We start from the raw sequence: 394,956 nt of genomic DNA on the forward strand, positions 1-394,956 counted from the left end.
AGCGCGGTGCCAGGATCGTGGTCATCGACGTCTATGAGAACGCCACGATGAAGCAGGCCGATATGGGCCTTGTCCTGAAGCCTGGCACCGATGGCGCGCTGGCTTGCGCGGTTATGCATGTGCTGTTCAGGGAAGGCTTGGCTGACCGCGCCTATCTCGAGAAATACACCGATGACCCGAAAGGTCTGGAAGCGCATCTGCGCACACGCTCACCCGAATGGGCGGCCGCGATCACCGGATTGACTGTGGCCGAGATAGAGAGTTTTGCCCGTCTCGTCGGCACGACCAGGAAAACCTATTTCCGCCTCGGCTACGGCTTTGCCCGCCAGCGCAACGGCGCGGTCAACATGCATGCCGCCTCCTGCATCGCCGCCGTCACCGGCGCCTGGCAATATGAGGGCGGCGGCGCCTTCCATTCCAATTCCGGCATCTTCAAGCTCAACCAGGAGGTGCTGGAGGGCACGCGCATGCGCGATCCCTCGATCCGCTTTCTCGATCATTCGCGCATCGGCCCGGTGCTGACGGGGGCGCCGGATGCGCTCTATGGCGGGCCGCCGGTGACGGCGCTGCTCATCCAGAACACCAACCCGGCCAATGTCGCGCCCGAGCAGCGGCTGGTGAAGCAGGGTTTCTTGCGTGAGGATCTGTTCACCTGCGTGCACGAGCAGTTCATGACCGACACGGCCAAGCTCGCCGACGTCGTGCTGCCGGCAACGATGTTCGTCGAGCATGACGACATCTACAAGGGCGGCGGCAACCAGCACATCACGCTCGGCCCGAAGCTGATCGAGCCGCCGGAAGGGCCGCGCACCAACCATTTCGTCATCGAGCAATTGGCTGAGCGCCTCGGAGTCGCCGACAGGCCGGGCTTCGGCCTCACCGAACAGCAGCATATCGACATCATCCTGGGCAAGCGCGGGTTGGGCAGCTTTGCCAGCCTGAAGGAGCAGAAATGGGTCGACCTGCAGCCGGATTTCGAAACCGCGCATTTCACCAAGGGCTTCGGCCATGCGGACGGCAAATTCCGCTTCCGCGCCGATTGGACCGGACAAGCCGCCCCCAATAGGCCGCCGAAAAGCATGGGCCTGTTCGGCCCGGTGGAGCAGTTGCCGCAATATCCTGATCATGTCGACCTGATCGAGGTTGCCGACGAGGCGCATCCGTTCCGGCTGGCTACGTCGCCGGCACGCAACTTCCTCAACTCGACCTTTTCCGAAACGCCGGTGTCGAAGGCCAAGGAAGGCCGGCCGGAATTGCTCTTGCATCCCGACGATGCCGCCGCACACGGTTTGGCAGAGGGCGATCGTGTCGAGGTCGGCAATGCGCGCGGCGAGGTGGTGCTGCATGCGAGGCTGTTCGACGGCATCAAGCGCGGCGTGGTGATCGCCGAAGGCATCTGGCCGAACAGCGCGCATGAGCGCGGCGAGGGCATCAACGTGCTGACTGGCGCCGATGCGCCCGCACCCTATGGCGGCGCGGCATTCCACGACAACAAGGTGTGGCTGCGCAAGGCAAGCTGAGCGGCCTCAGCTCATACCGGCAGGGTTTCGGCCGTCCTTTTTCTGTTCTGCCGGAGACGAATGTCGTCGGCGATCGCCTGGGCTTCGATTCCGATTTCGCGCAGCAGGCCGGTGACCGAATTGTGGAAGCCGACGAGATAAAGACCGAGTTCCGAAGCGCGCGCATTGACGCCGCTGGCGCCAGGCTCGACGCCGGGCTGGAGGAATTTGGCATAGGCTGGGCGGTAGCCGGTGGCGAAGATGATCGCGTCGAAGTCGCTGTGCCGACCATCGACGAAACGGGCGCCGCCTTCTGATATCTCGGCAATGTCGGGCGCGACCTTGATCGCGCCTTCGCGGATCTTACCGATGGTGCCGACATCGATCACCGGGATGCGCGACGCCAGGGATATCTGCTCCAGCAATCCCTGCTTGGGCCGTTTGAGCCCATATTTCTCCAGCCTGCCCAACACCAGATCGAGGATGATAGGAAAGACGGCGTCATTGACGCGTCGCGGCCCCAGGCGCGTCGCCATGCTGACGACCTGGATGGGCACCCCGAGCAGTTCGCGCGGCACGATATGGACGCCGCCGCGCACGGAGATCGTCGGATGCGCGCCGCCTTCTGCCAGGTCGAGCGCGATCTCGGCGCCGGTGTTGCCCATGCCGATGACCAGCACCGACTGGCCGGCAAACGGCGTGTTGTTGCGGTAATCCGCGCTGTGCAGACTTTTGCCCTTGAAACTGCCGGCGCCGGCGAATGCCGGCATCAGCGGCTCGGCATTGTATCCCGAGGCAATCACCACATGGGAAGCGCGTACGGTGCCTGATGTCGCTTCGACGCCCCAGCTTCTGCCCTGCCGGCGGATCGCACGCACCGCTTCTCCAAAGCGGGGCCGCAGATCGAAGCGTTGCGCATAGGTATCGAGGTATTCGACGAACAGATCACGTGGCACATAGCGCGGATAATGCCTGGGGAAGGGCACGAAGGGCAGGGATGAATAGCGCTTGGTCGTGTGCAGGTGGACGCGCTCGTAGTGGCGCCGCCAGGCGGGAGCGGGCTGCTGCTCTTTTTCAAGCAGGATGAAGTCGACCCCGGCCTGCCGCAGGCACGCGGCAACGGCCAGGCCCGCCGGCCCGGCACCGATGATCGCAACCGGGGTGGTGTCGTGCAAGCGCGCCTCCCGCCGCCAATTCGCGATGCGGAGAATGGCGAAAGCATGCCAGACATGCAACCTGATAGCTCATCCCGGCAGCGGCACCGTCAGGCCGACCTTGACGCGGTCCATGGCCACGAAGGTGCGGAATTTGCGGACATTGTTGCTGTTGAAGAACAGGCGCCGCGTCAGCGCCTCATAGGCGCTCATGTCGGCCACCGTGATGGCCAGGATGAAGTCGGCCTCGCCTGTCACATAGTAGCACTGCTGGACTTCCGGCGCCGCCAGGAATTGCCGCTTGGCCGCGTCGATCAGTTCGGTGCGTTCGCTTTCGAGTTCGACCTCGACGAAGATGGTGATGGGCTGGCCGACCGCCGCCGGTTCGATGACCGCGACATTGGCCGCGATGACGCCGGTCTGTTGCATGCGCTTGATACGGCGCTGCACCGCCGGCGCCGACAGGTTCACGGCCTCGCCGATCAGTCGCTGCGGCGTCGTGTTGTCCTTCTGCAGCACGGCGAGAATGGCGAGGTCGAAACTGTCGAGCGAGGCTGGCAACGCGGGCAATGGCATGTCCTGAGGAAACAAACTTGCATTTCGGGGCCTTGAATACAGCGCTTTTTGCGCCTGCCTTGCAATATAGTCTCGTTGTCAGCCAAGGAGGCCTTGATGTTCCTGCTCAACCGCAATGCCTTGCACGGCAGCCCACTCGATCCGGTCGACGCCGAAACGCTTGGGGTTGCGGGGGCCGACGCGGCCGAGCGTTTCCTGTCCCATCGCGACAATCATCAGGAGACGCCGCTGCATGCGCTGCCGGCGCTGGCCGCCGAACTGGGCATTGGCGCCATCCACCTCAAGGATGAGGGTTTTCGCCTCGGCCTCGGTAGCTTCAAGGCGCTTGGGGGCGCTTATGCCGTCGTTCATCTGGTGCTGGAGGAAGCCGGCCGCCGGCTTGGCAGGCCGCTCGGCATCGCCGATCTCGATCAGCCCGATGTCAGGGCGGTCGCCGCCACCATGACGATGGCTTGCGCGACCGACGGCAATCACGGCCGCTCGGTGGCACAGGGCGCGCGGCTTGTCGGCGCGAGGGCGGCGATCTTCGTCCATGCCGGCGTCAGCGACGAGCGCATCACGGCTATCGCCCGCTACGGCGCCGAGATGATCCGCGTCGACGGCAACTACGATGATTCGGTCAGGCAAGCCGCACGCGTCGCGACGGACAAGGGCTGGACCGTCGTGTCCGATACGTCGTGGCCGGGCTATGAGCGCATTCCAGGCCTCGTCATGCAAGGCTACACCGCGATCATGCGCGAGGCGCTGCGCCAGCTCGGCGAACCGCCCACCCACGTCTTCGTCCAGGCCGGGGTCGGCGGCATTGCCGCTGCCCTGGCTGGCCATCTCGCCATCGTGCTCGGTGATGCCAGGCCGGTCTTCACCGTGGTCGAGCCCGCACGTGCCGCTTGTATCTTGGGCGCCGCCAGGGCTGGCCATCCTGTCAAGATCGCGCATGGCGAAGCGACTGTCATGGCGATGCTCGAATGCTACGAGGCGTCGCCTGTCGCCTGGCGCGTGCTGGCGCGTGCCGCCGACACCTTCATGACCGTCGACGAGGAGGATGCGGTCGCTGTGATGCGGAGGCTTGCGCGGCCGGCCGGCGGCGATCCGGCCATCGTTGCCGGCGAAAGCGGCGGGGTCGGCCTGGCCGGACTGATCCGGGCGCTGGCCGACAACAAGGCCGAACTCGGCCTCGACCGGCTCTCGCGGGTGCTGGTCGTCAACACCGAAGGCGCAACCGATCCCAGGCGTTATGCCGAACTCGTCGGCGTGGCCGCCGCGGACGTGCTTGCGGGCAAGGTACTTTCTGGAGCAACGCCATGATCTCGGTCGACGCGCGGCGGCTGCTTGGCCGTATTCGGGACCTCGGCGCCATCGGCCGCGACGGCGAGGGCCGGCTGGTGCGGCTTGCCGCCTCGGACGCCGACCGGCAGGGCCGCGACCGCTTCGTCGGCTGGTTGCGCGAGGCGGGGCTCGAAGTCGCCATCGACCGCATGGGCAATATCTTCGGCATCTGGCGGACGCCTGGGAATGCCGGGCAGGCGCCGATCCTGATAGGCTCGCATATCGATACGGTCATAGATGCCGGCATTTATGACGGCTGCTACGGCGTGCTGGCCGGGCTGGAGGCAATCGAGACACTGAAGGCGTCAGGCTTTGTCCTGTCGCGCCCGTTGGCCGTCGCCGCCTTCACCAATGAGGAAGGCGTGCGCTATTCCCCCGACATGATGGGCTCGCTGGTTCATGCCGGCGGTGTTGCGATCGACGAGGCGCTGGCGGCCGTGGGGACGGACGGCAGCGTGCTCGGGCAGCAACTGGCGCGCATCGGCTATGCCGGCGACGAGCAGCCGGGCTTCCTCAAGCCGCATACCTATCTCGAACTGCATATCGAGCAGGGCCCGGTGCTGGAGCGCGAAGGCGTGCCGATCGGCGCGGTGGAAAACCTGCAAGGCATCTCCTGGCAGCGCATCACCATCGACGGGGTCGCCAACCATGCCGGCACCACGCCGATGTCGATGCGCAGCGACGCCGGCCATGCGGCCGCCCGTGTCGTCGCCTTCCTGCACGATCGTGCCAAGGCTTCGAACACGCCGACCGTCGCCACCGTCGGCACGATGCGTTTCGAGCCCAACGCCATCAACGTCATTCCCTCGCGAGCGGTCTTCACCATCGACCTGCGCGATCCTTTCGAGCACCAGTTGCAGGCGGAGGAAGCAGCACTCGCCGCTCACCTCGAAGAACTCGCCGCCGCCGAAGGCGTGACGATCTCGGTCGAGCGGCTGGCGCGCTTCGAGCCGGTGATCTTCGACAGCCGCATCGTGGAGCTGATCGAGGCCGCTGCCATCAGTCGCGGGCTGGTTTCGAAGCGCATGACGTCCGGCGCCGGCCATGATGCGCAGATGATGGCGCGTATCGCACCTGCCGCGATGATCTTCGTGCCGAGCGCCGGCGGCATCAGCCATAATCCGCGCGAATACACCGAGGATACCGAGCTCGTCGCCGGCGCCAACATTCTGCTCGATGTCGTCACCCGACTTGCAACCTAGTTTGAGAGGGGCGGAGAAATGGCCAAAATCGATCTCGATGCCTTGAAGCAGGAGATGACCGGCTGGCGGCGCGATCTGCATGCCCATCCGGAATTCGGGTTCGAGGAAAAGCGCACCGCGGCCTTCGTCGCTGCCAAACTGCGCGAATTCGGCCTCGACGATGTGACCGAGGGCGTCGGCGGCACCGGCGTCGGCGGCACGCTGAAGCGCGGCAGCGGCAACAGGGCGATCGCGCTCAGGGCCGATATGGATGCCCTGCGCATCACCGAGCAATCGGCTGTGGCCTATGGCTCGCAAAATCCCGGAATCATGCACGCCTGCGGCCATGACGGCCACACCACCATGCTGCTCGGCGCGGCGAAGCTGCTGGCCGGGGAGGGCGGGTTCAACGGCACGGTGCGCTTCATCTTTCAGCCGGCCGAGGAGTGGGGCAGGGGCGCGCTGGCCATGCTCGACGATGGGTTGATGCGCCGCTTTCCCTTCGATGAGATTTTCGGCCTGCACAATCTGCCCGGATTGCCGATTGGCCATTTCGAAACCCGCCCCGGCCCGATGATGTCGGCCGAGGATATCTTCGAGATCGTTCTGAGAGGCCTCGGCGGCCACGCTGCCGGGCCGCAGGACGGCCGGGAGACACTGGTCGCCGCTTGCGCGCTGGTCACCAATCTGCAAACCATCGTCTCGCGCCGGCTGAGCCCGGCCGACATATCGGTGGTCTCGGTAACCGAGCTGATCACCGACGGCACCCGCAACGCGCTGCCCGGCCTTGCCCGTATCCTGGGAGACGCCCGCAGCTTTCGCCCCGAGGTCAGCGCCGAGATCGAGAAGCAGATGCGCACCATCGCCGCCGGCACCGCCGCCGCCTACAACGTCACCGCCGAGGTCGCCTACAGCAGGGAATTCGTGCCGCTGCACAACGACGCCGAATTGGTCGACGAGGCCTTTGCAGCCGCCGGAAACGTGTTCGTGCCCGAAGGCGTCGCCGTCGCCCGCGAGCCGATGACCGGCTCTGAGGATTTTGCCCGTTTCCTCGCTCACGTGCCCGGTTGCTTTGTCTTCCTCGGCAATGGCGACACGGCGCCGCTGCACAATCCGAGCTACGACTTCAACGATGACGGCCTGCTGTTCGGCACGAATTTCCATGCCGCGGTCGTCAGACGGCGATTGGGAGCATGAACGGCGCGGTCGTTCCGGAATTTGGCGGGAAGCCAAAGGGGTGGAATCCCCATGACGCTACGGCAAGACTCAGCTAACATCCACATTGCGGCGGACCTGATATCCGCCTGGCCGGCGCTATCAGGCACCTCCCAAGCGGCGCCGGCCGTCCTCTCCAGGCTGTGCTTTGTGCTGTCCCGCCGTGGTCCGCGGCGTTGCTGCACGCATGTCAACTCATTTGCCGGTCTTATCGGCTACAGGATTGCCGTCGGCGTGCGGGTTTTCCGCTGCCGGAGCCTTGGTTGGCGGGACGTTGTTGTCGCAGGCCGACACGGCCAGAACGATCAGCAGAAGGCCTAGGGAGAGCTTCTTCATCGCTACCTCCTCTCGTCTGACAACGAGACGACCTCCGTTTGGTTGCGACGATCAAGCCGAGGAACAAAAGCTCATGTCTCCGGTTGGATCAGGCAAAGGAGGACTGCTGGATGATTCGTCTGCTCTTGGCCTGCACCATCGCCTTCGTCACTTACCGCCTCGCGCGCAAGCTGATCGAGGACGTACCCGACACCGTCGATCCCCTGTTGCTGCCAGTCCCGAAGAATGATCGGGAGGCATTGCGCAGGCAGTCTGCGGCGATGGGTGTCGATCCGGAACGCTGACCTGTCGACGCTGAGCTCGCCGCGCCGCTTCCTTGTTGCGAACAAAGCGGAAACGATGCTTGATGGGCGATGAACCTTGCCGCTCATGATTCGACATTTCGGGAACCGACCGACCAGCCTGCTTATCTCGCAAGGCTGAACGACGCCCAGCGCCAGGCTGTCGAGCATGGCGACGGCAGGATCGCCGGACCGCTGCTGGTCATTGCCGGCGCCGGCTCGGGCAAGACCAACACGTTGGCGCATCGCGTCGCCCATCTCATCGTCAAGGGCGCTGATCCGCGCCGCATCCTGCTGATGACGTTTTCACGTCGCGCCGCCTCCGAAATGGCCAGGCGCGTCGAGCGCATCGCTGGCGAGGTGCTCGGCCGTGACGCCTCGATCGTCACTGACGCGCTGACCTGGGCCGGCACCTTCCATGGCATCGGTGCACGGCTACTGCGCGATTACGCGCAGGAGATCGGCCTCGATCCGGCGTTCACCATCCACGATCGCGAGGATTCGGCCGACCTGATGAACCTGGTGCGGCACGAACTCGGCTTCTCGAAGGCGGAAGCGCGCTTTCCCACCAAGGGCACCTGCCTTGCCATCTATTCGCGCGCCGTCAACGCGCAGGCGCCGCTCGGCGAGGTGCTGGGCTCCGCCTTTCCGTGGTGCGCCGGATGGGGCGAACAGCTGAAGCAGCTGTTCGCCGGCTATGTCGAGGCCAAGCAGGCGCAGAACGTGCTCGATTACGATGACCTGCTGCTCTACTGGGCGCAGATGACGGCCGAACCGGAGATAGCGATGCATCTGGGCGGGCGCTTCGACCATGTGCTGGTCGACGAATACCAGGATACCAACCGGCTGCAGGCCTCGATCCTCATGGCGCTCAAACCCGATGGCGCCGGGCTGACGGTGGTCGGCGACGATGCGCAATCGATCTATTCGTTCCGCGCCGCCGAGGTGCGCAATATCCTGGACTTCCCAAACCAATTCGCGCAGGCCGCCGATGTGGTGATGCTGGAGCGCAACTACCGCTCGACCGAAACCATTTTGGCCGCCGCCAATGCGGTGATCGGCGAGGCCTCGGAACGCTTCACCAAAAATCTGTGGTCGGAACGCAAATCCGCCGCCAAGCCGAGGCTGGTGACTGTACGCGACGAGGTCGAACAGGCCAATTTCGTCTGCGAGGCCATCCTGGCCGAGCGCGAGGCCGGCACGGCGCTGAAATCGCAGGCGGTGCTGTTTCGCGCCTCGCACCACAGCGGGCCGCTGGAAATCGAGCTGACGCGGCGCAACATTCCCTTCGTCAAGTTCGGTGGGCTGAAATTCCTCGATGCCGCTCATGTCAAGGATGTGCTGGCGGTGCTGCGCTTTGCCGAAAACCCGCGCGACCGCGTCGCCGGATTTCGCGTGCTGCAGCTTTTGCCGGGCATCGGCCCCTCGGCCGCGGCGCAGGTCGTGGAGACGATGACATCGGCGCTGGACGAGGCGATGGGCCTTGCCGGCTGGCGGCCGCCGCAGCGCGCGGCGGATGACTGGCCGGGCTTCGTCTCGCTCTACTCCGGCCTGCGTGCCGGCGCCAAATGGCCGGCCGATCTCGAACAGGTCAGGCTCTGGTACGAGCCGCATCTCGAGCGCATCCACGAGGACGCAACCACACGCCGGGCCGACCTTCTGCAGCTCGAGCAGATCGGATCCGGCTACGCTTCGCGCGAACGGTTCCTGACCGAGCTGACGCTCGATCCGCCGGACGCGACCAGCGACCAGGCCGGGCCGCCGCACCGCGACGAGGATTATTTGATCCTGTCGACCATCCACTCGGCCAAGGGCCAGGAGTGGAAGAACGTGTTTGTGCTCAACACCGTCGATGGCTGCATTCCGGCCGATCTCGGCGTTGGTACCAGGGAAGATATCGAGGAGGAGCGCCGGCTGCTTTACGTGGCGATGACAAGGGCCAAGGACAGCCTCAACCTGGTCATGCCGCAGCGCTTCTTTGCGCATGGCCAGGCGGCGCGCGGCGACCGCCATGTCTATGCCTCGCGCACGCGCTTCATCCCGGCCTCCCTCCTTGCGGCATTCGAACAGACGGTATGGCCGGCAGCGCAAGCAGCGCCGGGCAGGGCGCCCCGGCCGGAGATACGCGTCGACATTGGCGCGCGCATGCGCGGCATGTGGAAATAGCCGCGGCGATGGCGCCAGTCAGGATCGCAATTGCCGGTGCGCTCGGCCGCATGGGGCGCCAGATGGCGGACGCCGTGCAGGCCGACTCGCGGCTGGCGCTTACTGCCCGCTTTCATCGACCGGGCATTGCCGGCGATGGCCTGGTCAGCCGCGACGAGGCGCTCGGCCTGGCCGATGTGGTCGTCGATTTCACCACGCCGGCGGCATCGGCCGATCTGGCGAGAGCCTGCGCCGGCCGTCGCGGGCCTGCCATGGTCATTGGCTCGACCGGTTTCGATGACGCTGAATTGGCAGCCATCGCCGATGCCGCGAAAACCGTTGTCATCGTACGCTCCGGGAGCTTTTCGCTTGGGCTGAACATGCTGGTCGGATTGGTCGAGCAGGCGGCGAGAGCGCTCGGTCCCGCGGACTGGGATGCAGAGATTTTAGAGGCGCATCACCGCCACAAGATCGATGCGCCATCGGGCACCGCCCTGATGCTCGGCCAAGCCATTGCCGACGGACGCGGCGTCGAACTCAATGCGATGGCGAGGCTTGTTCGCGACGGTGTCACCGGTGCGCGGCCTGCCGGCGAGATCGGCTTCGCGATGCTGCGCGGCGGCAGCATCGTCGGCGAGCACAGCGTCAGCTTCTGCACCGGGGGCGAGATCGTCACCCTGTCGCATGCGGCCGAGGACCGCGTCATGTTCGCCCGTGGCGCCATCGCCGCAGCCCTCTGGGTGGCCGGGCGACCGCCCGGTCAATACGGTATGCGCGACGTCCTTGGCTTTGGCGCTTCCTGACGGGCCAGAACCCGCCGCTTTCCATTTCTCCAGTCGGCAAAATGACTGAAAGCTTGCGCCTGCCGCGACCGGAGGCGAAGCCTCCGCGTGGAGAATGCGGCGCGCCTCTTGGCGCGTCCTTCAGCCCGTTTGCAAGCGACAATGTCGACCCAGCCGCAAAGCAAACGCCCGGATGCGGCCACTTGCGCGGGCCTTACGTAGATAAGACCGAACCGTTCGGTTCGATTTATGTTGACGGACCGTACATCAAACGGTGAACGTACGCTCTGCGCAAACGGGTGGGCTCAATGGAGTTTTCTCAATAAACCGTTGGTTCAACAAGATAAAATTGTGGCAGCCAGCGATGTCGTTTCAATTTCAAGGGCCGTCCCACAGCTTTTTTGGCACATTTTCGTGACTGGAAACGACAACACCGCAGACCCATCTCGGGGTGGTCCGAGCGACGCGAAATCCTCCCAAGGGCACGCCACTAGACGGACAGAACAAACATACTGGAGTAACCAAAATGACCAAGATCGCTCTTACCGCCGCTGCCATCCTCGTTGCCACGGGCACCGCTTTCGCCGGCAGCGACAATTATGGTTCGGCCAACGCCAATCAGCCCGCCGCCGCTGTTGACCATTCCGTCACCGCTTCGACCTCGAAGACGAACGGAACCGTCCAGGCCCCGGCTTCGCAGGGCGCCGACCGCAACCTTTTCGGCCGCTAATCGCGACTGCCGACATCAACCAACTTGAACTCAGGAGTAAAGAAATGACCAAGATCGCTCTTACCGCCGCCGCCATTCTCATTGCCACGGGCACCGCCTTTGCCGGCAGCGACAATTATGGTTCCAATAATGTCAACCAGCCGGTTGCCAACCAGTCGACCTCCAACATCGACACCACGCATACCGGCTCGATCACCAAGTCCATAAAGGCGCAGGGCGACGCGAATGCCAACGTGCCGGCTCAGTCTGGCCAGGGCATCTGGGGCCGTTGATTCTGTAAGTCTTCGACCACAAAGAGCGGTGGGCCTGGCCCGCCGCTCTTGTTTTTTGCGCATGACCAATCCTCCAAGCTCGGCAGAAAACAATCCGAGCCCAGGAATAAAACAGGAGTGCCTGGGGTCTTGTCCTTAGCGGAACCGTCCTCCCAAGACGCCGCCTAACGGATGAATCCAGGAGATTGAAATGAACAAGATCGCCCTCGCCACCGCCGCCATCCTCGTTGCGACCGGCAGCGCCTTTGCCGGCAGCGACCATTATGGCTCCGACAATGCCAACCAGCCCGTCGCCCCGATGGCGGGCGTGGACCACCTTGTCACCGGCGCGCTCAAGGATACGGGCATGGCCAGCCACGAGACAGGCGATGCCAAGACGAAGCCCACGACCGACTGGCCCGAACCCGGCCAAGGCATCTGGGGCAATTAACGTCCCGGACACGCAGCGGCCTTGGCTGCCAGCTTAACCCCGGATTTCTAGCGCAGATCCTTCGGACGCAGGCAATGCGTCAGCCGCGCGGACGACAGGTTGGACCAGTCGCCCTGGAAAACGAGGCGCGCAAAGGCTGCCGTTGGAAATTTTCCTTCGAGCCTCCTGCGCGCCTTGGCCTCTGACCCTGGCCCGGCAAGCTGTTTCGCCAGATATTGCAGACCGGGATTGTGGCCGACCACCAGCAAGCTGTCGTTCGACGGATCGGCTTGACGAATCTGGCTCAGAATATCCGTCGCTGAGGCTTCATAAAGCGCCTCGGAGAACGCGACTCGTGGATGCGCTGGCAACTCCGCGTCCACCAGCCGCCAGGTCTCGCGGGTGCGCAGCGCCGGCGATACCAGCGCCTGGTCCGGCAGCCACCCGCGCGTCGCGAGTTCGCGCCCTATCAATTGGGCCGCCTTCAATCCGCGTTCGGCGAGCGGCCGGTCGAAATCGGGGAGGTTGGGATCGTCCCAACTCGACTTGGCGTGGCGCAGCACAAACAACTGTTTCACGATACTCCCGGTCGAATGGCGGATGCAGATGGAGGCAGGACAGCTGCTGGTTCAGGCAATTTGCTTTTCGGCGGCCTCGCGCAAGACTTCTTCTCCCCACTGGTTCAGGCTCTTGCCTGCGAGTTCCGCTGCCATTGCAACTTTTGAATGAACCGAGGGGTCAACGCGCAACATGAGATTGCCGGAATAAGATCTTTGCGGCGACTTACCGATTTTCGCGCAAGTTTCGACATAGTCGTCCACGGCTTCATGGAAGGCGGCTTTTAGCCCCGCGACAGTTTCTGAATGGAAGGATACGCCGTCTCGAATACCGGCAATACGGCCGAAGAAAATCTCGTCATCGTCATCATAATCAACGCGGGCCGAATAGCCCTTGTAGGTCATCGCATTCATGGCTTCACTCCGATCCTCAACAAGAATTGGCGAGCATCCCGTACTTGATATCGCTTTGCTTCCTTTGAAGGGTGCGGCCGGTGGAACGTCTCGACTTCGCTCTTAAAGACAAAACGCACGCGTGAGCCGCTTCCTTCGATCACCTGGCAACCAACGGCGACCAGCAAGGCTTCGACGGCAATCCATTCGATACTGCCCGAAACTGGATCGGTGAATATCGCTTTGAGCACGCGCCTATGCTTGCTGTTCATGCAAGCATGAGATAGGCGGGTGCGCCAAAGTTTGCAATCAAATTATGACTGCAAAAATGCCTACGGCGTGATCCGCGCCAATTGCTCGAAATCGATTTCCTCGCGTAGCGGGCTCGGTGCAATGATCATCGAGGTTGCATTGTCGGCATCGTCGGCGAAGCGGGCAAACACGGTGCGGCCCTTTTCCATCCGCGCCTTGCCCTCGGCGACCAGCCCCAGCGCCAGCGGATAGAGCTGGTGTTCCACCTTCAGCACTCGTGCGGCAAGTGTGTCGGCATTGTCGCCAACCATTACCGGCACCGCCGCCTGTGCGATGATCGGACCGTCATCCATCTCGGACGTGACGAAATGCACGGTGCAGCCATGGATGCGCATGCCCGCCGCCAGCGCGCGCGCATGCGTGTCGAGCCCCTTGAAGGCCGGCAGCAGAGCGGGGTGGATGTTGATCATGCGACCCTGCCATTTCTGGACGAGGCCGGTGGTCAAAATGCGCATGTAGCCGGCCAGTGCCACGATCTCGGCATTGAAGGCCGTGAGCGCCGCATCGATCGCGGCGTCGTGCGCCTGCTTGCTGGCATGGTCGGCCCGGGAAATCACCTGGGTGGCGATGCCGCGCGCCCTCGCCATGCCGAGCCCGGCGGCATCCGCCTTGTCGGAGATGACGCCGACGATTTCGGCGGGGAAAGCCGGGTCGCTGGCGGCGGCGATCAGCGCCGTCATGTTGGAACCGCGCCCCGAGATCAGAACGACAGTGCGTTTCTTCTGCGCACTCATAGACCGATCGAACCCCGATAGATGACGCCGGCGTCGCGGCGCGGCACGATCCGGCCGATCGGCGTCACCGTCTCGCCGGCTTCCTGCAAGACGGCAGCGACCTGCGCCGCCTGGCCGGACGCCACCGCCAGGATCATGCCGATGCCGCAGTTGAAGGTGCGCATCATCTCTTCGGGCGCCACACCGCCGGTTTTGGCCAGCCATGAGAACACAGGCGGCACGTCGATGGCGTCGAGATCGAGCTCGGCCGAGAACTCCTTCGGCAGAACGCGCGGAATGTTTTCGGGGAAGCCGCCGCCGGTGATATGGGCCAGCGCCTTGATGCCGTGCGTGTTGCGGATCGCCTTCAGGATCGATTTCACATAGATCCGGGTCGGCTCGAGCAGCGCCTCGGCCAATGTGGCCTCGTCATTGAAGGGAGCCGGATCGGTCCATGCCAGGCCGCTGGTCGCAACGATGCGGCGCACCAGCGAAAAGCCGTTCGAATGCAGGCCCGACGAACCCAGCCCCAGCAGCACGTCGCCCTCGACGATGTCGTCGGTGGGCAGAAGCTGGCCGCGCTCGGCCGCGCCCACGGCAAAACCGGCAAGGTCATAGTCCTTGCCGTGATACATGCCGGGCATTTCGGCCGTCTCGCCGCCGATCAGCGCGCAGCCGGCCTGCCGGCAGCCCGCGGCGATGCCGCCGACAATCGCCGCACCCTGGTCCGGATCGAGCTTGCCGGTGGCGAAATAGTCGAGGAAGAACAGCGGTTCGGCACCCTGCACGACGATGTCGTTGACGCACATGGCGACGAGGTCGATGCCGATCGTGTCGTGCTTGCCGGCGTCGATGGCGATCTTCAGCTTGGTGCCGACGCCGTCATTTGCGGCGACCAGCACCGGGTCGGTAAAGCCGGCGGCCTTGAGGTCGAACAGGCCGCCGAAACCGCCGATCTCGCCATCGGCGCCCGGCCGGCGCGTCGCCTTGACCAGCGGTTTGATCTTCTCGACCATGAGATTGCCGGCATCGATGTCGACGCCAGCCTCGGCATAGGTGAGCCCGTTCTTACGCTTGACTGTATCGCGCTTCATATCTGGCTTGTCGCTGTTTCCTTTGCGGCTCTTCGCATGAACGGTTTCGGTCCGCAAGGAAAACGGCGCTGAAACTGCCGCTCCCCACCAGGGGAAGCTCGGCAGCTTCTCTCTTGCGTCCATCCCCCATCTCCATCATCTATCGTTCAGACAGAAGCGACGGGACATGCGCTTGACCATCCCCAACCTGATCACAATCATGCGCCTTGTCCTGGTGCCTGCCGTGGTGCTGGCCATGCTCCAGGCGCGCTGGGATTGGGCCTTTGCCGGGTTCCTCGTTGCCGGCATCTCGGACGGCGTCGACGGCTTCATCGCCCGCCGGTTCAACCAGCATTCCAAGCTCGGCGCCTATCTCGATCCGGTGGCCGACAAGCTGCTCCTGGTTTCCGTGTTCGTCGTCCTGGGCTTCATCGGGCAATTGCCGCTGTGGCTGGTCGTCACCATGGTGTCGCGCGACGCGCTGATCATTTGCGCGGTGCTGTTGTCCACCGTGATGGCCCATCCCGTCGAGATGAAGCCGCTCCTCGTCTCCAAGGTCAACACCGCCATCCAGATTGTACTGGCGGCGCTGGTGCTGGGTGAGCTTGCTTTTTCGATCCATCTCGATCCACTTCGTCCCGCCCTCATAATGCTGTCCGGGGTCTTGACCGTGGCTTCGGCCGCAGCCTATCTCGTGGCTTGGCTGAGGCATATGAGCGGCTATGGCGAAGGCTCCACCCCGGGCACCTGACAAAGAAGCTGCGGCGAGCGCGCCGGCGGCCGCCGGTGATGATCCATCCGCCGGATTCCGCCGGCAGATCTTCTTCTGGCTTGCCGGCGTCGCCGCGCTCGCGCTTTTCCTCTATGTTTTCAGCGCCATCCTCTTGCCCTTCGTGGCCGGCATGGTGCTCGCCTATTTCCTCGATCCCGTGGCCGACCGGCTGCAGCGGCTCGGCCTCAGCCGTTTCATGGCAACGGTGGTCATCCTCATCACCTTCCTTGTCGTGCTGGTGCTGGCCTTTGTCATCCTCATCCCGGTGCTGGCGACGCAGATGGCCGATTTTGCCGGCAAGTTGCCTGAGTACCTGACGCGGCTGCAGAGCCTTATCACCTCGTTCGATCCGAAATGGCTGGAACAGAAATTCGGCGTCAACGCCAATGGCCTGCGCGACGGATTGAACTCACTGCTGACATCCGGCTTCGGTCTGCTGACGACCGTGTTCACCTCGATATGGAGTTCGGGCGTGGCGCTGGTCTCGGTGATCAGCCTGTTCGTGGTGACGCCGGTGGTCGCCTTCTACATGCTGCTCGACTGGGACCGCATGGTGGCGGTGATCGACAGCTGGGTGCCGCGGGACAATGTCGCCACGGTGCGCGCCATCGCCAGGGACATCAACACGGCAACGGCCGGCTTCGTGCGCGGGCAGGGCACGCTGTGCCTGGTGCTGGGCGCCATGTATGCCACCGGCCTGACGCTAACCGGTCTCAATTTCGGCATCCTCATCGGCCTGTTCGCCGGGCTGATCTCCTTCATCCCCTATGTCGGCTCGCTGACCGGGCTGGTGCTGGCCGTCGGCGTTGCCTTCGTCCAGTTCTGGCCGGACTGGACCATGGTCGTAGCGGTCGCGGTGGTGTTCTTCATCGGCCAGTTCATCGAGGGCAATATCTTGCAGCCGCGGCTGGTCGGCAAAAGCGTCGGCTTGCATCCGGTGTGGCTGATGTTCGCGCTGTTTGCCTTCGGCGCGCTGTTTGGCTTCGTCGGTCTGCTGATTGCGGTGCCTGCATCGGCCGCGGTCGCGGTCCTGGTGCGCTTTGCCATTGCGCGTTATCTGGAATCGCCGCTCTACAAGGGTCACGGCAAGGCCGTGCCGCCATTGCCGGCCGATCGTCGCAAAGGCATCAATCCATGATCCGGCCTGGCCGGGTCGCGCGGCTGAGCCTGGCATGAGCGACCAGAGGTCCGACCCGCCGCGCCAACTGCCGCTCGATCTCGGCCATGGCACCGGCTATTCTCGGGACGAACTCGTCGTCTCCGGCGCCAACAACCAGGCAGTGGCGCTGGTCGACCGCTGGCCGGACTGGCCCTCGCCGGTGGTCGTGCTGGCCGGCCCGGCCGGTTCCGGCAAGACCCATCTGGCCTCGATCTGGCGGGCACGGGCGGATGCCGTTCAGGTCGACGCGCACCGCATCGGCGACAGCATTGTAAATCTCGGTGCCCGGCCGGCGCTGATCGACGACGTCGATACCGGCACAGTCGACCAGCAAGGGCTGTTTCATCTGATCAATGCGGTGCGCGGCAGCGGCTCGCATTTGCTTTTGACGGCGCGCCGCTTTCCCTCGGCCTGGGGCGTCACGCTGCCGGATCTGGCGTCGCGGCTGAAGGCGGCGGCAACCGTCGAGATCCACGAACCCGACGATCTCCTGCTGGCAGGTGTCATCACCAAGCTGTTCGCCGACCGCCAGGTCGAGGTCGAGCCGCATGTCGTGCAATATCTGGTGCGCCGCATCGAGCGCTCCCTGGCGACGGCCATGCGCGTGGTGGAGCGGCTGGACCGCGCCGCGCTCGAACGCAAGACGTCGATCACCCGGGCGCTGGCGGCTGAAACCGTCAGCGCCATGGACGAGGGGCAGGGCGAGTTCGAGGTTTAGGGCGCGATGGTCGGCCGGCCAGCAAACGGTGGTTCCATGTCCCTTTAGCCGTCCCATTTCGGGAAACAGAAGCTGGCACCGATCTTGCGATACAAGCTTGCCGGCTGACCCCGGTCCTGATTGCGTTCCAAATCAGGTTGTAGGCTCGCCGGGAGTGGGGCGGTTGGGGTTCTCGCCCGGCGAGCTTACCTTCATGTGACTTCAGTCACCCTCACTCTTGCTGCGCGTTCGGCTGGCCCGCGCAATGCCAAGCTAGGTGAGAGAAGAACGGGTATTCGTCAATTGACGGATACCCAAAATGGCGACGGGGCCACCGAGTCGCTGAAATGCCGGCGCTCGGTGAACTCCGTGGCTGAGGCGAACGAGCCATATGCCCGCTGCTTGACGTTGATCTCGTCAGTTGGCCTTCTTCGCCTTGTTCACATAGTCGTTCGTGTACGTCTGCGTGATATCGATCTTGGCGTTGGCCACATCGGGCGAACCGAGAGAGAAAACGTCGAGCACGGCCTGCGCGCCTTTTGGATCCATGAGCCCGGTGGTCGAATACATGGGGATCGCATTTTTCAACGCGGCCAGATAGGCGTCCTTGTCGCTGCCGATCAGATTGTCGGGGATCTGGGCCATGATCTCTTCGGCGCTGTGGGAGTGAATGTAATCCAGCGTGGCAAGCATGGCATTGGTCAATCCCTGCGTTGCTTGGGGATGCGCGGCCATCCATTCCGGCCGGGTGTAAAGCGCTCCGCCGGGATAGTCGCCTCCGAATACCGCCTCGGTATCCTTCTGGGTGCGCGTGTCCGCCAGGATGGTCAGGTCCTTATGCCTGGCCTGAAGCACGGTGACGGCCGGATCGAGCGTCACCACGGCGTCGATCTGCCCTTGCTCCATGGCGGCGACGGCGGTAGCGCCCAGCCCAACGCCGATCACGGCGGCGGATGTCGGGTCGATGCCGTTCTTCTGCAGAAGGAACTTCAGGAAGAAGTCGGTCGAGGAACCGGGAGCGGTCACGCCGACCTTTTTGCCAGCAAGGTCCTTCACTGACTTGATCTTGCCGGTCTGGTCCGGCGCCACCGCCAGCACCAGTCCCGGGAACTGGTCGTAAACGACGAAGGATTGCAGGCGCTGGTTCTTGGCGGCCAATTTCACCGTGTGATCGAAATAGCCGGACACCACATCCGCGCTGCCACCCAATACTGCGGTCAGCGATTGAGAACCACCCTTGAAATCGACGAGGTCTGCATCGATGCCGGCTTTTTCGTAAGCGCCGATCTGTTTGGCGAGCACGGTCGGCATATAGCAGAGGCATGACGCTCCGCCGATCGAAATGGTGACCTTTTCGGCGGCCCCCGCGTCTGTGGCCACCGCGAGCAATACGACGGCGGCGGCCGCCAGTTTCGAAATGATCCTCATGATCTCCTCCTTGAGCTGGATTGGGCCCTATCGGCCTGGTTTCGAGAATTCAGGCCGCCAGACAAGCAGCCTTTTTTCGATCAGCGTGACGATCCAGTCGATCAAGAGCACAAAAGCGGCGAGGACGAACATTCCGGCAAAGACGCCCGCCACGTCGAACACGCCCTCGGCCTGCTGTATCAGATAGCCTAGTCCGCCGGCCGCACCGAGATATTCGCCGACCACGGCGCCGACCACGGCAAATCCGACGGAGATATGGAGCGATGAAAACACCCAGGACAATGCCGATGGCATATAGACGTGGCGCAGCAATTGCCGTTCGTTCATGCCGAGCATTCGGGCATTGGCCAGCACCGTCGTGTTCACCTCCCTCACGCCCTGGTAGACATTGAAGAAGACGATGAAGAAAACCAGCGTCACGCCCAAGGCAACCTTGGACCAGATGCCGAGGCCAAACCAAAGCGTGAAGATCGGCGCCAGCACGACGCGGGGAAGCGCATTGGCCGCCTTTACATAGGGATCGAAGACGGCCGCAAGTCTCGGCTTGCGGGCAAACCAGAAGCCGATCGCGATCGCTGCCAGCGAGCCGATGGCGAAGGCCAGCATGGACTCCCACAGCGTGATCCACAGATGATGCCAGATCGTCCCGGTGGCAAACCACCTCCATATCTGGCCTGCCACCGCCAATGGGGTCGAGAAGAAGAAGGAAATATTGTTCGGATCGCCGATCAGGTGCGTCGTCGACGCTGCCTGCCAGAGCGCGATGACGATGACGGCCACGGTTAGCTGTGCGAAAAGCAGCGTCGTCCTTTTCATCGGATCGCTCCTTCTTCAATCTCGCCGTAAGCCTTGAGCACTTCCTTCTTCAGCATGTGCCAGATGTCGCGATGCAATTCCTGGAAGCGCGGTTCCAGCCTGATTTCCGAAATATCGCGTGGACGCGCCAGCGGGATTGGAAAGTCGCCGATGATGCGTGCCGAGGGACCGGCTGACATCACCACCACGCGATCAGCCAGCGCGATCGCTTCCTCGAGGTCGTGGGTGACGAACATCACCGCCTTGCGGTCGTCCGACCACAGCTTGAGCAAAAGGCCGCCCATGATCAGCCGCGTCTGTGCGTCGAGCGGTCCGAAGGGTTCGTCCATGAGGATGATCTTGGGATCGCGGATCAGGACCTGCGCAAGAGCAACGCGCTTTTTCTGGCCGCCTGAAAGCATGTGAGGGTAGCGCTCGCAGAAAGCAGCCAGGCCGACGCGTCCGAGCCATGCTCGCGCGCGTTCCTTTGCTTCGGAAGAGGGCACGCCTGCCACTTCCAGCCCGATGGCCACATTGTCCAGAGCGGTCTTCCAGGGCATCAATGCATCCTGCTGGAAGAGGTAGCCAGCCTGTCTGTTGAGACCGCGAAGCGGGGCGCCGAACACACGGACGCTGCCTGCCGAAGGCACGAGAAGCCCTGCGCCGGCATTCAGCAGCGTTGACTTGCCGCAGCCCGTCGGCCCAATGATCGCCACGAATTCCTGGTCGCCGACTTTCAGATCGGCGCGGGCTACCGCCTGGAAGCTACGCCCAGCCGCCAATGCGAAATCTATGGTCACTCCATCGAGATCGACCGCGATCCCGGGTCCGGCTGGCGGCTGTCTGAATTTTGTCTCCGTGCCGCCCGTGGCGGTTTCCGTCGTCATGCTGAATGCCGCCCTGCGCCGAGGCGGGTGGGTGTCCAACTGTCGCTCATGGTTCCTCCGTGAGGCTTTAGCGGAGACCGTCGATGTCCGATGGGCATCTGTCGCCCCACACCGTGTTGTGTTCCGGCTCACAATAGTGGATGCGGTGGAGCAGGCAACTTTGCCGTCCGCGGCTTTTTGTTGCGACCGTGACATGCAGCAGCAAAGACAACTGGCCGCGCGGAGATTGCCGACAGCCCCATTCTGCACCCGACACATTGCCATTCGCAGGCGCCAACGGCCCTCGATTGCCTTTTCTGTGAAAGGTGGTCGGAGTGGAGAGATTCGAACTCCCGACCCTCTGGTCCCAAACCAGATGCGCTACCAGGCTGCGCTACACTCCGAACGGTCTGTTGCCTATTCATTTCAGTGTTGCATGGCAAGTGCAAAAACCTGCAAGTGCAAAAACCTTGCCGCCGTCCGCATTGCGCAGTAATGACGGGCGAAGAGGCGGCCATGCTGCCTTGCACAGCAATGAGGTGGTCATGTCCGCGCGCATTTTCAGTCCAGCCAAAACCGCGATGCAGTCCGGCACGGCCAAGACCGGCCATTGGGTGCTGGAATTCGATCCCGAGATGCGCAAGAAAATCGACCCGCTGATGGGCTACACCACTTCCGGCGACATGAGGAGCCAGATCAAGCTGACCTTCGACACGCGCGAAGAGGCCGTGGCCTATGCCGAGAAGGAAGGGCTCGCCTACCGCGTCGAAGAGCCGAAAGAGCCCAAGCGCCGCCAGATTTCCTATGCGGAAAATTTCCGCTATGACCGCAGGACGCCCTGGACGCATTGACCGGCAAAGCCCGGGCGGGCGCCAGCGCAGACATCTTACCGGCTCCGAGCCGGCCAGCGGTCCCGTAGCTCAGCTGGATAGAGCACCGGCCTTCTAAGCCGATGGTCACAGGTTCGAATCCTGTCGGGATCGCCAATAATTTCAACGGCTTAGCTGCTCCGGACGTGAGAAATTTCAACGCGGGCAGGAATCCGGTCGGAACTTTTCATCCCTTCTCGTCTTCACGAATGCGCTTGCCGGCGCGACGGCGGCACGCCGCCGCTGCGGCGCCCTTTCCGTATTATTTCGTGACCTTGTCGCGCGGGAACCTTCGTAACGATCACGCGTTCGGGGCCTTGTATTCGCGGTCCCTCATAAAAGTAAGCATTCGGGCTGCGAATGGCGGGCAAAACAAGCATGGGTTGGGGAAGGAGAAAACCGCGTCATGTCGAAACGTGAAATTGGAACGTCGCCCGCCTTGGGGCGACGTATCGCCGAGCTCAAAGCCAAGATGCAAACCGCCCGGATTTCCGACCATGAGCTGAAGACCTTCCACAAGGTTGCCGCCATCATGGGAGCGGGCGAAGGCTCTCTAGGCCTGGATGCCGACGATCTGATCGCGGCATCCTTTGTTGCAGAGACGCTGGGCGAATCGGCGCCCAACGGCTGACGGCAGGACCCTCCTGTCGTAGGTCCGGATCGATCATCCGGACAAATCTTCGAGACGCAGGCCGGAGGCGGCCGCCGGTCCGGCGGCCGTAACCCTGCAACCTCTGCCGTCGAATTGGAGGGAAAGTCTTATCGTTTTGTTTGCGTTGGCGCGTCATAGTAGACGCGGCTAACGGAGTTGAAGAGATGAAGCTCGACCTGTCGCCGACGAGTTGGGGCAGGGTGATCGCCGTCACCGCCGCCGGCACGGCGTTCTTCATTGGCGTGGCGTTTTTCGTCGATTCGTTCAACTTCCCGTATCTTTCCCCCGAAGCTGTGTGGCGGGCTCAGCTGACCGACATTCTGTTGCCCCTGGTGCTGGGTGGATCGTTTCTCTTCTTCCTGATGTGGAAGATACGCCAGTTGGCCATTGCCCAGCGCGATCTCACCGTCGTTGCCGCCACCGACAGCCTGACGGCGGTGCTCAACCGCGGCGCTTTCTCCATGCTGGTCGAAGCCTATCTCGAACAGGTCCGCAAACAGGCGTCGGCCAATTCCGGTGCGCTGCTGATCATCGACGCCGATCACTTCAAATCGATCAATGACCGGCTTGGACATGACTGCGGCGACCAGGCGCTCAAACTGATCGCGCAGACGATCAAGGATCAGCTCCGCGGCACCGACATCGTCGGCCGCATCGGCGGCGAGGAATTCGGCGTGTTTCTTCCCGGTGTCGATCCCTCGCAATCCTGGCTGGTTGCCGAAAGCATCCGCCGGCGAATTCGTGAGGTGGAATTTTCGCCGGGCGGCCGGTCCTGTCCGCTTTCCGTCAGCATTGGCGGTACTGCCTTTAACGGGCCGACCACCTATGAGGAGATATTCTCGGCAGCCGACAGGCGGCTCTATGCAGCCAAATCGAATGGACGCGACCAGGTCAGTTTCGATCCGATGGTTTCTCAGCAAACGCCGCCAGCCGCGACAATCACGGTTCATTGAGGCGGATCCGGCCAGCCACCGGCGCCGGGGGCGCGTCGCTGGGGATTTCTGCAGCCATCACGCAGAAGGTATTTTCGCTTTGCGCGCCGCCCGCTAAAGGTGGTGGCCACAGCTCCGGCCGGGGCTGAATGCATCGGGCAGGGCCTTCTTCGCATGACATTGATGGGCGCGGCGGCACTGCTGATCCTGGTCCTGACCTATGCCGGCGTCGCCGTCGGCCGCATACCAGGCCTGCGCCTCGATCGGGCGGGGATCGCACTGCTCGGCGGGGCCGCGATGATCGCCATCGGGGCGATCAGCCTGGAGGCTGCCTACCGCGCCATCAATTTCGACACCATCACGCTTTTGCTCGGCATGATGATCGTAGTGGCGCATCTGAAGGTCTCGGGCGCCTTTCGCGGCCTCGGTGCCATCGCGATCGAGCATGCGCATGCGCCGTTCATGCTTTTGGTTATGGTGACCCTGCTGACCGGCCTGCTGTCGGCCTTCCTGGTCAATGACGCCATCTGTCTTGTCATGGCGCCGATCGTCGTTCACGTCACCCGCGCCATCAAACGCAATCCGGTTCCTTATCTCATCGCGACCGCCACCGCGTCAAATTGCGGCAGTGTCGCCACCATCACCGGCAATCCGCAAAACATGGTCATCGGTGCGCTGTCGGGCATCTCCTATCCGGCCTTTTCAGCGGCTCTGGCTCCGGTTGCCCTGTTCGGTCTCGTCGCGGTCATCGCCATTGTTCGCGTCGTTTACCGCACCGAATTCGCGCGCAACGGCGAATTGACGCCGCAGGTCTCGCGCGGCCGCATGCATCGCCGCCAAGTGCTGAAAGCGGTGGTGGTTTGCATCGGACTGGCCGTGGCCTTCTTCGCCGGTGTGCCTGTCGCCAAGGCGGCGCTCATCGGCGGCGCCATCCTCCTGCTCACCCGCGCCATCAAACCAGAGCGCATCTATCGCGAAATCGACGGGCCATTGCTGTTCATGTTCGCCGGCCTGTTCATCGTGGTTGCCGGCGCCGAACGAACGCTGCTGACACCGGACATCGTCGCATCGGCCAAGAACGTCGGGCTGGACGACGTCTGGCGCCTGTCGGGCTTCACCGCCTTGCTCTCCAACATAATGAGCAACGTGCCGGCCGTGCTGGCGCTGCGGCCCTTCATCCCCGGCCTGGAAAACCCCGAGCGCGCCTGGCTGGTCGTCGCCATGAGCTCGACGCTGGCCGGCAATTTCACGCTCCTGGGTTCCGTCGCCAATCTGATCGTTGCCGAGCAGGCGCGCGCCGCCGGCACGTCGCTGTCGTTCGGCGCTTTCTTCAAAGTCGGCCTGCCATTGACGCTGCTGACGCTGGCGGTCGGCACGGCATGGCTGGCGCTCTGATCCCTGGCGCGACTGTTCCGTGCTCAATTGCTGCGGAGTGACGGGTGCTCCGGAGTGACGGGGCTTGGTATTTGCGGCCAAGTCCCGCCACCGGCCCAGATTTTCAGGGCGCCACTACCAATCGGCCTTTCATGTTGGGATGGAAGCGGCAGAAATAATCAACCGCTCCCGCCGTCTTGAGGGTCAGTTTTCCCTTCGCCTTCGGCGGGATCATCACCTCCCAGCCGCCCTTCACCGTGGCCGTGTGGGCGAATGCGTCCTTGTTCACCCACTCGATCGTGTCGCCGACCCTGGCCTCGACGCTTGCGGGCGAGAAGACGAGCTTGTCGATCGTCACCTCGATCGTCGCTGCCGGCGCCGGGCCGGCGGCAAGCACCAGCGCCAGCCAGGCAAGGAGCGGTCGGATCAGCACGGCCGCTTTCATTTCAACATGCCGGCGACATGTTCGGCATGCTGCTCATGCCCCTGGAAGATCTTGAGGCCGGTTTCGAGCAGGCTCTTCAGCTCGGCATTGCTGGCCGACGGAATGAGCAGGGTTTCGAGCGCTCCATTGACCTGCTTGTGGTAGGCCACCTCGTTTTCGATATAGGCCTTGTCGAAGGCAGCCCCTTTCAGCTTGGCGAGCTTGGCATGTTCCTCTTTCGCCGCCTTGGTCAGCGCCTGGCTGGTGGCATTGTCTTCCGGCTTCACCTTGAGCTTCTTGAGCAGGTCGAGCGCCTGCTTGTTCACCGCTTCGTGGTCGCGCTCCATGTCCTTGGCGAAATCGACGACTTCCTTGTTCTTGGATTTCTTGATTGCCTGCTTGGCCGCCTCGATGTCGATCATGTCGGCTGTGTAGGCGATGTGGGCGATCTGCGGGTCGGTCGGCTTGTCGGCAGCTTGCGCGAATGGGGCAGCGCCAAGCAGCAAGAGGGCGGCAAGCGCTGCGGTGTGTCTGATAAGCATGGCATCTCCTTCCGCCCGACAGCCTGGGCAGCGGGCTTCATCTGGGTTGACATTCATTGGATGAGGATGGCGCGGAAACGTTCCCGACAAATCGGCGAAAGATCTGGCTTTGAAGATCACCCCTCGAATCCGAGCCGCTTCATCACGGCCTGCGTCAGCCGTTCGCAGCGCCGGCCGGCGAAGGGGAAGGCGTCGAGCAGCACCGGCCCGATCTCGTCGTCCAGCGCCTTGCGCAGCAAAGCGCGGGCGCGGTGCAGTCTCGTCTTGACGGTCTCGGGCCGCACGCCGAGCAGGTCGGCGGTCTCCTCGATGCTCAGGCCCTCGATGACGCGGGCCACGAAAACCGCGCGATAGGCGTCGGGCAGGCTGTCGGTCGCCCGCTCGACAAGCCCGAGGATCTGCCGCTGCGCCATCGTCCGCTCCGGATCGTCGCTTGGGTTGAGGGGAAACCGGATGATCTGCGCTTCCGGGTTTTCAGGCATGGCCACGGTTCGCCGTCCTTTGCGAAGCCGCCCGAGCGCCTCGTTGATGACGATGCGCGACAGCCAGGTGGAAAGCGAAGCATCGCCGCGATAGGTGCCGAGATTGGTAAAGGCCCTGACATAGGCCTCCTGCACGATGTCCTCGGCCTCGCTGTCATTGCGCACCATGCCGCGCGCCAGTCGGTAGAGCCGCTGGTTGTTCAGCTTCATGATCTTGCGAAAGGCATCGCTGTCGCGGGCAAGCGCGCGGGCTACGAGCCGGAGCTCGTCCGTCGCTGTTGATGTTGCCGTCAGCGCAGGCATGTGTCCTCCATCGATCCTTGCACGAAAGATTGGATGCAGGTTTCGAAAAAAGGTTCCCGAAAAATCACGCCAGGCGATCCGCCTGGCTGCCTATGCTAGCACTTTGGCCGGCTCCCTGCCGGTGTTTTGCATCCGCGCCGTCGCGGCCAGCAGATCGGTTTGCGTGATCAGCCCGAGGATGTGGTTTTTATCGTCGACGATGATGACGGCGTGACTGCGCCCGTCGGTCAGCACTGGCAGCAGCGCCATGGCGTTCGAGCCGGCAGTTGCGGTTGCCGCCGGCGAGATCACGGTTCCGACCGTGCCGGCCGCCAGCGTCAGTTCCCGCAAGCCCACGGTTCCGGCCAGCCTTGCCTCGGCATCCACCACCGGCAAGGTTCGTATGTTGTGGTCAAGCAGCAATTGGCGCGCAGCGGCGGCTGGCGTGTGCTCGTCCACCGAGATGACGTCGCGCGACATGATGTCTTGGCACCGCAACGTCGCATGCTCGCGCACCATGGCCTGCAATTCGACCTGCCGCAGCAGCCGGTCGAGATCGCCCCGATCGATGTCGAAGGTCTCGTCGAGCGCTCCAAGCGCGGCGTCGATGTCCTCGGAGCGAAAACCGACACGCAATTGCGCCGGCGGATCGATGGTGCCGTGACTGTTTACCGGCGCCGGGGCCGGCACGTGCGGGTAGTTGCGCCGGGCCAGCTTGTGGAAGCCGTAGCCAAGCGCCACCAGCAGCATCGAATTGACCGCCACTGGCACGAAAGGAAAAAGGAAGCCAGCGCTGATCACGGCTGGGCCGCCGAACACCGCGGTCAATGCCGCCGCACCCCCGGGTGGATGCAGGCAGCGCGTGAACGACATTGCGGCGATCGCCAGCGCTACCGCAATACCGGTGGCGAGCACCGGCTGGTGCACGAATTGCACCACGATCACGCCGACAAGCGCCGAGATCGTGTTGCCGCCGATGATCGACCAGGGCTGCGCCAGCGGGCTGGCGGGCACCGCGAACAACAGCACCGCCGATGCTCCCATTGGCGCCACCAGCAGCGGCACATGTGGCCCGCTACCCAGTGTGAGTCCGCTGATCGCGCCAGTCAGCGCAATGCCGATCATCGCACCGACGCAGGCGATGATGCGTTCGCGCAGCGTCGCGCCGGCAAGAATGGGAACAAAGAGGCGGAACGCCATGGGCAGGCTCTTGGTGCGGTGGCTGGGGAATGATTTCCGCTGCCGCAATGAAGCGGAAGCCGGCAATTTGGAAGTCAAACAAATCCGCAAAACTGCGGATGGGGAGAATAATATTGCCGACATGGCCGGACCGGGGCGCCGCGTGCGGCCCCCGTTTGCTCAATCGCGTCAAGGCCTTGCGGGCGCTGCTGGTATCGGTCCGAGAGGTCGCGTCAGGCCGCTGCGGCGGCGGTGAGCCCGCGAAGAATATCGGTCATGAGGTCCTCGACATCCTCGAGGCCGATCTGGAGACGAATCAACGGCCCTTCATAGGGGCCCTTGGCAACGACGCGGTCGCCGAGCCAGACCGGCACGGCAAGGCTCTCGTAACCGCCCCAGGAGTAGCCGAGACCAAAGATCCGCAATGCGTCGAGGAACGCGTGCTGCTGTTTCTGGCCGCCGCCGGCAAGCACGATGGAGAAGATGCCGCTGGAGCCGGAAAAGTCACGCTTCCACAGCGCGTGGTCGGGATGACTGGGAAGGCCGGGGTGGAGCACGCGCGCCACGCCCTTCTGGCCCTCCAGCCATGCCGCGATGGCGAGCGCGCTGCGCTGATGGTGATCGAGGCGCACCCCCATGGTGCGCAAGCCGCGCAGCACCTGGTAGACGTCGTCGGGTCCGGCGCAGCAGCCAAGCGTGCAGAAGCTTTCATACAGCTGTTTCCAGCAGGCCTCGGTGGCCGACACCGTACCCAGCAGCACGTCCGAATGACCGGCGGGATATTTCGTCGCCGCATGGATCGAGATGTCGACGCCATGGTCGAGCGGACGGAAATAAAGCGGCGTCGCCCAGGTATTGTCCATCATGACGATGGCACCGGCGGCGTGCGCGGCCTTCGCGATGGCTGGTATGTCCTGCACCTCGAACGTGTTTGAGGCCGGCGATTCCGTGAACACCACCTTGGTGTTCGGTTTGATCAAGGCGGCGATGCCCGCGCCGATGCCGGGAGCATAATACTCGACCTCGACGCCGAGCCGCTTCAGCATCGTGTCGGCGAAGTTGCGCGTCGGATGATAGACGCTGTCGACGATCAGCAGGTGGTCGCCCGCCGAAACGAAGGCAAGCAGCGGCACCGTCACCGCCGCCAGGCCCGACGGGACCACGATCGTGCCGGCCGACCCCTCCAGCGCGTCTATGGCCTGGGCCAAGGCGTCGGTGGTCGGTGTGCCGCGCGTGCCGTAGGTGTATTTCTGGTCCCGTCCAGCCATCGAGGCGGCATTGCGGAACAGCACCGTGGAGGCGTGCACGACAGGCGGATTGACGAAGCCGAAATAGTCATGCGGGTTGTTGCCCGAATGGGCAAGCCGCGTGTTGATGCCCATTTTGCCAGTCACCGGCTCGTTGCCGTCTTTTGCCATTCGTCGTCGCCTTTTTTGGTAAGCCGCTAGCCATAGTGCGGCGACATGGACCGCGCAACAGCCGGCTTTCGCCAGGACCCCGACTTCGAATGTGCCAATTGCCGGAGCCGCCGCAGGCCGACTGCAAGCGTAATGGCGCGGCCAGAAAGCCCGCCGCCGGCAGCGGCATGCGTCGCCTGATAGCGCAAAGCGTACCTCACCATGACCCAGATCCAGCCAGAGGGCGCAGACATCGGCACGCAACCGGCCGGCAGAGCACAGTAACGCAGAGTAATCGGGCGGATGGATTTTTTGCGGACAGAGCGCAGCCTGGCGTAGGGCGAGCTTCGCCGGCTTTATTCGCGCTTCTGACTAAATTGCGGGCGCGTTTGTCTGCTATTCAGGCAATTGCGGCAAACGATTTTCAAACCCATCTGAATTCGGTCATTTTCCTTGACCTCACAGGAATTATCGCCTTCGATGCTGTTCGTGAATGGGAGGCGGCGCGTCGACTGCGATGCGGAGTTCCGGAAATGGGCCGGAACGAAAAGCTGCGTTCACGCGGGAAAAAAAGATCAGGTTTGCCTGAAAACAGAAAAGGGTCTGTGGGTCATGAAACACATTGCAATCGGCATCCTTGGAGCCGCCGCGCTTGGAGCCGTGGCTTCAACGGCTTCAGCCACCACGCTCGACACGGTCAAGCAGAAGGGCTTCATCCAGTGCGGCGTCTCGACGGGTCTGGCCGGCTTCTCCGCGCCGGACGACAAGGGTGACTGGCAAGGCATCGATGCCGATTTCTGCCGCGCCGTGGCGGCCGCCGTCTTCGGTGACGGCTCCAAGGTCAAGTTCACGCCGCTCAGCGCCAAGGAGCGCTTCACCGCGCTGCAGTCGGGCGAGATCGACATCCTGTCGCGCAACACCACCTGGACCATTAACCGCGACACGGCACTTGGCCTGAACTTCATCGGCACCACCTACTATGACGGCCAGGGCTTCATGATCAACGCCAAGAAGCTGCCGGGCGTCAATTCGGCGCTTCAGCTGTCCGGCGCCGCCGTCTGCGTGCAGAGCGGCACCACCACCGAGCTCAACCTCGCCGACTACTTCAAGGCGAACAAGATGGAGTACAATCCGGTCGTTTTCGAGAAGCTCGAAGAGGTCAACGCAGCCTATGACGCCGGCCGCTGCGACGTCTACACCACAGACCAGTCGGGCCTTTACGGCATCCGCCTGACGCTGGGTGCGCCGGCCGATCACGTCGTGCTGCCGGAGATCATCTCCAAGGAGCCGCTCGGACCGGCGGTGCGCCAGGGCGACGACCAGTGGTACCATATCGTCAAGTGGACCTATTTCGCGCTGCTCGATGCCGAGGAACTCGGCATCACCAAGGCCAATGTCGACGAGATGAAGAACTCGGCCAGCCCTGAGATCAAACGCGTGCTCGGCCAGGAAGCCGACACCAAGATCGGCACCGATCTCGGCGTCTCCAACGACTGGGTCGTCAACATCGTCAAGGCGGTCGGCAATTACGGCGAAATGTTCGACCGCAATGTCGGCTCGGGCAGCCCGCTGAAGATCGCCCGCGGCATCAACGCGTTGTGGACCAAGGGCGGCCTGCAATACGCTCCACCGATCCGCTGATCGAAATGTGATCCGGAAGGCAGAACCATCTGCCTTCCGGTTTCTCTTTCACAGGGGACGGTGATATGGCATCGCAGGAAGTCCTTCGCGAGGATACAAGTCGCGGCTCCTTTATCAACGACCCGAAAGTCCGCAGTCTCTTCTTCCAGACACTGGTCGTCGTCGTTCTGTTCGGCTCTGTCTGGTGGATCGTGCAGAACGTCATCGACAATCTGCAGCGTCTTCACATCGCCTCCGGTTTCGGCTTCCTCAGGGGCCGCGCCGGATTCGACATCTCGGACACGCCGATCGCCTACACGTCCGATTCGACCTACGGTCGCGCCATCATTGTCGGCCTGATCAACACCATCATCGTCGCCGTGGCCGGCATCGTCACCGCGACCATTATCGGCTTCGTCATCGGCATCGGCCGGCTGTCGCAGAATTGGCTGATCCGCAAGATCTGCACGGTCTATGTCGAGATCTTCCGCAACATCCCGCCGCTGCTGGTCATCTTCTTCTGGTATTCGGGGGTGCTGGCCGTGTTGCCGCCGCCGCGCGAGAGCTATAACCTGCCTTTCGGTTCCTTCCTCAACCAGCGCGGTTTCTATTTCCCGCGCGCCGTCTGGGGCGAGGGCTCATGGCTGATCTTCGTGGCGCTCATCGTGGGTATCGCCATGGCCTGGTTCGTCGCCCGCAAGGCGCGCCAGCGGCAGATGGCGACGGGTCAGCAGTTTCCCGTGTTCTGGACGTCCGTCGCGCTGATCGTCGGCCTGCCGCTGCTCGCCTATGCGCTGAGCGGCTTTCCGCTGAGCTTCGATTTTCCGAAACAATCGACCTTCAACCTGACCGGCGGCTTCCAGGTCAAGCCGGAGTTCCTGTCGCTCTATCTGGCGCTGTCCTGCTACACGGCGGCCTTCATCGCCGAGATCGTGCGGGCCGGCATCAGGGGTGTCAGCAAGGGCCAGACCGAGGCCGCCGCCGCACTTGGCCTGCGCTCGGGATCGATCCTGCGGCTGGTCGTGGTGCCGCAGGCCATGCGCATCGTCATCCCGCCGTTGACCAGCCAGTATCTCAACCTGACCAAGAACTCCTCGCTGGCCATCGCCATCGGCTATCCGGACCTGACGGCGACCGCCGGCACGGTGCTCAACCAGACCGGCCAGGCGGTCGAGGGCGTGCTGATCATGATGATCGCCTATCTCATACTCAGCCTGGTGACCTCGGCCGTGATGAACGTGGTCAATGCCAGAATGGCGTTGGTGGAAAGGTAGGGCCATGCAGGAACACGACATGTCCTGGGTGCGCACCGAAATGGCCCTGGCGGAGGCGGCGCCGATCAGCGAGCGTGGCCTGTATGCCTGGGTCCGCAAGAACCTCGTCGGTTCGGTCGGCGACACCATCCTCACCATACTCGGCATCATCATCGTCGCCTGGGTCCTGCCGCAGGTCATCAACTGGGCCTTCATCAATGCCCAGTGGACCGGGCCGGACCGGACCGTCTGCGCGACCGTGGCGCAGGGCGGCATCCAGCCCGATGGCTGGAGCGGAGCCTGCTGGGCCTTCGTCAACGCCAAGTTCGGCCAGTTCATGTTCGGCACCTATCCGGTCGAGGAGCGCTGGCGGCCGATCCTGGTCGCCATGCTGTTCGCGGCGCTGCTGGTGCCGATGCTGATCCCCAGCGTGCCGCGCAAGGGCCTGAACGCCATCCTGCTTTTCCTGGTGCTGCCGATCGTCGCCTTCTTTCTTCTGGTGGGCGGCGTGTTCGGTCTGCCGCATGTCGAGACGTCGCGGTGGGGCGGACTGCTGATCACGCTCAGCCTCTCCTTCGTCGGCATCGCCGTGTCGCTGCCGCTGGGCACCGTGCTGGCGCTCGGCCGGCGCTCCAAGATGCCGATCGTCAAGATGCTGTGCATCGTCTTCATCGAAGCCGTGCGCGGCATCCCGCTGATCACAGTGCTGTTCTTCGTCAGCGTCATGCTGCCGCTTTTCCTGCCGGCCGGCGTCACCTTCGACAAATACCTGAGGGCGCTGATCGGCGTGTCGCTGTTTGCCGCCGCCTATATGGCGGAAGTGGTGCGCGGCGGCCTGCAGGCGATCCCCAAGGGCCAATACGAGGGCGCCGATTCGCTCGGCCTCGGCTATTGGCAGAAGATGGGACTGATCGTGCTGCCGCAGGCGCTGAAGCTGGTCATTCCCGGCATCGTCAACACGTTCATCGGCATGTTCAAGGACACCAGCCTGGTCCTCATCATTTCGATGTTCGACCTGCTCGGCGTCGTCAAGCAGAACTTCTCGGACGCCAACTGGGCGACGCCGCAGACCGCGAAATCCGGTCTCGTGTTCGCCGCCTTCGTGTTTTGGCTGTTCTGCTTCGGCATGTCGCGCTATTCAATGTATACGGAACGCCGGCTCGACACCGGTTACAAACGATAAAAAGGGGATTGGTTCATGGCCACCGAAAACGCCGTCAGCGCGGAAGAGATCAAGGTCAATGCCGCGAAGATGCACATCTCGACCACCGATGTCGCCATCGACATCATCGCCATGCACAAATGGTATGGCGAGTTCCATGTGCTGAAGGACATCAACCTCAAGGTGATGCGCGGCGAGCGCATCGTCATCTGCGGCCCGTCCGGCTCCGGCAAGTCCACCATGATCCGCTGCATCAACCGGCTCGAAGAACACCAGAAGGGCAAGATCTTCGTCGACGGCAAGGAATTGACCAACGATCTCAAGAAGATCGACGAGGTGCGCCGAGAGGTCGGCATGGTGTTCCAGCACTTCAACCTGTTCCCCCACCTGACCATCCTGGAGAACTGCACGCTGGCGCCGATCTGGGTCCGCAAGACCCCGAAGAAACAGGCCGAGGAGATGGCCATGCATTTCCTCAAGCGCGTCAAGATCCCCGAGCAGGCCAACAAATATCCGGGCCAGCTCTCCGGCGGTCAGCAGCAGCGCGTGGCGATCGCCCGTTCGCTGTGCATGAACCCGCGCATCATGCTGTTCGATGAGCCGACCTCGGCACTCGACCCGGAAATGATCAAGGAAGTGCTGGAGACCATGGTTAGCCTTGCCGAGGAAGGCATGACCATGCTGTGCGTCACCCACGAGATGGGCTTTGCGCGGAAAGTCGCCAACCGGGTGATCTTCATGGATCAGGGCCAGATCGTCGAGCAGAACACGCCGGCCGAGTTCTTCGATCACCCGCGCCACGAGCGCACGAAGCTGTTCCTGTCGCAGATATTGCACTGAGCGCTGCCTCGTCGAAATGGAAGGAGCCCGGCCGCGCCACGGTCGGGCTTTTTCACATTTGGCCGATCGGATCGTTTCGATTGAAACGTGATGGAATCGCAAGAACTATGCCCGGATGAGAAAACGCCTTCGTTTCCTGGCCGTGCTGGTGGCCGCGGTGGTGCTGGTCGCGGCACTCGGCACACTGGTGCCGCGACCACTCTGGCCGGCTGCCGCGGCCGGCGAGGGCGCCAGGCACATTCTGGTGCTGAGCAATCCGATCCACACCGACATCGCCATTCCCGTCGATGATGGCGTGCGCCGGCGCTTTCGCTTCCTCGCCGCTGCCGGCCAGCCTTCCGACGCGCCCGAGGTGCGCTACATCGTCTTCGGCTGGGGCGGCCGCGCCTTCTACCTGGAGACGCCGACTTGGTCGCAGCTGAAGGCGATGCCCGTATTCAAGGCCCTGACGCTTGACGCTTCAGTGATGCATGTCGAGGTCGCCGGCAATATCTCCGGACCCGATGTCGCCGGCTTCGACATCCCGGAAGACCGCTTTGCCGCGTTGCTCGACTTCATCGATGCGAGTTTTCAGCAAGGACCAGGCGGGCCGATCGTCATCGCAGGGGCCGCCTATTCCGATTTCGACCGCTTCTATGAGGCGAACGGCCATTTCAATGCGCTGGCCGGCTGCAACACCTGGACGGCCGCCGCCTTGCGAACCGCCGGCCTGCGCACGGGTTGGTGGAACCCGCTGCCGGTCTCGCTCGGGTGGTCGTTGAAGCTGTATAATGGTAGGTAGCGCAGATAACGCCAACGCCTCGTTCGAGTTCTAGGCCCGCCATCCATAAAGCCAGTCCAAATCCGCGGCGAGCTTCTCCGGCGTCCGCATTTTCAGGAAAAGGTTGCGCGCCAACGCCACCGGACCCCAGGCATGCCAGGCAAGGCGGTTGAGGGCGCCGCGACGTGCCACTCTCACGACGCGCGGCCGGCGCAGACCTTCCCAGATTTGAAGACTTCCGGCCAGGTCGGCAGGGGAGGTGGCCATGACGTCGGCAAGCGTGGCGGCATCCTCGATGGCCATCGCGGCGCCCTGTGCCGCGAACGGCGTCATGGCATGCGCCGCGTCGCCGACCAGCGCGATGCGGCCCGACCTTACCCATGGCTGCTTCTGATCGACCGTATGGATCGGCCAGGCCGCCCACGGGCCGGCCAACTCCGCAAGCCTTGCCAGCGCCGGCGCGGTGCGGCGCATGGCGCCGGCCAGGATTGCGGGATCGGCATGGCCGGACCAGCCTTCGGCGATACGCTCGCCCCTGGTGAAAGCGACGAGATTGATGGCGCTGCCCTTGCTGACGGGATAGGCGACCATGTGAAAGCCGGGATGCAGGAAGGTGGTGACGCAGTCCGGCGCACCGATCTCTGCAAAAGCTTGCCCGGCAGGACTGTCTGCGCTGACGGTTGCCCGCCAGGCCAGTTCGCCGGAGAAGTGGCTTTTCGCAAGCCTGGTTTTCCTTCCTTGGTCGGCAAGTCCGCGCACCGACGACCAGACGCCATCGGCGCCGACCAGAAGGAAACCTTCCGCCGCGACGAGCCTGCCACCCACATCGGCTGCCGCGGTGACGCCTGAACTGCTGATCGTGACGCTGCCAAGGCGCGCACCAGTAGTGAGATGAACATCGGGCATGGCAGCCACGCGCGCCATCAGCGCGTTTTGCAGGTCCGCTCGATGCGCCACGAGGTAGGGCGCACCCCAGCGCGCCTCGCCGGCTCGTCCAAAAGGTACGCGCGCCAGTTCGCCCAAGGTTGCCGCATCCTTCAGCACCACGGCTTCCGGCCTGACGGCATTGGGAAGAAGTGCGTCGAGTACGCCGAGCTCACGCAGGATGCGTGTCGCGTTGGGCGAAAGCTGGATGCCGGCGCCCGCCGCTTCTAGGCGCTGCGCCTGTTCGAAGATCCGTACGGGATAGCCCCGCTCGGCGAAAGCCAACGCCGCGGTCAGCCCGGCAATACCCGCCCCGGCGATGATGACTTGCCGGGACTGTGCGTCTGCCATTGGCCGGGCCGCTGGAAGTCAGGCGGCCTGGTCGATGTAGAGGCAGCCGGCCGGCAGCGTTTCCATCGCCGTCAGCTTCGGCGAATAGCGGTAGAGCGTCGAGCAGTAGGGGCAGACCTTCTCATTGTCGTCGCCCATATCGAGAAACACATGCGGATGGTCGAAAGGCGGGTTGGCGCCGGTGCACATGAATTCCTTGACTCCGATATCGATCGCCGGATGGCCCGCATCGTTCTGGAAATGGGGAATGGAACCGCCTGCCATCGTCGTCTCCTTTAGCGCAGTCTGCTCAGCGTTTGGATCATAACCGGCCTGTTTGCAAGTTCGATGAAATGAAACTGTCGCAAAAGCCTGTCAGAGGATAAGTTAAGCCGGTTAACCGGCTGGAGCATCGCGGCCAGGCGCAACAGCCTGGGCGCCGCCCGAAAGCGGCGAAGCAACCAGACGTGGGAAGAGCAGGAACCATGAACGAACTGAAGCCGGTCCAGAGCGAGTTCATCAATGCGGAAGCGGCAAGCCCGGAAGGCAATCCGGATCGTTTCGTCAATCGCGAGTTCTCCTGGTTGCAGTTCAACCGCCGCGTGCTTGAGGAATCGCAGAACACAAACCATCCGCTGCTGGAGAGGGTACGTTTCCTGTCGATCTCCGCGGCCAATCTCGATGAGTTCTTCATGGTGCGCGTCGCCGGCCTGGCCGGCCAGGTTCGCGAAGGCATCGTGTTGAGAAGTCCGGACGGGCGTACCCCCGAACAGCAGCTCGAACAGCTGCTGCGCGAGGTCGAACGGTTGCAGGAAGACCAGCAGAAAAGCCTTTCGGCGCTGACCGTGCTGCTCAACAAGGAAGGCATCGAGAGCATCACCCGCGACGCGCTGACCAAGGACGAGAAGGCCTGGCTGGAGGAGCACTTCCAGGACCAGGTGTTTCCTGTTCTCACGCCATTGTCGATCGACCCGGCGCATCCGTTCCCGTTTATCCCCAATCTCGGCTTCTCGATGGCGCTGCAGCTTCGCCATCGCAAGAACGGCGAGGAGATGAGCGCGCTCTTGCGCCTGCCGGTGGCGCTGAAGCGTTTCATCCGTTTGCCGGACCGCAAGCACCATGTCCGCTTCATCCCGCTGGAAGAGGCGGTCGGCCTTTACATCGGCAAGTTGTTCCCGGGTTACGAGGTCAAGGGCTCCGGCACGTTCCGCATCATTCGCGACAGCGACATCGAGGTCGAGGAGGAATCGGAAGATCTCGTGCGCCTGTTCGAGACCGCGCTAAAGCGCCGCCGCCGCGGCTCCGTCATTCGCATCGAGTTCGACATGCTCATGCCGGCCGAACTGCGCGAATTCGTCGCCGGCGAACTCGGCGTTTCGTCGAGCCGCATCAGCGTCCTGACCGGCCCGCTGGCGCTCAGCCAGATTTCGGAGATCGTCGCCGTTGCCCGCGACGACCTCAAATTCACGCCCTACAATCCGCGTTTCCCCGAGCGCATCCGCGAGCATGGCGGCGATTGCTTCGCCGCTATCCGCGAGAAGGACATCATCGTCCACCACCCCTACGAATCCTTCGACGTGGTGGTGCAGTTCCTGCGCCAGGCGATGGCCGACCCGGAAGTGGTGGCGATCAAGCAGACGCTTTACCGAACCTCCAACGACAGCCCGATCGTGCGTGCGCTGGTCGACGCCGCCGAGGCCGGCAAGTCGGTGACGGCACTGGTCGAGCTCAAGGCTCGCTTCGACGAGGAGGCCAACATCCGCTGGGCGCGCGACCTCGAGCGCGCCGGCGTCCAGGTCGTGTTCGGCTTCCTCGAGCTCAAGACCCACGCCAAGATGTCGCTGGTGGTGCGGCGCGAGGACGGCAAGCTGCGCAATTATGTGCATCTGGGCACCGGCAATTACCATCCGGTGACCGCGCGCATCTACACCGACCTGTCCTTCTTCACCACCGATGCAACGATCGCACGCGATGTCGCCCAGCTTTTCAACTTCATCACCGGCTATGCCGAGCCGACCGCCGAAATGCGGCTGGCGATCTCGCCCTTCACGCTGAGGAACCGTATCCTGCAGCACATCTCCGATGAGGTCGCCCACGCGCTCGAGGGACGGCCGGCACGCATCTGGATGAAGATGAACGCCCTTGTCGATCCGATCATCATCGACGCGCTCTACGACGCCAGCCGAGCGGGCGTCGAGATCGACCTGGTCGTGCGCGGCATATGCTGCCTGCGGCCGCAGGTGCCGGGCCTGTCGGAAAACATCAGGGTCAAGTCGATTGTCGGCCGTTTCCTCGAGCACAGCCGCATCTATTGCTTCGGCAATGGCCACGGCCTGCCGTCGGACGAGGCCGTCGTCTACATCTCCTCGGCCGACCTCATGCCGCGCAACCTCGACCGCCGCGTCGAGACCATGGTGCCGATCACCAACCCAACCGTGCATGAACAGGTGCTGGGCCAGATCATGCTCGGCAACATCATGGACAATCAGCAAAGTTTCGACGTATTGGCTGATGGAACCTCCCGGCGCGTCGTGCTCGAGGAGGGCGAGGAGCCGTTCAACGCACAGGAATATTTCATGACCAATCCGAGCCTGTCGGGACGGGGTGATGCGCTGAAATCGCATGCGCCGAAGCGGATCGCGCAATTCAAGCGCCGCAAGAAGAACGCCGCCGCCTGATGCTGTCCGATTCCCAGGGCCGGCTGCAGGATCGCCGACCGCTGTCCATCATCGACATCGGCTCGAATTCGATCCGCCTTGTCGTATATGAGGGGCTGGCGCGCTCGCCGACCATGCTGTTCAACGAAAAGATGCTGGCGGGCCTCGGCCGCGGCATCGTGTCGACGGGGAAGCTCGACCCCGAGGGCGTGACACGGTCGATGGAGGAGTTCCGCCGCTTCCGCGCGCTCTCCGACCAGGCCGGTGCCGAGCACATGTACGTGCTGGCGACCGCGGCTGCCCGCGAGGCCGTCAACGGCCCCGATTTCATCCACCGCGCCGAAGACGTGCTCAAGACCGAGATCCGCGTGATCAGCGGCCGCGAGGAAGCCCATTATTCCGCGCTCGGCGTCATCTGCGGCTTTCATCCGGCCAACGGTATTGCGGGCGACCTCGGTGGCGGCAGCCTTGAACTGGTCGACGTCAACGGCGAAGCGATCGGCGACGGCATAACATTGCCGCTGGGCGGCCTGCGCCTGCAGGACATGGCCAAGAATTCCCTCACGCAGGCGGCGAAAATCGTGCGCGACGAGCTGGGGCGGGCGAAGCTGCTGAAAGGCGGGCAAGGCAGGCCTTTCTATGCCGTCGGCGGCACCTGGCGAAATCTCGCCCGGCTGCACATGGAGATGACCAACTATCCGCTTGGCGTCATGCACCACTACGAGATCGGCGTCGAAAGTGCCGCCAATTTCCTGCGGCAAGTGGCGAAAGGCGAGATCGAGAAGATCAAAGGCATCGAGGGTGTTTCGAAGAATCGCCGCTCGCTCCTGCCTTACGGCGCCATCGTGCTGCAGGAAATCATGGCGGCGATGCAGCCGTCGAAGATCATCGTCTCGGCGCTCGGCGTGCGCGAAGGCTTCCTCTATTCCCTGCTCGACCAGGCCGAGCAGAAGGCCGATCCCCTGATCTCGGCATCGGAGGAACTCGCCCGGCTGCGCTCGCGCTCGGTCACCCATGCGCATGAACTCGTCGACTGGACGGCCAAGACCTTTGCCGCTTTCGGCATCGACGAGACCGAGGACGAGGCGCGCTACCGCCACGCGGCGGCATTGCTGGCCGACATCGGTTGGCGCGCGCATCCCGAATATCGCGGCAAGCAATCGCTCAACATCATCGCCCACGCCTCCTTTTTCGGCGTGGACCACCCTGGCCGCGCCTATCTGGCGATGGCCAACGCCTATCGGCACGACGGCATCTTCAACGAAGCCATCGCGCCCGAAATCAAGGCGCTGGCGACACCGCGCTATCTGGAGCGAGCGCGGGTGCTGGCGGCATCGATGCGCGTCGTCTACCTGCTGACCGCCTCGATGCCCGGCGTCATGCCGAGACTGAAATGGGAGCAGCGCGGCAATGGCGTGCTGGCGCTGGTCTTGCCGGCATCGCTGGCAGATCTCTATGGCGAGCGCCCGGCCGGGCGCCTGGCGCAACTGGCGCGAATTACCGGCCGCCGCCTGGAACTGGCGGTCGAAGGTGGGCCGAGCGTTTCGGTGAAATAGGTACGGCCTACCAGAGCGTGAGTTATCTGATCCACGCCGATATTGACCAACTCAATCGCGCCACTTGTTCAGCGGCTTCGTGTTTGAAGACCGGCTTCCCCCACTCCGTCTTGGCTTCGCCAAGCCACCTCTCGCCCGTCGATCGGGGGAGAGGTGTCGAGCGCAGCTCGACGGAGTGGGGGTCGACTTGACACGGGCGTTGGCTTGGCTCGGGCATTGAGAGTCCAACCCGGGGCATTTGTCTGGTTGGTTCCGGGCCTGCCCTTGGATTTAGGCGATATCAAACAGCAGCCCGCCCGTCGACCGACCAGGCGCCGGCGCCGGCCATGGCGAGCGCCAGAAAGCCGCCCGATATCGCGATGTCCTTCATCAGCATCTGCTGGTGCAAGAAGGCAAGCGTCGCATCATCGGCGCCCTGGCCGTAATGGCCGATGAAGCCGGCAACGATGCAGAAGGCGGCCAAAAGCAGAGCCACGATCCGGGTCTGGAAGCCGATGAGTATCAGCAGTCCGGCGATCAGCTCGAACAGGCCCGTGCCCCACGCGGCGAGCCCCGGGAGCGGCAGGCCAAGGCCGGCGAAATAGCCCGATGTGCCGGCAATGTCGGCGAGCGCATGGAAGCCTGACGGTACGAACAGCGCGGCAAGCAGCAGCCGCGAAGCCAGAAGCAGTGCGTTGCGAGGCATGGTCACCTCCGTTGTCGGTTGGCCGGTTTGGGCCTTTACCCACCCGGACCGATCGATCCTACCACCGATGCCCCGGCAAATCCGGGCGCTGAATTGAGGCTTCTGGACCGACAACGAAACAGTGGCGCGGAAAATTCCGCGCCACTGCTGTCAAAGACGGGGGAGGGAAGTTCAGCCGCGCTTGGCGTCGACCGAATAGGCGCCGGCGCCTGAGGAAGCCAGCACGAGGAAGCCGCCGGTGATCGCCAGGTTCTTCATGAAGTTGATCATCTGCATCTGGTCGGCCCAGCCGGTGTGGGCGACCAGGGCCGTGGCGACGGTGAAGATCGCCAGCACCCAGGCGGCAATCCGGGTCTGGAAGCCGACGAGAATGGCCAGACCGCCGAGCAGTTCGATGAGGCCGACGACGATGGCCGTCACGGTCGGCAAGGGCAGGCCGAGGCCGCCGAAATAGGCCGCGGTGCCGGAAAGGGCGCTGAGCTTGCCGAAACCGGAAAGCAGGAAAATGACCGCGAGCAGGATGCGGCCGAGCAGGATCGTGACAGAACTGTTGGACGCGGTGCCGGTGCCGGCGAAGGAAGTGTTGGTGGACATGGTGGCTCTCCGAATGGGGTTGATCGCCCGTCAGATAGACCATGCTGACTGTTCACCAAAGCCGCCTGTCTGGCGACACATTGTTCACAGGACATACGTTTCCGTGAACCGGTGAAAAACGGAAATTCGTGCTGGTCGATGTGGTGGCGGGAGCATATTTTCCCGCCGAAAAAGTGCCTTCACCCCGGATGGGTCATATCTTCCGGCCGCACGATCCGGTCGTAGTCGGCTTCGCTGACCAGCCCGGTGGCCAGCGCTTCCTCGCGCAGCGTGGTGCCGTTCTTGTGCGCGGTCTTGGCGATCTTGGCGGCGCTGTCGTAGCCGATGGTGGGCGCAAGCGCCGTCACCAGCATCAGCGAGCGGTCGAGGGCCGCCTTGATGTTGTCTTCCCGCGCCTCGATGCCGACGACGCAATTGTCGGTGAAGGAGACCGAAGCGTCGGCGAGCAACTGCACCGATTGCAGGAAGTTGTAGGCCATCAGCGGGTTGTAGACGTTGAGCTCGAAATGGCCTTGGCTGCCGGCGAAGGTGAGCGCCGCATTGTTGCCGAACACCTGCACGCAGACCTGGGTCATCGCTTCGCACTGCGTCGGGTTGACCTTGCCCGGCATGATCGAGGAACCCGGCTCGTTTTCCGGCAACGACAGCTCGCCAAGTCCCGAGCGGGGCCCTGAACCGAGGAAGCGGATGTCGTTGGCGATCTTGAACAGCGCGGCGGCAGCGGCGTTGATGGCACCGTGCGAGAATACCATGGAATCATGGGCGGCGAGCGCCTCGAACTTGTTCGGCGCTGTGACGAAGGCGATGCCGGTGATGGCGGCGATGCGGTCGGCCACCCGCTCGGCGAAGCCGACGGGCGCGTTGAGGCCGGTGCCGACGGCGGTGCCGCCCTGCGCCAGTTCCTGCAGGCCGGGCAACGTCAGCTCGATGCGCTTGATCGACGAAGCGACCTGCGCGGCGTAGCCCGAGAATTCCTGGCCCAGCGTAAGCGGGGTGGCGTCCTGCGTGTGGGTGCGGCCGATCTTGATGATATGGCTGAACTCTCTGCTCTTGGCGGCGAGCGCCTTGTGCAGGTGCTTCAGCGCCGGCAACAGGTCATGCACGATGCGCTCGGCGCAGGCGATGTGCATGGCGGTCGGGTAGGTGTCGTTCGACGACTGGCTCATATTGACGTGGTCGTTCGGGTGCACCGGCTTCTTGGAGCCCATGACGCCGCCCAGCATCTCGATCGCCCGGTTGGAGATCACCTCGTTGGCGTTCATGTTGGATTGCGTACCCGAGCCGGTCTGCCAGACCACCAGCGGGAAATGGTCGTTGAGCTTGCCGTCGATGACTTCTTGAGAGGCTTCGACGATCGCCTTGCCGATCGCCGGATCGAGCCGCTTCAGCTCCATATTGGCTTCCGCCGCCGCCCGCTTGACGATGCCGAGCGCGCGCACGACGGATGCCGGCTGCTTTTCCCAACCGATCTTGAAATTGCCGAGCGAACGCTGCGCCTGCGCGCCCCAATAGCGGTCGGCGGCGACCTCGATGGCACCGAACGTATCGGTTTCGGTTCTGGTCTTGGCAGCGCTCACGGCAAGTCTCCGGTCTGTCGATTTGGGCAACGGCGTATCGCGTTGCACAAAACGCATCAAGCGGAGATTGCGGGCGGTGAAGATGCAAATCGGTTGAAGACGGAGCCAATCTCCCCGCTCGTGGGGAGATGCCCGGCAGGGCGGCGGGGGCGCGAAGGAACGCTATCTGTCGTCATTCAACTGCGTTCAGGTTAGAACAAGCGCGGAAGTGCAATCGAATGAGAGATCGGCGGGACAGCGCCCCCCTCTGGCCTGCCGGCCATCTCCCCCACGAGGGGGGAGATCGGCTGTCCACTCACTCCGCCGTATACCCGCCGTCCACCGCAAAGACGCCGCCCCGCCTCTGATCAGACGCCGTCTCCGGGCGGACTGGAGATCAGCAACAAAGCCGCGAGCGCGATGTCGCCGACAGGCGCACGGTTTCGGTTGGTCTGGCCAGGTCATGTCGGACGGCGTGCGAGAAGGCCTGCCATGCAGGCGAGGCGGCAAGCGCGGTTTCATGCTGGGCGTGCGCTTCTTCGCCATCAAAACCCATCACACTGATGAAAACATTCTCACTCGCTCGCACCGGCAGGCGTGGAAAGCTGTTTTCCGCGTGCTCCGTGACGAAAGCGGCGAGCAGCCGCGCACCGGGTGACGCCGTCATCGGCGCGACTTCGGCCTCGAAGCGGCTGGCGAACGCGGCCTCTGCGCCCGGCCGCAAATGATAAATCCGAATCACGACCATGCCTGACAGCGGCGTGCTTCTGCCTGGCTTTTCGTCGGCAGCCAAGCCCGCGCGTAATGCGCCGGAGAGATCGAAGCCAGCGCCGGGCCACGCAGGTTTGAGCAGCAGCACATCGTCGGAATCGATCATCGTGGCGTTGGCGGCATTGCGGTGCGCTGCCCATACCGGACCGTCATAGAAGGCGCTCAGGGCGCCTTTGCGCACCTCCATGTCCTCGAAGCCGCGCAGCCAGACGAACATGTCGGGGCGATCGAGATCCCGGAATTGGCCGATGATGGTCATCCCGGCCTCTTCCTGGCCTTCGATCAGCTTGCCGTCAAAGAGGTCGATAAGGGTATCGCGTTTGCCGGGTTTCAGCGTGTACTGCCGCAGTTCGACGACCGGGGAGGCGAGCGCTGCTGTCTCCGATGTGGCACTCAGGGGCAGGCTCATAAGCTCGTCTCCAAAAACAGGGTGATCATCCTGTTTTATAAAACAGACCGGTTGTCCTGTTTTGTCAATCTGCTAGCTTCTTTTTCTTCCCTCCTGGAGGGGCACGGTGGAGATTCCCGATGACAGGGCATGCCCAGAAGCGCGCCAATGATCCCGAAGGCATGCGCAACAGAGTGCTCGATGCCGCGCAGGAGTCCTTTCAGGTACGCGGCTATCACGCGTCCAGCCTCGGCGATCTGATGGCGGCGGCGGGTGTCAGCGGCGGCGCGTTGCATCATCATTTCCGGACCAAGAAAGCGTTGGCGCTGGCGGTGATCGAAGAGCGTGTGGCCGCGGCGGTCGAAGAAACATGGATGGCGCCTTTGCGGGCGGCCGCTTCGGCGCGCGAAGGCGTGCGTGCAGCCTTCGAAGCCGTGGCGGCGGAACTTGAGCAACAAGGCTTCGTGCGCGGCTGTCCCCTCAACAACCTTGCACATGAACTGTCGCTCGCCGATGCCGAATTGCGCGCCGCCCTTGCCGGCATTTTTGCCGGCTGGCGCCAGGCGATCGCCGACAAGGTCCGGGCTGATCAGCAGGCGGGCAGGGAGCAGGACACCGACCCGCAGCGTTTCGCCGCCCTGGCCGTCGCGGCCTATTCCGGCGCGATGTCGATGGCCAAGACGGCGCAGGATGCCGGCATGTTGCGCGATTGCCTGGCGGGGCTGGAGCAGAGTGTCGCCCAAGCTTCGCCCATGGCCGCAACGAGGCGGCGTCGCAGGATATTGCTGCCACCGGGAAACCTTTGATGCCGAGAACGGGAACGATCCCTACAACTCAGTTCCGTTCTGGGGGAGGGCAGCCGTGGACCGGGCGCTGAACTTTACTGCTGACCGGTGTCCGTGCTGAACTTCAACCCATGATGAAGCGCTTCTCACCAAAATCGGTATCACGACGCCGTTTTCTGGCGCGGGCCGCCGGTCTTGCCACGGCCCTTGCGCTTCCACGCCCGGCGCTCGGCCAGACCGGGCAGCGCATTCAGCCTGTCGACGCCACCTTCCTGTTCATCGCCGATGTCCATGCCTGCCGCATGGCCAGCGGCTTGAGTCCCAATTGCCAGCAGGAAGGCAAGACCGACGCTGCCTTGCTGCGCAATGTGGCGGCTCTGAACGGCATTGGCGACAAGACATGGCCCGTCGAGATCGGCGGCGTCCCGACGGGCCTACGCTCCGCCGGCAGCCGAATCGGCACGCCGCTCGGCCTCGTCATCGGCGGCGACATGACCGACGATGGCGGTGGTCAGATCACCCAGCCGAGTGAAGGCACGCAATTGCTGCAATTCAGCCAGCGTTACCAGCAAGGCATGGGGCCTGACCGCGTGCATGTTCCAGTCTATGTCGGGCTCGGCAATCATGACCTCGACCAAAACGGCCCGCGGCATCACGTTGACTGGTACCGGCGCGAAATGCGCGACTATGTCGAAGTCAATCACCGTGCCGGCGTGTTCTTCAAGCCACCGGTTCCAGCCACCGACTACGATGTCGAGACCGACTGCTATGCGTGGGACTGGGGCGGGCTGCATCTCGTCCAGACCCACCGTTTCGCTGGCGACACCGGCCATGGCGCGGACAGCAGCCTGCCCTGGCTGAAGCAGGATTTGGCGACCTATGCGGCGGACGGCCGCCCGGTCATCCTGTTTCAGCATTATGGCTGGGATAATTTTTCGACTGAGCGATGGGATCCCGCCAAAAAGGCGTTCGACGACGACGGCAAGGGGCCGCCGCATTGGTGGAGCGATGCGGACCGTCAGGCACTGCTTGCGGCCCTGAAAGGCTACAACGTGATTGCCATCTTCCATGGCCATCAGCACGAGGTGCCGATGATCTATCAGCGCGACGGCCTTGATCTCTTCAAGCCAAAGGCGGCCTATATGGGCGGGTTCGCACTGGCGCGGGTCACCAATGATGGCATGGATGTCGTGCTGGGCGAAGCCAGCGACGATCACGGCGGGGTCACATTCACCAACGCCTTCAGCAAACCGTTCCAGACATGAAAGCCCGCAGCGGCCTTTTCGTCCCGGACGCTGACTGACGTCGACCTGGCAGTGCGCTCGGGCCTCGGCCTCCGCTACGAGATGCCGCCGATGATGACCGCCGCGATGTAGGGGCCGAAAGAAAACGCCCCTCGCACCTTTTATCGTGCGGGGGGCGTCTTTGCCGTTCGCTTTTCCTTCGATTGCTCTCGTGAATTGCTGACGACAACCATGAAACGTGCTTCGACCGAAATGGCTCCCGGCGTCCAGATTTTTTTAGGGCCGCTTTGTTCAGTGCCCGATTGGCGTGAACCGTCGCGGCGGGTGAGCCAAGAATTGACATGGCCGTTTAAATAGCTTACAAGACCTTTGTCGATATTTGTTGACTGACTTTTGTTATCCGCGCTTTGCAGCGCGCCTTTGACGAACTTCCCACATCAAAAATCGAGACAAACGACGTTGTGCATCCGCATGACGGCGAACGAGTATTTGCCATGGAAAGGGTTCGTCATGAGCACCGGCACAGTTAAATGGTTCAACGCCACCAAAGGTTTTGGTTTTATTCAGCCTGACGACGGCTCTGCCGACGTTTTCGTCCACATCTCGGCCGTAGAGCGCGCCGGCATGCGTGACATCGTCGAGGGCCAGAAGCTCGGCTACGAGATGGTCCGCGACAACAAGTCCGGCAAGATGTCGGCCGACCAGTTGAAGGCGGCCTGAAAAAGGATTCAGCCTTCCCGGTGACCACGGATGTACTGGCACTGGTGAATGGCGAATTCGGGCGCATGGCGGCGGAAACCTGAGTTTTCGCACGCTGCGTGCCGGAGCGTCCTGTGCATCCACTGGATGCGCGACGCTCTCATGGAAGGTCAGGCGGTGCCTGGCCTTTTTCACTTTGTGGGTCTCGCCGTCGAAAATGCGCTGCGCGTCGGCCTGAACGTGCTAAGGGACGCTCCAGCAAATTGAATCCGCCGCCCCAATGCTTTTGTGCGTGGGTCCTGACTGAAGACCGGTCTTGCCCTATCGGCACGAGACTCCTGACAGGAGAAAGATTTTGACCGCCAATTCGAAAACAGCTGCTGATCAGGCAGTGCCCTTGTTCAGCAAGACGCAAACCCAGTCGATGTCGCTCAACCGCATCATTTCCGAACGCGATGCCCTCACCGAGGCGCGTGAAGCCAAGACCGCGCGTTTGCGCGAACTGCGCCTGGAAAAAGAGGCAGATGAAATGGCTGCGGCGGCCGCACAGGCGGCGTTGCCGAAACGGGCCGGAAGACGCTGATGGCGACGAAGCGTGTGCCGGCGACACCCATCGCCGCTGATGCGACCATCGCCGACATGGTCGAAACATTGGACAAGCCAGTCGAATATGTCCGGCGTGTGCTGGAAAAACTCGAACGCTGCAAGCGCGTCCATGGCGATGCACAGGTGCGCGTCGGCGTGCGGGGCCGCGCCGAGTGCCCGAACTATTTGATCGAATATGTCCGCCAAGACGCCAAGACCCGCGAGCCGGTGACCCATCAGGACGCCGCCTACAGCGGCAGCACGCATCGCGAACTGGCGCCGCATCACATCGCGGAGGCGAGGAACTGGTCGCCTGAGGAAATGAACATAACGGCGGTTTCGGCCCTGATCGGCCGTTTGCGCAGTCCGCGCGCACCATCGCGCTTCGCCGACGAGGACTGAGATGGCCATAAAATTCTCCGCCAAGGACCAACCGCCGGCGCCCGCCGCCGCTGCAAAGCCGGTCAAGCCGGGTGCCGCGCCGAAGGCGGATGCCGCTGCCGAGGCCGCGACCGATCTATTCAAGTCGCCGACCGAGGCGCCGTCGCGCAAGGCAGGCAAGAAGAAATAGCGCCTTGCCGCAAGACGCCGACCGCAATCTGCTGTGCAGGGACCGTTCTCGTTGGTGACCGCAGCCAGCCTTTCATCGCCCCAACGAGGCACCGTCCCGGCATTTGATTGCCAGAGCTGCGGCGCCTGTTGCTCCTACTCGGCCGAGTGGCCGCGCTTTTCCACCGAGGACGACGCGCACCTCGACCGTATCCCGGACAAGTATGTCGCGACCGATCTGTCGGGTATGCGTTGCGAGGGCCCGCGCTGTTCGGCCCTCTGTGGCGAAGTGGGCAAGGCAACCGCTTGCGGCATCTACGAGCTGCGCCCGGATGTCTGCCGCGCCTGCATGCCCGGCGACGAGGATTGCCTGATGGCGCGTCGGGCGCACGGGCTGCCTGTCCTCTGATCTGACGGCGCCGCGGCTTGTGCACGGGGATTTCGCTGCTACGCTGCCCGCCGGGCAGCACAGCGGAGGACCAAATCGTGAGCATCGAATTCTTGTTGACGTCGCTGATCGTGGTGGCTTCGCCCGGCACCGGCGTCCTCTACACGCTGAGCGCCGGGCTTTCCCGCGGCGCCCGCGCCTCAATCGTCGCCGCTTTCGGCTGCACGCTCGGCATCATCCCGCATATGGCTGCCGCCATCACCGGCCTCGCCGCGCTCCTGCACACCAGCGCGGTCGCCTTCGAGACGCTGAAATATCTGGGCGTCGCCTACCTCCTTTACATGGCCTGGAACACGCTGAAGGAGAGGGGTGGTCTGAACGTCGAGGACAATGTCGCGCCGCGCTCCACCGGCAAGGTGATTGCGAGAGGCATCCTCGTCAATGTGCTCAACCCGAAGCTGTCGATCTTCTTCTTTGCCTTCCTGCCGCAGTTCGTCAGCACGACCGAGCCGCACGCGCTGTCGAAGATGCTGGAACTGAGCAGCGTCTTCATGCTTTTGACCTTCGTCATCTTCGTCGGCTATGGCATCTTCGCCGCCTCGATCCGCAGCCATGTCGCGTCGCGGCCGAGGGTGCTGACCTGGATGCGCCGCACGTTCGCCGGCGCTTTCGTCATGCTCGGCGCCAAGCTTGCGCTGGCGGACAGGTAGAATTCGTTCGCCTCGCCTTGGCACGAAATCGATGCCGAACAATGAGAAGGCGAGCCTTGGCCCGCCTTCTTTTGTTCTTCAACTCCGGACTAGCCGGCAATCATTTGTTCGCGCCGCCGAGCGCCTTCAATTTTTCGCAGAACGGGGCATACGGCTTGCTCATCGCCGCATCCTGACATTCCTTCATCATCATGGCTTGGTCGTCCTTGGACATTTTTGCCCAGGCGGCTTTCATCTCGGCGTCGGATTTCATCGTCTTCATGCTCGCATCGGTGAAGAACGGTTCCATCATCTTGGGCGAGTCGAGCGCTCCGGCAAGTGCCGTGCCGCTGAGAACGGTCAACGCGAGTGCTCCAAAGCAGGCGGTTCTGATGTTCATGACATTAGTCCTCCCTATGGTCTTTCTCGATCGTCGAATGGCGGTCGGACTCTATTCCTAGCACAAACCGATGTGTATTAGGAGTAACTCATATGGTGAAGCCGGCCTATCCCTTGACGTAGCCCATCGCCTCGACGATCCGCCCGCCCTCGACGCGCATCAGATTGACGCCGCGCAGCGAATTGCCGTCCGCCATCCAGTAGCGCCAGCGGATCGTCGCCCGCTCGCCGGCGACGAAGGTCTCCTCGATGTCGAAGCGCGTGCCGGGCTGGGTCGCGATCGCCGTCCATAGCCCGACGCAGGCCGCCTTGCCGGCATGGCGCGCACCGTCCGGTGCCGGCACGGTGTTTTCAATCACGCAGTCTTCGCCCACCAGCTCGGCGAGCGCCGACGGTTCGTGCAACTGGAACACATCGTTGAAGCGCCGCATGATCTCGGCTGTCCGCCGCGACTCTGGATGGCTGTCCATGATGCTGCTCATCTCGTGCTTCTCCTGATTTATTGTTGCGCGGCGGTACCCACGAGGGTCGCCTTGAGGTTGATCTGGGCCACGCCGGCCAGCGCGCGCGAAACGAGACAGCTCGCCTTGGCGGACTGGGCAAGGCGCTCGAACTGGTCTTCGGCGAGCCCCGCGGCGTCCACCGCCGTTTCAAGGTCGATGCGGGTGATGGTCGGCCCGGCCTCCGTCGCTCCGAGGTGCACCCTGGCGATGGTGCGGATGTCCCGGGGAATATGACCTCCCTGGCCAAGGATGAAGGTCAGCGCCATCGAGAAGCAGCCGGCATGCGCGGCCGCAATCAGTTCTTCCGGGTTGGTGCCGGGGCCGTTCTCGAAACGCGACGGAAAGGAATAGGCGCCTTCGAACACACCACTGCCGAGCCGCAGCCGGCCTGAACCTTCCCTCAGCGTGCCTTGCCACTCGGCCGAAGCTTCACGAATTGTCATTGCTGTTCTCCCTTCTGGTTCGATCGATGTGAAAGATCAGGCTCCGTCGATGACGACCTTCCCGAACACGTCGCCTTGCTGGAAATAGCGGTAGGCGTCGCGGGCCTCGGCGAAGGGGAAGACCTTGTCGATGACCGGTCTCAACCGGTGCGCCGAGACGGCGTTGAGCATCGTTTCGAGGTTTGCGCGGCTGCCGACGAACAGACGGCCGATTGTGACGAGGCTGCGCTGATAGACGGCGCCCGGGATCTGCACCGTTGCGCCCTTCGCATCCTGAATGGTGAGCAGCACGATGCGCCCATAAAGCGCGCTGGCGATCAGCGACTGCGCGAAGGTCGGCGGGCCGCCGGTTTCGACGGTAAGGTCGATACCGCCGGTTTCGCCACGCACCATCGCCCCCCATTCCGGCATGTCGGTCGAGGAGACGACGAGGTCGGCCCCCATCGCCCGCAGCTTGCCGACCTTCTCGGCGCGAGAGGTGACGGCGACGACGCGGCAGCCGAGCAGCTTGGCGAACTGCAACGCGAACAGCGAGACGCCGCCCGAGCCTATGACTAGAACCCATTGGCCGGGCTTGGGAATCTCCGCCCCGGTCAGTGCGTTCCAGGCTGTCAGGCCGGCGCAGCTCAGCGTTGCCGCCTCGCGCCAGTCGAGATGCTCGGGAACTCGCACCGCCCATTGCTCGTCAAGCACGGCGTACTCGCCGAGCATGCCATCCAGCGTGCAGCCGAGCTGGTCGATCAGTCCGGCATTGATGCGGCCATCGATCCAGCGGGCGAAATAGCTGCCGGTGACACGGTCGCCGACGGCAAAGCGTGTGACATCATCGCCGATGGCGACGACCTCGCCGGCGCCGTCGCTGAGCGGAACGATCCCGCGGCGCGGTGTCAGGGGGTAGGTGCCATTGAGGATCATCGTATCGCGTCGGTTGAGCGAGGTGGCGCGCACCCGCACCACGATCTCCTGGGGACTTGGCTCCGGTCGCACCTCTTCCCGCATCACCAGACATTCGGTTCCGCCCAAACCCTCAAGACGATAGCTGCGCATTTCGGCTCTCGATTATATAGACTGATCTACATATTATGTAGACCAGTTGTCATATTTCTGGCAAGGCTTATAAGGATCTCTCCTGACAGAGGTTGACATGGCGAACGATACGAGAGCCCGCATACTCGAAACGACCGGATTGCTGCTCAGGCGGCGCGGCTATCACGGCACTTCGCTCAATGACATACTGAGCGCCAGCGGCGCCCCGCGCGGCTCGCTCTATTTCCACTTTCCCGGTGGCAAGGATCAGCTGGTCGTCGAAGTGACGCGCGCCAGCGTGGCCGAGGTGACTGAGAGGCTTGGCGCCGAGCTGGCGGCGGAAAGCGATCCGGCGGTTGCCGTTCACCACATTTACCAGTCGGTCGCTCGCATGCTGGAGGACAACGAATTCTCGCTCGGCTGCCCGATCGCGCCGGTCGTGCTCGATGCGCCGAACGACGTGCCGGACTTGGAGGAAATCTGCCGCTCCGCTTTCGAGCAGTGGATCGGCCTGCTGCGCCAGGCGTTTGTCAGGGCAGGGGTGGTCGAGCGCCGCGCACGGGCGCTGGCGCTGTTGGTCGAGTCCTCGCTGGAAGGCCTGATGGTGATTGCCCGCGCCACCCGCGATCGCTCATCGATCAACGTCGTGGCCGATGAGGTGGCTACCCTGATCGAGCAGGCAGTCCTCGCCGGCAAGGCGACGCGGCAAGCGGAGAGCACTGCTGTCTGACGCTGGTTCCAACCGACCACGCTGAAGCAAAGCCTGAATGTGCAAAGAAAAGGGCGGCATCGCTGCCGCCCTTTCCGCATGCATAAAGCAGATGGCTGGATTAGAAGTCCATGCCGCCACTCAAGCCCGCTTGCGGGCTTGAGCATTGTTAGTTCATGGGCGTGCTTATGGACTTCTTAGAAGTCCATGCCGCCCATACCGCCCATGCCGCCGCCGCCCATGCCGCCAGGCATGCCGCCGCCAGCCGACTCCTTCTTCGGAGCCTCCGCGATCATGGCTTCGGTGGTGACCAGCAGGCCGGCGACCGAGGCCGCGTCCTGGAGAGCCGTACGCACGACCTTGACCGGATCGACGATACCCATGGCGATCATGTCGCCATATTCGCCGGTCTGGGCGTTGTAGCCGAAGGTCGCGCCCTTGTTCTCGAGGATCTTGCCAGCAACGATCGATGCTTCCGCACCGGCGTTGGCAGCGATCTGACGGGCCGGGGCCTGCAGTGCGCGGCGAACGATGTTGATGCCGGCGGCCTGGTCGGAGTTGACGCCGGTGGCCTTGAGGTTGCCCGAAGCGCGCAGCAGGGCCACGCCACCGCCGGCAACGATGCCTTCTTCTACGGCCGCGCGGGTCGCGTTGAGGGCGTCATCGACGCGGTCCTTCTTTTCCTTCACTTCCACTTCGGTCGCACCGCCGACGCGGATAACGGCAACACCGCCGGCGAGCTTGGCCAGACGCTCCTGCAGCTTCTCCTTGTCGTAGTCCGAGGTGGTCTCCTCGATCTGCTGCTTGATCTGGGCAACGCGGCCCTGGATCTCGGCCTTCTTGCCGGCGCCGTCGACGATGGTGGTGTTCTCCTTCGAGATCGACACCTTCTTGGCGCGGCCGAGCATGTTGAGGCCGACATTCTCGAGCTTGATGCCGAGGTCTTCGGAGATGACCTGGCCACCGGTGAGGATGGCGATGTCTTCCAGCATGGCCTTGCGGCGATCACCGAAGCCCGGAGCCTTGACGGCGGCGATCTTCAGGCCACCGCGCAGCTTGTTGACGACCAGCGTGGCCAAGGCCTCGCCTTCGACGTCTTCCGAGATGATGAGCAGCGGCTTGGAGGTCTGCACGACCGCTTCCAGGACCGGCAGCATGGCCTGCAGGTTGGAGAGCTTCTTCTCGTGGAGCAGGATGTAGGCGTCCTCGAGATCGGCAACCATCTTATCGGGGTTGGTGACGAAGTAGGGCGAGAGATAGCCGCGGTCGAACTGCATGCCTTCGACGACTTCCAGCTCGGTCTCGGCGGTCTTGGCTTCCTCGACGGTGATGACGCCTTCGTTGCCGACCTTCTGCATCGCTTCCGCGATCATCTTGCCGACCGACTCGTCGCCATTGGCCGAGATGGTGCCGACCTGGGCGACTTCCTCGGAGGTCTTGATCTTCTTGGCGGCCTTGCCGAGAGCTGCGACCACTTCGGTCACGGCCAGGTCGATGCCGCGCTTCAGGTCCATCGGGTTCATGCCGGCGGCAACCGCCTTGTGGCCTTCCTGGACGATCGACTGCGCCAGAACGGTCGCGGTCGTGGTGCCGTCGCCGGCGATGTCGTTGGTCTTCGAAGCGACTTCGCGGACCATCTGCGCGCCCATGTTCTCGAACTTGTCCTCAAGTTCGATTTCCTTGGCGACAGTGACGCCGTCCTTGGTGATGCGCGGTGCGCCGAACGACTTGTCGATGACGACGTTGCGGCCCTTGGGGCCGAGCGTGACCTTCACCGCGTCGGCGAGGATGTTGACGCCGCGCAGCATGCGCTCACGGGCGTCGCGGGAGAATTTTACGTCTTTGGCAGCCATGTTCAACTCCTGGCAGGGGCTCGGATCGAGCCCGAAGATTCAAGATTCAGTTGATGGAAAGGCCGATATTCAGCCGATGATGCCCATGATGTCGGATTCCTTCATGATCAGAAGGTCTTCGCCATTGAGCTTGACTTCGGTGCCCGACCACTTGCCGAACAGGATGCGGTCGCCAGCCTTGACGTCCAGGGGCACGAGCTTGCCAGCTTCGTCGCGGGCGCCGGAGCCGACGGCGATGATCTCGCCTTCCTGCGGCTTTTCCTTCGCCGTGTCGGGGATGATGATCCCGCCGGCGGTCTTGGATTCGGATTCGACCCGGCGTACGACCACGCGGTCATGAAGCGGGCGGAACTTCGACTTTGCCATGTTTTCTTCCTCGATGAGAACGGTGAGAAACAGTTCCTCCGTCCGGCGAAGCCGGACAATCTACAAAGCCCGGCGGTACCGGACCTGTGGTTAGCACTCACCCAGGGCGAGTGCTAACGTGGCGGTGAAATAGGCTGCTGGCTGGCGAGAGTCAAGGCGCGCGCGAGCGGGCAGCGGCGCGAAATTTTGTTTTCCGCGAAAGCCCGCTCGCAGAACGTGCCAGTTGCCGCTGGCCTTTCATGCGAAATGCGCCGGTTCCTCCCGCAATCGACGGCAAAACAAGGCGCGGAGGGGTGCTCTGCCGCTATCGGTCAGAGATCCTGCCGCCCGATACTTCGATACGCAAGACGTGTCGATGTCACGGGAGAGGGGCGCGAAAGCCGCCGCCGAAAACTACAGAAACAATCTCAGCTGCGTATGGATGATGGACCTGTAGTCGTCGATCGTGCGGCGGCCTTCCTTCTCGTCCTGCGTCAGCGCTAGCCGCACGACGCCGCCGGCAAGCTGGAAGATCAGGAACACCACGCGCGCGAAGTCTTCGCGCCGGTCGGGCCGCAGCATCGGAGCGACGTGGTCGCAGAACATCTTGGCCTGGTGCCTTGTCTCAGCAATGTCGAGGTTCTGCAGCGCCTTGTCAGCCTGTATCGCGTTCTGCAGATCCTGGATGGCCGGGTCGTCGGCCACGCGCCGGTAATAGTCCTCGATCATGCGGTCCGCGGCAGCCGTCACGTCCTCAAGCCCACTTATTTCGGCGATGATCTCGCCGAAGCGTGCTCGGCTTTCCTCCGAGAAGCGCTCATAGAGCATCGCCAGGATCGCCGATTTGTTGGGGAAATAATGGTAGACGGTGGCGATCGGTCCGCCCGCCAGTGCGCCCACTTCCTTCATCGTCACCGCGTCGATGCCTTTTTCGCCGATCAGCCGCATGGTCGTCGAAAGGATCGCGTCGATGCGTTCGCGGCTCCGCTCCTGCTTGGGCCTGCGCCTCGGCGCCGTCGCCATCCGCCTTGCTTCCGCCATGCGCCCAATCTCTCGCGAGAGCTTCAAAATTCCCGGTTGACAAGAAACATGATCAAGTATCAGTTTCGTAATGCTGACAAGTTGTCAGCTTTTTTATCGCACTGCAAGGACGTTGGGAGGCGCCTCGTGACTGCGACGCAAGCCGTACAAGCGGAAAATGGCGATTGGCTGGTCGGCAACCCGACCGGCGTCGAGCTCGGCTCCGCATTATGGATCGGCTCGGTCGGGCTGCTGATCCTCGGGCTTCAGCCCGTGCTGCTTGGCGCGCTCTACACCGAGGGCCATGTCAGCGGCGATGAACTGGCGCTGGTCGCCACGGCGGAGATGATCGCGATCGCCATCGGTTCAGCCGTGGTGGCGATGCTGCTTTCCGCGCGCAACATGCGCTGGAAAAGCGCCGTCCTTTTGATCCTGCTGGCCCTGGCGAATGTATGGACCGCCCATGCCGCAAGCGCCAATGCGTTGATCGCCGCCCGCGCCATCGCCGGGCTGGCTGAAGGTGGTCTGGTCGCGATCACCACCGAACTGATCGCCCGTTCGCGACGGGCGGAGCGCATCGGCGGCTGTTTCGTGACGCTGCAGACCCTGGCGCAATGTGCGCTCGCTCTGCTTTTGGCACTCTATGTCATTCCCAAGGCGGGGTCGTCCGGCGGCTTCATCGTGCTTGCCGTCGTCTGCGTCGTTTCGCTGGCGGCCGCTTTCACCGTACCCGGTGACTACGCCGACCTGCCGAAAGAGGAGAACCTGGCCAATGTGCTGACGGTTCCTTCGATCACCGCGCTATTGTCGGTCTTCTGCTACTTCATGTTCTTCGGCGCGATCTGGGCCTTCCTGGAACCGCTCGGTGCGCAGTATGGGATTGATAGCTGGACCGTCGGTCTGATCGTCTCGGCCAGCCTGGCGACGCAGGTCCTGGGCGCGATGACGGCGACCGTGTTCGAGGCGCGCATCGATTACCGCATTGCCATTACGGCCATCGGTGCCGTCGCGCTGGTCTCCTCCCTTGTTCTTGCCAGCGCACCTGGCCTGACGACATTCTGGATCGCCGCCTTGGTCATGGGCTTCATCCTGTTGTTCATCGTACCCTATCAGATCCGGCTGGCGATCACGGCGGACGAGACGCGTACCGCCGTGCTGCTGGTGCCGGCTGCACAGCTCTTCGGCCTGGCGATCGGGCCGGTCGCGGCGTCACTGCTCATCGACGGCAAGGATTTCCGGCCCGTGCCGGAATTCGCCGCGGCAAGCGGGTTTGCCAGCGTGGCCCTGCTTGGCCTGTTCGTGGCCACTATGCGCCGTCGGCGCGTCTGACGGGACGGCTGGATGTCGACGATCACCGCGCGGAACTGGAGCAACTGGTCGGGCTTCGTGCGCGCCGAGCCGAAGCTGGTCGCCGCTCCAACCGACGCCGGCGAGCTTGCCGATCTGGTGCGCACGGCACCTGGGCCGCTGCGCGTGGCGGGTGCTGGCCACTCCTTCACGCCGCTGGTGGCATCGCAAGGCTCGATCGTTTCCCTGGAGAAGATCGAGGGGCTGGTCTCGCACGATGTACAAAGCCATCGCGCGCGGGTGCGGGCAGGGACGCGGCTCGGCCCGCTGATGCACATACTGCAAGGCCTGGGCCAGGGCCTGCCCAATATGGGCGACATCGACCGTCAGGCGATCGGCGGCGCGCTGGGCACCGCCACCCATGGTTCCGGGCTGACGCTGGGCGCTTACCACACCCGGTTGGAGACGGTGCAGATCGTGGACGGGCGGGGCGAGTTGCGCGAATTCGATCGGACCCGCGACCAGGACATGATCCATGCGATGGGCGTTGCGCTCGGCGCCTTCGGCATCTTGACCGAAGTCACGCTGAACAACATCGCGACCTACCGGCTGCGCCGCCGCAAATGGGTGCTGCCGATCGCCGACATGCTGCGCGATTTCGAGATGATGATGGCCGCGCACCGGTCGGCCGAATTCTACTACATTCCGTTTTCCGGCTACGCGCAGTTCATCGCCAGCGACCTCAGCGACGCGAACCCGACCACCAGGCCGACCGACGACGACGAGGCCGGCCTGGCGACACTACGCAAGCTGAGCCGGGGGCTGCGCCGGCTGCCGTGGCTGCGCCGCTCTTTGATCCGCGGCGCCGTGAAGAAGGTGCCGGCCGAGGATTATGTGCAGGACTGGCTCAACGTCTATGCCAGCGACCGGCAGACCAAGTTCAACGAGATGGAGTATCATCTGCCCTTCGAGGAGGGGCCGAAGGTGATCACGCAGATCATCGAGCTGACCGAGAAGCACTTTCCGGAAGTTTATTTTCCGATGGAGGTGCGCTCGGTGGCACCCGACATGTTCTGGCTTTCGCCCTTCTACAAGCGTCTGACCTGCTCGATCGCCATTCACCACGATGCCGCCAACGACCCTGAGCCCTTCATGCGGGCGGCCGAGCCGATCTTCCGCAGGCATGGCGGCCGGCCGCATTGGGGCAAGATGCACAGCCTGAAGGCGGCGGATTTCAAAAAGCTCTATCCGCGCTGGGATGATGCGATGGCTGTTCGGCGAGACATTGATCCCGAGAACCGTTTCGTCTCGCCCTACATGGCCGGCCTGTTCGGCATCGGTCGATGAGCGGCTATTTCACCACGCTGTCGGATGCGTTGAGGGCGGCCGGCGTCTTTCAGCCTTGTCTCGTGCTCGACCGCGACCGGCTGGACCGCAACATCGACCTGGTGAAGCAGAGACTGGCGCCCGGCCTTGCCATGCGGCTGGTCGACAAGTCGCTTGCTTGCCTGCCGCTGCTTTCGCACGTCGCCGAGGCGCTCGGCACCCATCGCTTCATGACGTTTCATCCGCCGATCACAAGGGCCGTGCTCGACGCTTTTCCCGATGCCGACATGCTCTATGGCAAGCCGATGCCGGTCGGCGCGGCAAGGCAAGCGATTTCAAGCGGCACCGCCGACTGGTCGCGCGTCTGCTGGCTGATCGACAGCGAAGAGAGACTGGCGGAATACGGCGCTCTGGCCGCCGAACTCGACGTCGGGTTGCGCATCGCTTTCGAGATCGATGTCGGGCTGCATCGGGGCGGGTTCGCGGAACCGCGCGCGCTGTCGAAGGCATTGAACGCGCTGCCCGCCCGGCTGCGCTGCGAAGGCGTCATGGCCTACGAGGCGCACGCGCCGCACATTCCCGGTCTGTTCGGCGGTCCCCAAAAGGCGCTGGCAGAGGCGTCGCAGCGGGCCGCGGCATTCATCGCGGCTCTCGGCGAGGACCAGCGCCGAACACTGAACATCGGCGGCTCGAAGACGGCACTGCTTCACCATGGCGGCATGGCCAACGAAGTGTCGATCGGGTCGGCCTTCGTGCTGCCCGGGGATTTCGACACGCCCGGCCTCGACGGCTTCCAGTCCGCGGCCTTCATCGCCACGCCGATCCTCAAGGTGGTCGAGCCGATGCTGCCAGGCCCGCCGGCGGTCACCCGCCTGCTGCAGACGGTCGGCCGGTTTCCGCGCAAGGGTTGCTATCTCTATGGCGGCAAATGGATGGCCGAACCGGTGTTTCCCGAAGGCATGGAGACCAATGGCCTGCTTGGCCTTTCCTCGAACCAGCAATTCATGGGCCTGCCCGGCGATGCCACCACCAGGTCAGGCGACTACGCCTTCCTGCGTCCGACGCAAAGCGAGGCGGTGCTGCAGCAGTTCGGATCGATCGCGGTTTTTTCGGGCGACAGGCTCGTGGACCGCTGGCCCGCGCTGCCAATGGGGTAGGCATGGTGCCTCGTTACGATGAGTCCAAACCAGACGCTTCGATGTAACAGACCGACCGTCAACCCAAAGCCACGATGCGCCGGCGACCAGCAGCCGCATGCTTGGAACAGTCAGCGAGCCTATCCGCCTCCAGACGGGGTCATCGTTGACCGGCCTTCTCGGCGAGATATCGAGTAGCCAACGCGATTGAATTGGGGATAGGTGTCGATCCTCTATAGTTGGCAATTTGGCGCCTGGAGATTTCCAACTGGAGCGCCATCCCCTCAAGCGAGAATTTCAGCAGATCGTCCATGATATGGCGGAATTCCCGGTTCTCCATACCAACTGAGGGCAGGGTATCGATCCATTCGGCTGTCAACTCGACTCCCCCGTCCCACTCGATTGCATTGCCGTCTTCGTTAACCCGCATGGTTCCAAACAGCTCGTCATTGTCGCGAAGCGGAATGAAGTGTCGATGGCTATTCAATACTGGATTCAGGTCAACCGTATTGGAGCGGCCGTCTCGCCAGGTGATGCGCACGCGGCGGCCATCAATCATGGTGACCGAGGCGATCCTGGGGAGCGGATTGCCGACTGTTACGATGTCGTCAACCATTGAGGCGGGTCCATTCATTGCGCAACTCCTCTTCATGCGAGTTAGCCCAAGCGATTACGGCATCGAGGTCTTTGCGATGCATTTGGCCACGCAACACGTTCCATGAGCCAATCCTGATCAGGACTTCATACTCACCCTTCAACGCGTGATGCCGTCGAGAACCTTCAAAGTGGGCATGTGGCTGTTCCATCGTGCCAAATTTAACGCATAGGGTGCACTAAATCAAGCGAAAGTGCACTGGGTGCACCAAAGCGTCGCATTTCATCAGTTTGATCGATATTGCGCGTGACGTAAATCGACGACCCCGGCCCTGCGTTCTCGTCCGCGCGGCCGCCGTTGTAGCTACCGGATTGAGCTCGGACGGTCGCGCCGAACGGCCGGCCTTGGGTAGCGTTTCAGCGGTAGCGCGCCTGGTTCCAGCGGTGGCCAAGCAGCGACAGGATGATGATCAGCCCGTTGAAGAACTGCACATAGAAGCCGCTGAGGCCGGCAGCGACGACGCCGGTCTGGATGAACGCCACCGTCAGCGCGCCGATGGCGCCGCCAAACACGGTACCGATGCCGCCCCAGGTCGGCGTGCCGCCGACGAACACCGAAGCCAGCACCGGCAACAGATAGCCGTCGCCGGCGGTTGGCCACCAGGTGAAGTTGATCATCGTCGAGAAGGTGCCGCCGATCGCGGCCCCGATGCCGACGAAGACGAACACCTTGACCTTCACCCGCTTGACGTCGATGCCCATCTGCTGGGCGCTGTCGGGATTGTCGCCGACCACCTTCACCTGCGCGCCGAAGCGGTGGCGGTTGTAGAGCAGCGCGGCGAACACGACGAAGGCGAGCGCCCACAGGATCTGTACCGGAATCCCGTAAACCTGGCTGGAGAAGATCGTATAGGTCCAGCTTTGCCCGAGCGTCGGCAGCGCGGTCGACTTGCCTTCGTTGATGATCTGGATCAGCCCGCGCAGCAGGAAGTTCATGCCGAGCGTGGCGATCAGCGACGACAGGCTGCCATAGACGACCAGCACGCCGACTAGGAAGCCGAGCAGCATGCCGGTGGCGAGTGCTGCGACGATGCCGAGGAAGGGATCGTAGCCGGCCTGAACGACCAGCGCGAAAACCCAGGAGGCAAAACCCATCGTCGCCGGAAATGACAGGTCGATTTCGCCGGCGGTGACGACAAAGACCAGCGGCACGACCACGAACAGCGCGACCGGCAGCGTGGTCAGCACGGAGCTGTAAAGAAACCAGGTGGTGAACACCGTCGGATTGGCGATGGTGAAGGCGACCATCATCACCACGAAAACGCCGAGCGTGCCCAGCGCCGCGCGATTGTCGAGAACGAAGCCGCGCAGCAAATGATCCGACGGGTGCTTCCACGCCGCTTCGCCCATTTCGGTATGGGGCGAGGGAGCCTGGCGATTGGGCTCGGCGATGTTGCTCATGGCCTTGTGTCCTCCGCGCGCTGGGCTTCGCCCAAGCCGGGCAGTCCGCCGGGATGCGCGAGGTCTTCCATGAAATTGACGAGCGTGTCGGCCGACTTGATGTCGCGCTTGTCGGCCTGCAGCGCCACAGTGCCACGATCGAGCACGACGAAACGGTCGGCGATGTCGAAGACATGGTGGATGTTGTGGCCGATGAACAGGATCGAGCGCCCGCTCGCCCGCACCTGGCGCACGAAGTGGAAGACCTTGGCGGTTTCGGTCAGCGACAGAGCCGTTGTCGGCTCGTCGAGGATGATCAGGTCGGCCTGCTTGTAGATGGCGCGCGCGATCGCCACGCCCTGGCGCTCGCCGCCGGAAAGCTGGCCGACGACGGACTGCGGTGTGAACACTTTCGAAGTGAAGCCGATCTCGCGCATAAGCCGGCTCGCCTCCCTGATTTCGGTGCCGACTTTCAGCCAGCCGAGGAAGCCGGTGAGTTCGCGTCCCATGAAGATATTGCGCACGATGGTCTGCTGCACGGCCAGCGCCCGGTCCTGGAACACGGTCTCGATGCCGGCGTCGCGCGAGCGCGCCGCGTTCCAGCCGGTGACCGGCTTGCCGCGAACGAGGATCTCGCCGTTGGTCGGCTTGACCGCGCCGGCGAGGATCTTGATCAGCGTCGACTTGCCGGCGCCATTGTCGCCGATCAGTCCGACCACCTCGCCGCGGTCGACGCTGAGATTGACCCCGCCAAGCGCGTAAACCTGGCCGTAGGATTTCGTGATGTCGCGCAGTTCGATGATGCGTTCGGCCATCGGGTCCTCGCTTGCTTGTCGCATGCCGGGCCTCGCCGGCGGTCCCGCCGGCCGGGCCTGAGCCCCCGGCCGGCGGCTTGGGAGGTCAGCGCAGTGCCTGCTTGGCCAGTTCGGCGACGATCTTGTAATTCTCAGGCGTGACGAAGCCGGCGCCGGTATCGACATTCATCGGTGCCAGCCCCAGCACCACTTGCTGGCAGAGGCTGAGGATCGGCAGATAGCCCTGCATGAACGGCTGCTGATCGGCGGTCAGCTGCACCCAGCCGCCCTTGAAGGCCTCGACGATCTGCGGGCTGGTGTCGAAACCGAAATTGAAGATGTCGCCCGGCTTCCGGCCCGCCGCCGTCATATAGGTCTGGACGTTGCCGAGCATCTGTCCGCCGGGGTAGCCGACGGCCTTTACGCCGGGGTTGTTGAGCAAGGCGGCGGTGATCACCGGGATCGCCAGATTCGGATCGGCCGCCCATTCGGTTGCGGAATTGATTTGAACGACATCGATGCCGGCCTCTTTCAAGGCGGAGACGGTTCCTCGCTCGCGGGCGCCGCGGCTCTCATTCTCGAACGGGCCGATCATGATTGCCTTGTCACCGGCCTTGAGCTTGGCCAGCTTGAAGGCTTCCGCGCCGAGCGCGCGGCCCTGCTGTTCCTGCTGCGCGCCGACATAGCCGCCGCCGAAGGCCGTCACCACCGTCGGCACCGGCACGTTCTGGTACATCATCTTGATGCCGTCCTTATGCGCTTGTTCGGCCAGCGGCATGATGGCGGCGTCGCCGGGGTGGCCCATCATGGCAATACCGTTGGGCTTGACGGCGACCGCCTCGCGCAGCTGCTGGACCATTTTTTCGATGTCCCAGCCTGAGAAGATGTAATCCACTTTCGGTCCGAGATCGGCCGCAGCCTGCTTGGCGCCATTGTAGACAATGGTGCCGAAAGCGTCGCCCTCGGCGCCGCCGACGAAGAAACGGATGTGGACGTCCTTGCACCATTGCGCGTCGAGCGCCTGTGCCGGCAAGGTGGAGATGGCGGCGGCGAGCGCCGTGGCGGTCGCCACCACGGTCGTGCGCAGAAGTGTCGTTCTCTTGGCGATGCTCATGCACGTTCCTCCCTTTTGTCCTCGCGAGCGAGGGTTTCGACATCTGCTTCGGCAATCCCGTCCGGCTCCTCCCGCCGGCCAATCCTCACGTCGGGTTCGGCAGGTAGCTCAGGCCTCCCCTGCATTGCTGGAGGTATTCCAGCGCGCGGACCTGGCCTGTCATTTCAAGATCGTCGCGATAGACCGGGTCGTGCCAACCTTCGATGTCGATGGCGCCCTTGTATCCGGCCAGCCGCAATTCGCTGATCACCCGCGTCCAGTCGCTGTCGCCGAAGCCGGGCGTGCGCATCTGCACGAAGGGCAGGCGGCCGAAGACGCCGTGCTCGCGTATGACATCCCAGCGCACCGTCGCGTCCTTGCCGTGGACATGGAAGATGCGATGCGCCCATTTGCGGATCTGCGGGATCGGGTCGATCAGATAGACCAACTGATGGCAGGGCTCCCATTCCAGACCCAGATTCTCATCCGGCAATTCGTTGAACATCAGTTCCCAGGCGTCCGGATTATGGGCGATGTTCCAGTCGCCGGCGGCCCAGTTGCCATCCATGGCGCAATTCTCGAAGGCGATGCGCACGCCCTTGTCGGCCGCGCGTTTGGCCAATTCGCCCCAGACTTCGCGGTAGCGCGGCAGGCTGTCGGTCAGCGGCTTGCCGCGGATGCGGCCGGTAAAACCGCTGACCAGATTGGTGCCGAACAGATGCGCGCTGTCGATCACCGTTTCCCAGGCCTTGAGCACGCCGCGGTCGGTGTCGCCGCTCTCGAGTGGATTGCCGAACACGCCGATCGAGCTGACGCTGACATCGGCATCGCCGATCGCGTCGCGGATCTCGCCGGCGAGCCGCCCCAGGTCCTTGCCGCCCAGCGTCTGCCAGAAGAAGGGCTGGACGCTCTCGAAACCGAGCGGCAGGATCTGCCTGACATAGGCGGCCAGGTCTTCGAGATTGGCCCGCACCATGGTGCCGATCCTGATGTCGAGAAGCGGGTCCGCCATGGTCATCCTTCCTGCCTGGGGATTTCGATCCGGCGTCCGGTCTCGGCGCTTTCGATCGCCGCGAAAACCATGGCCAGGCTCTTGATATTGTCGGCGCCGCGCGTCTCCGGCTCGGTGCCGGTTTCCACGGCGCGGACGAAATCTTCCATGACGCCGAGATGCCCGCCGATGCGGTCGGCAGGGTCGAGCGGCGGCACCGCTACCGGCACGACCTTGTCGAGCAGGCCTTCGCGTTCCGGCAGCACGGCTTCGGCCTTCAACTCGTCATGACCATCCCAGGTCAGGCTGCCGCGTTCGCCGACGATGCGCCAACTGCCTTCCCAACTGGTGCGGAAACCGTCGGCGCACCAACTGCCGCGATAGGTGAACATCTTGCCCTGGCCGAGCTCGAAGGTGGCGCTTGCCGACGATCCCTGCCGGTACCAGGAATTGGCCGGCTCCCATTCCCGGCAATACACTTCGGTCGGCTCGCCATCGACCATGTAGCGGGCGGCGTCGAATGTATGGATCGCCATGTCGAGCAGCAGCACATGGCGCATGCCTTCGCGGAAACCGCCGAAATGCGGCGCAATGAAAAAATCGGCATGGATGCTGGTCGCAGCGCCGATGGCGCCGGAGCCGAGGAAGCGCCGGATGCGCCGGACGTTGGCGACGTAGCGGCGGTTCTGCACCACGGCATGGATGCGCCGGGCGCGCCGCGCATCGTCGATGATGGCGCGCGCATTGTCCGGGCTGTCGGCCAGCGGCTTTTCCGTCAACAGATGACAGCCATGGGCAAAGGCCGAATTCGCCACGGCGCGACGGGCGGCAGGCACGACCACGTCGAACACCGCATCGGGTCTGGTCTGGGAGAGAACGACGTCGAGATCGGTCCCGATCGCGACCCCGGCGAGGTCGTATTCGCGTGCCCGCTGGCGCGCCCTGTCGGCGTCGAGGTCGACGAGACCGACGATCTTGACGGCAGGGGATTGGCTGATGGCCTCGAGCCAGGTTTTGCTCATGGCTCCGCACCCGACCAGGACGACGTGCATCATCCAGCGCTCCTCCGGCCAACCCCTCCTGGCTGGCACCCACGGCAGTCCGTAAATGACTTCCGTAAACGTTTACGATGACACACCCGATGGCATATATTGTCAATCGGATTTGTACCGTCGGCTCTGAAACGCCTTGGCCGCACGACCGGCTGGTGCTAGCCAGAAGCAGGAGGGGGAGGTCTTGGCGTCCAGCATTCACGATCTTGCGCGGCACCTGAACATTTCGATCGGTACAGTCTCGCGCGCGCTTAACGGGCGCGCCGACGTGAACGCCGAGACACGCCAGCGCGTGCTCGAGGCGGCCCGGAAGCTCAATTATTCACCGAACCACTCGGGCAGGAACCTACGCCGCGGCACCACCCATGCCGTGGCTTTCATGCTGCAGCCGCATCCGGGCGACCAGCAGTATGGCGAGCCGTTCTTCATTCCGTTCCTCACCGGACTGCAAGCGACATTGGCCGAGTGCGGGCTGGACCTGATCATCGTCATGGGCGCGCCGGCGGATTATCAACAGGAGCGGCTGCGCCGCGTCGTCGAGACGCGTCGTGCCGATGCCGTCGTACTGGCCTGGACGCGGCGCGAGGACGATCGCATCGACTATCTGAGCAAGGCCGGCTTTCCCTTCGCGACGCTCGGCCGAAGCCGGTCCGGCGACGACAGCTATCCCTCTCTGGATCTGGATTTCGAGAAGGCGGGCGCCGATGCGGTCGACCGGCTGGTTGCGCGTGGCCACCGCCGCATCGCCGCCATCCGGCCGTCGCTTGACCTGAATTTCGGTTATCTGTTTCTGGAGGGTTATTGCAAGGCGCTGCGGCGGCACGGCATCGAAGTCGATCCCGGCCTGATTGTGGACGGTTTTATCAACGAAGCCGGTGGCTACGCGGTGACACCGCAAGTCATGCGGTCGAAGGATCCGCCGACCGCGATTATCTTCAACAACGACTCGATGGCGCTCGGCGGCTGCAAAGCGCTCGCCGAAATGGGGATCAAGCCCGGGCAGGATGTCGCGGTGATCGTCATCGTCGACACGCCGCTCTGCCGTTATTTCTCGCCGGCGCTGACCGGCTTTCGTCCGAGCCTTGACCCGATGGGGCGGCGGCTCGGCGAAATCCTGCTCGCCTCGCTCCCGGCTTTCGCCGGCGCGAAAGGGCCAGAGATCATTCGCGAGGTCTGGCCGCTGGAACTGGTGGCGCGCGATAGTGATTGACCACACGTTTGTATCGTTATAACAGAACATACATCGACCTTGCCTCGACGCTGCCTGCATCCTAGGCTGCGACTCGTGATGGTCCCCGCGCCGCAAGGCGAGGGGTGAAAAGGGAACATGGTGAGGCCCGTTTTTCGGGTCGAAGCCATGGCTGCCCCCGCAACTGTAAGCGGCGAGCAAAATCCGAGAAGCCACTGGCCGGCAAGGCTGGGAAGGCAGGATGGCGCAACGACCCGCGAGCCAGGAGACCTGCCATCTGCATGGGTTGACCGGACGGGGTGTGCCGGGAGGAGACGCGGGGTTCGGTCTTGTCGACCGGTTCAAGCCAGCTTCCTTCCGTCGCCATTTTTGAAAGTGACGGAAGTTGGACGGCTCCATCGATCGCATTCACTGCATTCCCATGCATCGCATCATCGTGTGCACGCTTTGCCGCGATATCGCCACCGAGGTGAATTCAGGCCAGCGTCCGGCAGGATTGGCAAGCAAGACGCTGGCCCGTATTCCGGCAGGCCCTGCAAGGAATTGCCCATGACCGCGCCGCTTCTCGAGGCCCGCGACCTGGCCGCGGCGGCGGATGGCCTGCATCTGGTGCATCCGGTCAGCCTTTCGGTGGCGGCGGGCGACCGTCTCGCCATCATCGGTCCCAACGGCGCCGGCAAGACGACATTGCTGCGCATGCTGTCGGGCATGCTGCGGCCGAGTTCGGGCGAAGTGAAGCTCACCGGGCGCCTGCTGGACAGGATTTCGACCGCCGAGCGGGCGCTGCACATCGCCGTCGTCGGCCAGACCGATCAACCGGATCCACGGCTGGCGGTGATCGATTATGTCGAGCTCGGCCGGGTTCCGCATACCGGCCGCAGGCACAGGAGCGAGGAACGCGACATTGTCGTCGAGGCGCTGCGCCGGACCGGGCTGTTGCCGCTGCTTGGCCGCACCATCGGCTCGCTGTCGGGCGGCGAGCGCCAGCGCGCCCAGCTTGCCCGCGCCATCGCACAGGAGCCGAAGATCCTGTTCCTCGACGAGCCGACCAACCATCTCGACCCGCGGGCGCGCAGCGAGTTGCTCGAACTGGTTGCAGGCCTCGGCATGACCGTGATCGCGGTGCTGCACGATCTGGCGCTGGTGACGCCTTTCGCCACCAGGGTCGCGGTGATGAGCCATGGCCGGTTGCATGTGCTGGCGCCGCCACGCGAAGCACTCACTCAGCAGCTGATCCGCGAGATCTTCGGTGTCGACGTCTTTAGGTTGCGCCACCCGACGGAGGACCGCGAGCTGACGGTGTTCGAGGTTCCGAACCGTGCCGCGCCATCTTCGTGAGCGCAGATCCAATTCCCGTGCAACGAAGGAGCAACATCCGTGAAACGCCTTGCCGTATCTCTTGCCTTCTCCCTGCTGGCCTCTACGGCCTTCGCCTTTCCGGTGACGGTCGACAGCTGCGGCAAGTCGCTGACCTTCGACGCGCCTCCAAAGCGCGCTGTCATTCACGATCTCAACATGGCCGAGATGGCCTTCGCCCTGAAGCTGCAGCCGTCGATCGTCGGCCTGACCGGCATCACCGGATGGTACAAGGTCGGCCCCGAATTTAAGGCCGAGCAAGGCTCGATCCCGGAACTGGCGCCCAAATATCCGACGCTGGAAAACCTGGTCGCTGTCGAGCCCGACTTCTTCTTCGCCGGTTGGTACTACGGCATGAAGCCGGGCGGCGAGGTGACGCCCGATACGCTGGCGCAACACGGCATCAAGACCCTGGTGCTGACGGAAAGCTGCGTCCATCTCGACAAGAACCGCCCCGCCGCTTCGATGGACCTGCTCTATGGCGATGTCGAGAAGCTGGGCAAGATCTTCGGCAAGGAGGCCGAAGCGGATAAGCTCGTCTCCGGCTGGAAGGCGCAGCTCGCCGAAATCACGGCCAAGGTCGGCGCCCGCAGGGGAACGCGCGTGTTCCTCTATGATTCCGGCGAGGACAAGCCGTTCACATCAGGCAAGTTCGCCATTCCCAACGCCATGATTTCCGCGGCCGGCGGCGACAACATCATGGCCGACATGGACACCAGCTGGGGCAACACGGATTGGGAGACGGTGGCCTCGCGCAATCCGCAATTCCTCATCCTGCTCGACTATCAGGATGGCGGCGGCTACCGGAAGCTGCTCGATTTCCTGAAAGCGCATCCGGCAATGAAGGAGACGGACGCGGTCAGGAACGAACGCTTCGTGGCGCTTCGCTATGCCGAACTGACACCCGGGCCGGCCAATATCGACGCGATCGGCAAGATTGCCAGGGCGATGCATCCGGAAGCGTTTTAACCGGGAACATGACTTTGCGGCACAAGGCATTCGTATTGGCCATGACGGCGGCCGCGTTGGCTATGGCCGCGCTCGCGCTGCTATCGATCGCCTATGGTTCGACGATGATCCCGCTGGGCGACGTCGTTGCAGCACTTGGCCATGCGATCGGATTGAAGGGGCATGACGTGTCCGGCCCGGTCGGCAGGATCGTCGTCGACCTCAGATTGCCGCGCACCATCCTGGCCATCTGTCTCGGCGGCGGCCTGGGCGTGGTCGGCGCGCTGTTGCAGACGGTGACGCGCAACGATCTTGCCGATCCGTTCCTGTTCGGCCTCTCGTCGGGAGCCGCCGCCGGCGCTGTCTCCGTCATCACCGTCTTCGGCGACAGTTTCGGGATCTGGACGCTACCGATCGCCGCGTTCACCGGCGGTATTCTGGCGGCTTGCGTTGTGCTTTTGCTGGTTGCGCGGGTGAGGGGACAAGGCCCCGAACGGCTGATCCTCGCCGGACTTGCGGTCTCCTTCATGTTCACCGCATTGACCAATTACCTGGTCTTTGCCGGTGACCAGCGCGCCGCCCATTCGGTGCTGTTCTGGACGATGGGCGGGCTCGGCCTGGCGCGGTGGGACAATATCTGGCTGGGTGCGCTTGGGGCCGGCACGATTGCGGCGTACGGGCTGTGGAATCATCGCCGGCTGGACGCTTTCCTGGCCGGCGAAAATGCCGCCGAAAGTCTTGGCGTGCCGGTGGCGCGAATGCGACGGACGACGTTTCTGGTCGCCGCGTTTTCGACCGCGATCCTGGTTTCGGTCGCCGGCGTCATCGGCTTCGTCGGCCTCATGATCCCGCATCTGTCGCGGCCGCTGGCTGGTACGCTGCATCTGCGCCTGATCGTAAGTTGCGCGCTGTTCGGGGCGGTGCTGTTGCTGGCAAGCGACCTTCTGGCGCGCACATTGCTGCCGCCGCAGGAACTGCCGATCGGCATCATCACCAGCTCGCTCGGCGCCTTCTTCGTTGTCACCATGCTGATCCGCAACCGCTTGTAATGGGTGTCGCGGCGGCCGAAATCATCGGACGCAGCCATGATTGTGCTGCACGGCTGCCATGCACGTTTGCCGGCTTCTGGAACAATGCCGGACTTGAATGATAAGCACGCTTATTATATATGCCACTCATGGTTTCCGAAGGCGTAGACAGATTGGGATTTTTGATCCACGACGTGCAGCGGCTGATGCGAAAGCGCTTCGAAGCGCGCGCCAGCGGCCTTGGCCTGTCCTCGGCGCAATGGCGCCTGATGGTTCGCGTCGCCAAGGAAGCGGGCGTTTCGCAGGCGCGGCTTGCCGAACTGCTTGAAATCGAGCCGATCAGCGTCTCGCGGCTGGTTGACCGGATGGAGGAGGGCGGCTGGATCGAGCGCCGCTCCGACGCCGCCGACCGCCGCGTGCGCATGATCTTCCCAACTCCCAAGGCAAGTGCCGCGTATGCGGAGGTCAAGAGCCTCGCCGGCGAAGTCTATGAGGAGTCGCTGACCGGCGTTTCGCCGGACGATCGCCGCGTCCTGATCAGGGCATTGGATGCGATGGCACAGAATCTCGCGGATGGCGATTCACCGTCCTGCGACAAGGTCAAGAATACGGAAGGCGCAGCAGCATGAACGCGGTAGCCAAGGTCGACGAAAACGCCGCCAAAGTGGAAATGGAAGCGCCGCAGCAGCCGGCCGCGGCCCCTGTTACAATGACACCTCCGGCAGAGCCGGCGCCGGTGCCAAAGAAGAAGCGCCGTCTCGGCCGCTTCTTGTTGATGTTCGCACTGCCGGCGGCGTTGGTCATTGGTGGCGGCTATGTCTGGGTCACTGGAGGGCGCTACCAGGAGACGGAGAACGCCAACCTGCAGCAGGCCAAGGTATCGATCGCCTCGGACACGGCGGGCCGCATCGTTCAGGTTGCGATCTCGGACAATCAGAGGGTGAAGCAAGGCGATCTTCTCTTCGCCATTGACCCCGAGCCTTACCGGATCGCACTTGCGCAGGCCGACGCGGCGGTGGCCGCCGCGCGGCTCAACGTCGAACAGCTGCGCGCCGCCTACAGCCAGGCCATGGCGCAGGAGAAATCCGCCAGCAGCGAAGTTGCCTATGCCCAGTCGCAATACGACCGTGCCGCCGATCTCGCCCAGAAAGGTATCAACGCCAAGTCTTCGCTCGATGAGGCCAGGAACGATCTCGATAAGGCAAAGCAGCAGCTTGCCGTCGCCCAACAGGGCATCGTCAGCGCCAAGGCGGCGCTGGGCGGCAATCCCGATATCGAGACCGACAAACATCCGACCGTGATGTCGGCGCTCGCAGCGCGCGACAAGGCTGCCTACGACCTGGCGCAGACCACGGTGAAGGCGCCTGCCGATGGCGTCGTCTACCAGGCCGCGTCCTTCAAGGTCGGCCAGTATGTCGGCTCCGGCACGCCGCTGTTCTCGCTGGTCGAGACCGGCGATACCTGGATCGACGCCAATTTCAAGGAAACACAGCTGACCAATATGAAGCCGGGCCAGAAGGCAGAAATCGTGGTCGACACCTATCCGGGCAGGACCTTCGAAGCGACCGTCAAGGCTATCGGCGCCGGCACCGGAGCGGACTTCTCGCTTCTGCCCGCCCAGAACGCTACCGGCAACTGGGTCAAGGTCACCCAGCGCATTCCGGTCCGCCTGGAGCTGAGCGATCCCGACGCCAAGATGATGCTGCGCACAGGCATGAGCGCGGCCGTTACCGTCGACACGGGCGTGGCGCGCGGCCTGCCTGGCATTTTCGGCCACGCCACGGCTGGCGAGGTCGCGAAGTAAATCAGCGGAAGCCCGCGGGGATCATGCGGGTGGACGCACTGAGCAGGGGGATTGGTCTGATGGGAGGAGTGGAAGGGTCAGCCTTCGGGGCAAACCGCATCGCGGCTTGATCGAAAGCTGAAATCTTCGACACGGACCCGTCGGTCCTCATGTTTCCGGGCGGCAGGCATCCGCTCAATCGAGACTTTCGGTCGATGTAACCCCCACATCGATAATCGCGTCCCACCGCGATGAGGGTCTCTCAACGGAAGGCTTTGCCGCCCGGAAACCCTGTGTACACGTTTTTGTTACCGGCTGGAAGTTCCGCATCATGAGCACGCCAGAACCTTTCAAAGAAGTGCCGCATCGTGGCCTGATCACGGTTGCGCTCATGCTGGCGACGATCATGCAGGCGCTCGACACCACGATCGCCAACGTCGCGCTGCCGACCATGACCGGCGATCTCGGCGCCTCGCCCGACAACATCAACTGGGTGCTGACCTCCTACATCGTGGCGGCGGCGATCATGACGCCGGTCACCGGCTGGCTTGCGGACCGTTTCGGCCGCAAGGAACTGTTCCTGACGGCGGTGGTCGGCTTCACCATCTTCTCGATGCTGTGCGGTCTGGCCTGGAGCCTTGAAACCATCGTGTTGTTCCGGCTCATGCAAGGCGTGTTCGGCGCCGCGATCGTGCCTCTGTCGCAGACCTTCCTGCTCGACATCAACCCGAAGGAACGCCACGGCCAGGCAATGGCCATCTGGGGCGCCGGCATCATGCTGGGGCCGATTCTGGGTCCCACGCTTGGTGGCTGGCTGACCGAGAATTTCAGCTGGCGCTGGGTGTTCTTTATCAACCTGCCGGTCGGCATCGTCGCCTTCCTTGGCATGGCCGCTTATCTGCCGGCCATTGCGCGGCGGGTGCGAAGCTTCGATTTCTTCGGCTTCGCCATGATATCGCTCGGCGTCGGCGCTCTGCAGCTGCTGCTCGATCGTGGTGGCGAGGTCGACTGGTTCTCGTCGGTCGAGATCTGGATCGAGCTTGGCCTTTCGATAACCGGCTTCTGGGTGTTCATCATCCACACGATGACGGCAGAGCATCCCTTCATCGACCCCAAGATCTTCCTCGACCGCAATTTCGTGACCGGGCTGGCGTTCATCTTCGTCATGGGCGTGCTCATCCTGGCGAGCATGTCGCTGCTGCCGCCGATGCTGTCGACCATCTTCGGCTATCCGACCATCACCATCGGCATCGTGATCGGGCCGCGCGGCGTGGGGACGATGATCTCGATGCTCGTCGTCGGCCGGCTCATGAGCAAGGTCGACGCCAGAATCCTCGTCGTCATCGGCTTCCTCCTGACCGCGCAGTCGCTCTACACGATGGCCGGCTTCTCGCCCCAGATGGACAACTGGCTGATCATCACTTCAGGCATCATCCAGGGCCTGGGAATGGGAATGGTATTCGTGCCGCTGTCGACGGTGGCCTTCGCCACGCTTGACGTACGCTTCCGCACCGATGCCACGGCTTTGTTCAGCCTTGTGCGCAACCTCGGCTCGTCCATCGGCGTATCGGTCGTGACGGTGCTCATGGTGCGCAACACACAGATAAATCACGCCGAGCTTTCCACCTTTATCAATCCGTTCAACCCCAATCTGTGGGCGGTTTCGCCGGCGGCGGCCGGCGGCGACCAGATGGCATTGTCCCAGGTCGACAGGATGGTGAACATCCAGGCGATGATGATCTCTTACGTCAACGACTTCAAAATCCTGATGATAATGACGCTGGCCGCCATTCCGTTCGTGATCCTGCTGCGCAAGCCGAAGACGGCGCCGGCTGGCGGCGCGCCGGCGGCACATATGGATTGATATTCGCCGACGGCTGTCCGCTGCCGGCGATGCCGCTGCCGGCGATGGCTTTGCTACCTTCCGAGCACCAGGGCCCAGTAGCGGAGGCCGGGGTCGCGGCCGTCGCGGACATAGGCAAGCCCGAAACGACTGAAGTCCGGGTCGAGTATGTTGCGCCGGTGGCCGGTCGAATGCATCCAGATATCGAACAGTTTCTGCTGGTCGAAGCGGCCTTCGGCGATGTTCTCGGCCGCAGCGCCGTGCACACCATTGTCCTTCATGCGCGAGGCGAAATCCTTGCCCCAGCCGGTGGTGTGACTCATGCGCGTCCGCGACGCCATGTAGCCGGCCTGCTGCAACGCCGCCTGTTCGAGCTGGGTGTCCGCGGTCAGCGGAGTCCGCCCGGCCGCAGCGCGCAAGTTGGCCAGGGTGGCCGTGGCGGAGGAAGAGACACCTGCGCCCTCACCGGTGGGCACGGAAACGGTGGTGCAGGCGGCAAGCCCGGCAATGGCCGCAAGGCCGATCAGCAAGGAGCGTCTTGTCCGGCGCGGTTCTGGAGGGAGGTCGATGACAGTGTTCATTCCTGCCTGCATAGTCGCGATCATGGCTTTTGACGGGCAAGCCGAAGAAACTGTCGAGGAAATTGATGCCTTGGCCTTCGCTGATCGCACCGCGTAGTCTTCAAACGTTGCGTTTGGCCATCCAGCTTCGAATGGCCCATCGTCCGGGAAATCCGATGCCGAAGATCGCGCGGCTTCTGCCGGGCAGCGATGACAATCCCGTGATAGCCTGTCTGGAACCATCGATTTGGCGACAGCCCCTGGCAAATCGGGTATGCTGTTACATCTACTAGTGGCAGCTACGGGCGGCCATCACGGTGGTGACCGCCCCCGACAACGGGAGGAAGCTTATGGCTAGCTTTCATGTCATGGCGGACGCGCGTGGTATGCATGTGCAGCCCACGGTGCGCCACATCACCACATCGGACCTCTGGGATGCGCTGCGGCTCGGTGCCGAGGATTTCTGGGCAAAACCGTCTCACTACGTTTTCCTGTGCTTGATCTATCCGATCGTCGGCCTGATCCTGACGCAGTGGACGTCTGGCTCCAACGCCATTCAGCTCGCCTATCCCTTGATGTCGGGTTTCGCCCTTGTCGGCCCTTTCGCCGCGCTCGGCCTCTACGAGATCAGCCGCCGGCGCGAGCTCGGCATGAACACCAACTGGCGGCATGCCCTCGATGTCCGCCACTCGCCGGCGGTGCCTTCGATCGCGGTCATCGGCATCATGCTTTTCGTGCTGTTCCTGTTGTGGCTGTTCACCGCGCAGTCGATCTACACCAGCCTGTTCGGCGACCAGCCGCCGGCTTCGATCGACGCCTTTGTCCGCGACGTGCTGACGACCAGCAAGGGCTGGACGTTGATCCTTCTCGGCAACGCCGCCGGCTTCGTTTTCGCCGTGATCGTGTTGGCCACCACTGTCGTCGCCTTCCCGCTGCTGCTCGACCGTGACGTCGGCGCCGTTTCGGCCATAGAAACCTCGGCGCGGGCGGTGATGGCAAATCCGCTGCAGATGGCTCTTTGGGGCCTGACGGTCGCGGTGCTGCTGGTGATCGGTTCGATCCCGCTGTTTGCCGGGCTCGCGGTCGTTATGCCCATCCTTGGCCATGCCACCTGGCACCTCTACCGCAAGGTGGTGGAACCGGAGCGGACGCAGCAGACAAGACGGCCGATGTAGACCAACGCCGGGGCCGCCGCTGGGCTCAGCGCTGTGCGTCGGTCGCCATCTTCAGCGCCAGCGCCGTCAGCACCCCTCCCATCATCCAGCGCTGGATGACCAGCCACAAAGGCCGCCCGGCGAGAAACGCGGCGATCGAGCCGGCCATCACCGCGATGATGGCATTCACGGTCAGGCTGATCGAAATCTGCGTCGCGCCGAGCACAAGAAGCTGAGACAGGACATGGCCTTTGCCAATGCTGATGAATTGCGGCAGCAGCGACAAATAGAGCACCGCCACCTTCGGATTGAGCAGATTGGTCATCAGGCCCATGGCGAACAGCTTGCGCGGCCCGTCTTTCGGCAGGTCGCGCACCTGGAATGGCGAGCGTCCGCCCGGCTTCACGGCCTGCCAGGCCAGCCACAGGAGATAGAGCACGCCGGCAAAGCGCAGCGCGTCATAGGCGAAGGGTACGGCCAGCAGCAGCGCCGTGATTCCGAATGCCGCCGACAGCACATAGAAGAGAAAACCGACGGCGACCCCGCCAAGCGAGATCAACCCGGCCTTCGGCCCTTGCGACAGGGAGCGCGAGATCAGGTAGATCATGTTTGGACCCGGCGTCAGCACCATGCCCAGGCAGACCAGCGCGAAGGCGAGGTGGTTGGCGGTATCGGGCATTGTTCGTCCCCAGGCGTGCCGCGATGGATGCGATCCAGCGTGCAGCCATTATGTGCCCGTTGCGGCAGGCGCCCACAAGGGCTTGGCGGCGTCGGGCGTTGCGCCAGAGTTCGGTTAACCGACCACGCGCAGGTTCGACAATTCGTTGCCGATTTCCTTGAAATCGTTGGACAGGCTGGCGCCCGTCGCATTCCAGAACAGCTTGGCGGGTTTGCTCGGATCCGCCGGGTCCTTGCGGAAGCGCGAGACCGACGAGCATGATTTCAGCGCATCGATGGCGTTCTTGTCGGTGGTCTTGGTCGTGGACAGGTCGAGAGCCACTGTCATCACCATGATGTTGGCCGCCTTGGCGTTGTTGCAAAGCGTCGTCATCTGCTCGTTGAGCGCGCTGGTGTAATTGCCGTTCGAATAGTCGAACTGGCCGATGGCGCTCGATGTGCCCATGAACAGGCGCCCGACCGAGGTGCCGGCATAGCCGGGCTTGAGATAGCCGTAGGACGCGTAGGTCGACTTCGAATCGGCGGGGTCGGAATAGCTGAGCGAAGACGGCGTGTAATAGGTGTTGGCGCCGTCGGTCAGCACGATCACCACCTTGTCGTTGCCTTTTTCTGTTTCCGGGCGCCCCTGCGTGAACGGCTCGCCGCTCGAGACCACCCGCCAGCCCCAGCCCATGCCCTCGGGAACATTGGTGCCGCCATCCGGCTGCATCAGGTCGATCGCGGCTTTGATCGTGGCGAGCCCATCGGCGACGCTGACGTCGGTCAGCGGCGTGATCGGGTTGGTGGTGCAACTGTAGTTCGGGCCGTTGCCTGCGGGCAATACCGGCGCATCGATCGGCCGCGGCTGGAAATATTTGGTCATGTTGCGCAGCCGGGCTTGGCCGCTGCTGCTCGAAGGATCGTCGTTCCACCAGCTGTTGATGGCGCCGTAGGTCTTTGGTGCGGCTTCGTTGGGATCCTGGGTGATCTTCCAGTGATTGCCGGGTTCATCCGGGGCGAACATCGGCACGAACATCGTCGCCGGATCGCCCACGCCTATCCCGGTGTTGGCCGAGCCGCCGGACGGCGGGGCGTCGTTGACATTGTAGGGGTAGGGCCGGGCTTCGACACAGCCTTGCCAGCTGGCGAACGGACCGTAGGAATCGACATAGTCGTATGCGTCGTAACTGCGCTTGCAGGTATTGTTCCAGTTGTATTCAGCACAAACAACGTGCTTGCTGTTTTTAACACGCTCATGGCTGGTGACGACCTTCATGTCGCGGTAGAGCGAAAACCGGGTCAGCATCTGGCCTTCCTCGTCGCCCCAGCCGGTGCCGCGTTTGTACCAGATGCCGTTGGTCTGCTGGGCGTATTTGTTGGCGGCGTTCAGCGTCGACCAGTCGAAATTCTCGTTCGACACCGGTGACAGGCCCTCGGTGTCCATCCAGGACGCATTGCCATTGCCAGGACCGACATTGACCGAGGCGGCAAAGGGTACGAGGCCGAACTGCACCGGCTTGTCGACCTGCTTGATCATCGCGGCCTGTTGGGCAAGCGTGTCGACCAACTGCTTCGCCGCGGTCTTGAGGAGATCGATGCGCTTCTGCCCCGAGCCGGTTCCGGGCGTGACCATCGATCCGGAATTGTCGAGCACCAGCGCTACTTCGAGCGTGTTCTTCAGCCGCACCTCCGAGCACGCGGTGAAGCCGATATTGGTGGCGCCGGTGCCGCCGAGCAGTATCTTCGCCGTCGGCAGGAAGTAAGGATTATAGGTCAAGGTGCCGCAAAGCTTCATTGTTCCGCCGCCAGCGGCGTTGCTGGGCAAAGTGAGGTTGAGCGTCGTGTTGGCGGGATCGACATCGTTCAGATTGGCATTGAAGAAGTCGAGCGCATAGGCCCTCAGCTGGTCGTCGGTGGCGCCTTCCGTCACGCGGCGCGCCGTGGCGAAGTTGGCGGCGTCGAGCGCGTTCAACACCGTCTGCTTTTCGCGGTTCATTTCCGTGAAGTCGACCGCGAGCGCCAGCCCGCCCATCAGCGGGACCATCGCGAAGGCCGTCACGAGAGCATAGTTGCCGCGCCTGTCGCGGCGGAATTGATGCCAGATTTCACGCATGTCTTGCAGCGGCCCCCGCCGGCGGATTCTCGTTCGATGCCAGCTTTCCACAAAACGCTGAAGGACGGGTTTGGGAAACCGCTCGATTGCTTGGTTCGCGCTTCACCAAGCACTAACCAATCTGGAGCGGCCCCCCGGTGCCTCCAAAAAACGACACCCCGCCGGATGCAGGGCGTCGACGTGGAATTCGTCGGATCAGCTGACGATGCGCAGGTTGGACAGCTCGTTGCCGATCGCCTTGAAATCGTCGGACAGCGTTGCGCCCGTCGAATTCCAGAACAGCTTCATCGGCTTGCTCGGATCGGTCTTGTCCTTGCTGAAGCGGGAATCCGAAGAACAGGCCTTCAGCGCATCCATCTGCGTTTTCTCCGCTGTCTTGGTGGCGTCCAGATCAAGCGCGATGGTCATGACCATGACCCCGGCGGCCTTGGCGTTGTTACACAGGGCGGTGAAATGCTCGTTCATCGCTTTGGTGTAGTTGGCGTTGGAATAATCGTCCTTCGCGACATTGGCGCTGGTCCCCAAGAACATGCGGCCATAGCTGTAGCCGTTGCTGTAGGGGACGACGTAACCGAGAGCCGAATAGATCGCCTTGCTGCCAGCCAGGTCGTTACCGCCAGAACTCCAATTGGTTCCAGAGTAGGTCTGCGCCGTCACCGAGGTCGGCGTGTAGTAGGTGTTGGCGCCGTCGGTCAGCACGATCAGTACCTTGTCGTTGCCTCTTTCCGTTTCGGGCCGGCCCTCGGTGAAGGGTGCCGTGCTGGAAAGGCTCCGCCAGCCCCAGGCCATGCCTTCCGGCACGTTGGTGGCGCCGTCGTCGGCCATGGCATCGATGGCGTTTTTGATCAAAGTTGCGCCGGCTGTCGTGGAAACATCGGTTAGTGGCGTGATTGCCGTCGTGCTGCAGCTTGTATTCGGCCCGGCGTCCATGCCGTAGGCCGGCGTGACCTTGTTCACCCAGTCGAAATATTTTGGCATGTAGCGCTGGCGTGCGGCGTCGGACGCGCCTGAACTCACTGGGGCGTCGACATCCCAATTGTTATTGGCTGGCCTTGAAGAGCTATCGACGCGGTCGGTTTCGTCGGGCGCGAACATCGGCACGAAAAGCGTTGCAGGCAGTGTTGTCGATGCAGCTGTGTCCTGGATATTGTATGGATATGGACGCGACTCGACGCAGCCACCCCAACTCGCGACCGGCGCATAGGTGAAGGTCGCGTTCGATGCACAAGTACCGTCCCAATTCTTGAGACTGCACGCTGAAATGCGTTTCATCTGTTTGTAGATCGAGAACCGGGTCAGCGGCTGGTCTTTCTGGCTCGCGTCCCAGCCGGTGCCTTTCGCGTACCAGATGCCGGCAATCTTCTGCGCGTATTTGGTGGACGAAAAGGACGAACTCATGGTCGTCCAGTCGAAATTCTCATGATGGATAGGCGATATGCCGGTCGTGTCCATCCACGCCGCCGAAGCGTTGCCCGCACCGACATTCACCGAGGCGGCAAAGGGAACGAGGCTGAACTGGACCGGCTTGGTGACCTGTCTCATCTGCTGGGCCTGGCCGGCCAACTGGTCGACCAACTGCTTGGCGGCGCTCTTGAGAAGGTCGAACCGCACCTTGTTCGAGCCTTTGCCGAGCTCCTTCATCGAACCGGAATTATCAAGCACCAGCGACACTTCCAGCGTGTTCTTCAGGCGCACTTCGGAGCAGGTGCTGAAGCCGATATCGGTGCTGCCGGCGCTGCCGCCCAGCAGTAGTTTAGCCGTCGGCTCGAAATAGGGTTTGTAGACCAAGGTCGCGCAGAGCTTCAGCGTCCCGCCGCCTGTGTTGTTGTTGGGCAGCGTCACGGCCAGCGTGGTGTTGGCCGGATCGATATGCGCGAGATTGGCTTCGAAGAAATTCTTGGCATAGGCCACGGCGTCGGCGTCGCTGGCGCCGGCAACGATCTGCTGGGCCGTGGCGAAGCCGGCCGCGTCCAAGGCGTTCAAGGCGTTTTGCCTTTGGCCCACCATTTCCGTATAGTCGACGGCGATCGCCACGGCGCCCATCAGCGGCACCATGGCGAGCACGGTCATCAGCGCATAATTGCCACGCCGGTCGCGTCCGAATCTTCGGATCATTGTCACAGCTGCCCCGCCAAATCGATAGTCAGTGGGGACGGTGTCATAAATCGTTAAATTTCAGGTTTCTGGAATATATCCAAGGTCAGGCTGCATTTTCAAAGCTCGTTAACCAACCAGTGAACGGTGGCGGATGCCGGTACAGGCGGGCGAAAGCTGGTGACAGGCTGGGCCGGTTCGGATAATTCCAACCGGCTGCGGCGAACCGTCGGCTGCGGCACCGCAACGATCATGACTGAAGGATACGGCATGGCGGCCTCGCCTGACATCATCGGTTCGCTCGAAGACGTGTCGAAGAACTATTCGGCCATTCTCTGCGATGTCTGGGGCGTGGTGCACAATGGCGAAAGGCATTTTCCCGCGGCTGCGTCGGCGCTGACGGCAGCCCGTACGGCCGGCATTCCCGTCGTCCTGATCACCAATTCGCCGCGCCGCAGCGCCGACGTCGTGGCCCAGATGAACGTCATCGGCGTTCCCCCATCGGCCTACGACCGCGTGGTCACCTCGGGCGACGTGACCCGCGACCTGATCGTGGAAGGCCCGCGAAAGATCTTCCATGTCGGCGCCGAGCGAGACTTGACCCTCTATGACGGGCTCGACGTCGATCTCGTCGAGGAGTTCGAGGCATCCGGCGTCGTCTGCACCGGCCTGTTCGATGACGAAGTGGAGAAGCCCGAAGATTATGCGGAGCTGCTGCGGCGGTTGCGCGCCAGGAACCTGCCTTTCATCTGCGCCAACCCGGATATCATGGTCGAGCGCGGCGAACGCATCATCTGGTGCGCCGGCGCCCTGGCACGCGACTACGCGCAGCTCGGCGGTCGCACGCTGATAGCCGGAAAGCCTTATGCGCCCGTCTATGATGTGGCGATGAGGGAGGTGGCGGAGATCCTTGGCCGGCCGGTCGAGCGCCGCCAGGTGCTGGCCATCGGCGACGGCATGCTGACCGATATCAAGGGCGCCGCCGACAACGGTTTCGACGTTCTCTATGTCTCAGGCGGCATTCATGCCCGCGACTATGGCGATGCATCGCAACCGGATCCCGCAAGGCTCGCCGCGTTTCTTGACAGGCACGCCTATCATCCAGTGGCCGTCATTCCCAGGCTGCGGTAGATGGCGATGGACGCTTTCCAGCACCTTTCGGCAACCGCTCCGCTGCCCGCCGATTTGCGCGGCGGCGTTGTCGCGATCGGCAATTTCGACGGTGTCCATCGCGGTCATCAGGCGGTGCTCGAACGGGCATTGGCGGAGGCGCGGCGGCGTGGCGTGCCGGCGCTGGTGCTGACTTTCGAACCGCACCCGCGAAAGATATTCAGGCCCGAGATACCGCTGTTCGTGCTGACGCCGCCGCCGATGAAGGCGCGGCTCCTGTCGCTGCTGGGCTTTGCCGCGCTCGTCGAACAGCCTTTCACGCGCGACTTCGCCTCGCTATCGGCGGAAGCCTTCGTGACCGACGTGCTTGAGAGAACGCTTGGCATCACCCATGCCGTGACCGGCTTCGATTTCCATTTCGGCAAGGACCGCCAGGGCGGGCCGGCCTATCTGATGGCGGCTGGCGAGCGCCATGGCTTCGGCGTCACGCTGGTCGATGCATTTCGGGACGAAAGCGCCGAGGTGGTTTCATCGAGCCGCATCCGCGCCTTGCTTTGCGAAGGCGCGGTGGCCGAGGCCGCCGGCCTGCTCGGCTATCGCTTCACGGTGGAGAGCGAAGTCGTGGGCGGCCAGAAACTGGGGCGAACGCTCGGCTTTCCGACCGCCAACATGAGGCTTCCCGCCGAGGCCACCCTCAGGGAAGGCATCTATGCCGTTCGCTTTCGCCGCGCCGACGGAAGGCTGCATGATGGCGTTGCCAGCTTTGGCCGCCGTCCGACCGTCGACGATGATGGCGCGCCGCTTCTGGAAACCTTCGTCTTCGATTTTTCCGGTGACCTCTATGGCGAGATCTGCCAGGTGTCGTTCTTCGGTTACCTGCGCAGCGAGGTGAAGTTCGACGGGCTTGATGCGCTGGTCGCGCAGATGAAGCGCGACGAGGCTGAGGCGAGAGCACTGCTGGCCGGCGTCAAGCCACTTTCGCAACTCGACGCGGCCATGGCTTTTTGAAGCATGGTCCGGTTTTCGGGTTAGATCATGCTCGAATCAGACGTTACTTTTTCAGCGCCAGACCGACGGCGATGAAGGTCCAACCCTGGAAGATCAGGTCGATTGCCAGGAACAGGCCGAGCACCCATACGCTGTTGACCGGCCAGCCCATAGCTATGATCAACCCGGCGATCACGCTGATGGCGCCGGCCGCGACGATCCAGCCCCAGCCGCGCTCAGGCCGGTGGCTGTAGCCGACCCAGGCGCGCAGCACGCCGGAAGCGACAAGCGCGACGGCCAGCAAGAAGGTCAGCACCGCCGAGGCCAGCAGCGGGTTGTCGAAGGCGAAAAAGCCCGCGACCGCGTAGAGCAATCCGCTGAGCAGCCAGTAGAAGAAGCGGCCCCACGTCTTGACCCCGAAGGCATGCATGATCTCGATGATGCCGGCCACCAGCATCAGCCACCCCACGACATAGACGGAAGCCACCGTGGCGATGAAGAGGTTGCCAAAGGCAATGCCGCCGAGGATCAGCAGCAACACGCCCAGACCAACAAACCACCCCCACTTTCCTCGCGTCTGTCCGATCGCGTTCTTCAGTGCATCGCCGTGCAAAGTCATGTCGCCATCTCCATCGAGGACCGCCAGCAGGGGATGAAGTTACCCTTGGTGCCGACCCGCGTCCAGCCGACGGCGGCCGGATGGTGAGCAATGCGAGCCGGACGTCTCGACCTTAAATCAAATTTTACCAAAGCCTCTTCAAAGCTGTGACCGAAAGACAGTCGTATCGTGTTAATGGGGTAGTCATGAGTCCGGTCGGGAAAATTTCTGCAGCCTTGGCTACCGTCATGCTGGCTACCTCGGGTGCGGCCGATGCCGGCGAGGGCGCCTTCGGCTGGCTGTCCGGCGATTGGTATCTGACGGTCGGCGCCACCGGCATGGTGGCGCCTAATTTCGAGGGCGGCAAGAAGTACCTGCTCAGCGCCTCGCCGATCATCTCCTTGGGCAAGGCTGGCCCGGCGGCCCGCTTCACCTCACGCAACGACAACATTTCGCTGGCGCTGGTCGATGACGGCGGCGTTCGCGCCGGCCTGACCGGCAAGTTCCTGTTCTCGCGCGACGATGGCGATGCCGACGAGTTGAAGGGCCTCGATCCGGTCCGCTGGGGCGGCGAGGTGGGCGGCTTCTTCGAATTCTATCCGACGGACTGGATACGTGCGCGTGCCGAGCTGCGGCACGGCATCCGCGCCCATAACGGCTTCGTCGCCGACATCGCCGCCGACGCCTTCTACGATGTGACGCCAACCGTCAGGATCTCTGGCGGGCCGCGCGTCTCGTTCGCCTCCGCCAAATATTTCGACGCCTATTACGGCGTCGACGCGCAGGAAGCCGTGGCCTCGGGGTTGAACCAGTATAATCCCGGCGGCGGCCTGAAATCGGTCGGCCTTGGCGGTGCGGTGACGTGGAAGGTGACCGACCCGATGACCGCCAGCCTGTTCGGGGAATATTCACGCCTCGAAGGCCCGGCCGCCGATTCCAGCCTGGTCAAGGAGCGCGGCGACCGCAACCAGTTCATGATCGGCGTATCGACGACCTATCGCTTCGATTTCAAGATGTAGCCGGTATCGGCCTTATTCCAGCAATCGCGTATCGATCTGATGACTTGTGGTGCCGACGATGGCGATGCCTTCGCGTTCCAGCAAGGCGGGATTGAGAATATAGTTTCTGGCGAAGGGAACGATCACGCAAGGAACTTCCATGACTGGATGGCTGGCGGCACTGACAAAATCGCTGCCAATCTCGCGTGTCTTGGCCGGATTGTCTTTCCAGCCCTCGGGCAAATCGGGGACGGCAATGGAGACGCCGTCAGGCACTTCGATTTCCAGGAGCTGGAACGTGGGCGGCAAATCTTCCACGTCGACATGAACGAGAATTTCAAGAAGCGCCGTGGCGGGATGATCCGCGCAGTACACAATGGCGGTGCCCTTGATGTTCCAACGGCCGGAGCTAAGCATGCCGCCCCGGCCGGACAGGTCGGCGAAGTTGGAGATACGCCATAGACGCATCGTCAGGCGAAAATGCCATAATCGATGCGATGCAGTTCCTCTTCCACCAGGGAAGCACCGGTTTCCGACTGCAGGAGCGTGATAGGCGCTTCGTTGAGCACCCGGCTGCGTTTGCGCAACCAACGTTGCGCTTTTTCGTGGTCTCCGAAAACACGATCCGCCATTGTGGAAATGCGCTCGATGCGCATGACGCGATCGGACTCGGCAATACTCAGTTTCTCATTGCGTTCTTTCCTGCGCGCCAAAGTGCGCCGCGATCCTACGATCTTGTAGATTTCGTCATTGCTGAACCCACGGTGGCGGAGTTCTTCCACCTTGGTGAAGCTGACCAGGAATTGCCCCGTTGCGGCATCCCGGACCAAGCCATCCTGCGCAAGCTCGACCTTCTCCTTACGGGCGGCCCGTCTGGCAGCCGGCACGTGGACCTTGCGATGCGGATTGGACATGACGCGCCTCCGGTGCCATTTGCCCAAACATATATGCGCAATTGGCACAAGCGGCAAGGCGAGTGCCTTGGAGTTCGGGCTTTCCAAGCTGGCCCACCTCGTTTAAAAGCGCGGCCATGACAGTGGTCTCGCGTTCCGTCGCGATTACGATACGAATTACCAGCCCGGTGTTCCGGACGGCCTGAGAGCTGTCGGAGCCGCCGGGAATCTTGCGCGCGACCCCTCGCGCTTTTTCCAGATCATGATAGTTCAGGCCCGAGCTCCCTTGCCGCCGGGCAATCCACAATGGCAGACCAATGACCGATACAGCTGAAACGATCGACTATTCCAAGACGCTTTACCTGCCGCAGACGGATTTCCCGATGCGTGCCGGTTTGCCCGAGAAGGAGCCGGTGCTGGTCAAGCGCTGGCAGGAGATGGATCTTTACCGCAAGCTGCGCGAGGCCTCCGCCGGTCGCCCGAAATACGTGCTGCATGACGGTCCGCCTTATGCCAACGGCAACATCCACATCGGCCATGCGCTGAACAAGATCCTCAAGGACGTCATCAACCGCTCCTTCCAGATGCGCGGCCGCGACGCCAATTACGTGCCCGGCTGGGACTGCCACGGCCTGCCGATCGAATGGAAGATCGAGGAGCAGTACCGCGCCAAGGGCAAGAACAAGGATGAGGTGCCGGTCAACGAGTTCCGCAAGGAATGCCGGGATTTCGCCGCTCACTGGATCGGCGTTCAGGGGGCGGAATTCCAGCGCCTTGGCGTCATCGGCGACTTCAAGAACCCGTATACGACCATGGCCTTCCACGCCGAGGCGCGTATCGCCGGCGAACTGTTGAAATTCGCCATGTCGGGCCAGCTCTATCGCGGCTCCAAGCCGGTGATGTGGAGTGTCGTCGAGCGCACCGCGCTCGCCGAGGCCGAGATCGAATACCAGGACTACGAGTCGGATACGATCTGGGCGAAGTTCCCGGTCGCCAGTCTGGTGCGCCCCGTGGCTGACGGAGAGGCCGCACTGACCGAGGGCGCTCTCGATCTGCTGCAGGCCCATGTCATCATCTGGACGACGACGCCTTGGACGATCCCCGGCAACCGTGCCGTCAACTATTCGCCGCGCATCGACTACGGTCTCTACGAGGTTACGGCAGCCGAGAACGCCTTCGGCCCGCAGCCGGGCGAAAAGCTGATCTTTGCCGATACGCTGGCCGAAGAGGCTTCGGTCAAGGCCAAAGTCACCTTGAATCGTCTTCGCAGCGTGTCGGCGCAAGAGCTTGGAAGTCTTACGCTTTCGCATCCCTTCAAGGGTCTTGGCGGCGGTTACGAGTTTCCGGTGCCCATGCTTGCCGGCGACCATGTCACCGATGATGCGGGCACCGGGTTCGTTCACACGGCGCCGGGCCATGGTCGCGAGGATTTCGACGCCTGGATGGAGGCGGCCCCGGACCTGCGCGCGCGCGGCGTCGACACCGCGATCCCGTTCACCGTCGACGATGCCGGCTTTTTCACCAAGGACGCGCCGGGCTTCGGTCCGGATCGTGAGGGTGGCGCGGCGCGCGTCCTTGACGACAACGGCAAGAAGGGCAATGCCAACCAAGCGGTCATCGATGAGCTGATCAAGCGCAACGCGTTGTTCGCGCGCGGTCGGCTGAAACACTCCTATCCGCATTCCTGGCGGTCGAAGAAACCGGTCATCTTCCGCAACACGCCGCAATGGTTCGTTTACATGGACAAGGACCTCGGCGACGGCACGACGCTGCGCAGCCGTGCGCTGAAGGCGATCGACGACACCCGTTTCGTGCCGGGGGCGGGGCAGAACCGCATCCGCGCCATGATCGAGGAACGGCCCGACTGGGTGCTGTCGCGCCAGCGCGCCTGGGGCGTGCCGATCGCGGTCTTCGCCGACGCCGACGGCAATGTGCTCCAGGACGAGGCGGTCAACCAGCGCATCATGGACGCTTTCGAGAAAGAGGGCGCCGATGCCTGGTTCGCCGCCGGCGCCAAGGACCGTTTCCTCGGCAATCACGATGCCTCCAGATGGAAACAGGTGACGGACATCCTCGACGTCTGGTTTGATTCAGGCTCGACTCACGTGTTCACGCTGGAGGATCGTCCCGATCTCAAATGGCCGGCCGACGTTTATCTCGAAGGCTCCGACCAGCATCGCGGCTGGTTCCACTCCTCACTGCTCGAAAGCTGCGGCACCAGGGGCAGGGCGCCTTACAACACCGTCGTCACCCATGGTTTCACCATGGACGAGGACGGCCGCAAGATGTCGAAGTCACTCGGCAACACCGTCGTCCCGCAGGACGTGATCAAGCAGTCCGGCGCGGACATCCTGCGCCTGTGGGTGGTGACGACCGACTATTGGGAAGACCAACGGCTCGGCAAGAACGTGCTGCAGACCAACATCGACGCCTACCGCAAGCTGCGCAACACCATCCGCTGGATGCTGGGCACGCTCGCCCATGATGATGGCGAGGAGGTGCCGCTGGAAGGGATGCCGGAGCTGGAACGGCTGATGCTGCATCGCCTCGCCGAACTCGATGAGGTGGTGCGCCAGGGCTACGATGCCTTCGAGTTCAAGCGCATCACCCGTGCGCTCCTCGATTTCATGGTGGTCGAGCTGTCGGCCTTCTATTTCGATATTCGCAAGGACGCGCTCTACTGCGATGCGCCGTCGAGCGCGAAGCGCAAGGCCTCGGTGCAGGTGGTGCGCCACCTTTTCGACTGCCTGGTGAGATGGCTGGCGCCGATGCTGCCCTTCACCATGGAAGAGGCCTGGCTCGACCGCCATCCCGATGCCGTCTCGGTGCATCTCGACCAGTTCCCGGCGATCCCGGAAAACTGGAAGAACGAGGCGCTGGCGGAGAAATGGCGTAAAGTGCGGCAGGTGCGCCGCGTCGTCACCGGTGCGCTGGAAATCGCGCGTGCCCAGAAGGTGATCGGCTCGTCGCTGGAAGCGGTGCCGGTCGTTACCATCGACGATGCGGCGCTCGAAGCCGCGATATCGGATGTCGACATGGCCGAGATGGCGATCACCAGCGATCTCGTCATCGCCCATGGCGAGGCGCAACAAGGCGCCTTCACGCTCGAAGACGTGAAGGGCGTCGCCGTGGTGATCGAAAAGGCCGAGGACCGCGGCCTGGTCAAATGCGCGCGGTCGTGGCGTTACACCGCCGATGTCGGGCAGGACGCTGCGTTTCCCGATGTCTCGGCGCGCGACGCCGCCGTGCTGCATGAGCTAAAGGCGCTCGGCCGGCTTTGAAGGCCAGGCATATCGGTGCACAAATGCCACGCCGGGCGGCGCAAATCCGTCCGTGCGTTGCCCTTAACGAGTGGTTGAGGTAAACACGCGAAACTCCGGAAGACAAATTGTCGCCGGATTTTCGTCGCAAGTGCTTGGACGATGGGGACCGGACTTGGGGCCGGCGGCGATCGAGAGGCTGTCTAGAGTGGGACTTTTTGGCATGACCGAGAGATTTAACGCGCGCCTCGCGCTGTTGGCGCCGCTTGTCGCATCGGGGCTCGCTCTGTCCGGCTGTGTCGGTTCTCCGACCTACGGCACGGACAAGACCGCCGGCGAACAATTGGCCGGCGATCTCACCGGCGCTTTTTCGTTCGCCCCCAAGCGCAAGGAACACATCGATTACAAGCCGCGTCCCACCCTGGTGAAGCCGGCGCCTGGTCAGAAGGAAGCGCTGCCGGCGCCACAGGATAGCATCGAGACCGCAAGCGCCGAATGGCCCGAATCGCCCGAGCAGCGCCGTGCCCGCCTGCGCGCCGACGCCACCGCCCACCAGGATGATCCGTCCTACCAGTCGCAGATCGTCGACGACGTGCAGACCGATCCGGCCTCGGTGAAGAAGGCGATGGAAGAATCCGGCTCGAGTCACCCGCCGCGCTGGACGCCTGCCGATTCCGACAAGGGCCGCGCCGCCGATATCCAGCGCCGCCTTGCCGAAAGCAAGCAGGGCGATCCGAATACCCGCAAATATCTGAGCGAACCGCCCCTTGCCTATCGCGTCGCATCCGGCACGGCGCCGCAAAACGAACTCGGCGAAGACGAGTACAAAAAGGAACGCCGCCTGAAGAGAGAGGCGGAAGGCAAGAAGGGTGGCTGGTTCGACTGGCTGCCGTCCCTGTAAAAAGCGGGGCGCATTTGCTTTGCTGACGGGTATCGCACCCCGTTCAGTCGCGGCGTTCCCGAAAGAAATCCTTCAGCAGCAGGGCCGATTCGGCCTCCGCGATGCCCGCATAAATGTCGGGCGTGTGATGGCAGGTCGGCGAAGCGAAGAAGCGCACGCCGTTGACCACCGCGCCGCCCTTTTCGTCCGCGGCGCCAAAGTAGAGCCGGCGCAACCTGGCGAAGGAGATGGCGCCGGCGCACATGGCGCAAGGCTCCAGCGTCACATAGAGATCGTGTCCGGTGAGCCGCTCGCTCGACAGCCTTCGGCAGGCTTCGCGGATGGCCAGCATCTCGGCATGGGCCGTCGGATCGGCAAGCTCCCGGGTGCGGTTGCCGGCACTGGCCACGACCGTGCCGGCGCTGGCGATGACGGCGCCGACCGGCACTTCGCCGCGCGAGGCTGCCGCTTGCGCCTCCTCCAGCGCCAGCGCCATGAAATCGGGCCGCTTCACGCGGGTTTCCATTCCGATTATCTCCTCGCCACTCGACGGTGATCCTGTTATTGAGCGCATAACCTCGAAAATCGGGTACGGTTTTCGGAAATGATCATGCGCCAAATCAAAAATGCTACAGCGTTCGTTGCGCGCCCGAAAGGATGCGCCACGCTGTAGCAGCGCAAACGGACAAAGGCCACATGGACGACAACGACAAGAAATCTCCGCGCCAGAAGGGTCCGGGCAAAAGCGGTCCGAAACCGGCGGGCGCGCGTGGGCGCGATGCCGGCAAAGGCGGCAAGCCAGCCTTCGGCGCCAAGAAACCGTTTGCCAAGCGTGGCGACGGCGGCAAGCCCTTCGAAAAGCACGAAGGGCCGCGCAAACCCTACGCGCCGCGCGGCGAGCGGCCGATGGCCACCGATGGCGAACGGCCCCAGAAGCGTGAGTACAAGCCGCGCGAAGGCGGCGAAGGCGGGCGCCCGGAGCGGCCCTTCAACAAGGGTCCGCGTCCGCAAGGCAAGCCTTATGAAAACCGCGAAGGCCCGCGCAAGCCCTACGCGCCGCGTGGCGACCGTCCAATGGCCGCCGATGGCGAACGGCCCCAGAAGCGTGAGTACAAGCCGCGCGAAGGCGGGGAAGGCGGGCGCTCGGAGCGGCCCTTCAACAAGGGTCCGCGTCCGCAAGGCAAGTCTTATGAAAACCACGAAGGCCCGCGCAAGCCCTATACACCGCGCGGCGGGCGGCCAATGGCGGCTGAAGGTGCGGCGGGTGAAAGACGCTTCGATCGTCCTAAGCGTGATTTTGCCGATCGGCCCAAGCCCGACTTCTCTGACCGTCCGAAGCGCGATTTCGCTGCCGACCGGCCGCAAGGCGGTTTCAAGTCCCGTCCGCGTCCTGCGGAGGCGCCCGAGGAAGCCGGCGAGCGGATCGCCAAGCGGCTGGCTCGCGCCGGGCTTGCCTCGCGCCGCGACGCCGAGGAGTTGATCGCGGCCGGCCGCGTCAAGGTCAACGGCCGGGTTTTGTCTTCGCCGGCCTTCAATGTGATGCCGGGCGACATCATCCATCTCGACGGCATGGAGATCCCGCCGATCGAGCGCACTCGGCTGTTCCTGTTCCACAAGCCTGCCGGTGTCGTGACCACCAACCGCGACCCCGAGGGCCGCAAGACCGTCTTCGACGTGCTGCCGGCTGAATTGCCCCGGCTGATGACCATCGGCCGGCTCGACATCAACACCGAAGGCCTGCTGTTGCTGACCAATGACGGCGGCCTGTCTCGCGTGCTCGAACTGCCGGCCACCGGCTGGCTGCGCCGTTACCGGGTGCGCGTCCATGGCAAGGTCGAGGAAAGTGCGCTTGCGGGTTTGCGCGAAGGCATTGCCGTGGACGGCGTCTTCTATGGCGCCATCGAGGCGAGCCTCGATCGCGAGCAAGGCTCGAACGCCTGGCTGACGATCGGCTTGCGCGAGGGCAAAAACCGCGAGGTCAAGAACATTCTCGGCGCGCTCGGCCTCGACGTGACGCGGCTGATCCGCATCTCCTACGGCCCGTTCCAGCTCGACGAGCTCCCCGAAGGCCATGTGCTGGAGATCAAGGGCAAGGTGCTGCGCGATCAGCTCGGCGAACGCCTGATAGAGGAATCCGGTGCCAATTTCGATGCCGAGATAACAAAACCGTTTTCCAACTCGCCGGTGCGGCGGGTCGAGCCGCGCCGCGAGGAGGCCGAGCGGCCGAGATTTTCGCGCGAGGGTGACCACCGGCCGATCGGCGAGGGTGGCCTGATCAAGAACCGTAAGCGCCGCGAAGGCAGCCGTGACGAGGCGCTGGGCAAACTGTCGACCAGCCCCGACAGAGGCGCGAGGCCGGAAAAAAGCTTTGGTGACCGCGGCCCGAGACCCGAACGCGGTAGCTTCGGCGACAAGCCGCGCGGTGGTTTTGGCGGCAAACCGGGCGGCAAGAAATCCGAGCGCGAGCAGCGGCCGATCGAGCCGCCCGGCCAGCGCAAGGCCAATGTCTGGATGGCGCCGGGCGCGCGCCCAATCGGCAAGGGCAGGGCGGAAGCGGACGCTGCCAAAGCCGCTGAGGCCAAGGCCCGCAAGGCGTCTTTCAAGCCGGCCTATGGCAAGCCCGGCGGCCCCAAGCCGTTCGGCAAGCCGCGTGGCGAACGTCCGGGTGGCGGCGGCGAGCGGCCGCGCGGCGGTTTCAAGGGTCCAAGGGCGAAATGAGGATCGTCGGCGGCGAGTTTCGCGGGCGCCCGCTGGCGACGCCCCGCGGCAGCGCCATCCGCCCCACCACTGACCGCACCCGCGAGGCTGTTTTCAATGTGCTGGCGCATCGCTTTGCCGATCGGTTGCAGCGCGCGCGCGTGCTCGACCTGTTCGCAGGCACAGGCGCGCTCGGGCTCGAGGCGCTATCGCGCGGCGCGTCCTATGGCGTCTTCATCGAGGAGTCGGCCGAAGGCCGCGGCCTGATCCGCGACAATGTCGAGGCCTTCGGCCTGACCGGCCGCACCAAGATATTCCGGCGCGACGCGACGGCTCTGGGCGAGGCCGGCACGCTGGCGCCGTTCGACCTCGTTTTCGCCGATCCACCTTACGGCAAGGGTCTTGGCGAACGCGCGCTGAGGTCGGCCAAGCAAGGCGGCTGGCTGCGTCCCGGCGCGCTGTGCGTGGTCGAGGAGGCAGCGGCGGCGCCTTTCGAGCCGGGACCGGGATTTTCAGTTGTCGACGAGCGCCACTATGGCGAGACGCTGATCCGGCTTGTCGAGGCCGCCTGAGTTAAGCTTCATTTGCGGGCGAAGATGGAATGCGAGCCCTCTTCCCAGGGGAGCAGGTCGTGCCATGCCAGTAATCAACAATTCACTTTCACAACATCGGCTCGCCGCCTATCGTCCGTCATGAGAAACCGGAGCCATTGATGACATTTCAGGCTGAATGGCTGCGCAAGACGCTCTTGGCCACATCGCTGGCTTTGGTCATTGCCGGACTGGCCCCGGCGACCTTCGCCGCCGACAAGCGGCCGGCCGAGTTCAAGGTAACGGATTTTCTGCTCGACAATGGCATGGAAGTGGTCGTCATTCCCGACCATCGCTCACCGATCGTCACCCATATGGTGTGGTATAAGGTGGGCAGCGCCGACGAGCCGCCAGGCAAATCCGGCATCGCCCATTTCTTCGAGCATCTGATGTTCAAGGCGACGGCCAATCACGCCGCCGGCGAGTTCGACCGCGCCGTCTCCGACATAGGCGGCTCCAACAATGCCTTCACCTCCTACGACTACACCGCCTTCCACGAGACGGTGGCGCCGTCGGCGCTCGAGCTGATGATGAGCTTCGAGGCCGACCGTATGCGCAACCTCATCCTCACCGACGATGTCATCAAGACCGAGCGCGACGTCATCCTGGAGGAGCGCCGTTCGCGCATCGACAACAGTCCCGAGGCGGTGCTCGAAGAGGAACTCGACGCCACGCTGTGGCAGAACCAGCCCTACCGAATTCCGGTCATTGGCTGGATGCAGGAGATGGAGCAGTTGAACCGCACCGACGCCATCGCCTTCTACAACAAATACTACCAGCCCAACAACGCGGTGCTGATCGTGGCCGGTGACGTCGAGCCCGACACGGTCAAGGCTCTGGCCGAGAAAACCTACGGCAAGATCGCGCGCGGGCCCGACCTGCCGCCGCGCGTCCGCCCGGTCGAGCCGGAGCAGAACACCAGGCGCACGGTGACGCTGTCCGACGCCCGCGTCAGCGTGCCGAATTTCTCCACCCAATGGGTGGTGCCGTCCTACCACACGGCCAAGCCCGGCGAAGCCGAGGCGCTCGACCTGCTGGCGGAAATACTGGGCGGCGGCAACCGCAGCCGGCTGTATCAGGCGCTGGTGGTCAGGCAAGGCATCGCTTCCAACGCCGGGGCCTATTTCCAGGGCACCATGCTGGACGACACCAACTTCACCGTCTATGGCACGCCGCGCGGCGACGCCAGGCTCGTCGATGTCGAGGCGGCCGTCGACGCGGAGGTCGTGCGCATCGCCAGGGAAGGCGTCACCGTCAAGGAGCTGGACAAGGCCAAGGACCGCTATGTCCGCTCGATGGTTTTCGCCCGCGACAAACAGGATTCGATGGCCAATATCTATGGCGCCGAGCTTGCCACCGGCGGCAATGTGCAGGACATCGAGCAATGGCCGGAGCGCATCCGCAACATCACTCCCGGCGAGATCAAGGCCGTCGCCGCGCGCTATCTGGTGCTGGCCCGGTCGACGACCGGCTATCTCTTGCCGCAGCAACAGGCGGGGAATTGATGATGAAGAGCGAGCAACACGGCTCTTTCCCGTCTCCCAAACGGGGAGAAGGGAGGGCACGCGCAGCGCTTGTCACTTTGCTCCTTTCCATCTTCTTCCTGGTCCTGCCGGCGCTTGCCGCCCGCGCCATGGACATCCAGCAGGTCACCTCGCCCAAGGGCGTCACCGCCTGGCTGGTCGAAGACTATTCGGTGCCGATGGTGGCCATCCGTTTCGTCTTTGGGGGCGGCTCGACGCAGGATCCGCCGGGCAAGGAAGGGCTGGCCAATCTGATGACCGGTCTGTTCGACGAAGGCGCAGGCCCTCTGGACAGCGACGCCTTCCAGGTGAAGCTCGACGACGCCGGCGCCGAGATGAGCTTCGAGGAGACCCGCGACGGCATCTACGGTTCCATGCGCATGTTGGCCGAGCAGCGCGACGAGGCGTTCGACCTGCTGCGGCTGGCGGTCAACGAGCCGCGTTTCGACCAGGCGCCGATCGATCGCATCGGCGCTCAGATCCTGTCCGGCATCATCGCCGGAGAGAACGACCCCGACACGATCGCGCAGGACAGATGGGCGCGCGCGCTCTATGGCGATCATCCTTATTCGCGCTCCGATCAGGGCACCAGGCAGAGCATCGCCGCCATCACGCGGGACGATCTGAAGGCGCTGCACAAGGCGGTCTTCGCGCGGAGCGGGCTGCATGTCGCGGTGGTCGGCGCCATCGACCCGGAAACGCTGAAGAAGAAACTGGACATGGTGTTCGGCGGGCTGCCGCAGAACCAGGCGCTCGCGCCGGTTGCCGACGTCGAGCCGAATCTGGCGCGGCATATCGAGGTCGACTACGACCTGCCGCAGACCTCGCTTCAGCTTGCCTGGCCTGGCGTGAAGCGCAAGGCGGCGGATTTCTTCCCTGCGGTTCTGATGAACGAGATTCTCGGCGGCGGCACCTTCACCTCGCGCCTGTTCCAGGAGGTGCGCGAGAAGCGCGGGCTGGCCTACAGCGTCAATTCCTCGCTGATCAACCAGGACCATGCCGACGCGCTGATCGTCACCACCGGCACACGATCGGACCGGGCCGCCGAAACCCTTGGCATCGTGCGGGACGTGGTCAAGCGGCTTGCCGAGGACGGCCCGACCGACGCGGAACTGGCGGCGACCAAGAAATACATGATCGGCGCCTACGCCATCAACAACCTGGATTCCTCCAGCGCCATCGCCGCGACCCTGGTCGAGCTGCAGCTCGACGACCTCGGCGTCGATTACATTCAGCGCCGCACCGGCCTCATCAACGCGGTGACACTCGACCAGGTCAAGGCCGCGGCGAAGAAGCTTTTGTCGGCCGAGCCGACCATCATGGTCGTCGGACCGCCCTTGGCCGGAGCCAATAAGGGATGAGCCTCACCTTCGGCATCGCCTTTGGCGGCGGCGGCGCGCGCGGTCTGGCGCACATCCATGTCATCGAGGCGCTGGACGAACTGGGCATCAGGCCGGTCGCAATCGCCGGCTCGTCGATCGGCGCCATCATGGGCGCCGGCATGGCCTCCGGCATGACCGGCAAGGACATCCACGATTATGCCCGCTCGATCCTCGGCCGTCGCGCCGAGGTGGCGAGCCGCATGTGGCGGGCGCGGCCCGGCACCATCGCCGAGGCCATGCAGGCCGGCATCCGCGTCAGCCAGTTCAATGTCGAACGCATCCTCAAGGCATTCCTGCCCGAAGCCATTCCCGAAACCTTCGCCGAGCTGAAAATCCCGCTGAAGGTGACGGCGACGGACTATTTCGGCCACAAGCTGGCCGTGTTCGCCGAAGGCGACCTGCATTCGGCGCTCGCGGCGTCAGCGGCCATTCCTGCCGTGTTCCGCCCGGTGATGCGCGACGGCCGGCTGCTGATCGATGGCGGCATCTACAACCCCGTGCCCTTCGACCTTATCGAGGATGATGCCGACATCATCATCGGCGTCGACGTGGTCGGCGCGCCGGAAGAGGCCGACCACAGGCGGCCGACCTCCGTCGACCTGATGTTCGGCGCCACTCAATTGATGATGCAGTCGATCATCGCCAACAAGCTGAAGCAGTGCCAGCCCGACATCCTGATCCGCCCGGCGGTGTCCAAATACCGCGTGCTCGACTTCCTCAAGATCGAGGTCCTGATGACCGAGACGGCGGATATCAAGGACCAGCTGAAGCGCGAGGTGGAGAGGGTTGTGGAGGCTAGGGAAAGTGCTGCTGTCGAGCAAAGACGGGGAAAGCAGACCGGGTGACGCGAGGTCCACACGTTGCCTCACGTCACCGCTATAGTTTTGATCCCGAAAGCCAGGCGCCCTCCAGTCCTCTCTGGAAGAAGGGCACTCTAACCGATTACGATTTCGCCAGCACCGGCGCATACTCCAGCGCCACCACCCCATTGCTGAATGGCTTGGCGGAAATCAACTCAAACGACACCGGATCGCCGGCCGGAAACAGCTTTTTGCCTTGGCCAACGGTGCCGGGGTAGCTCAGCAGCCTGACGCGGTCGACCAGACCATGGCGCAACAGTTCCTGCGCGACGCTGAGGCTGCCATGCACATAGATGTTGCCGCCGCTACCTAGCTTCAGTGTCCTGACCGCCTCCGGCAGCGGCCCCCTGAGCAGCTCGGCCGGTTTCCAGTCGAGCACCTTCAAACTGCTGGACGCGACGTATTTCGGCAGCGCGTTGAACCGGTCGGCGAAGTCTCCGGTTTCGCTCGGCCACGAGCCGGCGAAAATCTCGTAGGTTGTGCGTCCCAAAAGCATGGCGCCGCTGTCAGCCAGCTCGTCCTCCTTGAACCTGTTCATCTCGTCGTTCCAGGTCACGCCAGGCAGTTTCTCGACTTCGGCGATGCCATCGACGCTGATGAATTCGGTGACGATAAGCTTTCTCATTGGCGTTCTCCTTTCCACAAGGACGAACGATGATGGCTTTGTGCGACACGCTTCTGGAAATAACGCTGCGCTTGTTGTTTGCCCGGGCAGCGCCGGCCTCGGCCGGCGCCAATTGGCGATGCCGCCGATCATCGTCAGCGGCTAAAAATAGGGTCCGGCTGAGAAGCTGGCGACGCCTGGCGCAGTGCTCTCAGTCCTTCGCGCGCTCCACATAGGACCCATCGGCCGTCATCACCACCACGCGGGTGCCTGGCGCGATATGCGGCGGCACGGCGGTGCGCACGCCGTTGGAGAGCAGGGCGGGCTTGTAGGAAGAGGACGCCGTCTGGCCCTTGGTCGTGGGCTCGGTCTCGACCACTTCGAAGGTGGCCCGCTGCGGCAGCACCAGGGAGATGGCGATGCCGTTGAACTGCGAGACCTGAACCGGCATGCCTTCCTGCAAATAGGGGGCGGCATCGCCGACCACGGCTTCCGACACCGCCACCTGGTCGTAGGTCTCGGGGTTCATGAAGTGATAGCCTTCGCCGTCGGCGTAGAGGAAGGTGTGCTCGCGCTCCTCGACATAGGCGCGCTCCACCTGTTCGGTGGTGCGGTAGCGTTCCGAAACCTTCACCCCGTCGCCGATGCGGCGCATGTCGAGCTGCGTCACCGGCGTACCCTTGCCTGGGTGGATGTTTTCGGCAAAGAGGATCACATAAAGCTTGCCGTCCTTGTCGACGACATTGCCTTTGCGGAGCGAACTGGCGATGACTTTCACCACGGTTTTTTATCCTGCGAGAGTTGACGGGCGTTTGCCGGCTTGCGCGGCGCTGGATGGGGGCCTAGCGCATCTCGGCGCGAACCGCCAGCCCCCAACGCGAACCAGCGCGCCTTCAAACCGCCCATGACCGCCGCTTCGCCCTGGTGGACGCCGCATGTGCATGCCGATCGCCGCCCGCGCCTGATGCTGCGCAACGGCCTTGCCGCCGCTTTGCGTGACTGGTTCGCCCGCCGCGATTTCATTGAGGTGCAGGCATCGGCCCTGCAGATATCGCCCGGCAACGAGGCGCATCTGGCGGCCTTCGCAACCGAGGCGGTCGCGCCGGACGGGCAGCGCAAGCCGCTCTATCTGCACACGTCGCCGGAATTCGCCTGCAAGAAGCTGCTCGCCGCCGGCGAAACCAGGATATTCAGCTTCGGCCCGGTCTATCGCAACCGCGAGCGTGGCCCTTTGCACCATCCCGAATTCACCATGCTCGAATGGTACAGGGTCGGCGAAACCTATGAGAGCCTGATGCGGGATTGCGCGGATCTGCTGGCGCTGGCCGCGACAAGGGCAGGGGCCACGCGCTTCAGCTTTCGCGGCCGCGACTGCGATCCTTTCGCGGAGCCGGAGCGGCTGACGGTGGCGGACGCCTTCGCGCGCCATGCCGGGATCGATCTGCTTGCGACGGTCAGCGCCGACGGCATCACCGACCGCGATTCGCTCCATCAGGCCCTGATCGGTGCCGGCCTGCGTACCGCGCCCGACGACGGCTGGGCCGACCTGTTCAGCCGGGTGATGGTGGAGAAGATCGAGCCCAATCTCGGTATCGGCCGCGCGACCATCCTTTGCGAGTACCCGGTCGCCGAGGCGGCTCTGGCGCGACCGAGCCCACGCGACCCCCGCGTCGCCGAGCGCTTCGAGCTCTATTGCTGCGGCGTCGAACTTGCCAACGGCTTCGGCGAGTTGACGGACGCCGAGGAGCAGCGCCGGCGCTTCATCATGGAAATGAACGAGAAAGAGCGCGTCTATGGCGAGCGCTATCCGCTAGACGAGGATTTTCTCGCGGCACTCGCGGTCATGCCACAGGCCAGCGGCATCGCGCTCGGCTTCGACAGGCTGGCGATGCTGGCCACGGGCGCGCAAAAAATCGAGGATGTGATCTGGACGCCTGTTGCCGGGTCCTGAGTCCGCGCGCCACGGCTTGCACCATGTCAATGCGCGAAAATCTGCTCCAGCGAACGAAAGCCCTTGAATTCCAGCGCGTTGCCCGAGGGATCGCGGATGAACAGCGTCGCCTGTTCGCCGGGCTCTCCCTTGAAGCGGATCATCGGCCGCTCCAGCCAGTCTATGTCGGCGCGTGCTTCCAGCCGCGCGGCAAGCCGCTGCCAGTCATCCATCAAAAGCACGGCGCCGAAATGCGGGATCGGCACCGCCATGCCGTCGACCTTGCCGTCGCTGGCAGCCGGCGCGGCCGGTGGCCGCAGATGCGCCGACATCTGGTGGCCGAACAGGTCGAAATCGACCCAGGTCTCCGAAGAGCGGCCGATGGCGCAACCCAGCACCTCGCCATAGAAAGCGCGTGTTTCATCGAGATCACGGACCGGGAAGGCAAGATGGAAAGGCGTCATTGGAAATGCTCCGTGCTGGCGATGCGGTGCCGCGCTTCGCGATGGGCGGCTGAACCGATGCATTTTGATTGAAGCTTGTGCCATTGCACAAGCCGGACCGGAACAATAGATGGGGGACGGCGGCTCTCGGGCCAGCCGCAACAGCAGGATCACGCGCATGAGCGATATATCGGACGCATCAAGATTGACTGACCGCGTCGCGGCCCTGGTCGAGGCTGCCAAAAAAGCTGGCGCCGATGCCGCGGATGCCGTCGCGGTGCGTGGCCGCTCGACCGGTGTGTCGGTGCGGCTGGGCAAGGTCGAAAACACCGAGGCCTCGGAAGGCGACGACGTTTCGCTGCGTGTCTTTGTCGGCCAGCGGGTGGCAAGTGTTTCCGCGACTGCCGCGTCCGACCCGAAGGCGCTTGCCGAACGTGCCGTCGCCATGGCCAGGGTCTCTCCCGAAGATCCCAACCAGGGCCTCGCGGATCCGGCGCTGCTGGCCAGGCAGACGCGCGATCTCGACCTGTTCGATGCAACAGAAGTATCGGCCGACCAGTTGAAGGAAGCGGCACTGGCCGCGGAAGCGGCGGCTCTGGCCGTCAAAGGCGTGACCAATTCGGCGGGCAGCAATGCCAGCGCCGGGCTCGGAGGGCTGGTATTGGCCACCTCGCACGGCTTCCTCGGCCATTATGTCGCCTCGCGCTTCTCGCGCTCCACGAGCGTCATCGCCGGCGAGGGTACCGGCATGGAGCGCGATTATGAATTCTCCTCGCGCCAGCATTTTGCCGACCTGGATGCGCCGGAAGACATAGGCCGCAAGGCCGGGGAACGCGCCGTGCGCCGGCTCGGCGCGCGCAAGGCCGCGACCGGACCGGTCGACGTGGTGTTCGATCCGCGCGTGGCGCGCGGCATTGCCGGCCATCTCGCGGGCGCCATCAACGGCGCTGCCGTCGCGCGCAAGACGTCGTTCCTGCGCGACATGATGGGCAAAAAGGTGGCTGCATCGGCCATTACCGTCACCGACGAGCCGCTGAGGCGGCGCGGCCAGGCCTCGCGTCCGTTCGACGGCGAAGGCGTCGAAGGCGACAAGCTTTTGATGATCGAGAACGGTGTGCTCAACCACTGGTTCCTGTCGACCTCGGCGGCGCGGGAACTGGGTCTCGTTACCAATGGACGCGGTTCGCGCAGCGGCTCGTCCGTCTCGCCGTCTTCGACCAATCTTGCCATCGAGCCGGGCGAGCGCTCGCCGGAAGAACTGATTGCGTCACTCAAGACCGGCTTCTACGTCACCGAGGTGTTCGGGCAAGGTGTCGACATGGTGACCGGCGAATACAGCCGCGGCGCTTCGGGGTTCTGGATCGACAACGGCCAGCTTGCCTATCCCGTGGCCGAAGTCACGATCGCCTCCAACCTGAAGACGATGTTCCTCAACATGGTGCCGGCAAGCGACCTCGATCGCAATTTCGGCACCGCTGCCCCCACGCTGCTGATCGAAGGCATGACCCTTGCCGGAGCATGATCTGACCACGACCGGCGCCACAGAGGATCTGCCGCTGCTGCGCGATGCTGCCCGCGAGGCGGGTGCCATCGCGATGCGCTACTTCGGCAACAGTCCGCAAGTCTGGATGAAAGGCGGCACGTCGCCGGTCAGCAAGGCCGATCACGCCGCCGATGCGTATTTGCGCCAGACCCTGCTTGCGGCGCGACCGGATTATGGCTGGCTCTCCGAGGAGACGGTCGACGATCCAGTGCGGCTTTCGGCGCGCCGAACCTTTGTCGTCGATCCGATCGACGGCACCCGCGGCTTCCTGGAAGGCCAGCGCACCTGGTGTGTCAGCGTCGCCGTCGTGGAGCATGGCCGTTCGCTTGCCGGCGTGCTCGAGTGTCCGGCGCTTAACGAGACTTACTGGGCGCTGCCTGGCCAGGGCGCCTTCCGCAACGGTAGCCGCATCGCGGTGCGCCAGCCCGGCGACAAGGCCGAAATTTCCGGATTGAAGCAGTTGCTCGACAGGATACCGGCCGGCTGGCAGGAACGGCTGAAGCGGGCGCCCTACAGCCCTTCGCTTGCCTATCGCCTGGCAATGATCGCCAACGGCACGCTCGATGCCACTTTCGTAAAGCCGAACGCGCACGACTGGGATATCGCCGCCGCCGACCTTATCCTGCGCGAGGCGGGCGGCCAGTTGCTCGACCCGCATGGCCGCGCGCCGCTCTATGCCGGCGAGGTGACCCGCCATGGCGCGCTCGCCGCCGGCAGCGGTGAACTGCTGGCGGTGCTCGTGGGCGTCATTGCCGGACTGGATGATTGAAAGCATTATCGAAGGTTCCAAAGTCGGCGGCTTTGGTCTAGACCTGTCACAAACTCACAATATGTGAAGGACCGAAATGGCCGCGGAAGACGGAAAGAAACAGCTTTTGCACCTGGTGTTCGGCGGCGAACTGAAGAAGCTTGGCGGCACCGAATTCCGCGATCTTGACGCGCTCGACATCGTCGGCATCTATCCCGACTATCAATCCGCCCATACGGCATGGAAAGCCAAGGCGCAGGCCAGCGTGGACAATGCCCATATGCGTTATTTCGTCGTGCACCTGCATCGGCTCCTGGACCCCGACCACAAGGCTGTCGGTTGACGTCGATGGATAATGATCTGGCGAAAGCGCCGCCCGGCCAGGCTACGCCGACGGGCAGGGGCCGCAGCCGCGCCACCAAGGCCTTCTGGCGCAGGATCCGCAAGCCGCTGGCGCAGTCGCGATTCGTCAAGAACATCATCGTCGGCCTGCTGGCGCAGTTCGTTCGGCTGGTGCGCCTGACCAACCGCGTCGTCGACGGATCGGCGAAATTGACCGGCGGTGCCTATGCCCAATTCGAGCCCGGCATCATTGCGCTCTGGCACGGCCAGCATCTGTTGACGCCGGCCTACTACCCCAAGGGCAGGCCGCTCGTCGCCATGGTGTCGCGCAGTGCCGATGCCGAACTCAACGCCCTGATGATCGAGAGATTCGGCATCGAGGCCGTACGCGGCTCCGGCGGGCGCGATAATGCCAAACATCTCGACAAGGGCGGCGCCAAGGCGCTGATCGCCCTGAAAAAGTCGCTCGTCGCCGGCAAGAACGTCGCTATGATCGCTGACATCCCCCATGGCACGCCGCGCGATGCGGGGCTTGGCATCGTGCTCCTGGCGCGGCTCTCCGGCCGGCCGATCCTGCCGGCGGCCATTGCCACCAGCCGCCGCAAGGTGCTGGAGAAGAGCTGGGACAAGACGACCATCAACCTGCCGTTCGGCCGCTCGTCCATCATCATCGGTACACCGGTTTTCGTGCCGGCCAATGCCGATGACGCCGAGATGGAGCGCAAGCGCCTCGAAGTGACGGCCTCGCTCAATGCCGCGACCGCCGAGGCCTACCGTCTCGTGGATGCCCCGCGATGAGCGGTCGCTGGGCGCGTACCATGCTGACGGCATATCGTTTGGCGGGCGCTGTCGCCTATCCGCTGGTCGGACCCTATGTTGCCTGGCGCACCTCGCGCGGCAAGGAAGACCGCAACCGCCGCCGCGAACGCTACGGCGTCGCCGGCCGGCCTCGCCCCGATGGGCCTGTTATCTGGATCCACGCCGCGAGCGTCGGCGAAACCATAGCTGTCGTTCCCCTGGTCGAGAGCATACTCGACTACGGCGTCAATATCGTGCTGACGACCGGCACCGTAACGTCGGCCAAGGTCGCCGACGAGAGATTGGGCGACCGCATCATCCACCAGTATGTGCCGCTCGACCTCAAGCCGGCGGTCAGCCGTTTCCTCGACCACTGGAAGCCGGATCTGGCGATCATCGCCGAATCGGAGATCTGGCCGATGACGATTCTCGAGCTTGGCGCCCGCCACGTGCCGCAGGTTCTGGTCAATGGCAGGCTGTCCGACCGCTCCTTCACGTCCTGGAAGAAGCGCCCCAACATCGCCGAGGCGCTGTTCGAGAACCTTGCCCATGTCGTTGCCCAGTCCGATGTCGACGGCGAGCGTTTCCGCGCGCTCGGCGCCCGGCCGGTAACCGTTTCCGGCAATCTCAAGGTCGACACCAACCCGCCGCCCGTCGACGAACGGGCGCTGGCCACCTTGCAGCGGCAGATTGGCGGCCGTCCGACCTGGGCGGCGATCTCGACCCATGACGGCGAGGAAGTGGTTGCCGCCGAGGTCCATGCGATGCTGCACAAGCGTCACCACGGCCTGCTGACGATCGTAGTCCCGCGCCATCCCGACCGCGCCGAGGCCCTGGCCGAGCAGATTTCCGGCATGGGCCTCAAGGTCGCGCGGCGCAGCAAGGCCGACAGGATCGGGCCCGACGTTGACATCCTGCTCGGCGATACGATCGGCGAGATGGGGCTCTATCTCAGGATGACCGAGATCGCCTTTGTCGGCCGTTCGCTCACCTCCGAAGGCGGCCAGAACCCGCTCGAGCCAGCCATGCTCGAGACGGCGGTCCTTGCCGGACGCAACGTGCAGAATTTCCGCGAGGCCTACCAGCGCCTGCTCGACAGCGGCGGCGCCAAGCTGGTGCGCGACCGCGACATGCTGGCCGGTGCGGTCAACTTCCTGCTCACCAACGAAGTCGCGCGCCATGAGATGATGGCGGCCGGCGCCGCGACCGTCGATGAGATGCGCGGCGCGCTGGCGCGCACGCTGAAGTCGCTTGAGCCCTATATCCAGCCGCTGGTCGTCAAGGCGCGCCTGAAGGGCGCGAACGGGCGCTAAAATGGCCTCCGAAGCACCGCCGTTCTGGTGGGAGGAGCCGGACTGGCGCGTTTTCGCGCTGTCGCCGCTGTCGGCCGCCTATGCATTCGTCGCCGGCCGTGGCATGCGGCGGGCCAGACGCGAGAAGATCGAAGCGCCGGTTCTGTGCATCGGCAATTTCACCGTCGGCGGGACGGGCAAGACCCCGGTAGCGATCGCCATGGCCGAACACGCCAGGCGCATGCGGCTCAAACCCGGTTTCCTCTCGCGCGGCCATGGCGGCTCCTTCGCCGAGCCGCATATCGTCAACATCAAACACGACAGCGCCAGGCATGTCGGTGACGAGCCGCTGCTGCTGGCCGAACACGCGCCCGTGGCAGTGACGCCGCACCGCGCCGCCGGCGCCCGACTGCTCATGGAAAATCATGGCTGCGATTTCCTGATCATGGATGACGGTTTCCAGAGCGCGCGCATCCATATCGACTATGCGCTGGTCGTCGTCGACGCGCGGTACGGCATCGGCAACGGCCGTGTCATCCCGGGCGGGCCGCTCAGGGCCAGGGTCGTCGATCAGCTGGTCTTCACCAGCGGGTTGCTGAAGATGGGTGACGGCACCGCCGCCGACGCGGTGGTGCGCCAGGCGGCGCGCGCCGGCCGGCCGATCTTCGAGGCTCACACCGAGCCGAGCGGCAAGGAACGCCTCGCCGGCAAACGCTATCTCGCCTTCGCCGGCATCGGCCACCCCGAGAAATTCTTCGACACGGTAGAGGAGGCCGGCGGCGAGGTGGCTTTGAAGCGGCCGTTTCCGGATCATCATTTCTACGGCGAGGATGAGCTTGCCGAACTGGCGGCCACCGCGCGCGCCGAAGGGCTCGGCCTCATCACCACCGCCAAGGACGCCGCCCGGCTGCGCCATGGCGCTTCGAAGGATTTTCTCGATCGTCTCGACGTGCTGGAAATCGATGCGGTCTTCGAGCTCGACCACGTTCCCGAACGTATCATCGAGGAGACGCTCGATGCCTGGCGCCAGCGTAAGCTTAAGCTTAAGGGCTAAGGCGTTCAGCCTTCGATGGAATCGCTGACCCGCTCTGCTTCTTGGTTTTTACGCAACGGCGGACAGAAACGGCTGCGCATTCCGGGATTTGCTCAGCTTCGCTTGCGCAATTCCGGATGCGCCTCGATCTCGCGGCGCAATGAGGCCGCGGCGTTGATGTAGGGCTCCTGCCTCTCGACGCTCCAGTACTTCAGCTCGTCGAGCGGAATGCTTTCGCCGGTCACGGCACAGCGCACGAACGCGCCGGGGCTCGTCACCTGGAAGTCGCCGTCGAGATAGCGAATACGGGCTTCCTTGCCGCCGGGGCCTTCGAAACGGTTCATCATGCTTTGGTGCCGAGCTTCATGCCGAGTTCATCGCCACAAATTGCCGGCAAGGTCAAGCATGGGACAAGCTCGAGGCAATGCTGATATCCTATTTGATGAGCCGAAGGGTACCATTGGTGGGGACATGATGGACATTTCTTCCGCTCGGCTGGCTTCCTTGCTCAAGGAGGCGATGACGCCGCAGGCGGTGCCGTCGGCGAAACCCGATGCGCTCAAGGCAGCGCTGGTCAAGATGGCCATGCAACCGCCGCTGCCGGCCTTGCGCCCGCAACCGCCCTTGGAAGCGCTGGCGGCCCTGCCGCCCGCGTCGGCCGAGACATCGCAGCAATTGGCCGCACCACAGATCGTACGGGCCTATCAGGCGGCGATGGAGCCGGATATGGACACCGCCAGAAAGGCCGTTTCCGAGATTGCGGCGCGCAAGCAGACGTCGCCAGGCGACGAGGCTCAGCGCGGCGTGCCAGTGGCCGTCACAAGAGCCGAAGACGGCGGCGCTGCCCGGCCCGCGCCGCTCTCGTGGCCGGCGTTCGTCTCGCCGCGGGTATCCGTCGTGCAAAAGGCGTCAGCCGACAATGTGGTGCCGGGGGGCATGACCGGCCAGCCAAAGGGAGCCGCACCGGGGAATCGCGAACAAGGCGCGGTCGGCATCGGCCCCATCGCAACGGGCCTGCTGGTTGCCGCGCTCATTGCATTTGTCTGGTTGGCCATTCGCTAAAGCAAGTGGGTACGGTTTTCCCGGGAAAAGCGCGTAGCGCTTTCCCTATGGAATTGCGCAAAACAAAGACATAGAGCGGTTCGCCGTTTCCGTGAAACGGTGAACTGCTCTGAAACCTACGTGTCGGCTTCGATGAAGTGTTCGATCTTTTCCGCCGACACACCGGCCTGCGCCGCGATGCGGCGCGACAGGTCGGCGGCAGCGGCGCGGGGCCTTCCGGCGGGACGATCGAGCCAGTAGGAAACGGGATTGAGCACAACACGATCGTCGACGGCCACGACGCGCCCCGACCGTATCTGGTGTTCGGTGAGCGGCGGGCGCGCCAAGGCGATGCCCAGGCCGTGTGCGGCGGCATCGAGCACCAGATTGTAGTCTTCGAAGCGTCGGTCCTGCGGGCGCGGCCGGTAATCCATGTCCTGCGCGGCGAACCATGCGCGCCAGCCGGATGCGTCGGAATCGTTGATCAGCGGGAATTTGAGCAGCCGGGCCGGGTCGCCGCAGCCGATCTCCGGCGCGAGGCTCGGCGAGGCGATCGGAAACAGATACTCCTCGAACAACTGCATCGAAACGCGGCCCGGGATGCGGCCGCGTCCGCAGCGCACCGACAGATCGATGCCTTCATCGGCGAGATCGGCCTGGCGGTTATCGACATCCAGCACGATGCGCAGGCGGGTGGGATCATTCTCAAGCGCCGCCATGCGTGGCATCAGCCATAGGCCGCTTACCGAGGGGATCGAGGCCAGCCGCACCACTGCGGTGCCGCGCGGTTCAACCCAGCGGTCCGAATTGACCGAGATCAACGCGAAGGCTTCGGTGGTCCTGAGATGCAGGCGATTGCCTTCGTTCGTCAGCGTCACGCCGCGCGCCCCGCGTTCGAAAACCTTCAGGCCAAGCCAGCCCTCCAGCTTGGCGATCTGCCGGCTGATAGCGCCATGGGTGAGATTGAGCCTCTGCGCGGCTGCCGAAAAACTCCCCGTGCGTGCCGCTGCATCGAAGGCGCGCAGTGTCTCGAGCGGCAAGATGTCGTCTAAGCTGTGATCCATAGTCACAGCTGACCCTCGATTTGGTCGTTTGTCAATTGGTCCGAAAAAGCGTTTTCTCCCCATCGAGAGGCGAAAGAACGGGAGGACGATGAGATGAGGGCGATGACGAGCACGTTGAATCCAGCACAGCGGATGGACACCACCGCGGCCGTAGCGGTGGCGCTGACGGTGATTGGCTGGGCCTCGGCCTTTCCGGCGATCCGGGCTGGCCTCGCCGCGTTCGGGCCGCTCGAACTCGGCGCCCTGCGCTTTGCCATCGCCGCGGTACCTGCGGCGATCTTCCTTGCTGTCAGGCGGCCGACGCTGCCGCGCATAGGCGAGTTGTGGCGCCTGGCCTTTGGCGGCGCCGTTTTCGTCGCGCTCTACACCGCCATGCTCAATTTCGGCGAACTGACGGTTTCGGCCGGTGCTGCCGGATTCATCATCAATGTCAGCCCGATCTTCACCGCCATCATGGCGATGGCGCTGCTCGGCGAACGATTCTCGACGATGGCCTGGGTCGGCACCGCCATTTCCTTCAGCGGCATCGGCATTATCGCCATGGCCGACGGACAGGGCCTGCATTTCGACACGGGTGCGCTTCTGGTGCTAGGATCGGCGCTCTGTTCGGCCGTCAACACCATCGTGCAGAAGCCGCTGTTCGCCCGCCACCATCCACTGACCATCGCGGCCTCGAATATGGTGCTCGGCGCGCTCTGCCTGGCGCCCTTCCTGCCGGCAGCTTTTTCGCAGGCGGCGGTCGCCGATATGGCGGGGCTGGGGGCGGTCATCTATCTCGGCGTCGTGCCGAGCCTGATCGCCTATGCCGCCTGGGCAACGGCGCTTTCGCGCTTGCCTGCGGCGCGTGCCTCGAACTTCCTTTATCTGGTCTCTCCCATGTCCGCCCTGATCGGCTTCTTCTGGCTGGGCGAAGTCCCGATGCTGCTCGGCCTGCTTGGCGGCGCGCTGGCGCTAGGGGGCGTCATCGTAGTGAATTTGAAGCGATAAATCAGAGAGTTGCGGCTGTTTTCCGACTCAAATCCACAAGTCGCGCTGCTTCAACCGGCAACCCCTGTGATACGGGCATAAGGCGCGCTATCCTGATTTGCGCTGATGGAGGGGATCGGGATGGGAAGAGCGTTCGTGGCCGCGTTTTTCTGCTTGCTGCTGCTGAGCCAAAAGGCCGTCGCCGGCTGGTATCACGTGGAGAACTACGAAGGGTCGATAGGACGCGATCCCGTTCATCTATCGCTTCAGACATATGACAGCTATGGCAGCGGCATAACGGTCGAGGGAAGTTATTTCTACGACGCCAGGCAGAGTCCGATCGCGCTCTACGGCACGGTCAGCGGCACCAGGCTCTCGCTGTGCGCGATTTCGGACGACCAGGAATTTGAACGTATCATGGTGATGGGATCGAAGACACCAGTCGATACCACGAATTGCCCGCTTTCCCTCGACATCGGCGAAAGCGGTGCGAGAGGGACCTGGCGCAAAGGCGCGGACAAATTTCCGGTCACGCTGAAGAAGGTTGCAAGCCTGGACGACACGGGCGAGGCGAAACTCGACGGAACTGTCGAAATTCCCTTTTGGGCTGAGACCGCTGCCGACCGGTTTGCCGGACTTTACACAAACACCGGTTCAGGGATTTGCATGACGAAAATGCAGGTCATCAAGAAGACCAGCGGCAAGGTCGTCCAGCAAATCCCTTTCGATGACGATGGTTGCGATGCGGGCATGTTGATGACGCCTATCTACATGAACGTCCAGAAATGGGTGGAGCGTCGCAAGGACATCATCTCCGTGAACTTTCGTGGCGGCGGCAACGGACACACGATGGATTACATTTTCAATCGTTCCGCCAGGAAATACCAGCAAAAGAAGTGACCGATGGCGCCCGGCCTTGCCGACATAGGGCCAAACTTCACCGCCGCCCGAACAGCCTTTCGATGTCCGCCAGCTTGAGTTCGATATACGTCGGGCGGCCGTGGTTGCAGGTGCCGGAGCCGGGCGTGGCCTCCATCTGGCGCAGCAGCGCGTTCATCTCCTCGGCCTTGAGCAGGCGGCCGGAACGCACTGAACCATGGCAGGCCATGGTCGCCGCGATTTTGTCCAGCCTTTCCCTCAGTGTGTCGACGGTGTCGTTCTCGGCGATCTCGTCGGCGAGGTCGCGCACCAATTGCTGGACGTTGGTCTCGCCCAGCATCGACGGTGTCTCGCGCACGGCCACGGCGCCCGGCCCGAAACGCTCGATGCCGAGCCCGAAGCGGGCGAGCGTTTCGGAATGCGTGGCGAGCCGTTCGGCATCCTCTTCAGGCAGGTCGACGATCTCCGGCAGAAGCAGCATCTGCGACGGCACGGCGCGCGCGTGCAGCGCGTTCTTCAACGCCTCGTAGACCAGCCGCTCATGCGCGGCATGCTGGTCGACGATGACAAGTGAGTCCCTGGTCTGGGCGACGATGTAGTTCTCATGCACCTGCGCCCGTGCCGCACCGAGCACCGTGCCAAGCAGCGTCTCCGCCGCTTCGCCCTGTCCTGCCCGGGCGTCGGCGCTGGCGATCGGGCCGGCATCGAACGCCGCCTGCTCGTTTTCGCCGAACCCGCCGTTTCGTTCGAATCCTGAACCCTGGAACTCCATGTCGAGTGGCCGTTGCGGCGAGCGTGCGTGGTCGAAACCGGCAGAGCCCGAGGCGCGGTAGGCCGCTTCGTAGCTGCGGTGACCATTGGCCGGGCCGCCATAGGCGTATGACGCCGCTCCCGGCCGGAACGCCGCCATCATGCCGGCGGCACCGGAAGTGGCGGCGCGGATGCCGGCTTCGGCAAGCGCCTGACGGATGGCGCCGACGATCAGCCCGCGCACCAGGCCGGGGTCGCGGAAGCGGACATCGGCCTTGGCTGGGTGGACATTGACGTCGACGATCGCCGGGTCGAGTGTCAGGAAAAGCACCGTGACCGCATGGCGGTCGCGTGGCAGGACGTCGGCGAAGGCGCCTCTGATAGCGCCGGCGATCAGCTTGTCGCGCACTGGCCGGCCATTGACATAGGCATATTGCTGCAGCGCGTTGGCGCGGGTGAAGGACGGGATCGATACATGACCGGTCAGGTGCACGCCTTCGCGCATCGCATCGATGGCAATGGAATTGTCGGGAAACTCGACCCCCATCACCTGGGCGATGCGGCGCAGGCTGCCTTCCGCGCTGTCATCGGTCGCCGGCAATTCCAGCGTCGAGCGGTCGGAACCGGTGAGCGTGAAGCGAACGGTCGGAAAGGCGATCGCGATGCGCTTGACCACGTCGCTGGTCGCCGAGCTTTCGGCGCGCTCGCCTTTCATGAATTTCAGCCTTGCCGGGGTGGCGAAGAAAAGGTCGCGCACCTCCACGGTGGTGCCGCGATTGGCCGCCGCCGGCCTGACGGGCGAGATCCTGCCGCCCTCGATGCCGATCTCGGCGGCGCTGTCGCTTGCCGCCGTGCGCGAGCGGATCGACAGCCGCGACACCGAGCCGATCGATGGCAGCGCCTCGCCGCGAAAGCCGAGCGAGCGGATGTCGTGGATGTCTTCGGCAAGCTTGGAGGTGCAATGGCGTGCGATCGCCAGCGATAGCTCCTGTTCGGGGATGCCGAAGCCGTCGTCGGTGACACGGATCAGGTTCAATCCGCCGCCTAATGTGACGACCTCGACCTTTCCTGCACCGGCATCAAGCGCGTTCTCGACCAGTTCCTTCACCACGCTTGCCGGACGCTCGATGACTTCGCCGGCGGCGATCTGGTTGATCATCGTTTCGGAAAGCTGGCGTATGGGCATGGTGACAGTATAGGCGGATTCGTGCCGAGCGGGCGAGGGTGAAGTACGGTGAAAACAGTGAACGACCTCACGCTTGCGCTGCCAGCCAATCCCGTACCTTGCGGGCATTCTCGCTAAGCTCCCGGTTCCTCGGCCAGATGACATAGAACGCCTTGCCGGTCCTGAGCACATGGTCCGTCACCGGCACCAGCAGTCCCGTCGCGAGCATCCGCTCGGCAAGGTGGCGCCAGCCGAGCGCGATGCCTTGCCCTTCCATGACGCCCTGGATTACCAGCCCGTAGTCGTTGATGCGCAGGCCGCGTGCGGTATCGCCGAGACGGGCGCCGGCCGATTCGAACCACTCATTCCAGCTCGCCGCCTCCCGATAGGGCTCCTCAAGATGGATGAGACGGTGCGTGGCCAGTTCCGCGACCGATTTGGGCAGGCCGAACTTCGCCGCGTAGCTGGTGCCGGCGACGGGAAAGATCTCTTCGTCGGCAAGCGGCAGCGAATGATAGTCCTGCCAGTCCCTCGGTTCGCCGCCGCGCACGGCAAGCGGGATTCCCTCTGCGATGATGTCGAGGTCGCGGTCGGCGGTCTGGATGCGCAGATCAATGCCCGGCAGTTCGTCGCGGAACTGCTGCAGCCGCGGCATCATCCAGAAGGAGCCGAACGCAGTCGAGGCGGCAAGCGTCACGTGGCCTCCGGTCGCCTGCAGGCGCAGATCCTCCGCCGACTTTCGGATGTGGGACAGGCCCAGCGAAACGTCGGCGTGGAAACGCTCGCCGGCCTCCGTCAGGCTGACCTGCCGGTGACGGCGCTGGAACAGCTTGGCGCCGAGCTGTTCCTCCAGCCCGCGCACCGCGTAGGAAACGGCGGCCTGGGTCATGCCGAGCTCTCGCCCGGCGGCGGTGAAGCTCGACAGGCGGCCCGCCGCCTCGAAGACGATCAGGCTGCCGGCCGAGGGCAGGAGGTGGCGCAGGTTTCGCATAAGCAGAGCTTATACAAGAGATCAGGATTTTCCAGCGTCACATTCCTGTTTTGTGCGTCTAGGCTGCGAGGTATAAGAGGAATGGAGTTGCCATGAACGCACCGGCCGCTGTGACCGAACACGCCAATCGTCGAGCCGGCGGCCGCCTGGGGCGCAAGGCGCTGCGGGGAGCTCCGGTAACGTCGTTTCCGACACTGGTCCGCCAAATCCCCGTCTATCAGATGGTGCCGGACGAGGCAGTGGAACTCATACACCAGGAATCGCTCGCCATCCTGGAGGACGTCGGATGCGAGTTCCGCGACGATGAGGCCATCGAAATGTGGAAGGCCGCCGGCGCGGACGTCTCCGAGACAAGAGTGCGGATCGACCGCGCCTTGCTGATGGAGCTCGTCTCGAAGGTGCCGTCGGAGTTCACGCTCAACGCGCGCAACCCTGAGCGTACGGTGCGCGTGGGCGGAAAGAATTCCATCTTCGTGCCGATGTATGGCGCGCCTTATGTGCGTGACCTCGACAATGTCAGGCGCTACGGCACGCTCGCCGACCTCAACAATTTCCACAAGCTCGCCTACATGGCGCCGGCCCTGCATTCCTCGAGCTCGATCATCTGCGAGCCGATGGAAATAGCGGTGCCCAAGCGTCACCTCCACATCATCCATTCGGCGCTGAAGCATTCCGACAAGCCGTTCATGGGCATCGTGACGTCGAAGGATCGGGCGGAAGACACGATGGCGATGGCGGGCATCGTGTTCGGTGAGGATTACGTGCGCGACAACCCTGTGCTGGTGTCGATCACCAACTGCAATTCACCGCTGGTATGGGATGCCACCATGCTGGATGCGATGAAGGTCTATGCCCGTCACAATCAGCCGCTGATCCTGGCGCCCTTCGCGCTCTGCGGCGCCTCGACCTCGGCCTCGGCCGTGGGCGCGGTGGCCCAGGTCAATGCCGAGGCGCTTGCCGGTGTAGCGTTCACCCAGCTCCTGCGTCCCGGCTCGCCTCAAATCTACGGCCAGTTCATGGTCACGGTCGACATGAAGACCGGCGCTCCGATGGGCGGCACGCCGGAGGCCGCGCAGATGATGTATCTGATGGGCGCGCTGGCGCGGAAATACGGGCTGCCGTGGCGCACGTCCGGCTTCCATGTCGGCTCGAAGCTGAACGATGCCCAGGCCGGCTACGAGGCGAACATGCTCATGCATGCCGCCATCCTTGCCGGAGCCAACTACATCTGGCACTCGGCCGGATGGCTCGAGGCGGGTCTCACCTGCGGCTATTCGAAGTTCGCGACCGATTGCGAACAGCTCGTCGGCTGGTACAAATATGCCGGCGGGCTGCCGTTCGACGATTTCAAGGAAGCGATGGCCGCCATCCGCGAGGTGGGGCCGCAGGGCCATTTTCTCGGCACCCAGCACACGCTTGAGCATTTCGAGCGGGCCTTCTTCATGCCCAGCATCATGGATTTCAATTCCTATGAACAGTGGAAGGCCGAAGGGGCGAAGGACCACGACACGCGCGGCCGGGAGAAAGCGCGTAACATGCTGGCCGATTATGAGGAGCCGAAGCTCGATGTGGGCATCGCCGACGGTCTCAGGGATTTTATCGCGCTGCGCGAGGAGAAACTGCCGGACAGCGTTAGCTGACGGGACGAAGATCTGACGGGAACCACAAGGGAGGAAAAAATGACGCTTTTCAAAAGCAATGGTGATCGTGTTCCAAGCGCCATAGAGGAGATGGCCAACGAGGCGCGTGCGGGTCGGTTCGATCGGCGCGAATTCCTGGCGCTGGCAAGCGCCTTCGGGGCATCGACGGCTCTGGCCTATGGCATGATCGGCCTTGCCGCGCCGACGGACGCCTTGGCCGAGGAGCCGAAGAAGGGCGGAACGCTGCATGTCTCGATGTCGGTGAAGGCGCAGAAGGATCCGCGCACCTATGACTGGGTTGAGCTTGCCAACATCTCGCGCACCTGGCTGGAGCCGCTTGTGCGCTATACCAGGCAGTTCACCTTCGAGCCGGTGCTGCTCGAAAGCTGGGACATCAACGACGACGCCACCGAATATACGCTGCACGTGCGCAAGGGCATCACCTGGAACAATGGCGATACCTTCAACGCCGATGATGTGGTGCACAATGTGACGCGCTGGTGCGAGAAGGGCGTCGCCGGCAACTCCATGGCCGCGCGTGTCGGCGCGCTGATCGACGCCAAGACCGGCAAGGCAAGGGACGGCGCGATCACCAAGATCGACGACAACACGGTCAAGCTGAAGCTCTCCGAGCCCGACATTTCGCTGATCCCGAACTTCACCGACTATCCGGCGCTCGTCGTCCACCGCAATTTCGATGCCGATGGCGCCGATCCGATCAAGAAGCCGATCGGCACCGGACCCTTCGAGCTGGTCTCTTACGATGTTGGCCAGAAGGCTGTCGTCAAGCGCCGCGAGAACGGCAAATGGTGGGGCGGCGAAGCTCCGCTCGACGGCGTCGAATTCATCGACTACGGCACCGACTTCAACGCCACGGTGAATGCCTTCGATTCCGGCGAAATCGACCTCAATTTCGAGTCGCCCGCCGATTTTATCGACATCCTCGACAAGATGGGGCTGGAGAAATCGGAGGTGGCGACCGCGACCACCCTGGTTGCGCGCACCAACGTCACGCACAAACCCTACGACGACAAGCGTGTTCGCAACGCGCTCCAGATGGCGGTCGACAACAACGCGGTGCTGCAGCTTGGCTATAGCGGTCGCGGCACGGTCGGCGAAAACCACCATGTCAGCCCCATCCATCCGGAATATTACCCACTGCCCAAGAAGGAGCGTGATGCCGCTGGCGCCAAGAAGCTGATGGCGGAGGCGGGGCAGGCCGATTTCGAGCATGAGCTGATCACCATCGAGGACGATTGGCAGAAGAACACCGGCGATGCCATCGCGGGCCAGCTGCGCGAGGCCGGCATCAAGGTGAAACGGACGGTGCTGCCGGGCTCGACGTTCTGGAACGACTGGACGAAATATCCCTATTCGATGACGATCTGGTACATGCGCCCGCTCGGCGTCCAGGTGCTGGCGCTCGGCTATCGCACCGGCGAGGCCTGGAATGAATCGGCGTATTCGAATCCCGATTTCGACGCCAAGCTCAAGCAGGCGCTATCGCTGATCGACGTCGCCAAGCGCAAGGAGGTGATGAAGGATGTCGAGCAGATCCTCCAGGATTCCGGCGTCATCATCCAGCCGTTCTGGCAGAAGCTCTACAGTCATACGAGCAAGAAGGTGAAGAACTACGGCGTCCACCAGACCTTCGAAATGGACCTCCAGAACGTCTGGCTGGACGCCTAGCTGCAATGGTTGGCGAATGCCGGCACCCTTTCAGGTGCCGGCTGTCCGGTAAAAATCGATTTGGCCGCGGGCGCTGGCGCTCGGGTGCTGCCGCTAAGGCTTTTGAGGAGCGGTACATGTCTGGGCAGGTCTTCAACCGGTTGTTCACGCCGATTGCTCTGCGCGGCAAGACCTTACGCAACAGGATCGTGTTCGGAGCCCATACCGCGAACATGGCGGTAGAGGGACTGCCGACAGAACGGCATGTCGGCTATTATGCCGAACGCGCTATCGGCGGCGCGGGCATGATCGTCGTCGAGCCGATGCCGGTGCACCGGGCCGCGGTTCTTACCCGCGGCAACTTCCGTCCTTCCGACGACAGCGTGATCCCCCATTTCCGCAAAGTGACGGAAGCGATCCGCGGCAATGGCGCCGTCGCCATCCAGCAGCTCTATCATGTCGGTCAGCACGCGGACGCGGACAACTCGTTCCATGCCGGCTGGTCCCCTTCCGGACTGCCGAGTTATCACGACTCTGACGGTTCGCATCGAATGTCCGAAGCCGAGATCGAAGAAACGATCGACGGTTTCGTACAGGCGGCGCGCCGTTGCCGCGAGGCCGGTTTCGACGGCGTCGAGGTCTGGGCGGCGTATCATTCGATGCTGGACCAGTTCTGGACGCCCTGGTCGAATCGCCGCGACGACCGGTGGGGCGGCAGCCTTCAAAATCGCACCCGGATGAGCCGTGAGGTGATGAGCAGAATTCGCCGGGAATGCGGCGATGATTTCATCATCGGCCTTGCGGTCAACGACGAACCGGAAGTCGAAGTGGCGCTGAAGCGCGAAGCATTGACCGAGATAATCGACCTCCACGACCGCGATTCTTTGATGGATTATGTGACTTGTGGAACGGGCTCCTACTTCGATTTCTACAAAATCATCCCGACCTTTGTTTATCCGGAAAAGCTCGGCGCCGACCTGGCGTCCGTGCTCAAATCCACCGTGCGCCACGCGTTGGTCACCGCCGAGAGTCACATCCGTATCCCGCAGAATGCCGAAAGTGTGCTGAGCGAAGGCCACGCTGATCTGGTTTCCATCGTGCGGGGGCAGATCGCCGATCCGCACCTGGCTGCAAAGGCCGCCGCCGGACGGCCGGAAGACATTCGCGGGTGCCTGTCCTGCAACCAGATGTGCTGGGGCCGACGCAGCCGCGACTACTGGATCAGCTGCGTCATCAATCCCTCGGCGGGGCGGGAATGGGAATGGGGCGGAGATCGCTTCGCCCCGGCTAGCCAACCCAAGCGCGTACTGGTCGTCGGCGGCGGTCCCGCCGGCCTCGAAGCGGCGCGTGTAGCAGCCGAACGCGGTCATCGTGTCACGCTGGCCGAGGCTTCCGACCGTCTTGGGGGGCAGTTCCGCCTTGCGGGGCTGCAACCGCGCCGCGCCCAGATTCTGGATCTGATCGACTGGTACCAGCGCCAGCTCAGCCAGCTTCAGGTCGACGTCCGGTACGGACAATATGTCGAGGCGGAGGATGTCGAGCGCGAAGGCGCGGACCACGTCATCATCGCAACCGGCTCGATGCCGTCAGACGGCGCTTTCCAACGGGCATTGCCGCAGTGGGAAAGCATCCCGGGCGGCGGGCTGGTTCTCTCGGCCGAAGCCGTGATGGCCCGTGAGGCGAGACCAGGCAAAAATGTTATCTTGCTCGACGATGGCGGCAATTGGAAAGGGTGCGGCACCGCCTGGAAACTCGCCGAGGACGGTCACAATGTGACGCTTGTGACACCTGACGCCCTGGTTGGCAAAGAGCTTCAGCGAATGGCAGTCGACGCGCCGCTGCGCCGCGCACTCGCCAGGCTGCGGGTGCGGTTTTTGACCGAGAGCGCCATCGTTCATTGGGACGGGAAGGCCGCCAGGGTCGCTTCCCTGCTCGACGGAACCGAGCAGGACGTCGAAGCCGATGCGCTGATCTTCGCCACGACGAGTATGGCAGCCGACATGCTTTCCATCGAGCTCGACAGGCGCAAAATTGCCCACACGTCGATTGGTGATTGCACCGCCTCAAGGCAGGCGGCTTTTGCCATCCATGATGGACGCAAGGTGGCGCTTGGTCTCTGATCGCAGTCTTGGCACGGGCGCCTGTCGGATGGCCTGCATCGGCGGCGAGCCGCCCTCGGGCTTCATGAGCCGCAAAAAAGCCGATATGCAGGATGCGTGCTACTGGATTGCGCCAAGCCATCAAAAGCCGGAGATTCTGCATGAGACTGACAGTGCTCCTTGCCGCCCTTTCGACGGCCTTTCCCGCTGTCGCCCTGGCCGGTCCGGCGTCGGACGCCGTGAAATTCTTCTATGTTCCGGAGGTCAAGTTCGAGGCCGACGCAAAATACCGGGATCGCTTCACCGAACCGGTGACGAGACTGTTCGACCTCAACGATCAGGCAACGAGGAAGAATCCGGACCAGGTCGCCTGCATCGATTTCGATCCGGGCCTCGATGCGCAGGATTTCGACCAGAAGACCGTCTCCAAGACCCTGAAAGTATCCGAGATGGTGGATGGCGATACTGCCCAGGTGGTGGCGAGCTTCAGTCTCTTTCCGGAAGGAGACGATGCACAACGCGAAATGCATTGGTCGCTGAAGAAGATCGACGGCAAGTGGAGGATATCGGACATCGCATCGAAGACCAGCGACTGGACGCTGAGCCAGCTCGAATGCCTGGCGGGCCAAGATCCGGAGTGATCCGATGGCCCGCCGCTGGTTCCTGGCGCTGTCGGCCGTGTGCATGATGGCGGCGGACTTGGGTGGCGCCGCCGCGCAGGGGCTGCTCGGCGCGCCGCCGGCAAACGCTCCGGCGGCCACCGCGCCCGACGCCAACGGGTCGCCGCCAGCGCCTGCACCTCGCGCAGCCGCCGAGCCGGCAACACCACCGGCTGCCTCGCCGAGCGAACCTGCCGCCCCAATTCAGCCGGGCTCGCCGACAGCTGTGGTCCGGCCATTCTACGACCAGGTCGGCTTGGAGGTCGATCCGTCGCAGCGCCGCCATTTCGTCGATCCGGCGAAAACGGTGCTCGACAAGAGCGATGCGCTGCGCAAATCCGGGCAGGGCGAGTGCCTCGACCCCAACATGGCGCTCGACAATGCCGACTATGACAAGGGCGAGATCGACAAGAGCCTGAAGACGCTCGAGGCGATCAATGGCGACCAGGCGAAGGTCATCGTCGCCTTCGTCGTCGCCGGCAACCCGCACCGCCTTGAGTGGAAGTTCAAGAAGGTCGATGGCGAATGGAAGGTATCGGACCTGCTGTCGGTGACCGGCGAATGGGCGCTCAGCCAATACCAATGCGAATGATGGTTCGAGCTAGCCTCGCCCGCGATAGGGCGCCACTCCGGTCTCGGGCAGCCAGGCGCCTTCCGGCGGCGCGCCCGTCTGCCAGAACACGTCGATCGGAATGCCGCCGCGTGGATACCAATAGCCGCCGATGCGCAACCATAGCGGGCTCGTTGCCGCCACGATGCGGCGGCCGATCATGACGGTGCAGTCCTCATGGAAAGCACCATGATTGCGGAACGAGGTCATGAACAGCTTGAGCGACTTCGATTCCACCAGAGCCGCGTCGGGTGCGTAGTCGATGACGATATGGGCGAAATCAGGCTGGCCGGTGACAGGGCACAGCGACGTGAATTCCGGGCAGGTGAAGCGCACGATGGCCGGCGGGTCGTCGCCGCGCGAAAACGGCACGGTTTCCAGGACCGCCGCTTCCGGGCTCTGTGGCGTCTCGACATGCGCGCCGAGTTGGGTGAGGGTTTTGGTATCGATCATGGACGGCTCCTTGCCTGCCTGTCGCCGGAAGCACGCTTCCATGGCGGTCGGCGCGAACGAACATTGGAATAGACGCCGCAATCCATTCAGGGGCGGCGCATCTGGCCGCTCAATAACACAATTTGAAACCGCAGGAAGACGATGACCAGCAACGATCCGCTTCTCCAGCCCTATCAGCTCAAGCATCTGACGTTGAAGAACCGGGTGATGTCGACCAGCCACGAGCCTGCCTATTCGGAAGACGGCATGCCCAAGGCGCGGTACCGGCTCTACCACACGGAGAAGGCCAAGGGCGGCATGGCGCTGACAATGACCGCCGGCTCGGCCATCGTTTCACGCGACAGCCCGGCCGCTTTCGGCAATTTGCATCTCTATGATGACGGGATCGTGCCATGGCTCGCGGAACTGACCGACGCCTGCCACGAGCATGAGTGCAAGGTGATGATCCAGATCACCCATCTCGGCCGTCGAACCGGTTGGAACAAGGCCGACTGGCTGCCCGTCCTGTCGGCTTCGCCGGTGCGGGAGCCGGCGCATCGCGCCTTTCCCAAGACCATCGAGGATTGGGATATCGAACGCATCGTTTCCGACTATGCTTCCGCCGCCCAGCGCTGCCAGGCCGCCGGTCTCGACGGCATCGAATTCGAGGCTTACGGCCATCTGATGGACAGCTTCTGGTCTCCGTCCACCAACCATCGGGACGACGAGTTCGGCGGCTCGCTCGACAACCGGCTGCGGTTCACCGACATGGTGCTCGACGCCGTGCGGGCGGCCGTCGGCGAAAAATTCGTCGTCGGCATACGCATGGTCGCCGACGAGGATTTTTCGCAAGGCCTGTCGAAAGAGGAGGGCGTCGAGATCGCCAGGCGGCTTGCCTCATCAGGCAAGGTCGATTTCCTCAACATCATCCGCGGCTCGATCGAGACCGACGCGGCACTGACCAAGGTCATTCCGGTGACCGGCATGCGCTCATCGCCGCATCTCGACTTCGCCGGCGAGGTGAGGGCGGCGACGAAATTCCCGACCTTCCACGCGGCGCGAATTTCCGACGTCGCAACCGCGCGCCACGCCATCGCCGCCGGCAAGCTCGACATGGTCGGCATGACCCGCGCCCACATCGCCGATCCGCACATCGTCCGCAAAGTGATGGAAGGGCGCGAGCACGAAATCCGCCCGTGTGTCGGAGCCACCTACTGCCTCGACCGCATCTACGAAGGCGGCGAGGCGCTCTGCGTCCACAATGCGGCGACCGGCCGCGAGGCGGACATTCCGCATATCATCACCAAGGCCGAGGGACCAAAGCGAAAAGTCGTCGTCATCGGCGCTGGTGCAGGCGGACTGGAAATAGCGCGCGTGGCCGCGGAGCGCGGCCATCAGGTGACGGTGCTGGAGGCATCGGGCCAGGCCGGCGGGCAGGTCAGGCTGGCGACGCAGAACCCGCGCCGCAAGGAATTGATCGGCATCGTCGACTGGCGGCTGGCCGAACTCGACCGGCTCGGCGTCGAGATCCGCTACGACAGTTGGGCCGAGAAGGACGACGTTCTGGCGTTGTCGCCCGATGTCGTGGTGATCGCCACCGGCGGACTGCCGCAGAATCCGCCGCTGACGGCGGGCGACACTCTTGTCACATCGAGCTGGGACATCATGGCCGGCAGCGTCAAGCCGGCTGAAAACGTGCTGCTCTATGACGACAATGGAGGCCATCAGGGAATGGGCGCTGCGGAACTCGTCGCGGCTGCCGGTTCGAAGCTGGAACTGGTTTCGCCGGAGCGATTCTTCGCGCCGGAAATGGGCGGCATGAACCACGTACCCTACATGCGTGCCTTCCAGGAGAAGGGGGTCACCATCACTATCAACACAAGGCTGCGCTCGGTGCGCCGCGAGGGCAATCAACTGGTTGCCGAGCTTGCCTCCGATTTCGCCGACGGCTGGCGCGGCGAGCGGCGGGTCGACCAGGTGGTGGTCGAGCATGGCACGGCGCCGCTAGACGACCTTTATTTCTCGCTGAAGCCATTGGCGACGAACGGCGGCGCCATAGACTATGAGCGGCTGGTGAGTGGCGGCGACATTTTTCCCGAGCGCAATCCGCAAGGATCTTTCGTGCTGTTCCGCATCGGCGATGCCGTCGCCTCGCGCAACATCCACGCCGCCATCTATGACGGCATTCGGTTCGGGCTAAGGATTTGAAAGGCTGCTGTCGCTAACAATTTCGGGGAGGCGCGCAACGGAACCTCCGCAAGGAGAGCCATCTGCTGCCTTGGTTCGTTGCGCGCCGCGTACGCCGCCTGTTTGCGCCGGCACCGTACGATCCGTGATCAGAACATTCTGGCGGTGGCCATGCAGAGCACGGTGAGAACCAGCAGCCAGGCGGCGATTCGCTCGCCTTGGGCCATCTTCGCGCGCAGGGCAGGTTCGGTGGCCGCGTCGGCGCCAGCAAGCTGCGTGCTGGTGCGGCGGACCATGGTGCTGAGCACTCCAGCCGCGGCGAAGGCGGCAACGATGCCGAGGGCCAGCACCATTTCCATCGAGCCGAAATAGGCACCATGGAAAAAATACCAGAGCAGCGCACCGGTGAGAAACACCATGCCGGCCGCTCCCATTTGCGGTCCAATGAAGCGTTCAGCCCGGATCTCGGGGTCGCGCGCCAGCGTGATGGTGGTGCCGGCCCAGAACACCCCCGCCATGACGTGAAGACCGATGGTGATGATGTAGACATATTGCATACCAGCTCTCCTCTCTTGCCCGCCTTCGCCTAAATAGTTAGATATCTAACTGTTAGATATCAATGTATAAATGAGTGCCAGTTCCATCCGTGGAAAACACCGTCTAGTGTCTTGCCATGACGCCCTTTGAACGCCCGCCGGTCGGCATGAATCTCGGCCGCACCGCCAAGCTTGTTGCACAGGCCTTCGACACCGCTTTGGTTGAAGCGGGCGGCACATTGCCCGTCTGGCTTACTCTTCTGTCGGTCAAATCGAGCAAGCTTGCCAACCAGCGTGAGCTTGCCGGAATGATCGGCATACAGGGAGCGACGCTCACCCATCATCTAAACGCGATGGAGGCGCAGGGATTGCTGACGCGCCGCCGCGACCCCGTCAACCGCCGGGTCCATCTGGTCGAATTGACAGAGGCCGGTGAAGCGATGTTCGAGACACTGCGCAAGGCGGCGCTTGCCTTCGACAAGCGGCTGCGTGTGGGCCTGTCAGACGACAGGCTGGCGGAGTTTGCGCAAGTGCTGGCGACCTTGCGGGCCAACGTGGAAAGCTGACGATGTCCAAGGCGCGCCGCGTGAATCTCCTTCGACACTAGGCGCTCTAGGGATCGCCCGCTCAGTCGTCATAGCTCTGGATTGTCCCAAAAGCATAGCCGCGCTGCTTCAGCGCTGTAATCAGCCTGGTCAGTTTCGTCTTGCCGTCGAAGCCGTCCTGGAACATCTCGTCATGCATGAGCAGGATCATCTTTCCGCGCTTGACGAAGCGGCCATAGCCGAACAAGTGATCGATCTCGCTGACCAGGTGGTCGACGCTCTGCACCGGCTTGCCTGTGTCGTCATGCACCCACTCATGGTCCCAGCCATAGAGATAGAAGCCGGAAGCGGCGACGAATTCGTAGTCCGGCTCCTCCCGGCCTTCCTGCGCAAGGCCGAGCGAGGTGTCGTTCTTCGACATTGAGGGCAGTCTGAACACGTCGCGCCCAGGCAGCCTCGCATGAACCGCTGGAGCGAGCCCGAGCACGGCATTGGCCCGCAGCATGTCGGCCACCACGCCTTCCGTATCGGCATAGAAATGCTGGTAGCGGTTGTTGGCGTGGCTGTAGCTGTGATTGCCGACCGTCACCAGCGGCAGAGCTTTTGCGCGTCTGACTAATGCCTTGTTGCCCGCGCTCGCCTGCGCATGCATGCCGACCATGAACAACGTCGCCGGCACCTGCTGCGCTTCCAGCACGTCGAGGATGTTGCTGGTGCCGTTCAGCGGTCCGTCATCGAAAGTCAGATAGATGGTGCGATCCGCTGCAGAAGCGGGAAATGCGGCGAGCATGGTCAGCAAAGCAAGCAGAAGCGGCATCGGGACTACCCGTTTGCGATCGTCACAGGGCGCCATTTCGGTGATGAGTTGTCAAGCGCGGGTGAGGGCTGCCTACGCCAGGCTTCCCTGCAGCACCGTTAGCCTAGCCTTCTTCGGCATGCGGGCGCTCAGCCAGTCACGGGCTTTGTCCTGCGGCATCGGGAAGGCGATGGAGTAGCCCTGCACCTGGTCGCATCCGATGGCCATCAGTGAATCGAGTTCGGCTTCGGTCTCGGCGCCCTCCGCGACGATCGAGATACCAAGGCCGCGCGCGAGCTCGGTGATGGCGCGCACGATCTTGGAGTTGTCACCGTTCTCATGGATGTTCTGGACGAAGCGGCGATCGATCTTCAGCCGGTCGATCTCGTTGGGATTCACGTGGCTGAGCGACGCGTAGCCAGTGCCGAAATCGTCGAGCTCAAGATGGACGCCGGCGGCCCTGATATGGCGTAGCTTTGCCGCGATGCCTGTCTTCTCGTCATCGAGAATGACGGATTCGACGATTTCCAGCGACAGTTTCTGCGGCGGCAGGCCGGCCTTCTCAAGCGTCTCGAACAGGAAAGCATCGAAGTCGTGCTCGCGCAATTCGGTTCCGGATACGTTGACCGCAAGTCGTCCGAAAGCAATGCCGTCGCGGTTCCATTCGGCGGCTTCGTTGATCGCCTTGCTGATGACGATGCGGCCGATATCAGGCATGAAACCGCATTTCTCGGCGACGGGAATGAATTCGCCAGGCGAGATCATGCCGCGCTCGGCATGGTTCCAGCGCACCAGCGCCTCGATGCCACTGATCGTGCCGTCGCTCAGTGAAACCTGCGGCTGGAAATAGACCTGGAATGCCTGCTGTGAAATGGCAACCTTGATGTCGTGCTCGAGTTGCTTGCGATAATCGAGTTCGCGACGCAATTCCTCGGAGAAGAACGAGAAATTGCCGCCGCCCATCTTCTTGGCGGAGTAAAGCGCCAGATCGGCGTGAACCAGCAGATCCTGGGCGTTGTCGGCGTCGATCGGATAGACGGCGATGCCGCCGCTGGCGCCCGGTAGAATGGTCGTGCCTTGGAAGACGATCGGCTCGTTGATGTGCGCAAGAATGCGCCGTGCCAGCATGTTGATGTCTTCGCTGCCGCCGGCGCCGTTGAGGATCATCACGAACTCGTCGCCACCGAGGCGCACGCACAGATCCGACGCCCGACAGGAATCGCGCATACGCTGGGCCGTGATGACCAGCACATAGTCGCCGGCGGCGTGGCCGAGCGTGTCGTTGATCTGCTTGAACCGGTCGAGATCAAGCTGCACCACCGCAAGACGTTCGCGCCGACGATGCGCGCTCTTGATCAGCGTGTCGAAATGGTCGGTCAGGAATGTGCGGTTGTGCAGACCTGTCAGCCCGTCATGAACGGCGATGAAGGCCATCGAATTGCGCGCATCGACGAGTTCGCGCGTCTTGCGCAGGATCGCGTTTGACATGGGCCGGAAGATGAACAGCGCCACCAGAACGATGACGCCGATCGTGGCGTAAAACAGCGTGCGGTGCAGATCGAGCATCTTTTCGGATCGTTCGTCGGCGAAAGCGCTGATGCGCTGGCCCAGCGCCGAATAGCCCGACAATGTTGCGTTGGCGACCGAGGCGTCGAGGGTGACGCGCTCGTAACCGCCCTTGTAGCCGCCATTGTCGCCGAGTGCGAGTTGGGACGAGAAGGCCGATACCAGGCGTTCGCCATTGGCGACCAGCCCGACGGAAAAATAGTCGAGATGAAAAGGCTTGCCGAAAAGGACGTTCTCGATCGTCTTCGGATCGAGCCTGGCCGGCGACTTTGGATCGGCGGCCGTCTGCTTGAGCAGCAGGTCATAGTTGGTTTCGAACTCCGCCGTCGCCTGCTTGAGCGCGTTGACGAGCGCCGGCTGCTTGTCGCGCGAAGCAGCACCGGTCGCACCGGCGAGGAAGACGATGCGCTGCGACAGCGTCTTTTGCGTGCTGACGATATCGAGCAGCGTATGGTTGTGCCGTTGGGTGGCCATCACCTGCTGCAGCAGGATGAAGGAAGCCACCACCATGGCGGCGATGATCAGCAGCGCCAGCCAATAACCAGCCTTGATCAGCAGTATGAGCTTGCCTGAAACGGTTTGCACCGGCTGCTGCGACATCTTGGGGGGCGGCCCTCTCGCCAACGGGATTCCTGTATGAGCATCATTGAACTGCAAACATTAACAGGACTGGAAATCGACAGCTGGCCGACAAGGGGAAAGGCTTAAAGGTCGCGAAATGGTTATCGGCCTCTTTCGCGGCCGGTCCGCATTTGAACATTCGCCGGCCCCATGTGATCCGGATCGTCCCTCGAGCCATGCCTGCGGCATCCGTTCGACATTACCCAGCCACCTGATCCGGTCGCTTTTGCGGTGGATTTTTTGTGCGTGCGGGACGACAGTCGGCCCACGTCAAACGAGGCACGATCATGACCGCAGCATTTCTCTCCCATATCGACGGCGAACTTGAGGGGCTCAGATCGGCCGGACTGTACAAGTCCGAGCGGGTAATTTCCTCCACGCAGTCGGCTGAGATCGAGGTCGGCGGCGAGAAGGTGCTGAATTTCTGCGCTAACAACTATCTCGGCCTCGCCGACAGCCCCGACCTGCGCGAGGCGGCAAAGCACGCGCTCGACCGCTACGGCTACGGCATGGCTTCGGTGCGTTTCATCTGCGGCACGCAGGAGGAGCACAAGCAGTTGGAAGCGACGATATCGTCCTTCCTCGGGATGGACGACACTATCCTCTACGGCTCCTGCTTCGATGCCAATGGTGGACTGTTCGAGACGCTTCTGGGCGAGGAGGACGCCATCATCTCCGATGCGCTGAACCACGCTTCCATCATCGACGGGGTCAGGCTGTCCAAGACCAAGCGCTTCCGCTACGCGAACAACGATATGGCGGATCTCGAGGCGCGGCTGAAGGAGGCGAAGGATTGCCGGTTCCGGCTGATCGCCACCGACGGCGTGTTCTCGATGGATGGCATCATCGCCAATCTCGCGGGTGTGTGCGATCTGGCCGAAAAATACGATGCCATGGTCATGGTCGACGACAGTCACGCGGTCGGCTTCGTCGGCAGGAACGGCCGCGGCTCGGCTGAGCATTGCGGCGTCGAGGGCAGGGTCGACATCATCACCGGTACGCTCGGCAAGGCGCTGGGCGGCGCTTCCGGCGGCTACACGTCCGGCAAGAAACAGGTGGTCGACTGGCTGCGCCAGCGCTCGCGGCCCTATCTGTTTTCCAACACGCTGATGCCGGCGATCGCCGGCGCCTCGATCAGAGTGTTCGACATGATCCGCAATGGCGATGCCCTGCGCGAGCGCCTATATGCCAATGCGGAACGGTTTCGGACACAGATGGGGAAGCTCGGCTTCACGCTGGCAGGCGCCGGCCATCCGATCATCCCGGTCATGCTGGGCGATGCCAGCTTGGCGCAGGAGATGGCGGCGCGCATGCTGCAACGCGGCATCTATGTCATCGGCTTCTCCTTCCCGGTGGTGCCCAAGGGCCAGGCGCGCATCCGCACGCAGATGTCGGCTGCGCATTCCAGCGCCGACATTGATCGGGCGGTCGAGGCTTTCGGTGCGGTTGGCAAGGAACTAGGTGTGATTTCCTGAGCGACCGGCGCCGCAAACCGCTTCCGGATCAAGAGATTCAAGGGACAAAAGAATGTCGAACATGATGAAGGCGCTGGTGAAGGCCAAGGCCGAGCCGGGCATCTGGATGGAAGAGGTGCCGGTGCCGGAAATCGGCCCCAACGACGTCCTGATCAAGGTGAAGAAGACTGCGATCTGCGGCACCGACGTCCACATCTACAATTGGGACCAGTGGGCGCAGAAGACGGTGCCCGTGCCGATGGTGACCGGCCATGAATTCGTCGGCACCGTCGCGGATTTCGGCGCCGCGGTCACCGAATACAAGGTCGGCCAACGCGTGTCTGGCGAAGGCCACATCGTCTGCGGACATTGCCGCAACTGCCGCGCGGGCAGGGGGCATCTGTGCCGCAACACGCTCGGCGTCGGCGTCAATCGCCCGGGCGCCTTCGGCGAGTACCTGGCGATCCCACAGCACAATGTCGTGCCGATCCCCGACGATGTGCCGGACGAGATCGCCGCGATCTTCGATCCCCTGGGCAATGCGGTTCACACCGCATTGTCATTCGATCTGGTCGGCGAGGACGTGCTGGTCACCGGCGCCGGACCGATCGGCATCATGGGCGCGCTGGTGGCGCAATGCGTCGGCGCCAGGAAGGTCGTTATCACCGATATCAATCCGGTTCGGCTGGATCTTGCGCGCAAGCTTGGCGTCCAGCACGTCGTCGACGCCTCCAAGGAAAAACTGCGCGACGTGATGCCGGCGCTCGGCATGACGGAGGGTTTTGATGTCGGCCTGGAAATGTCGGGGGCAGCCCCCGCCTTCCGCGACATGATCGACACCATGAACAATGGCGGCAAGATCGCCATCCTCGGCATTGCGCCGACCGGGTTCGAGATCGACTGGAACAAGGTCATCTTCAAGATGCTGCATCTCAAGGGCATCTATGGCCGCGAGATGTTCGAGACCTGGTACAAGATGATCGCGCTGGTCCAGGGCCCGCTCGACGTCTCAGGCCTGATCACGCACCGCATCGGCATCGATGATTTCCAGGTTGGATTCGACGCGATGCGCAGCGGCAGTTCGGGCAAGGTGGTGATGGACTGGTGATCGATGCGCCGGGAGTCTCAGGCTTCGAGGCTGGCGATGCTAGGGTCGCCTGGTTTTCAGCCATCGCACCTGTCGCCATGCGCGCCGCAACGCAGTTGCGGCGGCGCCGATGGCAATGGCGGCGAGCGCAAGCGTCAAGACTTCGTTGTGGCCATTCCAAAGGAATTCTCCGGTAGATAGCAGTGCCGCGACGGTTGCGACTGCCATGCGATGTGGCTTGGCCATCGGTCCGGTGAAATCGCTCCGCGTCTCGTTGGCCCGCCCCAATTCCCGCACATAGGCGGTGAGAACCGAAAAACAGGCCGCTGCCCAGCCAAGGCCAGGCATGCCGATGCCGTAACCTATGCCGGCCATGATGGCGATATCGGCGAGCCTGTCCGGGAACTCGTTCCAGAACGGCCCGTCGGCCGACGCCTTGCCGCCCTCGACGGCGACCATGCCATCGAACAGATTGCACAGCAGCCGCAGTTGGCAAAACAGCGCCGCGCCCAGCAACAGCAGCAAACGAGAAGTGCCGCCGCTCTGCCCGCCAAGCCAGAAAGCCGTGCCTGCCAGCGCGCCGGCGAGGATACTGGCCTGCGAAATCTGGTTGGGGGTCACGGAGAGTGCGGCGAGACGTCTGGCCGTCGCTTGTGCCCAGCGCGTGTCGCGGCTTGCAAGTGGTCTGCGATCGCCCGTGTTCATCACTGCCTCATCCCGGTGACCAGAAATAACGAGTGAGATGGAAGAAGATCGGAGCGGAGAAAACCACCGAATCCAGCCGATCTATCAGGCCGCCATGGCCGTCGATCAGATGGCCCCAATCCTTCACGCCGCGGTCACGTTTGATGGCGGACATCACAAGGCCGCCGAAAAAACCCATCAGCGTGATCAGGAAGGCCATCGCGCCCGCCTGAAGCGGAGAGAACGGCGTGATCCACCACAGGCCAGCGCCGATGAGGCTGGCGCTTGCAACGCCGCCGAGGAAACCTTCAAGCGTCTTGGACGGCGAAAGCTTTGGTGCGATCTTCGTATGCCCGATCGCCTTTCCCCAGATGTATTGCAGTACGTCGCTCAATTGCACGACGATGACAAGGAAGGCTATCAGAAGCACATTGCGACCCTCGTAGCCGGGAATATGCAACGTCAGAAGAGCCGGGACGTGGGAGGCGCAGAAAACGCAGATCATCAACGCCCATTGCACCTCGGCAATTCGAACGAGGAAGTGCTGGGTGTCGCCCCGTGTGGCTGAGATGATTGGCATCAACAGGAAGGCGTAGACCGGGATGAAAACAGAAAAGATCCCGTAGTCCTCGATCCAGAGCAGCACATACTGTACCGGCAGCACGACGAAAAACGCCGTGGCCAGCGCCCAGTGGTCGGCACGCCGGGTATTGGTCAGCGTCACGAATTCGCGAAGTGCGGCGAAGGAACAGAAGCCGAAGAGAAGCAGGACGCCGATCCGCCCGGCGATGAATGCTATGGCGATGAGGATCGCCATTACCCACCACGCATTGATACGGGCGTTGAGGTTCTCGATGGCTGGGTTGGAGCCTTCCGGCGACAGCCGTCGCTCCAGGATATGCCCCACGAAAGAGGCCACGAGCAGGATCCCGCAGACGCCGAGCACGAGAACCATCATATCGAATTGGGTTGAGCTCATTCCGCTGCCTTTTTCGGTGCCAGCGCCAGCAGCGCCCTACGTGCCCGCTCGAGGAACATATCCTTGCTCTCGCCGTCAGCCAGGTGCATTGCCTCGCCGAACGTCACCGTGCAGATCAGCGGGATAGGCACGAATTCCCCTTTCGGCATCACCCGGTTGAGATTGGCGATCCATACCGGCACCAACTCGAAATCCGGGTGCGATGCCGCCAAATGGAACAGCCCGGACTTGAATGGCTGCAAGGACGCGTCGGATTGGTTGCGCGTGCCTTCCGGGAAGAGAATGAGCGAAGAGCCTTCTCTCATCGCCTCCCCCATGCTCTCGACGGGATCCATCGTGCGTCCATTGCGATTGCGCTCGATCAGGACGGCATTGAAAACGTCGCGGCCGATGAAGGCTCGGACTTTTGATTTCAGCCAGTAGTCGGCACCCGCTACGGGACGCACCCGCCGACGCAGGCGCGGCGGCAGAACAGCCCAGATCAGGATGAAATCGCCATGGCTGGAATGATTGGCAAAGAAGATCGAGCGACGCCGAGGCAATCTGCCTTCATGCCAAAACGGCCGCACAGCGGTGATGACTCTGGCAAACAGCAAGACGACCACGGCCACCGGCCTCGCGAGCAGCGACTTCATCCTTCCCCCCAATTCGCCCGTCGATGATCACCGGCTTACATACAGCGCTGAAAATCCGCCACCGAGCAAGCAGCGATCGAAAATGACCGCCAGACAGTCTCTGCTTCAAGGCGCTGTCGCGTCGAGCCACCGTCTCATATTCTATCTGCCGATAGCCGCTATCTCAGACCCAACGCGCTTTCCAATGACGCAACGCCTTTGACGATGGAGGCTTGCTGGTCGGCGCTCAGCTGGGCCAGCAGCTCCCGTTCGAAAGCCTTTGCCAGTGGCACCATCTCGCTATAGGCCGCAAGTCCGGCTCTGGTCAGCGCCAGGTGCTCGACGCGGCGATCGTTCTCGTCAGTGGTTCGGATGAGCCAGCGGCGACGCTCAAGCTCCGCCACGGCACGCGAAACCTTTGTCTTGTGCATCGCCGACTGCGCGCCGAGTTCCGTCGCGGTCATTGTGCCGCGCTGGCCAAGCCCCGAAAGCGTACGCCATTCCGGCCGTGTGAGGCCGTGACGCTCCTTGTAGATCCGAGAGAATTCGCGGCTCAGCGCATCGGCCAGCCGATACAGCCGGTAGGGCAGAAAGCTTTCGAGTTCCAGGATTTCGGATTCCATGACCAGCCATCGAGAAATGCCCGCGCACGGCATTGATAGTTACATTTTGGATGGTTACAAATGAAACCAATTTGGTCAAGCATTCGCGAGGAGGAAGCGATGGCCTTTTCCTACATGCCGGGTTTCGGTAACGATTTCGAAACCGAAAGCCTGCCGGGTTCGCTGCCGCACGGGCGTAATTCACCGCAGCGGCCGGCCTACGGCCTCTATGCCGAGCAGCTCTCCGGTTCGCCCTTCACCGCGCCGCGCGGCACCAATGAGCGCTCCTGGCTTTACCGCATCAGGCCGAGCGTCAGACATACCGGGCGCTTCAAGTCGGTGAGCTATCCCTTCTGGAAAAGTGCGCCCAATGTCGGCGATCATGAGCTGGCGCTCGGCCAGTATCGCTGGAGCCCGGTGCCGATGCCGAAGGAGCCGACTGACTTCATCGCCGGCATGCGCTCGATCACCACCGCCGGCGACGTGCTTGGGCAGACCGGCATGGCGGCGCATGTCTATGTCGCCAACAGGTCGATGGTCGACGACCATTTCTTCAACGCCGACGGCGAGTTGCTGGTGGTGCCGCAGGTGGGCGCCTTGCGCTTCGTCACCGAGATGGGAGTCATCGAGCTCAGGCCCGGCGAGATCGCGGTCCTGCCGCGCGGCCTCGTCTTCAAGGTCGAACTGGTCGATGCCGAAGTGCGCGGCTATGTCTGCGAGAACTACGGCGCCAAGCTGACGATGCCCGACCGCGGCCCGATCGGCGCCAACTGCCTGGCCAATCCGCGCGATTTCAAGACGCCCTGCGCCTGGTTTGAGGAGAAGGAGACGCCCTGCCGGCTGATCGTCAAATGGTGCGGACATTTTCATGTCACGGAAATCGGCCATTCGCCCCTCGATGTGGTGGCGTGGCACGGCAACTATGCACCCTATAAATATGATCTGGCGGCGTTTTCGCCGGTTGGTGCGATCCTCTTTGACCACCCCGATCCGTCGATTTTCACGGTGCTGACGGCGCCGAGCGGCGAGGAGGGCACCGCCAACATCGATTTCGTCATCTTTCCGCCGCGCTGGCTGGTGGCGGAGGATACGTTCCGCCCGCCCTGGTATCACCGCAACATCATGAGCGAGTTCATGGGGCTGATTCACGGCCAGTACGACGCCAAGGAAGAAGGGTTCGTTCCCGGCGGCATCAGTCTGCACAATCTGATGCTGGCCCATGGCCCGGATGCACCTGGCTTCGAAAAGGCCGCGCGCGCGGATCTGAAACCGGTCAAGCTCGACAACACCATGGCCTTCATGTTCGAGACCCGGTTCCCGCAGATGCTGACCCGCTACGCCGCCGAACTCGACACCAGGCAGGACAATTACATCGACTGCTGGGCCGATCTGAAGAAGCGCTTCAATGGCACGCCCGAGGGCGATTGGTCCTGAAGGATCGCTGCCGCCGGAAAACTGCCTTCAGGAAAGTTGAGCCGGCGGCTTGACGATTGCCCATAACAGCCTTGTTGTGGGCCTTGCGGCGCAAGGCCGCGTCAGGAGAGGAAACCGCATGAAGCTTGCCACATTGAAGAACGGGACGCGCGACGGAAAGCTCGTCGTCGTCTCGCGCGATCTTACACGCTTCACTGATGCCTCCTTCCTGGTGCCGACGCTGCAGGCGGCGCTCGACGATTGGCGGCGGATTTCGCCGCATTTGGCCGCAATGGCAGAGTCGCTCGAGAGCAATGCGGTGCCGTCGGCGCGCTTTCACGAACATAATGCCCATTCGCCGCTGCCGCGCGCCTATCAATGGGCTGACGGTTCGGCCTATGTGAACCATGTCGAGCTGGTGCGAAAAGCACGCGGCGCCGAAATGCCGGCAAGCTTCTGGACCGACCCGCTGATCTATCAGGGCGGCTCCGACAGCTTCATCCCGCCGCGAGACCCGATCCGCATGGCCGACGAGGCCTTTGGCATCGACATGGAGGCGGAAGTCGCGGTCGTTGTCGATGATGTGCCGATGGGCGCCAGCCTCGAAAAAGCGCAGGAGGCGATTCGCCTGGTGATGCTGGTCAACGACGTGACGCTGCGTGCCATTACCGGACCGGAACTCGCCAAGGGGTTCGGCTTCTTCCAGTCCAAGCCGTCCTCGGCCTTCTCGCCGGTCGCGGTGACGCCGGGCGAGTTGGGCGAGGCCTGGGACGGCGGCAAGGTCAGCCTGCCGCTGCTTGCCGACCTCAACGGCAAACCTTTCGGCCGGGCGAATGCCGGCGTCGACATGACCTTCGATTTCCCCGCGCTCATCGTGCACGCGGCGAGAACACGGCCGCTGGCGGCCGGCACCATCATCGGATCCGGCACCGTCTCCAACAAGCTCGGCGGCGGGCCTGGCAAGCCTGTCGCGGTCGGCGGCGCGGGCTATTCCTGCATCGCCGAACTGCGCATGATCGAGACCATCGAGACAGGCGAGCCGAAGACGCCGTTCCTGCGTTTCGGCGACACGGTGCGCATTGAGATGAAGGACAAGGCCGGGCATTCGATCTTCGGCGCCATCGAGCAGACGGTCGAGAAATATGAAGGGTGAGAGCGCAAGAAGTTGAAGGATGAACCTGCTTGATCATCTGCGCCGAATGGCCCGCAACAACCGCTGGTCGAACGACCGGCTCTACCGCGCCGTGCTTATGCTGGGGCCTGGTGAATTCGAAGCCAATCGCATCAGCTTCTTCCCGTCGATAAGGGCGACGCTCAACCACATCCTTGCGGTCGATCTTCTCTATCTCGATTTTCTGGAGCAGGGCGGTATCGGCGCCGCGGTGTACGATGATTTCGTGCCGTTCGATAACGCAGCCGATTTGTCAGTGGCCCAGATCAAGTTCGACCGCAGGCTGATCACCTTCTGCGATGCCTTGTTGGAAGCCGACCTCGACCGCCATGTCATCACTGACCGGCGTGGAGACGGCATGATCCCGGAAAAGATCGGCGATATCCTCGCCCATGTTTTCCTGCATGACATCCACCATCGCGGCCAGGTGCACGCGATGCTGTCCGGCACGTCGGTCGCGCCGCCGCAACTCGACGAGTTCCTGCTCGATTATGATTTGAAGCTGAGGCAGGAGGAGGTTGGACGGCTGGGTTTGTGAGACCACTGCTTATGTCAGGGCGACGTCGTAGCGGGCGAAATGCGGGTCGGATGTCATGATGGTTAGTTTGTCCATTTGCGCCTGCGCAATCAGTAGTCTGTCGAATGGATCGCCATGGTGGTGGGGTAGGCCAGCGACAGCGTTCGCATGCTGGAAGGTGACGGCGAGCGGCTGAAATTGCATCCTTGGAAGCAGTGTTGGCAGATCATCCGGCGCATCGAGTTTTCTGATTGAGCGCTTGATGGCAATTTCCCAGACGCTTGCCGCGCTGGCGAACACCACCGCTTCCGAAGCCAGGATGGCGCGGTAGTGCTTGCTGAGACGTCGATCGTCCGAAATCGACCAAAGGATGATATGTGTATCGGCTAGAAACGGGCCGATCATCATTTGACGTACTCGTCCCATTCGGGGCCGAGTTCGTCAAAATCGTCCGCAATCCAGATCTTGCCTTTCAACGCGCCGATACGCGGCAAGGGTTCCGCCGCTGCCGGAGGCACGATACGCGCAGCCACCTTGCCGTGGCGCGTGAGTACAATCTCTTCACCGGCTTCCGCGCGGCTGACGAGTTCCGACAATTTGGCCTTGGCCTCGGCGATGGAAACATTCATGGCTCGATCCTTTGTGACCATAATTTAGGTCATAATTTATCGAACCGCAAGCCACCTGGTCGGGATCGATCTACTCCGCGGCCTGCACCTTGATCACGCCGCGCTTGATCTGGTCCTGCTCGATCGATTCGAACAGTGCGCGGAAATTGCCTTCGCCAAAGCCTTCGTCGCCTTTGCGCTGGATGAATTCGAAGAAGATCGGTCCGATCACGGTCTTGGAGAAGATCTGCAAGAGGATCTTCGTCGTGCCGCCGTCGACCACGCCTTCACCGTCGATCAAAATGCCATGCTTCTTCATGCGCTCGATCGGCTCGTCATGGCCGTTCACGCGTGCATGCGACATCTCGTAATAGGTCTCCGGCGGGCCGGGCATGAATTTCAGCCCATTGGCGGCAAGCTTGTCGGTGGCCTCGTAGATCGCGTCGGTGCCCACCGCTATGTGCTGGATGCCCTCGCCATTGTACTTCTTCAGATATTCGGCGATCTGGCTGGTGTCGTCCTTGGACTCGTTGAGCGGAATGCGGATCTTGCCGCAGGGCGAGGTGATCGCCCGGCTGACCAGCCCGGTGATCTTGCCGTCGATGTCGAAGAAATGGATCTGCTTGAAGCCAAACAGGTTGCGGTAGAAATCCCACCATTTGTCCATGTTGCCGCGGTAGACATTATGCGTGAGGTGGTCGAGGAAATAGAAGCCGACGCCTTCCGGCCTGGGGTCGCGTTTGCCCAGCCATTCGAATTCGGCATCATAGGCCGAACCCCTCTCGCCATAGGTTTCGATGAAGTAGAGCAGCGAGCCGCCGATGCCAACGATCGCCGGCACGTCAAGCGTCTTGTCGGCGCCTTCGTAAGGCGTGGCTCCTTTCGATACCGCGTGTTCGAAGGCATGCTTGGCGTCCACGACCCGCCACGCCATCGAGGAGGCGCATGGGCCATGCTTGTCGACGAACTTCATCGCATGCGAGCTGGGCTCGGCGTTGACGACATAGTTGATGTCGCCTTGCCGCCAGACGGTGATGTCCTTCGTGCGATGCCTGGCCACGGCTACGTAGCCCATGCGGGTGAACAACTCGGCCAGCTTCCGCGGCTCCGGATGCGCGAATTCGACGAACTCGAAACCGTCGGTGCCGGCAGGGTTGGTCTTGCTGATCTTGGCGGGCGGGGCGTCGTGCGGGAAGGGACCCATGATAATCCTCCGGAAGCTGGCTTGGCCTGGATGGGCCATCTCAACTCATCATAGCGCGGGCAGGTCGCACGGTGCTTGCATTCAAACGCTTGAAATGTTTATCTGATGCATGAAATGTGCATAGTTTTTGGAAGTATCATGAATGATACGCGTCTTGATCAGTTTGATCGCAAGATATTGGCGCTGTTGCAGTGTGACGCACGGCTCACCAACAACGACCTTTCGGAGCGGGTGAACCTCTCGGCCTCGCAATGCTCGCGCCGCCGCCAGCGGCTTGAGGAGGACGGCTATATCAAGGGCTATCGCGCCGTGCTTGACCGCGACCGGCTGGGCTTTTCGCTGGTCAACGTCATCTCGGTGACCTTGGCCACTCACAACCGCGACAATGCGCGGCGCTTCGGCGAACTGGTGGCGCGGCTGCCCGAAGTGCAGGAGGCGCACGCGCTGACCGGCGAAATGGATTATATCCTGAAGGTGGTTACGCCCGACCTGAAATCATTGTCGGAGTTCGTCAATGGCGTGCTCTTGCCCCACGAATCCGTGCAGCACGTCAAGACGGCGATTGTGCTCGAGACGCTCAAGGAGACGGGCGCGCTGCCAATCTAACCCTTCGACTGCTGAATCAGCCCATAGAGATTGGTGCAGCGGGCGCCGGAACGGCAGTAGGCGAACACCGGGCCTTCCAGCTCGTCGAGCGCTTGTCCCTGGTCCTCGACATTCTCCGCGGTGATCTGGCCGCTGATGACGGGAATGTAGCGGAAGGCAAGCCCGGCAGCCTCGACTGCGGCCTTGAGCGTGTCGGCCGAAGGCTGGCCGGGCTGCTCGTCGTCCGGCCGGTTGCAGATCACGCTCTTGAAGCCTGCTGCCTTGATGGCGGCGACGTCCTCGGGCTGGATCTGGCCCGAGACCGAATAGTCCTCGCTGATCTCGCGGTATTCCATTGTGGTGTCCTCGCAATCTGGTTGGGCAGTCTTGCCACTCCCCGGCACGGCCGGCAATCCACGCCGAGGGATTTCTCTGCCAAATAGCGAGTGCTGACCGGAAAATCCAACCGGGCCGCGAGGGCCCGGTTGGGTCGGAGCGGCTCAACTGCCGAGGATCGCGCCTTTGATCTGCGTGATGTTGTTGTGCATCATGTCGACATAGGTCGAGGCCGGGCCGTCGGGCTGCGACAGCGCGTCGGAATAGAGCGTGCCGCCGACCTTGATGCCGGTCTCGCTGGCGATCTGCTCGATCAGGCGCGGATTGGTGATGTTCTCGACGAAGATCGCCGCCGCTTTGTCCTGCTTGACCTGCTCGACCAGCTTGGCGACGTCGGCGGCCGACGGTTCGGAGTCCGTCGAGACGCCCTCCGGCGCTAGGAAGGTCAGGCCGTATTCGTGCTCGAAATAGCCGAACGCGTCATGCGAGGTGATGACAACGCGTTTTGCCTCGGGGATGGACTGGATCGCCGCCTTCACTTCACCTTCGAGCGCGTCGAGCTTCTTTGTGTAAGCCGCGGCGTTGGTCTGGTAGCTGACGCAGCCATCATTGTCGGCCGCGCAGAACGCTTCGGCAATGTTCTTCACATAGATCTTGGCGTTGGCGATCGACTGGAAGGCATGTGGGTCGGCGACCGTCTTGCCGCCGCCTGTACCCGCGCCCTCCGCCGCGTCCGCATCGGCGAATTCCGGTTTGAAGTCGATCGCCGCCACGCCCTTGGTCAGGGTGACGATCGAGGCCTTGGTGGCGCTGGCATCGACCAGCCGCTGTAGAAAGCCCTCGAAATGCAGGCCGTTGACCAGCACCAGATCGGCGCCCGCCATGGCTACCGCATCAGCCGGGCTCGGCTCGTAGACATGCGCATCGCCGTCGGGTCCCACGATGGTGGTGATGTTGACGCGGTCGCCGCCAACATTCCTGGCGAAATCGGCAATGACGGTAAAACTTGCGACCACTTTCAAGGGCGCCGCAAAGGCCGACGACGCGTCGAGAGCAGTTAATGTTATAACGCTCATCGTAAGGGCGGCGCGGATCGATTTCAACATGGGCGGTCTCCTTGGAGGCTGGGGTGGATCAGGCCGTCCGATGACGGTGATGGACGATGCGGGCGCGCAGCGCGCCGCGCGTGCCGAACAGGATCGAGGCGAAATAGACGACGCCTGCCGACAGGATGATCGCCGGGCCTGAGGGCAGCGAGGCGTGGTAGGACAGAAGCAGTCCGGCGATGCAGGAGGCAAAGCCGATCAGCACGGCCAGCACGCACATCGGTTCGACGCGCACGGTCCAGAAACGGGCCGCGGCGGCCGGCAGCATCATCAGTCCGACCGACAGAAGCGTGCCCAGCGCCTGGAAGCCGCTAACGAGGTTGAGCACGACGAGGCCGAGGAAAATGAAATGCACCGGACTGCCCCACCGGCTGACCGAGCGCAGGAACAGCGGGTCGAGGCATTCGGCGACCAAGGCCCGCCAGAAGACGGCGAGACTGGCAAGCGTCACCAGCACGATGCCGCCGATCAGCGTCAGCGCTTCATCGTTGAGCGCCAGCACCGTACCGAACAGCACATGCATGAGGTCGACGCTGGAGCCACGGACCGAAACCATCAGCACGCCGACGGCGAGCGAAATCAGGTAGAAGGCGGCCATCGAGGCGTCTTCGCGCTGGATGGTGAATCGCGAGACGGCGCCCGCGCCGAGTGCAACGACGATGCCGGCGATCAGGCCGCCAATGGTCATCGGCAGGATTTCCAGCCCGTAAAGCAGGAAGCCGGCGGCGGCGCCCGGCAGGATCGCGTGCGCCATGGCGTCGCCCGAGAGGCTCATGCGCCGCAACATCAGGAACACGCCGACCGGACAGGCGCCGAGCGACAGCATCAGCGAGCCGAACAGCGCCCGCTGCATGAAGGCGAAATCGGCGAAAGGCGCGATGAAGAGTTCGTAGAAGACGTTCATCATGCAGCCCTTGGTCCGGCGCCATGATGGTGGTGACGATCCTGTGCATGGGCAGGCTCATCATGATTGTGATCATGTCCGTCATGGTCATGATCGGGTCCGCCCGGCTCGCACCATGGCGCGTTCTCTTCCCACGCTTCATGGAAGCGCCTGGCCCGCAGGAGATTCTCAGGCCGCAGCGTCTCCTTCGTCTCGCCCCAGGCGACAGGCTGGCGGGCCAGCAGCAGCGTTTCGGGAAAATTCTGCCGGACAAGGTCGAGGTCGTGGACGACGACCATGATTGTGCGTTCCTCGCCATGCCAGCGCTTGATCAGCGCAATAAGATCGCCCATCGTCTTTGCATCGACGGCGTTGAACGGCTCGTCGAGCAGGATTAGATCCGCATCCTGCAACAGCACGCGGGCAAACAAGGTGCGCTGCAACTGGCCGCCCGACAGCGTGTCGATCGGGCGGGTCTCGAAGCCGCCAAGGCCGACCGCCATCAACGCCTCGCTGACGGATTGGCGATCCTCCTTGGTATGGCGGCCGAGCAGCCCGCGTTTCGGCCACAGGCCGAGCGAGACCAGATCGACGACCCGGGCCGGAAAGCTGCGGTCGAGTTCCGACTGCTGCGGCAGATAGGCGGCGCGCACGCCAGGCGCCCGCGTCACAGCGCCGGCCATCGGCTTCAGCACGCCGACGATACCCTTCATCAACGTCGACTTGCCCGAACCATTGGCGCCAACGACGGCGGTCAGCGAGCCTTTGCGTATGATGCCGTCCAGATGATGGATCGCCGGATGGCTGTTATAGCCAAGCGTCAGGTCACGGAATGTCAGGCAGGTTTCGGTCATTTGACGGTCCGTGGGGCGGTAGTGCGGCTGCCGGGCAGCGCCGATTGGATATGTGATGTTATTACATTAGTCAACAAGCCAATCGAGCGGAATTGTGGCTGCCGGCTCAACTTGCCGTGACCCTCCGGCGCTGCTGGTCCAAGGGGATTTGGAACGCTCGGCCTTGCCCGAAGCCGGTGCCAACTCTAAAGAGGCGCGACCACAAAGGAAGGAAACCTCCCATGAGCATTCGTCGCATCGATGTTGGCCCGCGCATGAGCCAGATCGTCATTCACGGCAATACCGTCTATCTGGCCGGCCAGGTCGGAGAGCCGGGCGGCAATGTCGCCTCGCAGACTCGCGATATTCTGGCGACGATCGACGAATTGCTGGCCAAGGCCGGCACCGACAAGACCAAGATCGTCCAGGCGATCATCTGGCTGGCCGACATGGGCACCTTCGCCGAGATGAACTCGGAATGGGACAAGTGGGTGCCGCAGGGCCACACACCCGCACGCGCCACCGGCGAAGCCAAGCTCGCCGGTCCGGAATATCTGGTCGAGATCATTATCACCGCGGCGATCTGAGGCGCTGCGCTTTCCCTTCTCCCCTTCCTTGCGAGGCAAAAAGGGGAGAAGGGAAGAGATGCTATCCGTGTGACGGCGTGAATCTTGCCACCAACGTGTGGCTCTCGGCTGCATAGGTGAAGCGCACATGGGTGACCGGGTGCTCGGCGCTCCATGTTCGGCGCTCGACCACAAGACAGGCCGCACCAAGGCCGATGTCGAGGGCATCGGCAACACGCTCGTCGGCGGCAACAGCACGAATGCGATGCTCGGCCTCGCTCCACGGCACACGGCCGATCAGCCACGGGCCCGGCGCAATATCCAGGAACTCTTCCTCGCCGGCTTCCTTGACGGCGGAGAGATTGATCAGCCGCTCTTCGAGCGCGAACGGCCGTTCTCCGGCGAAATGCAGGCATTCCAGCGATAGTACCCAACCCGAGGCAGAAAGCCCGAGCAGCGACCGGTCTTGCGCGCTGCTGCGCCGCTTCAGGCGCGCCAGCCGCTCATAGCGATAGGGCAGGCCGAGCGCTTCGACCTCGATCCTGATGTCGTGGATTTCCAGCACCGCCGCTTGCGATTGCGGCTGACGCACGAAGCTGCCTGAGCGCCGGCGGCGTTCGATCAGTCCTGACTTGGCAAGCTGCGACAGCGCCTTGTTCACCGTCATGCGCGAGCAATCATATTCGGCCGTCAGCTCGTGCTCGAACGGGATGCGATGCCCCGGCGCCCAGGCGCCGGACAGGATTTTCTCGCTTATGTCCGACAGGATGCGCTGATGCAGCGACACCGTCTCGCCGCCCTCCGTCTCCGCTGTCGCCACCATGCTCATGGGCTGTCCCTGATCAGCCTGCCGAAAGCGCGGTCATGACATTGCGGAAACACGCCGCGATGGCGTCGCGCCTGGCGTGCCTGCCGCCGCTGACTTGCTTTTGGCCGTGCACCCAGACGCAATCGACCTTGGTGCCGTTGGCGAAGATCCAGGCGTCGAGGATCGCGTCTCCGGTCTTGCCGGCAAGCGAAGCCTGGCTGTGGTCGAGCGATACGAGGTCGGCGGATGCGCCAATGGCGATCCGCGAGGCGCCGGCGCCAAGGGCGACGCTGCCGCCGTCAAGCGCTGCGTCGAACAGCGCGCGGCCGGTCGAGCCGCCGGCGACCGCCAGCACGTTGCGGGCGCGGTGGGCAAGACGCTGCGAATATTCGAGTTGCCGAAGTTCGTCCGGCAGCCCGATCAGCACGTTGGAATCGGAGCCGACGCCGAAGCGGCCGCCATGTTGCGCGAACAGCGGCGCCGCAAAAATGCCATCGCCGAGATTGGCTTCGGTGATCGGGCACAGCCCAGCGATCGCGCCGCTTTTTGCCATCGCCATGGTCTCGGCATCGGTCATATGGGTGGCATGGATCAGGCACCAGCGCCGGTCGACATTGGCATGGCCAAGCAGAAACTCGACTGGACGCGCGCCCGACCAGGCAATGCAGTCCTCGACCTCCTTCACTTGTTCCGCGACGTGGATGTGGATCGGTCCGTCCGGCGTCATCGCAGCGACTTGTCGCAACTCCTCGACCGTCGCCGCACGCAAACTATGGGGGGCGACGCCGATGACCGCTTGATTCAAGGCGCGAACGCATTCGCGACTTTTCTCAACCAGGCGTGAGAACCGGTTAACATCATTGAGGAATCTGCGCTGACCTTCGTTGGGAGCCGCGCCGCCGAAAGAAGAGTGTGCATAGAAGACCGGCAGCAGCGTCAAGCCTATGCCGGTTTCTGCGGCGGCGGCCGCGATGCGCTCGGCCATTTCGGCAATGTTGGCGTAGGGCTTTCCGTCGCGGTCGTGATGCAGATAATGAAATTCGCCCACACGCGAAAAGCCGGCCTCCAGCATCTCGACATAGAGCTGGGCGGCTACCGCCTCGACCTGGTCGGGCGTCATCGACAGCGCGAAACGGTACATCACCTCGCGCCAACTCCAGAAACTGTCGGCCGACGGGCCGCGCAACTCGGCAAGTCCGGCCATGCCGCGCTGGAACGCGTGGCTATGCAGGTTGGGCATGCCCGGCAGGACGATGGCGTGGCGCTCGTCGCCGGTGTTCGGCGCAACCCCGGCGTCGATTGCCGCAACGCGGCCTCCGCCCAGGGCGATGCGCACATTGCTTCGCCAGCCTTCCGGCAGAAGCGCCTGTTCCGCAAAGATCGCCGTCACGTTGTTCTCCGAATCCTGGCTTATGATGACAATAGCACTTGCGGTGCTTTTTAATATGTATATACATAACCGCCATCCTTTCAAAGGGAAAATATGATGGCTGGAGAAAGCAGGAGCCGGGCGGCGGCGGTTCGCATATGGCGCAATGCGCGCCTGGCGACTTTTGCCGAAGGGGCAGGGCAGGGCGTCGTCGAAAAGGGCGCCGTCACCGCGCGTGACGGCATCATCGTCTATGCCGGCGCCGAAGCCGATATTCCGGCGGCGTTCGAGCAGCGTGCCGAGATCGTCGATTGCGAGGGCCGCTGGATCACGCCCGGCCTGATCGACTGCCACACCCATCTCGTCCATGCCGGCGACCGCGCCAACGAGTTCGAGATGCGGCTGGCCGGCGCCACCTATGAGGAGGTCGCCAGGGCCGGCGGCGGCATCGTCTCGTCGGTTAGGGCCTTGCGTGCCGCGGGTGAGGACGAACTGGTCGCTCAGACACTGCCGCGTCTCGATGCGCTGATCGCCGAGGGCGCCACCACCGTCGAGGTCAAGTCCGGCTATGGCCTTGACCTGGAAAACGAGAAAAAGTCGCTGCGCGCGGCGCGCCGCCTGGGCGCCGAGCGCCCGGTGACGATCCGCACGACCTTTCTCGGCGCCCATGCCTTGCCGCCGGAAGCCAAGGGCGACAAGGACGCCTTCATCGATCTCATCACCGCCACGATCCTGCCGGCCATTGCTGCCGACGGGCTTGCCGACGCCGTCGATGGTTTCTGCGAAGGCATCGCGTTTTCGGTCGAGCAGATGGCACGGGTCTTCGAAGCCGCAAAGGCGCTTGGCCTGCCGGTAAAGCTCCATGCCGACCAATTGTCGAACCTGCATGGCGCCGAACTCGCCGCGCGCTATGGCGCGTTGTCGGCCGATCATCTCGAATACACCGATGAGGCAGGCGCGGCGGCAATGGCTGCATCGGGCAGCGTGGCGACGATCCTGCCCGGCGCCTACTATTTTATTCGCGAAACGAAGAAACCTCCGATCGAATTATTCCGCAGGCATGACGTCAGGATGGCCGTCGCCACCGACAACAATCCCGGCACCTCGCCGCTGACGTCGTTGCTGCTGACCATGAACATGGCGGCGACCTTGTTCGGCATGACGGTCGATGAATGCCTCGCGGGCGTGACCCGCGAAGCCGCCCGCGCACTGGGTCTGCTCGGACAGACCGGCACGCTGGAGGCGGGCAAATCCGCCGATCTAGCGATCTGGAGCATCGAGCGCCCTGCCGAACTCGTCTACCGCATGGGCTTCAACCCCTTGCACGCGCGCATCTGGAGAGGACAATGACCGAACTCGTACTGAAACCCGGCAACGTGACCCTGGCCGACTGGCGCGCCATCTATCGCGGCGCCGTGCCCAGGCTCGACGATGCCTGCCGGCCAAAGATCAAGGCGAGTGCGGAGGCTGTCGCACGCATCGTCGCCAAGGGCGAGCCGGTCTATGGCATCAACACCGGTTTCGGCAAACTGGCCAGCGTCCGCATTCCTGCCCAGGATCTCGAAACGCTTCAGCGTAACATCGTGCTCTCGCACGCCGCCGGCGTCGGCGAGCCGATGCCGGTCGCTGTTTGCAGGCTGATGATGGCCTTGAAGCTTGCCAGCCTGGCGCAGGGCGCCTCCGGCGTGCGGTCGCGCACCATCGAGCTGCTGGAAGCGATGCTGGCCAACGATGTCATCCCGGTGGTGCCGGCGCAAGGTTCGGTCGGCGCCTCCGGCGACCTCGCGCCGCTGTCACACATGACGGCCGTGATGATCGGCGTCGGCGAATGCTTCACGCCGCATGGCCGCTTCCCGGCCAAGGTCGCCTTCGTCTCGCATGGGCTGGAGCCTGTCATCCTTGGCGCCAAGGAAGGGCTGGCGCTGCTTAACGGCACGCAGTTCTCGACCGCCTACGCGCTGGCGGGCTTGTTCGAGGCCGAAGTTCTCTACCAGTCGGCACTGGTCGCGGGTGCACTGTCCACCGACGCCGCCAGGGGCTCGGACGCCCCCTTCGATCCGCGCATCCATCTCTTGAGGAAGCATCGCGGCCAGATCGAGACGGCGAATGCGCTGCGCAGTCTGATGGCCGGCAGCGCCATCCGCGAATCCCACCGCGTCGGCGACGAGCGCGTGCAGGATCCCTATTGCCTGCGCTGCCAGCCGCAGGTGATGGGGGCCGCTCTGGACGTGTTGCGCAAGGCGGCCGACACGCTCGGCACGGAAGCCAATGGCGTCACCGACAATCCCTTGATCTTCGCCGAGGACGACACCGCCTTGTCGGGCGGCAATTTCCATGCCGAGCCGGTGGCTTTCGCTGCCGACATGATCGCACTCGCCGTCTGCGAGATCGGCTCGCTGTCGGAGCGCCGCATCGCCATGCTGGTCGACCCTGCGCTGTCGGGCATGCCCGCCTTTTTGACGCCGAAGCCCGGCCTGAATTCCGGCTTCATGATCCCGCAGGTGACGGCGGCAGCGCTGGTTTCCGAAAACAAGCAGAAGGCCTATCCAGCAAGCGTCGATTCGATCCCGACCTCGGCCAACCAGGAGGATCACGTCTCGATGGCCGCACATGGTGCGCGCCGGCTGATCGGCATGGTCGAGAACGCCACGGCCGTCATCGGCATCGAGTTGCTGGCCGCGACCCAGGGCTGCGATTTCCACGCGCCGCTCGCTTCCAGCACCGCACTCGAAGCGGTGCGCAAATTGGTCAGGGCGGAGGTGCCGCATCTCGACAACGACCGGCATTTCCATCCCGACATGGAGAAAGCCATCGCCATGGTGCGCAGCGGTGCAGCGGTGAAGGCGGCGAGCGCGGTGGCGCTGCCGGGAATTGCCTCATGAGAATGCTTGGCATGGTAGGTTACGTTCCTTCTCATCCCAGCCGTAGAGCTCCAACCTGCGGAGGCCTCGCATGACACCTCCTTGGCTGACGGTAAAACAAGGCACCGCGCCGCTGCTGGTTTCCATGCCGCACACCGGCATCGATCTCGCCGGTCTCGACAACCGGCTGGTCTCGAGCTGGCTTGGCCAGCGCGACTGCGACTGGTGGATCGACAAGCTCTATGATTTCGCCGCAGGTCTTGGCGCCACCGTCGTGCACACCGCCATCTCGCGCACCGTCATCGACGTCAATCGCGATCCGTCAGGCGCCTCGCTCTACCCTGGTCAGGCGACGACCGGGCTGTGCCCGACCGAAACCTTCGACGGCGATCCGCTCTACCGTACAGGCGAGGAACCGGGGCCGTCGGAAATCGACGAGCGCCGCCGAAAATTCTTCATGCCCTATCATGCCGCGCTCCAGGCCGAGATCGACCGGCTGCGCGGATTGCATGGCAAAATCGTCCTCTATGACTGCCACTCGATCCGCTCTGTGCTGCCGCGCCTGTTCGATGGCACGCTGCCGGTCTTCAATCTCGGCACCAATGACGGCAAGAGCACGGATCCGGCGCTGCAGGAAAAGGTCGCCGGGATCCTGGCCGAGACCGGCGAGACCTTCGTGGTCAATGGCCGCTTCAAGGGCGGGTGGATCACGCGCCATTTCGGCCAGCCGCAAAACGGCGTCCATGCGCTGCAGATGGAACTGTCCAACCGCGGCTACATGCGAGAGCCCGAAGGCAAGGGCGCGCCCGACAACTGGCCGGTGCCTTACGACGCCGCCTTCGCCGCGCCGATCCGCGCCACGCTGACATCCATCCTCGAGACCGCGATTTCGTGGGTCGAGAGCTGACGCCTCGCCGCACTCATCTGAAAGGGAAGTGACGACATGACCGATCCTCGCCACAACATCCGCGAAGTGCGCAGCCCCCGCGGCGACAAGCTCAATGCCAGGTATTGGACGACCGAAGCGCCGCTGCGCATGCTGATGAACAATCTCGATCCCGATGTCGCCGAAAATCCCAACGAACTGGTCGTCTATGGCGGCATCGGCCGGGCGGCGCGCACCTGGAACGATTTCGACCGCATCGCCGCTTCGCTGAAGACGCTTGGCGAGGACGAGACGCTGCTGGTGCAGTCCGGCAAGCCGGTCGGCGTCTTCCGCACTCATCCCGACGCGCCGCGCGTTTTGATCGCCAACTCCAATCTGGTGCCGCATTGGGCGACCTGGGAGAAATTCAACGAGCTCGATAGGAAAGGCCTGATGATGTACGGCCAGATGACGGCCGGCTCGTGGATCTATATCGGCACGCAAGGCATCGTGCAGGGCACCTACGAGACCTTCGTCGAAGCCGGACGCCAGCACTATGGCGGCGATCTCAGGGGCAAATGGATCCTGACTGGCGGCCTCGGCGGCATGGGCGGCGCGCAGCCTCTCGCCGCCGTCATGGCCGGCGCCTGCTGCCTGGCCGTCGAATGCGATCCCGACCGCATCGATTTCCGGCTGCGCACCCGCTATGTCGACGAGCGGGCCGATACGCTTGACGAGGCGCTGGAGAAGATCGCGCGCTGGACCAGGGCAGGCGAGGCGAAGTCGGTCGGCCTGGTCGGCAACACCGCCGATATCGTGCCCGAGCTGGTGCGGCGCGGCGTGCGCCCCGATATGGTCACCGACCAGACTTCGGCGCACGATCCGTTGAACGGCTATCTGCCCAAGGGCTGGACGCTGGCCGAGTGGCGCGAGAAGCGCACGTCCGACCCGAAAGCAGTCGAGAAAGCCGCCCGCGCCTCGATGCGCGAGCATGTCGAGGCGATGGTGGCCTTCTGGAACGCCGGCGTGCCGACGCTCGACTACGGCAACAACATCCGCCAGGTCGCCAAGGAAGAAGGCTTCGAGAACGCCTTTGCCTTTCCCGGTTTCGTGCCGGCCTATATCCGGCCGCTGTTCTGCCGCGGCATCGGCCCCTTCCGCTGGGCGGCCCTTTCCGGCGATCCGCAGGACATCTACAAGACCGACGCCAAGGTGCGCGAACTGACGCCCGGCAACACCCATTTGCACAACTGGCTGGACATGGCGCGCGAGCGCATCGCCTTCCAGGGCTTGCCGGCGCGCATCTGCTGGGTCGGCCTCGGCGACCGCCACCGGCTGGGCCTCGCCTTCAACGAGATGGTCGCCAAAGGCGAACTCAAGGCGCCTGTCGTCATCGGCCGCGACCATCTCGATTCCGGCTCGGTCGCCTCGCCGAACCGCGAGACAGAGGCGATGAAGGACGGCTCGGATGCGGTTTCCGACTGGCCGCTGCTCAACGCCTTGCTCAACACGGCATCGGGCGCTACCTGGGTGTCGCTGCACCATGGCGGCGGTGTCGGCATGGGCTTTTCCCAGCATGCAGGCATGGTCATCGTCGCGGACGGCACGCCTGAGGCAGCCAGGCGCCTGGAGCGGGTGCTGTGGAATGATCCGGCGACCGGCGTCATGAGGCACGCCGACGCCGGCTACGACATCGCCATCGATTGCGCCAGGGAGCATCAGCTCAATTTGCCCGGCATTCTGGGATAGTAGGCCGACCGATGCGCGTCCTGCGGGCAGCCGAATACAAATCGATGCCGTGGAAGAACGGCGGCGGCGTGACGACGGAAATCGCCGTCTCGCCGGCCGATGCCGGGCTCGACACCTTCGATTGGCGTGTCTCGATGGCCCGCGTCGAAGGCAGCGGGCCGTTCTCCAGCTTTGCCGGCATTGACCGCACCCTGTCGGTATTGGAAGGCGAGGGGATCGTTCTTGATGTCGCCGGCCAGCCGCCGGCGCGCCTGACCGCCGCTTCAGCCCCGCTTTCCTTTCCGGCCGACCGGCCGACCAGTGCCGAACTGATCGCCGGCCCGATCACCGATCTCAACGTAATGACCCGTCGCGGCCGCATGAGGCATTCCGTCGAACGCCTCGTAATCTCGAACCCTTTGGAAATCGGAACTGAAAGCCGCGCGACCCTCGTCCTGTGTCTGGGTGGGGAGTTCGTGGTTGCCGCCGCTGAGCCTGTTCGCCTTGGCCACCTCGACGCGCTCCTGACTGCCTCAGCCACAACTGGCCTGCGCATCCAGCCGATCGACGACACGACAGTATTCGTGGTCCGGATCGATGGCATTCGAGCCAACGATTAACGCTTGTTTCCAAACATGATCGCGATGCCGGCGAAATATAGGGTAAGCTCCAGCCGGGATCACGAAAAAGCCTGAATCCTTTCCGTCGATCGGTCTCGGCGGGAGTGAGAGGCGTTCGTCTTTGAAACGGTCGAAAAGACGATGCCTTGTCGTGGTGCGGAAACAATTTTCGGCAAAAGCTGGGCATGCAACCAATTGCATTTGAATCGGTTTTAGGGCCATTGCCGTGGCGGTGACGCCGCTGAGTGCCCGCTTACGGAATTTTCAATGAATATTCAGACGAATCCAGCACAAATCGAAAAGACCAGCGCGAGCTTCCCGCCCATCACGGAAGAACCGATAAGATCCATTTTCCTGCCGGAGGAACGCCTTCGGCTGCTCGGTGAAAGCCTGGCCAAGGGCGATCTCGCGGATCTGTTCGGCCTGACGCCATTCGATTTCCAGGCCCGCATCCGCGACAGCGCCAAGAAGATCCTCGAAGTCTACCGTTCGACCAACGCCGCGCAGGCGAGGGGCGAGACCATCACGCCCGCGGCGCAATGGCTGCTCGACAACAACTATCTGGTCGAGGAAACCATTTTCCAGGTCAAGCGCGACCTGCCGCGCCGCTTCTATCGTCAACTGCCGACGCTGAAGCTGCCGGACGGCGGCGGCGTGCCGCGCGCGCTGGCGCTGGCCTGGACTTATGTGGCGCATTCCGACAGTTCCGTCTCCGCGACCATGTTCAAGGCCATCGTCCAGGGCTTCCAGTCGGTCGAGCCGCTGAAGATCGGCGAACTCTGGGCGCTGCCGTCGCTGTTGCGCTTCGTTCTGATCGAAAATCTTCGCCGCCTTGCGGTCAGGGTCAACCGCACCCGGCAGATGCGCCAGATCGCCAATGATGTCGCCGACAAGGTGCTGGCGACCGACGATACCCGCGACCGGCAAGCGATCCTGGCCAATTTCAGCGCGCACGCCCAGGACACCACCTTTGCCACGCAACTGCTCTACCGCTTGCGCGACGGCTCGCAGAATGCAGGCAAGGCGCTGGAGTGGCTGGAAGGCGAACTCGAGAAGACCGGCTCGGACGCTGAGGAAATCATCATTTCCGAGCATCATACGCTGTCCAGCGGCAATGTGACGACCGGCAACATCATACGCGGCCTGCGTCTCATCAACGATATCGACTGGACGGTGTGGTTCGAGGGCGTCAGCCGTATCGACACGGTGCTGCGCGAGCGCACCGACTTCGCCGCGCTCGATTTCTTCTCGCGTGACCAGTACCGGACCGCGATCGAAGAGCTGGCCCGCCGCTCGAATCTGTCGGAATATCGCGTCGCCGAAAAGGCGATCGAACTGGCCGGCCAGATCACCAACGAAATTGCATCCGCCGCCGACGGCGCAGATGGCCTTGCGGCTCCTTTAGCGCACACGGATGTCGGTTTTTTCCTTGTCGGGCCACGCCGGCTGGAGCTGGAAAAGGCGATCGGCTACCGACCGACCGTCAGTCAGACCGTCAAGCGCACCTTTGCCAAGACCGGATGGCTGGGCATCGTCCTGCCGGTCTTTGCGCTGACCGTGCTGCTTCTGGTGGTTTCCGGCAATGCCCTTGCCAATCTCGGCCTGTCTGTGCCTTCGATCGTCTTGATGCTGGCGCTATTTGCCGTGCCGGCCAGCGAAGGCGCGCTCGCTTTCTTCAATACCGTTGTCTCGCTGTTCCTCAAGCCGACGCGCCTTATCGGCTATGACTACAGGCACGGCGTGCCGTCCGAGGCACGCACGCTGGTGGTGGTGCCGTCGCTGATCGGCTCGCGCGACGACGTCGAGGAAAACATCCGCAACATCGAAGTGCACTACCTCGCCAATCTGGCGGACGAGATCCACTTCGCCCTGCTGTCGGACTGGCCCGACAGCAAGACCGAGATCGACGCGGCCGACACCGAGATTCTCGAATTCGCCCGTGACGAGATCGCCCGCCTCAACGCCCGCTATCCCGCCGAAGGCGCGCCGCGCTTCTATCTCCTGCACCGGCGCCGGCTCTATAATGCCGCGCAGGGATGCTGGATGGGCTGGGAGCGCAAGCGCGGCAAGCTGCACGAGCTTGACCTGCTGCTGCGCGGCGACAGCGACACCACCTTCCTGCCGCTCGATGTGCCGCTGCCGGAAAAAGTCGTTCACGTAATGACGCTCGACGCCGACACGCGCACCACCCGCGATGCGGTCGCTACGCTTGTCGGCAAGCTCTGCCACCCGCTCAACCGCCCGCATTTCGATGCCACCAGGCGCGTCGTCACCTCGGGCTACACGATCCTGCAGCCACGCATCACCGCTTCGCTGACCAGTGGCGACGAGGCGTCGTTCTTCCAACGGGTCTTCTCGGCCAATCGCGGCCTCGATCCTTATGTCTTTGCGGTGTCCGACCTGTACCAGGACGTCTTCGGCGACGGTTCCTTCACCGGCAAGGGCCTCTACCACGTCGATGCCTTCGAGGCCGCGTTGCAGGGCCGCATCGAGGAAAACACCATCCTCAGCCACGATCTGCTCGAAGGCGCGCTGGCGCGTTCGGCGCTCGTCACCGACGTCGAATTGGTCGAGGATTACCCGACCCGCTATTCGGTCGATGCCTCGCGCCACCATCGCTGGGCGCGCGGCGATTGGCAGCTCCTGGGCTTCATCCTCGATCCGCGCTCCGGCGTCCCGGCACTGTCGCGCTGGAAGATGGTCGACAATCTGCGCCGCTCCCTGACGCCGATCTTCTGGGTGATGGCGGCGATCGCCGGCTGGACGCTGCTGCCCTTCACGCAGGCCGCGCAATGGCAGGCATTGCTGATCCTCAGCCTGTTCATGGCGCCCACTTTCGACGTCGTCAACGCCATACTGCCCAAGAGCGGTGACCAGACGCCGCGCGGCCATTTCTCCGCACTGGCGCGCGACGTCGCCTTCGGCACCGCCATGGTGGCCTTGAAGATCGTGCTGATGGCGCATAACGCCTGGATGATGGGCGACGCCATCGTGCGCACGCTCTACCGGCTGTTCGTCTCCCGGCAGAACCTGCTGGAATGGCGCACCGCCTCGCAGGCGCACAAGGCCGGCGACAACGATCTCGGCTCCTACTACGGCATGATGTACGGCGCCGTGATCATCGGCTTCGTCGGCCTCGCCATTCCGGTGCTGGCCGATTCCACCGGCGCCTTCGTCGCCTTTTTCTTCGCTCTGTTCTGGATCGGCTCCCCGGCGATCGCCAGCTGGATCAGCCGTTCGGCCGAGACCGAGGACCGGCTGCGCATATCGCAGGCCGACATCCATGCGCTGCGCACGGTGGCGCGCCGCACCTGGCACTATTTCGAAACCTTCGTCACGGCCGAGCATCATCATCTGCCGCCGGACAATTTCCAGGAGAGCCCGGCGCCAGTGGTCGCGCCGCGCACCTCGCCGACCAACATCGGCGTCTATCTCCTGTCGGTCGTCTCGGCCCGCGATTTCGGTTGGATCAGCCTGTCCGATGCCATCACCCGCATCGATGCCACCATGACGACCATCGAGAGCATGCCGCGCAACCGCGGCCATCTCTTCAACTGGTACGACACCACCACACTGAAGCCGCTCTATCCGCTCTACATCTCGGCTGTCGACAGCGGCAATCTCGCCGGCCATCTGGTGGCGGTGGCGGCGGCCTGCGCCGAATGGGCCGAGGCGCCGTCCGTTCATCTCCAGGGCGATTTCGAGGGCATCCTCGACACAGTGACCATCCTCGGCGAGAGCCTGGATGAGCTGCCCGACGACCGCCGTCAGCTGCGTCCCTTGCGCCAGCGTCTGGCCGACCGCCTCGACGGCATGCGGCGCGCCGTCGACACCATCAAGGCGCAGCCGGAAATGGCCTCGATCCGCACCATCAATTTGGCTGTGCTGGCCGGCGAGATCCGCAAGCTCGCCACCGCCATCCACACCGAGGCGGCATCGCCACAGAGCGATGTCATCGTCGACTGGGCGGCCAGGCTCGAAGCCACCTGCGAGGCGCATGTCCACGACGCCCACAGCGACGACAACGCCGTAGAGGCGCTGCGTGCCAAGCTGCTCACCCTGCGCGAGCGCACGCGCCGCTTCGCCTTCGAGATGGAGTTCTCGTTCCTGATGCGGCCGGAGCGCAAGCTGCTGTCGATCGGCTACCGGGTCGAGGAGCACCAGCTCGACGAGAGCTGCTACGATCTTCTGGCCTCCGAGGCGCGGCTGACCAGCCTGTTCGCCATCGCAAAGGGCGACCTGCCGACTGAGCACTGGTTCCGGCTTGGCCGGCCGATCGTCGAGATCGGCTTCCAGGGCGCGCTGATGTCCTGGTCCGGCTCGATGTTCGAGTATCTGATGCCGCCGCTGGTGATGAAGGAACCGCAAGGTTCGATTCTCAACCAGACCAGCAAGCTGATCATCAAGCGCCAGATCCAGTATGGCCGTCAGAAGAATGTGCCCTGGGGCATTTCGGAAGCGGCCTACAATGCCCGCGACCGCGAGCTGACCTACCAGTACACCAATTTCGGCGTGCCCGGTCTCGGGCTGAAGCGCGGCCTTGGCCAGAACACGGTGATCGCGCCTTACGCCACCGTGCTGGCCGCGCAGTTCAACCCGCGCGAAGCGGTGCAGAACCTAGCGCGACTGCGGGAGCTCGGCGCGCTTGGCCGCCATGGTTACTACGACGCGGTCGATTTCACGCCGCAGCGCGTGCCGGAAGGCACCGATCACGTCGTCGTGCAGAACTACATGGCCCACCATTCCGGTATGTCGATCGCGGCGGTCGCCGATGCCATTTTCGAGGGTCGCCTGCGCGACCGTTTTCACAGCGATCCGGTCATCGAGTCGGCCGAACTTCTGCTCCAGGAGAGGGCGCCGCGCGACATCCCGACTGCGACCGTCAGAACCGAGGCGGACGAACGGGCGAAGGACGAGACCGAAACCGAGAGTCCCGACACCCGCATCGTGCTCGATCCTGTGCGGGCACTGCGTTCGACCAACGTGATGTCGAACGGCCGCTATTCGGTGATGGTCACCGCGACAGGCTCCGGCTACAGCCGGTGGGGCGATCTGTCCGTCACGCGCTGGCAGCCGGATCCGACCGAGGACCGGCTCGGCTCCTACATCTTCTTGCGCGACGCAGGCAGTGGCGACTGGTGGTCGGCGACGGCGGAGCCGAAGCGCGCGGCCGAGGAGCGCACCCAGACGCTGTTCTCCGACGACAAGGCGAGCTTCGTCAAACTGGTCGGCACGCTGCGCTCCGAGGTCGAATGCATCGTCATCTCGGAAGGCAATGGCGAAGGCCGCCGCGTGACGCTGTTCAACGAGGGACCGACCGACCGTCACATCGAAGTGACCTCCTTCGCCGAGCTGGTGCTGGGCCTGGAGGTATCCGACAATGCCCATCCCGCCTTCTCGAAAATGTTCGTGGAGACCGAAATTGCCCCCAACAATGGGGCGATCTTCGCCACGCGGCGCAAGCGCGAGACCAGCGAGCCAGACGTGACGATGGTGCATTTCGTCACCGACCCGTCCGGTCCGGCGCGCGACGCCGAAGCCGAGACCGACAGGCGCGCCTTCATCGGCCGCGGCCGCACCATCGTCGACGCTGCGGCGTTCGATCCAGGCGCTCGGCTTGGCGGCCATTCCGGCTTCACCCTCGATCCCGTCGCCTCGCTGCGCCGCCAGGTGCGCGTGCCCGCCAACAAGAAGATATCGCTGACCTTCTGGACCGTCGTCGGTTCCAACCGCGCGGAGCTGGAGGAGGCCATTGCCCGGCTCGACCACCCGGAGAGCTTTGCCCGACAGGCAATGCTTGCCTGGACGCGCAGCCAGGTGCAGACCCGGCATCTCGGCCTCAGCCTGGCCGACGCCGCCAACGTACAGAAGCTGGCGCGCTATCTGATCTATCCCGATCCATTCCTGCGCCTGCCGGCCGAATCCATCGCTTCGGGACTGGGCAAGCAGTCGAGCCTGTGGCCGACCAGCATCTCCGGCGATTTCCCGATCTTCCTGGTCAGGATCGGCGACGTCGCCGATCTTGAAATCGTCGCCCAGGCGCTCCGTTTCCAGGAGTACATGCGCACCCGTGGCATGATGATCGATTTCGTCGTCGTCAACGAACAGGCCTCGTCCTATGTGCAGGACCTGCAGCGAGCAGTCGAATCCCTGTGCGAGAACAGCCGCTTGCGCGGCAAGGAGCTCGGACCGCGCCAGCACATATTCGCCGTGCGCCGCGACCTGATGGACGAGACCACCTACAAGACGCTGCTTGCGGTTGCCCGCGTGGTTCTGCACACGCGCAACGGCACCATCTTCGATCAGATCGAGCGGGCCGAAGTGGCCGCCTTGCAGGCGCGCGATGCCCAGCAGCCGGCGGCATTGCCCGAATTGGGGTCTATGACGCATTCCTTTGGCTCGCAGGCCCTGGCGGCGGACGGGCACGGGCTCAGCCAATGGAACGGGTTCGGTGGTTTCGAGGGCGACGGGCGGCATTATGTCGTGCGCCTGGCCGGCCGCAGCACCACGCCCCAACCCTGGATCAATGTTATTTCCAACGCCTCGTTCGGCTTCCACGTCTCCGCCGAAGGCGCTGCCTTCACCTGGAGCCGCAACAGCCGCGATTACCAACTGACGCCGTGGTCGAACGATCCGGTTTCGAACCGGCCCGGTGAGGGCATCTATATCTATGATCACGCCAGTGGCCGGGCATTCTCGCCGCTCGCCGCCGTGGTGCGCGATCCGTCGATGACTTACGAGACGTGGCACGGCCAAGGGTTCTCCACCTTCCGGTCGAAGCGCGGCTCATTGTCGATGGACCTCACCCATGTCGTCGACCCGGTCGACCCGGTGAAGATTTCCCGCCTGCGCATCCAGAATGCCGGCCCGGCGCCGGCCAGGCTGCGCGTCTATGCCTATGCCGAATGGGTGCTGGGCGGACATCGCTCGCGCACGGCGGCGACCATCGTTCCGTCGCGCGATGCCGCCACCGGCGCCTTGCTGGCACAGAACCCCTACGGGCTCGATTTCGGGGAGCGCGTCGCCTTCCTCGCCGCCGATGACGGCGTGCATTCGGTGACAGCAGACCGGACTGAATTCCTGGGCCGGCACGGCACCAGCGAGTTTCCGCAGGCGGTGCTGAGCGGCGCGGGACTGTCAGGCCGCGTGGAGGCCGGCGACGATCCCTGCGCTGCAATCGCCCGCGACATCGATGTTCCGGCCGGCGGCGACGTCACGCTGTTCTGGCTGCTCGGGGACGCCGGCTCGGCCGCGGAAGCGAGCGCCCTGGTGCGCAAGCATCGGGGCAGGGATTTCGACCAGCGTCTGGCCGACAACGAGCGCGAGTGGCGCGGCTTCCTCGACACCATTCAGGTCGAAACGCCGGACAAGGCGCTCGACGCCATGGTCAACCACTGGCTGCCCTACCAGAGCCTCGCCTGCCGCATCCGCGCCCGCTCTGCCTTCTATCAGGCCAGTGGCGCCTTCGGCTTCCGCGACCAGTTGCAGGACACGCTGGCTCTGCTGGCGCACGATCCCAAACTGGCGCGAGACCAGATCCTCAACGCGGCGCGTCGGCAGTTCCCTGAAGGCGACGTGCAGCATTGGTGGCTGCCGCGCACCGGGGCGGGTGTGCGTACGCTGATCTCCGACGACGTGGTCTGGCTGGCCCATGCCACCGCGCGCTACCTGCTGGTGACGGGTGACGCCACCATCCTGAAGGAGCAGCTGCCCTTCATCGATGGACAGCCGCTCGGCGAGGGCGAGCACGATGCTTTCTTCACGCCCGAAATTTCGAAAAAGACGGCGTCCCTTTACGAGCATTGCGCGCGTGCGCTCGATCTTGCCATTGCGCGCAGCAGTCCCGCCGGGCTGCCGCTGATCCTCGGCGGCGACTGGAATGACGGCATGAACCGCGTCGGCGAGCAAGGCAAGGGCGAGAGCGTCTGGCTCGGATGGTTCCTGCTGCGGACGCTGGGCGACTTCGCCGCCGTGGCCAAGACCGAGGGTGATGCCAAGCACGCGCAGGCCTGGGCAAAGCATGCCGACGCGCTGAAACGCGCGCTGGAGAGCACGGCGTGGGACGGCGAATGGTATCGGCGCGGGAGTTTTGACGATGGCACGCCGCTCGGTTCGCGCTCATCCCAGGAGTGCAGGATCGACTCCATCGCCCAGTCCTGGAGCGTGCTCTCGGGCGAGGGCGATCCGGCGCGTTCGACGACGGCGATGCAGCAGGCGACCAAGCTGCTCGTCGACGACGAACTCAAGATCCTCAAGCTGTTCACGCCGCCCTTTTCGAAGACGAAAAAGGACCCGGGCTACATCAAGAGCTACCCGCCGGGCGTTCGCGAGAATGGCGGCCAGTATACTCATGCCGCCACTTGGTTCGTCATCGCGCTGGCCGAAATGGGGCTGAACGACGAAGCCTATCGCTGCTTCTCGATGCTGAACCCGGTCAACCACGCATTGGACGAGGCCTCGGCAGAGCGCTACCGCGTCGAGCCCTACGTGGTTGCGGCCGATATCTACGCCGGCGACGGCAATGCCAGCGACAACAAGGGCGGCCGCGGTGGCTGGACGTGGTACACGGGCTCGGCGGGCTGGCTGTACCGGGCGGCGGTCGAAGGCATTCTCGGCATCGAGCGGCGTGGAAAGCAGATCACGTTTAGGCCGAAACTGCCCAGCCATTGGGATGGCTACGCCGCCACGCTCAAAATGCTGGGGGCCGAAGTCACGGTGCGTGTCGTCCGCGACAAAAAGACCAAGTCGATCTCGCTTGAAGTTGATGGTTCGAAGACGAAATCCGCGTCTTTCCAACCGAAGGCTGGTAGCAAGGTCGAAGTTGTCGTGAAGATACCCTCGTAAAATCAACAGCTTCAACCCTGTCCCGCGCATCCTCCGGAATGCGCGGGATAGTCTTTTGTCTATTTGCAGATCTCCGCTTGGGCAGCCGGCGCACCCGGTCGGGCCATGCCGGGCAAGATCCCCGTGACTAAAAATGTGGCAGCGCTCAGCGGCTGCCATGATTTTGCCGCAAGGCTGACATTTCACCTTTTATCTCAACCCGTTAGGTGATCACGTGAGATTTCGCATCGTCGTCATCTTTTGTTCGCTAAACGGGAACGGAAGGGATAGACGGGCATTGTTTTGCGACGCGTTAACCGATACGTGTCAAGAAATGGTGCGGTGCACAATAAATGTTTTGGCGGAGTAGCTGAAGTGTCCCTTCTGCAAATCTACTGGCGAGCGCTCGGTTATTTGGCAGCTGACAGGAAACGCGTAGCGCTGATCTGCTCAGCCAATGTCGCGCTGGCCATCATCGCCATCCTGGAGCCGATCATGTTCGGTCGCGTGATCGACGCGATTTCCGCACACGGCTCCGTCTTTTCGACCCTCGCCCTCTGGGCCGGCCTGGGCGCCTTTAACATCATCGCGTTCGTTCTTGTGGCGCGCGGCGCCGACCGCTTCGCCCACGCCCGGCGCAGCGAAGTGCTCTGCGACTCCTTCGAGCGCGTCATCACCATGCCGCTCGCCTGGCATCATCAGCGCGGCACGTCCAATTCCCTGCACACGCTGCTGCGTGCCGTGGAGACCTTGTTTAGTCTCTGGCTCGAATTCATGCGCCAGCATCTGTCCACGGCCGTCGCGTTGTTCCTGCTGATCCCGACCGCGCTCAGCATGGACGTGCGCATGTCGATGGTGCTGCTGGCTCTCGGCGTGCTCTATGTCGGCATCGGCCGGCTGGTGATGAAGCGGACCAAGGCAGGCCAGGCCGCCGTGGAGCGCCACTATCACACCGTATTCGCCCATGTGACGGACTCGGTCAGCAACGTCGCCGTTTTGCAGAGCTACAACCGCCTCGGCCATGAGGCCGATACGCTGCGCCGCTACGTCAAGAACCTGCTCGATGCGCAGAACCCTGTGCTCGACTGGTGGGCCATGGCCAATGCGCTGCATCGTCTGTCGTCGACGATTTCGATGATGGTGGTGCTTTTGATCGGCGCCTATCTGGTCACCCACGGCCAGCTGCGCATCGGCGACGTCATCGCCTTCACCGGTTTTGCAACGCTGCTGATCGCACGTCTCGACCAGATGTCGGCATTCGCCAACCAGATTTCGGAAGCCCGCGCCAAGCTCGAGGATTTCTACCATCTCGAGGACTCGGCGGCCGACGCCGCCGAACCGGACGGGCTGCGCGATCTCACTAACGTCACCGGCCATGTCCGCTTCGAGAATGTCGGCTTCGAATTCGCCAATTCGGGGCAGGGCATCCACGACGTCTCCTTCGAGGTCCAGGCGGGCCAGACCGTAGCCATCGTTGGGCCGACCGGCGCCGGCAAGACCACGCTCATCAATCTGTTGCAGCGCGTCTTCTCGCCGTCCACCGGCCGTATCCTGATCGACGGCATCGACACCCGCACCGTGACCCGCAAGTCGCTGCGCCATTCGATCGCCACCGTGTTCCAGGATGCAGGCCTGCTCAACCGCTCGATCGAGGACAACATCCGCGTCGGCCGCTCCGATGCGACCAACGACGAGATCCATGCCGCCGCCAACGCGGCTGCCGCACAGGACTTCATCCTGGCCAAGAGCAATGGCTACGACACGGTAGTCGGCGAACGCGGCGGCCAGTTGTCTGGCGGCGAGCGCCAGCGCATCGCCATTGCCCGCGCCGTGTTGAAGGATGCTCCGATCCTGGTGCTGGATGAGGCGACCAGCGCCCTCGACGTCGAGACAGAAGACCGCGTCAAGGAAGCGATCGACGAATTGCGCCGCGACCGCACCACCTTCATCATCGCCCACCGCCTGACTACCGTCCGCGACGCCGATCTGGTCGTGTTCATGGACAAGGGCAGGGTGGTCGAAATGGGTGGCTTCGCCGAGCTGTCGCTGCGCAACGGCCGTTTCGCCAGCCTGCTGCGCGCCGGCGGCCTGCTCAACGACGAAGAGGTCCGCCGCCTCAGCCGCTCGATACAGGGCGAGGCCGCCTGAGCGGGTTCTTTTACCTCCCCCCGTGGGAGGTCGGACCGAAGGTCCGGTCGGGGAGCGCCGCCGTCCTCACCCCGCTGCTTCGCAGCAACCCCCCCAAGGGGAGGTGACAAGGCCTGCGACACTCCCTCGATTGCCCCAGACGCATAGCCGGGCTATTTAAAGCGGCATGACCGACAGCACTTCACGCCTGAGCGGCTGGACCGATCTTGCCAACCCGACACGGTTCGTGGCGCTTGCCGACCGGGTGGTGCCGTGGCTGGCGACGATTGCGGCGCTGACCCTTGCCGCCGGGCTCTATATGAGCTTCACCGCGCCCGAGGACTTCCAGCAAGGAATCACCGTCCGCATCATGTACATCCATGTGCCTTTCGCCTGGTTGGCCATGATGTGCTACACGCTGATGGCGCTCTCGGCGCTCGGCACATTGGTCTGGCGCCATCCGCTGGCCGATGTCGCACTGAAATCGGCGGCCCCCATAGGTGCCGTCTTCACCGCGCTGGCGCTGGTCACCGGTTCGATCTGGGGCAAGCCGATGTGGGGCACCTGGTGGGTGTGGGACGCGCGGCTGACTTCGGTTTTCGTGCTGTTCCTGATGTATCTCGGCATCATCGCGCTGACCCGCGCGCTCGATGATGCCGGCCGCGCCGCCTGGGCCGCCGCCATCATCACGCTGGTCGGCTTCATCAACATACCGATCATAAAATTCTCGGTCGATTGGTGGAACACGCTGCATCAGCCGGCCTCGGTGTTCCGCATGGGCGGATCGACCATCGACCCCTCGATGCTCTGGCCGCTGCTGGTGATGGCCATCGGCTTCACGGTGCTGTTCTTCGCGTTGCACCTGATGGCGATGCGTACCGAAATCCACCGGCGGCGGGTGATTGCGATGCGCAGGGTCGCGGCCCGGCAGGCTGAGCGTCAGCCGGCTTGAATCACCCGCGCCTGGCCAAAGAAGTCATCCCATCCGCCCACGTGCGGCCACCGGCAGGGTTTCCAGCACCGTCTCGCCGTCGATCAAATTGACCTCATTGAACAGGTTGGTGACGACGCAGCAATGGTCGGGCACCACGCGCACGCGCTCGCCGATGCGAAGCTTGCCATCGCCTGACAAAGTGACCGTGCCGTGTTCCTCGCTCAGGCTGGTCACCCGTGCTCCCGCAAGGCCGAGCAACTCGCCGAAATCGGCGAGCCCCAGCGTGTCGCTCGACAGCGCCTTGCTGCCGGCGTCGAGAATGGCACGCGTCCGCGTCGGATGGCTGACCACGGTCGACAGCACGCTCAGCGCGCAATCGTCGAGGCTGCCGACGCCCTTGGCGACCTGGTAGCGGTCGAGATAGATGTAGGTGCCGGGGCGGTATTCCGTGACGACGCTGTCTTCGCCCGAGCGCCACATGTCGGGCGTACCGCCGCTGGAGATTCGCGCGCAGGCGAGACCGCAGGCGGCCAGCGCCTGCCTGGCGCCGGCGAGCCAGGCCTCGGCCTCCCCCGCACGGCCCGCGGCCGGATAGGTCATCAACCCGCCGAAGGCGAGGCCCTTTGCCGTCTCGATCTGTCTTGCCAGGCCAACCCCTTCAGCGGCCGTCTGCACGCCGCAGCGCCCCATGCCAGTGTCGCATTCGACCAGCACCGGCAGGGGAAGGCCAGCATCGGTGAAGGTGGCGGCCAAGCCTTCGATCGTCTCCATGCTGTCCGCCGTCACCGACAGGGTGACGCGCCCATGCAGCGCCTTCAGCCGCTCCAGCTTGGCGCGGCCAAGGATGTTGTAAGGGAGAAAAATGTCGGTCAGCCCGGCATCGGCCATCACCTCGGCCTCGCCGATCTTCTGGCAGGTGATGCCGACCGCGCCCGCGGCGACCTGCTTCTTCGCCCAATAGGGCAGCTTATGCGTCTTGATGTGCGGCCTGAGCTTCAACCCGTAGCGGTCGGCATGCGCTTGCGCGCGGGCAATATTGGCTTCGGCGCGCGCTGCGTCGATCAGGATCGATGGCGTATCGAGGTCGTGAATGGTCGGCATCATCTGTCACCCTGTGGAATCCGCAGCGGTTATGGCCTTGAAACCGCCTTATGTCACGCGGCCAGCCGAGCGGACCCGTGGTTCCATGCGGCCACGCCGCAAGCCGGGGCGGGCAATACGGATCGACACCGCATCGGCGTTCGGCTATGCGACTTATCGGAAAAGTCGACACGAGGACCACGATCATGAAACGCTCCGCCATCAACGACATCATCCGCGAAGCCGACGCTTTCATCCGATCGTTCGGCTACATCATGCCGCCCTTCGCCTACTGGTCGCCGGAAGAGATGAAGGCGCGCCAGATCGATTCTTCGGCCATTTTCACCTCGCGGCTCGGCTGGGACATCACTGACTACGGCCAGGAAAAATTCAAGGAGCTTGGCCTGTTCCTGTTCACAGTGCGCAACGGCCGCTACGAGGACATGAAGAAGGGCATGGGCATGCTCTATGCCGAGAAGATCATGATCTCGCGCAAGGACCAGTTGTCGCCGATGCACCGCCACAACATCAAGGCCGAGGACATCATCAACCGTGGCGGCGGCAAGCTGGTGCTGGAACTGTTCATGCACGATCGCGACGGCGGCATCGATCCCAGGGCCGAGGTGTCGGTGCCTGTCGACGGCACCATCCACCGGTTGCCGGCGGGCGGGCTGCTGAAGCTCGATCCGGGCCAGAGCGTCACGCTGCTGCCCGGCGTCTGGCATGCCTTCTGGGCCGAAGGCAAGGACGTACTGATCGGCGAGGTGTCGACCGTCAATGACGATCTCACCGACAATGTATTTCGCGAGCCGATCGGCCGCTTCTCCAACATCGAGGAGGACGTCGCCCCGCTGCACCTGCTGGTGTCCGACTATGAGAAGTGGCTGGGGTAACTTCGCAGTAAACTGAGGCGCCGGCCGGCTAACGGCCAAGGCCGGCAGCGCCTCAATGGCAGCAGCCAAGTGAAAGTGAGTCCCCCGGTTGCCTCTACGGCGATCCCTGGTCGATCGATCCCACCGCTTCGCCGGTGAAGATGACCTTCGTGCCCTCGTGCACTTCGGAGGCGAGATCTTCGGCGTCCCAATTGGTCAGCCTGATGCAGCCATGCGAGAAGGTTTTCCCGATCTTGCTCGGGTCCGGAGTCCCGTGAATGCCGTAACTTTCGATGGACAAATCAATCCACACCGATCCCACCGGATTGTTTGGCCCGGCGGCGATCGTGAAGGGGCGCTTGGTCCTGACCCCCTTGAAGGCGAAGTCGGGATCGTAGTGATAGGTCGGGTTGTGCACCACGCGTTTGACCTCTGCCTGGCCGCTCGGCGCCGGCTTCTCCTGGCTGCCGATCGAGGCGGGGTACACCGCAAGCACTTTGCCGGACGGGTCGAGCACGCGAAGCTGGCGCGCGCCCTTGTCGACCTCGACCTCAGCAACACCCGCGGGCGGATCGCCTCGGGTGACGGCAGGCACCAGCACCTTTTGCCCGGCCTTCCTGAAGCCGACGCCAGGGTTGAGCCGTTGAAGCAACTGTTGGCTGACGTGGAAGCGCTCCGCTATTTTTTCCGCCGCGTTGTGGTAGCCGAGCCTGCGCAGGCGGGCCATTTTCTCCATGCGCGCCGGAATTCGCCTGGTAAACGGTCCGCGCACATCCTTGCGCGTCAGCTCGTACGTCTCGAGCGCCGGGCTCGGGGAGGTCGCGACCAGCTTGTCCCAGGTCTGGCGGGTGAGCTTACCATCGGCGGGCAGCCCGTTGGCCGCCTGAAACGCCCGGACCGCCTTGGCGAAGTTCTCTGCTGCGCGGCCGTCGATCAGGCCCGGCGAGAAGCGCGCGCGATCCAGAAGGATCTGTGCCTTCAGCACGGTCGCACTGACGCCTTTTGCTTCGCTGTCGTCGAATTGCGCGTTGTTGACGGCTGCGACGTCCAGCTTTGCCGCCGCCGATACGTCACATGCCATGGCGAGCACGACAGCCGCGACGAGAAGGAGCCTGGTCATCGACGTCACACTCCTGCATGAGCACCTGCTTCTATGACGTTGCAGGGCCGATCTGGTTCCATTCCCCCCTGCATTTGAGCCGCGATCACCGACTGCCAGTATGAGGAATACGGATCGGGACGTCCGGCGGTCGCGCGGATGCATGTGATGATAGACTTAACGGCAAGAACTCGGCGCCGGCTGCACGCTCGTCCTGCACAGGCATGACGAGCTGATTGGTACATCCGTCTTGGCCAACCTTGCTTGCAGCGCCGGCAACGCCTCGCTTCGCCGCGCCGTGTCAGGCATTCCACCAGCCCGTGCAGCGCCTATGACAAAGCCGGGCTCACCCGCATCGGTGCCGAACGTCTTTAACTGCCAGGCCTGCCCTTGTTTTGTTTGCGGGCATAGACGACGCATGCGTCGACGGCGCTGACACACAGCCCATCGCGGCGGTTTGGAAGGTTGTTGTCGCCCGCATAGGCGACCTCAGCCACACGGCCATCGACGATGCGAACCTGTGTGTTGCAATAACCTCCCGGAGCGACATTCAACGACCCGCCGACGGAAGGGATGGGGCCCACCGCGAAGGTAGGAAGCACGACATTGACATTGCCCCGCTGCACCGCGCGCTCATAGCTCCAGATTTGCCCCGATGCTCCTTCGTCGGCGGTGGCGGTGGGGAACCCCGCGCACATTCGCAGGTCCGCTTCGCTGAGGCCGACCATTTCCTTTTGGGCGGCAGCCGTTGTGGGATCCTCTTTCGCAAGCTTGGACGTATCGTCGGGAACGACGCAGGACCAGAGCGCGCCCGTGCCGGTGAGAAGAAACAGGATAGCCGGTAGTCGAATCCCGCGAGACGCCAAAACCGCTCTCCGATCTGCTGGATTGTTCGCCCGCCCTTCACCGAGGTAAGAGGCCGCCCCGATATTTCAACCCGTGATGATCGGGCTGCCTGTTCGATCGCGAGACGGCGGATCAGGCTGGTTGGTCTGGTGCGGACGGTGGGAGTGAAGCTGGCTGGGGAACCTGGATTCGAACCAGGACTAACGGAGTCAGAGTCCGTGGGTCTACCGTTAACCTATTCCCCAGCAGGCGAGGTCATAAACCGCGCGGGCCGAGCGGGCGAACCGCTGTGAGCGCTGCCTTGTAGCCGCCAGCAGAAAATAGTCAAGCCTGCCGGTGTTTCAATTGTGATGTTTCGGCGCGGCTTTTCAATTGCCTGTCCGCCCGAACTGCGAGCGCTCGAAATAGAGCACGATGCCCAGGCCCAGAAACAGCGGGACGATGAGATAAAACAGCCGGAATACCAGCAGGGCCGCCAGCACGCCCACGGGGTCCATGTCGGAGAGCCCGGCCAGGAACACCACCTCGAACACGCCCAGCCCACCCGGCGCGTGCGAGATCTGCGCGATCGAGAAGGAGACGAGGAACACGCCGAGCACCACGAAATAGCCGGGGTTATGGGTCCCGGGGAGGGCAAAGAAGATGATCGCGGCTGCCGCCAGGAGTTCGATCGGGCCGATCAGTAATTGTCGCGCCACGATCGGCAGGGCCGGATAGTGAATCTGAAAGCTGCCGATCTTCAGCGGCCGCAGATGCAGCCAGCTGCCGAAGATATAGGCGGCGACGACGGCAAGCATGACGATGCCCGCAGCCCGCGACAGGCCGTGATGGGCTATGCCGGAGAAGCGGTCGATGATCTGCGGTTCGAGCACCAGAACGAGGCCGGAGGCAAGTACCGTCGACAGCACGAAGGTAATCCAGCAGATCGCCACCAGCACGCCGACGTCCTGTCCGCTCAATCCCCTCGTGCCATAGGCGCGATAACGGATGACGGCGCCCGAAAACACCGAGCCGCCGATATTGTGCGACAGCGCGTAGGTGGTGAAGGAGCACAGCGTGACGAACAGCCACGACACGCGTTTGCCGATATGCAGGAGCGCGATGTGGTCGTAGCCGGCGAGCGAGGCATAGGCGACAACCGCGCTCAGCCCCGCGAGGATCCAGCCGCGGGCCGGGATCGCCGCAATACCGTCCCAGACATCATCCAGCGAAATGCCGCGCAATTCGTGCCAGAGCAGCAGGAGCGAGAAAATCACCGCCCCGACGCCGACGACCGGCCAGAAATAGCGTCTCCAGTTCATTGCCTGACTGCCATGCGTTGCGGGCCCGTTGCCTTCGCTGTCATTGCGGGAAAGCGGTCGGCGATTCCGATCGCTTTGCCCCCTCTATTTCAGAGATGCCTCATCGAAGCCGGCTATTCAACCGCCGGCCCTTGCCGCCATGGCAAGCCGCAATCGTTATCGTCGTCGAGAGGCGGAAAATCGACAGCCGAGCGGGAATATCGGCCCGGCCATGCGACCGTCCCCACACGCATTTGTGCTGAAAGTCGCTGTTTACCCCCACTTTGCGTAAGACGCGGCAGCGGGCGGTTTGCGGACAGCCCGGCAAAATTCGTGCCATGCGGCACTTGGTGATCCGGGCCGGCGCTGCTAGTCTGGCGGCAACTTGAAACAAAGAAGCGCCTGCTGCGTCCGTTCGCCGGTTCGCGCGGCGCCGGAAGGAACGACAGTGGAAGACCGCGACACCGGCGCCGGCGCGCCGGAGGTGGGCGCGTCCAGCGCTTCCCCGGGGCCGGCAGGCCCGGGGACCGCCAAATGGCAGCAACGCCGCCCGACGGAGCCACGCTCCGCCGACGGGCAGGCGAGCGACGCGAACCACCATCAAAAGGGCAAGGCCAAGAAAAGGCGCAAACGCCGGCGCGGGCGCAAGGTTTTTGCGCGCGACGATATCCGTCCCGCGGCGAACGGGGCGCCGACGGCACGCGCCGCCGCGGCTGGCGCGGCGCTTGCAGGCATAGCCACACCGCCCATCGCGGTGGCTCGGCCCGAATCGGGGGCTCGTCGGCCGCCGATGCCAGAATTGCCGGTCTTCGCCGCGCTCGATCTCGGCACCAACAATTGCCGGCTGCTGGTCGCCGTGCCGGCGCGTCATGGCCAGTTTCGCGTCATCGACGCCTTTTCGCGCATCGTGCGACTGGGCGAGGGGCTCACGGCCAGCGGCCGCCTCGGCCAACCGGCGATGGACCGCGCGGTCGAGGCCCTGAAGGTCTGCGGCGAGAAACTGCGCAACCGCAAGATCAGAAAGGCGCGGCTGATCGCCACCGAGGCCTGCCGCTCGGCGGCGAACGGGGTCGAATTCCTGGAGCGCGTCGAGCGCGAGGCTGGCCTCAAGCTCGAAATCATCGACCGACAGACCGAAGCGCGGCTGGCGGTGTCCGGCTGCGGTTCGCTGGTCGAGCGCGACACGCAGGGCGTCGTGCTGTTCGACATCGGCGGCGGCTCCTCCGAGATCGCGCTGATCGATCTCACCGGCCGCCGCTCGCCGCGGCTCGCCAACCATATCGTGTCGTGGACGTCGCTGCCGGTCGGCGTCGTCTCGCTGGCCGAGCGTTTCGGCGGCCGCACGGTGACGCGCGAGATTTTTGGCGCCATGGTCGACGACGTCGCCGCCCGGCTCGCCGCCTTCGATGGCCGCGATCGGCTTAGCCACCTCAAGGCCAGCCCGAAATTTCATCTGCTGGGCACTTCCGGAACGGTGACGACGCTGGCTGGCGTCCATCTCGATCTCGAGCGCTACGACCGCCGCCGCGTCGACGGCCTGTGGATGGACAGGGACAGCGTCGACCGCATGGTCGAAAAGCTGGTCGGCTGGGATTTCCAGCAGCGTGTCGCCAATCCCTGCATCGGCGCGGACCGCGCCGACCTGGTGCTGGCCGGCTGCGCCATTCTGGAAGCGATCCGCGCCGTGTGGCCGTCGGAGCGGCTGCGCGTTGCCGACCGTGGCTTGCGCGAGGGCATATTGAGCGAGCTGATGGCCGATGACGGCGTCTGGCGCAACGATGGGCGCGGCAGAACATGATCCCGAACCGCAGGACCGCGTCAGCGAAAAGTGGCGACCGGTTTTCGCGGACAAACGGCTCCGTTTGTCCAGAAGTCACGCTCGGGCAAGCTGGCGCAAGCGTTGCTCCGGTGAGCAGTCGCCCCCCACTCCGTCGAGCTTCGCTCGACACCTCTCCCCCGATCGACGGGGGAGAGGAATGGCGCGAGCTAGCCAATCTTGGCGCCCTTCCTCTCCCTCCGGAGGGGGGAGAGGTGGCGCTGCGAAGCAGCGACGGAGTGGGGGAAGCCGTTTGCCAAACGCGCTGCCGCCGAAAAACGGCCACAACCCGGCAAGCGAGAAAACTTGGACAAGAAGTCAACCAATGACCAAGAAACCGGAAAAGCCGGGCTCGGCCGGCATTCGCGTGCTGAAGACGCGGATCAAGAAGAAAAGCGGGCTGAAGGAATCGTCGCGCCGCTGGCTGCAGCGTCACATCAACGATCCCTACGTCCAGCGCTCCAAGGCTGACGGCTACCGCTCGCGCGCGGCCTACAAGCTGATCGAGATCGACGACAAGCACCATCTGCTGAAACCCGGCATGAAGGTGATCGACCTCGGTGCGGCCCCCGGCGGCTGGTGCCAGGTCGCGGCCGCGCGGACCAAATCGACCGCGGAAAATCCGCATGTCGTAGGCATCGACTATCTCGAGATGGATGCGGTGCCCGGCGCGCCGGTGCTGTTGATGGATTTCCTCGATCCCGAGGCGCCGCGGAAGCTGGCCGAGGCGCTTGGCGGCGATCCCGATGTCGTGCTGTCCGACATGGCGGCGCCCACCACCGGCCACAAGCGGACCGACCACATCCGCACCATGCATCTGTGCGAGGTGGCCGCCGATTTCGCGCTGTCGGTGCTGAAGCCGGGCGGCCACTTCCTGGCCAAGACGTTCCAGGGCGGCGCCGAAAACGAGCTGCTCTCGATGCTGAAGAAGAATTTCCGGTCCGTCCACCACGTCAAGCCGCCTGCGTCGCGCGATGAGTCGGTGGAGCTGTATCTACTGGCGAAGGATTTCAAAGGGCGAGAATCCGGTCCGCCATCAGGCGGATCGGAACGTCCAGTGGATGTCTCGAAGAACTTGAGCGCACGGAGCCATGGCGAAGGGCCGGCGGACGGCGACGGCTGAACCGTCTCACTCCCCCGGCGACCTCACCGGTTCCAGCGGCTTGGGCATGGTCAGGCGGCCGTGGCCCGATACGGCGTTGCCGGCATCGGGCGCCAGCCGCATGAACGACAGCGATGCGGCGGCGGAAATTGCCGCGACGATGAAGAAGGCGGTATGGAAGTCCGGCAATGTCAACGGGCCGCCGTGGATACCCGTCGATACTTCCAGGATGCCGCCGGCAACCGCCACGCCCAGCGCGATCGACAGTTGCTGGAACACGGCGGCGATCGGTGTTGCCTTGCTTGTGTCCTCGGCTGAAACCTCGGCGTAGGCGAGGGCGTTGATGCCGGTAAAGAACATCGAGCGGATGAAGCCGCCCACCAGCAGCATGGCCAGCATCAAGAGATAGGGCGTATCGGGCGTGAACAGGCCGTTGACGGCGATCGACGCGGCGGCCACCAGCGAGCCGACGATCAGCACGCGACGAAAGCCGACGACGCGGAAGATCAGCGCTGTGACGAATTTCATGCCGATGGCGCCGATCGCGGAGACGAAGGTAATCATGCCGGACTGGAACGGCGTCAGCCCGAAACCGATCTGGAACATCAGCGGCAGCAGGAACGGCACGGCGCCGATGCCGATGCGGAAAAGTCCGCCGCCAAGCACGGAGGAGCGGAATACCTGGTTGCGGAACAAGTCGAGCGCCAGCAGGGGGTTCCTGGCACGGCGCGCATGCATGAGGTAGAGAGCGCCCGACACCAGCCCGACGCCCACGGTGATGAAGCCGGTCGCCGGCGGCAGATAGGGCAAGCTGATCACTGACAGGCCGAACACGACGCCGGACGCCGCCAGCCCGCTCAGCACGAAGCCGACGAAATCGAGCGGCGGCGTCTCCATCGATTCGGTTTCCGGCAGGAAGCGGGTGGCCAGCCAGATGCCGATCAGGCCGATCGGCACATTGATCAGGAAGATCCAGTGCCAGGTGAAGTAGGTGGTGATGAAGCCGCCGATCGGCGGTCCGACCAGCGGGCCCACCAATGCCGGCACGGTCAGCCAGGACATCGCCGCGACAAGTTCGCTCTTGGGCGTGGCGCGCACCAGCACCAGGCGCCCGACCGGCGTCATCATGGCGCCGCCTATGCCTTGCAGGAAACGCGACACCACGAAGGCCGGCAGCGAGCCTGAAACGGCGCAGGCGACCGAACCGACGATGAACACCGCGATCGCGGCGCGGAAAACGTTCTTGGCGCCGAAGCGATCCGCCATCCAGCCGCTGATGGGAATGAAGATCGCCAGCGACACAAGATAGGAGGTCAACGCCAGCTTGAGCGCGATCGGGCTGGTGTGGATGTCGAGGGCGATCGCCGGCAGCGATGTGGCGATGACGGTCGAATCCATGTTTTCCATGAAAAGAGCGACCGCCAATATGAGCGGAATGGTTCGGTTCAAAGGAACGCGTCCGGGCTTGATTCCAGATGTTGCCGACCGGGAGTTTGCCGGCAGGCAGGGCGGTTATCACGGCTGGACACCAATGTCGTGTTAAATTGCTGTCACTTTTATGCGACCGCAACCTCCGGTGGCGGCTGCGATACGCGATTGCTTGCAAAAAGCGGACACTATCCCTATTGTAGTGAAAATAACTACAGGACGTTATGATCATGGAAGAGGCCGTTTCGGCAGCCGATGCCAATCGCAGATTTTCTCGCATCCTGCGTGAGGTACGCGAGGGCCAGAGCTACGTCGTGACAAGCCATGGTCGGCCGGTGGCACGGATCGTGCCTGCGGAGAGGCACGAGGGTGTGGCCTCCCGCTCGCGCGCGGCATTGCTGTCGCGACTCGAACGGCAGCCGGTTGCCGATGCAGGACGCTGGACCCGCGATGAACTCTACGAGGATGACCTGTGAGGGTCGCGCTCGACACCAACATTCTTGCCTACGCAGAGGGCGTTAACAACGTAGACAAACGCGACCACGTTCTCGAACTGCTGCGCAAGGTTCCACAAGACGCTGCCATTGTTCCGGTTCAGGTGCTGGGTGAACTGTTCAATGTCCTCGTCCGCAAAGCCGGAAGGTCGCGCCAGGAGGCTCGGGATGCGCTGCTTAGCTGGCGCGACGCGTTCCCGGTTGCTGGGACGACGCCGGAGGTGATGACGATGGCTGTCGATCTTGCGGCGGACCATCGCTTCGGCATCTGGGATGCCGTCATTCTTTCGGCTGCATCCCAAACGGGTTGCCGGCTGCTTCTGTCGGAAGACCTGCAGGACGGCTTCACCTGGGGCGGTGTAACCGTCGTCAACCCCTTTGCATCGCCGCGTCACGCTTTGCTGGATGCTTTCCTTGGTTCGCAATAGAAGCTGAAGCGTCCGCAACGATCGGCTTTTCTTCCGTGCCGGGACGTGGTACCAGCCACCGCCAATCCTGAAAGGGAAGAAGAGAGTCGCGCTGTCCATCCCGGTCCAGCGCTTTTCCCGCATTCAAAGGGCTGGCCATGGCAAAAATCATCGAAACGTCCACCGGCGCGCTGGCGCTGACCTTTGACGACGTGCTTTTGCAGCCCGGCCATTCCGAAGTCATGCCCGGCCAGACCGACATCCGCACCCGAATTGCCGGCGACATCGACCTCAACGTGCCAATCCTGTCGGCGGCCATGGATACCGTCACGGAGGCAAGGCTTGCCATCGCCATGGCGCAGGCCGGCGGCATCGGCGTCATCCACCGCAATTTCTCGCCGGCCGAGCAGGCCGAGCAGGTGCGGCAGGTGAAGAAATTCGAATCCGGCATGGTGGTCAACCCGGTCACCATCGGTCCCGACGCGACGCTGGCCGACGCGTTGTCGCTGATGCGCACCTACTCGATCTCGGGTATTCCGGTGGTCGAGAATGGCGGCTCCGGCGGCCACAAGAGCGGCCGGCTGGTCGGCATCCTGACCAATCGCGACGTGCGCTTCGCTTCCGATCCGGCGCAGAAGGTCTACGAATTGATGACCCGTGAGAACCTGATCACGGTCAAGGAGAATGTCGACCAGGACGAGGCCAAGCGGCTTCTGCATCAGCACCGCATCGAAAAGCTCGTCGTCGTCGACAAGCAGGGCAATTGCGTGGGGCTGATCACCGTCAAGGACATCGAGAAATCGCAGCTCAACCCGCACGCCACCAAGGACGCGCAGGGGCGTCTGCGCGCCGCGGCCGCCACCAGCGTCGGCGACGACGGTTTCGAGCGCGCCGAGCGCCTGATCGAGGCGGGCGTCGACCTTCTGGTCATCGACACCGCGCATGGCCATTCGCAGCGTGTCCTCGATGCCGTCACGCGGGCGAAAAAACTCTCCAATTCGGTGCGCATCCTGGCCGGCAACGTCGCCACCGCCGAGGGCACCCAGGCGCTGATCGATGCCGGCGCCGATGCCGTCAAGGTCGGCATCGGCCCCGGCTCCATCTGCACCACCCGCATCGTCGCCGGCGTCGGCGTGCCGCAGCTGTCGGCCATCATGTCGGCGGTGGAAACTGCGCACAAATCGGGCGCCTCGGTGATCGCCGATGGCGGCATCAAATATTCCGGCGATCTGGCCAAGGCGCTTGCCGCCGGCGCCAGTGCCGCCATGATCGGCTCGCTGCTTGCCGGCACCGACGAAAGCCCGGGCGAGGTCTATCTGCACCAGGGCCGCTCCTTCAAGGCCTATCGCGGCATGGGTTCGGTCGGCGCCATGGCGCGCGGCTCGGCCGACCGATACTTCCAGGCGGAGGTTCGCGACACGCTGAAACTGGTGCCGGAAGGCATCGAGGGGCAGGTCCCCTACAAAGGACCTGTGTCTGGCGTGCTGCACCAGCTTGCAGGCGGCCTGAAAGCCGCTATGGGTTATGTTGGTGGCCGCGACCTTGCCGATTTCCGCGAACGCGCCACCTTTGTGCGCATATCCAACGCCGGACTTCGTGAAAGCCACGCCCATGACGTCACGATCACCCGCGAAAGCCCCAACTATCCCGGCGGAGCCTGATCGGCCCGACCAGTACACGTTCTGGCGCAATCTGGCCGCGACCATCTTGCGGCTATCGCGCCACGCTGCCGCCCTTTGCACCGCATCGGTGGCCGTTTTCATCGCCATGACGCTCATGGAGTTCTTCTATTTCCGCCAGTTGAGTGGCGGTTTGCCGTCGCTCGACATGCGCGTTTTTGGCTTCACGCCGGATGAAGGCATGGCCTGGCTGACGGCGCTCGGCCGGCGCGGCGGCGAGATCATCCTGGTCTGGCACTATCTGACCTTCGATCTTCTGTTCCCCGCGCTGTTGTCGGTGACGCTGGTCAGCCTGATCCTGGCAACGGGAAGGCGGTTGAGGAATTTCCGCGTGCTTCCGGGCCAGATGCAATCGATCTTCGCACTGATCCTGGTGCTGCCCTACACGATCGCCAACTACGCCCAGAACATCGCCGTGGCCCGCCTTCTGTCGGATTTCCTGTCGGCCAATCCCGATTCCCTGGGTCTCGCCTCGGCGCTGATCGTCACCAAATTCGCGCTGCTCGCAATTCCGGTGATCGTCATCGCCGTCTTCTGGCTGGCGGGTCAGAAACAGAATTGATCTGACCCGGCACCGGGCGGGGAGGGTTCATGAACCAGACATCGATTTTCTGGCCTGTTCTGGCGCACGTGTTGCTGGTCTACATCGTCTATGGCGCCATGGCCCGGCGCAGGTATGTCGCCATCCAATCGGGCGAAGCCAAAGTCAGCCAGTACAAGGCGCGCTCGACCGAGCCGGCCTCCTGCGTGACAGTTGCCAGCAACCTCAGCAACCAGTTCGAACTGCCGGTGCTTTTCTATGTGCTGTGCCTGATGTTGCACCTGACCAACGGCGTCAACTATCTGACCTTGGCCCTGATGTGGATCTTTGTCGCGACCCGCTATTTTCATGCCTGGGTTCACCTGACCAGCAACAATCTGCTCCTGCGCAGCCGGTCTTTCTCCCTGGGGGCAGTGATTCTTTTGCTGGGCTGGATCTGGCTCGCGCTGCACCTGCTCCAGGTGGTTTGAGCAGTACTCCCCTTCGTTGGGGCGCTCCGCCTACAAATCGAACACCGCTATTTTGCGCTTGTCGAACTTGATGCCGATCTCGCCGCGCACCAGCTTCAGCGCCGCCTCGCCGAAAACGGCGCGGCGCCAGCCCTGCAGCGCCGGCACGTCGGCGGCTTCGCCTTCGGCAGCGATGCGGTCGATGTCGTCGCTGGAAGCCAGGACCTTCGATGCGACGCCTTGCTTTTCGGCCACGATCCTGAGCAGCACCTTCAACAGCTCCGCGGCGGCGCTCGATCCCTCGGGCGGCTGAAAACTCTTTGGCAGCTTCGGCAATTGCTCCTTGGGCAGAGCTAGTGCGGTGTTGACCGCGCCTAGCAGCGCCGCCGCGGTCGAGGAGCGCTCCCAGCCCTTCGGTGTCGTGCGCAGCTTGGCCAGCGCGGCCGCGTCGCGCGGCGCCTGCTGCGCCACCTCGTAGATGGCGTCGTCCTTGAGCACGCGGCCGCGGGGTACGTCGCGTTCGCGCGCCTCGCGCTCGCGCCATGCCGCCACGGCCTGCACGATCGCCAGCTCCTGCGGCTTGCGCAGCCGCATCTTCAGCCGCTTCCAGGCATCCTCGGGGTGTGGATCGTAGGTTTCGCGCGAGGTCAGGACGTCCATCTCCTCGTTCAGCCAATGGGCGCGGTTCTCCCGCTCCAGTTCGGCGCTGAGATGCTGGTAGACCTCGATAAGATGGGTGACGTCGGCAAGCGCATAGTCGAGTTGCTTTTCGGACAGCGGCCGGTGGCGCCAGTCGGTGAAGCGCGAGGACTTGTCGAGCCGCGCGCCGGTGACGCGCTGCACGAGCTGATCGTAGGAAACGCTGTCGCCGAACCCGCAGACCATCGCCGCAACCTGGGTATCGAATACTGGATGGGGAACGAGATCGCCCAGATGGACGATGATTTCGATGTCCTGCCGCGCGGCATGGAAGACTTTGACGACAGCTTCGTTGGCCATCAGCCTGAAAAACGGCTTCAGGTCGATGTCTGGCGCCAGCGGATCGATCAGCGCCGTTATTCCGGGCGCCGCCATCTGGATCAGGCACAGGATCGGCCAGAAGGTCGTTTCCCGGATGAATTCGGTGTCGACGGTGACGAAATCCGATTTTTCGAAAGCGGCGAGAACGGTCTCGAGTTCTTTTTGGGTGGTGATGACGTGCATCAAATCGCTTTTGGCAGGAGTAGGGTCTTCCTAGATTTCAGCCGGGAAGGCTTTCGTCAAGCGTTGGCGCACGCATCACGGCCCGTCCGGCCCGTCCGGATCGCCGTTTCTTCTGGCCAGCCGGGCGAAAACCGTCGAGGTGCGCAACAGCGCGATGAAGCGGCTGCGCTTGCCAGCCGGCACGCCCGACCGCGCCCGCATCCGATAGAGGATGACGGCGATGAAGATCGCATAGACCAGGGCGCTGAACACGAAAAGCGCGCTTGGGCCAAAATACTGCATCGCCGTCGATGCGGCGAAAGGGCCGCCAATGGCGCCGAAGGAATAGAACAGCATCAAGGCGGCGTTGATCAGAACGAACTCGCCCGCGCCGGCGCGGTCGTTGGAGTGCGCCGCCGACAGCGAGTAGAGCGGCATGGCGAAACAGCCGAAGATGAAGATGATGAGGAAGTTGAGAAACGGGTCGGCTCCCGCCACGAACGCCAGCGCCAGTGCTGCCAGCATGGCGCAGCATGTCGTCGCCAGCAGCACCGAGCGCCGGTCCCAGCGATCGGAGAGATAGCCTAGCGGGTATTGGATGAGTGCGCCGCCAAAGATACCGACGCTGACGAAGGTGACGACATCGGCGACAGACATGCCGATCTGCTCGGCATAGACCGGCGACAGCGTGCGGAAGGCGCTGTTGGTGACGCCGACGGCGACGCAGCCGAAACAGCCGAGCGGCGAGATGCGCCAGACCCGCGCCAGGTCGAGCTTGACGTCTTCCGGCGGCGTCGGGTTGGAGCGATCGCCCAGCGATACCGGCACCAGCGACAGCGTGATCATCATCGACATGATGGCGAAGATGGCGAAGCCGCCCGCGCCGAAGATCGGGATGAGGAACTGCGCGCCGGTGACCGAGCCGATGTCGACCATGCGGTAGATGGCAAGCACGCGGGCGCGATCCTTGTTGCTGACCCCGGAGTTGAGCCAGGCCTCCATCACCGTGAACAGGCCGGCGAAGCAGAAACCGCCGGCAAAGCGCACCGCGCACCACATCACCGGGTCGATGACCAGAACCAGGAGCAATGTGCCGGCCGATGCGGCCGCGGCCAGCGCCGAGAAGGTTCTGACATGACCGACCGCTTTCAGGATGCGGGTGACGGCCAGGCAGCCGAGCAGGAAGCCGGCGAAATAGAACGTGCCCATCAGGCCGATGTCGGAAGCCGAAAAACCTTCCTGCGCGCCGCGCAGCGCGATCAGCGTGCTTTGCAGCCCATTGCCGCCGAGCAGGATGCCTGCGGCGATGAGGAGCGGGATCAGCGGACGGATGGATGACATTAGGCGATCACATGTCTGTGATCCCTTCTTGAACCATCGCTTCCGTCAACGCCAGCGGCAATTCCCCGCGCCAACAGGATGTGTCCGCCTTTCCGTTCAAGGAAGTCGGCGCCTGCGTCCTCGACGTCCCACGGCGAACCGCCCGGCTGCTCCCGACGCGATGGCTATTCCCGCGAGGACCGCGACGAGCCCGACAATCAGGTTTGCATTGACTTGCTCACCGAGAAAGACGGCGCCGAAGATCGATGCCGTCACGGGGTTCACGGCAACCGAAACGGCAACCAGCGTTGGCGGCGCACGTTCAAGCGCGAACGCCCAGAGGAAGAAAATCAGGGCGCCGCAAATTACGGCCAGGTATCCGCTGGCAACCCATTGCGACGCCTCAAGCGCGGCAAGTCGCGTCAGGCCTCCAGTCAAAGTCGACAGCGCCAACAGGCAGGCCGTGCCGACGGCCATGCCAAACGCGGCGAATGATGTCGGCGCGCAGCGGGTGAGAAAAGGTCGCGACCAGACATTGTAGAGCGCCATGCAGAATGCCGCCGCGATCATCAGGAGGTCTCCGCGCCAGGCGCCCTGGGGAGCTGTCGTCAGGCTGCTGCCAAGCGCGACAGCCACTCCGGCCATCGCGACCAGGACGCCGACGATCTTGCGCGTCGTCGGCGGTTCGATCCCTAGAACCGCGCCTGCGAGCATTGTGAGCACAGGCAGCGTCGAAAGCGCCAGAGCTCCTCGCGCCGCCGTCGTGTAGACAAGGGCTCCGTTGAAGAGCGCCGGGAACAGGCCGAAGAACAGCAGGCCCAATGCGGCGGCGCCAGGCCAATCGCTTTTCGCAGGCCACTTGTCCCGTCGCAGAAGCGCTACGGCGGCGAGCACCAGAAAACCACCCCCGAACCGGATCGCGCCGATGGTGAGCGGATCCAGCGAACGCGCGAGATAGCGCGTTGCACCGACAGCGGTGCCGCCAAAGGCGCTGGAGAGAATCGCCGCGAGCACGCCTCCAGTTTCCATCGCTTCCCCTCTGCCAGTTCGGAGTCCAGCGGTATCGGGCAAACCGGGTAAAAGGAATCGAATAAATGCAATGAGCTTGATAAGCTTGCGCAATGAGCAGTCGGAGTCTCGATCCGGAATTGTTGCGGACTTTCGTCGTCGTTGCCGAGCGGCTCTCTTTCACGCGAGCCGCCGAGCAGCTCAATCGAACGCAAGCCACCGTCAGCTTGCAGGTGAAGCGCCTTGAAGAGCGCCTCGACATTTCGCTGTTCCGTCGATCGACGGCCCATGTCGAGCTTACGGCCGCCGGCGAGGGGTTTCTGGTCGACGCACGCCGCATTCTTGCACTTAACGAGCAGGCGATTGCCCGTGTCTCCAACCAACGGGTAGCGGGACGCATCCGGATAGGCGTCATGGAGGACTACGGCACCAAGATCCTGCCACGCCTCCTCGCCGATATCGCCGTGCGATTTCCGCTCATGCAGGTCGAAATGGAGATCGGCCTCACGGCGCGGCTGCTGAAACGGCTCGGCTCATCATTTGACGCGGTCATCGCCATGCATCCGGAAGGTGTGGCCGAGGGCGATCTGATATGCCGCGAAAGAGCGATATGGGCGGCGGCGAGGACCCACTCTGTCGAAGAACTCGATCCGCTGCCCGTCGCGTTGTCGGACCCCGATTGCTTGTTTCGCGCATGGGCGATTGACGCGCTCGACAGAGCGGGCCGGCCGTGGCGACTGGCCTATGTCAGCCCGAGCCTTGCCGCGACGGAGGCGATCGTCGAGCAGGGCCTTGCGGTTACCGTGGTCAAGGGCAGCATGCTCGCGCCCGGCCTGCGCGATGTCCATCCTGGCCCTTATGTGCCGCCGCTGCCCGGGGCGGAGATCCGCCTTCATCGGGCCACAACGTCTTCCGCAAGCGCCGTATTGGTCGTCGATCACCTCGCGCATCGCCTGCGGCTGTCAAGCCTTGGTTCATAGGGCGACCTGCGCGCCGGCGAATGCTCCGAAAGAACCCGTCAACCCGGGTTCGTTGCCCTGGCCCTCCGCCCACTCGCCTTGACAAACCGGGCCTCCCATGCGCTTTTCGCGCAAATTTTTCAGGCCGGGCCGCGATGCTTCGGCCGGCAACCCAACATCCCGGACTTTTGCCCATGACAATGCACCGTTACCGCAGCCATACCTGTGCCCAGTTGAGAAAGAGCGACGTCGGCGCTTCCGTTCGCCTGTCGGGCTGGGTGCATCGCGTGCGCGACCATGGCGGCCTGCTGTTCATCGACCTGCGCGACCACTATGGCCTGACCCAAATCGTCGCCGATCCCGATTCGCCGGCCTTCAAGATCGCCGAAACAGTGCGCGGCGAATGGGTGATCCGCGTCGACGGCGAGGTCAAGGCGCGCCTGCCTGAAACCACCAATGCCAACCTGCCGACCGGCGAGATCGAGATTTTCGCGCGCGAGATCGAAGTGCTTTCGGCGGCCAAGGAATTGCCGCTGCCGGTCTTCGGCGAGCCGGACTATCCCGAGGACATCAGGCTGAAATACCGCTTCCTCGACCTGCGCCGCGAGACGCTGCACAGGAACATCGTGGCGCGCACGAAGATCATCGCCGAGATGCGCAAGCGCATGGGCGAGGTCGGCTTCACCGAATTCTCGACGCCGATCCTCACCGCATCGTCGCCCGAAGGCGCGCGCGACTTCCTGGTGCCGTCGCGCATTCACCCCGGCACTTTCTATGCGCTGCCGCAGGCGCCGCAGCAATACAAGCAGCTGATCATGGTCTCGGGTTTCGATCGTTATTTCCAGATCGCGCCCTGCTTCCGCGACGAGGATCCGCGCGCCGACCGCCTGCCCGGCGAATTCTACCAGCTCGACCTCGAAATGAGCTTTGTCGAGCAGGATGACGTGCTTTCCACCATGGCGCCGGTGATGACATCGGTCTTCGAGGCCTTTGCCAACGGCAAGCCCGTCACGAAGGACTGGCCGCGCATTCCCTATGATGTTGCGATGCGCAAATACGGTACCGACAAGCCGGATCTGCGCAACCCGATCGAGATGCAGGCGGTCTCCGACCATTTTCGTGATTCCGGCTTCAAGGTCTTCGCCAACATCCTGGCCAACGATCCCAAGGCCGAGGTCTGGGCCATTCCGGCCAAGACCGGGGGCAGCCGTGCCTTCTGCGACCGCATGAACAGCTGGGCGCAAGGCGAGGGGCAGCCCGGATTGGGCTACATCTTCTGGCGCAAGGAAGGCGAGAAACTCGAAGGCGCGGGTCCGCTTGCCAAGAACATCGGCGAGGAGCGCACCGAGGCGATCCGCCTTCAGCTGGGCCTTGCCGATGGCGATGCCGCCTTCTTCGTCGCCGGCGATCCCAAGAAATTCGTCTCCTTCGCGGGTGCTGCGCGCACCCGCGCCGGCGAGGAACTGAACCTGGTCGACCGCGACCGTTTCGAGCTGTGCTGGATCGTCGACTTTCCGTTCTTCGAGTGGAACGAGGACGAGAAGAAGATCGATTTCGCCCACAATCCGTTTTCGATGCCGCAGGGCGGCATCGACGCCCTCAACAACCAGGAGCCGCTCGGCATCAAGGCATTCCAGTACGACGCCGTGTGCAACGGCTTCGAGATTGCCTCGGGCGGCATCCGCAACCATTTGCCCGAAACCATGGTCAGGGCCTTCGAGATGGTCGGACTGGATCGCCAGACCGTCGAGGAGCGCTTTGGCGGCCTTTACCGTGCGTTTCAGTACGGCGCCCCGCCGCACGGCGGAGCGGCATTCGGCATCGACCGCGTCGTGATGTTGCTGGTGGGCGCCAAGAACCTGCGCGAGATCACCATGTTCCCGATGAACCAGCAGGCTTACGACCTGTTGATGAATGCGCCGTCGGAAGCCACGCCGCAGCAGCTTCGCGACTTGTCGCTGCGTGTCGCACCGATCAAGAAAGAGGCATGATGGCGCTTCGGACGGCGCTTTAAAGAAGCCTCCGAAGTGACTCGTTCGATTGAGAATCGCAGACAAAAGCCCGGCATCGCTGCCGGGCTTTTCGTATCTTGAAGCAAGTCGAGGTCGCTTCGATCAGTCTTCGTTGGCCTTGACGGTGACGCCGAGCGTCTTCGGCAGGTCGGTCGGATTGGACATGGCGCCCGCCATGATCAGTGCGAACGGCACCGACGCCGGCGGCTTAGCCGAGATTTCGAGGCTCTTCGGATCGTCGAGATATTTGCCGACCGCCGCCGTTACCTGCGCCGTCAGCTCGGGATTGTTGAGCTGCGCCATGCCGAACGGCACGATCGCCTTGGCCTGGTTGGCGATATCCTTGCCCGACATGCCTTGCTGCTTGCCGACATAGTCCAGCACCTTGCCCGTCAGCGAATCGTCGTCGAAACGGATCGAGGCGCTGTTGAAGGAAAGCTGCTGCAACAGGCCGAGCATGGCCATGCCTTGCGCCGAGTTGTCGGCCCCTTCGGGCTGCGCGGCCATCTTCTTCTGCATTTCCTGCAGCGACTTGATGAAGTCGAGCGTGTAGCCGCCGAGATCGAAGGTCATGCCGAGCGTGCCGGCATTCTCGACCGAAATGTTGTATTTCGACAGCTCCATCTTGCCGTCAGTGGGCTGCCAGGTGCCGGCCATCTCGAAATTGCCCGCAATGTTCTGGTAGCCGAGTGCGTTGATGACTTCCTTCGACTTGGGATCCTCGACCAGCGTCAGGTCGGCATTGAACTTCTCGGTGGTGCCGGTGAATTTCATCGCTTGGCCGTCGGCCGGCGGCGTGATTTCGATGGCAAGCCCGTCCATCGAGAAAGCGGTCTTGTCGGCGATCTTGACCCTCATGTTCGAGAGTTCGGCGGACTTGTACATCATCAGCGAGCCCAGCGGGCCGCTGGCGCCGCTGGCCGGAACCATCATGTCGTGGATGACGAGGGGGCTTAAATTGAGGGTGACGCCGTCCTTGCTATGTTCGAATGCCGAGGTCGACACGGTTGCGATATCATAGCCGCCATTGGCTTCGGTCACGCCCTCGAGTTTGACGTCGCCGATCGCAAGGGCTTCTTTTTCCGCGCCCGGTTTGATGGATACGCCCTGCAACACCATGCTGGCGTTGTCGCCGGTCACGCCGGTCCAGGAGATGTTGACGCCCTGCGCGGCAAGTGCCGCCTTCAGCCGGTCGGCGACCGCGGTGTCCTGGGCGAGCGCCGCGTTCAGCGGCAATGTGAGCAAGAAGGTCGAAAAGGCGAATTTCCTGAGAGTCGAGCGTTTGATTGTCATCGCGAATGCCCCTGCGAGTGTCCTGAAAATTATTTTTCAATTTTTGGCGCCATCACCCTTCAGTGACGAACTGGACGGGAAAAAGGCGCATCCCGCCACAATGGTCAAAAATCGCGGCGAAAGGCAAACTCGATCCGAACATGCTGGAGACCGGGCCGCCGAGCGTCGTCGCGCTTCGCAATAGAGACGGCATGTAACGGATTGATGTTGGCTGGCGGGCTTGCCTGCGACTTCGTATTGCAGGGCAGGGCATGCACCCACTTCAAGGCTTGCCCTCTTGCCGCGAATCACCCGCTCGGCTAGTTCCAGCCCATGGGAAAAAGGCTTTTGCCGCCTGACAATGGTGGCGGCGATCACATCGAACCGGTCGATCTGAAGAAGGCGCTCGAAGAGCGCTATCTTGCCTATGCGCTGTCGACCATCATGCACCGGGCGCTGCCCGATGTCCGCGACGGGCTGAAGCCGGTCCATCGCCGCATCATGCACGCCATGCGCCTGCTGCGCCTGAACCCCGACCAGGGCTTCGCCAAATGCGCTCGTATCGTCGGCGAGGTGATGGGCAAGTTCCACCCGCATGGCGACCAGTCGATCTACGATGCGCTGGTGCGGCTGGCGCAGGATTTCTCGATGCGCTACCCCTTGGTCGACGGCCAGGGCAATTTCGGCAACATTGACGGCGATAACGCCGCCGCCATGCGCTACACCGAAGCGCGCATGACCGATGTGGCGACCGAGCTGCTCGCGGGCATCACCGAGGATGCCGTCGACTACCGGCCGACCTACAATGAGGAGGACGAGGAGCCGGTGGTGCTCCCGGGCGCCTTCCCCAATCTGCTGGCCAATGGCTCGTCCGGCATCGCTGTCGGCATGGCGACATCGATCCCGCCGCACAACGCGGCCGAACTTTGCGACGCCGCCCTTCACCTGATCGAGCATCGGGACGCGCCGGTGGCCAAGCTGATGGATTTCGTCCAGGGCCCGGATTTCCCGACCGGCGGCATCATCGTCGATAGCCGAGCCTCCATCCTCGAATCCTATGAAACCGGCCGTGGCGGCTTTCGCGTGCGGGCAAAATGGAGCCAGGAAGACCAGGGCAGGGGCACCTGGAGCATCGTCGTCACCGAAATCCCCTATGGCGTGCAGAAGGCGCGCCTGATCGAGAAGATCGCCGAGCTCCTGATGGCGCGCAAATTGCCGCTGCTCGAGGACATCAGGGACGAGAGCGCCGAGGACATCCGCGTCGTGCTGGTGCCCAAGAGCCGTTCCGTCGATCCCGGCATCCTGATGGAGTCGCTGTTCAAGCTCACCGAGCTTGAAAGCCGTTTCCCGCTCAACATGAACGTGCTGTCGCGCGGCAAGGTGCCTAACGTCCTGTCACTGAAAGGCGTGCTGCAGGAATGGCTCGAGCATCGTCGCGACGTGCTGATCCGCCGCTCGAAACACCGCCTCGGCGAGATCGAAAGACGGCTGGAGATCCTTGCCGGCTACCTGATCGCCTATCTCAATATCGACGAGGTGATCAAGATCATCCGTGAGGAGGATGAGCCAAAGCAGGTCATGATGGCCCGCTGGTCGCTCACCGACACCCAGGCCGAAGCCATTCTCAACATGCGCCTGCGCGCCCTGCGCAAGCTGGAAGAATTCGAGATCCGCAAGGAATTCGACGGCCTCACTGCCGAAAAGAAGCAGATCGAGGCGCTGCTTGCGTCCGAAGCCAAGCAATGGGGGACGATCAAGTGGGAGGTTGCGAGCCTGCGGGACAAATTCGGCCCCGAGACCGAGCTCGGTAAGCGCCGCACCCAGTTCGCCGATGCGCCCGAGCATGACCTGACCGACATCGCACATGCCATGATCGAGCGCGAGCCGGTCACCGTGGTGGTCTCGGAAAAGGGCTGGCTGCGTGCGATGAAGGGTCATCTGACCGATCATTCGCAGCTTGCGTTCAAGGAAGGCGACAGCCTGAAACTCGCCTTCCATGCGCAGACGACCGACAAGATCCTGGTGTTCACCACCGGCGGCAAATTTTACACCATCGGCGCCGATCGGCTGCCGGGCGGGCGCGGCCATGGCGAGCCGATCCGCATCATCGTCGACATGGACAATGACCAGGACATCGTCACCGCCTTCGTCCACGATCCGAAGCGCAAGCTGCTGCTGGTCTCGCATGACGCCAACGGTTTCATCGTGCCGGAGGAAGAGGTCGTCGCCAACACCCGCAAGGGCAAGCAGGTGATGAACGTCAAGGCGCCCGACGAAGCCAAGCGCTGCGTGCCGGTCGGCGGCGATCATCTGGCCATCGTCGGCGAGAACCGAAAGATGCTGGTGTTTCCGCTGTCCGACATTCCGGAAATGAGCCGCGGCAAGGGCGTGCGGCTGCAGAAATACAAGGATGGCGGGCTTCTCGATCTCAAGCCGTTTACGCTGGAGACCGGCCTTTCCTGGCAGGATTCGGCCGACCGCACCTTTACAAGGTCGCGCGAGGAATTGGCCGAATGGATCGGCGCCCGCGCGTCGGCTGGCCGCATGGTGCCGAAGGGTTTCCCGAGGACCGGGAAATTTGGGTAATCTCCCCCCTCGAGGGGGAGATGCCGCCGAAGGCGACAGAGGGGGTCGGTTCGACTGGACGCAACCTCATTACTTTGAACAAAGAATGCTAGCGCCTTACGCGCGGCTACCCCCTCTAGCCTGCCGGCCATCTCCCCCTCGAGGGGGGAGATCCGCAGCTTCACCATCACCTTTTGAACTATCGTCACGATTGCTGCACTATATCAGAGCATAAGCAGCGGGATGGCCGGGAGAGACGAGCGTTTGAAGGAAGCGAAGATCCAGAAACCGGGGCAACGCCTGTTCGGCCTGTCGACGCCGCTCAGAGCCGCCGTCATCCCCCCGCTCTCGGCGGCGCGCTGGCTGCTGGTGCTGATCGTTGCCGCCGGCGTCTATTTCTTCCACGGCTTCCTGTTCCCGGTGCTGGCCGCGCTGGTCATCGCCTTCGCGAGCTGGCCGCTCTACCGGCGGCTTTTGGCCGGTGTCGGCGGCAACCGCACCATCGCCGCCACCTTCGCCATATTGTTCATCCTTGCCTTCCTGGTCATACCGATCGCGCTCGCGGGCACCTACGCCATCAACGAGGTGCGCGAATGGGTCGGCTGGGCGATCGAGACCAACCGGCACGGCGCCCCGACACCGCACTGGATCGCCACGCTGCCTATCGTAGGAGAATGGCTGAACCAGCAATGGACGACCAATCTCGGCCATCCCGGCGGCATCGGCGAACTGATCCAACTGGTCAGCGGCGCCAATATCGGCAGCATCTATCGCGGCGTCCTTGCCGCTGGCGGCAGCGCCTTCGGCCTGCTTTTGACGCTTTTGTTCATGATGATCGCGCTGTTCTTCGCCTATCGCGACGGCGAGCATTTCGCGGGCCAGGTCGATCGCCTGGGCGAGCGCATCCTGCCGACGAGGTGGGAGCGCATCTCGCGGGTCGTGCCGGCGACCATTTCCTCGACCGTGACCGGCATGACCGTCATCGCCATCGGCGAGGGATTGGTGCTCGGCATCGCCTACTGGCTGGCCGGCGTGCCGTCGCCGGTGACGCTTGGCGCCCTGACCGGCGTCATGGCGCTGATTCCCGGCGGGGCACCGCTCTCCTTCACGCTGGTTTCGATCTATCTCGCCGCCAGCGGCTCACCGGTGGCCGGCCTGGCTTTGTTCATCTGGGGGACGGTCGAACTGTTCATCGTCGACAAGACCTTGCGACCGAAGCTCGTCGGCGGGCCGATAAAACTGCCCTTCCTGCCGACCTTTTTCGGCCTGATCGGCGGCGTCAAGACGATGGGCTTTCTCGGCCTGTTCATCGGCCCGGTGCTGATGGCACTGCTGGTGGCGATCTGGCGCGAATGGCTGCGCGAGGTGGAAATGATGGACGAGATGCCTGCTTCCCCTGAACAGGAAGGCTCGCCGTCGCTGATCGAGATCGACGGCGAGGCGAAGAAGATTCAGGCCGGATGACGCACCGCAAGGGCGGCGCGGCGCCTGCGTCCGTCATGCAACTGCCACACCGAATGGACCACCAATGTGACGATCAGGATCGCGCCGCCGATCAGGCTGTTGCGTGACGGCGTTTCGGAAAAGATCAGCCATACCCACACCGGTGCCAGCACGGTCTCCAGAAGGTAGAACATCGCCACTTCCGGTCCGGAGATGTATTTGGGGCCGGCCGCCAGGCAGAAGAACGAAATCGGCATGATCACGGCGCCATTAAAGATGATCCACCAGGGCGCGCTCACATGGATGCCTTCACCTGACACCATGAAGGCCGCCAGCACGAGCGACGGAACCACCCCGACGAGCGCCGTGAAGCCCATGTCCTTGCCGCTGGCCCGCGAAATGGTGATGGCCACGGAAATGAAGAAGGCCGAACACAGCGCCATGAAATTGCCGAACAGGTGTCCGGTGCCGACAGATCCGCCGACGATTACCAGCACGCCGAGGATCATGACCAGCATCGCCGCGAGCGTCACCGCCCGCGGCTTTTCCTGGAGAAACAACCAGGACAAGAGCGCGGCGAACACTGTGTTGAAGGCCAGGATGAACACCAGGTCGGCGGTCGAGGTGTAGAAGACGGCGGTGACGAAGGTGATCGAGGTCAGCCCGTAGCATATCGCGGCCGCCAGTCCCGACCAGCCTGGAATGAGCTGAGGCGCGTTTCGGCTGAGCGCCCGCCAGACAGCCCAGATGATCATTGCGGCGATGAAGGTGGCGGCCCCGCGCAAGAGCAGGATCGTCCATGCGCCGCCATCGGCGAGGCGGATCAGCGGAATGTCGAGGGTCAGCGTCAGGCCGCCAATGGCGGTTATCAGAAGGCCCTTCTGGTGGTCGCTGTGGGACGTCATTTGCAAACTTTCGTAATGAAATACAGATGGGACAGCCGATCGGCGCAATGACGCACTCTCCCGCCAAGCGGCTGAAAGACCAGCATCCCCTGCGTTGAAACAGTCAAACGTGGATCTTGGAAAAACTCAGCGTGAGACCGCTTCGTTGGTGTAGCGCTCCCAGCCCTTCGGGCCGAGATGCTCCTGCGGCATGAAGCGCATCTTATAATTCATCTTGCGCGAGCCGTTGACCCAGTATCCCAGGTAGACATGGGGCAGCCCCATCGCCCTGGCGCGAGCGATGTGATCGAGGATCATGAACGTGCCGAGAGACCGCTCCTCGAAGTCGGGATTGAAGTAGGAATACACCATCGACAGGCCGTCGGCCATCTTGTCGGTGAGCGCCACCGCGATCAGCTCGCCCTGTCCCTTGCCGGTGATGAAAGTATCGGGCCCGCGCCGGCGATATTCGATGACCTTGGTGTCGACATGGGTGTCCTCGACCATCATGGCGTAGTCCAGAACCGTCATGTCCGACATGCCGCCGCGGCGGTGGCGGGCATCGAGATAGCTGCGGAACAGCGAATATTGTTCGGTCGAGGGCTCGGCATTGTGCATGGCGCCGACGAGATCGGAATTGTGCTGCAGCACGCGCTTCATGTTGCGGCTGGCGACGAATTCCTGCGCCAGGATGCGCACGGAGACGCAGGCGCGGCAGGTTTCGCAGGCCGGCCTGTAGGCGATGTTCTGGGAGCGGCGGAACCCGCCTTGGGTCAGGAGATCATTCATCTCTGACGCCTTGTCGCCGACCAGATGCGTGAACACCTTGCGCTCGAACTGGCCGTCGAGATAGGGGCACGGCGACGGCGCGGTCAGGAAGAACTGCGGCGACTGGGTCGGGTGCTGCGTCATCGAGTCTCGGAAACACTCCTTCGAATCGCTCTACCTTTGGCGCGGAAAGCGAAAAATTCAACAGGATTGTGAAGGCGTGGCCATGCGGACGCCTTCACATTTGTGCCGACGCCGCGGCGATGCTTGCGAAAATGCGCCTCAGCGGCCGGTGCGGCTGACCACCGTGCCGAGCAGCAGGTCGTGCAGCGTGCGCTTGCGATCGGAAAACAGCGTCACCAGCAGCACCAGCGGCGACAGGATGACGTTGCCGGCCCAGAACAGCACCGAATGGACCACTGCCGTGAGCCCGTCGATCGGCCTGCCGTCGAGCCGATCGAGCCGGATGCCCATCATCTTCATGCCCGTGGTCGCCTGGTCGGCGCTGCCAAGCGTGTTCCAGATGTAGAGAATCGCGACGGCCGGGACCAGGACGCCAAACAGCATCCAGCCAAGGCCGAGGGTCAAAAGCCCGAGGAAGAACACCAGGATGGCGACAGGGATGGTGAGCAGCGCGACAATGACATAGTCGATCATGACCGCCAGGACACGCCGCGTGCGTACCCCTTCATAGGCCCTCACGTCGTCGAGCCTGGTATTGATGATTTCACCGTCGAGAACGCGAGCGTTCATGTCATTTCCTCGTAACAGGGGCCTGCTTAGCCTGCGCCCCACCTGCTGGGAAAATGGTAAAGGCTGATGGCGGAATCAAGATCGAGCCTTTCCCGGTGCGCAAGGCGGGGGAAGCGGCCGGCGGGCCGGTTGAATTCGCGCCTGACATGGCGTTAGCTTGTTGCGGCGCACCAAAAGCGCCAAGGGGCAGGGACGGGCAGGATGGATTACGACATGCTGGTCATTGGCAGCGGCCCTTCCGGCCGTCGTGCCGCTGTACAATCGGCCAAACTCGGCAAATCGGTACTGGTCGTCGACAGGGGGCGGCGCCTGGGCGGCGTTTCCGTGCACACGGGCACCATTCCGTCGAAGACGCTGCGCGAAACCGTGCTCAATCTCTCGGGCTGGCGTGAGCGCGGCTTCTATGGGCGCGGCTATCGGGTTAAGCAGGACATCTCGGTCGGAGACTTGGTCGAGCGCCTGCACAAGACGCTCGACCACGAGGTCGAGGTGCTGCAGCACCAGTTCATGCGCAACACGGTCAAGAGCTCCCGCGCCGCGGTGAAATTTCTCGGGCCCAACAGGGTCAGCCTGACATCGGACAATGGCGACTACAGCGAGGTCGGCTTCGCCAATGCGCTGATCGCCGTCGGCACCAGGCCGCACCGGCCGGGCGACGTGCCGTTCGACAAGAGCCGCGTGTTCGACAGTGACGAAATGCTCGAGCTCGACCGCTTGCCGCGCACGCTGACGGTCATCGGCGCCGGGGTCATCGGCGTCGAATACGCGACGATCTTTTCGGCACTCGACGTGCCGGTGACGCTGGTCGAGCCGCGCAACACGATCCTCGATTTCGTCGACCGCGAGATCGTCGACGACTTCATCCACCAGATGCGCGACCGCGGCATGACCATCCGGCTGGGAAGCGCCGTGAAGGAGATTGCCTCCAGGCCCGACCATGCAGAGGTCACGCTGGCCGACGGGCGCACCATACGTTCCGAGATCGTGCTCTACGCCGCGGGCCGCACCGGCAATGTCGGTAGCCTCGGCCTCGATGCGGTCGGCATCGAGGCTGACTCCAGGGGACGCATCAAGGTCGATCCGCACACCTTCCAGACCAGCGTGCCCAACATTTACGCCGCCGGCGACGTGATCGGCTTTCCGAGCCTGGCCTCCACCTCGATGGAGCAGGGCCGGGTAGCCGCGTGCCATGCTTTCGGCGTGACATTGCCGCCGCCGCCGGAAACCTTTCCTTATGGCATTTACGCGGTGCCCGAGATCTCCACCGTCGGCCAATCCGAGGAACAGGTGCGCGAGAGCGGCGCCGCCTACGAGGTTGGCGTGGCCCGTTTCCGCGAGACCTCGCGGGGCCACATCATGGGCGTCAACACCGGCTTCCTGAAGCTTCTGTTCTCGATCGAGACACGCCGCTTGCTCGGCGCGCATATCGTCGGCGAGGGCGCCACCGAACTGATTCACATCGGCCAGGCGGTGATCAATCTGGGTGGCACGGTCGACTTCTTTGTCAACAATACATTCAACTATCCCACGCTGGCCGAGGCCTATAAGATCGCCGGGCTGGACGCCTGGAACAGGATGGGGCAGGGATAACCCTGTCGCCGGCCACTATTATCCTCACTCCGCCGCCTCCCGTTTGGCCGTGGGCGATCCGGTTGCGAGCAGCAGGGGCAGGCAGAGGACATAGAGCGTCGCGCCCGCGACCCACACCATGCCTGGGAAGACCATTCGAGTGCGAAAATAGAGCATGACGATGACGAGTGGTCCGAGCACCGAGACCAGGCTCGTCATGCTGGTGAGCACACCTTGCAATCGCCCCTGGTGATCTGCCGCGACACGTGACGTCAGCAACGATTGCAGCGCCGGGGCTCCGATGCCGCCGAGACAGAAAAGCGGCAACAGCGCGAACGCCATCCAGCCTTGCCAGGCCAGCGCGATCGACACATAGGCCGTGCTGTCGGCAAGGATGGCGACCATGAGCGCTCGCCTTTCGCCCCAGCGCTCGGCGATCGGTCCGGCGACGAAACCCTGGGCTCCGGCATGGAAGAGGCCGAACAATGCCAGCGAGATGCCCACAGTGAAAAGGCTCCAGCGGAATTTGTCCTGCACGTAGAGAACCCAGACGGTGCCGCCGACTTCGCCGACAAGGCCGAGCACGGCAAAGGCGCCGAGCAGCGGCAGGAGGGCCGGAAAAGTCAGGGCCCAACGCAGCGGCGCCAGCGGGTTGAACGACAGCGGCTCGCCTGTGCCGCCGACCCGCTCCGGCTCCGGCAGCAGAAGGAAGGCCAGCACCAGATTGATGCCGGTGAACCCTGTCGCCGCCAGGAACGGCGCGCGCAGCCAGACATCGCCGAGCAGGCCGCCGAGCGCCGGACCGGCGATGAACCCGACGCCAAAAGCGGCGCTCAGATGGCCGAAGGCGCGGGCGCGCCGCTCTTCGCTGCTGATGTCGACCATATAGGCGGAGGCCACCGCCATGCTGGCGCCCGTTAGGCCGGCGATCAGTCGGCCGACGAACAGCAGCGGCAGCGACGGCGCGAAGGTCATGAACAGATAATCCAGCATCGACCCGGCAAGCGACAGAAGCAGCACCGGCCGGCGGCCGTAGCGGTCGGACAACGCGCCGAGCAGGGGCGAAAACAGCACCTGCATTGCGGCATAGGCGGCGAGGAACGCGCCGAAAATCCAGCCAATGTCCTCGACATGGCCAACCTCGCGCAACAGCCCCGGCAGCACCGGCATGATCAGCCCGATGCCGGCCGCGTCCAGCGCCATTGCCGTCAGCACGACGAGATAGGCCCTTTTCATCGAGATGCTTCTTTCCTAAAGTTTATCGGTGATAAGGTAGCGTTTATCACCGATAAATTGGCTGGGCAAGCGAGGTGCATATGAAGCTGGACAAGGCGCTGATCGTGGCGCAGGCGCTCGAGCTGTTGAACGACGTCGGCATCGATGCGCTCTCGACCCGGCTGCTGGCGCAGCGGCTCAAGGTCCAGCAGCCGGCACTCTACTGGCATTTCAGGAACAAGCGCGCCCTGCTCGACGCAATGAACGAGGAGATCCTGCGGCGCGGCCATGGACATCAGGTACCGCTGCCGGGCGAGAGCTGGCAGGAATTCGTACGCAACAACGCCCGCAGCTTCCGCGGCGCCTTGATGGCCTATCGCGACGGTGCGCGCGTCCATGCCGGTACCGAGGCCGATCCGGGCGATCTCGAACATGTCGAACGGTTGCTCACTTTTCTGCGCGAGGCCGGCATGCCTTCCGTCATGGCCATGCGGTTGCTGATGATCGTCGGGCGCTACACGGTGGGCTGCGTCCTCGAGGAACAGGCAGAATATCCGGCCGGCCCGGGTCGAGGTGCAGCGCTCGATGCCAAGGCAAGCGGTTACCCGCTGCTCAGCCAGGCCCTGGCCGATTATCGTGCGGGCGGTCACGAGGCGCTGTTCGAAAGCGGCCTCGACTTGCTGATTGCCGGGGCGCAGGCCGGCATCGCTGAAGGAGGCTGAGCGCGGCGATCCGCGTCTTGCCCGTCAGGCGGCAGGAGCGGGCGGGGCAAGCCATTGCCGCACGATCGCGGCATCGGGGTCGCCGATTTCATGGCCCGAAGCGACGATACGCGCGTCGACCTCGGCGCCGCGCTGGCTGAGCAGCGTTACCAGGGCCGGCGCGAAGGGTCCGTAGGTCAGGTCGGCGGCGCCGGCGACAATCAGCGCCTTGATGCCGGTCAGATCGGTTGCCGGCGTCTCGTCCAGCACCGGCATCGGCCGCAGCAGTGCCGCCCGTCCGACAAGGCCGGGATGGAGCAGCATCAGGCTGGAAACCAGATTGGCGCCGTTGGAATAGCCGAGGAAAGCCGCGCGCTTCGGATCGATCCGGTGCCGCTTCATGGCCTCGGCCATGAAGCGTGCGAAAGCGGCCGTCTCGCGGCGGATGCTGGCCTGCTCGAAGCTGGTCGGCGTGATCCGCTCGAACCAGCGGAAGCCGTCGTCCTGAACGATGCGGCCACGCACGGCGACCAGGCAGGCATGCGGTGCGATCTGCCTCGCCAGCGGCACCAGGGTCGTCTCGTCGACACCTGATCCATGCAGCAGGAACAGGCATTCGTCGCTGGCCCCGCCGGATCCGAAGAAGCGATAGGGAAAGGCCAGATCCAGCCGCGGCAGGCTGTTTTCGACGCTTGTATCGCTCATGCCGTATCCTTTTGATTACATTTCGTTTCACTCAATTTGCCGGCTTCAAAACGCAATATTTTCATGCTCCGCGAAAGTTGATTGAACCGGGCGCATTTCAGTCCGTTTCTGCGCCGATATACTCCATCGCGGAGGAATCGAAGCGGTGCGCCGGGGGTCGCATTGCTGGGCATGAACAACCAGCTTTGAGGCCTTTTGTCGATGACCACCCCAGTTCCAACCGAGCGCGATACGCGCATCGATGTGCTGCGTGCGCTCGCGCTGCTGACGATCTTCGTCGACCATGTGCCGGGCACGGCTTTCGACACCCTGACCTACAAGAATTTCGGCTTTTCGGATGCGGCCGAGGCTTTCGTGCTGATATCGGGCATTTCGGTCGCGCTTGCCTATGGCACGAAGTTCCGCCCGGGAGGCCGGCTGCTCGCGACGCTGAAAATGTGGCGGCGGGCAGGCGTGCTCTATATCGCCCATATCGTCACCACGATGGCGGTAATGGCATTGTTCTGTGCCGCGGCGGTGTTCGGCCGGCGGCCGGAACTGCTGAAGCTGATCAACATCGAACCGCTGATGAAGGACACGCCCGAGGTGCTGGTCGGCATCGTCACGCTCGGCCACCAACTCGGCTACAACAACATCCTGCCGGTCTACGCGGTGCTGCTTTTGCTGGCGCCGGCCTTCTTGCTGTTCATCAGCTACAGGCCGCTTGCAGCGCTGACCGTGTCCGGCCTGCTGTGGCTTGTAGCCGGCATCTGGCAGATCGCCCCGCCGAACTATCCCGAGCCCGGCCTGTGGTTCCTCAATCCGCTGTCCTGGCAGTTCCTGTTCAACATCGGCCTTGCCGCCATGCTGCATGTCAGGCGCGGCGGCGTCATTCCAGCCAACCGCTGGCTGATCGGTCCCGCCGCTGCCTATGTGCTGGCCGCGTTGGCATGGGTGCATAGTCCGCTTTGGGGCCAGGTGACCTGGTTCGACCTGCCGGTGGTGCTGACCGGCTTCGACAAGACATTCCTGTCGCTCCCGCGGCTGCTGCACATCCTGGCGGTCAGCTATCTGGTGGTGGCACTGCCTGCGGTCTCGAACCTGTTCCGCACCGGACCCGACCATCCGCTGGCGATACTCGGCAAGCGCTCGCTGCCGGTGTTCATCGCCGGCACGCTGATCGCCATGGTCGCCCAGGTAATGAAGCTGATCAATCCCGGCGGCCTCGCCTATGACAGCCTGCTGCTCGCCGCCGGCATCGCCATGCAGTTCGCGCTCGCTTTCTACCTCGAATGGTTGTCGACCATCGGGGGTTCGGGGAAAGCCAGGACGACGCAAAAGGACGCCAAGCCCGTCCAGGGGTCGTTCGGTATCTCGGCCGTGGCTAGAGCCAACCGCTGAGGTCGGCGAGTCGGTTCAGCGGCGCGGTGGAGCCGAGGAGGCGCGCACAATCAGTTCGACCGGCAGCAATTGCCGACTGACCTTGCCGTCGTTTTCCAGGATCGCCTTGACCGCAAGCCGGCCCATCTCGGCGATCGGCTGTGCGACGGTGGTCAGTGGCGGCTCGGATAGCGCTGCTTCGGGAACGCCGTCGAAACCGATGACCGAAACATCATCGGGGACATTCAGCCCGCGCGCGCTCAGCCATTCAAGCGTTGCCAAGGCCATCCTGTCCGACATCGCCAGGATGGCCGTGGGTGGTTCGCCGGAAGCAAAGATCGTTTCCAGCCCCGCCTTTGTGGTGGCGGCATCGTTGGCGGTTTCGTAGACGGGCACTTTGGATGTATCGATGCCAACCCGCGAAAGCTCCCGGAAGTAGCCGGTGAGGCGATCGCGTGTCCCCGCATAGGCCGCGGCGCGAAGCTCCTCGGGCGAAATGATGCCTGTCCTGCCGTCGGCGAAAGGCAGCGCCAGCACGGCAAAGCGGCGATGCCCGAGTTCCGTCAGATGGCGCGCCGCCAGGCTGGCGCCGGCGATGTTGTCGACGCCGATCGCCGCGACGGATCCATCCTCCGAATCCAGGTCCAGCGCCACGAAGGGCAGTTTGCGCTCACGCGCCAATTCGACAAGGCGCGAGCCGCCTTCGATACAGAAGACGATGAAGCCGTCGACAAGGGCGCTCTGGATATTCCAGGCAAGCTGTTCGGTGTTGGCCGCCGAGACTAACGAGATACCGGCCCCGGTCGCATCGCAGGCCTGCGAGATACCGGCCATCATCACGCGCGCGAAGGGATCCTCGAAGAAATAGGAGAGGGGCTCCGCGGTGGCCACGCCGATGGCGTTGACCTTGCCGGCCCGCAGCAGGCGGCCCTTGGGATCGGGGCCGGCATAGCCCATCGCCTCGGCCGCCGCACGGACCCGTTCGCGGACTTCTTCGCGCACGATCTCGGGGCGGCTGAAAACGTTGGAGGCGGTGCCGTGCGAAACACCGGCTGCCTTGGCGATGTCGGCCAGCCGGACGGGTCGTCGATTGCCTGCGGTGAGTGACGCCATTTGCGCGTGCCTCCTGACATGCATTTAGCACGTTCCCGATTTGCATCTAGCACTTTCGTTGGATCGATTCAAATTTTGCTTGACCGGCGGCTTCCATAGGCCTATCTTTGAATCGATCCAACTAAGATCTGCCTGCTGGATTAAACCTAGATGGGAGGTGCGCCATGCATCCTGTTAACTATCTGTTCGAAGACATCTACCGCAACGACTGGAGCATCGGGTCGGCCGCCAACAAGTCCAAGCGCCGCGGCGGAACAAGCCCGTGGATTCGCGATCTGCGCTTCCTGGTGGCGCGCAAGCGGAGCTGACTGGCGTGAATTTTTTGCGTCGGCCTATTGGATCGATTCAATTCAAATCAAGAGGAGAAGAGCCATGCATCCCATGAAGCATCTGTTCGACGACATTTATCGCAATTATTGGGGCATCGGCACGGCCGCGGAGCGGCCAGAGGCGCCGCGCCGCGCGACGCTCTCGGCGCGCAACCGCGATCTTTGGATCCGACTTGAACGTCGCCGGGATTGAAACCGGCCGCGCATCTCAGGGTCGCCGACGCACCACGGCGGAGACAGCTATGGTCAGCCAGCCTGCGATGAGCAGGGTGCCTCCGATCGGCGCCGACATCGGAAACAGCCTCGATCCGAGAAAATCGCGGGCGAGAAGATCGCCCGTGAAAAGCACGAGCCCGACGAGCAGCACCAGGCTGGCTAACCGCAGCGGGCGATTCGCGTCGAGGAGACCGACGGCGAGAAACACCGGTGCGTGCATCAGCAGGAACGATGCCGCCGTACCGGTGAAGGCGCCGCCGAGATGTGCGGCGGCCGCCGACAGCGCCACGCCGGCCGCGCCCACGACGCCGGCGGCGAGCACAAGCAGACGGCTGCCGGTCGTTTCGGTCAGGTTCATGTCGACGCTCCTTCGGTTGATCGGCTGGGCAGTTCGTCAGGGCTTGCCCGCTTCCATCAACATATGCCGCGTCCGCCGCGCCTGGACAATCCAGTTGTAGACCGCGCCGAGCGCCATCAGCACCGACGTGCCGAGAAACACCGCCCGCATGCCGAAATGGCCGCCGACGAAACCGCCGGCAAGCGGTCCGGCGACCTGGCCGACATATTGGGCCGAGATCGAAAGACCGAGCACGTTGCCGCCGACGCCGTCGGGAATGTTGTGGCGGATGACGCTGGTGATGCAAGGCAGCAAACCGCCGAGCGCCAGGCCCATCAGGAAGCGCAGCCCGATCAGTTGCCAGCCGTCGGTGACGAAGGCCTGCGGAATGAGCAGCAGCGCCGACACGGCCAGCGCGCCGACGACGACGTTCCAGTGACCGACGCGGTCGGCGAGCCTGCCAAGCCATGACGCCGACAGGATTGCGCCAAGGGCGGCCGCCGACATCACCACGCCGGCAACGAGCGTCACCCGGCTCTGGTCCTCGATCAGCTGCTGCACATAGACGGTGATGATCGGCTCGATCGACATGGTGGCGAAGGCCAGCAGCATGCCGGTCGTCAGCATGGCCACGACCGGACGCTTGTCGGCAATTTGCGACCAGCCGCTCTTCGGCTTTGCCGCCGTCGCGGCTTTGCTTGCTTGCGGGCGCTGGTTCTCCTTGATCAGGAATGTCGTCGCCAGAAAGGCAAGGAAGATGACGCCGCCGGACAACAGAAAGGTCGCGCGGATGCCGATTACCGGCGGCAGCGCGCCGCCGAGCAAGGGGCCGACCAGCGAACCTGCCGTGATGCCAGCGGACAAGACACCGAGCGCCCAGCCGGAGCGGTCCTTCGGCGTCTGCATGGCCACCAATATGGTCGAGCCGGAGGAATAGCCGCCGGCAAAGCCGATCAGCAGGCGCAGCAGCACCAATTGCCAGACCGTCTCGACCATTCCGGTCAGCGACATGCAGATCGCCATGCCGAAGGAGGCGCGCACCAGCATCAGCTTGCGGCCGTAGCGGTCGCCGAGCCGTCCCCATAACGGCGCAACGAGCGCCGCCGCGAAGAAGGTCGCCCCATAGGCGATGCCCGACCATTGCACGATCGCCGCATGGCCCTCGACGCCCAGTTGCTCGACATAGAGCGGCAGGAACGGCAAGAGCAGGGTCATGGCGATGAGCGTGCTGAACGAACCCGCGAAGCAGACGGCGAGATTGCGCCGCCAGTGGATATTGTAGCCGCCCTGTTCCGTATCGTTCTGCGTCATGCCGTGCCTGCGTGTGCCAGGGATTGTTGTGGATACCATTTTGGGATACCAAGTCGGTATCCGTCATGGACCCACAGCCCGACCGCTGTCAATGCGGGCACGTGAAAAGGCAACAACGATGTCGCAGATGCACAACGTCGAACGGCAGCTCCGCGAGATGATCCTTGGACTTGAGATCGGCCCGGGTGAGAAACTCACCGAGCGCTGGATCGAAAGCCGCTTCGGCGCCTCGCGCACGCCGGTCAGGGCTGCGCTGCTGCGGCTCGAAACCGAAGGGCTGGTCGGCAGGGACGGGCGCGGCTGGACGGTCTCGCCCATCAACCTGGCCGAACTCGAGCAGATCGCGGTCTACCGCGAAGCGGTCGAGGTCGCGGCCTTGCGGCTGACATGCGGGCTTGCCGACAGAAGTGCCGTCGATGTCATCGAGGCTATGCTCGTCTCCTGCGACGACGACACTCCGCGCGAGGAATGGCATCGCGTCGGCATGGATTTCCACATCGAGCTGGCGCGACTGTCCGGCAATGAATTCCTGTTTCGGGCCGTCCGCGACGCGATGACCAGGCTTTCGCGCGCCCGTTGGCTGGAGGTACGCGATGGAGCGGCCCTTGGCCGCGCGTGGGCCGAACATCATGCCATCCTGGCCGCCGTGCGGAGCGGCGATGCACAGGAAGCCGCGCGCTTGCTCTCGCAGCATATCGTGGGCAGTCGCGACCGTCTGTTGACGTCGCTGGCCAATGATCGCCGCGGCCTTCGCGCCAGGGGATTTGCCGTCGTGGCGGCATAATGCGGCCTGCAGGGCAGGCCACTCGCCGCCGAAAAAAGGACCACCGGCCCCGAGCCCCACTTTCGGCCTCGCTTCGCGGACGCCGATGGCGTAGGACCGGGCGATGGAAAACAACCGATTTGAAGTACCCGTGACCGTCAAATCAGTCACGGCGGGAAGTACACAGCTCTTACGCTCGGCCCGCGAGGCTTCCGACTATCTCATGAACAGCTGGCCCGGCAAGCGCACCCCCAAGCATCGCGCGGCGCTGCAGGCCTGCCACGATGCGCTGGCCGGCGACAAGCCGGCCATGAACGCAAGGCGCGCCTTTATCGCGGCGGCGCGTGAAGTGGACGTCTTCGTCAGCGACAAGGCGCCGGCCTGATCCAGGCCGGATTGCCGCCGCGCGCCGTCATTCCTCTGTTTCAATCTCGGCGTCAGTCTCGGGTTTCTGACGCTCCCGCGCCGCAGCCTTGGCCGCCAGCTTTTCGGCCTTCTTGGCCGCCTTCTGGCGATCGCGTTCTTTGCGTTCCTGATCGTAATTTGGTGCTCGTGCCATAGCGGCTCCTTTTTTGCTGTTCTTGTGGGCTGACTACGCGTCGTTCGCCTTCCGACGTCTCGGAGCCGGCACCAGGGTTCCTATAAGCTGCTTCGGTCGATCACAAGGTCGGCGGCGCCGAAACGCTCCTTTGCCGTCAGCTGCTGATGCCAATAGGGATAGAGCAGGGGCGGGCGGCTGACCGCGTCGAGGCGATCACGTTCCTCGCCGGCCAGCGTCAGGCTGGCCGCCGCGATATTGTCCCTGAACTGGGCCTCGTTGCGCCCGCCGATCACAAGCGAGCTGATAGCCGGCCGGCCAAGCAGCCAGGCAAGCGCCACCTGTGCGGCGGACACACCGCGGGCCTTACCGATTTCGACCAGCACATCGACGATCCGCCACAGCCGGTCCTCGTCGCGGATTGGCGGTTCGGACCAGCCGGCGACCTGGCGCGCGGTCGGGCTGTCACGGTGATACTTGCCCGACAGCAGGCCTCCCGCCAGCGGGCTCCACACCAGCACGCCCAATCCCTGGTCGACCGAGATCGGCAGCAGCTCGTATTCGGCTTCGCGTGCTTCGAGCGTGTAGTGGATCTGCTGGGTGACGAAGCGCGGCTGATGGCGGGTGTCACTGATGGAGAGCGCCTTCATCACCTGCCAGCCGGAATAGTTGGAGCAGCCGATATAGCGGATCTTCCCCTGGCCGACCAGCGTGTCGAGCGCGGCGATGGTCTCTTCGAGTGGCGTCACGCCGTCCCATTCGTGCAGGAAATAGATATCGATGACGTCGGTCTTGAGCCGCTTAAGGCTTTTCTCGCATTCGCGGATCAAATGATGGCGCGACAGGCCTTCGTCATTGGGACCGTCGCCGATGCGCATGCGCGCCTTGGAGGCGATCAGCACGTCGTTCCTGCGCTTGCCGCCGAGTGCCTCGCCGATGATCTCCTCCGACAGGCCGTCCGAATAGACATTGGCCGTGTCGATGAGATTGATGCCGGCATCAATGCACAGATCGATCATGCGCTCCGCCTCGGCGAGATCGCTGTTGCCCACAGCCGCGAACGGGCCGGCGCCGCCAAAGGTCATGGTGCCCATCGTCAGCGCCGAAACCTTCAGGCCGGAACGGCCGAGAGTGCGGTATTCCATGTCAGTCCTCGCGATTGAGAAGAATGGCCCGATCAGGTTGCTGGATTTGTAGGACAATCCGTGCGGCTTGTCGCCCTCCGGCCCCAGCACACCGATGAGCGGCCGTGGCGTGCCCCTGCAATAAAACCGTCATTGCCGGCCTATACTCAGTCGATCAGGGCGTTGCGCGCCGCCGTCAGGACGCGACCAGTGCGCCCGGTCGTTGCCGGAGGCGGCAGCTTGCAGATGGAGGAACACCGATGAATGAATCCATACCCAAGTCCGGCGCCCGGGACTGGCTGGAAGCCGAACTCGCCGACACGCTCGACGAGGACTATGAACTGGAGATGTCGGAACCGGCGCTGTCGCTGGAGATCGCCAGGATCTACAAGAACGCGCATCCGCCTTCTATCGACCGCATGCAGTATTTTCGCGACCTGATCGGGCTGCAATCCGAGCTGATCAAGCTGCAATCCTGGGTCGCCTACCACAAGAAGAAGCTTGTGGTGATCTTCGAAGGCCGCGATTCGGCTGGCAAGGGCGGCGTCATCAAGCGCATCACCCAGCGGCTCAACCCGCGGATCTGCCGCGTCGTGGCGCTTCCGGCACCGACCGAGCGAGAGACGTCGCAATGGTATTTCCAGCGTTATGTGCCGCACCTGCCGGCCGGCGGCGAGATCGTTCTGTTCGACCGCTCCTGGTACAACCGCTCCGGCGTCGAGCGGGTGATGGGTTTCGCCGGGGCCGATCAGGTGGAGGAATTCTTCCGTGACGTGCCGGAGTTCGAGCGCATGCTGGTCCGTTCGGGCATCACGCTGGTCAAATACTGGTTCTCGATCACCGACGAGGAACAACAGATGCGCTTCCTGATGCGCATCCACGATCCGATGAAGCAGTGGAAGCTGTCGCCGATGGACCTGCAGTCGCGGGTGCGCTGGGAACAGTACACCAAGGCCAAGGAAGAGACCTTCGCCCGTACCAACATTCCGGAGGCGCCCTGGTTCATCGTCGAGGGCAACGACAAGAAGCGCGCCCGGCTGAACTGCATCGACCACCTCTTGCAGCAGGTTCCCTATGAAGAGGTGCCGCACGAGGAGATCACGCTGCCCGAGCGGGTCTTCAATCCCGAATACGAGCGCCAGGTGCTGCCGCGCGAGCTCTACGTGCCCGAGAAGTATTGAACGAGAGTTTGTCCTTCTCCCCGTATAGTGACGGGGAGAAAGGATCTGCACCAAGGGTTGCCAATTCCCACTGTCGCAGACAACTAATTCCTAAGTCCGCTTGATGACGACATGCGTGGCAAGCGGCGTCGCTACTTGTTCGCTGCACGCGTAGCCGAGCTTCGGCATATCAATCCCGGCGAAGAGGTGCTCGCCGGAGCCGAGCAGCACCGGCGAGATCGCCAGATGCATCTCGTCGATGAGCCTCTCCTGGAGGTACTGCCGGATGGTGGCGACGCCGCCGCCGACCCGCACATCGCTGCCATTGGCCGCTGCCCTTGCCTGCTCGAGCGCCGAATGGATGCCATCCGTAATGAAGTAAAAGGTCGTGCCGCCCTCCATGACGATCGGCTCGCGCGCATGGTGGGTCAGCACGAAGACCGGCACATGATAGGGCGGGCTGTCGCCCCACCAGCCCTTCCAGTTTTCGTCAGGCCATTCGCCGCGGATCGGCCCGAACATGTTGCGGCCGAGGATCCAGGCGCCGACATTCTCGAAGCTGCGCGCCGCGAACGCCTCGTTGGTGTCGGTTGTGCCGCCGTCGTCTCCGAGCACCATCTTGCGGAAGGTGCGGGTACCGATCATCCATTTGTGCAGGGCTTCCCCGCCGACCCCGAGCGGGTTTTTCAAATCCTGGTCGGGACCGGCGCCGTAACCGTCGAGCGACAAGGTGAATGCGTTGACGCGAAGTCTGGACATGGAAAGCCTCCTCAGACCAGTTGTATTTTGCAAGCAGTTACTTTCTAGCAAACCGATTGCAAATTGCAAGTAGTATTTTCAGCGATCGAGAAGATGCATATCCGTACTTCGCCCATGCGATGTCCAGAGTGAAAGTGGCGGCTGCCGAGACAGCCGCCATACCGGCTCATTCGCCGGTGAGTTCCATGAAGAGCATATGATTTGAAGGCGCTGGGAGGAAACTATGCTCTCAGCATCTCCGCCACCTCAGGGGCGAAATAGGTCAAAATGCCGTCGCAGCCGGCGCGTTTGAACGCAAGAAGCGATTCCAGCATAGCCTTTTCGCCGTCGATCCAGCCATTGGCGCCCGCCGCCTTGATCATCGAATATTCGCCCGACACCTGGTAGGCGAAGGTTGGCACCGCAAATTCGTCCTTCAGCCTGCGGATGATATCGAGATAGGGCAGGCCGGGCTTGACCATCAGCATGTCGGCGCCTTCGGCCAGGTCCTGCTCGGCCTCGCGCACCGCTTCGTCTGAATTGGCGTGGTCGATGTAATAGGTCTTCTTGTCGCCCTTGAGCAGGCCGGCCGTGCCGACCGCCTCGCGGTACGGCCCGTAGAAGGCGGAGGCGAATTTCGTTGCATATGACATGATCGCCACGTCCTGGAAACCGTTTGCGTCGAGCGCGTCGCGGATGGCGCCGATGCGGCCGTCCATCATGTCGGACGGCGCGATGATGTCGGCGCCGGCCGCTGCTTGTATGACGGCCGCCGCGGTCACCTGTTCCACCGTCTCGTCATTGACGATGAGACCGTCGCGCAGAATGCCGTCATGACCATGGCTGGTGAACGGGTCGAGCGCGGCGTCGGTGATGACGCCGATCTCAGGCACCGCGTCCTTGATCGCGCGCGTGGCGCGGTTGATGACGTTGTCGGGATCGAGGATATGCGAGCCGGTCTCGTCGCGCAGCGAAATGTCCACATTGGGAAAGGTGGCAAGCGCGGGGATGCCGAGCTTCGCCGCGCGTTCGGCCTCCTTGACGGCAAGGTCGATCGACAGGCGGAAGACGCCCGGCATGGCGGCGATCGGCTCGCGCACTTGTCTGCCGTCGACGACGAAGATCGGCCAGATCAGGTCGTCGACGGAAAGCCTGTTCTCCTGCACCAGGCGCCGCGACCAGTCGGCCTTGCGCATGCGTCGCAAGCGGCGGCTGCCGGTGATGTCGTCGACGCTGCGCGCGCCGGCAGGTTTTGCGGGGGTGAATCTGTTCATCGCCAAAACTCTCGTTTGGCCGGCTTTTATCACGCACCCGTGGTGCTGACCAATGCGACACGTTTGTGCCAGCAATCCGGTCGGGTCCTTATTCGGGTTTCCCGTTGCCCGAAAGGATCTGCGCCGCACCGCGCATGCCGACACGGAACGCCTCGTCGAAGCCGACGCCGCGCACTTGCCAGGCGTAGGTCTTGCCGGCCTTCGCCAGCCGCCAGTCGGCGATCCAGCCCAACTCCTTGTCGCTCCAGACGATGCTGCCGGAAAGCGCTTGGTCGGCGCCGGCCATTTTCGCAACCGTGTCCAGCTTCGCCATGTCGGCGTCGCGCATGATCCTGTCGTCCAGCCCCGCCTTCGACAGCAGCGCTGCCGTGGGGAAGGTTACCTGCATGGCGATCGGCGCGGCGGCATTGCCGAACGACTCGCGCATCAGCACGCCGCGCTCGTCATCGGCATCGAGCGCGAAATGCTTGACGCCGCGCTCGGTCGACAAGAACACCGCCAGCCGTGGCCTTTCGGTCAGCCATGGCCTGCTGCCGAGCGAAGCCAGCACCGGATCGATCATCGCCGGGCTGTACTGGCAGTAGAGATTGTGAGGCCGATCATACGTGCCCTGATCGTCATGGTTGGGAATGCCTTCCATGCGATCGCGGTAGCGAAAGGCCGTCACGAAGCTGCCGGCCTTGTCGCGCAGCGCCGCCATCTCCGGTTTCGCCGGCAGGCGCTGGTCGCCGGAAACCCGGACCAGAACCGCGTCGAGGCAACGTTTGAAGCCGGCCTGGCGGTTCTTCTCGTACCGACCGTTGACGATGGTCTGCGACTGGTAAAGATCGGCGAGGCTTGCCGCCAGGGTCGGTTGCAAAGCCAGGCAAATGACGATCAGCCCGATCGTCATCGGCACGAGGCGCGCAAATCCAGCCATGAGCAACACCCCATTGGAAACCCGCTACAGCTGCGCAGTCGCCGTGCGGTTCCCGGCGTTGCGGCGACAACGGCTCTTTTAGCACTAGGCTCCGGCACGAGCCAAGACGCGCTGCCGGCATGCCGGCATTGACGCGGCCATGGGCCACGCTTTAGCACTTCAGTCCCGGCGGAGCGGGGGAGGGATTCTTTCACGATGGATTTTGGCGGAGGCGACGAGATCCGCTTCGAACATCTGGGCCGGGCCGGCATCGTCACGTTGACGCGGCCGCGGGCACTCAATGCGGTCACGCACGGCATGGTCAATGCGCTCGCCAAGGCATTGCACGCTTGGGAGCGGGACTGGAGCGTCGACGTCGTCGTCGTCAAGGCCGAGGGTAGGGCGTTTTCGGCCGGGGGCGACATTCTCCACATCTATGAGGCCGGCCGGGCCGGTAAGCCGCCTGTCGAGTTCTTCGCCGACGAGTATCGGCTGAACGCCCAGATCGCGCGTTTCAAAAAACCTTATGTGGCGCTGATCGACGGCATCGTCATGGGCGGCGGCGTCGGCATCTCCTTTCATGGATCGCACCGGGTGATGACGGAAAATGCGCAGTTCGCCATGCCGGAGGTGGGTATCGGCTTTTTCCCGGATGTCGGCGCCAGCCATCTGCTGCCCGATCTTGGAGGTTCCTTCGGCATGTACCTGGCGCTGACCGGCAATCGTATCCGCTATGGCGACGCGTTGTGGTCCGGGCTGGCCACGCATACGATCAAGGCGCAGGACCAGGCTGGCTTTCTCGACCAGCTCGCCGCCACCGGCGATCCCGAATCGGTGCTGCGCGGCTTCTTCATCCCGGCGAAGCGCGAGACGGACAGGCAGGTGCTGGAGGCGATCGCCCATCACTTCGCGCAGGCGTCGCTTGCCGATGTCATCGGCAGCCTGGAGCAGGCGGCAGGGAGCGATGAGTTTGCGGCAAGGACGCTGGCGACGATCCTGACGCGCTCGCCGACCAGCCTTCGTGTCGCCTGGCGCCAGATCACTGCCGGCCTGACGCTGCCGATGGATCAATGCATGAAGATGGAGTTCCGCATCCTCAACCGGATGCTCGCGGGCCACGATTTCTACGAAGGCATACGCGCCACCATCATCGAAAAGGGTTCCAAGCCGCAATGGCTGCCGGCAACCCTCGATGCGGTCGACGACGCGGATGTCGATGCCTATTTTGCCTCGCTCGGTGAACGGGAACTCGCGCTATGAGTGAGGTGACGTCCAGACGCGTCGTGCTTCAGCCTTCAGGGGTGGAGGTTATCTTCGCCTGGTTCCAGCGAATCATATCAGGATACTGCCTGCTGTTCGGTATCCTGTACTGGATCAGGCTTATCGGCTTCTATCCCGGCTCGCTGTGGCGCTTCGACCTGATGCCGGTCCACTGGCAGGTGACAGCGGTGATGCTCGCCGTGTTTTTTCCCTTTGCCGCAGCCGGCCTATGGATGCTGGCCTCCTGGGGCCCGGTGATCTGGTTCATCTGCGCCGTGACGGAGATCGTCATGTATGCCGGCTTTCCCGAACTCTTCGGCCACCGCCCGCTCATCGTCGTCTCGCATGCGGGGGTGGCGCTGCTCTATGTCGTTTTCCGCCTCGTCATCTATCTGCAGAAGCGGTCGCCCCGGACCTGAAGCCGGCACGCGCCGCCGGCGATCCGGCGGATCGGATTTCGCCCTGAAATCATTGGCTAAATCTTTAGGTTAATTATCCTTGCTCGAGTGACCGTTCGTTAAGCGTCTTGCGAAACCTATTACCGGTAAGCTCTTGTTAGCCTTGGCGTTTAAGTCGAATTTTATGAGTATTCGATAGTGTCGCGATCAAGGTGAAAAACAAAAAATCACCAGGGCGACAAACGAGAGGCAAAGACAATGATCAATTCGCGTCCGGCGGCAAAGACCGCCAACGTTTCCGACGATCGCCGCGAGGCAATCCGTTCCCTGTACATGGAATCGCTCCAACTGGTCGAGCGCCTGCACCGCCGTCTGCTCGACGTGATCAAGGACGAGTTCGACCGCAATGGCCGTTCCGACATCAACGCCATCCAGGCGCTGCTGCTCTTCAACATCGGCAATTCGGAGCTGACTGCCGGCGAGTTGCGCTCGCGGGGCTACTATCTCGGCTCGAACGTCTCCTACAATCTCAAGAAGCTTGTCGATCTCGGCTTCATCAACCACCAGCGCTCGCGCATCGACCGTCGTTCGGTCCGCGTCTCGCTGACGCCGAAGGGCAACGAGGTGGCGGACGTGGTCGCCGGTCTCTATGAGCGCCATGTCGGCTCGATCGAGCAGGTCGGCGGCATCAACACCGACGAATTCAAGCAGATGAACCGCGCCCTCCAGCGCCTCGACCGCTTCTGGAACGACACCATCGCTTACCGGATGTAAGCCACATCCCCAATCAGAAGCCGCGCCACAGAAGCGCGGCCGCAACAGCGACCTCCAGTCAGGGCCGGTGCCGAAAAGCATCGGTCTTTTCTTTTCGTTGCGCTGGCCGAAGCAAATTGCGGGCCAAGGCCACGTTGCCGCCATATTCCAATGGAACCGAAGATGGCAGTGATGCTGTGGTGAAGACCATGAGTTCACCCGCAGCCGCGTAGCCTTGCGCGTTTTCACACCGAGGTGATGCGGACCATGGTTGGCTAATTGTTAAGATTGCCAATTTTAGAGTGCGGGCGAGATCGCCCGATGATCAACGCAGCAAGTGTTCGAACTGCTACAAATGTCTGGAACGTCCATGAGAACCAGCCGCCGTTTCTTCCTTTCCGGAGCCTCCGCGCTCGCAGCCGCCGTTGTTGCCGGCCGCGCCAGCGCGCAGGATGTGATCGGGGACATCCTGAAGTCCTCGGCGCGCGGCAACTGGGACGATCAGTTCGACGCCCGCGCCAGCGCAGGCGGCAAGGTGGCCTCGACGCTGCCGATCTTCAGCCCGCAGACCGTGGCCTTCACCGAGCAGGCTGTGGCGCAGTACCAGAACATTGTCGGGCAGGGCGGCTGGGTCGAGGTTCCCGCGACCAAGAAACTGCAGCTCGGCGTCGACGATCCCGATGTCGTGCCGCTGCGCAAGCGCCTGATGGTCGCCGGCGACCTGTCGCAGAGCGCCGGCATCTCGACGGCCTTCGATTCCTATGTCGACTCGGCGGTCAAGCGCTTCCAATTGCGCCACGGCCTGCCGGCCGACGGAGCGCTGGGCAAATATACCTACGCGGCGATGAACGTTTCGGCGCAGATCCGGCTCGGCCAGTTGCAAACCAATCTCCAGCGATTGAAGGAGAAGGCGGGCACGCTTGGCAGCCGTTATGTGCTGGTCGATATTCCGGCAGCGCAGGTCGAGGCGGTCGAGAACGATCGGGTCGTGCTTCGCCATACCGCGATCGTCGGCAAGATCGATCGCCAGACACCGATCGTCAATTCCAAGATCAACGAGATCATCGTCAATCCATATTGGAACGCGCCGGTGTCGATCGTGCGCAAGGACATCATCCCATTGATGCGCAAGGACCCCGATTATCTCAAGAACAGCCATATTCGCCTGTTTGCGCCAGACGGCAGCGAAGTCGATCCGATGAATGTGGACTGGTCGACCGATGACGCGGCCAAGTACCGTTTCCGCCAGGATCCCGGTTCGGACAACGCCATGGCGTCGGTGAAGATCAATTTCCCGAGCCCGGACGGTGTCTATATGCATGATACACCGCAGCAGAGCCTGTTCGGCAAGATGATGCGCTTCGATTCCTCGGGTTGCGTGCGCGTGCAGAACGTGCGCGACCTCGTCACCTGGATCCTGCGCGACACGCCCGGCTGGGACCGCCAGCATTTTGAGGCTGCGATCAAGACCGGCGAAAACACGCCGATCCAGGTCACCAACCCGGTGCCGGTGCATTTTCTCTATCTCTCGGCCTGGTCGACGGGCCCCGGCGTTGTCCAGTTCCGCGACGACATATATGGCCTCGACGGAAACAACGAGCTGCAGATCACTTCGTCGCTCTAAGCGATTGATTATTCAGGGAAAAAGGCCGCTCTTGAGCGACCTTTTTCTGTCGCCGCCGCTAGGCCGTTCACACCGCCGCTGACCTCCAACTCTGCGTAGGCGCGCTCCGGCTGGACGAAGCGCGGGCGATTGCACATGGTCGGCAAAACTGCCGGAATCGGACTATGCAAGTTGCCGTCTTCATCCTCGTCGTGCTCGTCGTAGTGGCGCTTTCCGGTGCATTGGTGCGGCTGGTGCGGGTGCCGCTGCCGGTGCTGCAGATCGCCATGGGTGCTGCGCTGGCCTGGCCGGCGCGCGGGCTGCATGTCGAGATCGATCCGGAACTGTTCCTGCTCGTATTCATTCCGCCGCTTCTGTTCGCCGATGCCTTTGCTGCGCCCAAACGCGAGCTTGTCGCCTTGCGTGGCCCCATCCTCGACCTTGCCATTGGACTGGTCTTCTTCACCATCGTCGGATTTGGCTACGCCTTGCATTGGCTGGTGCCCAGCATCCCGCTCGTCGTCGCTTTCGCGCTCGCCGCGGTGCTGTCGCCGACCGACGCGGTGGCGGTGTCTTCCATAGTCGACAGGAACATCGTTCCGGCGCGGCTGATGCACATATTGGAAGGCGAGTCGCTGCTCAACGACGCGTCGGGTCTGGTCATGTTCCGCTTTGCCGTGGTGGCGGCATTGACCGGCAGCTTTTCCTTTGCCGCGGCCTCGCTGAGCTTTCTTTATGCCGTGGCTGCCGGCATTCTCGCCGGTATGGCGGCGCTGTTCGTTGCCGCCAAGGCGCTGCAACTGCTCAACCGCATCGGCGGCGTGCCGGCGGAGGCGCAGGTTCTGATCATGATCCTGGTGCCTTTCGTCTCCTATCTCGGCGCCGAGCATATCGGCGCCTCGGGCATCCTGGCGGCGGTCACCGCCGGCCTGTTGACCGGAGTTTCCGGCATGTTCCGCTTTCTCGGTGTCTCGGCGCGCATGCAGACGATGTCGCTGTGGTCGACGCTGTCCTTTGTCTTCAACGGCGCGCTCTTCATCCTGCTTGGCCTGCAATTTCCCGATATCATCCGTAAGGTGCCGCCGGAGTTGTCCAGCCGGCACTGGATCATCGAGCCGGTGCTGACAGTCCTGCTGCTGACCCTTTGCCTGATCGGCCTGCGTTTCCTGTGGATATGGATCGGCGACATGGCGGGCGCCGTGGCGGCGCGGCTAGGCAAGCGAAAGGCCGAGCCGTTCGGCCTGCGCGTGCGGCTCGCCGGATCGGTCGCCGGCGTGCGCGGAGCGATCACGTTGGCCGGTATCCTGTCGCTGCCGCTCACCTTGCAGGACGGCTCGCCGTTCCCGGCCCGCGACGTGGTGATCTTCCTCGCCGCCGGGGTCATCATCTGCTCGCTGGCCATCGCCAGCCTCGCGCTGCCGAAGATCGCTCGCGGGCTGGTCGAACCGGGCGAGGACCCGGCAGCGGCCGAGGAGCGCCGGGCGCGGGTCGGCGTAGCCAATGCGGCGATCGCCAGGATCGAGAGCATCGCCAATGAGGCAGGCGAGGGCGGGGCCGTCGAGGCACGGCTCGCCGTTGCCGACAGCATCGTCGCCGGCTACCGGCGCCGCATCGCCGCCTCCGACGAGGCCGACGAAGCGCGTGCCGAGGCGCGCGAGGCGAGCCGTCTGGAGCTTGAACTCAGGGCGGCCGGCATAGAAGCCGAGCGCGCCGCGCTACGCGCCATGTTTCTCAGCCGCGAGATCAATGACCATACGATGCGGGCGCTGTTTTCCGAGATCACCTTGACCGAGGCTCTTCTGAAGCAGCGGCGCGACAGGAAATAACGGTTCGCCGCTCTGCTTGCCGCAATCCGGCCAGCAAATTTCGCGCCGCAAACGTGGCGAGGCGAAAACAACTGTGTTAATGGCGCGGCGAACCCAATCCTGTCACACAAAAATGTGCAGGGGTTTGGGACAACGGCATGCGCAAGACAAAACCGACCTCCGGACCTAAGGAATTCAGGCCATGGCAACAGCAGCGGCAGCGTCGAACAAATTCGAATCCTTCTTCGAAACCACGCTGGAAGATGCCGATCCGGAAATTTTCGGCGCGATCCGCAACGAACTCGGACGCCAGCGCCACGAGATCGAACTGATCGCGTCTGAGAACATCGTCTCGCGCGCCGTGCTCGAAGCGCAGGGTTCGATCATGACCAACAAATACGCCGAGGGCTATCCGGGCAAGCGTTACTATGGCGGCTGCCAGTTCGTGGACGTCGCCGAGGAGCTGGCGATCGAGCGCGCGAAAAAACTGTTCGGCTGCAACTTCGCGAACGTGCAGCCCAATTCCGGCAGCCAGATGAACCAGGCGGTATTCCTAGCCCTCCTGCAGCCGGGAGACATCTTCATGGGCCTCGACCTCAATTCCGGCGGGCATTTGACGCACGGCTCGCCAGTCAACATGAGCGGCAAATGGTTCAAGGTCGTGTCCTACGGCGTGCGCAAGGACGACCACCTGCTCGACATGGACGCCATCGAGAAGACGGCGCATGAGACGAAGCCGAAGCTGATCCTGGCCGGCGGCACCGCCTATTCGCGCATCTGGGACTGGAAGCGCTTTCGCGAGATCGCCGATGCGGTCGGCGCCTACCTCATGGTTGATATGGCCCACATCGCCGGCCTCGTGGCAGGCGGCGTGCATCCCTCGCCGCTGCCGCATGCCCATGTCGTGACGACCACCACGCACAAGTCGCTGCGCGGCCCGCGCGGCGGCATGATCCTGTGCAACGACGAGGAGATCGCCAAGAAGATGAACTCGGCGGTGTTCCCCGGCCTGCAGGGCGGACCACTGATGCATGTCATCGCCGCCAAGGCGGTTGCCTTCGGCGAGGCGCTGAAGCCGAGCTTCAAGCTCTATGCCGAGAGCGTCGCCGCCAACGCCAAGGCGCTGGCGTCCAGCCTACAGGAGACTGGCCTCGACATCGTGTCGGGCGGCACCGACAACCACCTGATGCTGGTCGACCTGCGCCCCAAGAATGCCACCGGCAAGCGCGCCGAAGCAGCGCTTGGGCGCGCCAACATCACTTGCAACAAGAACGGCATCCCCTTCGACCCGGAAAAGCCCTTCGTCACCTCCGGCGTGCGGCTCGGCACGCCCGCCGGCACAACGCGCGGCTTCGGCCAGGCCGAGTTCCGCGAAATAGGCAAGCTGATCGCCGAGGTGCTGGATGGCCTCAAGGCCGCCAATTCCGATGAGGGCAATGCCTCGGTCGAGGCCGCGGTCAAGGCCAAGGTCGTGGCGCTGACCGATCGATTCCCGCTCTACCCTTATCTCGGTTGACCTCGCGCCACGCGTCATCTCTTATCCGCCAGCGGCGCGCCGACCCCCGATCGGTCGACGCGCCGAACTGGAGACCAGACGATGCGTAATTTCCGCCCCGCCATCCTTGGCGCCCATGGCTTGCTGGCCGTTTTCCTGACATTGCCCGGCGCTGCCCTTGCGCAGACCCAACCCGCCCCAAAAATGCCCGCCACCGCTACGTTCGGCAGATGGACAACCATCGTCGATACGCTCGACACCGGGCAGGATGCGCGCAAGACCTGCGCCGCTTCGACTGCCTTTTTCGATGCCAGCGGCAATTCGGGCACGCTGACGCTGTCGATCTCGAACGGCGACGCCATGCCGCCGGACGCCTACCCGGCCATCATGCTTATTGTCGACAACCGGAACCTGCCCACTGGCAAGAAGATCGCCGCGACTTTTGGTGATCCTGGCGTCAAGGTTTCCGCCACCGTCTATTCGAACGATGCCGTGAACGGCCGTCCCAGCTGGACGGTCGACAACCAGCCCAAGACCAGTCTCGCGCTCTTGCGAGCCATGCGCAAAGTCACCTCGCTCGATGTCGCTTTCGGCAAAGAGGCTTTCGCCAGCATTCCGATGGACGGCTTCACCAAGGCCTACCGCAACCTCGGCACATCATGCGGCTTTCCGACCAAGGACGTTGCACCCTAGCCAAGCGCGCGAAGGCGGGTGCTGGCAATCTGCCTCGCGGCTCGCTATCTCTGACGCGAAAGGGTCTGCGTGCCTTGCCATCGTGGCAAAAGGCTCTAAGCCTTTTCGCCTCACCAGATTCGTGAACCCAAGGCTCTCAATGCGCTGTCCCTATTGCCAGTCCGAAGATACGCAGGTGAAGGATTCGCGCCCCGCCGAGGATGGCGCGGCGATCCGCAGGCGTCGCGTCTGCCCCGATTGCGGCGGCCGTTTCACCACCTTCGAGCGCGTGCAGTTGCGCGACCTCGTCGTGGTCAAGAAGTCGGGGCGAAAAGTGCCTTTCGACCGCGACAAGCTCTTGCGCTCCGTCGAGATCGCGGTGCGCAAGCGCAATGTCGATCCCGAGCGCATCGATCGTGCCGTGACCGGCATCGTGCGCCAGCTGGAAAGCTCCGGCGAGACCGAAGTGGCCTCGGGCGAGGTTGGGCGGCTGGTCATGGAAGCGCTGAAGTCGCTCGACGACGTCGCCTACGTCCGCTTCGCCTCGGTCTACCGCAATTTCCGCGAGGCCAAGGATTTCCATGAGCTGCTGGGGGAATTGAAAGGCGACGAGGACAAGAGCGAAGAGGACGCTGGCTGAGCATGGCGGAACGCAGTGAGGCCGGACAGGCAGCCCTTGACCGCCGTTTCATGGCAGCCGCACTCAGACTGTCGCGCAGGAATGCGGGCCGGACCTCAACCAATCCTTCCGTTGGTACACTCATCGTGCGCGACGATGGCTTGGGCCCGATGATTGTCGGCACCGGCGTCACCGCTGTCGGCGGCCGCCCGCATGCCGAGACCGAGGCGCTCGCCGAAGCGGGCGAACTGGCGTGCGGCGCCGCCGCCTATGTCACGCTGGAGCCTTGCGCGCATCACGGACGCACGCCGCCTTGCGCCAACGCTCTGGTCAATGCCGGCATCGCGCGCGTCGTTGGCGCCGCCAGCGACCCCGATCCGCGCGTGTCGGGCCAAGGCTACGCGATCCTGCGCACCGCGGGCGTCGAGGTTGTGGAGAATGTCCTGGCGACGGAGGCCGCCGAGCAGATGGCCGGCTATCTCATTCGATCGCTTAGGAAACGGCCGGAAGTGACTCTCAAGCTAGCGCTTTCCAGCGACGGCAAGATCGGCATGGAGGGGGCTGGGCAGGTGTCGATCACAGGCGACATTGCGCGCCGCGAAGTCTATTTGATGCGCGCCGAGGCTGATGCCATCCTGATCGGCATTGGCACGGCGCTGGAGGACGACCCGGCGCTGACGGTGCGCTTGCCCGGACTGGAGAACCGGTCGCCGGCGCGCATTGTGCTCGACAGGCAGATCAGGCTGCCTGAGACTTCGAAACTGGTGTCCGGTGTCGACCGGGTGCCGCTCTACGTCGCGGCTTGCCTGGAAGCCGATCCTCTGCGGCGGGCAACGCTCGAACGCGCCGGCGTGCGTTTCATCGGCACCGAGACGCATGAAGGCGGCGTGGCGCTGCCGGAACTGCTCGAGGATCTTGCTGCGCTCGGTATGGCCAGCGTGCTGGTCGAAGGTGGAGCCAAGGTGGCCAGCGCCTTCCTGTCGGAAGGCCTGGTTGACCGCATCGTGCTGTTCCGAGGACCGGAGGCGATTGGCAAGGGGGGCATTGCATCGCCCATCGATGCCAACCATGTCCCGGCGGGATTTCGCAAACTGCGCGAGATGCGGTTCGGCGAGGACAGCTACGCCGAGTGGATAAGAGACTTTTAGGATCAACACCGATGTTTACCGGCATTGTTACCGACATAGGCACCGTCGCGGCCGTCAAGCCGCTGCGGGAAGGCGTGGGATTGCGTATCGACACCGCCTATGATCCCGAAACCATCGCCATCGGCGCCTCGATATCATGCGGCGGCGTTTGCCTTACCGTGACGGCCTTGCCCGACAGCGGCTCGAACGCGCGCTGGTTCGAAGTCGAGGCCTGGGAGGAGGCGCTCCGGCTGACGACGGCGATGGGCTGGAAATCGGGCACGCGGATCAATCTGGAGCGGGCGTTGAAGATCGGCGACGAGCTTGGCGGCCACATCGTGTCGGGCCATGTCGACGGTACGGCCGAGATCGTCGAGCGCAAGGATGAAGGCGACGCCGTTCGCTTCACGCTGGAAGCGCCGCGCGGGCTGGCGAAGTTCATCGCGCCGAAAGGCTCCGTCGCGCTCGACGGTACCTCGCTCACCGTCAACAAGGTGGAAGGCACCCGCTTCGACGTGCTTCTGATCCACCATTCGCTGACCGTCACCACCTGGGGTGAGCGCCAGGTCGGCGACCGCGTCAATCTCGAGATAGACACCATGGCCCGCTATGCGGCCCGCCTGGCGGAAGCGGCGAAAGAGGGGCTTTGAGCATCGCCGAGCTGTTCATGAGGAACTAGCGGTGATGGAAAACAGGAATTCCAAAGTGCAAGCGCGGCTGGGGTGGCCGATGTAGATGCTGGCCGAGTAGTGGCCCACGCCATTGTTGCCTGGGCTCAAAGCCTCGCTACAGACTGTCCGATCTCGGTACCCCGTCCCAATGAGGCAATCTTGTGCTTGCGATCAATCCGGCTTCGGCCTAAGTCACCGGCGATCCCGGAGACATTTATGGCTGGCACATCCCAACACGGCAAAGCGTTCATTCGCCCGAAGAAGAAGGCCCACCTTCTCGTTATCGAGGCACGCTTCCACGACGATCTTGCCGACGCGCTGCTCGAAGGCGCGACGAGCGCGCTTGACGAAGCGGGTGCGACCTACGACGTCGTCACCGTTCCAGGTTCGCTCGAAATTCCCGCCGTCATTACCTTCGCGCTGGACGGCGCGGCGGAAGGCGGCATGAACTATGACGGCTTCGTCGCGCTTGGCACCGTCGTCCGCGGGGACACCTATCACTTCGATATCGTCGCCAATGAATCCAGCCGCGCACTGATGGACCTGTCCGTGCAGGACTCGGTCTGTATCGGCAACGGCATCCTGACCACGGAAAACTACGCGCAGGCCTGGACGCGAGCCAAGCGTTCGGAGGGCGACAAGGGTGGCTTTGCCGCGCGCGCGGCGCTGACCATGATCGCGCTCAAGGAACGACTGGGAGCGCGATCGTGAGCGACCCCGCTTCGCCCGGACAGCCCACGGTGCGCCACGCCAACAAGCGCGGCGCGGCGCGGCTTGCCGCCGTGCAGGCCCTCTATCAGATGGATGTCGCCGGCAGCGGCGTCTTCGAGATCACTGCCGAATACGAAGCGTTTCGCCTTGGCAAGGAAGTCGATGGCGCGCTTTACCGCGAGGCGGATGCCCAATGGTTCCGCGCCATCCTCACCGGTGTCGTCGAGGACCAGAAAACCATCGATCCGGTTATCCGCCAGGCGCTGACCGATGACTGGCCGCTGTCGCGCCTCGATTCGACACTGCGCGCAATCCTGCGCGCCGGTGTCTACGAACTGATAAAGCGCGAAGACGTGCCGGTGGCGGTGATCGTTTCCGAATACGTCGATATCGCCAAGGCTTTCTACGAGGAAGACGAGCCGAAGCTGGTCAACGCCGTGCTCGATCGCGTCTCCCGTCGGGTGCGTGGCGAGGGACGCGGCAAGGACGCTTCATGACGGCGGTCGCCATCGAGGCGGCCAGGGAGGCGCGGCGCACCGCGTTGATCCTCGCCGCCTCGCAGGCGATCATCGGTTCGGCAGCGCCCATCGCCATCTCCATGGGCGCGCTTGCCGGTCAATATCTGCTCGGCCCGGACAAGTCGCTGGCGACGGCGCCGATCACCGGCTTCAATCTCGGCGTGGCACTCGGTGCGCTGCCGGCGGCGGCCATCATCCGCGCCATGGGCCAGCGCGGCGGCTTCATGACCGGTACGATCGTCACCGCGCTTGGCGGTCTGGTCGCGACGCTGGCACTCTTCCATGGCAGTTTTTGGCTGTTTGCCTTCGGCCTGACGGTGATCGGTGTCGGTGGCGCCTTCGTCCAGCAGTTCCGCTTTGCCGCCGCCGACAATGCGCCGCCGCAGTTCAAGGCGCGCGCCATCTCCTTGGTGCTGGCGGGCGGCATCATCACCGCCATTCTCGGACCGCAGATCGTCATCTTCACCCGCGAGTTGTTCGCACCGGTGATGTTTGCCGGTTCGTTCGCATCCATCCTGGTGCTAGCCGCCGTCGGCGCGGCGATCCTGTCATTGCTGCGCCTGCCGGCGAGGGCCGCCGCCGGCGGAACGGAAATTGCCGGCAGCGATGCCCGGCCCTTGGCCGAGATCGTCACGCAGCCGCGTTTCGTCGCGGCACTCTTCTGCGCGGTCGGCAGCTATGCCCTGATGAGCTTCGTCATGACCGGCGCGCCGCTCGCCATGGTCGGCTGCGGCCTGTCGGAGGACGATGCGACGCTCGGCATTTCGTGGCATGTCATGGCAATGTTCGGGCCGAGCTTCTTCACCGGATCGCTGATCCATCGCTTCGGTGCTGAACGCATTGTCGCGGTCGGCCTCCTGCTGCTGATCGGCTGTGCGGTCGTCGCGCTGTCCGGCTTGGCGCTATGGCAATTCTGGACGGCGCTGATCCTGCTCGGCCTCGGCTGGAATTTCGGCTTCATCGGCGCCACGGCCATGGTCGCGGCAAGCTACCGGCCTTCCGAAAAGGGCAAGGTGCAGGGGTTCCACGACTTCGTCCTGTTCGGCTCCGTGGCCTGCGCCTCTCTGATGTCGGGCATGGTCTACAATGCCTGGGGCTGGACCATGCTGAACTGGATGATCTTTCCCGTCACCGTGCTATGCTTCGTCGCGCTCGGCGCGCTGAGGATTGCGAGCTTGCGTCTGGCTTGACGCCCAATTTGAATCTATGCGTCCGGCGGCAGAACCTGAAGCACTCGCGCTATGAACATGTGAAACTCAGCCATGTAGTTGCGCAGGAAGTCCTCAGTGGATTCGACCGTCACCTCGCCGTCGTCGGTGATCAGCCCCGGCGTGAACTGTATGTAGGCTTCAGGCGCGTTCATCTGGGGCGAATTGCAGAAACTCAGAACGCTTCGAAGGCTTTGTTGGGCGACGGCGGTCGCGATGGCGCCCGGCGATGTTCCGATGACAGCCGACGGTTTGCGCGCGAACGAATTCTTGCCGTAGGGCCGACTGGCCCAGTCGATTGCGTTCTTCAATCCACCAGGGATCGAGCGGTTGTACTCCGGGGTGACGAACAATACGGCCTGGACGGAGGCGATCGCCTTTTTGAAATCCCGGGCTGCCGGTGGGAAGTCGGCGTCATAGTCGTAGCTGTACAGTGGCAGATCCTTGAAGGCGATTTCGGTCATGTCGAGTTCGGGAGGGGCAAGTTGAACGAGCGCCTTCGCGAGCTTGCGGTTGATGGATTCCCGGGCAAGACTGCCGATGAGGTAACCGACTTTGTGTATGGCCATGACACGCTCTCCGTGTTTGCCACCCGCACCCTCACCGCATTATCCGCCAGATGGCAGCAGATCGCCAGCGTCGCGTCGCAATTGGCCTTCCGAACAAAAATATTGCGTCTGTACCACTTGTTATGAAACCGTGTGCCCCGACGAGACGTTGGAGCCGTGCTCATATGCGGCACCGAATTCCGGTTCACAGCAAGGGATTTTCACAATGTTTTCAATCAAGCTTCTGGCTGGCGCGGCGCTCGCGCTCGGCATCACGGCGGCATCGGCGAATGCTCAGGTGGTTGTTTCCTCAAAGATCGACACCGAGGGCGGCGTGCTAGGCAATATCATCCAGCTCGTCCTCAACGCCAACAACATCAAGACCACTGACCGCATCCAGCTCGGCGGCACGCCGGTGGTGCGCAAGGCGATCACCGCCGGCGAGATCGACATCTATCCCGAATACACCGGCAATGCCGCCTTCTTCTTCGAGAAGGCCGACGACCCGGTCTGGAAGGACGCCGCCAAGGCCTATGAGACGGCCAAGAAGCTCGATTACGACGCCAACAAGATCGTCTGGCTGTCGCCGTCGCCGGCCAACAACACCTGGGCGATCGCACTGCGCAAGGAGGTGGCCGAAACCAATAAGCTCGCCACCCTGTCCGACTTCGGCAAATATGTCGCCGGCGGCGGCAAGGTGGTGCTCGCGGCCTCGGCCGAGTTCGTCAATTCAGCCGCGGCCCTGCCGGCGTTCCAGACCACCTACGGCTTCACGTTGAAGCCTGACCAGTTGATCACGCTCTCCGGCGGCGACACGGCCGCGACCATCGCCGCGGCAGCCAACCAGACCAATGGCGCCAACGCCGCCATGGTCTACGGCACTGACGGCGGCATCGCGCCCTCCGGGCTGGTCGTGCTCGATGACGACAAGGGCGTGCAGCCGGTCTACCAGCCGGCGCCGATCATCCGCGAGGCGGTGCTGAAGGAGCATCCCGAGATCGAGACGTTGTTGAAGCCGGTCTTCGCCAAGCTCGACCTCATCACGCTGCAGGAACTCAACGGCCGCGTCCAGGTCGGCGGAGAGCCGGTCAAGGGTGTGGCGGAAGACTTTTTGAAGAAGAATGGGTTCTTGAAGTAGTCAGCGCTTAGCTGACCGTGATGCTGGTGCGAGGCGCCCCCCTCTGGAAGCTGCCGATCTCCCCCCTTGCGGGGGAGATGTCCGGCAGGACAGAGGGGGGTGCTGTCCCGCCGACCTCTCAACTCGTCACAGCTGCGCGCTCGGACAGGACCGTTTTCGAACAAGCCGACGCTCGAAAGTTGGCGATCCTTCACACCCCCCTCTGGCCTGCCGGCCATCTCCCCCGCAAGGGGGGAGATCGGAAATCGCGTCGGCTTTCGCCAGTCGCCAGCCAACTGTGTACCTCGTGGCAGATTTCCCCCTTTGAGGGGCAGCCATGACCCTCCGCTTCGACAAGCTCGGCGTGGTCATCGCCGCGATAGCGGCCTATGCGGCTTTCGTAGCACCCTTCGCCACGTTCCGCGCCAATCGCATCGTGCCCGGCCAGGCGCGCTCGATCGTAGAGGCACTTCCGGCAATGGCCGGCCCGCTGCTTTTGGCCATCGTTGTCGCAGCCGCGCTTGTCGCGCTGCTGAAAACGCCGCTCGTCCTGCGCCTTGCCGCCAGCGTGATCACGCTGGCGGCTCTCGCGCTGTTGATCGGCGTCACCGGGACATTCCTGACCCCGGCAGGCAATACCTTCGCGCGCGTTTCGCCGGCCTCCGGGTTTTGGCTGCTGATCTTTGCCTTTACCCTCCTGCTGGCCGACGTGCTGACGAGAATGAACCTGTCTCCCTGGTCACGTGTCGGCGTGCTTGTCGTTGCCGCGCTCGCCATCGGGCTGCTGCTCATATCGGGATCCTGGGACAGCCTTTCGATCCTCAAGGAATATTTCAACCGTGCCGACAGTTTCTGGGCCGAGGGCGCCAAACATGTCACGCTGGCGCTCGGTTCGCTGGCGGCGGCGGTGATATTGGGCCTGCCGCTCGGCATCCTGTGCCATCGCGTCGAGCGCCTGCGCGCCGGCGTGCTCAACGTGCTCAACATCGTCCAGACCATTCCCTCGATCGCGCTGTTCGGCCTGCTGATCGCGCCGCTCGGCTGGGTGGCGGCGCATGTGCCGGGAGCGGCCGCGCTCGGTGTCCGCGGCATCGGAACGGCACCTGCGTTCGTGGCGCTGTTCCTCTATTCGCTGCTGCCGGTCGTCGCCAATACCGTGGTCGGCCTTGCCGGTGTGCCGCGTGCCGCCAATGACGCGGCGCGCGGCATGGGCATGACGGATCGCCAACGCCTGTTCGGCGTCGAGTTTCCGCTGGCCTTCCCAGTGATCCTCACCGGTATCCGCATCGTGCTTGTGCAGAACATCGGCCTCGCCACCATCGCTGCCCTGATCGGCGGCGGCGGCTTCGGCGTGTTCGTGTTCCAGGGCGTCGGCCAGACCGCGATGGACCTGGTGCTGCTTGGCGCCGTGCCGACGGTTGCGCTCGCCTTCGCTGCTGCCATCATTCTCGACGCGGTGATCGAAATGACCTCAACCAAGCGCAGGGCGGACCCCGCATGATCGAGATCGAAGGCATTGCCAAGCGCTACGATGCGACCACGGTGGTCGATGAAGTCTCGATGATCATAGAGCCCCGCACGCTTTGCGTCATCGTCGGCACCTCGGGCTCCGGCAAGACGACGCTGCTTCGCATGATCAACCGGCTGGTCGAGCCGACTTCCGGCGTCATCAAGCTCGACGGCGCCGACAACCGCTCGGTGCCCGGCTACGAGCTGCGGCGCAGCATCGGCTACGCCATCCAGGGCCACGGCCTGTTCCCGCACCGGACGGTGGCGCAGAACATAGCCACCGTGCCGGTGCTGCTTGGCTGGGATAAGGATCGCATCAAGGCGCGCGTCGACGAACTGATGACGCTCTATCAGCTCGACCCGCAGGCCTACGGCCCGCGCTATCCGCACGAGCTCTCCGGCGGCCAGCAGCAGCGCGTCGGCGTCGCCCGCGCGCTCGCGGCCGAACCCAACGTGCTGTTAATGGACGAGCCGTTCGGCGCGCTTGACCCCATAATCCGCACCAAGGCGCAGGAAGACCTTCTTGCGATCCAGAGGCGCTTCGGCACCACCATCATCCTCGTCACCCACGACATGGAAGAGGCCGTGCATATGGGCGACAAGATCGCCGTCATGGATGCCGGCAAGCTGGTACAATATGCCAGGCCGGCGGAGATACTGGCGAGGCCGGCCAGCGGCTTCGTCGAGACCCTGGTCGGCGCCAGCGAAAAACCGTTCCGGCTGCTGTCGCTCGGCCGCGTGCGCGACGCAGTCGAAAAGGGCGCGGCGGAAGGTGAGGCGATTCCTGGCGACGCCAGCCAGCGCGACGCGCTGGCCGAACTTCTCTGGTCTGGCCGTCCGGCGCTGCCGGTCAAGGATGCCGACGGCAAGCCACTCGGTCGCGTTACCATCGACGGCTTGGTGAAGCGTGCGGCGAGGCCGGCATGAAAGCCTGGCTGCCGTTGCTGCTCAGGCTTGCGCTGGTGGTGCTGCTGGTCGCTTTCGTCACCAGCCCCGGCTGGTTCGAGCCGCTGCTCAAGCCGCTGACCGAGAACGGCGCGCCGGTGATCTACAATCAGGGCAGCTTGCTGACGCTGACGCTGCTGCACCTGCGCACCGTGCTGATCGCCACGCTCGCCGCCACCATCGTGGCGGTCGCGCTCGCCATCCTGGTCACCAGGCCTGCCGGCGCCGAATTCCTGCCGCTGTCACGCAGCCTGGTCAATATCGGCCAGACTTTCCCGCCGGTGGCGGTGCTGGCGCTTGCCGTGCCGGCGGTAGGGTTCGGCGAGAAGCCGACGCTGATCGCATTGTTCCTCTATGGTCTGCTGCCGATCTTCGAGAACGCGCTGACCGGCCTGACGACATTGCCCGGCAATGTCATGGAAGCGGCGCGCGGCGCCGGCATGACCGGTTGGCAAAGGCTGCTGAAGGTCGAATTGCCGCTCAGCGCGCCGGTCATCCTCGGCGGCATAAGGCTGTCGGTGGTTATCAGCCTGGCCACCGCCACCATCGGCTCGACGGTTGCAGCGAAGACATTGGGCGAGGTGATCATTGCCGGGCTTTTGTCCAACAATCTCGCTTTCATCTTGCAGGGCGGCCTGATCGTCGCCGCCTTGGCCGTGCTGATCTATGACGGATTGTCGGCGGTCGAACGCTATGCCGCGCGGCGCATGGGGAGCCAGGCCGAGTAGGCTTCTGTCCCGGTGCTCCGATCTTTCAACGTCCACTTGAACGAGCAGGGTGGTCGAGCGTCAGTTCGAGTTCGATGCCTTGCTCTTTGCAGATCCAGCGGCGGCAGACGACGGCAAAGTCGTGTTGTATGCCGGCTTTCACGAGCGAGACAAGATCACCCATGGCGCAATCGCTGCCGAGCTGGAGCGCCTCGATGGGTTCGGCGATGACTTGCTTGCCGGCATAATGTCTTGCGCTGGCCGTGAGCGTAATCAACACCCGCCTGCCAGTTGCGCGATCTTCGGGACTCGGCGATTGATTGGGCCGATGCCCCGATCCTTCAGCAGGAGTTCTTGCCATGACCTTGCGCTTCTCCAAGATCGTCATGTGTCTCTGTCTGGCGGCTTTCGCCTTTCTTGTCGCTTTCGGCAACGTCACCGATTACGGCTCAAACTTCGCCTTTGTCCAGCACGTGCTGAGCATGGACACGACCTTTCCCGGCAACGCGCTGATGTATCGCTCGATCACCAACCCCTCGCTATGGACGACGGGCTACTGGCTCATCATCGCCGGCGAGGCGCTGACCTGTCTGCTCTACCTGATCGCGGCCTGGAACCTGTGGCAAGCGCGCAATGCCAGCGGAGAGGTTTTCAACGATGCCAAGAAATTCGCCGTTATCGCCGCGACGATGGGATTCCTGATCTGGTATCTTGGATTTATGGTGGTGGGCGGTGAGTGGTTCGCCATGTGGCAATCGAGCATCTGGAACGGCCAGCAGAAGGCATTCATGTTCTACATGACCATGCTGGCGGTGCTGATCTTCGTCATCCAGCCAGACGGTGATCTGCGCCAAACCTGAGTGCTGATCCGTGATTTCAATCGATATAAAGCAGCAGCGGCATGGCGACACCTGCCGCCGTCTGGCTCTTTTGGGCGAAAGCCGGGCAAAAACCGAACAATATCTTGACGTTCGCGGCCCTGTTTCGCATACACCGCTGCGAAGAGGGGGATTCCGCGCACGGGATTCCGTCTTTGTCTCAACGGCCCAGGGAGGGGTTCTTTTGGGCCAGCAATCGAGGAAAACCCGGCATGACCATAATTTCCGCCGTCATCGCCTGCGGCCTGCTTTCTGTCCTTTACGCCATCTGGGCGACACGTTCGGTCCTCGCGTCGGACCAGGGCAATGCACGCATGCAGGAAATCTCCGCCGCCATCCGTGAGGGCGCGCAAGCCTATCTGGCGCGCCAGTACACCACCATCGCCGTCGTCGGCGTGGTCGTGCTGCTGCTCGCCTGGTGGCTGCTGTCCATCACCGCCGCGATCGGCTTCCTGATCGGGGCCGTGCTTTCGGGCGCGGCCGGCTTCATCGGCATGCATGTTTCGGTGCGGGCCAATGTTCGCACGGCACAGGCCGCTTCCAACAGCCTTGCCGCCGGCCTCGACATCGCATTCAAGTCGGGCGCCATCACCGGCATGCTTGTTGCCGGCCTTGCCCTGCTTGGCGTGTCGATCTACTACCTGATCCTCACCCATTTCATGGGGCTTCAGCCCAATGACCGTATCGTCATCGACTCGCTGGTTTCGCTCGGCTTCGGCGCCTCGCTGATCTCGATCTTCGCCCGTCTCGGCGGCGGCATCTTCACCAAGGGTGCCGATGTCGGCGGCGATCTGGTCGGCAAGGTCGAAGCTGGTATTCCCGAGGATGATCCGCGCAACCCCGCCACCATTGCCGACAATGTCGGCGACAATGTCGGCGACTGCGCCGGTATGGCGGCCGACCTGTTCGAGACCTATGCGGTGACAGTCGTCGCCACCATGGTGCTGGGCGCCATCTTCTTTGGCGGCACCGCGGTTCTGAGTGCCGCGATGCTCTATCCGCTCGCTATCTGCGGCGCCTGCATCCTGACCTCGATCGTCGGTACTTTCTTCGTCAAGCTCGGCTCCAACGGTTCGATCATGGGCGCGCTCTACAAGGGGCTGATCGTCACCGGCCTGTTGTCCATCGTGGGCTTGGGCGTCGCCACCTCGGCCACGCTTGGCTGGGGCGAGGTCGGCACTGTCGCCGGCATGGTCATCACCGGCAAGAACCTGTTCATCTGCGGCCTGATCGGCCTCGTGGTGACCGGTCTCATCGTCGTGATCACCGAGTACTACACCGGCACCAACAAGCGTCCGGTCAACTCGATCGCCCAGGCGTCGGTGACCGGGCACGGCACCAACGTCATCCAGGGCCTTGCGGTCTCTCTGGAATCGACGGCACTGCCGGCCATCGTCATCGTCGGCGGCATCATCTCGACCTATCAGCTCGCCGGCCTTTACGGCACGGCGATCGCCGTCACCACCATGCTCGGCCTTGCCGGCATGATCGTCGCGCTCGATGCCTTTGGCCCGGTCACCGACAATGCCGGCGGCATCGCCGAAATGGCCGGCCTGCCCAAGGAAGTGCGCCACTCCACCGACGCGCTCGACGCGGTCGGCAACACCACCAAGGCGGTGACCAAGGGCTATGCCATCGGTTCGGCGGGCCTCGGCGCACTGGTGCTGTTCGCGGCCTATTCGAACGACCTGAAATTCTTTGCCGCCAATGGCGACAAATATCCCTACTTCCAGGGCATGGGCGAGGTCTCCTTCGATCTTTCCAACCCCTACGTCGTCGCCGGCCTGATCTTCGGCGGCTTGATCCCGTATCTGTTCGGTGGCATCGCCATGACGGCCGTCGGCCGCGCGGCGGGCGCCATCGTCGAGGAGGTGCGCAAGCAGTTCCGTGACGACCCGGGCATCATGGCCGGCACGTCCAAGCCGAACTATGCGCGCGCGGTAGATCTTCTGACCAAGGCGGCGATCCGGGAAATGATCATCCCGTCGCTGCTGCCGGTGTTGGCGCCGCTCGTCGTCTATTTCGGCGTGCTGCTGATCTCGGGCTCGAAAGCGTCGGCCTTTGCGGCTCTCGGCGCCTCTCTGCTCGGCGTCATCGTCAACGGCTTGTTCGTCGCCATCTCGATGACTTCGGGCGGCGGCGCCTGGGACAACGCCAAGAAGTCGTTCGAGGACGGATTCACCGACAAGGACGGCATCAAGCACCTGAAGGGTTCCGAGGCGCACAAGGCCTCGGTGACCGGCGATACGGTCGGCGATCCCTACAAGGACACGGCCGGCCCGGCGGTCAACCCGGCGATCAAGATCACCAATATCGTGGCGCTCCTGCTGCTGGCGGTGCTGGCGCACGGCTGAGCGGCAAAGCTCGACAATGAAAACCCGCGGGGAGCAATCCCCGCGGGTTTTTATTTGACGGCGGTTTTGGAACGCGGAAAACGAATTTCAACGGCTGCGTCCGCGTCCTGCCGTCGCTGTCTGCCCATCGTCGACGAGCCGGCCTCTCCCGCCCCATGATAACAAAAACCCGTGGGATCGCTCCCACGGGTTTTTGGTCGCCTGAGATGGTGCTGCCATCCCCAAGGGGAGGCGGGTCTGAGATCAGGGAGTGCCGCCGCCGGGAATGCCGGGCGCCAGCTTGCTGGCGCCGTTGATGATCTGGCTGAGGAAGTTCTGGTCCTTGCCGCCAGTCGGCGTGGTGCGCGAGATGAAGTCGAAGATCTTGCCGTCCTTCAGGCCGTAATTGGCGATCTGGGTGACCCGCCCATCGGCCCCGAAATAAACCGCCAGCACATGCTGATCGATCAGCCGGGGCTTGTCGAAGGCGACATAGCGCTTGCGAGTCTGCGAGATGTAGTAAAAGGCTTCATTGTCGAAGGTCGCCGTCGTCGAGGGCGTGCCGAGCGCGAGCAGCACCTGCTCGCGGCTTGAGCCGACCGGCACCGAATCGATCGCCTGCTGATCGATGACATACCCCTGCGTCAGCGTTTCGCTGGGGTTCAGATCACCGATCATCTTGGAACTGTTGCAGGCCGAAAGCGCCGCAATGATGGCCAGCAGCGAGATCGCGCCAGCGGGCCTGGAAGAGAAGGTCGACTTGAAATTCAGCGCGCGCAACAACAATTCTCCATTATATCGCCGCAACTTGCGCTGGGCCGCAAAACCGGTAAACCAGCTTGCTTGCCGATGCAACAAGGCCAATTCAACAAACGGTCCCCGGAGACCATCCCCATGTTCCAGCGCCTTTTTGGTCGCGAACGCCACGCCAACCGCGCCATCACCGACGCGCTTTACGCACAAATCGTGGCGGCCGCGCGGCAGACCGTATTTTATTCCCACTGGAATGTGCCGGACACGCCGCTTGGGCGTTTCGAAATGCTGTCGCTGCACATGTTCCTGGTCCAGCACCGGCTGCGTGGGGAAGACGGCGTGGCGCAGGAGATCGCGCAGGTGCTGATCGACGAGTTTTTCCTCGACGTCGACCATTCGCTGCGGGAACTCGGCATTGGCGATGTCGGAGTGCCCAAGCGCATGAAAAAGCTGGCGAAGATGTTTTATGGCCGCACCGCCGCCTATGACGACGCATTGGAGCGCAATGATCATGATGGGCTCACCGCCGCCCTTGCACGCAATGTCCGGCCCGACGCTGCGGCCTGGGCGGAAGCGTCACGACTGTCCGACTATGTCGCCGATGCCCGCAACCGGCTGGCCACGCAGCCGTGCCGGGCGATCGTCTCCGGCACGGTGACCTTTCCGCTCGCCCAGGAGGCAGATCGATGAAGCACGCCGATCCGCAGAGTCCGGTATCGTTTTTTGCCAACGTCGCCCGCCTGCCGCAGAAGGGCTTGCCGGTGGTCATCGAGGCCGATGCCACCCAGCGCGCGACACTCGCCGAAGAGCACAGCTTGCTCTCGGTCGAAGCCTACCGTGCTGAATTCCTGGTGACGCCGTGGAAACGCAATGGCGTGAAGGTCAGCGGCCGGGTCGAGGCCGACATCACCCAGGCCTGTATCGTCACGCTCGATCCGGTTGGGGCGCATATCGATGAATCATTCGAGGCTCTGTTCCTGCCCGAGGATTCCAAGCTTGGACGACAGGGATTCGAAGGCGGCGGCGAGATCCTGCTCGACGCGGATGGACCTGACAGTCCCGAAACATTTTCAGGCGACACGATCGATGTCGGGGCACTCGCCGAGCAGTTCTTCGGACTGGCCATCGATCCTTATCCGCGCAAGCCGGGTGCGTCGCTTGATGCCGGCCGCGAGGCCGAACCGGTGGAGAATGAATTTCAGCAGAAACTGCGGTCGCTGTTGGGAAAATCCTGAAAACCTCACCCGCGACGGAAAAGTCGGTTGTGCGAATGTCCAAAACCGCTATTTTCGCCGAACCTTCGCGATCACTAAAACGATCCGCCGCCTAAGCAAAACCGTGAGATGAATACCGCGTGATCAGGATTTCCATCGATGCCATGGGCGGCGATCACGGACCAGCCGTGGTCATTCCGGCGCTCATGACGGTCGCGACCCGCCGTCCCGACGTCCGCTTCGTCATCTACGGGCGGGAGGAGGCCGTACGACCCGAACTGGCCAAATTTCCCAAGCTGGCCGGTGTGAGCGAATTCTTCCACTGCGAGGTGGCCGTCAGGATGGACGACAAGCCGAGCCAGGCACTGCGCCATGGCCGCTGGAAGTCATCGATGTGGAAGGCTGTCGAGGCGGTCAAGTCGGGTACGGCGGACGCCTGCGTCTCGGCCGGCAACACCGGCGCGCTGATGGCGATGTCGAAATTCTGCCTGCGCACCATGGCCACCATCGACCGCCCGGCGATCGCGGCACTTTGGCCGACGCTGCGCGGCGAAAGCGTGGTCCTCGACGTCGGCGCCACCATTGGCGCGGATGCGCACCAGCTCATTGATTTTGCCATCCTTGGAACCGGCATGGCCCGATCGGTCTTCGGCGTCTCGCGGCCCAGTGTCGGCCTGCTCAATGTCGGCGTCGAGGAGATCAAGGGCCAGGAAGAGGTCAAGGAGGCTGGGCGCATGCTGCGTGAAGCCAATATGGCCTCGATGAACTATCACGGTTTCGTCGAGGGCGACGATATCGGCAAGGGCGTGGTCGACGTCGTCGTCACCGAAGGCTTCGCCGGCAACATCGCCCTGAAGACGGCGGAAGGCACGGTGCGCCAGATTGGCGGCTACCTGCGGGCGGCGATGAGCCGTACGCTGATGGCCAGGATCGGCTATATCTTCGCCAAGGGCGCGTTCGATCGCCTGCGCGAAAAGATGGATGTCGGCCGCTCCAATGGCGGCGTTTTCCTGGGGCTGAACGGCATTGTGGTGAAAAGCCACGGCGGCGCCGATTCGGATGGTTTCGCCGCCGCCATCGAACTCGGCTACGATATGGTGCGCAACAATCTGCTCGACCGCATCGAGGCCGACCTGGACTTGTTCCATGCGCGCAATCCGCATGCCCAGACATCTAGGAAATCCGACGTCGTCAGCGACGCAAAGGAATAGGAAAGAACTTTGATCAGATCAGTCGTGCGCGGCATGGGCGCCGCGCTGCCCCGCCGCATCATGAAGAATGCCGACTTTGAAGGCATGGTCGAAACCTCGGACGAGTGGATCGCCCAGCGCACCGGCATCCGCCAGCGCCATATCGCGGCCGACGACGAGACCACCGCTTCGCTGGGTGAGGCGGCGGCGCGCGCAGCGCTCGCCGATGCCGGCCTGACACCCGGAGACATCGACCTGATCGTGCTGGCGACCTCGACACCCAACAATACTTTTCCGGCCACGGCCGTCGAAATCCAGAACCGGCTCGGCATGCATCACGGCTTTGCCTTCGACCTGCAGGCGGTATGCTCGGGCTTCGTCTATGCGGTAACCACGGCCGACCTCTATATTCGCGGCGGCTTGGCCAAGCGCGTGCTGGTGATCGGCTCGGAGACCTTCTCGCGCATCCTCGACTGGACCGATCGCTCGACCTGCGTACTGTTCGGCGATGGCGCCGGCGCCCTGGTTCTTGAAGCCGGCGAAGGGGGCGGCAGTATTGCCGACCGCGGTGTGCTAGCGATGAGCCTGCGCTCCGACGGCGCGCACAAGGACAAGCTCTTTGTCGACGGCGGGCCTTCGACGACGGGAACGGTGGGCTACCTCAGGATGGAAGGCCGCGAGGTCTTCAAACATGCGGTAGGCATGATCACCGACGTCATCGAGGCGACGTTTTCGCAGGCCGGCATCACCGCCGACGACCTCGACTGGTTCGTGCCGCATCAGGCCAATAAACGGATCATTGACGCTTCCGCCAGGAAGCTCGGGATAGCTGAGGAAAAGGTGGTGGTGACGGTCAATCTGCACGGTAACACCTCGGCTGCTTCCGTGCCGCTGGCGCTTTCCGTGGCTGTTGCCGATGGCCGCATCAAAAAGGGCGACCTTGTGCTTCTGGAAGCGATGGGCGGCGGCTTCACCTGGGGCGCGGTTCTGCTTCGCTGGTAAGTGCCGAACGGTCCGGTTCGGTCCTTGACCTTGCCGGATCAATTACTTAGGCTCTGCCGCTGTTGTGTCGATTTTATGTTTGAGCTGATGGGACGGTCGCATGGGGGGAAAGACACTTACGCGCGCCGACCTTGCCGAAGCCGTTTACCGCAAGGTAGGTTTGTCGCGCACTGAATCGGCCGAACTCGTCGAGGCGGTGCTGGACGAGATCTGCGAGGCGATCGTCCGTGGCGAGACGGTGAAACTGTCGTCTTTCGCGACGTTCCACGTCCGCTCCAAGAACGAGCGCATCGGGCGCAATCCCAAGACCGGCGAAGAGGTGCCGATCCTGCCGCGCCGGGTGATGACCTTCAAGTCGTCGAACGTGCTGAAGAACCGCATCTTGCGCTCCCACCAGAGCGGCAAGGCAAAGGGCGGCAAGTAGGCTCGCTGCAAATGCACGGTTGAAAACAGGCCTTGCGATGATGCCGGGCTTGAATATTGCCTCACAAACCGCTGAAATGAGACCCGATTCGGCAACATGGCCGGATTGGTGTTCCGCGTGATCGTTACGCGCAGCCGGAATGAGCTCCCCTCCTGTCGAGGGAATCTCGTTCGAACGCCGGTTCCCATGTCCCGGGATCATGCTCCAGTGTGAGGATTTCGCCCATGGACAAGAGCCCTGACGCCTTTCGCACCATCAGCGAGGTCGCCGAAGACCTCGATCTGCCGCAGCACGTGCTGCGCTTCTGGGAAACGCGTTTCAACCAGATCAAGCCGATGAAACGCGGCGGCGGCCGCCGCTACTACCGGCCGCAGGATGTCGAACTGATCAAGGGCATTCGCCATATGCTCTACGACCAGGGCTACACCATCAAGGGCGTGCAGAAGCTGTTGCGCGAAAACGGCAACCATTTCCTGGTTGCCATCGGCAATGGCGATATGGCCGCCGTCGAGGCGATCTCGCAACGAAAGCAGGCCGACCAGGTGCCGTTGACGGCGGCAGCGCAGCCGCGCGGCGGAGATGACGAACTGGTTGGCCAGCCGAGGGTCAAGCCCAGCCGCCGTTTCTTCGGTCTTGGCAAGAGCGACGAGGAAGGCCCGGTCCAGCCGGACGCTTCGAAACTGTCGCGGGACAATCGCGCGCTGTTGCAGGAAGCGTTGTTCGACCTCCTCGAATGCAAGCGCCTCCTCGACCAAGTGCGCTGACGGGCAACCGGCCGGCGCCTGAAGAACGGGAACCCGCCTTTGGGTGATGCGTTACGTTTTCTTGAGCAAGACAAGGCTTGAGCAGACAAGGAAACGCATCATGGCATTATTCTCGACCCTCTCGGACGTCGATCTCGACAGGCGGGTCGCTGCACTCTCCAGGGAATTGGCGGCCCTGAAGAAGGCTGCGTCCAGGCGGGGCGGCGCCTATTACGAAGACGGTCGCGACGCGGCGCTTGACACGTATTCCGACCTTGCGGAACGTCTGCACGATGCGTTGCCGGCGATCCGCGAGCGGGGCAGGGCGATCGAGAAATCCGCCCGCGAGCATCCGGCGACGGCCGCGGCGATCGGCTTTGTGGTGCTTGGTCTGGTCGCCAGTCTGCTGTTCAGCCGGCGCTGACCTTTATTTATTCCTCGGTTCCGCTGGATCGGTGCGCGGGCGATTCATGTTGCCCGAAAGTGCACCCGGTTTAGGACAGCGGCGCCTGTGGGTGCCACGAAAAAAGGGCCATAGCCCCAGCTTGTCGGTCTGCAGCACGAACAGGGGTTTTTTCGTCAGAGCAGGCGCTCGTTGTAGCGCTGCGAGATCGCGCTGATACGGCGCGTATCCGGAGGAAACCAGGAGAAGACCGGCTTCGAACAAGAAGCCAAAGCCGGTCTTCTCATTGGCAGTCGGTTAAGCTCAGGCCTTCTTGCCCATAACCTTGTGGTGGTGGTGATGATGGTAGTGGTGGCTGCGATGATGACGGTGATGCTTGTGCATCGGCGCGGCATCAGCGCTGGTCGCGCCGAGGATTGGCATGGTGAATGCAAGTGCAACTGCAAGCCCGAGGGCCGAGAGGAGGGACTTCTTCATGGATATCTTCCTTTTTTCGCAGGCAATCTGAATCAGGCCAACAGCCTGTTCGCCGCGAGCGGGATTACGCTCCCGATTTTTTTCGTCAGTATTTCCCGAATATAGAATTTTGTTTCTGGAATGTGTCTGGCGGCGCAGCCTGTGGGCTCCGCCGACAGGCTGAGCCCACAGCGCCGATGAGCGGGAGAAATTTCGGTACGGGGCCGCAGACGCAACCGGCTTACATGGGCGGGACCACGCCATTGTTGCCGACCACGACGCGGTTGGCACTCAGCGTGCCGTCGGCGCCGCGCGTCGCGGTGACCACGACGGGCGCGCCGGGCTTGAGATCGCCCGGCGTGGCCGGCGCGAAGGTGACGACCGGCGTCTTGTCGGGGATTGAGATCTTCTTTGTCTGGCCGTTGTCATAGGTCAGCGTCACCGCGCGGCCATTCACGTCGGTCACGTCGGCGACGGTGCCGTTGGTCATGCGGCTGTTGGGCTTGAGGTCCCAGGCGCGGTCGCCTTCGCCCGTGCCTTTCAAGGCTGCGGGAAACACCACGACCTCGAGCGCGCCGCTGCCGCCATCGGCTTTCGACACGGATGCTATGCCGAGGAAATCGCCGAGCTTGATGTCCTTTACCGACGCGCCCGCGACGCCCGATATCTTCCATCCGGCAGCGAGCTTGATCTTATCCATGCCACCCTGGCGGTTTTTCACCGTCAGCTGGGATTGGTCGGAACTGGCCACGACGCCGCGCACCCGCACCGTGTCTGCCGCCGGCGCGCTGGTTGCAGCAAGGCCAAGGCTGGAAAGCGTGCCGAGCACGATCATGATTGTCCGCAATTTCATCGCATTGATCCTTTCAGGAAAATGACAGCCGCGCCGGCAACGTCTTGGGTTTCGCGCCGGCGCAATTGAACCAACGAACTGGGTCGTAAAAATCATCGAGGGACGAGGTGATCAGGTGTTCAAAAGAACTTGATCGAGAGCGGTTGCGAGCGGCGTCCGCCAGGCATGGTTCACGATGCTGTGACGGCCAGTTTGTGACTTGGCAAATCACCCGCAAGCGGGCATGTTCTCGCCGTCTCAGGCAACACCATTTTCATCAAACTCTTTCAGCCAACGGAGTTGCCAATGCCATACAGTGCAAAGCGCGAACCCCTCCCGGAACTGGTTGCCAGCGAAGCCGGGCAAGGCCATAGCGCCCTCAGAACGATTCGGGAAACCAGGGGATACAGTGTCGAGGAGCTTTCCCTGACAACCGGTCTGTCGGTCGACGAAATCGAGGATATCGAGAACGGCAGGACGGCCGATCCGTCGCAGCTGCGCCGTATTGCGTCGGCGCTTCGGCTTCCTCAGGAGGCGCTGCTCGGCACGGCCGTGCAGGCGCGGGCCGCGCAAGACCGCCCCGCGCTGTAGCGCCAGTGCCATGCATGTTCGAAAACCCGCCGGGGACCTTGGCGGGTTTTCTGTTTGCCGTGACTGAAGGCCTTGGCACGTGTTTATGGACGCGCCGGCCTAGCTTGCTGCTTCGTCATTTCGATCCGCGGGGGTTTCGATGAGCCTGGAATCCGTTCGTGCCTTTTTCGCCAGCAAGGCGCCCGATATCGACGTGATCGTGACCGAGGCGAGTTCGGCGACCGTAGCATTGGCTGCGCAGGCACACGGCGTGTTGCCGGCGCAGATCGCAAAGACGATCTGCCTTCGCGTCGGCGAACGCACCATGCTGGTCGTGACCTGCGGCACCGCCAGGCTGGACAATCGCAAGTTCAAGGATCGGTTCGGCAGTAAGCCGCGCATGCTGGAGGCCGCTGAGGTTATCGAGGCAACCAGCCATCCGGTCGGCGGTGTCTGCCCGTTCGGCCTGCCGGCGCCGCTGCCGGTCTATTGCGACGTGTCGCTGCGCGGTTTCGAAGAGGTCGTGCCTGCCGCCGGCGCCACCAACGCGGCGGTGCGGATCGCACCGCAGCGCATGGCTGATCTCACGGGCGCCGAATGGGTCGATGTGTGCCAGGGGTAGATGGCGATCGATGAGACGGACTTTGGGGGTAAGTCCTTGTTTAAAATGGTCGGAGTGGCCGGATTCGAACCGACGACCCCTTGACCCCCAGTCAAGTGCGCTACCGGGCTGCGCTACACTCCGGACCGCGCAAAGCCATATATATTCGAGGCTTGGCGCGCAAGCGCTAAAACCGCCTCCGGAAGCAGAACCAACCATCGCCGATAAATCGCGTCAAACCTGACCCGAAGTCCCACGGGCGTTCGCGGGTCGCTCCGTGGACCATGCCATGAGCAAGGCTTCCTTCAGAGTAAATGCCTCCACCTGTCGGGGCCCTCTTGGCCGGGAATTGCTTTCCAAACGTGGCGTCGCCGTTCGAGGCGGGGAAGATGTCGCCCTGCATTCAGAGATGACGAGCCCGGCGATGGCTCAATCCGGTGGCGGAAATAAATTCCCTTTCGCCAACTCCCGCCTTGGAACAAACCGCCCCCGGTCCGGTTTGGCAACCGTCCGGGGAACTTAGGAGGGACGAAATGACCGGCAAACTCCATATCGGCCTTCCGTGCGCGATCATCGTCGCGGCGGCCAGCATCAGTGCGTTCTCGGATCCGCTGCCTCCTGACATCACCTATCGGCCATTGCCGAGCCAGCCCTTTTCCGCGGTGAAAGCCGATGACGAGGCGCAGAAGCCTGGCGTGATGGAGCGTCAGAAGAAGCTTTTGGAGCAACGTTATGATCTGGCTGACCGTCCGATACCGGGCGTGATGATGACCGACGGCAAGAAGCCGGTCCAGGGTGGCGTCAGGGTCAAGCTGGCGGGTGGCTCGACCTGGGACAGGCTAAGCTCGATGAGCCCCGGCGATATTCGTGACCAGGGTCTTCTGCCGGCTGGCTTCCTGCCGCTACCTCATGTCAAGCAGGCTGCCGGAGGCCAAGTGTTTCCCGAGAAGGAAATCCGCGAGATCGGCCGCCAGGAAGGCCGTGATCTGCGCCGCTTCGACGTCGATTTCGATCTTCCCGATCACCTGACGCCCGAATTCCCGCCACCGATTTTCCTGACCACCCACCCTGAACTCGGCGATGTCTCGCGCGGCGAACTGCTTACCATCCGCAATTACTACGAGATCATGAACGGCATCATCACCCCAGTACAGATGGAGGGTTTGCGGCTTCTGCTGACGCCATTCCCGCAGGAAGAGTTCAATCAGACCGAGGACCGCAAGGTCGCTGGCCAGAGCATGGGTGTCGCCTGCCTTGATTGCCATTCCAATTTCAACACTAACGCCGCCTTCCATCAGACACCCGACATCAGGCCGCAGGCGGCGCGCTTCCGTCTCGACACCACCAGTCTGCGCGGCCTCTTCAACCAGCAGATACATGGATCGAAGCGTTCATTGCGGTCAGTGGAGGATTTCACCGAATTCGAGCAGCGCACCGCGTATTTCAATGGCGATCATGTCAGTGCCACCCGCAAGGGCGTCAACCTGCCTGACCGCCCGAACCAGGTGGCGATGATGGCACAGATGCAAAACATCATCGATTTCCCGCCGGCGCCTAAGCTCGATCCGTTTGGCCGCCTCGATCCGGCACTGGCGTCAGAAGAGGAATTGAAAGGCGAAGCGGTGTTCATGGGCAAGGGCCGCTGCTCCCAATGCCACAATCCCCAGACGTCCTTCATGGACAACAACATGCACGATCTGAAGCTCGATCGTTTCTACAAGCCAGGACAGACCGTCAACGACATGGTCGAGCTTCCCGACGGTCCGATCAAGACGTTCACGCTGCGCGGCATCAAGGACACGCCGCCCTATTTGCATGACGGCCGCCTGATGACGCTCGCCGACACGGTCGAGTTCTTCAATCTGGTGCTGGGCACCAAACTCGACCAATCGGAAAAGGACGCGCTGGTCGCCTATCTGCTCGTGCTCTGAGAAAGCGCGCCGTGATATCCGGCGCGATACGCTTCCCGAGGAGGTTCGCATGCGTCTACTCGCAACTGTCGTGGGGCTTGCGCTTCTGCCTGCCGCCACCGCCTTCGCCCAGTTCGGCAATCCGGCTGGCATGGCGCCGGACACGATGAAGGAATCTCCCGGCAAGCCAATGCCTCACCAAACCAACTATCAGGACCGGCTGTTCGCGCAGCTTACCGCTGCTGGCGGTCTGGCCGAGGTCCGCTTCGGCGAGCTTGCCGGAAAATCCGAAAATGCCGCGGTGAAAGACTTTGCCCGCAGGATGGTTGACGACCACCAGAGGGCGAACGACAGGCTGAAGTCGCTCGCCGAAGCGGCCAAGATGCCGCTTCCGCCTGGGCTGGATGCCGAGCACGAGGAGATGCGTACCAAGCTGGAAAAGCTTACAGGCGTCGAATTCGATCTCACTTACATCAGCGGCCAGATCGTCGACCATCAGAAGACTGTGCAACTCCTTGAATGGGAGATCGGCTCCGGCCAGGATCCGGATGTCCAGCATTTCGCCTCGGATATCCTGCCGGCCGTACTGGAGCACCTGCGAATGGCGCGGGACGTCCGCAGCAAGCTGGTGAACCCGGCATTGGCCGATGCCTCGGGCCAGAGCAAGAAGTGACCGTCGCGTCGGCGGCCAATCCGCGCGTTGGCAGCGCCTCTGGCCGAACCTGCCATAGTCCGGGCGGAACAATGCTCTCCACTCGCGGTTTGGGCGAGCAACCCAAAGGGAGAGCTTCATGACACAATCGCGCGACTGGTTGATACAGTGGCTGAGAGACGCTCACGCCATGGAGGAGCAGGCCGAGACGATGCTCTCCGGGCAACTGTCACGCCTCGAAAGCTATCCGGAGTTCGGTGACCGGATCCGTCAGCATCTCGACGAGACGCGACAGCAGGCCTCACGGCTGAGAACCTGCCTTGACCGGATCGGAGAGGGATCCTCCGCGATGAAAGACGCAGGTGGCAAGCTCACCGCCATGGCCCAGTCGATCAGCGGCGTGTTCGCCGGCGACGAGGTAATGAAGGGTTCGCTTGCCAGCTATACTTTCGAGCATATGGAGATTGCCTCCTACACGATGCTCATCGCCGCGGCCAACGCCGAAGGGGAGGCCGAGGTGGCGCGTGTGTGTGAACAGAATCTGCGCGAAGAGGAGGCGATGGCGGATTGGCTCAAGAGCCATCTCGCCGAGACGACGCAGATGTTCTTGTCTCGCGCCGCGGCCGACAGCGATGCCGCAAAACGATAATCGGGCCTGTCATCGCGTCGAATTTCGCCGGCCATGATCGTGCGACAGCGGCAGCGCGCGCTGCCTGTCGGCGGCGGCGACTATCGAGCCGATAGCGCTCCGCGGTCAGGTGAAGCTTTCGGCATCGCCAGCCGTAATTGCCGCTGATGACGGTGTTCCAGCGCGATCGCGCCCCAGACCAATCCGAGCAGCAGATAGACGTGGCGCCAATGGTCGATGTCGATGAAGGTGCCGAGCCCGACATTGCCGATGAAGGCGACATAGGCGCACAGGAGATAGGGCTGCCATGGCCGGTCGCGCAGCAGGATGCGGAATCCGGCACATATCGTCCAGAGGACAAGCGTCAGGAACGATACGAAGCCGAGCCAGCCATAATCCATCAGCATCTTCAGCCAGATGTCGTGGGTGTCCTCGCCGAAGATGGTGCCGAACACCAGAGGCCCGATGCCGAACGGGTGCTCCATCGCCATTTGGAAGCCGATTGCATAGCGGGCGAAGCGGCCGAGGCGGGCGGTGTCGTAGCTCTGTTCGAGATGGGCACGGTTGGAGAACATTTCCGCCACGCCGGGCAGCTGCAGGATGACGATCATGGCGATCGTCAGCAGCGACAATGCCGCGATGGTCATCACCACCACGCGCAGCCGGAACATGCCGCTGTTGCTCTGCAGGAACAGGCAGCCGGTAAGCAGAACGGCAGAGACGGCAAACATGCCCCAGGCGCCGCGCGAGAAGGAGAAGAAGATGCCTGATGTGATGACGAGCAGCGGCACCGCCAGCAGCGGCATGCGCGAGACCGGCCCGGTCAGCAGCAGATAGAGCAGATAGATGCCGGGCAGAACCAGGAACGGCCCGAACACGTTCGGGTCCTGGAAGGCGCCTGCGGCGCGGTCGTATTTGGTGAACATCTCCGCGCCCGGGAAGGCATGGAAATACCCTGCTATGCCGAGCAGCGAAGTCATCACCGCGGATACGACATAGGCAATGAAGATCAGCCGGTAGAGGCTCGGCTGCGTGGCGGTGACCGATGCGAAGAAGACCGCGCTGAAGGCGAGAAACAGCGACACTGCAAGGTAGAGCGGCGTGTTGGCGAGGTCCGACATCTGCGTCATGGCGATCATGCCGCCGATATTCATCGTCACCAGAAGCACCAGCAGCGGCGCGGCCGCGCGCGAAATCCTCAAACCGAAAAGCGCCCAAATGGCGATCAGGCCGGCCATGTAGATTTCGTAAGGAGCCGGCTCGCTGATAACGAAGCCGGAAAGCAGGATGCCGAGCCCGACCGCGCCCGAGGAAATCAGCGCGATCAGCTTGGCATTGACCGCCGCGCGCGGCAGGTCATGGGTAACCGCGCTCAATAGGCGTTTTCCGTGTTGAGCAGCCGGATCGGCGTCAGGAACAGGATCCGCAGGTCGAACAGCATCGACCAGTTCTCGATATAATAGAGGTCGTATTCCGTCCGCATGCGGATCTTCTCGTTGGTGTCCATCTCGCCGCGCCAGCCATTGATCTGCGCCCAGCCGGTGACGCCGGGCTTGACCTTGTGGCGCGCGAAATAGCCGTCGACCACTTCGTTGTAGAGCAGGTTGTGCGACTGCGCGGCAATCGCGTGCGGCCGCGGGCCGACCAGCGACAGCGAACCCAAGAGCGAATTGAAGAACTGCGGCAGCTCGTCGATCGAGGTCTTGCGGATGAAGCGGCCGACGCGGGTGACGCGCGGGTCGTTCTTGGTGACCGTCTGTCTGGCGGTCGGGTCCGACCGGTCGGCATACATCGAGCGGAATTTGTAGACTTCGATCACCTCATTGTTGAAACCATGCCGCTTCTGGCGAAACAGCACCGGTCCCTTGCTGTCGAGCTTGATGGCGATAGCGGTCGCCAGCATCACCGGTGAGAACACGACGATGCCGATCAGGCTGAAAACGATGTCGAAGGCGCGCTTGGCCACCGAATCCCAGTCGTTGATCGGCTTATCGAAGATGTCGAGCATCGGCACGGAGCCGATGTAGGAGTAGGCGCGTGGACGAAACTGCAGGGCGTTCGAATGCGCCGACAGCCGGATATCGACCGGCAGCACCCACAGCTTCTTCAGCAATTGCAGCACGCGCGATTCGGCGGTCAGCGGCAGCGACACGATCAGCATGTCGATGCGGGCGATGCGGGCGAATTCGATCAGCTCCGAGATTGTGCCGAGCTTGGGATAGCCGGCGACGATAGGCGGCGAGCGTTTGTCGCTGCGATCGTCGAAAATGCCGCAAATGCGGATGTCGTTGTAGGGCTGCCTCTCGACCGAGCGGATCAGGACCTCCGCTGCCTTGCCGCCGCCGACGATGACGGCGCGCCGCTCCATGTGGCCGTCGCGTGCCCAGCGCCGGATCAGCTTCGACATCACCAGCCGCAGGCCGAAGATGAGAATGAAACCGACGGCGAACCAGGTGCCGAACAGCAATCGTGAATAGTTTTCAGATATCTTCATCACGAATGCCGTCAGCGCCATGAGGGCGAACGTGCCGGCCCAGACCAGCAGCAAACGTCCAAAATTGGCGATCGGCCGCATGAGCGAGACGATCTGGTAGCAATCGGTGACGTCGAGCAGCACCACTGCAAGGAACGACGCGGCGGCGATCGTCAGCGGATATTGCCAGGCGAAATAGTTGAAGAAGCCGACAAAGTAGAAATAGACGCCGAGGCCGGAAAGGAACAGCACTGCGAACTCGACCATCCGCAGGACGCCGCTGACCATGATCGGCGACATCGTATCGCGCCGGTATTGCGAGGCGACCTGACGGGCGACATCATTCATGCCGCCCGGCATGCCGCCATCGGTCGGGGTGTCGAGTTTGCGCACAGCCTCTGCCGAAAAGCGGTGCACGGGATCGATCTCGTTCATGGGATTTCCGCAAGCTTCCCCCAGGCAATAGCAAAAGAGAGCTAAGAAACCCTTGAAACAACGCGTGGCTTTGGAAGGGCTTGGGCTTGTGGTTTATTTGGCCAGCGCCGCGAAATACGCTTTCTCGATCTCGGCGGCCATGACATCGGCTCCGAAGCGTGCCTCCAGATCGGCGCGATCGGGCATCAGTTTTCGATAGGCGGCGGGATCGGCCAGCGCTTCGGCCATCTTGTCGGAAAGCTGCAACGGATCAGGTCTGATCAGGGCAGGGGAATCGGCGCCGAAGATCTCCGGTATGCCGCCAACGGCCGTGGCGATCATCGGTTTTCCCGCCGCCAGCGTCTCCAGCACGACATACGGCAATGCTTCGGCGCGCGAAGGAACGACGACCAGCGCGGCCAGCGCAAAGGCATCCCTGGCCGGCATCGGCGGCAGGAAACGCACATTGCCGTCAAGCCCGAGCCGCCTCACTTGCGCGCGGTACCGAGGCAGGTTGTCGCCGTCGCCCACCATGACCGCGCCCAGCGGGCGTCCGAGCCGTGTCCCCGCAAGGGCCAGCGCGTCGATGAAGATGTCGGGCCCCTTGAGGTCACGCATCATGCCGATGTAGAGCAGGTCCACCATTCCGGGCTTCTCCGGAACGGGGTCGAACTCAGCCGCGCGCAGGCCATTGTAGACCAGCGCGTTCGGAATGGGCGCCTCGCCGACCTTCCTGCGATAGGTGCGTCGCTCATAGTCCGAGACGAACAGCAGACAGTCGGTGAAGTGAGCCATGGATCGCTCGAGCGCGAAGAACAGCTTTCCCGTGAACGTGCTCTCGTCATAGTGGAGAGAACCGCCATGCGGCGAATAAAGGCGGGCTACGCGAGACCTTGATACCCGCAACAGTGAGCCGAACAGACGGGCATAGGCGCCACCCTTGGCGCCGTGCCCGTGCAGCACGTCCGGCCGCAATTCCTTGATGATTCCGTAGGTGCGCCAGGCCGAGGCGAGATCGCCCAGTCCGACATGGCGCTGCATCGGCGTGCGATGGATGCCGAGCGCCAGCATGGCCTTCATCCGCTCGAACAGGCGCTCCTCGTACTCCCCGCCTGTGGTCGAATCGCACACGATGCCGACCGAATGGCCGGCGGCGACCTGAGCTTCCGCGAGGTCCCGCACATGCCGAAAGATCCCGCCGACAGGTGAACGAAAACAATGGACGATCCTGAGTTTGTCCGCCACGTGTGTTCGTCAGAACAGACGTTCACGCACATAGACAGTATCTCCGGGCAGCAGCGGGTCCGACGTGACAACCCGGCCGGTCATCACCTTGCCGTTGATATCTCGGGTGATGTCGACGCTTTCCTGGTTGGCGCGCGGCGTGAAGCCGCCGGCAATGGCGACGGCTTTCTGAACGGTGAGGCCGGGCACATAGGAATACTGGCCGGCGGCGCCCACTTCGCCCATGACGAAGATAGGCCTGTAGCGGTCGATCTCGACGGTAACGTCAGGATCGCGCAGATAGCCTTGGCGCAATTTGTCGGCGATTTCCTTTTCCATCTGCTGGGCGGTGTGGCCACGGGCCGGCACGGCACCGACCAGCGGGAAGGAGAGATATCCGGACTGGTCGACACTATAGGTGTTGGTCAGCCCGTCCTGCTCGAACACCGTGACGCGGACGCGGTCGCCGGCGCCCAGGCGATAGGGTTGATCGAGCACCTCGTGGAAGGCGGCCGGCGTCGGCCGGTAGCTGGAGCAGCCGGCAAGCATCGACACGGCAAGCAGCGCGCGAAAGAGGGAAGCAGTGCTTTTCATGACAGGACACATACCTTCGACTGGCCGCTGCGGCGTCGCAGCAAACATCTGAGAGCGCGTTCGTTATCGTCCTGTTAGGGTTAATGGCCGGTAAAGGGCGCGATCGATACGGCATCGATCGGCAGGAGTTTTATAACTTTGACGGTTTTGCTTGGCGCCTGCCAGTAAGTCCTGACGGAAGCTTCCTGTGATCTTAACGGCTGAGTTACCATAGTTGTTTACGGTGCATGCGATCCGTATCGGAGTAGGATGCATGTCCGTTCAGTCCACGGCCGCAGACGTTGACGTCGATCTCAGGCAGCTCTTCGCCAGCCTGGCGAGGAACTGGCTGCGAATATTGGTCGTCTCCCTGGTGGTTACCGGGTTGGCGTTTGCGCTCGCTTCGCTGGCAACCAAGCACTACAAGGCCCAGACGCAGGTTCAGATCGATACGCGTGAATCCGTCTACACGCGCCCGGCCGGCAGCAATGACAGCGACAAGCCTATCCTCGATGAGCAAGGCGTCGCCACCCAGGTCCAGATCATTTCGTCCAACGAAATCCTCAAGCAGGTAGCGCAGAAGCTTGATCTGTCGCGATTGCACGAATTCGACGAAACTGTCGATATGTCGCCTCTCAACCGCCTGCTGATCCTGGTGGGGTTGAAGAACGATCCCATGGATATTCCGGTCGACGAACGCGTCCTGAAGAAGATGCGCGAGAAGCTCAACGTCTATGGCGTCGAAAAGACGCGTATCATCGCCATCGAGTTCTCCTCGGAAGATCCCAAGCTCGCGGCTGCTATCCCCGATGCCATTGCCGCCGCCTACATTGCCGGGCAGGGCGCGGCCAAGCTCGAATCCAACACCGCGGCGGCGGACTTCCTGGCTCCCGAGATCGCCGATCTGCAGAAGCAGGTCAGGGATGCCGAGGCCAAGGTCGCCGCCTATCGCGCCCAGTCGGACCTTCTGGTGGGCGGCAACAATTCTGTGCTCGCCACCCAGCAACTGGCCGAACTGTCGACCGAATTGTCGCGGGTGCGGGCCAACCGCGCCGCCGCCGAAGGCACCGCCGACAGCGTGCGCAAGGCGCTGCAGAATGGCGGCTCGCTGGATTCGCTGCCCGAGGTGCTGTCATCCGATCTGATCCAGCGCTTGCGCGAACGGCAGGTCGAACTGCGCGCCAACATCGCCGACCTGTCGACGACGCTGCTCGACAATCATCCGCGCATTCGCGCGGCAAAATCACAGCTGGCCGATCTCGACGCGCAGATCCGCAGCGAAGCTCAGAAGGTGATGAAGGGGCTGGCCATGCAGGCCGATGCCGCCAAGTCACGTGAGAGCCAGCTCGTCGCCGACGTCAACACGCTGAAGGCGGCTTCCGCGGAGGCAGGCGAACAGCAGGTCGGTCTCGATGCGCTGCAGCGTGACGCTGCCGCCAAGCGCCAGCAGCTCGAACTTTACCTGACCAACTACCGCGAGGCGGCTTCGCGCCAGGATCGCAATTACGTGCCGGTCGACGCGCGTGTCATCTCGAAGGCCGTAGTGCCTTCCGAGGCCTACTTCCCCAAGATCGGGCCGATCGTCGGTGCTGCTTTTGCCGCCTCGCTTTTGCTCATGTCAGTGTTCACGCTGCTGCGCGAACTCTTTTCCGGCCGCGCCATGCGCCCGGCCAGCGGCGCTCGCTTCGAGCCGATCGACGAGGTGGCGATGCCGGTCGCGGCCAGGGAAACGACGATCATTCCAGAGTCCGGGCCTGAGCACCACGCTGAGAAAGCGGTGGAACCGGAGATGATGATGGAACCGGATCTGCCCTCGCCGGCGGAATCTGCCATGGAGGTCGAACCCGCCGCCGGCCCACCGGTCGCCGAAACCGTCCCTGTTGCCGAGGCCGTCCCGGTCGCCAAAACCAGGCCGCGTTCGGTGCTGGGCGAGATCGACGTTGAAAAAGCGGCGGAAAAGCTGATCGCAAGCGGCGCCGCGCGCGCCATCTTCGTGTCGCCCGAAGGTGACGAGGCGGCCGCGTCCGCGATCCTGGTGGCGCGTGAGGCCTCCGACGCCGGCCTGCGCGTGCTGCTGCTCGACCTCACGGCTTCCGGCGCCGCCTCGCGACCGATGCTCGACAGCGGACTGTTCCCGGGCATCACCAATCTGCTCGCGTCGCAGGCGCAGTTCAGCGAAGTCATCCACCCCGACCTCTATTCCGACTGCCATGTCATTCCTGTCGGCACCGCCGATCCGGTTCGCGCCATGCGCGCCGCCGACCGGCTGCCGATCATCATGCAATCGCTGACCACCGCCTATGACCTGGTGGTGGTCGAATGCGGTCCCGCCGACGCCCAAGGCATCAGCCGTCTGGGTGGGGATGCGACCGAGGTGTTCCTCTCCATGCTGGAGCCGGATGATGAGGTGACGCAGGCCGCCGTCAAGCTGATCGAGAATGGCTATCCGGAGTTGACGCTGGTGACCCCGCTCGGCCACGAACCGCCGGGCACCCCGGTGCCGGGAAGGCGCTCGGCGGCTTGAGTCCGATGAGCGGCGCTTGTGGTCATCACGTTGGAAGGTGGGCGGGTTAGCTACCGTCCTCGGCGGGCGCCGGCGCCTGGCCAGCGGCCTTGCGACGCAGCAGCTTGGTCAGCTTCCAGATCGTCGGACTGTTCTTGACGACGGCTTTCAGCCTGGCGCTTTGCCGCAGCCCCAGCGCCAGTGCGCGGCCTTTCGACGTCAGCGGAACCAGCACCTCGAAGTGCTGCGTTTCGATATCGCACCATAAACGCTTGTACGGCTCGTCGCCGACCGAGAAATCATAGACGTCGAAACCCGCCTCGCAGGCTTCCTGGATATTGTCGAAGAACAGGAAGTCGCCGGGGCTGGTGTGGGCGAGGTCATCCTCGGCGATCGCGCCGAACTCGCAGATCAGCCGTTTGCCCGAGCGGCTCGATCCGGTCACGGCGCGAAGCTTGCCGGCGACCTCGAGCCCGTGCAGCACGAAGGAGGGCTTATCCTCGGCAAGCGCCTCGGTGAACAGAGCACGGAAGAACGCGCGCACTTGATTGTCGCCGAAGACGTTGGCGATGCCCATCCTGCGGAAGCGGGATTCCTTCATCTCGAAAAAGCCGTCGAGCAGCCGGCCGACCTCGTCCACGGTCCGCGCCTCGATGCGCCGATGGCTGCCGATGGCCTCGAACTTGCGCGTCTGCGAGCGGTGCTTCTTGCGTTTGCGCTTTCCGTTTGCGCGAGAGAGCAGTGCATCGAAACCGCCGACCAGGTCGACGGCGAGCGACAGGTTCGGGCTGTCGAAATAATCGAACGAGGCGAGTGGGTTGGCTACGCCATCGAGGTCGGGCAGCAGGCGTTCGAAGGCGACGAGATCGATGTCGGGGCGAGCCTCGGCTATGGCCGCCAGGGTCGAACGAATAGCCGCACTGTCCGCCCTGGCAAGCCATTGCGGGTCGGCGGCGACGAAATTGCCATTGGCGTGGCGGCCGCCCATGAAGCGGGCAACACGGAATGGCCCATGGCCGACGACCTCCAGCGCCAGTGCGAAAACCGGTCTGCCTTCGCAATTCAGCATCGCCACGACCGGGTCCGGCTCGACCTGCGCGGCCCAGTTGCGGATCCAAGCCGCGCTCTGCGCCGGCGCGAACACGGCGGAGCGGCAGAACGCGGCATAGGCCGCGAGCCCATCGGCGGAAGCGGTGGAAACCGACAGCCCAGCCGGCTCTATTGGCGGCACACTGGGCGGGGCTTCGATTGCCGCCAGGCGATTGCCGTCAAATGACGCGGCCGCGTCAACCATACCTCAATCCTTAGGGCGTATTGCTGCCGATTTGGGGGCGCTCAGGCGTATCCGTGCTTGGTTCAGCCTAGGCGCAAAAGGTGAAGGAATGATCGACGGCGGGGAGGCAATCCGAAAGCTGGCGCTCAACGTCGCCCGCTATACCGGCCTCGCACCGCTGGCCAAACCGCTGGTCGGCGGTATTGGCGCCATCCTCATGCTGCACCGCGTTACGGCAAAGCCCGAAAAGCCCGACAGCGTCAACCGTCATCTCAACATTGCGCCCGACTTCCTCGACGCCATGATCGCCGGCCTGAAGGCGGATGGCTACGCCTTCGTCTCGATGGACGAGGCGGTGGAGCGTATCGCGGCGCGCGGCAAGGGCGGCCAGTTCGCCGCCATCACCGCCGACGACGCCTATCGCGACAACATGACCGAAGCCTTGCCGGTGCTGGAAAAGCACGGCGCGCCGATCACCATCTATGTGGCTCCGGGGCTTATCAACGGCACTGCGGATCTGTGGTGGGACGTGGTCGAGGATCTCGTCAACGCGGGCGATCGCCTGACCCTGACGACGTCCGAAGGGAAAACGACGATCGACTGCACCAGCCCGGCCAAAAAGCTCCAGGCCATCGCACGGCTGCACACCTATCTCACCAGCGAGGTTCGCGAGGAGGACCTGCGCGCCGTGCTGCGCGAACTGGCGCATGCGAACGGCGTCGACGCCGGCCGGCCGCGCGTAGACACGCTGATGACCTGGTCGGAGATCCGCGCGATCGCAGCGCATCCGCTCGTAACGATCGGTGCTCATACGATCAACCACAGCAATCTGAAGCGGCTTTCAGAAGCCGACGCGCGGCACGAAATCGTCGGGGTGAAGTCCATCCTGCGAGCCGAGCTGGGCGAGGAGCCGCGCCATTTCGCCTATCCCTACGGCTATGCCAGCGCCGTCGGCTGCCGCGAAGTGGGCCTTGTCCGCGATGCCGGCTACACCTCGGCCGTGACCACCCGTCATGGCGTGCTGCGCGCCGAACACGCCTGCTTCCTGCACGCATTGCCGCGCATCTCGGTCAACGGCCGTTATCAGAACCTCGCCCACATCCGCACCATGCTGTCTGGCGTGACGACGCCGCTCGCCAACGCCGGAAAGATGGTGGTCACCATCTGAGGCCGGCCGGCAACGGTTCAGCGCTTGGGCCGAGGCTCCAGCATCAGCCATTTGATGATGCCCATGGCCGGCAGCACCCAGAGCAGGCCGCTTAGCAGGAAGAACAGGAAATGCGTCCACGGGCCCGCCTCGGACAGCCGGGCGACCGCGAAGATCGATGCGACCAGCGCGTAGATGATGACAAGCGCCACCAGCAGGAACATTCCGATCAGCTTTTTCAGGCGCACGGGCATGGTTGGCCTCCTGGAGCCGGGGTAAAGTGCGGCCCAGCTCAATGTGTCGGCTTCGCCATAGGCCCTGACGCGAAGCTGTGCAACCCGACAGACGCGGCGCGACGGCGTGCCGCGCCGCCCGGTCTTGCATGCGGGAATGCGATGGTCCACCAATCCGCGACTTCAACCTGCCGGGATAAATCCATGGCCGCCATTACTGCCGCGCCTTACGAGGCGCGTGACCGCGATCTGCACAACCGCGCGCTGGTGCGCGGCTGGCTCTACGTCGTGCTTCTGGTGCTGTTCGCGCTGGTGCTGGTCGGCGGCGCCACAAGGCTCACCGAGTCCGGCCTGTCGATCACCGAGTGGCAGCCGATCCACGGCGTCATCCCGCCGCTCAACGACGCCGAATGGCAAGAGGAATTCCAGCGCTATCAGCAGATCCCGCAATATGCCGAGCTCAACAAGGGCATGAGCATCGAGGCATTCAAGTCGATCTTCTGGTGGGAGTGGGCGCATCGTCTCCTGGCGCGCAGCGTCGGCCTGGTCTTCGCCTTGCCGCTGCTGTTCTTCTGGGCGGCGCGCCGCATCGAGCGCGGACTGGGGCCGAAGCTGGTCGGCATCCTGCTTCTCGGCGGTCTGCAGGGCGCCATCGGCTGGTGGATGGTTGCCTCCGGTCTGGTCGACCGCGTCTCGGTCAGCCAGTACCGGCTCGCCACCCATTTGACGCTTGCCGCGCTGATCTTCACGGCGACCATGGTCGTCGCGCGCGGCTTGGCGCCGCATTCGGAACCTGCGGCCGATCGTTCGACCCAGAAACTGGCTGGTCTCGTAGTGCTTCTGGCGCTGATCCAGATCTATCTCGGCGGTCTGGTCGCCGGGCTCCACGCCGGCCTGAGCTACAACACCTGGCCGCTGATGGACGGAAAGATCATTCCCGGCGATCTGCTGATCCTGGAGCCGGCATGGCGCAATTTCTTCGAAAGCCCCAAGACGGTGCAGTTCGTGCACAGGATCGGCGCCTATACGGTGTTCGTCGTCGCCTTGTGGCACATGATCGCCACGCGTCGCCGTCTGCCCGGTTCAACGCATGCTCGTCGCGCGACGCTGTTGTTTGCCCTGGTGCTGGTGCAGGCCTCCGTCGGCATCGGCACGCTGTTGATGCATGTGCCGCTGCACATGGCGCTGATCCACCAGGGATTCGCGTTGATCGTGCTGGGGTTCGCCGCCGCGCATTGGCGCGGCACCAAGGGCGCATATCCCTTGCCCCACGAGATCGCCCTCGGACGCTGAGTCTCTCCGGTCACATCCAGAACGTTCGACTGCGCCATCGTCTTGTCGCCGTCGAATTCCGCCTGACGCAAGGCGGCACGGATCAGAAGCCGAGCCGTACGGTTCGGATCGCTGCTGCGACCGACAGTTCGCGGTTCTCCTCGATCGCGTTGTCGTCCTCATGGTGCCACGAAGCCGACAGGCAGCCATAGGCGATGGCGTGATCCAGTATTGCCGCCGGCGTCTGGCTCAGCGTTCGCGCAAAGACTTCAGCCATCCCGGCAATCCGTGGGGGATCGAGACAAAGGTCGTCGCGATCAAGAGGATTGTAGAACATGTTCGCGGCATCGTATCCCGGGTCGCCGAGAACGCCCTTCGGATCTATCGCCAGCCAGCCCCGTGCTCCGTGCATGATGTTGTCGTGATGGAGGTCGCCATGCAGCGGCCTGACATCATGCGGACCACCCAGCAGCCGGTCGGCGATTTCCGCCGCTTCGACATAAAGGCTGTTCCGGCCAACGACACGGTCGGCCTCCGCTTTCTTGAACAGGCTGGAAAATCGTTCCCGAAGCGGCTGCAGGTCGGGCGGAGCGGGGTGATCCGATGGCGAAAACAGCTTTGCCATCACCTCCGCCGCGATTTCCGTGGCGGCCAAATCTCCCTGCTCGGCAAGAACATGCGACAGCATGGTCTCCCCGGCATTCGAGCAGCATGGAGTGCCCGTCGCGGCCCAGCGGCCGCACGGCGCCTTTGCCGCGCCGCCAGGCAAGGAAATGCTCGCCGCGCAACTCGTCTGCGACGTCATCGAATGGCTTCAGCGCCTTGACGATCGCCGGCGAGCCATCCTCGCGCCGCACCTTCCAGATGCGGCTCGAAAAGGTCTCGGCGATGAGCTCGGGCGCGCTGATCTTCCAGCGGTCCGGAAATGCCGGTGCCGCCATCAGAGGCCGAGCATCAGGTCCATGTTCTGTACGGCAGCCCCCGATGCCCCTTTGCCGAGATTGTCGTAAACGGCGAGCAGCAGGGCCTGCGCGCGCTTGTCATTGGCAAAGACGTAGAGCTTCATGCGGTTGGTGCCATTGTAGATTTCCGGATCGATCTCCGGAATGCGCTCCAGATGCGCATAGGGCGCCACTTCGACCACGCCGCCCTTGATGGCGGCGAAATGGTCGGCGATGGCTGCATGGAGTTCCGCACCGGTCGGCACATGGTCGAGGCCACCGAGCTGCAGCGGCACCACCGTGATCATGCCTTGCGCGAAATTGCCCACCGCTGGCTGCATGATCGGATCGTGCGACAGTTTCGCATAGGCCCTGAGCTCCGGCACGTGCTTGTGCTGAAGGGTGAGCCCGTAGGGCAGGAATTCAGAGGCGTCCTCGCCCTTGGCGACATAGTCCTCGATCATCGGGCGGCCGCCGCCCGAATAACCCGAGATGCCGTTGACGGTGACCGGGAAATCCGCAGGCAACAGGCCGGCGGCGACCAGCGGCCGCAGCGTCGCGATCGGTCCCTGCGGCCAGCAGCCGGGATTGGCGACGCGTTTCGCCGCCCCGATCTTCTTCGCCTGCTCCTTGTCCATCTCGGCAAAGCCATATTCCCAGCCTTGCGCTACGCGATGCGCGGTCGAAGCATCGATGATCCTGGTGGTCTCGTTGGAGATCAGCGACACGCTCTCCTTCGCCGCATCGTCCGGCAGGCACAGGATCGCAACGTCGGCGGCATTGAGGAATTCGGCTCGCGCCGCCGTTTCCTTGCGGCGCTCGGCGGGAATTGAAACGATCTCCAGGTCGCCGCGCTCGGCAAGCAGCGCCCGGATCTGGAGACCGGTGGTGCCGTGCTCGCCGTCGATGAAGATTTTCGGTTTCATTGGCTGATCAAATTCCCTGATATCGAAAACTATATGCCGTTGCCTTGGTTCACCGCGGCACCGTTGTGGCTGCCGTTGTTCAGCTCTTCGAGCCGTGCTTTCCGCTCGGCCATCAGGCCGAGATACTGCATGGCGATCATCGAGCCGGCAATCGCCGTTATATCGGCGTGATCGTAGGCCGGCGCAACCTCCACGACATCGGCCCCGACAATATCGATCTGATTGAGCTGGCGCAGCGTCGACAGGATCTTTGCAGAGGACGGCCCGCCGGCGACCGGCGTGCCAGTGCCGGGTGCATAGGCGGGATCAAGGCAGTCGATATCAAAGGTGAGATAGGTCTTCTTGCCGCCCGTCCTGTCGACGATGGCGTAGGCGATGTCGGATGCACGCATCTCCTCGATCTCGTGACCGTAGAGGATCTTGATGCCGAACGTGTCGGGCGCGTGGGTGCGGATGCCGATCTGGATCGAGCGGTCGGGATCGATAATGCCTTCCTTGACCGCGCGGCCGACGAAGGATCCGTGGTCGATGCGTTTGCCGTCATCCTCCCAGGTATCCTGGTGCGCATCGAACTGCACCAGAGCGAGCGGGCCATGGATTGCGGCATGTGCCTTGAGCAGGGGCCAGGTGACGAAATGGTCGCCGCCCAGCGACAGCAGGAAAGCACCTGTCTTCAGGATCTTGGTCGCCTCGCGTTCGATCGTCCCCGGCGTCTTCTGGTGGTTGCCGGTATCAAGCAGACAATCGCCATAGTCGACCACCGCGAGGTGCTCGAACAGATCGCGCGAAAAGGGATATTGCGGATCGTTGTCGAGGATTGCCGAGGCGCGGCGGATCGCCTGCGGCCCGAAACGCGCGCCGGGCCGATTGGTGACGGCGGCATCGAAAGGGATGCCCCAAACCACAGCGTCCGCGCCTTTCACATCCTTCGTGTATCTGCGTCGCATGAACGACAGCGCGCCGGCATAGGTCGGCTCCAGCGAAGCGCCCGTCTTTGAGCGGGCTGTGAAGGCATGGTCGATGTTCTTGTTCGCCATTACGGATCCTTGGTTTTCATCGGGGTGCAACAACTACAGAACCGGCACGCAACATGCCAGTCACAGCTTGGGGAAACGAAACGGCGCGGGCGCGGTGCCGCCGCGAGACAGGATTGTATCATCATGACGCAGACCGCGTTTCTTGATTCTCCCCATGGCGCGGCGTCGATCCAGTCCGGCACGGTGGCGGGTGAGCGGTTCCTGGTTCTCGATTCGTGGCGCGGCATCTGCGCCCTGCTGGTGGCGCTGTTCCACTTCCCGACCGCTTCGACGATCTCGCAAAGCGCCTTTGTCGGTTCGTCCTATCTGTTTGTCGACTTCTTCTTCGTTCTCTCCGGTTTCGTCATCGCCAGCTCCTATGGCTGGCGGCTGAACCAGCCGCGGGAGGTCGCACGCTTTGCGCTGGTGCGCTTCGGCCGCATCTATCCGCTGCACCTTCTCATGCTCGCCGCCTTTGCCGGCTTCGAGCTGCTGCGGCTGATGCTGCCGCGGGTGCATGGCGCCGGTGCCGCTCCCTTCACCGGCGGTTTCAGCTTCGAGAGCCTGCTTGCCAACCTGCTGCTGCTCCAGGGGGTCGGCTTCGAGGACCAATTGACCTGGAATGCGCCAAGCTGGAGCATTTCGGCGGAGTTCTTCGCCTATCTGTTGTTCGCGGGAGTGGTCTTCACCGCAGGCGCACGCGCCTGGGTGTGGTTCGTCGCCGCCGCCATCACCGCGCCGCTGTTCCTGCTTGGCTTCTCGACCCACCATATGGATGTGTCCTTCGATTTCGGCTTCATACGCTGCCTGTACGGCTTCTCACTCGGCGCCTTGCTTGCCTGGTTCCAGCATGATTCCATTGCAGGCGCGCGACAGGCGCTTGCCCGGACCGGCCCGCTGCTGAGCTGGACCCTTGCAGAAATCGTCATGGCGGCTGTCATTGTGCTTTTCGTCGCACTGGCGGGCGACAATGATGCCGGGATCGCAGCACCGCTGGTGTTCGCGCTGGCGCTGTTCCTCTTTGCCCATGAGGGCGGCTGGATCAGTGTCTTCCTGAGAACCCCTTTCATGCTGACGCTCGGCGCGCTGTCCTACTCGATCTACATGGTCCACATCTTCGTCCAGGCGCGCATGATTAACGTCGCCGGCCTGGTCGAGCGCAAGCTCGGCCTCGGTCTTGTCGGCGACATCGTCTTGCGCGGAGAGCCGGCGACCGGCTTCGGCGCCGGCTGGGCGGGGGACGTTGCGATCCTCGTCATGCTCCTTGCCACGATAGGTGTCTCCTGGATTACCTGGCGTTTCGTCGAGATGCCTGCGATGGCCTGGTTCCGCCGACTGTCGAAACGCATCTGAGGCGACATATCGCTGGCAACCGCTAGCCGGCTTCGTTCACCTAGACGTCACGGGCATCGCCTATTCCCGGTTCGATCCGGAATGGAGCGATTCTCGATGCGGACCTTCTGGCCGAGCCTTCTGTTTTCCGTCACGCTGGCGGCTTCCGCCAGCCAGTCAATGGCGGGCGAAACCCGTGCGAGGCAGATCCTCGACCGCTTCGAACATGCCAACCGATGGCGCGACCACGTCATGGTGGCCGCGCATCGCGCCGGCAGCATGCAGGCCGGCAAGACGCTCTATGCGGAAAATTCGCTCGCCGCCGTCGAAGGCTCGATCGCGATCGGCGCCGAGATCGTCGAGGTCGACATCCGGCGCTCGAAGGACGGCGAGTTTGTCGTCATGCATGACAGCTGGCTTGATCGCACCACGACCTGCAAGGGTGAGGTGGTTAAGTACACGCTGGCCGAACTGAAGAGTTGCCGGCTGGTGATCGAAGGCACGGGCGCCGTAACCGACGAGACAGTCTCGACGCTGCGCGAGATGCTGCTGGCGACCCGGGACCAGATCCTCATCAATCTCGACAACAAGCTCGAGGTTGGGGACCTGTCGGGTATGGTCGCGGTGGCGCGAGATCTCGGCATGGCCGACCAGGTCATCGTCAAGGAAAACCTGTGGAACCAGACCAGGATCGCTACGGTGAAGGCTGCCATGGAAGCGGTCGGCGGCGGCGTTCACTTCATGCCGATCATCGCCGACGACGCAGTGCATGACGCCGGTTTCGCCGCGACGGTCGACCATGCTTTTGCGCCGCGCGCGATCGAGCTGATCAACTGGCGCGCCGGCGGGGAGACGTTGACCGAGAATGGCGGGCCACTGTTCAGCACGCGCATGCGCGCGGCCGCGGTGAGGGGCGACTGGCACATCTGGGCCGACACCTACGCCATCGTCAACAAGCCGGGCGGCTTCCTTGCCGGCGGCCGGGGCGATGAACTGGCGGTTCAGGCCAGCCTGCCGCGTGAAGCCTGGGGCTTCTGGGCCGATCGCGGCGCCACCATCATCCAGACCGATGAGCCGAAGGCGGCGATAGGCTGGCTGGCGGCAAATGGGTTTCGCGTGCCCTATGCGGGGACGGGCGAACGCGTCGAACCTGCCGCGACCGCCAGCATCAATTGATTTGCCGCGGCTGAAGTTCCGGCCTGGTGTCGCAGGCCGGCGCCTGCTGACGCAACGGTGTCAGGGGAAACCCGTTATCCATGGGCATGCCCGATACCATCGTTATCAAGCGCCCTGCCGCCTATGCCGCCACCGTTGCTGCGACCAGCCTCGGCTTCGTGGTCGTGCAGCTCGATGTCTCCATCGTCAACGTCGCGCTGAACAGGATCGGTACTGGGCTGTCGATGGGGGTCGGCGGCCTGCAATGGGTCGTCGACGCCTACACGCTTGCCTTCGCCTCGCTGCTGCTCGCCGGCGGCGCCCTCGGCGACAGGGTCGGCGCTCGCCGCGTTTTCGTTGGCGGCATGGCGCTGTTCAGCATTGCTTCGCTGGCTTGCGGCTTGGCTCAGAGTGCCTGGTTGCTAATTGCGGCGCGCGCTGCACAAGGCGCGGGTGCCGCCTTGCTGATGCCGTGTTCGCTGGCACTCCTCAATCGCGCCTACGCATCCGACAAGGCGCGCCGGGCACGCGCCGTTGGGCTGTGGACGGCGGCGGGCGGCATCGCGCTGTCGGCAGGGCCGGTGCTCGGCGGCTTCATGGTCGCGTCGCTTGGCTGGGCCAGCATCTTTCTGGTCAACCTGCCCATTGGCGCTCTCGCCATCTGGATGGCTTATCGGTTTCTGCAGGAAACGCCGCTCAAGGCCGAGCGGCCGCCGATCGACTGGGTGGGGCAGGGACTTGTCGTGCTGGCGCTGTTTTCGCTGACCGGCGCCTTTATCGAAACCGGTTCATCGGGCTGGACCTCAATGCCGGTCATCGGCGGACTGGTATTGGCGGCGGTGGCCGCAAGCCTGTTCCTGCTGGTCGAGAGCCGGACGAGGGCGCCGATGTTTCCGCTCGGTCTCTTTGCCAGCCGCGTGCCGGCTGTGACTAGCCTCGTGGGACTGGCCGTCAACCTGACGCTCTATGGCACGATCTTCATGCTCAGCCTGTATTTCCAGCAGGAAAGGCATTTTTCTCCCGAAATGACAGGGCTGGCCTTCCTGCCGTTCATGGCGGCAGTCACCCTGTCGAACATTGCCGCCGGGCGCATTGCCGCAAATCATGGCCCACGATCGCCCATGGCGATTGGCCTGTTCGTCGGGGCAGCCGGTTTCGGACTGATGGCGCTGATCCAGGCCGATACGTCCTACCTGTCGCTGCTGTGGCGCCTGCTGTTCCTGCCGGTCGGCATTGGTCTTGCCGTACCGGCCATGACCACCGCGCTGTTGTCTTCCGTGCCGGCGGAGATGTCGGGAACGGCATCGGGCGTGCTCAACACCGTGCGCCAGTCGGGTGGCGCGATCGGGGTGGCGCTGTTCGGATCCGCCTTGGCGCTGGGCACGATCGAGGGCATGCAACTGGCATTCCTGGCCTCGGCGCTCGCGGTGGCCGGCTCGGCACTTTGCGCGTTCCTGTTCATCCGCGACGCCGACCATTCCGCTCAATAGTGATGCGCAACGCAAAAAGGCCGCCCGGAGGCGGCCTTTCGGTTGTGAAGCTGCGATGCGCTTAGCGCTTCGAGAACTGGAACGAACGACGGGCCTTCGCCTTGCCGTACTTCTTGCGCTCGACGACGCGGCTGTCGCGGGTCAGGAAGCCGCCCTTTTTGAGCACGGCACGCAGCGCCGGCTCGTAATAGGTCAGCGCCTTGGAGATGCCGTGACGCACAGCGCCGGCCTGGCCCGAAAGGCCGCCGCCGATGACCGTGGCGACGATGTCGTACTGGCCCGAGCGGTTGGCGGCGATGATCGGCTGGTTGAGGATCATCTGTAGGACCGGACGCGCGAAATAGGTCGCGAATTCCTTGTCATTGACGACGATCTTGCCCGAACCTGGCTTCACCCAAACACGCGCGATGGCGTTCTTGCGCTTGCCGGTGGCATAGGCGCGGCCCGACTTGTCGAGCTTCTGGACATGGACGGGTGCCGCGGCCTGCGTATTGGTGTTGCCGGTAGCGGCGCCCAGTTCTGCGAGCGAGGAAAGCTCAGCCATCTTATGCGACCTTCTTGTTCTTGGAATTCAGCTTGGCCACGTCGAGCACTTCTGGCTGCTGGGCGACATGCGGATGCTCGGCACCTGCATAGACGCGCAGGTTCTTCATCTGGCGACGGCCGAGCGGGCCACGCGGCACCATGCGCTCGACGGCCTTCTCGACGACACGCTCGGGGAAACGGCCTTCAAGCAGTTGGCGCGCGGTGCGCTCCTTGATGCCGCCGGGGTGCCCGGTGTGCCAGTAATAGACCTTGTCGGTGAACTTCTTGCCGGTGAACACCACCTTGTCGGCATTGATGACGATGACATTGTCGCCGTCGTCGACATGCGGGGTGAAGGTCGGCTTGTGCTTGCCGCGAAGATGATTGGCGATAACGGTGGCGAGACGGCCGACGACGAGACCTTCGGCGTCGATCAGGATCCACTTTTTCACCACATCCGCAGGCTTCTGCGAAAAGGTTGTCATGTTTTCTGCTTTCGGTTCGGACCTTCCCCAATCCACAAACGATAAGGAAGGCGTTTCTTGTTGCTTGGATTGGCGAAAAGCGCTTGCCCGCCGCCAATAACAAAACGGCGGCCTTTGCGGGCCGCTGCTTCGTGAGGGCTTATAGGGGAGAAGGGTAGCCCTCGTCAAGCATCATCGGGAGTCAACGAAAACGAAAAACCGTTAAATTTCAATGGCTAAACTATGTGGTATTATTTTACAACACGGCCTACCGCCAAAACGGCTGGTATTTCGCTCACCGCCGGCCACTCGTCACTGCAAGCAGGAGTCTGATGCCAACGCCGACCATAATGGCTCCGGCTAGCCTTCCCTGCCACACGACGAAGCTGCTTCGGCGCGACAGCCAGCCGCCGACCGCGCCGGAGGTCAGCGCGATGGCGCCGAGGACAACCATTCCCATCATCTTCATAGTCGTGCCGAGAATGACGAACTGCAACGCCGCTGGACCGGCCCAAGGGTGAACGAATTGCGGCAGCACCGCTAACATGAAGGCAAGCGTCGTCGGATTGGTGAGATTGCAGATCATGCCCTGCCGGAAAGCGGCTGCAGTGCCACCGGTGTTGGCAAAGGCAAAGGTTCGACTTTCATCCTGCCGGCGCGCCAACAGGAACTTGACCCCGATGGCGATCAGATAGATGGCGCCGACGATTTGGAGAAAGCTGTAAAGAGGCGGCGAGGATGTGATCAGCGTGGCAAGTCCCATCGCAAGTAATGGAATTTGCACGACGCCGGCCGATACGCAGCCTGTCGCGGCCGCCAGCGCGTGACGCCAGCCCTGTCCGACGCCGCGACTGATCACAAGCATCATATCGGGCCCGACGCCGGAAAGCTGGTAGGCAAGCACGGCGCCGAGAAAGGCAAGGTATGTGGTCAGATCGGGCATGCCGCAAAACGGACGTGTCGATCGGGAGTTCCGGCCAGGATGCCGGATCGGCCTTCTCCGTGTCAGCGTTTCGGCGGGATCGAATAGGTTCCAGTGGCGTGCGCCACTGTCTGCCCGTCCGGGCCAGCGACGATGTCGATGTCGAAGACCATCAGGTTCTTTCCGAGCTTCAGGATGCGGCAATGGCCATCGATCGGTCCTGCCTCGGCCTTGCGGACGAAATTGATGTTGAGATTGGTGGTGACCGAGAGCGCATCCGGCCCGGCATGGCTGAGCACGCAGACATACCCGCCAATGTCGGCCAGCGTGAACAAGGCAGGGCCGGACACCGTACCGCCGGGACGCAAATGCCGTTCGCCGGCATTGAGCCGCACGGTGCAGCCGCCGGGGAACACGTCGGTTGCCTCAAAGGCCGGGCCCTTTTCGTTGAGCTGCGGAAACACGGTCCCCATCAGCGCATTGACCTGGGCTGCTGTCAGCACCGGCTCGAGCTTGGTCTGGGCGGGCATCTCGGTCCTCATTCTGCGCCAAGCCTGTATGGGCGAAGCGGCGCGTTTCTGGCAACACCTTCATCCTACTGGCGCAAGCGATACGGTGTTGATGAAACCCCAGCCGATATTAGATACGCTGCCAGCGGAATGGAATCGCGGAGACCTTAGCCATGGCCGAAATCCTTGCCATCAAGCCTGTCGCAGTTGAAGGGCCGGTTGCGGCTAGGCGCGACAAGGGCGTGCTGCGCCTGACGCTTGCCAATCCCCCCGCGAACGCGCTTTCCCTGGCGGTGATGACGGCGCTGACGGAGGAACTGGACCGTGCCAGGGCCGACAAGGCCGTTCGCGTCATAGTGTTGTCGGCGGCCGGAAAGGTATTCTGCGCCGGCCACGATCTCAAGGAGATGACAGCGCGCCGCGCCGACGCCGATCGCGGCAAGGCCTTCTTCGAAGAGACGTTTGCCGCCTGCGCTACGCTGATGCAGGCGATCGTGCGCCACCCCAAGCCGGTGATCGCCGAAGTGGATGGCCTTGCCACCGCCGCCGGCCTGCAGCTTGTCGCCAGTTGCGACCTCGCCATCGCCTCGCATGAGGCGACCTTCTGCACGCCGGGCGTCAACATCGGCCTGTTCTGCTCGACGCCGATGGTGGCGTTGTCTCGCAACGTCTCGCGCAAGCACGCCATGGAAATGCTCCTGACTGGCGAAACCATCGATGCCGCGACCGCCAAGGAGTTCGGCCTGGTCAACCGCGTCGTGCCGCGCGAGTACCTGAATCAGATTGTCAACAAATACGCCCAAACCATTGCTTCAAAATCATCTTCGGTGCTGAAGACCGGCAAGGAAGCGTTTTATGCGCAGGCCGAGATGGGGCTGGCGGATGCCTATGGCTATACCGGCCGGGTCATGGTCGAGAACATGCTGGCGCGTGACGCCCAGGAGGGCATCGGCGCCTTCATCGGCAAACGCAAGCCGGAATGGACCGACGAATAAGGACGAAAGTCATGGAGCCGCGCATCTCCATCATCACCATCGCCACCGATGATCTCGATCGTGCGGTGCGCTTCTACGAGACGATGGGCCTGAAGCGTCATGCCGGCATCACCGATGGCGTCGCCTTCTTCCAGATGGGTGGTGTTATACTCGGCCTGTTCCCGCGCGTCAGCGCCGAGGAGGATTCCGGCATCACCTTCGCCAAGGCGCCTTCCGCCGTCTATCTCGCCTACAACACCCGCTCCGATGCCGAAGTCGACGCGGTGCTAGCGATGGCTGAAGAGGCCGGCGGCCGCATCGTCAAGCCGGCAGGCCGTGCCTTCTGGGGCGGCTGGTACGGCTATTTCGCCGATGCCGACGGACATGTCTGGGAAGTGGCGCACAACCCGGCCTTTCCGATCGCGGAAGACGGTACGATCTCGCTGCCCGATTGATGGCTCACCGCAGGCAGTTGACGCGGCTCAAGGCGCCCTATCTCAAGCGCATTCTGCTCGATTCCGAGCGGGTGACCGATTGGGAAAAATACCCGTGGAACCTGCCGCTGTTTCGCGGTCACGCCTTCGAACTCGAATTCACCACACCAATTACCATCATCGTCGGTGAGAACGGCACCGGCAAATCGACATTGCTCGAGGCGATCGGCGCGCTCGCCGGTTACGACGAAGCCGGAGGCGGCAAGGGCTACCGGCCTGTCGACCATTCCGGCGCCATCGACAGGAGTGGTGCCGCGCTGGCAGATACCTTCCGTGGCCATTGGTTGCCAAAAGTCACCGCCGGCTGGTTCTTTCGCGCCGAATCCTTCTACTCGGTGGCTCGCTATCTTGACCAGGTGGCCCTGGAAGATCCGTTCAAGCCACCTCCGCCCGACTTTCTGTCCTGGTCGCATGGCGAAGGGTTCATCCGCTTCTTCGAGGAACGTTGCCGCAGGCAAGGCATCTACATCCTCGACGAGCCCGAAAGTGCGCTGTCTCCATCGCGCCAGATCGAACTTCTCAAGATGCTGCGGCGCATGGATCGGTCGGGCACTGCGCAAGTGATCATGGCGACGCATTCGCCGCTGCTGATGGCCTGTCCAGGCGCGCGGCTGTTCCGCATCAGCCGGTTCGGGCTAGATTCGACCGATTTTCGTGATACGGACCACTTCCGCATGATGCGCGATTTCAGCAGTGATCCTGATGGCTTTCTCGCCGAGGCGTTGTATGAGGACGAGCCATGAATCACGATAGCTATGACAACGCCTACATCGCCGGCATCCTCAATTCGGTGAAGACCATCGCCATGGTCGGCGCGTCCGCCAACGACGTTCGTCCAAGCTATTTCGTGTTGAAATACCTGCTGGCCAAGGGGTTTGAGGTGTTCCCCATCAATCCGGGCCATGCTGGCAAGGAGATACTCGGCCGTACGGTCTATGGCAGCCTTGCCGAGATTGCCCAGCCCATCGACATGGTCGACATCTTTCGCGCCTCGGCGGCGGTGGCCGGCGTTGTCGACCAGGTGCTGAAGCTCGATCCCCTGCCGAAAGTGATCTGGATGCAACTCGGCGTGCGCCACGACGAAGCCGCCGCACGCGCCGAAGCCGCCGGCGTCAAGGTGGTGATGAACCGCTGCCCCAAGATCGAATATGGCAAGCTGTCCGGCGAGATCGGCTGGACCGGGGTCAATTCCGGTGTGCTGTCGTCGAAGAAGCCGCTGATGCGGTCGGGATTCCAGAGTTTCGGCGTGCGGCAAAAATAGACAAGGGGAAGGCGCAAAATTATTCCGGCAGGAGCCGTATTTTCCTGCTGCCTGGTCGAAGATGACACGCCGAAGGGTATTTTCTTCTTTGCATTCGTGGTCGAGCTTGGCCAAGAATGGCCGGCGAATTTCAGAAGTTTTTTTCGAGGGAGGTTTCAGTGACCCGCACGCCCGGTTTCAACACGCTCGCCGTCCATGCCGGTGCCAAGCCCGATCCGGCCACCGGCGCACGCGCCACGCCGATCTACCAGACGACCTCCTTTGTTTTCGACGACGCCGATCATGCCGCCTCGCTGTTCGGGCTGAAGGCCTTCGGCAACATCTACACCCGCATCATGAACCCGACGCAGGCGGTGCTCGAAGAACGCATAGCGGCGCTCGAGGGCGGCACGGCCGCCCTTGCGGTGGCGTCCGGCCACGCCGCCCAGGTAATCGTGTTCCACAATCTGTTGCAGCCGGGCGACAATTTCGTTGCCGCCAACAAGCTCTATGGCGGTTCGATCAACCAGTTCGGCCATGCCTTCAAGAACTTTGGCTGGGAGGTGCGCTGGGCCGAAGCGAACGATCCGTCAACCTTCGAGAGCCAGATCGATGACAAGACCAAGGCGATCTTCATCGAGAGCCTGGCCAATCCCGGCGGCACCTTCGTCGACATCGAGAAGATCGGCGACATCGCGCGTAAGCATGGCCTGCCGCTGATCGTCGACAACACCCTGGCCTCGCCCTACCTGATCCGGCCGATCGAGCACGGCGCCGACATTGTCGTCCATTCGCTGACCAAGTTCATTGGCGGTCACGGCAACTCGATCGGCGGCGCCATCGTCGATGGCGGCACGTTCGACTGGTCGAAATCAGGGAAGTACCCGATGCTGTCGGAACCGCGCCCCGAATATGGCGGCCTGGTGCTGCACGAAACCTTCGGCAATTTTGCCTTCGCCATCGCCGCGCGCGTGCTTGGCCTGCGCGATCTTGGCCCGGCGATCTCGCCGTTCAACGCCTTTCTCATTCTGACAGGCCTCGAAACCTTGCCGCTGCGCATGCAGCGCCATTGCGACAATGCGATCACCGTCGCGGGCTGGCTGTCCAACCATCCCAAGGTGGCCTGGGTCAACTATCCCGGCCTTCCCAGCGACAAGAACAACGCCCTGCAAAAGAAATACTCGCCGCAAGGCGCCGGCGCGGTCTTCACCTTCGGCCTCAAGGGCGGTTACGAGGCCGGCGTCAAATTCGTCGAAGCGTTGGAGTTGTTCTCGCACTTGGCCAATGTCGGCGACACCAAGTCGTTGGTCATCCATCCGGCGTCGACCACGCACCGACAGCTGTCCGACGAGCAGAAGGTCAAGGCGGGTGCGGGACCGGACACGGTGCGGCTGTCCATCGGCATCGAGGACGTCACCGACATCGTCGCCGACCTCGAACAGGCACTCGCCAAAGTTTGATCTATTCTCTCCCTCGTTGGAGGGTCGGCGCAAAGCGCCGGGGTAGGGCGAGCCGGCCCGAGGCCGGTTCTTTCATGGAGGCAAATCCTGTCCGCGCATTACCTGACGATATCGACGGACTCTGTCGACGCCGAAGAAGGCGCGCCGGCGCCCGATCGCCTGATCTCGGGCGATCCGAAATTCCGCACCTGGAACGTCGAGGAGCGCGAAGGCGGCCTTTATGCGGGTATCTGGGAATCGACTCCGGGCAAGTGGCGCATCGTCTACGATGAATGGGAATTCTGTCACATCCTCTCCGGCGTTTCGGTGATCGAAGAGGAGGGTGGCGAAGCGCGCACCGTCAGAGCCGGCGACAGCTTCGTGCTGCGGCCTGGCTTTAAGGGAAGCTGGGAAGTGCTTGAAATCACCCGCAAGGAGTATGTGATCAGGCTGTAATCCTTTGCTGCGCGCAACTCACAGCCCAGGCCTGCGCTCCTTCAGAAGCCGACGGTGAGCGCTTCCAGTCCGTGGAAGTGATACGTGTCGCGGAAGCTTGGGCTTTCGGCAAGACGGAGCTTTGGGTGCCGCTCGAACAAGGTTTTCAGCGACACCTGCAATTCGAGCCTGGCCAGGGGCGCGCCGATGCAGAAATGGATGCCGGCGCCGAACGACACGTTCTTCTGGTCGGCACGATCCGGCCGGAAGGCCCGCGGCTCGGCAAAGGCATGAGGGTCATGGTTGGCCATGCCAAGCAGCAGACCGATCGTCTGGCCGGGCTGCACGACGATCCCGGGAGCGATTTCGATCTCCTGGTAGGCGTAGCGGGTGAACATGTGCAACGGCGCGTCGAAGCGCAGGCATTCCTCGACAGCGGCCGCCGTTGCCTCGGCTGAGGTGAAGAAACGGCGCGGGTCGCCGCCTTGCGCCAAGATCGAGCGCACCGCATTGCCGGTCTGGTGCACGGTCGCTTCGTGGCCGGCATTGAGCAGCAGGATCGCCGAGGACACCATTTCGTCTTCCGACAATTTTTGGCCGCCCTCCTGCGCCGAGATCAGCAGCGACAGCAGGTCGTCGCCGGGATTTTTGCGCCGTTCGGCGATGGTGCCGCGCAGGAAATCGGCGAAATCCTGCGCCGCGCGATTGGCCGTCTCCTCGATCTCGCGAGTGCGGCCATGCACGTACATGGCGACCATTCGATGTGACCAGTCGAGCAGTTGCGGTCCCATTTCGACCGGCACGCCGAGCATCTCGGCGATGATGGTGATGGGCAGGGGAGAAGCGAAGGCGGGCAGCAGGTCGACTTGCTTGCCCGGCTCGAAACGATCGATCAGTTCGTTGGCGAGTGCCTCCACACGCGGCCGCAGCCGCTCGACCTGGCGCGAGACGAAGGCGCGGTTGACCAGTGTTCGAAGCCGCGTGTGCACCGGCGGCTCCAGTTCCAGCATGGAATTGGCTTCGATGCCGTCGAATGCCTTGAGATGTGTTCTATCCCGGTCGATGCCACGACTGTCGGGAATGCCCGCCGGGTTATGGCGGCCGAAGCGGCGGTCGCGCAACAGCTTGTTGACGTCGTCGAAGCCGCCAAAGCACCAGAACCCGAATTCTTCCCAGAAAAAGACGTTCGATGCATCGTGCAGGAACGTGTAGGCCTCGTACGGATCCTGGAAGAAAGCCCACTCGTGCGGGTCAAGCCTCAGGCGACGGGTCGCTGGATCAAAGGCTAGGTAGGATGGCGTCGATTTGGTCATGCCAGACCAATAGCGCGGCTTGCCAGCCTGGTTCCAGACCGTATGTTGGCGCCCACAATCCAATGCGTTGAGCCAGCCGCAACGGCTGCGGAAAGTCTGATTTGATGAATGTGATCGTTGTCGGCGCGGGCATCGCCGGTCTCTCCACCGCATGGTCGCTGGTCAAGGCCGGCCATAGCGTTTCCATCGTCGAGCTGGGGCCGATCCCCAATCCGTTGGCGGCATCCGGCGACCATCACCGCATCATTCGCCGTGCCTACCGGGCCGGGACCGGCTACGGCCGGCTGATCGGCGAGGCCTATGAAGCCTGGGACGAGATGTGGGCCGACCTCGGCGAGAACCATCTCGATTCCAGGGGCTTCCTCTGCGTCTCGCGCGAGCCGGGCGACGAAGCCGAGGAATACCGGGAAGGGCTGGAGGAGGGAAACTATCCGTTCGACCTGCTGGAACCTGATGCCGCGGTCGAACGCTGGCCTTTCCTGGAGCCGGGCTCGTTCCGCTACGCCTATTTTTCGCCGGAAGGCGGCGCGCTGCATTGCCGCAAGATCGCGTCCGGCCTGGCCAAGTGGCTGCGCGCCAACGGCGCCAACGTCTACGAGAACAGCAAGGTGACGGCGGTCGACTCCGAGGCAGGGCATATCGTGCTCGCGTCCGGCGAGACGATGCAGGCCGACCGCATCGTCGTCGCTGCGGGCGCCTGGGTGCTGAAACTGTTCCCCGAACTCGGCGGCGAACTGAGGACGTACCGAACCGCGCTCGCCTATGTCGAACCGCCGGCGGACCTCAAGGCCGTCTGGGAAGTTGCGCCCGTAGTCCTCGATGTAGGTGGCAAGACCGACGGTTACATGATCCCGCTGACCCGAGGTTCCGGCATGAAATTCGGTTCAGGCCTGCACAGGGTGCCGACCAGCGACGCCGACTGGAACCGGCAGCCGGTGCCGGGCGAGGGCGAGGCGATTCGCAACCTGTTTTCGCCGCCGATCGCCCGCATCGAGGAGTATGAGGTGACCGAAGTGGTCACCTGCGCCTATACATTCACGGACGATGAGAAATTCCTGGCGCATGAGACGGGCAAATGCCTGATCGTCTCGGCCTGCTCGGGCCATGGCTATAAATTCGGCGCGGCGGTCGGCCGGCGCGTGGCCGCGGCTGTCGATGATGGCGATATTGCCGGCCTGAAACGTTGGTTGCGAGCCGAAATCGCCTGAATTCAGTCCTGGCAATGCCTGGGAATATGCACGCGCCGCCAGCCGGATGAGCCTTCGCGCACCAGCACGCGCCGCGCGACGGTCTGGTAGGCGGCGGGAATGTCGACGACGCGCCTTTGCTCCGGTCGCACCAGCACCTCCTCGGCGATCCTGTCATATTGCGCCGGGATGACGGTGCGCCTCGTGCGCTCCGGCCGGATCACCACCGTTTCGGCGACGCGTTCATAGCGCGCCCCGTGCCGGACCTTGCACAGCACCTTGCGGCCGTGGATGACGCGCCATTCCCAGGAATAGCCGCCATCGTCGACCTTGACTGTGTGGTAGACGGTGCGGGTGATTGCGGGCACCACCTCATAGGTCACCTGTGCCGGAACCGTCATCACCACGCGCTCGCGCGTGCCGTAGATCGGCGCTTCATAATCGACCTGCTGGCTGGGCGGACTGATCATCACGTCCTCGTACACGGTGTCATAGACATCAGGCGTTTGGACCGGCTCATAGCATTCGACGGCGCGGCCGCCGGCCGCCGTCTGCGAAATCGAGCCGAGCATGGTCAGCCCGGCCATGGCGAAGCATGCGGTTTTCCTGGACATAACGTTCCCCCTGTTGAACCGCGGACACAAGTTCAACGTTGAATTGTAGGGGAAGCGGTCCGCGAGAAAAGCGGGTTCGGCGCATTCGTTAAGTGACGCGGTTAAGAAACTGCTACCTGTCAGGCCGCAGGTGCCGTCGCGAGCCGGCGGAAGCGCCCGCCGTTGCGAATCTCGCCTGGAAAGCTTGATTCGACTTACCCAGATGGCTAGGAGGGGTCGGCCTTGCACAAGGATGAGCCGGCATCCTATTTACACAATAACGATCCAGAACCGATTCTGCCCGAGTTGCCAGCATGTCCGGCGCCGGAATCCCACCGCGAGACAAGAGATAACGAATGAAGAACCCCGTCGAAACCTACATGAACCTCGTTCCGATGGTGGTCGAACAGACCAATCGCGGCGAGCGGGCCTACGACATTTTCTCGCGCCTCCTCAAAGAGCGCATCATTTTCATCACCGGTCCGGTCGAGGACGGCATGGCGACGCTGGTCTGCGCGCAGCTTCTGTTCCTGGAAGCCGAGAATCCGAAGAAGGAAATCAACCTCTACATCAATTCGCCCGGTGGCGTCGTCACCTCGGGCATGGCCATCTACGACACCATGCAATTCATCAAGCCGGCCGTGTCGACGCTGTGCATCGGCCAGGCGGCCTCCATGGGCTCGCTGCTCCTGACCGCCGGCCACAAGGACATGCGCTTCGCCACGCCGAACGCCCGCATCATGGTTCACCAGCCGTCCGGCGGCTTCCAGGGCCAGGCGTCCGACATCGAGCGTCATGCCCAGGACATCATTAAACTGAAGCGCCGCCTCAACGAGGTGTACGTCAAGCACACCGGCAAGAGCTACGACGAGATTGAAAAGACGCTCGACCGTGACCATTTCATGACCGCGGACGAGGCCAAGGACTTCGGCCTGATCGACAAGGTCATTTCGTCGCGCGAAGCGGCCGAAGGGGCGCTGGCATAACGGCATATTGGCAGTTGGATGGCGGCATCACGCGCTTTTGGCGCGTCTTGCGGCATTTCGGCCACAATTGGCTGTTCCCTCGACGATCGGGATTGCCTACGTTAAGGCTATGTTGATTTTCGACGGCTTAGCTTTGTGTGGGGTTGCTGCGAATCATTGCCACGTTTTCTGATTTGTGTTTCGTACGGAATACGTTGCGGGAGCCGGGATACTGGCGGCGGCGGATTCCCGCGATAAATAGAGTATGCGCCCTTTCAGCCAGACCATCGGCGGGCGGCCATGAAAGGACATGAAAATGAGCAAAGTCGGCAACAACAGCGGCGATTCCAAGAACACGCTTTATTGCTCGTTTTGCGGCAAAAGCCAGCATGAGGTGCGCAAGCTGATCGCCGGCCCGACGGTCTTCATCTGCGACGAATGCGTCGAGCTGTGCATGGACATCATCCGCGAGGAGAACAAGACCTCGATGGTGAAGTCGCGCGAGGGTGTGCCGACCCCGCAGGAGATCCTCAAGGTTCTCGACGACTACGTTATCGGCCAGCCCTACGCCAAGCGCGTGCTCTCGGTGGCCGTCCACAATCACTATAAGCGCCTCGCCCATGCCGGCAAGAACAACGATGTCGAACTGGCCAAGTCCAACATCCTGTTGATCGGCCCAACCGGTTGCGGCAAGACGCTGCTGGCGCAGACGCTCGCCCGCATCATCGACGTGCCCTTCACCATGGCCGATGCCACGACGCTGACCGAGGCCGGCTATGTCGGCGAGGACGTCGAGAACATCATCCTGAAGCTGTTGCAGTCGGCCGACTACAATGTCGAACGCGCCCAGCGCGGCATCGTTTACATCGACGAGATCGACAAGATCTCGCGCAAGTCCGATAACCCCTCCATCACCCGCGACGTGTCGGGCGAGGGCGTGCAGCAGGCGCTGTTGAAGATCATGGAAGGCACTGTCGCCTCGGTACCGCCACAGGGCGGCAGGAAACATCCACAACAGGAGTTCCTGCAGGTCGACACCGCCAACATCCTGTTCATCTGCGGCGGCGCCTTCGCCGGGCTGGACAAGATCATATCGGATCGTGGCCGCAAGACCTCGATCGGGTTCGGCGCCACCGTGGCATCGCCCGAGGATCGCCGCACCGGCGATGTCTTCCGCCTTGTGGAGCCGGAAGATCTCTTGAAGTTCGGCCTCATCCCCGAGTTTGTCGGCCGTCTGCCGGTCCTGGCGACGCTGGAAGACCTCGACGAGCCGGCGCTGATCCAGATCCTGACCGAACCGAAGAACGCACTGGTCAAGCAATACCAGCGGCTGTTCGAGATGGAGAATGTCGACCTGACCTTCCACGAGAACGCATTGTCTGCAATCGCCAAGCGCGCCATCGAGCGCAAGACCGGCGCGCGTGGCCTGCGCTCCATCATGGAAGCGATCCTGCTCGACACCATGTTCGAACTGCCGGCGCTCGAAGGCGTGCGCGAAGTGGTGATTTCGGAAGAAGTGGTGACCGGCAGTGCCCGGCCGCTCTACATCTATTCCGAACAGAAGGAAAAGAAGGGCAATGTCAGCGCCTGACATGCCACTTGAACCCATATTTTTGTGGAACGGCGCCCTCGGGGCGCCGTTTTGCCATGAGAGGCATGCGACCTTCGCGAGGGAATGGAAAGCCGGCGATGTTAACTCTTGATCTTTGGCCCTCCTGCATCCACCTAACACGAGAAGGCCGAGGTGCCCGATTTCTGTGCTGTAAAACTCCCGTCACAACGGTGGTAGGCGGAACGATCCCCGGTCGTTAATATAAGATTCGCGGTTGGCCGATTGGCGGCCGCGACATGAAAGGTTGGACAATGGCCAAAATAACCAAGGCTCCCAGCGACGGCGTCTTCGCAGTCCTCCCACTGCGCGACATCGTGGTGTTCCCGCACATGATCGTTCCGCTCTTTGTCGGGCGTGAAAAGTCGATCAAGGCGCTGGAAGAGGTGATGGGTCAGGAAAAGCAGATCCTGCTCGCCACCCAGATGAATGCCGCCGATGACGATCCGGAGCCCGATGCCATCTTTGATATCGGCACGCTCGCCAACGTGCTGCAATTGCTGAAGCTGCCCGACGGCACCGTCAAGGTGCTGGTCGAAGGCGCCTCGCGCGCGAAAATCACCGCGTTCACCGACCGTCCCGACTTCCATGAGGCCCGCGCCACCGCGCTGGTCGAGCCGGAAGAGGAAGAGGTTGAGGTCGAGGCGCTGGCTCGTTCGGTCGTCACCGACTTCGAGAACTACGTCAAGCTCAACAAGAAGATCTCGCCCGAGGTGGTTGGTGCCGCCAGCCAGATCGACGACTATTCCAAGCTCGCCGACACGGTCGCTTCGCACCTCGCCATCAAGATCCCCGAAAAGCAGGAGATGCTGGCCACGCTCTCGGTCAAGGAGCGGCTGGAAAAGGCGATGGGCTTCATGGAAGCCGAGATATCCGTCCTGCAGGTGGAGAAGCGCATCCGCTCGCGCGTCAAGCGCCAGATGGAGAAGACGCAGCGCGAATACTACCTCAACGAGCAGATGAAGGCGATCCAGAAGGAGCTCGGCGAAGGCGAGGACGGCCGCGACGAGGCCGCCGAGATCGAGGCCCGCATCAAGAAGACCAAGCTCTCCAAGGAGGCCCGCGAAAAGGCGGAAGCCGAATTGAAGAAGCTGAGGACGATGTCGCCTATGTCGGCGGAATCCACCGTGGTGCGCAATTATCTGGACTGGATCCTGTCGATCCCGTGGGGCAAGAACTCCAAGGTCAAGCAGGACCTGGCGTTCGCGCAGAACGTGCTCGACACCGACCATTTCGGTCTCGACAAGGTCAAGGACCGCATCGTCGAGTATCTCGCCGTGCAAAGCCGCCAGAAGAAGCTCAAGGGGCCCATCCTGTGCCTCGTCGGCCCTCCCGGCGTCGGCAAGACCTCGCTCGGCAAGTCGATCGCCAAGGCGACCGGCCGCGAGTTCATCCGCATGGCGCTGGGCGGCGTGCGTGACGAGGCCGAGATCCGTGGCCACCGGCGCACCTATATCGGCTCGATGCCCGGCAAGGTCATCCAGTCGATGAAGAAGGCGAAGAAATCCAATCCGCTCTTCCTGCTCGACGAGATCGACAAGATGGGCCAGGATTTCCGCGGCGATCCGTCGTCGGCGCTACTCGAGGTGCTCGATCCCGAGCAGAACTCGACGTTCATGGATCACTACCTGGAGGTCGAGTACGACCTGTCGAGTGTGATGTTCGTGACGACGGCGAACACGCTGAACATCCCTGCGCCCTTGATGGACCGCATGGAAATCATCCGTATCGCCGGCTACACCGAGGACGAGAAGATCGAGATCGCCAAGCGGCATTTGCTGCCGAAGGTGGTGCGCGATCACGCGCTGCAGCCGAAGGAGTTCTCCGTCAGTGAGGACGCGATCCGCGCCATCATCCAGACCTACACCCGTGAAGCGGGCGTCAGGAGCCTGGAGCGCGAGCTGATGAAGCTCGGGCGCAAGGCGGTGACCGAGATCCTGAAGACGAAGAAGAAGACTGTGAACATCACGGCGGACAATCTCGCCGATTATCTCGGTGTTCCGCGCTTCCGCTTCGGTCAGGTCGAGGCAGACGACCAGGTCGGCGTCATCACCGGACTTGCCTGGACGGAAGTCGGCGGCGAGCTGCTGACGGTCGAAGGCGTCATGATGCCCGGCAAGGGCCGCATGACGGTGACCGGCAATCTGCGCGACGTGATGAAGGAATCGATTTCGGCGGCGGCCTCCTATGTCCGCTCGCGCGCTCTCGATTTCGGCATCGAGCCGCCGCTGTTCGACAAGCGCGACATCCACGTCCACGTGCCGGAGGGTGCCACGCCCAAGGATGGGCCGTCGGCCGGTGTGGCGATGGCGACCGCGATCGTCTCCGTGCTGACCGGCATTCCGGTCAGGGCCGATGTCGCCATGACCGGCGAGATCACGCTGCGCGGCAGGGTGCTGCCGATCGGCGGTCTGAAGGAGAAGTTGCTTGCCGCACTGCGCGGCGGCATCAAGAAAGTGCTGATCCCGGAAGACAACGCCAAGGATCTGGCGGATATTCCTGACAACGTGAAGAACGGTATGGAAATCATCCCGGTCTCGCGGGTCGGCGAGGCGTTGCGCCACGCGTTGGTGCGTATGCCGGAGCCAATCGAATGGGTCGAACCGGTCAATCCTCCTGCCGCGACGGACACTGCGGACGACGCCGGAAAGTCGCTTGCGCATTAGTTCTTGCTAAAGTTGCAGCGCACAAACAGAAAGCCGGGCCTCGCGCCCGGCTTTTTCATGTGAAAATCCCCGGAATTCCGGGCTTTTTTCCATTCTTTCCCGGCTTTTCGACTTGGTTGCGCGAGCGCTTCTTTCTAAAGTCCGTTTCCTGCCGGATGAGTCGTGAGTTCCGGTGTTCTCATGGAAGGGAATTTTTATGAACAAGAACGAACTGGTGTCCGCTGTTGCCGACGCCGCGAGCATTTCGAAGGGTGACGCGCAGTCGGCTGTCGATGCGGTATTCTCCGTCATCACCGGCGAACTGAAGAAGGGCGGCGATGTCCGGCTTGTCGGCTTTGGCAATTTCACCGTGTCAAAGCGCGCAGCCTCGACCGGCCGCAACCCTCAGACCGGCGCCGAAGTAAAGATCCCGGCGCGCACCGTGCCGAAGTTCTCGGCCGGCAAGGGTCTCAAGGACGCCGTCAATTAAGCGCCTTTTTTAAATTTCAAAATATCAGAAAAGCCGGGCAAGCCCCGGCTTTTCTTTTGCGCTCCTACTGGTCGATAGGTTCGTGATTGCGAGCTACCCGGTCGGCGCGTCCGCCCGCATCAGGCCGTCCTTCTTCAGGTCGGCCCAGAGTGCCGCCGGCAGTCTCGCATCGAGCAGTGACCGATTGCTTTCGACCTCGCTTGGCCGCTGGCCACCGGGGATCACCGACACGACGGACGGATGCAGCAACGGAAACTGCAACGCTGCCTCGATCAGGCGCACGTCATGCCGCCGGCAGACCGCCTCGATGCGCGCCACCCGGTCGAGCACGTCCCGCGGCGCTTCGGTGTAGTTGTAGAAGGCACCCGGCTTCGGCCCCGTGGCCAGGATCCCGGAATTGTAGGGGCCGCCCAAAACGATGCCGATGCCGCGCTTCTGGCAGAGTGGCAGGAAGGATGTCAGCGCCTCCTGCTCGAGCAGCGTATAGCGGCCGGCAAGCAGGAACAGATCGAAATCACCGCGCTCGGCCAATGTCTGGGCAACCTGCCATTCGTTGATGCCGCCGCCGAAGGCCTTGATGACGCCCTGGTCGCGCAAGGCAAGCAGTCCGTAATAGCCGGAGCGCATAAACTCCTCTATGCGCTGGTCGGACGCTTCCTTGCTGCCATGGGTGAAGATGTCGACGTCGTGCACGAACAGAATGTCGATGCGGTCGACGCCGAGCCGTTCCAGGGACGCTTCGAAGGAGCGCATCACGCCGTCATAGCTGTAGTCGTAGACCTCCTTGCGCGACGGCGTGTCGAAGAACTTGCCGATGCCGGTGCGCTCTTGCGGCGGACAGGCGCGCATGATGCGGCCGACCTTGCTCGACAGCACGTAGTCGTCGCGTTTCTTGCCGCGCAGGAAGGGGTTGAGCCGCGTCTCCGACAGGCCAAGCCCATAGAGCGGCGCGGTGTCGTAATAGCGGCAGCCGGTCGCCCATGCAGCCTCCAGCGTCGCATTGGCGTCCTCGTCGGAGACGGCGCGGTAGAGGTTGCCGAGCGGCGCCGTGCCGAAGCCGAGTTCGGTGAAGCTGATGCCGCCATTGCCGATGCGGTCGAAATGCCGTGTCTTCATATCCTGCCGTTTGCCTCATTGATTTGTCTGAAATGACACTATCACGCTCGTGGCACAGCAAAAGCGCGCAGGGGCGTTGGACACGGATTTTGGCGGTGATAGCATGAATAAAAACAAGCTGTTCGGGGAGAGACGTGACCGGGAATTTCCACTCTTCTTCGACCTCGGATCGTTGGACGGCACCGTCGTGAGCGATGCGGGCTCGCAGATGTTCAGGACCGCTCTGGACGAGCTCGGCACTGTGCTGGCGCGCGTCGACGACGGCCGGATCGATGCCGCCTGCGAGATGCTCGCAGGAGCACGGCAGATCGTCGTCTATGGCTGCGGCCGCGAGGCCTTGCAGGTCAAGGGCTTCGCCATGCGGCTCCATCATCTGGGCCTGCCGGTGTCGGTGGTCGGCGACATGACCACGCCGCCCGTGGGGCAGGGCGATGTCTTCCTGGTCAGTTCCGGGCCTGGAGAAACCGCGACCGTGCTGACCCTGATGCAGGTGGCGCGCCAGGCCGGCGCGACGGTTCTGCTTCTGACCGCCCAGCCGGGCGGCAGTGCAGCGCGCTTGGCCGACTTCACGCTGCTCGTGCCGGCGCAAACCATGGCTGACGACCAGGGTCCGCAAAAGACATCGGTCCTGCCGATGGGATCGGTGTTCGAAGGCGCGCTGTTCCTGCTGTTCGAGGTCATGGTGATGAAGCTCAGGGGGTTGACCGCGGCCTCGCCGGAAGCGATGCGGGCCCGTCACACCAATATGGAGTAGTGCGATGCGCTATGAGCTGATGCTGCCGCACCAGATCCGCAAGGCGATCGCCCAGAACTGGCCGGTCGCGCTGCCGCTCGGCGTGCTCGAATACCATGGCGAGCACATGGCGGTGGGCATGGACACGCTGGCGGTCGTCAAGACGCTGGAGCTGTTTGAGAAGGAGCGGGAGATCGTCATCCTGCCGCCCTTCTACTACGGCGCAGCGAGCTACGCCGTGGCGCCGCCGGAGGGCACAGGCTCGGTGCAGGTTGGCGGCAATCAACTGGCGCCTTTCGCGGAGGAACTGTTCTATAGCCTTCTGCGCATCGGTTTTCGCAACGTCCACGCCATCATCCACCATCAGACCGAGAATTTCGCCGCCGGCATGCCGACCGATCTCGCCTTCAAGGCCGCCGGACGTCAGGCGATCTTCCGTTTCCTTGAGAAGGAACGAGGTGAAGGCTGGTGGGGCTCCGAGGCGATGGCCGCCTACTATGCCGAGCATGCCGAGGGCAGCAATTTTTTCAACTGGGTGCAGGTGCATCCGCTGATGCCGGCCGAGATGAACGGCAAGTACCCGTTCGACCATGCCGGGATCGGCGAGACTTCGCTGATGCTGGCGCTATGCCCTGAGGCTGTCGATGCCGGCCATTTCGCCGACAACACGAGCTGGTATACGGCCAGTGCTCCGGATGCCTCGGCTGCGCTCGGAGCAGAGGGCGTTGCCATGATCATGGATCACCTGCGCACGATCCTGAAAGCCTAGCGCGATTCTTCCTTCTCCCCTTGTGGAGAAGGAAGGGACGGCGCCGACTATTTCACCGCTCCCGCGGTCATGCCCATGATCAGGTAGCGCTCCAGGGCGATGCCGATGACGGCCAAGGGCGCGATTGCCGCCGTGGCAAGCGCTGCCATCGACCACCAGTTGATGCCTTGCGAACCGGTCTGGCTCGCCACCATGACCGGAATTGTCTTGGCGTCGGTCGATGTCAAAAGGGCGGCGAAGAAATACTCGTTCCAGCACAGCACCATCGCCAGGATGAAAGCCGCGACCATGCCGGGCAGGGCAATCGGCATGACAATGCGAAAGAACGCGCCCCAGATCGACAACCCGTCGACGAGGGCCGCTTCCTCGAGCTCGACCGGAATGGAATTGAACTGGTCGCGCATGATCCAGATGACGATCGGCAGCACCATCAGCGTGTAGAGCAGGATCAGCCCGATGCGCGTGTCGAGCAGCCCGACTTCGCGGTAAAGCACCAGGAACGGCAGTGCGAGCACAACTGGCGGCAGGATGAGCTGCGACAGGAAGAAGAAGGAAATGTCCTCGTTCTTGAACCAGGCGAAGTGATACCGATAGCGTGTAAGGCCGTAGGCGGCGAGGCTGCCGATGACGATGGCGAGGCTCGACGCGCCGACCGAAGTGATTACCGAATTCATGAAGCGCTTGAAGAATTCGTCGCGGACGGTCGACGTCTGGAAGATCGAATCCGGCGACAGGCCAAGCGATCGCCAGCCCTTCCAGTCCGGCTGGAAGTCGACGAAGGGGATCAGATGCCCCTGGGTCACGTCTACCGCCGACTTGAACGAGGTCGTGATCGTCCAGTAGATCGGAAAGAGGCAGATGAAGGCCCAGAACACAAGCGCGCCATAGATGAAGACGCGGCTGGTGATGAAGCTCGCCGGCGAGCGGATTTCGGAGACGGTATAGTCGGTGGTCTGAACGCTCATGATCCCTGCCGCACTAGTTCACATTGCGCACGAAGCGGTTGGCGACCTTCAGCAGCCAGGTCACGAACACCACGATGATGACGAGATAGGCCATCGCCAGCATCGTGCCGTAGCCGACATTGGAACGGTCCCGGTACTCGCGATAAATAAAGCTCGACACGGAATCGGTGGCGCCGCCCGGTCCACCCGAGGTGACCGTGATGATGATGTCTGCCAGTTTCAGCTTGAAGATGATGCGCAACACGACGGCGGTCACCGACACCGGCAGCATCAGCGGGAAGGTGACCTGCCAGAAGGTTTGCCAGGCCGTGGCGCCGTCGACGCGCGCGGCCTCCAGCACCTCGCGCGACATCGCCTGCAAGCCGGCAAGCAGCATGATCATCATGAAGGGGATGAAGGTCCAGGCGTCGAGCATCATGATCGAGATACGGGCGGTGATCGGGTTGGAGAAGAAGGCGGGGTTGTCCCAGCCGAGGTGGCGGGCCAGTGTCGCCGCCGGCCCGAACCGGTACTCCATCAGCGATTTGCCGATCATCCACGAGACCGCGACCGGTGACAGCATCAGCGGCATCAGGAAGACGACGCGGAAGAATTTGCGCGCCCGGATCTGCGCGTTGAGCAGCAGCGCCAGGCCGAAGGCGATGACATATTCGACCAGCACCGCCAGCACATAGAGCACCATGTTGAACAGCGCGTTGCGATAATAGGGATCGCCGAGCATCTGCCAGAAATTGTCGAGCCCGTTGAACTTGCGGCCCGAGAATGAACTCAGGTTCCAGTCGGTCAGCGCGATGTAGAAGCCGAACAGGGTCGGGAAGATCACCATGGCGATGGTGAACAGCAGCGCCGGCAGCAGGAACAGCGCCCGCTGGCCGTCTTCGCCGCGCGTCAGCACCTGGCCGACGCCGAGCGCCACGCCCCACAGCACATAGGCGTAGACCACGGGCCGCCATGTCTCGAAGCCGATCGTGTCGACCTCGCTCTTGTAGAGGACTTGCACCAGGATCGTTGCCAGAAGGCCGAGCGTCGCGACGGCCATCAGGGCCCAACCAAGCCGTTTGCGGCCGGGCGGGATCAGATCGGTCGGTACGGAATTTGCCGGCCACGCATTCGTGGTCGAAGTCTGGTCAGCCACGCCTCTTGCCTCTTTTGCGCAAATGACCGGCCGAAGCCGGCCAAGATACGGCCCGGCGACGTTCCGCCGGGCCGTGATCCATCATAACGCCTGCCTACAGGCCGAGCGAGGCCTTGTAGAGCTTGATCTGGTTGTCGCGGCCGATCTGGTCGGTCAGCTTCTCCCAGGCCGCGGCAATGGCGTCTGCGCCCTCCTGCGCCTTCATCTTGCCGGCGAAGGTGTTGGCCAGAATGTCCTCGGCGGCTGAATAGTACTGGAAGATGCCGGGGATGCGTGGCTCGATCGCCGCATTCGGGTGGTTGTAGCTGTCCGATTCCGACTTGAGATAGGAGGTGATGAAGGCTTCGTCATAGCCCGCCGCCACCCACTCCGGAATGTCGAAATGTGAGTTGCGGTAGGGCTGGAAGCCGGATGGGTACATCGCCGTCCAGATCGACAGGTCCTTGCCGCCGAGATGGGCGGCAGCGGACCATGCCGCCTTCTTCTTCTTCTCGTCGCTATCGACGCGGGCCATGACGTATACGCCCCAGCCGAGATAGGCGCAGTTCGGCGCATAGTTCGGTCCGCTGGCGAGTTTGTCCCACTGCCCGGTCTTGGAGTTGTAGACATCGTCGGAGCCGGGCAGGATCGAGAAGCCGGTGACGTCGCCCACGACGGAGGAGTCGTTGGTCTTGACGTTCGAGCCGACATCGCCCCACCAGGTGACCATCGAGCCGGTGCCGGCCAGGAACTGCTGGAAGGCGGTGGTGTTTGGATCGGCGTTGATTTGGTCGGCAGGCTCCGAAGGCAGCGCGTCGATCACGTCCTGTATGGCGCGCACCCAGGCCGGATTGTTGATGCGCGGCTTCATCGTGTCGGCGTCGAACAGCCAGGCCTTGTCGTCGGGGTGCTTGGCGTAGGCGGTGGCGCGGCTGCCGAGGAAATAGAAGCCGAATCCGCCCCAGGGTTTCGGCGCGTCGAGATAGCCGTAGACGTCCTGACCCTTGACCTGCTTGCCCTTGAGGAACTTGGTGACCGCCTGGACCTGCTGCCAGGTCTTCGGCACGCCCCATTCACCGCCGCCGCCGCCGTCCTTCCAGGCCTTGGCGAGGTCGGCATCGGAAAACACATCGGTGCGGTAATTGAAATTATGCGCGTCGCCGTCGACGGTCACGCGGTACTGCTTGCCGTTCCAGGTGCCGACAGGCGGCTTCAGATAATTGACGAGGTCGTCGAAATCGATCTGGGTCTTGACCCAGTCGGGCATCTCGGACGTGAGGCCCTTGCCGCAGACGTCGCCCTCGAACGGCGCGCCCATCTCGATGATGTCGAAGTCGACCGTGCCGGTGGCGATCGACTGCTGCAGGCGGGCATTGTAGTCGGCCTGCGCCAGATCGATCCAGTTGATCTTGGCGCCGGTATAGGTTTCCCAGGGCTTCAGGAAGCCGCGGAATAGCACATTGTGCAGGTTCTGGTTGTTGAGACCCATGAAGGTAAGCTCGACGCCGGCGAATTCGCCTTCCTTGACATTGGCCTTGGTCGCCTCGAGACAGAGCTCGCCGACCTTCTGGAAGTCGGCGTCGGTCGGCTGACCCTTGCCCACGCCGGGGATCTGCAGGATTTTCGAGCGCAGCTCACTGGCGGCGGAGGCCGGGCGCGTGAGGGCGCCGAGCCCGGCGCCGGATGCGGCAGCGATCGCGGCCATCGAGGCCGCGCCCTTCAATATGTCGCGTCGGGTTGCCCCCGCGCGGACCAGCGTTTCGTAGAGACCTGTTTTCATCGATGTTCCTCCCAGAATATCTGTTGTGAATGCGGCCAAATTTCTCAGGCGCTGGAGCGCCAAACGATTCTCCCGGTTCGGAAACGAACGATGCAGGACCCCACCTGCTCGATTGAAGTTCCGTTTTTTTGGTTCGGGCAACCGGTATTCGGACCAGCGCCCGTCACTATTCTCGCAACCAAACGCCGTGTCAACGAGACCGGGTTTTTGTCGGGAAGAGACCGGCTTGCCCTGGCAGGTCGCGTTGGTTAGCTTCTGCGCATACGGCAATGGAGCCGATGGGGGAGATATGGCTCAAGTCGCGATCAGCAAAGTGGCCAAGGCGTTTGGAACCGTCAAGGTTCTGCACGAAGTCAGCGTCGATATATCTGACGGCCAATTCGTGGTGCTGGTCGGTCCTTCGGGTTGCGGCAAGTCCACGCTGCTGAGAATGGTGGCGGGGCTGGAGACCGTCTCCGGCGGCACGATCGCCATCGGCGACCGTGTGGTCAACCACTTGCCGCCGGCCAAGCGCGACATCGCCATGGTGTTCCAGAACTATGCGCTCTATCCGCACAAGACAGTCGAGCAGAACATGGCCTTTGCGCTCAAGCTGCGCAAAACCGATCCGGCCGTGGTTGCCGAGCGGGTCAAGCGCGCCGCCGACATCCTCGACCTCAACCCTTATCTGAAACGCTATCCCCGGCAGCTTTCCGGCGGCCAGCGCCAGCGCGTCGCCATGGGCCGCGCCATCGTGCGCAACCCGCAGGTGTTCCTGTTTGACGAGCCGCTCTCAAATCTCGACGCCAAGCTGCGTGTGCAGATGCGCACCGAGATCAAGGAACTGCACCAGCGGCTGAAGACCACCACCATCTATGTCACGCATGACCAGATCGAAGCCATGACCATGGCCGACAAGATCGTGGTGATGCGCGACGGCCGCATTGAACAGGTCGGCGCACCGCTGGAACTGTTCGACCGGCCTGCCAACTTGTTTGTCGCCGGCTTCATTGGCTCTCCGTCGATGAACCTGCTCAAGGGCGTCGCGCGCAAGGGCGGTGTCGACATCGCCGGCGCTCTGTTCCCGGTCGCGCCCGGCAGCGCTGCGGAGGAAGGGCGCGCCGTCGTCTATGGCGTGCGGCCGGAGCATCTCGAGATTCATGCCGATGGCGTGCCTGCCAAGATTTCGGTGGTCGAGCCGACTGGCTCGGAAACCCTGGTCTTCCTGCGTTTCGGGGACGGCGAGATGGTGGCGCTGTTCCGCGAACGCCACGACTTCAAGCCCGGCGATACGCTCAAGCTCAGGCCGCGGCTCGACCACATCCATCTGTTCGATGCCGAGACCGGCAAGCGTCTCTGATCTCAAACTCATTTCACGAGGAATATCATGCTCAAAGGGATCAATCCGCTCCTCAATGCCGACGTGCTCCAGGCATTGCGGGCGATGGGACACGGCGACGACCTGATTATCGCCGACACCAACTTCCCCTCCGATTCGGTGGCGCGCCAGACGGCGCTCGGGCGGCTGCTGCGCATCGACGCGCCGGCGGCGCAAGTCGTGAAGGCGGTGCTGTCGCTCTACCCGCTGGATACGTTCGTCGACGATTCAGCCGCGCGCATGGAGATCGTCGGCAAGCCGGACGAGATCCCGCCCGTTCAGCAGGAAGTGCAAAAGGAGATCGACGCCGCCGAGGGCAAGCCATGGCCGATGCTGCCGGTCGAGCGCTACGCTTTCTACGAGCGCGCCAAGCAGGCTTACTGCGTCATCCAGACCGGCGAGCGCCGGTTCTACGGCTGTTTTGCCTTCCGCAAGGGCGTGGTCCCGCCGGATGCGGAGTAGCGGCATGCTGGCCGGCAAGCCGATCGTCATCCTCGGAGTCTTCGTCGCCGACACGGCCTATCGCGCCGCGCGGCAGCCGCGCATGGGCGAGACGATCCTTGGAACGTCCTTCACCCTCGGTCCCGGCGGCAAGGGTTCGAACCAGGCGGTTGCGGCCGGTAAGCTCGGCGCCGAAGCAACCTTCCTCACGCGCCTCGGCGTCGATGCCTTCGCCGACATGGCCAAGCGCACCTGGAAGGACGCCGGCGTGAAGAATGCCGTGATCGACACGCCCGACAGCTATACGGGCGCTGCCTATATTTTCGTCGAGGAGGGCACCGGCAATAACGCCATCATCGTCAGCCCCGGCGCGGCGATGCTGATCTCGCCCGACGACATCGAGGCCAATGCCGCCCTGATTCGTGGTGCCGGCGTCTTCGTGACGCAACTCGAACAGCCCATCGAGGCGGCGCTGCGGGCGTTGGAGATCGCGCGCGGGGCAGGGGTGACGACCATCCTCAACCCGGCTCCGGCGGCCAGGCTCCCCGACCGCATCTATTCGCTCTGCGACTACCTCACGCCCAACGAGACCGAGACGGAGGAGTTGACCGGCACGAAGGTCGCCTCGGTCGATGACGCCCGCGCAGCCGCCGGCAAGCTGCTCGAAAAGGGCGCCGGCGCCGTCATCGTCACGTTGGGAGAGAAAGGCGCATTGCTGCACACGAGGGATCGGTCCGAACATGTCGCCGCCGTCAGCGCCGGCCCGGTGGTCGAGACCACGGGAGCCGGCGATGCCTTCAATGGCGGCCTGGCCGTCGCGCTGTCGCGTGGGATGGAGCCCCTGCAAGCCGTGCGCTTTGCTTGCGCCGTTGCGGGCATTTCGGTGACGAAGCCAGGCACCGCGCCGTCCATGCCGGACTTGCACGAGGTCGAGGCGCTGCTGGCAAGGGGCTGAGGCGTTTGAATGAAAGGCGCCTGAATGGTGGGCGATGACGGGCTCGAACCGCCGACATCTTCGGTGTAAACGAAGCGCTCTACCAACTGAGCTAATCGCCCGCTCCGGGCCGGACCTTTAAGCGGTCGGGGCCAGCTTCGCAAGGCCAAATGAGCGTGGGACGCCGTCGTTGCGGGCCGTATTTGCGAACAACACGCCGGCTGTCAAAAAACCTTCTCCAGTTTGATGTTATGATGGTTTCGTGCGCTTGACACCCGGTGGCGAACCCCTTATCCAGCGCCCAACGACGAACGCGGCTGACACGTGCTCGTCAATGCGCGGGTGTAGCTCAGTTGGTTAGAGTGCCGGCCTGTCACGCCGGAGGTCGCGGGTTCGAGCCCCGTCACTCGCGCCATTTCTCCTAGGGGAAACAAACCCTTGGCTTGGGAGAAATGTCGACGTCGAATGTCAAAATGTCTTCTTGCCGGGGATAACCCAGACCTTGCGGATCTGGGACGTGGCTCCGCGGCCTGCTTGTTAAAAACATCCACACAGTGAAAGCGTTTCCGGACGATCAAGGCCGCAAGAGCCAATCACCTTGTCGCCGTATGAGCTGTGATGATCCACGCGCGCGAGTCGAAGAGTACGCCCTCGCTGGTCATATGCGCCTCCAGTAGATCGCGCAGGCGCAGCAATGCCTTGTCGGCCGCCTCATCGGTTCGCGCGAGCGCGTCCTTTACAAGTTAAAGGTCGATGATCGCATCAAACGCTCTATCGACGTCTGGCACATAGAAGACCGGTTCCCGCACGTCGATGAAATCGATCGAAACAAAGCCTGTCGTGCCCAGAAGTTCTGTAGCGAGGGTGGGATCGCCAAGTGAATACGGTTTGCGGGCATCTGCGGAAACCGCAGTTCCCGGGGCCAAAGGCTTGCCGAATGGCACCAGACCACTCGTTATTCTCCTGATTCTGCCACACCATCCACGCAAGGCGCGCGCCGTGCCGAGCGGAGGTGGCCGGCGCCCTTTTTTGGGGGCGGGTGGGGTAAACCCGACTTGCAGGACGCCGGCCAGGCGGGTTGGGTCCGCCAGGAAGTATAATGACGGAAAACCTTATGGTTCGATATTCCGCGATAACGGAACATCTGCGCGATGGGCGAGTTCCAGCCGATCTCAAGGGCCTATGATCCAGCTGCTCATCCACCGGCGTAGGTAGCGCATATCGGCTTTCTGGCCGCAGATCTTGCAGGTGTAGACGTTGTGCCTTTTTGCGCGCCGGAGCGCCATTATGCCGATGACCGGGAAGGCGGAGAGAGCCCGCCGACCGCTGGCATAACGGCTCTCGGCAAAGACGCCTCCCCTGGCAGCTCTGCTATCTACCAGCCCTGCCGACTATACCAGTCGTCGACGTCTCGGCGTACGCGATCCTTCTCGATGCCGTAGCGTTCCTGGATAATGCCCTCAAGCTGATCGCGTTTGCCGGCGATGCGGTCGAGATCATCATCAGTGAGCTTGCCCCACTGCTCCTTGACTTTACCCTTGACCTGCTTCCAATTTCCTTCGACGCGGTTCCAATCCATTGTGGCTATCTCCTGAATCACACATGGAAGAACGGGTGTATCGCCATGAGGTTCCGGTGGGCCAAATCCCCGCCGATCACCGCCAGCGGGAACGCTGCGGCTGCGCTTGGCATCAGTGATGATGTGCGCCGGCTTTCTTGTTTCCCTCACGCGTTGTTCACGGCGGCGCCAGCCTGAAGTCGCTCCCCTCTGGCAGCAATTGCCCGCCATCGACGACAATCGTGGTGCCGGTGATGTAGCTGGCATCGTCGGAAGCCAGGAACAGGAAGGCATTGGCGACATCGCGCGGACTGCCCAGCCGGCCGAGCGGAATGGCGTCTTCCATGTTCTTGATGAAGGCAGCACCCCGGTGAAGCTCCATTCCCTCGGTGAGAATGTTGCCGGGTTCGACGCCGTTGACGGTTATGCCGTAGCCGGCGAATTCGAGCGCCGCCGAACGGATCAGCCCGTTTATGCCTGCCTTGGTCGCGGAATAGTGGCCGTGGCCGGGACTGGTGACGTGCGGTCCGGTGATCGAGGAGGTGAACAGCATGCGCCCGCGGCGCTGCGCCTTCATCGGCACCAGTGCGGCGCGAGCGGCATTGAAACTGCCGCGCAGATTGACCGCCATGACGCGATCCCAGTCGTCCGGGCTGGTGTTCTCCAGCAATTGCCAGGGATAAATGCCGGCGTTCTGGACGATGATGTCGAGGCGGCCATGGTGCGCGAGCGCCAGCGCGACGGCGGCCTCGACATCGGCCAAAAGCGAGATGTCCGTACCGATGAAGGCGGCGTCAAGTTCACTGGCGGTCGCTCGCCCCACCTCGATCTCGGTGTCGGCAAGTACAAGCCTGGCACCTTCTTCGGCGAAACGTTGGGCGATGCCCTTGCCGATGCCGCGCGCGGCGCCGACGATCAGCGCCACCTTGCCCGACAGTCTTCCGGTCTCTGGCCCTACGGTCATGCGAGCCTCTGGCGAATGGTTTGCTTGCAGGCGTCGAGCAGGACCGCCGCCAGCACCAGCAAGCCGTGAATGACCTGGGTGAAGTTGGCGGGCAGGCCCATCAGATTGATCGCCGTGTTGATTGCCGACAAAAGCAGCACGCCGGCATAGACGCCGGGTAAGGTGCCGACGCCGCCTTTCAGGCTGACGCCGCCGATGACGACGGCGGCAAAGGCGTTGAACAGCAGGCCGACGCCGAGATTGGCGGTGGCGCCCGATGTGCGGATGGCGAGCAGCCAGCCGGCAAGGCCGGCTATGGCGCCGGCAAGTACGAACGCGATGATCAGGTTGCGGTTGACGCGGATGCCGGCGCGGAAGGTCGCCGTCTCGTTGCCGCCGATCATCACCAGATGCCTGCCGAAAGGCGTCTTGGCCATAATCAGCGAGAAGACGACGAAGCAGGCGATCGCGATCCAGGCGGTGAGCGGCAGACCGATCAGCCGCTGGATGCCGAACCAGCGGATGGCAGGCGCCAGATCCTGCGCCGAGCGGCCGCCCGAAATGACCAGCACCAGGCCGCGCACCCAGATGTAGGAGGCCAGCGTGATGATGAAGGCGCTCATCTTGACCTTGACGACCAGGAATCCGTTGAAAGCGCCGATGACGCCGCCGACGGCAAGCGCCAGCAGCAGCGAGACCGGCACCATCAGCCAGTCCGGATGCAACTGTACGCCGAAGCCGATGCCCGAAGAGCAGAACAGGATGCCGACCACCATGGCGCTGAGCGCGGCCACCGATTCGACCGACAGGTCCATGTGCCCGGCGATGATGACCAGCGCCAGGCCGATCGACATCACGCCTAGCACGCTGGAGGCTTCGATGATGTTGGCGAAAATACCGAGCTGGAAATAGTTGGGAATGAAAAGGGAGAACACCACCAGCACGAAGACCAGCATGAACCAGACGAGATTATCGAGGACGAACTCGAGGATTTGACGGGTGCGGGGGCTCATGGGCTGATCCGGTTTGGGTTCGAATGCCGCGGCGGCTCTATGCCGGGCAATTCTGCCGGGCAGGGCGGCTCCGGGCGGGTGGCCCGGAGCCGTTCTGGGGAAGGTTTATTCGACGGGCTTAACGGTGTCCGTCGGCGGCTTCTGGTTGCCCCAGAAGGCTGGATTGTCGACGTTCTCCTTGGTGATCGCGGCACCCGGGATCTTGATGTTGGGGCCCCAGGCCTCCTTGGTCACCACTGATTTCAGCCCAAGCACGTCATAGTCGCCGGGCTTGATTTCCTGCTTGTTGACGACCTTGTCCATGAACATGGCGACGGCCGCGGCCTGCGCGTAGAGCGGCTGTTCGACTTCGACGTTGAGCCAGCCCTTGCGGATCAGGTCGAGGCCGACCGGCGCGCCGTTCGAACTCATCAGCATGACGTCGCCCGGCTTCTTGCCGGCGGCCTCGAGCGAGGCGACGGCGGCGACCGAAAGATGCGCGGCGTGGCTGAAGATCAGGTCGATGTCGGGGTTGGCAAGCATCTGGTCGGCGACGATGGTGCCGGCGTTGCTGGCCTCCCATTGCATGGCCGGCAGCGAGATGATCTTGACGTCCGGGAACGCCTTCATCTTCTCTTCAAAGCCTTTCTGGATGTCCAGCGTGTAGGGATCGCCGGGGTCGCCGAGCACCTGCAGGATCTTGCCCTTCACAGCGCCGTTCTTGGCCTTCAGCAGCGCTTCGGCCTGTTCGGCGGCGACGTGACCGATCTCGACAGTGCCGGCTACCGAGGTGAAGTCGGACGGAGTGGAGGTGATCTGGCGATCGAATTCCACGACAGGTATGCCGGCCGCGCGCGCGGCCTCGATCGACGGCTTCAGCGCGTTGAAGTCGACGGCGGCCAGGATGATCGCCTTCGGTTTCAGCGCGATGACGTCGTTCATCTGCGATTGCTGGGCGTCGGTCTTGTTGTCGGCGTTCAGCGTCTTCATCTCGTAGCCGAGCTGCTTCAGGAACAGTTCCAGCGCGCTCACCGAGCCGGTCTGGAACTCATCGAGCAAGGTCGGCACCATGTAGTAGACGGTACCCTTGGACTGGGCGAATGCCGGCGTGAGCGTGGCAACTGCCAGTGCCAGGATACCTAGGACAGAAAGAAGTATTCGTTTCATGTCGTTGGCTCCTCTAGTGCCGGACCCCTCTTTTGTCCCTCAGCCCGCCGGTCCGGCACCGGCAAGCGTCTCCCCGGTGATCATGTTGATCACCGCATCGGGACTTGTTTTGTTGCGTGCGACATCGCCGGCCACGACGCCTTGCCGGATCACCACGATCCGGTCTGCGACCTGGAAGGCCTGCTGCATGATGTGGGTGATGATGACGACGCCGATGCCCTGGTTCGCCACCTGGCGGATCATGTCGAGGCCGCGCCGCGTCTGTTCGACGCCAAGCGCTGCAAACGGCTCGTCGAGCAGCACAAGCTTGCCGCCCCAGTGCACGAAGCGGTTGAGCTCGATGGCTTGCCGCTGCCCGCCCGAGAGATGCTCGACATTGGTGCGCAAAGACGGAATGCGGGTGCCGGCGCTGGCAAGCGCCTTGCCGACCACGGCCTCCATCGCCCGCTCGTCGAGCACTGGAATGCCGAGCACCTTGCGCGTGATCTCACGGCCCATGAAGAAATTGGCCACCACGTCGACATTCGTGCACAGCGACAGGTCCTGATAGACGGTCTCGATTCCCGCCGCCTTGGCCTCGGCAGGGGATTTGGCAAGGAACTCCTTGCCTTCGAACAGCATGCGGCCGGAGGTGGGCTCCAGGCCGCCGGCGATGATCTTGACCAGCGTCGACTTCCCGGCGCCGTTATCGCCCAGCAACGCGACCACCTCGCCCTTGCCGATCGAGAAGCTGATGCCCTTCAGCGCCTGGATCGCGCCATAGTTCTTGGTGACGTTGTCGAGCACCAGCAGGGGTTCGCTCATCAGGCAACCTCCCTGGCTGTCAGAATATCGCGGCCGCGTTCGCGCTCGGCGGTGAACATCTGGCCGAAGCGTGGCGACAACACGCCAGAGACGGCCAATGCGGCCGCGCCGCGCAGCACGGCTTGCTGGCCGCCGCCGGCGACGACGATGCGTGGCGTCTTGCGGTCCTTGCGGGCCGAAACCGAATTGTGCAGAGGCGCAGCCGACCTCGCCAGGCGTTCGAGCAGGTCCGGCGCCGCCAGCCCGCCGAGCACGACCGTCTCGGGGTCGAAAAGGTTCTCGATGATGGCAATGGCGTTGCGGAAGATCGGGCCGACCTCGGCGACCCAATCGGCATCGCTGCCCTTCCAGCGCCCTCGCGCTTCGAGCGAGACATAACGTTCGAGGCAACCGCGATTGCCGCACGGGCAAAGCTCGCCATTGGGAACGACGGGAATATGGCCGATCTCGCCGGCATTGCCCCAGGCGCCGCGCAGCACGCTGCCGTCATGCATCATGGCGCTGCCAAGTCCGACGCCGAAATAGAGATAGTAATATTCGGAATGCTGGGCGCCGATGCCGTAGAGGCGCTCGCCCATGGCGGCCGCAGCCATGTCGCCGTCGAAAAAGGCCGGCAATCCTGTCGCCGCCGTCAGCCGCTCGCGCAGCGCCACGTCCTTCCAGCCGGCCATTGTGGTCGGCCCGATGAAGCTCATCGTGTCCACGCCGAACGGGCCGGGAAGCGCCATGCCGATGCCGATGACGCGGCCCGCGGCGCGCGTTCCGGTCAGGTCGCGGACCATGGCGCGGACCTGGTCGAACGCATGATCGGGCGTCGCGTTGGGGGCCTCGCGGTGCAAGCTGTCGATCACGTCACCGCTGAGATTGATCAGCGCCGCGTCGATCCCCAGCGGCGTCAGGTGGATGCCGACGGCATAGCCGCCCTCGGGATTGATGCGCAGCGTCGCCGGTGGCAGGCCACGGCCCTTCGGCTCCTCGCGTACGGACAGGACGTAACCCTGCTCCTCCAGTTCGCGAACGATGGTCGATACGGTTTGAACGGTGAGGCCGACATGCCTGGCGATATCGCCCCTGGCGATGGGGCCGTACCGGCGGATCGATTCGAGCACGATGCGTCGGTTGTACGGCCGCCCGAACTCCTGATTGGTCCCTCGCAATGCCATGCCTTGCGTCCCCGGTTGAGGCAAGGTTGGCACCAAATATTTATTCAGTCAAATGGAATTCAAAAATGCACCGCATTTGAGGGACGCGCCCGCTACGGCGGAAAAGCCGGCCGGTGTCCGGCTGATCACCGCGCCCTAGATAGCGGGACATGGATAAGATTTATGTCTTGCTGATCTTTGCCGCGGCCATTGCCATCATCTGCCTGGGCGGCAGATGGAACACATCTGATACCGACCACTATATGGGCTTCGACAATTTGCGGTCGCCCCGAAAGGGAAAAGCCCTGAACGGCGACAAGGATGCGAAAAAGCGATGAGGACGGCGCGGGATGGCGGCGGCCTGGGCCCGTTCGTTAGAGATACTGCGCGACCTTCTTGCCGACCGTGAGGAAACGCAAAGGATCGATCGCTTCGCCATTGTGGCGGACTTCGTAATGCAGATGCGGGCCGGTCGAGCGACCGCTGCTGCCGGTCTTGCCGATGACAGCGCCGGCATCCACTTTTTCGCCCACGGTCACGTCGATTTCGCTGAGATGTCCATAGCGCGTGGCAAACCCATTGCCGTGATCGACTTCGACCATGCGGCCATAGCCGCCATTCCAGCCGGCCTTGGTGACCACGCCTGGCGCGGTGACCTTGGCCGCCATGCCGATCGGCGCCCTGAAGTCCATTCCCGAATGCAGGGCGGCCGTGCCGAGGATCGGGTCGGTGCGCACGCCGAACGGGCTGGTGACGGAATGACCGGGTGCGGGATTGGCGAGCGGCAGCCGGCGTGCTTCCTTCTTAAGTTGATCGAGCGTGTCCAGCGCCTCGTCCAGTTCCTTGACCTTGCTGTCGAAAAACATCGAGCTGTCGAGCGGGATCAGCGGTCCGCCGACATCGCTTTCGTTCTTGCCGAAATCACTGTCGACCGGCAGTCCGGCCGCCTCGAGCGCCTGGGTTATGGCGTCGGCATTCTTGTAGGCGTTATCAGCAAGTATGCTGATGCGCGTGAGCTGGTCGTTCTCGATGGATTTCAACGACTTGTTGATCGAAATGAACAGTTTGTCGGCACGATCGGCGGCCGAATCGTTCGGCAGCGGATCGGAGCGGGTCGCCCACAGGGAGAACGGCCTGGTGTCGGCGGTGCCAGTGGCGGCGCCGAGGCTGGCCAGCGCGTAGCTTTGAGCAGGCTGGGCGATGCTGCCGGTCACTTCGGCGTGTTTGTCAGGCTTTGCCGGCGCTGCCGGATCTTCGGCCGTCGCTGCGCCGACTTCATTTTCGGCGCGGTCGAGCAGCGGGCCGAGGCGGCCGTGGCGCTGGCTGAGCTGCGTCTGGCGCTCCAAAAGCTCGCTCACCTTGGTTTCCATCAATTGCTGGTCAAGCAACTGCCGGCTGGTGATGCGGTCGACCTGGGCGCGAAGCGCCGAGATGCGGTCTTCGTAAGCCTGCTGCATGCGGGCCTGGCGCGCGGTGGTGGCGCCGATCAGGTCGTCGCGCAGCACGAGATAGGAGGTGGCCAGCAGGTAACCGATGGCGATCGCCGCCAGCGCCGAACCGAGAAATACAACCAGCCAGGGCCGGATCGTGAAGTGCCTGATCTCGCTGCCGCGGGCGATGATGACTGTATGCGGTTCCTTGCGCCTGCCAAAGATCGCGGACTGACCGGTTGCGTTCACGGGACCAAGCTTTCGTTTACGACACCACGACAGCCCGACTACACATTATTAAGGTTAACAAAGCTTTGCCGAAGCAAGACGCCGGCAAGAATTGCCCGCAAAGCGAGCATGGGTTGCTTCGCGTCGCTTTCTGAAAACAAGGGCGCGGAGGCGCCCCCTTAAATCGCCCGCACAGCTTCCAGCACCTCCTCGGCATGGCCCTTGACGCGGACCTTGCGCCAGATCCTGGCGATGCGCCCGTCGCGGCCGATCAGGAACGTCGCGCGCTCGACACCCATGTATTTGCGGCCATACATCGATTTTTCGACCCAAAGGTGGTAGGCCTCGATCACCTTGCGCTCCTCGTCGGAGGCAAGGTCGATGGTAAGATCGTATTTCGACTTGAACTTGTCGTGCTTCCTGGCGCTGTCGGGCGACAGGCCGATCACGACGGCGCCGGCCTTCTCGAACTCCGGCTTCAGCTGCGTAAAGCTGATCGCTTCGGCGGTGCAGCCGCTGGTGTCGTCCTGTGGGTAGAAGTAGAGGACGACAGGTCTGCCGGCAAAGCCGGCCAGGCTGAGCGAACCACCGCCGTCCCGCGGCAACTCGAATTGCGGCGCGGGATCGCCCACATTGAGGTCAGCCATATCCATGCCCTTGTTTGAGGTTACGCGCGAAGCCACACCGATATAGTGTCGAGCGGGGATTCGTCCACGAGCGAGTTCGTAGAACGGAAAATTGCGTGGATCAGGAGCAACCGCAGCACGAGAAGATCAGGTTCAGGCGGGATGAAATCACCGACCTGGGCGCCTTGCCATCGGCTTGCCGCGTTCCGCCGCTCGGCCAGGCGGCGATCGGGCGCGGCTTTCGTATCCTATCGCGGCTGTTTGCCGGCGCCGTTGCGCTGGTGCTGCTGGCGGGGGTGGCTGTCTATCTCATCGGTGTCTCCGGAATAGGGGCCGACCGGCTGCGCGTCGAGGCGGAGGCCGCCATCGAGAAGCTTGCGGGCGTCGATGTCGATGTTGCGGTCGGGCCCGCCCGCATCACCCTCGACAGTTCGAGCTTCGTCGCGCTCCAGGTGAGCGACGTCAGCCTGAAGGCCAGCGACGGTAAACCCATGGCCGATGCGGGCAGGGTGCGTTTCGGCATCCGCCTGCTGCCGCTGCTTCGAGGCGAGGTGCGGCTGACCAGCGCCAGGATTTCCGATGCGCGCATCGTTACCGCGGCGATGCCGTCGGGCGGCGACTGGACGGCCGAACTGCGCAATCGGGACGGGCTGATCGATCCCGAAAAACTGTCCGATGCGCTCTTTGCCAACATCAATCACGCTCTCGATGCGGTGCGCGAGGAATCGCTGCACCGTATCGATCTTCACAATGTGGCATTCGTTTTGCCCGACACCGAGGCGGTCAGGTTGATCACAGTCGCCGACGCGGTCGTCCTGCAGTCGGGGACAGGCGGCATGGAGTTCTCCTCGCAGGCAAATGTCGACGGCAAGGCGGTGACCGTCGCAGCATCCGCCAGCCGCGATGCCGAGACCCGGCGCGTGATGTCGCTGGATGCCACCGTCGGCATCGCCGAAGACGGCGGCGAAAGCGGCGCAATGGCGTCCGGCGGCAAGTTGGGGGCGCTCAGCGTGACGCTCAAAGGGTCGCAGGGGGCCGACGACACCGCGTCGCGGCTGACGGCTGCCCTGTCGTCCAGGGGATCGGTGCTTGATCTCGGCACGCGTGGGCTGTTGTCGGCCGATGTCGATGTCGGCGCCACGCTCGTCCGCGGCAGCAACAAGATCCAGGTGGACAGGCTGTTGCTGAAGACCGGCCGCTCGACCTTCGATTTCGCCGGCTCGATCGGGCCCAGGCCAGCGACCGCCGCCGCCGGAGAGGAGCCGGCCTACCGATACGATCTGACCAGTGACGGCTCGACACTGGCGCCTTCGGAATCGCCGGAGCCAGCGCTCACCTTCCTTGCCCGCATCGCCGGCGTCTACCAGACCAAAAGCCATAAATTGGTAGCCGATCAGATCGCGGTCCGGTCGGCCGCTTCCAGCGAGGTCCTTGGAACCGCGGCCGTGCAGTTCGTTGACGGCAAGGCTCCCGGCATCAATCTGGCGCTCAACGTGCATGACATGCCGGTCTCGCACGTCAAACAGCTTTGGCCATGGTTTTCGGCGCGCAACGCGCGGCTCTGGGTATTGGACAATCTGTTCGGCGGCCGCGTCGTCGATGCCAATCTTCAATTCCAGGTGGTGCCTGATCGCCTCGGCAATGGCGTGCCGCTTTCCGCCGACGAGGTGTTCGGCCGCTTCCAGATCGAAGGATCGCGTTTCGACACGGCTGGCCGCATTCCGCCGATACGCGATGCCGTCGGTGTCGTCGCCTTCCACGGCAATGACGTCGATATCTCCCTGTCCTCTGGCACCGTCTTCATGCCCAGCGGCCGCACCGTGGCGGCCAGCAACGGCACGCTGACCGTCAAGGCGGCCAACCGCCCGCCGGTCGTCGGCGCGCTCGACATCGACGTTGCCGGCGAAGCGTCCGCGGTCGCTGAACTTGCCTCCTACGAGCCGATCAATGCCATGCGCCATGTCGGCTTCCTGCCCGAAGACCTGTCCGGCAGCGTCACCGGCCATGTCAGGGCCGATATTCCGCTGCAATCCGGCGTCGACAGCTCGAAGCTCGATTGGCTGGTATCGCTCGACTACAGCGGGCTTTCACTGGCCAAGCCGTTCGAAGGCCAGAGCGTCACGGATGCCGACGGTTCCGTCACGGTCGACCCTGAAAAGGCTGTGATTTCCGCCAAGGCATCCCTGAACGGCATTCCGGCCGAACTCGACCTGATCGAGCCGCTGGAGAATGGCGGACCGGCACGCAGCCGCAAGGTGGCCCTGGTGCTCGACGACAAGATCCGCGCCGCCGCCATGCCGGGGCTGGCCCCGTTGCTGGGCGGAACCGTGAAAGTCGCGATCGACAAAAGCGGGGAGGGCAACCAGAACGTCTCGGCCGACCTGACCAATGCCAGGCTCGACATTCCCTGGGCCGGATGGAGCAAGGGGGCAGGGGTCCCCGCAAGTGCTACATTCATCATGACCACGTCCGGCGACACCACGACGCTGTCCGACTTCGACCTCGACGGCAAGACATTCTCCGTCGACGGCAACATCGTGCTGGTCAACGGGGCCCTGTCCTCGGCAAAGTTCAGCAAAGTCGCCCTGAACCGCGGCGATGACGTGGCGGTGTCCGTCAAGCGATCGGGCAGGGGCTATGCAGTCAACATCAGCGGCAATGCCCTGGATGCCCGCTCGCTGATCAAGCAGTTCACCTCCGACGTCGACACCGCGACCAAGACGACGGGCGCCGACGCGATTTCCGTCAGCGCCGACGTCGATCGGCTGACCGGTTTCCACGACGAGCAACTGTCCAACCTCAAGCTCGACTACAGCGCGGCCGGTTCGAAGGTGAACGGGCTGAAGGTCAGCGCCACTGCAAGTTCGGGAGCCGCCATAGCCATCAGCAACACGAGCAGCGCCGGCCGGCGCTCGCTTAACGTACAGTCGGCGGACGCCGGTGCGATACTGAGATTCCTCAACATCTACGAGCACATGGAAGGTGGGGCGATTGCCCTGGCCTTGTCAGGAGCGGGCGACGGGCCGATGAAGGGCAAGGTGGACACGACGAACTTCTTCGTCGTCAACGAACCGAAGCTCGCCTCCATCGTCTCGACCACGCCGGCAGGCGACAGCCGCAGCCTCAATCAGGCGGTCAAGGGCAAGCTCGACACCTCGCGGGTACAGTTCGAACGCGGTTACGCCGAGATCGAGAAGGGCAGCGGCTATCTCAGGCTGGCCAATGGCGTGCTGCGCGGTCCCCGCATCGGCACGACGTTCCAGGGCACGCTCTATGACCAGAACAACAATATGGACATGACCGGCACCTTCATGCCGGTCTACGGCCTCAACCGCATCTTCGGTGAACTGCCCATCGTCGGCGCGCTTTTGGGCAATGGCCGCGACCGCGGCCTGATCGGCGTGACCTACCGGCTCAAGGGCAACGCCAACAAGCCGCTGCTCGACATCAACCCGCTCTCGGTGATCGCGCCGGGGATATTCAGGTCGATCTTCGAGTACCGGTGAAGGGGCCTCAGATCGGCCGCACCAAAATGTGTTTTTTCCTGCCCAGTGAAAGCTTTACGACGTTTTCCGGACTCAAATCCTGAAGCGTGACCGTGCGACGGTCATCGCTGACAGGCTGATCATTGAGCCGCACCGCACCGCCTTGCACATGCCGCCGCGCTTCGCCGTTGGACGCCGCCAGCCCGGCGGTCACCAGCAGCGCCAGGATGCCGACGCCGGCTTCGAGCTTGGCGTTTTCAACCTCGACGCTCGGCAGCGTCTCGGCGAGGGCACCTTCCTCGAAGGTCTTGCGTGCGGTTTCGCTGGCCTGTTCGGCGGCGCCGCGACCATGGAGCAACGCGGTGATCTCCGTGGCGAGGATCTTTTTCGCCTCGTTGATCTCGGACCCACCGAGCTTCTCCAGGCGCGCCACCTCGTCCAACGGCAGCGTCGTGTAGAGCTTCAGGAAACGGCCGACATCGGCGTCCTCGGTGTTGCGCCAATACTGCCAGAATTCGTAAGGCGAGAGCATCTCGGCATCGAGCCAGACCGCGCCCGTGGCGGACTTGCCCATCTTGGCGCCCGACGAGGTGGTGAGCAGCGGCGTCGTCAGCGCATAAAGCTGCGCGTCCTCCATGCGGCGACCGAGATCGATGCCGTTGATGATGTTGCCCCACTGGTCGGAGCCGCCCATCTGCAGACGGCAGCCGAGGCGCTTGTAGAGCTCGACGAAGTCGTAGGCCTGCAGGATCATGTAGTTGAATTCGAGGAAGGACAACGACTGCTCGCGGTCGAGCCGCAGCTTGACGGAATCGAACGCCAGCATGCGGTTGACCGAAAAGTGACGGCCGACGTCGCGCAGGAAATTGACGTAGTTGATCTCCATCAGCCAGTCGGCGTTGTTGACCATGATCGCGTCATTCGGGCCGCTGCCGAATTTGAGATACGGCATGAAATTGCGGCGGATGCCGGCGAGATTGTCGTCGATGTCGCGCGGGGTCAGAAGCTTGCGCGCCTCGTCCTTGAAGGAAGGGTCGCCGATCATCGAGGTGCCGCCGCCCATCAGGGCGATCGGCCGATGGCCGGTCTGCTGCAGCCAGTGCAACATCATGATCTGGATCAGCGAGCCGGCGTGCAGGCTCTTGGCCGTCGCGTCGAAGCCTATATAGGCCGTCACCGTCTCCTTGGCGAAGAGATCGTCCAGCCCGGCATCATCCGAAGTCTGGTGGATGAAGCCGCGCTCGCTCATCGTGCGCAGAAAATCGGATTTGAAGGCAGGCATTTTTTCTTTCCCGAAGCGTCCGCCCGTCCGGCGCGGGCGTATGTGAAAGCGCGCGTTTAGCACCCAAGCGCGATCAGCAAAAGTGGATTCCGGTTTTGCGCCCGATCGCGCTTCGACCAGGGGCTTGGCAATCACTTGTTGTTGAAACGCCGCAAGCCGCCTCTCGGCGCGGATGCTTGCTTCATTGTTTGTGCTGGCGTAATGAGGCGCGCGCCAAAAGGTCCTTGCAGCCCACGACCTCAAGCGGCACCGCACGGCATCCACCAATGCCATATCCGACGACAGAGCCCCACGCGACATGCCGGACGCATTGATATCCATCGTCATTCCTTGCAGGAACGAGGCGGCAAACCTGCCGCTGCTGATCGATGAGATCGAGGCGGCGATGACCGGGCGCGACTTCGAACTGATCATCGTCAACGACGGCTCGACCGACGAAACCGCAGCCGTTCTCGCCAGGCAGGCAGCACTTCGCCCGTTTCCAGTCAGGGAATTGCGGCACGAGAAATCCGCCGGCCAGAGCCTCTCGGTACGCTCCGGCGCCTGGGCGGCGCGCGGAAGCATCGTCGCCACGATCGACGGCGATGGCCAGAACGATCCTCAGTACATTCCCATGCTGGTCGACGCCTTGCGGCGGGCCGGGCCCGGCTACGGCGCCGCGCAAGGGCAGCGCCTGAAGCGCCGCGACAGCAAGGTCAAGCAACTGGCATCGCGGTTCGCCAACTGGCTGAGAAACGCCATCCTGCATGACGAGACGCGCGACACAGGCTGCGGCCTGAAGGCGGTCCACACCGAGATCCTGCGCAAGCTGCCGTTCTTCGACGGCACCCATCGTTTCGTTCCGGCGCTGGTCATCCAGGAAGGATACCATGTCGTGCATTGCGACGTCGTCGACCGCTCCCGCCGCCACGGCAAGTCGAACTACGGAATTTTCGACCGCGGCCTGCAGGGCGTGCTCGATCTCTGCGGCGTCTGGTGGCTGCGCCGCAGGCGTCGCCGGATGCCAAAAGTAGAGGAAATCACGCATGGTTAACGTGCTTCAGGAACTGGTGACCTGGATCCACCGGGTCTTCATCGAACAGTTCAACGCGTGGATCCTGCTCGGCTTCGTCGCCCAGTTCTTTTTCACCATGCGCTTCGTCGTGCAGTGGCTCGCATCGGAAAAGGCCAAGCGAAGCGTCGTGCCGATCGCCTTCTGGTTCTTCTCGCTGTTCGGCGGAGGTCTGTTGCTGATTTATGCGATCAAGCGGCAGGACCCGGTGTTCATCGCCGGCCAGGGCATGGGCTTGTTCATCTACATCAGAAATCTCTGGCTGATCGCCAATGAACGCAAGGCGGCGATGACGAAGGTCGATTGAGCGGCTTTGCGCATCAGGGAAGAATGGTCGGAGAGGCTGGAATATGGCGCTGAACAGGAACTACATCCTTCTTTTCCTGTTCAGCCTGGTGATGACGGTGTCGGGACTTGCGTCCATGCCGCCGCTGGACCGTGACGAGCCGCGCTTCGTCCAGGCCACCAAGCAGATGGTCGAGAGCGGCGATTATGTCGACATCCGCTTTCAGGACGCTTCGCGCTACCAGAAGCCGATCGGCATCTATTGGCTGCAATCCGCGGCCGTGGCTCTGAGCGGCAAGGGCGCCGCCGCACCAATATGGGTCTACCGCCTGGTGTCGACGCTGGGCATCGCCCTGGCCGTTCTCGGCATCGCCTGGACGGGCACCAGGCTTTTCGGAGCCAGTGCCGGCATCGCCGCCGGCCTGGTGATGGCGGCGATCTTCGCCACCGCCTTCGAGGGCCGCGACGCCAAGACCGATGCGATGCTGCTGGCCTGCTGCGTGGCGGCGCAGGGCGCGCTGGCGCAGATTTACCTGGCATCGCGCCGCAACGAGCCCGTCGCCGGCCATCTGTGGTGGATATTCTGGCTGGCGCAAGGGGTCGCGATCCTCATCAAGGGGCCGATCGCCCCACTGCTGTCGGCGCTCACCATCGCTGTCTTGTTTGCATTCGAACGCGACGGGCGCTGGCTGTCGAAGCTCAAGGTGGGGCGCGGCCTGCTGCTCGTCGTGCTGATCGTGTTGCCCTGGCTCGCCCTGATCACCTGGAAAAGCCACGGCGCCTTCCTCCAGCAGGCCGTCGGCAAGGATATGCTCGGCAAGGTCGCCCAGGGCGAGGAATCGCACGGCCTGCCGCCCGGCTTCTACATGTTGACCTATTCGCTGTTCATGTGGCCGTTCGGCCTGATCGCCGTCGGCGCCGGCCTGCAAGCCCTCAACCGGCTGCGCGACGATGTCAGGCTGCGCTTCTGCCTCGCCTGGTACATCCCCTTCTGGCTGGTATTCGAACTGATTCCGACCAAGCTGCCGCACTACGTGCTGCCGGCCTATCCCGGCATGGCGCTGCTGATCGGCTGGCTTTTGACATTGCAGCCGCAGGAAGCCAATGCGCCGCTCCGGCGCTGGCAGCAATGGTTGTGGTGGTCGACTGCATTCGGCCTGGTCGTGGTCAGCCTCGGCCTGGCTGCGGTCTGCGTGGGCGCCCCGATCTATCTCACCCATACTTTCTCGTGGTGGAGCATTCCGGCCGCCGCGTCGGCGCTCGGCGCCGGCTACCTGGCCTTCTCGCGACAGTTGCAAGTGCCGCTTGCCCGTATCGGCGCCGTCGCCGCCTGTGCGGGCATCGCCTACGGGTTGCTGTTTGGTATCATCGCCCCGTCCTTGAAGCCGATATGGCTGAGCCCGGCGATCAACCAGGCTGTGCGCGTCTACAAGCCTTGCGACACCTCGGTGCTGGCGTCGGCGCGGTATCACGAGCCGAGCCTTGTGTTCCTGGTGGGCACGAAAACGATACTGACCGACATCGATGGCGTGGCAAAGCATCTGCTTGCCGACCCCGCCTGCGCGCTGGGGCTGGCGCCGGTCGAGGATGAGCAGAAACTCAATGGATTGCTGGCGGGGCAAGGCAAGGCGGCGAGCCATCTTACGACGATCGACGGGCTCAACTTTTCATCGGGAGACAAAATGTCGCTCGGCCTCTTCCGTATCGCCCAATGAGTTCGACAATGGGATCGGGTTTTCAATGCTGGTGAAACCGCGCCCTTCCGTATCCGTTGCGCCCGCTGCGGTGGTGCGTCGGTCCGTTGGCAATTTCCGCGACACGCTGCGGATCGTGAGAGGGCGCTTCGCCGCTCGTTCCGCCTCGTATCCCAAGGTCCTATGGCCGCTCTGGATCTCGGCCTGGATTTTGCTCACGGCAGCGGCGTTCGTCGGCCTCGACACGCCGGCGGGACTGCTGCACGGCCGGTGGTCGGCGGGCTTCGGCCGGCTCGCCGAGTTCCTGACACAGTTCGGCCTGGGCGGCTGGTATCTCATCCCGCCGGCACTCTTGCTCATAGGGGCCAATCTGACGGACTGGCGAAGCCTGTCGCGGCGGTCATTGATGCTCGTCTACAACTGGACCTGCCTGGCGTTCCTTGCACTGAGCGCCGTCGGCCTGTCCGGCCTGCTGGTCAATGTCCTGAAATATGCGGTCGGCCGGGCGCGTCCGCTCTATTTTCAGGATCTCGGCGTGCTCTCGCTGCGTCCCTTCGCCTTCGATGCGCGCTTTGCCGGTTTCCCGTCCGGTCACGCCACGACCATGGGGGCCGTGTTCGGCATCCTGCTGCTTTTGTTCCCGCGGCGCTGGTACATCGCCTTGCCGATCACGGCCTGCATCGCCTCGACGCGGGTCTTCGTCGGCGCGCATTATCCGAGTGATACCGTCGCCGGCTTTGGTCTTGGCTTTGCCTTCGCGCTGGTTTGCGGACTGGTCTTTGCCCGGCTCGGCTTCATCTTCAGCCCGACACGATCGGGATTGCCGGTGCGCAAGCAGACGTTTCGGCTGATCGGTCGAACAAGCCGAACGGCCGTCTGATCCATCGAGCCTGGGATTTAGTCGCCGTTCAGTCCGCCATAGGACCTTACCAGGTTCACCATGTCGGACGAATTTGCCGTCTCGCTTTCAAGCCCGTGCGCAACGCCTGCGCGATCCGCGACGGGACGGTTCTGGCTGACCTTCCATTTGCCATGGATTTCGGCGATCTCGATCTCCAGCCCGATGATGCCCTTGATCTGCGACTGGATGAACGGGGCAGGCGCATCCGTTATCGCCCATGGCGCCTCACGCGTGCCTTCCTGCGATGCCGTCAGGTCGGCGATCTGCCGCGCCAGCCAGTCCTGATCGTCGATCACCTTCGCGATGCCGCGCACCTGCACGATGGCATAGTTCCAGGTCGGCACCACCTTGCCGGTCTCGCGCTTGGTCTCGTACCAGGACGGCGTCACATAGGCGTCGGTGCCCTGGAAGACGATCAGCACCGTCGAGGCCGGATTGTCGGCGATAAGCCGCCATTGCGGATTGGCTTTGGCCAGATGTGCGCGCAGCCTGCCATTTGGCCCGACATCGGCGTCGATCAGGAACGGAATGGCGTCGGCGACCGGCCCTTCGGGTCCGCTGGAAACCAAGAGGCCGAGCGGATGTGCCCGGATCAGCCCGTGCAGCACCTCCGGCCGTGTTTCCTGGAAATGAGGAGGCTGGTACATCGCGATCATCCGTCCTTTAGCGCAGCCGCTTCGGGCGCGGATCCGACAATTCGCCGGCCAGCCGGCGATCGAGATAATCCGCGCATTCCTCGATCAGCAGTTCGGCATCGTTGGCGAAGAAATGATTGGCGCCGGGCAATGTCTTCTGCGTGATGGTGATGCCCTTTTGCGTGTGCAGCTTGTCGACCAGGCCTTGCACGTCCTTCGGCGGCGCCACCTTGTCAGCGTCGCCATGGATGATGAGCCCCGAGGAGGGGCAGGGAGCCAGGAAGGAAAAGTCGTAGGTGTTGGGTTGCGGCGCGACCGAGATGAAGCCTTCGATCTCGGGCCGGCGCATCAAAAGCTGCATGCCGATCCACGAGCCGAACGAATAGCCGGCAACCCAGCAACTCTTGGAATCCGGATGCAGCGACTGCACCCAGTCGAGTGCGGCGGCCGCATCCGACAATTCGCCGGTACCGTGATCGAATTCGCCTTGGCTGCGCCCGATGCCGCGGAAATTGAAGCGCAGCGTGGTGAAGTCGCGCTTCTGGAACATGTAGAAGAGGTCGTAGACGATTTTGTTGTTCATCGTCCCGCCGAATTGCGGGTGCGGATGCAAGACAATGGCAATCGGCGCGCTCTTTTCCTTCGAGGGCTGGTATCGACCCTCCAGACGGCCGGCCGGACCGGTGAAAATGACCTCAGGCATGAAATACTCCAACTTGGGTAATAAGAATGCGCGGCGCCCGGAGAACCTTCCTCTGGCCTTGACGCAGGGCGAGCGTCTTCATAGAAGCTAGTTTAGAATTGTTCAAAACTGGGTGGCCGGAACGCAATCGTCCGGCTGCCCGCGCCGCAAGCCGCGTAAATAGGACGGCTTGCCTTGGAATTTCAAGGAAATAACGCGATATCTCGGTGGAATGGCTTCTGACGGGACCAACTGGAAGAAAATGGCCGGAATGCGCGCCTATCTCGACTACAATGCCAGTGCGCCCCTGCTTGCAGCGGCACGCGAGGCTATGGTCGCGGCGCTCGATGTGGCCGCCAACCCATCATCGGTCCATGCCGAAGGGCGTGCGGCGCGTCGCCTGATCGAAACTGCAAGGCGTGATGTGGCGGAATTGGTGAAGGCCAAGGCTGGGCATGTCGTGTTCACGTCAGGCGCCACGGAAGCCGCCTCGACGCTGCTGACGCCCGATTGGCGGATGGGGCGCGGGACCATCCGCATGAGCCATCTCTATGTCTGCGAAGCCGACCACCCCTGCCTGTTGAACGGCGGGTCCTTCCCGGCCTCGCAGGTGACGCGGATCGGCGTCGACGCCAATGGAATTGTCGACCTCGAAGCAATGGCAAACGCGCTTGCCGCGCACGATAAGGCCGCCGGCCTGCCGCTGGTGGCAATCCACGCCGCCAATAATGAGACTGGCGTCATCCAGCCGGTCGATCGTATCGCCGAAATCGTAAAGTCGGTCGGCGGTGTCCTCGTCGTAGACGCGGTTCAGGCGGCAGGGCGCATTTCGATCGACATTTCGGCGGGTTACGCCGACTATCTGATACTGTCGTCGCACAAGATCGGCGGCCCCAAGGGCGTCGGCGCCATCGTCGCCGCTGCCGATCTGATGATGCCGAAGCCGCTCATCAACGGCGGTGGCCAGGAAAAGGGCCATCGCGGCGGTACCGAGAACCTGCCCGGCATTGCGGGATTTGGCGCGGCGGCGCAGGAGGCTCTCATCGGATTGGAGGCCATCGATGCCCTGCGTCGGCGCCGCGACGAGATCGAGGCCATCGTTAAAATGTTGATACCGGACGTGGAAATCTTCGGAACCGACGCGCCGAGGCTTGCCAACACGACATTCTTCGCTATTCCCGGCGCCAAGGCCGAAACGGTACAGATCGCCTTCGACCTGGCCGGTGTGGCGCTGTCGGCGGGTTCCGCCTGCTCGTCGGGAAAAGTCGGTCCGAGCCATGTGCTGAAGGCCATGGGTCACGGTGACAGTCTAGGTGCGTTGCGCGTGTCGATCGGCGCGGCGACCGGCGCGCAGGACATCGAGGCGTTCCGCCTGGCATTGGCAGAAATCGCCGCACGTCGGGTGGGCAAGGAGAAGGCCGCGTAGCGGTTGGACGAATTTGGGCCTTTCGGCCTGGTAGAGCCGTGCGTTTCATGCTGGCCGGGTGAATTTCCGGCCGAGGCGCACTATATGAAACTTACGCCGCCGCGGGTGCTCCTTGGGTGCTCATCCGGCGGTGCCATAGTTTGAAAACTGTCGGGCCTTGACCCCGGCGTGGATGGAGAACGCATATGCCTGCTGTGCAGGACACGATCGATCGGGTCCGAAAGATCGACGTCGACCAATACAAATACGGTTTCCAGACCGAAATAGCTGTCGACAAGGCCCCCAAGGGCCTGAGCGAAGACATCATCCGTTTCATTTCGGCGAAGAAGGACGAACCGTCCTGGATGCTGGAATGGCGTCTGGAAGCCTATCGGCGCTGGCTGACGCTGGAAGAGCCGACCTGGGCGCGCGTCAACTATCCCAAGATCGATTTCCAGGACATCTATTACTACGCGGCGCCGAAGAGCACGCCCGGACCGAGCTCGCTCAGCGACGTCGATCCGGAGATCTTGAAGGTCTACGAGAAACTCGGCATTCCGCTGAAGGAGCAGGAGATCCTGGCCGGCGTGCAGAAGACCGATGTGTCCGAGCTCGAGGAAGCCAGCGACAATGTCTACAAGTCCGGCCGCGTCGCCGTCGACGCCGTGTTCGATTCGGTATCCGTCGTCACCACGTTCAAGAAGGAACTGGCGCAGGCGGGCGTCATCTTCTGCTCGATCTCGGAAGCCATCCGCGAGCATCCGGAACTGGTGAAGAAATATCTCGGCTCGGTCGTGCCGACGTCGGATAATTTTTATGCGACGCTGAATTCGGCCGTCTTCACCGACGGCTCGTTTGTCTTCGTGCCCAAGGGCGTTCGCTGCCCGATGGAACTGTCGACCTATTTCCGCATGAACGAGAAGAACACCGGCCAGTTCGAGCGCACGCTGATCATCGCCGAGGAGGGGGCCTACGTCTCCTATCTCGAAGGCTGCACGGCGCCGCAGCGCGACGAGAACCAGCTCCATGCGGCGGTCGTCGAACTGGTGGCGCTAGACGATGCCGAGATCAAATATTCGACGGTGCAGAACTGGTACCCCGGCGACGCCGAGGGCAAGGGCGGCATCTATAACTTCGTTACCAAGCGCGGCGATTGCCGTGGCCACCGCTCGAAGATCTCGTGGACGCAGGTCGAGACCGGCTCGGCGATCACGTGGAAATACCCGAGCTGCATCCTGCGCGGCGACGATTCCAGCGGCGAGTTCTATTCGATCGCCGTGTCGAACGGCTACCAACAGGTCGACAGCGGCACCAAGATGATCCATCTCGGCAAGAACACGTCGAGCCGCATCATCTCCAAGGGCATCGCCGCCGGTTTTTCGCAGAACACTTATCGCGGCCAGGTTTCGGCGCATCGCAAGGCGACCAATGCGCGCAACTTCACCAATTGCGACTCGCTGCTGATCGGCGACCAGTGCGGCGCCCACACGGTTCCCTACATGGAAGCCAAGAACGCGACGGCTCAGTTCGAGCATGAGGCGACGACGTCGAAGATTTCCGAGGACCAGAAGTTCTACGTCATGCAGCGCGGCATTCCGGAGGAGGAAGCGATCGCGCTGATCGTGAATGGCTTCGTCAAGGACGTCATCCAGCAGCTGCCGATGGAATTCGCCGTCGAGGCACAGAAGCTGATCGGGATTTCGCTCGAGGGCTCGGTCGGCTGACCGGACAGATATTCAGGAAGAAAAGAATGCTTGAGATCAAGAACCTGCATGCCCGCATCGTCGATGACGGCACCGAAATCATCCGCGGCCTGAATCTCTCGGTAAAAGCCGGCGAGGTCGCCGCGATCATGGGGCCGAATGGCTCGGGCAAGTCGACGCTGTCCTACATCCTCGCCGGCCGCGAGGACTACGAGGTCACCGAGGGCGATATCCTCTACAACGGCCAGTCGATCCTCGAAATGGATCCGGCCGAGCGCGCGACGTCGGGGATTTTCCTGGCCTTCCAGTATCCGATGGAGATACCGGGCGTGGCGACCATGGAATTCCTGAAGGTTGCCATGAACGAGCAGCGCAAGGCGCGCGGCGAGGAGCCGCTGAAGATCCCCGAATTCCTGAAGCGGGTGAAGGAAGCCGCCGGCTCGCTCAACATGGACATGAACATGCTGAAGCGGCCGCTCAATGTCGGCTTCTCCGGCGGTGAGAAGAAGCGCGCCGAGATCCTGCAGATGAAGCTTTTGGAGCCAAAGCTCTGCGTGCTTGACGAGACCGATTCCGGGCTCGACATCGATGCGCTCAAGATCGTTTCCGATGGCGTCAACGCGTTGCGCTCGCCCGAGCGCGCCATTGTCGTCATCACGCACTATCAGCGGCTGCTCGAACACATCGTGCCCGACACCGTGCACGTGCTCTACAAGGGCCAGGTCATCAAGTCCGGCGACAAGTCGCTGGCGCTCGACCTCGAGGCCAATGGCTATGCCGGCGTGATCGGTGAAGCCGCGTGAGATGCCAGAAGGCAAGGTCAAACTGATGAACATGCACACACAACCCCAGCGGACACCGGCCGAAACAGCGTTGATCGACGCTTTCGGCGAACGGTTGTCGCTGCTGCCGGGCGACGGCGCGGTGATGTTGAAGCGCGACGACGCCATCGAGGCGGTGAAGCACGGACTGCCGACCCGGCGTATCGAATCCTGGCACTACACCGACCTGCGCCGGCTGCTGAATGCGGTGCCGGACTTCGACCCGACGGCCGTGGCCAAAGCCATCGCGCCAGTCGTTGAAGGTTCCACCGTGTTGCCGCTTCTCAACGGCGTGTCGAGCGCCAAAACGCCCGCAATCGAAGGCGTCAGCGTCCAGTGCCTGTCGGAGAAACTGACCGACGGCAGCATCGCGCCTGGGCTCGATCCCTACGGCAGCGACGATGCCATCGGGGCGTTGAACACGGCTTTCGTCGCCGACGGTTATTTCGTCGACATCGCCGATGGCACCCAAGTGGAAAAGCCGATCGAATTGCAAAACCTGCAGGCCGGCGGCCAGACGCATGTACGCCTGGCCGTGCGCGCCGGCGCCGACGCCAAGGCTGTGATCGTCGAACGCCAGGCCGGCGAGGGCGCGGCCCTTGTCAGCTCGGTCAGCCAGCTCGTGCTCGGCGAAGGCGCCGAGGTGACGTGGCTGATCATCCAGGAGCAGCCGGACACGGCAACGCATCTGGCGCAGTTCAAGGCTCATATCGGCAAGAATGCGAAGCTGACGCTGTTCGTCATGAACGCCGGCGGCAAGCTCGTGCGCCAGGAGGTCGTTGTGAAGACGACGGGCGAGGGCGCTGACTTCCAATTGCGCGGCATCAACCTGCTGGCCGGCGACGCCCACACGGACACCACCATGGTGCTCGATCATGCGGTGCCGCACACCACGTCGACGGAAGTGATCCGCAATGTCGTGACCGGCAAGGCGCGTGGCGTCTTCCAGGGCCGCATCAACGTCCATCAATACGCGCAGAAGACCAACGCCAAAATGGCTTGCAACACGCTGCTTCTGTCGGACGACGGCGAGTTCTCGACCAAGCCGGAACTCGAAATCTTCGCCGACGACGTGGTCTGCGGTCATGGCGCCACCGTCACCGAGATCGACCACAACCATCTGTTTTACCTGATGGCGCGCGGCATCGACGAGAAGAGCGCCCGTGGTCTGCTGGTGAAGGCCTTCATCGCCGAGGTGATCGAGGAACTGGACGACGAGGTGATCGTCGAGGCCCTGGAGACCAGGCTCGACGGCTGGTTTGCGGCGCATGGATGAGTGGATAGGGCTCGCTCCGGCGAACACCCCTGATCCGGCCGCTTCGCGGCCACCTTCTCCCACAAGGGGAGAAGGAAGAGCGCCTGACCTTCTCCCCTTGTGGGAGAAGGTGGATCGGCGCGAAGCGCCGAGACGGATGAGGGGCGTTGCACGGAATGAGGCGGTGCCTCAAGAGAGCTTATGATGGACCAGAAAGTCGAAACCTACGACGTCGAGGCGATCCGCCGCGATTTCCCGATTCTGTCACGCGAAGTCTACGGCAAACCTCTCGTCTATCTCGACAATGGCGCCTCGGCGCAGAAGCCGCAGGCGGTGCTCGACGCGGTCCAGCACGCCTATGCCCAGGAATACGCCAACGTCCATCGCGGCCTGCACTTCCTGTCCAATGCAGCGACCGACGCCTATGAGAAGGCGCGGGAGACGGTTCGCCGCTTCCTCAATGCGCCGAGCACCGACAATATCGTCTTCACCTCGAACACGACATCGGCGATCAACACGGTCGCCTATGGCTATGGCATGCCCAATATCGGCGAGGGCGACGAGATCGTGCTGTCGATCATGGAGCACCACTCCAACATCGTGCCATGGCATTTCATCCGCGAGCGGCAGGGCGCCAAACTGGTCTGGGTGCCGGTCGACGATCTCGGCGTCTTCCACATCGAGGAATTCGAGAAGCGACTGACCGACCGCACAAAGCTGGTCGCTATCACGCAGATGTCGAACGCGCTGGGCACGGTGACGCCGATCAAGGAGATCGTGCGCATCGCGCATTCGCGCGGCATTCCCGTGCTCGTCGACGGCAGCCAGAGCGCCGTCCATATGCCCATCGACGTGCAGGACCTCGACTGCGATTTCTTCGTCTTCACCGGCCACAAGGTCTACGGTCCCTCCGGCATCGGTGTGCTCTACGGCAAGAAGGACATCTTGCAGCGCATGCGTCCGTTCATGGGTGGCGGCGAGATGATCGAGGAGGTGACCGAAGACATCGTCACCTACAACGACCCGCCGCACCGCTTCGAGGCCGGTACGCCGCCGATCGTCCAGGCGATCGGGCTCGGCGCCGCGCTCGATTACATGGAAAAGATCGGCCGCGAGCGCATCGCCGCGCACGAGGCCGATTTGAAGGACTATGCGCACGAGCGGCTGCGCGCCATCAACTCGCTGCGCATCTTCGGCGACGCGCCCGGCAAGGGCGCCATCATCTCGTTCGAGCTGCAAGGCATTCATGCCCATGACGTGTCGATGGTGATCGACCGGCAAGGCGTGGCTGTGCGCGCGGGCACCCATTGCGCCCAGCCCCTGTTGAAACGCTTCGGCGTAACCTCCACATGCAGGGCGTCGTTCGGCATGTATAATACGCGAGCCGAAGTCGATGCTTTGGCTGATGCGTTGGAAAAAGCGCGCAAGTTTTTCGGGTGACGATAATGGAAGATGCCAGCACAGCTACCGACGCTGTTCCCGACGCGGCCGCTAAGGCGGTGGTTTCCGCCTCCGCAATTCCCGCCGACGAACTGGCGCGGCTGACCGACGACATCGTCTCGGCGCTGAAGACGGTCTACGACCCGGAAATCCCGGCCGATATTTACGAGCTTGGCCTCGTCTACAAGATCGACATCGAGGACGACCGTTCGGTCAAGATCGACATGACGCTGACCGCGCCCGGCTGCCCGGTGGCCGGCGAGATGCCGGGCTGGGTTGAGAACGCCGTCGGCGCCGTCGAAGGCGTGTCGGGCGTCGAGGTCAACATGACATTCGACCCGCCCTGGTCGCCCGATCGCATGTCGGAAGAGGCGCAGGTGGCGGTGGGCTGGTACTGACGTCGAGTCCGGCACACTTGCGCCAGTGGCAAAACTTCACCATTTTAGGTGAGGAATCATTCGGCAGGCCTTGAACCTGCATGGAATGGAGAAGGAAAAAGATGGGACGCTTTGCCGTCATCACGATGACCGAAAAGGCCGCCGACCGGGTGCGCGAGATCGTTGCCACGCGTGAGAATGCGCATGGCATTCGCCTCGGTATCAAGAAGGGCGGTTGCGCCGGCATGGAATACACGGTCGACCTGGTGACCGAACCCAATACCAAGGACGACCACATCGAGCGCGACGGCGCCCATGTCTATGTCGCGCCGGAAGCAGCACTTTTCCTGTTCGGCACCGAGATGGATTTCGAGCAGACGACGCTGCGCACCGGCTTCACCTTCCGCAACCCGAACCAGAGCTCGGCCTGCGGCTGCGGCGAATCCGTCGAACTGAAGCCGGCCGACCTCAAGGCGCTGGCAGAAGCACGCGCCTCCGCCTGACCTTCCTTCGTCCCGTTTACGGGGAGAAGGTGTCCCCCAGGGCCGGATGAGGGGCAGCGATAGCCCCGCTGCCGGCGTTCGTCATTCGAAAAGCCGCGCAATTGGCTTCCCGCCTGCTGCGCAGACCACTCCTCACCTCCCTTAGAACGCAGCGAAGACACTCACTCCACCCACGTCCCGGTCCGCTTATGCCAGTCGGCGATCGATTCCTCGGGATAGACGTCGAACACCTTGTCGCTCGGCCCGACATCGGGCTCGACCCAGTTGGCCTTGTATTTCAGCATCAGATGCACCTTGCTTGGCGGTTTCGGCAGGTCGCTGTCGATCGCCGAGGCGAAGGGATGGACGAGTTCCGGCCAGGTCGGGTCGTAGAGCCACAGCGCCGATCCGCATTTGCGGCAGAAATTGCGCTCTCCGGTCGAGATCTCGCAATGCGGATGTTCGTCGTCCTCGATCTCGGCCCGATAGACGCCGAGGCTCCTCTTGCCCCGGATGGTCATCGTCTCGTAGTCGGCGCCGAGATTGATGGCAAAACCGCCGCCGCCCTGCTGCTTGCGGCAGATCGAGCAGTAGCACAGCATGAACGGCACGGGCGTGTGGCTTTCCACCTCGAAACGAACGGCATTGCAGCGGCAGGACCCCTTGAGCAGGACAGGCATGGCGGGAACTCCGATCGATCCCCTTTCAATCTGTCAGCATGGTTTTGGTTGCGCCGATGACAAGGCCGAATCGCGGTGACATGATCCGCGCATGGACAATGAACGCATAGAAGAACTCTTCCAGAGCCTGGGCCCGGTCAGCATCCGCAAACTGTTCGGCGGCAAGGGCATCTATGCCGACGGCGTCATCGTCGCCATCGTGCTGCGCGGCGAATTGATGCTGAAAGCGGACGAGCAAAGCGCGCCCGATTTCGAGGCCGCCGGCTGCGCGCAGTGGACCTACACCGGGTCCCGGCACGGCAAGCTGGTGGCGATGCCCTATTGGAGCATTCCCGATAGTGCCTTCGACGACCCCGACGAGATGGCGGTATGGGCGCGGCGGGCCTATGAGGCGGGGCGGCGGGCGGGAAAATAACGCTAGGACCTCGGGGCGATGAGGCAGTGCAGACTTTTCGGAGACGTCCAGCAGGACAGAGGAGGGCGTGACGGAACTCGGTGGTCGCGAGTAGCCGTGGTGCCGCCGCTCGTATTTCCGGCGTCCTACAGCGCCCCGGCAATTCGCGCTGCCAGCCGAGCATTGTTTTCGACCAGCGCGATGTTGGTCTTCAGGCTCCGGCCGCCGGTGAGTTCGAGGATTTTGGAGAGCAGGAACGGCGTCACCGCCTTGCCGGTAACGTTGAGCGCCTCGGCGGCCTTCTGGGCGGCCTCGATGTAGCCGGCCATCTCGCCGGCCGGGATTTCGTGATCCTCCGGCACCGGATTGGCGATCAGCATGCCGCCGCTCAGGCCCAGCGCCTGTCGCGTCTTGTAAAAATGCGCGATCTCTTCCGGCGCGTGCAAGGTCAGCGGCGCGCGGAACGGCGACTGCCGCGACCAGAAGGCCGGCATGGTCTCGCAGCCATGGCCGATCACGGGCACGCCGCGGGTCTCCAGCACCTCCAGCGTCTTTTCGATGTCGAGGATGGCCTTGGCCCCAGCCGAGACGACGATGACGGGCGTGCGCGCCAGCTCATCGAGGTCGGCGGAAATGTCGAAGCTTTTTTCGGCGCCCTTGTGCACGCCGCCGATGCCGCCGGTGGCGAACACCTTTATCCCAACCATATGCGCGGCGATCATTGTGGCGGCAACCGTGGTGCCGCCGGTGCGCCCTTGCGCGACGGCGAAGCCGAGATCGGCGCGCGAGAGCTTCATGGCGTCGCCGGTCATGGCGAGCGATTCGCGTTCTCCGTCGGAGAGGCCGATCTTGATGCGGCCCGCCACCACGGCGATCGTCGCCGGCACCGCGCCGCCGTCCGCAATGATCCTTTCCACGTCGGCCGCCATGGCGCCATTGTCGGGGTAGGGCATGCCGTGGGTTATGATGGTGCTTTCCAGCGCCACCACGGGCTTCCCGGCCGACAGGGCCTGCGCCACCGGCGCGTGGACATCGATGAAGGGGCGGGCGGTGTCTGGGGTCATCTTGATCTCCAATCCGAAGTGCGGCGCATCCTTTCGGATGCCGGTCTCATGCCATTTCCTGCTCTTCGGGCACAAGAGCCAGCGCTTGCGCGAAAGTCGCCGTGGTGAAATCGGGAACGGCGCCCGCGCTTTCAATAGCCAGCGTCGCGGCGGCGACGCCCTCGCGCAACGCCGCGCGCAAGGGCATGCCGCGCAGCAGGGCGGCGACCGTCGCGCCGGCAAGCGCATCGCCGGCGCCGGTGACGTCCACGACCTTTCTTGGAGGGGGCGGGACGACGGCAAAGCTGCCGTCGCGGTCGAAGCCCAGCACCGGGCCGCCGCCCGCCGTGACCACCGCGCTGTCGAGGCCGGCGCTTCTCAGCCCGTCGAGGATAGTTTTTTGAGAGGCGGCATCGTCAAGTCCGGCAAGCGCCACCGCCTCGCGCCTGTTCATGAAGGCGACGGCCAGGCCGCCGAGCACCGGTGTCAAGCGCACGACCTTGGCCGGTGAAATGGCAATGGCGAACACGGGCTTGCCGGCGGCAAGCGACACCAGCCGCTCCAGAGCCGCCGATGGCAGGTTGGCGTCGCACAGGACGGCATCGGCGGCGGCGATCTCCTCCCGCACCCTGGAGCGGCGGATCTGCTTTGCAAATGCCAGCTCATAAAGCGCCATGTCGGCAAAGCCGACGAGCAGTTCGCCCTCGCGGTCGATCAGCGCCGTATAGCTCGGCGTCGTGCGGTCGAGGAACACCGCGGACAGGTCGGCAATGCCTGCTTCGGCGATGGCGCGCGAAACCGTGTCGGCGGCGGCATCGCCGCCGCGCACCGACAGCAACGAGCCCGAGACGCCTCGCCGCACCGTGCTGCGCAATGCGTTGAAGACGCCGCCGCCAACGTCCTCGCGCATCGTGCCCGGGTTGGAGGCAGCCGGCACGTAAGCGCCGGACACCTGGCCGCGCCTGTCGATATGGGCGCCGCCCACCGCCAGGACTCTTGGAGATCTCACCATGCGCCGATATGACCTTTGTTGGCGGTCACGCACAAGCGCCATGCTGTGCGACGGAGCTTCGCAGGCAACAACCAGCGATTCGTGAGGCCGGCACGGCGAACCAGCCTGGCCTAATATTCGGGTCATGCTGGAGCCGAATCGTGAGACAAAAAAAGAACAAATCAGGATGTTGCTTATTTTTCAAATGCTTGATCCCTCTTGCCAAATGAGAACAAAAAAGGTACAAATAACCAAGGATTACGGATTGTCCGGCCTTCATTGACGACTACGGGGTGATGTATCATGGCTCAGAACAGCTTGCGGCTTGTAGAGGATAAGGCAGTGGACAAATCAAAGGCTCTGGATGCGGCGCTGTCGCAAATCGAGCGGGCTTTCGGCAAGGGCTCGATCATGCGGCTCGGCGCGAACGAGCAGGTCGTCGAGATCGAAACCGTGCCGACCGGCTCGCTCGGCCTCGACATCGCGCTTGGCGTCGGCGGCCTGCCGCGCGGCCGCATCATCGAGATCTACGGGCCGGAAAGCTCGGGTAAGACGACGCTGGCGCTGCACACGGTGGCGGAAGCCCAGAAGAAGGGCGGCATCTGCGCCTTCGTCGATGCCGAGCATGCGCTCGATCCGGTCTATGCCCGCAAGCTCGGCGTCGATCTCGAAAACCTCCTGATCTCGCAGCCTGACACTGGCGAGCAGGCGCTTGAGATCTGCGATACGCTGGTGCGCTCCGGCGCCATCGATGTGCTGGTGGTCGATTCGGTCGCGGCGCTGACGCCGCGCGCCGAAATCGAGGGCGAGATGGGCGATTCGCTGCCCGGCCTGCAGGCCCGCCTGATGAGCCAGGCGCTGCGCAAGCTGACCGCCTCGATCTCGCGCTCCAACACCATGGTCATCTTCATCAACCAGATCCGCATGAAGATCGGCGTCATGTTCGGCTCGCCCGAAACCACCACCGGCGGCAATGCGCTGAAATTTTACGCCTCGGTGCGTCTCGATATCCGCCGCATCGGCTCGGTCAAGGACCGCGACGAGGTCGTCGGCAACCAGACCCGCGTCAAGGTGGTCAAGAACAAGCTGGCGCCGCCCTTCAAGGTGGTCGAGTTCGACATCATGTACGGCGAAGGCGTGTCGAAGACAGGCGAGCTGGTCGATCTCGGCGTCAAGGCCGGCGTGGTCGAGAAGTCGGGCGCCTGGTTCTCCTACAATTCGCAGCGTCTCGGCCAGGGCCGCGAGAACGCGAAGCTGTTCCTGCGCGACAATCCCGATACGGCGCGCGAGATCGAACTTGCGCTCAGGCAGAACGCCGGACTGATCGCCGAGAAATTCCTTGAGAATGGCGGCTCCGAAGGTGGCGATGATGGGTTCGAGGATGAAGCCGGCGCGATGTAAGCGTTCGCCGGCGCAATTCAAGCGTTCGCCGGCGCGATCTAGCGTTCGGTTTATGGCCCGAGTTCGGCCATAATCCCGGTTCATCAATTTGAGCTTATGTAATCGAGTTCTGTAGTATTGCGTTTCGAACCGCCGGCCCCGTGCCGGCGGTTTGCGTTTTGGGTGGCTGGTGAACCGCGAATTGGCCGGCTTGCGTGTTTCTGGACAGGGTGCCAAGCGGCGGCTAAAAGGCCAGCTCCATCTTCTAAAGCAGAGCCCATTTTCCGCCGGTCCGGCCGGCGGCTCTCTCGAAAAGGCAGCATTCATGAGTGGCGTGAACGAGATCCGGTCGACATTTCTCGACTATTTCCGCAAGGAGGGTCACGAGGTCGTGGCGTCGAGCCCGCTTGTACCGCGCAACGATCCGACGCTGATGTTCACCAATGCCGGCATGGTGCAGTTCAAGAACGTCTTCACCGGCCTGGAGAAGCGGCCCTATTCGCGTGCCACGACCGCCCAGAAAAGCGTTCGCGCCGGCGGCAAGCACAACGACCTCGACAATGTCGGCTACACCGCGCGCCACCTGACCTTCTTCGAGATGCTCGGCAATTTCTCCTTCGGCGACTATTTCAAGGAGCGCGCCATCGAGTTGGCCTGGAACCTCATTACCAGGGAGTTCGGGCTTAAGAAGGACAAGCTGCTCGTCACCGTCTACCACACCGACGACGAGGCGGCCGGCTTCTGGAAGAAGATCGCCGGCTTTTCCGATGATCGCATCATCCGCATCCCAACCTCCGACAATTTCTGGGCGATGGGCGACACCGGGCCGTGCGGGCCATGCTCGGAAATTTTCATCGATCGCGGCGAGCACATCTGGGGCGGTCCGCCCGGCACCCCGGAGGAGGATGGCGACCGGTTCCTGGAATTCTGGAACCTGGTGTTCATGCAGTACGAGCAAGTGACGAAGGACGAGCGCATTGACCTGCCGCGCCCGTCGATCGACACCGGCATGGGGCTGGAGCGCATGGCCTCCATCCTGCAAGGCGTGGAAAGCGTGTTTGAGACCGACCTGTTCCGCCATCTGATCGATGCGGCGTCGTCCGCGCTCGGCCGCGGTCCCGACGCCGAGACCGTCGCATCCTATCGCGTCATAGCCGATCACCTGCGCTCGTCCTCGTTCCTGGTCGCAGACGGCGTGCTGCCATCGAACGAAGGCCGCGGCTATGTGCTGCGCCGCATCATGCGCCGCGCCATGCGGCATGCGCAATTGCTCGGTGCGAACGAGCCGCTGGTGTGGCAGCTGGTGCCGGCGCTGGTTCGCGAGATGGGTCAGGCCTATCCGGAACTGGTGCGCGGCGAACAGCTGATCACCGAGACGCTGAAGCTTGAGGAGACCAGGTTCCGCAAGACACTGGTGCGTGGCCTCGGTTTGCTGTCGGAGGCGACGGAAAAGCTCGGCGCCGGCGACATGCTGGACGGCGAGACGGCCTTCAAGCTTTACGACACCTATGGCTTCCCGCTCGACCTGACGCAGGATGCGCTGCGCCAGCGCAACATCTCGGTCGATCTTGCCGGCTTCACCAGTGCGATGGAGCAGCAGAAGGCAGAGGCGCGTAAGCACTGGGCGGGCTCCGGCGAGGCGGCGACCGAAGCGGTCTGGTTCCCGGTGCGCGAAAAAGTCGGTGCCACCGAATTCCTCGGCTACGAGACCGAGCAGGCGGAAGGCATCATCCAGGCGGTTGTCCGCGACGGCAAGACCGTCGACAGCGCCGGCAAGGGCGAAGCGGTAGCCGTGGTCGTCAACCAGACGCCGTTCTATGCCGAATCCGGCGGCCAGATGGGCGACACCGGAACCATTTCAGGCGAAGGCTTCTCGATCGAGATTTCCGATACGCAGAAGAAGGCCGACGGGCTGTTCGTGCATCTCGGCAAGGTGGTCAGCGGCACTGCCAGGACGGGTGCCGCCGTCGAGCTGAAGGTTGACCATGCGAGGCGCTCCAGGCTCCGCGCGAACCATTCCGCGACGCATCTGATCCATGAGGCGCTGCGCGAGGTGCTGGGCACCCATGTCGCGCAGAAGGGCTCGCTGGTCGCGCCCGAGCGCCTGCGCTTCGACATCTCGCACAACAAGCCCATTTCGCCCTCGGAACTCGAGGAGGTCGAGCGCATGGCCAACGAGATCGTGGTGCAGAACAGCCCGGTGACCACGCGCCTGATGTCGGTCGACGATGCCATCGCCGAAGGCGCCATGGCGCTGTTCGGCGAGAAATACGGCGACGAGGTGCGCGTCGTGTCGATGGGCACGGGCCTGCATGGCGCCAAGGCCAACCGTCCTTATTCGGTCGAGCTTTGCGGCGGCACGCATGTCAGGGCAACCGGTGACATCGGCCTGGTGCGCGTCGTGTCCGACAGCGCCGTCGCCTCAGGCGTGCGCCGTATCGAGGCGCTGACGGGCGAGGCCGCGCGCAAGCATCTCGATGAACAGGACCGGCGGCTGAAGGCGGCCGCCGCAACACTGAAAATCTCGCCGGCCGACGTGCCGGCGCGTGTTGAAGCCCTGCTCGAAGAGCGCAAGAAGCTCGAGAAGGAGCTCACCGAAGCGCGCAAGAAGCTGGCGCTGGGCGGCGGGTCGCCCGCTGACGCGCCGGCCGCCAACGAGACCGTCGCGGGCGTCGGCTTCCTCGGCAAGTCGGTTTCCGGTGTCTCGCCGAAGGATCTGAAGCCGCTCGCCGATGCCGGCAAAAGCTCGCTCGGCTCCGGCGTGGTCGTGTTTGTCGGTGCGGGCGAGGACAACAAGGCGAGCGTCGTGGTCGCTGTCACCGATGATCTCGTCGGCCGCTTCAGCGCCGTCGACCTGGTGCGCGTCGCCTCCGCAGTACTCGGCGGGCAGGGCGGCGGCGGCCGGCCCGACATGGCGCAGGCCGGTGGCCCCGATGCCTCGAAGGCCGACGACGCGATTGCTGCGGTGAGGGCGGCGCTGGAGGCGGCGTGATTCATTGCAGAATTGGCAGGCAACGCTCCAGGCCGGTTGCTTCCCTTCGAGGTTCGCGCCGCCCGCTCATGAGGGGCGACGCTGACATCAATGATCGGTTGTCCGCGAAATCATTGACCTGAATCGAATGTCGCTGTGCTGCGCTGTCGCAGATCAGCTGGCCTTTTCAGTCCTGGCAAAGCTTGTCTGTTTAGCAATACAATCCCACCAGTCCTGTATGTCGGCAAAGCGAGCCAGCAGTTTGCGCCCTTCCGCCACCCTGACGAAATAGCCGATGATCGGTGCCGCATGCAGGTCGGCGAGCGTCAGTTGATTGCCGAGCAACCACGGCCCCGGGGATCTCAATGATGAGAGCACCTGAAGGACCGCTCCTGCTTGTCGTAATCCGCTGACAATCAGCGCTTCGTCAGGCGACGCCTTCTCCAGCCGCTCCACGGCGACGTCCCAGACCATGGCCCGATAGCCATAAGCGTCGAGCATGCCGATGATCTGGTTCATCCGCGCGCGGCCGCGCGGATCGTTCGGCTGCAAGGGCGGTCCGTCGAAAGCTTCATCGACATAGCGCGTGATCGCGCTGGCCTCGAACAGGCGAAAACCGTCATGCTCGAAGGCCGGGATGCGGCCGAACGGGTGGTGCTCGAAATACCAGCCGGGGATGCCCTCGGCGGCAAAGACATCGACCGGCACAAGCTCATAGTCGACGCCCTTCTCCTCCAGCGCCATGCGCGCTATGCGCACGTAAACGCTGTAGTCCGCGCCGTAGAGGACCGGTTTGGCCATGTTGCCAGTCCTTTGCTTTCGATTTCGTTGGCCCAAAAAAGCGAAGGCTCCTTCCGGAGCCTTCGGCGTGTTGAACCCGCGGGTGCCTACGCCATCGCCTTCTGCAAATTCTCGTCGATCTTGTCGAGAAATCCGGTGGTCGACAGCCAAGGCTGGTCGGGGCCGATCAGCAGCGACAGGTCCTTGGTCATGAAGCCGGATTCGACCGTCTGGATGCAGACCTTTTCCAGCGTTTCGGCAAAACGCTTCAATTCGGCATTGTCGTCGAGCTTGGCGCGGTGGGCCAGCCCTCGGGTCCAGGCGAAGATCGAGGCGATCGAATTGGTCGAGGTTTCCTCGCCCTTCTGGTGCTGGCGATAGTGGCGCGTCACGGTGCCGTGCGCGGCTTCCGCTTCCACCGTCTTGCCGTCCGGCGTCATCAGCACCGACGTCATCAGGCCAAGCGAGCCGAACCCCTGCGCCACCGTGTCGGACTGTACGTCGCCGTCATAGTTCTTGCAGGCCCAGACATAGCCGCCCGACCATTTCAGGCTGGAGGCCACCATGTCGTCAATCAGGCGGTGCTCGTACCACAGCTTCTTGGACTTGAACTCGGCCTCGAACTCAGCCTCGTAGACCTCCTGGAAAATATCCTTGAAGCGGCCGTCATAGGCCTTGAGGATGGTGTTCTTGGTCGAGAGATAGACCGGGTAGTTGCGCAGCAGGCCGTAGTTCAGCGAAGCGCGGGCGAATTCGCGGATCGACTCGTCGAGATTGTACATGGCCATGGCGACGCCGGCGCCGGGCGCGTCGAACACGTCGTGCTCGATCACCTGGCCATCCTCGCCGACGAACTTGATCGTCAGCTTGCCCTTGCCGGGAAAACGGAAATCGGTGGCGCGGTACTGGTCGCCATAGGCGTGGCGGCCGACGATGATCGGCTTGGTCCAGCCGGGCACCAGCCGCGGCACGTTCTTCATGATGATCGGCTCGCGGAAGATGGTGCCGCCGAGGATGTTGCGAATGGTGCCGTTCGGCGATTTCCACATCTTCTTCAGCTTGAATTCCTCGACGCGCTGCTCGTCGGGCGTGATGGTCGCGCATTTCACGCCGACGCCGTATTTTTTGATGGCGTTGGCCGAATCGACGGTCACCTGGTCGTTGGTGGCGTCGCGATGCTCGATGCCGAGGTCGTAATATTCAAGCTTGAGGTCGAGATAAGGGTGGATCAGCTTGTCCTTGATGAACTGCCAGATGATGCGGGTCATCTCGTCGCCGTCGAGTTCGACGACCGGGTTCGCCACCTTGATCTTCGCCATGGAAAGAATGCCTCGTTGCTGGGAAATGGGACGGCCTTGCCCGCGTGGCGTTCGGCCGGGGATGCGCCCCTATATCAAAGCGTTTTTGGCCGCGCAAACGACGATCGGTCACGAAAGCGAAGCGATCGCCCCGCCATTTGCGAATGGTTCATTTTCGCGGCCGAATATGGCAGGGGACGCTGAAATGCCGCAAACAGCAGTTCATTGACAATCATGCCCGTCACCAAAGATTCCGATACCGCTTCAGTCGCCAGCCCCGCCATCATCCTCGTGGAGCCGCAGCTCGGCGAGAATATCGGCATGGTTGCGCGCGCCATGGCCAATTTCGGCCTGGTCGAACTTCGCCTCGTCAACCCGCGCGACGGCTGGCCGAACGAGAAGGCGCGGGCGGCGGCCAGCCGCGCCGACCATGTCATCGACGCCGTCAAGGTTTTCGACGATCTCGCCACGGCGATGGCCGACCTGAATTTCGTTTTCGCGACCACCGCAAGGCAACGCGACGGCTTCAAGCCCGTGCGCGGGCCGGTCGAGGCGGGCAGGGTGCTCCGGGCTCGCCATGGCATGGGTCAGCGAACCGGCATCCTGTTCGGCCGCGAGCGTTTCGGCCTCTATAATGACGAGGTTGGCCTCGCCGACGAGATCGTCACTTTTCCGGTCGATCCCGATTTTTCCTCGCTCAACATCGCCCAGGCCGCGCTTCTCATGTCCTACGAGTGGATGAAATCCGGCCTCGAGGACGAGACCAAGACCAACTTTACGGGTCCGGACATGAAGCCGGCCAGCAAGGAAGAACTGCACGGCCTGTTCGCCTATCTCGAAGGCGCACTCGAAGCGCGCGGCTATTTCCGGCCGGCGCCGAAGAAGCCGAAGATGGTTGACAATCTGCGCGCCGTATTGACCCGGGCGGGATTTGCCGAGCCGGAGCTCAAGGTGCTGCGCGGCATCATCTCGTCGCTGGACAGGTTCTCGCCGGCGATGCCGCGCGGCGACGGCTCTCCGGGAGATGATCCAAGGCGGCTTCCGGCAGCGGCGCGCGCCGGCGGTCCCGGCCGCAAGACCAATGCGGATCGTCAGGTGGCCGATGACGACGACAACGCCGCGCCGCCGCTCGGCGGCAAGGGAACCGACAATGACTGATCAGCCGATCCTGATGTTCGATTCCGGCATTGGCGGGCTGACTGTGCTGCGCGAGGCGCGCGTGCTGATGCCCGACCGCCGCTTCGTCTACATCGCCGACGATGCCGCCTTCCCCTTTGGCGCCTGGGAGGAACCGGCGCTGCGGGTCCATATTCTCGACCTGTTCGGCAAATTGCTCGACCGGTTCGCCCCGGCCATCTCGGTCATCGCCTGCAACACCGCCTCGACGCTGGTGATCGATGCGTTGCGCGAGAGATTTCCCGGCCATCCCTTTGTCGGCACCGTGCCTGCGATCAAGCCGGCGGCGGAGCGTACCCGCTCCGGCCTCGTCTCCGTGCTGGCGACGCCGGGCACGGTGAAACGGCAATACACGCGCGACCTGATCAGCAAATGGGCGCAGAAGTGCCATGTCCGGCTGGTCGGTAGCGACCGCCTGGCGGGGCTGGCCGAAGCCTATATGCGCGAAGGGTTCGTCGACGAGGAAGCCGTGCGCGCCGAGATCTCCCCGTGTTTCATCGAGCGCGATGGCATGCGCACCGACATCGCCGTGCTCGCCTGTACGCACTATCCTTTTCTGGTCAACCGCATGCGCAAGACCGCACCCTGGCCGGTCGACTGGATCGATCCTGCCGAAGCGATCGCCCGGCGGGCGATGTCGCTGCTGTCGCCGGTCAATGGGCCGTTGCCGCATGGTGAGCCGGACATCGCGGTCTTCACGTCCGGCAAGGCGGATTTTGCCACCAGCCGTTTGATGCAGGGCTTTGGACTGGCGGTCGCCTGATTTCCGGAACATTGGCGAGGCCGTTTCGTTTTCTCCCAGGCAATGAAGGGAGAAAAACCATGCCTGCCACCTCGAAAGCCCAGCAGAAGGCCGCCGGCGCCGCATTGTCGGCCAAGCGCGGCGAGACCAAGAAGAGCGAGCTCAAAGGCGCTTCCAAAGGGATGTACGAATCCATGAGCGAAAAGCAGCTCGAGGAATTCGCCGAAACCAAGCGCAAGGATCTGCCGGAGAAAAAGAAGCACTGAGGGAAGCGCTATTTGGCAACGACCTTCTTGAAGGGTTCGTCCAATGGCAAGAAATAGGCCGGCGACGGGGTCGCAGGCCTTGATGTTATTGTCGGGTCAATGGCCGACGTAATCAGCGCCAGTGGCGGCTGTTAGCGCCAGTGGCAGCTGTTAGCGCCAGTGGCAACGTCGCACTTTTTGGCGAATGACATGGCGGTGACCATGGCTCCAGACGACGCGCTTCCTGACCACAATCCGGCATACCTGATGAGGCCGGTGGCCTTGCCAATGCCTTGCCATCGCCGGCTCAGGCGTGATGACGGCCATCGATCCGGCCAACACCGTCGCACCAGTCAGGCTTAGAAAGAACTTCTTCATCCGAATTCAGGCTCCTCTGCTCAAGTCCCTTCCTGGAGCGGTTCAGCTTCGGGGAATCGCCGCCCCGCTCCGGTTTTTTACACAATCCCGGGTAGAAACCGCTAGCGCTTTCCGGGAATTGTTCTAATACCGCGGGCGCGACAACCTCCCGCCGGATGCGACACCGCATTGAACAACAACACTGAAAATCGTAGATGGTCGCGGGGCGGCGCCAGTTGGAACCTGTCGGTAGCTAATCAAGTTGTCCGGTTTGGTAGCACATGATCTGTCCGCTTCTGTTTTGGCGTCGAAGCGGTTCACGCGGCTTGCCTGATGGGGCAAGTGTCTTCGATTGCGGCGCCGTCAGAGCTGTAGCGAGCGATGCGGCGCGGCCCGTGAAAGATCGCGAGGGTTCCATCCGGGTAGTGCCTGACCTTGACGGTGGCTTTGACGAAGTGATGCCGGATCGGGCTCTGCGGCAGCTGCAATCGCAGCCGCGCGAAGGCGACCGTGTTGTCGCGGGCAACGACGCGCTCCTCCTCGATGCACAGGATCTGGGCCAGTTGTTGCGGGTCTGCGGCGACAAAGGCGCTGTCCTCGACCGCGGCCGGCCTGGCGAAGCGGGCATTGTGAGCTGGTAGGTAGGTCTGTGCGATGAACCGGTTGGCGGCCTCGATGTCGGCAATTCCGGCCAGCGCCAGCTCCCTCGGCAGCCGATCCTGCAAGGTGGAGAACATCCGCTCCGAGCGGCCTCGCGCTTCAGGGGAATAGGCTGGAATATGTTCGATACCCAGCCGCTCGAGCGCCCGGCCGACCTGGGTCAGCCGGCTTTTGTCGACCGCCTCGCCGGCCTTCAGCGTCACGAAATAGTGGCTGCCGCGATCGCTGTAGAGGCTCGATGGCAATCCCTTGGCGACGAATGTCTCCAGAAGACCCTGAAAGCTCGACGCCGTGCCTTCCTCCTCGATCAGGAAGGCCGAATAGATCGTGCTCGTCGCATCGTCCATCGTCACGATCAGGTCCAGCATCGGCTCACCCGCCAGCCATCGATGACGGCTGCCATCCTGATGCAGCATCATCCCCTCGCAAGGCTTCCTCTCCCGCTTGCGCCGGTGAGCACCGCGCCGCTTGGCCCGTTCCACAAGGCCCGCCGCGTGGAGCTGCGTCTTGATGAAGGTGTAGCCCCAGCTGAAATGGTGATCGCGCAGCAGGTGCTCGTGGAAATGCTTCACATTCCAGCCGAGGTAGCGATGACGGTAAAGCTCCAGCATCTCCTCAATCGCTTCCGCCGGCACCCGACGCGTCGAAAGCTTGCCCAAGCGCCGATCCAGCAACCCAGCGTCCCCAGCCTCTTCGTACCGGTCGCGGTAGCGTCGGAATTGCCGCTCCGACATGCCAAGCAACTCCCCTGCCTCCATCATCGAAAGATCGCCGCCATTCCAGCGGCTCAATACGTCCCGAAACTTTTGCATTCTCCGGTCCTGTAGCCATGCCGTCCGCTTCATCCCCAGCCTCCATCCGCTGGCGATAAAACCGGACAACTCACGTGCTACCTAATCCGGACAACTCATCTGCTTACGACAGGCGCCAGTTGGAACCTTGACAGCGGTTAAATCTCTGTTTAACAGCGCTCCCAACACCGGGCCGCAACGCCCGGTGGTTTGTTTTGCATGCGCAAGACCTCGACGGAAACCAGTCTGTTTTCCAAGGTCTTGTTTGAACTGACGTGTCCCGTGGGTTTTTCGCCGCGTTGCGTGGAAAAACCCTGTCAGGTCTCGAAAACGGAGGCCAGAGGAGGGCGCGTTTCCTTCACCCGGACCATGAGGCTCCGGGTTATGTTGTTTTGAAAGGGAATGCGATGAGCAAGCGCGAATCCGCGAAGTACAAGATCGACCGCCGTCTCGGCGAAAACATCTGGGGCCGCCCGAAGTCCCCGGTCAACAAGCGTGAATACGGCCCCGGCCAGCACGGCCAGCGCCGCAAGGGCAAGCTTTCCGATTTCGGCCTGCAGCTGCGCGCCAAGCAGAAGCTGAAAGGCCACTATGGCGACGTTTCGGAAAAGCAGTTCCGCAAGGTCTATGAAGAGGCCGATCGCCGCAAGGGCGACACCTCGGAGAACCTGATCGGCCTGCTCGAGTCGCGTCTGGACGCGGTCGTCTATCGCGCCAAGTTCGTTCCGACCATTTTCGCCGCCCGCCAGTTCGTCAACCACGGCCATGTCAACGTCAACGGCAAGCGCGTCAACATCGGCTCGTACCGCTGCAAGCCGGGCGACGTCGTCGAAGTGCGTGAAAAGTCGAAGCAGCTGGTGATCGTCCTGGAATCGGTCGGCCTCGCCGAGCGCGACGTGCCGGACTACATCGAAGCCGATCACAACAAGATGACCGCGACCTTCTCGCGCATCCCGGGCCTGGCGGACGTTCCGTTCGCCGTCCAGATGGAACCGAACCTCGTCGTCGAATTCTATTCGCGTTAAGCGAAGGCTTTTTGCCAGACCGGAAGGGGCCGCCCATCGAGGCGGCCTTTTCTTTGTCGGCCATGTCCGCTAATCCGGGCGGCAACGAAGCTCCGAACGTTCGTTGCTCCAGGATTTGGAACCGACGCCATGAACATGCTGCCAGACGCTCAATCGCTTGAGCAGGCCGCCGACATCGAAGGCGGTTTTCACCCGCTGTTCGCCGATGTGCCGTCTTCGGTCGAGTTCAACAAATTGCGCAAGCGGCTGCTGCGGCTGACCCGCCAGGCGATCGAGGATTTTTCGATGGTCAGGCCAGGCGAGCGCTGGCTGGTGGCCCTGTCGGGCGGCAAGGATTCCTACGGCCTGCTTGCCATGCTGCTGGACCTCAAATGGCGCGGCCTGCTGCCGGTGGAGCTGCTGGCCTGCAATCTCGACCAGGGCCAGCCGAACTTTCCCAAGCACATCCTGCCCGATTACCTCAATGCCCACGGCATTGCACACCGCATCGAATACCAGGACACCTACTCCGTCGTCACCGACAAGCTGCCGCAGGGCAGCACCTATTGCTCGCTCTGTTCACGCCTGCGGCGTGGTCATCTCTATCGCGTAGCCCGAGAGGAGGGGTGCTCGGCGCTGGTGCTCGGCCATCATCGCGAGGACATTCTCGAAACCTTCTTCATGAACCTGTTCCACGGCGGCCGTCTCGCCGCCATGCCGCCCAAGCTGCTCAACGACGAGGGCGACGTCATGGTGCTGCGGCCGCTTGCCTACTGCGCCGAAACCGATCTGGAAAAGTTCGCCGCGGCGATGCGGTTCCCGATCATCCCTTGCGATCTCTGCGGCAGCCAGGAAGGTCTCCAGCGCAACGCGATGAAGGCCATGCTCGACGATATCGAAAAGCGCATGCCCGGGCGCAAGGACACGATGCTGCGTGCGTTGTCCAACACCAGGCCGTCGCATCTGCTCGACAGGAAACTATTCGATTTCGCCGCCCTCGATGAAACGCTCTCCAGCAGGCAAGACATTTCCGATGACATTTGACGATACCGCGATCGACTGGCTGGCCAGCACCCTGGCCGAAGCAGCCGAAGCCGAAATCATGCCGCGCTTTCGCCGGTTGGGCGGCGGCGACGTCCGCCAGAAGACGTCGGCCGCCGACTTGGTGACGGAAGCCGACGTCAGTGCCGAGCGGCTGATCACCGCCAAGCTGCGTGAGCGCTACCCAACGGCCATGATCGTCGGCGAGGAAGCCTGTTCCGACAATCCGGCGCTGCTCGACGGTCTTGGCGATGCCGATCTGGCTTTCACCATCGACCCGGTGGACGGCACTTTCAATTTCGCTTCCGGCGTGCCGTTGTTCGGCGTCATGCTGGGTGTCGTGGTCCGGGGTGAGACCGTCGCAGGCATCATCCACGATCCGGTCGGCAAGGACTGGCTGATCGGCGCCAGGGGCGCCGGCAGCCATATCAGGCACGCGCATGGCAACCTGGAAAAAGTGCGTGTCGCGGCGCCCGTGCCGATCTCGGGAATGACCGGCTCCGTCTCCTGGCAGTACATGGCCGAACCAGAGCGGTCGCGGCTGGCGCGCAACCAGACGAAAATCCTGTCGCAATTCGCCTATCGCTGCGCCGCGCATGAATATCGCCTGCTGGCCAGCGGCCATGCCCATTTCGTCGTCTACAACAAGCTGATGCCGTGGGACCATCTGCCCGGTGTCCTGATCCATACCGAGGCCGGCGGCCACGCCGCGCGTTTCGACGCCAGTGCCTACCTACCGTCGCATGTTGGCGGCGGCCTGCTTGTCGCACCCGACCGGGAAAGCTGGCGCGAGTTGCGCAGCGAACTCTGGACGCAATAGCCGGCTGCCAATTCGATTACCAGCCGAGCGCCGCAAAGGCGACAATTCAATGCAGATCGGCAATGTGCCCCGAGACGGGTTGATTCTGCGGCTGGAACATCTTGCCGCGTTCGGCGATGAAGATCATCAGCAGGGCTGCGACCGAGACGCTGCAGAAGCCGGCGGCCAACGGCGTCACCGTGCCGTTGAAAGCCTGGCCGATCAGCGTGCCGAGAATGCCGCCGAGAAACGTCTGCATGAAGCCCAGGATGGACGAGGCCGTGCCGGCCAGTTGGCCGAGCGGCTCCATAGCCAAGGCATTGAAATTCGCGCCGAGCGCACCGAAAGGGAGCATGGCGCAGGCAAAGAAGGTGACGAACAGCCAGAGCGGCATCTTCATTTCCAGCGAAACGACCAGCCAGGCCAGGCTGATGACCAGAAACAACAGCAGCGCGCTCTGCGACAGGCGGCGCATGCCGATGCGGCCGACAAGACGCGAGTTCAGATAGTTGGAGAAGGCGAGCACGCCGGCAACGCCGGCGAAGATGACCGGAAACAATTCGCCGACATTGAATATGTCGACATAAATCTGCTGCGCCGAGGCGATGAAGCCGAACATGGCGCCGAAGATGAACGTACTGGCGAAGGCGTAGCAGATCGCGACGCGGTTGGTCAGCACGATGCGGAACCCGCCGACAATGGCATTGACGGTCAATGGCCGGCGATATTCCGGATGTAGCGTCTCGGGCAGGCGCAGCAGCGACCAGGCCGAGACGACAAGCGCGCCGACGGCCATGGTGACGAAGATCAAATGCCAGGTCGCGAACAGCATGATGAACTGGCCGATGCCGGGAGCAATCACCGGGATCGCCATGAACACCATGAAGATCAGCGACATCACCTCGGCCATGCGCCGGCCATCGAACGTGTCGCGCACGATCGAGACGGCGATGACGCGGGTCGCGGCCGCACCGATGCCTTGCACGGCCCGGCAAAGTAGAAGCGTTTCAAAGCTTGGCGATATGGCGGCCGCGGCGGCCGCCGCCACATAAATGATCAGGCCGGCGACAAGCGGCGCACGGCGCCCGAATCGGTCCGAGAGCGGTCCGAAAAACAGCTGTCCGCCGCCAAAACCCAGAATATAGGCGGTGATGACATATTGCCGGTGGTTTTCGTTCTCGACGCCAAGCGAGGCGCCGATCTGCTGCAGCGCCGGCAGCATGATGTCGATGGCCAACGAATTGAGCGCCATCAGCGCTGCGCACAGCGCGATGAACTCCCAGCGCGGAATGGGCAATTTGCTTGCCGATTGCGGTGCTGACGTCTGCTGGTCCACGGCAAGTCCGATCTCTCAAACGAAAACGCGCCGGTGGCCCGGCGCATTGGCTCGTCCTGGTCCGGGTCCCGGACGCAAAATTGCCGAGGCGGGGCTGCCCCGGTGCTCAGGGCATGTCGACGGCGACATGCCCAACCGAAATCAGGCGGCGCCTTTGACGCTCACGCCCTTCTCGACAAGGAATGTCTGCAACTCGCCCGCCTGGAACATTTCGCGCACGATGTCGCAGCCACCGACGAATTCGCCCTTGACGTAGAGCTGAGGGATCGTCGGCCAGTTGGAGTATTCCTTGATGCCCTGGCGCAGCTCGGCCGAATCCAGCACGTTCACGCCTTTGTAGTCGGCGCCGATATAGTCGAGGATCTGGACAACCTGGCCGGAAAATCCGCATTGCGGGAAACCGGGCGTGCCCTTCATGAAAAGCACGACGTCGTTGCCCTTCACCTCGTTGTCAATGTAGTCGTTGATGCCGCTCATGGAATATCCTTTCCCGCCTATGGGAGTCAGGCTCGAAGCTTTTCCTTCAGATAAACCCATAGGTTGCCCGAAACAAGACTTTAGCCGCGTCGTGGCCTGAATGGCGCAAAAGATGCGGCGTTTTGGGCCAAGCGACTTTGGCGTTGGAAGCCCCTAGTCCGGCACGCTCGTCTGCAGCGCCAGCGCGTGCAGCACGCCGCCCATATTGCCCTTCAGCGCGTCATAGACCATCTGGTGCTGCTGCACGCGGCTTTTTCCGCGAAAGCTCTCGGCCACGACTTCGGCCGCATAGTGATCGCCGTCGCCGGCAAGGTCACGGATGGTCACCCTGGCATCCGGGATGCCCTCCTTGATCAGTTTTTCGATGTCGCGGGCATCCATTGCCATGGCAAGTTCCTGTTTTCGGGCGGGCTGCGGCATGGCTGCCCGTGCGATGAGAGTCGGAGTGAACCTAAAGCCTTTCCGGCCGGGATTGAAGCCGTTCCGTCCAGCCCCAGCGCGATTGTGGCTCACGACGCGTCCTCGCTCTGACCGCCGGCGTCGTCTGCGGGGTCGTCCTCGGGCGTCGAGAAGGTCCGCCCAAGGCTGAAGGTCAGCACATAGAGGGGAAGGTTGATCGCCAGGTTGGCAATCGGCAGGTAGGCGGTCATCCGCCAGACGGGCGAGAAGAACGGCTGGCCGTAGCCATCGCAGGCCAGCGAGGAGCCATACTCCCACAGTGCCCCCAATGCGGCCGCGACGGCGAAAAGTTTTATGCAGGTGAAGATGTGCCTTGTCCGTGCCCGGTCCGGCAGAAGCCGGCTCCAAAGCACCAGGCAGACAAGCGGAACTGCATAGAAAAGGTTTTGCAGGCCAAGCATCGGAAGCGTGTCGTTGGCCGCGGCGAGGAACTCCGCGCGTGTTTCCAACCGGGCGCAGACCTCGCTCGATGTCGTCGACAGCAGGAAAAAGACGAACGGGCCGAGAAACCAGAAGAAGAACAGCGATGGCCAGAAGACGACTGTAAGCAGTGCCCGGACGGCCAGTTTCCTGTGGTTGAGCATGATCGAAAAAAATCGGTTCCCACTTTTCGGGATCACGCTCTGCTCAAATGGCCTGATCCATGAAGCGCGGGAACCAGCCTTCGTGCGCGGCGGTCAATTCGCCGAGCGGGATCGCCCGTGCCTCGCCGAGTTTCAGCGTGTCGCCGCCGGTCGAGCCGATCCAGGGCGCGAAAATGGCGAGTTCGCTTTGCTGTTTGCGGATCGCGTCCCAGTCCTTACTGTCTGGATCGATTGACAGCGTCAGGAGATAGCGGCCCTGGTCCTCGCCGAACCAAACCGGAATAGGATCGGTGCCGGCCAGTCCGGGGACGGTCGCGCCGATGCCTGATGCCATCGCCATCTCGGCCAGCGCGACCGCAATGCCGCCGTCGGAAACGTCGTGAGCCGCGGTGACGATGCCGGACGCGATGAGGGCGCGCACATGGTCGCCGACACGCTTTTCATGGTCGAGGTCGACCGGCGGCGGCGGGCCGTCGCTGCGGCCGTGGATGTCGCGCAAGTAGACCGATTGGCCGAGATGCGTGCCCCATGAGGCCGGCGCGCCGACCAGCAGGATCATCTGGCCTTGCGCAGCGAAGCCGGCCCGCACCATCTTCGACCAGTCGGCGATCAGCCCAACGCCGCCGATGGTCGGCGTCGGCAGGATGCCCTGGCCATTGGTTTCGTTGTAGAGCGAGACATTGCCCGAAACGATCGGGAAGCCGAGCGCGCGGCAGGCATCGCCAATGCCCTTCACCGCGCCGACCAACTGACCCATGATCTCCGGCCGTTCCGGATTGCCGAAATTGAGATTGTCGGTGGCGGCCAGCGGCAGCGCGCCGGTGGCGGTCAGGTTGCGCCAGCATTCGGCCACCGCCTGCTTGCCGCCCTCATAGGGATCGGCCTCGCAATAGCGCGGCGTCACGTCCGACGAGAAAGCCAGCGCTTTGGTCGGATGGCCTTCGACCCGCACCACGCCGGCATCGCCACCGGGAAGCTGCAGCGAATTGCCCTGGATCAGCGTGTCGTACTGTTCCCACACCCAGCGGCGCGACGACAGGTCAGGGCCGCCGAGCAGCTTCAGCAGTGCGTCGGCGACATCGGCCTGCGGAATGTCATTGGCCGCAAGCGGCGCCGGCTTCTTCGGCTCGATCCACGGACGGTCATATTCCGGTGCCTTGTCGCCGAGATCCTTGATCGGCAGGTCCGCAACCTGATCACCCTGATGCAGGACGCGAAAGCGCAGATCGTCGGTCGTCTTGCCGACAATGGCGAAGTCGAGCCCCCATTTGTGGAAGATCGCCTCGGCCTCCTTTTCCTTTTCGGGGCGCAGCACCATCAGCATGCGCTCCTGGCTTTCCGACAGCATCATCTCGTAGGCGCTCATGCGCTCCTCGCGCACCGGAACCTTGTCGAGCTCGAGCTCGATGCCGAGATCCCCCTTGGCGCCCATCTCGACCGCCGAGCAGGTAAGGCCGGCAGCACCCATGTCCTGGATAGCGATGACCGCACCGGACGCCATCAGTTCGAGACATGCTTCAAGCAGGCACTTTTCGGTGAAGGGATCGCCGACCTGCACGGTCGGGCGCTTCTCGTCGATCTTGTCGTCGAATTCGGCTGAGGCCATGGTGGCGCCGCCGACGCCGTCGCGACCGGTCTTGGCGCCGAGATAGACGACCGGCAGGCCGACGCCCTTGGCCTCCGACAGGAAAATCGCGTCCGTCTTGGCAAGACCCGCGGCAAAAGCGTTGACCAGGATATTGCCGTTGTAGCGGGCGTCGAAATTGACCTCGCCGCCGACCGTCGGCACGCCGAAGGAGTTGCCGTAGCCGCCGACGCCGGAAACCACTCCCGCCACCAGGTGCTTGGTCTTGGGATGATCGGGAGCACCGAAGCGCAAGGCGTTCATCGCCGCGATCGGCCGCGCGCCCATGGTGAAGACATCGCGCAATATGCCGCCGACGCCTGTCGCCGCCCCTTGGTAGGGCTCGATAAAGGAGGGGTGGTTGTGGCTCTCCATCTTGAAGACGACGCAGTCGCCGTCGCCGATATCGACCACGCCGGCATTCTCGCCGGGCCCCTGGATGACCCGCGGACCGGTCGTCGGCAGCGTGCGTAGCCATTTCTTCGAGGATTTATACGAGCAATGCTCGTTCCACATCGCCGAGAAGATGCCAAGTTCGGTGAAGCTCGGCTCGCGCCCGACGAGGTCGAGGATGCGCTGGTATTCGTCTGGCTTCAGCCCGTGCGCGGCAATGAGCTCGGGCGTGATCGGCACGGAATTGGAAATGGTCATGGGCGGCGGTTTTTATCCGTGGGAGCTTGGGATTTTGAGTCTCCTCTTATCGCAAGCTTTGCGGCCGATACACCCATGGACCGACGAAAAGTGGCTGAATCCGGAGAAAGCCACGGCGCCTTGAACGCGCGTCCCACCGGACGGACTCAACCGATGCGCCTCGGGTCTTGCCTGGAGGCATCCTGAACCGCCGGCGCTCCAAGGCGATGCGGATCAGGAAAAACTGTCGTAGCCGGCGCGGCCTTCGTCGAGGAGCCTCCGGATCGCCGCAACGCCGTCCGCGATGTCCTTGCGCTGCCTCGGCTGCGAAATGCCGAAGCGCACACCGTGGAAGACCTGCTCGGAACGGCCCGCCTTGAACTCGTCTTCGTCGTCGATCAGCACGCCGTGCTCGAGGCAGGCGTTCTTGAACGTGCCGGAAAGCCAGGGGTCGGGCAAGGTCAGCCAGACAAAGGGTATATTGTCCCGCGACTTGAATTCGAAGCCGGCCAAAGTCTCGCACACAATGGCGGTGCGGGCGTTGATTTCGGCGATGGCGCGTTTGCGTATGTCCGCGGCCTGGCCCGACAGCACCAGCCGGGCATTCACCTCGGCCAGCAGGAAAGGCATGCCGCCGGTCATCATCTTATGGGCAACACGGATGCGATGGCGATAAGCAGGCGGGCAGGAAAGCCAGCCGCCGCGAACGCCGGCCGCTACCGATTTCGACAGGCCGCCTGCGACGATGGTGCGCTCGGGTGCATAGTCGGCCAGCATTGGCGTCGGATCTTCGGTCAGGCCGCCGTAAAGATCGTCCTCGATAATGACGACATTGTATTCACGCGCGATCCGCGCGATTGCCTCACGTCGCGCTGCCGGCAGGATCGCCAGCGTCGGATTCTGCACCGTAGGCATCAGAAAGATCATCTTCGGATGCTTTTGCGCGCAGACGCGCTCGAAATCGTCGGGGTCGAGACCCTGATGGTCCGATGCCACCAGCGCCGTGCGACGACCGATCAGGCCGGCGCTGCGCGAAATCTGCGAATAGGTCAGGTGCTCGAAGGCGACGTAATCGCCGGGCGTGGTCAGTGCGGCGATCGCCGCCATGACAGCGGCATGGGTACCGAGCGTCGGCACGATCGTATCGGCGCTCGGTCGAAACGAGTTGCGCGACAGCCAACTGGCGCCGGCCTCGAACCAGCGCTCGGGAAAATCCCGCGTGTAGCTCGAAATCTCATGCGCATGATCCGAAGCCGTGCGCGACAGCACTTCGGTGACGATGGCGCCCTGGCCGACATCGGGCGCCGCGGTGCTGTCGAAGCGCAGCTTGCCGCGCGGCGCATCGATGTCGCGCGTGCCTTGCGCGTCCGGCGCTATGAAGTCGGGCTTCGCGTTCTGCCGGCCGAGGACATAGGTGCCGCGCCCGACCTCGCCGCTGACCAGCCCGCGCTCGCGCAGCAATTGATAGGCCCTGCCGACCGTGCCGACGGTTGCGCCGATGTCATAGGCGAGATCCCGCTGCGGTGGCAGCTTTGCCCCGGCGTCGATCACGCCGCGGTCGATATCTGACTCAATGCTGTCAGCAAGGCGCTGATAAAGCGGGCCGGAGCTGGCCGTGAGGTCGGGAAGCCAATTTGTCATGGTGACAATTTTGTATATTGCGTCGAACGATGAGTCAATTCACATGCGTTGTGTGGAATAAAAGAGTGCAATTTGCAGCTTTGGTAGAGCGAAGATGGATACAATCGAGACAATCAGCCAGACAACCGCAGGATTGTTCGCCGCGCGACCTGTGGACCGCGGCGGCTTTGTCAGCCGCATCGTGCGTATGGTCAAATCGCTGGGGCGCTGGATCGACGGCCTGCTGGAGCGCAGGCGCAGCCGGCTCGCCTTGCTGGACATGACCGACGACCAGTTGAAGGACATCGGCATTTCCCGCTGCGACGCCCATCGCGAAGGGATCAGGCCATTCTGGGAATGAACAGGCGCGATGCAATGTTCAATCCTGCTTGCGTGGCTGCACAACTGGCGCCCTGATCCGCGACAGGCCGCGGTCCGCAAGCACGGCGCCAACGCACAGCGCCAGGAAAAGGGCGGTGATGGCCAGCGAGGCGATGGCGACGCTGGCGATGCCGTACCTGGCGACATCGAGGAACGGGTAGGGCACTTCGCCTGTTATGGACGCCCCCGCCAGCGCATAGGCCAGATAAGCGAGCGGATAGAGCATCCACCAGGAAACGTCTCGCCATCGCGTCTTGCCGTCGGCACCGGCGGCCAGCCACCACAGCACGAACAGTGCAGGCGTCACATAGTGCAGCAGCACGTCGCACAGCAGGAACAGGCCCTGCGGCTGCCAGAGGCGTGCCAGCACGGTGGCGTAGACCATGAAGACCACGGTGATGGCGACGGTGACGCCTGCCCGCATCCGCGCTCCGGCAAAGGCCGGAAACCAGGCATGGCCGGCGGGCGACAGCAGCGACGCATGGACGAGCACCGCACCGATATTGGTCAGGATGGTAAAGAAGCTGAAGTAGAAGACGACCGAACCGATCAGGCCGCGGCCGGCTTCCATCGAGGCCGGAACGGTGATCGAGAACTGCAGGAAAAGACCGGCCAGCCCTGCGACCAGACCCGCGACCTGCAGCAGCCGGCCCATCTTACGCGGCGGCGGCGCAGGCCGGATTGCCGGCCTGCCAGCGGGCGATGTCGGAGCCGATGCGCGCGCCGAGCGGCTCGGCCATCAGCGGACCGAACACGTCTACACGGCTCGAATTGCCTTGCGCCTGCACCACCAGCAGCGGCTTGCCGCCATAATGCTTGGCCGGCACCAGCAGGAAGCGCGGCGTGCCGCTGAACGAATTCAGCTCATTGGCCATCTGGTAGGATTTGAAGGCCGGGTCCTTGCTGGCGATCCAGCATTTGTGGGCGGAGATCGCCACCTGTTCCATGGCCAGCAGCGCCGCGCTCTTGCCGGAAGGCGGCGGAGCGCTCTTCGGACCCGACTGGCAGGATGCCAGCGCAAGGCCGGCGGCAGCCAGGAGAGCAAAGCGAGCAATCGTCAGTCTCATCGTCAGGCCGCCCCCAGGTTCTGAAAGAATTTCGGAAGATATCAGGCGGCGATGCCGAGCGCGCCTTCGAACAACGCCCGGCCGTCATTGCCGCCATGTGCCGCTTCGATCAGGTTCTCGGGATGAGGCATCAGGCCCAGCACATTGCCCTGGCTGCTGATGATGCCGGCGATGTCGTTGATCGAGCCGTTGGGGTTGGTGCCGTCCGCATAGCGGAACACCACCTGGCCTTCGCCTTCCAGGCGTGCAAGCGTCTCGGCATCGGCGAAGTAGTTGCCGTCGTGATGCGCCACCGGCGAACGGATGATCTGGCCCGGCTGGTAGCGGCGGGTGAACATGGTGTTGGCGTTGGCGATCTCGAGCTTCACCTGCCGGCAGACGAATTTGAGCGAGGAGTTGCGCATGAGCGCTCCCGGCAGCAGGCCGGCCTCGACCAGGATCTGGAAACCGTTGCAGACGCCGATGACCATGACGCCTTTGGCCGCCTTTTCAGCAACCGCCCGCATCACCGGCCTGCGCGCCGCGATCGCGCCGCAGCGCAGGTAGTCGCCGAAGGAGAAGCCGCCGGGAATGGCGATCAGGTCGACATCCGGGATTTCGGTGTCGGTCTGCCAGACCGTGGCTGGCGCCTTACCGGAAATCTTGGTCAGCGCCGCGATCATATCGCGGTCGCGGTTAAGGCCAGGCAGGAGGACGACGGCTGATTTCATTTTGGTTCGTAAGGCCTCTGGTTTCGGCAAGTTGGGGCACCCGTGCCTCCGGCACAACCTCAGGTAAGCGTCACACTATAGTTCTCAATCACCGTATTCGCCAGCAGTCTGTCGCACATGGCCTTGAGATCGGCCTCGGCCTTGGCCTTGTCGGTCCCGGCGAGCTCGACGTCGAACACCTTGCCCTGCCGCACCGAGCCGATGCCGTCAAAACCTAGCCCCGACAGCGCATGCTCGATCGCCTTGCCTTGCGGGTCCAGCACGCCGTTCTTGAGGGTTACGGTGATACGGGCTTTCATCGATGCTCCTGAATGATCGGTATCGGTCTGCGCCGGACCTGCCGTTTCCGGCAAGCCCGTTGCTGGCAATTAGTGCTTCATGCCCTTCGGCGGCTCGCTCGACGCGACGAGCACCGGTCCGGTTGGACGCGGCGGCTCGTTCTCGTTCATGATACCGAGACGGCGGGCGACTTCCTGGTAGGCCTCCACGAGGCCGCCCATGTCGCGGCGGAAACGGTCCTTGTCGAGCTTGTCCTGCGTCGCCACGTCCCACAGCCGGCAGGAATCGGGCGAGATCTCGTCGGCGACGACGATGCGCATCATGTCGCCCTCGAACAGGCGTCCGCATTCGATCTTGAAATCGACGAGCTGGATGCCGACGCCCATGAACAGGCCGGACAGGAAGTCGTTGACGCGAATGGCCAGCGCCATGACGTCGTCGATTTCCTGCGGGCTCGCCCAGCCGAAGGCAGTGATGTGCTCTTCAGAGACCATCGGGTCGTCGAGCGCATCGGCCTTGTAATAGAATTCGATGATCGAGCGGGGCAGGACCGTGCCTTCCTCGATGCCAAGGCGCTTGGACAGCGAACCGGCGGCGACATTGCGCACCACCACTTCGAGCGGGATGATCTCGACCTCCTTGATCAGCTGCTCGCGCATGTTGAGCCGGCGGATGAAGTGGGTCGGAATGCCCATCCGGTTGAGATGATTGAAGATGTGCTCGGAAATGCGATTGTTAAGCACGCCCTTGCCATCGACGACTTCGTGTTTTTTCTTGTTGAACGCGGTTGCGTCATCCTTGAAGAACTGGATCAGCGTCCCGGGCTCAGGGCCTTCATAAAGTATCTTGGCCTTGCCTTCATAAATGCGGCGGCGATTTTTCATTTGATTTTTCTCTGGATTTGCGGGCAGGCGGCAAGCGACCAGTTCCTGTCCGTCTGCCTAAATTAGTGTGGCGACGGTGGCGTTCAATGCCGGTGTCTATCGTAATCGCCTTGTTTGCTCAATCGGCAAATCCTTTCAATCAACTGCTTTCGGGACCGAAATGCCGCAGCGCAGCAAGCCACGAAGCGTATTGACCGGCCGCCAGCCTTTTGGTTTGTGCTTCGCCATCACATATTCATCAATGCCAGCGAATCGATTTCCATCGGAGGGACGCCATGAGCAACATGAAGGATCGCGAAGAGGGTTTTGAGCGCAAATTCGTGTTCGACGAGGAGCTTCGGTTCAAGGCGTCGGCGCGCCGCAACAAGGCTCTCGGCCTGTGGGCCGCGGAAAAGCTCGGGAAATCCGGCGCCGAGGCCGATGCCTACGCCAAGGAAGTGGTTGTTTCCGATATCGAGGAAGCCGGCGATCACGACGTCTTCCGCAAGATCCGCAAGGATTTCGACGCTGCCGGCGTCAGCCAGTCGGACCATCAGATCCGCCGCACCATGGACGAATTGATGGCGCAGGCCATCGAGCAGATCAAGAACACCTGATCCGGCCGAAGCAGGTTCCGCAAAAATGTCCCACAATTTTGCGACGGAACCTGCGGCAAAAGAATGACTGGACCAATCGACCGCCCGGCCCAGCCGGGCGGTTTTTCTTTGCGTTTCCCGTCATTTCCGGCTGAAACTGCGATCCTTAGCGAGGAAACAGCCGATGTCCCTGAAATCCCGCCTTGCGGCCGATGAAACGCTGGTCACCGCATGGTCAGGCGTGCCGGACGCGCTGACCGTCGAAATCCTTGCCAGGCAGGGCTTCGATGCGGTCACGCTCGACATGCAGCATGGCGGCCATCATGAAGACAGCGTGTTGCGCGGCCTGGCGCCCGTGCTTGCCACCGGCAAGCCGGCATTGGTGCGTATTCCCGTCGGCCGTTTCGACATGGCCAGCCGGGCGCTCGATTTCGGCGCCGAGGCGGTGATCGCGCCGATGGTCAACTCGGTGGCGGATGCAAAACTGTTCGCTGCGGCGATGAAATACCCGCCGGTGGGCGAACGCTCCTGGGGCCCGACCTATGCCTTCCCACGCCATGGCAAGGGTGATCATGCCGAATGGCTGCGCGACAGCAACCAGCGCACCATGGCCTTCGCCATGGTCGAGACGCGGGCGGCGCTCGATGCACTGGACGGCATCCTCGATACACCCGGTATCGATGGCATTTTCCTGGGGCCATCGGACTTCTCCATTGCCTGGTCGAACGGCGCGACCGTCGATTCGACGCTCGAAAGCATGATGGAAACGGTGGGTTCGATCGCCGAGCGTACCCGCAAGGCCGGCAAGCATGCGGCGATCTACGTCATCGAACCGGCCATCGCCGGCCGCGTCGTGGCGATGGGCTACCGCCTGCTGGCCACAGGGTCCGAGCACTCGCTGATTTCGCTAGGGGCGAAGACGCTGTTGAAAGGCATCAAGGATTCGATCGGCGGCTGAGAGCCGCGATCCGGTCGAGGTCGTCAGGCCTTCAGTTCGGTTAGAAATTTGGCGAAGGTCATCGAACCTTCGGGCCATGGGCCGAAGCCTGAATCGGTGTTGAGGTGACCGGCTTCACCGGCATCGATGAACAGAGATCCCCAGGCGCCGGCAATGTCCTCGGCGACGTGGAAGGCGCAGAACGGATCGTTGCGGCTGGCAATCACCATGGACGGGAAGGGCAACGGCTCGCGCGAGTAGGGGCCGAACGTCATCAGGTGCCTTGGCCGTACCTCCGGATTGGCGACATCGGGCGGCGCCACGAAGAATGCGCCGGCGACCGGCTTGCGAAACTGCGGGACGGCTTGCACCGCCGCGGCAACGCCAAGGGAATGCGCGACGAGGACGACGGGCTTCTCGGCTTCATTGACCGCTTTTGCCACGCTCGCCGTCCAGTCATCGCGCACGGGCTTCGACCATTCCGCCTGCTCGACGCGCCGCGCGGTCGACAGCTTTGACTGCCAGCGGGTCTGCCAGTGCTCGGGTCCGGAGTTAGTGTAGCCCGGGATGATGAGAATATCTGCGTCTTTGACTTTCATGGCGCTGAGATAGCGAGCGTGATTGCCTCATGCAACCGCCGATGGGTGCGCTCCTGCTTGCAATGGTGAACACCATGTTCGCTTTTCGCTGTCTTGTGTGAACGATCACGATCGCCGATTTGTCCTCTGGAAAGAAACAGCCGTGAAGGACCGCATTTGGTGCTGACACGATGTACAATGATCGCCGGCGCCGGGCTCCTGACCTCGGGGTTTATGCCAAAGCGTCGCCGCAACGGAGACAATCATGAGCGAACTGCCCTTTGCCGCCACCACGCCGGTGAGCGTTGCCCGGGTCGGGCTGAAGGCGCGCGACGCCGAAAGCCTAGCGGCCTACTATCGCGCTGTTGTCGGCTTGCAGGAATTGAGCCGCGCCGATGGCGCGATCACCCTGGGCGCCGCCAACCGTCCGCTGTTGGTGCTGGAGCCGGACGCCTCGGCCAAGCCTGACGATCCGCGCAGCGCCGGCCTGTTCCACACGGCTTTCCTGCTGCCCAGCCGTGCCGATCTCGGCCGCTGGATCAACCACGCCATATCAGACAAGATCGCCATAGAGGGCGCTTCGGACCATCTGGTCAGCGAAGCGCTGTACCTCACCGATCCCGAGGGCAACGGGATCGAGATCTATGCCGATCGCCGTCCGCAGGACTGGACGTGGAACGGCGACAAGATCGCGATGGCGACCGAACGGCTGAACATTCCTTCGGTCGTCGCCGAAGTGCCGGCGGGCGACGCGGGCTGGCAGGGAGCGCCTGAAAACAGCATTGTCGGCCACGTCCACCTGCGCGTCGGCCGGCCGGAAGAGGCGGAAGCCTGGTGGAACCAGGAATTCGGCTTCGACACGGTGGCGAAGTATGGCGGCCAGGCTGTGTTCCTGTCGTCAGGCCACTACCATCATCATATCGGCGCCAATGCGTGGCAGAGCGCCGGCGCCGGCCGCCGCGATCCGACCCGGTCAGGCCTTGCCTGGGTCGAGATGCGGTCCGACAACGTGGCCAGTGAAACGACCCGCGAAGATCCGTGGGGCACGGTGATCAGGACCGTTCCCGGCAAAGCGTGATCGGCAGTTACGTCCTGCGGTACCTTCTCCTCGTAGCGACGGGGAGAAGGAAAGCCCCTCAGGCCTCTCCGAACACCCGCCGGAAGATCGTGTCGACATGCTTGGTGTGGTAGCCCAGGTCGAATTTCTCGCGGATCTCGGCTTCCGGCAAGACGGCGGTGACGTCATTGTCGGCCAGTAGTTCTTCAAGAAAATCAGCGCCTTGCTCCCACACTTTCATGGCATTGCGCTGCACCAGCCGGTAGGCATCCTCACGGGAGACGCCGGCTTGCGTCAATGCCAGCAGCACGCGCTGTGAATGCACCAGGCCGCGGAACTTGTTCATGTTCTTCAGCATGTTGTCGGGATAGACGAGCAGTTTGTCGATGACGCTGGTCAGCCGCGCCAGCGCGAAATCCAGCGTCACCGTCGCATCCGGCCCGATCATGCGCTCGACGGAGGAATGCGAAATGTCGCGCTCGTGCCAGAGCGCCACATTCTCCATCGCCGGCAGCGCGAAGGAGCGCACCATGCGGGCAAGGCCGGTTAGGTTCTCGGTCAACACCGGGTTGCGCTTGTGCGGCATCGCCGACGAACCTTTCTGGCCAGGCGAAAAATACTCTTCGGCTTCCAGCACCTCGGTGCGCTGCAGATGCCGGATCTCGATCGCCAGCCGCTCCACCGACGATGCGATGACGCCGAGCGTGGCAAAGAACATGGCATGGCGGTCGCGCGGGATCACCTGCGTCGATACCGGCTCCGGCTTCAACCCGAGCTTTGCCGCGACATGCTCTTCGACATAAGGCTCGATATTGGCGAAGGTGCCGACCGCTCCCGAAATGGCGCAGGTGGCTATGTCCTCGCGAGCATGCACGAGCCGCTCGCGGCAGCGCGAAAATTCGGCATAGGCTTGCGCCAGCTTGACGCCGAAGGTGGTCGGCTCGGCATGGATGCCGTGGCTGCGGCCGATGGTGACGGTATCCTTGTGCTCGAAGGCGCGGCGCTTCAGCGCCGCAAGCAGCGCGTCGATGTCGGCCAGCAGCATGTCGCTGGCACGCGTGAGCTGCACCGCGAAACACGTGTCGAGAACGTCCGAGGATGTCATGCCCTGATGGATGAAGCGGGCGTCGGGTCCGACGAATTCGGCGAGATGGGTGAGAAAAGCGATGACGTCGTGCTTGGTGACGCGCTCGATCTCGTCGATCGCATCGACGTCGAACTTCGCGGCATTGCCTTTTTCCCAGATGGTCTTCGCCGCCTGTTTCGGGATGACGCCGAGTTCGGCCAGCGCGTCGCAGGCATGAGCCTCGATCTCGAACCAGATGCGGAACCGGGTTTCGGGCGACCATATGGCCACCATTTCCGGCCGGGAGTAGCGAGGGATCATCGGTCAGTCCTGACGTGTCGAGAAATTTGCCCGCGTCCTAACAGAGGCGGACAAAATGCTCAACGCCGCCGCCGCGCAAACCAGAGGCTGGCGGCAAACAAGGCGAGGAACCCGATCGGGAAATAGAGCCTGATGCCCAGCACCACGAACTGGTAGAGCGCCACCGCCATCGTGAAGACGAACTGAAGCCCCCAGGTGAGGGTGAAGGTGGGTGCATGCCATGCGGCATAGTAGGACCGGTATTGCAAGGCATACAGCCCGGCGGTCAGGCCGATCGTCGCGGCGGCGAGACCCACGAATGCCGCCGCGAAGGCGACTTCCCAGCTCCTTCCGCGCGAGACCAGCCGTGCCGCGAACAGGCCAACAGGAAAGGCCAGAGCGCCGCCGCCTGCAAACAGCAGCGTCACGGTGCGGATTTTATCTGGCGTCACCCAACTTTCCAGCAACAGGTTGAGGAGCGCGCTGGCGCCCATCGTGGCGGCCCAAAGCAGCGCGCCGAGCAGCGCCGTGCCCGGCGTTGGTATGGCGCCGCGGAGGCGGCCCAGGGCGCGATGACGCCTGGCGGGGTGGACGAGCGGTGTCACGGGCGGCCGGTCACCGCGATCCAGCGATAGTCCGGGCCTTCGAAGCCATGTTGGCGCACCGCGATCAGCACCGCATAGGCGCTGGGATTGTCCATCGAAAATGTCTGCACGGCTCCGATGCGGTAGCCGTTCGGGCAACCCCGGCTCTTGGGGATCGATTTGTCCTCGTGCAACAGCTTCGTCGTACCGCCGGCTTGCGCCTCGACGCGCAGCAGCCGAAAGCCATTGATCTCACCCTGGCTCTCGCAGCCCTTAGTCTCGTTCATGCCGATCTCGTCCAGCCGGAACTCGAGCGGCTGGTCGACTGGCGAGAAGATCGGACGCGGATTGACCGCCATCCGATGCGGGTCGGCGGACATCTCCGTTACCGGGTTGAAGCCTGCGGTGATGCCCTTGTTCGCGGCCAACTCCGCCTGGCTGACGACCGCTTCGCCCTTCTCGCGGGCCTGAATACGAGCCGCCGTCAACGTGGCGTTCTCGTCGTCGAGCCGGACGCGAATAGGCGTTCCCTGGAGAAAGCTGTCGTTGCTGGTGTCGATATAATAGCGATTGGCGTAGGGAAATCCCGATCCATCCTGCACGCCATATTCTTCGAACGCGAAGATGCCGCCGTCCTTGGTGAAGCCCAGGATTTCAAGCTCGGCGACATCCCCGGCCCGGGCGGCGACGACTGCGCAAAACTGCGCAAGCAGGCAAACGGCAAACAGAAGAAGGTTTTGCATGAGGTTTTCCGCCGGCCAACGATATCGCCATTCCCTATCACGACAAGATACCGGCGTCGCGCTGCCCGATAAAGCAAGCGCCATGCATCCAATCGCGGCCTCGTCTGTTATTGTCGGCAGTCCCAATGGAGAACCACCATGACCGACACCAGCAAAATTCGTGAGCATATGGAAGTGATCGGTGCCGATGGCGTTCATGTCGGCACGGTCGACAAAGTCGAGGGGCAGCGGATCAAGCTGACCAAGTCCGACAGCGGTATGGGCACGCATAAGGGGCACCATCATTTCATTCCCCTGAGCCTTGTCGCGGAGGTCGAGGGAAAGAAGGTCTGGCTGTCGGCGAATTCCGACGTCGCGGTCACTTTCGAGGAAGAAAAGTCCGACCCCACCTGATCGCGTATAAGTCAGCGCGAAGACCAGACCGGAAACAGATCGCCCTCGGCGGGCGTCGCGGCGAAAACGCCGCGCGTGATGGCGCGCGCCATCGTGGCGCCTGCCGCGGCATAAAGGTCGATTGCCGCGTCGGCTTCGAGCCGGATACCGCTCCTGCCGGTCGCCAGCGCGAAGACCAGATCGCCATCGGCCGGCGTGTGCGTCGGCCATATGGCCCGCACGAAACCGTCATGCGCTGACATGGCCAGGCGCTTTGCGGCGGCCTTGGTGAGAACGGCATCGGTGGCGATAACGGCGATGGTGGTGTTGCCGCCGGCATCCGCCTTGCCCGTGAACGTCTTGTCGCGAAACTTCAAGAGGATGCTTTTGGCGTCGTCCGGCATTGGCGAGGGATAGCCAAGCCCGCCGAATTCATCGCCGATCTCGAACGGAGCCGCCCAGAAATGGCGGCTTCGGCTGATGGTCACCGAGCCGATCGGATTGACCGCCGCCAGCGCGCCGATGGTGACGCCATTGTCAAGCAGCGTCGAAGCCGAGCCAAGCCCGCTCTTGAGACCGGAGGTCAGCGCGCCGGTGCCGGCGCCGGTCGTGCCGATCTGGAAATCCGAACCGGCGGCCTGCACCGTCTCGTAGCCGAGGTCGCGGTATGGCGGATAGCGGCCCCAGTCCTTGTCGCCGCCATTGCGCAGGTCGAACAGGATCGCCGCCGGCACGATCGGCACGCGAAAGCCGCCGACCTCGAAGCCGATGCCACGCTCGCGCAGTGCTGCCTGTACGCCGGACGCTGCGTCGAGGCCGAAAGCCGACCCGCCCGACAGCACCACGGCATGGACCGTCTCAACCGAATTGTGGGGTTCGAGCAGGTCCGTCTCGCGCGTGCCCGGCGCACCGCCCAGGATCTGGACGCCGGCTACGGCCGGCTCGTCGCAAAGGACCGTCGTCACGCCGGATTTCAGTCGGGCATCGGAGGCATTGCCGACGCTGAGACCGGCGACATCGGTGATCAGGTTGCGCGGGCCGGTGCGAAACATCAGTTGCTTTCCAACGGTACGAAGCGGGCGCCATCGAACCGGAAGACGCGGTACGGATTCCGGCTGAGGTCGCCCTTCGCATCAAAGCGCACCGGCCCGATCGCCGTGGTGAAATCATGCCCGATGAGCGCTTCCGCAAGCGGCCTGCCGGAGCTTGCGGCTTCCGCCATCGCCGCCTTGGCGGTTTCTACCGCCGCATAGGCCGGCAGCGTGTAGCCGTCCGGCACGATCTTCTGCGAGGCAAACACCTCGAGCACCTTGGGATTGGCGACATCGGCCCATTCCGGGGGAGCGATCATCAGTGTTCCCGTGGCATAGGGCACCGCTCCGGGCGGCGTGCGCAGGTTCTCGCCGCCGGCGAATACGATGCCGGCGTCGAGTTGCGCTGCGTCGCGACCCATGATGGCGATGTCGTCGCCGTCGCCACCGGCAAAGACATGGGTTGCGCCGGCCTTCTTTAGCCGGCCAATCAGACCGATCTGGTTGTCGAGCTGCGGCCGGAACGTATCGACGAACACCGGCTTCAGCGCCGCCTGTTCGGCCGCCGCCCGCAACGTCTCGGCGATCTCACGGCCGTAGATGGTGCCGTCATCGATGACGGCGAACAGTTCGTTCTGCCAAAGCCGGGTAAGGGTGTTGGCGACGGCATTGCGCTCGTCGTCGCCCCTCGGTCCGAGCCGGTAGACCGGCCAGCCGGTCTTGGGACGACGGTCAGTCAGGCTTTCGGTTCGCACGCCAACGGTGATGACGGCGATGCCTGCGTCCTTCAAGATCGGCATCGCCGCCTCGATCGCTTCCGTACAGAGAAATCCCACGACGACATTGACCTTGGCGGTCGCGAATTCCCGGGCTGCCGCGGCACCCCCATCGGCCGTGCAGGCATCGTCGATGGTCTTGAGCTCGATGCCGTTCGCCTGGGCCGCCACTTCCGCGCCGGCTTCGATCTGCCTGCCAAGGATCGCCGAGGATCCGGAGAGCGGCGCGGCAACACCGACGAGCAGCGTCTGGGCGTTGGCGGCGCCGGTTAGCAGCAGCCAGGCCAGCGCAGCAGATATCGTTGCCCCGGGTCGCATCCTGTCGAAGACTTCCTCCAAGCGAGCCCGGATGGTCCCGGAGCCACTCCCGCCAAGACCTAAAGGCTGCCCGGTCTTGGCGCAACACGCGAATTTCGGGATATGGGCCAAGCACTTCGCTTGTGGCATGTCATATCTAGCCATATATAGCGGTAGGGTTCAGGCTATGGAAAATCTCCGGTGTTGAAGAAGAACGACATAGGACCGCAGGCCTATCGCGACGCGATGAGCCATTTTGCCGGTCACGTCCATGTGGTGACCACCGACGGGCCGGCCGGCAAGCGTGGCGCGACGGTCATCGCCGCCTGTTCGGTTTCCGATACGCCGCCGACCATTTTGGTCTGCCTGAACCGTGAAAATCCCAAGAACGAGCCGTTCGTGAAAAACGGCAGGTTTGCCTTGAACACGCTTGCCTCGCACCAGGAGCCGCTGTCGATCGGCTTTTCCGGCATCACCGGCCTGCCGGTCGAGGAACGTTTCGCGCTCGGCGAGTGGGATGTGATCTCCACCGGCGCGCCGACCTTGAAGGGCGCGCTCGCCGTGTTCGACTGCGAACTGATCGACACCAAGGACCTGGCCACCCATCGTGTGCTTTTTGGCAAGGTGACAGGCCTGCGCATGGGCGATAATTTGCGGCCGCTGATCTATCACGCCCGCGGCTACCACGTTTTGGAAAGCGGGGCAGAGGCGTCCACGGAGAAGGAATGACCGAGCTAAAACCGCGCCCCGTGCCGCGGACGATCGACGAGACGCTCGATCTCTTGACCGGCGCGGACTATGTGGCGGACCGGTCGTTGGCCACCGTGCTTTTCCTGTCGCTGCGCATGAAGCGGCCGCTGTTCCTCGAGGGCGAGGCCGGCGTCGGCAAAACCGAGATCGCCAAGGTGTTGGCAGAGGCGCTCGGCCGCCGGCTGATCCGTCTGCAATGCTATGAGGGTCTCGACGTCTCGTCCGCCGTCTATGAGTGGAATTATGCCGCGCAGATGATCGAGATCCGCATGGAGGAGGCGGCCGGCAAGGTTGACCGCTCCGACATGGAGCGCAACGTTTTCTCGGAAAAATACCTGATACGCCGTCCGGTGCTCGATGCGCTGACCGGCAAGGCCGGCGCCGCCCCGGTTTTCCTGATTGACGAGCTCGACCGTACCGACGAGGCGTTCGAGGCGTTCCTGCTCGAGATCCTTTCCGATTTCCAGGTGACGGTGCCCGAACTCGGCACGATCAGGGCGGAGGAGCCGCCGATCGTCATCATCACCACCAACCGCACCCGCGAAATCCATGACGCGCTGAAGCGGCGCTGCCTCTATCACTGGGTCGATTATCCCAGCGCCGAGCGGGAGTTGGAGATTGTGCGCCGCAAGGTGCCGCAGGCGAACAGCCGGCTTTCGGCCGAGGTGGTCTCCTTCATTCAGAAGCTCCGCCAGATCGAATTGTTCAAGATGCCGGGCGTTGCCGAGACCATCGACTGGGCCGGCGCGTTGACCGAACTCGACAAGGTCGCGCTCGACCCGGAAACCGTCTCCGACACGATCGGCGTGCTGCTGAAATACCAGGACGACATTGCCCGCATCGGCGAGGGTGAAGGCCGGCGTATCCTCGACGAGGTGAAGGCCGAGCTTTCGGCGGCGGAGTAGGGCTCATGGCCATGCCTCGCGCGGAACCCAGGGAGGCGACTGTCGACGGTCACATCGCCGACAACATCGTCTATTTCGCCCGTGTCTTGCGCAAATCAGGCATGCGCGTCGGTCCGGCCTCGGTCAAGGATGCCATCGAGGCGGTACTTGCCACCGGCATCGGCGCGCGCGACGATTTCTACTGGACGCTGCATGCCGTGCTGGTGTCGCGGCATGAGGACCATGCCACCTTTGACGAGACCTTCCGGCTATTCTGGAAGTCGCGTGAGCTGATCGAAAAGATGCTGGCGATGCTTTCGCCGGTGGCGCCCGATACCAGGGAGAAGCAGAAGCCACGCGCGGCCGAAAGCCGTGTCGGCCAGGCGATGTTCGAAGGCCACAGCAGGAACCAGCCGGCGCGGGAAATCCCCGAGATCGAGGTCGACGCGCGCTTTACTTTCTCCGGCAACGAGGTGCTGAGGGCCAAGGATTTCGCTCAGATGAATGCCGCCGAGATGGCCGACGCCAAGAAGGCGATCGCCGAACTGCGGTTGCCCTTCGACATGGTGCGGACGCGCCGTTTCAAGGCCGATGCGCACGGTCGCCGCATCGATCCGCGTGCCATGATGCGCTCCGCCGCACGCACAGGCGGCGAACTGATCCTGCCGAAGTTCCGCTCGCCCCGCGAAGTGTATCCGCCGCTGGTCGTGCTTGCCGACATTTCCGGTTCGATGAGCCAGTACACGCGAATCTTCCTGCATTTCCTGCATGCTCTGACGGAAAAGCGCCGGCGCGTGCATACTTTCGTCTTCGGCACCAGGCTCACCAATCTGAGCCGACAGATGCGCCATCGCGATCCCGACGCCGCCCTGGCCGACTGTTCCACCGCGGTCAAGGACTGGTCGGGCGGCACGCGCATCGGCGACACGCTGGCCGAGTTCAACCTGATATGGTCGCGGCGCGTGCTGGGACAGGGCGCGGTGGTGCTTTTGATCACCGACGGGCTGGAGCGAGACGAGGTCGACGGCCTGTCGGAGGAAATGGAGCGTCTGCACAAATCCTGCCGGCGGCTGATCTGGCTGAACCCCTTGCTGCGCTTCGACGGTTTCCAGGCGCGCGCCCGCGGCGTCAGGGCGATGCTGCCGCATGTCGATGAATTCCGTGCCGTGCACAATCTCGACGCGCTTGCCGATCTCTGCGCTTCGCTGGACCGGAAGCCTGGATATGCCGTCGATCCGCGGCGATGGATGGAGGGTGGCGCGAGGCGCGCCGCGTAGCCATATGCTGCTGAAGACACATATTTCCGGGAAAAACAGACCCTGAGAGAAGCAACGATGAGCGACAGCATTTATCTCGACGAGGCCCGTGACCCGCTGATCATCGCGGAAGGCTGGATGAAGGAAGGCAAGGATGTCGCCATCGCGACCGTTGTCGAGACCTGGGGTTCCGCGCCACGCCCGGCCGGCAGCCATCTGGTCATCGACGCCGACGGCAATTTCCACGGCTCGGTTTCGGGCGGCTGTGTCGAAGGCGCCGTGGTGACGGATGCCATGGACGTCATCGGCACCGGCAAGCCCAGAATGCTGGAATTCGGCGTCGCCGACGAGACCGCCTGGCAGGTGGGCCTTTCCTGCGGCGGCCGCATCAAAGTGTATGTGGAAAGGCTAGGCTGATCTTCAATGGATCCCTATGCGCTGAAAACACTCAACGCCGAGCGCCGCGCGCGCCGCGCCGCGATCCTGGTCACCGATCTTGGTGACGGCCGCGACCGTGTCGTGCGCGAGGGCGATCCGGTCGCCGGCGATCTCGGTGCCGCGATCAGCAAGGCGTTCCGCACCGGGAATTCCGGCTCGGTCGAAGCGGAAGGGCGGACCTTTTTTCTCAACGCGCATCTGCCGCATCCTCGCCTGGTGGTGATCGGTGCCGTGCATATCAGCCAGGCGCTGGCGCCAATGGCCAGGATCGCCGGCTATCCAGTCGAGATCATCGATCCGCGCACGGCTTTTGCCACGTCGGACCGCTTTCCCGATGTCGCTTTGCACGCCGAATGGCCTGAGGAGGTCCTGCAACGACAGCCACTCGACAGCTACACGGCAGTCGCTGCCATCACCCACGATCCCAAGATCGACGATTTCGCGCTGAAGGCGGCGCTCGACGCCAGGTGCTTCTATGTCGGGGCACTCGGCAGCAGGAAAACCCATGCCAAGCGTGTCGAGCGCCTGTTGGCGCTGGGCGCCAGTTCCGAGCAGATCGGTCGCATCCAGGCGCCGATCGGTCTCGATATCGGCGCGGCCAGCCCCGCCGAGATCGCCGTCGCCGTGCTGGCGCAGGTCATTCACGCGTTTCGCTCGCGCGGCCTTGAAGCCAGGGAAGCCGCAGCGTGAAATTCGGCCCGGTTCCTATCGAACAGGCCGAAGGCGCCGTGCTTGCGCACGCGACGACGGTCGGCGAGCGACGTTTCCGCAAAGCGCATCGGCTGAGCGCAGAGGATGTCGGGGTGCTGAAAGCGGCGGGCATCAGCGAAGTCGTCGCGGCCGTGCTTTCTCCCGGCGATCTGGGCGAAGACGCCGCCGCCGAACGGATCGCGACCGGTATGCGCCACCGCAACGTAGAGGCCAAGCCTGCCGCGACCGGGCGGGTCAACCTCCATGCCCAAGCCGCTGGCGTCTTCACCGTCAACAGCGCGATGATCGACGCCATCAATGCCGTCGATCCAACCATCACCATCGCCACGCTTGGCCAGCATGCGCCGGTCGAAAAGGGCCAGATGGTGGCAACCGTGAAGATCATTCCCTTCGCCGTCGGGTCGGCGCTGGTCGATGCCGTACTGGAAATCTGCGCCGGCGGCGAGATCTTTGCCGTCAATGCCTATCGGCCCATTCGTGTCGGTGTCATCCAGACCGTCTTGCCGGGCGTCAAGCCGAGCGTGCTCGATAAGACGTTGCGCGTCACCGAGGCACGGCTGGCGCGTTCGGGCGGGCGGCTGACGGCCGAGCGCCGCACGCCGCACGAGGTTGCGCCGGTTGCCGAGGCGGCCGCCTCGCTGGCGCGCGATAACGACATGGTGGTGATCTTCGGCGCTTCGGCCATGAGCGATTTCGCCGACGTCGTTCCGGCCGCGATCGAGGAAGCGGGCGGTACTGTCATCCGCGCCGGCATGCCCGTCGACCCCGGCAATCTGCTGGTGCTCGGCAGGCTCGCCGGCAAGCAGATCATCGGCGCGCCGGGCTGCGCCCGCAGTCCGAAGGAGAACGGCTTCGACTGGGTACTCGACCGGCTGATCGCTGGCCTCGACGTTACGGCGAACGACATCGCCGGCATGGGCGTCGGCGGCCTGCTGATGGAAATCCCGACGCGCCCGCAGCCACGCGAACCGCTGCCGGCCGGAAGCCGGCTCAAGGTCGGGATCGTGCTTTTGGCGGCGGGCCGTTCGAGCCGCATGGGCGGGCCGAACAAGCTTATGGCGCTTTTCGACGGCCAACCGTTGGTCCGCCGTACAGCAGAGCGTGCGCTCGCCTCGAAAGCTTCGGGCACGATCGTCGTCACCGGCCATCAACGTGAGCGGGTGCGCGGCGCGTTGTCGGGCCTGGACGTGACCTTCGCCGACAATCCCGATTTTGCCGATGGGCTCTCCACCTCCCTGAAAGCCGGTATGGCCTATCTGCCGGGAGATGCCGCCGGTGCGATGATCGTTCTCGGAGACATGCCGGGTGTCTCGACCGGCGATCTCGACCGGCTGATCGATGCGTTTCGCGGGGCGGGAGGCAATTTGGTCGTCCGCGCCTCGCACCTTGGCAAACGCGGCAACCCGGTACTTCTGCCGCGCTCGCTGTTCCCGGCTGTCGCCCATCTCGAAGGTGATACCGGCGCACGCCATCTGGTCGAGGCCGGAGGACTTGACGTCGTCGATGTAGAGATCGGCGAGGGCGCGTCCGTCGATGTCGACACTCGCGAGGCGCTGGAAGGCGCCGGCGGCGTGCTGCAGGATTGACAAAGCGAAGTCGAAAAACGCATGCCTTGGGCATGGCTAATCGTACCGTCGCACCCCCCTCTGGCCTGCCGGCCATCTCCCCCTCAAGGGGGGAGATTGGACATCATTTCGGCTTTCGCCAATCTCGAAGGCCGGCAGAACGGCGCAGCCACCGAAACTGCCAATCTCCCCCCTTGAGGGGGAGATGGCCGGCAGGCCAGAGGGGGGTGCTCACGCTCTCTGCCTTTCTGATTTCGATATTTTTCCTGTTTTCTGCTGCCCAGGCCTCTGCTCTCCAACTAAAACCCTTCAAGGACGATCTGTTCGCCTATCCCGCGACGCTCTCGTCAGACGGCGCCTACACGGTGATCGACTACCGCGAGATGCGCGACATCAACCAGCGCGACGAGGTGCCGGAAAAGCGCGTGCATGCACAGTATACCGATACCGGTGTGCGCAAGGTGCAGCAGGATCTGCTGTTGAAAACCGATGCCGGCGACGTCCGGCACATCGCTGTAGGCAAGACGCAAGGGGCTTCCGTCATCGTGCTCTACCTGCACGGGCAGGGCGGCAGCCGCAAGCAAGGTGTCGACGACTTCACCTTCGGCGGCAATTTCAACCGCATCAAAAACCTGATGGCAGGCAATGGCGGCCTTTATCTCAGCCCTGACTTCCCAGATTTCGGCGACAAGGGGGCGGCACAGGTCGCGGCGCTGATCGATCACTATGCGCAACAGTCGCCGGGCGCGAAGATCTTCGTCGCCTGCGGCTCGATGGGCGGCGCATTGTGCTGGAAGCTTGCCGCCCGCACGGACACAGGCAGGCAAATCGGTGGGCTTTTGCTGCTTGGCTCGCTGTGGGACGAGAGTTTCTTCTCCAGCCTTGCCTTCAGACGCCACGTGCCGGTTTTCTTCGGTCAAGGCAGCCATGACGTGGTCTTTCCCGTGGCAAACCAGGAATCCTTCTTCCGGTCCATCATCGCCAAGTCGAAAGCCTATCCGACCCGCTTCGTGCGCTTCGAGACCGGCACGCACGGCACCCCCATCCGCATGGTCGACTGGCGCGGCGCGTTGAACTGGATGCTGTCGAAGGCGCCGTGATCGGACCTCGCGGGGCTCAGGGAGCGGTGTTGTAGTCGACAACCGTTTGCGGGTTTTCCTCGCCGTCATAGGAGGCGTCGACGTCGTACTGGACGAGTGAAAAATCGCCGTTGCGGAACAGATAGGTGCCTGCTGACGAGGCATCGCCGGCGCCGCGCCACTTGTTGAAGGTGGTTATCGTGTGGGCGTCCTGGTCGTAGCTGGAATTGGTCGCCCAGCCGGTGGTCCGGAAGCCGACGATGTGCATGGATTCGACCTTGCCTTCGCTGTCGTTGTTCACGTAGCGGATGTCCATCTCCGGTTCGGTGAACTGCAGTTGCCTGACGCCGTTCGCCTCGTCGGTCATGTAGTAGATCGAGCTTTCATTGTAGGCGGCCGCCGAGCAGGAAAAATGGAACAGGCGCGTTTCCTTGTCGGGATCGCCGGCCGCCGCATCCTTGTCCCTGTATTTGATGGAAAAAATCTCCGGCTCCTTGGCCGCGAGATCCTTGTCGCATTGGTCGCTATAGCTGGCCAGGAAAGCCTTCTTGGCCTGCTCCAGCGCTGCATCCCTCTTCGGCGGCGGCGGGCCGTCGCCACAGCTAGCCGGCACAGCCTCCTCGAAGTCCGCGCTCGACGGCTTCAGCGCTCCGCTGTCGATGAAGATCGGCTGGAATGGCGGCGCCTGAATCTGGGCATTGACCTGGCGCAGCGTGTAGCAGCCGGCAAAGACCTTCGCCTCGCCCTTCTTGTCGGTTGCCTGGATGGCGACCGGCACGCTGTAGTAGATGCTGCCTGCCGCGCCCTCGTTGGATACGGCGCCGGTCCTGACATCCACCTTGTCGGTACCGTCATAGCCCTTGACGAAGCTGTCGAAGTCCTTGGCCGGCTTGGTATCGCCATAATAACCCCAGGCACGTGCGAATTCATGCCGGTTGATGGCACTGTAGAGCGAGCGGACAACTGCCTCGGCGCTCGACCTGTCATCGACGTAGGGCGCCTCGTCGGCAGGTGCCGACTGGGCGATCGAGGCAAGGGAGAACAAGGCAGTTGCTGCGAGAAAAGCGTGTCTCATCGGGAATCTCCACGCGGTAACGGAGATTCTACCACGGTGATTGCGGCGACGTGGTGACGCCTTGCGGGTATCGCTTGAAGAATCGCCCGGGAAGGCGCTAGTTCGCGCTCGCGGCGCTTCAACTGCCCCGGGAGATAATTGCGTGACCCTATCCATGTATGAAGTATCGGTGGCTGTGTTTTCGGCCCGGTTGAAAGCGCTGTCCAGCGTGCTGTCCACGGCCGAACAAAACGCCGGCGAGCGCAAGATCGACCCGCAGGTGTTCCTGACGGCGCGGCTGGCGCCCGACATGTTCGCCTTGACCAGGCAGGTGCAGATCGCCACCGACCATGCCAAGGGAGCCCCATCGCGGCTCGCCGGCCGGGAGGTTCCCAAATACGAGGACAACGAGGCGAGCTTTGCCGAATTGCAGGCGCGCATCGCTAAGACGCTTGACCATCTGGCGACGTTCTCCGCGGCCGATCTGGAAGGTTCGGACGAGCGGATTGTCGAGGTCAGGCTCGGCGGGCGCGAGGTCTCGATGGCCGGTTTGCAGTATCTCCTGCATCTGGCCATGCCCAACTTCTATTTCCACCTCACCACCGCCTACGACATTCTTCGCCATAATGGCGTGCCGCTGGGCAAGGCAACGTTCCTGGGCTCGCGTTGACGGATCACGTCGTCAAGGCGTTGCCCGTCCGGAGCCGGAATATCCCTGGCTGGCCGAACTAGCGAACGGACATTTCGCGGGCGATGCGCGGGAAATCGGCGGGCTTGATGCCGATGTCGGCGCGGTCCGCATTGCTCATGGAATGCAGCAGCGCGAGCGCGGCACGATAACGCAGATGTTCCTGCGGCCGTGGCCGCGCGAACATTTCAGTGAAGAACCCCATAATCCAGGCCCCTGTTGGACCTCCCAGCGTCCGAATATAGGGGATTCGTGACGATTGTGCAGTGCAGCATTTGCATGCCTGCCATGCTCTGCAAAATTTTTCTGCCATGATCCTGCATCGCCTGAAACTTTCGCAGATCGCGAATCGTATCCCTCTCGCTGGCAGATGGCCGGTTTTTTCCTCGCCGCTTCTGGCGAATTCCGGACTGCACCAACCGCAGTCCGGCTTTTTGTGACTGACCGGCGTGGTCCGGCCCCGTAAACCTTCAATTGTTAAAATCGGCGGCATGCATTTTTAACGAGCCGACCCTAAGGTGGATGTCTCGAACACACCGTGAGACTGGGGAGGCTGACATCGTTACCAGCGCCAAGCGGGATTTCGCTTCGTTGCTCGATGACCTCTTCGTCGCCTCCGACAAGGACGGGGGAGGCGAAGAGGCGGCCACTCGCCCATCCATTCCGTTTGACTATCTTTCCGTCGCCGACGAGCTCCATTCGGGCCGCATCAAGGTTTCTGGCAGCGGATTTGCCACGGAATATCGCGAGGCAGGCGCGGATCTCGCCGCAGAGTTCGCGGCCCTGCTCGATCATGCGAAGCTGGCACTTGCGGGCGAAGAGACAAGGCCCGAAGAAAAACTGCCTCCGATCGATCCCGAATCGATTGCCGTGGAATTGGGATTGGACACGCCTAAGGCTGTCGCCGACTTTGGTCGCATGCGCCGCAGTTTCGCCTTTTCCAACCATCCCGATCGCGTCGCGCCGCACCTGCGCCAGCGCGCCATGATCCGCATGCAGGTGGCCAACATGCTGATCGACGAGGCCAAGCGGCGCGCCCTGGCAGGGGCTCGCCGCTAGCGCAGTCTGGTTCACGCAAAAGTCGGTTTGCCGAGGCTTGGAGAGCGCCTCTGCTTTCTTGTAGGATGAAACTTCCTTCCCCGCGCAGCCGCGCAAGCTTTTCCCGCCGGAGCACACTTCCATGCACAAACGCCGTCTCGGTCGGACCGATCTTCTTGTCACCCAGATCTGCCTCGGTTCGATGACCTGGGGCCAGCAGAACACCGAAGCCGACGGCCACGCCCAGATGGACCTGGCCTTCGCGCGCGGGGTGAATTTCATCGATACTGCCGAGCTTTACCCGATCCCGCCCAAGGCGGAGACGCAAGGACGGACCGAGAAGATCATCGGCAGCTGGATGAAGGCAAAGGGCAACCGCGACAAGGTGATACTCGCCTCCAAGGTCGTCGGCCGCACCGCAAACAACTGGTTTCGCGGCGACAGGCCGTCGCAGCTTGTGCGCGCCGATATCTTCGATGCCGTCGACAAATCGCTGATCAGGCTCGGCACGGATTATATCGACCTCTACCAGATCCACTGGCCGGAGCGGGACATACCCTGGGGCGCCAATCCGACGCGCGTGGGGGCCGTGGCGCGCCGCGCTGATTCCGTCGGGGCGCCGACCGGAGAAACGCCGATCGCGGAGACGCTTGCCGTTTTTGATGAACTGATGAAGGCCGGAAAGATCCGGCATTTCGGTCTCTCCAACGAGAGCTCCTGGGGCGTCATGCGCTTCATTGCAGAGGCTGACAAAGCTATTGGTCCACGGGTCGCCTCGATTCAGAACGCCTATAATCTGGTCAACCGGACCTTCGAGGTGAACCTCGCCGAAGTCTGCGATCGCGAAGAGGTCTCGCTGCTTGCCTATTCGCCGCTCGCGCAGGGCTATCTCTCGGGCAAATACGATCACGGCGCCCGCCCGCAGGGGTCGCGCTCGCAGCTCTTCAACCGCGGCCAGCGTTACGAGACCCCCAATGCCGCAGAGGCGCAGCTTGAATACAACGAGCTGGCGCGCTCCTTCGGCCTGGAGCCGGCGCTGTTCGCCAACGCCTATGTATCGAGCCGGCCCTTTGTCACGTCGAACATCATTGGCGCGACGACCATTTCGCAGTTGGAAATGGCGCTGTCTTCAGTGGAGGTTGTCTGGACCGAAGAGATGCAGAAGGCAGTGGACGCCATTCATCAGCGGGTCGGCAATCCCTGTCCTTGATCGACTCGGGAGTTGAATTGTCTGGGAATAACAGCGGGATGGAGACGATGGTGGATTTTCCGATCGAAACATTGCGTGGAAATTTCCCGCTCTCGCTCTGACTGATGGAGGTCTCAGGCGCAGATCGACCGATCAGCGTGCCTTGGTGCCGAACCCGGTCAGGAAAGCGGTGAGGTTGTCGCCGAGTTCGTCGCAGAGATAGCCGCCTTCCTGGACGATTGCCGTCGGCAGGCCGAGCTTGGCGATGGCTTCGCCGATGCGCGAGAAACCTGGCGTCGTCACCGAAAGTCCCCCGAACGTATCACCCTCGAACGCGTCGAGCCCGAGCGCCACGACCAGCGCGTCGGGCGAGAAGGCGCGGATGCGCTGGAACGCCACCTCAAGCGCTTCCAGAAACGCCGCGTCGGCGGATTTGCGTGGCAAGGGCAGGTTGAAATTATAGCCGAGACCGGGGCCTTCGCCGCGCTCGTCGGCATGTCCCCAGAAGAACGGATAGAAGCGCACCGGGTCGGCATGCAGCGACACGGTGAGCACGTCGGGCCGCGCATAGAAGATGCCTTGCGTGCCGTTGCCGTGATGCAGATCGACATCGAGGATCGCAACCCGTGCCGCTTGGCGGCGCAGTACCTGTGCTGCGACGGCCGAATTGTTGATGAAGCAGAAGCCGCCGGCGACGTCGGCGAACGCATGGTGACCGGGGGGGCGGCAAAGCGCATAGGTGGCCGGCGCGCCCGCCATCACCGCTTCCGCCGCCTCGACCGCGCTCCAGGCGCTCCACAGCGCGCTTTGCCAGGTCTCGCCAGAGATCGGGCAGGCCGTGTCGGCCATGTGGTACCCAGCCTGGCCGACCGCGGAGGCCGGATAGGAGCCGTTGCGCGCGATCGGGTGAATGTTGGGGATCACTTCAGCCGAGGCACCCTCGATGCGTTGCCAACGCGTGTAGATATGCTCCAGGAAATCGAGATATTCGGGCGTGTGCACCGCCGCGACCGGACCAAGTCCGTGATTGCGCGGCCGCTCGATCGTGCAGCCGGCCGATTTTGCGCCTGCTAACAATCTCTCGACGCGCTCCGGCTTTTCGGGATTGGGCTGCGGGGCGCCGCTGGAAAGGAAAGCCTTGGGGTCGTGGCGCTTCTGCTCCTGCGCGTAGAAGGCTTTCATTCTTTTTCCTCCGGCGCGTCGGCAAAGGCGAAGAAAGCGTCGCCGATGATCTTCTGCGTCTGCTCGTAGCTCGACCAGGCGATGCCCAGCCTTTCATAAAAGGCCTTTGCGCTCTCATTGTCGGTATCGACGGACAATCTGAGATAAGCGCCGCCTTGCTTGCGGCACTCGGTCGCGACGCGCCGCAGCAGGCGCTCGCCGATCCTGCGACCGCGAAACCGGTCCTCGACATAGAGGTCCTGCACATAGACGCCGGGCCGCCCCATCCAGGTCGAGAAGATCGGGAAATAGAGGCACAGTCCGGCGAATTCGCCATCGACTTCGGCGATCAGGGTCGAGAAGGCAGGTCTTTCGCCAAAGCCCCAGGTCCTGAGATCGTCTGGCGTTGAGACGATTTCTTCGGGCGCGCCGATATGGGTGCCGAGCTTCAGAATTGCGGCATGGATGGTTTCGACGTCTTCGATTCGTCCGGGGCGGAGGAGGATTTTTTCCGGACTTGTCATGGCAAGCAGGGAGCCAAGGTGTGACGGAGCACTATCATCTCAGCCAGTCGCATTAAAACGCTACCCTGTCGCCACCCTTCAGCGCCAGCATGTCGCGTGCTTCGGCCGGGGTGGCAACCTCCAGCGACAGTCCATCGAGAATGCCACGGATACGGCGCACCTGATCGGCATTGGATTTCGCCAGCTGGCGGCCGTCGTAGAGACTGTCTTCGAGCCCGACACGGACATTGCCGCCCATGGCCGCGGCGATAGAGATCAGCGGCATCTGGTGGCGGCCCGCGGCCAGCACCGAGAACTGGTAGCTGTCGCCGAACAGCTTGTCGGCGATGCGCTTCATGTGGATGAGATTGTCCGGATCGGCGCCAATGCCGCCAAGAATACCCAGCACGAACTGGATGAACAGCGGCCCCGACACCAGCCCCCGGTCGCGGAAATGCGCCAGCGAATAGAGATGGCCGACATCGTAGCACTCGAATTCGAAACGCGTGCCGCAGCCCTTGCCCAGTCTCTCGAGAACGCCCTCCATATCGGCGAAGGTATTCTTGAAGATCGTGTCGCGTGTGGCTTCCAGCAGCTTCGGTTCCCATTCGTGTTGCCATTCCCTTGGCTTGTCGAGCATCGGGAACAGCGCGAAATTCATCGAGCCCATGTTGAGCGAACACATTTCGGGCTCGGCCCGCAAAGGTGCCGCCAGCCGCTGGTCCAGCGTCATCAGGGAGGAGCCGCCGGTTGTGATGTTGATCACCGCCGACGTCGCCTGCTTGATGCGCGGCAGGAACTGCATGAACACGTCCGGATCGGCCGTAGGCCGTCCGTCTTTTGGGTCGCGGGCATGCAAGTGCAGGATCGAGGCGCCGGCCTCGGCCGCGGCGATGGCATCCGCCGCGATCTGGTCCGGCGTTACCGGCAGATAAGGCGACATGGACGGTGTATGCACCGAGCCGGTGACGGCGCAGGTGATGATGACCTTTCTCGGCGCCATTGTTTTATCCCCGGCCTTCGACCGGAAGGTCGAGTTCGGCAGCCAGGACTTCGAGCGAGTCGCCGATGATGGAGATGATCTCGCCGACCTGCTCGCTGGTGACGATCATCGGTGGTGCGACCATGAAATTGTCGCCGTCGACACCGCCCTTGACCTTGCGGCCGTAGATGATCAGCCCGCGCTCATAGGCGAGGTCGAGCAGGCGCTGCGTCGCCTTCCTGCTCTGGTCGATCGGCCGCAGCGTTTCGGGATCGGCAAGCATCTCGGCGCCGGTGAGCAGGCCCTTGCCGCGCACGTCGGCGATGAACGGGAAGCGCTCGGCTAGCTCTCGCAATCCGTCCATCAGCACATCGCCCATGGCGGCGGCATTGGCGATCAGGTCGAGGCGGTCCATTTCGCCGAGCACGGCCAGCCCTGCGGCGCAGGCGAGCGGATTGCCGGCATAGGTATGGCCGTGCTGGAAGCCGCCGGAGGCGAGCAGCGGCTGCACCAGCTGCATCGGCGCCGCCAGCGCGCCGAGCGGCGCGTAACCCGATCCCAGGCCTTTTGATAGCGCGACGATGTCCGGCTTGCAGTTCCAATGGTCGCCGCCGAGGAATTTTCCCGTGCGGCCGGCGCCGCTCATCACTTCGTCATGGATGAGCAGGATGCCGTAGCGGTCGCAGATTTCGCGGATGCGCCCATAATAACTGTCCGGCGCGACAAGCGCCGCTGTCGCCGCGCCGCCGATCGGTTCCATGATGAAGGCGACCACGCTCTCCGGCCCCTCGGCCAGGATCTTCTCCTCCAGCATGTCGGCATAGCGGAGACCGCGCTGTTCCATCGAGAGATTGTCGCGGTCGCGCCAGGCCGCCGGTGCCGGCACGGTCGGCATCACCCGCATCATTGGCGTGAAGGTCTCGGCCAGCGCGTAGTCGCCGGTGATCGACAGTGAACCCAGCGTGCCGCCGTGATAGGAGGGGAAGCGCGTGATCACCTTCCAGCGGCTGGCTTGGCCGGTGGCCACCGCCCACTGCCGCGCCAGCTTAATGCAGGATTCGGTCGCTTCCGAGCCGCCTGAGACGAAGAAGATGCGATCCATGCCTTCGGGCAGCTTGCCGGCCAGCTCACGCGCCAGCTCTTCTGCCGGTTCGTTCTCGAAATGCAGCCGGTAGGCGAAGGTGGCGCGGTCCATCTGCCGCTTCATGGCGTCGAGCACATTGCGGTTGGAATGACCGATATTGGCGACCATCGGGCCGCTTGATCCGTCGATGAAGCGGCGGCCGTCCTGCGTCCACATATAGATGCCCTCGGCACGGTCGATCAGCGGCCGGCGCAGGCTGGAGAGGTAGAACAGATGCGATTGGCGCCGGGCGTCAATGTCCGGGGCGGCGGTCTGGGCTTTCGACATGTCAGGACTTTCCGAGATAACGATCGAGGACATTTTGGGTAACGCGTTCGACCATCGGGTCCTGCCTCAGCAGGCCGGCGACCCATTCGCAGCTTCCGGCGTGAAAGACCTCGCCCTTGCCGCGCGGGAAACTGACGATCATGCCGTTGCCGCGTTTGACCTTTTCCAGATTGGCGTCGCTCCGATCGCCGAACAGCGTCTCGGCGCTGAAGCGACCATCCTCGTCGGTGAGAAACTGATCCTCGATCGGGATGTCGGCGCTTTCCTCGACCTGGCTGGCCATGCCGACGGCGAGAACCTGCAAGCCGTCCTGTGCGCCGCTGGTCGCGGTCGGGTAGGGAAGGCCGCCGCGGATTTCGAAATCCAGCCCGTCGACCTCATAGCCATAGACATGGCTGTCGGCGCCAAGCAGGTCGCCATAGTAGATGCCGGTTCCGGCAAAGGCCCAGTGCTCGGGCCGATACACGGGAAAGCCGCGCACGCCGCGTGGCGCGCAGCCGCCCCATCCGGCATAGAGGCCGCGTGTGGCGTTGAGCCCGAAGGTCGCCGAACCCGGCCGGCCGATCTCGGGCGCCTCCCAGGAATTGGTGGCGCGGGTGACGTCGCCGCCGCGATAGGCGGGGTCCTCGGCTCGGGCGCGGTATTTGTAGCAGACCTGCCGCCGGCCTTCATCCTCCAGCCGCGTCTGCCACATGAAGTTGCCGGCGAAGCGCGCCGCATGGCCGCCGCGTTCGACGTAGCTGTCGACCGCATCGCGCATTTCCCAGGTCCAGTACTCGTCATGGCCGACAAAGACGGCGCAGTCGTAGCCATCGAGAATGTCGGGCGAGAAATGCAGATCGTGCTGGCTGGCGAGATCGACGGCGTAGCCCGCCCGTTCGGCGAAGCGGAAGAAATGGCTGTCATAGCTCGCCCAGCCCGACGAGGCGTATTTCTTCGAATGGCCCGTCGCAAGCGCCCATTCCATGTGAGGATAGCGCGGCACGGTCCTGGGTGGCACCGCGACCTCCAGCGGCACGCGCGGCGCCTCCTTGGGGAGCACGACAAAGCCGCGGCACCAGGGGCGCTGCGTCGAGACGATCGGAGAATATTGGTTACGGTCCGGCCCGGTGATGCCCTGGTAGTGATTGGAGCCGCCCCAGGTGTTGTAGGCGAGCCAGGTGCCTGTCGCCGCCACCTGCAGCACACGGCCTGGCTTCTTGCCGGGCAGGGGCGCGACGATGAAAAGATGATAGGATTGGATCGGCTTGCCGTCACGGCCGTCCGCGGTCAGCGTCACGCGATAGGCGCCGGACGGCCAGTCGCTGCCGACGCGGAATTCGAACGAGGCTTCCCAGCCGCAGCCTTCGGCCGAGCACTGGTCTGGACTTTCCTGCCAACGCGCCGGAATGCCGGACTTCTCGAATACCTTTGTCTCGGTGCCACCGTCGCGGACGATCGTCATGATGAAGGACGGAGCCGTCGAACTGACATGCAGCGTCACTGTCTCGCCGGCGCGATAGGAAAACCGGTCGCTGTAGCACCAGATTTCACCGCGCTCGCCATCCATACCTGGCCATTCGTAGTAGTGTCCGCGCACCGCGTGCCGGCGTTGCTCTGGCGTCAATCCGAAATCGGGGAATTCAGTGGTCAATCTGGTCATTGTCATGCTCAGGCTGAAAGGTATTTCTTGAGGAAGGTGCGGGTGCGTTCCTTTTGCGGGGCGCGGAAGATGTCGCCCGGCGGGCCTTCTTCCACTACCACGCCGCCATCCATGAACAGCACCCTGTCGGCCACTTCGCCGGCAAAGCGCATTTCGTGCGTTACGATGAGCATGGTCATGTGCTCGGCGGCAAGCTGCTTCATCACCGCGTTGACCTCGTCGACCAGCTCCGGATCGAGCGCCGAGGTGGCCTCGTCGAACAGCATCACCTTGGGCTGCATGGCCAGCGCGCGGGCAATCGCCACGCGCTGCTTCTGCCCGCCCGAAAGACGCGAGGGATAGGCGTCGATCTTGTCGGAGAGCCCGACCTTGGACAACAGTTCAAGCGCCAGCGCACGAGCTTCGGCTTTCGGCATGCTTTTCAGGATCACCGGCCCCATCGTGATGTTCTCGATCACGGTCAAATGCGGGAACAGGTTAAAGTGCTGGAACACCATGCCCATCTGCTGGCGCACCTTGTTGATGTGCCTTTCGAACGCCTGGCCATGCAGCTTCTGGTTCACTTGCAGGCCGTCCAGCCAGACCTCACCGCTGTTCAAACCCTCGAGATGGTTGATGGAACGCAGCAGCGTGCTCTTGCCGGAGCCGCTCGGGCCGATGATGGCGACGATCTGCCCACGTTCGACCGACAGGTCGATACCTCTGAGGACCTCGACGGCGCCAAACGATTTGCGTGCGCCGCGGACCTCGACCATTGGCCGCTGCGTGCTCATCGGGAAACCTCCACATGTCTTTCGAACCGATGCAGGGCCGCTTCGAGCACGAGGTTGAGAATGTAGTAGAGCGCGGCGGCAGTGATGTAGAATTCGAAAGGGCGAAACGTTTCGCTGATCGCCAGTTGCGCCGAGTGAACCAGTTCGGCAATGCCGATGACCGAGACGATGGAGGATTCCTTCAACAGCGCGATCAAATTGCTGCCGATCGGTGGCGCCGTGTTGCGGATGGCTTGCGGTATCACGACGTGGCGCAGCGTCTGCCACTTGCCGAAGCCGATGCTGCGCGCGCCTTCCGTCTGGCCGACATCGACGGCCACGATGCCTGCGCGGATGACATCGGCATTGTAGACGGCAAAATGCAGTCCAAGGCCGACAATGCCGGCCGCAAGCGCAGGGATGTCGATGCCGACCTGCACCAGGCCAAAATAGATCAGGAAGAGCTGCAATAGCAGCGGCGTGCCCATGAATACCCACATGAAGGCGCGTACGGGGTAGGCCAGGATTGCCGGCGCGTAAAGTACGATCACGGCAAAGAAGATGCCGCCGACGAAGCTGAGCGCTCCCGCCGAGACCGTCAGCACTGATGTCCACCAGGCGCCGGTCAGCAGAAGATCCCAGTAGGGCGCGATGACTGTGAAATCCAGGCCTTGCATCGTGTTCTGCCTCAGACGATCGCGAAGCGTTTGTCGAGCATGTCGACTATGCGGGCGACGGCATAGACCATGATCATGTAGAGCAGGGCCGCGACGCCGAAGATTTCGAACGGCTTGTAGGTGGAGCCGATGAAGCGCTGCGCGGTGTAGGTCAATTCCACGACCGAGATGGTGGACACCAGGGCCGAGCCTTTCAACAGCGCGACCGTGTTGACGCCAAGCGGGCGGATCATCAGCCGGGCGGCTTGCGGCAGCACGACCTTGCGCAAGGTCTGGAACCGGCCGAATCCGATTGTGCGGGCCGCCTCCGTCTGGCCCCGGTCGACCGCAACCACCGCGCCTCGGATTGACTCCGCCATATAGGCGCCGATGTTGAGGCCGAGGCCGATCACGCCGGCCGCGAACGGATCCAGATTGATGCCGATCTGCGGACCGCCGAAATAGAGCACGAAGAGCTGGATCAGGCACGGTGTGCCACGGAACAGGCTCACATAGAGCGTGCCGACGGCCCGCAGGATCGCCGATCTCGACATTCTTGCGGTCGCGGCAAGTGCTGCCACGGCCAGCCCCAGAACCAGGGCCAGCGCTGTCAGTTCCAGCGTCACCAAGGCGGCTTCCACGAAGAACGGGAAGACGCGCTGCATCAAGGAGAAATCCATGGAATGGCCCGGCGCAGTGGCTTTCGGCTTCAGGCGGCCTGGACCGCCGAAGCCTGGCGAAGTTAGCGGATGTCGCTGCCGACCCAGTGCATCGATATCTTCTCGTAGGTACCATCGGCCATCATGCCGTCCAGCGCCTTCTGCATGGCGGCCTTGAGCTCGGGATTGTCCTTGCGGATGGCGATGCCGATGGCGACGCTGCCGCCTTCGATACCCGGCGTGTCGAGCTTGCGTACCTTCTCGCCGGTCTCCTTGACGGCGACCATGACCGGAATGTTGTCGACGACGATGGCGTCGACGCGGCCCGCCTTCAATTCCAGCAGCAATTCCGGCAGCCCCTTATAGGTGCGGATGTCCCAGCCGCCCTGTTGGCGCGCCCATTTCTCATGCGTTTCGCCGAGCGTCACGCCAAGGGTCTTGCCCTTGAGTTCGTCGAGGCTCTGCACCTTGGAATCCTGGTTGACGAAAACCGCACGGCCGGCGTGATAGTAGGGGCCGACGAAATCGACCACCTTCTCACGCTCCGGCGTGATCGTCATCGAGCCGACCACGGTGTCGTATTTGTTGGCGAGCAGGCCGGCGATGATGCCGTCCCAGGCGGTCGTGATGATGGTGCCCTTGACGCCGATACGCTCGGCGATGGCCTTGCCGATATCGGCGTCGAAGCCGACGACCTCGTTCTGGTCGTTGACGAAGTTGAAGGGGGGATACTGCCCGCTCATGGAAATCTTCAATTCGCCCGCCGCCTTGACCTTCTCGAGGTCATCGGCCCTGGCCGAGACGTTAGCGAAGGAAGACGCAAACAGCAGCGCCGCGACGGCAATGCCGGAAAATACCTTGTTCATTTGAAACCTGTCCTCTGGATGGAGCGCGAAGGCTTGTTCTTGGGAGGCGTTGGGGCGCACTCCTGACGGCAATGATTGCCTTTGCGGTAGCATTGCGCAAATAGATAATGGAAATAGGGAGCATAGATATCAGGAATGGCATTGCCGCGCCCCGAACGGCTGGTCTGGGATCTGGACTGGAACCTTTTGCGGACATTCGTCGTCATCGCGGAGGTGAAGAGCATCACGCGTGCCGCCGAGAGGCTGAACCTCAAGCAGCCAAGCGTCAGCAATGCGCTGCGGCGGCTGGAAGACCGGGTCGGCCGGCGGCTGGTCGAACGCGATGCGACGCGCTTCGAGCTCACCGAGGTTGGACGGCTTCTCTACGAGCAGAGCATCGAGGTGTTCGGCACCATATCGCAGCTGCCGCTCTTGATGCGCGGCATCAGCGACGATGTCACCGGCCACGTCATGATCGCGACCGCCAGCCATGTGGTCTCGCCGCTGTTCGATCGGGCGCTGTCGGAATTCCACCGCAACTATCCGCGCGCCAGCATCACCATTTCGGTCGCGGCAAGCACCGAAGTGGCCAAGCAGGTGAGGGAGCGCCGTGCTTCGTTTGGCGTCTGCCTGGTCAGCCAGCGCGATCCGGCGCTGCAATACGACATGGTCTATCGCGAGTTCTTCGGCTTCTTTTGCGGGCCGCGGCACAGGCTCTATGGGCAAACCGGACTGACGCTCGCCGATCTCCGCGACGAGCCGTCAGTATCGTTCCAGACCGACCATATTTCGGATGCGCTGCGGCCGGTCGCACTATTGCGTAGCGAAGCACGGCTGAACGCCGATGTCGTGGGCGTTTCGTCGAGCCTGGAGGAGGTGCGGCGCATGATCGTCGCCGGGCTCGGCATCGGCCCGCTGCCGCTGCATGTGGCGCGGCGCGATGTGGCCGACGGCGCGCTGTGGCGGCTGCCGCCCTATGATGCGCCGCCGGCCATCGATATCTTCCTGCTGGTCAATCCGGACAAGGCGATGAACCGCGCCGAGAAGGCGTTGCTGTCAGGGCTGCAGGCGCTGATTGCCGAGACGCCGCTCGAGGACCGTATCTACAAAGGCTGATACGCAATATCGACTGCGCGGCGGCAGACAAACCCGGTTGCCTCCGCCCTATTCGTCGCCACGCCCTTGGCCCTCGTCAACAAAGCGACTATCTCAGGATAAGGCGGCGTTCCGCCCGGGGGGTCGACATGCTCAGAGTGCAGAAGGTCAAGGTCGACGACATCTACGTGCCGACGGCGCGTAAGAAGACGCTGCATCCCGAGACGGTCCGTCATCTCGCCGAGGACATTCTGGAAAATGGCATGAAGATGCCGATCCAGGTCCGTCACGACGGCAAGCGTCATATCCTGGTAGAAGGCCTGCATCGGCTGGAAGCGGCCAAGTGGCTCGGCGAGACCGAGATCGATGCCTATCTGGTGCAAGCCAAGCGCCACTGACGCGTCCTCGATTTCGCCGTTGGTCCTCATCCACGGGAAAGCCCCGGAATTTCTCCTTGATGATGTCGGTTTGCATTTCGCTGGTTCGTCCTTGGGACGGAAGCCGGTCAGACCAATATTTTCGATCGGTTTTCGCGCGGGTTGGGGCCGATGCACCAGCCAGCTCAAGAACGCACCGACACACGGACAGACTGGAGGAGATCGATATGTCCAAAGCCTTGCTTTTCGCCATTCTTGCTTCGGCCGCGGCGCTTCTCGCCTGTCCGGGCATCGCCAACGCAAACGAGGTAAAATCTGCCATGACGACCGAAGCGAAGACACCGCCGAAGCCTGAAAAATCCGGCCTGCTGCCGATCAACGGCCTGAATTACTATTATGCCGTCCACGGCAAAGGCGAGCCGCTGCTTCTGCTGCATGGCGGTCTCGGCACAGCGGACATGTTCGCCCCCATTCTGCCGAAGCTTGCCGAACATCGCACTGTCATCACCGTCGACCTGCAAGGCCATGGCCGCACCGCGCTTGGCGACCGGCCGTTCACGCTGGAGGCGATGGGCGACGACATGGCTGATATCGTCAAACGGCTTGGTTACGGCGAGGTCGACGTCATGGGTTATTCTCTGGGCGGCGGTGTCGCCTTCCGGATGGCCGTCCAGCACCCCGAAACGGTGCGCCGGCTTGTGCTGGTCTCGACCGGCTATGCCGCCGACGGTTTCTATGACGAGATGCGCCCGCAGCAGGCGCAAGTGAGCGCGGCAGCGGCCGATTTCATGAAGGACACGCCGATGTACAAATCCTACGTCGCCGTGGCGCCGCATCCCGAGGAGTTCCCGAAGCTGCTCGATACGCTCGGCAACTTCATGCGCCAGAACTACGACTACTCGGCCGATGTTCCCAAGCTGAAGATGCCGGTCATGCTGGCCTACGGCGACAGCGACATGTACAAGCCCGAGCACGAGATCAAGTTCTACCAGATGCTCGGCGGCGGTTTGAAGGACGCGGGCTGGATGCGTGAAAACCTGTCGCGGAACCGCCTGGCGATCCTGCCCAATCGCACCCACTACGACGTCTTCTTCGCTCCAGAGCTGACGGCCGCCGCGCTGCCGTTCCTCAACGGCGAGACCAAGGTGAAGAGCTGGGACGAGGTGGTCGGCGAAACCGAATAGCTTGCCGGCATTGGCTGCCGGCGGTCTCCCTCGAGGCGGCCGGCAGTTTTATCGCTGCAGTCGATGGGATCGTATCAATGCTTTTGAATTGACCCGATATCCGGCCTCGATAGTCTCGCATCAAATCTTCTCGGGAATGGATACGGCAATGGCTAACTATCAGGGCGGATGCCTGTGCGGGGCGGTGCGTTATCGCGCCGACGTCGAGCCCGTCAACGAACGCATCTGCCATTGTCGGCTTTGTCAAAAGGCGATCGGCGCCGCCTTCAATGCGCGTGTGCTGTTTCGCATCGACGATGTGACGGTCGAAGGGCCGTTGGCGACCGCGAACAGCTCGCCGGATATTAAACGCGGGTTTTGCCCAAGCTGCGGTACGACGATGTTTTCGCGGCGCGATGCCGCCGGCATTATAGGCGTCACCACCGGGTCACTCGACGATCCATCCGTCTTCAAACCGCAGATGCACATCTGGACCGCCTCCAAGCAGCCCTGGGTGGCGCTCGATGACGGCTTGCCGCAGCACGAAGGCGCGCCGCCTGCCTGAGGTCTCCGGCCTCCCTTCCCGCCTTATGAAAGAAGGTGGATCGGCGCTTGAGCGCCGAAACCGATGAGCTGTGCCGGATGAAGCGGGCCAACAGAAGGGTGAAATTACGTGACCGTGACAAAAATTAATCGAAACAGTCACGAAATAACCGAAACAGTCACGCGAAAGCCGGCAAAGCGTCATTGGCGAGCCATCATTGTCTCCCTATTTAACCGGTGCGGGCCGGCATTCGAGGAGACGACGGATGAACGACAGCATCAGTACCCTGGACGAGCTTTTGAGCGATCCGATGGTCCTGCTTGTGATGGAGCGCGATCGTGTGCGCCCGGAACAGGTGCGCATGCTGCTCGAACGGGCGCGTCGGCCTTCCGTCGAGGAGCCGGCTGTGCCGCCGGCGCACGTGATCGCCAGGGCGTGCCAGAAACTCTGGCTGTGCCCCTGATCGCATCGTGATTTCCTCCAGTTTTTGCAGGCCGACCCGCCGGGCCGGTCTGGCCACTGCCTGGTGCTGCCAACGCGCCGAGGCGGCGCGGTGTTGATATTCGAACGCGCCTTCCGCACTCGCTGACGCCCATTCCCGGGTGCCAGTTCACAAATCCGTAAATTGATTTTCCGTCCCATGGCGGTATGGCTTGCCCAGGGGCCGATCGCCCCAGTCGTTCCCCGCGCAACTCCGATCTCTCTGACATGGAATTCGACATGGCCGACAGCTGCATGCAAGGCATGGACATGGGCTTTGTCGGCCTGGGCTACGCCAAGGTCGCATTTCTCGGCTTGGTGCAAGGCATCACCGAACTGCTGCCAATTTCCTCGACCGCCCACATGCGCGTCGTCCCGGCGATGCTGGGCTGGCAGGATCCCGGCTCCGCTTTCTCCGCCGCCATGCAGCTTGCGGCCCTCGCCGCGGTGATCAGCTACTTCTGGAACGATGTCAGGGACATCCTGTCCGGTTCGGTCAGTGCCTTGAAACGGCGCGATTTGGCCGACCGACATTTCCGGCTGGCGCTCTGGATCGTGCTGGCGACGATCCCGATCGTCATCGCCGGCGTGGCTCTGTCTGGCCTTCTCAACGCCTGCAATTCGCCGCTGCGCGGCCTCGGGGTCATCGGCTGGGCCTGCATCGTCATGGCACTCCTGCTGGCGCTGGCCGAACTCCGTGCCCGCCATGCGCGCACCATGGGCCAGGCCTCCATGGCCGATGCGCTGCTCGTCGGCATCGCCCAAATCGGCGCATTGATCCCGGGCGTCTCGCGGTCCGGTTCGACCTTGACGGCAGCACTGGGGCTCGGCTTTAAGCGGGAAGAAGCGGCGCGCTTTTCATTCCTGCTGGGGCTGCCGGCCATCGCACTCGCCGGTCTCAAGGAGCTCTGGGAACTGCACAAGGCCCATCTCGATGCCCATGGCTGGTCGATCCTCGCGGTCGGCCTGGTCGTCGCCTCGCTATCCGCCTTCTTCGCCATATGGGGCCTGATGCGCGTGCTGGAACGCTTCTCAGCCTGGCCTTTCGTCATTTATCGCGGCGTGCTCGGCATCGCCTTGCTGCTGGGCCTGGCGATGGGATGGCTTGCCTGAAGCAATCCCGGAAAGCGCGCAGCGGTTTTCCGCGGCGTCAAACAAGGGACTAAAAGGCAACTCCAGGAATGTGCGAGCCGGTGTTGCTTCGGCGCAACCCCGGTCGGGCATGCGTCGATCGCCAAAGATGTGATCGGCCGCCTTCATTGACTCCAGGCAAAATCCATCTTTAACGTTCTGTTAACAAAAATAGATGGGTGGGGCCGTATGGCATCCTCGGTGGGTTGGCGCCGCAAGGCGAGGGGTTTGGGGTTTGCGTTGGCGCTGACGGTTTTTTGTTCGGCCGCGGGTTTGGCGAATGCGGGACCGCTTTCCATGACTATCGGCGGGCAAACCTCCCAGCCGATCGGGCACTATGATTTTTGCAAGGTCCATTCTGCCGAATGCTCCATCCGCTCGCCCGCCAACGCTCCGGAGAGCATGACCGGCCAGCTGTTGCGGGAAATTTCCGCCGTAAATCTCTCGGTCAACACCCGCGTCAAGCCGATGAGCGACATGGACAACTACGGCAAGGATGAGTGGTGGGCCTACCCCGATAACGGGTTTGGCGACTGCGAAGACTACGCGCTTGAAAAGCAGCGCGAGCTCCAGGCCGCCGGCATTGCAATCGCCAATCTGCTGATGACGGTGGTGCGCAAGCCGGACGGCGAAGGCCACGCCGTGCTTACGGTGCGCACCGACAAGGGCGATTTCGTCCTCGACAATCTCAGCGACAAGGTTCGCCTCTGGAACCAGACAGGCTATCGCTACCTGAAGAGACAGGCGAGCGACAACAGCGGTCGCTGGGTTTCCATCCTTGGCGGCGACGAGCGGCTCGTCAGCTCTGTTCAATGATGTCGCCGATGTCTTGCGTCGGCAGCCGCACTTCGACCTTGGCCGTTTGATCCATTCCCGCTTGGGACCGTTCTTGCGTCGTGCCGGCGAATGCTGGCGGCGGCTCGTTGGAACCGGCAATCCGGTGCGCGCATGGATCTTTTGACTGTCCTCCAATCCGCGCCATTACTGCTCGCGCTGATCAAGACCGCGCTGCCGTCGGCGGCGGCGATCGGCATGGGAGTCGGCCAATGGTTCGCCTCGTTGCCGCCGTGCCGCGATTTCGTCTTCGAGGTCACCAGCTACCTGGTCTGCGAGGTCGATCCCAGGCAATATCGGATCGAATTGTTCTGGAAGGATCCGGCCGGCAAGCCCTATCAATCGCTGCACAATCTCGACGATGCCCAGCGGCGGGCCGGGCGCACGATGCTGTTCGCCATCAATGCGGGAATGTACCATCCAAACCTCGCGCCGGTCGGCCTGTATGTCGAGCGCGGGCAGGAACTGGCCTCGGCGAAGGTCGGGTCGGGAAGCGGCAATTTTTCGCTCCAGCCCAATGGTATTTTCTACATCAGCGACGGCAAGGCCGCGGTCCGCGCGACAAGGGATTTCTTAGAGAAGCGTCCGCCCACCGATTATGCCACGCAGTCCGGGCCGATGCTGGTGATCAACGGCAAGTTGCACCAGAAATTCCGGGCCGACAGCACCTCGCGCAAGACGCGCGACGGTGTCGGGGTGCGAAAGGACGGCGTCGTCGTCTTCGCCATTTCGAATGGCACGGTGACATTCCATGCATTCGCACGCCTGTTTCGCGACGGGCTCGGCTGCGACAATGCGCTGTTCCTCGACGGGTCGATATCGAGCCTGCTCGCGCCGGCCATCGGCCGCAATGACGACTACTGGAACCTGGGGCCGATGATCGGCGTCTTCAGGCGATAGGATCGGCAGGCCTAGATTGCGCTTGTCACCGCGCACGGCCGACACTCGGAACCGTGCCCAACATGCTTAAAAACTTGATTCAATCTTTATTGGTAATTTCTCGTTCATAACTAGACCTGGTTTGTCCGTCGGCCGTTGCCTTCGGTCTGTTGTGTTTGAGTACAGGTCCAGATGCGGTTACCAGGCGCCGTCAGTTTCGTGATCGCAACGCTGTGCCTTGCCGGCTGCTCGTCGACATCCGGCATGGACGCGCTGGACATCCAGAAGCCGTCGAACGAGATCACCAACTCGGTGGTGCGACCAAGCGCGCCGATCGCATCCGCCCCAGTGACCAAGGCCGAACGGAGAATGGCAGCCGAACGCAGGATGGCGGAAGCCATGCCGGTGGACGAGAATGTCCGACCTTACGGCCTGGCGGAGGAAGAGACGGTGGCGTTTCCGGCGCCCGACCTGCCGGACAGCGTCGAGCCGCCGGTCGTCGAGCCGGCGGCGCTTGTATCGCCGCCGAAGCTCTTGTCACGGGCGGCACCGCCGATGCTGGCCGGGCCTGTCACGCGCTACGGCTTTCGCGATGCCAAGCCGATCAATTTCGGCCGCTCTTCGCCGCGACACCTTGCCGTGCATGGCGTCGACGTGTCGCGCTGGCAAGGCAACGTCAACTGGGAGAAGCTGCGCGCCCAGGGCGCCAATTTCGCCTATATTAAAGCGACCGACGGCGGCGACCATCTCGATCCGATGTTCACCAGGAATTGGCGCAACGCCGACGCCGCAGGGCTGAAGCGCGGCGCCTATCACTTCTTCTACTGGTGCCGCACCGCCGGCGAGCAGGCCGACTGGTTCATCCGCAACGTGCCCAGGGTCGAGGGCGCCTTGCCGCCGGTGATCGATGTCGAATGGAATGGCGAATCCAGCTGCAAGCGGCGGCCGTCGCGCGAAAAGGTGCTGGAGAAGATGCAGGTGTTCATGGACAAGCTTGAACGCCATTACGGCCAGCGGCCCATCATCTACACCGCGCCCGATTTCTACCGCGACAATCTTCGCGGCGAATTCCTCGATTATTCGTTCTGGCTGCGCGCCGTGGCGCAGCACCCCTCAAAGGTCTATCCCGGCCGCAAATGGCTGTTCTGGCAATATTCCGGCTCCGGCCTATCGCATGGCGTCACCGGCCGCATCGACCTCAACGTCTTCCACGGCGACGAGCGCCAATGGCGCGCCTGGGCCGGCGGCCGGCAGATGGTGGCCGACGCGGATTGAAACGCGCGCCGATCGTTCACCCCTTCCTGGTGCCTTTTTAATCTACTTGCTCCGGCCAGTTGCTCCTCGCTCGCAAGAAGGTCTTTAAGCGCCGTGTTGAGCAGTGCCTGGATATCGACTATGCCTCTACATATTCCGCAAAGCTGACGCCTTCGGCACGTCCAGCCCGTCGGCTTGCAAACCCTCGATGTGGAAGGGTATTGCGGTGTGAATCTCGTTTTTCACCTCAGATACGCTCGTACCCGTCGCGATGCAGCCGGGCAAATCCGGCACATAAGCTGAGAAATTATCGCCTGCTTTTTCAATCGCTACGGCGTAGCGCATACAGTCCTCGTTCAAAGCTGCCTAAAAGTTTCATGCTGTTCCTGGCGCTGCTCACCCTTTGCCACATCAAGGGGCGAAGGCGAGCAGCACCAAGAACTACTGCAGCACCAAGGCTATTAATGGCGTTTCCGGCTAGCTTCTTCGTCAGTAATTAGTCTCGCCCGAATTGACTGCCACCTGTCCGCGATCTCTTGGCAGGAAGCTGCCAGCAGCTTCCTGCGTTGGTTGAAGCTACCGGGTGCAGCGAAAGTCTTTTGGGCAAACACATCAACCACAAAACAAAGTTCGGCGCGTGGTTCTCCGGCATCCCCGAAACATTTCTCCGCGTACCAATGGAGAAGCGCTCCATGCAGCGCCGAAGTTTCTGTCGACAATGGTAGTGTTTTGGAGAGATAAGGTTTGATCAAGCCGAAGCCAAATTCCCTCCTTCCTGCCTGTGGTATCTTGACCGAGTTTGTCGGTCGAACGCTAATAGAGACACCGGCAAGAAGGAATTTTGGCTGGCTATCGGAAACGCCGGTTAATTTGGCAGCAGTAGGTAGCTTGGCCAAGCTCATAGTACGGCAAAGTTCGATAGCATCGTGAGCTGTGAGAAGCCTTTGTTCATCGTGCGAGGTGGCAGGTTGGCGCGACAACAAGGCCCTGTCGAGCTGGAACAGTCGGCTGTCATCCTGCCCGTGAGTTTCAATGAAATGCATCATTGCACGTTCAATCTCGTTGTAGCGGGTGTCGAGGAGGAAGTTCTTAGGTCTGATGATGTCTTCAATGATCGCAGTTCGCCGAGTGGAGCGAGCGAAACAATACTCAACCAATTTACTAGCGCTAATTCTGGGTTCAATTTTCATAACGAAAAAGCCCTTTCCGGGAGCCGTTAAAGTCACACTAGCTGCCGATGCCTTCTCGACTCTTAGATCAGAATCTCCATATAGTAACCTTGTCATAGGAGATGGGATTCTGATCTCGTCGCCCCGCGTGGGCTTCGGCTTATTCGCGGCACCAAAGGCCGATCCGGAAGGATTGGCCTTTGGTGTTTCGGGGATGTCACATAAAGACTTCCTTATACGATGTACCCTTTTTGTTCCCTTTGCCATTTCGGCCCGATCGTACGATCGGGCCAAAATGCTGCGTCGTTTTACTAGCGCTTCAGATTCTCAGCTGCACCCGCTCGTGCTTCCACACGTATCGCACTTCTCGCAGGTGCCGTTCCGCACCATGGTGAAGTTGTGGCATTCCGAGCATTCGTTGCCGGTGTAGCCCTGCATCAGCGATTGCTGGCGCCGGGTGGCGGCGAGTGCCTTGGCCTCGGCGGCCTCGTGCGCGGCGGCGTCGGAGAATAGCCCCTCGGCACCCGAAGCCTCGGTTTCCTCCTCGGCGATGTCCTCGACCAGTTCCCTGGCGCGTTCCTCATAGTCGCGCTTGTAGGCGATGGCCTCGTCGCTCGCCGGCTTCAGCGCCAGTACGTTGGAGCCGGAGAAGGCCGTCGGCGCCACGCGGGCAGGGGCCGTGGCCGGGGCGGAACCGCCGAATCCCTTGGGTTCGGCGCCCGACACCAGCTTGACCGGCGAGGCACCGCGGTAGAGGCCCTTGGAGAAGGGCGTGGCCTTGCCTTCGGTGATGCCGCGCCCAAGTGCCGTCTTGTCGAAATCCGACTGGTCGACATGGGCGAGATCGTGGCGGTTGAGATAGGACACGGCAAGTTCGCGGAACACGTAATCGAGGATCGACGTCGCGTTCTTGATCGCGTCATTGCCCTGCACCATGCCGGCCGGCTCGAACTTGGTGAAGGTGAAGGCTTCGACAAATTCCTCGAGCGGCACGCCATATTGCAGGCCGAGCGAGATGGCGATGGCAAAATTGTTCATCATCGCCCGGAAGGCCGCGCCTTCCTTGTGCATGTCGATAAAAATCTCGCCGAGACGCCCGTCGTCGAACTCGCCGGTACGCAGATAGACCTTGTGGCCGCCGACGACTGCCTTCTGCGTGTAACCCTTGCGGCGGTTCGGCAGCTTTTCGCGGTCGCGGTAGAGACGCTCCACGACGCGCTCGACGATCTTTTCGGTAACCTGCACCGCACGCTGCGCGGCGGGCGCGGCGACCAGCTGTTCGATCGCCTCGTCCTCGTCCTCCTCGCCATCGGCGAGCAGCGAGGCATTGAGCGGCTGCGAGAGCTTCGAGCCGTCGCGGTAGAGCGCGTTGGCCTTCAGCGCCAGCTTCCACGACAGCATGTAGGCGTTCTTGGCGTCCTCCACCGTGGCGTCGTTCGGCATGTTGATGGTCTTGGAGATGGCGCCGGAAATGAAGGGCTGTGCCGCCGCCATCATCTGGATGTGGCTGTTGATCGACAGCGAGCGCTTGCCGATCTTGCCGCAGGGGCTGGCGCAGTCGAACACGGGGAGGTGTTCGGCCTTTAGGAAGGGCGCTCCCTCAAGCGTCATCGCACCGCAGACATGGATGTTGGCGGCTTCGATGTCCTTCCTGGAGAAGCCCAGCGCCGGCAGCATCTCGAACGAGAAGTCGTTGAGCTGCTCGTCGGTGAAGCCAAAGGTCTCCTTCACCCAGTCGGCGCCCAGCGTCCACTGGTTGAAGACGAACTTGATGTCGAAGGCCGACTTCAGCGCCGCGTTGAGCGCCGCGATCTTGTCGTCGGTGAAGCCCTTGGCCTTGAGCGAGCCGGGGTTGATGCCGGGCGCCTGGTTGAGATTGCCATGGCCGACGGCGTAAGCCTCGATCTCGGCGATCTGGCTTTCCGAATAGCCCAGCGTGCGCAGCGCTTCCGGCACGGCGCGGTTGATGATCTTGAAATAGCCGCCGCCGGCGAGCTTCTTGAACTTCACCAGCGCGAAGTCGGGTTCGATGCCTGTTGTGTCGCAATCCATGACCAGCCCGATCGTGCCGGTCGGCGCGATGACGGTCGCCTGCGCGTTGCGATAGCCGTGCTCCTCGCCGAGTTCGATGGCGCGGTCCCAAGCAGCCTTGGCGTGCGTCGCCAACTCCTGCTGCTTGAGGTCGGAAGCGACCAGCGGCACCGGGTTGACGGCCAGCTTCTCGTAGCCGTCCTTGTCGCCATAGGCGGCGCGGCGATGATTGCGCATGACGCGCAGCATGTTCTGCGCATTGCGGTCGTAATCGGGGAAGGCGCCGAGCTCGGACGCCATCTCCGCCGAGGTGGCGTAGGCGGTGCCGGTCATGACGGCGGTGAGCGCGGCGCAGATGGCGCGGCCCTCATCGGAATCGTAGGGAATGCCCGAGGTCATCAACAGGCCGCCAATATTGGCATAGCCGAGGCCCAGCGTGCGGTAGTCGTAGGAGAGCTTGGCGATCTCCTTCGACGGGAACTGCGCCATCATGACCGAGATTTCCAGCACGATGGTCCATAGCCGCACCGTATGCTCATAGGCAGCGATGTCGATCGTGCCGTCGGCATTGCGGTAGGGGAGCAGATTGATCGAGGCGAGATTGCAGGCCGTGTCGTCGAGGAACATGTATTCCGAGCACGGGTTGGATGCCCGGATCGCACCGGCGGATGCGCAGGTGTGCCAGTCGTTCATCGTCGTGTTGAAGTGCAGGCCCGGATCGGCGGATGCCCAAGCGGCGTAGCCGATCTTTTCCCAGAGATCCCTGGCCTTCAGCGTCTTCAGCACCTTGCCGTCCTTGCGGGCGGTGAGATGCCAGTCGGCATCATCCTCGACGGCGCGCAGGAAATTGTCCTTCAGCGACACCGAATTGTTGGAGTTCTGGCCCGACACGGTGAGGTAGGCGTCGGAATCCCAGTCGGTGTCGTAGGTCTTGAACGACATCGAGGTGTAGCCCTGCTTGGCGAACTGGATGACGCGGTAGATATAGTTCTCCGGCACCGCGTCCTTTTTGGCCGCCTTGATCTCGCGCTTCAGTGCGGTGTTGACGGCGGGGTCGAAGCAGTCGTCGTCATGGCCTTCGCAGTTGACGCAGGCCTTCATGATCGCTTCGAGATGCTTCTTGACGATCTTGGAGCCGGTCACCAGCGAGGCGACCTTCTGCTCTTCATTGACCTTCCAGTCGATGAATTCCTCGATGTCGGGGTGATCGGCGTCGACGATGACCATCTTGGCGGCGCGGCGCGTCGTGCCGCCCGACTTGATGGCGCCCGCGGCGCGGTCGCCGATCTTGAGGAAGCTCATCAGGCCGGACGAACGGCCGCCGCCGGACAGCTTTTCGCCCTCGCCGCGCAGCAGCGAGAAATTGGAGCCGGTGCCCGAGCCGTATTTGAACAGGCGCGCCTCGCGCACCCACAGATCCATGATGCCGCCCTCATTGACGAGGTCGTCCTGCACGCCCTGGATGAAGCAGGCATGCGGCTGCGGGTGCTCGTAGGAGGATTTCGACTTCGTCAGCTTGCCGGTGAACGGGTCGACATAGAAGTGGCCCTGGCTCGGGCCGTCTATGCCATAGGCCCAGTGCAGGCCGGTGTTGAACCATTGCGGCGAGTTCGGCGCCACGCGCTGGGTGGCCAGCATGTAGGCAAGCTCGTCGCGGAAGGCGCGCGCGTCTTCCTCCGACTTGAAATAGCCGCCCTTCCAGCCCCAATAGGTCCAGGTGCCGGCCAACCGGTCGAAGACCTGGCGGGCGTCGATCTCGGACCCGTAGCGCTCGGCTTCCGGCAACTTGGCAAGTTCGGCCTCGTCGGCGACTGAGCGCCACAGGAAGGAGGGAACATCGTTCTCCTCGACCTTCTTCAGCCGCGCGGGGACGCCGGCCTTGCGGAAATATTTCTGCGCCAGGATGTCGGCGGCGACCTGGGAGAATTGCGCCGGCACGTCGATATTGTCCAAGCGGAACACCACCGAGCCATCCGGATTCTTGATCTCGGAGAGCGCCTTGCGGAATTCGATCTCCGCGTAAGCCGATTGTCCCTGTCTGGTGAAACGACGCTCGATGCGCATTGGTCCGGTCCCTTTTGTCTACATATAGCGCTTTCGTCAGGAGATTTCTGCTCCCAATGCGAAACGCGCATGTCCGCCGTCTGCCGGCGTTCGAAAACGGCCGGCTCTCCATTTTCGCGGTCTTCGTCCGCCTTGCTGGTCAAACTTCTTGCGAAGCGCCTGTCCAACTCACCGACGAACCCGCGGGTCCCTCAAAACTGATTTTTTCCGATTCCCTCACTCGAGGGAAATTCACATTATCTAGCGTCGAACCTGCCTGCAAACACTAAATATAGTGTTAACAGACAATTTATTCCAGTCCGACAATTCTCCCTTTTATCGCCCACGCCCCACAATCCCAACGCTTCCGCCAGCCTCGTAAACAGGCGGAAATGTGGGGAAAAACGCACATAATCCGGGAAAAAGACCGGGCTCAGAACTTTCCGGTCGCGCTCTCAACAGGAGCGCATGGCCTATAAAAGGCGACTCGTTTTGCGCCGTCAAGGATTCGTTTGCGTAGCTTTTGTGACCTCAACATCTTGTGTGTCACACATGTGGATAACGGGGATAGAATGGAGCTGCCGCGGTAGCCCCCGGCCGAGGGGACAAAGACGCGCTTGTCAGGCTTCGCGACGGCTCCGGGGCGTGATCCAGGCACAGACCATCTGGCGCATCCGACGTCGCGGATCAGCCGTAATGCGTCCTGGGCTTCGGCTCGGTTCCGGTGAAGTGCACCCCGATCCGGCCGTTGCGGCGCCAGCGGACCTCGCATCGATAGCCGATGCCGTCGACGGGCACATAGAGAAGGAAATGATCCGGAATCGTTGCTTCGGGCGGAACCTTGAGTTCGGCGCCACCTTCATTTTGATTGCGCAGCGTGCAGCCAACTTCCGAATTCGAGATGCCCGTGATGATCGTGCCGCCCTTGAGCACGCGCTGGCGATGCTCGCGCTTGTGCTCGTCGGATCTCTCTGGATTGGGATTTGCGGGATTTGTCATCGGTAAAACGCCAGGATCGGATCAGATCCTATTACGTCTTCATTAGAAAAGCATTCACGCCGCAGGCGCCCCCGTCCGAGCTGCTTGGTGGCGCGGCCGGTCCCGGTTCAGGCAAACCGACGCGGGTCGGCGCAGAAATAGGCGATGATCTGGCAAAGATCCGGTTCGTTGACCATGCGCACCGCTTCGCTCGAATTGACCCATTTGCGGGTGCGGGAGCGTTTTTCCTTCCAATGGTCGGCGACCTTGTCGACATGCAGCGGGAACACCAATACCTCGCATGGCACTTCCTCGCCGGAGGCCAGGGCCTTGGCGTAGAAGTAGCGGCCGGCCTCGAGATGCGAGATCGTCCCGCGCAGTCCGGCTTCCTCGACAGCCTCGCGCGCCGCGGCTTCGCAAAGCGGCTCCCTGGCTTCAGGCCAGCCCTTCGGAAGCACCCAGCGACCGGTATCGCGGCTGGTAATCAGCATGATCTCGACGCTGTTTCCGGTTTCGCGCCAGGGCAGGGCGGCTACCTGCAGACGGCACGGCGCGGTGCCGAAGAGTCGCCGGACCCTTTCGGCCAGATGGTTGTGCGTCGTTGGCCTCGTCAGCATCGGAGAAGCTAGCCCCAGCCTCCAGAATCGTTTGCCGTCTCACGAATCTTACGGCTAATTATCGGCAATAAAAGTAAAAACTTTCATCAGGATGGCCGATTTTCGCCAATAGACGCCGATTTCCGCGCGCCAGCCAGCCTCGCGAGACCCTTTGCCTAGTGGATGAGACTTCCCTGCGGCTCGATTTGCAGCAGGTTGCTTGCCGCGAATCAGCCGGCGTGATCGTCGGCGATCGGCTTCTGGTAGGTGAAGCCCATGTCCCAGGGAAAATAGATCCAGGTATCCTGACTGACCTCGGTGACGAAAGTATCGACCAGCGGCCGCCCCTTCGGTTTGGCGTAGACGGTGGCGAAATGCGCCTTCGGCATCATGGCGCGCACGATGCCAGCCGTCTTGCCGGTGTCGGTCAGGTCGTCGATAATCAGCACGCCCGCGCCGTCGTCGGCAAGCAGGGCCGGCGTGACCTCCTTCAGCACCTGCAGCTGACCCTGGCTGCTGTAGTCATGATAGGAGGCGACGCAGACCGTCTCGATAACGCGTATGCCAAGCTCCCGCGAGATGATCGCCGCCGGCACGAGGCCGCCGCGCGTGATGCAGACGATCGCTTTCCATTGCGCCTTGTTGGTGCCGGCAAGCCGCCAGGCGAGCGCGCGCGCATCGCGGTGGAACTGGTCCCAGGAGACCGGAAAGGCTTTTTCGGGAAGGGACATCTTTCGCGCACTCCGCAGCACGCGCGGTCGCGCGCAGAAAACAGGGGAATGCGCGCGGAAGTAACTGGAAAACCTCGCGCTTGGCAAGAGCGGCCGCAAACGACACTGTGAACTTACCGCGACAGGAAAGCCGCCACCGGCGCGGTGCGCAGCACGGAGCGCGTCACTCCGCCGAACAGGAGCTGGCGCAGCCACGAGTGGCTGTAGGCGCCAAGCACCAGCAAATCGGCGCCGGTCTCCGCGATCCTGGTCTGGATCACCTCGTCGACCGAGGTGCCGCCCGATCTCTGCACCGAGACACTCACGCTGGCGCCATGACGCGACAAGGCGGAAGCGATTTCCGCTCCGGCGGCCTCGGGGCGTTCATCGAGCGTGTCCGGCGGATCGATGACCAGAATGTCGGTTTTGTCGGCCTCGATGATGAAGGGCAGCGCATCGAAGGCGGCGCGTGCGGCCTCCTTGCTGCCGTTCCAGGCAAGCAGCACACGCTTGAAGGTGGTGATCAGCGGACCCAGGTGCGGCACTACCAGCACCGGCCGTCCGGCGTCGTAGACCAGTGTGTCGACGTCGGCGCTCGCATCGCCGCCCGTCTCGCGCTGCGCGGCGATGATCAGGTCGGCGGCACGCACGCTTGAAATGCCGGTCAGGGCGCTGTCGCCGGAAAAACTCTCCAGGCTGTGCCATTCGAAGGACAGGCCGGAATTCTCGATATGCCTGAGAAACGCGGCCCGCAGCTTTTCGGCCCGTTCGCGGTTCATGTCGGCCGAAACCTGCAGGAACTCGGTGTCGGGAAAGCCGGTGGCCGACGTGTAGGGCACCGGAAGCGCTTCGGCGTGGATGCCGATCAGATGGCTCTGGAAGCGGCCGGCAAGCGGAATGGCGAAGTCGAGCACGCGCTCCGCGTCCTGCTCGTTCTGCAGAATGGCGACGATGGTCTTGAAGCGCATGGTGATCCCCTCATTTTGCGAGCGATCCGCCCGCGGCAAGGAAACGTCGCCGCGTTGTGCTTGGTTCCGGCCTGGACCGGATCAGCTCGCGCTGCTGGCAAAGCCGGCCACCATCGCCTCGACATCGGCGCGCGCGGCGTCCAGGGCCTGCTGGCTGCGGGCACGGACCACCAGTTCGGTCCAGAACTTGCCGTCGCCGTATTTCGGATAGGAGCCGATGATCGTGTCCGGATGCGCTTTCTGGATCTCGCCCAGCGGCCCGCCGACGAGACCTTCGCCGAACGGGCAATGCACCGCTGCCGACAGCATTTTCGTGCCGGCTTTCAGCGTCGGCACGACATTGTCGAGCATGGCCTGGAAGATCGAGGGCACGCCCGCCATCACGTGGACATTTCCGATGCGGAATCCGGGCGCGACCGACACCGGATTGTCGATATGGTCGGCGCCGCGCGGCATTCGGGCCATGCGCTTGCGGGCCTCGGTGTATTCGATGCCGCGAGCGGCATAGCTTGCTTCCAGCAGGGCATAGGCCTTGGCATCGTATTCGCACGGCACGCCGAAGGCCTTGGCAATCGAATCGGCTGTGATGTCGTCATGGGTCGGGCCGATGCCGCCGGTTGTGAACACATAGGTATAGCGAGCCCGCACCGCATTTACCGCGGCGACAATCTCGTCTTCCTCATCGGGAACGATGCGCACCTCCTTCAGGTCGATGCCGATGGCCGTCATGATGTCAGCCAGATGGCCGATATTCCTGTCCTTGGTGCGGCCGGACAGGATCTCATCGCCGATGACGAGCATGGCGGCGGTAACGATTTCGGACATCGATGGCTCCGGCAAAAACGGGTCGCCTGAAATAGCGCGGCACGCGGCCAGCGGCAATGCCATCCGACCGGTGAACAAACTGTGCCCGCATACGCGGTATTCCCCGAATATTGGCGCCCTAAGTACCCTGGCGTGGCTGGGGCGGGCGAGGATCATCACGTCAAGGAGACGCAAATGGCCAAAGTACTTGTTCTCTACTATTCGAGCTGGGGTCACATGGAGCAGATGGCCAAGGCCGCAGCCGAAGGCGCTCGCGAAGCCGGTGCCGAGGTGACCATCAAGCGCGTCGCCGAACTCGTGCCCGAAGCGGTCGCCAAGGCCGCCCACTACAAGCTCGACCAGGAAGCGGCGATCGCCAGCCCGCTGGAACTGAGCGACTATGACGCGATCATCGTCGGCGCCTCGACGCGTTACGGAATGATGTGCGCGCAACTGAAGAACTTCTTCGACCAGACCGGCCCGCTATGGGGCAAGGGCGCGCTGATCAACAAGATCGGCTCGGTGATGTCTTCGACCGCGACCCAGCACGGCGGCGCGGAACTGGCGCTGATCAGCACCCAGGCCATGCTTCAGCACCACGGCATGATCATCGTTCCCCTGTCCTATGCCTATCAGGCTCAGATGGGCAACGATGTCGTGCGTGGGGGGGCGCCCTACGGCATGACCACCACAAGCGACAGCGACGGTTCGCGCCAGCCTTCGGCGCAGGAACTCGAAGGCGCGAAGTTCCAGGGCGGGCGCGTCGCCGAAATCGCCGCGAAGCTGCACGGCTGATCGTTGTGCCGCCGGTGCCTGCCGGCGTTGCTCCTGCTGGCGATGCTTGTGGTCCACGCCGTGGATCGTCGCTTCACCGACGCTTCACAACGAATTCAAGGAACCATTCGGCTGATGACTGGTTTGCCCCGTGTCGCACCCAAGGCGACGAAGACAAAACGGAGTGATCCAATGTACAAAAAGCTTTTCGCGGCATTCGTTCTGACGGCCGGTCTTGCCACATCGGCGATGGCGCAGTCGACTGACGGCAGGTATTACAACCATGACAGTTGGTGGAACAATTGGTCGCTGTTCGGCAATGAGGATTCATCAGCCATCGACCAGAGCACCACCGGGAGCATCAACGCATACGGCTCCGGGTTGAGCACCCAAGGCAATACCGGTGGGATGGGCCCATGTGCTCACAACACTCCAGGTCCGGACGCCAATGCTCAAGGCAACGTCAATGACCAGTACTGCGGCAAATAATCAGCCGTAAGCTCCCTGCTGACCGTAGGACGTTTTCTCTCCCGACGTCCGCGGTCGGCGCTCCGGGGCGGCCGGCCTTTGGGGCGATCGGGCTTTGGGCTGAAAGATCAGTCGGAAACCTCGGTCTGCGGCCGGTCGCGTCCATCAGCCAGTTCCTCATGCCATTTGCCGTCGGCATCCTCGTACTGGATGCCGTCCGTCGACCCCGCGACCTGCTGCTCGGCTGAAGCGATCTCGGCGGCCCGCAACGCGTCCTGATGCGTGGGAAACGTCTCCGAGAAGGTCGCTCCGACCTTGTAGGCCCAGCCGCCGTCATGCTCGACTATCTTGTAAGTCAGCTTCGCCATCAAAAACCTCCGGTTTAAAGGTCCGTCCGCTCAATGCAGGCGGTCGTCGGACAGCTTGTCGTCTGGCACCAGCACTTCCGATTCCCTGGCGGCTTCGATAAGGGCCCGGCGCGCATCCGCTGTCGAACGATAACCTTCCAGCACTTTGAGGCAAGTGTCGAGAGCATCACGATGACGGGGGCCGCGATTGAGCGGCCAAACCGTCATCAGGCACTCCGCCGCCTCTTGGGTACTGCGGATGTGGCGATATTTGCCGACATGGCCGAGTTCGACCACGACCGGTGTTTCAAAAGGCTTGTTGTCCATCATGGCCGCAACGCAAAGCAGTCAATTTGGTTGCAACCGTGTCCTCAGCCTGCGCCCAAACGTCCCAGACCTCCTTGGAAGCTCCATTGCGCGGTCGTTCGACGACGCGTTCCGCCCTTCTCGGAAGGGTCGCTCAGCCCGCCGCCTTCATCCAGTGCTGCATCGTCGTCACCGAGCGCGCGAGCTGCGGCGCGGGATGGATCGTCTCGCTGAACGTGGCGGCCGCTCGCCACCCCCAGCGCGGGTCGGCGAGGAAGGCGCGCGCCAGCGCAACCATGTCGGCGCGGCCTTCGGCGATGATCGCCTCTGCCTGCTTGGGATCGTCGATCAGACCGACCGCGCGGGTAGGGATGCCGGCGCCCCTGCGCACGGCTTCCGCCAGATGCACCTGATAGCCGGGGCCGGAGGGCAGTTTCTGCAAGGGCGAATTGCCGCCGCTCGAGCAACAGAGATAAGCGACGCCTTCGGCCTTCAGCGCTTTCGCCACTTCGATCGCATCCTCGACGTCGAAACCGCCATCGACCCAATCCTTGACCGACAGCCGGGCGCCCAGCATCAGGTTTGGCGCTGCCTTTTTTACCGCCTTGGCGATCTCGACGACAAGACGCATGCGGTTTTCCAGCGAGCCGCCCCAGCGGTCCGTGCGTTGGTTGGAGAGCGGCGACAGGAACTGGAAGATCAGATAGCCGTGCGCCGCGTGCAGCTCGATGAAGTCGAAGCCCGCGCGTTCGGCCCGCCTCGCCGCCTCGGCGAACCGCTCGATGAGCTGGAGGATCTCCTCTTCCTCCAGCGCTCGCGGCACGTTCCAGCCGGTATCGTAGGCGATTGCCGAGGCCGAGACGGTCTGCCAGGGATCCTCGTTCGGCTGCAGCGGTCCGCCCCCCTCCCAAGGCTTGCGGTTCGAGGCCTTGCGGCCGGCATGGGCAAGCTGAGTGCCGAATTTGGTGCCGGGTGCGGCCACGCGCCTTGCTGCGTCCAGGGCGCGGCGCGCAGCGGCTTCATTGTCTTCGGAATAGAGGCCGAGGCAGCCATGGCTGATGCGGCCACGCCGCTCGACATCGGTCATCTCGACCGTGACCATGCCGGCGCCGGACATTGCCAGGTTCATCCAGTGGTGGAGATGCCAGTCGCTCGCCGAGCCGTCCTCGGCCGAATACTGGCACATCGGCGCGACGGCGATGCGGTTGGGAAAGCTCAAGCCATCGAGCGTGATCGGCTGGAAAAGCGATGTGGTCATGAACGAAACTCCGGGAATAGGATGCGCTATTTAGGCGATCGATCGCCGCCATGCCACACACGAGAGAGTGAAATGCTTACTGGACCAACCGCTGCCCCGATTGCGTGAACGCCGATTCGCGGCTACGCCTCCCGGGCAACGTGGAGGCAGCCGATGGAAGATCGTATCCGCATCCGTTCTGAAGAAATCCTATCCGACGACTGGGCGATTCTGAAGAAAACCGTCCTCGACTACCGTCGCCGCGACGGACAATGGGAGACACAAATCCGCCAGACTTACGATCGCGGCGATGGCGCGGTGATCCTGCCCTATGATCCCCAGCGTTCAACCGTGCTCCTGGTGCGCCAGTTCCGCTATCCCGCCTATGTCACCGGCCACCGCGAACCGCTGGTCGAGGCCTGCGCGGGACTGCTCGACGAAAACGATCCGGAGACCTGCATCCGCAAGGAGGCGGAGGAAGAGCTCGGCTATCGGCTGAACCATGTGGAGCGGCTGTTTTCGCCCTATATGAGCCCGGGCAGCGTCACCGAGCGGCTCTGGTTCTTCACCGCCCTCTATTCGCCCGCCGACCGCATTTCGGCCGGTGGCGGCGCAGCGGACGAAGGCGAGGACATCGAGGTGCTGGAAATGCCGCTCGACGAGGCTCTGGCCGGCATTGCCGATGGCCGCATCATCGACGCCAAGACCATCATCCTGATCCAGCATCTGAAGCTCCATCCGATCGCTGTTTGACCGATACCGGTCGCCCCTACGGGACGAAGAATCGGTGCGGGGCGAATGAAAACGTGTTTTACACAACGCTTTTTGGGGACTGCATGGCCCCAATTGACGAGATCGCCTAGGTAGTTGAAACGAAAGGCGCGCGGACGTGGCGGAATTGGTAGACGCAAGGGACTTAAAATCCCTCGATCTCTGATCGTACGGGTTCGATTCCCGTCGTCCGCACCACCTTAACTCTACTTCAATGCTCTGCAGAGCCTAGCCGCCACCAACGGGTGCCACCCGGGTCTTTTAGCGGCGGCTCGGCGACCGTGCGCCGAGGCGCGCCGTCGGCTATGGGCCCTCGGCGAACGTTGCCACGATCCGCCGACCTGAAACGGCGGATCGTGGCGTTCAAGCGCTCACTGGATAATCTTTACGATCTTGCGTGTGCCGGGATCCACGACGACGGTGTGATTGTCCACGACGACGTAGCGATATTTGACGTTGGGAATTTCATGAAGCTCGACCGTGTCGGGCAGGGCGGTCCCGACGTTGAGCTCGACGCCGGGAATCTTGACTGAGGCCAGAGGCTGTTTCTTTACGTATTCTTGTATGACGGTTTCGTCCTGCGGCTGAATGACCACATCCTGTGCGGCGGCGGCACCGATGCCGGCAAGCAGCAGGAATCCCGCTACGACGGTTGTAAGATCGGTTCTCATTGTTGCTTCCTTTCTCTCTCTCTCTCTCTCTCGTTGAGCTTGACGCGAAGCGCGGTGGCGCCCGAAGGATTGCCAGGGTTGGCAAGGGCTCCCAATGCTGGCCATCGATCAGGGGAACCATCGTTCAATGGCCTGTCAGGCAATCGCTCTTAGACGCGTGGGTTCCAAACAACCGTGGGTTTGGGCCTTTTGCGCGCCACGATCTGACTTTGGTCGCATGTTCAATAGGACCCAAGCCCTAGCAGTGGAACCGCCGGTAGGAAGCGTGCGTTGCGTTTGCTAATGATCTTCAACTGGAGGCCGATCATGGCAGCCGGCCCCGCTGGTAAATTCTGGCGGCAGCGCTGCCGTGGCCATTGTTCTGGCAGGCGGAAAAAATATTCGGCGTCAAGATTGACGCTCCCAAAGCCAAAGTGCCGTCCGCATCGGCGAATCCGGCAGCTCCGTCGAATGGTGGCTGATGTCAATCCGACGCTTCGTGAGGCAAAGCATGACCCCTGGTTCCATCAAAACTGATGGCCGTGACCGTGTCACAATCCCCGACAACGACAATCACATGGCTGGCGTCGACACCAAGCCGCTCTTGAAAAGTATCCAGAGCGACGATTTTGCTGACGCGCTTTGCGCGAGAGCTGAGCGCTTCGCGACCAAGGTGGTCGTGGCAATGGCGATTTGTTTGACATCGACACTGGTCGCCGGCGCTTATTTTTTACTGGCGCCCTCTTGAGGGACCAGAAGCTCAAGCTGGAGAGCACGACCGGCCTCTCATACCCGGGCTGCGATTAAGCACTCATTTTCAACAGGGAAGACCCGCCTGGCTTCCTCCACTTCCCTTGTTGTCGGTCCGCCGCTCGCGGGCACGGCCCGGCAGGGTTGGCGATCAGCCGGGCCGGATTGCACAATATTAGTCGTTGCTGTCGTAGATCACCACTGGGTGACGCCGGTGGTGACGGCGTTCAGTTGAGCCCGTTATGACGACGGTGTCGCGGCGATGATGCCGGCGACCTTGGTCATAGAAAGCCACCGTGCCATGGCGCCGATGATGGAGGCGATGGCCCTGATCGTTGATCACTGCCACGTGACGGTGATGATGGCGATGGGTTTTGATGACGACGTCGGCTTCTGCCGCCGAAGCGACAACCGGCATTGCAACGAAAACGAGCGCCATGGCACTTGTCAGAAAAATCGCTTTCATAAGTGTTTCTCCATTCCAGATCCCTCGGGGTAGTTTCACGACAGCTCAAGCCGCACGAGATCTCGATTTGAGCTTTCTGCCTGCGAACTGAGCAGGGGGTTGAGGGTGCAAATGATTGTAACCCTGCTCTCGTGGGCACATGAAGGACCATTGCTGCACCCGTTCAACAAATGAAAGGAATGCGAGTACGTTCCTTGCAGGAGAGCTGATCGGACCTCTGCTGTAGGTATTCGGACCAAGGTCTTGCTGATGTTCTTGGACCTTCGTCCGCACTTGCGGTTCGATGGCTCTTTTCTCGATGCAATTCTTTGAGTGTTCACTGCGCGATCGGGCGCGGGTACTGCGATGGCGGACGCGCGCCTGCGTGCGAGGGCAGGATCATAAACGGCACGCGGCATCAAGTTCTGCGCCGGTGACGTTCAGACAAGCGGGCATGGTGATACTGGTGCGATCACGCAATTCCGCGCGCCGCAGGCAATGATACGGTGTCTGCGCGGCGGATCTGATCCGTCGAGGCCGGCGTCTACCAGGCCCAACCCATCCCCCCGCCCACTGGGGACGCCGGCCCCTCAGTCCTTGGAATTGCCGTAGAATTGCCGTCACGGACCATGCGAGATCGAGCATGATCCTGCCCGGTGACCGGGCGCGGCGGTGGGGCTCAGAACTTGTAGCTCAGATTGATGCCGACCGTATTCAGCTTCACATTCTGGTCGCGATCGAGAAAATCGTCCGGCGCATCGAAATGCTCCTTGCTGAAATCATAGTAGCGATACTGCGCCCCGACGACGAACCTGTCGGTCAGCGCATAGTCGATGCCGGCGCCAACCGTCCAGCCTATGCTGGTTCGCGTGTTGTCGAACGAGGTACCGGCATCTTGCGAGGTTTCGATGCCGGCAAAGGCGACGCCGCCGATGCCGTAGATCAGGAACCGATCCATCGCATAGCCGGCCTTGGCATTGATGGAACCGAACCACTTGACATCCGTGCCGAGCAGATTTCCCGCACCCAGTTCTTCGGCGCCCTTTGCCGAGGAATAGTTAAGCTCTGCTTCGGCGCCGAGCACAGCCTGGTCGAATTGCCACAGACCGGCGACATGGCCACCGACGAAACCGCCGTCGAGGTCTGGCGAGGCGGCAAACGGCTCGCCCTCGGTTCCCGAGATGTCGGAACTGCCCCAGCCATAACCGCCTTGCAGGCCGGCATAGTAGCCGGTCCAGTCGAAACCGGGCGCGGTCATCGGCACATCGGCCACAGGTTCGGCTGCGAAAGCCGGTGCGGCCAGAGCGGCAAGAAAACCGACAGTTGCAAGCATTAGGCGACGCATCGAACTGCCCGAACGAAGAGCTGGAAGATCCTGGCAGGCACGGTAACCCGATTTGCGGCAAAACGGAATCGCATTTCTGTGCGGCCGATTTACGCTCTCCGTCGGTCTTGGAACAATCGGGAGAAAGTGTGAGGCTGGTCAAAACCGTGGCGGCTTGGCACAGTCGGGCAAACAGGAGTCGCTTCATGGCGAACACGCCGTCGGGCAGCAAACCCAGACCATGGACTGAAATGGCGACACATCTGGTCGATGTCGCCATGGGCAGGAAACCCGCGGATCTCGTCATCCGCAACGGGCGCTGGGTCAATGTCCACTCCGGCGAGATCGTAGCCGGCACCGACATCGCCATTGCCGGCGGCCGCTTCGCCTATTGCGGCCCGAATGCCGGCCATGCCATCGGGCAGGGCACCAAGGTGGTCGATGCCGGCGGGCGCTATCTGGTGCCCGGTCTTTGCGACGCGCACATGCATGTCGAGAGCGGCATGGTGACGGTGACCGAATTCTGCCGCGCGGTGATCCCGCACGGCACGACTTCGATGTTTATCGATCCGCACGAGATCGCCAATGTGCTCGGCCTGCCCGGCGTGCGGCTGATGCATGACGAGGCCGTCGCCATGCCGATCAACGTGCATGTCCAGATGCCGTCCTGCGTGCCCTCGGCCCCCGGGCTCGAACATGCCGGCGCCGAACTGACGGTCGCCGACGTCGCCGAGGCGATGGGCTGGGAAAATATCATCGGGCTGGGCGAGGTGATGAATTTCCCTGGCGTAGCCGCCAACGATCCTGTGATGTCGGGCGAGATCGCCGCGACCGTGAAAGCCGGCAAGACCGTCGGCGGGCACTATGCCTCGCGCGATCTCGGCTTGCCGTTCCATGGCTATGTCGCCGGCGGCCCGGAGGACGACCATGAGGGCACGCGCGCCGAAGATGCCATCGCCCGCGTGCGCCAGGGTATGAAGGCGATGCTTCGGCTGGGCTCGGCCTGGTACGACGTCGCCTCGCAGATCAAGGCGGTTACCGAGGGCGGCATCGATCCGCGCAATTTCATCCTGTGCACCGACGACAGCCATTCCGGCACCTTGGTTCACCAGGGGCATATGGACCGCGTGGTCCGCCACGCCATCAGCCAGGGCTTGAAACCGGTGACCGCGATCCAGATGGCGACGCTCAACACCGCTCAGCATTTCCGGCTGGAGCGCGAGATCGGATCGATCGCGCCGGGGCGGCTGGCTGACCTTTTAATCGTCTCGGATCTCGCCGAAATGACCATCGACGAGGTCTATGCGCGTGGCGTCAGGCTGGCCAAGGCCGGCAAGCTCGACATCGACATTCCGGTCTACGACTATCCCAAGGCGGCGAAGAACACCGTCAAGCTCGGCAAGAAGCTGAAGGCCCACGATTTCGACATCACGGCACCCAACGGCGCGAACGAAGTCCGGGTCCGGGTCATCGGGGTCATCGAAAATCAGGCACCGACGCGGGCGCTGGAAGCGGATCTCGCCGTCGAGGACGGGCTGGTCGCCATGGATCGCCGCAACGACGTCTGCCAGATCGCGCTGGTCGAGCGCCACAGGGGTACCGGCGGCGTCACCAATGCCTTTGTCTCCGGCTTCGGTTACATCGGCGATTGCGCGATGGCGTCGAGCGTGGCGCATGATGCCCACCACATCATCGTCGTCGGCACCAACAAGCGGGATATGGCGCTGGCGGTCAACCGACTGGGCGAGGTCGGTGGCGGCGTCGTGCTGTTTTCCAAGGGTAAGGAACTGGCACTGGTCGAAATGCCGATCGCCGGGCTGATGTCGGACGAGCGGGCCGAAATCGTCGCGGCCAAGGCCGACAAACTGACCGAGGCCATGCGCCAGATGGGCTGCTCGCTGAACAACGCCTACATGCAGCACTCGCTGCTGGCGCTGGTCGTCATTCCGGAGCTCAGGATTTCCGATGTCGGCCTGATCGACGTGACGACCTTCCAGAAGGTCGACCTCTTCGTATAAGAGCAGTTGCGGTCGCTTCGCTCATCCGCCGGTGGCGATCGTCAGCACCTTGAACGGCGTGGTGATGACGATCTCGGCAACCGAGCCGACGGCCTTGCCGAGGCCTTGGCCGAGATTGTTGAGCTGCACTGGAGGTTCGTCCGACGCCAGGCCGGCCGGGGCCCGCAGCCGGTCGCCGAGCAACTGAACCAGGATCGGATTGTCGGCGAATTTGGCGTGGTTCAGCCGGTCGCCACCCTTGGTCTGGCTGAGATCGACCACAGACACGCCATAGCTGGCCAGATCGGCCGCGTCGCCATAGTCGCCGACGCGGGGCTTGTCGCCCGAAATCAGGGAAGACAGTTTGAGCGCCCGGTCGTCCGCGGAAAGCAGGATGGCGAACGGTTTGTCCGGCTTGCCGTAGCGGATCATCTGTTTCTTGAACACGTCGACGTCGATGTCGGGCGAGGCCAGGATGACATAACCAAGCTTGCCGTCGAGATCGCGGTCGCCGGTGATGGCAAGCTGGCGCAGCGCCTCCATGGTCACCCATGTTCCCATCGAATGGGCGACGATGTCGATGCTCTTAGCCCGCGTCTTGGCCAGCATCCTGAGCGTTGCCTCGAGGTCGTCACGCGCCGCGTTGGCGCTCTCCTTGTCGTAGATGTAGCCCGCCGTCTTGCCGCTCGAAGCCCAGGAAAACAGCACCGGCGTGCCCGGATATTTCGTGTCGTGCGCGATCTGCGTCAGCCGGTAGATACCGTCGTCGAAACCATTGTTGAACCCGTGCACGAAAACCAGCGCACGGTCGCCGCGCATGGCGATGTCGGCACCGACCGCTTTGGCGAATTGCGGCGCATCCGCATAGAACGCGACATCCTTGGCGGTGAAATCCTTGGCTGGATTGCTGTTGGCAGACCCCCGGACACGCTCGATCATGCCGACCTTGTGACTTTTCGGCACGGTGACGTCGACCCGGGCGAAGCTGGTGGTCAAGGAGCGATCGCCGTCGAACACCTGCCGCGGGTCCTTGGTCGCCTTCTGGCGGGTGGTGGCGACGAATATCTCGTGGGTGGCCGCGATGTCGGACGCGGGTACGGCAACCGTCGTCCTGTTCAGCAGATCGTGCGTGTTTCGGCCGGCGCAGCCTGCGACCAGCAGCGTGAACGCAATGACGACGAAACTCTTCGAATGCACCGTCACACGCCGGCTCCCGCAAAGGAGGACGTCAAACGCGTGACGTCGCTGGATATTTCGATAAGGCCAGAGGCCGGCGCGGTCCAGTTCAAAGTTGGTCGACTCTGTCGCAAGGCCGAGCGGGCCACGCGCACCCGCGGCGATGCATCTATTGGCCGAGCAGGCTGATGCGGTCGGTCACGTCGCGGTCGCTGGCAAATCCATCGTCTTCGCGCAGCCGTTGGCCGATCATCTTCACCAGCGCGGGATTGTCGGCGAATTTCGTATGGTTGAAACTGTCCGCTCCCTTGATCTTGGAGAGGTCGACGACCGTTACGCCGTAGGATGCAAGGTCGGCGGCGTCCTTGTAGTCGCCGACGCGCGGCCGCGCGCCGGCAATCAGACCGGAGAGCCGGAGCGCGCGGTCATCATCGGACAACAACAGGATGAACGGCTTGTTGGGTTTGCCATAGCGGCGCATCTGGCTCTTGAACACGTCGACATCGATGTCGGGCGATGCGAGCACGACGTCGCCGAGCTTGCCGTCGAGATCACGGTCGCCGGTGATGGCGAGCTGGCGCAGCGTCTCCATGGTCACCCAGGTTCCCATCGAATGGGCGACGATATCGATGCGCCGCGCGCCGGTCTGCGCCAGCATACGCAACGTCACTTCGAGCTGGTCGCGCGCGGCGCTGGCGCTTTCCTTGTCGTAGACATAGTCGGTGGTCTTGGCGCCGGATGCCCAGGAAAACAGCACGGGTGTGCCGGGATAGCCGGAATCGTGGACGATCTGGGTCAGGCGGTAAACGGCGTCGTCGAAGCCGGTGTTGTAGCCATGGACGAAGACCATGACGCGGTCGCCGCGCGCCGCGATGTCAGCACTCAGCGCATTGGCAAATTTCGGCTGGGTGTCGTAGCCGACGACCTCCGAGGCCATGAAATACTTGGCCGGATCGTTCGACTTGCCGCGCGAGCGGCGTTCGATCTGCCCGGTCTGGTGGATGCCGGGCACGGTGACGTTGACGCGGGCGTAGTTCAGCGTGGCCGATCGCTCGCCGTCGAAGACCTTGTTCGGATCGTCGGATTTCTTGCGCGTGGTGGCGATGAAAATGCTGTGATTGCCGGCGATCTCGGTCACCGGCGCTGCCACGATGGCGCTGCCGAGCAGCTCTTGAGTCTGCTGTCCCGCGCAACCCGCGACAAGCAAGGCTAGGCCAATGGCAAAAATCGTTTTCAACGGCACGTCTGAAATTCCACTCCGGCCCGAAAAGGCCAATCGCCTCCGCAAGTCTCCCCCGACAGCGCAAGTGCGGCGGAAGTAAGTCGTGCCCAGCCGAAAAGCGATCGGCGTACAGCGACCGCCGCCACAGTGTTGCACTAAAGCCAGACTGGCATCAGGGCGGGCCCTTTCGGGGCTTGGCACCCGCATGAATTTCAAGAATCACATGAATAATCGCCTCCAACTAACGGCAAACATGTCACTAAATGCCGATCGCTTGGGAACATGAGTGACCGGGCAATGGTTTCACGGGGTCGCCTGTGCAATAGACGGAATCGGGTTGCTCGGCGGCAAGGCTCGCGACAAAAGGGCGTTCCGCGGCCAATCGATGATAGACGTTCCCAAACGACATGCGTTCAAGGTGGCTTTCCGATGACCAGCTTCTCTTCCCGTGTTGCCACCGCTGCTTCCGCGATCCGCCGGATCTTTCCGGAAACGCCGCTGCAGGAGAACGACTATCTGTCGAAGAAGACCGGCGCGCGGGTGCTTTTGAAGCGCGAGGACCTGAGCCCGGTGCGCTCCTACAAGATCCGCGGCGCCTTCAACTTCTTCCGCAAGGCACTGGGCGAGGGCAATCAGGCCGAACTGTTCGTCTGCGCTTCCGCAGGCAATCATGCGCAGGGTTTCGCCTTCGTCTGCCGTCATTTCGGTAAAAAGGGCGTTGTATTCATGCCGGTGACGACGCCGCAGCAGAAGATCGACAAGACGCGGCTGTTCGGCGGCGACTTCGTCGAGATCAGGCTCGTCGGCGATTTCTTCGACGATTGCTATCGCGCCGCCATCGAATTCACCGAAAGCGCCGGCGCTCATATGGTGCCGCCCTTCGACCACAAGGACATCATCGAGGGACAGGCGACGGTCGCCTATGAGATCGCCCACCAGATGCCCGGCGCGGGCATGCCCGACATCGTCATGCTGCCGGTCGGCGGCGGAGGTCTGGCCGCGGGGGTGACGCACTACTTCGCCGATCAGGGGCGTGAGGCGCGCTTCGTCTTTTGCGAACCGGCAGGGGCGCCAAGCCTGCGCGAGAGCCTTGCGGCGGGAAAACGGCTCAAACTCGCCAAGGTCGATAATTTCGTCGACGGCGCGGCGGTCGCCGAGATCGGCCGTGAGCCCCTGCGTCACCTCAAGGACTTCGCCACCGACACGGTGCGGTTGATCCCGGAAAACCGGCTCTGCGCGACCATGATCGAGATGCTCAATGTCGAGGGCGTGGTGCTGGAGCCGGCCGGCGCGCTGGCTATCGATGCGCTGAAGGATTTTTCCAGGAAGGAAATCCGCGGCAAGACCATCGTGGCGGTGGTTTCGGGCGGCAATTTCGATTTCGAACGGCTGCCGGACGTCAAGGAACGGGCACTGCGCTTCGAGGGCCTGAAGAAATACTTCATCATCCGCTTTCCGCAGCGGCCGGGCGCGCTGCGCGACTTCCTTGAAATGCTGGGGCCGGACGACGACATCGCCCGGTTCGAATATCTGAAGAAGTCGGCACGCAATTTCGGCTCGGTTCTGATCGGCATCGAAACCAAGGATCGCCGCAATTTCGATCTGCTGAAAGCGAATTTCGAGGCCGAAGGCGTCCAGTATCAGGATATCACCGACAACGAGACATTGGCCGGGTTCATCATATGAGCGGAAACGTCTTCATCGCCCTGTTTTCAGGCATTAATGTCGGCGGCAACCGCATCGTCAGGATGGCCGAGTTGCGGGCGTTCTTGGAGGATCTCGGGTTTTGCGATGTCGCTACCTACGTGCAGAGCGGCAATGCGGTGTTCCGGGCCAAGGAAGGTGACGCCGCCACGCTGACCAAACAGATCGAAGCGGCTTTCGAGGAGAAATGGGGTTTTCATTCGCGCATCATGGTGCGCGATCTCGGCTGGGTCGAACGGCTGGTCAGGGAAAATCCCTATCCGGAGATTGCCGAGGAGCCGACAAAGCTGCACGCGTATGCGCTGGAGCGCGCGCCTACCGCCGAGGAGGCGGCGCGGCTGGCCGAAAAATGTACGGGTCCGGAGCGGTTCGAGATCAAGGGCGACGTGCTTTACCTGCATGCACCCGGCGGACTGGGCAAATCGGTGTTTGCCAATCTGATCCCACGCGTACTGAAGGTACCTGGCACTGCGCGCAACTGGCGCTCGGTGCTGGCGCTGCTGGAGATGGCTGGCAAGCCCGGCGGCGGCTGATTAATGCCTGCCGTAATGCGCGGACAAGAGCCTACGCCGCCTCGGCGCGTTTCCAGTCGAACGTCAGCTCCTCGCGAAACGCAAAGCGTTTGATGTGGTCGGCGACGACGCTTTCGAGGCGTTCGATAGAGCCGGGGTCGTCGCTCGATACGGTGATGTGCAGCGCAGCTCCGTCGGCATCCATGATGGTGCGGCCGAGCGAAAGGTCGATGGCGCCATGGTTGGGATCGAATTCCACGGGGAATTTGTGCGCCCAATGTTTGCACAATTGCTGCAGATAACGGCTTGCATGTGCGGTGGTGACATCGGCATGGCTGATCGTCATGAAGGGATCTCCGAGGGTGAAACGCACGAAACGGTGCCCGCTTTCGAGGCGGGCGCTATCGCCGCATAGATAGGCGCAAGCTCGCCCGCCGCCATAGGCCGGCTGCGGACCGCTCGAAAAGGTGATCGATCACCAGCTTCCGGTGTTCGGCATCGACGCCCACGGTTCGGCCTTTGCCTTCGCCGGACCTTTCTGCAGAAGCTCGATCGAGATTCCGTCCGGCGACTTGACGAAAGCCATGTTGCCGTCGCGCGGCGGCCGGTTGATGGTGACACCGCTGTCCATCAGCCGCTGGCAGGTGGCGTATATGTCGTCGACTTCATAGGCGAGGTGGCCGAAATTGCGGCCGCCCTTGTAGTCTTCCGGGTCCCAATTGTAGGTGAGCTCGACCAGCGGTGCTTTCTCGTCGATGCCGCTTTGCTCGTCTTCCGGCGCGGCCAGGAAGATCAGCGTATAGCGGCCCTGCTCGTTCTCGTAGCGGCGCACTTCCTTCAGGCCGAGCTTGTTGCAGTAGAAATCGAGCGAAGCATCGATGTCGGCGACGCGAACCATGGTGTGCAGATAGCGCATGTGATTTCCTCGACTTGTTGGGTTGCGGCGCAACATAGGGGTGGGCCGTCCAAAGGGCAAATCCCAGGCGGCTGCCGGCGCCGCCAAAGAACAAATCCGGTATTCGCATAATGAACCGTGAAAAAAGGCACGTCAGGTCTTGCACTCACCGGAAGCCGCAGTGTTAATCTGGTGTCAAGAATCAGTTGCGGTGTTCTTGAAAAAAGGGGGCATTCTTATGGGGGAAAAAGCCTCTTTGACGGGGCGGTCCGAAACCCTTGGCGACGCCATGAAGCGCGAGGAAGGCGGCGATGCCGTCGATCTGACCGAAATATCCGGCGCCATCAAGTGGTTCGATGTAGCCAAGGGCTATGGCTTCATCCTCCCGGATGACGGCGTTTCAGGCGACATCCTCCTCCACGTGACATGCCTTAGACGGGATGGTTTCCAGACTGCTCTGGAGGGAGCGCGCGTTGTCTGCCTCGTCAAGCAGGGCGAGCGCGGATTGCAGGCTTTCCGGGTTCTCTCGATGGATGTCACCACAGCGGTCCATCCCGCGGAAATGCAGGAACAGCGCACCCATGTCTCGGTGACGCCCGAAAGCGGGCTGGAGCGCGCCTTGGTGAAGTGGTTCAACCGCACCAAAGGATTTGGTTTCCTGACCCGGGGCGAGGGCACCGAGGACATCTTCGTCCATATGGAGACCTTGCGTCGCTACGGCATCACCGAGCTTCGGCCGGGGCAGGTCGTGCTTGTCCGCTTCGGGCGCGGCGACAAAGGCCTTATGGCTGCCGAAATCCACCCCGATATGGGAACCTTGCCGGTCGCGCATTAGGGCGGTTGCCGAGGATTTTCGCATGACACATAGGAACTGGCTGACGGCGGGCGCAATGTGCGTCCTGGCTGCGGTCATCGTCGCCGCGGCCGCCTATTTCTATTCGCCTGCACCGACGGCGGCCGACAGCCGGGTGATGACCCTGCCGGTGGACCCGACGCCGCTGGTCGTGGCGACGAAAGGCGGAGATCGCTCCTTTTCCATCGAAATCGCCGACACCGATGCTGAACGCGAGGCCGGCTTGATGTATCGCCAGGACATGGCGGACGATCACGGCATGTTGTTCGTCTTCGACATGCAGCAGCAGGTCAACTTCTGGATGCAGAACACGCCGATGCCGCTTGACCTGGTTTTTATCGGCCAGGATGGCAAGATCCGGGCGGTCAAGCACGGCGAGCCGCAATCCCAGGCGCTCATTTCGCCCGGCGTGCCGGTGCGCTTCGTGCTTGAGCTCAAGGCGGGCACCGCCGCCAGGAACGGTATCGATTATGGCGACCTGGTGCGCCATCCGGCCGTTGGCACCATATCAGGCCCCGAGGTGCCGCCATCGGACAATGGCGATGCGCCGAACGGCGGTGGCGGTTGAGGACGCGGGCAGTATAGCGGATGCAGTTTTTTTCCCACGACGGGTTCGATATCGCCTTCCTCGACCGCCAGCCGGAATCGGGCCGGGGCGATCCTGTGCTGATGATCCATGGCTTTGCCTCCAGCCATTACGTCAACTGGGTTTCGCCCGGCTGGTTCAAGACGCTGAACGATGACGGCTACCGCGCCATTGCGCTGGACAATCGCGGCCACGGCTCGTCATCGAAAAGCTACGAAGAGGCAGATTACACCCCGGCCCGGATGGCCTCGGACGCGGCTGCTTTGCTCGATCATCTCGGCATCGGGCGCGCCCATGTCATGGGCTATTCGATGGGCGCGAGGATAGCGGCATTCCTGGCGCTGTCGGATCCCGACAAGGTGGCGACGCTGGTCTTCGGCGGTCTCGGCATCGGCATGATCGACGGCGTCGGCGATTGGGATCCGATCGCGGCAGCCCTTCTTGCCGACGATCCGGCCAAGACCACTCATCCCCGCGGCCGTTCGTTTCGCGCCTTCGCCGACCAGACTCGCAGCGACCGCCGGGCGCTCGCGGCCTGCATCGCCACCTCCCGCGAGTTGCTGAGCGAGGATGAAATTGCCCGGATCGCCCAGCCGACGCTGATCGCCGTCGGCACCACCGATGACATTGGCGGCTCGCCCGACGAACTTGCCGCACTGATGCCCAACGCCAAGGCTTTCCACATCGAAGGCCGTGACCATATGCTGGCCGTCGGCGACAAGACCTTCAAGCGGCGTGTGCTGGAATTCTACGCCGAAAATCCGCTTTGACCCGGCGTAAGAGCCCGATAAACCGAAAGGCACAAGCCCGATATCACGCCGGTTTTTGCAGCGCTTCGAGCGACCGGGTGAGATTCAGCCTAGCCTGCTGCTCGAAGCGCCGGCGGAATTCCTCGCTGTGGAAGATGTGCGGGCGTGTCAGGAAGCTGTTCAGCACCGCGCCACGTCCGGCCCGCCATATCGGCTCCTCCACCCATTGATATTCGGCGCGGATCGCGCGCTCATAGGCATCGAATGCATCCGGCGCTGCGCCGAGGATCGACAGGTCCATGTCCAGGAAAAGAGCGGCGTCACGCACCGCGGCCGTGTCTTCGAAGCCCGGCAACTGGTGTGTTGCGGTGGCAAGGATCATGGCGCAGATGCGGCCGAGGCGCTGGGCGTCGATGCGGCCCGCGAGCTTTTTTTCCGCGAGCGCTGCGCTTTGCGCCTCGTTGTCCTTGGCCCGGCTGTCATAGACGGCGTCGTGGAACCAGATCGCCGCCTCGACGGCCTCGGGATCGCCGAGCAGCTTCCGGTACTCGCCGGCGAGCGCCAGCATCGCCTCGATATGGGCAAGGTTGTGGTAGTGGCGATCCCGTCCCTCATAGAGGGCGGAAAGCTCGCGTTTGAGGGCATTGTCGAGCAAGAGTTCATTTTCCATGCCGGCTTGAATTCCCGCGAACCAAATCCATTTGACAGAGCACTAAGGAAAATTGAGTTCAATCGTGCTATGATCTGGCTTATATGTGCGGCCCGACATTAGGCAAGGCGGCAGGACGACGTCGATGAACAGCATCAGCATTTCCCGACACAGCGCGTTGCAGCCGGTCGATCCGATCTGGCGCTCGATCCGTGACGAAGCGATGGACGCGGTCAATCGCGACCCGCTGCTCGCCGCCTTCCTCTATTCGACCATCCTCAACCAGGAGAGCCTGGAGGAGGCGGTCATCCACCGGCTGGCCGAGCGGTTGGCGCACCAGGACATAGGTTCCGATCTCATCCGCCAGACCTTCAAGTCGATGCTGGCCGACGACAAGGATTGGCCGACCATCGTGCGCGTCGATATCCAGGCCTATTACGACCGCGATCCGGCCTGCGACCGCTTCATCATGCCGGTGCTCTACTTCAAGGGATTTCACGCCATCCAGACCCACAGGCTGGCGCATTGGCTGTGGAACCAGGGGCGCAAGGATTTCGCGCTCTATCTGCAAAGCCGTTCGTCCTCGGTTTTCCAGACCGATATCAATCCGGCGGCCCGCATCGGCAAGGGCATCTTCATCGACCACGCCACCGGTCTGGTCGTCGGCGAGACAGCGGTCGTCGAGGACGACGTGTCGATCCTGCACGGTGTCACGCTCGGCGGCACCGGCAAGGCCGGCGGAGATCGCCACCCCAAAATTCGTCGTGGCGTCTTGATCGGTGCCGGCGCCAAGATTCTCGGCAACATCGAAATCGGCCATTGCTCTAAGATCGCCGCCGGTTCGGTGGTGCTGTCGCCGGTGCCGCATAACAAGACGGTCGCAGGCGTGCCGGCTCGCGTCGTCGGCGAGACCGGCTGCGACCAGCCGTCGCGCCAGATGGACCAGCTTCTGCCGTCGCAGACGATGGACCAGGTCGTCAGCTTCGACATCTAGTTTTACTGAGGGGCGTCGCGGAATTTCGCACTGCTCGCGCCGGCGGCTTCGATTGCCGTGCAATACGGCGAGCTTGCCTTTACATGGCCATCGTCGACGTGTCAGAAGCGCCGTTCAAACGAGCAAGCCCGACGATTGGAGAAGACTGTTGAAGCCTGACGAAATCAGAAAGCTGGACGCCTATTTCAAGCGCGTCTTCCAGAACCCCAAGCTCGAGGTCAAGGCACGGCCGCGCAAGGAGGATTCGGCCGAAGTCTATGTCGGCGACGAATTCCTCGGCATCGTCTTCAAGGACGAGGATGACGGCGACTACAATTTCTCGATGGCGATCCTCGACATCGATCTGGGCTGATCCTTGCATCCCATGGCGATGCCGGACGCAAACGCGACCGGCCTTTCCCGTCAACGTCCGGCCTTTAGGGCACGCCCGGCCTCGGCGGTGATTGCCGCGTCAAGCGCCTGCCAACCCCCCAGAAATTCCTTCGGGAAGCGATAGGTGAGGCTGAGATCCTCGCCGACATGGATGTCGCGCTCGCAAGGCGCCAGCGATTGTTCTGCTGCCGGCCCGCTCAGGCAGCGGGCCACGAATGGGTCCTTGCCGGGCCGGTTGCCGACAACGAGCACCTCGTTGAGGTAACCTGATTTCGCGTTGAAACCGTAAATCGTCGTGCCGCCCGGACCTGCCGTGCCGGGCTGCACGATCAGCGCGCTGTAGATCGGCCCGAAACGTCCGCTCATGTCGCGAGACATCATTTGCGGTTCGAAGGACAGGAAGACGATGCTTTTGGCTGGCCCCGTGTGGTTGAAATCGCCGCGGGCGGCCTCGCTGTAGCCATCCATCTGGGGATAGCGCAGATAGAGGTCGAGCCGCGAGGCGATGCCGTCGCGCCGCGCCTGTTCGAAACGGATAAAATTGGCAGGCACGGCGATGACATTGTTGCCGACCACCACCTTGCGCATCGTCGCATCATCCGTGTAGCCGGCCATGGCGATCGAATGGCCGAACCATTTGCCGCCCAGGCTGATTGCGACCGACAGCAGGGCGAGTGCTGCGAAGGCGTAGAACACCCGCTTCATCAGCGTGGAATCGACCACGGTGAATTGGGGGTCGTCGCGCGACGCTGCCTGCTTCATCTCTGTCCCCGGATTCCTGTCCCGTGACGGCACGCATCGCACGGCACGGCTCTTGCAGTCCTTCCAGCGACTGTGCGATTTCATGGTAAACGGAAGGTAAAGATGGGCCCGGTTGAGCTAACTGCGTTCGCTTTTCTTGTCGGGTTGACGGCTTGCGGGCTGGTCGGATCGGCGATGGAGTTGGTTGCCGGGCGCAAGGTCGCGTTCACCGAGCCTTATGTGTCCTCCGCGCACGTACTGCGTTCGCTCGCCGCCACCGCGTGCGCCGGGCCGTTCATGCTGCTCAACGATGCCTTGGACGCCGGCCGCGACGGTCGCATTTCGTCGGTGGCGCTGATTTCCTGTGGCTGCACGGCGGTCGCCTGGACGCTGGCGCTCGGCATCGTTCTTGTGGCCGTTGCGTGTTGGGAGGTGTCAACCTAGGGTCGTTCGACTTCCAGGCTTGAGACGAATCGGAGACCAGAAATGCCGCTTTATGCGATCGATGGCACCGAACCGAACTTCGCGGATGCGGGCTCAAACTGGATCGCGCCCGATGCGACGCTGATCGGCGACATCAGCATCGGCCGCAATGCCGGCTTCTGGTTCGGCGTCGTCATCCGCGGCGACAATGAACCTGTCGTGATCGGCGCCGACACCAACGTGCAGGAGCACACGGTCATGCACACCGATCCCGGCTTCCCGCTGACCATTGGCGAAGGCTGCACGATCGGCCACCGCGCCATGCTGCATGGCTGCACCATCGGCGATAACAGCCTGATCGGCATGGGCGCAATCGTGCTCAACGGCGCCAGGATCGGCAAGAATTCGCTGGTCGGCGCCGGCGCGCTGGTCACCGAAGGCAAGGAATTCCCGGACAATTCGCTGATCGTCGGCTCGCCGGCCAAGGCGATCAGGGTCCTGGACGAGGCTGCGATTGCAAGGTTGCGGGCCTCGGCCGCGCACTATGTCGCCAACGGCAGGCGCTTCAAGGCGGGTTTGGAGAAGGTCTAGGCCTCCGCCAGAAATGGCGGAGCCGGCCCGGGGACGGGGCCGGCTCCTTAGACCCGGTCGTTGGGAC

399 protein-coding genes, 7 tRNA genes, 2 pseudogenes and 1 riboswitch (1 of these 409 only partly in view) are annotated in these 394,956 nt (G+C 63.2%); of the genes and pseudogenes, 224 read left to right on the plus strand and 184 right to left on the minus strand.

Annotated elements, in window-relative coordinates:
* Window positions 1–1,520, plus strand: partial view of a molybdopterin oxidoreductase family protein gene (locus tag FJ986_RS01105; RefSeq protein WP_140673199.1) — the 3' portion only. 589 nt of this gene lie to the left of the window's left edge; the window shows 1,520 of its 2,109 coding nt (coding positions 590–2,109); the start codon falls outside the window, past its left edge; the stop codon is at window positions 1,518–1,520.
* Between the two features lie 11 nt (window positions 1,521–1,531).
* Here FJ986_RS01105 and FJ986_RS01110 read toward each other — a convergent pair whose 3' ends face one another.
* Window positions 1,532–2,674, minus strand: a complete 1,143-nt coding sequence (locus FJ986_RS01110; protein ID WP_140673201.1) for an NAD(P)/FAD-dependent oxidoreductase — start codon at window positions 2,672–2,674, stop codon at window positions 1,532–1,534.
* 69 nt (window positions 2,675–2,743) lie between these two features.
* Complete coding sequence (locus FJ986_RS01115; RefSeq protein ID WP_181165174.1) at window positions 2,744–3,229, minus strand: Lrp/AsnC family transcriptional regulator; 486 nt, start codon at window positions 3,227–3,229, stop codon at window positions 2,744–2,746.
* Between the two features lie 96 nt (window positions 3,230–3,325).
* Here FJ986_RS01115 and FJ986_RS01120 point away from each other — a divergent pair, with 96 nt between their 5' ends.
* The 3 genes from FJ986_RS01120 to FJ986_RS01130 are packed head-to-tail and all read left to right on the plus strand — an operon-like array spanning window position 3,326 to window position 6,933.
* Window positions 3,326–4,534 (plus strand): diaminopropionate ammonia-lyase, encoded by a 1,209-nt coding sequence (locus tag FJ986_RS01120; RefSeq protein ID WP_140565079.1) that lies wholly within the window; start codon window positions 3,326–3,328, stop codon window positions 4,532–4,534.
* Window positions 4,531–5,757 carry a Zn-dependent hydrolase gene (locus tag FJ986_RS01125; protein WP_140673203.1) on the plus strand — a complete coding sequence of 409 codons (1,227 nt, stop codon included), beginning with the start codon at window positions 4,531–4,533 and terminating at the stop codon, window positions 5,755–5,757. The genes FJ986_RS01120 and FJ986_RS01125 overlap by 4 nt, the downstream gene beginning before the upstream one ends.
* An 18-nt stretch (window positions 5,758–5,775) precedes the next feature.
* Window positions 5,776–6,933, plus strand: a complete 1,158-nt coding sequence (locus FJ986_RS01130) for a M20 aminoacylase family protein (RefSeq protein ID WP_140673205.1) — start codon at window positions 5,776–5,778, stop codon at window positions 6,931–6,933.
* A 213-nt stretch (window positions 6,934–7,146) separates the two neighbouring features.
* Here FJ986_RS01130 and FJ986_RS30345 read toward each other — a convergent pair whose 3' ends face one another.
* Window positions 7,147–7,287 carry a hypothetical protein gene (locus FJ986_RS30345; protein ID WP_181165131.1) on the minus strand — a complete coding sequence of 47 codons (141 nt, stop codon included), beginning with the start codon at window positions 7,285–7,287 and terminating at the stop codon, window positions 7,147–7,149.
* A gap of 110 nt (window positions 7,288–7,397) precedes the next feature.
* Here FJ986_RS30345 and FJ986_RS30350 point away from each other — a divergent pair, with 110 nt between their 5' ends.
* The 6 genes from FJ986_RS30350 (at window position 7,398) to FJ986_RS01155 (ending at window position 11,927) form a co-directional block, all read left to right on the plus strand.
* Complete coding sequence (locus FJ986_RS30350) at window positions 7,398–7,571, plus strand: hypothetical protein (protein WP_181169231.1); 174 nt, start codon at window positions 7,398–7,400, stop codon at window positions 7,569–7,571.
* Between the two features lie 69 nt (window positions 7,572–7,640).
* On the plus strand, window positions 7,641–9,734 hold the full coding sequence (locus FJ986_RS01135) for an ATP-dependent helicase (protein ID WP_140558878.1): 2,094 nt from the start codon (window positions 7,641–7,643) through the stop codon (window positions 9,732–9,734).
* 8 nt (window positions 9,735–9,742) lie between these two features.
* A complete protein-coding gene (gene dapB / locus FJ986_RS01140) occupies window positions 9,743–10,516 on the plus strand; it encodes a 4-hydroxy-tetrahydrodipicolinate reductase (RefSeq protein WP_140670125.1) in 774 nt (257 codons plus the stop codon).
* 505 nt (window positions 10,517–11,021) lie between these two features.
* Window positions 11,022–11,225, plus strand: coding sequence for a DUF680 domain-containing protein (locus FJ986_RS01145; RefSeq protein ID WP_140515477.1), 204 nt, complete (start codon window positions 11,022–11,024; stop codon window positions 11,223–11,225).
* A gap of 44 nt (window positions 11,226–11,269) precedes the next feature.
* Window positions 11,270–11,497, plus strand: coding sequence for a DUF680 domain-containing protein (locus tag FJ986_RS01150; protein WP_140670123.1), 228 nt, complete (start codon window positions 11,270–11,272; stop codon window positions 11,495–11,497).
* Window positions 11,498–11,687: 190 nt separating this feature from the next.
* On the plus strand, window positions 11,688–11,927 hold the full coding sequence (locus FJ986_RS01155) for a DUF680 domain-containing protein (protein ID WP_140670121.1): 240 nt from the start codon (window positions 11,688–11,690) through the stop codon (window positions 11,925–11,927).
* Window positions 11,928–11,974: 47 nt separating this feature from the next.
* On the opposite strand, the gene FJ986_RS01160 is transcribed toward FJ986_RS01155, so the two are convergent.
* From FJ986_RS01160 to purM, 5 genes are all read right to left on the minus strand, one after another.
* Window positions 11,975–12,484 carry a histidine phosphatase family protein gene (locus FJ986_RS01160; protein WP_140494356.1) on the minus strand — a complete coding sequence of 170 codons (510 nt, stop codon included), beginning with the start codon at window positions 12,482–12,484 and terminating at the stop codon, window positions 11,975–11,977.
* A 51-nt stretch (window positions 12,485–12,535) separates the two neighbouring features.
* A complete protein-coding gene (locus FJ986_RS01165; RefSeq protein ID WP_140624578.1) occupies window positions 12,536–12,877 on the minus strand; it encodes a type II toxin-antitoxin system HicB family antitoxin in 342 nt (113 codons plus the stop codon).
* Window positions 12,874–13,107 carry a type II toxin-antitoxin system HicA family toxin gene (locus tag FJ986_RS01170; protein ID WP_224656000.1) on the minus strand — a complete coding sequence of 78 codons (234 nt, stop codon included), beginning with the start codon at window positions 13,105–13,107 and terminating at the stop codon, window positions 12,874–12,876. Before FJ986_RS01170 ends, FJ986_RS01165 begins: the two co-directional genes overlap by 4 nt.
* Window positions 13,108–13,188: 81 nt before the next feature.
* A complete protein-coding gene (gene purN, locus FJ986_RS01175; protein WP_140520619.1) occupies window positions 13,189–13,902 on the minus strand; it encodes a phosphoribosylglycinamide formyltransferase in 714 nt (237 codons plus the stop codon).
* Complete coding sequence (gene purM / locus FJ986_RS01180; protein ID WP_140494348.1) at window positions 13,899–14,975, minus strand: phosphoribosylformylglycinamidine cyclo-ligase; 1,077 nt, start codon at window positions 14,973–14,975, stop codon at window positions 13,899–13,901. Before purM ends, purN begins: the two co-directional genes overlap by 4 nt.
* Window positions 14,976–15,147: 172 nt before the next feature.
* On the opposite strand from purM, the gene FJ986_RS01185 reads away from it, so the two are divergent.
* The 3 genes from FJ986_RS01185 to hdaA are packed head-to-tail and all read left to right on the plus strand — an operon-like array spanning window position 15,148 to window position 17,603.
* Complete coding sequence (locus tag FJ986_RS01185; protein WP_140495033.1) at window positions 15,148–15,705, plus strand: CDP-alcohol phosphatidyltransferase family protein; 558 nt, start codon at window positions 15,148–15,150, stop codon at window positions 15,703–15,705.
* On the plus strand, window positions 15,677–16,864 hold the full coding sequence (locus tag FJ986_RS01190; protein WP_140494346.1) for an AI-2E family transporter: 1,188 nt from the start codon (window positions 15,677–15,679) through the stop codon (window positions 16,862–16,864). Before FJ986_RS01185 ends, FJ986_RS01190 begins: the two co-directional genes overlap by 29 nt.
* A 34-nt stretch (window positions 16,865–16,898) precedes the next feature.
* Window positions 16,899–17,603 carry a DnaA regulatory inactivator HdaA gene (gene hdaA / locus FJ986_RS01195; RefSeq protein WP_140673207.1) on the plus strand — a complete coding sequence of 235 codons (705 nt, stop codon included), beginning with the start codon at window positions 16,899–16,901 and terminating at the stop codon, window positions 17,601–17,603.
* Window positions 17,604–17,999: 396 nt separating this feature from the next.
* Here hdaA and FJ986_RS01200 read toward each other — a convergent pair whose 3' ends face one another.
* From FJ986_RS01200 to FJ986_RS01215, 4 genes are all read right to left on the minus strand, one after another.
* Window positions 18,000–19,013 carry an ABC transporter substrate-binding protein gene (locus FJ986_RS01200; protein ID WP_224646410.1) on the minus strand — a complete coding sequence of 338 codons (1,014 nt, stop codon included), beginning with the start codon at window positions 19,011–19,013 and terminating at the stop codon, window positions 18,000–18,002.
* Window positions 19,014–19,037: 24 nt separating this feature from the next.
* A complete protein-coding gene (locus FJ986_RS01205; protein WP_140494342.1) occupies window positions 19,038–19,826 on the minus strand; it encodes an ABC transporter permease in 789 nt (262 codons plus the stop codon).
* Window positions 19,823–20,692 carry an ABC transporter ATP-binding protein gene (locus FJ986_RS01210; protein WP_140650578.1) on the minus strand — a complete coding sequence of 290 codons (870 nt, stop codon included), beginning with the start codon at window positions 20,690–20,692 and terminating at the stop codon, window positions 19,823–19,825. The genes FJ986_RS01205 and FJ986_RS01210 overlap by 4 nt, the downstream gene beginning before the upstream one ends.
* A gap of 306 nt (window positions 20,693–20,998) precedes the next feature.
* A tRNA-Pro gene (locus tag FJ986_RS01215) sits at window positions 20,999–21,075 on the minus strand.
* A 141-nt stretch (window positions 21,076–21,216) separates the two neighbouring features.
* On the opposite strand from FJ986_RS01215, the gene FJ986_RS01220 reads away from it, so the two are divergent.
* From FJ986_RS01220 to FJ986_RS01240, 5 genes are all read left to right on the plus strand, one after another.
* A complete protein-coding gene (locus tag FJ986_RS01220) occupies window positions 21,217–21,522 on the plus strand; it encodes an ETC complex I subunit (protein ID WP_140494338.1) in 306 nt (101 codons plus the stop codon).
* A gap of 58 nt (window positions 21,523–21,580) precedes the next feature.
* A tRNA-Arg gene (locus FJ986_RS01225) sits at window positions 21,581–21,657 on the plus strand.
* Window positions 21,658–21,946: 289 nt separating this feature from the next.
* Window positions 21,947–22,171, plus strand: a complete 225-nt coding sequence (locus tag FJ986_RS01230) for a hypothetical protein (RefSeq protein WP_140494336.1) — start codon at window positions 21,947–21,949, stop codon at window positions 22,169–22,171.
* Between the two features lie 185 nt (window positions 22,172–22,356).
* Window positions 22,357–23,145 (plus strand): GGDEF domain-containing protein, encoded by a 789-nt coding sequence (locus FJ986_RS01235; RefSeq protein ID WP_140494334.1) that lies wholly within the window; start codon window positions 22,357–22,359, stop codon window positions 23,143–23,145.
* A gap of 153 nt (window positions 23,146–23,298) precedes the next feature.
* A complete protein-coding gene (locus tag FJ986_RS01240) occupies window positions 23,299–24,519 on the plus strand; it encodes an anion transporter (protein ID WP_140673209.1) in 1,221 nt (406 codons plus the stop codon).
* A 103-nt stretch (window positions 24,520–24,622) separates the two neighbouring features.
* On the opposite strand, the gene FJ986_RS01245 is transcribed toward FJ986_RS01240, so the two are convergent.
* The 5 genes from FJ986_RS01245 to FJ986_RS01265 all read right to left on the minus strand — a co-directional run bounded on the left by FJ986_RS01245 (window position 24,623) and on the right by FJ986_RS01265 (window position 28,825).
* Complete coding sequence (locus FJ986_RS01245) at window positions 24,623–24,943, minus strand: cupredoxin family copper-binding protein (protein ID WP_140494330.1); 321 nt, start codon at window positions 24,941–24,943, stop codon at window positions 24,623–24,625.
* A complete protein-coding gene (locus FJ986_RS01250; RefSeq protein WP_140494328.1) occupies window positions 24,940–25,464 on the minus strand; it encodes a DUF4142 domain-containing protein in 525 nt (174 codons plus the stop codon). Before FJ986_RS01250 ends, FJ986_RS01245 begins: the two co-directional genes overlap by 4 nt.
* Before the next feature lie 116 nt (window positions 25,465–25,580).
* The gene (locus FJ986_RS01255) at window positions 25,581–26,249 is read right to left on the minus strand and encodes an RNA polymerase sigma factor (RefSeq protein WP_140515501.1); all 669 of its coding nucleotides are present in this window, start codon (window positions 26,247–26,249) and stop codon (window positions 25,581–25,583) included.
* Window positions 26,250–26,339: 90 nt separating this feature from the next.
* Entirely contained in the window at window positions 26,340–27,428 is a 1,089-nt protein-coding gene (locus FJ986_RS01260; protein WP_140515503.1) for an HPP family protein, read from the minus strand.
* Window positions 27,429–27,640: 212 nt separating this feature from the next.
* Entirely contained in the window at window positions 27,641–28,825 is a 1,185-nt protein-coding gene (locus FJ986_RS01265) for a cystathionine beta-lyase (protein WP_140515505.1), read from the minus strand.
* Window positions 28,826–29,416: 591 nt separating this feature from the next.
* Here FJ986_RS01265 and FJ986_RS01270 point away from each other — a divergent pair.
* From FJ986_RS01270 to FJ986_RS01290, 5 genes are all read left to right on the plus strand, one after another.
* Window positions 29,417–30,445, plus strand: a complete 1,029-nt coding sequence (locus tag FJ986_RS01270; RefSeq protein ID WP_140494320.1) for an amino acid ABC transporter substrate-binding protein — start codon at window positions 29,417–29,419, stop codon at window positions 30,443–30,445.
* A gap of 65 nt (window positions 30,446–30,510) precedes the next feature.
* Complete coding sequence (locus tag FJ986_RS01275) at window positions 30,511–31,698, plus strand: amino acid ABC transporter permease (protein ID WP_140494318.1); 1,188 nt, start codon at window positions 30,511–30,513, stop codon at window positions 31,696–31,698.
* Between the two features lie 4 nt (window positions 31,699–31,702).
* Entirely contained in the window at window positions 31,703–32,860 is a 1,158-nt protein-coding gene (locus FJ986_RS01280) for an amino acid ABC transporter permease (protein ID WP_140515507.1), read from the plus strand.
* A 15-nt stretch (window positions 32,861–32,875) separates the two neighbouring features.
* Window positions 32,876–33,679: an amino acid ABC transporter ATP-binding protein gene (locus tag FJ986_RS01285; RefSeq protein WP_140494315.1), complete on the plus strand. Its 804-nt coding sequence runs from the start codon at window positions 32,876–32,878 to the stop codon at window positions 33,677–33,679.
* A gap of 115 nt (window positions 33,680–33,794) precedes the next feature.
* Entirely contained in the window at window positions 33,795–34,460 is a 666-nt protein-coding gene (locus tag FJ986_RS01290; RefSeq protein ID WP_140521613.1) for a TIGR02117 family protein, read from the plus strand.
* A gap of 30 nt (window positions 34,461–34,490) precedes the next feature.
* Here FJ986_RS01290 and FJ986_RS01295 read toward each other — a convergent pair whose 3' ends face one another.
* Complete coding sequence (locus FJ986_RS01295) at window positions 34,491–35,714, minus strand: FAD-dependent monooxygenase (RefSeq protein ID WP_140521615.1); 1,224 nt, start codon at window positions 35,712–35,714, stop codon at window positions 34,491–34,493.
* A gap of 18 nt (window positions 35,715–35,732) precedes the next feature.
* Window positions 35,733–35,978, minus strand: a complete 246-nt coding sequence (locus FJ986_RS01300; RefSeq protein ID WP_140494310.1) for a zinc-finger domain-containing protein — start codon at window positions 35,976–35,978, stop codon at window positions 35,733–35,735.
* A gap of 200 nt (window positions 35,979–36,178) precedes the next feature.
* On the opposite strand from FJ986_RS01300, the gene FJ986_RS01305 reads away from it, so the two are divergent.
* Together FJ986_RS01305 and ppx are read left to right on the plus strand one after the other, a co-directional pair.
* Complete coding sequence (locus FJ986_RS01305; protein WP_140494308.1) at window positions 36,179–38,371, plus strand: RNA degradosome polyphosphate kinase; 2,193 nt, start codon at window positions 36,179–36,181, stop codon at window positions 38,369–38,371.
* Window positions 38,371–39,906, plus strand: a complete 1,536-nt coding sequence (gene ppx / locus FJ986_RS01310; protein ID WP_140521617.1) for an exopolyphosphatase — start codon at window positions 38,371–38,373, stop codon at window positions 39,904–39,906. The genes FJ986_RS01305 and ppx overlap by 1 nt, the downstream gene beginning before the upstream one ends.
* Before the next feature lie 280 nt (window positions 39,907–40,186).
* Here the strand turns inward: ppx and FJ986_RS01320 are convergent, their stop codons facing one another.
* The 4 genes from FJ986_RS01320 to FJ986_RS01335 form a co-directional block, all read right to left on the minus strand.
* Window positions 40,187–40,591, minus strand: coding sequence for a DoxX family protein (locus FJ986_RS01320; protein ID WP_140494304.1), 405 nt, complete (start codon window positions 40,589–40,591; stop codon window positions 40,187–40,189).
* A 171-nt stretch (window positions 40,592–40,762) separates the two neighbouring features.
* On the minus strand, window positions 40,763–41,185 hold the full coding sequence (locus FJ986_RS01325) for a DoxX family protein (protein ID WP_140494302.1): 423 nt from the start codon (window positions 41,183–41,185) through the stop codon (window positions 40,763–40,765).
* A gap of 179 nt (window positions 41,186–41,364) precedes the next feature.
* Window positions 41,365–42,762, minus strand: a complete 1,398-nt coding sequence (fumC, locus tag FJ986_RS01330) for a class II fumarate hydratase (RefSeq protein ID WP_140521619.1) — start codon at window positions 42,760–42,762, stop codon at window positions 41,365–41,367.
* A 376-nt stretch (window positions 42,763–43,138) separates the two neighbouring features.
* Window positions 43,139–43,861 carry an NIPSNAP family protein gene (locus tag FJ986_RS01335; RefSeq protein WP_224680583.1) on the minus strand — a complete coding sequence of 241 codons (723 nt, stop codon included), beginning with the start codon at window positions 43,859–43,861 and terminating at the stop codon, window positions 43,139–43,141.
* Between FJ986_RS01335 and FJ986_RS30660 the strand changes: the two genes are divergently transcribed.
* The 9 genes from FJ986_RS30660 to FJ986_RS01370 all read left to right on the plus strand — a co-directional run bounded on the left by FJ986_RS30660 (window position 43,754) and on the right by FJ986_RS01370 (window position 48,860).
* Window positions 43,754–44,044: a hypothetical protein gene (locus FJ986_RS30660; RefSeq protein ID WP_224671835.1), complete on the plus strand. Its 291-nt coding sequence runs from the start codon at window positions 43,754–43,756 to the stop codon at window positions 44,042–44,044. The genes FJ986_RS01335 and FJ986_RS30660 overlap by 108 nt on opposite strands.
* Entirely contained in the window at window positions 44,041–44,706 is a 666-nt protein-coding gene (locus FJ986_RS01340; RefSeq protein ID WP_140521621.1) for a TetR/AcrR family transcriptional regulator, read from the plus strand. Before FJ986_RS30660 ends, FJ986_RS01340 begins: the two co-directional genes overlap by 4 nt.
* Window positions 44,707–44,816: 110 nt before the next feature.
* Window positions 44,817–45,950 (plus strand): metallophosphoesterase, encoded by a 1,134-nt coding sequence (locus FJ986_RS01345; RefSeq protein ID WP_140494294.1) that lies wholly within the window; start codon window positions 44,817–44,819, stop codon window positions 45,948–45,950.
* 489 nt (window positions 45,951–46,439) lie between these two features.
* Entirely contained in the window at window positions 46,440–46,649 is a 210-nt protein-coding gene (locus FJ986_RS01350) for a cold-shock protein (protein WP_010915421.1), read from the plus strand.
* A 334-nt stretch (window positions 46,650–46,983) separates the two neighbouring features.
* Window positions 46,984–47,211 carry a hypothetical protein gene (locus tag FJ986_RS01355; RefSeq protein ID WP_140494292.1) on the plus strand — a complete coding sequence of 76 codons (228 nt, stop codon included), beginning with the start codon at window positions 46,984–46,986 and terminating at the stop codon, window positions 47,209–47,211.
* Window positions 47,211–47,615: a hypothetical protein gene (locus FJ986_RS01360; protein ID WP_140494290.1), complete on the plus strand. Its 405-nt coding sequence runs from the start codon at window positions 47,211–47,213 to the stop codon at window positions 47,613–47,615. The genes FJ986_RS01355 and FJ986_RS01360 overlap by 1 nt, the downstream gene beginning before the upstream one ends.
* Before the next feature lies 1 nt (window position 47,616).
* Window positions 47,617–47,784, plus strand: a complete 168-nt coding sequence (locus tag FJ986_RS30355; protein ID WP_181172054.1) for a hypothetical protein — start codon at window positions 47,617–47,619, stop codon at window positions 47,782–47,784.
* Window positions 47,785–47,835: 51 nt separating this feature from the next.
* Window positions 47,836–48,171 carry a YkgJ family cysteine cluster protein gene (locus tag FJ986_RS01365; protein WP_140673211.1) on the plus strand — a complete coding sequence of 112 codons (336 nt, stop codon included), beginning with the start codon at window positions 47,836–47,838 and terminating at the stop codon, window positions 48,169–48,171.
* 77 nt (window positions 48,172–48,248) lie between these two features.
* On the plus strand, window positions 48,249–48,860 hold the full coding sequence (locus FJ986_RS01370) for a LysE family translocator (protein WP_140494286.1): 612 nt from the start codon (window positions 48,249–48,251) through the stop codon (window positions 48,858–48,860).
* 100 nt (window positions 48,861–48,960) lie between these two features.
* Here the strand turns inward: FJ986_RS01370 and FJ986_RS01375 are convergent, their stop codons facing one another.
* From FJ986_RS01375 to FJ986_RS01390, 4 genes are all read right to left on the minus strand, one after another.
* Window positions 48,961–49,239 carry a hypothetical protein gene (locus FJ986_RS01375; protein WP_140494284.1) on the minus strand — a complete coding sequence of 93 codons (279 nt, stop codon included), beginning with the start codon at window positions 49,237–49,239 and terminating at the stop codon, window positions 48,961–48,963.
* Between the two features lie 106 nt (window positions 49,240–49,345).
* The gene (locus FJ986_RS01380) at window positions 49,346–49,720 is read right to left on the minus strand and encodes a nuclear transport factor 2 family protein (protein ID WP_140583819.1); all 375 of its coding nucleotides are present in this window, start codon (window positions 49,718–49,720) and stop codon (window positions 49,346–49,348) included.
* Between the two features lie 17 nt (window positions 49,721–49,737).
* Window positions 49,738–50,184 carry an OsmC family protein gene (locus FJ986_RS01385; protein ID WP_140673213.1) on the minus strand — a complete coding sequence of 149 codons (447 nt, stop codon included), beginning with the start codon at window positions 50,182–50,184 and terminating at the stop codon, window positions 49,738–49,740.
* 36 nt (window positions 50,185–50,220) lie between these two features.
* Entirely contained in the window at window positions 50,221–51,231 is a 1,011-nt protein-coding gene (locus tag FJ986_RS01390; RefSeq protein ID WP_140494278.1) for an NAD(P)-dependent alcohol dehydrogenase, read from the minus strand.
* A 97-nt stretch (window positions 51,232–51,328) separates the two neighbouring features.
* Between FJ986_RS01390 and FJ986_RS01395 the strand changes: the two genes are divergently transcribed.
* Window positions 51,329–51,940: a TetR/AcrR family transcriptional regulator gene (locus FJ986_RS01395; protein WP_140494276.1), complete on the plus strand. Its 612-nt coding sequence runs from the start codon at window positions 51,329–51,331 to the stop codon at window positions 51,938–51,940.
* Between the two features lie 176 nt (window positions 51,941–52,116).
* Here FJ986_RS01395 and groL read toward each other — a convergent pair whose 3' ends face one another.
* The 3 genes from groL to FJ986_RS01410 form a co-directional block, all read right to left on the minus strand.
* Window positions 52,117–53,772, minus strand: a complete 1,656-nt coding sequence (groL, locus tag FJ986_RS01400) for a chaperonin GroEL (RefSeq protein WP_140494274.1) — start codon at window positions 53,770–53,772, stop codon at window positions 52,117–52,119.
* 69 nt (window positions 53,773–53,841) lie between these two features.
* Window positions 53,842–54,138, minus strand: coding sequence for a co-chaperone GroES (groES, locus tag FJ986_RS01405; RefSeq protein WP_006203049.1), 297 nt, complete (start codon window positions 54,136–54,138; stop codon window positions 53,842–53,844).
* A gap of 393 nt (window positions 54,139–54,531) precedes the next feature.
* Window positions 54,532–55,158 carry a TetR/AcrR family transcriptional regulator gene (locus tag FJ986_RS01410; RefSeq protein WP_181165128.1) on the minus strand — a complete coding sequence of 209 codons (627 nt, stop codon included), beginning with the start codon at window positions 55,156–55,158 and terminating at the stop codon, window positions 54,532–54,534.
* Between the two features lie 126 nt (window positions 55,159–55,284).
* Between FJ986_RS01410 and FJ986_RS01415 the strand changes: the two genes are divergently transcribed.
* From FJ986_RS01415 to FJ986_RS01425, 3 genes are read left to right on the plus strand one after another with little or no spacing between them, the layout of a single operon-like run.
* Complete coding sequence (locus FJ986_RS01415) at window positions 55,285–56,466, plus strand: MFS transporter (protein ID WP_140673215.1); 1,182 nt, start codon at window positions 55,285–55,287, stop codon at window positions 56,464–56,466.
* Window positions 56,467–56,478: 12 nt separating this feature from the next.
* Window positions 56,479–57,771: a D-arabinono-1,4-lactone oxidase gene (locus FJ986_RS01420; protein ID WP_140673217.1), complete on the plus strand. Its 1,293-nt coding sequence runs from the start codon at window positions 56,479–56,481 to the stop codon at window positions 57,769–57,771.
* Entirely contained in the window at window positions 57,768–58,907 is a 1,140-nt protein-coding gene (locus tag FJ986_RS01425; protein ID WP_140673219.1) for a DSD1 family PLP-dependent enzyme, read from the plus strand. Before FJ986_RS01420 ends, FJ986_RS01425 begins: the two co-directional genes overlap by 4 nt.
* A 139-nt stretch (window positions 58,908–59,046) precedes the next feature.
* On the opposite strand, the gene FJ986_RS01430 is transcribed toward FJ986_RS01425, so the two are convergent.
* The 6 genes from FJ986_RS01430 to FJ986_RS01460 form a co-directional block, all read right to left on the minus strand.
* The gene (locus tag FJ986_RS01430) at window positions 59,047–59,502 is read right to left on the minus strand and encodes a DUF2442 domain-containing protein (protein ID WP_181181840.1); all 456 of its coding nucleotides are present in this window, start codon (window positions 59,500–59,502) and stop codon (window positions 59,047–59,049) included.
* Window positions 59,503–59,897: 395 nt separating this feature from the next.
* On the minus strand, window positions 59,898–60,941 hold the full coding sequence (locus FJ986_RS01440) for an ABC transporter permease (RefSeq protein ID WP_140565109.1): 1,044 nt from the start codon (window positions 60,939–60,941) through the stop codon (window positions 59,898–59,900).
* Window positions 60,938–61,735 (minus strand): ATP-binding cassette domain-containing protein, encoded by a 798-nt coding sequence (locus tag FJ986_RS01445; protein WP_140560600.1) that lies wholly within the window; start codon window positions 61,733–61,735, stop codon window positions 60,938–60,940. The genes FJ986_RS01440 and FJ986_RS01445 overlap by 4 nt, the downstream gene beginning before the upstream one ends.
* 85 nt (window positions 61,736–61,820) lie before the next feature.
* The gene (locus FJ986_RS01450) at window positions 61,821–62,828 is read right to left on the minus strand and encodes a substrate-binding domain-containing protein (protein WP_140565111.1); all 1,008 of its coding nucleotides are present in this window, start codon (window positions 62,826–62,828) and stop codon (window positions 61,821–61,823) included.
* 85 nt (window positions 62,829–62,913) lie between these two features.
* On the minus strand, window positions 62,914–63,819 hold the full coding sequence (locus FJ986_RS01455; RefSeq protein WP_181165126.1) for a sugar phosphate isomerase/epimerase: 906 nt from the start codon (window positions 63,817–63,819) through the stop codon (window positions 62,914–62,916).
* Window positions 63,820–63,821: 2 nt separating this feature from the next.
* Window positions 63,822–64,853: a Gfo/Idh/MocA family oxidoreductase gene (locus FJ986_RS01460; RefSeq protein WP_140631406.1), complete on the minus strand. Its 1,032-nt coding sequence runs from the start codon at window positions 64,851–64,853 to the stop codon at window positions 63,822–63,824.
* 181 nt (window positions 64,854–65,034) lie between these two features.
* On the opposite strand from FJ986_RS01460, the gene FJ986_RS01465 reads away from it, so the two are divergent.
* The 7 genes from FJ986_RS01465 (at window position 65,035) to FJ986_RS01495 (ending at window position 73,018) form a co-directional block, all read left to right on the plus strand.
* The gene (locus tag FJ986_RS01465) at window positions 65,035–66,060 is read left to right on the plus strand and encodes a LacI family DNA-binding transcriptional regulator (RefSeq protein WP_140494255.1); all 1,026 of its coding nucleotides are present in this window, start codon (window positions 65,035–65,037) and stop codon (window positions 66,058–66,060) included.
* 62 nt (window positions 66,061–66,122) lie between these two features.
* A riboswitch (cobalamin riboswitch) is annotated at window positions 66,123–66,332 on the plus strand.
* Between the two features lie 256 nt (window positions 66,333–66,588).
* Entirely contained in the window at window positions 66,589–67,377 is a 789-nt protein-coding gene (locus tag FJ986_RS01470; protein WP_140557112.1) for an ABC transporter ATP-binding protein, read from the plus strand.
* 39 nt (window positions 67,378–67,416) lie between these two features.
* Complete coding sequence (locus FJ986_RS01475) at window positions 67,417–68,364, plus strand: ABC transporter substrate-binding protein (protein ID WP_140521643.1); 948 nt, start codon at window positions 67,417–67,419, stop codon at window positions 68,362–68,364.
* Between the two features lie 8 nt (window positions 68,365–68,372).
* Window positions 68,373–69,392, plus strand: coding sequence for an iron ABC transporter permease (locus FJ986_RS01480; RefSeq protein ID WP_181170923.1), 1,020 nt, complete (start codon window positions 68,373–68,375; stop codon window positions 69,390–69,392).
* Between the two features lie 128 nt (window positions 69,393–69,520).
* Window positions 69,521–70,000, plus strand: coding sequence for a MarR family winged helix-turn-helix transcriptional regulator (locus FJ986_RS01485; RefSeq protein ID WP_140495025.1), 480 nt, complete (start codon window positions 69,521–69,523; stop codon window positions 69,998–70,000).
* Window positions 69,997–71,175, plus strand: coding sequence for an HlyD family secretion protein (locus FJ986_RS01490; protein ID WP_140494249.1), 1,179 nt, complete (start codon window positions 69,997–69,999; stop codon window positions 71,173–71,175). Before FJ986_RS01485 ends, FJ986_RS01490 begins: the two co-directional genes overlap by 4 nt.
* 310 nt (window positions 71,176–71,485) lie before the next feature.
* Complete coding sequence (locus tag FJ986_RS01495) at window positions 71,486–73,018, plus strand: DHA2 family efflux MFS transporter permease subunit (protein WP_140494247.1); 1,533 nt, start codon at window positions 71,486–71,488, stop codon at window positions 73,016–73,018.
* 53 nt (window positions 73,019–73,071) lie between these two features.
* Here the strand turns inward: FJ986_RS01495 and FJ986_RS01500 are convergent, their stop codons facing one another.
* Window positions 73,072–73,578 (minus strand): CAP domain-containing protein, encoded by a 507-nt coding sequence (locus tag FJ986_RS01500; RefSeq protein WP_140515544.1) that lies wholly within the window; start codon window positions 73,576–73,578, stop codon window positions 73,072–73,074.
* A 329-nt stretch (window positions 73,579–73,907) separates the two neighbouring features.
* On the opposite strand from FJ986_RS01500, the gene FJ986_RS01505 reads away from it, so the two are divergent.
* The gene (locus FJ986_RS01505) at window positions 73,908–74,732 is read left to right on the plus strand and encodes a DUF2189 domain-containing protein (RefSeq protein ID WP_140673227.1); all 825 of its coding nucleotides are present in this window, start codon (window positions 73,908–73,910) and stop codon (window positions 74,730–74,732) included.
* Between the two features lie 25 nt (window positions 74,733–74,757).
* Here the strand turns inward: FJ986_RS01505 and FJ986_RS01510 are convergent, their stop codons facing one another.
* From FJ986_RS01510 to FJ986_RS01520, 3 genes are all read right to left on the minus strand, one after another.
* Entirely contained in the window at window positions 74,758–75,390 is a 633-nt protein-coding gene (locus FJ986_RS01510; protein ID WP_140583801.1) for a LysE family translocator, read from the minus strand.
* Between the two features lie 114 nt (window positions 75,391–75,504).
* Window positions 75,505–77,481: a TadE/TadG family type IV pilus assembly protein gene (locus FJ986_RS01515; protein ID WP_181169905.1), complete on the minus strand. Its 1,977-nt coding sequence runs from the start codon at window positions 77,479–77,481 to the stop codon at window positions 75,505–75,507.
* A gap of 195 nt (window positions 77,482–77,676) precedes the next feature.
* Window positions 77,677–79,596, minus strand: coding sequence for a pilus assembly protein (locus FJ986_RS01520; protein ID WP_140673229.1), 1,920 nt, complete (start codon window positions 79,594–79,596; stop codon window positions 77,677–77,679).
* A 249-nt stretch (window positions 79,597–79,845) separates the two neighbouring features.
* On the opposite strand from FJ986_RS01520, the gene FJ986_RS01525 reads away from it, so the two are divergent.
* Together FJ986_RS01525 and FJ986_RS01530 are read left to right on the plus strand one after the other, a co-directional pair.
* Window positions 79,846–80,706 (plus strand): TIGR01459 family HAD-type hydrolase, encoded by an 861-nt coding sequence (locus tag FJ986_RS01525; RefSeq protein ID WP_140673364.1) that lies wholly within the window; start codon window positions 79,846–79,848, stop codon window positions 80,704–80,706.
* A 6-nt stretch (window positions 80,707–80,712) separates the two neighbouring features.
* A complete protein-coding gene (locus FJ986_RS01530; protein ID WP_140495019.1) occupies window positions 80,713–81,693 on the plus strand; it encodes a bifunctional riboflavin kinase/FAD synthetase in 981 nt (326 codons plus the stop codon).
* A gap of 43 nt (window positions 81,694–81,736) precedes the next feature.
* Here the strand turns inward: FJ986_RS01530 and FJ986_RS01535 are convergent, their stop codons facing one another.
* Window positions 81,737–82,291, minus strand: a complete 555-nt coding sequence (locus FJ986_RS01535) for an HdeD family acid-resistance protein (RefSeq protein WP_140521651.1) — start codon at window positions 82,289–82,291, stop codon at window positions 81,737–81,739.
* 227 nt (window positions 82,292–82,518) lie between these two features.
* Here FJ986_RS01535 and FJ986_RS01540 point away from each other — a divergent pair, with 227 nt between their 5' ends.
* Window positions 82,519–83,289, plus strand: coding sequence for a MipA/OmpV family protein (locus FJ986_RS01540; protein ID WP_224519163.1), 771 nt, complete (start codon window positions 82,519–82,521; stop codon window positions 83,287–83,289).
* Window positions 83,290–83,301: 12 nt separating this feature from the next.
* Here FJ986_RS01540 and FJ986_RS01545 read toward each other — a convergent pair whose 3' ends face one another.
* Window positions 83,302–83,736, minus strand: a complete 435-nt coding sequence (locus FJ986_RS01545; RefSeq protein ID WP_140494233.1) for an RES family NAD+ phosphorylase — start codon at window positions 83,734–83,736, stop codon at window positions 83,302–83,304.
* Between the two features lie 2 nt (window positions 83,737–83,738).
* Window positions 83,739–84,182, minus strand: coding sequence for an antitoxin Xre/MbcA/ParS toxin-binding domain-containing protein (locus FJ986_RS01550; protein ID WP_140557104.1), 444 nt, complete (start codon window positions 84,180–84,182; stop codon window positions 83,739–83,741).
* Window positions 84,183–84,478: 296 nt separating this feature from the next.
* On the opposite strand from FJ986_RS01550, the gene ileS reads away from it, so the two are divergent.
* Window positions 84,479–87,442: an isoleucine--tRNA ligase gene (gene ileS / locus FJ986_RS01555; RefSeq protein WP_140673231.1), complete on the plus strand. Its 2,964-nt coding sequence runs from the start codon at window positions 84,479–84,481 to the stop codon at window positions 87,440–87,442.
* Between the two features lie 202 nt (window positions 87,443–87,644).
* Window positions 87,645–88,322 (plus strand): hypothetical protein, encoded by a 678-nt coding sequence (locus tag FJ986_RS01560; protein WP_140494227.1) that lies wholly within the window; start codon window positions 87,645–87,647, stop codon window positions 88,320–88,322.
* 43 nt (window positions 88,323–88,365) lie between these two features.
* Here FJ986_RS01560 and FJ986_RS01565 read toward each other — a convergent pair whose 3' ends face one another.
* Window positions 88,366–88,815 carry a nucleoside deaminase gene (locus FJ986_RS01565; protein WP_140522168.1) on the minus strand — a complete coding sequence of 150 codons (450 nt, stop codon included), beginning with the start codon at window positions 88,813–88,815 and terminating at the stop codon, window positions 88,366–88,368.
* A gap of 182 nt (window positions 88,816–88,997) precedes the next feature.
* On the opposite strand from FJ986_RS01565, the gene FJ986_RS01570 reads away from it, so the two are divergent.
* From FJ986_RS01570 to FJ986_RS01590, 5 genes are all read left to right on the plus strand, one after another.
* On the plus strand, window positions 88,998–91,019 hold the full coding sequence (locus FJ986_RS01570) for a pseudouridine synthase (RefSeq protein ID WP_140673233.1): 2,022 nt from the start codon (window positions 88,998–89,000) through the stop codon (window positions 91,017–91,019).
* Window positions 91,016–91,570 carry a 16S rRNA (guanine(966)-N(2))-methyltransferase RsmD gene (gene rsmD / locus FJ986_RS01575; protein ID WP_140494223.1) on the plus strand — a complete coding sequence of 185 codons (555 nt, stop codon included), beginning with the start codon at window positions 91,016–91,018 and terminating at the stop codon, window positions 91,568–91,570. The genes FJ986_RS01570 and rsmD overlap by 4 nt, the downstream gene beginning before the upstream one ends.
* Before the next feature lie 140 nt (window positions 91,571–91,710).
* Window positions 91,711–93,093: a pitrilysin family protein gene (locus FJ986_RS01580; RefSeq protein WP_140557097.1), complete on the plus strand. Its 1,383-nt coding sequence runs from the start codon at window positions 91,711–91,713 to the stop codon at window positions 93,091–93,093.
* A 2-nt stretch (window positions 93,094–93,095) separates the two neighbouring features.
* Entirely contained in the window at window positions 93,096–94,472 is a 1,377-nt protein-coding gene (locus FJ986_RS01585; protein ID WP_181167395.1) for a pitrilysin family protein, read from the plus strand.
* Window positions 94,469–95,338, plus strand: a complete 870-nt coding sequence (locus tag FJ986_RS01590; RefSeq protein WP_140494217.1) for a patatin-like phospholipase family protein — start codon at window positions 94,469–94,471, stop codon at window positions 95,336–95,338. The genes FJ986_RS01585 and FJ986_RS01590 overlap by 4 nt, the downstream gene beginning before the upstream one ends.
* Before the next feature lie 97 nt (window positions 95,339–95,435).
* Here FJ986_RS01590 and FJ986_RS01595 read toward each other — a convergent pair whose 3' ends face one another.
* Window positions 95,436–95,978, minus strand: coding sequence for a dihydrofolate reductase family protein (locus tag FJ986_RS01595; protein ID WP_140515556.1), 543 nt, complete (start codon window positions 95,976–95,978; stop codon window positions 95,436–95,438).
* A 190-nt stretch (window positions 95,979–96,168) separates the two neighbouring features.
* Window positions 96,169–96,738: an elongation factor P gene (efp, locus tag FJ986_RS01600; protein ID WP_140494213.1), complete on the minus strand. Its 570-nt coding sequence runs from the start codon at window positions 96,736–96,738 to the stop codon at window positions 96,169–96,171.
* A gap of 123 nt (window positions 96,739–96,861) precedes the next feature.
* Here efp and epmA point away from each other — a divergent pair, with 123 nt between their 5' ends.
* Window positions 96,862–97,908: an EF-P lysine aminoacylase EpmA gene (gene epmA, locus FJ986_RS01605; protein ID WP_140670083.1), complete on the plus strand. Its 1,047-nt coding sequence runs from the start codon at window positions 96,862–96,864 to the stop codon at window positions 97,906–97,908.
* Between the two features lie 26 nt (window positions 97,909–97,934).
* Here epmA and FJ986_RS01610 read toward each other — a convergent pair whose 3' ends face one another.
* Window positions 97,935–98,351, minus strand: coding sequence for a VOC family protein (locus FJ986_RS01610; protein ID WP_140494209.1), 417 nt, complete (start codon window positions 98,349–98,351; stop codon window positions 97,935–97,937).
* A gap of 157 nt (window positions 98,352–98,508) precedes the next feature.
* Here FJ986_RS01610 and FJ986_RS01615 point away from each other — a divergent pair, with 157 nt between their 5' ends.
* The 6 genes from FJ986_RS01615 (at window position 98,509) to lpxK (ending at window position 104,107) form a co-directional block, all read left to right on the plus strand.
* Entirely contained in the window at window positions 98,509–99,852 is a 1,344-nt protein-coding gene (locus FJ986_RS01615; protein WP_140494207.1) for a TldD/PmbA family protein, read from the plus strand.
* Window positions 99,839–100,642 carry a 3'(2'),5'-bisphosphate nucleotidase CysQ gene (locus FJ986_RS01620; RefSeq protein WP_140673235.1) on the plus strand — a complete coding sequence of 268 codons (804 nt, stop codon included), beginning with the start codon at window positions 99,839–99,841 and terminating at the stop codon, window positions 100,640–100,642. Before FJ986_RS01615 ends, FJ986_RS01620 begins: the two co-directional genes overlap by 14 nt.
* A 76-nt stretch (window positions 100,643–100,718) precedes the next feature.
* Window positions 100,719–100,964, plus strand: a complete 246-nt coding sequence (locus FJ986_RS01625) for a DUF4170 domain-containing protein (protein ID WP_140494203.1) — start codon at window positions 100,719–100,721, stop codon at window positions 100,962–100,964.
* 5 nt (window positions 100,965–100,969) lie between these two features.
* A complete protein-coding gene (locus FJ986_RS01630; RefSeq protein WP_140521674.1) occupies window positions 100,970–101,761 on the plus strand; it encodes a lysophospholipid acyltransferase family protein in 792 nt (263 codons plus the stop codon).
* Window positions 101,758–103,074 (plus strand): lipid IV(A) 3-deoxy-D-manno-octulosonic acid transferase, encoded by a 1,317-nt coding sequence (gene waaA / locus FJ986_RS01635; protein ID WP_140557085.1) that lies wholly within the window; start codon window positions 101,758–101,760, stop codon window positions 103,072–103,074. Before FJ986_RS01630 ends, waaA begins: the two co-directional genes overlap by 4 nt.
* A 1-nt stretch (window position 103,075) precedes the next feature.
* Window positions 103,076–104,107, plus strand: coding sequence for a tetraacyldisaccharide 4'-kinase (gene lpxK, locus FJ986_RS01640; RefSeq protein ID WP_140673237.1), 1,032 nt, complete (start codon window positions 103,076–103,078; stop codon window positions 104,105–104,107).
* Between the two features lie 92 nt (window positions 104,108–104,199).
* On the opposite strand, the gene FJ986_RS01645 is transcribed toward lpxK, so the two are convergent.
* Window positions 104,200–104,433, minus strand: coding sequence for a DUF2093 domain-containing protein (locus FJ986_RS01645; RefSeq protein ID WP_140494196.1), 234 nt, complete (start codon window positions 104,431–104,433; stop codon window positions 104,200–104,202).
* A 127-nt stretch (window positions 104,434–104,560) separates the two neighbouring features.
* On the opposite strand from FJ986_RS01645, the gene FJ986_RS01650 reads away from it, so the two are divergent.
* On the plus strand, window positions 104,561–105,148 hold the full coding sequence (locus FJ986_RS01650) for a hypothetical protein (RefSeq protein ID WP_140673239.1): 588 nt from the start codon (window positions 104,561–104,563) through the stop codon (window positions 105,146–105,148).
* 116 nt (window positions 105,149–105,264) lie between these two features.
* Here the strand turns inward: FJ986_RS01650 and FJ986_RS01655 are convergent, their stop codons facing one another.
* Window positions 105,265–106,191 (minus strand): LysR substrate-binding domain-containing protein, encoded by a 927-nt coding sequence (locus tag FJ986_RS01655; protein ID WP_140673241.1) that lies wholly within the window; start codon window positions 106,189–106,191, stop codon window positions 105,265–105,267.
* Window positions 106,192–106,284: 93 nt separating this feature from the next.
* On the opposite strand from FJ986_RS01655, the gene FJ986_RS01660 reads away from it, so the two are divergent.
* Entirely contained in the window at window positions 106,285–107,178 is an 894-nt protein-coding gene (locus FJ986_RS01660) for an EamA family transporter (RefSeq protein WP_140521678.1), read from the plus strand.
* A 120-nt stretch (window positions 107,179–107,298) separates the two neighbouring features.
* A complete protein-coding gene (locus tag FJ986_RS01665) occupies window positions 107,299–108,057 on the plus strand; it encodes a hypothetical protein (protein WP_140673243.1) in 759 nt (252 codons plus the stop codon).
* 37 nt (window positions 108,058–108,094) lie between these two features.
* Here the strand turns inward: FJ986_RS01665 and mutL are convergent, their stop codons facing one another.
* Both mutL and FJ986_RS01675 read right to left on the minus strand, forming a co-directional pair.
* On the minus strand, window positions 108,095–109,972 hold the full coding sequence (mutL, locus tag FJ986_RS01670) for a DNA mismatch repair endonuclease MutL (protein WP_140673245.1): 1,878 nt from the start codon (window positions 109,970–109,972) through the stop codon (window positions 108,095–108,097).
* Window positions 109,973–110,039: 67 nt separating this feature from the next.
* Window positions 110,040–110,942, minus strand: a complete 903-nt coding sequence (locus FJ986_RS01675; protein ID WP_140515572.1) for a LysR substrate-binding domain-containing protein — start codon at window positions 110,940–110,942, stop codon at window positions 110,040–110,042.
* 92 nt (window positions 110,943–111,034) lie between these two features.
* Here FJ986_RS01675 and FJ986_RS01680 point away from each other — a divergent pair, with 92 nt between their 5' ends.
* The 5 genes from FJ986_RS01680 to FJ986_RS01700 all read left to right on the plus strand — a co-directional run bounded on the left by FJ986_RS01680 (window position 111,035) and on the right by FJ986_RS01700 (window position 117,600).
* Entirely contained in the window at window positions 111,035–112,582 is a 1,548-nt protein-coding gene (locus FJ986_RS01680) for a trimethylamine methyltransferase family protein (protein ID WP_140515574.1), read from the plus strand.
* 39 nt (window positions 112,583–112,621) lie between these two features.
* On the plus strand, window positions 112,622–114,271 hold the full coding sequence (locus tag FJ986_RS01685; RefSeq protein ID WP_140673247.1) for an ABC transporter substrate-binding protein: 1,650 nt from the start codon (window positions 112,622–112,624) through the stop codon (window positions 114,269–114,271).
* A gap of 116 nt (window positions 114,272–114,387) precedes the next feature.
* Window positions 114,388–116,370, plus strand: coding sequence for an FAD-dependent oxidoreductase (locus tag FJ986_RS01690; RefSeq protein ID WP_140673366.1), 1,983 nt, complete (start codon window positions 114,388–114,390; stop codon window positions 116,368–116,370).
* A gap of 140 nt (window positions 116,371–116,510) precedes the next feature.
* Window positions 116,511–116,990 (plus strand): DUF3828 domain-containing protein, encoded by a 480-nt coding sequence (locus FJ986_RS01695; protein WP_140624620.1) that lies wholly within the window; start codon window positions 116,511–116,513, stop codon window positions 116,988–116,990.
* Window positions 116,991–116,994: 4 nt separating this feature from the next.
* Window positions 116,995–117,600 carry a hypothetical protein gene (locus FJ986_RS01700; RefSeq protein ID WP_140673249.1) on the plus strand — a complete coding sequence of 202 codons (606 nt, stop codon included), beginning with the start codon at window positions 116,995–116,997 and terminating at the stop codon, window positions 117,598–117,600.
* Between the two features lie 9 nt (window positions 117,601–117,609).
* Here the strand turns inward: FJ986_RS01700 and queF are convergent, their stop codons facing one another.
* The gene (gene queF, locus FJ986_RS01705; protein ID WP_140673251.1) at window positions 117,610–118,071 is read right to left on the minus strand and encodes a preQ(1) synthase; all 462 of its coding nucleotides are present in this window, start codon (window positions 118,069–118,071) and stop codon (window positions 117,610–117,612) included.
* A gap of 141 nt (window positions 118,072–118,212) precedes the next feature.
* On the opposite strand from queF, the gene FJ986_RS01710 reads away from it, so the two are divergent.
* Window positions 118,213–120,258 (plus strand): NADH:flavin oxidoreductase, encoded by a 2,046-nt coding sequence (locus tag FJ986_RS01710; RefSeq protein ID WP_140673253.1) that lies wholly within the window; start codon window positions 118,213–118,215, stop codon window positions 120,256–120,258.
* Window positions 120,259–120,386: 128 nt separating this feature from the next.
* Here the strand turns inward: FJ986_RS01710 and FJ986_RS01715 are convergent, their stop codons facing one another.
* Window positions 120,387–120,794: a hypothetical protein gene (locus FJ986_RS01715; RefSeq protein ID WP_140521694.1), complete on the minus strand. Its 408-nt coding sequence runs from the start codon at window positions 120,792–120,794 to the stop codon at window positions 120,387–120,389.
* A gap of 146 nt (window positions 120,795–120,940) precedes the next feature.
* Here FJ986_RS01715 and FJ986_RS01720 point away from each other — a divergent pair, with 146 nt between their 5' ends.
* Window positions 120,941–121,339 carry a MarR family winged helix-turn-helix transcriptional regulator gene (locus FJ986_RS01720; RefSeq protein ID WP_224619525.1) on the plus strand — a complete coding sequence of 133 codons (399 nt, stop codon included), beginning with the start codon at window positions 120,941–120,943 and terminating at the stop codon, window positions 121,337–121,339.
* A gap of 61 nt (window positions 121,340–121,400) precedes the next feature.
* On the opposite strand, the gene FJ986_RS01725 is transcribed toward FJ986_RS01720, so the two are convergent.
* Together FJ986_RS01725 and FJ986_RS01730 are read right to left on the minus strand one after the other, a co-directional pair.
* Window positions 121,401–122,135 (minus strand): polysaccharide deacetylase family protein, encoded by a 735-nt coding sequence (locus tag FJ986_RS01725; protein ID WP_140673255.1) that lies wholly within the window; start codon window positions 122,133–122,135, stop codon window positions 121,401–121,403.
* A gap of 72 nt (window positions 122,136–122,207) precedes the next feature.
* Window positions 122,208–124,280 carry an EAL domain-containing protein gene (locus FJ986_RS01730; RefSeq protein WP_140494180.1) on the minus strand — a complete coding sequence of 691 codons (2,073 nt, stop codon included), beginning with the start codon at window positions 124,278–124,280 and terminating at the stop codon, window positions 122,208–122,210.
* Between the two features lie 308 nt (window positions 124,281–124,588).
* Here FJ986_RS01730 and FJ986_RS01735 point away from each other — a divergent pair, with 308 nt between their 5' ends.
* Together FJ986_RS01735 and tdh are read left to right on the plus strand one after the other, a co-directional pair.
* On the plus strand, window positions 124,589–125,776 hold the full coding sequence (locus FJ986_RS01735) for a glycine C-acetyltransferase (protein WP_140673257.1): 1,188 nt from the start codon (window positions 124,589–124,591) through the stop codon (window positions 125,774–125,776).
* A gap of 52 nt (window positions 125,777–125,828) precedes the next feature.
* Complete coding sequence (gene tdh, locus FJ986_RS01740) at window positions 125,829–126,863, plus strand: L-threonine 3-dehydrogenase (protein ID WP_140549151.1); 1,035 nt, start codon at window positions 125,829–125,831, stop codon at window positions 126,861–126,863.
* Between the two features lie 39 nt (window positions 126,864–126,902).
* Here tdh and FJ986_RS01745 read toward each other — a convergent pair whose 3' ends face one another.
* The 4 genes from FJ986_RS01745 to FJ986_RS01760 form a co-directional block, all read right to left on the minus strand.
* Window positions 126,903–127,550, minus strand: a complete 648-nt coding sequence (locus FJ986_RS01745) for a CDP-alcohol phosphatidyltransferase family protein (protein WP_181171749.1) — start codon at window positions 127,548–127,550, stop codon at window positions 126,903–126,905.
* Window positions 127,551–127,554: 4 nt separating this feature from the next.
* Window positions 127,555–128,505: a phosphatidate cytidylyltransferase gene (locus tag FJ986_RS01750; RefSeq protein ID WP_140494172.1), complete on the minus strand. Its 951-nt coding sequence runs from the start codon at window positions 128,503–128,505 to the stop codon at window positions 127,555–127,557.
* On the minus strand, window positions 128,502–129,140 hold the full coding sequence (locus FJ986_RS01755) for a lysophospholipid acyltransferase family protein (protein WP_140656167.1): 639 nt from the start codon (window positions 129,138–129,140) through the stop codon (window positions 128,502–128,504). The genes FJ986_RS01750 and FJ986_RS01755 overlap by 4 nt, the downstream gene beginning before the upstream one ends.
* 158 nt (window positions 129,141–129,298) lie before the next feature.
* Entirely contained in the window at window positions 129,299–129,742 is a 444-nt protein-coding gene (locus FJ986_RS01760) for a MarR family transcriptional regulator (protein WP_140494170.1), read from the minus strand.
* Between the two features lie 99 nt (window positions 129,743–129,841).
* Here FJ986_RS01760 and hmgA point away from each other — a divergent pair, with 99 nt between their 5' ends.
* The 3 genes from hmgA (at window position 129,842) to FJ986_RS01775 (ending at window position 132,843) form a co-directional block, all read left to right on the plus strand.
* Window positions 129,842–131,155, plus strand: a complete 1,314-nt coding sequence (hmgA, locus tag FJ986_RS01765; RefSeq protein ID WP_140656165.1) for a homogentisate 1,2-dioxygenase — start codon at window positions 129,842–129,844, stop codon at window positions 131,153–131,155.
* A gap of 118 nt (window positions 131,156–131,273) precedes the next feature.
* Window positions 131,274–132,287, plus strand: coding sequence for a fumarylacetoacetate hydrolase family protein (locus tag FJ986_RS01770; protein ID WP_140673259.1), 1,014 nt, complete (start codon window positions 131,274–131,276; stop codon window positions 132,285–132,287).
* Window positions 132,288–132,306: 19 nt separating this feature from the next.
* Window positions 132,307–132,843: a DinB family protein gene (locus FJ986_RS01775; RefSeq protein ID WP_140494164.1), complete on the plus strand. Its 537-nt coding sequence runs from the start codon at window positions 132,307–132,309 to the stop codon at window positions 132,841–132,843.
* 9 nt (window positions 132,844–132,852) lie between these two features.
* On the opposite strand, the gene FJ986_RS01780 is transcribed toward FJ986_RS01775, so the two are convergent.
* The 3 genes from FJ986_RS01780 to hppD all read right to left on the minus strand — a co-directional run bounded on the left by FJ986_RS01780 (window position 132,853) and on the right by hppD (window position 134,634).
* On the minus strand, window positions 132,853–133,230 hold the full coding sequence (locus tag FJ986_RS01780) for a type II toxin-antitoxin system VapC family toxin (protein ID WP_140494162.1): 378 nt from the start codon (window positions 133,228–133,230) through the stop codon (window positions 132,853–132,855).
* Window positions 133,227–133,451 (minus strand): type II toxin-antitoxin system prevent-host-death family antitoxin, encoded by a 225-nt coding sequence (locus FJ986_RS01785; protein WP_023813589.1) that lies wholly within the window; start codon window positions 133,449–133,451, stop codon window positions 133,227–133,229. Before FJ986_RS01785 ends, FJ986_RS01780 begins: the two co-directional genes overlap by 4 nt.
* A 70-nt stretch (window positions 133,452–133,521) precedes the next feature.
* The gene (gene hppD, locus FJ986_RS01790; RefSeq protein ID WP_140673261.1) at window positions 133,522–134,634 is read right to left on the minus strand and encodes a 4-hydroxyphenylpyruvate dioxygenase; all 1,113 of its coding nucleotides are present in this window, start codon (window positions 134,632–134,634) and stop codon (window positions 133,522–133,524) included.
* Between the two features lie 138 nt (window positions 134,635–134,772).
* On the opposite strand from hppD, the gene FJ986_RS01795 reads away from it, so the two are divergent.
* A complete protein-coding gene (locus FJ986_RS01795; protein WP_140494158.1) occupies window positions 134,773–135,240 on the plus strand; it encodes an Lrp/AsnC family transcriptional regulator in 468 nt (155 codons plus the stop codon).
* Here the strand turns inward: FJ986_RS01795 and FJ986_RS01800 are convergent.
* From FJ986_RS01800 to aztA, 4 genes are all read right to left on the minus strand, one after another.
* Window positions 135,237–135,575: a TIGR01244 family sulfur transferase gene (locus FJ986_RS01800; RefSeq protein WP_140494156.1), complete on the minus strand. Its 339-nt coding sequence runs from the start codon at window positions 135,573–135,575 to the stop codon at window positions 135,237–135,239. The genes FJ986_RS01795 and FJ986_RS01800 overlap by 4 nt on opposite strands.
* A 144-nt stretch (window positions 135,576–135,719) precedes the next feature.
* Complete coding sequence (gene aztC, locus FJ986_RS01805) at window positions 135,720–136,661, minus strand: zinc ABC transporter substrate-binding protein AztC (RefSeq protein WP_140583772.1); 942 nt, start codon at window positions 136,659–136,661, stop codon at window positions 135,720–135,722.
* A gap of 28 nt (window positions 136,662–136,689) precedes the next feature.
* The gene (gene aztB, locus FJ986_RS01810; protein ID WP_140656300.1) at window positions 136,690–137,565 is read right to left on the minus strand and encodes a zinc ABC transporter permease AztB; all 876 of its coding nucleotides are present in this window, start codon (window positions 137,563–137,565) and stop codon (window positions 136,690–136,692) included.
* Complete coding sequence (gene aztA, locus FJ986_RS01815) at window positions 137,565–138,398, minus strand: zinc ABC transporter ATP-binding protein AztA (protein WP_140494152.1); 834 nt, start codon at window positions 138,396–138,398, stop codon at window positions 137,565–137,567. Before aztA ends, aztB begins: the two co-directional genes overlap by 1 nt.
* 221 nt (window positions 138,399–138,619) lie before the next feature.
* Between aztA and FJ986_RS01820 the strand changes: the two genes are divergently transcribed.
* Window positions 138,620–138,964, plus strand: coding sequence for a RidA family protein (locus FJ986_RS01820; RefSeq protein ID WP_056562755.1), 345 nt, complete (start codon window positions 138,620–138,622; stop codon window positions 138,962–138,964).
* Window positions 138,965–139,025: 61 nt separating this feature from the next.
* Here the strand turns inward: FJ986_RS01820 and hutC are convergent, their stop codons facing one another.
* Complete coding sequence (hutC, locus tag FJ986_RS01825; RefSeq protein WP_140515613.1) at window positions 139,026–139,772, minus strand: histidine utilization repressor; 747 nt, start codon at window positions 139,770–139,772, stop codon at window positions 139,026–139,028.
* Window positions 139,773–139,785: 13 nt separating this feature from the next.
* Complete coding sequence (locus tag FJ986_RS01830; protein WP_140673263.1) at window positions 139,786–141,141, minus strand: formimidoylglutamate deiminase; 1,356 nt, start codon at window positions 141,139–141,141, stop codon at window positions 139,786–139,788.
* Between the two features lie 96 nt (window positions 141,142–141,237).
* Between FJ986_RS01830 and hutI the strand changes: the two genes are divergently transcribed.
* The 8 genes from hutI to FJ986_RS01870 all read left to right on the plus strand — a co-directional run bounded on the left by hutI (window position 141,238) and on the right by FJ986_RS01870 (window position 159,096).
* A complete protein-coding gene (hutI, locus tag FJ986_RS01835) occupies window positions 141,238–142,470 on the plus strand; it encodes an imidazolonepropionase (protein ID WP_140565160.1) in 1,233 nt (410 codons plus the stop codon).
* Complete coding sequence (hutH, locus tag FJ986_RS01840; RefSeq protein ID WP_140557048.1) at window positions 142,467–144,002, plus strand: histidine ammonia-lyase; 1,536 nt, start codon at window positions 142,467–142,469, stop codon at window positions 144,000–144,002. The genes hutI and hutH overlap by 4 nt, the downstream gene beginning before the upstream one ends.
* Window positions 144,003–144,072: 70 nt before the next feature.
* Complete coding sequence (gene hutG, locus FJ986_RS01845; RefSeq protein ID WP_140494141.1) at window positions 144,073–144,888, plus strand: N-formylglutamate deformylase; 816 nt, start codon at window positions 144,073–144,075, stop codon at window positions 144,886–144,888.
* A 36-nt stretch (window positions 144,889–144,924) separates the two neighbouring features.
* Window positions 144,925–146,595, plus strand: a complete 1,671-nt coding sequence (gene hutU, locus FJ986_RS01850; RefSeq protein WP_140521725.1) for a urocanate hydratase — start codon at window positions 144,925–144,927, stop codon at window positions 146,593–146,595.
* Window positions 146,596–146,606: 11 nt separating this feature from the next.
* Complete coding sequence (locus FJ986_RS01855; protein WP_140557047.1) at window positions 146,607–147,194, plus strand: HutD family protein; 588 nt, start codon at window positions 146,607–146,609, stop codon at window positions 147,192–147,194.
* A gap of 267 nt (window positions 147,195–147,461) precedes the next feature.
* On the plus strand, window positions 147,462–156,038 hold the full coding sequence (locus FJ986_RS01860; RefSeq protein WP_140673265.1) for a glucoamylase family protein: 8,577 nt from the start codon (window positions 147,462–147,464) through the stop codon (window positions 156,036–156,038).
* Between the two features lie 354 nt (window positions 156,039–156,392).
* On the plus strand, window positions 156,393–158,165 hold the full coding sequence (locus FJ986_RS01865; protein ID WP_140494133.1) for a glucan ABC transporter ATP-binding protein/ permease: 1,773 nt from the start codon (window positions 156,393–156,395) through the stop codon (window positions 158,163–158,165).
* Window positions 158,166–158,331: 166 nt separating this feature from the next.
* Window positions 158,332–159,096 (plus strand): heme ABC transporter permease, encoded by a 765-nt coding sequence (locus FJ986_RS01870; protein ID WP_140670056.1) that lies wholly within the window; start codon window positions 158,332–158,334, stop codon window positions 159,094–159,096.
* A 24-nt stretch (window positions 159,097–159,120) separates the two neighbouring features.
* Here FJ986_RS01870 and FJ986_RS01875 read toward each other — a convergent pair whose 3' ends face one another.
* Entirely contained in the window at window positions 159,121–160,179 is a 1,059-nt protein-coding gene (locus tag FJ986_RS01875) for a D-TA family PLP-dependent enzyme (RefSeq protein WP_181181842.1), read from the minus strand.
* Window positions 160,180–160,364: 185 nt separating this feature from the next.
* Here FJ986_RS01875 and FJ986_RS01880 point away from each other — a divergent pair, with 185 nt between their 5' ends.
* Window positions 160,365–161,051 (plus strand): D-lyxose/D-mannose family sugar isomerase, encoded by a 687-nt coding sequence (locus FJ986_RS01880; RefSeq protein WP_140673269.1) that lies wholly within the window; start codon window positions 160,365–160,367, stop codon window positions 161,049–161,051.
* Between the two features lie 94 nt (window positions 161,052–161,145).
* Here the strand turns inward: FJ986_RS01880 and FJ986_RS01885 are convergent, their stop codons facing one another.
* From FJ986_RS01885 to FJ986_RS01900, 4 genes are all read right to left on the minus strand, one after another.
* A complete protein-coding gene (locus FJ986_RS01885; RefSeq protein WP_140673368.1) occupies window positions 161,146–162,150 on the minus strand; it encodes a L,D-transpeptidase in 1,005 nt (334 codons plus the stop codon).
* A 350-nt stretch (window positions 162,151–162,500) separates the two neighbouring features.
* Window positions 162,501–162,995, minus strand: a complete 495-nt coding sequence (locus FJ986_RS01890; protein WP_224519168.1) for a hypothetical protein — start codon at window positions 162,993–162,995, stop codon at window positions 162,501–162,503.
* A gap of 151 nt (window positions 162,996–163,146) precedes the next feature.
* Window positions 163,147–163,220, minus strand: a tRNA-Gln gene (locus tag FJ986_RS01895).
* Window positions 163,221–163,343: 123 nt separating this feature from the next.
* Window positions 163,344–164,276, minus strand: coding sequence for a lysylphosphatidylglycerol synthase domain-containing protein (locus FJ986_RS01900; RefSeq protein WP_140673271.1), 933 nt, complete (start codon window positions 164,274–164,276; stop codon window positions 163,344–163,346).
* Between the two features lie 427 nt (window positions 164,277–164,703).
* Between FJ986_RS01900 and FJ986_RS01905 the strand changes: the two genes are divergently transcribed.
* Both FJ986_RS01905 and FJ986_RS01915 read left to right on the plus strand, forming a co-directional pair.
* Window positions 164,704–166,053, plus strand: coding sequence for a Ppx/GppA phosphatase family protein (locus FJ986_RS01905; RefSeq protein ID WP_140521743.1), 1,350 nt, complete (start codon window positions 164,704–164,706; stop codon window positions 166,051–166,053).
* 343 nt (window positions 166,054–166,396) lie between these two features.
* Window positions 166,397–167,194, plus strand: coding sequence for an RlmE family RNA methyltransferase (locus tag FJ986_RS01915; RefSeq protein WP_140494122.1), 798 nt, complete (start codon window positions 166,397–166,399; stop codon window positions 167,192–167,194).
* 6 nt (window positions 167,195–167,200) lie between these two features.
* On the opposite strand, the gene FJ986_RS01920 is transcribed toward FJ986_RS01915, so the two are convergent.
* Entirely contained in the window at window positions 167,201–168,622 is a 1,422-nt protein-coding gene (locus tag FJ986_RS01920) for an MFS transporter (protein WP_140494120.1), read from the minus strand.
* A gap of 209 nt (window positions 168,623–168,831) precedes the next feature.
* On the opposite strand from FJ986_RS01920, the gene FJ986_RS01925 reads away from it, so the two are divergent.
* The 5 genes from FJ986_RS01925 to FJ986_RS01945 all read left to right on the plus strand — a co-directional run bounded on the left by FJ986_RS01925 (window position 168,832) and on the right by FJ986_RS01945 (window position 172,192).
* Window positions 168,832–169,077 carry a type II toxin-antitoxin system prevent-host-death family antitoxin gene (locus FJ986_RS01925; RefSeq protein ID WP_140521745.1) on the plus strand — a complete coding sequence of 82 codons (246 nt, stop codon included), beginning with the start codon at window positions 168,832–168,834 and terminating at the stop codon, window positions 169,075–169,077.
* Complete coding sequence (locus tag FJ986_RS01930; RefSeq protein ID WP_140515645.1) at window positions 169,074–169,523, plus strand: PIN domain-containing protein; 450 nt, start codon at window positions 169,074–169,076, stop codon at window positions 169,521–169,523. Before FJ986_RS01925 ends, FJ986_RS01930 begins: the two co-directional genes overlap by 4 nt.
* A 137-nt stretch (window positions 169,524–169,660) precedes the next feature.
* Complete coding sequence (gene guaB, locus FJ986_RS01935) at window positions 169,661–171,163, plus strand: IMP dehydrogenase (protein ID WP_140494114.1); 1,503 nt, start codon at window positions 169,661–169,663, stop codon at window positions 171,161–171,163.
* Window positions 171,114–171,743, plus strand: a complete 630-nt coding sequence (locus FJ986_RS01940; protein ID WP_140494112.1) for a hypothetical protein — start codon at window positions 171,114–171,116, stop codon at window positions 171,741–171,743. The genes guaB and FJ986_RS01940 overlap by 50 nt, the downstream gene beginning before the upstream one ends.
* Before the next feature lie 29 nt (window positions 171,744–171,772).
* Window positions 171,773–172,192: an MAPEG family protein gene (locus FJ986_RS01945; RefSeq protein ID WP_140673273.1), complete on the plus strand. Its 420-nt coding sequence runs from the start codon at window positions 171,773–171,775 to the stop codon at window positions 172,190–172,192.
* Between the two features lie 30 nt (window positions 172,193–172,222).
* Here the strand turns inward: FJ986_RS01945 and rnd are convergent, their stop codons facing one another.
* The 3 genes from rnd to FJ986_RS01960 form a co-directional block, all read right to left on the minus strand.
* Complete coding sequence (rnd, locus tag FJ986_RS01950; protein WP_140637775.1) at window positions 172,223–173,374, minus strand: ribonuclease D; 1,152 nt, start codon at window positions 173,372–173,374, stop codon at window positions 172,223–172,225.
* A 75-nt stretch (window positions 173,375–173,449) separates the two neighbouring features.
* A complete protein-coding gene (locus tag FJ986_RS01955; protein WP_140673275.1) occupies window positions 173,450–174,694 on the minus strand; it encodes an MFS transporter in 1,245 nt (414 codons plus the stop codon).
* 96 nt (window positions 174,695–174,790) lie between these two features.
* Complete coding sequence (locus tag FJ986_RS01960; RefSeq protein ID WP_348640442.1) at window positions 174,791–175,795, minus strand: DMT family transporter; 1,005 nt, start codon at window positions 175,793–175,795, stop codon at window positions 174,791–174,793.
* Here FJ986_RS01960 and FJ986_RS01965 point away from each other — a divergent pair.
* Both FJ986_RS01965 and aspS read left to right on the plus strand, forming a co-directional pair.
* Complete coding sequence (locus tag FJ986_RS01965; protein ID WP_140673277.1) at window positions 175,795–176,661, plus strand: LysR family transcriptional regulator; 867 nt, start codon at window positions 175,795–175,797, stop codon at window positions 176,659–176,661. The genes FJ986_RS01960 and FJ986_RS01965 overlap by 1 nt on opposite strands.
* 179 nt (window positions 176,662–176,840) lie before the next feature.
* A complete protein-coding gene (aspS, locus tag FJ986_RS01970) occupies window positions 176,841–178,631 on the plus strand; it encodes an aspartate--tRNA ligase (RefSeq protein WP_181167403.1) in 1,791 nt (596 codons plus the stop codon).
* A gap of 123 nt (window positions 178,632–178,754) precedes the next feature.
* Here the strand turns inward: aspS and FJ986_RS01975 are convergent, their stop codons facing one another.
* A complete protein-coding gene (locus tag FJ986_RS01975) occupies window positions 178,755–179,945 on the minus strand; it encodes a hypothetical protein (protein WP_140557026.1) in 1,191 nt (396 codons plus the stop codon).
* Window positions 179,946–180,257: 312 nt separating this feature from the next.
* Here FJ986_RS01975 and parC point away from each other — a divergent pair, with 312 nt between their 5' ends.
* Together parC and FJ986_RS01985 are read left to right on the plus strand one after the other, a co-directional pair.
* Window positions 180,258–182,510, plus strand: a complete 2,253-nt coding sequence (gene parC / locus FJ986_RS01980) for a DNA topoisomerase IV subunit A (RefSeq protein WP_140557024.1) — start codon at window positions 180,258–180,260, stop codon at window positions 182,508–182,510.
* Between the two features lie 243 nt (window positions 182,511–182,753).
* Entirely contained in the window at window positions 182,754–183,953 is a 1,200-nt protein-coding gene (locus tag FJ986_RS01985) for an AI-2E family transporter (protein WP_140515657.1), read from the plus strand.
* On the opposite strand, the gene FJ986_RS01990 is transcribed toward FJ986_RS01985, so the two are convergent.
* The 3 genes from FJ986_RS01990 to FJ986_RS02000 form a co-directional block, all read right to left on the minus strand.
* Complete coding sequence (locus tag FJ986_RS01990) at window positions 183,941–184,837, minus strand: DMT family transporter (protein WP_140565175.1); 897 nt, start codon at window positions 184,835–184,837, stop codon at window positions 183,941–183,943. The two genes, FJ986_RS01985 and FJ986_RS01990, sit on opposite strands and share 13 nt — an antisense overlap.
* A gap of 126 nt (window positions 184,838–184,963) precedes the next feature.
* Complete coding sequence (locus FJ986_RS01995) at window positions 184,964–185,728, minus strand: arginyltransferase (protein ID WP_140494092.1); 765 nt, start codon at window positions 185,726–185,728, stop codon at window positions 184,964–184,966.
* A gap of 138 nt (window positions 185,729–185,866) precedes the next feature.
* The gene (locus tag FJ986_RS02000; RefSeq protein ID WP_140494090.1) at window positions 185,867–186,337 is read right to left on the minus strand and encodes an RDD family protein; all 471 of its coding nucleotides are present in this window, start codon (window positions 186,335–186,337) and stop codon (window positions 185,867–185,869) included.
* A gap of 201 nt (window positions 186,338–186,538) precedes the next feature.
* Here FJ986_RS02000 and sthA point away from each other — a divergent pair, with 201 nt between their 5' ends.
* Entirely contained in the window at window positions 186,539–187,927 is a 1,389-nt protein-coding gene (gene sthA / locus FJ986_RS02005; RefSeq protein ID WP_140494088.1) for a Si-specific NAD(P)(+) transhydrogenase, read from the plus strand.
* A 24-nt stretch (window positions 187,928–187,951) separates the two neighbouring features.
* Here the strand turns inward: sthA and FJ986_RS02010 are convergent, their stop codons facing one another.
* Complete coding sequence (locus FJ986_RS02010; protein WP_140673279.1) at window positions 187,952–189,142, minus strand: TCR/Tet family MFS transporter; 1,191 nt, start codon at window positions 189,140–189,142, stop codon at window positions 187,952–187,954.
* An 80-nt stretch (window positions 189,143–189,222) separates the two neighbouring features.
* On the opposite strand from FJ986_RS02010, the gene FJ986_RS02015 reads away from it, so the two are divergent.
* Complete coding sequence (locus tag FJ986_RS02015) at window positions 189,223–189,843, plus strand: TetR/AcrR family transcriptional regulator C-terminal domain-containing protein (protein WP_140494084.1); 621 nt, start codon at window positions 189,223–189,225, stop codon at window positions 189,841–189,843.
* 24 nt (window positions 189,844–189,867) lie between these two features.
* Here FJ986_RS02015 and FJ986_RS02020 read toward each other — a convergent pair whose 3' ends face one another.
* A complete protein-coding gene (locus FJ986_RS02020) occupies window positions 189,868–190,527 on the minus strand; it encodes an alpha/beta hydrolase (RefSeq protein WP_140515667.1) in 660 nt (219 codons plus the stop codon).
* 201 nt (window positions 190,528–190,728) lie between these two features.
* On the opposite strand from FJ986_RS02020, the gene FJ986_RS02025 reads away from it, so the two are divergent.
* Window positions 190,729–191,907, plus strand: coding sequence for an OpgC family protein (locus FJ986_RS02025; protein ID WP_140665428.1), 1,179 nt, complete (start codon window positions 190,729–190,731; stop codon window positions 191,905–191,907).
* Between the two features lie 15 nt (window positions 191,908–191,922).
* On the opposite strand, the gene FJ986_RS02030 is transcribed toward FJ986_RS02025, so the two are convergent.
* On the minus strand, window positions 191,923–192,999 hold the full coding sequence (locus FJ986_RS02030) for a substrate-binding domain-containing protein (RefSeq protein ID WP_140560566.1): 1,077 nt from the start codon (window positions 192,997–192,999) through the stop codon (window positions 191,923–191,925).
* A 164-nt stretch (window positions 193,000–193,163) separates the two neighbouring features.
* On the opposite strand from FJ986_RS02030, the gene FJ986_RS02035 reads away from it, so the two are divergent.
* Window positions 193,164–193,307, plus strand: a complete 144-nt coding sequence (locus tag FJ986_RS02035) for a hypothetical protein (RefSeq protein ID WP_140494076.1) — start codon at window positions 193,164–193,166, stop codon at window positions 193,305–193,307.
* Window positions 193,308–193,371: 64 nt separating this feature from the next.
* Window positions 193,372–193,521 (plus strand): hypothetical protein, encoded by a 150-nt coding sequence (locus FJ986_RS30360; RefSeq protein WP_181165119.1) that lies wholly within the window; start codon window positions 193,372–193,374, stop codon window positions 193,519–193,521.
* A 15-nt stretch (window positions 193,522–193,536) separates the two neighbouring features.
* Here the strand turns inward: FJ986_RS30360 and FJ986_RS02040 are convergent, their stop codons facing one another.
* Window positions 193,537–193,902 (minus strand): DUF423 domain-containing protein, encoded by a 366-nt coding sequence (locus tag FJ986_RS02040; protein WP_140650032.1) that lies wholly within the window; start codon window positions 193,900–193,902, stop codon window positions 193,537–193,539.
* A gap of 36 nt (window positions 193,903–193,938) precedes the next feature.
* Window positions 193,939–195,192 carry a multidrug efflux MFS transporter gene (locus tag FJ986_RS02045; RefSeq protein ID WP_140557018.1) on the minus strand — a complete coding sequence of 418 codons (1,254 nt, stop codon included), beginning with the start codon at window positions 195,190–195,192 and terminating at the stop codon, window positions 193,939–193,941.
* Between the two features lie 118 nt (window positions 195,193–195,310).
* Between FJ986_RS02045 and FJ986_RS02050 the strand changes: the two genes are divergently transcribed.
* Together FJ986_RS02050 and FJ986_RS02055 are read left to right on the plus strand one after the other, a co-directional pair.
* Window positions 195,311–195,976 (plus strand): GntR family transcriptional regulator, encoded by a 666-nt coding sequence (locus FJ986_RS02050; protein WP_140494070.1) that lies wholly within the window; start codon window positions 195,311–195,313, stop codon window positions 195,974–195,976.
* Window positions 195,977–196,079: 103 nt separating this feature from the next.
* On the plus strand, window positions 196,080–196,340 hold the full coding sequence (locus FJ986_RS02055; RefSeq protein WP_140494068.1) for a DUF982 domain-containing protein: 261 nt from the start codon (window positions 196,080–196,082) through the stop codon (window positions 196,338–196,340).
* 27 nt (window positions 196,341–196,367) lie between these two features.
* On the opposite strand, the gene FJ986_RS02060 is transcribed toward FJ986_RS02055, so the two are convergent.
* On the minus strand, window positions 196,368–196,514 hold the full coding sequence (locus FJ986_RS02060) for a hypothetical protein (protein WP_140494066.1): 147 nt from the start codon (window positions 196,512–196,514) through the stop codon (window positions 196,368–196,370).
* 80 nt (window positions 196,515–196,594) lie between these two features.
* Entirely contained in the window at window positions 196,595–197,638 is a 1,044-nt protein-coding gene (locus FJ986_RS02065; RefSeq protein WP_140673281.1) for an aldo/keto reductase, read from the minus strand.
* 239 nt (window positions 197,639–197,877) lie between these two features.
* Between FJ986_RS02065 and ppk2 the strand changes: the two genes are divergently transcribed.
* A complete protein-coding gene (gene ppk2, locus FJ986_RS02070; RefSeq protein WP_140560569.1) occupies window positions 197,878–198,798 on the plus strand; it encodes a polyphosphate kinase 2 in 921 nt (306 codons plus the stop codon).
* A gap of 90 nt (window positions 198,799–198,888) precedes the next feature.
* Here the strand turns inward: ppk2 and FJ986_RS02075 are convergent, their stop codons facing one another.
* The 3 genes from FJ986_RS02075 to FJ986_RS02085 form a co-directional block, all read right to left on the minus strand.
* Window positions 198,889–199,536, minus strand: coding sequence for a dihydrofolate reductase family protein (locus tag FJ986_RS02075; RefSeq protein WP_140557014.1), 648 nt, complete (start codon window positions 199,534–199,536; stop codon window positions 198,889–198,891).
* 221 nt (window positions 199,537–199,757) lie between these two features.
* Window positions 199,758–200,789 (minus strand): porphobilinogen synthase, encoded by a 1,032-nt coding sequence (gene hemB / locus FJ986_RS02080; protein WP_140631536.1) that lies wholly within the window; start codon window positions 200,787–200,789, stop codon window positions 199,758–199,760.
* Between the two features lie 88 nt (window positions 200,790–200,877).
* The gene (locus FJ986_RS02085) at window positions 200,878–201,708 is read right to left on the minus strand and encodes a DUF2066 domain-containing protein (protein ID WP_140673283.1); all 831 of its coding nucleotides are present in this window, start codon (window positions 201,706–201,708) and stop codon (window positions 200,878–200,880) included.
* A 195-nt stretch (window positions 201,709–201,903) separates the two neighbouring features.
* Here FJ986_RS02085 and FJ986_RS02090 point away from each other — a divergent pair, with 195 nt between their 5' ends.
* The 13 genes from FJ986_RS02090 to FJ986_RS02150 all read left to right on the plus strand — a co-directional run bounded on the left by FJ986_RS02090 (window position 201,904) and on the right by FJ986_RS02150 (window position 214,509).
* Window positions 201,904–202,947 carry an enoyl-CoA hydratase/isomerase family protein gene (locus tag FJ986_RS02090; protein WP_140673285.1) on the plus strand — a complete coding sequence of 348 codons (1,044 nt, stop codon included), beginning with the start codon at window positions 201,904–201,906 and terminating at the stop codon, window positions 202,945–202,947.
* Window positions 202,944–203,366, plus strand: coding sequence for a DUF6163 family protein (locus tag FJ986_RS02095; protein WP_140521771.1), 423 nt, complete (start codon window positions 202,944–202,946; stop codon window positions 203,364–203,366). The genes FJ986_RS02090 and FJ986_RS02095 overlap by 4 nt, the downstream gene beginning before the upstream one ends.
* A gap of 237 nt (window positions 203,367–203,603) precedes the next feature.
* Window positions 203,604–204,119, plus strand: a complete 516-nt coding sequence (locus FJ986_RS02100) for a winged helix DNA-binding protein (RefSeq protein ID WP_013896002.1) — start codon at window positions 203,604–203,606, stop codon at window positions 204,117–204,119.
* 349 nt (window positions 204,120–204,468) lie between these two features.
* On the plus strand, window positions 204,469–205,722 hold the full coding sequence (locus FJ986_RS02105) for a murein L,D-transpeptidase (protein ID WP_140557007.1): 1,254 nt from the start codon (window positions 204,469–204,471) through the stop codon (window positions 205,720–205,722).
* A gap of 164 nt (window positions 205,723–205,886) precedes the next feature.
* Window positions 205,887–207,527, plus strand: coding sequence for a Na+/H+ antiporter (locus FJ986_RS02110; protein WP_140673287.1), 1,641 nt, complete (start codon window positions 205,887–205,889; stop codon window positions 207,525–207,527).
* 181 nt (window positions 207,528–207,708) lie between these two features.
* Complete coding sequence (gene glyA / locus FJ986_RS02115; RefSeq protein ID WP_140557004.1) at window positions 207,709–209,022, plus strand: serine hydroxymethyltransferase; 1,314 nt, start codon at window positions 207,709–207,711, stop codon at window positions 209,020–209,022.
* Window positions 209,023–209,103: 81 nt separating this feature from the next.
* Window positions 209,104–209,694, plus strand: a complete 591-nt coding sequence (locus FJ986_RS02120; protein WP_140673289.1) for a hypothetical protein — start codon at window positions 209,104–209,106, stop codon at window positions 209,692–209,694.
* A 139-nt stretch (window positions 209,695–209,833) separates the two neighbouring features.
* On the plus strand, window positions 209,834–210,313 hold the full coding sequence (gene nrdR, locus FJ986_RS02125) for a transcriptional regulator NrdR (RefSeq protein ID WP_010915593.1): 480 nt from the start codon (window positions 209,834–209,836) through the stop codon (window positions 210,311–210,313).
* The gene (gene ribD, locus FJ986_RS02130) at window positions 210,310–211,440 is read left to right on the plus strand and encodes a bifunctional diaminohydroxyphosphoribosylaminopyrimidine deaminase/5-amino-6-(5-phosphoribosylamino)uracil reductase RibD (RefSeq protein ID WP_181181846.1); all 1,131 of its coding nucleotides are present in this window, start codon (window positions 210,310–210,312) and stop codon (window positions 211,438–211,440) included. Before nrdR ends, ribD begins: the two co-directional genes overlap by 4 nt.
* An 11-nt stretch (window positions 211,441–211,451) precedes the next feature.
* Window positions 211,452–212,069 (plus strand): riboflavin synthase, encoded by a 618-nt coding sequence (locus FJ986_RS02135; RefSeq protein WP_140515697.1) that lies wholly within the window; start codon window positions 211,452–211,454, stop codon window positions 212,067–212,069.
* 237 nt (window positions 212,070–212,306) lie between these two features.
* Window positions 212,307–212,801 carry a 6,7-dimethyl-8-ribityllumazine synthase gene (gene ribH, locus FJ986_RS02140; protein ID WP_140673293.1) on the plus strand — a complete coding sequence of 165 codons (495 nt, stop codon included), beginning with the start codon at window positions 212,307–212,309 and terminating at the stop codon, window positions 212,799–212,801.
* Window positions 212,798–213,298 (plus strand): transcription antitermination factor NusB, encoded by a 501-nt coding sequence (nusB, locus tag FJ986_RS02145; RefSeq protein ID WP_140521777.1) that lies wholly within the window; start codon window positions 212,798–212,800, stop codon window positions 213,296–213,298. Before ribH ends, nusB begins: the two co-directional genes overlap by 4 nt.
* Entirely contained in the window at window positions 213,295–214,509 is a 1,215-nt protein-coding gene (locus FJ986_RS02150; protein ID WP_140673295.1) for an MFS transporter, read from the plus strand. The genes nusB and FJ986_RS02150 overlap by 4 nt, the downstream gene beginning before the upstream one ends.
* Before the next feature lie 14 nt (window positions 214,510–214,523).
* Here the strand turns inward: FJ986_RS02150 and FJ986_RS02155 are convergent, their stop codons facing one another.
* On the minus strand, window positions 214,524–215,096 hold the full coding sequence (locus tag FJ986_RS02155; protein ID WP_140494031.1) for an NADPH-dependent FMN reductase: 573 nt from the start codon (window positions 215,094–215,096) through the stop codon (window positions 214,524–214,526).
* Here FJ986_RS02155 and FJ986_RS30365 point away from each other — a divergent pair.
* The 5 genes from FJ986_RS30365 (at window position 215,013) to FJ986_RS02180 (ending at window position 219,374) form a co-directional block, all read left to right on the plus strand.
* Window positions 215,013–215,222 carry a hypothetical protein gene (locus FJ986_RS30365; RefSeq protein ID WP_181165181.1) on the plus strand — a complete coding sequence of 70 codons (210 nt, stop codon included), beginning with the start codon at window positions 215,013–215,015 and terminating at the stop codon, window positions 215,220–215,222. The two genes, FJ986_RS02155 and FJ986_RS30365, sit on opposite strands and share 84 nt — an antisense overlap.
* A 79-nt stretch (window positions 215,223–215,301) precedes the next feature.
* Entirely contained in the window at window positions 215,302–216,213 is a 912-nt protein-coding gene (locus FJ986_RS02160; RefSeq protein ID WP_140494029.1) for an ABC transporter substrate-binding protein, read from the plus strand.
* Window positions 216,214–216,529: 316 nt separating this feature from the next.
* Complete coding sequence (locus FJ986_RS02170; protein WP_140673297.1) at window positions 216,530–217,693, plus strand: ABC transporter permease; 1,164 nt, start codon at window positions 216,530–216,532, stop codon at window positions 217,691–217,693.
* The gene (locus FJ986_RS02175) at window positions 217,690–218,628 is read left to right on the plus strand and encodes an ABC transporter ATP-binding protein (RefSeq protein ID WP_140673299.1); all 939 of its coding nucleotides are present in this window, start codon (window positions 217,690–217,692) and stop codon (window positions 218,626–218,628) included. Before FJ986_RS02170 ends, FJ986_RS02175 begins: the two co-directional genes overlap by 4 nt.
* Complete coding sequence (locus tag FJ986_RS02180) at window positions 218,625–219,374, plus strand: ABC transporter permease (RefSeq protein ID WP_140673301.1); 750 nt, start codon at window positions 218,625–218,627, stop codon at window positions 219,372–219,374. The genes FJ986_RS02175 and FJ986_RS02180 overlap by 4 nt, the downstream gene beginning before the upstream one ends.
* Window positions 219,375–219,399: 25 nt before the next feature.
* Here FJ986_RS02180 and FJ986_RS02185 read toward each other — a convergent pair whose 3' ends face one another.
* A complete protein-coding gene (locus FJ986_RS02185) occupies window positions 219,400–219,714 on the minus strand; it encodes a hypothetical protein (RefSeq protein WP_224646259.1) in 315 nt (104 codons plus the stop codon).
* Here FJ986_RS02185 and FJ986_RS02190 point away from each other — a divergent pair.
* On the plus strand, window positions 219,713–220,213 hold the full coding sequence (locus tag FJ986_RS02190; protein ID WP_140494019.1) for a DUF2165 domain-containing protein: 501 nt from the start codon (window positions 219,713–219,715) through the stop codon (window positions 220,211–220,213). The genes FJ986_RS02185 and FJ986_RS02190 overlap by 2 nt on opposite strands.
* Window positions 220,214–220,443: 230 nt before the next feature.
* Window positions 220,444–222,585 carry a sodium-translocating pyrophosphatase gene (locus FJ986_RS02195; protein ID WP_140494017.1) on the plus strand — a complete coding sequence of 714 codons (2,142 nt, stop codon included), beginning with the start codon at window positions 220,444–220,446 and terminating at the stop codon, window positions 222,583–222,585.
* A gap of 243 nt (window positions 222,586–222,828) precedes the next feature.
* Here the strand turns inward: FJ986_RS02195 and FJ986_RS02200 are convergent, their stop codons facing one another.
* Window positions 222,829–223,344, minus strand: a complete 516-nt coding sequence (locus tag FJ986_RS02200; protein ID WP_140494015.1) for an outer membrane protein assembly factor BamE — start codon at window positions 223,342–223,344, stop codon at window positions 222,829–222,831.
* 114 nt (window positions 223,345–223,458) lie between these two features.
* Between FJ986_RS02200 and FJ986_RS02205 the strand changes: the two genes are divergently transcribed.
* The 7 genes from FJ986_RS02205 to FJ986_RS02235 all read left to right on the plus strand — a co-directional run bounded on the left by FJ986_RS02205 (window position 223,459) and on the right by FJ986_RS02235 (window position 228,314).
* Window positions 223,459–224,007 (plus strand): ubiquinol-cytochrome C chaperone family protein, encoded by a 549-nt coding sequence (locus FJ986_RS02205; RefSeq protein WP_140494013.1) that lies wholly within the window; start codon window positions 223,459–223,461, stop codon window positions 224,005–224,007.
* The gene (locus FJ986_RS02210) at window positions 224,004–224,552 is read left to right on the plus strand and encodes a DUF177 domain-containing protein (RefSeq protein WP_140515709.1); all 549 of its coding nucleotides are present in this window, start codon (window positions 224,004–224,006) and stop codon (window positions 224,550–224,552) included. The genes FJ986_RS02205 and FJ986_RS02210 overlap by 4 nt, the downstream gene beginning before the upstream one ends.
* Window positions 224,553–224,671: 119 nt before the next feature.
* Complete coding sequence (gene plsX / locus FJ986_RS02215; RefSeq protein ID WP_140494009.1) at window positions 224,672–225,742, plus strand: phosphate acyltransferase PlsX; 1,071 nt, start codon at window positions 224,672–224,674, stop codon at window positions 225,740–225,742.
* 9 nt (window positions 225,743–225,751) lie between these two features.
* Complete coding sequence (locus FJ986_RS02220) at window positions 225,752–226,723, plus strand: beta-ketoacyl-ACP synthase III (RefSeq protein WP_140494008.1); 972 nt, start codon at window positions 225,752–225,754, stop codon at window positions 226,721–226,723.
* A gap of 100 nt (window positions 226,724–226,823) precedes the next feature.
* Complete coding sequence (locus FJ986_RS02225) at window positions 226,824–227,147, plus strand: integration host factor subunit alpha (protein WP_140494007.1); 324 nt, start codon at window positions 226,824–226,826, stop codon at window positions 227,145–227,147.
* A 224-nt stretch (window positions 227,148–227,371) separates the two neighbouring features.
* Window positions 227,372–227,911 carry a MerR family transcriptional regulator gene (locus tag FJ986_RS02230; RefSeq protein WP_140494005.1) on the plus strand — a complete coding sequence of 180 codons (540 nt, stop codon included), beginning with the start codon at window positions 227,372–227,374 and terminating at the stop codon, window positions 227,909–227,911.
* A 100-nt stretch (window positions 227,912–228,011) separates the two neighbouring features.
* On the plus strand, window positions 228,012–228,314 hold the full coding sequence (locus tag FJ986_RS02235) for a hypothetical protein (RefSeq protein ID WP_140515713.1): 303 nt from the start codon (window positions 228,012–228,014) through the stop codon (window positions 228,312–228,314).
* A 282-nt stretch (window positions 228,315–228,596) separates the two neighbouring features.
* On the opposite strand, the gene FJ986_RS30370 is transcribed toward FJ986_RS02235, so the two are convergent.
* Entirely contained in the window at window positions 228,597–228,770 is a 174-nt protein-coding gene (locus FJ986_RS30370) for a hypothetical protein (protein WP_181181847.1), read from the minus strand.
* Between the two features lie 220 nt (window positions 228,771–228,990).
* A complete protein-coding gene (locus FJ986_RS02240; protein WP_140583720.1) occupies window positions 228,991–229,602 on the minus strand; it encodes a hypothetical protein in 612 nt (203 codons plus the stop codon).
* 285 nt (window positions 229,603–229,887) lie between these two features.
* Between FJ986_RS02240 and FJ986_RS02245 the strand changes: the two genes are divergently transcribed.
* The gene (locus FJ986_RS02245; protein ID WP_140493999.1) at window positions 229,888–230,172 is read left to right on the plus strand and encodes a helix-turn-helix transcriptional regulator; all 285 of its coding nucleotides are present in this window, start codon (window positions 229,888–229,890) and stop codon (window positions 230,170–230,172) included.
* Between the two features lie 139 nt (window positions 230,173–230,311).
* Window positions 230,312–230,773, plus strand: coding sequence for a YbaK/EbsC family protein (locus tag FJ986_RS02250; protein ID WP_140673304.1), 462 nt, complete (start codon window positions 230,312–230,314; stop codon window positions 230,771–230,773).
* A 46-nt stretch (window positions 230,774–230,819) separates the two neighbouring features.
* Here FJ986_RS02250 and FJ986_RS02255 read toward each other — a convergent pair.
* Window positions 230,820–230,896, minus strand: a tRNA-Pro gene (locus FJ986_RS02255).
* A 389-nt stretch (window positions 230,897–231,285) separates the two neighbouring features.
* Between FJ986_RS02255 and FJ986_RS02260 the strand changes: the two genes are divergently transcribed.
* From FJ986_RS02260 to FJ986_RS02270, 3 genes are all read left to right on the plus strand, one after another.
* Window positions 231,286–232,683, plus strand: coding sequence for a cytochrome B6 (locus tag FJ986_RS02260; RefSeq protein ID WP_140624726.1), 1,398 nt, complete (start codon window positions 231,286–231,288; stop codon window positions 232,681–232,683).
* A gap of 49 nt (window positions 232,684–232,732) precedes the next feature.
* Window positions 232,733–233,335: a DUF4142 domain-containing protein gene (locus tag FJ986_RS02265; RefSeq protein WP_140673306.1), complete on the plus strand. Its 603-nt coding sequence runs from the start codon at window positions 232,733–232,735 to the stop codon at window positions 233,333–233,335.
* A gap of 118 nt (window positions 233,336–233,453) precedes the next feature.
* Entirely contained in the window at window positions 233,454–233,963 is a 510-nt protein-coding gene (locus FJ986_RS02270) for a DUF892 family protein (protein WP_140673308.1), read from the plus strand.
* Window positions 233,964–234,043: 80 nt separating this feature from the next.
* On the opposite strand, the gene FJ986_RS02275 is transcribed toward FJ986_RS02270, so the two are convergent.
* From FJ986_RS02275 to FJ986_RS02290, 4 genes are all read right to left on the minus strand, one after another.
* Window positions 234,044–235,318: an O-antigen ligase family protein gene (locus tag FJ986_RS02275; RefSeq protein ID WP_140673310.1), complete on the minus strand. Its 1,275-nt coding sequence runs from the start codon at window positions 235,316–235,318 to the stop codon at window positions 234,044–234,046.
* The gene (locus FJ986_RS02280) at window positions 235,315–236,850 is read right to left on the minus strand and encodes an undecaprenyl-phosphate glucose phosphotransferase (RefSeq protein WP_140493986.1); all 1,536 of its coding nucleotides are present in this window, start codon (window positions 236,848–236,850) and stop codon (window positions 235,315–235,317) included. Before FJ986_RS02280 ends, FJ986_RS02275 begins: the two co-directional genes overlap by 4 nt.
* A gap of 93 nt (window positions 236,851–236,943) precedes the next feature.
* Entirely contained in the window at window positions 236,944–238,074 is a 1,131-nt protein-coding gene (locus tag FJ986_RS02285) for a glycosyltransferase family 4 protein (protein WP_140673313.1), read from the minus strand.
* 9 nt (window positions 238,075–238,083) lie between these two features.
* A complete protein-coding gene (locus FJ986_RS02290) occupies window positions 238,084–238,647 on the minus strand; it encodes a polysaccharide biosynthesis/export family protein (protein ID WP_140673315.1) in 564 nt (187 codons plus the stop codon).
* Between the two features lie 253 nt (window positions 238,648–238,900).
* Here FJ986_RS02290 and FJ986_RS02295 point away from each other — a divergent pair, with 253 nt between their 5' ends.
* On the plus strand, window positions 238,901–241,150 hold the full coding sequence (locus tag FJ986_RS02295; protein ID WP_140673316.1) for an exopolysaccharide transport family protein: 2,250 nt from the start codon (window positions 238,901–238,903) through the stop codon (window positions 241,148–241,150).
* Window positions 241,151–241,196: 46 nt separating this feature from the next.
* On the opposite strand, the gene FJ986_RS02300 is transcribed toward FJ986_RS02295, so the two are convergent.
* On the minus strand, window positions 241,197–242,423 hold the full coding sequence (locus FJ986_RS02300; RefSeq protein WP_140556981.1) for a GNAT family N-acetyltransferase: 1,227 nt from the start codon (window positions 242,421–242,423) through the stop codon (window positions 241,197–241,199).
* Between the two features lie 88 nt (window positions 242,424–242,511).
* Here FJ986_RS02300 and FJ986_RS02305 point away from each other — a divergent pair, with 88 nt between their 5' ends.
* Window positions 242,512–243,570, plus strand: coding sequence for a polysaccharide deacetylase family protein (locus FJ986_RS02305; protein WP_140673318.1), 1,059 nt, complete (start codon window positions 242,512–242,514; stop codon window positions 243,568–243,570).
* A gap of 17 nt (window positions 243,571–243,587) precedes the next feature.
* Here the strand turns inward: FJ986_RS02305 and FJ986_RS02310 are convergent, their stop codons facing one another.
* Window positions 243,588–243,803: a DUF2842 domain-containing protein gene (locus tag FJ986_RS02310; protein ID WP_140522178.1), complete on the minus strand. Its 216-nt coding sequence runs from the start codon at window positions 243,801–243,803 to the stop codon at window positions 243,588–243,590.
* Between the two features lie 183 nt (window positions 243,804–243,986).
* On the opposite strand from FJ986_RS02310, the gene FJ986_RS02315 reads away from it, so the two are divergent.
* Window positions 243,987–245,075 (plus strand): COX15/CtaA family protein, encoded by a 1,089-nt coding sequence (locus FJ986_RS02315; protein WP_140673320.1) that lies wholly within the window; start codon window positions 243,987–243,989, stop codon window positions 245,073–245,075.
* An 82-nt stretch (window positions 245,076–245,157) separates the two neighbouring features.
* On the opposite strand, the pseudogene FJ986_RS02320 reads toward FJ986_RS02315, so the two are convergent.
* From FJ986_RS02320 to speB, 3 genes and pseudogenes are all read right to left on the minus strand, one after another.
* A pseudogene (locus FJ986_RS02320) lies at window positions 245,158–245,998 on the minus strand (aminoglycoside phosphotransferase family protein).
* On the minus strand, window positions 245,995–246,921 hold the full coding sequence (gene argC, locus FJ986_RS02325; protein ID WP_140673322.1) for an N-acetyl-gamma-glutamyl-phosphate reductase: 927 nt from the start codon (window positions 246,919–246,921) through the stop codon (window positions 245,995–245,997). Before argC ends, FJ986_RS02320 begins: the two are co-directional and overlap by 4 nt.
* A 29-nt stretch (window positions 246,922–246,950) precedes the next feature.
* Window positions 246,951–247,958, minus strand: a complete 1,008-nt coding sequence (speB, locus tag FJ986_RS02330) for an agmatinase (protein WP_140673324.1) — start codon at window positions 247,956–247,958, stop codon at window positions 246,951–246,953.
* Between the two features lie 123 nt (window positions 247,959–248,081).
* Between speB and FJ986_RS02335 the strand changes: the two genes are divergently transcribed.
* The 3 genes from FJ986_RS02335 (at window position 248,082) to FJ986_RS02345 (ending at window position 251,914) form a co-directional block, all read left to right on the plus strand.
* Window positions 248,082–249,290 carry an acyltransferase gene (locus tag FJ986_RS02335; RefSeq protein ID WP_140673326.1) on the plus strand — a complete coding sequence of 403 codons (1,209 nt, stop codon included), beginning with the start codon at window positions 248,082–248,084 and terminating at the stop codon, window positions 249,288–249,290.
* A gap of 96 nt (window positions 249,291–249,386) precedes the next feature.
* Window positions 249,387–250,445 (plus strand): glycerophosphodiester phosphodiesterase family protein, encoded by a 1,059-nt coding sequence (locus FJ986_RS02340; RefSeq protein WP_140650019.1) that lies wholly within the window; start codon window positions 249,387–249,389, stop codon window positions 250,443–250,445.
* A gap of 80 nt (window positions 250,446–250,525) precedes the next feature.
* On the plus strand, window positions 250,526–251,914 hold the full coding sequence (locus tag FJ986_RS02345; protein WP_224646253.1) for an MFS transporter: 1,389 nt from the start codon (window positions 250,526–250,528) through the stop codon (window positions 251,912–251,914).
* Window positions 251,915–251,975: 61 nt separating this feature from the next.
* Here FJ986_RS02345 and rpsI read toward each other — a convergent pair whose 3' ends face one another.
* The 4 genes from rpsI to FJ986_RS02365 all read right to left on the minus strand — a co-directional run bounded on the left by rpsI (window position 251,976) and on the right by FJ986_RS02365 (window position 254,355).
* Window positions 251,976–252,458 (minus strand): 30S ribosomal protein S9, encoded by a 483-nt coding sequence (gene rpsI / locus FJ986_RS02350; RefSeq protein WP_140493960.1) that lies wholly within the window; start codon window positions 252,456–252,458, stop codon window positions 251,976–251,978.
* A gap of 1 nt (window position 252,459) precedes the next feature.
* Window positions 252,460–252,924: a 50S ribosomal protein L13 gene (gene rplM, locus FJ986_RS02355; RefSeq protein WP_010915638.1), complete on the minus strand. Its 465-nt coding sequence runs from the start codon at window positions 252,922–252,924 to the stop codon at window positions 252,460–252,462.
* Between the two features lie 274 nt (window positions 252,925–253,198).
* On the minus strand, window positions 253,199–253,846 hold the full coding sequence (locus FJ986_RS02360) for a LysE family translocator (RefSeq protein WP_140650017.1): 648 nt from the start codon (window positions 253,844–253,846) through the stop codon (window positions 253,199–253,201).
* Window positions 253,847–253,908: 62 nt separating this feature from the next.
* Entirely contained in the window at window positions 253,909–254,355 is a 447-nt protein-coding gene (locus FJ986_RS02365; protein WP_140650015.1) for a PaaI family thioesterase, read from the minus strand.
* 152 nt (window positions 254,356–254,507) lie between these two features.
* On the opposite strand from FJ986_RS02365, the gene FJ986_RS02370 reads away from it, so the two are divergent.
* The 6 genes from FJ986_RS02370 (at window position 254,508) to FJ986_RS02395 (ending at window position 258,937) form a co-directional block, all read left to right on the plus strand.
* A complete protein-coding gene (locus FJ986_RS02370; RefSeq protein WP_140650013.1) occupies window positions 254,508–255,329 on the plus strand; it encodes an enoyl-CoA hydratase in 822 nt (273 codons plus the stop codon).
* An 11-nt stretch (window positions 255,330–255,340) separates the two neighbouring features.
* A complete protein-coding gene (locus FJ986_RS02375; RefSeq protein ID WP_140521831.1) occupies window positions 255,341–255,763 on the plus strand; it encodes a VOC family protein in 423 nt (140 codons plus the stop codon).
* On the plus strand, window positions 255,763–256,545 hold the full coding sequence (locus tag FJ986_RS02380) for an AAA family ATPase (RefSeq protein ID WP_140521833.1): 783 nt from the start codon (window positions 255,763–255,765) through the stop codon (window positions 256,543–256,545). Before FJ986_RS02375 ends, FJ986_RS02380 begins: the two co-directional genes overlap by 1 nt.
* A complete protein-coding gene (locus tag FJ986_RS02385) occupies window positions 256,542–257,063 on the plus strand; it encodes a CoA-binding protein (RefSeq protein WP_140521835.1) in 522 nt (173 codons plus the stop codon). Before FJ986_RS02380 ends, FJ986_RS02385 begins: the two co-directional genes overlap by 4 nt.
* A 158-nt stretch (window positions 257,064–257,221) precedes the next feature.
* A complete protein-coding gene (locus tag FJ986_RS02390; RefSeq protein ID WP_140493947.1) occupies window positions 257,222–258,502 on the plus strand; it encodes an O-acetylhomoserine aminocarboxypropyltransferase in 1,281 nt (426 codons plus the stop codon).
* 84 nt (window positions 258,503–258,586) lie between these two features.
* Complete coding sequence (locus tag FJ986_RS02395) at window positions 258,587–258,937, plus strand: cupin domain-containing protein (protein WP_140650011.1); 351 nt, start codon at window positions 258,587–258,589, stop codon at window positions 258,935–258,937.
* Between the two features lie 41 nt (window positions 258,938–258,978).
* Here FJ986_RS02395 and FJ986_RS02400 read toward each other — a convergent pair whose 3' ends face one another.
* Window positions 258,979–260,229 (minus strand): cytochrome P450, encoded by a 1,251-nt coding sequence (locus FJ986_RS02400; protein ID WP_140650010.1) that lies wholly within the window; start codon window positions 260,227–260,229, stop codon window positions 258,979–258,981.
* A gap of 104 nt (window positions 260,230–260,333) precedes the next feature.
* On the opposite strand from FJ986_RS02400, the gene FJ986_RS02405 reads away from it, so the two are divergent.
* Window positions 260,334–261,437: an FAD-dependent oxidoreductase gene (locus FJ986_RS02405; protein ID WP_140650008.1), complete on the plus strand. Its 1,104-nt coding sequence runs from the start codon at window positions 260,334–260,336 to the stop codon at window positions 261,435–261,437.
* Window positions 261,438–261,439: 2 nt separating this feature from the next.
* On the opposite strand, the gene FJ986_RS02410 is transcribed toward FJ986_RS02405, so the two are convergent.
* The gene (locus FJ986_RS02410) at window positions 261,440–262,030 is read right to left on the minus strand and encodes a hypothetical protein (RefSeq protein WP_140670015.1); all 591 of its coding nucleotides are present in this window, start codon (window positions 262,028–262,030) and stop codon (window positions 261,440–261,442) included.
* 335 nt (window positions 262,031–262,365) lie between these two features.
* On the opposite strand from FJ986_RS02410, the gene clpP reads away from it, so the two are divergent.
* From clpP to FJ986_RS02430, 4 genes are all read left to right on the plus strand, one after another.
* On the plus strand, window positions 262,366–262,995 hold the full coding sequence (clpP, locus tag FJ986_RS02415; RefSeq protein WP_027028064.1) for an ATP-dependent Clp endopeptidase proteolytic subunit ClpP: 630 nt from the start codon (window positions 262,366–262,368) through the stop codon (window positions 262,993–262,995).
* A 295-nt stretch (window positions 262,996–263,290) separates the two neighbouring features.
* Window positions 263,291–264,565 carry an ATP-dependent Clp protease ATP-binding subunit ClpX gene (gene clpX / locus FJ986_RS02420; RefSeq protein ID WP_140493939.1) on the plus strand — a complete coding sequence of 425 codons (1,275 nt, stop codon included), beginning with the start codon at window positions 263,291–263,293 and terminating at the stop codon, window positions 264,563–264,565.
* 272 nt (window positions 264,566–264,837) lie between these two features.
* Complete coding sequence (gene lon, locus FJ986_RS02425; protein WP_140493937.1) at window positions 264,838–267,249, plus strand: endopeptidase La; 2,412 nt, start codon at window positions 264,838–264,840, stop codon at window positions 267,247–267,249.
* A 196-nt stretch (window positions 267,250–267,445) separates the two neighbouring features.
* Window positions 267,446–267,718: an HU family DNA-binding protein gene (locus FJ986_RS02430; RefSeq protein ID WP_006201846.1), complete on the plus strand. Its 273-nt coding sequence runs from the start codon at window positions 267,446–267,448 to the stop codon at window positions 267,716–267,718.
* Between the two features lie 93 nt (window positions 267,719–267,811).
* Here FJ986_RS02430 and FJ986_RS02435 read toward each other — a convergent pair whose 3' ends face one another.
* Entirely contained in the window at window positions 267,812–268,834 is a 1,023-nt protein-coding gene (locus FJ986_RS02435; protein WP_140515754.1) for an aldo/keto reductase, read from the minus strand.
* 208 nt (window positions 268,835–269,042) lie between these two features.
* On the opposite strand from FJ986_RS02435, the gene FJ986_RS02440 reads away from it, so the two are divergent.
* A complete protein-coding gene (locus FJ986_RS02440; protein WP_140670152.1) occupies window positions 269,043–269,588 on the plus strand; it encodes an SIS domain-containing protein in 546 nt (181 codons plus the stop codon).
* Between the two features lie 4 nt (window positions 269,589–269,592).
* Complete coding sequence (locus tag FJ986_RS02445) at window positions 269,593–270,336, plus strand: creatininase family protein (protein WP_140670013.1); 744 nt, start codon at window positions 269,593–269,595, stop codon at window positions 270,334–270,336.
* 47 nt (window positions 270,337–270,383) lie between these two features.
* On the opposite strand, the gene FJ986_RS02450 is transcribed toward FJ986_RS02445, so the two are convergent.
* The 3 genes from FJ986_RS02450 to FJ986_RS02460 all read right to left on the minus strand — a co-directional run bounded on the left by FJ986_RS02450 (window position 270,384) and on the right by FJ986_RS02460 (window position 274,195).
* Complete coding sequence (locus FJ986_RS02450) at window positions 270,384–271,301, minus strand: carbohydrate ABC transporter permease (protein WP_140515758.1); 918 nt, start codon at window positions 271,299–271,301, stop codon at window positions 270,384–270,386.
* 13 nt (window positions 271,302–271,314) lie between these two features.
* Window positions 271,315–272,436, minus strand: coding sequence for a sugar ABC transporter permease (locus FJ986_RS02455; RefSeq protein WP_140515760.1), 1,122 nt, complete (start codon window positions 272,434–272,436; stop codon window positions 271,315–271,317).
* 94 nt (window positions 272,437–272,530) lie between these two features.
* Complete coding sequence (locus FJ986_RS02460; RefSeq protein WP_140493924.1) at window positions 272,531–274,195, minus strand: sugar ABC transporter substrate-binding protein; 1,665 nt, start codon at window positions 274,193–274,195, stop codon at window positions 272,531–272,533.
* A 289-nt stretch (window positions 274,196–274,484) separates the two neighbouring features.
* Between FJ986_RS02460 and ugpC the strand changes: the two genes are divergently transcribed.
* The 3 genes from ugpC to rbsK are packed head-to-tail and all read left to right on the plus strand — an operon-like array spanning window position 274,485 to window position 276,948.
* Window positions 274,485–275,534, plus strand: coding sequence for a sn-glycerol-3-phosphate ABC transporter ATP-binding protein UgpC (gene ugpC, locus FJ986_RS02465; protein WP_140515762.1), 1,050 nt, complete (start codon window positions 274,485–274,487; stop codon window positions 275,532–275,534).
* Window positions 275,535–275,561: 27 nt separating this feature from the next.
* Window positions 275,562–276,014, plus strand: a complete 453-nt coding sequence (locus FJ986_RS02470) for an RbsD/FucU family protein (RefSeq protein WP_140515764.1) — start codon at window positions 275,562–275,564, stop codon at window positions 276,012–276,014.
* Window positions 276,015–276,018: 4 nt separating this feature from the next.
* Window positions 276,019–276,948, plus strand: a complete 930-nt coding sequence (gene rbsK, locus FJ986_RS02475) for a ribokinase (RefSeq protein ID WP_140560598.1) — start codon at window positions 276,019–276,021, stop codon at window positions 276,946–276,948.
* A 25-nt stretch (window positions 276,949–276,973) separates the two neighbouring features.
* Here the strand turns inward: rbsK and FJ986_RS02480 are convergent.
* Window positions 276,974–277,049, minus strand: a tRNA-Val gene (locus tag FJ986_RS02480).
* A 216-nt stretch (window positions 277,050–277,265) separates the two neighbouring features.
* Here FJ986_RS02480 and FJ986_RS02485 point away from each other — a divergent pair.
* Window positions 277,266–277,342: transfer RNA gene (locus FJ986_RS02485), tRNA-Asp, on the plus strand.
* A 178-nt stretch (window positions 277,343–277,520) separates the two neighbouring features.
* Here FJ986_RS02485 and FJ986_RS02490 read toward each other — a convergent pair.
* The 7 genes and pseudogenes from FJ986_RS02490 to FJ986_RS02520 form a co-directional block, all read right to left on the minus strand.
* A pseudogene (locus FJ986_RS02490) lies at window positions 277,521–277,926 on the minus strand (methyltransferase); the annotation flags it as partial.
* 376 nt (window positions 277,927–278,302) lie between these two features.
* The gene (locus FJ986_RS02495) at window positions 278,303–278,506 is read right to left on the minus strand and encodes a CsbD family protein (RefSeq protein WP_140493912.1); all 204 of its coding nucleotides are present in this window, start codon (window positions 278,504–278,506) and stop codon (window positions 278,303–278,305) included.
* 157 nt (window positions 278,507–278,663) lie between these two features.
* Window positions 278,664–279,449, minus strand: a complete 786-nt coding sequence (locus FJ986_RS02500; protein WP_140631593.1) for an SDR family oxidoreductase — start codon at window positions 279,447–279,449, stop codon at window positions 278,664–278,666.
* Window positions 279,446–280,441 (minus strand): ABC transporter permease, encoded by a 996-nt coding sequence (locus FJ986_RS02505; RefSeq protein WP_140673328.1) that lies wholly within the window; start codon window positions 280,439–280,441, stop codon window positions 279,446–279,448. The genes FJ986_RS02500 and FJ986_RS02505 overlap by 4 nt, the downstream gene beginning before the upstream one ends.
* A 105-nt stretch (window positions 280,442–280,546) precedes the next feature.
* Window positions 280,547–281,587 carry a sugar ABC transporter substrate-binding protein gene (locus FJ986_RS02510; RefSeq protein WP_140673330.1) on the minus strand — a complete coding sequence of 347 codons (1,041 nt, stop codon included), beginning with the start codon at window positions 281,585–281,587 and terminating at the stop codon, window positions 280,547–280,549.
* Window positions 281,588–281,626: 39 nt separating this feature from the next.
* Window positions 281,627–282,391, minus strand: a complete 765-nt coding sequence (locus tag FJ986_RS02515; protein ID WP_140493903.1) for an ATP-binding cassette domain-containing protein — start codon at window positions 282,389–282,391, stop codon at window positions 281,627–281,629.
* A complete protein-coding gene (locus FJ986_RS02520; RefSeq protein ID WP_140515776.1) occupies window positions 282,391–283,554 on the minus strand; it encodes an ROK family transcriptional regulator in 1,164 nt (387 codons plus the stop codon). The genes FJ986_RS02515 and FJ986_RS02520 overlap by 1 nt, the downstream gene beginning before the upstream one ends.
* Window positions 283,555–283,721: 167 nt before the next feature.
* Here FJ986_RS02520 and FJ986_RS30375 point away from each other — a divergent pair, with 167 nt between their 5' ends.
* The gene (locus FJ986_RS30375) at window positions 283,722–283,871 is read left to right on the plus strand and encodes a hypothetical protein (protein ID WP_181171747.1); all 150 of its coding nucleotides are present in this window, start codon (window positions 283,722–283,724) and stop codon (window positions 283,869–283,871) included.
* A 36-nt stretch (window positions 283,872–283,907) separates the two neighbouring features.
* Here the strand turns inward: FJ986_RS30375 and FJ986_RS02525 are convergent, their stop codons facing one another.
* A complete protein-coding gene (locus tag FJ986_RS02525; RefSeq protein ID WP_140631598.1) occupies window positions 283,908–285,212 on the minus strand; it encodes a M23 family metallopeptidase in 1,305 nt (434 codons plus the stop codon).
* Between the two features lie 158 nt (window positions 285,213–285,370).
* A complete protein-coding gene (locus tag FJ986_RS02530) occupies window positions 285,371–285,838 on the minus strand; it encodes a peroxiredoxin (protein WP_140631601.1) in 468 nt (155 codons plus the stop codon).
* 95 nt (window positions 285,839–285,933) lie between these two features.
* Between FJ986_RS02530 and FJ986_RS02535 the strand changes: the two genes are divergently transcribed.
* The gene (locus FJ986_RS02535) at window positions 285,934–289,323 is read left to right on the plus strand and encodes a DUF3971 domain-containing protein (protein WP_140673332.1); all 3,390 of its coding nucleotides are present in this window, start codon (window positions 285,934–285,936) and stop codon (window positions 289,321–289,323) included.
* Between the two features lie 7 nt (window positions 289,324–289,330).
* Here the strand turns inward: FJ986_RS02535 and tyrS are convergent, their stop codons facing one another.
* Window positions 289,331–290,584 carry a tyrosine--tRNA ligase gene (gene tyrS / locus FJ986_RS02540; RefSeq protein WP_140493893.1) on the minus strand — a complete coding sequence of 418 codons (1,254 nt, stop codon included), beginning with the start codon at window positions 290,582–290,584 and terminating at the stop codon, window positions 289,331–289,333.
* A 298-nt stretch (window positions 290,585–290,882) separates the two neighbouring features.
* Here tyrS and FJ986_RS02545 point away from each other — a divergent pair, with 298 nt between their 5' ends.
* Genes FJ986_RS02545 through FJ986_RS02560 form a run of 4 tightly spaced genes read left to right on the plus strand, consistent with a single transcriptional unit; the run spans window position 290,883 to window position 294,494 of the window.
* Entirely contained in the window at window positions 290,883–291,617 is a 735-nt protein-coding gene (locus FJ986_RS02545) for a glycosyltransferase family 2 protein (protein WP_140515786.1), read from the plus strand.
* Window positions 291,610–291,942: a lipid-A-disaccharide synthase N-terminal domain-containing protein gene (locus FJ986_RS02550; protein ID WP_140493889.1), complete on the plus strand. Its 333-nt coding sequence runs from the start codon at window positions 291,610–291,612 to the stop codon at window positions 291,940–291,942. The genes FJ986_RS02545 and FJ986_RS02550 overlap by 8 nt, the downstream gene beginning before the upstream one ends.
* A gap of 43 nt (window positions 291,943–291,985) precedes the next feature.
* Window positions 291,986–293,635, plus strand: coding sequence for a glycosyltransferase family 39 protein (locus FJ986_RS02555; RefSeq protein ID WP_181181843.1), 1,650 nt, complete (start codon window positions 291,986–291,988; stop codon window positions 293,633–293,635).
* Between the two features lie 25 nt (window positions 293,636–293,660).
* Window positions 293,661–294,494, plus strand: coding sequence for a phosphatase PAP2 family protein (locus tag FJ986_RS02560; RefSeq protein WP_140522030.1), 834 nt, complete (start codon window positions 293,661–293,663; stop codon window positions 294,492–294,494).
* Window positions 294,495–294,511: 17 nt separating this feature from the next.
* Here the strand turns inward: FJ986_RS02560 and FJ986_RS02565 are convergent, their stop codons facing one another.
* Both FJ986_RS02565 and FJ986_RS02570 read right to left on the minus strand, forming a co-directional pair.
* Window positions 294,512–295,162 carry an FMN-binding negative transcriptional regulator gene (locus FJ986_RS02565; protein WP_140666914.1) on the minus strand — a complete coding sequence of 217 codons (651 nt, stop codon included), beginning with the start codon at window positions 295,160–295,162 and terminating at the stop codon, window positions 294,512–294,514.
* A 16-nt stretch (window positions 295,163–295,178) separates the two neighbouring features.
* Window positions 295,179–295,853 (minus strand): alpha/beta hydrolase, encoded by a 675-nt coding sequence (locus FJ986_RS02570; protein ID WP_140493883.1) that lies wholly within the window; start codon window positions 295,851–295,853, stop codon window positions 295,179–295,181.
* A gap of 241 nt (window positions 295,854–296,094) precedes the next feature.
* Here FJ986_RS02570 and FJ986_RS02575 point away from each other — a divergent pair, with 241 nt between their 5' ends.
* From FJ986_RS02575 to sufA, 7 genes are all read left to right on the plus strand, one after another.
* Window positions 296,095–297,258, plus strand: coding sequence for a cysteine desulfurase family protein (locus FJ986_RS02575; protein WP_140666916.1), 1,164 nt, complete (start codon window positions 296,095–296,097; stop codon window positions 297,256–297,258).
* A gap of 185 nt (window positions 297,259–297,443) precedes the next feature.
* Entirely contained in the window at window positions 297,444–298,961 is a 1,518-nt protein-coding gene (gene sufB, locus FJ986_RS02580; protein WP_140666919.1) for a Fe-S cluster assembly protein SufB, read from the plus strand.
* Between the two features lie 26 nt (window positions 298,962–298,987).
* Window positions 298,988–299,743 (plus strand): Fe-S cluster assembly ATPase SufC, encoded by a 756-nt coding sequence (gene sufC, locus FJ986_RS02585; RefSeq protein WP_140624752.1) that lies wholly within the window; start codon window positions 298,988–298,990, stop codon window positions 299,741–299,743.
* A gap of 25 nt (window positions 299,744–299,768) precedes the next feature.
* The gene (gene sufD, locus FJ986_RS02590; RefSeq protein ID WP_140515796.1) at window positions 299,769–301,037 is read left to right on the plus strand and encodes a Fe-S cluster assembly protein SufD; all 1,269 of its coding nucleotides are present in this window, start codon (window positions 299,769–299,771) and stop codon (window positions 301,035–301,037) included.
* Between the two features lie 183 nt (window positions 301,038–301,220).
* Window positions 301,221–302,456: a cysteine desulfurase gene (locus FJ986_RS02595; RefSeq protein WP_140494998.1), complete on the plus strand. Its 1,236-nt coding sequence runs from the start codon at window positions 301,221–301,223 to the stop codon at window positions 302,454–302,456.
* A 5-nt stretch (window positions 302,457–302,461) separates the two neighbouring features.
* Window positions 302,462–302,854 carry an SUF system Fe-S cluster assembly protein gene (locus tag FJ986_RS02600; protein ID WP_140547766.1) on the plus strand — a complete coding sequence of 131 codons (393 nt, stop codon included), beginning with the start codon at window positions 302,462–302,464 and terminating at the stop codon, window positions 302,852–302,854.
* Window positions 302,855–302,955: 101 nt separating this feature from the next.
* The gene (sufA, locus tag FJ986_RS02605; RefSeq protein ID WP_006206001.1) at window positions 302,956–303,336 is read left to right on the plus strand and encodes a Fe-S cluster assembly scaffold SufA; all 381 of its coding nucleotides are present in this window, start codon (window positions 302,956–302,958) and stop codon (window positions 303,334–303,336) included.
* A gap of 161 nt (window positions 303,337–303,497) precedes the next feature.
* On the opposite strand, the gene FJ986_RS02610 is transcribed toward sufA, so the two are convergent.
* Window positions 303,498–303,995 (minus strand): GFA family protein, encoded by a 498-nt coding sequence (locus tag FJ986_RS02610; RefSeq protein WP_140560977.1) that lies wholly within the window; start codon window positions 303,993–303,995, stop codon window positions 303,498–303,500.
* Between the two features lie 91 nt (window positions 303,996–304,086).
* Here FJ986_RS02610 and FJ986_RS02615 point away from each other — a divergent pair, with 91 nt between their 5' ends.
* Window positions 304,087–304,410 carry a TfoX/Sxy family protein gene (locus FJ986_RS02615; RefSeq protein WP_140493867.1) on the plus strand — a complete coding sequence of 108 codons (324 nt, stop codon included), beginning with the start codon at window positions 304,087–304,089 and terminating at the stop codon, window positions 304,408–304,410.
* A gap of 125 nt (window positions 304,411–304,535) precedes the next feature.
* On the opposite strand, the gene FJ986_RS02620 is transcribed toward FJ986_RS02615, so the two are convergent.
* Window positions 304,536–305,453, minus strand: a complete 918-nt coding sequence (locus tag FJ986_RS02620) for a pseudouridine-5'-phosphate glycosidase (RefSeq protein ID WP_140656069.1) — start codon at window positions 305,451–305,453, stop codon at window positions 304,536–304,538.
* Window positions 305,454–305,499: 46 nt separating this feature from the next.
* Entirely contained in the window at window positions 305,500–306,444 is a 945-nt protein-coding gene (locus FJ986_RS02625; protein ID WP_140560979.1) for a carbohydrate kinase family protein, read from the minus strand.
* Window positions 306,445–306,726: 282 nt separating this feature from the next.
* Between FJ986_RS02625 and recA the strand changes: the two genes are divergently transcribed.
* Together recA and alaS are read left to right on the plus strand one after the other, a co-directional pair.
* A complete protein-coding gene (gene recA / locus FJ986_RS02630) occupies window positions 306,727–307,824 on the plus strand; it encodes a recombinase RecA (RefSeq protein WP_010909075.1) in 1,098 nt (365 codons plus the stop codon).
* A gap of 304 nt (window positions 307,825–308,128) precedes the next feature.
* Window positions 308,129–310,795 (plus strand): alanine--tRNA ligase, encoded by a 2,667-nt coding sequence (alaS, locus tag FJ986_RS02635; RefSeq protein ID WP_140673334.1) that lies wholly within the window; start codon window positions 308,129–308,131, stop codon window positions 310,793–310,795.
* 153 nt (window positions 310,796–310,948) lie between these two features.
* Here alaS and FJ986_RS02640 read toward each other — a convergent pair whose 3' ends face one another.
* On the minus strand, window positions 310,949–311,575 hold the full coding sequence (locus FJ986_RS02640) for a glutathione S-transferase N-terminal domain-containing protein (protein ID WP_140564703.1): 627 nt from the start codon (window positions 311,573–311,575) through the stop codon (window positions 310,949–310,951).
* 86 nt (window positions 311,576–311,661) lie between these two features.
* Window positions 311,662–312,873, minus strand: a complete 1,212-nt coding sequence (locus FJ986_RS02645) for an NADP-dependent isocitrate dehydrogenase (protein WP_140493857.1) — start codon at window positions 312,871–312,873, stop codon at window positions 311,662–311,664.
* A 213-nt stretch (window positions 312,874–313,086) separates the two neighbouring features.
* On the opposite strand from FJ986_RS02645, the gene FJ986_RS02650 reads away from it, so the two are divergent.
* Genes FJ986_RS02650 through FJ986_RS02660 form a run of 3 tightly spaced genes read left to right on the plus strand, consistent with a single transcriptional unit; the run spans window position 313,087 to window position 315,036 of the window.
* Window positions 313,087–314,010 carry an RNA methyltransferase gene (locus FJ986_RS02650; RefSeq protein WP_140493855.1) on the plus strand — a complete coding sequence of 308 codons (924 nt, stop codon included), beginning with the start codon at window positions 313,087–313,089 and terminating at the stop codon, window positions 314,008–314,010.
* Window positions 314,003–314,791, plus strand: coding sequence for a glutamate racemase (gene murI, locus FJ986_RS02655; RefSeq protein ID WP_140493853.1), 789 nt, complete (start codon window positions 314,003–314,005; stop codon window positions 314,789–314,791). The genes FJ986_RS02650 and murI overlap by 8 nt, the downstream gene beginning before the upstream one ends.
* Before the next feature lie 59 nt (window positions 314,792–314,850).
* Complete coding sequence (locus FJ986_RS02660) at window positions 314,851–315,036, plus strand: DUF3008 family protein (RefSeq protein ID WP_140493851.1); 186 nt, start codon at window positions 314,851–314,853, stop codon at window positions 315,034–315,036.
* A 150-nt stretch (window positions 315,037–315,186) separates the two neighbouring features.
* Here the strand turns inward: FJ986_RS02660 and FJ986_RS02665 are convergent, their stop codons facing one another.
* Together FJ986_RS02665 and FJ986_RS02670 are read right to left on the minus strand one after the other, a co-directional pair.
* Window positions 315,187–315,393, minus strand: a complete 207-nt coding sequence (locus FJ986_RS02665; RefSeq protein ID WP_140522046.1) for a hypothetical protein — start codon at window positions 315,391–315,393, stop codon at window positions 315,187–315,189.
* Window positions 315,394–315,689: 296 nt separating this feature from the next.
* Complete coding sequence (locus tag FJ986_RS02670; protein ID WP_140673336.1) at window positions 315,690–316,844, minus strand: ISNCY family transposase; 1,155 nt, start codon at window positions 316,842–316,844, stop codon at window positions 315,690–315,692.
* Window positions 316,845–317,230: 386 nt separating this feature from the next.
* Here FJ986_RS02670 and rpsD point away from each other — a divergent pair, with 386 nt between their 5' ends.
* The 3 genes from rpsD (at window position 317,231) to FJ986_RS02685 (ending at window position 319,688) form a co-directional block, all read left to right on the plus strand.
* Entirely contained in the window at window positions 317,231–317,848 is a 618-nt protein-coding gene (gene rpsD / locus FJ986_RS02675) for a 30S ribosomal protein S4 (protein WP_140493847.1), read from the plus strand.
* Between the two features lie 129 nt (window positions 317,849–317,977).
* A complete protein-coding gene (ttcA, locus tag FJ986_RS02680; RefSeq protein ID WP_140625564.1) occupies window positions 317,978–318,871 on the plus strand; it encodes a tRNA 2-thiocytidine(32) synthetase TtcA in 894 nt (297 codons plus the stop codon).
* Complete coding sequence (locus FJ986_RS02685) at window positions 318,861–319,688, plus strand: inositol monophosphatase family protein (RefSeq protein ID WP_140625563.1); 828 nt, start codon at window positions 318,861–318,863, stop codon at window positions 319,686–319,688. The genes ttcA and FJ986_RS02685 overlap by 11 nt, the downstream gene beginning before the upstream one ends.
* A gap of 46 nt (window positions 319,689–319,734) precedes the next feature.
* Here the strand turns inward: FJ986_RS02685 and FJ986_RS02690 are convergent, their stop codons facing one another.
* The 6 genes from FJ986_RS02690 to FJ986_RS02715 form a co-directional block, all read right to left on the minus strand.
* Window positions 319,735–321,003 (minus strand): multidrug effflux MFS transporter, encoded by a 1,269-nt coding sequence (locus FJ986_RS02690; RefSeq protein ID WP_140493841.1) that lies wholly within the window; start codon window positions 321,001–321,003, stop codon window positions 319,735–319,737.
* Window positions 321,004–321,144: 141 nt separating this feature from the next.
* Complete coding sequence (gene grxD, locus FJ986_RS02695) at window positions 321,145–321,480, minus strand: Grx4 family monothiol glutaredoxin (RefSeq protein WP_013532137.1); 336 nt, start codon at window positions 321,478–321,480, stop codon at window positions 321,145–321,147.
* 153 nt (window positions 321,481–321,633) lie between these two features.
* A complete protein-coding gene (locus tag FJ986_RS02700) occupies window positions 321,634–321,867 on the minus strand; it encodes a BolA family transcriptional regulator (protein ID WP_140493839.1) in 234 nt (77 codons plus the stop codon).
* Window positions 321,868–321,989: 122 nt separating this feature from the next.
* Window positions 321,990–322,523: a hypothetical protein gene (locus FJ986_RS02705; RefSeq protein ID WP_140583355.1), complete on the minus strand. Its 534-nt coding sequence runs from the start codon at window positions 322,521–322,523 to the stop codon at window positions 321,990–321,992.
* A gap of 43 nt (window positions 322,524–322,566) precedes the next feature.
* Window positions 322,567–324,798, minus strand: coding sequence for a phosphoribosylformylglycinamidine synthase subunit PurL (gene purL / locus FJ986_RS02710; protein ID WP_140583352.1), 2,232 nt, complete (start codon window positions 324,796–324,798; stop codon window positions 322,567–322,569).
* 213 nt (window positions 324,799–325,011) lie between these two features.
* On the minus strand, window positions 325,012–326,418 hold the full coding sequence (locus FJ986_RS02715) for a PLP-dependent aminotransferase family protein (protein ID WP_140558544.1): 1,407 nt from the start codon (window positions 326,416–326,418) through the stop codon (window positions 325,012–325,014).
* Window positions 326,419–326,512: 94 nt separating this feature from the next.
* Here FJ986_RS02715 and FJ986_RS02720 point away from each other — a divergent pair, with 94 nt between their 5' ends.
* A complete protein-coding gene (locus tag FJ986_RS02720) occupies window positions 326,513–326,758 on the plus strand; it encodes a DUF1127 domain-containing protein (RefSeq protein ID WP_140493830.1) in 246 nt (81 codons plus the stop codon).
* An 18-nt stretch (window positions 326,759–326,776) separates the two neighbouring features.
* On the opposite strand, the gene FJ986_RS02725 is transcribed toward FJ986_RS02720, so the two are convergent.
* From FJ986_RS02725 to purC, 5 genes are all read right to left on the minus strand, one after another.
* Entirely contained in the window at window positions 326,777–327,433 is a 657-nt protein-coding gene (locus FJ986_RS02725) for a Pr6Pr family membrane protein (RefSeq protein ID WP_140673338.1), read from the minus strand.
* 1 nt (window position 327,434) lies between these two features.
* Window positions 327,435–327,845 (minus strand): hypothetical protein, encoded by a 411-nt coding sequence (locus tag FJ986_RS02730; protein WP_140517698.1) that lies wholly within the window; start codon window positions 327,843–327,845, stop codon window positions 327,435–327,437.
* A 41-nt stretch (window positions 327,846–327,886) separates the two neighbouring features.
* Window positions 327,887–328,555 (minus strand): phosphoribosylformylglycinamidine synthase subunit PurQ, encoded by a 669-nt coding sequence (gene purQ, locus FJ986_RS02735; RefSeq protein WP_140656050.1) that lies wholly within the window; start codon window positions 328,553–328,555, stop codon window positions 327,887–327,889.
* A 59-nt stretch (window positions 328,556–328,614) separates the two neighbouring features.
* Complete coding sequence (purS, locus tag FJ986_RS02740; protein ID WP_140517697.1) at window positions 328,615–328,854, minus strand: phosphoribosylformylglycinamidine synthase subunit PurS; 240 nt, start codon at window positions 328,852–328,854, stop codon at window positions 328,615–328,617.
* A gap of 69 nt (window positions 328,855–328,923) precedes the next feature.
* Window positions 328,924–329,718, minus strand: a complete 795-nt coding sequence (gene purC, locus FJ986_RS02745; protein WP_127282327.1) for a phosphoribosylaminoimidazolesuccinocarboxamide synthase — start codon at window positions 329,716–329,718, stop codon at window positions 328,924–328,926.
* Window positions 329,719–329,993: 275 nt separating this feature from the next.
* On the opposite strand from purC, the gene FJ986_RS02750 reads away from it, so the two are divergent.
* Window positions 329,994–330,314 (plus strand): DUF1476 domain-containing protein, encoded by a 321-nt coding sequence (locus FJ986_RS02750; protein ID WP_140493820.1) that lies wholly within the window; start codon window positions 329,994–329,996, stop codon window positions 330,312–330,314.
* Between the two features lie 163 nt (window positions 330,315–330,477).
* Window positions 330,478–331,251, plus strand: a complete 774-nt coding sequence (locus FJ986_RS02755; protein ID WP_140558543.1) for an HpcH/HpaI aldolase/citrate lyase family protein — start codon at window positions 330,478–330,480, stop codon at window positions 331,249–331,251.
* Between the two features lie 23 nt (window positions 331,252–331,274).
* On the opposite strand, the gene FJ986_RS02760 is transcribed toward FJ986_RS02755, so the two are convergent.
* A complete protein-coding gene (locus FJ986_RS02760) occupies window positions 331,275–331,829 on the minus strand; it encodes an alpha/beta hydrolase (RefSeq protein ID WP_140517696.1) in 555 nt (184 codons plus the stop codon).
* Window positions 331,830–332,073: 244 nt separating this feature from the next.
* Here FJ986_RS02760 and FJ986_RS02765 point away from each other — a divergent pair, with 244 nt between their 5' ends.
* Window positions 332,074–332,886 (plus strand): VOC family protein, encoded by an 813-nt coding sequence (locus FJ986_RS02765; protein ID WP_140493814.1) that lies wholly within the window; start codon window positions 332,074–332,076, stop codon window positions 332,884–332,886.
* Between the two features lie 58 nt (window positions 332,887–332,944).
* On the opposite strand, the gene purB is transcribed toward FJ986_RS02765, so the two are convergent.
* The 3 genes from purB to FJ986_RS02780 are packed head-to-tail and all read right to left on the minus strand — an operon-like array spanning window position 332,945 to window position 335,558.
* Window positions 332,945–334,252, minus strand: a complete 1,308-nt coding sequence (gene purB, locus FJ986_RS02770) for an adenylosuccinate lyase (protein ID WP_140522066.1) — start codon at window positions 334,250–334,252, stop codon at window positions 332,945–332,947.
* Window positions 334,253–334,311: 59 nt separating this feature from the next.
* Window positions 334,312–334,836: a hypothetical protein gene (locus tag FJ986_RS02775; RefSeq protein WP_224519150.1), complete on the minus strand. Its 525-nt coding sequence runs from the start codon at window positions 334,834–334,836 to the stop codon at window positions 334,312–334,314.
* The gene (locus FJ986_RS02780; protein WP_140671741.1) at window positions 334,833–335,558 is read right to left on the minus strand and encodes a DUF2259 domain-containing protein; all 726 of its coding nucleotides are present in this window, start codon (window positions 335,556–335,558) and stop codon (window positions 334,833–334,835) included. Before FJ986_RS02780 ends, FJ986_RS02775 begins: the two co-directional genes overlap by 4 nt.
* 138 nt (window positions 335,559–335,696) lie before the next feature.
* Between FJ986_RS02780 and FJ986_RS02785 the strand changes: the two genes are divergently transcribed.
* Window positions 335,697–335,951 carry a DUF2171 domain-containing protein gene (locus FJ986_RS02785; protein WP_140493808.1) on the plus strand — a complete coding sequence of 85 codons (255 nt, stop codon included), beginning with the start codon at window positions 335,697–335,699 and terminating at the stop codon, window positions 335,949–335,951.
* An 11-nt stretch (window positions 335,952–335,962) separates the two neighbouring features.
* Here FJ986_RS02785 and FJ986_RS02790 read toward each other — a convergent pair whose 3' ends face one another.
* Window positions 335,963–336,982, minus strand: a complete 1,020-nt coding sequence (locus FJ986_RS02790) for a P1 family peptidase (RefSeq protein WP_140493806.1) — start codon at window positions 336,980–336,982, stop codon at window positions 335,963–335,965.
* A complete protein-coding gene (locus tag FJ986_RS02795; RefSeq protein ID WP_140517691.1) occupies window positions 336,982–338,055 on the minus strand; it encodes a branched-chain amino acid ABC transporter substrate-binding protein in 1,074 nt (357 codons plus the stop codon). Before FJ986_RS02795 ends, FJ986_RS02790 begins: the two co-directional genes overlap by 1 nt.
* 180 nt (window positions 338,056–338,235) lie before the next feature.
* Here FJ986_RS02795 and FJ986_RS02800 point away from each other — a divergent pair, with 180 nt between their 5' ends.
* The 7 genes from FJ986_RS02800 (at window position 338,236) to FJ986_RS02835 (ending at window position 344,738) form a co-directional block, all read left to right on the plus strand.
* The gene (locus FJ986_RS02800; protein WP_140493802.1) at window positions 338,236–338,763 is read left to right on the plus strand and encodes a flavin reductase; all 528 of its coding nucleotides are present in this window, start codon (window positions 338,236–338,238) and stop codon (window positions 338,761–338,763) included.
* The gene (locus FJ986_RS02805) at window positions 338,760–339,689 is read left to right on the plus strand and encodes a MoxR family ATPase (RefSeq protein WP_140493800.1); all 930 of its coding nucleotides are present in this window, start codon (window positions 338,760–338,762) and stop codon (window positions 339,687–339,689) included. The genes FJ986_RS02800 and FJ986_RS02805 overlap by 4 nt, the downstream gene beginning before the upstream one ends.
* 5 nt (window positions 339,690–339,694) lie before the next feature.
* The gene (locus FJ986_RS02810; protein WP_181181844.1) at window positions 339,695–340,945 is read left to right on the plus strand and encodes a VWA domain-containing protein; all 1,251 of its coding nucleotides are present in this window, start codon (window positions 339,695–339,697) and stop codon (window positions 340,943–340,945) included.
* Window positions 340,946–341,002: 57 nt separating this feature from the next.
* A complete protein-coding gene (locus FJ986_RS02815) occupies window positions 341,003–341,341 on the plus strand; it encodes an XdhC family protein (RefSeq protein ID WP_140517690.1) in 339 nt (112 codons plus the stop codon).
* 6 nt (window positions 341,342–341,347) lie between these two features.
* Window positions 341,348–342,052, plus strand: coding sequence for an XdhC family protein (locus FJ986_RS02820; protein ID WP_140517689.1), 705 nt, complete (start codon window positions 341,348–341,350; stop codon window positions 342,050–342,052).
* Entirely contained in the window at window positions 342,049–343,659 is a 1,611-nt protein-coding gene (locus FJ986_RS02825; RefSeq protein WP_140673340.1) for a molybdopterin-binding/glycosyltransferase family 2 protein, read from the plus strand. The genes FJ986_RS02820 and FJ986_RS02825 overlap by 4 nt, the downstream gene beginning before the upstream one ends.
* A 236-nt stretch (window positions 343,660–343,895) precedes the next feature.
* Window positions 343,896–344,738: an alpha/beta hydrolase gene (locus FJ986_RS02835; protein WP_140673376.1), complete on the plus strand. Its 843-nt coding sequence runs from the start codon at window positions 343,896–343,898 to the stop codon at window positions 344,736–344,738.
* 16 nt (window positions 344,739–344,754) lie between these two features.
* Here FJ986_RS02835 and FJ986_RS02840 read toward each other — a convergent pair whose 3' ends face one another.
* Window positions 344,755–345,792, minus strand: coding sequence for a DUF1176 domain-containing protein (locus FJ986_RS02840; protein ID WP_140493792.1), 1,038 nt, complete (start codon window positions 345,790–345,792; stop codon window positions 344,755–344,757).
* Window positions 345,793–345,934: 142 nt separating this feature from the next.
* On the opposite strand from FJ986_RS02840, the gene FJ986_RS02845 reads away from it, so the two are divergent.
* On the plus strand, window positions 345,935–346,441 hold the full coding sequence (locus tag FJ986_RS02845) for a DUF1993 family protein (RefSeq protein WP_140673342.1): 507 nt from the start codon (window positions 345,935–345,937) through the stop codon (window positions 346,439–346,441).
* 58 nt (window positions 346,442–346,499) lie between these two features.
* Here the strand turns inward: FJ986_RS02845 and FJ986_RS30380 are convergent, their stop codons facing one another.
* Window positions 346,500–346,772 carry a hypothetical protein gene (locus FJ986_RS30380; RefSeq protein ID WP_181171941.1) on the minus strand — a complete coding sequence of 91 codons (273 nt, stop codon included), beginning with the start codon at window positions 346,770–346,772 and terminating at the stop codon, window positions 346,500–346,502.
* Between the two features lie 278 nt (window positions 346,773–347,050).
* Between FJ986_RS30380 and FJ986_RS02855 the strand changes: the two genes are divergently transcribed.
* Together FJ986_RS02855 and FJ986_RS02860 are read left to right on the plus strand one after the other, a co-directional pair.
* On the plus strand, window positions 347,051–347,518 hold the full coding sequence (locus FJ986_RS02855; RefSeq protein WP_140494990.1) for a hypothetical protein: 468 nt from the start codon (window positions 347,051–347,053) through the stop codon (window positions 347,516–347,518).
* A 121-nt stretch (window positions 347,519–347,639) separates the two neighbouring features.
* Window positions 347,640–348,707 carry an aldo/keto reductase gene (locus tag FJ986_RS02860; RefSeq protein WP_140673344.1) on the plus strand — a complete coding sequence of 356 codons (1,068 nt, stop codon included), beginning with the start codon at window positions 347,640–347,642 and terminating at the stop codon, window positions 348,705–348,707.
* A 132-nt stretch (window positions 348,708–348,839) separates the two neighbouring features.
* Here the strand turns inward: FJ986_RS02860 and FJ986_RS02865 are convergent, their stop codons facing one another.
* The 9 genes from FJ986_RS02865 to FJ986_RS02905 form a co-directional block, all read right to left on the minus strand.
* Complete coding sequence (locus tag FJ986_RS02865) at window positions 348,840–349,868, minus strand: histone deacetylase family protein (RefSeq protein WP_140673346.1); 1,029 nt, start codon at window positions 349,866–349,868, stop codon at window positions 348,840–348,842.
* Window positions 349,865–350,371 carry a GNAT family N-acetyltransferase gene (locus FJ986_RS02870; protein ID WP_140517682.1) on the minus strand — a complete coding sequence of 169 codons (507 nt, stop codon included), beginning with the start codon at window positions 350,369–350,371 and terminating at the stop codon, window positions 349,865–349,867. The genes FJ986_RS02865 and FJ986_RS02870 overlap by 4 nt, the downstream gene beginning before the upstream one ends.
* A 52-nt stretch (window positions 350,372–350,423) precedes the next feature.
* Window positions 350,424–351,353, minus strand: a complete 930-nt coding sequence (locus FJ986_RS02875; RefSeq protein ID WP_140637925.1) for a 3-keto-5-aminohexanoate cleavage protein — start codon at window positions 351,351–351,353, stop codon at window positions 350,424–350,426.
* Window positions 351,354–351,357: 4 nt separating this feature from the next.
* Window positions 351,358–352,743: an aspartate aminotransferase family protein gene (locus tag FJ986_RS02880; RefSeq protein ID WP_140673348.1), complete on the minus strand. Its 1,386-nt coding sequence runs from the start codon at window positions 352,741–352,743 to the stop codon at window positions 351,358–351,360.
* A 1-nt stretch (window position 352,744) separates the two neighbouring features.
* Window positions 352,745–354,385, minus strand: coding sequence for a N,N-dimethylformamidase beta subunit family domain-containing protein (locus tag FJ986_RS02885; RefSeq protein ID WP_140666334.1), 1,641 nt, complete (start codon window positions 354,383–354,385; stop codon window positions 352,745–352,747).
* A gap of 8 nt (window positions 354,386–354,393) precedes the next feature.
* Window positions 354,394–355,158 carry an amino acid ABC transporter ATP-binding protein gene (locus FJ986_RS02890; RefSeq protein WP_140560999.1) on the minus strand — a complete coding sequence of 255 codons (765 nt, stop codon included), beginning with the start codon at window positions 355,156–355,158 and terminating at the stop codon, window positions 354,394–354,396.
* A complete protein-coding gene (locus FJ986_RS02895) occupies window positions 355,155–355,814 on the minus strand; it encodes an amino acid ABC transporter permease (RefSeq protein ID WP_140561000.1) in 660 nt (219 codons plus the stop codon). Before FJ986_RS02895 ends, FJ986_RS02890 begins: the two co-directional genes overlap by 4 nt.
* A gap of 11 nt (window positions 355,815–355,825) precedes the next feature.
* Window positions 355,826–356,473 (minus strand): amino acid ABC transporter permease, encoded by a 648-nt coding sequence (locus FJ986_RS02900; RefSeq protein WP_140493767.1) that lies wholly within the window; start codon window positions 356,471–356,473, stop codon window positions 355,826–355,828.
* Window positions 356,474–356,535: 62 nt separating this feature from the next.
* Window positions 356,536–357,318, minus strand: a complete 783-nt coding sequence (locus tag FJ986_RS02905; protein WP_140493765.1) for an ABC transporter substrate-binding protein — start codon at window positions 357,316–357,318, stop codon at window positions 356,536–356,538.
* A gap of 135 nt (window positions 357,319–357,453) precedes the next feature.
* Here FJ986_RS02905 and FJ986_RS02910 point away from each other — a divergent pair, with 135 nt between their 5' ends.
* The 9 genes from FJ986_RS02910 to FJ986_RS02950 all read left to right on the plus strand — a co-directional run bounded on the left by FJ986_RS02910 (window position 357,454) and on the right by FJ986_RS02950 (window position 365,075).
* Window positions 357,454–358,413 carry a LysR family transcriptional regulator gene (locus tag FJ986_RS02910; RefSeq protein ID WP_140493763.1) on the plus strand — a complete coding sequence of 320 codons (960 nt, stop codon included), beginning with the start codon at window positions 357,454–357,456 and terminating at the stop codon, window positions 358,411–358,413.
* A gap of 128 nt (window positions 358,414–358,541) precedes the next feature.
* Complete coding sequence (locus FJ986_RS02915; RefSeq protein WP_006206067.1) at window positions 358,542–358,790, plus strand: ParB N-terminal domain-containing protein; 249 nt, start codon at window positions 358,542–358,544, stop codon at window positions 358,788–358,790.
* Between the two features lie 206 nt (window positions 358,791–358,996).
* Window positions 358,997–359,953, plus strand: coding sequence for an alpha/beta hydrolase (locus FJ986_RS02920; protein WP_140561001.1), 957 nt, complete (start codon window positions 358,997–358,999; stop codon window positions 359,951–359,953).
* Window positions 359,954–360,101: 148 nt separating this feature from the next.
* Entirely contained in the window at window positions 360,102–360,497 is a 396-nt protein-coding gene (locus FJ986_RS02925; protein ID WP_140517705.1) for a GFA family protein, read from the plus strand.
* A 244-nt stretch (window positions 360,498–360,741) separates the two neighbouring features.
* Window positions 360,742–360,939: a hypothetical protein gene (locus FJ986_RS02930; RefSeq protein ID WP_140673350.1), complete on the plus strand. Its 198-nt coding sequence runs from the start codon at window positions 360,742–360,744 to the stop codon at window positions 360,937–360,939.
* Window positions 360,940–361,196: 257 nt separating this feature from the next.
* Window positions 361,197–362,069: an undecaprenyl-diphosphate phosphatase gene (locus FJ986_RS02935; RefSeq protein WP_140517674.1), complete on the plus strand. Its 873-nt coding sequence runs from the start codon at window positions 361,197–361,199 to the stop codon at window positions 362,067–362,069.
* A 207-nt stretch (window positions 362,070–362,276) separates the two neighbouring features.
* Window positions 362,277–362,903: a transglutaminase-like cysteine peptidase gene (locus tag FJ986_RS02940; RefSeq protein WP_140656021.1), complete on the plus strand. Its 627-nt coding sequence runs from the start codon at window positions 362,277–362,279 to the stop codon at window positions 362,901–362,903.
* Window positions 362,904–363,035: 132 nt separating this feature from the next.
* On the plus strand, window positions 363,036–363,821 hold the full coding sequence (locus FJ986_RS02945) for a phosphodiester glycosidase family protein (RefSeq protein WP_140517672.1): 786 nt from the start codon (window positions 363,036–363,038) through the stop codon (window positions 363,819–363,821).
* A gap of 171 nt (window positions 363,822–363,992) precedes the next feature.
* A complete protein-coding gene (locus tag FJ986_RS02950; protein WP_140517671.1) occupies window positions 363,993–365,075 on the plus strand; it encodes a GH25 family lysozyme in 1,083 nt (360 codons plus the stop codon).
* A gap of 126 nt (window positions 365,076–365,201) precedes the next feature.
* Here FJ986_RS02950 and FJ986_RS02955 read toward each other — a convergent pair whose 3' ends face one another.
* The 8 genes from FJ986_RS02955 to FJ986_RS02990 form a co-directional block, all read right to left on the minus strand.
* Window positions 365,202–365,399 (minus strand): type II toxin-antitoxin system HicB family antitoxin, encoded by a 198-nt coding sequence (locus tag FJ986_RS02955; RefSeq protein WP_140561005.1) that lies wholly within the window; start codon window positions 365,397–365,399, stop codon window positions 365,202–365,204.
* Between the two features lie 116 nt (window positions 365,400–365,515).
* The gene (locus tag FJ986_RS02960; protein ID WP_140561006.1) at window positions 365,516–366,244 is read right to left on the minus strand and encodes a hypothetical protein; all 729 of its coding nucleotides are present in this window, start codon (window positions 366,242–366,244) and stop codon (window positions 365,516–365,518) included.
* Between the two features lie 306 nt (window positions 366,245–366,550).
* Entirely contained in the window at window positions 366,551–370,318 is a 3,768-nt protein-coding gene (locus tag FJ986_RS02965; RefSeq protein ID WP_140673352.1) for a vitamin B12-dependent ribonucleotide reductase, read from the minus strand.
* 666 nt (window positions 370,319–370,984) lie between these two features.
* Window positions 370,985–371,296, minus strand: a complete 312-nt coding sequence (locus FJ986_RS02970) for a PilZ domain-containing protein (RefSeq protein ID WP_140493741.1) — start codon at window positions 371,294–371,296, stop codon at window positions 370,985–370,987.
* Window positions 371,297–371,403: 107 nt separating this feature from the next.
* A complete protein-coding gene (locus FJ986_RS02975; RefSeq protein ID WP_140517665.1) occupies window positions 371,404–371,892 on the minus strand; it encodes an NUDIX hydrolase in 489 nt (162 codons plus the stop codon).
* Window positions 371,893–372,101: 209 nt separating this feature from the next.
* The gene (gene gpt, locus FJ986_RS02980) at window positions 372,102–372,602 is read right to left on the minus strand and encodes a xanthine phosphoribosyltransferase (protein WP_140493737.1); all 501 of its coding nucleotides are present in this window, start codon (window positions 372,600–372,602) and stop codon (window positions 372,102–372,104) included.
* A 113-nt stretch (window positions 372,603–372,715) separates the two neighbouring features.
* A complete protein-coding gene (locus FJ986_RS02985; protein ID WP_140493736.1) occupies window positions 372,716–373,549 on the minus strand; it encodes a universal stress protein in 834 nt (277 codons plus the stop codon).
* Between the two features lie 81 nt (window positions 373,550–373,630).
* Window positions 373,631–374,374: a competence/damage-inducible protein A gene (locus FJ986_RS02990; protein ID WP_140517664.1), complete on the minus strand. Its 744-nt coding sequence runs from the start codon at window positions 374,372–374,374 to the stop codon at window positions 373,631–373,633.
* Window positions 374,375–374,548: 174 nt separating this feature from the next.
* On the opposite strand from FJ986_RS02990, the gene wrbA reads away from it, so the two are divergent.
* Together wrbA and FJ986_RS03000 are read left to right on the plus strand one after the other, a co-directional pair.
* The gene (gene wrbA, locus FJ986_RS02995) at window positions 374,549–375,148 is read left to right on the plus strand and encodes an NAD(P)H:quinone oxidoreductase type IV (protein WP_140671730.1); all 600 of its coding nucleotides are present in this window, start codon (window positions 374,549–374,551) and stop codon (window positions 375,146–375,148) included.
* 171 nt (window positions 375,149–375,319) lie between these two features.
* Complete coding sequence (locus FJ986_RS03000; protein ID WP_140494988.1) at window positions 375,320–375,616, plus strand: hypothetical protein; 297 nt, start codon at window positions 375,320–375,322, stop codon at window positions 375,614–375,616.
* A 107-nt stretch (window positions 375,617–375,723) separates the two neighbouring features.
* Here FJ986_RS03000 and FJ986_RS03005 read toward each other — a convergent pair whose 3' ends face one another.
* The 3 genes from FJ986_RS03005 to FJ986_RS03015 all read right to left on the minus strand — a co-directional run bounded on the left by FJ986_RS03005 (window position 375,724) and on the right by FJ986_RS03015 (window position 377,506).
* Window positions 375,724–375,963 carry a DUF2188 domain-containing protein gene (locus FJ986_RS03005; protein ID WP_140493732.1) on the minus strand — a complete coding sequence of 80 codons (240 nt, stop codon included), beginning with the start codon at window positions 375,961–375,963 and terminating at the stop codon, window positions 375,724–375,726.
* Between the two features lie 30 nt (window positions 375,964–375,993).
* Window positions 375,994–376,272, minus strand: a complete 279-nt coding sequence (locus tag FJ986_RS03010; RefSeq protein ID WP_032920128.1) for a DUF982 domain-containing protein — start codon at window positions 376,270–376,272, stop codon at window positions 375,994–375,996.
* 130 nt (window positions 376,273–376,402) lie between these two features.
* Window positions 376,403–377,506 (minus strand): NADH:flavin oxidoreductase/NADH oxidase, encoded by a 1,104-nt coding sequence (locus FJ986_RS03015; RefSeq protein WP_140522087.1) that lies wholly within the window; start codon window positions 377,504–377,506, stop codon window positions 376,403–376,405.
* Between the two features lie 153 nt (window positions 377,507–377,659).
* On the opposite strand from FJ986_RS03015, the gene FJ986_RS03020 reads away from it, so the two are divergent.
* The gene (locus FJ986_RS03020; protein WP_140522089.1) at window positions 377,660–378,238 is read left to right on the plus strand and encodes an NUDIX domain-containing protein; all 579 of its coding nucleotides are present in this window, start codon (window positions 377,660–377,662) and stop codon (window positions 378,236–378,238) included.
* A 130-nt stretch (window positions 378,239–378,368) separates the two neighbouring features.
* A tRNA-Leu gene (locus FJ986_RS03025) sits at window positions 378,369–378,454 on the plus strand.
* 173 nt (window positions 378,455–378,627) lie between these two features.
* On the opposite strand, the gene FJ986_RS03030 is transcribed toward FJ986_RS03025, so the two are convergent.
* Entirely contained in the window at window positions 378,628–378,927 is a 300-nt protein-coding gene (locus FJ986_RS03030; RefSeq protein ID WP_140493726.1) for a DUF1236 domain-containing protein, read from the minus strand.
* 490 nt (window positions 378,928–379,417) lie between these two features.
* Between FJ986_RS03030 and FJ986_RS03035 the strand changes: the two genes are divergently transcribed.
* Window positions 379,418–379,654 (plus strand): hypothetical protein, encoded by a 237-nt coding sequence (locus FJ986_RS03035; RefSeq protein WP_140558506.1) that lies wholly within the window; start codon window positions 379,418–379,420, stop codon window positions 379,652–379,654.
* A gap of 177 nt (window positions 379,655–379,831) precedes the next feature.
* Here FJ986_RS03035 and FJ986_RS03040 read toward each other — a convergent pair whose 3' ends face one another.
* Together FJ986_RS03040 and FJ986_RS03045 are read right to left on the minus strand one after the other, a co-directional pair.
* A complete protein-coding gene (locus FJ986_RS03040) occupies window positions 379,832–380,122 on the minus strand; it encodes a hypothetical protein (RefSeq protein ID WP_140558505.1) in 291 nt (96 codons plus the stop codon).
* A 658-nt stretch (window positions 380,123–380,780) separates the two neighbouring features.
* A complete protein-coding gene (locus FJ986_RS03045; RefSeq protein WP_140673354.1) occupies window positions 380,781–381,446 on the minus strand; it encodes an outer membrane protein in 666 nt (221 codons plus the stop codon).
* 185 nt (window positions 381,447–381,631) lie between these two features.
* Here FJ986_RS03045 and ade point away from each other — a divergent pair, with 185 nt between their 5' ends.
* Entirely contained in the window at window positions 381,632–383,443 is a 1,812-nt protein-coding gene (gene ade, locus FJ986_RS03050) for an adenine deaminase (protein ID WP_140493720.1), read from the plus strand.
* Window positions 383,444–383,464: 21 nt separating this feature from the next.
* Here ade and FJ986_RS03055 read toward each other — a convergent pair whose 3' ends face one another.
* Together FJ986_RS03055 and FJ986_RS03060 are read right to left on the minus strand one after the other, a co-directional pair.
* Window positions 383,465–384,625 (minus strand): alpha/beta hydrolase, encoded by a 1,161-nt coding sequence (locus tag FJ986_RS03055; protein WP_140673356.1) that lies wholly within the window; start codon window positions 384,623–384,625, stop codon window positions 383,465–383,467.
* Between the two features lie 142 nt (window positions 384,626–384,767).
* Entirely contained in the window at window positions 384,768–385,841 is a 1,074-nt protein-coding gene (locus FJ986_RS03060) for an alpha/beta hydrolase (protein WP_140671723.1), read from the minus strand.
* Window positions 385,842–386,249: 408 nt separating this feature from the next.
* Here FJ986_RS03060 and ilvA point away from each other — a divergent pair, with 408 nt between their 5' ends.
* On the plus strand, window positions 386,250–387,506 hold the full coding sequence (gene ilvA, locus FJ986_RS03065; protein ID WP_140666318.1) for a threonine ammonia-lyase IlvA: 1,257 nt from the start codon (window positions 386,250–386,252) through the stop codon (window positions 387,504–387,506).
* Window positions 387,503–388,057: a DUF1697 domain-containing protein gene (locus FJ986_RS03070; protein ID WP_140517654.1), complete on the plus strand. Its 555-nt coding sequence runs from the start codon at window positions 387,503–387,505 to the stop codon at window positions 388,055–388,057. Before ilvA ends, FJ986_RS03070 begins: the two co-directional genes overlap by 4 nt.
* Before the next feature lie 31 nt (window positions 388,058–388,088).
* Here FJ986_RS03070 and FJ986_RS03075 read toward each other — a convergent pair whose 3' ends face one another.
* Window positions 388,089–388,382, minus strand: a complete 294-nt coding sequence (locus FJ986_RS03075; protein WP_140522099.1) for a DUF2218 domain-containing protein — start codon at window positions 388,380–388,382, stop codon at window positions 388,089–388,091.
* A gap of 129 nt (window positions 388,383–388,511) precedes the next feature.
* Window positions 388,512–388,952, minus strand: a complete 441-nt coding sequence (gene gloA / locus FJ986_RS03080; protein ID WP_140522101.1) for a lactoylglutathione lyase — start codon at window positions 388,950–388,952, stop codon at window positions 388,512–388,514.
* Window positions 388,953–389,220: 268 nt separating this feature from the next.
* On the opposite strand from gloA, the gene FJ986_RS03085 reads away from it, so the two are divergent.
* Genes FJ986_RS03085 through FJ986_RS03095 form a run of 3 tightly spaced genes read left to right on the plus strand, consistent with a single transcriptional unit; the run spans window position 389,221 to window position 391,140 of the window.
* Window positions 389,221–389,766, plus strand: coding sequence for a cold-shock protein (locus FJ986_RS03085; protein ID WP_181167391.1), 546 nt, complete (start codon window positions 389,221–389,223; stop codon window positions 389,764–389,766).
* A 22-nt stretch (window positions 389,767–389,788) separates the two neighbouring features.
* Entirely contained in the window at window positions 389,789–390,352 is a 564-nt protein-coding gene (locus tag FJ986_RS03090; RefSeq protein ID WP_140625537.1) for a DUF192 domain-containing protein, read from the plus strand.
* Between the two features lie 20 nt (window positions 390,353–390,372).
* Entirely contained in the window at window positions 390,373–391,140 is a 768-nt protein-coding gene (locus tag FJ986_RS03095) for an alpha/beta hydrolase (protein WP_140558495.1), read from the plus strand.
* Window positions 391,141–391,183: 43 nt separating this feature from the next.
* Here the strand turns inward: FJ986_RS03095 and FJ986_RS03100 are convergent, their stop codons facing one another.
* Entirely contained in the window at window positions 391,184–391,789 is a 606-nt protein-coding gene (locus tag FJ986_RS03100) for a hypothetical protein (protein ID WP_140671719.1), read from the minus strand.
* Window positions 391,790–391,913: 124 nt separating this feature from the next.
* Between FJ986_RS03100 and cysE the strand changes: the two genes are divergently transcribed.
* Window positions 391,914–392,762 carry a serine O-acetyltransferase gene (gene cysE / locus FJ986_RS03105; protein WP_140671718.1) on the plus strand — a complete coding sequence of 283 codons (849 nt, stop codon included), beginning with the start codon at window positions 391,914–391,916 and terminating at the stop codon, window positions 392,760–392,762.
* 148 nt (window positions 392,763–392,910) lie between these two features.
* Window positions 392,911–393,114 (plus strand): DUF3126 family protein, encoded by a 204-nt coding sequence (locus tag FJ986_RS03110; RefSeq protein WP_019857879.1) that lies wholly within the window; start codon window positions 392,911–392,913, stop codon window positions 393,112–393,114.
* 50 nt (window positions 393,115–393,164) lie between these two features.
* Here the strand turns inward: FJ986_RS03110 and FJ986_RS03115 are convergent, their stop codons facing one another.
* Window positions 393,165–393,896, minus strand: a complete 732-nt coding sequence (locus tag FJ986_RS03115; RefSeq protein ID WP_140673358.1) for a hypothetical protein — start codon at window positions 393,894–393,896, stop codon at window positions 393,165–393,167.
* Window positions 393,897–393,998: 102 nt separating this feature from the next.
* Between FJ986_RS03115 and FJ986_RS03120 the strand changes: the two genes are divergently transcribed.
* Together FJ986_RS03120 and FJ986_RS03125 are read left to right on the plus strand one after the other, a co-directional pair.
* Entirely contained in the window at window positions 393,999–394,319 is a 321-nt protein-coding gene (locus tag FJ986_RS03120; protein WP_140671715.1) for a hypothetical protein, read from the plus strand.
* Window positions 394,320–394,361: 42 nt separating this feature from the next.
* Window positions 394,362–394,889 (plus strand): gamma carbonic anhydrase family protein, encoded by a 528-nt coding sequence (locus tag FJ986_RS03125; RefSeq protein ID WP_140493693.1) that lies wholly within the window; start codon window positions 394,362–394,364, stop codon window positions 394,887–394,889.
* The last annotated feature ends 67 nt before the right edge of the window (window positions 394,890–394,956 follow it).

Origin of the sequence: Mesorhizobium sp. B1-1-1 (assembly GCF_006442955.1) — a bacterium.
Classification (GTDB): domain Bacteria; phylum Pseudomonadota; class Alphaproteobacteria; order Rhizobiales; family Rhizobiaceae; genus Mesorhizobium.

Bases quoted from the DNA above. Each gene is read 5' to 3' on its own strand.
- FJ986_RS01115 (WP_181165174.1), bottom strand. From the start codon at position 3,229: ATGCCATTGCCCGCGTTGCCAGCCTCGCTCGACAGTTTCGACCTCGCC.
- FJ986_RS01120 (WP_140565079.1), top strand. From the start codon at position 3,326: ATGTTCCTGCTCAACCGCAATGCCTTGCACGGCAGCCCACTCGATCCG.
- FJ986_RS01125 (WP_140673203.1), top strand. From the start codon at position 4,531: ATGATCTCGGTCGACGCGCGGCGGCTGCTTGGCCGTATTCGGGACCTC.
- FJ986_RS01130 (WP_140673205.1), top strand. From the start codon at position 5,776: ATGGCCAAAATCGATCTCGATGCCTTGAAGCAGGAGATGACCGGCTGG.
- FJ986_RS30345 (WP_181165131.1), bottom strand. From the start codon at position 7,287: ATGAAGAAGCTCTCCCTAGGCCTTCTGCTGATCGTTCTGGCCGTGTCG.
- FJ986_RS30350 (WP_181169231.1), top strand. From the start codon at position 7,398: ATGATTCGTCTGCTCTTGGCCTGCACCATCGCCTTCGTCACTTACCGC.
- FJ986_RS01135 (WP_140558878.1), top strand. From the start codon at position 7,641: ATGAACCTTGCCGCTCATGATTCGACATTTCGGGAACCGACCGACCAG.
- dapB (WP_140670125.1), top strand. From the start codon at position 9,743: ATGGCGCCAGTCAGGATCGCAATTGCCGGTGCGCTCGGCCGCATGGGG.
- FJ986_RS01145 (WP_140515477.1), top strand. From the start codon at position 11,022: ATGACCAAGATCGCTCTTACCGCCGCTGCCATCCTCGTTGCCACGGGC.
- FJ986_RS01150 (WP_140670123.1), top strand. From the start codon at position 11,270: ATGACCAAGATCGCTCTTACCGCCGCCGCCATTCTCATTGCCACGGGC.
- FJ986_RS01155 (WP_140670121.1), top strand. From the start codon at position 11,688: ATGAACAAGATCGCCCTCGCCACCGCCGCCATCCTCGTTGCGACCGGC.
- FJ986_RS01165 (WP_140624578.1), bottom strand. From the start codon at position 12,877: ATGAATGCGATGACCTACAAGGGCTATTCGGCCCGCGTTGATTATGAT.
- purN (WP_140520619.1), bottom strand. From the start codon at position 13,902: ATGAGTGCGCAGAAGAAACGCACTGTCGTTCTGATCTCGGGGCGCGGT.
- purM (WP_140494348.1), bottom strand. From the start codon at position 14,975: ATGAAGCGCGATACAGTCAAGCGTAAGAACGGGCTCACCTATGCCGAG.
- FJ986_RS01190 (WP_140494346.1), top strand. From the start codon at position 15,677: ATGGCGAAGGCTCCACCCCGGGCACCTGACAAAGAAGCTGCGGCGAGC.
- hdaA (WP_140673207.1), top strand. From the start codon at position 16,899: ATGAGCGACCAGAGGTCCGACCCGCCGCGCCAACTGCCGCTCGATCTC.
- FJ986_RS01205 (WP_140494342.1), bottom strand. From the start codon at position 19,826: ATGAAAAGGACGACGCTGCTTTTCGCACAGCTAACCGTGGCCGTCATC.
- FJ986_RS01210 (WP_140650578.1), bottom strand. From the start codon at position 20,692: ATGACGACGGAAACCGCCACGGGCGGCACGGAGACAAAATTCAGACAG.
- FJ986_RS01220 (WP_140494338.1), top strand. From the start codon at position 21,217: ATGTCCGCGCGCATTTTCAGTCCAGCCAAAACCGCGATGCAGTCCGGC.
- FJ986_RS01230 (WP_140494336.1), top strand. From the start codon at position 21,947: ATGTCGAAACGTGAAATTGGAACGTCGCCCGCCTTGGGGCGACGTATC.
- FJ986_RS01235 (WP_140494334.1), top strand. From the start codon at position 22,357: ATGAAGCTCGACCTGTCGCCGACGAGTTGGGGCAGGGTGATCGCCGTC.
- FJ986_RS01240 (WP_140673209.1), top strand. From the start codon at position 23,299: ATGACATTGATGGGCGCGGCGGCACTGCTGATCCTGGTCCTGACCTAT.
- FJ986_RS01245 (WP_140494330.1), bottom strand. From the start codon at position 24,943: ATGAAAGCGGCCGTGCTGATCCGACCGCTCCTTGCCTGGCTGGCGCTG.
- FJ986_RS01250 (WP_140494328.1), bottom strand. From the start codon at position 25,464: ATGCTTATCAGACACACCGCAGCGCTTGCCGCCCTCTTGCTGCTTGGC.
- FJ986_RS01255 (WP_140515501.1), bottom strand. From the start codon at position 26,249: ATGCCTGCGCTGACGGCAACATCAACAGCGACGGACGAGCTCCGGCTC.
- FJ986_RS01260 (WP_140515503.1), bottom strand. From the start codon at position 27,428: ATGGCGTTCCGCCTCTTTGTTCCCATTCTTGCCGGCGCGACGCTGCGC.
- FJ986_RS01265 (WP_140515505.1), bottom strand. From the start codon at position 28,825: ATGGCAAAAGACGGCAACGAGCCGGTGACTGGCAAAATGGGCATCAAC.
- FJ986_RS01270 (WP_140494320.1), top strand. From the start codon at position 29,417: ATGAAACACATTGCAATCGGCATCCTTGGAGCCGCCGCGCTTGGAGCC.
- FJ986_RS01275 (WP_140494318.1), top strand. From the start codon at position 30,511: ATGGCATCGCAGGAAGTCCTTCGCGAGGATACAAGTCGCGGCTCCTTT.
- FJ986_RS01280 (WP_140515507.1), top strand. From the start codon at position 31,703: ATGCAGGAACACGACATGTCCTGGGTGCGCACCGAAATGGCCCTGGCG.
- FJ986_RS01285 (WP_140494315.1), top strand. From the start codon at position 32,876: ATGGCCACCGAAAACGCCGTCAGCGCGGAAGAGATCAAGGTCAATGCC.
- FJ986_RS01290 (WP_140521613.1), top strand. From the start codon at position 33,795: ATGAGAAAACGCCTTCGTTTCCTGGCCGTGCTGGTGGCCGCGGTGGTG.
- FJ986_RS01295 (WP_140521615.1), bottom strand. From the start codon at position 35,714: ATGGCAGACGCACAGTCCCGGCAAGTCATCATCGCCGGGGCGGGTATT.
- FJ986_RS01300 (WP_140494310.1), bottom strand. From the start codon at position 35,978: ATGGCAGGCGGTTCCATTCCCCATTTCCAGAACGATGCGGGCCATCCG.
- FJ986_RS01305 (WP_140494308.1), top strand. From the start codon at position 36,179: ATGAACGAACTGAAGCCGGTCCAGAGCGAGTTCATCAATGCGGAAGCG.
- ppx (WP_140521617.1), top strand. From the start codon at position 38,371: ATGCTGTCCGATTCCCAGGGCCGGCTGCAGGATCGCCGACCGCTGTCC.
- FJ986_RS01320 (WP_140494304.1), bottom strand. From the start codon at position 40,591: ATGCCTCGCAACGCACTGCTTCTGGCTTCGCGGCTGCTGCTTGCCGCG.
- FJ986_RS01325 (WP_140494302.1), bottom strand. From the start codon at position 41,185: ATGTCCACCAACACTTCCTTCGCCGGCACCGGCACCGCGTCCAACAGT.
- FJ986_RS01340 (WP_140521621.1), top strand. From the start codon at position 44,041: ATGACAGGGCATGCCCAGAAGCGCGCCAATGATCCCGAAGGCATGCGC.
- FJ986_RS01345 (WP_140494294.1), top strand. From the start codon at position 44,817: ATGATGAAGCGCTTCTCACCAAAATCGGTATCACGACGCCGTTTTCTG.
- FJ986_RS01350 (WP_010915421.1), top strand. From the start codon at position 46,440: ATGAGCACCGGCACAGTTAAATGGTTCAACGCCACCAAAGGTTTTGGT.
- FJ986_RS01360 (WP_140494290.1), top strand. From the start codon at position 47,211: ATGGCGACGAAGCGTGTGCCGGCGACACCCATCGCCGCTGATGCGACC.
- FJ986_RS30355 (WP_181172054.1), top strand. From the start codon at position 47,617: ATGGCCATAAAATTCTCCGCCAAGGACCAACCGCCGGCGCCCGCCGCC.
- FJ986_RS01375 (WP_140494284.1), bottom strand. From the start codon at position 49,239: ATGAACATCAGAACCGCCTGCTTTGGAGCACTCGCGTTGACCGTTCTC.
- FJ986_RS01380 (WP_140583819.1), bottom strand. From the start codon at position 49,720: ATGAGCAGCATCATGGACAGCCATCCAGAGTCGCGGCGGACAGCCGAG.
- FJ986_RS01385 (WP_140673213.1), bottom strand. From the start codon at position 50,184: ATGACAATTCGTGAAGCTTCGGCCGAGTGGCAAGGCACGCTGAGGGAA.
- FJ986_RS01390 (WP_140494278.1), bottom strand. From the start codon at position 51,231: ATGCGCAGCTATCGTCTTGAGGGTTTGGGCGGAACCGAATGTCTGGTG.
- FJ986_RS01395 (WP_140494276.1), top strand. From the start codon at position 51,329: ATGGCGAACGATACGAGAGCCCGCATACTCGAAACGACCGGATTGCTG.
- groL (WP_140494274.1), bottom strand. From the start codon at position 53,772: ATGGCTGCCAAAGACGTAAAATTCTCCCGCGACGCCCGTGAGCGCATG.
- groES (WP_006203049.1), bottom strand. From the start codon at position 54,138: ATGGCAAAGTCGAAGTTCCGCCCGCTTCATGACCGCGTGGTCGTACGC.
- FJ986_RS01410 (WP_181165128.1), bottom strand. From the start codon at position 55,158: ATGGCGGAAGCAAGGCGGATGGCGACGGCGCCGAGGCGCAGGCCCAAG.
- FJ986_RS01420 (WP_140673217.1), top strand. From the start codon at position 56,479: ATGTCGACGATCACCGCGCGGAACTGGAGCAACTGGTCGGGCTTCGTG.
- FJ986_RS01425 (WP_140673219.1), top strand. From the start codon at position 57,768: ATGAGCGGCTATTTCACCACGCTGTCGGATGCGTTGAGGGCGGCCGGC.
- FJ986_RS01430 (WP_181181840.1), bottom strand. From the start codon at position 59,502: ATGGTTGACGACATCGTAACAGTCGGCAATCCGCTCCCCAGGATCGCC.
- FJ986_RS01440 (WP_140565109.1), bottom strand. From the start codon at position 60,941: ATGAGCAACATCGCCGAGCCCAATCGCCAGGCTCCCTCGCCCCATACC.
- FJ986_RS01445 (WP_140560600.1), bottom strand. From the start codon at position 61,735: ATGGCCGAACGCATCATCGAACTGCGCGACATCACGAAATCCTACGGC.
- FJ986_RS01450 (WP_140565111.1), bottom strand. From the start codon at position 62,828: ATGAGCATCGCCAAGAGAACGACACTTCTGCGCACGACCGTGGTGGCG.
- FJ986_RS01455 (WP_181165126.1), bottom strand. From the start codon at position 63,819: ATGGCGGACCCGCTTCTCGACATCAGGATCGGCACCATGGTGCGGGCC.
- FJ986_RS01460 (WP_140631406.1), bottom strand. From the start codon at position 64,853: ATGATGCACGTCGTCCTGGTCGGGTGCGGAGCCATGAGCAAAACCTGG.
- FJ986_RS01470 (WP_140557112.1), top strand. From the start codon at position 66,589: ATGACCGCGCCGCTTCTCGAGGCCCGCGACCTGGCCGCGGCGGCGGAT.
- FJ986_RS01480 (WP_181170923.1), top strand. From the start codon at position 68,373: ATGACTTTGCGGCACAAGGCATTCGTATTGGCCATGACGGCGGCCGCG.
- FJ986_RS01485 (WP_140495025.1), top strand. From the start codon at position 69,521: ATGGTTTCCGAAGGCGTAGACAGATTGGGATTTTTGATCCACGACGTG.
- FJ986_RS01490 (WP_140494249.1), top strand. From the start codon at position 69,997: ATGAACGCGGTAGCCAAGGTCGACGAAAACGCCGCCAAAGTGGAAATG.
- FJ986_RS01495 (WP_140494247.1), top strand. From the start codon at position 71,486: ATGAGCACGCCAGAACCTTTCAAAGAAGTGCCGCATCGTGGCCTGATC.
- FJ986_RS01500 (WP_140515544.1), bottom strand. From the start codon at position 73,578: ATGAACACTGTCATCGACCTCCCTCCAGAACCGCGCCGGACAAGACGC.
- FJ986_RS01505 (WP_140673227.1), top strand. From the start codon at position 73,908: ATGGCTAGCTTTCATGTCATGGCGGACGCGCGTGGTATGCATGTGCAG.
- FJ986_RS01510 (WP_140583801.1), bottom strand. From the start codon at position 75,390: ATGCCCGATACCGCCAACCACCTCGCCTTCGCGCTGGTCTGCCTGGGC.
- FJ986_RS01515 (WP_181169905.1), bottom strand. From the start codon at position 77,481: ATGCGTGAAATCTGGCATCAATTCCGCCGCGACAGGCGCGGCAACTAT.
- FJ986_RS01520 (WP_140673229.1), bottom strand. From the start codon at position 79,596: ATGATCCGAAGATTCGGACGCGACCGGCGTGGCAATTATGCGCTGATG.
- FJ986_RS01525 (WP_140673364.1), top strand. From the start codon at position 79,846: ATGGCGGCCTCGCCTGACATCATCGGTTCGCTCGAAGACGTGTCGAAG.
- FJ986_RS01530 (WP_140495019.1), top strand. From the start codon at position 80,713: ATGGACGCTTTCCAGCACCTTTCGGCAACCGCTCCGCTGCCCGCCGAT.
- FJ986_RS01535 (WP_140521651.1), bottom strand. From the start codon at position 82,291: ATGACTTTGCACGGCGATGCACTGAAGAACGCGATCGGACAGACGCGA.
- FJ986_RS01540 (WP_224519163.1), top strand. From the start codon at position 82,519: ATGCTGGCTACCTCGGGTGCGGCCGATGCCGGCGAGGGCGCCTTCGGC.
- FJ986_RS01545 (WP_140494233.1), bottom strand. From the start codon at position 83,736: ATGCGTCTATGGCGTATCTCCAACTTCGCCGACCTGTCCGGCCGGGGC.
- FJ986_RS01550 (WP_140557104.1), bottom strand. From the start codon at position 84,182: ATGTCCAATCCGCATCGCAAGGTCCACGTGCCGGCTGCCAGACGGGCC.
- ileS (WP_140673231.1), top strand. From the start codon at position 84,479: ATGACCGATACAGCTGAAACGATCGACTATTCCAAGACGCTTTACCTG.
- FJ986_RS01560 (WP_140494227.1), top strand. From the start codon at position 87,645: ATGACCGAGAGATTTAACGCGCGCCTCGCGCTGTTGGCGCCGCTTGTC.
- FJ986_RS01570 (WP_140673233.1), top strand. From the start codon at position 88,998: ATGGACGACAACGACAAGAAATCTCCGCGCCAGAAGGGTCCGGGCAAA.
- rsmD (WP_140494223.1), top strand. From the start codon at position 91,016: ATGAGGATCGTCGGCGGCGAGTTTCGCGGGCGCCCGCTGGCGACGCCC.
- FJ986_RS01580 (WP_140557097.1), top strand. From the start codon at position 91,711: ATGACATTTCAGGCTGAATGGCTGCGCAAGACGCTCTTGGCCACATCG.
- FJ986_RS01585 (WP_181167395.1), top strand. From the start codon at position 93,096: ATGAAGAGCGAGCAACACGGCTCTTTCCCGTCTCCCAAACGGGGAGAA.
- FJ986_RS01590 (WP_140494217.1), top strand. From the start codon at position 94,469: ATGAGCCTCACCTTCGGCATCGCCTTTGGCGGCGGCGGCGCGCGCGGT.
- FJ986_RS01595 (WP_140515556.1), bottom strand. From the start codon at position 95,978: ATGAGAAAGCTTATCGTCACCGAATTCATCAGCGTCGATGGCATCGCC.
- epmA (WP_140670083.1), top strand. From the start codon at position 96,862: ATGACCGCCGCTTCGCCCTGGTGGACGCCGCATGTGCATGCCGATCGC.
- FJ986_RS01610 (WP_140494209.1), bottom strand. From the start codon at position 98,351: ATGACGCCTTTCCATCTTGCCTTCCCGGTCCGTGATCTCGATGAAACA.
- FJ986_RS01615 (WP_140494207.1), top strand. From the start codon at position 98,509: ATGAGCGATATATCGGACGCATCAAGATTGACTGACCGCGTCGCGGCC.
- FJ986_RS01625 (WP_140494203.1), top strand. From the start codon at position 100,719: ATGGCCGCGGAAGACGGAAAGAAACAGCTTTTGCACCTGGTGTTCGGC.
- FJ986_RS01630 (WP_140521674.1), top strand. From the start codon at position 100,970: ATGGATAATGATCTGGCGAAAGCGCCGCCCGGCCAGGCTACGCCGACG.
- waaA (WP_140557085.1), top strand. From the start codon at position 101,758: ATGAGCGGTCGCTGGGCGCGTACCATGCTGACGGCATATCGTTTGGCG.
- lpxK (WP_140673237.1), top strand. From the start codon at position 103,076: ATGGCCTCCGAAGCACCGCCGTTCTGGTGGGAGGAGCCGGACTGGCGC.
- FJ986_RS01645 (WP_140494196.1), bottom strand. From the start codon at position 104,433: ATGATGAACCGTTTCGAAGGCCCCGGCGGCAAGGAAGCCCGTATTCGC.
- FJ986_RS01650 (WP_140673239.1), top strand. From the start codon at position 104,561: ATGGACATTTCTTCCGCTCGGCTGGCTTCCTTGCTCAAGGAGGCGATG.
- FJ986_RS01655 (WP_140673241.1), bottom strand. From the start codon at position 106,191: ATGGATCACAGCTTAGACGACATCTTGCCGCTCGAGACACTGCGCGCC.
- FJ986_RS01660 (WP_140521678.1), top strand. From the start codon at position 106,285: ATGAGGGCGATGACGAGCACGTTGAATCCAGCACAGCGGATGGACACC.
- FJ986_RS01665 (WP_140673243.1), top strand. From the start codon at position 107,299: ATGGGAAGAGCGTTCGTGGCCGCGTTTTTCTGCTTGCTGCTGCTGAGC.
- mutL (WP_140673245.1), bottom strand. From the start codon at position 109,972: ATGCCCATACGCCAGCTTTCCGAAACGATGATCAACCAGATCGCCGCC.
- FJ986_RS01675 (WP_140515572.1), bottom strand. From the start codon at position 110,942: ATGCGAAACCTGCGCCACCTCCTGCCCTCGGCCGGCAGCCTGATCGTC.
- FJ986_RS01680 (WP_140515574.1), top strand. From the start codon at position 111,035: ATGAACGCACCGGCCGCTGTGACCGAACACGCCAATCGTCGAGCCGGC.
- FJ986_RS01685 (WP_140673247.1), top strand. From the start codon at position 112,622: ATGACGCTTTTCAAAAGCAATGGTGATCGTGTTCCAAGCGCCATAGAG.
- FJ986_RS01690 (WP_140673366.1), top strand. From the start codon at position 114,388: ATGTCTGGGCAGGTCTTCAACCGGTTGTTCACGCCGATTGCTCTGCGC.
- FJ986_RS01695 (WP_140624620.1), top strand. From the start codon at position 116,511: ATGAGACTGACAGTGCTCCTTGCCGCCCTTTCGACGGCCTTTCCCGCT.
- FJ986_RS01700 (WP_140673249.1), top strand. From the start codon at position 116,995: ATGGCCCGCCGCTGGTTCCTGGCGCTGTCGGCCGTGTGCATGATGGCG.
- queF (WP_140673251.1), bottom strand. From the start codon at position 118,071: ATGATCGATACCAAAACCCTCACCCAACTCGGCGCGCATGTCGAGACG.
- FJ986_RS01710 (WP_140673253.1), top strand. From the start codon at position 118,213: ATGACCAGCAACGATCCGCTTCTCCAGCCCTATCAGCTCAAGCATCTG.
- FJ986_RS01715 (WP_140521694.1), bottom strand. From the start codon at position 120,794: ATGCAATATGTCTACATCATCACCATCGGTCTTCACGTCATGGCGGGG.
- FJ986_RS01720 (WP_224619525.1), top strand. From the start codon at position 120,941: ATGAATCTCGGCCGCACCGCCAAGCTTGTTGCACAGGCCTTCGACACC.
- FJ986_RS01725 (WP_140673255.1), bottom strand. From the start codon at position 122,135: ATGCCGCTTCTGCTTGCTTTGCTGACCATGCTCGCCGCATTTCCCGCT.
- FJ986_RS01730 (WP_140494180.1), bottom strand. From the start codon at position 124,280: ATGTCGCAGCAGCCGGTGCAAACCGTTTCAGGCAAGCTCATACTGCTG.
- FJ986_RS01735 (WP_140673257.1), top strand. From the start codon at position 124,589: ATGACCGCAGCATTTCTCTCCCATATCGACGGCGAACTTGAGGGGCTC.
- tdh (WP_140549151.1), top strand. From the start codon at position 125,829: ATGTCGAACATGATGAAGGCGCTGGTGAAGGCCAAGGCCGAGCCGGGC.
- FJ986_RS01750 (WP_140494172.1), bottom strand. From the start codon at position 128,505: ATGAGCTCAACCCAATTCGATATGATGGTTCTCGTGCTCGGCGTCTGC.
- FJ986_RS01755 (WP_140656167.1), bottom strand. From the start codon at position 129,140: ATGAAGTCGCTGCTCGCGAGGCCGGTGGCCGTGGTCGTCTTGCTGTTT.
- FJ986_RS01760 (WP_140494170.1), bottom strand. From the start codon at position 129,742: ATGGAATCCGAAATCCTGGAACTCGAAAGCTTTCTGCCCTACCGGCTG.
- hmgA (WP_140656165.1), top strand. From the start codon at position 129,842: ATGGCCTTTTCCTACATGCCGGGTTTCGGTAACGATTTCGAAACCGAA.
- FJ986_RS01770 (WP_140673259.1), top strand. From the start codon at position 131,274: ATGAAGCTTGCCACATTGAAGAACGGGACGCGCGACGGAAAGCTCGTC.
- FJ986_RS01775 (WP_140494164.1), top strand. From the start codon at position 132,307: ATGAACCTGCTTGATCATCTGCGCCGAATGGCCCGCAACAACCGCTGG.
- FJ986_RS01780 (WP_140494162.1), bottom strand. From the start codon at position 133,230: ATGATGATCGGCCCGTTTCTAGCCGATACACATATCATCCTTTGGTCG.
- FJ986_RS01785 (WP_023813589.1), bottom strand. From the start codon at position 133,451: ATGAATGTTTCCATCGCCGAGGCCAAGGCCAAATTGTCGGAACTCGTC.
- hppD (WP_140673261.1), bottom strand. From the start codon at position 134,634: ATGGGTCCCTTCCCGCACGACGCCCCGCCCGCCAAGATCAGCAAGACC.
- FJ986_RS01795 (WP_140494158.1), top strand. From the start codon at position 134,773: ATGAATGATACGCGTCTTGATCAGTTTGATCGCAAGATATTGGCGCTG.
- FJ986_RS01800 (WP_140494156.1), bottom strand. From the start codon at position 135,575: ATGGAATACCGCGAGATCAGCGAGGACTATTCGGTCTCGGGCCAGATC.
- aztC (WP_140583772.1), bottom strand. From the start codon at position 136,661: ATGTTGAAATCGATCCGCGCCGCCCTTACGATGAGCGTTATAACATTA.
- aztB (WP_140656300.1), bottom strand. From the start codon at position 137,565: ATGAACGTCTTCTACGAACTCTTCATCGCGCCTTTCGCCGATTTCGCC.
- aztA (WP_140494152.1), bottom strand. From the start codon at position 138,398: ATGACCGAAACCTGCCTGACATTCCGTGACCTGACGCTTGGCTATAAC.
- FJ986_RS01820 (WP_056562755.1), top strand. From the start codon at position 138,620: ATGAGCATTCGTCGCATCGATGTTGGCCCGCGCATGAGCCAGATCGTC.
- hutC (WP_140515613.1), bottom strand. From the start codon at position 139,772: ATGAGCATGGTGGCGACAGCGGAGACGGAGGGCGGCGAGACGGTGTCG.
- hutI (WP_140565160.1), top strand. From the start codon at position 141,238: ATGGCTGGAGAAAGCAGGAGCCGGGCGGCGGCGGTTCGCATATGGCGC.
- hutH (WP_140557048.1), top strand. From the start codon at position 142,467: ATGACCGAACTCGTACTGAAACCCGGCAACGTGACCCTGGCCGACTGG.
- hutG (WP_140494141.1), top strand. From the start codon at position 144,073: ATGACACCTCCTTGGCTGACGGTAAAACAAGGCACCGCGCCGCTGCTG.
- hutU (WP_140521725.1), top strand. From the start codon at position 144,925: ATGACCGATCCTCGCCACAACATCCGCGAAGTGCGCAGCCCCCGCGGC.
- FJ986_RS01855 (WP_140557047.1), top strand. From the start codon at position 146,607: ATGCGCGTCCTGCGGGCAGCCGAATACAAATCGATGCCGTGGAAGAAC.
- FJ986_RS01860 (WP_140673265.1), top strand. From the start codon at position 147,462: ATGAATATTCAGACGAATCCAGCACAAATCGAAAAGACCAGCGCGAGC.
- FJ986_RS01870 (WP_140670056.1), top strand. From the start codon at position 158,332: ATGACCGACAGCACTTCACGCCTGAGCGGCTGGACCGATCTTGCCAAC.
- FJ986_RS01875 (WP_181181842.1), bottom strand. From the start codon at position 160,179: ATGCCGACCATTCACGACCTCGATACGCCATCGATCCTGATCGACGCA.
- FJ986_RS01880 (WP_140673269.1), top strand. From the start codon at position 160,365: ATGAAACGCTCCGCCATCAACGACATCATCCGCGAAGCCGACGCTTTC.
- FJ986_RS01885 (WP_140673368.1), bottom strand. From the start codon at position 162,150: ATGACCAGGCTCCTTCTCGTCGCGGCTGTCGTGCTCGCCATGGCATGT.
- FJ986_RS01900 (WP_140673271.1), bottom strand. From the start codon at position 164,276: ATGAACTGGAGACGCTATTTCTGGCCGGTCGTCGGCGTCGGGGCGGTG.
- FJ986_RS01915 (WP_140494122.1), top strand. From the start codon at position 166,397: ATGACCAAGAAACCGGAAAAGCCGGGCTCGGCCGGCATTCGCGTGCTG.
- FJ986_RS01925 (WP_140521745.1), top strand. From the start codon at position 168,832: ATGGAAGAGGCCGTTTCGGCAGCCGATGCCAATCGCAGATTTTCTCGC.
- guaB (WP_140494114.1), top strand. From the start codon at position 169,661: ATGGCAAAAATCATCGAAACGTCCACCGGCGCGCTGGCGCTGACCTTT.
- FJ986_RS01940 (WP_140494112.1), top strand. From the start codon at position 171,114: ATGACGTCACGATCACCCGCGAAAGCCCCAACTATCCCGGCGGAGCCT.
- FJ986_RS01945 (WP_140673273.1), top strand. From the start codon at position 171,773: ATGAACCAGACATCGATTTTCTGGCCTGTTCTGGCGCACGTGTTGCTG.
- rnd (WP_140637775.1), bottom strand. From the start codon at position 173,374: ATGCACGTCATCACCACCCAAAAAGAACTCGAGACCGTTCTCGCCGCT.
- FJ986_RS01955 (WP_140673275.1), bottom strand. From the start codon at position 174,694: ATGTCATCCATCCGTCCGCTGATCCCGCTCCTCATCGCCGCAGGCATC.
- FJ986_RS01965 (WP_140673277.1), top strand. From the start codon at position 175,795: ATGAGCAGTCGGAGTCTCGATCCGGAATTGTTGCGGACTTTCGTCGTC.
- aspS (WP_181167403.1), top strand. From the start codon at position 176,841: ATGCACCGTTACCGCAGCCATACCTGTGCCCAGTTGAGAAAGAGCGAC.
- FJ986_RS01975 (WP_140557026.1), bottom strand. From the start codon at position 179,945: ATGACAATCAAACGCTCGACTCTCAGGAAATTCGCCTTTTCGACCTTC.
- parC (WP_140557024.1), top strand. From the start codon at position 180,258: ATGGGAAAAAGGCTTTTGCCGCCTGACAATGGTGGCGGCGATCACATC.
- FJ986_RS01990 (WP_140565175.1), bottom strand. From the start codon at position 184,837: ATGACGTCCCACAGCGACCACCAGAAGGGCCTTCTGATAACCGCCATT.
- FJ986_RS01995 (WP_140494092.1), bottom strand. From the start codon at position 185,728: ATGACGCAGCACCCGACCCAGTCGCCGCAGTTCTTCCTGACCGCGCCG.
- FJ986_RS02000 (WP_140494090.1), bottom strand. From the start codon at position 186,337: ATGAACGCTCGCGTTCTCGACGGTGAAATCATCAATACCAGGCTCGAC.
- sthA (WP_140494088.1), top strand. From the start codon at position 186,539: ATGGATTACGACATGCTGGTCATTGGCAGCGGCCCTTCCGGCCGTCGT.
- FJ986_RS02010 (WP_140673279.1), bottom strand. From the start codon at position 189,142: ATGAAAAGGGCCTATCTCGTCGTGCTGACGGCAATGGCGCTGGACGCG.
- FJ986_RS02015 (WP_140494084.1), top strand. From the start codon at position 189,223: ATGAAGCTGGACAAGGCGCTGATCGTGGCGCAGGCGCTCGAGCTGTTG.
- FJ986_RS02020 (WP_140515667.1), bottom strand. From the start codon at position 190,527: ATGAGCGATACAAGCGTCGAAAACAGCCTGCCGCGGCTGGATCTGGCC.
- FJ986_RS02025 (WP_140665428.1), top strand. From the start codon at position 190,729: ATGACCACCCCAGTTCCAACCGAGCGCGATACGCGCATCGATGTGCTG.
- FJ986_RS02030 (WP_140560566.1), bottom strand. From the start codon at position 192,999: ATGGCGTCACTCACCGCAGGCAATCGACGACCCGTCCGGCTGGCCGAC.
- FJ986_RS02035 (WP_140494076.1), top strand. From the start codon at position 193,164: ATGCATCCTGTTAACTATCTGTTCGAAGACATCTACCGCAACGACTGG.
- FJ986_RS30360 (WP_181165119.1), top strand. From the start codon at position 193,372: ATGCATCCCATGAAGCATCTGTTCGACGACATTTATCGCAATTATTGG.
- FJ986_RS02040 (WP_140650032.1), bottom strand. From the start codon at position 193,902: ATGAACCTGACCGAAACGACCGGCAGCCGTCTGCTTGTGCTCGCCGCC.
- FJ986_RS02045 (WP_140557018.1), bottom strand. From the start codon at position 195,192: ATGACGCAGAACGATACGGAACAGGGCGGCTACAATATCCACTGGCGG.
- FJ986_RS02050 (WP_140494070.1), top strand. From the start codon at position 195,311: ATGTCGCAGATGCACAACGTCGAACGGCAGCTCCGCGAGATGATCCTT.
- FJ986_RS02055 (WP_140494068.1), top strand. From the start codon at position 196,080: ATGGAAAACAACCGATTTGAAGTACCCGTGACCGTCAAATCAGTCACG.
- FJ986_RS02060 (WP_140494066.1), bottom strand. From the start codon at position 196,514: ATGGCACGAGCACCAAATTACGATCAGGAACGCAAAGAACGCGATCGC.
- FJ986_RS02065 (WP_140673281.1), bottom strand. From the start codon at position 197,638: ATGGAATACCGCACTCTCGGCCGTTCCGGCCTGAAGGTTTCGGCGCTG.
- ppk2 (WP_140560569.1), top strand. From the start codon at position 197,878: ATGAATGAATCCATACCCAAGTCCGGCGCCCGGGACTGGCTGGAAGCC.
- FJ986_RS02075 (WP_140557014.1), bottom strand. From the start codon at position 199,536: ATGTCCAGACTTCGCGTCAACGCATTCACCTTGTCGCTCGACGGTTAC.
- hemB (WP_140631536.1), bottom strand. From the start codon at position 200,789: ATGAACAGATTCACCCCCGCAAAACCTGCCGGCGCGCGCAGCGTCGAC.
- FJ986_RS02085 (WP_140673283.1), bottom strand. From the start codon at position 201,708: ATGGCTGGATTTGCGCGCCTCGTGCCGATGACGATCGGGCTGATCGTC.
- FJ986_RS02090 (WP_140673285.1), top strand. From the start codon at position 201,904: ATGGATTTTGGCGGAGGCGACGAGATCCGCTTCGAACATCTGGGCCGG.
- FJ986_RS02095 (WP_140521771.1), top strand. From the start codon at position 202,944: ATGAGTGAGGTGACGTCCAGACGCGTCGTGCTTCAGCCTTCAGGGGTG.
- FJ986_RS02100 (WP_013896002.1), top strand. From the start codon at position 203,604: ATGATCAATTCGCGTCCGGCGGCAAAGACCGCCAACGTTTCCGACGAT.
- FJ986_RS02105 (WP_140557007.1), top strand. From the start codon at position 204,469: ATGAGAACCAGCCGCCGTTTCTTCCTTTCCGGAGCCTCCGCGCTCGCA.
- FJ986_RS02110 (WP_140673287.1), top strand. From the start codon at position 205,887: ATGCAAGTTGCCGTCTTCATCCTCGTCGTGCTCGTCGTAGTGGCGCTT.
- glyA (WP_140557004.1), top strand. From the start codon at position 207,709: ATGGCAACAGCAGCGGCAGCGTCGAACAAATTCGAATCCTTCTTCGAA.
- FJ986_RS02120 (WP_140673289.1), top strand. From the start codon at position 209,104: ATGCGTAATTTCCGCCCCGCCATCCTTGGCGCCCATGGCTTGCTGGCC.
- nrdR (WP_010915593.1), top strand. From the start codon at position 209,834: ATGCGCTGTCCCTATTGCCAGTCCGAAGATACGCAGGTGAAGGATTCG.
- FJ986_RS02135 (WP_140515697.1), top strand. From the start codon at position 211,452: ATGTTTACCGGCATTGTTACCGACATAGGCACCGTCGCGGCCGTCAAG.
- ribH (WP_140673293.1), top strand. From the start codon at position 212,307: ATGGCTGGCACATCCCAACACGGCAAAGCGTTCATTCGCCCGAAGAAG.
- FJ986_RS02150 (WP_140673295.1), top strand. From the start codon at position 213,295: ATGACGGCGGTCGCCATCGAGGCGGCCAGGGAGGCGCGGCGCACCGCG.
- FJ986_RS02155 (WP_140494031.1), bottom strand. From the start codon at position 215,096: ATGGCCATACACAAAGTCGGTTACCTCATCGGCAGTCTTGCCCGGGAA.
- FJ986_RS02160 (WP_140494029.1), top strand. From the start codon at position 215,302: ATGTTTTCAATCAAGCTTCTGGCTGGCGCGGCGCTCGCGCTCGGCATC.
- FJ986_RS02170 (WP_140673297.1), top strand. From the start codon at position 216,530: ATGACCCTCCGCTTCGACAAGCTCGGCGTGGTCATCGCCGCGATAGCG.
- FJ986_RS02175 (WP_140673299.1), top strand. From the start codon at position 217,690: ATGATCGAGATCGAAGGCATTGCCAAGCGCTACGATGCGACCACGGTG.
- FJ986_RS02180 (WP_140673301.1), top strand. From the start codon at position 218,625: ATGAAAGCCTGGCTGCCGTTGCTGCTCAGGCTTGCGCTGGTGGTGCTG.
- FJ986_RS02190 (WP_140494019.1), top strand. From the start codon at position 219,713: ATGACCTTGCGCTTCTCCAAGATCGTCATGTGTCTCTGTCTGGCGGCT.
- FJ986_RS02185 (WP_224646259.1), bottom strand. From the start codon at position 219,714: ATGGCAAGAACTCCTGCTGAAGGATCGGGGCATCGGCCCAATCAATCG.
- FJ986_RS02195 (WP_140494017.1), top strand. From the start codon at position 220,444: ATGACCATAATTTCCGCCGTCATCGCCTGCGGCCTGCTTTCTGTCCTT.
- FJ986_RS02205 (WP_140494013.1), top strand. From the start codon at position 223,459: ATGTTCCAGCGCCTTTTTGGTCGCGAACGCCACGCCAACCGCGCCATC.
- FJ986_RS02210 (WP_140515709.1), top strand. From the start codon at position 224,004: ATGAAGCACGCCGATCCGCAGAGTCCGGTATCGTTTTTTGCCAACGTC.
- FJ986_RS02225 (WP_140494007.1), top strand. From the start codon at position 226,824: ATGGGGGGAAAGACACTTACGCGCGCCGACCTTGCCGAAGCCGTTTAC.
- FJ986_RS02230 (WP_140494005.1), top strand. From the start codon at position 227,372: ATGGACAAGAGCCCTGACGCCTTTCGCACCATCAGCGAGGTCGCCGAA.
- FJ986_RS02235 (WP_140515713.1), top strand. From the start codon at position 228,012: ATGGCATTATTCTCGACCCTCTCGGACGTCGATCTCGACAGGCGGGTC.
- FJ986_RS30370 (WP_181181847.1), bottom strand. From the start codon at position 228,770: ATGAAGAAGTCCCTCCTCTCGGCCCTCGGGCTTGCAGTTGCACTTGCA.
- FJ986_RS02240 (WP_140583720.1), bottom strand. From the start codon at position 229,602: ATGAAATTGCGGACAATCATGATCGTGCTCGGCACGCTTTCCAGCCTT.
- FJ986_RS02245 (WP_140493999.1), top strand. From the start codon at position 229,888: ATGCCATACAGTGCAAAGCGCGAACCCCTCCCGGAACTGGTTGCCAGC.
- FJ986_RS02250 (WP_140673304.1), top strand. From the start codon at position 230,312: ATGAGCCTGGAATCCGTTCGTGCCTTTTTCGCCAGCAAGGCGCCCGAT.
- FJ986_RS02260 (WP_140624726.1), top strand. From the start codon at position 231,286: ATGACCGGCAAACTCCATATCGGCCTTCCGTGCGCGATCATCGTCGCG.
- FJ986_RS02265 (WP_140673306.1), top strand. From the start codon at position 232,733: ATGCGTCTACTCGCAACTGTCGTGGGGCTTGCGCTTCTGCCTGCCGCC.
- FJ986_RS02270 (WP_140673308.1), top strand. From the start codon at position 233,454: ATGACACAATCGCGCGACTGGTTGATACAGTGGCTGAGAGACGCTCAC.
- FJ986_RS02280 (WP_140493986.1), bottom strand. From the start codon at position 236,850: ATGAACGAGATCGATCCCGTGCACCGCTTTTCGGCAGAGGCTGTGCGC.
- FJ986_RS02290 (WP_140673315.1), bottom strand. From the start codon at position 238,647: ATGAAAAGCACTGCTTCCCTCTTTCGCGCGCTGCTTGCCGTGTCGATG.
- FJ986_RS02295 (WP_140673316.1), top strand. From the start codon at position 238,901: ATGTCCGTTCAGTCCACGGCCGCAGACGTTGACGTCGATCTCAGGCAG.
- FJ986_RS02300 (WP_140556981.1), bottom strand. From the start codon at position 242,423: ATGGTTGACGCGGCCGCGTCATTTGACGGCAATCGCCTGGCGGCAATC.
- FJ986_RS02305 (WP_140673318.1), top strand. From the start codon at position 242,512: ATGATCGACGGCGGGGAGGCAATCCGAAAGCTGGCGCTCAACGTCGCC.
- FJ986_RS02310 (WP_140522178.1), bottom strand. From the start codon at position 243,803: ATGCCCGTGCGCCTGAAAAAGCTGATCGGAATGTTCCTGCTGGTGGCG.
- FJ986_RS02315 (WP_140673320.1), top strand. From the start codon at position 243,987: ATGGCCGCCATTACTGCCGCGCCTTACGAGGCGCGTGACCGCGATCTG.
- argC (WP_140673322.1), bottom strand. From the start codon at position 246,921: ATGAAACCGAAAATCTTCATCGACGGCGAGCACGGCACCACCGGTCTC.
- speB (WP_140673324.1), bottom strand. From the start codon at position 247,958: ATGGCGAACAAGAACATCGACCATGCCTTCACAGCCCGCTCAAAGACG.
- FJ986_RS02335 (WP_140673326.1), top strand. From the start codon at position 248,082: ATGACGCAGACCGCGTTTCTTGATTCTCCCCATGGCGCGGCGTCGATC.
- FJ986_RS02340 (WP_140650019.1), top strand. From the start codon at position 249,387: ATGCGGACCTTCTGGCCGAGCCTTCTGTTTTCCGTCACGCTGGCGGCT.
- FJ986_RS02345 (WP_224646253.1), top strand. From the start codon at position 250,526: ATGGGCATGCCCGATACCATCGTTATCAAGCGCCCTGCCGCCTATGCC.
- rpsI (WP_140493960.1), bottom strand. From the start codon at position 252,458: ATGGCTGAGCTTTCCTCGCTCGCAGAACTGGGCGCCGCTACCGGCAAC.
- rplM (WP_010915638.1), bottom strand. From the start codon at position 252,924: ATGACAACCTTTTCGCAGAAGCCTGCGGATGTGGTGAAAAAGTGGATC.
- FJ986_RS02360 (WP_140650017.1), bottom strand. From the start codon at position 253,846: ATGCCCGATCTGACCACATACCTTGCCTTTCTCGGCGCCGTGCTTGCC.
- FJ986_RS02365 (WP_140650015.1), bottom strand. From the start codon at position 254,355: ATGCCCGCCCAGACCAAGCTCGAGCCGGTGCTGACAGCAGCCCAGGTC.
- FJ986_RS02370 (WP_140650013.1), top strand. From the start codon at position 254,508: ATGGCCGAAATCCTTGCCATCAAGCCTGTCGCAGTTGAAGGGCCGGTT.
- FJ986_RS02375 (WP_140521831.1), top strand. From the start codon at position 255,341: ATGGAGCCGCGCATCTCCATCATCACCATCGCCACCGATGATCTCGAT.
- FJ986_RS02380 (WP_140521833.1), top strand. From the start codon at position 255,763: ATGGCTCACCGCAGGCAGTTGACGCGGCTCAAGGCGCCCTATCTCAAG.
- FJ986_RS02385 (WP_140521835.1), top strand. From the start codon at position 256,542: ATGAATCACGATAGCTATGACAACGCCTACATCGCCGGCATCCTCAAT.
- FJ986_RS02400 (WP_140650010.1), bottom strand. From the start codon at position 260,229: ATGACCAAATCGACGCCATCCTACCTAGCCTTTGATCCAGCGACCCGT.
- FJ986_RS02405 (WP_140650008.1), top strand. From the start codon at position 260,334: ATGAATGTGATCGTTGTCGGCGCGGGCATCGCCGGTCTCTCCACCGCA.
- FJ986_RS02410 (WP_140670015.1), bottom strand. From the start codon at position 262,030: ATGTCCAGGAAAACCGCATGCTTCGCCATGGCCGGGCTGACCATGCTC.
- clpP (WP_027028064.1), top strand. From the start codon at position 262,366: ATGAAGAACCCCGTCGAAACCTACATGAACCTCGTTCCGATGGTGGTC.
- clpX (WP_140493939.1), top strand. From the start codon at position 263,291: ATGAGCAAAGTCGGCAACAACAGCGGCGATTCCAAGAACACGCTTTAT.
- lon (WP_140493937.1), top strand. From the start codon at position 264,838: ATGGCCAAAATAACCAAGGCTCCCAGCGACGGCGTCTTCGCAGTCCTC.
- FJ986_RS02430 (WP_006201846.1), top strand. From the start codon at position 267,446: ATGAACAAGAACGAACTGGTGTCCGCTGTTGCCGACGCCGCGAGCATT.
- FJ986_RS02435 (WP_140515754.1), bottom strand. From the start codon at position 268,834: ATGAAGACACGGCATTTCGACCGCATCGGCAATGGCGGCATCAGCTTC.
- FJ986_RS02440 (WP_140670152.1), top strand. From the start codon at position 269,043: ATGTTCAGGACCGCTCTGGACGAGCTCGGCACTGTGCTGGCGCGCGTC.
- FJ986_RS02445 (WP_140670013.1), top strand. From the start codon at position 269,593: ATGCGCTATGAGCTGATGCTGCCGCACCAGATCCGCAAGGCGATCGCC.
- FJ986_RS02450 (WP_140515758.1), bottom strand. From the start codon at position 271,301: ATGAGCGTTCAGACCACCGACTATACCGTCTCCGAAATCCGCTCGCCG.
- FJ986_RS02460 (WP_140493924.1), bottom strand. From the start codon at position 274,195: ATGAAAACAGGTCTCTACGAAACGCTGGTCCGCGCGGGGGCAACCCGA.
- ugpC (WP_140515762.1), top strand. From the start codon at position 274,485: ATGGCTCAAGTCGCGATCAGCAAAGTGGCCAAGGCGTTTGGAACCGTC.
- FJ986_RS02470 (WP_140515764.1), top strand. From the start codon at position 275,562: ATGCTCAAAGGGATCAATCCGCTCCTCAATGCCGACGTGCTCCAGGCA.
- rbsK (WP_140560598.1), top strand. From the start codon at position 276,019: ATGCTGGCCGGCAAGCCGATCGTCATCCTCGGAGTCTTCGTCGCCGAC.
- FJ986_RS02495 (WP_140493912.1), bottom strand. From the start codon at position 278,506: ATGGATTGGAACCGCGTCGAAGGAAATTGGAAGCAGGTCAAGGGTAAA.
- FJ986_RS02500 (WP_140631593.1), bottom strand. From the start codon at position 279,449: ATGACCGTAGGGCCAGAGACCGGAAGACTGTCGGGCAAGGTGGCGCTG.
- FJ986_RS02505 (WP_140673328.1), bottom strand. From the start codon at position 280,441: ATGAGCCCCCGCACCCGTCAAATCCTCGAGTTCGTCCTCGATAATCTC.
- FJ986_RS02510 (WP_140673330.1), bottom strand. From the start codon at position 281,587: ATGAAACGAATACTTCTTTCTGTCCTAGGTATCCTGGCACTGGCAGTT.
- FJ986_RS02515 (WP_140493903.1), bottom strand. From the start codon at position 282,391: ATGAGCGAACCCCTGCTGGTGCTCGACAACGTCACCAAGAACTATGGC.
- FJ986_RS02520 (WP_140515776.1), bottom strand. From the start codon at position 283,554: ATGGCATTGCGAGGGACCAATCAGGAGTTCGGGCGGCCGTACAACCGA.
- FJ986_RS02530 (WP_140631601.1), bottom strand. From the start codon at position 285,838: ATGGCTGACCTCAATGTGGGCGATCCCGCGCCGCAATTCGAGTTGCCG.
- tyrS (WP_140493893.1), bottom strand. From the start codon at position 290,584: ATGCCTGCCTTCAAATCCGATTTTCTGCGCACGATGAGCGAGCGCGGC.
- FJ986_RS02545 (WP_140515786.1), top strand. From the start codon at position 290,883: ATGCCGGACGCATTGATATCCATCGTCATTCCTTGCAGGAACGAGGCG.
- FJ986_RS02550 (WP_140493889.1), top strand. From the start codon at position 291,610: ATGGTTAACGTGCTTCAGGAACTGGTGACCTGGATCCACCGGGTCTTC.
- FJ986_RS02555 (WP_181181843.1), top strand. From the start codon at position 291,986: ATGGCGCTGAACAGGAACTACATCCTTCTTTTCCTGTTCAGCCTGGTG.
- FJ986_RS02560 (WP_140522030.1), top strand. From the start codon at position 293,661: ATGCTGGTGAAACCGCGCCCTTCCGTATCCGTTGCGCCCGCTGCGGTG.
- FJ986_RS02565 (WP_140666914.1), bottom strand. From the start codon at position 295,162: ATGTACCAGCCTCCTCATTTCCAGGAAACACGGCCGGAGGTGCTGCAC.
- FJ986_RS02570 (WP_140493883.1), bottom strand. From the start codon at position 295,853: ATGCCTGAGGTCATTTTCACCGGTCCGGCCGGCCGTCTGGAGGGTCGA.
- FJ986_RS02575 (WP_140666916.1), top strand. From the start codon at position 296,095: ATGGCCGGAATGCGCGCCTATCTCGACTACAATGCCAGTGCGCCCCTG.
- sufB (WP_140666919.1), top strand. From the start codon at position 297,444: ATGCCTGCTGTGCAGGACACGATCGATCGGGTCCGAAAGATCGACGTC.
- sufC (WP_140624752.1), top strand. From the start codon at position 298,988: ATGCTTGAGATCAAGAACCTGCATGCCCGCATCGTCGATGACGGCACC.
- sufD (WP_140515796.1), top strand. From the start codon at position 299,769: ATGAACATGCACACACAACCCCAGCGGACACCGGCCGAAACAGCGTTG.
- FJ986_RS02595 (WP_140494998.1), top strand. From the start codon at position 301,221: ATGGACCAGAAAGTCGAAACCTACGACGTCGAGGCGATCCGCCGCGAT.
- FJ986_RS02600 (WP_140547766.1), top strand. From the start codon at position 302,462: ATGGAAGATGCCAGCACAGCTACCGACGCTGTTCCCGACGCGGCCGCT.
- sufA (WP_006206001.1), top strand. From the start codon at position 302,956: ATGGGACGCTTTGCCGTCATCACGATGACCGAAAAGGCCGCCGACCGG.
- FJ986_RS02610 (WP_140560977.1), bottom strand. From the start codon at position 303,995: ATGCCTGTCCTGCTCAAGGGGTCCTGCCGCTGCAATGCCGTTCGTTTC.
- FJ986_RS02615 (WP_140493867.1), top strand. From the start codon at position 304,087: ATGGACAATGAACGCATAGAAGAACTCTTCCAGAGCCTGGGCCCGGTC.
- FJ986_RS02620 (WP_140656069.1), bottom strand. From the start codon at position 305,453: ATGACCCCAGACACCGCCCGCCCCTTCATCGATGTCCACGCGCCGGTG.
- FJ986_RS02625 (WP_140560979.1), bottom strand. From the start codon at position 306,444: ATGGTGAGATCTCCAAGAGTCCTGGCGGTGGGCGGCGCCCATATCGAC.
- recA (WP_010909075.1), top strand. From the start codon at position 306,727: ATGGCTCAGAACAGCTTGCGGCTTGTAGAGGATAAGGCAGTGGACAAA.
- alaS (WP_140673334.1), top strand. From the start codon at position 308,129: ATGAGTGGCGTGAACGAGATCCGGTCGACATTTCTCGACTATTTCCGC.
- FJ986_RS02640 (WP_140564703.1), bottom strand. From the start codon at position 311,575: ATGGCCAAACCGGTCCTCTACGGCGCGGACTACAGCGTTTACGTGCGC.
- FJ986_RS02645 (WP_140493857.1), bottom strand. From the start codon at position 312,873: ATGGCGAAGATCAAGGTGGCGAACCCGGTCGTCGAACTCGACGGCGAC.
- FJ986_RS02650 (WP_140493855.1), top strand. From the start codon at position 313,087: ATGCCCGTCACCAAAGATTCCGATACCGCTTCAGTCGCCAGCCCCGCC.
- murI (WP_140493853.1), top strand. From the start codon at position 314,003: ATGACTGATCAGCCGATCCTGATGTTCGATTCCGGCATTGGCGGGCTG.
- FJ986_RS02660 (WP_140493851.1), top strand. From the start codon at position 314,851: ATGCCTGCCACCTCGAAAGCCCAGCAGAAGGCCGCCGGCGCCGCATTG.
- FJ986_RS02665 (WP_140522046.1), bottom strand. From the start codon at position 315,393: ATGAAGAAGTTCTTTCTAAGCCTGACTGGTGCGACGGTGTTGGCCGGA.
- FJ986_RS02670 (WP_140673336.1), bottom strand. From the start codon at position 316,844: ATGCAAAAGTTTCGGGACGTATTGAGCCGCTGGAATGGCGGCGATCTT.
- rpsD (WP_140493847.1), top strand. From the start codon at position 317,231: ATGAGCAAGCGCGAATCCGCGAAGTACAAGATCGACCGCCGTCTCGGC.
- ttcA (WP_140625564.1), top strand. From the start codon at position 317,978: ATGAACATGCTGCCAGACGCTCAATCGCTTGAGCAGGCCGCCGACATC.
- FJ986_RS02685 (WP_140625563.1), top strand. From the start codon at position 318,861: ATGACATTTGACGATACCGCGATCGACTGGCTGGCCAGCACCCTGGCC.
- grxD (WP_013532137.1), bottom strand. From the start codon at position 321,480: ATGAGCGGCATCAACGACTACATTGACAACGAGGTGAAGGGCAACGAC.
- FJ986_RS02700 (WP_140493839.1), bottom strand. From the start codon at position 321,867: ATGGCAATGGATGCCCGCGACATCGAAAAACTGATCAAGGAGGGCATC.
- FJ986_RS02705 (WP_140583355.1), bottom strand. From the start codon at position 322,523: ATGCTCAACCACAGGAAACTGGCCGTCCGGGCACTGCTTACAGTCGTC.
- purL (WP_140583352.1), bottom strand. From the start codon at position 324,798: ATGACCATTTCCAATTCCGTGCCGATCACGCCCGAGCTCATTGCCGCG.
- FJ986_RS02715 (WP_140558544.1), bottom strand. From the start codon at position 326,418: ATGACAAATTGGCTTCCCGACCTCACGGCCAGCTCCGGCCCGCTTTAT.
- FJ986_RS02720 (WP_140493830.1), top strand. From the start codon at position 326,513: ATGGATACAATCGAGACAATCAGCCAGACAACCGCAGGATTGTTCGCC.
- FJ986_RS02725 (WP_140673338.1), bottom strand. From the start codon at position 327,433: ATGGGCCGGCTGCTGCAGGTCGCGGGTCTGGTCGCAGGGCTGGCCGGT.
- FJ986_RS02730 (WP_140517698.1), bottom strand. From the start codon at position 327,845: ATGAGACTGACGATTGCTCGCTTTGCTCTCCTGGCTGCCGCCGGCCTT.
- purQ (WP_140656050.1), bottom strand. From the start codon at position 328,555: ATGAAATCAGCCGTCGTCCTCCTGCCTGGCCTTAACCGCGACCGCGAT.
- purS (WP_140517697.1), bottom strand. From the start codon at position 328,854: ATGAAAGCCCGTATCACCGTAACCCTCAAGAACGGCGTGCTGGACCCG.
- purC (WP_127282327.1), bottom strand. From the start codon at position 329,718: ATGAAAAATCGCCGCCGCATTTATGAAGGCAAGGCCAAGATACTTTAT.
- FJ986_RS02750 (WP_140493820.1), top strand. From the start codon at position 329,994: ATGAGCAACATGAAGGATCGCGAAGAGGGTTTTGAGCGCAAATTCGTG.
- FJ986_RS02755 (WP_140558543.1), top strand. From the start codon at position 330,478: ATGTCCCTGAAATCCCGCCTTGCGGCCGATGAAACGCTGGTCACCGCA.
- FJ986_RS02760 (WP_140517696.1), bottom strand. From the start codon at position 331,829: ATGAAAGTCAAAGACGCAGATATTCTCATCATCCCGGGCTACACTAAC.
- FJ986_RS02765 (WP_140493814.1), top strand. From the start codon at position 332,074: ATGAGCGAACTGCCCTTTGCCGCCACCACGCCGGTGAGCGTTGCCCGG.
- purB (WP_140522066.1), bottom strand. From the start codon at position 334,252: ATGATCCCTCGCTACTCCCGGCCGGAAATGGTGGCCATATGGTCGCCC.
- FJ986_RS02780 (WP_140671741.1), bottom strand. From the start codon at position 335,558: ATGCAAAACCTTCTTCTGTTTGCCGTTTGCCTGCTTGCGCAGTTTTGC.
- FJ986_RS02785 (WP_140493808.1), top strand. From the start codon at position 335,697: ATGACCGACACCAGCAAAATTCGTGAGCATATGGAAGTGATCGGTGCC.
- FJ986_RS02790 (WP_140493806.1), bottom strand. From the start codon at position 336,982: ATGTTTCGCACCGGCCCGCGCAACCTGATCACCGATGTCGCCGGTCTC.
- FJ986_RS02795 (WP_140517691.1), bottom strand. From the start codon at position 338,055: ATGCGACCCGGGGCAACGATATCTGCTGCGCTGGCCTGGCTGCTGCTA.
- FJ986_RS02805 (WP_140493800.1), top strand. From the start codon at position 338,760: ATGACCGAGCTAAAACCGCGCCCCGTGCCGCGGACGATCGACGAGACG.
- FJ986_RS02810 (WP_181181844.1), top strand. From the start codon at position 339,695: ATGGCCATGCCTCGCGCGGAACCCAGGGAGGCGACTGTCGACGGTCAC.
- FJ986_RS02815 (WP_140517690.1), top strand. From the start codon at position 341,003: ATGAGCGACAGCATTTATCTCGACGAGGCCCGTGACCCGCTGATCATC.
- FJ986_RS02820 (WP_140517689.1), top strand. From the start codon at position 341,348: ATGGATCCCTATGCGCTGAAAACACTCAACGCCGAGCGCCGCGCGCGC.
- FJ986_RS02840 (WP_140493792.1), bottom strand. From the start codon at position 345,792: ATGAGACACGCTTTTCTCGCAGCAACTGCCTTGTTCTCCCTTGCCTCG.
- FJ986_RS30380 (WP_181171941.1), bottom strand. From the start codon at position 346,772: ATGGCAGAAAAATTTTGCAGAGCATGGCAGGCATGCAAATGCTGCACT.
- FJ986_RS02860 (WP_140673344.1), top strand. From the start codon at position 347,640: ATGCACAAACGCCGTCTCGGTCGGACCGATCTTCTTGTCACCCAGATC.
- FJ986_RS02865 (WP_140673346.1), bottom strand. From the start codon at position 349,868: ATGAAAGCCTTCTACGCGCAGGAGCAGAAGCGCCACGACCCCAAGGCT.
- FJ986_RS02870 (WP_140517682.1), bottom strand. From the start codon at position 350,371: ATGACAAGTCCGGAAAAAATCCTCCTCCGCCCCGGACGAATCGAAGAC.
- FJ986_RS02875 (WP_140637925.1), bottom strand. From the start codon at position 351,353: ATGGCGCCGAGAAAGGTCATCATCACCTGCGCCGTCACCGGCTCGGTG.
- FJ986_RS02880 (WP_140673348.1), bottom strand. From the start codon at position 352,743: ATGTCGAAAGCCCAGACCGCCGCCCCGGACATTGACGCCCGGCGCCAA.
- FJ986_RS02885 (WP_140666334.1), bottom strand. From the start codon at position 354,385: ATGACCAGATTGACCACTGAATTCCCCGATTTCGGATTGACGCCAGAG.
- FJ986_RS02890 (WP_140560999.1), bottom strand. From the start codon at position 355,158: ATGAGCACGCAGCGGCCAATGGTCGAGGTCCGCGGCGCACGCAAATCG.
- FJ986_RS02895 (WP_140561000.1), bottom strand. From the start codon at position 355,814: ATGCAAGGCCTGGATTTCACAGTCATCGCGCCCTACTGGGATCTTCTG.
- FJ986_RS02900 (WP_140493767.1), bottom strand. From the start codon at position 356,473: ATGGATTTCTCCTTGATGCAGCGCGTCTTCCCGTTCTTCGTGGAAGCC.
- FJ986_RS02905 (WP_140493765.1), bottom strand. From the start codon at position 357,318: ATGAACAAGGTATTTTCCGGCATTGCCGTCGCGGCGCTGCTGTTTGCG.
- FJ986_RS02910 (WP_140493763.1), top strand. From the start codon at position 357,454: ATGGCATTGCCGCGCCCCGAACGGCTGGTCTGGGATCTGGACTGGAAC.
- FJ986_RS02915 (WP_006206067.1), top strand. From the start codon at position 358,542: ATGCTCAGAGTGCAGAAGGTCAAGGTCGACGACATCTACGTGCCGACG.
- FJ986_RS02920 (WP_140561001.1), top strand. From the start codon at position 358,997: ATGTCCAAAGCCTTGCTTTTCGCCATTCTTGCTTCGGCCGCGGCGCTT.
- FJ986_RS02925 (WP_140517705.1), top strand. From the start codon at position 360,102: ATGGCTAACTATCAGGGCGGATGCCTGTGCGGGGCGGTGCGTTATCGC.
- FJ986_RS02930 (WP_140673350.1), top strand. From the start codon at position 360,742: ATGAACGACAGCATCAGTACCCTGGACGAGCTTTTGAGCGATCCGATG.
- FJ986_RS02935 (WP_140517674.1), top strand. From the start codon at position 361,197: ATGGCCGACAGCTGCATGCAAGGCATGGACATGGGCTTTGTCGGCCTG.
- FJ986_RS02940 (WP_140656021.1), top strand. From the start codon at position 362,277: ATGGCATCCTCGGTGGGTTGGCGCCGCAAGGCGAGGGGTTTGGGGTTT.
- FJ986_RS02945 (WP_140517672.1), top strand. From the start codon at position 363,036: ATGGATCTTTTGACTGTCCTCCAATCCGCGCCATTACTGCTCGCGCTG.
- FJ986_RS02950 (WP_140517671.1), top strand. From the start codon at position 363,993: ATGCGGTTACCAGGCGCCGTCAGTTTCGTGATCGCAACGCTGTGCCTT.
- FJ986_RS02955 (WP_140561005.1), bottom strand. From the start codon at position 365,399: ATGCGCTACGCCGTAGCGATTGAAAAAGCAGGCGATAATTTCTCAGCT.
- FJ986_RS02960 (WP_140561006.1), bottom strand. From the start codon at position 366,244: ATGAAAATTGAACCCAGAATTAGCGCTAGTAAATTGGTTGAGTATTGT.
- FJ986_RS02965 (WP_140673352.1), bottom strand. From the start codon at position 370,318: ATGCGCATCGAGCGTCGTTTCACCAGACAGGGACAATCGGCTTACGCG.
- FJ986_RS02970 (WP_140493741.1), bottom strand. From the start codon at position 371,296: ATGACAAATCCCGCAAATCCCAATCCAGAGAGATCCGACGAGCACAAG.
- FJ986_RS02975 (WP_140517665.1), bottom strand. From the start codon at position 371,892: ATGCTGACGAGGCCAACGACGCACAACCATCTGGCCGAAAGGGTCCGG.
- gpt (WP_140493737.1), bottom strand. From the start codon at position 372,602: ATGTCCCTTCCCGAAAAAGCCTTTCCGGTCTCCTGGGACCAGTTCCAC.
- FJ986_RS02985 (WP_140493736.1), bottom strand. From the start codon at position 373,549: ATGCGCTTCAAGACCATCGTCGCCATTCTGCAGAACGAGCAGGACGCG.
- FJ986_RS02990 (WP_140517664.1), bottom strand. From the start codon at position 374,374: ATGTCCGAAATCGTTACCGCCGCCATGCTCGTCATCGGCGATGAGATC.
- wrbA (WP_140671730.1), top strand. From the start codon at position 374,549: ATGGCCAAAGTACTTGTTCTCTACTATTCGAGCTGGGGTCACATGGAG.
- FJ986_RS03000 (WP_140494988.1), top strand. From the start codon at position 375,320: ATGTACAAAAAGCTTTTCGCGGCATTCGTTCTGACGGCCGGTCTTGCC.
- FJ986_RS03005 (WP_140493732.1), bottom strand. From the start codon at position 375,963: ATGGCGAAGCTGACTTACAAGATAGTCGAGCATGACGGCGGCTGGGCC.
- FJ986_RS03010 (WP_032920128.1), bottom strand. From the start codon at position 376,272: ATGATGGACAACAAGCCTTTTGAAACACCGGTCGTGGTCGAACTCGGC.
- FJ986_RS03015 (WP_140522087.1), bottom strand. From the start codon at position 377,506: ATGACCACATCGCTTTTCCAGCCGATCACGCTCGATGGCTTGAGCTTT.
- FJ986_RS03020 (WP_140522089.1), top strand. From the start codon at position 377,660: ATGGAAGATCGTATCCGCATCCGTTCTGAAGAAATCCTATCCGACGAC.
- FJ986_RS03030 (WP_140493726.1), bottom strand. From the start codon at position 378,927: ATGAGAACCGATCTTACAACCGTCGTAGCGGGATTCCTGCTGCTTGCC.
- FJ986_RS03035 (WP_140558506.1), top strand. From the start codon at position 379,418: ATGACCCCTGGTTCCATCAAAACTGATGGCCGTGACCGTGTCACAATC.
- FJ986_RS03040 (WP_140558505.1), bottom strand. From the start codon at position 380,122: ATGAAAGCGATTTTTCTGACAAGTGCCATGGCGCTCGTTTTCGTTGCA.
- FJ986_RS03045 (WP_140673354.1), bottom strand. From the start codon at position 381,446: ATGCGTCGCCTAATGCTTGCAACTGTCGGTTTTCTTGCCGCTCTGGCC.
- ade (WP_140493720.1), top strand. From the start codon at position 381,632: ATGGCGAACACGCCGTCGGGCAGCAAACCCAGACCATGGACTGAAATG.
- ilvA (WP_140666318.1), top strand. From the start codon at position 386,250: ATGACCAGCTTCTCTTCCCGTGTTGCCACCGCTGCTTCCGCGATCCGC.
- FJ986_RS03070 (WP_140517654.1), top strand. From the start codon at position 387,503: ATGAGCGGAAACGTCTTCATCGCCCTGTTTTCAGGCATTAATGTCGGC.
- FJ986_RS03075 (WP_140522099.1), bottom strand. From the start codon at position 388,382: ATGACGATCAGCCATGCCGATGTCACCACCGCACATGCAAGCCGTTAT.
- gloA (WP_140522101.1), bottom strand. From the start codon at position 388,952: ATGCGCTATCTGCACACCATGGTTCGCGTCGCCGACATCGATGCTTCG.
- FJ986_RS03085 (WP_181167391.1), top strand. From the start codon at position 389,221: ATGAAGCGCGAGGAAGGCGGCGATGCCGTCGATCTGACCGAAATATCC.
- FJ986_RS03090 (WP_140625537.1), top strand. From the start codon at position 389,789: ATGACACATAGGAACTGGCTGACGGCGGGCGCAATGTGCGTCCTGGCT.
- FJ986_RS03095 (WP_140558495.1), top strand. From the start codon at position 390,373: ATGCAGTTTTTTTCCCACGACGGGTTCGATATCGCCTTCCTCGACCGC.
- FJ986_RS03100 (WP_140671719.1), bottom strand. From the start codon at position 391,789: ATGGAAAATGAACTCTTGCTCGACAATGCCCTCAAACGCGAGCTTTCC.
- cysE (WP_140671718.1), top strand. From the start codon at position 391,914: ATGAACAGCATCAGCATTTCCCGACACAGCGCGTTGCAGCCGGTCGAT.
- FJ986_RS03115 (WP_140673358.1), bottom strand. From the start codon at position 393,896: ATGAAGCAGGCAGCGTCGCGCGACGACCCCCAATTCACCGTGGTCGAT.
- FJ986_RS03120 (WP_140671715.1), top strand. From the start codon at position 393,999: ATGGGCCCGGTTGAGCTAACTGCGTTCGCTTTTCTTGTCGGGTTGACG.
- FJ986_RS03125 (WP_140493693.1), top strand. From the start codon at position 394,362: ATGCCGCTTTATGCGATCGATGGCACCGAACCGAACTTCGCGGATGCG.